The sequence below is a fragment of the Paraburkholderia bannensis genome (genome assembly GCF_014200455.1).
Classification (GTDB): domain Bacteria; phylum Pseudomonadota; class Gammaproteobacteria; order Burkholderiales; family Burkholderiaceae; genus Paraburkholderia; species Paraburkholderia bannensis_A.
The window spans coordinates 1-325,795 of sequence record NZ_JACHBW010000009.1 but is presented as its reverse complement, the minus strand read 5'-3'; the positions used below and the strand labels follow the sequence as shown (position 1 = coordinate 325,795).

General features: G+C 62.8%; 282 protein-coding genes, 2 pseudogenes and 1 riboswitch. Of the genes and pseudogenes, 122 read left to right on the top strand and 162 right to left on the bottom strand.

What is annotated here, in order from left to right; genetic code table 11:
- Positions 1-149 precede the first annotated feature (149 nt).
- From F4827_RS17375 to F4827_RS17335, 9 genes are all read right to left on the bottom strand, one after another.
- Complete coding sequence (locus F4827_RS17375) at positions 150-1,154, bottom strand: LysR family transcriptional regulator (protein WP_183725290.1); 1,005 nt, start codon at positions 1,152-1,154, stop codon at positions 150-152.
- Between the two features lie 18 nt (positions 1,155-1,172).
- On the bottom strand, positions 1,173-1,880 hold the full coding sequence (locus F4827_RS17370) for a TetR/AcrR family transcriptional regulator (RefSeq protein ID WP_183725288.1): 708 nt from the start codon (positions 1,878-1,880) through the stop codon (positions 1,173-1,175).
- Positions 1,881-2,110: 230 nt separating this feature from the next.
- Positions 2,111-2,974, bottom strand: a complete 864-nt coding sequence (locus F4827_RS17365) for a 4Fe-4S dicluster domain-containing protein (protein ID WP_183725286.1) — start codon at positions 2,972-2,974, stop codon at positions 2,111-2,113.
- 10 nt (positions 2,975-2,984) lie between these two features.
- Positions 2,985-5,963 (bottom strand): molybdopterin-dependent oxidoreductase, encoded by a 2,979-nt coding sequence (locus tag F4827_RS17360; protein ID WP_183725284.1) that lies wholly within the window; start codon positions 5,961-5,963, stop codon positions 2,985-2,987.
- Between the two features lie 108 nt (positions 5,964-6,071).
- Positions 6,072-6,266 (bottom strand): hypothetical protein, encoded by a 195-nt coding sequence (locus tag F4827_RS17355; protein WP_183725282.1) that lies wholly within the window; start codon positions 6,264-6,266, stop codon positions 6,072-6,074.
- Between the two features lie 30 nt (positions 6,267-6,296).
- Positions 6,297-7,001: an OmpW family protein gene (locus F4827_RS17350; RefSeq protein ID WP_183725326.1), complete on the bottom strand. Its 705-nt coding sequence runs from the start codon at positions 6,999-7,001 to the stop codon at positions 6,297-6,299.
- Between the two features lie 458 nt (positions 7,002-7,459).
- Entirely contained in the window at positions 7,460-9,469 is a 2,010-nt protein-coding gene (locus tag F4827_RS17345) for an acyl-CoA synthetase (RefSeq protein ID WP_183725280.1), read from the bottom strand.
- Positions 9,466-10,422: a fumarylacetoacetate hydrolase family protein gene (locus F4827_RS17340; protein WP_183725278.1), complete on the bottom strand. Its 957-nt coding sequence runs from the start codon at positions 10,420-10,422 to the stop codon at positions 9,466-9,468. Before F4827_RS17340 ends, F4827_RS17345 begins: the two co-directional genes overlap by 4 nt.
- A 36-nt stretch (positions 10,423-10,458) precedes the next feature.
- Positions 10,459-11,529, bottom strand: a complete 1,071-nt coding sequence (locus F4827_RS17335) for a VOC family protein (RefSeq protein WP_183725276.1) — start codon at positions 11,527-11,529, stop codon at positions 10,459-10,461.
- A gap of 313 nt (positions 11,530-11,842) precedes the next feature.
- Between F4827_RS17335 and F4827_RS17330 the strand changes: the two genes are divergently transcribed.
- On the top strand, positions 11,843-12,598 hold the full coding sequence (locus tag F4827_RS17330) for a TetR/AcrR family transcriptional regulator (RefSeq protein WP_260175254.1): 756 nt from the start codon (positions 11,843-11,845) through the stop codon (positions 12,596-12,598).
- Between the two features lie 69 nt (positions 12,599-12,667).
- Here the strand turns inward: F4827_RS17330 and F4827_RS17325 are convergent, their stop codons facing one another.
- From F4827_RS17325 to F4827_RS17300, 6 genes are all read right to left on the bottom strand, one after another.
- Positions 12,668-13,408: a membrane integrity-associated transporter subunit PqiC gene (locus F4827_RS17325; RefSeq protein WP_183725274.1), complete on the bottom strand. Its 741-nt coding sequence runs from the start codon at positions 13,406-13,408 to the stop codon at positions 12,668-12,670.
- A complete protein-coding gene (locus tag F4827_RS17320; protein ID WP_183725272.1) occupies positions 13,405-15,000 on the bottom strand; it encodes an intermembrane transport protein PqiB in 1,596 nt (531 codons plus the stop codon). The genes F4827_RS17325 and F4827_RS17320 overlap by 4 nt, the downstream gene beginning before the upstream one ends.
- Positions 15,001-15,008: 8 nt before the next feature.
- The gene (locus F4827_RS17315) at positions 15,009-16,400 is read right to left on the bottom strand and encodes a paraquat-inducible protein A (RefSeq protein WP_183725270.1); all 1,392 of its coding nucleotides are present in this window, start codon (positions 16,398-16,400) and stop codon (positions 15,009-15,011) included.
- 163 nt (positions 16,401-16,563) lie between these two features.
- Positions 16,564-18,045: an efflux transporter outer membrane subunit gene (locus F4827_RS17310; RefSeq protein WP_183725269.1), complete on the bottom strand. Its 1,482-nt coding sequence runs from the start codon at positions 18,043-18,045 to the stop codon at positions 16,564-16,566.
- Between the two features lie 2 nt (positions 18,046-18,047).
- Positions 18,048-21,224 carry an efflux RND transporter permease subunit gene (locus tag F4827_RS17305; protein ID WP_183725267.1) on the bottom strand — a complete coding sequence of 1,059 codons (3,177 nt, stop codon included), beginning with the start codon at positions 21,222-21,224 and terminating at the stop codon, positions 18,048-18,050.
- Positions 21,221-22,345, bottom strand: a complete 1,125-nt coding sequence (locus F4827_RS17300) for an efflux RND transporter periplasmic adaptor subunit (protein ID WP_260175253.1) — start codon at positions 22,343-22,345, stop codon at positions 21,221-21,223. Before F4827_RS17300 ends, F4827_RS17305 begins: the two co-directional genes overlap by 4 nt.
- Positions 22,346-22,736: 391 nt before the next feature.
- Between F4827_RS17300 and F4827_RS17295 the strand changes: the two genes are divergently transcribed.
- Positions 22,737-23,504 carry a TetR/AcrR family transcriptional regulator gene (locus F4827_RS17295; RefSeq protein ID WP_183725265.1) on the top strand — a complete coding sequence of 256 codons (768 nt, stop codon included), beginning with the start codon at positions 22,737-22,739 and terminating at the stop codon, positions 23,502-23,504.
- Positions 23,505-23,656: 152 nt separating this feature from the next.
- Here F4827_RS17295 and F4827_RS17290 read toward each other — a convergent pair whose 3' ends face one another.
- Complete coding sequence (locus F4827_RS17290) at positions 23,657-23,839, bottom strand: hypothetical protein (RefSeq protein WP_183725264.1); 183 nt, start codon at positions 23,837-23,839, stop codon at positions 23,657-23,659.
- 1,215 nt (positions 23,840-25,054) lie between these two features.
- On the opposite strand from F4827_RS17290, the gene F4827_RS17285 reads away from it, so the two are divergent.
- From F4827_RS17285 to F4827_RS17265, 5 genes are all read left to right on the top strand, one after another.
- Positions 25,055-27,604 (top strand): DUF3772 domain-containing protein, encoded by a 2,550-nt coding sequence (locus F4827_RS17285; RefSeq protein ID WP_183725263.1) that lies wholly within the window; start codon positions 25,055-25,057, stop codon positions 27,602-27,604.
- Between the two features lie 129 nt (positions 27,605-27,733).
- Positions 27,734-28,048, top strand: coding sequence for a hypothetical protein (locus F4827_RS17280; RefSeq protein ID WP_183725262.1), 315 nt, complete (start codon positions 27,734-27,736; stop codon positions 28,046-28,048).
- Between the two features lie 980 nt (positions 28,049-29,028).
- A complete protein-coding gene (locus F4827_RS17275; protein WP_183725261.1) occupies positions 29,029-29,844 on the top strand; it encodes a nickel/cobalt efflux protein RcnA in 816 nt (271 codons plus the stop codon).
- A 132-nt stretch (positions 29,845-29,976) separates the two neighbouring features.
- Positions 29,977-30,252: a metal/formaldehyde-sensitive transcriptional repressor gene (locus F4827_RS17270; RefSeq protein ID WP_183725260.1), complete on the top strand. Its 276-nt coding sequence runs from the start codon at positions 29,977-29,979 to the stop codon at positions 30,250-30,252.
- A gap of 4 nt (positions 30,253-30,256) precedes the next feature.
- Positions 30,257-30,457, top strand: coding sequence for a DUF1289 domain-containing protein (locus F4827_RS17265; protein WP_183725259.1), 201 nt, complete (start codon positions 30,257-30,259; stop codon positions 30,455-30,457).
- Between the two features lie 476 nt (positions 30,458-30,933).
- Here F4827_RS17265 and F4827_RS17260 read toward each other — a convergent pair whose 3' ends face one another.
- Positions 30,934-31,830 (bottom strand): LysR family transcriptional regulator, encoded by an 897-nt coding sequence (locus F4827_RS17260; RefSeq protein ID WP_183725257.1) that lies wholly within the window; start codon positions 31,828-31,830, stop codon positions 30,934-30,936.
- Between the two features lie 127 nt (positions 31,831-31,957).
- On the opposite strand from F4827_RS17260, the gene F4827_RS17255 reads away from it, so the two are divergent.
- The 3 genes from F4827_RS17255 to F4827_RS17245 all read left to right on the top strand — a co-directional run bounded on the left by F4827_RS17255 (position 31,958) and on the right by F4827_RS17245 (position 35,126).
- Positions 31,958-32,800: an oxidoreductase gene (locus F4827_RS17255; RefSeq protein ID WP_183725255.1), complete on the top strand. Its 843-nt coding sequence runs from the start codon at positions 31,958-31,960 to the stop codon at positions 32,798-32,800.
- A 140-nt stretch (positions 32,801-32,940) separates the two neighbouring features.
- Positions 32,941-33,660, top strand: a complete 720-nt coding sequence (locus F4827_RS17250; RefSeq protein WP_183725253.1) for an SDR family NAD(P)-dependent oxidoreductase — start codon at positions 32,941-32,943, stop codon at positions 33,658-33,660.
- Positions 33,661-34,205: 545 nt separating this feature from the next.
- Complete coding sequence (locus tag F4827_RS17245; RefSeq protein WP_183725251.1) at positions 34,206-35,126, top strand: proline dehydrogenase family protein; 921 nt, start codon at positions 34,206-34,208, stop codon at positions 35,124-35,126.
- A 263-nt stretch (positions 35,127-35,389) separates the two neighbouring features.
- On the opposite strand, the gene F4827_RS17240 is transcribed toward F4827_RS17245, so the two are convergent.
- The gene (locus F4827_RS17240) at positions 35,390-36,724 is read right to left on the bottom strand and encodes a PLP-dependent aminotransferase family protein (RefSeq protein WP_183725249.1); all 1,335 of its coding nucleotides are present in this window, start codon (positions 36,722-36,724) and stop codon (positions 35,390-35,392) included.
- 90 nt (positions 36,725-36,814) lie between these two features.
- Between F4827_RS17240 and F4827_RS17235 the strand changes: the two genes are divergently transcribed.
- The 3 genes from F4827_RS17235 to F4827_RS17225 all read left to right on the top strand — a co-directional run bounded on the left by F4827_RS17235 (position 36,815) and on the right by F4827_RS17225 (position 40,104).
- Positions 36,815-37,411 (top strand): DJ-1/PfpI family protein, encoded by a 597-nt coding sequence (locus tag F4827_RS17235; protein ID WP_183725247.1) that lies wholly within the window; start codon positions 36,815-36,817, stop codon positions 37,409-37,411.
- Positions 37,412-37,692: 281 nt separating this feature from the next.
- Entirely contained in the window at positions 37,693-39,018 is a 1,326-nt protein-coding gene (locus F4827_RS17230) for an epoxide hydrolase family protein (RefSeq protein WP_183725244.1), read from the top strand.
- Positions 39,019-39,192: 174 nt separating this feature from the next.
- On the top strand, positions 39,193-40,104 hold the full coding sequence (locus F4827_RS17225) for a LysR family transcriptional regulator (RefSeq protein ID WP_183725242.1): 912 nt from the start codon (positions 39,193-39,195) through the stop codon (positions 40,102-40,104).
- A gap of 169 nt (positions 40,105-40,273) precedes the next feature.
- Here the strand turns inward: F4827_RS17225 and F4827_RS17220 are convergent, their stop codons facing one another.
- The 3 genes from F4827_RS17220 to F4827_RS17210 all read right to left on the bottom strand — a co-directional run bounded on the left by F4827_RS17220 (position 40,274) and on the right by F4827_RS17210 (position 43,589).
- The gene (locus F4827_RS17220; protein ID WP_183725240.1) at positions 40,274-41,086 is read right to left on the bottom strand and encodes a hypothetical protein; all 813 of its coding nucleotides are present in this window, start codon (positions 41,084-41,086) and stop codon (positions 40,274-40,276) included.
- Positions 41,087-41,544: 458 nt separating this feature from the next.
- Complete coding sequence (locus F4827_RS17215; protein WP_183725238.1) at positions 41,545-42,579, bottom strand: methionine synthase; 1,035 nt, start codon at positions 42,577-42,579, stop codon at positions 41,545-41,547.
- A gap of 26 nt (positions 42,580-42,605) precedes the next feature.
- Positions 42,606-43,589 (bottom strand): DUF1852 domain-containing protein, encoded by a 984-nt coding sequence (locus F4827_RS17210; protein ID WP_183725236.1) that lies wholly within the window; start codon positions 43,587-43,589, stop codon positions 42,606-42,608.
- Between the two features lie 302 nt (positions 43,590-43,891).
- On the opposite strand from F4827_RS17210, the gene F4827_RS17205 reads away from it, so the two are divergent.
- Positions 43,892-44,800: a LysR family transcriptional regulator gene (locus F4827_RS17205; protein ID WP_183725233.1), complete on the top strand. Its 909-nt coding sequence runs from the start codon at positions 43,892-43,894 to the stop codon at positions 44,798-44,800.
- 56 nt (positions 44,801-44,856) lie between these two features.
- Here F4827_RS17205 and F4827_RS17200 read toward each other — a convergent pair whose 3' ends face one another.
- Entirely contained in the window at positions 44,857-45,237 is a 381-nt protein-coding gene (locus F4827_RS17200; protein WP_184123822.1) for a hypothetical protein, read from the bottom strand.
- Between F4827_RS17200 and F4827_RS17195 the strand changes: the two genes are divergently transcribed.
- Positions 45,220-45,444 carry a hypothetical protein gene (locus F4827_RS17195; RefSeq protein WP_184123820.1) on the top strand — a complete coding sequence of 75 codons (225 nt, stop codon included), beginning with the start codon at positions 45,220-45,222 and terminating at the stop codon, positions 45,442-45,444. The genes F4827_RS17200 and F4827_RS17195 overlap by 18 nt on opposite strands.
- Here the strand turns inward: F4827_RS17195 and F4827_RS17190 are convergent.
- The 9 genes from F4827_RS17190 to F4827_RS17150 all read right to left on the bottom strand — a co-directional run bounded on the left by F4827_RS17190 (position 45,441) and on the right by F4827_RS17150 (position 61,101).
- Positions 45,441-45,710, bottom strand: a complete 270-nt coding sequence (locus tag F4827_RS17190; protein ID WP_183725229.1) for a hypothetical protein — start codon at positions 45,708-45,710, stop codon at positions 45,441-45,443. The two genes, F4827_RS17195 and F4827_RS17190, sit on opposite strands and share 4 nt — an antisense overlap.
- Positions 45,711-45,736: 26 nt before the next feature.
- Positions 45,737-46,480 (bottom strand): outer membrane lipoprotein-sorting protein, encoded by a 744-nt coding sequence (locus tag F4827_RS17185; RefSeq protein ID WP_183725227.1) that lies wholly within the window; start codon positions 46,478-46,480, stop codon positions 45,737-45,739.
- 41 nt (positions 46,481-46,521) lie between these two features.
- A complete protein-coding gene (locus F4827_RS17180) occupies positions 46,522-47,772 on the bottom strand; it encodes an ABC transporter permease (protein WP_183725225.1) in 1,251 nt (416 codons plus the stop codon).
- Positions 47,772-48,557: an ABC transporter ATP-binding protein gene (locus F4827_RS17175; RefSeq protein WP_260175252.1), complete on the bottom strand. Its 786-nt coding sequence runs from the start codon at positions 48,555-48,557 to the stop codon at positions 47,772-47,774. Before F4827_RS17175 ends, F4827_RS17180 begins: the two co-directional genes overlap by 1 nt.
- Positions 48,558-48,592: 35 nt before the next feature.
- Entirely contained in the window at positions 48,593-50,407 is a 1,815-nt protein-coding gene (locus F4827_RS17170) for a polyketide synthase dehydratase domain-containing protein (RefSeq protein WP_183725223.1), read from the bottom strand.
- Complete coding sequence (locus tag F4827_RS17165) at positions 50,407-51,636, bottom strand: 3-oxoacyl-[acyl-carrier-protein] synthase III C-terminal domain-containing protein (RefSeq protein WP_183725222.1); 1,230 nt, start codon at positions 51,634-51,636, stop codon at positions 50,407-50,409. Before F4827_RS17165 ends, F4827_RS17170 begins: the two co-directional genes overlap by 1 nt.
- Positions 51,633-59,372: a type I polyketide synthase gene (locus F4827_RS17160; protein ID WP_183725220.1), complete on the bottom strand. Its 7,740-nt coding sequence runs from the start codon at positions 59,370-59,372 to the stop codon at positions 51,633-51,635. The genes F4827_RS17165 and F4827_RS17160 overlap by 4 nt, the downstream gene beginning before the upstream one ends.
- 9 nt (positions 59,373-59,381) lie before the next feature.
- Positions 59,382-60,335: an AMP-binding protein gene (locus F4827_RS17155; protein ID WP_183725218.1), complete on the bottom strand. Its 954-nt coding sequence runs from the start codon at positions 60,333-60,335 to the stop codon at positions 59,382-59,384.
- 67 nt (positions 60,336-60,402) lie between these two features.
- The gene (locus F4827_RS17150; RefSeq protein ID WP_183725215.1) at positions 60,403-61,101 is read right to left on the bottom strand and encodes a hypothetical protein; all 699 of its coding nucleotides are present in this window, start codon (positions 61,099-61,101) and stop codon (positions 60,403-60,405) included.
- A gap of 422 nt (positions 61,102-61,523) precedes the next feature.
- Here F4827_RS17150 and F4827_RS17145 point away from each other — a divergent pair, with 422 nt between their 5' ends.
- From F4827_RS17145 to F4827_RS17130, 4 genes are all read left to right on the top strand, one after another.
- The gene (locus F4827_RS17145; protein WP_183725213.1) at positions 61,524-62,513 is read left to right on the top strand and encodes a helix-turn-helix domain-containing protein; all 990 of its coding nucleotides are present in this window, start codon (positions 61,524-61,526) and stop codon (positions 62,511-62,513) included.
- Positions 62,514-62,576: 63 nt separating this feature from the next.
- Positions 62,577-63,887 carry an autotransporter strand-loop-strand O-heptosyltransferase gene (locus F4827_RS17140; RefSeq protein ID WP_183725211.1) on the top strand — a complete coding sequence of 437 codons (1,311 nt, stop codon included), beginning with the start codon at positions 62,577-62,579 and terminating at the stop codon, positions 63,885-63,887.
- A gap of 206 nt (positions 63,888-64,093) precedes the next feature.
- Positions 64,094-68,398 carry an autotransporter domain-containing protein gene (locus tag F4827_RS17135; protein WP_183725209.1) on the top strand — a complete coding sequence of 1,435 codons (4,305 nt, stop codon included), beginning with the start codon at positions 64,094-64,096 and terminating at the stop codon, positions 68,396-68,398.
- Positions 68,399-68,451: 53 nt separating this feature from the next.
- Positions 68,452-69,984 (top strand): hypothetical protein, encoded by a 1,533-nt coding sequence (locus F4827_RS17130; protein WP_183725208.1) that lies wholly within the window; start codon positions 68,452-68,454, stop codon positions 69,982-69,984.
- 49 nt (positions 69,985-70,033) lie between these two features.
- On the opposite strand, the gene F4827_RS17125 is transcribed toward F4827_RS17130, so the two are convergent.
- The 6 genes from F4827_RS17125 to F4827_RS17100 form a co-directional block, all read right to left on the bottom strand.
- Positions 70,034-71,167 (bottom strand): helix-turn-helix domain-containing protein, encoded by a 1,134-nt coding sequence (locus F4827_RS17125; protein WP_183725206.1) that lies wholly within the window; start codon positions 71,165-71,167, stop codon positions 70,034-70,036.
- A 114-nt stretch (positions 71,168-71,281) separates the two neighbouring features.
- Complete coding sequence (locus F4827_RS17120; protein WP_183725204.1) at positions 71,282-71,557, bottom strand: hypothetical protein; 276 nt, start codon at positions 71,555-71,557, stop codon at positions 71,282-71,284.
- Between the two features lie 715 nt (positions 71,558-72,272).
- The gene (locus F4827_RS17115) at positions 72,273-73,112 is read right to left on the bottom strand and encodes an ABC transporter permease (protein WP_183725202.1); all 840 of its coding nucleotides are present in this window, start codon (positions 73,110-73,112) and stop codon (positions 72,273-72,275) included.
- A gap of 13 nt (positions 73,113-73,125) precedes the next feature.
- On the bottom strand, positions 73,126-74,403 hold the full coding sequence (locus F4827_RS17110) for an ABC transporter permease (RefSeq protein WP_183725200.1): 1,278 nt from the start codon (positions 74,401-74,403) through the stop codon (positions 73,126-73,128).
- 103 nt (positions 74,404-74,506) lie between these two features.
- Positions 74,507-75,532: an ABC transporter substrate-binding protein gene (locus tag F4827_RS17105; protein ID WP_260175265.1), complete on the bottom strand. Its 1,026-nt coding sequence runs from the start codon at positions 75,530-75,532 to the stop codon at positions 74,507-74,509.
- A gap of 87 nt (positions 75,533-75,619) precedes the next feature.
- The gene (locus tag F4827_RS17100; RefSeq protein WP_183725196.1) at positions 75,620-76,723 is read right to left on the bottom strand and encodes an ABC transporter ATP-binding protein; all 1,104 of its coding nucleotides are present in this window, start codon (positions 76,721-76,723) and stop codon (positions 75,620-75,622) included.
- Between the two features lie 178 nt (positions 76,724-76,901).
- Here F4827_RS17100 and F4827_RS17095 point away from each other — a divergent pair, with 178 nt between their 5' ends.
- The gene (locus F4827_RS17095; protein ID WP_183725194.1) at positions 76,902-78,431 is read left to right on the top strand and encodes a PLP-dependent aminotransferase family protein; all 1,530 of its coding nucleotides are present in this window, start codon (positions 76,902-76,904) and stop codon (positions 78,429-78,431) included.
- A 130-nt stretch (positions 78,432-78,561) separates the two neighbouring features.
- On the top strand, positions 78,562-78,828 hold the full coding sequence (locus F4827_RS17090) for a DUF4148 domain-containing protein (RefSeq protein WP_183725191.1): 267 nt from the start codon (positions 78,562-78,564) through the stop codon (positions 78,826-78,828).
- 58 nt (positions 78,829-78,886) lie between these two features.
- Here F4827_RS17090 and F4827_RS17085 read toward each other — a convergent pair whose 3' ends face one another.
- On the bottom strand, positions 78,887-79,156 hold the full coding sequence (locus F4827_RS17085) for a hypothetical protein (RefSeq protein WP_183725189.1): 270 nt from the start codon (positions 79,154-79,156) through the stop codon (positions 78,887-78,889).
- Positions 79,157-79,376: 220 nt separating this feature from the next.
- Between F4827_RS17085 and F4827_RS17080 the strand changes: the two genes are divergently transcribed.
- From F4827_RS17080 to F4827_RS17065, 4 genes are read left to right on the top strand one after another with little or no spacing between them, the layout of a single operon-like run.
- On the top strand, positions 79,377-80,552 hold the full coding sequence (locus F4827_RS17080; protein WP_183725187.1) for an MFS transporter: 1,176 nt from the start codon (positions 79,377-79,379) through the stop codon (positions 80,550-80,552).
- A 52-nt stretch (positions 80,553-80,604) separates the two neighbouring features.
- The gene (locus F4827_RS17075) at positions 80,605-81,861 is read left to right on the top strand and encodes an amidohydrolase family protein (protein WP_183725185.1); all 1,257 of its coding nucleotides are present in this window, start codon (positions 80,605-80,607) and stop codon (positions 81,859-81,861) included.
- 33 nt (positions 81,862-81,894) lie between these two features.
- Positions 81,895-82,809, top strand: a complete 915-nt coding sequence (locus F4827_RS17070) for an alpha/beta hydrolase (RefSeq protein WP_183725183.1) — start codon at positions 81,895-81,897, stop codon at positions 82,807-82,809.
- A gap of 40 nt (positions 82,810-82,849) precedes the next feature.
- Entirely contained in the window at positions 82,850-83,761 is a 912-nt protein-coding gene (locus F4827_RS17065; protein WP_183725180.1) for a transporter, read from the top strand.
- Here F4827_RS17065 and F4827_RS17060 read toward each other — a convergent pair.
- From F4827_RS17060 to F4827_RS17030, 7 genes are all read right to left on the bottom strand, one after another.
- A complete protein-coding gene (locus tag F4827_RS17060) occupies positions 83,758-84,684 on the bottom strand; it encodes a LysR family transcriptional regulator (protein ID WP_183725178.1) in 927 nt (308 codons plus the stop codon). The genes F4827_RS17065 and F4827_RS17060 overlap by 4 nt on opposite strands.
- 101 nt (positions 84,685-84,785) lie before the next feature.
- Positions 84,786-86,210, bottom strand: a complete 1,425-nt coding sequence (locus F4827_RS17055; protein ID WP_183725176.1) for an MFS transporter — start codon at positions 86,208-86,210, stop codon at positions 84,786-84,788.
- A gap of 112 nt (positions 86,211-86,322) precedes the next feature.
- Entirely contained in the window at positions 86,323-87,930 is a 1,608-nt protein-coding gene (locus F4827_RS17050) for a bifunctional 3-(3-hydroxy-phenyl)propionate/3-hydroxycinnamic acid hydroxylase (RefSeq protein WP_183725174.1), read from the bottom strand.
- Positions 87,927-88,802, bottom strand: a complete 876-nt coding sequence (locus F4827_RS17045; protein WP_183725172.1) for a fumarylacetoacetate hydrolase family protein — start codon at positions 88,800-88,802, stop codon at positions 87,927-87,929. The genes F4827_RS17050 and F4827_RS17045 overlap by 4 nt, the downstream gene beginning before the upstream one ends.
- A gap of 47 nt (positions 88,803-88,849) precedes the next feature.
- Entirely contained in the window at positions 88,850-89,755 is a 906-nt protein-coding gene (locus tag F4827_RS17040; RefSeq protein WP_183725170.1) for a VOC family protein, read from the bottom strand.
- A 1-nt stretch (position 89,756) separates the two neighbouring features.
- On the bottom strand, positions 89,757-90,785 hold the full coding sequence (locus F4827_RS17035) for an amidohydrolase family protein (RefSeq protein WP_183725168.1): 1,029 nt from the start codon (positions 90,783-90,785) through the stop codon (positions 89,757-89,759).
- 11 nt (positions 90,786-90,796) lie between these two features.
- Positions 90,797-91,222 (bottom strand): heme-binding protein, encoded by a 426-nt coding sequence (locus F4827_RS17030; RefSeq protein WP_183725166.1) that lies wholly within the window; start codon positions 91,220-91,222, stop codon positions 90,797-90,799.
- Between the two features lie 177 nt (positions 91,223-91,399).
- On the opposite strand from F4827_RS17030, the gene F4827_RS17025 reads away from it, so the two are divergent.
- From F4827_RS17025 to F4827_RS17015, 3 genes are all read left to right on the top strand, one after another.
- Positions 91,400-92,128 (top strand): GntR family transcriptional regulator, encoded by a 729-nt coding sequence (locus tag F4827_RS17025; protein ID WP_199124193.1) that lies wholly within the window; start codon positions 91,400-91,402, stop codon positions 92,126-92,128.
- A gap of 233 nt (positions 92,129-92,361) precedes the next feature.
- The gene (locus F4827_RS17020; protein WP_183725161.1) at positions 92,362-93,462 is read left to right on the top strand and encodes a porin; all 1,101 of its coding nucleotides are present in this window, start codon (positions 92,362-92,364) and stop codon (positions 93,460-93,462) included.
- A 158-nt stretch (positions 93,463-93,620) separates the two neighbouring features.
- Positions 93,621-93,711: riboswitch (glycine riboswitch) on the top strand.
- 177 nt (positions 93,712-93,888) lie between these two features.
- Complete coding sequence (locus tag F4827_RS17015; RefSeq protein WP_183725159.1) at positions 93,889-95,166, top strand: D-amino acid dehydrogenase; 1,278 nt, start codon at positions 93,889-93,891, stop codon at positions 95,164-95,166.
- Here the strand turns inward: F4827_RS17015 and F4827_RS17010 are convergent.
- Positions 95,159-96,034, bottom strand: a complete 876-nt coding sequence (locus tag F4827_RS17010) for a dihydrodipicolinate synthase family protein (protein WP_183725157.1) — start codon at positions 96,032-96,034, stop codon at positions 95,159-95,161. The two genes, F4827_RS17015 and F4827_RS17010, sit on opposite strands and share 8 nt — an antisense overlap.
- A gap of 1 nt (position 96,035) precedes the next feature.
- Complete coding sequence (locus tag F4827_RS17005; RefSeq protein ID WP_183725155.1) at positions 96,036-96,395, bottom strand: hypothetical protein; 360 nt, start codon at positions 96,393-96,395, stop codon at positions 96,036-96,038.
- A 205-nt stretch (positions 96,396-96,600) separates the two neighbouring features.
- On the opposite strand from F4827_RS17005, the gene F4827_RS17000 reads away from it, so the two are divergent.
- The 3 genes from F4827_RS17000 (at position 96,601) to F4827_RS16990 (ending at position 98,652) form a co-directional block, all read left to right on the top strand.
- A complete protein-coding gene (locus F4827_RS17000) occupies positions 96,601-96,813 on the top strand; it encodes a hypothetical protein (protein ID WP_183725154.1) in 213 nt (70 codons plus the stop codon).
- Between the two features lie 66 nt (positions 96,814-96,879).
- The gene (locus tag F4827_RS16995) at positions 96,880-97,266 is read left to right on the top strand and encodes a MarR family winged helix-turn-helix transcriptional regulator (RefSeq protein WP_183725152.1); all 387 of its coding nucleotides are present in this window, start codon (positions 96,880-96,882) and stop codon (positions 97,264-97,266) included.
- Between the two features lie 78 nt (positions 97,267-97,344).
- Positions 97,345-98,652, top strand: coding sequence for a chloride channel protein (locus F4827_RS16990; protein ID WP_183725150.1), 1,308 nt, complete (start codon positions 97,345-97,347; stop codon positions 98,650-98,652).
- Positions 98,653-98,695: 43 nt separating this feature from the next.
- Here F4827_RS16990 and F4827_RS16985 read toward each other — a convergent pair whose 3' ends face one another.
- From F4827_RS16985 to F4827_RS16975, 3 genes are read right to left on the bottom strand one after another with little or no spacing between them, the layout of a single operon-like run.
- A complete protein-coding gene (locus F4827_RS16985; RefSeq protein ID WP_183725148.1) occupies positions 98,696-99,949 on the bottom strand; it encodes a cytochrome c in 1,254 nt (417 codons plus the stop codon).
- Entirely contained in the window at positions 99,946-100,632 is a 687-nt protein-coding gene (locus tag F4827_RS16980) for a (2Fe-2S)-binding protein (protein ID WP_183725146.1), read from the bottom strand. Before F4827_RS16980 ends, F4827_RS16985 begins: the two co-directional genes overlap by 4 nt.
- Positions 100,629-103,496, bottom strand: a complete 2,868-nt coding sequence (locus F4827_RS16975) for a xanthine dehydrogenase family protein molybdopterin-binding subunit (RefSeq protein ID WP_183725145.1) — start codon at positions 103,494-103,496, stop codon at positions 100,629-100,631. Before F4827_RS16975 ends, F4827_RS16980 begins: the two co-directional genes overlap by 4 nt.
- A gap of 445 nt (positions 103,497-103,941) precedes the next feature.
- Here F4827_RS16975 and F4827_RS16970 point away from each other — a divergent pair, with 445 nt between their 5' ends.
- Positions 103,942-105,384, top strand: coding sequence for an MFS transporter (locus tag F4827_RS16970; protein ID WP_183725143.1), 1,443 nt, complete (start codon positions 103,942-103,944; stop codon positions 105,382-105,384).
- A 54-nt stretch (positions 105,385-105,438) separates the two neighbouring features.
- Here F4827_RS16970 and F4827_RS16965 read toward each other — a convergent pair whose 3' ends face one another.
- The 4 genes from F4827_RS16965 to F4827_RS16950 form a co-directional block, all read right to left on the bottom strand.
- A complete protein-coding gene (locus tag F4827_RS16965; protein ID WP_183725141.1) occupies positions 105,439-106,344 on the bottom strand; it encodes a LysR family transcriptional regulator in 906 nt (301 codons plus the stop codon).
- Positions 106,345-106,652: 308 nt separating this feature from the next.
- Positions 106,653-107,036, bottom strand: coding sequence for a VOC family protein (locus tag F4827_RS16960; protein ID WP_183725139.1), 384 nt, complete (start codon positions 107,034-107,036; stop codon positions 106,653-106,655).
- A gap of 13 nt (positions 107,037-107,049) precedes the next feature.
- On the bottom strand, positions 107,050-108,009 hold the full coding sequence (locus F4827_RS16955; protein WP_409258803.1) for a hydroxymethylglutaryl-CoA lyase: 960 nt from the start codon (positions 108,007-108,009) through the stop codon (positions 107,050-107,052).
- 14 nt (positions 108,010-108,023) lie between these two features.
- Positions 108,024-109,214, bottom strand: coding sequence for a CaiB/BaiF CoA-transferase family protein (locus tag F4827_RS16950; RefSeq protein WP_183725137.1), 1,191 nt, complete (start codon positions 109,212-109,214; stop codon positions 108,024-108,026).
- Between the two features lie 243 nt (positions 109,215-109,457).
- On the opposite strand from F4827_RS16950, the gene F4827_RS16945 reads away from it, so the two are divergent.
- A complete protein-coding gene (locus F4827_RS16945; protein WP_183725135.1) occupies positions 109,458-110,438 on the top strand; it encodes a D-2-hydroxyacid dehydrogenase in 981 nt (326 codons plus the stop codon).
- A 60-nt stretch (positions 110,439-110,498) separates the two neighbouring features.
- Here the strand turns inward: F4827_RS16945 and F4827_RS16940 are convergent, their stop codons facing one another.
- Positions 110,499-110,744 (bottom strand): hypothetical protein, encoded by a 246-nt coding sequence (locus tag F4827_RS16940; RefSeq protein ID WP_183725133.1) that lies wholly within the window; start codon positions 110,742-110,744, stop codon positions 110,499-110,501.
- Positions 110,745-110,877: 133 nt separating this feature from the next.
- Positions 110,878-112,515, bottom strand: coding sequence for a gamma-glutamyltransferase family protein (locus tag F4827_RS16935; RefSeq protein ID WP_183725131.1), 1,638 nt, complete (start codon positions 112,513-112,515; stop codon positions 110,878-110,880).
- Positions 112,516-112,668: 153 nt separating this feature from the next.
- Between F4827_RS16935 and F4827_RS16930 the strand changes: the two genes are divergently transcribed.
- The 3 genes from F4827_RS16930 to F4827_RS16920 all read left to right on the top strand — a co-directional run bounded on the left by F4827_RS16930 (position 112,669) and on the right by F4827_RS16920 (position 117,036).
- Positions 112,669-114,258, top strand: coding sequence for a phospholipase D family protein (locus F4827_RS16930; RefSeq protein ID WP_183725129.1), 1,590 nt, complete (start codon positions 112,669-112,671; stop codon positions 114,256-114,258).
- A gap of 235 nt (positions 114,259-114,493) precedes the next feature.
- Entirely contained in the window at positions 114,494-115,879 is a 1,386-nt protein-coding gene (locus F4827_RS16925; RefSeq protein ID WP_183725317.1) for a cytosine permease, read from the top strand.
- A gap of 137 nt (positions 115,880-116,016) precedes the next feature.
- On the top strand, positions 116,017-117,036 hold the full coding sequence (locus tag F4827_RS16920; RefSeq protein WP_183725127.1) for a porin: 1,020 nt from the start codon (positions 116,017-116,019) through the stop codon (positions 117,034-117,036).
- A 64-nt stretch (positions 117,037-117,100) separates the two neighbouring features.
- On the opposite strand, the gene hutG is transcribed toward F4827_RS16920, so the two are convergent.
- From hutG to hutC, 6 genes are all read right to left on the bottom strand, one after another.
- Entirely contained in the window at positions 117,101-117,907 is an 807-nt protein-coding gene (hutG, locus tag F4827_RS16915) for an N-formylglutamate deformylase (protein WP_183725125.1), read from the bottom strand.
- Between the two features lie 27 nt (positions 117,908-117,934).
- The gene (locus F4827_RS16910) at positions 117,935-119,335 is read right to left on the bottom strand and encodes a formimidoylglutamate deiminase (protein WP_183725123.1); all 1,401 of its coding nucleotides are present in this window, start codon (positions 119,333-119,335) and stop codon (positions 117,935-117,937) included.
- Between the two features lie 14 nt (positions 119,336-119,349).
- A complete protein-coding gene (hutI, locus tag F4827_RS16905; protein ID WP_183725121.1) occupies positions 119,350-120,573 on the bottom strand; it encodes an imidazolonepropionase in 1,224 nt (407 codons plus the stop codon).
- Positions 120,570-121,232 (bottom strand): HutD family protein, encoded by a 663-nt coding sequence (locus F4827_RS16900; protein ID WP_183725119.1) that lies wholly within the window; start codon positions 121,230-121,232, stop codon positions 120,570-120,572. The genes hutI and F4827_RS16900 overlap by 4 nt, the downstream gene beginning before the upstream one ends.
- A complete protein-coding gene (hutU, locus tag F4827_RS16895; protein ID WP_183725117.1) occupies positions 121,229-122,917 on the bottom strand; it encodes a urocanate hydratase in 1,689 nt (562 codons plus the stop codon). Before hutU ends, F4827_RS16900 begins: the two co-directional genes overlap by 4 nt.
- Positions 122,918-123,161: 244 nt before the next feature.
- Complete coding sequence (gene hutC, locus F4827_RS16890; protein ID WP_183725115.1) at positions 123,162-123,911, bottom strand: histidine utilization repressor; 750 nt, start codon at positions 123,909-123,911, stop codon at positions 123,162-123,164.
- 270 nt (positions 123,912-124,181) lie between these two features.
- Here hutC and F4827_RS16885 point away from each other — a divergent pair, with 270 nt between their 5' ends.
- The 5 genes from F4827_RS16885 to F4827_RS16865 all read left to right on the top strand — a co-directional run bounded on the left by F4827_RS16885 (position 124,182) and on the right by F4827_RS16865 (position 128,554).
- Positions 124,182-124,883: an alpha/beta fold hydrolase gene (locus tag F4827_RS16885; protein ID WP_183725113.1), complete on the top strand. Its 702-nt coding sequence runs from the start codon at positions 124,182-124,184 to the stop codon at positions 124,881-124,883.
- 600 nt (positions 124,884-125,483) lie between these two features.
- Positions 125,484-126,875 carry a short-chain fatty acid transporter gene (locus F4827_RS16880; protein ID WP_183725111.1) on the top strand — a complete coding sequence of 464 codons (1,392 nt, stop codon included), beginning with the start codon at positions 125,484-125,486 and terminating at the stop codon, positions 126,873-126,875.
- A 177-nt stretch (positions 126,876-127,052) separates the two neighbouring features.
- The gene (locus F4827_RS16875) at positions 127,053-127,586 is read left to right on the top strand and encodes an ankyrin repeat domain-containing protein (RefSeq protein WP_183725109.1); all 534 of its coding nucleotides are present in this window, start codon (positions 127,053-127,055) and stop codon (positions 127,584-127,586) included.
- A 198-nt stretch (positions 127,587-127,784) separates the two neighbouring features.
- Positions 127,785-128,150 (top strand): hypothetical protein, encoded by a 366-nt coding sequence (locus F4827_RS16870; RefSeq protein ID WP_167058474.1) that lies wholly within the window; start codon positions 127,785-127,787, stop codon positions 128,148-128,150.
- Positions 128,151-128,317: 167 nt separating this feature from the next.
- On the top strand, positions 128,318-128,554 hold the full coding sequence (locus F4827_RS16865; RefSeq protein WP_183725107.1) for a hypothetical protein: 237 nt from the start codon (positions 128,318-128,320) through the stop codon (positions 128,552-128,554).
- A gap of 78 nt (positions 128,555-128,632) precedes the next feature.
- On the opposite strand, the gene F4827_RS16860 is transcribed toward F4827_RS16865, so the two are convergent.
- Genes F4827_RS16860 through F4827_RS16850 form a run of 3 tightly spaced genes read right to left on the bottom strand, consistent with a single transcriptional unit; the run spans position 128,633 to position 134,840 of the window.
- Positions 128,633-130,096 carry an efflux transporter outer membrane subunit gene (locus F4827_RS16860; RefSeq protein WP_183725104.1) on the bottom strand — a complete coding sequence of 488 codons (1,464 nt, stop codon included), beginning with the start codon at positions 130,094-130,096 and terminating at the stop codon, positions 128,633-128,635.
- 4 nt (positions 130,097-130,100) lie between these two features.
- On the bottom strand, positions 130,101-133,274 hold the full coding sequence (locus tag F4827_RS16855; RefSeq protein ID WP_183725102.1) for an efflux RND transporter permease subunit: 3,174 nt from the start codon (positions 133,272-133,274) through the stop codon (positions 130,101-130,103).
- A gap of 3 nt (positions 133,275-133,277) precedes the next feature.
- Complete coding sequence (locus F4827_RS16850; protein WP_311673688.1) at positions 133,278-134,840, bottom strand: efflux RND transporter periplasmic adaptor subunit; 1,563 nt, start codon at positions 134,838-134,840, stop codon at positions 133,278-133,280.
- Between F4827_RS16850 and F4827_RS35345 the strand changes: the two genes are divergently transcribed.
- On the top strand, positions 134,767-134,934 hold the full coding sequence (locus F4827_RS35345) for a hypothetical protein (protein WP_260175270.1): 168 nt from the start codon (positions 134,767-134,769) through the stop codon (positions 134,932-134,934). The genes F4827_RS16850 and F4827_RS35345 overlap by 74 nt on opposite strands.
- Positions 134,935-135,168: 234 nt before the next feature.
- On the opposite strand, the gene F4827_RS16845 is transcribed toward F4827_RS35345, so the two are convergent.
- The 3 genes from F4827_RS16845 to F4827_RS16835 all read right to left on the bottom strand — a co-directional run bounded on the left by F4827_RS16845 (position 135,169) and on the right by F4827_RS16835 (position 138,296).
- Complete coding sequence (locus tag F4827_RS16845; RefSeq protein WP_183725097.1) at positions 135,169-135,516, bottom strand: hypothetical protein; 348 nt, start codon at positions 135,514-135,516, stop codon at positions 135,169-135,171.
- Positions 135,517-135,696: 180 nt separating this feature from the next.
- Positions 135,697-137,034 (bottom strand): MFS transporter, encoded by a 1,338-nt coding sequence (locus tag F4827_RS16840; protein WP_183725096.1) that lies wholly within the window; start codon positions 137,032-137,034, stop codon positions 135,697-135,699.
- 86 nt (positions 137,035-137,120) lie between these two features.
- On the bottom strand, positions 137,121-138,296 hold the full coding sequence (locus tag F4827_RS16835; protein WP_183725095.1) for a M20 aminoacylase family protein: 1,176 nt from the start codon (positions 138,294-138,296) through the stop codon (positions 137,121-137,123).
- 119 nt (positions 138,297-138,415) lie between these two features.
- Here F4827_RS16835 and F4827_RS16830 point away from each other — a divergent pair, with 119 nt between their 5' ends.
- Together F4827_RS16830 and F4827_RS16825 are read left to right on the top strand one after the other, a co-directional pair.
- Positions 138,416-139,366: a LysR substrate-binding domain-containing protein gene (locus F4827_RS16830; RefSeq protein ID WP_183725094.1), complete on the top strand. Its 951-nt coding sequence runs from the start codon at positions 138,416-138,418 to the stop codon at positions 139,364-139,366.
- A 198-nt stretch (positions 139,367-139,564) separates the two neighbouring features.
- A complete protein-coding gene (locus tag F4827_RS16825; RefSeq protein WP_183725093.1) occupies positions 139,565-141,799 on the top strand; it encodes a TonB-dependent siderophore receptor in 2,235 nt (744 codons plus the stop codon).
- Positions 141,800-141,803: 4 nt separating this feature from the next.
- On the opposite strand, the gene bamA is transcribed toward F4827_RS16825, so the two are convergent.
- Complete coding sequence (bamA, locus tag F4827_RS16820; RefSeq protein WP_183725315.1) at positions 141,804-144,116, bottom strand: outer membrane protein assembly factor BamA; 2,313 nt, start codon at positions 144,114-144,116, stop codon at positions 141,804-141,806.
- A gap of 150 nt (positions 144,117-144,266) precedes the next feature.
- Positions 144,267-144,665 (bottom strand): hypothetical protein, encoded by a 399-nt coding sequence (locus F4827_RS16815; protein WP_183725092.1) that lies wholly within the window; start codon positions 144,663-144,665, stop codon positions 144,267-144,269.
- Between the two features lie 374 nt (positions 144,666-145,039).
- Between F4827_RS16815 and F4827_RS16810 the strand changes: the two genes are divergently transcribed.
- Positions 145,040-146,122, top strand: coding sequence for a phytoene/squalene synthase family protein (locus F4827_RS16810; RefSeq protein WP_260175251.1), 1,083 nt, complete (start codon positions 145,040-145,042; stop codon positions 146,120-146,122).
- A gap of 57 nt (positions 146,123-146,179) precedes the next feature.
- On the opposite strand, the gene mmsB is transcribed toward F4827_RS16810, so the two are convergent.
- The 3 genes from mmsB to F4827_RS16795 all read right to left on the bottom strand — a co-directional run bounded on the left by mmsB (position 146,180) and on the right by F4827_RS16795 (position 150,017).
- Positions 146,180-147,064, bottom strand: a complete 885-nt coding sequence (mmsB, locus tag F4827_RS16805) for a 3-hydroxyisobutyrate dehydrogenase (RefSeq protein ID WP_183725090.1) — start codon at positions 147,062-147,064, stop codon at positions 146,180-146,182.
- A 14-nt stretch (positions 147,065-147,078) separates the two neighbouring features.
- Positions 147,079-148,605, bottom strand: coding sequence for a CoA-acylating methylmalonate-semialdehyde dehydrogenase (locus F4827_RS16800; protein ID WP_183725089.1), 1,527 nt, complete (start codon positions 148,603-148,605; stop codon positions 147,079-147,081).
- Positions 148,606-148,694: 89 nt separating this feature from the next.
- On the bottom strand, positions 148,695-150,017 hold the full coding sequence (locus tag F4827_RS16795) for an MFS transporter (protein WP_183725088.1): 1,323 nt from the start codon (positions 150,015-150,017) through the stop codon (positions 148,695-148,697).
- Between the two features lie 126 nt (positions 150,018-150,143).
- On the opposite strand from F4827_RS16795, the gene F4827_RS16790 reads away from it, so the two are divergent.
- On the top strand, positions 150,144-151,097 hold the full coding sequence (locus F4827_RS16790) for a LysR family transcriptional regulator (protein ID WP_183725087.1): 954 nt from the start codon (positions 150,144-150,146) through the stop codon (positions 151,095-151,097).
- 88 nt (positions 151,098-151,185) lie between these two features.
- Here F4827_RS16790 and F4827_RS16785 read toward each other — a convergent pair whose 3' ends face one another.
- Positions 151,186-151,563: a BON domain-containing protein gene (locus F4827_RS16785; RefSeq protein WP_183725086.1), complete on the bottom strand. Its 378-nt coding sequence runs from the start codon at positions 151,561-151,563 to the stop codon at positions 151,186-151,188.
- Positions 151,564-152,086: 523 nt separating this feature from the next.
- Complete coding sequence (locus F4827_RS16780) at positions 152,087-152,968, bottom strand: LysR substrate-binding domain-containing protein (RefSeq protein WP_183725085.1); 882 nt, start codon at positions 152,966-152,968, stop codon at positions 152,087-152,089.
- Between the two features lie 166 nt (positions 152,969-153,134).
- On the opposite strand from F4827_RS16780, the gene F4827_RS16775 reads away from it, so the two are divergent.
- On the top strand, positions 153,135-154,379 hold the full coding sequence (locus F4827_RS16775) for a nitrate/nitrite transporter (protein WP_183725084.1): 1,245 nt from the start codon (positions 153,135-153,137) through the stop codon (positions 154,377-154,379).
- Positions 154,380-154,746: 367 nt separating this feature from the next.
- On the opposite strand, the gene F4827_RS34940 is transcribed toward F4827_RS16775, so the two are convergent.
- Positions 154,747-154,971: a hypothetical protein gene (locus tag F4827_RS34940; RefSeq protein WP_183725328.1), complete on the bottom strand. Its 225-nt coding sequence runs from the start codon at positions 154,969-154,971 to the stop codon at positions 154,747-154,749.
- Here F4827_RS34940 and F4827_RS16770 point away from each other — a divergent pair.
- The gene (locus F4827_RS16770) at positions 154,879-155,580 is read left to right on the top strand and encodes a carbonic anhydrase (protein ID WP_183725083.1); all 702 of its coding nucleotides are present in this window, start codon (positions 154,879-154,881) and stop codon (positions 155,578-155,580) included. The two genes, F4827_RS34940 and F4827_RS16770, sit on opposite strands and share 93 nt — an antisense overlap.
- A 579-nt stretch (positions 155,581-156,159) precedes the next feature.
- Positions 156,160-156,336, top strand: coding sequence for a hypothetical protein (locus F4827_RS16765; RefSeq protein WP_183725082.1), 177 nt, complete (start codon positions 156,160-156,162; stop codon positions 156,334-156,336).
- Between the two features lie 33 nt (positions 156,337-156,369).
- Here the strand turns inward: F4827_RS16765 and F4827_RS16760 are convergent, their stop codons facing one another.
- Together F4827_RS16760 and F4827_RS16755 are read right to left on the bottom strand one after the other, a co-directional pair.
- Positions 156,370-157,398 (bottom strand): aldo/keto reductase, encoded by a 1,029-nt coding sequence (locus F4827_RS16760; protein ID WP_183725081.1) that lies wholly within the window; start codon positions 157,396-157,398, stop codon positions 156,370-156,372.
- Between the two features lie 346 nt (positions 157,399-157,744).
- Positions 157,745-158,782 carry a VTT domain-containing protein gene (locus F4827_RS16755; protein ID WP_183725080.1) on the bottom strand — a complete coding sequence of 346 codons (1,038 nt, stop codon included), beginning with the start codon at positions 158,780-158,782 and terminating at the stop codon, positions 157,745-157,747.
- A 261-nt stretch (positions 158,783-159,043) separates the two neighbouring features.
- Here F4827_RS16755 and F4827_RS16750 point away from each other — a divergent pair, with 261 nt between their 5' ends.
- From F4827_RS16750 to F4827_RS16740, 3 genes are all read left to right on the top strand, one after another.
- Entirely contained in the window at positions 159,044-159,895 is an 852-nt protein-coding gene (locus tag F4827_RS16750; protein WP_183725079.1) for a helix-turn-helix transcriptional regulator, read from the top strand.
- Positions 159,896-160,050: 155 nt separating this feature from the next.
- A complete protein-coding gene (locus tag F4827_RS16745) occupies positions 160,051-161,790 on the top strand; it encodes an FAD-dependent oxidoreductase (protein ID WP_183725078.1) in 1,740 nt (579 codons plus the stop codon).
- A 31-nt stretch (positions 161,791-161,821) separates the two neighbouring features.
- Positions 161,822-162,007, top strand: coding sequence for a hypothetical protein (locus tag F4827_RS16740; protein ID WP_183725077.1), 186 nt, complete (start codon positions 161,822-161,824; stop codon positions 162,005-162,007).
- Positions 162,008-162,264: 257 nt separating this feature from the next.
- Here the strand turns inward: F4827_RS16740 and ggt are convergent, their stop codons facing one another.
- The 7 genes from ggt to F4827_RS16705 all read right to left on the bottom strand — a co-directional run bounded on the left by ggt (position 162,265) and on the right by F4827_RS16705 (position 169,426).
- Positions 162,265-163,995, bottom strand: coding sequence for a gamma-glutamyltransferase (gene ggt, locus F4827_RS16735; protein WP_183725076.1), 1,731 nt, complete (start codon positions 163,993-163,995; stop codon positions 162,265-162,267).
- A gap of 152 nt (positions 163,996-164,147) precedes the next feature.
- Entirely contained in the window at positions 164,148-165,551 is a 1,404-nt protein-coding gene (locus F4827_RS16730; RefSeq protein ID WP_183725075.1) for an MFS transporter, read from the bottom strand.
- Between the two features lie 154 nt (positions 165,552-165,705).
- The gene (locus F4827_RS16725) at positions 165,706-166,485 is read right to left on the bottom strand and encodes an NTP transferase domain-containing protein (RefSeq protein ID WP_183725074.1); all 780 of its coding nucleotides are present in this window, start codon (positions 166,483-166,485) and stop codon (positions 165,706-165,708) included.
- Positions 166,486-166,511: 26 nt separating this feature from the next.
- A complete protein-coding gene (locus F4827_RS16720; RefSeq protein WP_183725073.1) occupies positions 166,512-167,522 on the bottom strand; it encodes a flippase-like domain-containing protein in 1,011 nt (336 codons plus the stop codon).
- Positions 167,519-168,358 (bottom strand): 2OG-Fe(II) oxygenase, encoded by an 840-nt coding sequence (locus F4827_RS16715; protein WP_183725072.1) that lies wholly within the window; start codon positions 168,356-168,358, stop codon positions 167,519-167,521. The genes F4827_RS16720 and F4827_RS16715 overlap by 4 nt, the downstream gene beginning before the upstream one ends.
- Positions 168,355-169,059, bottom strand: coding sequence for a CDP-alcohol phosphatidyltransferase family protein (locus tag F4827_RS16710; protein WP_183725071.1), 705 nt, complete (start codon positions 169,057-169,059; stop codon positions 168,355-168,357). The genes F4827_RS16715 and F4827_RS16710 overlap by 4 nt, the downstream gene beginning before the upstream one ends.
- Before the next feature lie 136 nt (positions 169,060-169,195).
- Positions 169,196-169,426 carry a hypothetical protein gene (locus F4827_RS16705; RefSeq protein ID WP_183725070.1) on the bottom strand — a complete coding sequence of 77 codons (231 nt, stop codon included), beginning with the start codon at positions 169,424-169,426 and terminating at the stop codon, positions 169,196-169,198.
- Positions 169,427-169,812: 386 nt separating this feature from the next.
- On the opposite strand from F4827_RS16705, the gene F4827_RS16700 reads away from it, so the two are divergent.
- Positions 169,813-170,247, top strand: coding sequence for a hypothetical protein (locus F4827_RS16700; RefSeq protein WP_183725069.1), 435 nt, complete (start codon positions 169,813-169,815; stop codon positions 170,245-170,247).
- A gap of 21 nt (positions 170,248-170,268) precedes the next feature.
- Here F4827_RS16700 and F4827_RS16695 read toward each other — a convergent pair whose 3' ends face one another.
- Positions 170,269-170,787 carry a hypothetical protein gene (locus F4827_RS16695; protein ID WP_183725068.1) on the bottom strand — a complete coding sequence of 173 codons (519 nt, stop codon included), beginning with the start codon at positions 170,785-170,787 and terminating at the stop codon, positions 170,269-170,271.
- A 771-nt stretch (positions 170,788-171,558) separates the two neighbouring features.
- Here F4827_RS16695 and F4827_RS16690 point away from each other — a divergent pair.
- The 3 genes from F4827_RS16690 (at position 171,559) to F4827_RS16680 (ending at position 174,041) form a co-directional block, all read left to right on the top strand.
- Positions 171,559-172,725, top strand: a complete 1,167-nt coding sequence (locus tag F4827_RS16690) for a porin (protein ID WP_183725067.1) — start codon at positions 171,559-171,561, stop codon at positions 172,723-172,725.
- 323 nt (positions 172,726-173,048) lie between these two features.
- Entirely contained in the window at positions 173,049-173,402 is a 354-nt protein-coding gene (locus F4827_RS16685) for a sugar ABC transporter ATPase (RefSeq protein WP_183725066.1), read from the top strand.
- 129 nt (positions 173,403-173,531) lie between these two features.
- The gene (locus F4827_RS16680) at positions 173,532-174,041 is read left to right on the top strand and encodes a metal-dependent hydrolase (RefSeq protein ID WP_260175250.1); all 510 of its coding nucleotides are present in this window, start codon (positions 173,532-173,534) and stop codon (positions 174,039-174,041) included.
- A gap of 81 nt (positions 174,042-174,122) precedes the next feature.
- Here the strand turns inward: F4827_RS16680 and F4827_RS16675 are convergent, their stop codons facing one another.
- Entirely contained in the window at positions 174,123-175,622 is a 1,500-nt protein-coding gene (locus F4827_RS16675) for an aldehyde dehydrogenase family protein (protein WP_183725065.1), read from the bottom strand.
- A gap of 369 nt (positions 175,623-175,991) precedes the next feature.
- Complete coding sequence (locus tag F4827_RS16670) at positions 175,992-176,195, bottom strand: DUF6900 domain-containing protein (RefSeq protein WP_183725064.1); 204 nt, start codon at positions 176,193-176,195, stop codon at positions 175,992-175,994.
- A 345-nt stretch (positions 176,196-176,540) separates the two neighbouring features.
- Here F4827_RS16670 and F4827_RS16665 point away from each other — a divergent pair, with 345 nt between their 5' ends.
- Complete coding sequence (locus F4827_RS16665) at positions 176,541-177,245, top strand: helix-turn-helix domain-containing protein (RefSeq protein WP_183725063.1); 705 nt, start codon at positions 176,541-176,543, stop codon at positions 177,243-177,245.
- Between the two features lie 15 nt (positions 177,246-177,260).
- Here F4827_RS16665 and pcaQ read toward each other — a convergent pair whose 3' ends face one another.
- Entirely contained in the window at positions 177,261-178,256 is a 996-nt protein-coding gene (pcaQ, locus tag F4827_RS16660) for a pca operon transcription factor PcaQ (protein ID WP_183725062.1), read from the bottom strand.
- Positions 178,257-178,400: 144 nt separating this feature from the next.
- Between pcaQ and pcaH the strand changes: the two genes are divergently transcribed.
- Together pcaH and pcaG are read left to right on the top strand one after the other, a co-directional pair.
- The gene (gene pcaH / locus F4827_RS16655) at positions 178,401-179,105 is read left to right on the top strand and encodes a protocatechuate 3,4-dioxygenase subunit beta (RefSeq protein ID WP_183725061.1); all 705 of its coding nucleotides are present in this window, start codon (positions 178,401-178,403) and stop codon (positions 179,103-179,105) included.
- Positions 179,105-179,695 (top strand): protocatechuate 3,4-dioxygenase subunit alpha, encoded by a 591-nt coding sequence (pcaG, locus tag F4827_RS16650; RefSeq protein WP_183725313.1) that lies wholly within the window; start codon positions 179,105-179,107, stop codon positions 179,693-179,695. The genes pcaH and pcaG overlap by 1 nt, the downstream gene beginning before the upstream one ends.
- Before the next feature lie 185 nt (positions 179,696-179,880).
- On the opposite strand, the gene F4827_RS16645 is transcribed toward pcaG, so the two are convergent.
- The 4 genes from F4827_RS16645 to F4827_RS16630 form a co-directional block, all read right to left on the bottom strand.
- Positions 179,881-180,459, bottom strand: a complete 579-nt coding sequence (locus tag F4827_RS16645) for an NnrU family protein (RefSeq protein ID WP_183725060.1) — start codon at positions 180,457-180,459, stop codon at positions 179,881-179,883.
- A gap of 296 nt (positions 180,460-180,755) precedes the next feature.
- On the bottom strand, positions 180,756-180,986 hold the full coding sequence (locus F4827_RS16640; RefSeq protein ID WP_027815455.1) for an H-NS family nucleoid-associated regulatory protein: 231 nt from the start codon (positions 180,984-180,986) through the stop codon (positions 180,756-180,758).
- Positions 180,987-181,305: 319 nt separating this feature from the next.
- Complete coding sequence (gene uvrA / locus F4827_RS16635; protein WP_183725059.1) at positions 181,306-187,245, bottom strand: excinuclease ABC subunit UvrA; 5,940 nt, start codon at positions 187,243-187,245, stop codon at positions 181,306-181,308.
- Positions 187,246-187,445: 200 nt separating this feature from the next.
- Positions 187,446-189,830, bottom strand: coding sequence for a tetratricopeptide repeat protein (locus tag F4827_RS16630; protein WP_183725058.1), 2,385 nt, complete (start codon positions 189,828-189,830; stop codon positions 187,446-187,448).
- Between the two features lie 289 nt (positions 189,831-190,119).
- On the opposite strand from F4827_RS16630, the gene adhP reads away from it, so the two are divergent.
- Complete coding sequence (adhP, locus tag F4827_RS16625; RefSeq protein WP_183725057.1) at positions 190,120-191,148, top strand: alcohol dehydrogenase AdhP; 1,029 nt, start codon at positions 190,120-190,122, stop codon at positions 191,146-191,148.
- 79 nt (positions 191,149-191,227) lie between these two features.
- On the opposite strand, the gene F4827_RS16620 is transcribed toward adhP, so the two are convergent.
- The 4 genes from F4827_RS16620 to F4827_RS16605 form a co-directional block, all read right to left on the bottom strand.
- Positions 191,228-191,527: a putative quinol monooxygenase gene (locus F4827_RS16620; RefSeq protein WP_183725056.1), complete on the bottom strand. Its 300-nt coding sequence runs from the start codon at positions 191,525-191,527 to the stop codon at positions 191,228-191,230.
- A gap of 57 nt (positions 191,528-191,584) precedes the next feature.
- Positions 191,585-192,679, bottom strand: coding sequence for an NADH:flavin oxidoreductase/NADH oxidase (locus F4827_RS16615; RefSeq protein WP_183725055.1), 1,095 nt, complete (start codon positions 192,677-192,679; stop codon positions 191,585-191,587).
- A gap of 186 nt (positions 192,680-192,865) precedes the next feature.
- The gene (locus tag F4827_RS16610; protein WP_183725054.1) at positions 192,866-193,549 is read right to left on the bottom strand and encodes a type 1 glutamine amidotransferase domain-containing protein; all 684 of its coding nucleotides are present in this window, start codon (positions 193,547-193,549) and stop codon (positions 192,866-192,868) included.
- 224 nt (positions 193,550-193,773) lie between these two features.
- Entirely contained in the window at positions 193,774-194,376 is a 603-nt protein-coding gene (locus tag F4827_RS16605) for a TetR/AcrR family transcriptional regulator (RefSeq protein WP_183725053.1), read from the bottom strand.
- Between the two features lie 159 nt (positions 194,377-194,535).
- Here F4827_RS16605 and F4827_RS16600 point away from each other — a divergent pair, with 159 nt between their 5' ends.
- A complete protein-coding gene (locus tag F4827_RS16600; RefSeq protein ID WP_183725052.1) occupies positions 194,536-195,186 on the top strand; it encodes an SGNH/GDSL hydrolase family protein in 651 nt (216 codons plus the stop codon).
- 98 nt (positions 195,187-195,284) lie between these two features.
- Here F4827_RS16600 and cyoD read toward each other — a convergent pair whose 3' ends face one another.
- The 5 genes from cyoD to F4827_RS16575 all read right to left on the bottom strand — a co-directional run bounded on the left by cyoD (position 195,285) and on the right by F4827_RS16575 (position 201,079).
- Entirely contained in the window at positions 195,285-195,614 is a 330-nt protein-coding gene (gene cyoD, locus F4827_RS16595; protein WP_167058318.1) for a cytochrome o ubiquinol oxidase subunit IV, read from the bottom strand.
- Positions 195,615-196,226, bottom strand: a complete 612-nt coding sequence (gene cyoC / locus F4827_RS16590; protein ID WP_183725051.1) for a cytochrome o ubiquinol oxidase subunit III — start codon at positions 196,224-196,226, stop codon at positions 195,615-195,617.
- Positions 196,226-198,259, bottom strand: coding sequence for a cytochrome o ubiquinol oxidase subunit I (gene cyoB / locus F4827_RS16585; RefSeq protein WP_183725050.1), 2,034 nt, complete (start codon positions 198,257-198,259; stop codon positions 196,226-196,228). The genes cyoC and cyoB overlap by 1 nt, the downstream gene beginning before the upstream one ends.
- Before the next feature lie 6 nt (positions 198,260-198,265).
- Positions 198,266-199,153 carry a ubiquinol oxidase subunit II gene (cyoA, locus tag F4827_RS16580; protein ID WP_183725049.1) on the bottom strand — a complete coding sequence of 296 codons (888 nt, stop codon included), beginning with the start codon at positions 199,151-199,153 and terminating at the stop codon, positions 198,266-198,268.
- A 366-nt stretch (positions 199,154-199,519) separates the two neighbouring features.
- Positions 199,520-201,079, bottom strand: a complete 1,560-nt coding sequence (locus tag F4827_RS16575; RefSeq protein WP_183725048.1) for an NADH-quinone oxidoreductase subunit M — start codon at positions 201,077-201,079, stop codon at positions 199,520-199,522.
- A gap of 808 nt (positions 201,080-201,887) precedes the next feature.
- Here F4827_RS16575 and F4827_RS16570 point away from each other — a divergent pair.
- Together F4827_RS16570 and F4827_RS16565 are read left to right on the top strand one after the other, a co-directional pair.
- Positions 201,888-202,367, top strand: coding sequence for a hypothetical protein (locus tag F4827_RS16570; protein WP_183725047.1), 480 nt, complete (start codon positions 201,888-201,890; stop codon positions 202,365-202,367).
- Between the two features lie 128 nt (positions 202,368-202,495).
- The gene (locus tag F4827_RS16565) at positions 202,496-204,004 is read left to right on the top strand and encodes an MFS transporter (protein ID WP_183725046.1); all 1,509 of its coding nucleotides are present in this window, start codon (positions 202,496-202,498) and stop codon (positions 204,002-204,004) included.
- Positions 204,005-204,113: 109 nt separating this feature from the next.
- Here F4827_RS16565 and F4827_RS16560 read toward each other — a convergent pair whose 3' ends face one another.
- The 8 genes from F4827_RS16560 to F4827_RS16525 form a co-directional block, all read right to left on the bottom strand.
- On the bottom strand, positions 204,114-205,475 hold the full coding sequence (locus tag F4827_RS16560) for a sugar efflux transporter (protein WP_183725311.1): 1,362 nt from the start codon (positions 205,473-205,475) through the stop codon (positions 204,114-204,116).
- A 668-nt stretch (positions 205,476-206,143) separates the two neighbouring features.
- Positions 206,144-207,859, bottom strand: a complete 1,716-nt coding sequence (locus tag F4827_RS16555; protein WP_409258806.1) for an acid phosphatase — start codon at positions 207,857-207,859, stop codon at positions 206,144-206,146.
- A gap of 178 nt (positions 207,860-208,037) precedes the next feature.
- Positions 208,038-208,913 carry a proteasome-type protease gene (locus tag F4827_RS16550; protein WP_183725044.1) on the bottom strand — a complete coding sequence of 292 codons (876 nt, stop codon included), beginning with the start codon at positions 208,911-208,913 and terminating at the stop codon, positions 208,038-208,040.
- A 127-nt stretch (positions 208,914-209,040) separates the two neighbouring features.
- Entirely contained in the window at positions 209,041-209,850 is an 810-nt protein-coding gene (locus tag F4827_RS16545) for a transglutaminase family protein (RefSeq protein WP_183725043.1), read from the bottom strand.
- A 52-nt stretch (positions 209,851-209,902) separates the two neighbouring features.
- Positions 209,903-210,856, bottom strand: a complete 954-nt coding sequence (locus F4827_RS16540) for an alpha-E domain-containing protein (protein WP_183725042.1) — start codon at positions 210,854-210,856, stop codon at positions 209,903-209,905.
- Positions 210,857-210,926: 70 nt separating this feature from the next.
- Complete coding sequence (locus tag F4827_RS16535; protein ID WP_183725041.1) at positions 210,927-212,333, bottom strand: circularly permuted type 2 ATP-grasp protein; 1,407 nt, start codon at positions 212,331-212,333, stop codon at positions 210,927-210,929.
- Between the two features lie 232 nt (positions 212,334-212,565).
- Entirely contained in the window at positions 212,566-214,068 is a 1,503-nt protein-coding gene (locus F4827_RS16530; RefSeq protein WP_183725040.1) for a glycosyltransferase, read from the bottom strand.
- 51 nt (positions 214,069-214,119) lie between these two features.
- Complete coding sequence (locus F4827_RS16525) at positions 214,120-214,734, bottom strand: cytochrome b (RefSeq protein WP_311673622.1); 615 nt, start codon at positions 214,732-214,734, stop codon at positions 214,120-214,122.
- 82 nt (positions 214,735-214,816) lie between these two features.
- Here F4827_RS16525 and F4827_RS35340 point away from each other — a divergent pair, with 82 nt between their 5' ends.
- Entirely contained in the window at positions 214,817-214,945 is a 129-nt protein-coding gene (locus F4827_RS35340; RefSeq protein WP_260175249.1) for a hypothetical protein, read from the top strand.
- Between the two features lie 394 nt (positions 214,946-215,339).
- Positions 215,340-215,900, top strand: coding sequence for a TIGR01841 family phasin (gene phaP, locus F4827_RS16520; protein WP_183725038.1), 561 nt, complete (start codon positions 215,340-215,342; stop codon positions 215,898-215,900).
- 169 nt (positions 215,901-216,069) lie between these two features.
- On the opposite strand, the gene F4827_RS16515 is transcribed toward phaP, so the two are convergent.
- From F4827_RS16515 to F4827_RS16500, 4 genes are all read right to left on the bottom strand, one after another.
- The gene (locus F4827_RS16515; protein WP_260175248.1) at positions 216,070-217,122 is read right to left on the bottom strand and encodes an alpha/beta hydrolase; all 1,053 of its coding nucleotides are present in this window, start codon (positions 217,120-217,122) and stop codon (positions 216,070-216,072) included.
- Between the two features lie 170 nt (positions 217,123-217,292).
- Positions 217,293-217,982, bottom strand: a complete 690-nt coding sequence (locus tag F4827_RS16510; protein ID WP_183725037.1) for a FadR/GntR family transcriptional regulator — start codon at positions 217,980-217,982, stop codon at positions 217,293-217,295.
- Between the two features lie 122 nt (positions 217,983-218,104).
- The gene (locus tag F4827_RS16505) at positions 218,105-219,025 is read right to left on the bottom strand and encodes an aldose epimerase (RefSeq protein WP_183725036.1); all 921 of its coding nucleotides are present in this window, start codon (positions 219,023-219,025) and stop codon (positions 218,105-218,107) included.
- 65 nt (positions 219,026-219,090) lie between these two features.
- Positions 219,091-219,825: a ribonuclease activity regulator RraA gene (locus tag F4827_RS16500; protein WP_183725035.1), complete on the bottom strand. Its 735-nt coding sequence runs from the start codon at positions 219,823-219,825 to the stop codon at positions 219,091-219,093.
- A gap of 556 nt (positions 219,826-220,381) precedes the next feature.
- On the opposite strand from F4827_RS16500, the gene F4827_RS16495 reads away from it, so the two are divergent.
- Both F4827_RS16495 and F4827_RS16490 read left to right on the top strand, forming a co-directional pair.
- Positions 220,382-221,689: an MFS transporter gene (locus F4827_RS16495; protein ID WP_409258802.1), complete on the top strand. Its 1,308-nt coding sequence runs from the start codon at positions 220,382-220,384 to the stop codon at positions 221,687-221,689.
- Positions 221,690-221,758: 69 nt separating this feature from the next.
- A complete protein-coding gene (locus F4827_RS16490; protein WP_183725034.1) occupies positions 221,759-222,577 on the top strand; it encodes an NAD(P)-dependent oxidoreductase in 819 nt (272 codons plus the stop codon).
- A gap of 65 nt (positions 222,578-222,642) precedes the next feature.
- On the opposite strand, the gene F4827_RS16485 is transcribed toward F4827_RS16490, so the two are convergent.
- Complete coding sequence (locus F4827_RS16485; protein ID WP_183725033.1) at positions 222,643-223,446, bottom strand: sulfite exporter TauE/SafE family protein; 804 nt, start codon at positions 223,444-223,446, stop codon at positions 222,643-222,645.
- 211 nt (positions 223,447-223,657) lie between these two features.
- Between F4827_RS16485 and F4827_RS35335 the strand changes: the two genes are divergently transcribed.
- The 8 genes from F4827_RS35335 (at position 223,658) to F4827_RS16450 (ending at position 232,423) form a co-directional block, all read left to right on the top strand.
- The gene (locus tag F4827_RS35335; protein ID WP_260175247.1) at positions 223,658-223,786 is read left to right on the top strand and encodes a hypothetical protein; all 129 of its coding nucleotides are present in this window, start codon (positions 223,658-223,660) and stop codon (positions 223,784-223,786) included.
- Positions 223,787-224,155: 369 nt separating this feature from the next.
- Positions 224,156-225,643 carry a HAMP domain-containing sensor histidine kinase gene (locus F4827_RS16480; protein WP_183725032.1) on the top strand — a complete coding sequence of 496 codons (1,488 nt, stop codon included), beginning with the start codon at positions 224,156-224,158 and terminating at the stop codon, positions 225,641-225,643.
- Positions 225,628-226,998, top strand: coding sequence for a sigma-54 dependent transcriptional regulator (locus F4827_RS16475; protein ID WP_183725031.1), 1,371 nt, complete (start codon positions 225,628-225,630; stop codon positions 226,996-226,998). Before F4827_RS16480 ends, F4827_RS16475 begins: the two co-directional genes overlap by 16 nt.
- 147 nt (positions 226,999-227,145) lie before the next feature.
- Positions 227,146-227,952, top strand: a complete 807-nt coding sequence (locus tag F4827_RS16470; RefSeq protein ID WP_183725030.1) for a hypothetical protein — start codon at positions 227,146-227,148, stop codon at positions 227,950-227,952.
- A gap of 60 nt (positions 227,953-228,012) precedes the next feature.
- A complete protein-coding gene (locus F4827_RS16465) occupies positions 228,013-228,564 on the top strand; it encodes a hypothetical protein (protein ID WP_183725029.1) in 552 nt (183 codons plus the stop codon).
- Between the two features lie 15 nt (positions 228,565-228,579).
- Complete coding sequence (locus F4827_RS16460) at positions 228,580-229,818, top strand: MFS transporter (protein ID WP_183725028.1); 1,239 nt, start codon at positions 228,580-228,582, stop codon at positions 229,816-229,818.
- Positions 229,815-231,068: an arsenic transporter gene (locus F4827_RS16455; protein WP_183725027.1), complete on the top strand. Its 1,254-nt coding sequence runs from the start codon at positions 229,815-229,817 to the stop codon at positions 231,066-231,068. The genes F4827_RS16460 and F4827_RS16455 overlap by 4 nt, the downstream gene beginning before the upstream one ends.
- A 188-nt stretch (positions 231,069-231,256) precedes the next feature.
- The gene (locus F4827_RS16450; protein WP_183725026.1) at positions 231,257-232,423 is read left to right on the top strand and encodes a diguanylate cyclase; all 1,167 of its coding nucleotides are present in this window, start codon (positions 231,257-231,259) and stop codon (positions 232,421-232,423) included.
- A gap of 162 nt (positions 232,424-232,585) precedes the next feature.
- Here the strand turns inward: F4827_RS16450 and F4827_RS16445 are convergent, their stop codons facing one another.
- Both F4827_RS16445 and F4827_RS16440 read right to left on the bottom strand, forming a co-directional pair.
- Positions 232,586-232,969, bottom strand: coding sequence for a response regulator (locus F4827_RS16445; RefSeq protein ID WP_183725025.1), 384 nt, complete (start codon positions 232,967-232,969; stop codon positions 232,586-232,588).
- A 63-nt stretch (positions 232,970-233,032) separates the two neighbouring features.
- Positions 233,033-234,562, bottom strand: coding sequence for an ATPase domain-containing protein (locus F4827_RS16440; protein WP_260175246.1), 1,530 nt, complete (start codon positions 234,560-234,562; stop codon positions 233,033-233,035).
- A 375-nt stretch (positions 234,563-234,937) separates the two neighbouring features.
- Between F4827_RS16440 and F4827_RS16435 the strand changes: the two genes are divergently transcribed.
- On the top strand, positions 234,938-236,152 hold the full coding sequence (locus tag F4827_RS16435) for a mechanosensitive ion channel family protein (RefSeq protein ID WP_183725024.1): 1,215 nt from the start codon (positions 234,938-234,940) through the stop codon (positions 236,150-236,152).
- Positions 236,153-236,647: 495 nt separating this feature from the next.
- Here F4827_RS16435 and F4827_RS16430 read toward each other — a convergent pair whose 3' ends face one another.
- The 3 genes from F4827_RS16430 to F4827_RS16420 form a co-directional block, all read right to left on the bottom strand.
- Complete coding sequence (locus F4827_RS16430) at positions 236,648-236,863, bottom strand: hypothetical protein (protein WP_183725023.1); 216 nt, start codon at positions 236,861-236,863, stop codon at positions 236,648-236,650.
- A 61-nt stretch (positions 236,864-236,924) separates the two neighbouring features.
- Positions 236,925-237,173, bottom strand: a complete 249-nt coding sequence (locus F4827_RS16425) for a hypothetical protein (protein ID WP_183725022.1) — start codon at positions 237,171-237,173, stop codon at positions 236,925-236,927.
- A 26-nt stretch (positions 237,174-237,199) separates the two neighbouring features.
- The gene (locus F4827_RS16420; RefSeq protein ID WP_183725021.1) at positions 237,200-237,532 is read right to left on the bottom strand and encodes a hypothetical protein; all 333 of its coding nucleotides are present in this window, start codon (positions 237,530-237,532) and stop codon (positions 237,200-237,202) included.
- A 775-nt stretch (positions 237,533-238,307) separates the two neighbouring features.
- On the opposite strand from F4827_RS16420, the gene rpsU reads away from it, so the two are divergent.
- The 3 genes from rpsU (at position 238,308) to F4827_RS16405 (ending at position 239,530) form a co-directional block, all read left to right on the top strand.
- Entirely contained in the window at positions 238,308-238,520 is a 213-nt protein-coding gene (gene rpsU / locus F4827_RS16415) for a 30S ribosomal protein S21 (protein WP_183725020.1), read from the top strand.
- Positions 238,521-238,829: 309 nt separating this feature from the next.
- The gene (locus tag F4827_RS16410; protein WP_183725019.1) at positions 238,830-239,033 is read left to right on the top strand and encodes a cold-shock protein; all 204 of its coding nucleotides are present in this window, start codon (positions 238,830-238,832) and stop codon (positions 239,031-239,033) included.
- Between the two features lie 272 nt (positions 239,034-239,305).
- The gene (locus tag F4827_RS16405; protein WP_183725303.1) at positions 239,306-239,530 is read left to right on the top strand and encodes a hypothetical protein; all 225 of its coding nucleotides are present in this window, start codon (positions 239,306-239,308) and stop codon (positions 239,528-239,530) included.
- Between the two features lie 199 nt (positions 239,531-239,729).
- Here F4827_RS16405 and F4827_RS16400 read toward each other — a convergent pair whose 3' ends face one another.
- From F4827_RS16400 to F4827_RS16365, 8 genes are all read right to left on the bottom strand, one after another.
- Positions 239,730-240,929, bottom strand: a complete 1,200-nt coding sequence (locus tag F4827_RS16400) for a porin (RefSeq protein WP_183725018.1) — start codon at positions 240,927-240,929, stop codon at positions 239,730-239,732.
- 138 nt (positions 240,930-241,067) lie between these two features.
- Positions 241,068-242,825, bottom strand: coding sequence for an L-arabinonate dehydratase (gene araD, locus F4827_RS16395; RefSeq protein WP_183725017.1), 1,758 nt, complete (start codon positions 242,823-242,825; stop codon positions 241,068-241,070).
- 55 nt (positions 242,826-242,880) lie between these two features.
- Positions 242,881-243,798 carry an ABC transporter permease gene (locus F4827_RS16390; RefSeq protein ID WP_183725016.1) on the bottom strand — a complete coding sequence of 306 codons (918 nt, stop codon included), beginning with the start codon at positions 243,796-243,798 and terminating at the stop codon, positions 242,881-242,883.
- Entirely contained in the window at positions 243,798-244,679 is an 882-nt protein-coding gene (locus tag F4827_RS16385) for an ABC transporter permease (protein WP_183725015.1), read from the bottom strand. Before F4827_RS16385 ends, F4827_RS16390 begins: the two co-directional genes overlap by 1 nt.
- Entirely contained in the window at positions 244,676-245,764 is a 1,089-nt protein-coding gene (locus F4827_RS16380) for an ABC transporter ATP-binding protein (protein WP_183725014.1), read from the bottom strand. The genes F4827_RS16385 and F4827_RS16380 overlap by 4 nt, the downstream gene beginning before the upstream one ends.
- Before the next feature lie 94 nt (positions 245,765-245,858).
- Complete coding sequence (locus F4827_RS16375; RefSeq protein WP_260175262.1) at positions 245,859-246,959, bottom strand: extracellular solute-binding protein; 1,101 nt, start codon at positions 246,957-246,959, stop codon at positions 245,859-245,861.
- A gap of 292 nt (positions 246,960-247,251) precedes the next feature.
- Positions 247,252-248,835, bottom strand: a complete 1,584-nt coding sequence (locus tag F4827_RS16370) for an aldehyde dehydrogenase (NADP(+)) (RefSeq protein WP_183725012.1) — start codon at positions 248,833-248,835, stop codon at positions 247,252-247,254.
- Between the two features lie 35 nt (positions 248,836-248,870).
- Complete coding sequence (locus tag F4827_RS16365; protein ID WP_183725011.1) at positions 248,871-249,806, bottom strand: dihydrodipicolinate synthase family protein; 936 nt, start codon at positions 249,804-249,806, stop codon at positions 248,871-248,873.
- Positions 249,807-250,051: 245 nt separating this feature from the next.
- Between F4827_RS16365 and F4827_RS16360 the strand changes: the two genes are divergently transcribed.
- From F4827_RS16360 to F4827_RS16335, 6 genes are all read left to right on the top strand, one after another.
- Complete coding sequence (locus tag F4827_RS16360; RefSeq protein WP_183725010.1) at positions 250,052-250,279, top strand: PAAR domain-containing protein; 228 nt, start codon at positions 250,052-250,054, stop codon at positions 250,277-250,279.
- 336 nt (positions 250,280-250,615) lie between these two features.
- Positions 250,616-250,807: a hypothetical protein gene (locus F4827_RS16355; RefSeq protein WP_409258801.1), complete on the top strand. Its 192-nt coding sequence runs from the start codon at positions 250,616-250,618 to the stop codon at positions 250,805-250,807.
- A 648-nt stretch (positions 250,808-251,455) separates the two neighbouring features.
- Complete coding sequence (locus F4827_RS16350) at positions 251,456-252,199, top strand: gluconate 2-dehydrogenase subunit 3 family protein (protein ID WP_183725009.1); 744 nt, start codon at positions 251,456-251,458, stop codon at positions 252,197-252,199.
- Positions 252,199-253,974: a GMC family oxidoreductase gene (locus F4827_RS16345; protein ID WP_183725008.1), complete on the top strand. Its 1,776-nt coding sequence runs from the start codon at positions 252,199-252,201 to the stop codon at positions 253,972-253,974. The genes F4827_RS16350 and F4827_RS16345 overlap by 1 nt, the downstream gene beginning before the upstream one ends.
- Positions 253,975-254,030: 56 nt before the next feature.
- Positions 254,031-255,377, top strand: a complete 1,347-nt coding sequence (locus F4827_RS16340; RefSeq protein WP_260175261.1) for a cytochrome c — start codon at positions 254,031-254,033, stop codon at positions 255,375-255,377.
- A gap of 204 nt (positions 255,378-255,581) precedes the next feature.
- Entirely contained in the window at positions 255,582-256,775 is a 1,194-nt protein-coding gene (locus F4827_RS16335; RefSeq protein WP_183725299.1) for a porin, read from the top strand.
- Positions 256,776-256,890: 115 nt separating this feature from the next.
- On the opposite strand, the gene F4827_RS16330 is transcribed toward F4827_RS16335, so the two are convergent.
- Positions 256,891-257,109: a hypothetical protein gene (locus tag F4827_RS16330; protein WP_167058221.1), complete on the bottom strand. Its 219-nt coding sequence runs from the start codon at positions 257,107-257,109 to the stop codon at positions 256,891-256,893.
- Between the two features lie 87 nt (positions 257,110-257,196).
- The gene (locus tag F4827_RS16325) at positions 257,197-258,270 is read right to left on the bottom strand and encodes a TraB/GumN family protein (protein WP_183725006.1); all 1,074 of its coding nucleotides are present in this window, start codon (positions 258,268-258,270) and stop codon (positions 257,197-257,199) included.
- Positions 258,271-258,383: 113 nt separating this feature from the next.
- Here F4827_RS16325 and F4827_RS16320 point away from each other — a divergent pair.
- Positions 258,384-258,482: pseudogene (locus F4827_RS16320) on the top strand (LysR family transcriptional regulator); the annotation flags it as partial.
- A gap of 147 nt (positions 258,483-258,629) precedes the next feature.
- On the top strand, positions 258,630-259,619 hold the full coding sequence (locus F4827_RS16315; RefSeq protein ID WP_183725005.1) for a zinc-dependent alcohol dehydrogenase family protein: 990 nt from the start codon (positions 258,630-258,632) through the stop codon (positions 259,617-259,619).
- A gap of 46 nt (positions 259,620-259,665) precedes the next feature.
- On the opposite strand, the gene F4827_RS16310 is transcribed toward F4827_RS16315, so the two are convergent.
- Positions 259,666-260,781, bottom strand: coding sequence for a 4-hydroxyphenylpyruvate dioxygenase family protein (locus F4827_RS16310; RefSeq protein WP_183725004.1), 1,116 nt, complete (start codon positions 260,779-260,781; stop codon positions 259,666-259,668).
- Between the two features lie 416 nt (positions 260,782-261,197).
- Here F4827_RS16310 and shiA point away from each other — a divergent pair, with 416 nt between their 5' ends.
- Positions 261,198-262,517 carry a shikimate transporter gene (gene shiA / locus F4827_RS16305; protein WP_183725003.1) on the top strand — a complete coding sequence of 440 codons (1,320 nt, stop codon included), beginning with the start codon at positions 261,198-261,200 and terminating at the stop codon, positions 262,515-262,517.
- Positions 262,518-262,533: 16 nt separating this feature from the next.
- A complete protein-coding gene (locus F4827_RS16300; protein WP_183725002.1) occupies positions 262,534-263,310 on the top strand; it encodes an IclR family transcriptional regulator C-terminal domain-containing protein in 777 nt (258 codons plus the stop codon).
- Between the two features lie 12 nt (positions 263,311-263,322).
- Here the strand turns inward: F4827_RS16300 and F4827_RS16295 are convergent, their stop codons facing one another.
- Positions 263,323-264,189 carry a LysR family transcriptional regulator gene (locus tag F4827_RS16295; RefSeq protein ID WP_183725001.1) on the bottom strand — a complete coding sequence of 289 codons (867 nt, stop codon included), beginning with the start codon at positions 264,187-264,189 and terminating at the stop codon, positions 263,323-263,325.
- Between the two features lie 127 nt (positions 264,190-264,316).
- Between F4827_RS16295 and ampC the strand changes: the two genes are divergently transcribed.
- The 4 genes from ampC to F4827_RS16275 all read left to right on the top strand — a co-directional run bounded on the left by ampC (position 264,317) and on the right by F4827_RS16275 (position 267,938).
- Positions 264,317-265,483 (top strand): class C beta-lactamase, encoded by a 1,167-nt coding sequence (gene ampC / locus F4827_RS16290; protein WP_183725000.1) that lies wholly within the window; start codon positions 264,317-264,319, stop codon positions 265,481-265,483.
- An 85-nt stretch (positions 265,484-265,568) separates the two neighbouring features.
- The gene (locus tag F4827_RS16285) at positions 265,569-266,612 is read left to right on the top strand and encodes a LacI family DNA-binding transcriptional regulator (RefSeq protein WP_183724999.1); all 1,044 of its coding nucleotides are present in this window, start codon (positions 265,569-265,571) and stop codon (positions 266,610-266,612) included.
- A 53-nt stretch (positions 266,613-266,665) separates the two neighbouring features.
- Positions 266,666-267,022 carry a DUF2322 family protein gene (locus F4827_RS16280; RefSeq protein ID WP_183724998.1) on the top strand — a complete coding sequence of 119 codons (357 nt, stop codon included), beginning with the start codon at positions 266,666-266,668 and terminating at the stop codon, positions 267,020-267,022.
- 70 nt (positions 267,023-267,092) lie between these two features.
- On the top strand, positions 267,093-267,938 hold the full coding sequence (locus F4827_RS16275) for an AraC family transcriptional regulator (RefSeq protein ID WP_183724997.1): 846 nt from the start codon (positions 267,093-267,095) through the stop codon (positions 267,936-267,938).
- Here the strand turns inward: F4827_RS16275 and F4827_RS16270 are convergent.
- From F4827_RS16270 to F4827_RS16260, 4 genes are all read right to left on the bottom strand, one after another.
- Complete coding sequence (locus F4827_RS16270; protein ID WP_183724996.1) at positions 267,916-268,566, bottom strand: LysE family translocator; 651 nt, start codon at positions 268,564-268,566, stop codon at positions 267,916-267,918. The two genes, F4827_RS16275 and F4827_RS16270, sit on opposite strands and share 23 nt — an antisense overlap.
- 98 nt (positions 268,567-268,664) lie before the next feature.
- Positions 268,665-268,742 (bottom strand): hypothetical protein, encoded by a 78-nt coding sequence (locus tag F4827_RS35325; protein WP_260175259.1) that lies wholly within the window; start codon positions 268,740-268,742, stop codon positions 268,665-268,667.
- Entirely contained in the window at positions 268,709-269,146 is a 438-nt protein-coding gene (locus F4827_RS16265; protein ID WP_260175269.1) for a hypothetical protein, read from the bottom strand. Before F4827_RS16265 ends, F4827_RS35325 begins: the two co-directional genes overlap by 34 nt.
- A 79-nt stretch (positions 269,147-269,225) precedes the next feature.
- Entirely contained in the window at positions 269,226-269,669 is a 444-nt protein-coding gene (locus F4827_RS16260; protein ID WP_183724995.1) for a TonB-dependent receptor domain-containing protein, read from the bottom strand.
- A gap of 180 nt (positions 269,670-269,849) precedes the next feature.
- Between F4827_RS16260 and F4827_RS16255 the strand changes: the two genes are divergently transcribed.
- From F4827_RS16255 to F4827_RS16245, 3 genes are all read left to right on the top strand, one after another.
- Positions 269,850-270,404: a TonB-dependent receptor domain-containing protein gene (locus F4827_RS16255; RefSeq protein ID WP_183724994.1), complete on the top strand. Its 555-nt coding sequence runs from the start codon at positions 269,850-269,852 to the stop codon at positions 270,402-270,404.
- Positions 270,405-270,581: 177 nt separating this feature from the next.
- On the top strand, positions 270,582-271,154 hold the full coding sequence (locus tag F4827_RS16250) for a helix-turn-helix domain-containing protein (protein ID WP_183724993.1): 573 nt from the start codon (positions 270,582-270,584) through the stop codon (positions 271,152-271,154).
- Positions 271,155-271,181: 27 nt separating this feature from the next.
- The gene (locus tag F4827_RS16245) at positions 271,182-271,730 is read left to right on the top strand and encodes a GNAT family N-acetyltransferase (RefSeq protein WP_183724992.1); all 549 of its coding nucleotides are present in this window, start codon (positions 271,182-271,184) and stop codon (positions 271,728-271,730) included.
- A 57-nt stretch (positions 271,731-271,787) separates the two neighbouring features.
- On the opposite strand, the gene F4827_RS16240 is transcribed toward F4827_RS16245, so the two are convergent.
- On the bottom strand, positions 271,788-272,057 hold the full coding sequence (locus tag F4827_RS16240) for a hypothetical protein (RefSeq protein ID WP_260175245.1): 270 nt from the start codon (positions 272,055-272,057) through the stop codon (positions 271,788-271,790).
- 232 nt (positions 272,058-272,289) lie between these two features.
- On the opposite strand from F4827_RS16240, the gene alr reads away from it, so the two are divergent.
- Complete coding sequence (gene alr / locus F4827_RS16235) at positions 272,290-273,402, top strand: alanine racemase (protein ID WP_183724991.1); 1,113 nt, start codon at positions 272,290-272,292, stop codon at positions 273,400-273,402.
- 58 nt (positions 273,403-273,460) lie between these two features.
- Here the strand turns inward: alr and F4827_RS16230 are convergent, their stop codons facing one another.
- The gene (locus F4827_RS16230; protein WP_260175256.1) at positions 273,461-273,802 is read right to left on the bottom strand and encodes a carboxymuconolactone decarboxylase family protein; all 342 of its coding nucleotides are present in this window, start codon (positions 273,800-273,802) and stop codon (positions 273,461-273,463) included.
- Between the two features lie 167 nt (positions 273,803-273,969).
- On the bottom strand, positions 273,970-275,445 hold the full coding sequence (locus F4827_RS16225) for a PLP-dependent aminotransferase family protein (RefSeq protein ID WP_183724989.1): 1,476 nt from the start codon (positions 275,443-275,445) through the stop codon (positions 273,970-273,972).
- A 225-nt stretch (positions 275,446-275,670) separates the two neighbouring features.
- Between F4827_RS16225 and F4827_RS16220 the strand changes: the two genes are divergently transcribed.
- From F4827_RS16220 to F4827_RS16205, 4 genes are all read left to right on the top strand, one after another.
- Positions 275,671-276,801: a mandelate racemase/muconate lactonizing enzyme family protein gene (locus tag F4827_RS16220; RefSeq protein ID WP_183724988.1), complete on the top strand. Its 1,131-nt coding sequence runs from the start codon at positions 275,671-275,673 to the stop codon at positions 276,799-276,801.
- Positions 276,802-276,939: 138 nt separating this feature from the next.
- Positions 276,940-277,992, top strand: a complete 1,053-nt coding sequence (locus F4827_RS16215) for an ABC transporter substrate-binding protein (RefSeq protein WP_183724987.1) — start codon at positions 276,940-276,942, stop codon at positions 277,990-277,992.
- A gap of 83 nt (positions 277,993-278,075) precedes the next feature.
- Positions 278,076-279,212 carry a porin gene (locus F4827_RS16210; RefSeq protein ID WP_183724986.1) on the top strand — a complete coding sequence of 379 codons (1,137 nt, stop codon included), beginning with the start codon at positions 278,076-278,078 and terminating at the stop codon, positions 279,210-279,212.
- Between the two features lie 83 nt (positions 279,213-279,295).
- Positions 279,296-280,204, top strand: coding sequence for a LysR substrate-binding domain-containing protein (locus tag F4827_RS16205; protein ID WP_183724985.1), 909 nt, complete (start codon positions 279,296-279,298; stop codon positions 280,202-280,204).
- A gap of 98 nt (positions 280,205-280,302) precedes the next feature.
- Here the strand turns inward: F4827_RS16205 and F4827_RS16200 are convergent, their stop codons facing one another.
- From F4827_RS16200 to fae, 3 genes are read right to left on the bottom strand one after another with little or no spacing between them, the layout of a single operon-like run.
- Complete coding sequence (locus F4827_RS16200) at positions 280,303-281,757, bottom strand: NAD-dependent succinate-semialdehyde dehydrogenase (RefSeq protein WP_183724984.1); 1,455 nt, start codon at positions 281,755-281,757, stop codon at positions 280,303-280,305.
- The gene (locus F4827_RS16195) at positions 281,754-282,773 is read right to left on the bottom strand and encodes an aldo/keto reductase (RefSeq protein WP_183724983.1); all 1,020 of its coding nucleotides are present in this window, start codon (positions 282,771-282,773) and stop codon (positions 281,754-281,756) included. Before F4827_RS16195 ends, F4827_RS16200 begins: the two co-directional genes overlap by 4 nt.
- Before the next feature lie 28 nt (positions 282,774-282,801).
- Positions 282,802-283,323, bottom strand: coding sequence for a formaldehyde-activating enzyme (gene fae / locus F4827_RS16190; protein ID WP_183724982.1), 522 nt, complete (start codon positions 283,321-283,323; stop codon positions 282,802-282,804).
- Positions 283,324-283,626: 303 nt separating this feature from the next.
- On the opposite strand from fae, the gene F4827_RS16185 reads away from it, so the two are divergent.
- The 5 genes from F4827_RS16185 to F4827_RS16165 all read left to right on the top strand — a co-directional run bounded on the left by F4827_RS16185 (position 283,627) and on the right by F4827_RS16165 (position 288,827).
- Complete coding sequence (locus tag F4827_RS16185; protein WP_183724981.1) at positions 283,627-284,673, top strand: ABC transporter substrate-binding protein; 1,047 nt, start codon at positions 283,627-283,629, stop codon at positions 284,671-284,673.
- Between the two features lie 75 nt (positions 284,674-284,748).
- Complete coding sequence (locus tag F4827_RS16180; RefSeq protein ID WP_183724980.1) at positions 284,749-285,714, top strand: proline/glycine betaine ABC transporter permease; 966 nt, start codon at positions 284,749-284,751, stop codon at positions 285,712-285,714.
- A gap of 67 nt (positions 285,715-285,781) precedes the next feature.
- On the top strand, positions 285,782-286,606 hold the full coding sequence (locus F4827_RS16175; RefSeq protein ID WP_183724978.1) for a glycine betaine/L-proline ABC transporter ATP-binding protein: 825 nt from the start codon (positions 285,782-285,784) through the stop codon (positions 286,604-286,606).
- A gap of 7 nt (positions 286,607-286,613) precedes the next feature.
- Positions 286,614-287,780, top strand: a complete 1,167-nt coding sequence (locus F4827_RS16170) for an MFS transporter (protein ID WP_183724977.1) — start codon at positions 286,614-286,616, stop codon at positions 287,778-287,780.
- A gap of 168 nt (positions 287,781-287,948) precedes the next feature.
- Complete coding sequence (locus F4827_RS16165) at positions 287,949-288,827, top strand: LysR substrate-binding domain-containing protein (RefSeq protein WP_221303718.1); 879 nt, start codon at positions 287,949-287,951, stop codon at positions 288,825-288,827.
- On the opposite strand, the gene F4827_RS16160 is transcribed toward F4827_RS16165, so the two are convergent.
- The 4 genes from F4827_RS16160 to aldA form a co-directional block, all read right to left on the bottom strand.
- Positions 288,800-290,494 carry a GMC family oxidoreductase gene (locus F4827_RS16160; protein ID WP_183724973.1) on the bottom strand — a complete coding sequence of 565 codons (1,695 nt, stop codon included), beginning with the start codon at positions 290,492-290,494 and terminating at the stop codon, positions 288,800-288,802. The two genes, F4827_RS16165 and F4827_RS16160, sit on opposite strands and share 28 nt — an antisense overlap.
- Before the next feature lie 40 nt (positions 290,495-290,534).
- Entirely contained in the window at positions 290,535-291,752 is a 1,218-nt protein-coding gene (locus F4827_RS16155) for a mandelate racemase/muconate lactonizing enzyme family protein (RefSeq protein WP_183724972.1), read from the bottom strand.
- A gap of 13 nt (positions 291,753-291,765) precedes the next feature.
- Complete coding sequence (locus F4827_RS16150) at positions 291,766-293,019, bottom strand: nitrate/nitrite transporter (RefSeq protein ID WP_260175255.1); 1,254 nt, start codon at positions 293,017-293,019, stop codon at positions 291,766-291,768.
- Between the two features lie 223 nt (positions 293,020-293,242).
- Positions 293,243-294,664: an aldehyde dehydrogenase gene (gene aldA / locus F4827_RS16145; protein WP_183724970.1), complete on the bottom strand. Its 1,422-nt coding sequence runs from the start codon at positions 294,662-294,664 to the stop codon at positions 293,243-293,245.
- Positions 294,665-295,054: 390 nt separating this feature from the next.
- Between aldA and F4827_RS16140 the strand changes: the two genes are divergently transcribed.
- The 4 genes from F4827_RS16140 (at position 295,055) to F4827_RS16125 (ending at position 297,130) form a co-directional block, all read left to right on the top strand.
- The gene (locus F4827_RS16140; RefSeq protein ID WP_183724969.1) at positions 295,055-295,237 is read left to right on the top strand and encodes a hypothetical protein; all 183 of its coding nucleotides are present in this window, start codon (positions 295,055-295,057) and stop codon (positions 295,235-295,237) included.
- The gene (locus F4827_RS16135; protein ID WP_409258800.1) at positions 295,234-295,479 is read left to right on the top strand and encodes a DUF6726 family protein; all 246 of its coding nucleotides are present in this window, start codon (positions 295,234-295,236) and stop codon (positions 295,477-295,479) included. Before F4827_RS16140 ends, F4827_RS16135 begins: the two co-directional genes overlap by 4 nt.
- 13 nt (positions 295,480-295,492) lie before the next feature.
- Entirely contained in the window at positions 295,493-296,305 is an 813-nt protein-coding gene (locus F4827_RS16130) for a hypothetical protein (protein WP_183724968.1), read from the top strand.
- A 174-nt stretch (positions 296,306-296,479) separates the two neighbouring features.
- Entirely contained in the window at positions 296,480-297,130 is a 651-nt protein-coding gene (locus F4827_RS16125) for a flagellar basal body L-ring protein FlgH (RefSeq protein ID WP_233177849.1), read from the top strand.
- 88 nt (positions 297,131-297,218) lie between these two features.
- Here the strand turns inward: F4827_RS16125 and F4827_RS16120 are convergent, their stop codons facing one another.
- Together F4827_RS16120 and F4827_RS16115 are read right to left on the bottom strand one after the other, a co-directional pair.
- The gene (locus F4827_RS16120; RefSeq protein WP_183724965.1) at positions 297,219-297,995 is read right to left on the bottom strand and encodes a response regulator; all 777 of its coding nucleotides are present in this window, start codon (positions 297,993-297,995) and stop codon (positions 297,219-297,221) included.
- A gap of 83 nt (positions 297,996-298,078) precedes the next feature.
- Positions 298,079-298,651: a hypothetical protein gene (locus F4827_RS16115; RefSeq protein ID WP_183724964.1), complete on the bottom strand. Its 573-nt coding sequence runs from the start codon at positions 298,649-298,651 to the stop codon at positions 298,079-298,081.
- Between the two features lie 385 nt (positions 298,652-299,036).
- Between F4827_RS16115 and F4827_RS16110 the strand changes: the two genes are divergently transcribed.
- The 3 genes from F4827_RS16110 to F4827_RS16100 all read left to right on the top strand — a co-directional run bounded on the left by F4827_RS16110 (position 299,037) and on the right by F4827_RS16100 (position 302,006).
- Positions 299,037-299,873: a hypothetical protein gene (locus tag F4827_RS16110; protein ID WP_183724963.1), complete on the top strand. Its 837-nt coding sequence runs from the start codon at positions 299,037-299,039 to the stop codon at positions 299,871-299,873.
- A 118-nt stretch (positions 299,874-299,991) separates the two neighbouring features.
- Positions 299,992-300,744, top strand: coding sequence for a response regulator (locus tag F4827_RS16105; RefSeq protein WP_183724961.1), 753 nt, complete (start codon positions 299,992-299,994; stop codon positions 300,742-300,744).
- Positions 300,741-302,006 carry an ATP-binding protein gene (locus F4827_RS16100; protein ID WP_183724960.1) on the top strand — a complete coding sequence of 422 codons (1,266 nt, stop codon included), beginning with the start codon at positions 300,741-300,743 and terminating at the stop codon, positions 302,004-302,006. The genes F4827_RS16105 and F4827_RS16100 overlap by 4 nt, the downstream gene beginning before the upstream one ends.
- Before the next feature lie 22 nt (positions 302,007-302,028).
- Here the strand turns inward: F4827_RS16100 and F4827_RS16095 are convergent, their stop codons facing one another.
- Complete coding sequence (locus tag F4827_RS16095) at positions 302,029-302,940, bottom strand: tyrosine-protein phosphatase (RefSeq protein WP_183724958.1); 912 nt, start codon at positions 302,938-302,940, stop codon at positions 302,029-302,031.
- A 521-nt stretch (positions 302,941-303,461) separates the two neighbouring features.
- Here F4827_RS16095 and flhC point away from each other — a divergent pair.
- On the top strand, positions 303,462-304,043 hold the full coding sequence (gene flhC / locus F4827_RS16090) for a flagellar transcriptional regulator FlhC (protein ID WP_183724957.1): 582 nt from the start codon (positions 303,462-303,464) through the stop codon (positions 304,041-304,043).
- Between the two features lie 181 nt (positions 304,044-304,224).
- Entirely contained in the window at positions 304,225-304,665 is a 441-nt protein-coding gene (locus tag F4827_RS16085) for a hypothetical protein (protein ID WP_183724955.1), read from the top strand.
- Positions 304,666-304,820: 155 nt separating this feature from the next.
- On the opposite strand, the gene aroQ is transcribed toward F4827_RS16085, so the two are convergent.
- The 6 genes from aroQ to F4827_RS16055 are packed head-to-tail and all read right to left on the bottom strand — an operon-like array spanning position 304,821 to position 309,150.
- A complete protein-coding gene (gene aroQ, locus F4827_RS16080; protein WP_183724954.1) occupies positions 304,821-305,258 on the bottom strand; it encodes a type II 3-dehydroquinate dehydratase in 438 nt (145 codons plus the stop codon).
- Positions 305,259-305,270: 12 nt separating this feature from the next.
- Complete coding sequence (gene aroE / locus F4827_RS16075) at positions 305,271-306,110, bottom strand: shikimate dehydrogenase (protein WP_183724953.1); 840 nt, start codon at positions 306,108-306,110, stop codon at positions 305,271-305,273.
- A gap of 17 nt (positions 306,111-306,127) precedes the next feature.
- A complete protein-coding gene (locus F4827_RS16070) occupies positions 306,128-307,342 on the bottom strand; it encodes a CaiB/BaiF CoA-transferase family protein (RefSeq protein ID WP_183724951.1) in 1,215 nt (404 codons plus the stop codon).
- Positions 307,339-307,800, bottom strand: a complete 462-nt coding sequence (locus F4827_RS16065; protein ID WP_183724950.1) for a MaoC family dehydratase — start codon at positions 307,798-307,800, stop codon at positions 307,339-307,341. Before F4827_RS16065 ends, F4827_RS16070 begins: the two co-directional genes overlap by 4 nt.
- Positions 307,801-307,810: 10 nt before the next feature.
- Positions 307,811-308,203: a VOC family protein gene (locus F4827_RS16060; protein WP_183724949.1), complete on the bottom strand. Its 393-nt coding sequence runs from the start codon at positions 308,201-308,203 to the stop codon at positions 307,811-307,813.
- Complete coding sequence (locus F4827_RS16055) at positions 308,200-309,150, bottom strand: ketopantoate reductase family protein (RefSeq protein ID WP_183724947.1); 951 nt, start codon at positions 309,148-309,150, stop codon at positions 308,200-308,202. The genes F4827_RS16060 and F4827_RS16055 overlap by 4 nt, the downstream gene beginning before the upstream one ends.
- 112 nt (positions 309,151-309,262) lie before the next feature.
- On the opposite strand from F4827_RS16055, the gene F4827_RS16050 reads away from it, so the two are divergent.
- Entirely contained in the window at positions 309,263-310,207 is a 945-nt protein-coding gene (locus F4827_RS16050) for a LysR family transcriptional regulator (RefSeq protein ID WP_183724946.1), read from the top strand.
- Here F4827_RS16050 and F4827_RS16045 read toward each other — a convergent pair.
- Complete coding sequence (locus tag F4827_RS16045) at positions 310,204-311,745, bottom strand: methyl-accepting chemotaxis protein (RefSeq protein WP_183724945.1); 1,542 nt, start codon at positions 311,743-311,745, stop codon at positions 310,204-310,206. The genes F4827_RS16050 and F4827_RS16045 overlap by 4 nt on opposite strands.
- Before the next feature lie 278 nt (positions 311,746-312,023).
- Here F4827_RS16045 and F4827_RS16040 point away from each other — a divergent pair, with 278 nt between their 5' ends.
- Positions 312,024-312,365: an H-NS family nucleoid-associated regulatory protein gene (locus F4827_RS16040; RefSeq protein WP_183724944.1), complete on the top strand. Its 342-nt coding sequence runs from the start codon at positions 312,024-312,026 to the stop codon at positions 312,363-312,365.
- Between the two features lie 61 nt (positions 312,366-312,426).
- On the opposite strand, the gene F4827_RS16035 is transcribed toward F4827_RS16040, so the two are convergent.
- The 3 genes from F4827_RS16035 to F4827_RS16025 all read right to left on the bottom strand — a co-directional run bounded on the left by F4827_RS16035 (position 312,427) and on the right by F4827_RS16025 (position 315,824).
- Positions 312,427-312,774 carry a response regulator transcription factor gene (locus F4827_RS16035; RefSeq protein ID WP_260175244.1) on the bottom strand — a complete coding sequence of 116 codons (348 nt, stop codon included), beginning with the start codon at positions 312,772-312,774 and terminating at the stop codon, positions 312,427-312,429.
- A 124-nt stretch (positions 312,775-312,898) separates the two neighbouring features.
- Positions 312,899-315,196: a PAS domain-containing protein gene (locus F4827_RS16030; protein WP_260184573.1), complete on the bottom strand. Its 2,298-nt coding sequence runs from the start codon at positions 315,194-315,196 to the stop codon at positions 312,899-312,901.
- Between the two features lie 322 nt (positions 315,197-315,518).
- A complete protein-coding gene (locus F4827_RS16025) occupies positions 315,519-315,824 on the bottom strand; it encodes a hypothetical protein (protein WP_183724941.1) in 306 nt (101 codons plus the stop codon).
- A gap of 1,157 nt (positions 315,825-316,981) precedes the next feature.
- On the opposite strand from F4827_RS16025, the gene F4827_RS16020 reads away from it, so the two are divergent.
- The 3 genes from F4827_RS16020 to F4827_RS16010 all read left to right on the top strand — a co-directional run bounded on the left by F4827_RS16020 (position 316,982) and on the right by F4827_RS16010 (position 320,544).
- Positions 316,982-317,449 (top strand): hypothetical protein, encoded by a 468-nt coding sequence (locus tag F4827_RS16020; protein ID WP_183724940.1) that lies wholly within the window; start codon positions 316,982-316,984, stop codon positions 317,447-317,449.
- Between the two features lie 383 nt (positions 317,450-317,832).
- Positions 317,833-319,446, top strand: a complete 1,614-nt coding sequence (locus F4827_RS16015; RefSeq protein WP_260175242.1) for a P-loop ATPase, Sll1717 family — start codon at positions 317,833-317,835, stop codon at positions 319,444-319,446.
- Positions 319,447-319,680: 234 nt separating this feature from the next.
- The gene (locus tag F4827_RS16010) at positions 319,681-320,544 is read left to right on the top strand and encodes a class I SAM-dependent methyltransferase (protein ID WP_311673586.1); all 864 of its coding nucleotides are present in this window, start codon (positions 319,681-319,683) and stop codon (positions 320,542-320,544) included.
- A gap of 142 nt (positions 320,545-320,686) precedes the next feature.
- Here F4827_RS16010 and F4827_RS16005 read toward each other — a convergent pair whose 3' ends face one another.
- The 3 genes from F4827_RS16005 to F4827_RS15995 form a co-directional block, all read right to left on the bottom strand.
- Entirely contained in the window at positions 320,687-321,310 is a 624-nt protein-coding gene (locus F4827_RS16005) for a LysE family translocator (RefSeq protein WP_183724937.1), read from the bottom strand.
- Positions 321,311-321,499: 189 nt separating this feature from the next.
- Positions 321,500-322,951 (bottom strand): IS1182 family transposase, encoded by a 1,452-nt coding sequence (locus F4827_RS16000; protein ID WP_183724936.1) that lies wholly within the window; start codon positions 322,949-322,951, stop codon positions 321,500-321,502.
- A gap of 257 nt (positions 322,952-323,208) precedes the next feature.
- Positions 323,209-323,784 (bottom strand): NMCC_0638 family (lipo)protein, encoded by a 576-nt coding sequence (locus F4827_RS15995; protein WP_183724935.1) that lies wholly within the window; start codon positions 323,782-323,784, stop codon positions 323,209-323,211.
- A gap of 1,109 nt (positions 323,785-324,893) precedes the next feature.
- Here F4827_RS15995 and F4827_RS15990 point away from each other — a divergent pair.
- Entirely contained in the window at positions 324,894-325,568 is a 675-nt protein-coding gene (locus tag F4827_RS15990; protein ID WP_183724934.1) for a hypothetical protein, read from the top strand.
- Between the two features lie 126 nt (positions 325,569-325,694).
- A pseudogene (locus F4827_RS35320) lies at positions 325,695-325,795 on the top strand (integrase); the annotation flags it as partial.

The following is a 325,795-nucleotide window of genomic DNA, read 5'->3' as shown; positions in this document are numbered from 1 at the left end:
GCGCTCTCGGACTTCCGGGGAAAACTTGGTTACCTTCTTGTTCATGGCTCCATTCTCTCAAGAGTTGGAGCCTCCACAAAACCCGGGGCGGTTCATCCAGCAAAGCCCTCAAACATCAGGGCCAGCCGCCGAAGACCATCACGCTGGAGTCATAAACCAGACCAGCCCCCTTCCTCGCAGCTGGCCCCGGCATCTTCCATCCCCGCCGATTCTGCAGCCGACGCGGCATGAATCGGCGTCGGGCGCGGGGCATCTCCCATGACCAGCTCGAAAAACTCAGCGGTATGGTCGATGAATGCCCTGACCTTTGCGGGCAACAGCGTGCGCCCGATATAGGCCAGTCGGACTTCCGCCGCCGTGTCGACGATCTCGAAGTTTTCCAGCAGACGCACCAGCCGGCCAGCCTTGATGTCCTGTTCCACGAGCGCGAAAGGAAGCAAGCCCACGCCGAATCCCTCGAGGATGATGTCCCGGTTGAATAGCGGGTTATTCGAGGCGATTTCGTATTTGATTGGCACTGCAACGTTTTCCCGCTCGATCCGGAAAGTAAGCGTCGGCTTGTGCATCGAGGGCGGCACCGTGACAAACACATGATCGGCCAGGTCGGCGGGATGCCGCGGCGGCGGGCGCCTCGCCAGGTATGCCTGCGTTGTGACGACGACCAGCGGCAACCGCTGAAGAAGTCGCGTCACAGCCAGATCCGTCGCCAGCATGTACGGCAGCACGATGCCCAGGTCGTATCCGTCGGCCGTCAGGTCGACAGAACGCTCGGTCAGAGTGATATCCAGAGTGATATTCGGATGTTTTCGCTTGAACGAGGCCATCAACGGTGCAAGCCATGTCAACGCAGTTGTAGTGTGCGCGACCACGCGCAATACACCCGCCGGTATTCGCCCTCGACCTGCGGCGCTCGCTTCGAGGCAGTCCAGATCGTCGAGAACGCGACAACATCCCTCGTAAAAATGCTCCGCGGCTTCGGTGAGCGAGAACTGGCGTGTCGAGCGGTGAAACAGGCGTGTTCCAAGGCGCTCTTCCAGCGAGGCTATCGAGCGGGAAACAACTGATGGTGACAGGTCCAGCATTTCGCCCGCGCGCCGGAAGTTTCTCACTTCGACGATCGTGCGGAAGAGACGCAAGCTTTCTATATAGTCCATGGTCTACGTGTTCGAGTGTCAGGACATATTGCTATCGCAATACGTTGCGGTCTCGCTTGGCGACTCAGCGCCAGGCGGCACTCGTCCGACATGCATCGGCGGTGTTTTTTCGATTGGCTGCTGACACAGTACAGACGAGGCAAATTCCGCTAGCACGGTTTGATTCGTCTGGTCGCTGGCGCTCTGCGAATTGCATAGACCAAGGAGCTGCATGCCTTCGCAAAGGCTCACGAAGCCGAGCGCGAGCGCCTCCGCCCGCAGCGGCAATGCGTTGTCGTTTTGGGTGAAGAGCGTTTGAATATGGGCGCCGACATGCGAGAGATTCTCGCGTCGCAACGCATGAATCCGCTCCTGAAACGCGGTGTCGTGGCGTGCGAGCAGGTAGGCCTCGACCCAGAGCGCAAAGCATTCGCGCTCTGGCCAGGAACGGACGACATTGGCAATCACGCGCGCCGTCGCTTGCCCGGGCGTGCCGGCCTCTTCAAAGATCGCCCGCAGATCCGCTTGCGCCGCTTCGGCGTCGCGCCGCAACAGTTCGGTCAGCAGCTCCTGTTTACTCCGGAAATTGGAGTAGAAGGCGCCTCTCGTGTATCCCGCGGCCTCAACGATGTCCTCGACGCTCGTAGCCGCGAAACCCTTCCCGAGGAACATGGTCCTTGCGGCGCCGTACAGGCGCTCCCGGGTCTGCTCTTTTCGGCGCGCGTGGCTCAGGCGTTCGGGCTTCATGGCGTAGCTAAAGGCGATCTCACCGCACGTGGTCGTCTGCGCAAAGAAACGAACCGGTGAAATCGCCGTTTCTCGATCACTCCGCCGAAACCGGCTCAGGCCGCCCGGCGAATAATCAATATTAGAATCATAACTGATTATTTAGTCAATATCAAAATTGAGGGCGCGAGCGAGCCCAAAAGGCGGTTGAACCACGCCGCCAGCTCAAATACTGCCGTGAGGCAGGCGCATCAGTGGGTCTCAACCTCGCTGGTCGTCAGCGCGACGCCGATTTCGCCCAGGTACACACTTTCGCCGACCACGCACTCGCGCGATGCGTTGCCTAGTGCGTGACGAATATCGACCCGGTAAATGCCGCTATTTTTCTCGAGACCGTCGAAGCGGAAATCACCGAACGCGTCGGAGACGGTCTCAGCGACGCGTTGATCGCCGGCGTACAGAACAATCGCGGCCCCAGCGACGCATTCCAGGACGCCCTCCACCCTCGCTGTGACGCTTCCGCCTATGAAGCAGGTTTGCCAGCGTTTCAAGCCGCTATACCACACGCGAGGCCTCGTCTCGAGATTCGGCCGCAATACCTCAAGCCCTTCGCGTCGGGCTTTTTCCGCCATGGCGGCGTCGTCGAGCTTGACGGTCTCGAAGACGCCTGTGGGGCATGCCTGCTCGCAACGCGGATGCTGCCAGCCCTGGTCCAGCAGATGGGCGTCGAAGATCCACGTCTGCGGCAGTTGCAGTTCCTCGTTCCAGACAATTGCTTTGTACGGGCAGGACTTGACGATGTCCTTGCGCCCTCGCGCCTTCTCGGGATCGATAATGACGATGCCGTCGGAACGCTTGCGAATCGCATCGCCGGCGACGCGCATGCAAGGTGCGTCGTCGCAGTGATTACACATCACCGGCAAGTACGTCGTTTCGACCATGTGCGAGTCGCCCTGCACGCGGCGAAGGATGCGAATAGGGCTTTCTGCGCTGGCCGCGGCAGGCGCGGCGTAGCCAGGAAAGTCATTGCCGACGTGCTCATCGCGCGCAGCGATGACGCAGTTCTGGCAGTTCTCGCACTGCCCGACCTTGATAATCAGATTCCATTTGCTCATCGTCTGCTCCTCACGCCGCGCGACGGAGCATGAAAGCCTCCGCGCCTCTCCACTTTTCCACCTGCACGAGGCAGGAATTCGGACTCATGCTGCTCGTACCGGTTGTCTGGGGACGATCCGGGGTCAGCAGGTTCATGCAGCCGCCGATTTCGACTTGTTCGCCGTCGATTTCGATCAACTGGAATTCGGCGCTCGCTTCGTAAGACTTGACCACTCCGCCCGCGACCAGCGGCGATACGTCGGCCGCGCAGATCACCGCGCCCCGGTCGTTGTAGACCTTGACGAGATCGCGATGTGCGATGCCGCGGGCCGCTGCGTCGGCGGCGCCGAGTCGCAGCAACCAGAAGCGATGCCCGCCGACCAACGCGCGATGATCTTCGATGCTGTTGACTGACGAGTTCTTGCCATCGCAATGGGTGTGGAAACTGTATCGGCTATGGGTGGCGATCAGTTGCAGCGGATAACGCTGGGCCAGTGTGGAACGCAGGCCCTCCCACGACGGGATATATCGGTTCACGGCCGGTCGCTCGGGGTTGTCCGCTGTATGGCGTTTCAGCAACTCGGGCACAAACTCCAGCTTGCCGCTAGGCGTCTGCAGGCCCATGCCAAATTTTTCGGCGTACTGCGACGGCATCGGATGCGGTTCCGGCAAATCCTTGCGCCGGCCTTCCGCGAACCAGCGCATATCCACCGGGGAGCGCAATTCCGGTTTTTCGGTCGGAACGACGAAATAGCCTTTGCGGCAGAACTCGCGCCACGAAATCTGATCCCGCAGATCCGACGACTCGAAGACCCGCTTGACCCAATCCAGCTCGCCGCAGCCCTCGGTGAACACGCTGCCGAGTCCCAGCCGGCTCAGAATCGCGGTGAAAATGTCATAGTCGGAGCGGGACTCGCCCAACGGTTCGATACATTTATGCTGCAGCGTGATCATGCGGTGATTGACCGTGTTGAAGCCGTGATGCGCGTAGCCGCCGGAATTCGACCATTCGCCGATGTCCCACCGCTCCAGCGATGTGCATGCCGGCAGAATGATGTCGGCGAACTGCGCCTCGCCTTCCATCCAGATCGACTGATTGACCACGAACTCGATGCTCTCGTGACGGTACGCGTCGGCCCAGCGTCCCGATTTCGTGACCGTGCTGAAGGAGGAGCCGCCATAGCGATAGATCATGTGAATCGGCGAATAGCCCGGCATCGGGTAAGTGAAAGGCGCGAACTGCGCTTCCTGGGACATGCCGTCCCAGAGATAGCCTGTGGCATGGCCGTCGATGATCGCATCGGGCAGTTGCTGCCGCGGTACCATCTGCTTGACCGGATTCATGGTCAGGATGTGCGGCATGCGTTGATAGTTGTTCACGGCGTTCGCGGTCCACGCGAGGTCGCCCGACATCCCACCGTCCGCGTAGCCGGGGAAGTAGAAGTTGAGATCATGCGGAACGCCGATTTCGAGGCAACCGAAATTCACGCCGGGCTTGCCCCATCCCTGCATCGCCATCATCATGATCATGCAACGCGCCCACTGGGCCCCCGTCGCACCGCGTCCGGCACCGCCGAATCCCGCCCCCGTCATTCCGACGGCGAGATAGACCTTCCTCGTCCCCCACCGCCGAGCGAGGGCGCGAACGTCTTTGGCGGGTACGCCGGTTTCCCGTTCCTGCCATTCGGGCGTCTTGGGCACGCCATCCGTCTCGCCCATGAGGTAGGCCCGCCATTCGTCGAACCCGGTGGTCCGGTCGGCAACATAATCCTTGTCGTACAGCCCTTCCTTGAGCCACACATACATAATGGCGGTGGCGAGGGCCGCGTCCGTTTGCGGTCGGACCGGAATCCATCGGCCGCCCAGCAGTTGGGCCGTCGGATTGCAGTGCGGGTCGATATGGACAAACTCGATGCCCAGTTCCTTGGCCCACAAACGCCGAGGCGTACCTTCGAATCCGGCATAGGCTCCATTCGTGCTTTCCGGGTCGCTGGACCAGAAGACGATCATTTCGGCTTCCTTAAGACAATCCTCGATTCCGCCATAACCGGAGGGCACGCCAACGCGCATCGAGTTGCCGAAGTGGTGCATGGCGCCCCAGTACCAACCCTCCCAACTATCCGGATTCGCGGCCACCCGTGTGAAGCCGATCAGGTTGGCAAAACGCGTGAGCGCACTGAGGTAATAGCCGATATTTCCCCACTGGTGATGCGACGACATGGGGAACGTGATGGAGCCCGGACCGTGAACACGCTTTTGCCGGTTGATCTCCTTCGAGACGATATCCAGCGCCTCGTCCCAGCTGATCGGTACGTAGCCGGATTTGCCACGGTTTTGCGGATTGCGTTCGCCATCAGGGTCGAAATCGACGCGCTTCATCGGGTGAAGAATGCGCTTTTCGGAATAGACGAGCGACTTGATCGACAAGGCGTGCGGCGCGACGAGGCCGCGCCGCGGCGGGCTGAAACGGCGCCCGCGCGCCTCGATTTCCCAGCTCGGTGCGTCCTTGCTGTCGAGATCGACCGGCGTAACACGGATGATGCGTCCATCCTTGACGTACACGAACAGAGGGCCGCCATTGGTGCAGGTGGTGTAGCGCTGCGTGCCGTCGCGCATGGGCGTACCCATCGGCAGGCCGATGGTTTGCATCATGCTCAGCGTTTGCATGAACCACACCAACAGTTCATCTTCGCCTTCGGTCACAACCTTGAAATTTTTCGCCGCGTGGATGATCTCCAGGTAGTCCGGACTGGGGGAGAGAAATTTCAGGGCGGTGGCCTCGTCCTTGAACATCATGCGGACGTCGGGTTGCGGATGCGTGCCGGCACACGACCGGATGCGGCCGTTCTTGAGCGTGATGACGCGGCCGACGCTTTGATCCATGAGCCCGATCCACGCGACGAGATCGCGCTCCTTCAGCCGATCGCGATAGGCAGGAAAGCGGCGTGCCGTGAGGTCGAGGACCTTGGGCAGGGCAAAGAGAATGGTTTTGAGGATCTGTCGTTTCACTTTTTGATCCAATGACAAGGCTGCGCAAGCGCAATCATCAGGGAATGACGGACCGGCTCCGCCGAACGGGCAAGCCACTCAGGCGGTCCGGCCGTGTTTCGTGGTTGTTCAAAGAACCGGGAAAGCCATGACAATCGCCAACGTATCGAGCGCACCGCCACCCTGCTGCAGATCCAGCAAACCGTGATCGGCCATGAAATCGCGCACGGCAGCGAGGTTCGGATGGCGGAAAATGACGTATTCGATCGCTTCGATGAGCATGGTAAATCTCGCGATTAAAGCGTTAGCGGCACGAGCCGCCATGATTGATTCAAGGAGCCGCTGGACGTCCCGCTAGAACGTGTAGGCGACGTTCACAAAAACGTTAATGGGTTCGATTCGGAGCGTCGACTTCGAAACGATCTGTGTTCCGTTTGCCGTCTGTCCGTAAATGGTCATGTGCGTCTGAAGCGGCATGTAGCCCACCGAGGCTCCGACCGACCAGTGTTTGGCGAACGTGTAATTTGCCCCGACCTCGAACACGGGATTCCACGAAGCACTGAGGGTCGCGCGTATCGACCCGCCCGGACCGACGCTATCCGTAATGAACTGGCGGCTGGTTGCGCGAACCTGCGTGAACCACGTGTAATTCACACCCAAACCGACGTAAGGACGAAATTTCTCCTGAGCGCCAAACAGGTGATATCGAAGCTCGACGGCGGGCGGCATCGGCCGCGTCGTGCCCAGCGTGCCGTACTTCCCGAGCGTCCCTTCGCCATCCAGATTGACTGTCAGTGGCAGGCCAAAGAGCGTGGCGATGCCGATGTGGTCGGTCACGTAGTACTCGGTCGTGATGCCGAGCGTATTCGTTGAAGACGCGTGCGCACCCGTCCCTGTCAATTGATGATTGACCGGCATACCGCCCACGCTTTCCACGGTAAGCGGCGTGGCATGACCCTGTGGCGTTATGTAAAGCCATCCTGTCGCCAGCGTAAAGCTCCCGGCAGATTGCGCGTTCGCGTTCCCGGCAAGCGCCGCCGAACAGATGAAACCCGCCATTCGGCACGGCCGAATATTTTTCCTGAAATTCCTCACGCGTCTTCTCCTGCCTCGTCGGCTAAATATTTTTTTGTCGTACACGCGGATTCAACGATCCGCCAATGGGTTCGTAGCGTTTGGATCGGCCCTCGTACGTTCAGCCCGGATCCACGAAACCATTTCTCTATTAGGTAGGCATACTAAATACATTGAAATGATCGATCCCGATCTGCGTGTCGCTCCCCCCCTTTCGCCGCATCGAATCCCGGACTGCGAACGTCTGTTACTTCTGTTTGCTCACCAGCGGCCCGGCATGTCAGTGTGGACACCGTTCCCCTGCGCGTGCGGACGGCATGTTCGGGATTTCCGATGCCATACCCGTCTTCTTCCCGAAGCTAAACCCCGTGGCATTCGCAATTCCGCCAAGCCATCACCGCCCGTGCGAGTGACCGGACATCCGCGTCGTTGCGAGAAACGTGTCACTTCGAAACGCGGAGTGTCTCTGACGCTCCATCGCCGTCACCGCTGCTCCTCGAACCCTGCGCGGACGCAATCGAAAACGCGAAGGGAAAGCGCCCGAGCGCGCAAGCCGCCAACGATTCAAGTTCCGTGTCGGGAAGTTCGACGTGAACGGAAATTCCACGCAAGGCATCCTCGGCAATGCTGACGGTTGCACGCTCGACGCCGGCCTCCACGAGCGCCGAACGCAGGGCGTCCACCGTTTCCAGCCGCTTCAGCGCGGGCTTGAATATCTTGCCTACGCCGGTGAGGGGCATGGCTTCGACGATGCGGATGCCCTTGGGGAACGCCGCGCGCTCGCTGATCTCGTCGCGCAGGAACGCCGCCATTTCGGCTTCATTCGCCGATGTGCCCGGCTTGAGCTGGACGTACGCGACCGGCAGTTCGCCTGCGTGCACGTCGGGGCGCCCCACCGCCGCGGCGATCTGGACTGCCGGATGACGATGCAGTGCTTCTTCGATCGCTGCGGGGTCGATGTTGTGTCCTCCGCGAATGATCAGTTCCTTCTTTCGGCCCGTGAGCCAGAAGTAACCGTCTGCGTCGCGGCGACCGAGATCGCCCGTATTGAGCCATCTGCCGCCATCGGCCAGGTCCAGCCAGATGCCGTTGTTCTGTTCCGGCCGCATATAGCCGATGAAAACATTCGGCCCCGAGATCACCAGTTGACCGACCTCGTCAGCCACGCAATCCCGCACATAACGGCCCGCTTCATCGACCATCACGGCTTTCATGCCCTGGCCCGGAACACGAAGGCCGATCGAGCCGGCCCGCCGGTCGCCGAGCGGCGGATTAACGCTGCTGATGCAGGTACCTTCCGTGAGGCCATAGCCTTCGAGGATCCGGATGCCGGTGCGCGCCTGGAACGCACGCAGCAACTCCACGGGCATGGGCGCCGCGCCGCACAACCCGTATTCGAGCGAACTGATATCGCGCTCGCCAACGGGTATGTCAAGCAGCGATCCATAGAGCGTCGGCACGCCGCTGAAGAAATTGATGCGGTAATGCGCGACGATATCCCAGAAGCGCTGGACGACGCCTTCTCCGCGATAGCCTTGCGGGGTGCCCATCACGACATGCGCGCCGCGCGAGAACGGCAGCAGCCCCGTCACCATGACGGCGTTGACGTGGAACAGCGGCAATCCGCAGAAGATCGTCTTGCCCGGACCCACGCTCTCACCGAGGACTTGACCGGCGCTCCATGCATTGGCCACCTCGTTGCCGTGCTGGCGCATCGCGATCTTCGGCAGGCCCGTGGTGCCGCCCGTGCAGAACCAGGACGACATGTCGTCGCGGTTCACCGGGTCCGCAGCGGTGAGCGCGACGCCCGGCTCGCGCGCAATGGCTTCTGCGAAATCGTGGACGTTGATCTGCGCAGGAACCGCGCCTCGCACACCTTCCTCGCCATGCAACCTCGAACATTCGCCGCGCTGAAGCATGCGCGCCGCAAATCGCTGTTCGCCCGGAGCATGGTCGGCCAGATTGATGAGCACGAGGTGCTTGAGCGACGCAACCTTGTGCAAGACCGCCTGCACTTTCGGCCACAGGTCGGTGCCCGGATACGGCGCCAGGGTGACCAGCACACTGGCGCCGGAGGCATTGAGTAACTCGCCTATTGCGTCGCCTTCGAGCAGTGGATTGATCGCGCAGACAATGCCGACAGCCTCGCCGCCCCAGACCACGAGGTGCGTTTCAGGCAGATTCGGCAACACATAGGCGACGACCGTGTCGCGCTGCACGCCCAGCCGCGACAACATGTTCGCCGTGCGCGTGATGTCGCGCACAAGTTCGCCGTAAGTCCAGCGCTCCGGGTTCGCGTAGTCGTGCGCGGTGGCGAAGAACGAGAGCGCGGGTGCCGATGGATCGATCGCGGCGCCCCGGCAGATCATTTCGTAGGTGCTCGACGGCAGATCCGCCGGTTGCCCCTGCGATTCGATGGCGAGGACATCCTGCTCGTTGGCGACGGCTTTCATGCGGCCTCTGCGACGACGACGTTGCGCTGGGTGCCGAGATCGATCGAGCCATCCTGGCTAACGATACGGGCTTCGACCACATCCCCGTCCTGAAGGTACTGCGGTCGCTCGGCTTGCAGCGCGAAGAAAAGACGCCATTTCTCGGCTTCGGGCAGTTGTGCCGCGGCGCGTTGCTTTTCCGGCGACGGAATGGTCAGCGCGCAACCGGACGGCGTACCCGTCGCAAGCAGGTCGCCGACGTGCAGGTCCTGAACGCCGGACAGTTCGGTCAAGGTCTCCGCCGGACCATATACAAGACCCGAAGTCGAATCATTCTGCCGTACCGTTCCGTTGACGGACAGCGTCAGCACGAGCTCCTTGAGCTTCGGCATGTCCTGCTTTTCGAGCAGGCAAAGATACGGGCCGACCGGGCCGAACGTACGAAAGCTCTTGCCCTTGTAGAACTGCATCTGCGGAATCTGCACATCGCGCGCGGAATAGTCGTTCACGATCACGGCGCCGGCAACGTAGTCGTGCAGGTTCTCGTCGGTGATCGTCGCGCGGGACGTGACGTCGCGCTTGAGAACGAGACCGAGTTCGATCTCGTAGTCGAGGAAGCGCACCGAGTTGGGCTTCACGAGTTTCGAGTCCGCAGGAACGATGCAGCTCGTGGCCTTCGTGAAGATCATGTTGAACTTCTTCGCATCCGGGTCCATGCCGGATTCGATCATGTGCTGGCGATAATTCGCGCCCTGGCAGATGAACTGCTGATTGGCAGTCACGGGCGAGAGCCATTGCACGTCCGCTTCGGGAATCGTGGGGCCGTCCAGCATCAATAACTGTCCGACCGGATTGGCACGGATAAACTCCGCGGTCGTCTTGAACTCACCGGGAATCGGCGTGATGGCGTTGTTAGCCACCACGCCCCACTGGGCGCGACCATCATGCAGATAATGCAGAACGTGAATTGCCATTTTGGCTGTCTCCGAAATCGGTAAAGGGGTGTTGCGTCAGGCAAAAATCTTCAGCAATGCCCGTAGCCGCGAAAGCGTCACGTCGGGGCTACGGCGCAGGTTTGCGATGAGCGCCGCGATGCTCGCGAGCGTCAATTTGGGCTTGGTGAAGCTGCCCGGCATCGTCGGCCCCCACTGGGCCATCGCCTCGCGGCTCACGGCATGGATTCCCGTGGGCGCTTCGCTGGTGAACAGGTCACCGTCGCAGTAGTGCTCGTGCTTGTCACCCCACGGGTCTTGCCAGTAGTCGAAAATCTGGCTCCCGAGGATATGTCGGCCGATGCCCCACGCATGCTTCCACCCGTTCTCGCGCAGAACGCGCTGGCCCATGCCGACCGCGTCCGCATCGACGAGCTCGTAAGCGCTATGGCTGTACTTCGGCGCAAACGTCTGCGCCAGCGCGAGCGTGTGATGATCGGCGGGCTTGTCGCCGAGATCGAGGCGCATGAACGCGACAGCCGGCGACCCATCGGGCAGCACCTGCACGTCGCTGGGAATGAACCCAAAATGGCGCGTGTACCATGCACAGGTGTCCTGATAATCGGCGAGTTCCAGCACCACGTGCCCGAGCCTGATGATTTCAGGGGCGCTCCCGGGGGGACGCTGCGTGCCGTTGATGCGAACCGGGGCATCGACGGAATTGAACGCCAATGGCAGCCGGTGCGGCAACGCAGCGGCGGGCGCCTGGCCCCAGATCGCATCGACACGAAACCCCGACGGATCCTCCAGCTGCACCACATAGCCGCCGCCCGGCAGCGCGGACGGTTTCGCCTCCGATGCGCCCGGCAGCCGAACCAGCGCGTTCAGTTCGGCTTCGCTGCCCACCTCCAGGCCGAAGCCGACAAATTGCGCTTTGGGCGCCTTCCGTACGACGTAACAGAAGTGCGATGCGCCTGTGCCGCGCAGAAGCAGCAACTCTTCGCCACGCGTGACCGTTTGAAGCCCGAAGTCGTTGAGAAACCGTTCGGCCTGCCCGAGATCCGGCCGATCGAACATGAGGTAGGCCAATGCGGTCGCTTTTGCCGTGGGATTCGGGTGACGAGCCGGCTGTGCAGTAGTCAGTTTCATGGTGGACGGTAATCAGGCAGTCAGGAATGGCGATGCGGCGCGGCGCGGCTCGCGAGCGCATGCAGCCTCGGCGGACCGCCAATTTGCCGGCGCGAGATCGCTGGCGGGCCGTAACGCCCGGATGGTCGGATAGGTAGGGTGATGCCGGCCGCTGGGCGCGATGCCGGTTGCGATTGCTGTCTCCACAGTCACTCCGTCTGTTCTAGTTAGACCGGTTTTTGATGCCGTTTGTGACATTAAACTCATCACTGATCGTTTTGTCAATAAAGACATTCGAATCTATACTGCGGCTATGACCAGAACTGGATCCACCATGACAACCACAGCAAAGCGCGCCCCCGCCAGGCGCTCCCCGCCTGCGTCGGCCGCCTCCCCGGCTCCCGTCATCGAGGAAAAAGAGCCTCGCGGTGCGCGCCGCAAGCGCGAGACGCGCGCCCGTCTGCTAGACGCCGCCCTCAGGCTGATGGCCGAAAGAGGCATGGAGGGCGTGGCGATCAATGAAATCACGGAGGCCGCCGATGTCGGCTTTGGCTCCTTCTACAACCACTTCGAGTCGAAGGAAGCGATCTACGCCACGCTCGTCGATAACGTTTTCGAGGAATTTGCGAAAGTGCTGGATCGCCTCGCGGTGGGCATTGCCGACCCCGCCGAAGTGGTGGCCGTCTCGGTGCGCCACACTGTCCTGCGCGCCCGGCAGGACCCCGTGTGGGGACGCTTTTTGATCCGCGAAGGGTTTTCGGCGCCTGCGCTGAACCGCGGGCTGGCCCAACGGCTCCTGCGCGACATTCGAAACGGCATGGCGGCAAAGCGATTTGTCGTTGCCGACCCGTTTGTCGGCTATCTTGCGGTCGGTGGCACCGTTCTCTCTGCCATCGCGGCCGAACTGAACTATGTCGCGCCGGGCGCAAGTGCCGCGGGCATGCTCAAGGAGCTGGGTTTCAGCGGCGAGCACTTCCCGGAGCGCACTGCAGCCATGCTGCTGCAAATACTCGGCCTCAAGCGCGCGGAAGCGGAGAAGATTGCCGCGCGCCCACTGCCCATCGTCGAGGCAGCTGACGAAGCAGCTTGAGGCCGGCCAGTCGTGAAGGGACCGCATCTGGCGATCGGTCCCTGCCCCGACTAGAAACAGGCGGCAGATTTATGCGCCGGATCGCGGCGCCGCCGCCCTTTCAACCTCGGTTTGCACACCGCCCGAAATTGGCGGGCAGGACAGCGTTTTGACTCCCCCTGCGCTAGACGCACCTGCAGGGCCAGACGTCCGCTGGACAGCGGCCGCCGCGAAGGCGCGCACGACCTCGGCTATCTGGGCAGCAATCGCGTTGATCGCACCACGATGCCCATCGACGATCGCCTGATAGCCGCCAGACACGGGCTCGCTCACAGCGCTGCGGCAGGTCAGGGTCTGCTCCCCGGCAGACCCGCTTACACTCCAGACGGCGTCAATCAGCACGTGAGAACCGGGCCACGATTCAAAGCGCTGGACATCGACGCGCACCTGATAGACGGGAACCGCCTCACCCCGGCCAGCCGCGCTGGCAGCGAATGCGCCGGCCTGCTGGCTCACGCGAGCCGCGAGTGCGTAACGAATCTCGTCCGGAAGCGCCGACGACCAGCGGTCGTCTTCCAGCACCTTCACCTGGGCCGCGTTGACCTGCACCACGAGCTGGCTTCTGGCGACGGCCGCCGGCACCTGCACCGGGCGTACATCGATGCGCAAAGCGGGGCTTGTCGTAGTCTTCGCGACGGCCGGCTGTGCGTCGGTTCCCAGCGTATAGAAACGCGTCTGCGGGGTTGCGCAGGCCGTCAGAAGCGACAGCCCCACGACGGTCGCTAGCGTGCGCAGCACGGCGCGCGACGAGCGCAATGGCATTGCGATCATGGCTGGTCTCCCTTCTTGCCAAACAGCAGCGCCTGCGGATGGCGCTCCAGGTACTCGGATAGCGCATTGAGCGACTGCAGCGTACGCGTGAGCTGCTGCATGGCGTCCTGAACGTCCGATTGCATCGGTGCGGTCTGCCGCAGTGTCGATTCCGCGGTCGCGAATGTCTTCTGCGCGGCAACGAGCGTGTCGCGTGCCTGCGGCACGACCTCGGTGTCCATATGTGCGAACAGCTTGCTGGCGTTCCCCAGTGCGCCGTCGAGATTGGCGCCGATCCGGTCGAACGGCACCTGGTTCAGCTTCCTTGCAATATCCGCGATCTGCACCTGGAGCTCGTCGAGGGTATTCGGCACGGTCGGAAGCTCCAGCGGGTTGCGATTCACGTCGACGGTCGCGCGAGGCGCTTTCGGGAACATGTCCAGCGCAACATACAACTGCCCCGTCAGCAGATTGCCGGTCCGCAGTTGTCCGCGCAGCCCTTCGGTCACCAGGTGCTGCAGCATGTCGTGCCCGCCTGGCGTGTCCGGCGCCGGCAGCGCCTCGCTGGAGCGCCGGCTGAGCCGGTCAGGGTAAAGCGCCATCGACACCTTCATGCTGAAGCTCTTCTGCTTCTCGTCGTACTCGATGCCGATCTCGGTCACCTGCCCCAGCGCGATCCCGCGAAGGTCGACGGGTGCGCCAACGGACAGTCCGCGCAAAGACTGATTGAATCGCATGACCACATTGAGCGGCTGGCCGTCGGGCTCGCGCATGGCGTCCGATTCGTCTGCGGCGAGCCGGAATTGCGCCTTGTCCGCTGCCGGTCGTCCAGCATCCTGCCCGGCCGGAGACTGGAATGCCAGCCCTCCGACGACGACCGTCGCGAGCGATTGTGTATTGAGCTTCAGCCCGCTGGAATCGAGACGCAGATCGACGCCGCTTGCATGCCACCACCGCGTATTGGTGCCGACGTACTGGTCGTACGGTGCATTCACGAAAACATTGACGATGACGCCCGCGCCGTGAGGATCGAGCGAATAGCCGATGACCTGCCCCGCCTGGATACGGTGATAGAAGATGGGGGCGCCGATATCGATCGAGCCTAGCGAGTCGCCTCGCAACGTGTACTGATGCCCCGGTTGTCCGGTGGTGACGATGGGCGGACTTTCAAGACCGGGGAAGGCGGTTTGCCTTTCGGTAGAGCGCCCGATGTCCACGCCGATATAGGCGCCGGAGAGCAGCGTGCTGAGGCCGGAGATGCCATTGGCGCCGACGCGCGGGCGTACCACCCAGAACCGCGTGCCTTGCGTGGCGAATTTTCCGGCGTCCTTGCTCAACTGGATACTCGCGATGACGTGCCGTAAATCCGCGGACAAGGCAACGGCTTGCACGACACCGATTTCAACATCCTTGTACTTCACCTTCGTCTTGCCCGCCTCGATGCCCTCGGCGTTATTGAAAGTGACCGTCACGACGGGCCCTTTATCCGTCACGGATTTGACCACCAGAGCAACACCGATCAATGCCGAGAGCAGGGGTACTAACCAGATGAGGGATGGAAGCCAACGCTTGCGCGGCTTGATGTCAGGTCTGGGTAGATTGGAAAGATGCATCGTCTTCTTCAGGAAATGCGGTTGGTGGAGAGAGGATCAGCCAGGGCTTCATCGGTCGCAGCTGGCGCGCTGCCCATCAAGCGCCTCGCATCCACGTTGTCCCAGATGAGCCTCGGATCGAACTGATGCGATGCGAGCATGGTCAGGATCACCACCGCTCCGAATGCGAGAGCGGCCGGTCCCGCCGTGATGACGGCAAGCGAGCCGAAATGCACCAGCGTGACCGTCAGTGCGACGACGAAAACGTCGAGCATCGACCAGCGGCCAATGCGCTCGACGATCCGGTACAGGGTTGCTCGCTCACGGGCGCGCCAGCCCGAACCGCGACGGGCGGCTAGCGTGAGAAGCGTGAGAACGATGAGCTTGAGAACCGGCACCAGAACGCTGGCGACGAAAACCACGACAGCAAGGGGCCAGTCGCCCGAGGTCCAGAAATACGCGACGCCGCCCAGAATCGTGTCGTCTTCCGAACCGCCTACCGATGAGGCGTGCATGATCGGCAGCAGATTCGCCGGAATATAGGCAATCGCGGCGGCAAGCAGCAGACTGGCCGTTCGCGTGAGGCTGTCGGGCCTGCGTTCGTGCAGCGCATGCTGGCATCGGGAGCAGCGCTGGTGGGCTTCCCGCTCGATACGCGTCTGAACGAGTCCGCATGCGTGACAGCCGACCAGTCCGGCGCGCCGCGCCGTGATGGCGGGCGACGGCCCCGCTTTGCGTCCCCCCGAGGGCCGCATGAACCGCCCTCGCCCCGTGCTCACTCTCGACCAGCGAACGTCCGCCATTCGTGAGTGCCTGATTTCGTCGCTGATCGGCCAAAGCCGGCTCGGGTCGAATGAAGCGACCACGCCCAGCAAGACGGTCAGCGTGCCCAGTGCGAACAATCCCGGTCCCGGAATCACTTGCGCGATGCTGACCATTTTCACGATCGTCACCAGCACGCCGAGCATGAACACCTCGACCATGCCCCATGGCCGAACGATCTGCACGAGACGTACCATCGCATTGAATCGGGGTGGCACTTTGCCTAAGCGCAGCGGCACCAGCACATAGAGCAATGCGAGCATTTCGATCAACGGAAAGAGTACCGCCGAACAAAACACCATCACCGCGACGACACGCATGTCGCCAGACCAGAGCGAGTGCACGGCGCCCAACAGCGTCGCCTCGGATGTCATGCCGTTCGCGCGCATCTCGATCACCGGGAAGCTCTGCGCGATGCAAAAGACGATCAACGCGGCGAGCGTCACAGCGCAGATCCAGTCGAGCGACGATGCGCACCCCGGTAGCGCCGTGAGGCCCGCACCGCATCGCGAGCAGGCTGCACGGCGCCCTTTCACGGCCGCAGGCTTGCGAAACAGCAGATCGCATTCGTGACAGACAATCAGTCTTTGGTAGTCCATACAGATGTGAAGCGGAAATCCGGGGGCATTCACACGCGCAGCCGGCCCGGATCCGCGTACGAACGCGGAGCGGACCGGCAATCGATGTGTGTCCAACGGCTATCGACGTGGCTCGAACCCATGCTGAACGTCGAGGGCGGTCCTGCCGGATCGCCCTCGCGTTTTACGAGCGCCCGGTTTTTGCCGTCGATGCGCTCGCTTGCTGAGCCTCGGGCAGTTCTCCCATCGCCTGGAAGAGCGCCGCCGTATCGCCCATGCGCTGCCCAGCGGCGCGCGCCGCAGTGATCAGCGCGTTCAGATAACGCGTCTCGCTGGCGTGCGTCGCCGCCGACGGCAGCGAGCCCAGGCGGTGGCGCGACGCGGTGTCGTGGAAAGCCGAGCGCGCGGCTTCGGCGGCGTCTTCGGTCGACGCGAGAGTCTGTGCGTCGTTATCCAGCGCGGCGAGCGAATTCGCCACGTCCTCGAACGCGGACAGCACGGTCGCCTTGTAGTGCAGCACGGCGGCGTCGTATGCGTCGATCGACGCGCGGCGCTGCGCGAACAGCGCGCCGCCATGGAAGATCGGCTGCGAGAGGCTTGCGCCGATGGCCCAAAGGCCGCCCGCCCCCGAAACCACTGCTGGCCAGCTGAAGCCGCCGCGCCCCATCGCGCCCGTCAACGACAGGCTCGGGAAGAGCTGCGCCGTTGCCTCGCCCACGTCGGCGGCTGCGGCCTTGACGGCCGCGTCGGCTGCCTGGATGTCGGGGCGTGAGCGCAACAGGTCCGAAGGCACGGTCACGGGCACGTGCTCGGGCAGCGACAGGCTGTCCAGATCCGGCACGCTCGGGGCGTTGTCCGGCGTCCGGCCGATCAGCACCGCGAGTGCATGAACCGCAGTCGCGCGTTGCTGACGTAGCGCGGGCAAGGTCGCTGCGATGGAGGCCGCGTCCTGTTTCGACCCGAACGCCTGGGCTCGCGAAACCGCGCCGAGCGCGTAGCGCTGCGCGTCTTCGTTCGCCGCATCGTTCGACACGGCGACGAGCCGCTCGGTGAGCGCGATCTCCCGGTCGAGCGCCGCCACATTGATCGTGGCCGCCACGATGTTCGCCGCGAGCGCACGGCGCGACGCTTCCAGCTCGAAGGCCTGCACGTTCACACGGGCCGCGCTCGCGGAGTTCGCATAGCGCGTCTGACCGAACAGGTCGAACGTGTAATGCGCCTGCAGCTGCCCGGCAAAGAAGTTGTATTGCACCTGCTCAGGCAGGCCAAGCTGGGGCGCGACCGGCGAACGGGCGCGCTGGACCTGCGCGGCGCCGTCGATCGATGGCAGCGTCGACGAGCCGATCTGCGCGCGCAACTGCTCCTGCGCGGAGGCGAGCGTTTTCTGCGTTGCTGCGAGCGTCGGGCTGTTGCGCAGCCCTTCGTCGACGAGTGCGTCCAGCGCGGCGCAGTGGTAGAGCCGCCACCATTGCGGCCCCGTGGTCGCGCCGACATCGAAGGTTTGGGCCACGCCACCTGCTGCCACCGTCTTCGCAGGCTGCGCCTGCGCACCGTAATGCTCGGGAGATGGCATCGCCGGCGGCTCACCGCTGGGCCCGAACGAGCATGCCGAGATGGCGAGCGCCGCGGCCACCGCCAGCACGGATGTTTTGTAAGGAAAACTCATGATCAACCCTCCGTATGCTCGACGATGACCGGTTGCTCGCCGCGCTCGTCACTACGCACCCTGAAGCAGGTCGCATAGAGCGCGGGCAGGAAGAACACCGTCAACAAGGTGGCGACGGTGATGCCGCCCATCAGCGCGGTCGCCATCGGCCCGAAGAAGCCCGAACGCAGCAGCGGAATCAGCGCGAGCACGGCGGCGGCGGCCGTCAGCATGATTGGCCTGAAGCGCCGCACCGTGGCGCCGATGATGGCGTCGAAGCGCGCGTGCCCCGCCGCGATGTCCTGGTCGATCTGGTCCACCAGAATCACGGAATTGCGCATGATGATGCCGAACATCGCGATCACGCCAAGCAACGCGACGAAGCCAAACGGCTTGCCGAACAGCAGGAGCGCCGTCACCACGCCGATCAGTCCCAGCGGTGCGGTGAGCACCACGATGAAGGTGCGCGCGAAGTTCTTCAGCTGGATCATCAGCAGCGTCAGCACCGCGATGATCATCAGCGGCATTTCCGCGTTGATCGACGTCTGGCCCTTCACGCTCTCCTCGACCGCCCCGCCCACCTCGATCCGGTAGCCCACAGGCAGCTTCGCGCGCACCGCCGTGAGTGCGTTCTCGATGTCGTGCGTCACGTCGATGCCCTGCGCGTCGCCGCGCACGTCGGCCTGCACGGTGATGGTCGGCTGGCGGTCGCGCTCCCAGATCACGCCGTACTCGAGCGTGTCGCGCACATGTCCGAGCGAGCCAAGCGGAACCGGGCCGTTCGGAGTCGGTATCGCAAGGCTCGTGAGCTTTGCGGGATCGACGCGCTCGTTCTTCGGCGCACGCAGATCGACATTGATCAGCTTGTCGCGCTCGCGGTACTGCGTGACGGTGTAGCCGGACAGCGTCATGGCGAGGAAGCTCGACACGTCCGCTGACGTAACGCCAAGCTGGCGCGCGCGGTTCTGGTCGATCTCAAACGAGATCGAGCGTTCGGCCGGCTCGTCCCAGTCGAACTGGACGTTGCGCGTGCGCGAGTCGGCACGGACTTTCTCGGCGACCGTATCCGCGATCGATCGCACCGTCGCGATATCGTCGCCGCTCACGCGGAATTTGATCGGAAAGCCCACGGGCGGACCGTTTTCGAGTCGCGCCACACGGGTGCGAGCACCGGAAAAGTCCTTCTCCAGTTTCGCGTCGAGCCAGTGCATCAGTTCCTCGCGTGTTTCGACGTCCTTCGCCGTGATCACGAACTGCGCGAAATTGGGCTGCTGGAGCTGCTGGTCGAGCGGGAGATAAAAACGCGGCGCGCCCGTGCCGACGAAGTCGACATAGTGGTCGATGCCGGCCTTGCCATCGAGGACCTTCTCCAGGCGCTTCGATTCACGCAGCGTAGCCTCGAACGAAGCGCCTTCCGGCAGCCTGATGTCGACCAGCAGTTCGGGACGCTCGGAGTTCGGGAAGAACTGCTGCGGCACGCGCGTGAACGCAACCATGGCGAGCGCGAACAGGCCGCAAGTGATGCCGAGCACGACCCAGCGCCGCTCGATGCACCACGTGATCCAGCCCGACAGGCGGCGGTAGAAGCCGGTGTTGTAGACGGCGTGCTCATGGTCGTGTCCCGCGCCTGCGTGAACCTTGCGCTCGGGCAGCATATGAAAGCCGAGTAGCGGCACCAGCACGACCGCCGCGAACCAGGAGACGATCAGCGCGATGGCCGACACCTCGAAGATCGAACGCGTGTACTCACCCGTGCTCGATTTCGCCAGCGCGATGGGCAGGAAGCCCGAGACCGTCACGAGGGTGCCGGTCAGCATCGGAAATGCCGTGCTCGAATACGCAAACGCCGCCGCGCGCAGGCGGCTCCAGCCCTGCTCCAGCTTCACCGCCATCATCTCGACGGCAATGATCGCGTCGTCGACGAGCAGGCCCAGCGCCAGCACGAGCGTACCGAGGGAGACCTTGTCCAGCCCGATACCGAAGACATGCATGCACAACGCAGTCACGGCAAGCACGATCGGGATCGTGATCACAACCACCATGCCCGTACGCAGACCGAGCGAAACGAGGCTCACGACCAGCACGATCGCCACCGCCTCGCCAACCGCCTCGACGAAATCGTCCACCGAGTGCTTGACCGCGTGCGGCATGCTCGAAACCGGCACGAGCTTCAGACCCGCGGGCAGCATCGCCTGCAGTTCGGCAGTCTTCGCGTCGAGCGCCTTGCCGAGGTCGATGACGTCGCCGCCTTTTTGCATCGTCACACCGATGCCGAGCACCGCCTGGCCGCCCACGCGCATCTGCGTCACGGGCGGATCGTCATAGCCGCGCTTGATGGTTGCAATGTCGCCAAGACGGAACGAGCGCTTGTTGATGGTGATCAGCGTGTCCGCAAGCGCGCGTTCGTCCTGGAATGCGCCGCTCGGACGCACGAATACCCGGTCGTCCGCCGTCGTGATGGTGCCGACGGGCGCGACGGCGTTCTGCGCGTCGATTGCCTGGGCAAGCTGCTGAGGCGTGATGGACAGACGCGTGAGCTGCGCGTTCGAAATCTCGACGAAAATATGCTGATCGGGGTCGCCGAAGTAATCGACCTTGGCCACGCCCGGCACGCGCAGCAGAACCGTACGCAGCTGGTCCGCGTAGTCGTGTAGCTGCGCGGGCGTGAAGCCGTCGCCTTCGAGCGCGTAGATGTTCGTGTAGACGTCACCGAACTCATCGTTGAAGAACGGCCCCGCCGTGCCCGCTGGAAGCGTCGCGCGGATATCGCCCACTTTCTTGCGAACCTGGTACCAGGTCTCGGGCACCTCCTTGACGGGCGCCGAGTCCTTCATCGCGAAGAAGATCATCGACTCGCCGGGACGCGAATAGCTCTTGATGTTGTCGACATACGGCGCGGCCTGCAACTGGCGGGCGATCCGGTCCGTGATCTGTTCCTGCACTTCGCGCGCGGTCGCGCCCGGCCAGTATGTCTTGATGACCATCGTGCGGAACGTGAACGGCGGGTCTTCCGACTGCGCAAGTTTCGTATAGCCAATGACGCCGAAAAGCGTGGCGAGCCCGATCAGAAAAATCACGAGCTGCTGGTGCGCCAGCGCCCATGCGGAGAGGTTGAAGCCCGTACCGCTCGCCTCGCGTGCCTCGCCAGACGCGTTCGCCGGCGCGCGTTCGAGTGCGTTTTCTTCGTCGCGCGAGTTCATACCGAGCCCTCCGGATGCAGCGGAGGCACCACTTGCACTTGCTGCCCGGAACTCACGGCATGCACGCCTTGCAGGATCACACGGTCGCCATCGTGCAGCCCCGAACTGAGCGAGACCGTGCGCTCGTCGTATCGCGCGATCGTGACGGGGCGCAACTCAAGCGTGTCGCTGCCCTTACGCACGACCCAAACAGCTGGATTCTCACCCTTGTGAAACAGCGCCGTTACCGGCAGCGTAAAGACCTGGCCGCTGGCAGCAAGACCGTCGGCTGCGCTGAATGCGACATTCGCGGTCATGCCAAGACGCACGTCGGAGTCTGGCGAAGCGAGCGTGAGCTTCACACGCCACGTGCGGCTTTCCGGATCGGCCGCCGCCGACACCTCGCGCACCTGCGCTTCAAACGTCTTGCCGGGCAGCGCGGGCAAGGTGACGCGCGCCTTGCTGCCGACGGCCAGCGAGCCCACGATCCGCTCGGGCGCATCGCTAACGATATCCACGTCGCCGGTCCAGTCGAGGTGATACACCGCCTGGGTTGCCTGAACGTTCTGCCCGGTATCCGCGTCCTCCGAAGTGATGACGCCATCGTGGTCCGCGGTGAGCGTCGCGTAGTGCAGGTGATCCGTCGCGAGCGCCATCTGGGCGAGCGCGGAAGTGCGCTGCGCGAGTGCGGAAGCGTAGGCGTCCTGAGTTTTCTCCAGCTGCGCAGGCGCAATCAGATTTGCGCGCGCCTGCGCCTCATCGCGGTCGAGCTGCTGCCGGGCGAAGACGAGGCGATGCTCGGCGGCGTCCAGTTGCGCGCGCGCACTGACGAGATTGTTCTGCAGATCCGTCGGGTCGAGCAACGCAACCGTCTGTCCCGCCTTGACCGTATCGCCGATATGCACACGCCGCTCGATGACCTTGCCCCCCACCCGGAAAGACAGCGTCGTGGAATAACGCGCCTGCACCTGTGCGGGCAGCGAGGTGCTGTCGACGCGCCCATCCGGATGAACCGCGAGCGCGACGACGGGCTTGACCTCGGCGACCGCCGCGTCGCGCTGGTGGCAGGCACTAAGGACGATGGCGCTGCACGCGGCAACGACGACGGTCGCCTTGCGTGTGGAAGGAAAGAAGTAGGGCAACAGGGAGCGCACTCGTTTCAGCGCGACAAGACCGGAATGTTTCACGATGTTCACACAAGGCAGGTGATGAATTCGGGTGGAAAAGGATGACCCGATGGAGCGGCGGCGCGTGCTTCCTTGAAAGGCCATCGCATCGGGTAAGCAACACGTGCCTCGGAGCGGATCCGCGCCATTTGACAGGCGCATTCGCTGATGCACGCGCGCACATCTGCACGACGTTTGCGGACTTGGGCGCCAGGCAGCTACAACGTCCCGGAGACGCGTTCTCTGCCCCTCGGTCTCGCCCGTTTCCGCTTCCATCGCCGCGCGGGTGACATTAAACCCATTTCTGATTTTATTGTCAACTATGAGATTAGCATCTATAATCTGAGGATACATAGAAGGAGCTAACATGCCCAACGTCCCGAGTTCGCGCACGAGTCGTCGGCAGCCGTTGAAGGCCAGTCCATCCAGTCCGGACCGCGAACCCATCGCAACGCGATCGCCACGCGTGGCTCGACGCAAGCTCGAAACGCGGCTTAGGCTGCTCGATGCCGCGTTCGAACTGGTGGCCCAGAAGGGAATGGACGGCGTCACGATCACCGAGATCACGAACGCCGCCGACGTGGGATTCGGGTCCTTCTACAACTACTTCGACTCGAAGGAAGGGATCTTCACCGCGCTTGTCGAATGGCTGTTCGAGGAATTCGCGAGCACGCTCGATCGCCTCGCCGCGGGGTTGCCGGACCCGGCCGAAGCGGTTGCGGTGTCGGTGCGTCATACGCTTTTGCGCGCCTATCGGGAGCCCGTTTGGGGGCAACTCCTGATACGCGAAGGGCTGTCCTCGCGCGCACTGAGCGGGGGGCTGGGTCAGCGGCTGCTGCGGGACACAAGAAGAGGCATTTCGGAACGACGCTTCATCGTCGCGGACGAACTGATGTGTGTGTTTTCCGTGATCGGCACTGTCGCCGCAGGAGTAGCAGCCGAGCTTCACCTCTCCGGATCTTCAAAGCGCGCGGTTCGCGCACGAAAGGCCCTTCGATCCCGGCACGAAAAGTTTGCCGAGAGCACGGCGGCCATCGTGTTGCAGGCGTTCGGCATCAAGCGCGCCGAAGCTGAAAAGATTGCTCGCCGTCCGCTCCCTGCCCACCCTCACGCGGCACTGCCTCATCCGCGCTGATCTAAAAACGATCCGTCCTGGTAAAGCTCACTCGCCAGATAGTTCCGGCGTAGTTCCCGCAACGCTGCAATGATTGGCGATGGTAGACAGCCATCGGTATGACCTTTTGGCGTTTAAAGATCTATTCCCGGTGGCTCGCCAGCCGATGAGGTTCAGTGCATCTGCTCGCTATTCAGTGCAAGCAGGCGCTCCAGTTCCAGCAGGGCCTCGCCAAGCAGGTCGATGGCACCATTGGGCGTGGATGCGGTAGCAGCACTGCGAAGCGCGGCCTGTACGATCTGGTGAGCGCTTTCTGGTCTTGCGTTACCGATCCTCGCGATGAATTGCTTTTCCATAAGTACTCCTGCTCTGAACAATAAGAATCCGGCACCTGATGGAGGAGGTGAAGGCGGAAAGTATATGCGCCGCAGACCTTGAATAGCCGCTCGCAATTGTTTGTTTCCATCTTGCCAACGAACGCGACAATGGGCGTCCGTGCGAGTTCGCAACGTTGCGCCCGGCGGAATTGTTCGTTGCCGTCCAGTTGCTTGTAACTGGTTAGTAACTCGATAGACTCTCGCTCAACGAACTGGCAGCGAACCACGGTGCTGCGCCAGCACGTTATTTCGGAAATCCGCGTCCTTTTTTATCCGACGCGCAAGTGGAGAGAACATCATGGCAAAGGCAAGAAAGTTCATCCCAGGTACCCTTCTCGCGTCTGTGCTATCCGTACCGGCTGCCTCATTCGCACACGACGCGGGCTCACCCGTGAGCGAACAAGTCCGCGTTCCGGTTCGGCAGCAGAATGCGAGCTACCTGGACAGAGCAACCGCCGCCGCAGGGTATCCAATGGACTTCGCATGCGCCAAGGCGCGCATGCAGGCCCAACAACAAGCGTTTGAACAATATGGTGGGATGAGAAGTTCGTCCGAAAAGCGTTCGTCAGTTCCGCCCGCTTCCGGCGGCGGCGCGATATCGGATATTTGAAGTTAGCGGCGCGACCGTTCAGATAGCCGGTTTCTCAGGCCGGCAACGTTCACCTGATTCACCTGTAGACAAAAGACAATCATGAAGCAATTTTATTTAGCAGCGTTCGTTGTCCTTAGCAGCTCGCCAGTATTCGCTCAAAGCGTAACGTGGCAGCAGCTCGCTTCGCAGCAACTCTCGTCGCAGCAGCCTTCGTCACAGATTTCGTCACAGCAGCCTTCGTCGCAGCAAGTGGCGCAGGTAACGTCTCAAGCCCAGAGCCAGCTTCCATCACAATTGTCGACACAGCTCCCTAAACTGCCGACGCCTCCCTCATCACCGCTTCCGCAAATTCCCCAATAAAAACTGATCAAAGCTGCTTGCGTCAATCCACCCACGAGCCGTTCCTGCGCCCGGCGGCGACAGATACCTGTGGCGCGCCCGCCACTTTTTGGTTTAAATATCAATTATGATATAGTCGTCACTTTAATAGACCGGACAGCGAACGTCTCTTCCGCTACACGCATAGGCACATCGGTGGATGGCGCCGGCTGCGCCATGAGGAATGGCGATGACGTTTTGCGCGTCTCATCCCTGCCCGAGCCATGCGACAAGTCCTTCTGGTCACTTTCCGTCTCATCGTCCTTGCGTTGTGGGGCCTCGTTCCGGCCCTTGCATTCTCCGCGGGCAATCCGCCTGGCGGGGCGGACGGCGGCTACGCCTCGCCCATCGCTGGCGTCGGTTCCGACGCGGGAGAAGCGCTCAATGCGCTTCAGGCCAAAGAAGACGCGATCAGGCAGCGGGCGTCAACGGTAACCGGTGATGCCGAACTGATCGAGCTGGATTCGCTGAGCCGGCGCATAGTCGCCGACGTCGACAGACTGGTCGCAAGCTCGCTGCAGCCCGAGCTCGAACGCACACGCGCGCAGCTCGATGTGCTTGGCGCGGCGCCCGTCGCCGGCGCAAGGCCGGAAACACCCGCCGTCGCCCAGCAACGCGACGTCCTGACCGCGCAGCAAACGCGGCTTGATGCACAAGTCAGGCAGGCGCAGGGCATTAGAGGCGATCTGGCCAACGTCGACGCACAGATCGCGCGCCTGCTCCGCGAACATCTGAAAGACCAACTGGCGCTTCGCACCGATAGCATTCTGAGCGCTGCGTTCTGGGCGCCCATGGTTCACCCGGAAGCGGCTGACTATCAGAGCCTGCGAGCGTTTGGGATGCAGATCGAGAAGCAGACGCAATCGATGTGGCGACCGGGACGCATCCTCGCCACGACGGTCCTTCTGCTGGCCGCGCTGGCCTGCGCAACGGTTGGTGCCAGCCTTCTCGAACGAACAACAGGCTGGATTTGCTTTCGACGTCTGCCGGAAGGACGGCTGCGGCGCAGTGCCTTCGCAATATCGACGGTGTTCGCGACGCTTGCGACCACGATGGTTGCGATACATCTCGTCAGCGTGGCCATTGGCAGTCAACGCAGCTTGTCGCCCGCGCTTCAGACCTTCACTGACGAGCTTGTCAAGCACATCGTCAATTGCGCGTTGGTCCTCGCGCTTGGCAGGGCGTTCCTGTGTACAGCGCATCCTAGCTGGCGCCTGCCTGCCATCGCCGATCCGGTTGCGCAGGCGCTCAAGTCCTTTCCACGGACGTTGGCTGCACTCCTGCTGTTTTCAGGGGCGATAGAGCAAATCAACCGAGCCGTCGACACCAGCCTTCAACTCACGATTTTCACTCGCGGTCTCGTCGCGCTGATCGTCGCGCTGACCATCGGCGCTTCGTTGCTTCATGCCAACCGCGTACGTACCGTAATAGCCGCCGCCGGAAATTCGCCTGAAGGTCGGTCGGCACTTGCGGGCCTGATTCATGCCGCTGTCTGCGTGGTCGTAGTGGGCGCCCTGGCGGCATTGGTCTTCGGGTACATTTCCGTTGCGCGTTTCCTGACCTACGAACTCGTGTGGTTCGACATCGTCCTGTGCAGCCTCTATTTTCTCGTGATGCTTACGCGCGATGTGTGCGAAAGCCTCTTTTCTCCGGCGCATGCAAGCGGCAATACGATCAAGCATCTGTTTGGTCTCAAGAATGCGCATCTTGCACAGATTTCGACGATGCTTACCGGGATATTCCGAAGCGCACTCATCGTCGCCGCGGTCATTGCGCTGCTAACGGGCGGTCTCGGAACCACGCCCGCGGACCTCATAGACAGCATTCTGGAGGTGCTGGGCGGCGACCGGCTGCGTGCGCTCAACATCGTCCCCGCTCACATCTTCAGCGCGCTGCTCACAGCCGGCGTCGGCGTCTATCTGGTGCGGTCCGTTCGCAGATGGTTCGACAGGGAGTTGCTGCCCAAGACGGAAATGAGTCCCGGCATGCGCGCGTCGTTGCTCACGCTGTTTGCCAACATCGGTTACGTGCTCGTCGTGCTGCAGTCCTTGTCCGTGCTAGGCGTCAGATGGCACAACCTCGCATGGATAGTCAGTGCATTGTCGGTGGGAATCGGCTTCGGTCTGCAGGAGATCGTGAAGAACTTCATCTCCGGAATCATCCTGCTCGCGGAGCGGCCGGTGAAGGTGGGCGACATGATCAGTATCGCCGGCATCGAGGGGGACATCCGGCGCATTAGTGTTCGTGCCACCCAGATCCAGTTGGCAGACAAGTCGACCGTGATCGTGCCGAACTCACAACTCATTTCGCAGAACGTGCGCAACGTCACGATGGGAAATACCACGCAGGGTATCGCCTCGCTTGCGCTCACGTTCGCTCTCGATGTCGACCCGGAGCAGGTCCGCGACATTCTTCTCGATGCGTACGGGGATCACCCTTCGGTTCTCGCGCATCCGGCGCCAACCGTCATGTTCACTCAGTTGACGCCCGAAGGCATCACGCTCACGGTCACGGGACACGTAAGGAGTCCCAGGATCGCCGCCGACACCAAAAGCGAACTTCTGTTCGCCATCCTGAAGCGGCTACGTGCCGCGGACATCCCTTTGTCGACCCCACGAACGGTTTTGGTCCATGCACCGCAAGGTGGCCTCCCCGATGGACTCGGGGCGGCGTCGAGGCCTGGCGCAGGCCGTTCCCGCCAGGGCACAGCGACGTCGGCTCCTGCACTTTCCAGGGACCGACGTTGCGTATCCGGAAACAATGAATTCATGTAAGCGGTTTGAAATAGACGGATAGGAAGATTACGATCCTCAAGACCATAGGCAGAGAGATTCACAGTTTCTCCAGGTCGTTTTCAGATAATCCGCGTCATTGTTTCCGACGCCAAAAATTGGAAGTTCATCATGGCGAACGCGTTCATGCCCGTTTTCACGGTCGTGTCAGTCCTCCCTCTTTCCACTGTCAAATTCGCAGAGGACAACGATCCTTTGGTGCATGAACTGGCGCGCAAAGCCATCGTTAAACTGCATCAGGCGGACGACGAACACATCGATGGCGAATCGCCCAGTCCTGCGGACATCCACGTGACTTTGGCGAGCCTGGCGGCTCGACAGCAGGCGTTCAGCAGCGCGCGCGCGGTGAAATACGATTCATCGGTTTGCAGCGCAACGACCGCCTCATGCCTGGCCTCGTATCGTTCGATTTATCAGGAAAGTTGATTGGACGTCGAAGCGCGCGCCAGGCAAACCTTTCCAGTCCTGTCATGCCTGGCGGAACGCGACACCGTTGCAGGATGCTGAACAGAACAGTGTTTCCTTCAGCTGCATCGGTACTCCTGGAAGTTAGTGATCCTTCGAATTTCAGTCTGGAATCGCCGGCCTTCGTGCTCTGGATCGCGAATATACCTGCTACATCGAATAGGGAAACTGCTGTGCGATTGAGGATAGTGATACATTTTTTGGCAACTTTAGCCGCATGCTTGTCTGGCAGTGCGCAATCGCATACGAGCGTCGTAGTAGGGGTAGGAATACCGCCCCCCGTCATGATGGCGCCCGTGCCAATGTTCTACGCGGCCCCATCGCCCGTCGTCGCCCAATCGATCCAGTCGCCGCCGACGACCGCGTATGTTGAAAAGGCACAGGAAAGTCCGGCGGTGGCCTCGTGGTGGTATTGCCCAGCGACGAAGCAATATTACCCGTACGTCAAGGGATGTTCGAGCGATTGGGTCGAGGTGCCCGCGAAACCGGCCGGAACGAAATAACAAGACCAGGAACAATTTGATTATCCTGATTCCGGGCGCGAAACGGGGCTTAAGCCCCCTGGCACGCCGATCTGGCTCTCGACGCACACCTTGTCCGAACGCACTGCGGCAACTCGTCAGCGCACCCGTGCATTCGCGATAATCAAAATATCCGGCCGATTAGTTGTCGTCGCAGTTGCCCGGGCGATCTGCTTTATCGACCGTCATCCCGCCTTTGCGGCCTCTCCCTCCTGAGCCACCTGCACTGCCCCCACGCATCGCTCAAAAACGTCCCTCGTCCGCTTCCGCTCAAGCACCAATAGGTATACCCCATTACCCTATCTGATGTAATATACCCCTCTACGGTATATAACGGCCTGATGCAACCGCATCGAGGCGTAAGGTCAAGGCATGACCCCGGGGGACAGTCCCCACGGAATTCAGGCAAGGAATAAACGAATGACGGACTTTTCCACCCTTCTCTCGCAGAGCGCGTCCAGTGCGTGGCTGTTCATCCCCAGCGCGATCCTGCTGGGCGCGTTGCATGGCCTGGAACCGGGACATTCAAAGACTATGATGGCAGCGTTCATCGTTGCGATCCGCGGCACGGTCGGGCAAGCCGTCCTGCTCGGACTGTCCGCGACGCTGTCGCATACGGCGGTGGTCTGGGCGATCGCTTTGGCCGGCATGTATTTCGGAAGGAACTGGGACGCAGCGACCAGCGAACCTTACTTTCAGCTCGCCTCAGCCGTGCTGATCGTCGGCGTCGCGGCGTGGATGATCTGGCGCACCTGGCGCGAGCAGCATCACGCACACGCGCATCACCACCATGACAATGATCACGATCATCAGCACGACCATGATTGCGGAGGTCTGGACATTGCTTCGGGCGAGTATCAGGACGCACACGAGCGCGCTCACGCAAACGACATTCGCCGCCGCTTCGCCAACCGCGAGGTGAGCACCGGCCAGATCGTCATGTTCGGCCTCACCGGGGGACTGGTTCCGTGCCCGGCCTCGATCACGGTGCTGTTGCTGTGCCTGCAGCTCAAGCGCATCGCGCTGGGTGCGTCGCTCGTGCTGTGCTTCAGCGTTGGCCTCGCACTCACGATGGTGGCTTCCGGCGCGCTCGCCGCGCTAAGCGTCAAACATGTCTCGAAGAAGTGGAGCGGCTTTGGCGATTTCGCCCGCAAGGCACCGTATTTTTCGGGCGCGCTAATCATGCTGGTGGGGGTTTTCGTCGGCTATCAGGGTATTGCCGCGCTAGGAGCGTAGTGCGCCCGGTGAAGCAAGCGCGTCACCGCATCGTTCGCAAGCGATGCGGTGACTCACACTGAAAACGGTTACCATCCTCCCCTTTGCCCTGCCGGCGTCAGCATCCGGCTATTCATTCCGTCGAGGTCAGGCATGAGCCATACGATTCGCGAAAAACAGAAACTGCTCAACCGCGTGCGTCGCATCAAGGGGCAGGTTGAAGCCATCGAGCGCGCGCTTGAGGACGAGCGCGGCTGCATGGACGTGCTCCAGCTCATCACGAGCAGCCGTGGTGCGATGAACGGCCTGCTGGCGGTCGTGCTGGAGGACCATATCCGCACCCACCTGGTTGACGCCGAGCCGCACGATGGCGAACACGGTAGCGGCACCGAGCAGCTCATCGAAGTCGTTCACAGCTATTTCAAGTAAGACCATGGCAGTCAAATCTCCCTGCATTGATCTCTGCGCATTCGACGGCAAGACCGGCTTTTGCACCGGCTGCCTGCGCACACGTGAAGAAGCGCGTGGCTGGAGAAAAATGACCGATCACCGTCGTCACCAGATCCTCAACGAGAAATCGCGGCGACAGGCGAAGCTCGATCGCGACGCAGCGCGGCCAACGCGCGAAGACTGAGGCAGACCGCCTCAGCGCCTGGCTTCAAAAGAGCAAACGGGGCCGCCTGAACAGGCGTACCGTCACGAACCCGCTCGCCAAATACATCGTCACGACGAAACAGCAACGAAGACCGGAGATGCTTGAGCTAATCCAACGACTGCGGGACAGCCTTGGTCAAGGCATCCGGCAATCGCGGCGCGTGCGCACCTGGTGACAGGATTGAATCGCTGTCGGCCGCTCTCCCCTGACTTTCGTCCGCGCCCATTTGCGCAGCGACATCCACATCGCGGCTGCATTGAGTCAGATGGGTTTCGTCTCTGGATGACGCAAATGCATAAGGCATGGGTCGGTAACCGGGCATGAGGGGTCACCCGGTCGTCTGACTTGATCGCCAGATAGCGGACCGATGAGCTCACAATCCGAAACACTAAGTCCTGATCCGCCAGACCTCGGGAAACGCCGCAAAACTCGTCCTTTACGCGACGGACAACCCGCTATTCCCGAAGAAGAGATCGCGCCACATCGATAAAGGCACGTAACTTTGGCGCAAGGGCCGCTCGGCGGGGGAAATACAGGAAGAGCCCCTGCTCCTCGATGGAGGCTTCTGGAAGAATCCACCGTAAGCGTTCGTCTCGTAGGTCTGCGCGTACCAAGGGCTCGAAGATATAACCGATGCCAACACCTGCGAGCGCAAGGTCGCGAGCAAAGCTGGCGTCCGTGATGACCGATGTTCCTCCAACCCGAGCCGAGATTTTGCGCTCGCCGTCGCGTAAATCCCATTCGTAAAGCGCACCCGACCCGAGTAAGCGAAACCCCACGCAATTATGGTTGGCAAGCTCGTCAACGCTCTGCGGCGTGCCACGAGATGCCAGGTAGTCGGGCGTCGCGACCATGATTGCCTTGAAAGGCGGGGTAAGACGACTGCTCACCATGTCCTGCTGAATCGAATCGCCGAGGCGGATGCCCGCGTCAAAACCCTGCTCAATGATGTCGACGAATGCGTCGTTGGTGTGCACCTCTACCGTCAGGCGAGGATGAATCCACGCCAATTTTGCCAGGATCGGTGCGAGCACCAACAGGACTGCGACGCGCGGCGCGTTGATACGCAACAGACCCGTGACCTCACCGCGTTGAGCGGTAAGGCTCTCAACGGCCTTGTCGATGTCGTCCAGTGCGGGGCCAATGCTGGCGAGAAACCGCGCGCCCGCTTCGGTCAGCGCGACGCTCCTGGTGGTCCGGGCGAAAAGTGGCTCGCCGAGTCGGTCCTCCACAACACGCACGGCATGACTGACTGCGGACGGGCTCATGTTCAATGCAGCAGCGGCAGCCGCAAAGCCGCCGCACTTGTCGACGCAGACGACGATTGGAAGGTGGGCTAAGAGATCTCTCATTCATGCACCATTTCGCATAATTTATGCGAAAGACACGGGATTATCAATCTCGGCAGGTGGATGCAAGATGCTCTCACGGCGGCGATGCCTCCGCTTCCCGGAAATCCTCAACTTCAGGAGCACTGCAATGACAACCCCCACCTGGTTCATCACTGGCGCGTCTTCCGGCTTCGGCATGGCCTTTGCCCGATACGCCCTTTCGCGCGGCTACAACGTGGTCGCAACCGCCCGTACTCCGGCCAAGCTGGAACAGATCCGACAAATTGCCCCGGATCGCGTGCTCATTGAAAAGCTGGACGTGACGGTATCAGGTGATGCCGACAAGGCGGCTGCCGCCGCCATCTCACGCTTTGGCGCGATCGACGTCCTCTTCAACAACGCCGGCTACGGGATTGTTGGGGCGCTGGAGGAAACCCCGGAAGGTGAATTGCGGAGCCAGATGGAGACCAATTTCTTTGGCGCCGTTGCCGTCACCAAAGCGGTGCTCCCGGAAATGCGCAAGCAGCGCTCCGGGGCAATCGTCAACATTTCGAGCCTTGGCGGCCAGCTTTCATTTGGCGGCTTCAGCGCGTACTCGGCCTCGAAGTTTGCGCTCGAAGGGATGTCGGAAGCGCTCGCCCAGGAGGTCGCGCCGTTCGGTATCAAGGTGCTCATCGTCGAACCCGGCGCCTTCCGCACCGGATTCGCGGCCGATGCCCTCAAACACATGCCCGTCATGGATGCCTATCGGGACATCGTGGGAGGCACTCGCGCCTTCGCTCAAGGCATGCACGGAACCCAGCAGGGTGACCCGGCCAAGGCTGCCGAAGCAATCGAAAGCGCGCTAAACGCAGAGACGACCCCGCTGCGACTACCACTTGGTGCTGATTCCGTTGAGGCCGTTCGGGCACACGCAGAACAGCTCCTCAAGGACCTCAAGACCTGGGAGCGTGTAGCGCTGGATACACGCATCTATCCGGAGGTGGCGTAAACGAATGACTGAGAGTTGAACCTGACGAGGTCACCTATGAATCGCGGTTTACCAGACGAATGCGCATTGGTGGCCACGTCGATTAACCAGGAGGGGTTTAAGGCCATGCACGAAGTGCTGTTCAAGACCTGGGGGAAGACGTGAAAAGCGCAGTCACGGAAACAAACCGCATCGCCCTGGTGACCGGGGCGAGCCGCGGCTTGGGGCTGGAAACCGCCCGACAACTACTTGCCCAGGGCGACACCGTCTACATCGGGGTGCGCACCGTTTCGCAAGAATTGACCAAACTGGTCAAACTGCATGGCGCCCGCGCCAGATGCCGAATAATCGATGTCACGAAATCCGCCGACGTCGAGCGCGCTCTTGATGAGATTAGCCGAGAGCACGGCAAACTGGATGTTCTCGTCAACAACGCCGCAATCCACTATGACACCTGGCAAACGGCGTCCCGTTCTGACATGAACGCCGTCGAGGAGGCCTTTGCGACGAACCTTCTCGGTGCGTGGCGTACGAGCTTAGCCTTTGCCCCGTTGCTTGAGCAGGCGCGCCCTGGGGTCATCGTGAACGTTTCGAGCCGCGCCGGCGCACTCAACCGTATTGACGCGAGCGCCCCTGCGTACGGCGTGACCAAAGCGGCATTAAACGCGCTCACCATTTCGCTGGCCAAAGACTTCGCCGACCGCCATGTTCTAGTGAACGCAGTGTGTCCAGGGTGGGTTGCAACGGACATGGGTGGCCATGGCGGTCGTCCTGTCAGTAAAGGCGCGGCCGGGATCGTGTGGGCGGCGAATCTCGCTGCAGATGGCCCAAGTGGCGGGTTCTTCAGAGACGGGGAGCCCATCTCCTGGCTGGACGGTTGAAATGCTTTTTCTCGCATCAGGATCTTTGGAGAACGTAACCGTTGTGTGACGGTGACCCAAGCCATGCGCCCGCGGGCCTTTGCATTCCCCCAAAGGTGTCAGTCATGACAGGCTGCAACGGGTCGCTCTCAGCCGGTCGCTCTACTTCGACGCTGCCTCATCTCATGTGAAACGCATGAGACAGCACTCGGCCAATATGAGACATCCGGCGGGAGCGCGTGAATTGGTTGACAACCGCAACCTCGACGCATCACGCATCGGTCCATGACCGCCTTTCGTTCGCTCGTGCTACGATTCGCGATGCCTGTCTGACAAACGAAAACGGGCATTGACCAACCTGTAGCGAACTGCAACAGAGCCCACTCGAACAATGTACGCAGCTGCCTGGCCTCCCTCGAAAACGCACTGAAAGCCTGTGCCGATGCCGTGATTGCATCCGCCTTGGCCTTCGTCCCGGACCTGTTGTCAATAACAGTCCGGGGATGTTGCTCGAATCGACTTATCGCGTCCAGATTCGTGCAATTGCATTTTCATGAGACCACAACATGCGTATTTTCAATACGATGGCGGCTCACGCCATCCCGCTCGTTCCCCGTTCGCTGATCCGGAAGATTTCGCGGCGCTATATCGCTGGCGAAACGCTTTCCCATGCCCGCGCGCGCATCCACGCGCTCCATGCAGCAGGCTTCCGAACGACCGTCGATGTGTTGGGCGAGACAGCGTCGACGTCAGCTCAGGCAGAGTCGATGACTCGCGATTATCTCGATCTCGTTCAAGCGCTTGGCGTGCAAAACGAGGCCGCCGAGCTGTCGATCAAACTGACCGCGCTGGGGTTGCATCTCGACGAAGACGCATGTATGGCGCGCGTCACGTTGATTCTACAAGCGGCGGCAACGCACGGAATCAGCGCGTGCATCGACATGGAGGACATCAGTTGCACCCAGAAAACGCTCGACGCGTTCTTGAAGCTCGAAGCCGACGCATATCCAATCGGAATCGCACTGCAAGCGTATTTGACGCGTACAAACGATGACATCGTTCCGCTAACGGCTCGCAAGAGCCGCATACGCATTTGCAAGGGAATTTATGCCGAGGCAAATGAACATCTCGTCGCCGGTGCATCGATGGATCGGACAGCGATCAACGCGCACTTTTTTCGGCACGTTACGAGCGCGATTCAGGCGGGATCATTCGTGGGCATTGCAACCCACGATAAACAATTGATCGATTCGCTAACCAACTGGCTGCAACGCGAGCAGGTCGATAGCTCGCGATTTGAGTTCCAGATGTTGCTGGGGGTGTGCGAACCGCTGCGTGACGCTTTGCTTGCGCAAGGATTTCACGTGCGCGTCTATGTGCCATATGGTCATGACTGGTATGGCTACAGCACCCGGCGAATCAAGGAGAACCCACGAGTTGCCGGATATATCCTGTCGGCGATGATACGTCGCGATCGGACTTGCTAGCCGTTACAGCACGCACTGTGGATCGGGACCGACCAGATGGGTGGTCCCGGTTCGAACGGCAGCTTCCAAGAGGGCCGACTGACCGCTCCGGCTCGGTTATGGCGGTCGCATGTCATGCGGAACGGAGGCGAGCAGACGTGCTTGGTCGTATAACGCAGTGCAGCCAAAATGCCCCACTCCCGTAGTCGTCAAACCAGCCATTCCAGTGACCGGTTCCCCTCGGAACTCCGCCGGTCGTCATTCCAGGTGAAGCGTGGCCTCCTTCAGTAGGTGTGTTCCGCAATCACGCTGGCCACCGTCTCCAAAGAGCGCTTGAGTGTGACGAGATCGACCGAGCCGATTGCCAGGCGAATGGCATGAGGCACGTTTGACGATGTCGAAAACGGCTGCGCGGTCGTCACGGAAATCCGCTCGCGCATCAGCGCCATCGCAATCGCATCGGCGCGAACCTCCTGCTCGAATGGAATCCAGATGAAGTACGAAGCCGGATGCGCGACTCGCTTCACCGAGCCCAAAACATCTCCGGCAAGGCGCTGACGGTTTTTGGCGTCGTGCCGCTTCTCTTTTTCGAGCCGGTTTGCGGTGCCGTCCTCCATCCAGGCGCAGGCGATCGCGGTCATCGTCGCCGGTGTGTTCCAGGTCGTCGCCCGGATCACCCGTTCAAGCTCCGGAATCCATTCGGCTGGCGCGTGAAGAAAGCCGATGCGCAATCCCGTCGCAACGCTCTTGGACAAACTCGACACATAGACCGTCAATTCGGGCGCGAGCGCGGACAATGGCTGCGGCGCGTCATCCGCGAGGAACGCGTAAGCAGCATCCTCGATCAAGATCAGCCCATGCCGTCGCGCGATGGCGACAAGCTCACGGCGCCGCGTCGCGCTCATCACCCAGCCGAGCGGATTGTGCAAAGTCGGCATCGTGTAGACGGCGCGCACCTTCCTTCGCTTGCACAAGGCCGCCAGCGCATCCAGATCGGGGCCGCTGCCCGCGGCCGGAATCGGCACGAGTTCCAGCCGGCCGACCTCGGCGGCCAGCTTGAATCCCGGGTATGTCAACGCGTCGACGGCTACCACGTCGCCGGGTTCGAACAGGGCGAGCGCGGTCGTCGTCAGTCCATGCTGTGCGCCGCTGACGAACAGCGTATTTTCGGCGCACGCCTCGCGCAGCCCCCGATGCGCGAGTTGCCGCGCCGCCGTCGCCCGCTCGTGTTCCCGGCCGCCATGGGGCTGGTAGCGCAGCAACGACTCCAGATCGCCACCTGCCGCAAGCTGACGTAGCGCCGTCCTCAGCAACTCGCTCTGATCAGGCGAAGACGGATAGTTGAAACTCAGGTCCACTGTATCCGCGCTCCACGCATGGAGATCGACGCCCTGGCCCCGTGGCAGCGCCTCCTTGACGAACGTGCCACGACCGGCTTCGCCGCTGACCAGCCCCATCGCCTGCAACTCCGCATAGACGCGCGTTGCCGTGACCAGCGCCAGCCCTTCCCGCGCAGCCAGATCGCGATGGGTCGGCAAACGCATGCCGGGACGCAGGCGGCCTGCGCGGATATCGGCGGCGAGGCGATCGACCAGTTGCTTGTAGCGCGCTTCGGGCATCGTTCAATGTATCCATGACAATAATTTGATTGTATTGCTTCTCGTCCCTACCATGGCTCGACACGTCATCCTCAACCGTACGAGCGCGCCATGCACATCGCCATCCTGACCTTCGACGGCTTCAACGAACTCGATTCGCTGATTGCGTTCAATTTACTCAACCGCGTTCGCCAGCCCGGCTGGCGCGTTTCAATTGCGAGTCCGCAGCAAAGCGTGCGTTCGATGAATGGCGTGCTGCTGGAAGCGCAAGCATCGCTAATGGAGGCTTGCGAAGCCGATGCCGTGCTGGTCGGCAGCGGAATACGGACGCGCGACGTGGTTGCCGATCCCGCATTGATGTCGCAATTAAGGCTCGATCCGTCGCGCCAATTATTAGGTGCGCAATGCTCCGGCGCGTTGATACTCGCGAAGCTGGGCTTGCTGCACGGCGTTCCGGCCTGCACGGACGCGATCACAAGACCATGGGTCGAAGAAGCAGGCGTTGCCGTTGTCAATCAGCCGTTCGTAGCCACTGGAAACGTCGCGACGGCGGGAGGATGCCTGGCCTCGCATTATCTCGCCGCCTGGATGATCGCGCGCCTGGCAGGCGTTGAGGTCGCGCGCGGTGTGATTCAACACATCGCGCCCGTTGGTGAGAAAGAAGTTTACGTGGCGCGTGCGATCGAGAATATTTCGCTGTACCTCTGAGCAACAACTACCGCGCTTTGAAATGCACTGTCAACAGCGCATTGTTCATTCACAGTTTACGCCCCGTCAATTATCACTGGGATTGTCAATTGGGCTGGTATTAACAACAATTGGATCCTGCTGGACGTGTATCGCTACTCGTGCCATACACGCCCTACCGCTGTAATCAGTTGCAATCAGCAAGGTTTCGCGCCGTATCGGTTCTTCCTGGTTGGTTGATAAACGAGCATTGCCATCCTGATTTATTCAGGAACCCTATTTACACACCTGGAAGGAATATTATGGCCGATCTACCCCGCCCTCTCCTCACATCACGCCGCCGCTTTGTCGGCGTAACGGCCGCGACAATCGCTGCGACCTCGCTGAGCAAGCTCGCTTTTGCGCAATCAACACAGCCACCCTCGGATATCACCAGTAGCAGCGGCGGAAATAGCGACGCACTTCGAAAACTGCACGTACACGCGTCCGATTCGCAACTTGCCGATCTGCGTCGGCGCATCGACGCGACACGTTGGCCGGAGCGGGAAACGGTCACGGACGCGTCGCAGGGCGTGCAGCTCGCGACGATGCAAAGGCTCGCGCGCTATTGGGCGACGCACTACGACTGGCGCAAGGTAGAGGCCCGGCTGAACGCGTTGCCGCAATTCGTAACCGAAATCGACGGCCTCGACATTCACTTCATCCACGTTCGCTCGAAGCATGCGAATGCCCTGCCGGCCATCGTCACGCATGGCTGGCCCGGCTCGATCATCGAGCAACTGAAGATCATCGCTCCGCTCACCAATCCCACCGCATACGGCGGCGCAGCCTCCGAGGCGTTCGATGTCGTGATTCCCTCACTGCCCGGTTACGGCTTTTCAGGCAAGCCGACGACGACCGGCTGGGATCCGCAGCGCATCGCGCGCGCATGGGTCGTGCTGATGGAACGGCTCGGCTATACGCGCTACGTTGCGCAGGGCGGCGACTGGGGTAATGCCGTCACCGAACAGATGGCGTTACTCAAGCCGCCAGGCTTGCTCGGGATTCACACCAATATGCCCGCGACCGTGCCCGAGGCCATTGCCCAGGCGCTCAAGTACGGCCAGCCCGCGCCTGGCGGCCTTTCCGAAGACGAGCGGCACGCGTTCGAGCAACTGGATTTTTTCTATAAGCATGGCCTGGGCTACGCACAGGAAATGGCGGGCAGGCCGCAAACGCTGTATGGCATCGAGGATTCGCCAATCGGCCTTGCCGCGTGGATGCTCGATCACGATGCGGCCAGCCAGGCGCTGATCGCGCGCGTATTCGCAGGGCAACCGGAAGGCCTGTCGCGCGATGACGTGCTCGACAACGTGACGCTTTATTGGCTGACCAGAACGGGCATTTCGTCGGCGCGCCTGTACTGGGAAAACAAGCTGAACTTCTTCGAGCCCAAACATGTGACGCTTCCTGTTGCAGTCAGCGTCTTTCCGGACGAGTTGTATGCGGCGCCTGAATCCTGGGCCCAGCAGGCGTATCCGGATCTGATTCATTACAACCGTCTGCCGAAGGGTGGACACTTCGCGGCCTGGGAGCAGCCGCAAGCGTTCACGAACGAGCTTCGTGCGAGTTTCGCGTCGCTACGCTAATGCTCACGCTGCCGCCGCCTGCCGGGAGACACGACGGCAGCATGTCCGTGAAATGCTTCGATACATGCTATTTGTCCGAGCAATGCGCATCCGCTTTCACGCCGATATCGGCACGGTGTGAATTCCATTACATTCTGTATGGATGGCCCCAATCAGAAAAGACTTCGCGCGATCATGGACCTGAACCTTATCGGCATTTTCGTCGAGATTGTCGAATCGCAGAGCCTCAGCGCCGCGGCGCGCAAGCTGGGCATGACGCGCGCCAATATCAGCCAGCGGCTAAAACAGCTTGAACGCGAGACGGGCGCCCAATTGCTGCGCCGTTCGACGCGCAGCCTGGAACTCACCCAGGCAGGCCACACGTTATACGATTGCGGCCAGCGCATGCTGGACGATCTCAGCACTGCGCGCGCGTCCATCGAAAGTCTCGGGCTGACGCTAACAGGCCGTATTCGCATCAGCGTGCCGACTGGCTGCGGAAGAATGTTTATCGGCCGGATCCTGATTGGATTCGCGCGGGCGCATCCGGGCATTACGCTCCACGTCACGTTCAAGAACCGCATCGACGATCTGATCGCGGAGGAAGTCGACGTTGCGCTAAGCGTTCCGCACTCGCCGCCGCTGGACTGCGTCGCGCGCAACATCTGCACGATCAACTGGCATCTGTACGCGTCGAGCGCCTATGTCGAAACACACGGGCCGATCAATATCCCCGCCGATCTCAATGGGCACGCTCTGCTCGCCGCGCCGCATCCGGAGCGCCGGGTCACGATGACGCTCGTCCATCTGCAAAACGAGGACGAAGCGCATCCCATTACCTTGCGCCCAGCGCTGCAGTCGACGGACTATCCATTTCTTGCGGAAGCGGCGTGCGACGGACTGGGTATAGGGCTGTTGCCCGCGTACATCTCGCAGGCCCCCGCGAACCGCACGCTGCTGCGTATCCTGCCGCAATACCGCGTAACGGGCCAGCAAGACGTGCTGTATATCGTCACGCTACCCAATCGCTATCCATCGCCCGCCACCCAGGCACTCATCGACTATTTGCGCGCCCAGATCGTCTCACTCTCACAAACGTGGACTTGATCGGGTACGCGAGGTCAAATGAATGTGGCCACCAGTTGAAGTATCGGAACATATTCCTTATGCGAGTCTTGACATTGAAGATGGTCAATCCATCCTCGCGCCGGGTCGGCAACTGGATTGACCCTCGCTTCTCTCTCAAGCTGACCGAACCGCTTCCACGGCGGTGACGCTATTGTCCGGAAGCCGCCACGGGTGCCTGCGCGACGTCAGACGCACCTGTGGCGACAGACGCGGAAGGGGCTGGAGCCGGGGCAACAATGGCCTGGGCCGTCAGATTCTGGATCTCCCGAGAGCAGTCATCCGACGGCACGACATGTGCTCGCGTCAATAGCGTTTGAAGTCCGTTGATCTTGCGCTGATCTTCAAGCAACACGGATTGGCATTGAGCCTGCACCTGCTCCAACCCCTGGCGATCCAGAATCGATTGGAGGTGCTGGGCCATCTGCCCGCGGTCTTCCACTTTAGGCACCTGGAGACCGAGAACGCGTAAGCTCTCCAGAACCGCCGGTTGACAAGCGCCCGTGTAGTTCAACACCTGATCGCAGACTTGCGGCAGGACCCACGTGGGAGCGACCTGGGTCTGTGTGGACCACGGTTCTTGCACGGTCTGCGCCCGTTGAACATGCTCGACCTCGCCGTGGTGCACCGCGTGTTTGCGAAGCCGCACTCGATGAAAATATCTGTGCCCTCGCTGGTGGGCCATCGTCACTCGCGTGTGTTTCGCGTGTTCCTCATGCTCAGTGCGCTCCTCGTGCTTCGCGTGCTCGAAGTGCCGTGAGTGCTCGGGCTTTCGATGTTCGTACGACCGCGCCATGACCATCGGATGACGGGGCTGCTGGACGTGGTGCGCCACAACGTTATGGGCTCCAGCGCCGGAATTGACCTTGGTCTGCGTGATCGCATAGGCGACCTGAGCCACCAACGAGCACCCCATGACCACCACTGCCGCGCTAATTCCCGTTCTTTTCCTGCCGTAGTCCACTCCCCATCCTCTCATTCCTTGGGCACAGCTATGTGTTAACGGCACCATAGGGGCAGCCTTTAATCGCTTGCCCCGTTGAATACCTCGAAGCTGGCATGACCAGGCAACCCTCTCTCTGCATAATCAAGCGAGGCAAGAACGCGCTAAAGCGCCCGAGCTTCTCGTTTCAACGGAAAAAAGAGAAAGGAGCTTGCGCAATGCAACGCTCCTGGCATGGGTGGCAATCTGATTGAGTCGTGGAGAAGCCGTAGCCGGCTAACAAGGCACCGTTGTGCTTCATCCATTTTGCGCGTGCCCGGCTTGAAGAATCAGCCTGCTGCCTTTACCTGAAAGCCAAAAATTGCAATACGGTTTGCAATTCGCGAGGCATCCAGCAGGAACTACGTGCCAATTTTTTCGAAGAAACCCCAAAAAACTACACCGTCTTCAATTCCCTGCCGCCACGCGCCGACTTCCGTTCAGAGCGAGTTCGAGAGTTCGTTTCGAACGATTTCCGCGCCTGCACTCAAGGCTTCCAGCTTACCTTTCGCGATTGCACGAGACAGCGGAGCCATGCCGCAGTTGGTGCACGGATAGAGCTTGTCGGCATCGACAAACTGAAGTGCTTTTCGCAGGGTATTGGCGACTTCCTCGGGCGTTTCAATGGTATTGCTGGCCACGTCAATGGCCCCCACCATCACCTTCTTGCCGCGAATGAGCTCGATGAGTTCCATCGGCACGTGAGAGTTGTGGCATTCCAGCGAGACCATGCCGATGCTGGACTTTTGCAGCTTCGGGAACGCCTCCTCATACTGCCGCCACTCCGACCCCAGCGTCTTCTTCCAGTCCGTATTGGCCTGGATGCCGTAGCCATAGCAAATATGGACAGCCGTTTCGCACTTAAGCCCTTCGATGGCTCTTTCCAGCGTGGCAACGCCCCACTCGTTCACCTCATCGAAGAACACATTGAATGCGGGTTCATCGAACTGGATGATATCGACCCCGGCGGCTTCCAGCTCCCTCGCCTCCTGATTCAGAATCCCGGCGAATTCCCACGCCAGCTTTTCACGACTCTTGTAGTGATCGTCATAGAGCGTATCGATCATCGTCATCGGGCCGGGCAGCGCCCATTTAATGGGCTGCCTGGTTTGCTGACGCAGGAACTTCGCATCTTCGACAAAGACCGGTTTCTGGCGAGCAACAGCACCCACCACCGTCGGTACGCTTGCATCGTAGCGATCGCGAATCCTGACGGTCTTGCGGTTCTCGAAATCGACGCCGTCCAGGTGCTCGATAAACGTGGTCACAAAATGCTGACGCGTCTGTTCGCCATCGCTGACAATATCAATGCCTGCGTGTTGTTGTTCTTGCAGCGACAAACGCAAAGCGTCTTGTTTGCCTTCGGCCAGGCCCTCATCCTGCAATTTCCACGGCGACCAGAGTTTCTCGGGTTCCGCGAGCCAGGAGGGTTTGGGCAAGCTGCCGGCAGTCGAGGTGGGAAGCAATTTTTTCACAATAGATGACCTTGCGTTTTGTGTAGTTAGAGAGCACAGTCAGCGGACCACTGCTCAAGAACGGCCTGGTATGGTTTGATAAATTTCTCCTCGGCAAACCTTCCCTGCTCGATAGCCAGCCGGCTACGCTCTTCGCGATCGTAAACAATGCGGGTTAGCGAAAAATCCTGGTTCTTCAGGCTAGGCCGATAGGATTTTCCTGCTGCCGAATTCGCGTTGTAGATCTCAGGCCGGTAAATCTTCTGGAAGGTATCCATCGTGCTGATGGTGCTGATCAGTTCAAGATTGGTGTAATCGCCGAGTAAATCGCCGACAAAATAAAAAGCCAAAGGCGCCACGCTATTCGGCGGCATGAAATAGCGAACCTTCAAGCCCATCTTCCGGAAATATTCATCGGTCAGAGAATACTCGTCCTGCAGATATTCGCCACCCAGTACTGGATGCTGATTCTCAGTCCGATGATAGGTCTTGCTGCTCGATACGCTCAGGCATATTACGGGCGGTTTGGCAAAGTGTTCTTTGTAAGCGCTTGAATTCACGAAGCTCTTGAACAGCTTTCCATGCAGATCCCCAAAATTATCGGGAGTGCTGAAGCCCGGCTGATCCTTATTGTGCTCCAGCAATACCACGCTAAAATCATAATCCCGCACGTATGAGGAGAAATTATTCCCCGCAATGCCTTCAATGCGCTCATTGCTTTTCCGATCGACAATATTTGTTTTCAATATCTCGATCAAAGGGAGAGCATTATCACTATTTTCGCCATCAATATGCATCTCGACGGAAATTATTTCAAGATTGACGGCATAGCGATCACCTGCTGGATTATCCCAATGCGCAAGCGCATTGAAACGATTATTTATCATCCTGAAGGTATTGCGCAGATTTTCCTGGCGACTCGCGCCTCTAGCCAGATTCGCGAAATTGGTGGTAATACGCGTATTATCCGCCGGATGATAATCTTCATCGAAGCGGATGCTTTTGATAGCGAATGTGAAATCTTTACTCATGGGGATCTGGCAACCTGATCTCTGAATTGAAGCTTGAGGTTATTTCTTAAGTTTCCAGAAGTTTAGGGCACGCCGATCATGAATAAAAATGAATTGATTTCATGCAACCATTAGCCGTGTTCATGGCGCGCTGCTCTCGTTGATCTGCCACATGGCCTTCCAGCGAGGGAGACCCGGCGAACGGGTCATGACCGCAAAACCAGCCGGAGAAGCGATCTCAGGGCTTATCTTCGATGAAGAAAACTGGCATTATTTCATCCGTCCATTAGTTTTCTTCATTCTTCCCCGGTTTATCCATTTTCATGCTCGAACGCGTTCATCTCGTCATCGTTCGCGAAGTGGCCCGCCAGGGCTCACTCACCGCTGCAGCGGAGTCGCTTTTCCTCACGCAATCGGCGTTGAGCCATACGGTCAAGAAGATCGAGCAGCAGCTTGGCACCGCGATCTGGCACCGCGAGGGGCGCAGCCTGCGCCCGACGCAGGCCGGCCAGTACTTGCTGTCACTCGCCGAGCGGCTTCTGCCCCAGTTCGAACTCGCCGAGGAGCGCATGAAACAGTACGCGGCAGGCGAGCGCGGCACGCTGCGCATCGGCATGGAATGCGCGCCGTGCTATCAGTGGCTGCTCAAGGTTGTTTCGCCGTATCTGACGCGATTTCCCGACGTGGACGTCGACGTAAAGCAGCGCTTCCAGTTTGGCGGGATCGGCGCGCTGATCGGTTACGACATCGACGTGCTGGTGACACCCGATCCCCTCAACCGCCCCGGGCTGCGTTTCGAGCCGGTGTTCGACTATGAGCAGGTGCTGGTGGTCGCGGAAAATCATCGGCTGGCAGGCGAGCGCTATGTGAAACCCGAACAGCTGATCGACGAAACGCTCATTACCTATCCCGTGGAAACCGACCGGCTCGACATCTACAACCAGTTTCTGCGCCCCGCCGGCATCATTCCGCGGCGGCACAAAACGATCGAGACGACGGACATCATGCTGCAGATGGTCGCGAGCCTCCGTGGCGTGGCGGCGCTGCCCAAATGGCTCGCGGAGGAATACGCGGACCGCATGCCGCTCGCCATCGTCAAGCTCGGCAAGCAGGGGATCGCCAAGCAGATTTTCCTCGGCACGCGCGAGGATGATGCCGTGGTGGATTATCTGAATTCATTCGTCGAGTTCGCGCGTGAACCGAACTGGCAAGTGCCGCGCGTGAAAGGCTGATCGCCGCGCTGCAACTCAATCGACAGCCGCAGGGATTGGGCCCACCGCTTTCAGGATCACGTCTCCTGGCCATGCTGTGCGGCGTACGCGCCATTCAGATATCCCTCAGCGCAACGATCAAGCTCGCCGCGTATGACCTGCATCGCGCCGGCCTGGACTCCGCCCAGCATGTCAGCGCAGTCCAGCAACAAGCGCCGCATGTCCGCGTCGAAAGCACCGCCTAGCGCCATCTCACGCAAATGACGCGCGTCTGTGCCGCGCCCGGCGACAGCGCTGGCGTCGGGCAGGATCAAATCCGCCGCGGCGACCAGACGAATGTCCTCGTATAGCTTGCGCGACGACCCCGCGTAAATCACGCGGTTGCCATAGCGCTGCGCGAACCTCGCGAACGCGGCGCTTCGCAGCGCCCAGGCACTGCCATGCAGGACGAAACACAACGACGAAATCAGCCCAAGCCGCTCCAGATCGGCGAGTCGGGAAGGATCGTCTTCGTCCTTGAGGCTTTCCAGCGCCGAGGTGACCAGTACGGCATGGCGCCCAAGGCCCAGCGCTTCGCGTACCCGCGTGCGCTGCGCGCGCGTGAAGTGTCCACGCCACGACCCGAGCGGCGCTATCGTGGCGCAATCCCCGGCCTTTCCGCCTAAATGATATGATTCGCAATCCATACTATTTTAAGGATCATTTTCAGGTCATCGATATCGAGGGCGTCGTCCTCGCAATTCGCCAGTTCCGCCAGCGACAGGGACAGACTGTGAAAATGTGGCGTTGAGGGCGAAACGATCGGCCAGTTGCGCATCAGGAACGTGAGCGGAATCACGCTGCGCCGCTCGCACCACCGCTCGAACAGCGCGCCGCACAACTGCTCGACCTCTGCCGCCATGCGCATGTGCCGCCTCATGTACGCATCCATGAACGGCTCCCTCCCGCAGCGGTCGATCAGCGCATGAACAGGTTCAGGTCGAACACGTAGTCCGGCAACGCTGAAACCTGCGGATTGCTCAGATTCAGCCGGGTGATGTCGCCGTTCATGAGCGTGCTATGGAACGTAATCCGCGAAATGAACGGACGAACCTGACCATCGACCCGCACCTGGTTCTCGTAGTCCATGGTCGAGGACTTGAACTTCTTGCCCGACACCGTGTAGTACTCCGCCATGACGCCCAGCAAGCGCTTTTTCGACACCCAGTATTTGATGCGGTCATAGGTAGTCTTGTCGCTTTTCGCCTTGAGGTCGAACACGTAGCAGTCTTCGCCGTCAATGGTTTCGTCGGCCAGTTGCGTGGCCTCGTAATCTTCCGCGTAGTTGGTCGAAGCGATATCGCCGTATGCCGCATCGCCCAGCAGTTTCTGCCGCTGCGAAATCGGCACGGGCTTCGACAGACCGGGCTTGTAGAACCACATGCTCGAACTCAGCATCAACAGTTTCTGGCCGCGATACTTTGGCGGCGCGAGCGACAATCCCGATACATCGAAGCCGCGCGCCTTGATTTCGTACGACATGTTGTCGAGCACTTCATTGTTTTCCATCGACTGAACGCTTACCTGCCAGGACACGCCCGCTACATTGCCGCGCGCCTCGTCGGCGGCCTTGAGGATTTCGTGCGGCGTAAGCGACGCGTGCGCGGCAGCGGCCACCGCGAGACCGGCCAATAGCCCGGCGACACCGAACATGCGCTTCATGGTCCTTCTCCTCGTTAAAGGGTTTCGGCGCGGCATCTGATTCACGCATAACCAAGCGCGCTCACGATCACCATGCGCGCGGCCTTGCGCGCAGGCATCAGCGACGCGACCAGCGACAGCGCCAGCAGCGCCAGCACGCTGTAAATCCAGTAGTGCGGCACGAAATAGATCTGCAGCGGCACTTCGCGGCTGATCTGCGGAGGCACCCAGGTGGGCTGCAGACCAGCGACTGCCCACAGCACGCCGACGTTCAGCAAGGCCCCGAGCAGCGCGCCAAAAATGCCCAGCATCAAACTCTCCAGCGCAAACAGCCCGACGATGCCGCGCCGGCGCACGCCCAACGCGCGCAGCGTGCCAATCTCCCGGGTGCGCTCCATGATCGCCATCGTCACGGTGTTGACGATACTCATCACGACGATCGTGAAGACGATCAGGAAGGTAATGAGAAAGATCACGTCAAACATCTTCTTGACCTTTGTGTAGAACGGCGAAAGCTCGCTCCACGTCTTGACGTCGACCGCAAGGCCGGCTGCTTCGAACTCGCGGGTGAGTTCCGATTGCATGAAGACGGTCTGGGCGTCGTTGCGCAAAAGAATGGTGAGACGATCGACATCGGTGGTGTCGTAGAGGCTTTGCGCAAACTTGAGCGGCACCGCGGCAAACGAGTTCTCAAGCGCCTCGTCGGGCGCATCGATCAACTGCACGATCTGTGCATCGAGCGCGTTGATCTGCCCCGAGACGGTCGGCGACATTGCCACCGCCCCCGACCCCAGATTCAGGTTCAATTGCTGCGCGAGACCATGCGTAATGCCGATGCCGTAATCCAGTTGATCGGACAAAGGCTTGCCATCGTAGAGTTTCGCGCGCCCCATGATTCCCACCGCGTGGCTCGCGATGGCCTGAATATCGCCGGGTACGCGCCCTGGCGCGAAGAATATCGTCGACACTTTGCCATTACTCAGTAGTCCGGATATCTGAAGCTGGGGCGTCACCACCAGCACTTCCGGATGACGGGCGAGAATCTCGCGCATCTTCTTCACATCGGCTTGCGAAAGCAGATAACGGGTCGGCTCCAGCTTGCCGTGCAACAGAAACCCTTGCTTGAATACCGTGAGATGGCCATTCGCCTCGGCGTAGATATAGCTGTCCTTGAGGCTCTGGAAGATATATTGCGTGAAACCGCCGAGTGTATTGACAGCGAGAAAACCCATGCCAATCGCGAGTATCGTGAAGAACGACCGGCGGCCGTTACGCCATAGATTGCGCAGCGCGAGCTTGAGCCAGGTTGTCATCACACTCTCCCCGTCATCGAATAGTTGACCGTTCCGTAGTTGCGGCTTTCGACGCGCGGCGCCTCGCTGCAGTCGTGGCTGCAGTCCTCGATCAGCGCCCCATCACGCATCATGATGCGGCGATCGACTCGCCCGAGAAGGCGTTCGTCGTGGGTGGAAAATACGAAAGTCGTGCCTTCGCGCTCGCCGATGCTGCGCATCAGATCAATGATGCGATGCGCGTTGTGCGAGTCGAGGTTGGCGGTCGGTTCATCGGCCACCACGAGTCGCGGGTTGGCGATCAGCGCCCGCGCGATCGCCACGCGCTGCTGCTGGCCGCCCGACAACTTCGACGGGCGATGCGAGGCGAACTCGGCCAGCCCCACATCGGCGAGCCGTCGTTCTGCCGCCTCCACGCATGCGCGCGACGCGCGGCGGCCAACCTGAAGCGGCAACATCACGTTCTCCAGCGCCGAAAGCACCGGCAACAGATTGAAGCCCTGAAATACGAAGCCGATCTTGCGGTTGCGTGCCTGACTGCGCGCGTCGTCGCTGAGCGTGGCGGCGTCCTGGCCTTCAAACAGCACCGTCCCTGCGCTAGGCGTGTCGAGCAGACCAATCAAGTTGCACAGCGTGGACTTTCCCGAGCCGGACGGCCCCCACGCAGCGACGAATTCGCCAGCCTGGATCGTGACATCGACGCCCTTGAGCGCGGTGATCTGCGACTCGCCAAGCTGATAGCGCTTGACGACCTGGCGCAACTCCACAAGCGGTTCGCTGGCCTGAGTCATGGCGAGTACGGTCATTGTGAGGCTCCTTGTTCAATACGCTCTGGCAGGGGTTATGCGTCAGCGTTCTGTCTGCAGACGGCAACGATCATTGCGTTGACGGGCCACGTAGTGACCCGCGCCTCTCGCCCGCTGTCACGATCGCTCATCCGCAATGCGCCAGCGGCATCGAGCGCCACGGCCTCGAAGCGATGCGGCCCGGATGCCGCGCCAGTACCGAGGCACTTGCCGAACGCTTCCTTGGCGCACCAGAGCCGCGTGATACAGACGTCACGCTGCGCCACGCCGTCCAGCAAGGCAAGCTCGAACGCGGTGGCCATCGCGCGCACGAAGCCGTCGTCGCGGCTCGCGACCGGTTCGATATCGACCCCAACGGGGCGGCTCTGCACGACCGCCACGGCCTCGGCGCAACTGTGCGCGATGGAAAGTGAAGGCGCGACAGGGTCGGGCCAGTGCGTCACGAAAGGTTTGCCATGCGCATCGTTGCCAATGCCAAACGCCGCCGGATGCAATGCGCGATTGCTGCATGCAGTGCCCGCGCTGGTTGCGCTGCCCGCACTGGCGGCGCCTTGCGTGCGCCAGGCGCGCAGCGCGTCCTTCGCCGCGATGCGCCCGAGCAGCCATGACTTCTGCCGTCCCGGTTCCCCATGCTTGCCCCCGTGGTGCGGCAATCGCCCGAACACCGCCATTTCATCCGATGTCAGGTAATGCCGCGCGAGCAGTTCCAGATCGAATCCCGTGAGGCACGCTTTCGTCACGCGTCGTGCGACGGCGTCCGCATCCGCGGCCCCTGGCGGCAATTCGAGGTCGTCGCTGAGCAGATAACGCGCCGGTTCGCGGCGAAACTCCACCAGCTTGCGATCCCATTGAAAACGCCACGATCGCCATTCCTTCACGCGCAGCCAGACGCCGCCTTGTCCGTCCTCGATCTCCACGTCGGCGGCCAGCATCTTGCCTGTGCCGCTCGTCACCTTGACGCGCATCGGCACACGCGTACCCGGCGCGGGCGTTGGGCGATAGAACTCCATCTTGCCCAGCCCGATTGGAAACACCACCCCGCCTTGCTGCGAAGTCCAGACGGCCATCGCCTGCCCCACCGCGTCGAGCAGCGCGGGATCGGTCAGCAGTTGCGGCTGCGAAGTCGAGCGCAGCAGTTTCGCCGGGGAATTCACCAGCAGATCGGCATGCACGCCATGTTCTCCCACGCTGATTTCGCCGGTCAGCCGCTGGAATAGCGGGCCGTGAAATAGCGCGCGCTCTTCATAAATGCGCCCCGCTGAAATCCTGGTTTTGGCGCGAGGCATGTCGAACTGCATGCCAAGGTCCTTCTGATAGCGCGAACTGAACAGCACCGTCGCGCTGATCGACGGTTTCGTTTCGCCGCTCGCATAGACTTCCACATCGATGCGGCAGATCGCGCGCGCGGGATCGACGCCGCGAATGCGTCCTTCGACCCGCAGCGCGAGTGCGTCGGTATCGGCCAGCGCGATCCAGCGCGCCGCGGATACCTGCTCGAATCCAATCAGGCCATAGCCTGGAGCCAGGCAGGCGGCGGCCTCGGCCATGATTTCCAGGCTCACTGTCATCGGCACCACGGGAAAGCAGGCCGAAAGCGGCTTGACGTCATTCGCGTGCACGAAATGATGGTCGGCGAGATACAGGTCCTCGTCGAGCGAAAGCCGATGCTCGACCGTCACGGCGACGCCCGGCTCATAGTGCGCCACCTCGCCGACAAACGGCAGGACGCGCGCGGGCTTCGCCGGCGCCTGCACACTCGCGATGGCTTCATCGCCGGTGAGTTCCGCTGCCGCGCGCACCTCGTGCAGGCGCGCGATGATGGGCATGCCGTCGTCGTGGTGGTTGAGCATCAGACTTTCTCCATCACTAGGCCGGTCACGGTCATGCCGGGACCGAAGCCCAGCGACACGACGCGCGTGCCCGGCGCAATCGCCTTCTCTTCGACAATGCGTTTGAGGATGTAGGGAATCGTCGCCGAGGTCATGTTGCCGTTATCGCGGAACACTTCCTTGCTGATGCCGACGTAATCGTCGCGCAGCCCCAGCTCGTCCTGCACGTGCTCGACGATGCGCGGCCCGCCTGGATGAATCGCAAACACGATGCTGTGCTTTTCGCGCTCGAAATCGATGCCGGCGCTTTGCAGCAACGAAATCACGAAACGCCGCACATGCTGCTTGATCACGATGGGCACGCGGATCGTGAGCGTCATCTGGAACTGATGCGGAGCCGGCACCTCGGTCATTTCGTCGGCCGAATCGGGCAGCAGATGTTCGTCGAATGCAAGCACGCGCAAGCCGCGCAAACCGTGCGAGCGCACGTATTCGTCCGAGCAGACCGAGTATTTGATGAAGCCGTCGCCGAACAAGGTCATGGCCACGATGTTCTGCGCGCTGCCGTCTTCGAGGTTGTGATGCGCCGAGAGCAATTCCGTATGCACGACATCGACGCGCTGCTTGGGCGGCGTGACGCCGAAATGCGACGACGAAAGAAAGCCATGCGCCATGCGGATCGCCGGAAACGCGCCGTAGCAACCCATGTGATAGCTGTGCGTGACGGTGGTGTCGAACCATTCCTTGTGCGCCACCATGCGCTCAACCGGGCTCGGCGAAAGATAGCCGGTGCTGGTCACGTGAATCATGTCGTCCGGGGCCTCGGCAATGCCGTCATACATTTCGGCGAGACAGTCGCCCACGACTTTCGCGTAACTTTCGTGACGTTCGCGAATATTCGCGCCCTTCGGGTCTTTCAGATCGGGCGAATGCAGGCGCAGATGGCGATGCTCGGGTGCCGGGTCCGCCAGCACGAGTTCGCCATCGACAAAACGGATGTCGCGCAGACGCGGAAAGAACACCAGTTGCCGGCGGCGGATCTGGTCGGGCGTCACGGCGTAGCGCGAAAACTTCTCCCTGAAATCGCGCACGGTCTGCCGGATATGGTCGCGGGCCTGGATATCGTGGGTACGGCAAAATCCCATGGCGAGCGCATATGAACTCACTTCCAGCGTAATGCGCTGGGCGACGGGCTTGGCGACCTGGGCGGGCCAGAAGTTCGCGAGGACGGGCTTGGCGAAAGTATTCATTTGAGCGTGCTCCCCTGAAGAGTCTGACGATGGTCGGGACGCGCCTGGCCAAGCCGCAGCGAGGCGATCTGCTGGATACTCGAAGCAATGACGAGTTCGGGTGTGCCACTCGCGCCGCGCTCCAGTTCCGTCATGAAGTGCCGGCGTCCCAGTTCGACAGGAATGGGACGAATCGAGCGCGACGCATAAAGACGGCGCAATTCGTCGCTCACCATGCCCGCGTCCCACGGCCCCCAGTTGATCGAAAGCGCATGCACGTGCGGCCAGATGTGGCACATCCGGTCGGCAAGCTTGTTGAGCACCTCGTTGGCCGCGCTATAGTCGGACTGGCCCACATTGCCGAAGCGCCCCGTCACGGACGAGAAGAACACGATGAACTTCAGCTGCTCCGGGCGCAGCCGGCGTTCGAGCACGAGCGCCGGCGTCACCTTGGTATCGAACACGGTGTCGAAGGCTTCGAGCGGCTTGTCCGCGATCAGCTTGTCGCTGATCACCCCGGCGCCATGCAGGACGCCATCGATACGCCCGTATCGCGCGTAAATATCATCGATTAGCTGTTCGAACGACTGCTCGTCGCGTACGTCCAGACTGCGATATTCGAGCGTTGCTCCCGCTGCGCGCATTGCGGCGAGATTCGCGCGAATCTCGCGATTGCGCAGGATACGCGTGTAGATGCGGTCGATTTCCGCGGGCGTGACCTTGTCCTCACGCGCACGCCGCTCGCGGATCAGTGCCTGCTTGAGCGCGATGGGGTTGTCGATCTGCGCAGTCGCCGGATCTTCGTCGCCCGGCAACGGACTGCGTCCCACGAGTATCAGTCTGGGACGGTAACGCTCGGCCAGCGCGCGGGTCACGTCTGCCGTGATACCGCACGCGCCGCCCGTGACGAGCACGACCGCGTCCGCTTCCAGTGTGAGTCGCGAGAGATCCTGACGCGCGACGCCGTTACGCCGCAAATCGAGCAGCCAGCGCCCTTGCGCCGTATACCCCACTTCCACGCCGGGGCGGCCGCTGCGAATCTCGTCGATCACCTGCGACGCCTGAAGCGCATGGTCGAGTGCGGGATCGACGTCCACGCACTTGACCTTCACGCCCGACCATTCGCGCGCCGCCGACTTCGCCACGCCCAGCACGCCCGCGCGGCCCGCTTCGAAGGCGCGCGAACGGCTCAGGCCGAATTGCCCGTCGAATGCCGTCACGTTGACGATCCATGCGCCGCCGTGCACCCGCGCCTTCAGATCGCCTTCGAAGGCCTTGAGCAGCAGAAACAGCGCTCGCGCATCGTGGCGATCCGCACAGGCGGGATCGGCGGCCGCGCCCATCAGGTTGATGAGCGCGACGGGCGGCGCCGTGCATGCTGCGGTCACCAGCTCACGCAGTTTTCGCACGCTCTCCAGCGACGAGAAATCTACTTCGTAATGCTGATTATCCAGGACGCGCGTATGCTGGCCAGGCGCGAGACGTTGCACGCGCGCAGCGTGCCCGCAAAGCTGCCCGGCGAAGGCGTCGGCCAGCTGCCCGACGCCCACGATCAGCACATCGGCCTGCGCAAACGGATTCCCGGACTCGCCCTCCCCTTCGAGTCCGGCAGCGACGGCCTGCACGGCATAACATTGCACCGGGTCGCTGTGCGCGAGTTCGCCATCGGACTCCACCGCTTCATTGAACGAAGTCGGTGGAGCCAAGGCTTTTTTTGACGCATGCCCTCCCGCGACCGCGCTCCCTTCGACCGCAACCACGCCCGCGCCCGGCCCCCCCGCCATGCTCGCGTACCACGCGACGATCTCATTGAGCGATTTCAGACCGGAAAGCGCCTCGATCACGGCCTCCTCGTCGCGATCGCCAAGCAGGTTGAATTTCGTCGTCAGGTTGCTGAAGATCTCCACCCGTTTGATCGAGTCGATGCCGAGGTCGGCTTCCATGTGTGCGTCGGGGTCGAGCATATCGAGGGGATATCCCGTGCGCTCCGAAACGGCTTGCAGCAGGTGCGCCCGGAACGCTTCGGTCGACGCGGGGTTCGCCGCCCCCGGGAGCCCGGGGACGACGGCGATCACATCGGGGGCTTCGATCGGGGCGCCCGAAGCGACGGAAGCGACGGAAGCGACGGAAGCAACCGAAGCGACGCGCTGCGACACAACCGCAGGCGCCGATGACGCAGCAGCCATCACCACGTCCGTGATCTGCTGCGGCAGGACCGGTGTGGGCGGTGCGGCATCCAGCGTCGTCGGCAATGCCGCCGGTTGCGGCGCCAGCGCAGCCGGCTGGGGCGTCGTGACAGCAACGGCCACGGACGCCGCCAGCGGCGCGGCGGTGGCCAGCGCAGGCACGGCGTGGGCCGCCACGAGCGGCGCGGCGGCATAGGGCGACTCCGCTGCAAGCGGATCGGCGAGCGCCTGGGGTTGGCGCGGCGTCGCCACGAGTTGCGCCTGAAAGTCGAGGAAGTGCCGCAGACTGCGTTGCTGCTCGAATTGCAGTTCGAGCAGCCGGCTCACGCCGAACTGGATCTGCGCGAACTCCGTCTCCGAACAGCGCCCGGCCGACGGCGGCGCGGCGCGTCCCATGCCGGCAGCCCCTTCGCCGGGTAAGTTCTCCATTTTCATCGTAGTTCTCCTGTCGCTGAGGTTGGAGGTCGAAAGAGGCAGCGCGGGAGCCGCGACTGGTACTGAAGAGACGATGGCCGGCGCCGGATCGGCAGCGGCAGGTTTCGTAAGCGGCGCAGGCGCGGGCGGCGCGGCGGCAGCCGCTGTGCGCGCCTCGGGCGGCGACGCGAGCGCACTGACGTCGATCGCAACCGGCTGGCGACGGCTCGCGGCGCGCGGCTGCGGCGCATGCCACGGCTGCGCGCGCGCCGCATTCACGCGCCAGATGAGTGGCCCGGGTGCGTCGCGCGCTACGGCATCGGCGAAGACTTCATCGACACTCAAGTCTTTCAGGCCGCGATGCGCAAACCAGGCGTCGAGGCGCACCAGCAAGCCGAGCACCTGCGCCTGCGCGAGCAACTGCGCGAGTTGCAGACCACCGGGACGGCCGGGCGCGTCGAGGCCAAGCGTGGCGTGTCTGCGCTCGCCCAGAATCCGATCGACCAGCCCGCCCAGCACGAGACCGGGCCCGCACTCGATAAATACGCGCGCGCCCGCGCGGTAAAGCGCCTCGATCTGCTCGGTGAAGCGCACCGGTTCCGCAATATGCCGCGCGAGCAGCGCACGCACCGCCTCGCCCGATTGCGCATAGGCCTCGCCCGTCGTGTTGCTGTACACCGCCATGCGCGGCGCGCTGAATTCCACGCCCGCCAGTTCTGCCGCGAGTGCGTCACGCGGTCCAGCCATCAGAGCGCAGTGAAACGCCGCGCTCACCGGCAGCTTCTTCACGCGCAGGCCGGCATCCGCGAAGACCGTCATGGCCGCGTCGATGGCCTCGACGGTGCCGGAAACAATCGTCTGATCCGGCGCGTTGAAGTTCGCCACGCCCACATCGAGCCCGTGCTGGCCAATCATTTCGGCGACCCGCGCGCCGTCGGCTTCGAGCGCGGCCATCGCCCCCGCGGGCGCATTCGCCGAGAGCGCGCCGCGCAGCTTGGAGAGCTGGATGAGCGATTCGAACGACAGCGCGCCGGCCGCGCAAAGCGCGACGTACTCACCGTAGCTGTGTCCCGCGAGGTAATCGGGCTGCAAACCAAAGCGCGTCAGCACCGCGAAGGCCGCCATGCCCGTCATGCCCAGCGCCGGCTGCGCGATTGTCGTGTCGTTGAGCGCCTCCTGCTGCGCGTCGCGCTCGGCGTCGCTGAACGCGGGCACGGGAAAGATGTGCGCAGCGATGGGCCGCGTGGGCGCCCCGTTTAGATCCGCCGGTCCCTCGTCGAACCAGCGCTGCAGCTCCGGCATGGCAGTCACGAGGTCGCGCAGCATATTCACACGCTGCGAACCCTGCCCCGGAAACAGGAAGCACACGCCGCCCGGCGCTTCCTTGCGTTCACTGTAGAAAAGCGACGGCGGCGCGTTGATATCGGCGTGATCGGGCAACAGTTCGAGCGCGCGCCGCAGCTTCTGCCGCAGTTCCGCCACCGACGCGGCCAGCACCACCAGCCGGCAGGCGTGGGAGCCGTTCACACGCTTGACCGCCGCTTGCTCGCGGTAGAGCGACCACGCCAATTGCGCGAGGTCGATCGACTGGCTGCGCTCCAGCGCGAGCACCATCTGGCTTGCCGCCTTCTCGATCGCGGCACGCGTCGGCCCGGCAAAGGCGAAGATTTCCACATCGCGCGGATTGAGGTCCAGCGCATCCGATGCGCGGAAGCTGCCCGTGTACTCGGCCAGCACGGTATGAAAGTTCGTCCCGCCAAAGCCGAACGCACTTACGCCGCAATAACGCGTCTGCGCCTGTCTCGCGCGCAGCCACGGCCGGGTCTGGGTATTCACATAAAACGGCGAAGTGGCGAAGTCGATCCCGCTCGCCGGTTTGTCGACGCCGATCGTCGGCGGCAGCACGCGATGGCGCAGCGCAAGCGCGGCCTTGATGAGGCCGGCCATGCCCGCCGCCACTTTCGTATGGCCGATCATCGACTTGACCGAGCCGACCGCGCATGCCTGCGTGCCCATCGACGCCCCGCCGAAAGCGAGGTTTAGCGCGGCGATCTCCGACTTGTCGCCCAGCGCGGTGCCGGTGCCATGCGCCTCGATCAGGGTCACCGCGCCAGGATCGACGCCCGCTTCCGCATAGGCCCGCTTGAGCGCCTGCACCTGGGCGGGCGGATGCGGGGCGGTAAGACTGCGATTGCGCCCGTCGCTGGAACTGCCGATGCCTTTGATCACCGCATAGATGCGGTCACCGTCGCGCTCGGCGTCGGCGACACGCTTGAGCACCACGGCGCCGACGCCTTCGCTGATGGCGATGCCGTCCGCGCCATCGTCGAACGGACGCGAGCGTCCGCGCGGCGAGAGTGCATAGGTCTGCGCGAAACACATGAAACCCAACGGGCCGTTGGTGCCGTCTACGCCGCCCACCAGCGCGACGTCGGCGTCATGGCTGCGCAACTGCCGGATACCGGCATCGAGCGCGGCGAGCGAAGACGCGCAGGCCGCATCGACGGTGAAATTCGCGCCGCCCAGATCGAACCGGTTTGCCACGCGCCCCGCAATCACATTCCCGAGAATGCCGGGGAACGTGTCCTCGGTCCACCTGGGCAGCACGTCGTCGTAGATCTGCGCGAGAAGCTGCTCGCGCGCCGCATCGGACAGGCCCGGCACCTTGTGCAGATAATGCGGCAGCAGCGCGCGGAAGTTGAAGATCGTGCCGAGATCGTTCATGCCGCCCACGGCGAAGATCGTCGCGGTGCGCTCGCGCGGGAAGCCGCGCCGGTCGAACCCCGCGTCTTCGAGCGCCAGGCGCGAGACTTCGAGCGCGAGCAACTGCACCGGCTCGATCGACGCGACACTCGCGGGCGCGATGCCGTAGCGCTGCGGATCGAAGGCGATATCGTCGAGAAAGCCGCCCCATCGGGAGTAGATCTTGTCGGGCGTGCCGCGCTTCGGGTCGAACAGATCGGCCACGCGCCAGCGGTCGTCAGTCACTTCGCGAATCGCATCGACGCCGCGCAGAATGTTCTGCCAGTATTCGCGCATATTTTGCGCGCCGGGAAACAGGCACGCCATGCCAACGATCGCGATGTCCTCGCGCCGCGTGCGCCCCGGTAGCGACAGCGGCCGCGCGCGGCGGCGCAACAGCGCTTCGCTGCCCGCCGATACGTTTTCGTGCAGCTCGGCCACGCTGCATGTGCTGCTGCGCAGACGCGCAACTTCGCCGAGCATGTAGATGCCCTCGTTGCGCTGCGTCGCTTCGTCGACTTCCACATAGCCATCCTCGCCTTGCGCGAGTTCCGCATCGCTACGATGCGCGATGCCTTTGGCCGCGATGCGCAGGCGCCCGATATTCATCATTTCGAGCTTCATCAGCGTGTCTTCGTCGGAGCTTGCGGCAAGGATAAGATCGCGGCGGACCTTGTCGAATTCATCGCAGAACGGTGTCTGCGCGCAACGCGTATAGACACCGACGCCGGACTGCAGCAGCGCGGTCTTTTCGCACGCCACGGCCTGACGCTGAAACTCCTCGACGATGGCGCCCTGTGAGACGATTTCATGCGTGAACAGATAGGCAGTGCCCATTAGCACGCCGACCTTCATGCCGCGCGCCACCAGCGGCGCGGCCACCGCGCTGACCATCGCCGCCGAGAGCGCGTCGTGCACGCCGCCTGCGAACAACACCTGGATGGCTTCGCAATCCTTAATATCAGCGCTCAGCAGTATGTCGGTTGCCGATTCCCACAGGATGAAGCTGGTTCGTGGGCCCGTATGACCGCCGCACTCACTGCCTTCAAACACAAAACGCCGCGCGCCATCGGCGAGAAAACCGCGCAACAGACCGGGCGACGGCACATGCAGATAGGTCACCGTGCCCGCTTCGTCCAGTTCGCGCGCCTGGCTGGGCCGACCGCCCGCGATGATCGCGAACGGCGGCTTGAATTCGCGGACCACTTCCATTTGAGCCTGGCGCATCTCCAGCGGTAAAAAACCGAGAATGCCGACGCCCCACGGCCGCGCGCCAATCTGCTCGACGGTGCGCTCCAGCACTGCACGCACCTGCTTGCCGCGCAGCACCGCGAGCGCGAGAAACGGCAACGCACCGCCCTCGGCCACCGCCGCCGCGAATGCGCCGACGTCGCTCACACGAGTCATCGGCCCCTGCGCGATCGGATAACGCGTGCCGTGCCGTTGCGCCAGCGCCGCGTCTGGCGCGAGCGGCAGCTGCGCGGCAGCCTGTTCGATCGACAGCGCCGCCTGCTCGCGCAGCGCGGTGATCATGCGCCCCACGGTGCCGAAACGTTCGGCAAAACCCGCCGCGAACGCGATGTCCTGGCCGAGCGCAATCAGTCCATCGTCGCCGTGCATGCGCGAGGCGAGCGACGCCTGCCAGCTTTCACCCTTGGCGACGGCCACTTCGAGTTCGCGCAACTGGGCGCGCCCCGAGCGGGCGAAGAAACGATAGAGCGTGTCGCCACTGCCGATCACGGTCGTCTCGCTGCCGTCCAGCTTCGACCACTGCAAGCGCTGTGAGGGCGTGTGAAACGGCCCTTCCTCGGCGAGCCAGAGCGGCTCGCCCACCACCACGCCAGCCGCCCCGGCGAGCGCCGCAGCCGCAACCGTATGCAGGCCGATGCCGCCCTGAATCCACCACGGTATGTCGAGTTGCCCGCTGAATTCCTGCAGCAGAATAAACGACGCATGCGCGCTCACGCGGCCGCCAGCCTCGTGGCCCTTGACGATCACGCCGTCGAAACCCGCCTCTTGCGCCACTTTCGCGCCGCGCAGATCCTGCACTTCCAGCATCACTGTGGCGGCCAGTTCGCGCGCCGCATGGGCAACGCGCGCCGCGTCGTCCGCAGCGAGGCCCGCGAGCACGAGCAGCGGCACGGGCAATGCGTCGCCAAGCAACGCTGACAATTGCGCGAAACCGCCGGATGCGTCCATGCAGGCATCCCAGCGCACGCCCCACGACGCAGACGGCGCGATTCCGTTCCTGAGGCGATCGAGCGCCGCAGCGATCTCGGCGCGCGCGCCGCCGATACCCACATCGAGCACCCCGGTCGCGCCAGCGCGGCAGGCCGCTATGGCGATTTCCGGTGTGAGCCAGCAGGACGGCGTGAGCGCCATCACTTCGATCGATTTTTGTCGGGCCGTTCTCATCGAAGCCACCTATCCACGAAAGTTGACGTGCATCACCGTGATGTGCTCGCGCTCGATGAGCTGGCGCATGCGTTCGAGATCCATCCGTTCGCGTGGCGGCACGATGACGAGCCGCGCGCCTTGCGTAAGCGGCCATAACGATTGCCAGAACGCTTCGTCGGGGGCATGTTCCGCGCCTTGCAGCAGCGAGTCGCCCTGGCCGATCGGCGCCCTCGCCTGCATCGATTCCAGGCGGTCCAGCACGTCGATATGCTGCTGGAACACGATGGTTGGCGCATCGCCGTCGCCGCCACGGCAGACCGCGCAAACGGGCGAGACCGGCGAAACGCCATCGGTCACGCAATCGTTCGGCCAATACGCGTGACAGCCACCGGCATCGTCGTCGCAGCACACGACTTTGGCGTCCGTTTCCGTCAGACATGCCAGATACGCGCGTTGGGCGATCACCGTGCGGGCGCCGGCGGCGCGCAGCGTCGCGGCCAGTTGCGCGCAGTCCTCGCCGGGATCGAGCATCAAGCACACACCGCCCGCCTTGAGCACCGCCAGAATCGCCCGCACCATCGCGAGCGATTCGGGCATGAGCACCGCGCAGACTTCGAGCGGCGCCAGCCCCTGCTCCTGGAGGATCACGGCGAGGCTGTCGGCCTGACTGTCGAGTTCGCCGTAAGTCAATTCGTCGTCGCCGAATTTCACGGCGCGCGCACCCGGATTGAGTTGCGCGCGAACTTCAAAGCGCCGATGGATGGGTTCGGGAGCCGCTTGCGCAAGCGTCATGGCATGTCGCGCGGCAGGCTCGCAGCACGCATCATGCTGTTTCGCGTCGCTCTCATGAGGATGCCGAATGATTTCCTCGAACATCGTCCAGTCGAGCGCCGTGTGCGGCGCGCGGCACACCAGCGCATCCCCTTCCATCACAACGTGATGCTCCGTGAGCCACCGGCCCACGTCTGGTCTCTCGTTCATGGTCGTTCCCCTTACGTGTGACGATCCAGCCCCGCGCCTCTTATCCGTCCCCACTGGCGGCGCTTCGTCAAATCGCGTCGATCTGCCCCAACGGAGCGACGCTCCCCTCCAGTTCGGGTGCACTCATCTTGCCGACGCGACGCCGGTATGCACTCTTGTGCTTGCGCATGTTGTCGGTCAACTCCGAGATGACCTCGGTAGCAGCAAACACGATCTGGTTGAAATTGAAACCCGCGCTGATCATTTCGCGGTAAAACGATTTAGCGAGAATGCGCGCCATCTGGTTAGGCGATTGCGCCGACTCCGCGACGATTTCGCCGATGGTCTTCTGGGTGCTGCGCGTCAGCGCCAATTGAGCGAAGCGCGACTTGAGGATGTGCTGCATCTGGATAACCTGGATCGATCGGGCGATCACGAGCGACAGCAGCCCGAACAGTTGCAGATCGTCGGCGCCAAAACAGCGCGCTGGCTGCCGCTGACGCGCGCGGATCACACCGATCACCTTGCCTTGCATCTCGATCGCGGAAAACATGCGCGGATGCTCGCCATCGACACTCGCTTCCAGCACATCGCCGAAGCCCGTACCGGGCCTCAGCCCCATCTCGTGCACCTGATCTTCGCTCAACATGACGATCGCACAGGCGGCGTCGAGCACTTCACCGGCCTTGATCGCCAGTTCGTTGAGGCAGTCGTCGATACTGCCAGCGGACTCGATCTGGTTGAAGGTATCGCGCATTCTCGTGATGACAATCTGGCTCTCGTTCATCGCTCAGTCATCCTTATTAATTGATGGTCATCCTCGACTACGTTTGCCACCGTGTATTACCCGTTGTCCGATTCGATGCGTGTTTGTTTCGAACCGGTTTAATTGATGTTATTGGATAAATTCCGTTGCATCCGCCATATTCCCTAAAGTTTCAGACACGATTTCCGCGTTGCACAGCCAGCACTGCGAACATGCCCGTGCCGGGGGCGTTTCGCCATTTTGTTTCATCAATGAAGCATTTTTAGCGGGAATGCTTCATAGGCTGCCAAAAGCGTGAAAACGGCGGCAGACGCCGGAAGCCACGATGCCAAAATCCGCCAAAAAAACCTCCCTTTCCGACGAAATGCAACCTGTCAAAAACGTGACAAGTATGATGCAACGCAGCGGATAACTAGATTCGCAAGCCTGAACGGGAGACCGCGATGAGCCTGAGAGACTGCGCCAAAACGGGGAACCACGCACTGACGGATGCGAACATCGTGTCCGGCGTCTGCACAAGGAATCGCATCGCGATTCTCATTCTGGAGGCGTGCCCGCTGAGCGAAGCGGCTTCGGTTGCGGAAACCTGGCAACTGGTCAATGACGCGCTCTCGTGGTCGGACAAGGCCGCGCACCGCTACGACGTACACGTGCTTTCGACCGAAAAGGACAACGTTGCCTGTGCGTCGTCGATCCGGCTTCTCGCCGAGAACATTGGCGAACACGATCCGCGTATGTTTAAAGCCATTTTCGTGGGCGGCGGCAACACGACGTATGAACCCGAAGTCGTCGACTGGCTGCTTCACGCCGGGCCCGAAGTCGAACTCATCGCCATTTCTAGCGAGATCGATGCGCTGCTGGCCCAGGTGCGACCCGGCGCCGAGCCGCCGGCAAGCCGCGCCGGCGCACGAAACACGCGCGTGACATCGGCAATTGAACGCGTGCTGGCGATGGCCGAACGCGACTTCGGCACACTGGTGCGGATCCGCAGCGAGATGCTGCGTGCAAAGCTGCCATCGACACGCAGCGGCGGCAGGGTGCCGAACCTGCGTGGCGCGCTCGCACTGAGCGAGCGCATCGAGGCCTCGCTGCTGTGGATCAAGAGCAATCACGCCGGCTCGGTGTCGATTTCCGAACTGGCCCGGCGCGCATCCATGAGCGAACGTAATTTTCTGCGGCGCTTCAAGGCCGAGGTCGGCCAGACACCGCGCGAATATCTCGCACGGGTGCGGCTGGAAAACGCGCAACTGCTGCTGGTCCAGACCGATCTGCCGGTCGACAAGATCGCGCGGCGCTGCGGCCTCTTCAACGGCGATCACCTGCGCCGCTACTTTCTGAAATACCTCTCTGTTTCGCCGCTGGAATATCGCTCGCTGGCGCGCGAACGGCCCATCGTCAGCACCTCGACCGAAGCGCTCAATAGCGGCGTTTGACATCCAGCTTGGCAACCCGGCGAAGAACACGCTGGAAAAATCTCAGTCAGAACAGGAAAAATAATGAAGACTCCTGATCAAATTGAAACGCTTGAGCAGAATGCTTTGTCAAGCCACGAAGCGCCAAAGCCCGGGCTGCCCGTCAAGGCCCCAATGCCTTTGGCCAAGGCGCCCTTTGCGCCGCCTGCCGCGCATTCTACGCAGCGAACCGCAAGCGGCATCTGCTTCGATTTCAACCTGGGTTGCCGGATCACGTTGCCCGCCGGGGACTGGCACGTGAAGCTGACGGATCTCGATACCGGCAACGTGCTCTATGAAACCCACATCGGCGCTGGCGCGGTCACGAGCGCAAAGAAGTACTACGTACGCTTTGGCATCGAGATCCACGATCGCGCGCATGCGGGCATGCGCCCGGTTGTGAGCCACCGCTACGACGCTGCGGGTCAGCCCGTGCTGATCCAGTTCCCGGTGGGCACGCTCGGCGATATCGTCGGCTGGTTTCCGTATGCGGTGAAGTTTCAACGGCAGCACCATTGCCGTCTGACTTGCGCGATGTCGGCGAAATTGATTCCGCTCTTCGAGAACGCCTATCCCGAGATCGAATTCATCGAACCGGATGCAGTACGGCCCGGGCGCTATTACGCAACCTACAATATCGGCCTGTTTTTCGACGATCCAGCCGGCGACTGGCAGCCCTGCGACTTCCGCCACACCGGCCTGCACCGCACGGCCGCGTTCATTCTGGGCGTCGATCCCGCGGAAACGCCTCCGCTGTTGGCGCTCGACGATGAACGACGTCCTGTTGACGAGCGCTATGTCTGCATCGCGACGCAAAGCACGACGCAGTGCAAGTACTGGAACAATCCGGAAGGCTGGCGCGAGATCATCGCATTCCTGAAGGCGCACGGCTATCGCGTGGTCTGCATCGACCAGAAAGCGGTCCACGGGCACGGCATCGTGTGGAATCACATCCCGCATGGGGCCGAGGACGAAACCGGCGAACAGCCGCTGACGGAACGCGCGCGCTGGCTGCGGCATGCGGACTTCTTCGTGGGTCTGTCGAGCGGATTGTCATGGCTCGCCTGGGCGGCGGGTACGCCGGTCGTGCTCATCAGCGGTTTTTCCAGCGCCAGCAACGAGTTCTCGACGCCCGCGCGCGTGATCAATTACCACGCGTGCAACAGTTGCTGGAATGACCCGCGCGTGCGCTTCGACCACACCGATTTCCTCTGGTGTCCACGGCACGCCGGCACGCCGCGCCAATTCGAATGCACCCGGCTCATCACCGCCGCGCAAGTAAAACAGGCGATCCAGCGTCTGCCGGTCTTCACGGCGCTACTTCAAACCTCGCCGGCTGCCGACGAGAAAGATTAGACGTCCATCCCGAACGCCTTCGCTGTACTTCGTTCTATCACAACTACTATCGATCAATTATTTCGTTATGCAAATCAATAAGAAAAAACAATTTTGGAAAGTGTTTCAAAAAGCGCCGCTGGGCCGCGGCAGAAGGCGAATTAAAGACCCGGCGACATCACTCTGTTTTAAAACCCGTCCGTGCGGGATCACGCAGGGAGACCATCATGAAATCGATTACTTATCGCCGTAGATTCTGCGTACACATGTTCGGGCGGCGCACGCAGCGCATGTCCCGATTGACAGCACTGCTGCTTTCGAGCGTCATGGCAAGCGGCTGGTCGCCGGGCGTCAGCGCGCAGTATGTCGTCAGCGCCGGGCAAACCACATCAGGCGTGGTGGTTCCAACGAGCGCCGATCAGACCCAGTGGGTATACAGCGGCGGAACGGCCATCGCCACCGTAGTCAACAGCGCGGGCACACAGCAGGTCGCGGGCGGAACGGCGATCGGCACGTTCGTCAACGACGGCGGTACGCAGGCCGTCGTCGACAGCGGCACCGCCAGCAGCGCGACGGTGCTCACGGGCCTTCAGTACATCGCCGATGGCGGCAGCGCCACCGATACGCTTGTCAATGGCCTGGGCGCCGTACCGGTGGCGGCGCAGATCGCCGGGTATGCACTCGCGGCCATTGCGGGGAATGGACCGTTCAGCATCTCGGCGATCCCGTCCGCGCCCGATGGCGTGACCATCGTGGTGAGTTCCGGCGGCTCGGTGCAGAGCGCGACGCTCGACGCCGCCCTGCAGTTCGTCGATAGCGGCGGCACGGCGAGCAGCAACACCATCATCGCGGGCGTGCAACTCGTCAATAACGGCGGTACGACGCTCGATAACGCAGTGCTCGGCGGCATACAGATCGTCAACGGCCCCGGCAGCACCGCCAGCAGCAATTCGCTTGCAGGCAGCGTGCAGGTGGTGGGCAATGGCGGATCCACGACTGACAATGTTCTCGTGGGCAGCGTGCAGGCGCTCGAACTGGGCGGCTCCGCCACCAGCAATTCGCTCACGGGAAGCTATCAATTCATTGGCTACGACAGCACCGCCACCAGCAACACGCTCAAACTCAGCGCGCAGGATATCGGCTACGGCGGCAACGCGGTCGACACCACGCTCGATCGCAGCGTCCAGACCGTCGGCTCGGGCGGCACCGCGACCAGTACGGTAGTCGATTACGCCGGCACCCAGCATGTATTTGGCGGCAACGCGATCAACACCGAGGTCAACAGCAGCGGCACGCAGATCATCGCGAGCGGCGGCGTGGCCACCAGCAATAGCATCAACGACGGCGGCGCGCAGTATGTAGCCGACGCGGGCAGCGCGGTGGCGACGGTGGTGTCCAGCGGTGGCAATCAGTATGTTGCCGGTGGCGCCGCGCTCGGCAATCTCATCGATGGGGGCACGCAAACCATTGCCAGCGGTGGCATCGCCACGGCCAACAGCATCGCCAGCGGCGGCGTGCAATACGTCGCGAATGCGGGCAGCGCGTTCAACACCGTGGTGTCGAGCGGCGGCAATCAGTATGTGGTCGGTGGATCGGCAACCAGCAATAGCATCGAAGGCGGTGGCACGCAAACCATCGCCAGCGGCGGCGTCGCCACCAGCAATAGCGTGCTCGCGCAAGGTGCGCAGTACGTGGCGGCCTCGGGCAGCGCCGTGCTGACGTGGGTTGGCGACGGCGGCGAACAATACGTCGTCGGGGGCGTCGCGAGCAGCAATACGATCGACACCGGCGGGACGCAGACGGTGACCGGCGGCGGCATCGCCACGGCCAACAACATCGCCAGCGGCGGCGTGCAATATGTCGCGAACGCGGGCAGCGCGTTCGACACCGTGGTGTCGAGCGGCGGCAATCAGTTTGTGGTCGGTGGATCGGCAACCAGCAATAGCATCGAAGGCGGTGGCACGCAAACCATCGCCAGCGGCGGCGTCGCCACCAGCAATAGCGTGCTCGCGCAAGGTGCGCAGTACGTGGCGGCCTCGGGCAGCGCCGTGCTGACGTGGGTTGGCGACGGCGGCGAACAATACGTCGTCGGGGGCGTCGCGAGCAGCAATACGATCGACACCGGCGGGACGCAGACGGTGACCAGCGGCGGCATCGCCACGGCCAACAACATCGCCAGCGGCGGCGTGCAATATGTCGCGAATGCGGGCAGCGCGTTCGACACCGTGGTGTCGAGCGGCGGCAATCAGTATGTGGTCGGTGGAGCGGCAACCAGCAATAGCATCGAAGGCGGCGGCATGCAAACCATCGCCAGCGGTGGCGTCGCCACCAGCACCAGCGTGCTCGCGCAAGGGGTGCAATACGTCGCAAGCGCCGGGACCGCGCTCTTTACGACGGTCAATAGCGGCGGCAGCGAATACGTGGCCGGTGGTCTCGCATCCAGCACGCTACTATCGGGCGGCACGCAGTATGTGGCGAGTGGCGGCGTGGCGACCAGCACGAGCGTCGACAGCGGCGGCCTGCAATACGTCGCGTCGGCAGGAAGCGCCAGCGCCGCGGCGATCAATCGGGGCGGTGCGCAGAACGTCGCCAGCGGCGGCACGGCCATCGGCACCACGGTCAATTCTGGCGGCGTCCAGTATCTGACCAACGGCTCGGTGGTCACCGACACGACGCTCAATGGCGGCACGCAAAGCGTCAACGCCGGTGCTCTCGCAAACGTTACGACCGTCAATACCGGTGGCGTCCAGGCCGTCAACAGCGGCGCGCTCACGAACGGTACGGTCATCAACGACGGCGGCTCGCAGATCGTGATGGGCGGCGGGGTCACCAGCAGCTCGGTGGTGAATGGCGGCGGCACGCAGAACATCTTGGGAACCGTTGTGAGCGCAACGGTCAACAGCGGCGGCACCCTCATGATCGGCCAGGGCGGCACAGCGGGCACGCTGGCCGGCGACACGCATAACAACGGGACGCTGGTGTTCAATCTCGCAGGCGCCTACACCTACGACGGCGCATTCACGGGCAGCGGCACGCTCGTGGACGCCCACAGCGGCACCGTGGTCCTGAACGGCGCGAGTTCGGCCTATAGCGGCACGACGCAGGTGCTCGCGGGCACGCTCGAAGTGGGCGACAGCGCTCATGGTTCGGCGACGCTGGGCGGCAATGTCGTGGTAGGCGCAGCAGGCACATTGCGCGGGCACGGCACGATCGGCGGCAACGTGCTCAACGACGGGGTCGTCAGCCCCGGCGGTTCGATCGGCACAACGACTATCGCCGGCAACTATCAACAGTCTTCCAGCGCCGCCTTGCAAGTGGAGATCAGTCCGACCTCGGCGTCACAGCTCGACGTGATGGGCAACGCCACCCTCGCAGGCACGCTCGCGATCGTCTATGACGCGGGCAGCAGCGCCGCGTCGAGCGCCTATGGACCCGGCACCGTGACGCTGGTTAAGGCGGCGTCGATCACGGGGGTCTTTGCGGGCGAGCCGGCCGCCATTGTCGAGAGCGGCGCCAATCTGGCCTATGTGGTGCCCAGCGTCGCCTATAAGGCCAACGAGGTCGATCTCATCCTCACACCGATCGACACGAGCATCTATACCGCGATGGGCTCGGCGATCTCGCAGGTCGCGCAGGAGACCAACGCCGCGATACTCGATCGTGTCAGCCGGCTGTGTCGCACCAGCAACGCAAGCGACTGCATCGCCGGCGACGATCACGTGTGGATCAAGGCCATCGGCGATTACGCGCGCACCGACAACAACGGCGGCATTTCCGGTTATTCCGCGCGCCAGTATGGTTTCATCGCTGGCTACGATCATCGTATCGGGCGCTACGACGTGGGCGGCACGCTGGCTTACAGCCATGTCGACGTGAGCGAAGCGCAGACCCCCGACACCGGCACGGCTGACAGCCTGCGCTGGTCGGCTTACGGCGGCATGTGGACCGGCCCTGTCAATCTGGCCGCGACAGTAGGCCTGGGCTACGACTTCATCGACCAGAAGCGGCCATTCGATACCGCAACGGGCACGGCAACCGGCAGCCATAACGGCCTTGAAGTTACCGCCGCCGGGCAGGCGAGCATGCCGCTGCCCTCGCTCGGCGGCTTCGTGCTGATTCCGCGCGCCGGATTGCGATTCGCCTATTTCCACGGCGATGCGTTCAGCGAATCGGGAGCCGGCGCACAGAACCTCATTGTCGGCACCGACAACATCCAGAGCGTTCAACCCTACGCGCAACTGGCGCTGCGCTACGCATTCGGCAGCGAGTCGATGCCCTCGCATCTGGAAGCGTATGTGGGCTACGCGCGCGAAGTGGGCACGACCAATCGCGCCGTATCGGTCAGCGCGCAGGACGGCACGTTGTTTACGGCAAGCGGCGTGCCGCTGCCGCGCAACCTCGTCACCGCCGGCGTCTCGCTGAATATGCGGGTGACCCGCTCGTGGTGGGTTTCTGCCGCTTTCGACACCCTGCTCCACACCTCGAACGCGTCGATCAAGGCCGGCAGCATCAAGGTGGACTACCGGTTCTGAAGCGCAGTTCGATCGGGTTCTGACGATCGCTTGAAGATGCCTGGGAGACCGTAATGAATGTACCGTTCTTTTTTGCTTCGGGACTCGCGCTTGGCGTGAGTCTCGCTGCGCCCGGCGTGGCGCAGGCAGATGCCGTCGAGCCGCAAGCCCCCTCGGCCGCCACCGCGCTGCCGCGAACCTCGACACCGCCTGCACCGATGCGCGAGTCCCGCTACGACAGCGACAACCCCGACGACGACAGCGCCGCGCACGCATCGGCGCAGCCACCGGAACCCGCCGATGCGCACAGCGAGGCGCCGCCGATCGACGGCGAGCCGATTGCGCTCACCGTTTCTGCGCTGCCCGATTCCGTGGCCGCCGCCGACGCGGCCAGCACCGGCGAGGGCGCCGCGCCAGCTTCCCCAGTATCGGCAGGCGCCGCCAACCCGCCAGGCGCCTCGCCAAACGCGCTCGACGAGCCGGCGCTCAGCTCGCCACTCGCCCAGGAGCTGATCTCGGGCTTCTATTCCCGCATCAACGTGCTGGGCTACGGCATTCTGCAGGACCCGGTGAATTCGACGCTGAACCCCAACAACGCGCTCGCGCTACATCGCTACGAAACGCAATTGACCTTACGCCCGGACTTCAATCTGAACTTTCGCCAGCTTGAACTCGGCATCAAGCCGCGCTTCGAAGCGGACTGGAGCCGTGTGCAGAATGGCGTCCAGGGCGGAACGGACCTCACGACCGCCACCGCCTATATCAACGAATGGATTGCGCGTTATCGCGTGACTGATCAGTTGCTGGTGAGCTACGGCCGGGAAAATCTGCAATGGGGCCCCTCGCAACTGCTCTCACCATCGAATCCGTTCAATCAGAATAACGGCAAGAACAATCCGGCGATCGAGCAGCCCGGGTTGGACTACGGGCGCGTCGTAGTCATTCCGAACGCCTCGTTCACCGGCTCGTTCATCGCGAACACCGGCGCAGGCCGCCTCAACGATAGCGGCGATGCAAGCGGTCCATTCCACAAAGCCTACGCGGGCAAGTTCGACTACACGGGCGAGAAAGCCTACGCCTCGCTGATCGTCTCCAAACGCGATACGACGCCCTGGCGTATCGGGTATTTCGGCGGCTGGAATCTCTCCGACGCGCTGCTGCTCTACAGCGAAGGCAGCGCCGCGCTCTCCACCAATCCGGCGCTCCCGCATCCCGACTTCGATCTGCTGGCTGGCGCGACTTACACCCTCCTCAACGGCGCCATGATCACGGGCGAATATTTCCACCACAATGCGGGCTGCACGCAAAGCGACATCGCACAGTGCGTTTCGCCGCTTGTACTCGATCCGACCAATCCGTATCCGCGCCGCGACTATCTGCTGCTTCAGTACGTCGATACCAAACTCGTGCGCAACGTCAGCCTCACCGTGCGCCTGATTCAGGATCTCAACGATCATTCGACGCAATTGCTTTCCGACCTCGAGTACGAAGTGGGACAAAACTGGCTGATCTATTTCGTGCCATCGGTGACATTCGGCCCGAGCCGCAGCGAATTCGGCAGTCTGGTGCGCTATTCCCTCTTCGGGGGGGTGTCGTTCACGTTCTAGGGTTCGCGCACGGGTTTGCGGCACCCGTTCGCGAATCCATGCTTGCCCCTCAGACCTGCGGTTCGAGTCCCGAAGACGCCACCGTCTCGGGCGCGCATGGCGCAGTCTGGTCCGATTTCACGGCGTTCGCCGCGTTCACCCATTGCGCAGATTGCGCCGCCTGCGCGACGGGCAACGCAAACGGTGCGCCCGCCATGCGCCGTGCGTCGGCGCGATACGCGGTTGCCGTGGTGGAGAGATGTTTGCGCAACAGCTTTGACAAGCGCCCGCCACACCCAATCCCACAGCGCTCCGCGATCTTGTCCACCGGGAAGTTCGTTTCGACCAGCAGACGGCAACACATGTCGAGCCGCGCGTACATCAGGTATTCGGAAGGCGTCACGCCAATCTCGATCTTGAAGCGCCTGAGGAAATTACGCTCGCTCATGGCCGCCACGCGCGCCGCCTCGCGCATGACGACCTGCGTACTCGCGTTAGCCAGCAGCCAGCGCGCGGAAGCCTGAATACGCTCGCTCACGAAATGCTCGGCGTTTTTTCGCACGATGGCCGTGAATTGCGTTTCGGCGGGCGGCGCAACCGCGACGGCGATCTGGTTGACGATCTCCGCGCCAAGATCCGCCTGGATGACGTCGAGCGCCATGCGCAGCGGCCCGACGAAGTTGGCGTATGCGCCGGCCTCGGCTGACCGCTGCGCGCCGTGGCGCGGCCCATCGCACGGCCCGCGCGCATGAAGCGCGGAGGTGCCGTTGGATGCGTCGAGCAAGAGGCGTCCCTCGGCGATCGGCAACGTCATCCGGCAACGCGGCACCGCCTGGCGCAACCAGCCGACGAGACGCGCATCGCACAGCGCGTGCTGTGCGCCCGCGCCGCCCATGATGAAGAGCGCATCGAAGCCTTCGCCGTGGTGACAGGCGTCGATGCTCTCGGTCCAGACCAGCATGGTGGACGAACTCGCAATCATCCCGCCCGCCGCCGAAAGCAGCCTCAGGTGATAGATCGCGCTGTCGCTGCGCAACGAGCGCGACAGCGCATTGGCCAACTCGAAAGCGCGCGCCACGGTGATGGCATCCTGTGGCGCAAAACCGTTGAACAATAAGATGCCGATCTGCCTGACCGTGCGGGCATGCCGCGGCGCGCTGGTCCGGTTGGACACCACGCCAGATACATTGGAAAGGCGCTCCATGTGTTTTCCCCTGTTGTGCCGGCAACTGGCGTGCAATGCGCAGCCAGTCCGAAGTGCAACTCGCATTTTTCTGACGCTGACCTGAGCCGGCAGGCATAGCCTGCGTGGCAATGCTCAGTCCCGCTGCGGGCGCTCGGCGTGCGCAATGGCGTCTTCAATCAGACGGCAATCGTCATCGCCCAGCATTTCGCCGTGCGCGCGAACCAGATCGTCGAGCGAGCGCGAAAGCCGTCTCATATAAACCGGTGACGGCGTGGCGAGCGGCCAGACCGACATCAGGTACGCGAGCGGTATCACGAGTCTGCCCTCGCACCAACGCTCGAACAGGGTTACGCAGCATGCCTCGATTCTTGCCGCGGGGTCGGGCTGCGCCTTTCGTTGTCTGATCATGACAGGTCCCCTCCTACCTCACACTTCGCATCAAGGAGTGGCGAGCGACCTCATGCACCTGCGCATCGACGGGAAGCGCAAGCGGCGTGATACGAAGGCACTCACCGAACACTTCACGAGGAACTTGAAAAAACTGCTTTCGATTCCCCCCGCCTCCCTTTAGGCGAAAGCTTTTTTGACCAGTCTTTTTGTCTGATGTTTGTGATATTGTTAAGCTGTACGAATGTTTCTTTTTATTTGTGCGTTAGCCGCTATTACGCTCTGGTTTTATTCGTTTTGCATATGCAACAAACTGGATGTTGAATTCGTAAAGCGGCACGGCAAATCTGCTCGATGCATCGAATCCGGCGTTTCTGCGAACGCCCTGTCAGCGCTGGCGGACGTCGCGACGCGCACCAGAAAATCTCCATGGCACTTCGCAACCATCATCCCATTTTATGCACTGCTGCGCCGCAGCATAGTGAAAAATAACACTTCCGGTGTGAGTATTGTCGGAAAAATATGTATTGTTGGCGGAAGGAAACCAGGCCAAGGTTACCGGCTCGGTTCATGCCATTTTGTGGGGCATTACGGTGCACTAGTAACGAACGTTTTTACCCGTTCGACGTTGCGTCGAAGGCAGTGGTCACGGCAAGGTGCTATTAGCCGCTCAACACGGGCAAATGCAATCGGTCGCGCACGGCTTCGTGCGCGACCTTATCAGCGATGCCCGGCTTCAAGCCTTGACGGCACGGGCCGCACTTCTGCCGCGTAGCCATTCGAGCGCAAGCAGCAGACAGGTCGAGAAGACGATCAGGATCGTCGCCAGCGCGGCAATCGTCGGGCTGATGTTCTCGCGGATGCCGGTGAACATCTGACGCGGCAAGGTGGTTTGATCGGCGCCCGCAAGGAACAGCGTCACGACCACTTCGTCGAACGACGTCGCGAACGCAAACAACGCCCCCGAAATCACGCCCGGCGCAATCACGGGCAAGGTGATGCGAAAGAACGTCGTGACCGGATTCGCTCCCAGCGACAGGCTCGCGCGCACGAGATTGTGATTGAAGCCCGCAAGCGTGGCCGACACCGTCGTCACCACGAACGGCACGCCCAGCGACGCATGCGCGAGAATCAGCCCAATATACGTATTGGCAAGACCAAGCGGCGCGAAGAACAGATACATGCCCACGCCCACCACCACCACGGGCACGATCATCGGCGAAATGAGAATCGCCATCAGCAGCGACTTGCCGCGAAAATCGGCCTTGTTCAGACCGATGGCGGCGAGCGTGCCCAGCACGGTGGCCACCAGGGTCGCGAGCGGCCCGACGATAAAACTGTTCTTCGCGGCCATGCGCCACTCGTCGGACATCACGAGGTTTTCATACCAGCGCAGCGACCAACCCGGAATCGGATAAACGAGGAACGTGCTCGACGAAAACGAGAGCGGCACGATCGCCAGCACCGGCAGGATCAGATACAGCAGCGTGAGCACGGCAACGCCGCGCAGCGTGAAATACCAGACGCGTTCGATGCCCGACGTATGCGGGGCAAACAGCGGTTTTGCGAATTTCATGTCGTGGCCTCCGTTAGCCGAGGCTCAGGTTGGTACGCGTGAAGCGCACGTAGACGAAGTACAGCACCGTGGTGGCCGCCAGCAACAGCGCGCCGAGCGAGCACGCCATGCCCCAGTTGATCGATACGTTGGTGAAATACGCCACGTAGTAGCTCACCATCTGGTCGGCGGGACCGCCGAGCAGCGCGGGCGTGATGTAGTAGCCAATCGAGAGGATGAACACCAGCAGCACACCCGCACCGATGCCGGGATAGGTCTGCGGCACGTACACGCGCCAGAAGGCCGCGAACGGATGGCTGCCCAGCGAGACGGCCGCGCGCTGATAGGTGGGCGGGATCGACTTCATCACGCTATAGAGCGGCAGCACCATGAAGGGCAGCAGAATGTGCGTCATCGAGATATACACGCCCACGCGGTTGAACAGCAGCGCGAGCGGCGACGAAATGATGCCGGTCCCGATCAAGGCCTTGTTCACCAGGCCCTCGCTTTGCAGGATCACGATCCACGCGGCCACGCGCACGAGAATCGATGTCCAGAACGGAATCAGCACGAGGATCATCACGAGATTGGCGCGGCGCTCCGGCAGCGTCGAGATCCAGTACGCGAGCGGATAGCCCAGTGCGAGTGCGAACAAGGTGACGAACACGCTGATCACGAACGTGCGGCCGAATACGGCAAGGTAGATCTGCTGTTCGGGGTCGGCGGCCACGATGCCGCCAAACGCGTCCTGCCGGTGGTCGAGCGAGGCGAGCAGATAGAACGGCGAATAGCGGCCACTGTTCTTCGCAATGGCCTGCCAGTACGCGACATCGTTCCAGCGATCGTCGAGCTCGACGAGCCTCGCATGCGTTTGCGCGGGCGTGAGCTTGAGCGGCTTGCCGTCGTCGTCGGCAAGCGGCATGGCGCGCGCGGTCTTCGCCACCAGCGAGCGGTAACCGGCGATTTCCACGTTCAGCCGGCGCGCGAGCGCGCCCATGGCATCGCCGTCCTGCACCGCCGTCAGGTCCTGCGCGAGCGCGGCATAGGCTGCATCGGGCGGCGCATGCTTGCGGTCCCAGTCATGCAGCGCGGCGACCGTATGCGGCAGCGCGGTGGCCACTTCGGGATTCTGCACGGCGCGCGTGAGCAGCGCCGCAATCGGCACGACGAAAATCAGCAACAGAAAGATCGCCAGCGGTGCGATCAGCATCAGCGCCATCGTGCGCTTCTTCGCCTGCGCGACGCGCAGTTCGCGCTTCAATCGCGCGCTCGATTCGCCTGCATTGTCGGCTACGTTTGTTGCGGTCGTCATCGTTGTCACTTCAGGTCTCCTGCACTGCCTCCGTTGCTGCGCGGCGCGTCTTGCGTCCTGCAAGCGAGGCGCCGCGCAACGGATACTTCAACGCTTCACGCGCTTACTTCGCTGCCCACGAGGCGAAGCGCTGCTCCAGTTCGTCGCCGTGATCGGTCCAGAACGTGAGGTTCTGCTGAACCGCGTTCTTGCCGTTGGCCGGCGAGTTCGGCAGGTTGTCCAGCGTCTTCGCATCGAGTGCCTTGATGGCAATCTCGTTCACCGGGCCATAAGCGATGTGCTTCGCGTACTCCTGCTGCGGCTTCGGCGACAGCGTGTAAGCGATGTATTTGAGCGCCGCATCCTTGTTCGGCGTGCCCTTCGGAATCGCCCAGTAATCCAGATCGTAGATGCTGCCGTTCCACACCACCTTGAGGTTCTTGCCCTCGCGCTGCGCGGCGTCGATACGACCGTTGAAGGCCGTGGACATCACCACGTCGCCGGCCACCAGGAACTGGGGCGGCTGCGCGCCGGCTTCCCACCACTGGATATTCGGCTTCAGTTCGTCGAGCTTCTTGAAGGCGCGGTCTTGACCTGCCTTCGTCGAGAGCACCTTGTAGACGTCCTGCGGGGCCACGCCGTCGGCCATCAGTGCGAATTCGAGGTTGTACTGCGCGCCCTTGCGCATGCCGCGCTTGCCCGGGAATTTCTTCGTGTCCCAGAAGTCGGCCCAGCTTGCGGGCGCGGTCTTGAGCTTGTCGGCGTTATAGGCGAGCGCCGTGGACCACACGAAAAATCCCGCGCCGCACGGCTGCTGCGCGGCCTTCATGAAGTCGCTCTTGTTGCCGAGCTTTGACCAGTCGAGCTTCTCGTAGAGGCCTTCGTCGCAACCGCGTGCGATGTCGCCGGTTTCCACTTCCACCACGTCCCAGTTGACGTGCTTCGCTTCGACCATCGCCTTGACCTTGGCCTGCTCGCCGTTGTATTCGACGGTCGTGATCTTCGTACCCGACTGCGCCTGGTACGGCTCGTTGAACGCCGCCTTCTGCGCATTGCCATTCGCGCCGCCGAAATTCACGACCGTGAGTTCCGCAGCGTGTGCCGCGCCAAACGAGAATGCGAGCGTGGCCGCGACCGCCGCAACGTGCATGTTGCCGATCTTCTTCATGGTGAAATTCCTTCTCCTTGGTGGTTGTCTTGCCGGGCCTTCAGCACGCGAGGCGTGGCCCGGTCGTCTTCACGCGAACACGCGCAGATGTTCGGGCGCAAACTCCAGCGCAACCGGCTGCCCGGGCGCGAAACCGGCGAGCGCCGCGGTGCCGAGCGGCACCTTGACGAAGCACTCGTCCTGTTGTGGCAAACCGCAGCGCATACGCACGTGGTCGCCGTAATAGATGAGACTGCGCGCTTCGCCCGCGATGGCGTTGGCCGCGCCGCTGCCCGCGCCATTCACACCGGGCGCGGCCAGCTTCATGCGCTCGGGGCGGATGCAGGCGATGGCGTCGGCACCGGCTTGCGCGCCGGCGACATTGCGTCCCGTGAGGCGCGTGCCGTCGGCCAGATGGATTTCGCAGAACTCGCCTTCGACCGAGGCGATCTTGCCGCGCAGGCGATTGCTATCGCCGATGAAGTTCGCCACGAACTCGTTGCACGGCGATTCGTACAGGCGGTCCACGCTGTCGAGCTGCTGCACGATGCCCTTGTCGAACACCGCCACGCGGTCCGACATGGTAAGCGCCTCGCCCTGATCGTGCGTGACGTAGACGAACGTGACGCCGAGCTTTTCGTGCAGCGATTTCAGTTCGTACTGCATATGTTCGCGCAGCTGTTTGTCGAGCGCGCCCAGCGGTTCGTCCATGAGCACGAGCTTGGGCTGGAACACCAGCGCGCGCGCCAGCGCGATCCGTTGCTGCTGGCCGCCGGAGAGCTGCGCCGGATAACGCTTGGCGAAACTCTCCATGCGCACCATCTTGAGCGCATCGTTCACGCGCGCGGCGCGTTCGCCGGCGGGCACCTTGCGCACGCCCAGCGGATACGCCACGTTCTGCTCGACCGTCATGTGCGGGAACAGCGCGTAGTTCTGGAACACCATGCCGATATCGCGCTTGTGCGGCGGCACGTTGTTGAGCAGCTTGCCTTCCAGGCGGATCTCGCCGCCGGTCGGAAATTCAAAACCCGCGAGCATCATCAGACACGTGGTCTTGCCCGAGCCGGACGGCCCCAGCAGCGTCAGGAACTCGCCCTGATAGATGTCCAGATCAAGCTGCTTCACCACGAGGGTTTCGCCATCGTAGGTCTTGCGTACGCCGCGAAAGCTGACGATCACGTCCGACTGCTTCATCGCCTGGTCTCCTGTCTTTATTCCCGTATTGCCGTGAACCGTCGATCCGGCGCGATTAAAAAAATGCTGTCTCCGGCATTAACCGGACCTGACGTGCGGATTACTATAGTCGCTTCCGGTTCCATGCAATGGAGCCATTTCATTATTCTGAATAGAGCCACTTTGTCACGGTGATCCGATGGTAATTTTGTCTGACTGGCTCGCCGCGCAAATCGATAAGACCGATGCCGAGCCGGTTTATCGGCAACTGCTCAGCCTGATGCAGCAGGCCATCCTGAGCGGCCGGCTCGCGCCCGGCGCCAAGCTGCCCAGTTCGCGCACGCTTGCGGGCGACCTTGGCATCGCGCGCAATACCGTGCTGCACGTGTACGACCAGCTGAGCGCCGAAGGCTATGTGCTCTCGACGACCGGTAGCGGCACCTATGTGGCCGATACACGCCCCGACACCGCGGCGGTCGGGCCACGCGCGCCCCGTGCGACCGAAGACGCCGATGCGCCCGCTGCGCCCGCTGCGCCCGCTGCGCCCTCATCCTGCCCGCGCGGCGACATGTCCGTGCGCGGCCAGCGCCTGATCGACGAAGCGGGTGTCTCGGCCAGGCAATGGGGCGCGTTCATGCCCGGCGTGCCCGACGTCGCCGAGTTTCCCGCGCGCACCTGGAGCCGCCTGCAATCGCGTCTGTGGAAATCGGCGAGCCACGACCTGCTCACCTATGCGCCGGGCGGAGGCTATCGTCCGTTGCGGCGCGCCTTGTCGGACTATCTGCGCGTCGCGCGCTCGGTGCGCTGCTCGCCCGACCAGATCATCATCACCACCGGCATCCATCAGTCGATCGACCTTACCGTGCGCCTGCTCGCCGACCACGGCGACCGCGCCTGGGTCGAGGAGCCGTGCTACTGGGGCGCGCGCAGCGTCCTGCAGGCGTCAGGCATCAAGCTCGCGCCCATCCCGGTGGATGCCGAAGGCCTGAATCCGCGCGACCCGGATTTGCGTCACCCGCCGCGTATGGCGCTTGTCACGCCCTCGCATCAATACCCCCTGGGCATGGTCATGAGCCTCGCGAGGCGTCGCACCTTGCTCGAATACGCGCGCCAGCACAAGGTCTGGATCATCGAGGACGATTACGACAGCGAGTTCCGCTACGGCAGCCGACCGCTCGCGTCCCTGCAAGGGCTCGACGAATCGGATCGGGTGATCTATGTGGGCAGTCTTGGCAAGCTGCTGTTCCCGGGCCTGCGCATCGGCTATATGGTGGTGCCCGAGCGGCTCGCCGCCACCTTCCGCACCGCCGTGGCGGAGCTTTATCGCGAAGGCCAGTTGATGCAGCAGGCCGTGCTGGCCGAGTTCATCATGGACGGCTATCTCACCTCGCACGTGCGGCGCATGCGTACGCTTTATGGCGAGCGTCGCCAATTGCTGATCGACGCAGTCACACGGCATTTCGGCGATGCCCTGCCGGTGATGGGCGACGAAGCGGGCCTGCATTTCGTACTCGGCTTGCCCGAGTCCAGCGACGACCGCGAGATCGCGGCCGCAGCCTACGATGCCGGCGTCATTGTCCGGCCGCTCGCCTCGTACTACCTCGGCAAGCAGCAACGCAAAGGATTACTGACAGGTTATGCCTGCGTCCCGCACGAAAACATCGATCCGGCGTTCGCCACGCTCGCGCGCGTGATCGAAAGGCATGCATTCGGCAAGCGCGCGGCGTAGACGGCGTCACGGGCGCGGGCAAAATGAATTTCTCTTCATCTTGATGCTGGGGTTGTGTTCGCAAGGCTCCGCTATCGTGCGTTCCGTGGGCGCTGTGCCCTCCTCTGAATTTTTATCAAGGAACGCCACCATGAAGATCGCTATTCAAGCTGCTATCGCCGCCACCCTGCTCGTTTCGGCTCTCGCACACGCTCAATCGGCGCCGCAAGCGGCCAATCAGGCTGGCGTGGCGGCGCAAACCGCCAACCAGGTCAAGACTGCCGGCGGCGCGTGGGTGCCGCCGTATGGCCAACCCGTTGCACAGAAGACGCGTGCCCAGGTCTATCAGGAACTGATCCAGGCGGAAAACGACGGCCAACTGGCGTATCTGGATTCGGTTGTGTACGCGCATTCGTGATTGCCGCGCGACGGCGTTGCAGCACAGGCCAGTGACGCCTGAGCGTCACGGCCGCGCATCACCGCCCCAACGACAATCGAATAACCCCCCGGTCCGATTGCGTTGAGATATTGATAAGCAGTCCCATCCGGTGCCACGACGGCAGGATCGAGATCCGGCTTGACGATGCAGCGCCAGGCGCGCCGTTCACGTTGAGCGTGCCGTGGCGAGCGGCGAGCGCCAGGGCAACGCCAAACGCCACGCCATGGTTCAAGCGATCGATCGCGCGAATGCGCACCCAGGCCGCGATTGCCACGATCGCGCGCCTGCCTCCAGCATGCCTGGGCATGTCTGTCTCCATTGTTTCGTGTTCGATTTTTATCTTCGATCGAAGGCCCCGTGTCTCGCGGCGCGAATCGCGATAGGGAGCTTGCCCGCCCCCCGGCCAGCCATCCCTTGCAAATCGCGATATGTGGCATCGCGAAACGCGCGGGCTGGTGCGGCGTTGTCTCTCTACACTTTCGCAACGCGCCCCACTTTGCGCGAATTCAAAACGAATGGAGACAGACATGCCCCCACGCCAAGGATCGAATGGCGCACTGGTGCTCGCCCACGTCGCGGGAATGATCGATCTGGTGGCGCTGCCCGTCTGGGTCAACACGCTGATCGACGGCTTCCATTTCGACGCCCAGCGCGCGGGCGCGCTCGCCACCACTTATCTCGCGTTCGCCGTGCTGTGCTCCGTGTGCGTCGCGCCGCTGTTCGCGCGCCTGCCGGGGCGGCTGGCTGCGGCGCTCGGCTTCCTGGTCGCCGCATGCGGCTTCGGCCTTGCCACGCAAGTCACGACGTTCGGCGCGATGTTCGCCGCGCATGCGGTGGCGGGCGCGGGCATCGGCTGCGGCCTGTCCGTCGTGCATGGCGCGATTGGCAAGACCGCGAATCCGCATCGCCTCTTCGCGATGGGCCATCTGGCGCTGGCCGTCTTCGGCGTCGCTTACTTCGCCGCTGTGCCGCCGCTCGTGAGCACGCATGGCGGCGCGCTGCTGTTCGTGGTGTTCGTTGGCCTGTCGCTGGTCGCGAGCCTGGCGCTTGCCGCGGCATGGCCCGCCGGGCTACAGGGCATCGATGCAAAAGACGCGGCCCGGCGCTTCACTAAAGCGCGCGGCGCACGGCTCGAACGCGGCTGCTGGAGCGCAATCGCCGGCATCGTCTTCATGGCGATCAACCAGGCGATGGTGTTCAGCTTCGCGCAGCGCATCGGCCTGGCGCGAGGTTTCGGCGCGGCACAGGTGAACGCCGTGCTGATCGCAGTCGGCCTCGTCAATCTGCTGCCGCCGGTGCTCGCCGCGCTGCTCCAGCGCCGCTTCGACGCGCGCAACGTGGCGCTGGCCGGCCCGCTCGCGCAGGCCGCGCTCGCGCTCGTGATCGGCAACAGCACGAGCTTCGCGCCCTACGCGCTCGCCGCCAGCCTGTGGGTCTTCGCGATGATTTTCACGCACACCTTCCTGTTCGGCCTGCTCGCGAAGCTGGACGCCACCGGCCGCGCGGTCGCCTATACCCCGGCGATGCTGATGGCAGGCTCGGCGATGGGACCGCTGCTTGGCGGCATGCTGATCGTGCGCTTCGGCTTTGGCGCGCTCGGCATCGCGTCTGTGTGCATCGCACTCGTCAGTTTCCTGTGTTTTGGCCGTCTGCGTGCGCTCGCCCTCGTGCAGCCGCAACTCGATCTTCCTTCGGCACATTGATTGTTCCGCTCGCGTAAGCAAGCAATTTCGCACCTATTTTTAAGGCTCCAACATGGCAGGCATCGTATTCAACAACGTTCGCGTATTCGACGGCAGCGGATCCGCGCCCTTCCCCTCGCAGGTGCGCATCGAAGGCAACCGCATCGACGCCCTCGCGGCGCCCGGCGCGCCCTCGCTCGCCCAGCCCGACGATGACATCTTCGAGGGCCGTGGCGCGACGCTGATGCCCGGCCTCGTGGAGGCGCACGCGCATCTGTCCTGGCCCAGTTCGGTCGAGAAGTTCGTGCCCGGCATGGCGCTGCCGCCCGAGGAACTCGTGCTCACGACCGCGCGCAACGCGCGCATCCTGCTCGATCACGGTTTCACCAGCGCCTATTCGGCGGGCTCGCTGAGCAAGCGCGTCGAAGTCGCGCTGCGCGAGCAGATCGAAACCGGCGGCATGCCGGGCCCGCGCCTCGTGGCGTCGTCCATCGAGCGCACGCCACCCGTCGCCGCCGACGAGCAGGCGCTCAACCCCGGCGAAGTGGACCCGCACGGCGTCGGCCCCGATGCCATCCGCGCCTTCGTGCGTTCGTGCGCGGACATGGGCGCGCGCTCGGTCAAGTTCCTGCTTTCCGGCGAAGACGCGCTGCAACCCGGCGCTTCACACCAGTTGCTCTACTCCGAGGAAGAAGCGCGCGCGGCAGGCGAACAGGCGGTCGAATCCAACGTCTGGCTCGCCGCTCACGCGCAGGCGGGCGAGGCCGTAAAAATAGCGCTGCGCAACGGCTTTCGCGTGCTCTATCACTGCACCTATGCCGACGAAGAAGCGCTCGACATGCTGGAAGCCGCACGTGAGCGCATCTTCGTCGCGCCCGCCATCGGCATCATCCAGGCGACGCTAGATGCGAACCCGCCGCCGCATTTCGACATGACGCATATGAAGCAGAGCGCCGCCGAAGTGCGCGAACTTCAGCAGCGTCTCGTGCCCGAACTGCGCCGCCGCGGCGTGCGCGTGCTGCCGGGCGGCGACTACGGTTTTCCGTTCAATCCCAACGGGCGCAACGCGCGCGACCTGCAACTGTTCGTCGAGCTGTTCGGCTATACGCCCGCACAGGCACTCCACGCGGCGACGGCGCTCGGCGGCGAACTGATGGGCCTCGCCGGCGAACTCGGCCGCATCGCACCGGGCTATCTCGCCGATCTGCTGCTGGTCGATGGCGATCCCACCGTCGATGTGGCGATCCTCCAGGACAAGCAGCGCCTCACCGCCATCATGAAGGACGGCCGTTTCCACAAGACGCCGCACGCGCTGCGCGTCACGCGTTGAAGCACGTTCAAACAAGTTGAACAGAGACCGACGATGAGCCATCACGAACTGCCCAGCGCCCAGCAACTCGCCGATCTGATCCGCTCGACCGGCGCGGTGATCAACCCGCCGCTGGTGAAAGGCTGGTACGCGCCCTTTCGCGACGCGCAATCGCGCGAGGGCGCTCAGGTCCGCGCCGATATCGCCTATGGCGACGACGAACGGCAAAAGCTCGACGTCTACCTGCCGACCGCGCAAGCCGATTCCGCGCAGACGAACGGCCGACCATTGCTGCTGTTCGTGCACGGCGGCGGCTTCGTGCGCGGCGACCGGCGCGAGCGCGCCAACGTAGGCTGGCGTTTCGCGCGCGCAGGCTTCGTGACCGTGCTGCCCAGCTACCGGCTGGGGCCGCAAAACCACTGGCCTTCGGGCGCGCAGGACGCGGCGGCCGCCTGGGCCTGGGCTCACGCAAACGCCGAAGCGCTGGGCGCCGACCCGCAGCGCATCTACCTGGCCGGCGAATCGGCGGGCGCGGCCCACGTGGCCGCGGCTACGCTGATCCAGCGTCTGCGTCCCGCCAGCGTACCCGGACCGCGCGCCGCGCTGCTGGTTTCCGGCGTCTATAACGTGCATCTGGAAAAGCTCGCACGACGCCAGTTCGGCGTGCCCAGCCCCGACCCGCGAAACGAAGCGTATTTCGGCAGCGATTTTGCGAGCTACCCGGCCATGTCCACGGTGGAACTGATCGACAGCACGCCGTTTCCGCTGCTCGTCACCTGGGCCGAACTCGATCCGCCGCAAATGCAGATCCAGGCGGGCGAACTGTTCGCGCGTCTCGTCACCCAGCACGGCTTCGATCCCGACGTGGCCGTGATACCCGGACACAACCATCTTTCCCAGCTCGAAGCGATCAACACCGTCGACGACATACTTGCGCTGACGCTGCTGGATTTCATGCGGCGCCACTGACGTACCCACCGACACCACACGCAAAACAAAAAAACACGACATGGAGACACAGACCTTGAAGGCCGTCGCTTCTTTCGCAATCCGAATCATTACGTTATCGGCAGCGCTTGCAGGTGTGGCGGATGCCACCGAAGGCGGGGGCACCGTCGTGCCGATCGGCGTGCAGACCATTGCCTCCGGCGTGCTTCAAGACCCGGGCGACTATCTGCTCAACTACAACACCTGGATCTACGCCAGCAGCTTCCCCAACAACGACGGCAAGAACTCGCTGCCCGACGGCAATCTGCGCGTGCAGGCACATTCGCTGCGTTATCTGCACGTATTCGAAAACTTCAAGATCGCGGGCGGCGACACGGCGTTCGAAATCGCCTCCGCCTATGTCGATTCGAACCTTGGCTCGCTTTATGCGAACGGTCATAACAGCGGCATCGGCGATACCTCGCTTGGGCCGTCGATCGGCTGGCATAGCGCGACGTTCCACCAGATGGTCTCGCTGCTCGCCGTGCTGCCCACCGGTTCGTATGAAGCCACGCGCGCGGTCAACGTCGGCCGCAATTACTACGCGCTGCAGGCCGACTACGCGGCAAGCTGGTTCTTCGCGCGCGGTTGGGAATTGAGCGGCATGTTCAAGATGATCTTCAACGCGAAGAATCACTCGGACGGCTATAAATCAGGCATCGAAACCGATCTCGACTACGCGCTCAACTATCACATGCCCTACGGCTTCTTTGCGGGCGCGGGCGGCTACTGGCACAACCAGCTGACCAACGATACGCTCAACGGCAACTTGGTCGATAGCAACGGCTACCGCGTTCGCGACATCGCAGTCGGCCCGCAGATCGGCTGGGGCACGCAGAAATACGGCGGCTATCTCGCGTGGCAGCATCAGGTCTATGCGCGCAACACTTCCAAGGGCGACCTGCTCTGGCTCAACGCCTTCGTGAAGTTCTAATCGCCTTCATCGACCGCTTCGAGCGCCGTCGCCGCTTCAACCAGGCGCTCGCGCAACCAGCGATGGCACGGGTCTTTCTCGCGATACTCGTGCCATTGCAGAAATTCGCGCACGGTGGGAATCGCAATCGGCGGTTCGACCAGGCGCAGCGGCAACCTCTTTGCCAGTTCGCTCGCGAAACGCCGGTGCATCGTCGCCACCATCTGGCTGCCGATCAGCGCGGGCGCGATGGAACTGAAATCCGATGTGGTCACGCGTACGCGCCGCTGGATGCCCTGCTCCTGCATGAAGCGGCTGTCGTAAGTCGGAGCGCGCGGCCAGCCCAACAGCGCTTCCACATGATCGAGACGCTCGAATTCCGCCACGCTCAGGCTCTCGCCCACCCGCTCGTTGCCGCTCCACACCACGCAGGTATAGCTGTCGTCGAAGAGCGGCAGGTTCGGATGATCGGGCGCGATGAACGGCTCCGGAATGATCAGCAGATCGTATTCGCCGCGTCGAAGCTTTTCGGCCGAGTCCTCCACTTGCGGCATGAATTCCAGCGTGATGTTGGGCGCGCTCTGTTCGATCTCGGGCAGCACGCGGCGCATCAGCACGTTGATGACGTAATCCGAGGTGGCGATCTTGAAGTGACGGCGCGCGTGCGCGGGGTCGAAGGCCGGATCGATGGCGACGATGGTCTGCACCTGCAGCAGCAGGTCGCGCACCGGCTGCACCAGTTCCCGCGCGAGCGGCGTGAGTTCGAGATTGCGCCCCACAGGCACGAGCAGTTCGTCGTCGAAGTATTCGCGCAGCTTCGCAAGCATGCCGCTGATCGCCGACTGACTCAGGTTCAAACGCTCCGCCGCTCGCGTGATACGGCGCTCGTCGAGCAAGGCGTCGAGCGTGACGAGCAGATTCAGGTCCAGTCTGTTGAAGCGCATCGCGTGCGTCTCCATGCAAAAGGCCGCCTCGTCGGGCGGCCTGTCGTTGTTCAAAGGCTCATGCGCGCCAGCTATCGTAGCCGGCTAACGCATCGCGACGCTCATCCGGCAACGCCTGGGTCGTGGCTCGCCGCGCACACCGCGGTTGCTTCGGCGTTGTCCGTGTTGTCCGTGTTGTCCGTGTTGTCCGTGTTGTCCGCGCCAGCGGGCAGCGCGGCGATCTCGGTACGGCCCAGCGCGATTACGCCCGCAGCCAGCACCAAGGCCAGCGTGAACAGCGCAAACGTCCACATCGGGTCCGGATTGATCGATGCGACGACGCCCACGATAACAGGCCCGAGTATCCCGCCTATCCGGTTCAACCCCACCGCCACGCCCATGCCCGTGCCGCGCAACTCGGTGCGATAGCACATCGCCTGGTAATTATTCATCACCGCCTGCGCGCCGAACACAAAAAAACCCGCGCCCGCCACCAGCACCATCGCGAACGGCTTGCCCAGCGCCACGGACAACGCCGCCATGAACAGGCCCGCGCCCAGATAGCCCACCACCATCGCGCGGATGCGGCTGTGCAGGCGATCGGCGAGCCAGCCCATCGAAATGCCGCCGAACACCGAGGCGATCATCACCAGCGTGCCATACCCGAACGCCGACGATACCGCCCCGCCGCCCGCCACCACCAGCGCCGGCAGCCAGCCCGTCAGACCGTGGATGCAGAACAGGCTCAGCGCGCCCGCGATCCAGTGTACGAGCGTGTTGTGACGATAGTCGCGCGAGAGCAGATCGGCGATCGAACCGGTGCGCGAAGCAGGCCGCATCGATTCGATCGCGGCGTGGCGATACACCTTGGCACGTTCCGGGCGCGCCTTGGTTAGCAACTCGCGCACCTCGGCCATGCGGCCGTGCAGTGCGAGGAATTGCGCCGATTCGGGCAACCACCGCCACGCCGCTAGCGCGACCAACGCCGAGAGCACACCCACGAAGTAGAGCGATTGCCAGCCCAGATGCGGCGTGAGCGTCAGTCCGGCGATGCCCGCAAAAATGCCGCCCGCCGAGAAACCGAACTGGAACACCCACGTCGCGAAGGTGTTGGCGTTGCGCCGGGGCGCCCATTCGTTGATGCAGGTAAGCGCGAGCGGCGTGACCATGCCCAGCGCCGTGCCCAGCACGAGCCGCGCAAGCGCGAAGGCAAGCGCGGAATGCACCACGGTCGCAAGCAGGCCACTCGCGACGGTGAGCGTCCAGAGCGCACCGAGCATGACCTTGCGCCGGCCGATGCGGTCCGCCATCAAGCCCTGCAACACCGACCCGATCGACAAACCCACGATACCGCTCGACAACATCATGCCGATCATCGCAGGCGATGGTTGCCACGCATGACGTACAAGTGGAATCACATAGGCGGCGTTGAAGAGATCGTAGCCGTCGAAGAACATGATGAACGCGACGAGTACGGCGAAGCGCAGATGGAAGCCGCCGATGCGCGCTCGCGCCAGCTCCTCCCTGACATTGATCGATGTTGCCAAGCTTGTCTCCGTGTTGTGTAGTATCCGGCACCGCCTCTTTTGGGCGGTTGACCGGGTGGGCACGCGAAGCGCTTGTTACAGCGGCTCCGCGATGCAGGTGCTTGCAACCGCTTTAGCCGTGCAGCGCCGCGTCCAGTTGCAAGAGCGAAGCGGCAAGCGTCGCCGCATCGGTTGCCACGCCATAGACATAGTGGTCGGGACGCACGATCGCCGCGCGGCATTCGTTGCGCTGGAACCAGCCCGCCAGCACACCGTCGATTTCGACGATGCGATGCGTCTGCGGCAAGACCGCCGCGTGTTGCAGGTCGCCATCGGGCGCAAGCTCGATGAATTGCACGCCGATGCGTTGCGCGGCTGCCTGCACCGCGTCCGTGACAACGTCGCCGCCCAACGTCACGATGCGCCAGCGGCCCGGAACAGCGCCGCCCGCGACGATATCGAGCAGCATGCCTTCATCCGCCTCATCGCCATGGAGCACGCGCGGCTGCGGAAACAGCGTGCCGTTGGCCGCATGCGCCGCATTCGCGAGCAGTCCCGCTTCGAGCTTCGGCACGATGTCCTGGCGCGCAATCGTCTTGATCTGGCCGCCCGCCTCGCGCAGCAAACGCGCATCGCGCTCGCGCGCCGCCACCACGTCGCGCTCGCAGATCAGCTTGCCGATCTCCTTGATGCGCGTCGTCAGCCGCCGCACGTGCAGGCCGCGTTCGGCTGCGTAGCTGTCGAGCAGCGCGCTCTGCGCTTCGCCCTGCATCACCGCGTCGAGCTTCCAGACCAGATTGACGACGTCGCGAATGCCCTGGCACATGCCCTGACCAATAAACGGCGGCTGCTGATGCGCGGCATCGCCCGCGATGAACACGCGCCCGCGCCGCCACTCCTGCGCCACCAGCGCATGAAAGCGATAGCTCGCGGCGCGCCACAGCTCGCCGTCCTCGCGCGTGAGCCAGCGCGACAGCAGCTTCCAGACTTGCGCCTCGGTCTGCATTTCGCGCGGGTCTTCGCCCGGCATCAGCATGATTTCCCAGCGCCGATGCCCGCCCGGCCCGACGATGTACGTGCACGGACGCGACGGCTCGCAGTACTGCACCGCCACCTTCGGCAGCTTCGCGATGCCGCTTTCATTCACGCGCACGTCCACCACCAGCCACGGCTCGTCGAACACCAGGTCTTCGTAGGCGATGCCGAGTTGAGTGCGCACGGTGCTCGACGCGCCGTCGCAACCGATCAGGTAATCGCAGGTGACGGTGCGCGTGTTGCCCGCATCGTCCTTGAGATTCACCGTCACGCCTTGCGCGGTTTCCTCGAAGCCGACCAGTTCCGTGCCCAGCGCTACTTCGACCGATTCAAGGGCGCTCGCATGCTCGCGCAGCGCCGCCTCCACGGGCGGTTGCGTGAACACCATGGTCGGCATATAGCCTAGCGGCCAGGGCTTGGGCACCGTGTCGATGCGCTTGATCAACTGGCCGTCCACGCCGTAATACTCCGAGGGCGGAAACACCGCCACGTGTTCGGCGATGCGCTCGACCACGCCCAGCCCCTGAAACACCCGCATGATTTCGTGATCGACGGCGATGGCGCGCGGCTTGTCGTACACCTCGCGTGAGCGGTCGACGCACAGCACCTTGCGCCCGCGCTGACCGAGCAGTCCCGCGGCCACCGCGCCGGATGGGCCGAAGCCCACCACCACCACTTCGTAATGGTTGTTCGCCGCCATCGTCATGCGCCCGGTGCGTTCTGCTCGTCCTGCACGGTGTTTTGCAGGCGGCCTACGCGTTCGATATCCACTTCGACGCGGTCGCCATGCTTGAGCCACACCGAAGGTTCGCGCGCCCAGCCCACGCCGGCGGGCGTGCCCATCGCCACCACATCGCCCGGTTCGAGCGTGAGGCATTCGCTGAGTAGCTCGATGGTTTCGGCCACGCCCCAGATCATGTCGCTGGTGCTGGCCTGCTGCATCACCTGGCCGTTGAGGATGAGGCGCAGCGTGAGTCCTTCTGCGCCCGGCGGCAGATCGTCGGCGGTCACGAGCCAAGGGCCGAACGAACCGGTGCCATCGAAATTCTTGCCGATGGTCCATTGCGACGTGCGCTTCTGATAGTCGCGCACGGAGACATCGTTGAAGCACGCGTAACCGAACACATAATCGAGCGCATTTTCGCGCTTGACGTGGCGCGCACGCTTGCCGATCACGATCATGAGTTCGGCTTCGTAGTCGAGCTTTTCCGAGACGCGCGGACGGATCACCGGATCCTCGTGCCCGATCAGCGACGAGGCGCCACGGAAGAAAATCAGCGGATAGACCGGCTTGAGATTGCCGCCCTCTTTCGCGTGGTCGAAGAAGTTATGACCGAGACAGACGATCTTGCCCGGCTCCGGCACCACGGGCGCGAGATCGAGCGAGGCATACGGCGCGCGATGCTCGCCGCTGGCGATGGCGCGTTGCGCGGCGGCGTTCAGATCGATACCGGCCTTGAGGGCCGCACGCAGATCGCTGGGCACGGAAGCATCGGCCTTGTTGAGGTCGACAACTTCATCGCCGTCGATAACGCCAAGGCGCGTGGTGTCGCCCGATCGGAAAGTAACGAGTTTCATGGTCTTTTAGATGATTCGAAGGGATTTATCTGGTATGCGAACTAATCTTAACCGGCGTGCGGCGGACGGAAGAAAATCCTCTTCTGCGCAGTCTTGAGCCTGTCCGATGGATTGCGCCCCACGCCCCATTGGTCGATACGCCCCGGTGGCCACTTCCAGTCGTCCGGGCCGCCGGTGCGATAGGAGTCGTCCACCTGCTGCACTTCGGCCGTATATTCGATAACGAAATCGAACGGCCCAAGAAAATAGGCGAAGACGTTATTGCCGGGACCATGACGGCCCACGCCCCACTCGATCGGATAACCCGCGTCGTTCATGCGGCCGCCGCCGCGCATCACCGAATCCAGATCGGGCATCACGAAGGCGATGTGATTGAGGCTGTTTTCCTGCGCGTCCGCCAGCGCGATACTGTGGTGGTCGCTCGAACAACGCATGAAGGCCATGATGCGCGTGCGGTCCGAGAGCCTGAAACCCAGCGCGTTTTCGAAGAAGGCCTGCGCCACGGCCACGTTCTCGCTATTGAGGACGACGTGCGTGATCTTGATCGGACGGTCTTTCACGCTGTCCGTATTCGCGTGGCTGCGATCGCCCGCAATAAAACGCAGCACGCGCCCCTGCGGGTCCAGCGCTTCGAGCAGCGCGCCGCCGCCGGGCATGGTCGTCGGCGCGGGACCGGACACCAGCTTGCCGCCATGTTCGACGATGGCCTGCGCAAGCGTGTCGAGATGCGCGGCTTCGGCCACGCTGAATTCGATCGCACGCACATCGGCGCGCTCGCTTTGCGTCAGCGTGAGAATGTGATGCGCCGCGCCGGTACCGCGAAAAAAGACTTTTTCCGGGCGGCGCGTGAGTTCGGTGAGATGCCAGGTGTCCGCGTAAAAGCGCGCGGCCAATTCCAGATCGGGTACGCCGATCTCGATGCCTCTGAGGCCCGTAACGAGGCACTGCGTCATGTCATGCTCCATTCCTGATGCCCAGGAATTCCCGGGCGTTGCGATAGATGAGCCGTTGCGCGGCGGCCGCGTCGAGGCCAAGCGCCTGCACGCCGCCCACGGGGTCGCGCTCGCGAAACGCAAACGGATAATCGGTGCCCAGCATCACGCGCGTATCGCCGAACGTCTCGACGAGATGGCGCAGCGTGGGCGCATCGAAGACGAGCGAGTCGTACCAGAGACGGCGCGCCTGCTCGCGCGGGGAAAGCGCGAGCGTTTCGCGCAGCGGCGCGAACACCTGGCTGGCCTGCTCCAGACGCGGCAGCAGCGAAGCCAGCGTGCCGCCGCCGTGGCTAAACGCAATCCGAAGCTTTGGACGCCTGACGATCAGATTCGAAGTAATAGCCGACGCCGCCGCCAGCCCCACATCGGTAGGAAACGCGAGCGCCTGCACCAGTTGCGCCGGCCCCACCAGGCGCTCCTTGCCCGTGGGCCGCAGCGCGTGGACGAACACCGCCGCGCCCAGCGCCTCGCAGGCCTCGAAAAAGGCATCGAACTGCGCCGCGCCAATGGGCGCGCCATTGATATTGCTGCCAATCTCCACGCCTGCGAAACCCGGCGTGCGCATCAGCCGTTCGAGTTCGCCTATCGCCATCTCGACGTCCTGCAACGGCACCGCGCCCAGCCCCACCATGCGGCCCGCGCTCGCTTCGCACATTTGCGCGATGGTGTCGTTGAGGTATTGCAAGAGCGGCAGCGCGTCGGCGGCTTCCATCCAGTAGGAGAGCAGTTCGGGCATCGGCGAGATCGCCTGGATCGCCACGTTCTGCGCGTCCATATCGGCAATGCGCTTATCCGTGTCCCAGCACAGATCGGACACCGTGCGATAGATCTTCTCGTCGATCACCACATGGCGATGGCAGGCGTGCGCGGGCTGCATCGACGGCCAGTCGCGTGGCGCACGCGCGCCCAGGTAGGACGGAAATCCGGCGGGCACGATATGCGCGTGAACGTCGATGCCGTGACAGGCGCAGCGGTAAGCGGCTTGCATCGCGTCTTGCCTCAACGGTGCGCGAGGCCGGCTGCGCGCAGGCCCTCGATGCAGATGGCCTCGTCTTCATCGCCAGTGCCGCCGCTCGCGCCAATCGCGCCCAGCACCTGGCCATCTGCCGAGACGATCACGACCGCCCCGGTCTGCGCAATGAACTTGCCGCCGTGCGCGGGCGCGATGGCGTTGAAGAACACCGGGTTGGCGCTGGCGCGCTCATGCAGCGTGCGCGTGTTGACGCCCATGCCGAATGCCGCAGCGGCCTTGCCATGTGCAATGTCCACACGCAACGGCGTGGCGCCGTCTTCGCGCGTCGCCAACTTCAACTGGCCCGCTGCGTCGAGTACCACCAGCGCCATCGCACGAAAGCCGTCGCGCCGGGCGGCGCCCAGCGCAGCGGCCGCGATGCGGTTGGCCTGATCCAGTGTCAAAGTCTGCATCTTGTCGTTCTCCTGCCTCGGTCCTGCGTTTCGATCTGTCGACGATCATAATATATACAAAACTGCGATGTCGATGATTTTGTGTATTTACATGGGGAAAACCCCATGGTTGTCGCCGACGGCGGGAATGAAAGACAGATCGGATATACTTTCACGCAAACGAAACAATGCAGAGGTGTGAACTTGTCCCGCACAGTGACTTTTCCCGCGCCACCCGCGGGCGCGGGCGGCGCAAGCGCCGCCACGCTGGCCACGAACCTGTATGACCGCATCCGCGCCGACCTGCTGGACGGCAAGCTCGAACCGGGCCGCAAACTCCAGATCGAGTTTCTGTGCGACCAGTACCAGGCCGGCCAGACGCCGGTGCGCGAGGCGCTCAACCGCCTCACCTCGGACGGGTTGGTCGAGCGGCGCGACCAGCGCGGTTTCGCGGTGGCCGGCATCAGCGCGAGCGACCTGCAGGAGATCACCAAAACGCGCTGCTGGCTGGAGGAAGTCGCCCTGCGCGAGGCCTTTGCAAGCCGCTCGGTCGAATGGGAAGAAGAGGTCGTGCTGGCCTACCACCGGCTCTCCAAGGTGCCGCGCTCGCTCAGCGAAAGCGAATACAAGGAGAACCCCGAGTGGGAACGCCGCCACCGCGAGTTCCATCGCGCGCTGATCGGCGGGTGCCAGTCGCGCTGGCTCATCAACTTCTGCGAACAACTGGCCGACCAGCTTTACCGCTACCGCCAACTCTCGGTGCGGCGCGTGTTCCCCAAGCGCCATGAGGGCGCGGAGCACAAGTCGATGCTCGATGCCGTGGTGGCTGGCGACGCCGCGCTCGCCATCCAGCTCCTCACCACGCACTACCGTCAGACCGCCGACATCATCCTCGCGGACGCCGATCTGTTTCCGCCTTCGCGCTGAGCTTCGCGCCCAGCCGCATCGCCGCCGTTTTTCCCGCTCGCTGGCAACGCCCGCGCCCCGTCTGGGGAGCGAGGGCGGGCGTTTGCGCAGGATTCTTCAAATTCCGCTCGTCGAATACACAACCTGGTGTTTTCGATAGTTTTGTATATTTTTTATTGACCGACGCTCTCCCGTACACAAAACTCCTGCTTTCAGAGAGTGCCGCATATCGACGGCACCGTTCAGGAGACGAGATGAAATTTGCACCGTTCGCCACCACGGCCCTGGTCACGGCCGCCGCCACGCTGGGCGCATCCGGCGTCCACGCCCAGTCGTCGGTCACGCTCTACGGCATCATCGATACGGCGATCCAGGTCGCCAATACGGGCGGCCGGACCGTCGTGCGCGAGGCGTCGAGTTCCGTCGCGCCCTCGCGCTGGGGCTTCTTCGGCAAGGAGGATCTGGGTGCGGGCTATACCGTGGTCTTCAAACTGGAAAATGGCTTCAACGCGAACTCAGGCGCGATGGCCAGCAGCACGGCGCTCTTCAATCGCGAGGCGTGGATCGGCGTGCGCGGACCGTTCGGCCAGATTCAGGCGGGCAACAACTACACGCCGCTGTTCCTGAGCTACGTGACCTATTCGATCGGCGAACTCAACGCGCTGGCGTGGGGCAATGCCACCAACAACTATGTGTTCGTGCCGGTCGCGCGCACCGCGAATTCGCTGCGCTACGCCTCGCCGGAAATCGCGGGCTTCACGCTGCGCGCGCTGTATGCACGCGGCGCGAACGGGTCGAGCGGCGTGCCGGCATCGCTGGGAGACACGCTGTCTGCGGGGCTGAACTTCAAGGCGGGGGCGTTTTCCGCCGATGTCGACTATCTGCAGCAGCGTTTCGCACCCACCGCCACGCTCACCACGACCACGCCGGTCGCCACGGGCCGCTACTACCTGATCGGTGCGTCGTACGATTTCGGCGGGCTGAAAACCGCCGCGCTTTACCAGATGCATCGCAACGCCACCGGCGTGAACAACTCGATTTCCAGCGCCTACGCCACACCCAATCACGACTTCTACGAAGTGAACGCACTGATCCGTCACGTTGCGGGCGGCTCCTTGCTCGCAAGCTTCGGCCAGTACTGGCTGCGATCGGGCGGCGACGGCCACGCGCTCTCGTGGGCCGTACGCTACGACTATCTGCTGTCCAAGCGCACGGGCTTCTACGCGGGCGTGGCGGGCGTGCGCAATCACGGATCGACGGCTTTCACGGTCACGGATGCAGCAGGCCCCGGCATCGCCGTGGGGGCGGGCAAGAACATCACGACGGAAATCATCGGCCTCGTGCACAACTTCTGATGGGCGGCGCGCGGGCCTCGCTCAGAAGCAACGGCGTATGCCCGCCGTCACGAGCGTGCGTCTGATTCCGGTTAAACCCATATGCGAAACATCGCAGACCGAATTTTGAAAAAGCGGTTGCCGTGGGCGCGGCGCACGGCTAATCTTGTGGCGTTCTCACACGCTGCATGGAAGAGATCGTTCTACCGGAACGACGCCGACGGAGCAACCGCCCCGGAAACTCTCAGGCAAAAGGACCACGCAGCCGGAACATCTGGAGAGCGGCGCACCGTCCTGGTGGCGCCCACCGAAGGGGAGCCATGCGCGTCGTAAGCGCGCGGGCGAAACTCTCAGGTACATGGACAGATGGGGCATCGGCGCCGGTTGTAATCGGCCGGCGATGCCCACTGCGCTCAAGCGCGCAGTCACTGCACTCTGGACCATGTCATGTCACGAATCGCCGTTATCGGCGCCGGCATTACCGGCGTCACTACCGCCTATGCACTCGCACGGCGCGGCCATAGCGTCACCGTCATCGATCGCCACCGTTACGCTGCGATGGAAACATCGTTCGCAAACGGCGGCCAGCTTTCCGCGAGCAATGCGGAAGTCTGGAACAGCCGCGCAACCGTGTTCAAGGGCCTGCGCTGGATGATGAGGCGCGACGCCCCGCTGCTGATGAATCCTCGCCCCAACTGGCACAAGTACAGCTGGATCGGCGAATTTCTGCGGCAGATTCCGAATTACCGCAGCAATACGATCGAAACCGTGCGTCTGGCGATTGCCGCGCGCGAACATTTATTTTCGATTGCCCAACGCGAATCGATCGATTTCAATCACGAACAGCGTGGTATTTTGCACTTCTATGCAACCCGCAAGGAATTCGACGCTGCGACGAAAGTCAATGCGCTGCTGCGCGAAGGCGGCCTGGATCGGCGCGCCGTCACGCCCGACGAGATCCGCGCAATCGAGCCAACGTTGCAAGGCGACTTCTACGGCGGCTTCTTTACCGAATCCGATTCCACCGGCGACATTCACAAGTTCACGCGTGGCCTTGCGCTGGCCTGCGAGCGACTGGGCGTCGCGTTTCAATACGACACCACGGTGCAATCGATCAGCGAGGCACAACACGGCACGGTTTCGATCGCCACGTCACGCGACGCGCTGCCTTCGGTTTCCACCTTCGATCGCGTGGTGATCTGCGCGGGCGTGGGCAGCCGCGCCCTGGCTGCGCAAGTGGGCGATCACGTCAATGTGTATCCGGTGAAGGGCTATTCGATTACCGTCTGTCTCGACGATGCGCGTAGCCAGGAGTGCGCGCCGTGGGTGAGTCTGCTGGACGACGCCGCGAAAATCGTCACGAGCCGCCTGGGTGCGGATCGCTTTCGCATTGCGGGCACAGCGGAAATCAACGGCGCAAATCGCGACATCCGTTCAGACCGGATCGAGCCGCTGGTGCGCTGGGCGCGCACGCACTTCCCGTCGATCTCGACTGCGCGCGTGATTCCGTGGGCGGGACTGCGCCCGATGCTGCCCAGCATGTTGCCCAGGGTCGGGCGCGGCAGGCAGCGCAACGTGTTCTACAACACGGGGCACGGGCACCTCGGCTGGACGCTGTCGGCGGCCACGGCAGAATCCGTCGCCTTGCTGATCAGCGACGATATCGCCGATGCTCGCTCACCTGTCGTTGCGCCTGCAACCACCGTGACCGCGCGCACTAGCTGATCGAAACGGCGCGCAGTTCGTCCAGTTCCCTGCGCGCCGCCTCCAGGCGGTGCACCAGCGCCGCGTTGGCGGGCGTGATCGGCATGCGAGTCTGCGCCGACACGCCGCCGCCCAGCGACAGCATCGCCTTGATCGCGCTGGGATTGGGCGCGGCGAATAGCAGCTTGAGGACCGGTTCGAGCCGTACGAACAGTTGGCTCGCGGCCTCTTCTTTTCCGCTGATGAAAAGACGCTGCACTTCGTCCAGCAGATCGGCGCTCACATGGGCGCTCGCCAGAATGCCGCCGGTCGCGCCCGCACGCAGGCATTCGAGAAACGCATCGTCGGAGCCGCACAGCAACGCAATCGGCAACTTGCCGAACGCGGCGAACCGCTCGCGTGCGCAGGCCTTGATCGCGCGGACATTGGGCAAGCCCGCCAACCCGGCGACCGTTGTTTCCGCGAGCCCGACTCCGGTGCGATGCGGCACGTCGTAGAGCACGATATCGCGTTCGGTCGCCTGGGCAACCTGCCGGAAATGCCAGAGCAAGCCCTCCTGATCCGGGCATAGATACGCTGGCGCGGAAACCAGATACCCGGCCGGCTCCCAGACCTCCAGACGATGGACTTCGTCAACGAAGGCCGCGGTGTCGAGGCCGCCCACACCTGCCACGACCGGCACACGCCCCGCGACCGTTTCCGTGATCGCCTGCATGACTACACTGCGTTCGCGGTGGTCGAGCAACGCGGCCTCACCCGTCGTCCCCAAGGCAACGATTCCTGCGATGCCGCTTTCCACGTAGCGCTGCGTCAGCGCTTCGAGCGCGGATACATCGACCTCGCCGTCGCGAAACGGCGTCACAAGCGGCAGCCAGATTCCCGCGTACATATCAGCGCGCCTCCCCGTCGGCACGCGCGCGCAGCGCGCTGATCGTCGCTTCCGGCACCGCGCCCAGCAGCGTGTGCAAGGTGAAACCAAAATCCTCCGGCGCGATGTCGAGGCGAACCACGATCGAATCGCCGCGCTCGGCCGTGCGCGTCACGTAGACGCCGAGCGCCGAGTGCAACAGCCCCGCCAGATGCGTGCGCGATTGCGCCAGCGTTTTGCCGTTGAGCGCGATATCGAGCCAGGCGCGCGGGGCGCGAAACGGCAGGATCGTCGCGGATGGGCGACGTGCGACGGAGGCAGAGGCGGAAGCGGAAGCGGCGGAACGCGAGTCGGGGACCGCGAAGGATGGAGCGAGTTGCATCTGATCGGGCACGGGATACGTGCGTTGTGGCGATGAAACCAGCGTATCGGGCTTTGCGTAAACCAGGCGTAAAAATTGCGAGCGTTATTGCAAAGACCTCGCGTTATACGGCGCGTTTACCGTGAGGCCCGCCAATCCTTGCGCGCCGTTTATTCGCGATTTAATAGCATCGCTATTTCCATATCACCACTCTTTCGGGGGATTGATGGCCATCACCATTCCGAGGCATACGCACCGTTCAGGTGAAAACGCGCTGCAGCGCGGGTCGATCGAAAGCCGGCAGCTCGCGCGCCGACGTCTGGGAGCGCTTGCCGTGCTGGGCGCGATTGTGGCGCCTGGCTTGATCGCGCTGGGCGCGCCCGTGATCGGACTGGGCGTATGCATCGCCACGCTGGTGCCGTTGATCGTCAGCGTTTGATGTGCGTGGTAACCTCCTGGCGGCCGGCCATTGCCATTGCGACCGGCAAAGCATTCAGGAGCGCACATGAACAAGCACGATCTCGAAGCCATGTCGGCCTTCCGCTACGACCTGCGCAAATTCCTGCGCGCCTCGGAAGAGATCGCCAACGCCGCCGGCATCACGACGCTGCAATATCAACTTCTGCTGCACGTCTGCGGCTTTCCTGACCGTAAGTGGGCGACGGTGGGCGAACTCGCCGAGCGCCTGCAAGCCGCTCCCAACGGCACGGCGGCGCTGGTTTCGCGCTGCGAGGCAGCCGGGCTGGTGCTGCGCAAACCCGACCCCGCCGACCGCCGCCAGGTGCAGGTGCATCTGACGCCCAAGGGCGAGTCCTTTCTGCTCGAACTCGCGGCCCAGCACAAGGCGCTCTACGGCGCATTCCACTGGGTCTTTGGCGAGCAAGCCGGGTAAGCACCGCGCGGGAATTCCAGCGCCGCCGTCGCGGTTTATGTCACAATATGCCATAAACCGCATTTTCCCAGCGCGCTCATGCGAATTCTGACCCTCATCGACCGCCGGTCGATCCAGCGCAGCCAGCGCCGCTGGATGTATCTCGGCATCTTCTGGCTCGGCGCGGTCGTCACCGGCCTCGTGGCCGTGCTTTACGCACGCCTCATCGATTACGGCTACGACCTGTTCCTGCGCAGGACCGCGCATGCGGCGTGGCTGCCGCTCATCGTCACGCCGGCGGTTGCGGCGCTGGGCGTCTGGCTCACGCGCCGATGGTTTCCGGGTTCGGAAGGCAGCGGCATTCCGCAGGTCATCGCGACACTGCACGATGTGCGCACGCTGGGTCCGCGTCTGCTCACGCTGCGCATCCTCATCGGCAAGATTGCCCTGTCGTTTCTGGCGATTCTCGGCGGCTTCACCATCGGTCGCGAAGGTCCGACGATTCACGTGGGCGCGGCGCTGATGTTCAGTCTGCGGCGCTTCTATCCGGCACGCCTGCGCAGCATCTACGGCGTCGGCCTCGAACACAAGCTCGCTCTCGCGGGCGCGGCAGCGGGCCTTTCGGCGGCGTTCAACGCGCCGCTTGCGGGCGTCGTATTCGCCATCGAGGAACTGACGCGCAGCTTCGAGCAACGCACCAGCGGCGTGCTGATCACGGCCATCATCTTCGCGGGCGTCGTGTCGCTCGCCCTGCAAGGCAATTACGTTTATTTCGGCACCATCGCCATCGACGGGCACTTCCCCAACCTGCTCGCGGCGGCGGTCGTGCTGGTGGGCGTGTTGACGGGGATCGCGGGCGGGGTGTTCTGCTGGCTGCTGCTCAACACGCCGCGCTGGATGCCCGCGCGGCTGATTTCGTTGCGCGCGCAACGTCCTGTTGCGTTTGGCGCGGTGTGCGGATTTTTTATCGCCGTGATCGGCGTGGCGAGCGGCGGTCATTTGTTCGGCAGCGGCTATGCGGAAGCGCGCAACATGCTCGAAGGGCATTCGCAGCTCAGCGCGGCGTATCCGCTCGCCAAGATGGCGTCGATGGTGGGATCGTATCTGCCGGGCACGCCGGGCGGTCTGTTCGCGCCGTCACTGGCGATTGGCGCGGGGATGGGCAATGCCCTGCATATGGTGTTCGGGCAGATGCAGTTGCCGATGCTGATTGCGCTCGGCATGGTGGGCTATCTCGCCGCCGTCACGCAAAGTCCGATTACGGCCTTCGTCATCGTGATCGAGATGATCAACGGGCACGCGCTGGTGCTGTCGTTGATGGCGACGGCGCTGATCGCCAGCCAGGTGTCCAAACTGTTTGCGCCGCCGCTCTATGAAGCGCTGGCGCAGCGGTATCTGCGGCATTGAACGTGGTGGCAGGAAAGCGGCTCGCGCTTCTGCCACCGTTGTTTCAACGCAGTGCTTTTACGTCGCTTGCGGTGACGTTCGCCGCCTGGCCGCCCCACGTCGCACGCAGATAATTCGCCAGTTGCGCGAGTTCATCGTCGCTCAGGGTGGAGGAAAACGCCGGCATCGCCTGCATGTTTTCGACACCCGCAAACTTCTGCGTATCGATGCCGTCCAGCATCGCGACCAGCAGGTTGTGGGCATCGGCCTGACGTAGGGTCGAGTTGCCGTTCATCGGCACCGCAACGTGCGGCTTACCCTCGCCTGCCAGCCCATGACAGCCCGCACACACCGCCAGATAGACCGAACGCCCTGCCGCGAGCGCCGCACCATCGGCGGACACAGCCGCGAGCGGCTGCGGCGCAGGCGGCGTATCGCCCAGCAGATAGACCGATAGCGCGCGCACATCGTCCTGCGTGAGGTACTGCGTGCTCAGGTGCACGACCGGATACATCTCGCCGAACGCGGAACCTTGCGGCGCGATACCGACGCTAAAGAAGGTCTGCAGATCGGCAGCGGTCCAGCCACGCCCCGCGAGTCCCGCCGGGGTGATATCCGGCGCGACGACGCGGCCGAGCGCCGCGCCCGAAAGCGGCTTCGCATCGACCAGTTGGCCCGCGAAATTGCGCGGCGTATGGCATTCGGCGCAATGGCCGAGTGCGTTCGCCAGATAGCGTCCGCGCTGCCAGTGCGCCGATTGCCCGGCCGATGCATCGGGCAAGGCGTCCTTGAGGAACACCATGTCCCACAACGTCATGCCGAAGCGCAGGCTGTACGGGAACCTGAGGTCGTGCGCGCGGTTGGCCACCGGCGCGGGTTTCACCGACATCAGATAGGCGTAGATCGCGTCAGAATCCGCGCGCGTGAGTTGACGATACGACGTGTAGGGCATCGACGGATACAGGCGCTTGCCGCGCGCATTGCCGTCGTGCAGCGCGCGATAGAAGTCGTCCGCGCTCCAGTCGCCGATGCCGTGCTCTTTGTCGGGCGTGATATTCGAGCCGTAGAACGCGCCATAAGGCGAGGCGATTTTCACGCCGCCCGCAAACGGCGCGCCGTCCTGCGAGGTATGGCAGGCGGCGCAGTCGGCGGCCTTGACGAGATAACGGCCGTGCGCGATCTGTTCGGGCGTGGGCGTGAAGGCCGCATGCGCGGCATTCGATTGCGGCGATTCCTGCTGACCGCAAGCCGTGAGCGTCAGCGCGCAGGCGGCGAACAACACGCCATGCGCAAGGCGATGGATGAGCGCGCGCTTCATGCCGCGTCCTTCACGAGGCCGGGCGTGGTCATCACCACGTCCTTGACCGCCTCGTAGTAGCGCACGTAGCCCGTGCAGCGGCACAGATGGCCGTCGAGCGCGGTCATGATGGTGCTTTCTACGTCGGCCTTCGCAACCGGCTCGCGTTTGAGGCGCTCGATCAGCACCGTTGCGGCGTTGACGAAGCCCGGCGTGCAGTAGCCGCACTGGAAGCTGAAGTGTTCGAGGAACTTCTGCTGGATCGGCGAGAGTTCGACCACTTCGCCCGCTTCATTGCGCTTTGCATGGCCTTCGACGGTGCGGATCGTGCTGCCGTTGAAGAAGTGCGCGCCGGTGATGCAGGTGCGCATTTCCTCGCTGGTGCCATCGGCTTTGTCGAGGATCACCACGCAGGCATGGCACACGCCCTGCCCGCAACCCAGGCGCGAACCGGTCAGGCCCGCGTACTCGTGCAGGAACTCGATCATCATGAGGCCTTCGGGCACCTGCATCGGGCCGACTGACTTGCCGTTGATCGTGAGCGAAAGCGCCTTGGGCTTGTATTGGACGAGCGGATGCTCGACGGGTGCGGGCGATTGCGCTTTTGACTGCGATGCCTGCGGGGCTTGAGGCGCTGAAGCGGCGGAAGCAGTGGCGGCGGCGCTGGCGCTCACCGCGGAAGCAGCGGATGGGGGCAGCGTCATGCGAGCACCTCCTGAATTTTTTGCGGGGTCACCGGCAGATCGGTGAAGCGATGGCCGATGGCATGCGCGATGCCGTTCACGACCGCGCCTACCACGGGAATCATCACCACTTCGGCAATGCCTTTGGGCGGATCGGTTTCGGACAGCGGCGGCAGCACTTCGCCGCTCTGCGTCCACACGGCCACGTCCGAAGCGCGCGGCAACTGGTAACGGTTGAAGTTCCAGGTGCCGTTGCCGGGGCCGTCTTCGTAGAGCGGCAGATATTCGTGCAGCGCGTGGCCGATCCCCATCGCCAGACCGCCCTGCAACTGGCCCGAGACCAGTTGCGGCGAGATCTGGTTGCCGCACTCCATGATCGAGTGATGCGTGAGCAGTTCGACCTTGCCGGTCGCTTCGTGCACAGCCAGTTCGACCAGCGTGCCCACCGCGCTGTAATAGGTCACCGCCGCGTTATTGCGGCTCATCGGCGGGATGAACACGCGCTTGCGGTCCAGCACGCGATAGCCGTTGGCGGTGACCGGCAAGGTTGTGGGCGCAACGGTTACGGTGGTTGTTGTCGCTGCCGTCGTTGCCGTATTGGCGTCGCCCTTTCCATAGCGCAGCGAAAGCGCGTCGATCGGCATGCGCTCAATCGTTCCGCCGATAACGAACTCGGCTTCCGCCCATTGCCAGCGGTTGAACACATGCACGGCCGCGCCGGTAGCCAGGCCCATCGCATGCGCCTGCTTCGCGATCTGTTCGAGCGGCAACGGTTCGAGCCCGGCGGCGGTGAGCTTGCCGTCCACCCAGCGCGCGTCCTCGATGCGCACCACCAGCGGCGCAGCCTGGCCGCCGCCGATGCCCTGTCCCCAGATCGCCATCGCGGCCGGCCACAGGCCCAAGCGGAACACGGCGCGCGCCGCTTCGCGCGTGCTATGCGTGAAGTAATACGCTGAGTTCGTTGCGCTCGACGGCGAGGCGATATTGGGCGTCCAGCGCGGATTCACGCTGGCCTTGTCCTGATCGGCCTGGCTCATCATGTAGGGATCGCCGCTTGTCACCACCGGCAGATCGGGCCAGTCCGTCACGGCCACGCGAATATCCGCCGCGGGCTTGCCGAGCCACTTCGCCACGGCCACGGCCTGCGATGTCGACATGCCCGTGCCGATCTCCGCGCCCGTGTGCTGCAGCGAGATCTTGCCGTTTTCGTCGATTTCGACCTTTGCGATCGATGCTTCGGATCCCGTACCAAAATCTTTTTGCACGCAGGCAAAGCCCACGCCGTAACGCTTGCCTGGATTGGCCGCTTCGTATTCGGTCTTGCGCTTCGCGCGCTGCGTCCACAACGGATGCGCTTTCGCGCGTTCGAGCACCTCGTCCACGCGGATCGCGCCGGCGGGAATCGCGCCCTGGGTGTTCTTCATGCCCGAGCGCAGCGCGTTCCTGATACGGAAGTCGATCGGGTCAAGGCCCAGTTGCGCGGCGATTTCGTCGACGGCCATTTCGGTCGCTGCCATGCTTTGCAGCGTGCCGTAGCCGCGCGCGGACCCCGCGTCGATCGCACGCGAGGCAATCGCCACTGCTGCGAAGTCGTTCTTCGGGAAGTAGTAGATCGATTGCGCCGCGGTCGCGCCCACCATAGCCACCGAAGGCGAGAAGTTGCAGCGGCCGCCGCCGTTGGCCTCGAAATCGCCCTTGAACGATTGCAGCAAACCGGTCTTGCGATCCACGGCAATGCGGTAATGCATCTTGAACGCGTGGCGCTTGAGCGCGGTCTGGAACTGCTCGTAGCGGTCGTTGGCGAAGCGCACCGGGCGGCCGTCGCCATACAGCGCCGCCACCAGCCCGTAATAAGGCACGTTGAAGTGATCCTTGGAGCCGTAACCCACCGTGTAGCACGGATGCAGGAACAACTGCTTCACCGGAAAGCCGCACTTCGCGACCATGCCCGCAGCGGCATCCGCCACTTCCAGCGGCGACTGCGTGGGCACCACCATATGCAGCGATTGCGCGGCGGCGTCGTACCAGACGTTGGCGTTATCGGGTTCGAGCGCGGCGGTATCGACGGATTGCGTGTTGTACTCGCGCTCGAACACCAGCCAGTCCGGCGACGGATGATCGAGTTCGTCGGCGATACGCCCGGCGTGGAACATGCCCTGCTCGTCGAGCTTGCCGTGCTCCTTGCCGTCCGGCCAGACCGGCGCGTGCTTGCGCATCATGCTCGGGAAGATGGGCGCGTCCTTGAGGCTCGAATAGACGTCGTCGTCATACGCCGTCTTGCCGCCCACGCGCACGAAGCGGAAGGTGCCCCAGGGATCGCGATCGAGCGCGCCGGTCTGCGCGCCATAGCGGATCACGTCGTCGCGGAACTTGAGCGCATTCTTCGCAAAGCGAAAGCGCGCGAAATCGTGATAGATCAGGATCGCGACTGCCTGGCCCAGATAGGCGGGCGTCTTGCCCGCGGGCAGCAGCATGTCGTCGCCATAGAAGGCCGGAAACGCCAGGCCGTCGCGCGCCAGGTCGTCGGCGGTGACGACGCGCTCAGGCTTGAGATCGTCGCCCAGCAGGCTCAGGTCGAAGCCTTCGTAGAGGCAGTCGGCCCGGGTGGTGCGCAGGATCAGCGCATGGGCCTGCTGCTGCGGCCAGTGAGGCATGTCGGCGGCGCGAATGTCGCGCGCGAAGATCTTCGAGCCCGTGACTTTGGCGATACCGTCGATACGGAAGCTGGGCGCGCCGGTGGCGCTATCCCATTTGACCGGTGTGAGGAGTTTTTCTTCGAACAGGGCAGCGAATGCGCGGCTGCCAAACGGCGCCACATATACCGCCACGCCCGCCAGCATGCTGGCTTTGAGAAAACCCCGCCGTGACAGGCCGTGGTTTTTCATGAGGGGATCTCCAGGTGCGTGCGCGACTCGCAAAGGCGACAAAGCGTCGCGGCTTGCGGAGCGGCCCGCATTCTGGCATCGAGATGCATACGATTCCATAGCAGTCTTCACATAGACAACTTATTGGGGCCGTTATAAGCCCGAGCCGACGGGCGTACAACGCCAAACCGCTGGAGAGGCGGCTCGACGAAACACTGATGCGCATCAATCTTTTGCGCCGATTCCGGTTTGGCGCATATTTTTCGGGATATGGCCGCTGCCTTTCTTGGCGGGAAAGGAGGCTTGATTCATCTGCAATTTTCGCGCGGGCGAAAATCGCCGACACTGATATCAGGCGACAGTGCGGCACGAGCGGAGACGCATCGGCACCTGATCGGTCCCGATATGCACACGCGCCTGACCGTCGGCCCTGACGCGCCGCGGCATACCTATACCAGGAGACACGATGAACAGCCAACCTCTGGATCTGGGCGGCCACGCAGGCCCAGGCGACCCCTCGGCGGCAAGCAGCGCCTCGCCAAACCGCGCGCCGCGCGCCACTACGCTGGGCGCCTTCATGGACGAGATGCCGGTGGGCGCGCTGCACCGCTTCGTGGTGTTGGTGGTCGGCATCGGCCTGTTCTTCGACATGTACGAGATCTTTCTCGTCAGCTCGATCGGCTCGGCGCTGCAGAACGAATACGGTCTCGACAGTCACAGCACCGATTTCAAGCTGCTGCTGGCTTCCGCCTTTATCGGCATGTTCTTCGGCGCGCTGTGCCTGGGCAGTCTCGCCGACCGCATCGGCCGACGCCGCGCCTTTCTGCTCACGCTGGTCTGGTACAGCGCGTTCTCGCTGCTGGGTGCGTTCTCCATCGACGCGACCATGCTCGTGATCTGCCGCTTTCTCACCGGCATTGGCGTGGGCGCGATCTACCCCGTGGCGGACAGCTACCTTTCCGAAATCCTGCCGAAAGAAAAACGCGGGCGGCTTGCGGCATGGGCCTATACCACTTCCTATGTTGCGGTGCCGCTGGTGGGCTTTCTGGCGGTGTGGCTCAATCCGCTGCATTACGACGGCATCGCGGGCTGGCGCGTGATTCTGGCGATCGGCGGGCTGGGCGCGGTGTTCGTGCTGGCCGTCAAGCATCGGCTGCCCGAAAGCCCGCGCTGGCTGCTTGCGCAAGGGCGCACCCAGGATGCGCACGCCACGCTGCGCCGTTTCGCCGATGGCGCGGGCGTCGCCATGCCTGCTTCGTTCGAGGAAGCGGGTGAGCGCAAGCATCCCTTGAGCCTGCGCGAGCGCATCGCCGTGCTCGGCAAGGCGCCCTATGACAAGCGCTACGTGATGCTGGTGATCTTCCACCTGTTCCAGGGCTTCGGCTATTACGGCTTCGGCTCGCTCGCCGGCGTGGTGGTGAAAAGCCGCGGTTTCGACGTAACGGGCAGCACGCTGTTCGTGGCGCTGTCCTTCCTCGGCTACCCGATTGGCTCGCTGCTGTCCGTGCCGCTGCTCAACTGGATCGAGCGGCGCACGCTGGTGATCGGCTCGCTCGTGACGATTGCGCTATTCGGCCTGGGTTTCGCTTATTCGAACCATGCGGCCGTGATTATCTGTTTCGGGGTGCTGACGACCTGCGCGTCCAACGTCTTCAGCAATGCGTATCACGTCTACCAGGCCGAAATCTTTCCCGCGAGCGTACGTTCGACCGCAATCGGCAGCACGTATTCGCTCTCGCGTATCGTCAGCAGCGCCCTGCCCTTCATTTTGCTGCCGGTGCTGACCCAGCATGGCCCGCTGGCCATGTTTGGCGTGATTTCAGCGGCGCTTGCCATCGTCGCGGTCACCTTGCGCGCACTCGGGCCACTCACGACCCGTCGCAGTCAGGACGAGATCAATCCCGTCTGAAACAAGCGCGACGCGTAGCGCAAAAGGCCGGGGGCAGTTCACCCCCGGCCTTTTTCATTCCTGGCTGCGCGCCGACATATAGTCGAACAGACTCGCGACATCCGATTTCGGCGCGCCGCCCGCCTTGATGCCCACCCATAGCGTGCGCGTGGACCATGCATCCGAAAGTTTCACTTTGGAAACGCCGATCTTGCCGCGCTCGTCGCTGACCGAATCGCGCGGCAAAATGCCGATACCCAGACCCGCTTCGATCATGCGGCACACCCCGTCGAAGTTCGACGCCTGAATGCGCAGTTTGAGCGAGCGCTCGGCGGCAAACGCCGCATCGGTCATGCGCGCGAGCAGCGAACTGCCGTCGCTCAGGCCCACGTAGTCTTCGTCGAGCGTATCGGCAAAGCGCATGACTTTCTGCCGCGCAAAGCGATGTCCCTGCGGCACCAGCAGCACAAGTTCATCGCGCCGATAGAGACGCCGCTCGATGCCCGGCGCGGGCACGTTGTCCGCGAACACGCCGATGTCGGCTTTGCCCGCGCCAAGCGCTTCGACGATCTCATGGCTGAGCCGCTCCTCCAGACTCACCTTGATACCGGGATGGCCGTTCAGAAAGCCCGCGAGGTCGACCGGCAGAAACTGCACGATCGCCGAGGTGTTGGCCCACATTCTCACGTGCCCGCGCACACCCGCTGCGTAGTCGCCCATCTCGCTCGCCATGCGGTTGACCTGATCGACGACGCGGCTCGCATGATCGAGCAGCGCAATGCCGGCCGGCGTGAGTTCGACGCCGCGCGCACGGCGGATAAACAGCGCACAGTCGGTCACGCTTTCCAGTTCCGCGATCCGTTTGCTCACGGCGGACAAGGTGAGCTGACCATGCTCGGCGGCTTTGGTGAGGCTGCCGTGTTCCGCGACGAGCAGAAACACGCGCAGCGATTGCAGATCGAAATGAAGCGGATTGACCATGATGCAGGGGAAAGGGGTTGCCGACGAAGCCGATGCAAACGGATCAAGAAGCCCAGGCGAGCGACCATTGTGCGGCATCCGGCGCGCGCATGAAAGTAGCGGCGCGATACGGGTTTCCATCAGGAAACTCTGCGGGATGGGTGGCGGAGGGACGGGAGGCGGACGCGCACACGGCGCGTCCGTGCATGGACAGTCAGGCCCATGCCTTCGGCGGCTTGCCAGCGTCCCCTGGCAAGCCGCGAAAGATCGCGGCAGAAATCAGGAAAACTATTTCTCCGATCGGAAACACCATTGCCGAGCGGCGACGTTCAGATCAGTTCGGAAATCTCGATCAGGTTCAGATCGGGATCGCGCACATAGACCGAGCGGATCTTCTGGGTCGCACCCGTGCGCTCGACTGGCCCTTCGACGATGGGCCATGCGAGCTTGTTGAGATGCGCAATCACCGCATCGAGCGGCACCGCGGCGATAAAGCAGAGATCGAGCGCGCCGGGCACGGGCACATGCGCCTTTGGCTCGAATTCAGCACCGCGTACATGCAGGTTGATCTTCTGGTTGCCGAAGCGAAACGCCAGCCGCCCCGCGCCGAACGTCTCCAGTTGCATCTGCAGCACCTCGGTATAGAAATGCTTCGTGGCTTCGGGGTCCACGCAGGTCAGCACCAGATGGTCGAGATGGTCGATCAATGCCATGAGTCTTGACTCCTTATGAGAATGCGCGCTGCGAGGGCATGCCCCGCACGCTCTGCGGCAACGGATGAAGGTCGGTGCGGCGACCGGCCTTGAGGATCTGGCTCGGCACGTCATGGCCGATCAAGGCGGGCAGACGCGCGGCGGCATCCAGCACAGCGGCCAGATTCACGCCGGTATCGTAGCCGTCCAGTTCGAGCATGTGAACCAGCTCTTCGGTGCAGACGTTGCCGGTTGCGCCCGGCGCGTACGGGCAGCCGCCCAGCCCGCCCAGCGAAGCATCGAAGCGCACGATGCCGGCATCCAGCGCGGCAAGCGTATTGGCGAGCGCCATGCCGCGCGTATTGTGAAAATGCAGCGTCAGGTCCAGCGCGTCGAATTGCTCACGCGCACGCTCGCATAACTCGCGCACCTGGTTGGGATACGCCATGCCGGTGGTATCGCATAGCGTCACGCCCTGCACGCCGCGCTGCGCGAAACGCGCCATCCAGTCGAGCACGGTCGGTATCGGCACGTCGCCTTCCATCGGGCAACCCATCGCCGTGGAAAGCGAGACGTTGATCGCCACGCCCGTTCCACGCACGGCGTCGATCACATCGGCCAGTTGTGCGAACGATTGCTCGCGCGTCATGCGCAGATTGGCGCGATTGTGGCTTTCGCTCACCGACATCACGAGATTCACTTCATCCACCCTGCACGACAGCGCGCGTTCCGCACCGCGCACATTCGGCACCAGCACGGTATAAACCACGCCAGGCGAACGTTTGATGCCGTGCATCACGGCTTCGGCGTCGCGTAGCGCGGGAATCGCTTTCGGCGAAGTGAAGGAAGTCACCTCGATCTTTGCGTAGCCGCATGCGCTTAGCGCATCGATCAACGCGATCTTGTCGTCGGTGTCGATGAAGGCGGCTTCGTTCTGGAAGCCATCGCGCGTGGCGACTTCGTTCAGGTACAAGCGCTTAATCTGATTCATCATCAAAATCCCTTTGTTCAGATCACGCCGCGCGCGCGCCAGTCGTCGCGCGTCGTTGCGTCGACGCCGATCGCTGCCAGCAGCGTATCCGTATGTTCGCCGAGCGTCGGCGCGCTGTGCTCGATGGCGCCGGGCGTCGCGCTGAGTTTCGGCACGATGCCGGGCGCCTGCACAGGCGTGCCGTCGGGCAAGCGATCTTCGACGATCATTTCGCGCGCGTGGTAGTGCGGATCGGCCGCGATATCCGCCACGTCGTAGATGCGGCCCGCCGGAATGCGCGCTTCGCTGAGCGCGGCGAGCACGTCGTCGAGCGTGCGTTGCGCACACCATGCGCCAATCGCCTCGTCGATACGGGCAACCTGGGCGACGCGGCCATCATTGGCGGCCAGGGTGGGATCGGCGCCCAGCTCGGGGCGTGCGATCAACTCCATCAGGCGGCGAAAGATGCTGTCGCCATTGCCTGCAATCAGCGCGTATTTGCCGTCGTTGCACCGGTACGCATTGCTAGGCGCGATGCCGGGCAGGCTGCTGCCAGCAGGCTGCCGCACCGCACCGAACACCGAATATTCGGGCAGCAAGCTCTCCATCATATTGAACACGGACTCATAGAGCGCGACATCGACCACCTGCCCCTTGCCGCCCTGCTGCTCGCGATGGCGCAGCGCCAGCAGAATGCCGATCACGCCATGCAGCGCCGATAGAGAATCGCCAATCGAAATCCCCACCCGAACCGGCGTGCGATCCGGTTCGCCGCTCAGGTGGCGCAGGCCGCCCATCGCTTCCGCCACCACGCCAAAGCCGGGCCGGTCGCGATACGGGCCGGTCTGCCCGTAGCCGGAAACGCGCAGCATGATGAGTCCAGGGTTGATCCCGCTGAGCACATCCCAGCCCAGCCCCCAGCCTTCGAGCGTGCCGGGACGAAAATTCTCGATCAGCACGTCTGTTTCCGATACGAGACGACGGATCACTTCCTGCCCTTCGGGCGAGCGCAGATCGAGCGTGAGCGACTGCTTGTTGCGCGATTGCGCCGCCCACCACACGGATGTGCCGTCGTGCAGCAGACGCCATTTTCGCAGCGGATCGCCGCTGCCCGGCGGCTCGACCTTGATGACGCTCGCGCCGAATTCGGCGAGCATTTTCCCGGCGAACGGGCCCGCGATCAGCTGCCCAAGTTCCAGAACGCGAATTCCCGAAAGGGGTCGTGACATGATTGTCTCCAGGCTGTTTTCGACTCTGGACGCCATCATGGGCGCGAACGGCGGCTTTGATAATCGATCGTTGCTCAATCGGGGTTGAGCAAATGGAAAGGCTCAGCGCGATTTTCCTTATCGGAAACTTTTGTCGCGCATTGAGCAAACCACGCATACGGCACGCGCAGCACAATGCGGCGTCATACATCCACGTTCCATCCACGTTCCATTCACTTTCCATTCACCTTCGATTCCGTGCCCATGACTGACCAGGCCGCGCCACTTCGTGTTGTATTCCTCGACCGCGCCACGCTTTCGCCGCAAACCCGCTTACGCCCCCTGCCGTTCGACCATCATCTGGAAACGTTCGAACGCACCTTGCCTGGCGAGGTCGCGCAGCGTATTCGCCACGCCGGCATCGTCATCACCAACAAGGCGCCCATCACGGCCGATGCGCTCGCACAAGCGCCGGACCTGCGCATGATCGCAGTAGCCGCCACCGGCACCGACAACATCGATCTGCACGCCTGCGCGGCGCGCGGCATCGTAGTGAGCAATATCCAGGGCTATGCGCTGAACACGGTGCCGGAACATACGTTTGCGCTGATCTTCGCGCTGCGCCGCAGCCTGGTGGCCTATCGCGAAGCGGTCCGTGCGGGGCGCTGGCTCGAATCGGGGCAGTTCTGTTTCTTCGATTTTCCGATCAGAAACCTCGCGGGTTCGACGCTCGGCATCGTCGGCGCGGGCGCGCTTGGGCAGGCGACGGCGGCCATCGGGCGCGCGCTGGGTCTGCGCGTGCTGTTCGCCGCGCATGGGAACCGCGCAGGCTTGAACGATGATTACGTACCGTTCGACACGCTGCTGGCGCAAAGCGACATTATTTCGTTGCACTGTCCGCTTACGCCGGCCACGCGTCATCTGATCGATGCGGCAGCGTTCGCGCGGATGACGCGTCGACCGCTCGTCATCAACACCGCGCGCGGCGGCCTTGTCGATGAAGCCGCGCTGGCCGATGCTCTGCAGTCGGGGCAGATTTCCGGCGCGGGTTTCGACGTCGTCTCGCAGGAACCGTTGCCCGCGGCGCATCCGTTCCAGGCGATTCTCGGACACCCTGGCTTCATCCTCACGCCTCATGTGGCGTGGGCCAGCGACGAAGCCATGCAAACGCTCGCTGACCAACTGATCGACAACATCGTGGCCTTCCATAGAGGGGAACCGCGCAATATCGTGGGACGAGATTGATTGCGAGCGCAACAAAAAAGGCCCGACTGGGCCTCTGGGTGCTTACCTGATTCGACGCGCTCAGGCGGTCGCGGGATGCGCGGTGTGCCAATCGTCGATCGACTGACGCGCCTTGTGCTCCACCATGCTCACCACCATCAGCACGTCGATCTTGAGCTTGGGAAATTCAAGCTCGACAACCGGCAGCGCCACGTCGCGCAGCTGGCTTTCAACGCCTTTGATATCCGCGCGGCACAGCCATTGCGTGTCCGTCGCGTCCGCTTTCGTATCGACATTGATCTGAAAGCCACGATATTCGATTGCCATTTAACTCTCCGCCACCTGACAAAACGTAAGCATTATTCGCTGCTGCATCGCAACGACCTCGGCAAATATAGCACTGCTCTACAATACGTTCAGTGTATAGGTGCAGGAAAAATCACATGCTGAAGCTTGCCCGTCAGAACCCCGCAGCCAGGCCGTCGCGTCGCGTATCGCTGGCCGCAACGTATCCGCGTTCGGGATCGTCGCGATCGAGTTTCCAGATAAACTGGCCGGAGCCGAAGTCCATGTACGGATCGTCGATACCCTTGATTTCATGGCCTCGCGCTTCAAGCGCCTGTGCCGTGTCCGGATCGAAAGTCGATTCGATATCGAGCGTGAAATCGCGGTTCACCTTCCAGCGCGGCGCATCGCAGGCAGCCTGTGGCTGCTGGCCGTAATCGAGCATGCGCACCACCGTTTGCACATGCCCTTGCGGCTGCATATCGCCTCCCATCACGCCAAAGCTCATTACCGCTTCGTCGCGGCCATTCACCTGCTGCGTGAGGAATGCGGGAATGATCGTATGGAACGGGCGCTTGCCGCCTTCGACCACATTCGGCGATCCAGGGTCCATCGAAAAACCGCAGCCACGGTTCTGCATGGCGATGCCCGTGCCCGGCACCACCACGCCCGAGCCGAAGCCCATATAGTTCGACTGGATGAAGCTCACCATCATGCCGCGCTCGTCGGCGGCCGAGAGGTAAATCGTGCCGCCGGCGTGCGGCATGCCGAAGTCGAATTGCGTGGCGCGCTTCGGGTCGATCAGCCTGGCGCGCGACTTCAGATAGGCGTCGTCGAGCATCTGCGCGGGCGTCACTTCCATCGATTTCGGATCGGAAACATAACGATAGACATCGGCAAAGGCGAGCTTCATTGCCTCGATCTGCAGATGCTGCGATTCGATGCCATCGCACGGCAGCGACGCCATGTCGAATTGTTCCAGAATGCCAAGCGCGATGAGCGCGGCGATGCCCTGACCGTTGGGCGGAATCTCGTGCACCCGGTAGCCGCGATACTCCTTTGAAATCGGCTCGACCCATTGCGCGCGATAGTTGCGCAGATCGTCGAGCGTGAGCGCCGCGCCGCCCTCGCGCGCGAACGCTGCGATGCGCTCCGCGATTTCGCCTTCGTAAAAGGCACGCGGGCCGAGTTCGGCGAGCCGCTGCAGGGTGGCGGCATGACCCGGCAGGCGCACGTGCTCGCTCACCTCGGGCGCGCGGCCATGCGGCATGAAGGTTTGCGCAAAGCCGGGCTGATTGTGCAGATCGGGCACCGCAGCCTGCCATTTACGCGCGACGATGCTGGCCACCGCATAACCGCGCGCGGCGATGTCGATCGCGGGCGCCATCAGATCCGCGAACGGCAACGAGCCGAACTTCGCATGCAGCGCTTCCCAACCGGCGATCACGCCCGGCACCGTCACCGTGTCCCAGCCGCGTTTGGGCTGTCTGGCCAGACCGTGTTCCTCGCCGTGGCGACGACGGAAATAGTCGGGATTCCAGGCCGCCGGCGCGGTGCCCGATGCGTTCAGGCCGTGCAAACGCGCGCCATCCCAAACCAGCGCGAAGGCGTCGCCGCCCAGCCCGCACGAAACCGGCTCCACCACAGTGATGGCCGCTGCCGCCGCGATGGCGGCATCGACGGCATTGCCGCCTTGCCAGAGCATGCGCAAGCCCGCCTGGGCCGCGAGCGGATGGGAGGTCGAGACGACGTTACGGGCAAACACCGGCAAACGCGGTGTGGGATAGGGGTTGTTCCAGTTGAATCGTGTCATGACGGTATCTGTTGGAATAGTCGGTGCACGGCGCGGTGAACGGCCCACGCAAAAGAGCTAGTGTATTTCATCGGGGGCGAACGACGCGCGCACGCTCGCGCAATCGCCAGGGGCATTCGCGTAAGCTAACGCCAACCTTCGCGCGGACGCTCCATGCAAAGATCGCCCTTTTCTCCGGTTGCCAGGCGCACCTCAACGCGAGATCTGCTTTGCGCGCTGACGCTAACGCTCACGTTCACGCTCACGGCCTGCCAGCTCCCTGCTCCGGGCGTTCGCACGACGTCCACCGCCCTCAGCGCCTCCGAGGCGCAAACCACGCCGCTAGCCCGTGCCATCGAAGGCAAGCTCGCGGCGCATCCCGGCCTGAGCGGCATCGATCCCCTCGCCAAACCGCTGGAAGCCTTCGCGGCGCGCGTCGATCTCGTCCGCACGGCGCAGCGCACGCTCGATGTGCAGTACTACATCTGGCGCAACGACCTCACCGGCACGCTGCTGCTCGAAGCACTGCGCGAAGCCGCTGACCGCGGCGTACGCGTGCGGCTCCTGCTCGACGACAACGGCATTCCCTCGTCGCTCGACGCCACGCTCGCGGCACTCGATGCGCATCCGAATATCCAGGTGCGGCTGTTCAATCCATTTGCCGTGCGTCGCGCTAAATTTATCGGATTCCTTACTGATTTTTCGCGCCTTAACCGGCGCATGCACAACAAGTCGCTGACCGCCGACGGCATCGCGACGATTCTGGGCGGCCGCAATATCGGCGACGAGTATTTTGGCGCCACGGACGGTGTCGTGTTCGCCGATCTCGATGTGCTCGCCATCGGCCCCGCGGCGAGCGACGTGGCGCACGATTTCGACCGCTACTGGTCGAGTGCTTCGGCATGGCCGGCGCATGAAATCCTGCCGGCGCCCCAACCTTCGGAACTCGAAGCGCTCGATCGCGCTGCGCAGGCGGTACAGACCAACCCCGCCGGGGCGGCATTCATTGCGGCACTGCAAGAAAAGACCGATGTGCGCCGCCTGCTCGACGGCACACTGACGCTCGAATGGGCCTCGACGCGCCTCGTAAGCGACGACCCCGCGAAGGCGAAAGGCAAAGCCGCGCCGGAATCGTTGGTGCTCAACCAGCTGCGCGACATCCTCGGCGAACCGAAGCGCGAACTCGATCTGGTTTCGCCTTATTTCGTGCCTTGCGAAGTCGGCACGCAGTACTTCACGCAACTGGCCGCGAATAGCGTCACGGTGCGCGTGTTGACGAACTCGCTCGAAGCGACCGATGTACTGCCCGTGCATTCGGGCTACGCGCGCAGGCGCAAAGCGCTGCTCAAAGGCGGCGTGGAACTGTTCGAACTACGTCGCGCAGCGGGCGCAAGCGCGAGCAAGGAACAGGCGCCGGGCGTGTTCGGCAGTTCCGGATCGAGTCTGCACGCAAAAACTTTCGCCGTGGACGGACAGCGCGTATTCGTCGGCTCCCTCAATTTCGATCCGCGCTCGGTCAACCTGAATACGGAACTGGGTCTCGTGATCGAAAGCCCGGTGCTGGCTGGCCGCATCGAAGCGGCATTCTGGACCCAGGTTCCGCAACTCGCCTATCAGGCGAAGCTCGATTCGAACGGCTCGCTCTACTGGGTCCGACAAACCGCCGACGGCACAACGCGCTACGACACCGAACCGAACTCGCGCTGGAGCACACGCCTGGCGGTCTGGTTCTTTTCGATTCTGCCTATCGAGTGGCTGCTGTAGCGGCTCCTTCCGGGATCGCCCACATTCAATTTTTTCCGATGCGAAACCCGGCGCACAATGCGACTGCACATGGTCGTGCGCACGGGTAATCCCCTATTTCGCATAAGTTGTCTATACAACATGATCCAAGGATCTCAGCGCTCGTCTGCATGGGCGCCATGTCAATTCCTACCTCCCGGAGCCGCACGTGGCCATTCCCGAATCCCTCGTCAAGCTTGAGCCGGAAGGCCGCAAGCTGCTGGAATCCCGCTCGATCGACTATATCCCCGATGCGGAACGCCACGGCAGCCTCTTTAGCCAGTTCACGCTCTGGCTCTCCGCCAATCTTCAGGTCACCGCGATCATCACGGGCGCGCTCGCTGTCGTGCTGGGCGGCGACGTGTTCTGGTCGCTCGTCGCCTTGTTGATTGGACAACTTATTGGCGGCGCTGTCATGGCGCTGCACGGCGCGCAAGGCCCACAACTGGGCCTGCCGCAGATGATCTCCAGCCGGGTGCAATTTGGCGTCTATGGCGCGGCCATTCCCATCGCGCTGGTCTGCCTCATGTATGTGGGCTTTTCGGCGAGCGGCACCGTGCTCGCGGGCCAGGCTACCGCGCAGTTGCTGTCGGTTTCCGATACGACCGGCATCTGCCTGTTCGCCGCGCTGATCGTCGTGTTGACGATACTCGGCTATCGCTCGATCCACTTCGTGGGCCGCATCGCCAGCGTGATCGGTGTGCTGGCGTTCTGCTATATGTTTGCGCAGCTGTTCGCGCATCACGACATCGGCGCGCTACTCGCCAACCGCCATTTCACGATCGCGAGTTTCCTGCTTTCCATGTCGCTCTCGGCCTCATGGCAAATTGCATTTGGCCCTTATGTAGCGGATTATTCGCGCTATCTGCCGCGCTCGACCTCGCCCGCGAAAACCTTTCTCGCGGTGGGTCTGGGTTCGGTACTGGGCGCACAGGCGTCGATGGTGTTCGGCGTATTCGCCGCCGCGCTCGCCGGTCACGAATTCGCCCATCACGAAGTGGCGTATATCGTCGGTCTTGGGGCGAGCGGCGCGGTCGCGGCCATGCTCTATTTCAGCATCGCATTCGGCAAACTGACTGTCACCACGCTCAACGCCTACGGCAGTTTCATGTCGATGGCCACGGTCGTAAGCGCGTTTCGCGCCAGGCGTGCGATCTCCACGCGCCACCGTTTCATCTACATCATCGGCATGGTGGGATTGTCGACGCTCGTGGCGCTGGCTGGCCGTCATTCCTTCCTCAAGGAATTCACCGCTTTCATCCTGTTCCTGCTGGCGTTTTTCACGCCGTGGAGTGCGATCAATCTGGTCGATTACTACTGCTTTACGCAATCGCGCTATGACGTGCCCGCGCTTTCCGATCCTGATGGCCGTTATGGCCGCTGGAATGCAAAGGCCATCGGGATCTACGTGCTTGGCGTGCTCGTGCAGATGCCCTTTATTTCCACGAGCTTTTATACGGGTCCGTTCGTGGATGCGCTGGGCGGCACCGATATCTCCTGGATTCTCGGCCTCATCGTCCCCGGCGTGATCTACTACGTCACCATGCGGCGCGCCCCGCAGACCATGCCGGATCGCCTGATCCTGCCCGTCGAGCGCGATTGACGTCTGGATTGAAGTCTGGGTTGACGCCTGGGCGCTTCTGAAAGCGCCGCCTTCCGTTCCCTCTTTGCTGGCCACCCGCGCGAGTCTGACGACTCGCGCGCTTATCCTTTTCTTTCCAATAAATAGTTGTACTGATAATGAAAAAGACCGTATCCCTCAGTGCCACCGCTCTCGCGCTGCTCACCCAGGGCGCCCAAGCCCAGGACGGCGTGACGTTCTATGGCCTGATCGACGAATTCGCACAATACGTCAACACCGGTAACGGATACACCGCTGCGCTGGGTTCCAGCGGCCAATGGGGCAGCCGCTTCGGCCTGAAGGGCAAGGAAGATCTGGGCGGCGGCCAGACGCTCTCCTTTGTCCTTGAGAATGGATTCAACCCGACCGACGGCACGCTCGCCACTAGCGGCTCCCTGTTCGACCGTCAGGCGTGGGTCGGCCTTGCGGGCCATTGGGGCGAAGTGCGCGTGGGCAGGCAGAATTCACCGCTGTTCAACGACCAGGGCGGCCAGGATGCATTCGGCGGCGTCACCCAGGCTTCGGGCATGGACAACCTCACGGTGTTCTCCATTCGCACCAGCAACACCGTGTCTTACGTGACACCCGAATTCGCAGGCTTGCAGGCCGGTGTGTATCTGGGCTTCGGCAATGCGGGCGGATTGCGCGCGGCAGGCTCCAGCCAGCAATTCGACCTGACCTATGAACACGGCCCTATCAACGCATTCGTGGCCGGACAGTGGCTCAAGGACAGCGCCGGCAGCGCGACCAATCGCACGCTCATGGCCGGCGTTTCGTACGCAATCGGCCAGGCCACGCTATTCGGCGGCTACTCTGACATGAAGTGGCCCGATCTAGCGCTCAACGCCTATACGTCGGGGCTTTCGGTCAAATATCAGTTCAACGCAACCAACACGCTCGCATTCGGCTACGCGATGCTGCGCGACCGGACTTCGCAAGGCAATAACGCAGACCAGTTGGGCCTGATGTACGAATACGATCTGTCCAAAACCACGAATCTCTACGGCGCGTTGTCCTTCCTGCGCAACCGCAACGAAGCGGCCTATACACTCGCGGGCGCAGCTAACGCTGGCTTGCCGCTTGCTTGTGCTGGCGCCAATGCGCGCGGCGTGCAGCTTGGCATCGTTCACCGCTTCTAAAAGAAAAGGGCTCTGGATCATTTATCCAGAGCCCTTTCATTCGGATTAACTTAACGATGGAAGATCAGGCCGATGCATTGAGCGCCTGAATGGCTTCCAGCGCGCCGCCCACCATCTTGCGCAATACCGGCTCGACGCGCTCCGCCAGCGCCGGTGCGTAGTCGAACGGCGCGTGCTCGTTCATATAGGTCGACTGGCACATTTCAAGCTGAATGGCATGCACGCCGTCTTGCGGCGCGCCGAAGTGGCGCGTGATATAGCCGCCCTTGAAACGCCCGTTCGCGACCCACGTATAGCCGCTATCGGCGGCGGCCTGTTCGGCGCGTGCCTGCACCGTTGCGTGCGTCGTGCGGCCCTCCTGGGTGCCGATATTCAGATCCGGCAGCTTGTCGTCGAAGAGCCGCGGCAGCACGCTTGCGATGGAATGCGCTTCCCATAGCAGCACATTCGCATGGCGGCTGCGCAGACGCTGCAATTCGGCGCGCAGCGTCTGGTGATACGGTTGCCAGTACGCTTCGACGCGGGCCTGACGCTGCGCCGCATCGGGCTCACAGCCTTGCCGATAAATCGGCTCGCCGCGAAACGTTTCCGTTGGGCACAACGACGTCGTGGTCTGGCCCGGATAGAGGCTCTCGTCGTTGGGTGGCCGGTTCAGGTCGATCACATAGCGCGAAACGCGCGCGCCCAGCATGGTCGCGCCCAGCGACTTCGCAAAGGCGTAGAGGCGATCGAGATGCCAGTCGGTATCGGCGAGCGTCAGCGCGAGGTCGGTGTACTGGCTGCGCAGCGCTTCGGGGATCGCCGTGCCCAGATGCGGGATCGAAATAACTAGCGGTGCATCGCCGCGATCGAGGGTGTAGAGATCGGTCATGAGTCGGTCCGTTGGTCCGTTCGTTATTCAGGCATCGGCCAGCAGGCGCGCGAGCGCCGCGCGATAGTCCGCGTACAGACGCGCTTCGTCGCGATGGCGGCGCCCTTCCACGACTTTCTCGCCGCCCGTGTAGACGTCGAGCACCGGCGTTTCGCCATGTTCGCAGAACACGACCGACGAGAGCCAGCTTTGCGGCGTCTTTTCCGCCAGATCGGGATGCTGCGGATCGAGCACGATCCAGTCCGCGCGAGCGCCCGCTTCCAGTGCGCCCACCTGCCTGCCTGTCGCGCGCGCACCGCCCGCCAGCGCCGCGCCAAACAGGCGGTCCGCGACATTGGGCTGCTCAGGCGCGGCCAGCACGTTGCGCTCGCGGCGCAGCAGACGCTGGCCGTATTCGAGCAGACGCAACTCCGCGCGCCAATCCACGCCGATATGGCTGTCCGAGCCCACGCCAAATACGCCATTGGCCGCGAGATAGTCGTGCGCCGGGAAGATGCCGTCGCCCAGATTGGCTTCGGTGGTCAGACACAAGCCCGCCACCGCGCCACTGCGCGCCAATGCCTGGGTTTCCTTATCATCGACATGCGTGGCGTGAACCAGGCACCAGCGCGAATCGACGTCGAAACGGTCGAGCAGCCATTGCACCGGCCGCGCGCCTTCTGTCTCCATGCAGGCATCGACTTCGGCGGTTTGTTCGGCGATATGGATATGCACGGGCGCGCCCGGCGACATCGCATCGAGCCCGCCCACCAGTTCGCGCAAGGACGCCTGCGACACCGCCCGCAACGAATGCGGCGCGACGCCGTAACGCAATGCGCCATGCTCGGGCCGCGCGCCGCGCAAACCTTCCACGATGCCCAGCAACTGCCCCGGTGTATTGATGAATCGGCGCTGGTCGTCGCGCGGGGCGCGCGCGCCGAAACCGCTGTACTGATAGAGCACCGGCAGCATCGTCATGCCGACACCCGTCTCGCTCGCGGCATCGACAACGCGTTGCGCAAGTTCCGCCGGATCGGCGTAGCGCTGCCCATCTTGCGCGTGATGCACGTAATGGAATTCGCAAACCGACGTGTAGCCCGCCTTGAGCATTTCCACGTAGAGCCAGCGCGCGACCGCCCCCAGATCGTCGGGCGTGATGCGCGCGGCGAAACGGTACATCAGGTCGCGCCAGCTCCAGAAACTGTCGGTGGGGTTAGCACGGTATTCGGTCAGCCCCGCCATCGCACGTTGGAAGGCGTGCGAGTGAAGATTAGGCATCCCTGGCATGACTGGACCCGCTGCTTTTGCAACGCCTGCCGGTGCGGCTTCGAGATCGGCCTGCACACGCAGCAGCGTGCCCGCGCTGTCCCATTCGAGCAGCACGTTGCGCCGCCAGCCTTGCGGCAACCAGGCTTGCGCGGCGAACAACGCGCGGGAAGTGGCATTCATGTTCGTGACGTGATTCATGCGGTCAAGGGACGATCGAAGACGGTCTTGCCGCCGCGCACGACGCGCGTGCAAAGCGGGCGGCCAATCCAGTAAGCGAGTTCGGCGAGCGACTGCACCTGCCACACCGCGAAATCGGCGGGACGGCCCACGGCCAGCGTACCGTGATTCTGCGCGTCGCCGAAAGCGCGCGCCGCGTGCTGCGTGACGCCTTGCAGCACTTCGGGCACCGTCATGCGGAACAGCGTGGTCGCCATGTTCATCATGAGCAGCAGCGAGGTGGCGGGCGAAGTGCCCGGATTGCTGTCGGTCGAGATCGCAATCGGCACTTCGTAGCGGCGCAGCAGATCGAGCGGCGGCAGCTGCGTTTCGCGGATGAAGTAGTACGCGCCCGGTAGCAGCACGGCGACGCTGCCCGCTTCCTTCATCGCGGCCACGCCGGCTTCATCGAGAAATTCGAGGTGATCGGACGACAGCGCGTTGTATCGCGCTGCGAGCGCCGCGCCGCCGCTATTCGACAGTTGCTCGGCGTGCATCTTGACCGGCAGATTACGGCGCGCTGCGGCTTCGAATACGCGCTCGCTCTGCGCAATCGAGAAGCCGATGCGCTCGCAGAATACGTCGACCGCATCCACGAGGCCTTCATCGGCCAGCGCGGGCAGCATGCGTTCGCAGACTTCGTCGATATAGGCGTCGGCGCGGCCCGCGTATTCGGGCGGCAAGGCGTGCGCGCCAAGGAAGGTCGTGCGCACCGTGACCGCGTAACGCTCGCCCAACTGGCGCGCGACGCGCAGCATCTTGCGCTCCGCGTCGAGTTCGAGGCCGTAGCCCGACTTGATTTCGACCGCTGTCACGCCTTCGGCGAGTAGCGGTTCGAGACGCGCCGCCGATTGCGCGAACAGCGACGCCTCGCTCGCGGCGCGCGTGGCGCGTACCGTCGAGACGATGCCGCCGCCATTGCGCGCGATCTCTTCATAGCTCACGCCGGCCAGGCGCTGCGCGAACTCATCTGCACGCTGACCACCGTAGACGAGGTGCGTATGGCAGTCGACGAGGCCAGGCGTCACCCACGCGCCCTGAAGGTCTTCGCGTGGCCATTGCGCGAATTGGGGCGGCAGCGCCGAAGCCGCGCCCATCCAGGCAATCGTGCCGTCTTGCACGGCAATCGCTGCGTTTTCGAGGGTGTCGCGCGGGTCGCCCTGCGCGCACAGATTCAGGTGATGCCAGACGGTCTGGTTCATGGCTTGATGGACTCCAAAGCGATGGCGAGCAATGCGCCCTCGCCTTCTGTCTCGATGCGCACGCTGCGTGCAGTGTCCTTCGTGTCGATGCGCAAGGTGTCGCCAACCGCCAGCGTAACGTGTTCGCCGCCATTCACGCTCACATTCACGTTCAAGTTCACACTCGCATTCGCAGCGCCAGCCGCGCAGTACAGCAGCACGGTTTCGGCTTCCACGTCGCGCCGCGCGCCTTCACGCCAGATCTCGAACGTTGCGCGCGCAACATCACGACGCACCATCAGATTAAAGTCGCGCGTAGGACCGTCGATCAGCCGCGCGGAAATCGGCGCTTCGCCATCGAAACGCGCGACGTCCAGCACCTTTGCCAGCGTGTGCGTACGTGCGTGTGCGCAAGCTTCATCGAGCACCATGCCCGCCCCTTCGAGCAGCACGAGGGTGCGCGCCACGCCTTCGAAACGCGAAAACGGCCCGGGCTGGGCGACATCGGCGACGCTCACGCGCCACGCGAATGCCTCAGGCGAGCCGTCAGCGCCAGGCCCAAGCGCGATCTCGCGCGTGACGCCGCCGCCGTTCTTCCACGGCGACGCCACCAGGTCAGCGCCACGCAGCAGCGTGAGCTGCGCGGTGTCTTGCGCTTGCTGTGCGAGCGTGCGGCTCATCGGCCCAGCATCGGCAGATTGAGGCCCGCTTCACGCGCGGTCTGCTGCGCGAGTTCATAGCCGGCGTCGGCGTGGCGCATGACGCCCGTGGCCGGGTCGTTGTGCAGTACGCGACCCAGGCGCTCATGCGCGGCCTGCGTGCCATCGGCGACGATCACCACACCCGAGTGCTGCGAGAAGCCCATGCCCACGCCGCCGCCATGATGCAGCGAGACCCACGATGCACCGCCCGCCGTGTTGAGCAGCGCGTTGAGCAGCGGCCAGTCGCTCACGGCGTCCGAACCGTCCTTCATCGATTCGGTTTCGCGGTTGGGGCTGGCGACCGACCCCGTGTCCAGGTGATCGCGGCCAATCACGATCGGCGCCTTCAGCTCGCCGTTCTTGACCATTTCGTTGAACGCCTGGCCCAGACGATAGCGATCCTTCACGCCCACCCAGCAGATACGCGCCGGCAGACCCTGGAACGCAATGCGCTCACGCGCCATGTCGAGCCAGTTGTGCAGATGCGGATCGTCCGGAATCAGTTCCTTGACCTTAGCATCGGTCTTGTAGATGTCTTCAGGATCGCCCGAAAGCGCCACCCAGCGGAACGGCCCCTTGCCTTCGCAGAACAGCGGGCGAATATAGGCCGGCACGAAACCCGGGAAATCGAAGGCGTTTTCCACCCCCATTTCCAGCGCCATCTGGCGGATGTTGTTGCCGTAGTCGAGCGTGGCCGCGCCGCGCTCCTGCAGCGTGAGCATCGCCTTCACCTGGTTCGCCATCGACTGCTTCGCGGCCTTGACGATGGTTTCGGGCGCAACCTTTTGCGCCTCGCGCCATTGTTCGACGCTCCAGCCTTGCGGCAGGTAGCCATTGATCGGATCGTGCGCGCTGGTCTGGTCGGTCACGCAATCCGGCGTGATTCCACGCGCGACGAATTCCGCGAACACGTCCGCTGCATTGCCGAGCAGCCCCACCGAGACCGGCTTGCCCGTTTGCTTCGCTTCTTCGACGATGGCCAGCGCCTCGTCGATGGTCTTCGCCTTACGGTCGACGTAGCGCGTCTTCAGACGGAAGTCGATGCGCGACTCGTCGCACTCGACCGCGATCATCGAGAAGCCCGCCATGGTCGCGGCCAGCGGCTGCGCGCCGCCCATGCCGCCCAGGCCGCCCGTGAGAATCCAGCGGCCCTTGGGGTCGCCGTTGAAATGCTGGTTGGCCACCGAGAAGAAGGTTTCGTAGGTGCCCTGAACAATGCCCTGCGAGCCGATATAGATCCAGCTGCCCGCCGTCATCTGGCCGTACATCATGAGGCCCTTGCGGTCGAGTTCGTGGAAGTGTTCCCACGTGGCCCAGTGAGGCACGAGATTCGAATTCGCCAGCAGCACGCGCGGCGCATCCGCATGCGTGCGGAACACGCCCACCGGCTTGCCCGACTGGATCAGCAGCGTCTCATCCTCGTTCAGCTCCTTGAGCGAGGCGAGGATCTGGTCGAAACATTCCCAGTTGCGCGCGGCGCGGCCGATGCCGCCATAAACCACCAGTGCGTGCGGATGCTCGGCCACTTCCGGGTCCAGATTGTTCTGGATCATGCGGTAGGCGGCTTCAGCCAGCCAGGTCTTGCAGACCTTCTCGCTGCCGCGCGGCGCGCGGATCGTGCGGGACGGGTCGAGGCGGGGATCGGTGAAGTTGGGATGGTTCATGGCGTTCGTTCGTCTCGGGATGGAAGTTCGGGCGCGACCGGGCTGCTAGGGATCGCGGCAACGTGAGAGCTAGTCTATCGCCGTTAAGTTGTATATACAACTCGTTTCAATAAAACGAACGTAGGTAGTTACCCTGGCGTTTTGCGGGGTAATTTCGAAAAAATAAGGGAATCGAGCGCCAGAGGCGGCGCTCATTGACTAGACAAGCGGCAACAGAAGCAGAAGGAAATGCAGAGGCGGGAGATCAGACCGTGCCGGCCAGATGGAAGCGCGAAGCCGGATGCCAAAGGCGCACGGAAGTCGCCACGTGCCGCCCGACCCAGGTGCGCCGCAACAGCAGCAGGCACGGCTCGCCGATTTCCATTTCCAGATATTGGCGCACGCGCGCATCCGGTTTCTGCGCGTAGATGCGGAACTCCGCGCGCTGGATCGGCGCGAGACGCACCATGTAGTGATTGGGCGTTTCGAGCGTGAAATCCTGTTCCAGATAATCGGGAAACACTTCGGGGTTCACGTAGCGATCCTCGTACTGGATCGGCTCGCCCTCCTCGCTATGCACGATGCGCGAATGGAACACGGGACCGGCATCGAGTTCGAGCGCGGCGATGGCGCTTGCATCGTCGCTGGCTTCGAGCGCCAGCACGCGAGCCGCGTGGCGGTGGCCGCGCGCGGCGATCTCATCGGCGATATTGCGGATCTGCAGGACGGTCGATTCGTACTGGCGCGGCGCGACGTAAGTGCCCGAACCGCGCACGCGGTTGAGCACGCCCTCGGCCATCAGTTCGCGCAGCGCGCGCGATACGGTCATGCGCGCCACGCCGAATTCCTTGACCAGCTCTGTTTCGGAGGGCACGACGTCGCCGGCCTTGAGCGCGCCGCTCTCGATTTGCGCAAGGACGTGGCGCTTGATCTGTTCGTAGGCAGGTAACGACGCGGTGGACGCGGTGGATGCGGTGGACGTGCCTGTCGTACCTTTGGCCGGCTTCTTTTGCATGGTCTTCGATCGGGAAATAAGCGGCGTCGCATCGAGGCTGCGACGAAGCGGCCTGCTGGCCGCGGCACATTGTACCGTCCCCCACGCGGCGCCCCGCGCGCCAAGGCCGCGGAGATAGCGCGCAGGCAGCATGCTAAGATCGAACGCTACGCTTTTCGCGACCCGTATCACCAGCCGTTCTACAGTCCGTCCCACAACCCCGCGCAGGTCCCGCGCAGCGGCCGATACCGCGCTGCGCCCCGCGAATCTGCGCGCTCCTGGCGAACCATCTTGCACGCACCCACCCAACTCCTCTTCCTGCCCGGCGCTTCGGGCGACCCGGCGTTCTGGCAACCGCTCGCGGACCAGCTCACGCATCCGGCCACCCGACGCTTCGCGGCGTATCCCGGCTTCGGCGGCGTGCCCGCCGACCCGGAGGTCGAGCATTTCGAAGACCTCGTGCGCAAGATCGTGCAGCAGATCGACCAGCCGACCGCGCTGATCGCCCAGTCGATGGGCGGCGTGATCGCGCTGCGCGCGGCGCTCGCCAAGACGGCGCTGGTCACGCACATCGTGCTGGCCGTGACCTCGGGCGGTCTCGATACCGAGGCGCTGGGCGCGCAGGACTGGCGCGCCGATTTCGCCGCGAAGAACCCGCAATTGCCGGACTGGTTCCTCACGCTGCGCGAAGACCTCACGGGCGAACTCGCCTATATCCAGCAGCCGGTCATGCTGCTGTGGGGCGACGAAGATCCGTTCAGCCCGCTTGCCGTGGGCGAGCGACTGCTCGAATTGCTGCCGAATTCGGAGCTCGACGTGGTCAATGGCGGCGGCCACGACCTCGCGAATGTGCATGCGCGCGTGCTCGCGCCTCTGGTCGACGAATTCCTGCTGGGCAGCAACGCCTATGAGGATGAAGACGACTACGACGATGAGGACGAGGCCGAGGAAGACGAAGAAGACGACGGCAAGGACGAAAACCGCCGCGCCTGAGCACACCGCAGTGCGCATCTGATCACGCGCCTCTCTCCGCCTTTCACGGTCCCGCGCGTCATGCCGCGGGACCGCTGCCTCACTTTCCGATCGGAAACGCGTCGCCACTGACGCCCCCCCCGGCGCCTTGCCAGCGCTCTCATTTCTTTCAATCAGCATTCAATTCACCCCGAATTCACGGCGATCTGACGTGAATTCGCTGCATGCGCCGCGCGTGCCGCTCGCCCGGCTTGACATTCGCATCGCATAAAGCGACTATTGGCCGGTTCGATAATCGAAACCATGTTCATATATCGAACATAGACCAATGAGAACGGGCCTGGCCGTTTCGCGCATTGTTTTCAGCTTGCCGCGCGAGGCGCATACAAACCCGCTGCGCCGGGGCATACCGCCTCGTGCAATGGAGGAGCGCCGCACGGCATCCCGACCACCACGCGCGAAGACCGACTGCCAGTGCGCTCAACCCGCCATCTGCCAGTTCGGCTGCATGGCCGCATGGGGACGGGCCCACCCGCACACGCACGCCGATCCTGACCGCACCGGCCAGCAAGCAGTTGCAGACGGCAGCAAGCCGCCACACGCTGCGTAAGCAAAAACAGCATGAAAAGAGACAACACTCCCCGCGCGCAAGCGCAATCCGCCAAGGGACGCGGCGTGGTCGCCGCCCTCGTCTACGTATTCGAACGGGTCATGCCCGATCCCTTCGTCCTGTCTATCTGCCTGACCGCTTTCGTCGCCGTGCTTGCGCTCGTCATTGCGCCGCACGGGAATGTGCCGACACTGCTGGACGCCTGGTACACCGGCACCTTCGGCATCCTCGGCTTTGCTTTGCAGATGATCCTGATTCTCGCCACCGGCTACGCCATCGCCGAAGCGCCTATCGTGCAACGCGGCCTGCGCGCACTGGCCGCCCATGCCCAGACGCCGGCGCGCGCCGCGCTGCTGGTGTTTCCGGTCGTCGCGATTGCGGCGTGGCTCAACTGGGGGCTCGGCCTGATCGTCGGCGCACTGCTCTCGCGTGAAATCGCAAAGCGTGTGAGGGTGGATTTCGCGTGGCTGGTCGCGGGCAGCTATTCGGCGTGGTCGATCTGCAATAGCGGGCTTTCCAGTTCGATCGCGCTGTCGCAGGCTTCGCACGGCAATGCGTTGAATCTGGTCGAAAAGGCCACCGGCCAGGTCGTGCCGCTCGCGCAGACGGTGTTCGCGCCGTTCGTGTTCGTACCGACGGTGCTGGTGGTGGTCGTGATGACCTTCATCTTCATCCGCATGCATCCGAAGGCCGAAGACGTCGTGGCCTTCAACCAGAGCGCAGAAAGCGCAGACAACGCGCCCAGCGACGATCCGCATGCGCGCGTGAGCGACACGCCTTCGTTCGCCACGCGGCTCGAACAGTCGATGCTCGGCACGCTGCTGCTGATCGTGCTGGGCGCAGGCTATCTGGCAATGGAATGGCGCGAAAAAGGCTTTGATCTCGACATCAACACCACGATCCTGATCTTCCTGCTGATCGGTCTCGCGCTGCAGCGCACGCCAATCGCCTATGCCAATGCGATCCGCCGTGCCGCGCGCCAGACCGGCTCGATGCTGCTCCAGTACCCTGTCTACGGCGGCATCATGGGCATCATGAAGGGCACAAGTCTCGCTTCGATGATCGCCAAGGCCTTCGTAACGATCGCTACGCCCGTCACGCTGCCGATCTGGAGCTATCTAAGCTCGCTGATCATCACGCTGCTGGTGCCGAGCGCCGGCGGCCACTGGGCCGTGCAAGGGCCGTTCGTGCTGCCCGCCGCGCTGAGCCTGCACGCTTCCGTGCCGCGCACCGCCATGGGCGTGGCGATGGCCGAGAACGTCTCGAACATGCTGCAGCCGTTCTGGGCCGTGCCGATCGTCGCCATCGCGGGGATCCGCATCCAGCGCGTGATGGGCTATACCGCCGTGACCTTTGCGGTATCGCTGGTGATTTATGCGGTGGCGCTCTGGCTCGTGCCTTGAGCGCGATCTGATCGGCGGGATGGACTGCCCGTCCGGTTGATCGAAGCGGCGCTGCGTGCCTTGCCACGCAGCGCCGCTTTTTCATCGCGCCCGCGCCAGCGCGCAGCCGCCGCGCAATTGCGCCACAATGGGTGCACGCCACAACGCGCGCCACGCCGCCAAGCAAAGGAGCCTGCCGTGACTGCACACCTGCCGCCCAGCGACGATCTCGACCCGCGCCTCATCGATTTCGCGCGCGAAGTGTTCGATACCGCACGTCGCGGCGAAGCGGCCACGCTGGCCTCGTTGATCGACCAGGGCCTGCCGCCCAATCTGCGTAATGAAAAAGGCGATAGCCTTGTGATGCTGGCGAGCTATCACGGTCACGCCAATGCGGTTCGCGCGCTGATCCAGCACGGCGCGGACCCCGATTTGCGCAACGACGACGGCCAGACGCCGCTCGCGGGCGCGGCCTTCAAGGGTTATGCGGAAGTGATCAGCGCGCTGCTCGACAATGGCGCCGATGTCGAAGGCGCCTCGCCCGACGGCCGCACCGCATTGATGATCGCGGCCATGTTCAATCGCGTCGATATCGTCGATCAACTGCTTTCGCGCGGCGCGAACCCCCGCGCGCAGGACGGTGCGGGCAACACGGCGTTCGACGTCGCCAACGGCATGGGCGCCACCGACGCCGCCGCGCGGCTCGCGCATGTGAGCGGCCGCACGCTTTGAATCCCGCGCGCGCCCTCCTCCCTGGTGTCTGTCCTGGTTTGCATACCAGCCGAAGCCAGGCGACGCTATCCCTGTAGCCCGCGATGCGGCACATGACTTGCTCTGACAGCTTGTGTAACCCGTGATATTGTTGGGTTACCGGAGTCGTAGCGCACCCGTGCCCGTCAATCGAACTCTGTCACCTTCGCGAGCGTCGCCATGAGTGATGTACGCCACCACCTGAGTCCACGCGACCGCGTGGAATTGCTCTGCTGGCTCACCTGCGGGAGCCTCGGAGCGTACTATCTCAACGAATCCTGGCCCAATGCGGCCTTCCACGTGCAGGCGGCGCACAAGTGGCTCGACCGCCATGCACGGGAAGCTGACTGGCTCGCCATCGCGCGGCTCACCGCCGTCGCCCAGGAAATCGCCAAGCAGCACGCCTGGTTTGTCGACGCCACATGGGCGCGCGACGCCGTCGAGGAAATCCTCGACACGGACGATCTCAACTATCAGGCCAAGCTGGTTCTGCAGGTGCTCAAGGATTGCGAACTGGCGCTCGCCGATCGGCGCGCCGCCGATTGACACCACCGCGTGAACTGGCGCCGGGTTTGCCCACCGGTTTGCCACTTGGACCTGCCTGAAGCCGCCGCGCGTTTCTCCATCAGACGATGGAGGCGGCAGCGCTATCGTCGGACCATACTCGGGAACGCAGCGCCGGCCCCCGCCAGCGCACCGGCAGGAGCGTTTCCATGGCCTCGAAGATTCCTTCCCAGTTCGTTTCCACGCTCGCCTCGGTCGCGCTCTGTGCGTGCGCGACGTCGATCAGCAACGCCGCGTGGGCGCAAGGCCACACCGTCGCGAACGGCATGAGCGCCAGCAAGCCGATGCCAAAAATCTCGCGCAACGATCACAAGCCGCAGCAGATCGCCAAGGTCGCGCGGCCCGCGCCGCAATCGCTGCGATATCTGGTGTCCGAAGCGCCTTGATCGCGCAGCGTTTTGAAATGTGAAAACGCTTCGCGCCGTGGTGTGCGACGGCGCGAAGCGTTCGTGGAGGATTTACTGCTATGACTGCGGCGCGGCCTTGGTATCGGCGCTCGTGGCCCTCCCTGGCGTCCATCCATAGCCCAGCGCCTTGTAGAGATTGACGATCTGCGCAAGCTGCTGATCCTGCAATTGCGACTGCTGGATCTGCGCGGCGAACAGACTGCGCTCGGCATCCAGTACTTCCAGATAGCTCGTGTAGCCGCCCTCGTAGAGATCGCGCGAAAGCGACGAATACTGCGTGAGCGCCGCCACCTGACGAGTGGTGGCATCGAGTTGATCGCGCGTGCGCGCAACGCCGACGAGCGCGTTCTCGACATCGGCGAAGGCTTGCTGGATCGTCTGCTGGTAGCTCAGCAGCGCTTCCTGATGCTGTGCCTCGGCCTCGTGCACGGAACCCGCGATCGCACCGCCCTCGAAAATCGGCTGCGTGATCGATCCGGCGAACGACCAGACGCGTGCGGGGCCGGTCCAGAGGCCCGAAAGCGCCGTACTGGCCGCCCCGAATAGCCCCGTGATCGAGATATTCGGGAAATACTGCGCACGCGCAGCGCCAATCGATGCGTTTGCCGCCACCAGCGTCTGTTCCGCCTCAAGAATATCGGGGCGGCGTTCCAGCAGCGTGGACGGCAACCCTGCGGGAATAGCAGGCGCGGTGAGTGCCGTGATCGGTTTGCCGCGCGCAATCGGCCCCGGATTCTGGCCGAGCAGCAGCGAAATCGCGTCTTCCTGCTGGGCGATCTGTTGCTGGATTGAAAACACCGACGCCTGCGCCGATTCGTACTCCGATTTCGCCTGGCTCAATTGCAGTTGCGACACCACACCGCCCGCAAAGCGCTCCTCGAACAGATTCACCGAGTCTGCGCGGCTCTTGAGCGTCTCGCCCGCAATCGTCAGTTGATTGTCGAGATCGCGCAGTTGCAGATAACTGGTCGCCACATTGGCGATGATCGCGATGCGGGTAGCCTGTTGCGCCGACTGCGTGCCGAGATAGTTCGCGCGCGCGGCCTCGGTCAAACGGCGCAGCCGCCCGAACAGATCGAGTTCCCACGACGCCACGCCCTGAAGCTGGACCTGGTTGCCCACCAGCGGTGGATAGCCTGGCGCGGGCACGCCGCGGCTGCGCGAGCCGCCGAAGTTCGCGCTCACCTGCGGGAACAGGCCCGCACGCGTGACGACATACTTGCCGTAATACTCTTCGACGCGCGCCGCCGCGATGCCCAGATCCTTGTTCTGGGCGAGCGCCTTCTCGATCAGGTCGTTCAGTACGGGATCGTTGAACTGCTTCCACCAGTCGATGGACGGATCGACCACCTCGCCGCTTGCCGAGGCAAAGCGATAGGTCGAAGGCGTCTCCACCGTGGGCCGGTGATAGTCCGGCCCGACCGCGCAAGCCGCAAGACACAGCACGCTCGCAGCGATGGCGGTGGGACGCCATGTATGACGCCACCAATGACGCGAAACACGCTTGAATGTCGGGTTCATATCCTCAACCCTCCTGCGCCGGCGGCACTGAAGGGGGAACCGCGGGCGGCTTCAGAGGCGTTTCGGCCTTCGGCTTCTTGCGGGACGACAAGGTTTCAAGACCCCAGAAGAACATCGGAATAAAGAACAGTGCGATCAGCGTGGCGCCCAGCATGCCGAAGATCACGCCCGTACCCAGCGAGCGACGGCTTGCCGCCGACGCTCCACTGGCAATCGCGAGCGGCACGCAGCCCAGGATAAACGCCAGCGAGGTCATGATGATCGGCCGCAAACGCAGCTTGGCCGCAGCAATGGCCGCGTCGTACGGCGACATGTTTTCCTTCTCGCGCATTTCCACCGCGAATTCGAAGATCAGAATGGCGTTCTTTGCCGCGAGCGCGATCAGCACCGTCAAGCCGATCTGGAAGTACACGTCGTCTTCCATCCCGCGTATCAGAATACCGATCAGCGCGCCGAAGATGGCGAACGGCACCGCCAGCAGCACACCGATAGGCAGCGACCACTTCTCGTACTGCGCCGCGAGAATCAGGAACACCATCAGCAGCGCGAACGCGAACACCAGCGCGGCCGTGGAACCCGCCTTCTTCTCTTCGTAGGCCTGACCGCTCCACTCATAGCTATAGCCGTCGCCAAGCGTCTCCTTCGCGATCTCCTCCATCGCCGCGATCGCTTCGCCCGAGCTATGGCCCGGCGCGGCGTCGCCCGTGATCTTGGCCGACGGGAAGTTATTGAAACGGTTGACGATGTCCGGGCCCGGCACGAAACGCACCGTCGCCACGGCCTTGATCGGCACCATGTCGCCGGTGCGGTTGCGCACGTAGAGCTGCTGGATGTCGTCGGGACGCGTGCGGTACTGCGGCTCCGCCTGCACGATCACCTGAAACAGCCGGCTGCCCTTCGGAAACTGGCTGACATAGGACGAGCCGAACATGGTCTGCAGTGCAGAATAGACATCCTGAACCGGCACGCCCATGGTTTCCGCACGCTCGCGGTCCACTTCCACCAGCAACTGACGCGAACTGGTATTGATCGTTGAATTCACGCTGCGCAGCGCCGGGTTCTGACGCGCCTTCGCAATCATCGCGCGAACCTTCTGCTCCAGTTGCTGATAGTTGCCCTCGCCCGTGCTCTGCAGCCAGAACTCGAAGCCGCCTGTCGTGCCCAGACCCGGAATCGACGGCGGGTTGAGCGCCACGACTGCCCCATCCTTGAAGGTCGAGAAATACTTCTGCGATTCGCGGATCAGATCCTGCGCCGAGCCATTCTTGCCACGCTCGCCAAAACCCTTGAGCGTGATGAAGAGCGTGCCCGCGTTCGACTTGTACTGCGAGTCAATCAGGCTATAGCCGATAGGCGCCGCCACCGAACTCACGGCGGGCTGCTTCGCGAACCAGTCTTCGGCTTTTTTCGAGAGGTCGCCGGTACGGTCGAGGCTGGCCGCGTCGGGCATCACGACCGCGCCCAGCAGATAGCCCTGATCCTCCACCGGCAGGAACGACGAAGGAATCGATTTGAACAGGCCGCCCGTCGCCACGATCATCACGACGATCAGGCCGATCGACAGCGCCACACGGCGGATCGCGGTCTGCACCCAGCTTGCGTAGCCGCTGGTGAGATTCTCGAACTTCTCGTTGAACCAGCGGAAAAAGCGGTTCTTCTTCTGCTCGCCCGGTTTCAGCAGGATGGCGGCAAGCGCGGGCGAGAGGGTCAGCGCGCACAGACCCGAGAGCACCACCGACACCGCAATCGTCACGGCGAACTGCTTGTAGAGCTGCCCCGTGATGCCCGAAAGAAACGCCACCGGAATAAACACCGCAAGCAGCACGAGCACGATCGCGACCACCGGCCCGCTCACTTCGTCCATCGCGCGCTTGGCGGCCTCGCGCGGCGGCAGCTTGAACTCGGTCATGTTCCGTTCGACGTTTTCGATCACGACGATCGCATCGTCGACCACGATGCCAATCGCCAGCACCATGCCAAACAGCGTCAGCATGTTGATCGAGAAGCCGAACGCTTCCATGCCGATGAACGCGCCGATGATCGACACCGGCACCGCGAGAATCGGCACCAGCGTCGCCCGGAAGCTCTGCAGGAAGATGTACACCACGATAATCACGAGGATGATCGCGTCACGCAGCGTATGAACCACTTCGCCGATGGACTCGCGCACGAACTCAGTGGTATCGAGCGCAACCTCGTACTTGAGCCCCGGCGGGAAGTTCTTCGACAGTTGCTCAAGAGTCTGGTGAACCTGTTTGGCCACCTGCAGCGCGTTCGCGCCCGGCTGCTGATAGACCGCGATCAGCGTGGCCGTCTTGCCGTTATAGCGGCCGCGCAGCGAATAATCCTTCGCGCCCAGTTCCGTATGGCCGATATCCTTGATGCGCACGATGGCGGCGTCGCCCGACGCCGCACGCAGGATGATGTCGTCGAATTGCGACGGCTCCGTTAGCCGCCCTTTGGTGGCCACCGGGAAAGTCTGCTGCACAGGCGTATCGGTTGGCGACTGCCCTAATCGCCCGGCCGAGAACTGCTGGTTCTGCGCACTGATGGCGTTCTGCACGTCTGCGACCGTGATGCCGAGTTTCGCCATGCGATCGGGCTTGAGCCAGACACGCATCGCGTAATCGGCGGAACCGAAGATCGTCGCCTGGTTGGCGCCCGGAATGCGCTTGAGCGCGTCGAGCACATAGACGTTTGCGTAATTCGCCACGTACGACTGGTCGTAGGCGTTATCGGGCGAATAGATCGCGATCACCATCATGAACGCCGACGAGCGCTTTTGCACCGATACGCCCTGCGCCGTGACGGCGTCGGGCAGCGTGGGCAGCGCCAGGTTCACGCGATTCTGCACGTCCACCTGTGCCAGCGCCGGGTCCGTGCCGATGTTGAAATACACGGTCAAAGTCATGTTGCCCGTCGAGGAACTCGACGAACTCATGTACATCATGTTGTCCGCGCCGTTGACCTGTTGCTCGATGGGCGCGGCCACGTTCTGCGCGACGATATCCGCGCTCGCGCCCGGGTAGGTTGCGCTCACCGTGATCTGCGGCGGCGAGATGTCGGGAAACTGCGCGATCGGCAGGTTGAGCAGGGACACGAAGCCCGCGACTACCAGGATGATCGACAGCACCGACGCGAAGATCGGCCGGTCGATAAAGAAGTGGGAGAACTTCATCGCTTAGCCTCCCGCTGCGGGCGAGAGGGTCACGTCCACGCGTCGGGACTTGTCGGCGGGATCGGTTGCCACTACGCGTGCGGGCTTGCGCATGTCGATGCGCGCGTCCTGCACGCCCGCGACAATGAGCGCCGAGCGCACGGTGTCGGCGCGTGCATGAGCGAGCCGGTCGTTCTGCGCGGCGGAGCCGGTCGAATCGGTATAGCCCGACACCACCACCCGCGCATCAGGCGACGCTGCCAGACGTTGCGCAACCGCCGCGAGCGCCGACGCCGACTGCACGTCGAGGCTCGCGCTGCCGCTCCTGAAGTAAAGCTGTGTGGAACCTGAAGCACTACTTGCCATCTTGCCGCCAGACACGGCGCCGTTTGACCCGCCGTTCGACGCCGTGGCATTGCCACCATTAGCGCCGTTGTCGCCGTTAGCCGCAGCGCCACTCGCAGCGCCACTCGCAGCCCCCCCCGCATCGGCCGCCTTCGCCGGCGCCTGCACGACATGCGGATTGACCGGGGCGCCCGGCATCAGCCGCAGCGTGTTGTCGACCACCACGCGATCGCCCGCATGCAGACCCGAGCTGACCACCCAGTCGTTGCCGTTCCACTCGCCGGTTTCGATCGAGCGCTGCTGTGCCTTGTTGTCCTTGTCCACGGTCCAGACGAACGCGCCGCGCGGCCCCTGGATCACCGCGTTTTGCGGCACGGCGATGGCGTTGCTGCGATCGGCCCCGCGCAGCTTGATTCGCACGAACTGGCCAGGCCGCAGCGAGCCCTTCGGGTTGGGGACTTCGGCGCGAATCAGATAGGTGCCGGTTTTATCGCTCAGCGATGCATCGGCAAAGGCGATACGGCCGGTGTACGGATACGTACTGCCGTCGGCCAGCACGATATCCGCTTCCAGCTTGCCCACCTGTGGCAGCTTGAGCGTGCCATTCGCCGTCTGCGAGCGCAGATTGAGCATCTCGTTTTCCGAGAGCGAGAAGTTGATCCACATGGGATCGAGTTTCGCGACGTATGTCAGCAGACTATTGCTCGCGTCGATATAGGAACCGTCCTGCTTCTTCGCGAAACTGGACAGCCCCGTAACCGGCGCAGTGATGGTCGTATAGCCGAGGTTGAGCTGTGCGCTCGTGACGTTGGCACGCGCCTGCTCGAGCGCCGCCGCCGCCGCCTGTTGCTGGCCGACGGAATCGTCGAGATCTTTCTGGCTCAACGCGTTTTTTGCCACGAGCGGCCTGACGCGATTGAGATTGGCCTGCGCGGTATCGAGCCGCGCCTTCTGCTGCGCAAATTCGGCGCGCGCGGCGTCAAGCGAGGCCTGGAACGGTTTGCGATCCATCTGGAACATGACGTCCCCTTGATGGACCATCGAGCCTTCTTCATAGACGCGCTTTTCGAGAAATCCGCTTACGCGCGCGCGTATTTCGACCTGCTGAGAACTTTCTGTTTGACCGACATAATCAAAAACAACAGGCACATCCCGAAGCGCGACGTCCATGACATCCACATTCGCGGGCGGTGGCGCCGATGCAACCGGCGTTTTGTCGTGGCACGCAGCAGCGCCAATCACCAAACCCATGGACAAGCACACACGTGCTACCCGATATCCGCATGCCATGCTGTTCTCCGTTGTCGACGATCTACGCTGGACCGACGAACCTTAGGCGTTTTCCCTATAGGGGAGCTGCTGCGCCGCCTCAAGTTCGGAGCAAATCTTACTGCGTTTTTTCAAGGTGCACGATCAGATTGCTCATGCAGACACATCGGTCTTTACGGGCAATCAATATTCAATTCGGACACGGAAACAATCGCATCGTGTGTTGCATGAAAAGGAATAAATTCCAATCTATCGATTGCAAACATGGGAGCTGAACACTCGACAATCGAATATCGATGCTTTACCTTTGTCGACTGCGATCGAGGCGACGGATTGTGCCAAACTCCGCGCCTGGCAAGGTGCGAATCAGCAACGCCATCGCATCGGGCACGCGGGCGCGCTCCAGTTCGACATGGAGGCAGGCCAGGTCGCGGCTGCGATCAAAATCTATCGTATGGACACCCAGCGCTCGACCCAGCAGTCCGTGCAACAGGCAGCGCGCCAGTTGCGCATCGCGGGTGGCGACGCGCACCGCCATCTGCACCGTGACGTGACGAACCGGTTTCGACTGTTGCGCGCGCGCCATGCGAGTCGCGCGCGGCGCAATCCTGAGGGTGGAGGCGAGGTGATGCGGCAGGAGCGATGCCATATGAGCGAGGCGCTTGCCGGTAGAACCGGGGCGCCATGTGGTTGAACATGGCTCGATTCTAGAAATTGGCGTGCAAACGCCGCGTAAAGAAACCGATGGCGCGCGCCAAAAATGTATAGCACGCGCCACAACAATTAACGATATCGGATCTATCCGGCATGCCGGATCGAAATGCCTTCTTCAGTCGAGCGGGCGTCCAGCCGGTTCGCGGATCAATGGCAAAGCGATCAGCGAAACTGCGCCACAGCCAATCAGATACCACGCTGGCGCGAGCGGATTGCCGAACAGCTGGATCAGCCATGTCGCAAAGAATTGCGCGAAGCCGCCGAAGATCGACACCCCCACGCAATAGACGATCGACATGCCGGTGACCCGCATCGACTGCGGGAAAAGTTCCGGGAGCATTACGATATTCGGCACTGCTGTGAAAGCGACAATCGCGCCGAGTACCGCGACCACGCCCAGCACAGCCGGCACGGTCGGCATCGAATGAATCAGCATGAAGGCGGGATAGATCACGGCAATCAACAACACGCGCGAGTAGCCCAGCACGCGCTTGCGTCCATACCGGTCGGACAGCATGCCTGCGAACGGCGAGCAAAACGCCGTCACTAGCGCCGCCACCAGCGCCGCGCCCATGCCCACCGACATCGGCAGGCCAAGGATCTTGATCGCGTAGGTGGACATGTAGAACAGCACGATGTAATTCGCCGCCGTGCCGCCGATGGTGGTCAGCACGCCCGCAACGAGCGCGGTGCGATGGTGCGAAAAAATCTCCCGCACCGGGCGCGCCGCCACGGCGACCGTGGTATCCGTATCGACCGGTTCGACGTGCTCCAGCGTTTCGTCGAGATGGCGGCGGATATACACGCCCACCGGCACCACCAGCATGCCGATCACGAAGGGCACGCGCCAGCCCCAGCTTTGCAGCGCCGCGGGCGACAGCGCAGTCGAAAGCGCCATGCCCAGCAGCGCGCCGCACACCGTATTGAGGCCCTGGCTCACGAACTGCCAGCTGCCATAGAAACCGCGCGAACGGTCGTCGGCATATTCGAGCAGCATCGCGGTCGAGGCCCCGACTTCGCCACCCACCGCGAAGCCCTGCACCAGCCGCGCGAACACGATCAGCGCGGGCGCGGCCAGGCCGATCTGCGCATAAGTGGGCGCGAAGGCGATCAAGGCGGAACCCAGCGCCATGAGCCACAGCGTCAAGGTCATGGCGGCCTTGCGGCCCACGCGGTCGGCGAATGCGCCGATCATCACGCCGCCGATCGGCCGCACGATGAAGCCCACGCCGAAGCTGCCCACCGCGAGCAACAACTGATTCAGCGCGCCATGAACGGGAAAAAACAGCGTGCCGATGGTCGTCGCGAAAAAGCTATAAACCGTGAAGTCAAAAAACTCCAGGCCATTGCCAAGCGTGATGGCGGCGATGGCCTTGGCGCGCGATACGCGGGAAGCGGATGACGAAGCGGGCGCGGTGGCGTCCGGGTCGGTGTGCAAGGTGCTGGCGTTCATCGTATGTCTCCTCGTGGGCAGTGTCGGCCTTCATGCGCCGGTTCCCGCCGCCCTGATGCCTCGTGCAGTCACTGGCTCGCTGCGCGTCAGGCGCGCAGGAAACGCTCGGCGAGTTGCACCCAGTACGCCGCGCCGGTCGCGAGGCAGTCGTCGTTGAAATCGTAGCCGGGGTTGTGAACCATGCAGCCGCCCTCGCCGTCGCCATTGCCGATGATCAGATAACTGCCCGCGCACTTTTCGAGCAGGAAGGAAAAGTCTTCGCTGCCCGTTAGCGGATCGAGGTTGTCGATCAGCCCGGCCTCGCCAAGCCAGTCGCGCGCGACGTCCTGCGCGAAGGCCGTCATGGCCGCGTCGTTCACCAGCACCGGATAGCGGCGCTGATAATCGATGCGCGCCGTCGCGCCGTAGGCGCTCGCCTGCGCGTGCACCAGCGCCGTGATGCGTGCTTCGAGCAGATCACGCACTTCGGGGCGCAGAGCGCGCACCGAGAGCTTCATCTGCGCGGTCTGCGGAATCACATTGGGCGCTTCGCCCGCGTGGATCGCGCCCACCGTGACGATGGCCATGTCAAGCGGCGAGATGTTGCGCGACACGATGGTCTGCAGCGCAAGCACGATGTTGGCCGCCACCACCACGGGATCGATCGCCTTGTGCGGCACCGCGCCGTGACCGCCGCGTCCGTCGATATCGATGATGACGGTATCCGACGACGCCATGAACGGCCCCGAACGGAAGCCGAGCTTGCCGGTCGGGAAACCCGGCATGTTGTGCATCGCGAAGACGGCGTCGCAGGGGAACTGCTCGAACAGGCCTTCGTCGAGCATACGCTTCGCGCCGCCCAGGCCTTCTTCGGCTGGCTGGAAAATCAGATGCAGCGTGCCGTCGAATAGGCGCGACTGCGCGAGGTGTTTCGCCGCGGCGAGCAGCATCGCCGTATGGCCGTCGTGGCCGCAGGCGTGCATCTTGCCGGGGATGCGGCTCGCGTAGTCGAGGCCGGTGGCTTCGTGAATCGGCAAGGCGTCCATGTCGGCGCGCAGACCCAGGCGGCGCACGCCGCTGCCCAGCTTGAGCGTGCCGACCACGCCCGTGCCGCCCAACCCGCGATGCACTTCGTAGCCCCACTCCGCGAGTTTCCGGGCAACGAGATCGCTGGTTACGAACTCTTCAAAGCCGAGTTCCGGGTGGGCGTGGATTGCGTGGCGCAGCGCGATCATTTCTTCTTCGATCGCCGCGATTGCGGGCGGAATCGCCATCGTGTTCATCCGTCGTCTCCTGGAGCGCAGTCATTACTGGATGCCACAGGATAATGACGCCGATTTTTCGCCGACAGCCCTAAAATGGTTAGCCCGCCAACCGCAGGTTTTCACCCGGGTTTTCCCTCATGAAGTTCCATCAGTTCCGGGCGCTCGTCGCCATGGCCGATACCGGCAGCATCCGCGCGGCGGCGCGCGCGCTCGGCATCTCACCGGCGGCCGCGACCAAGGCCGTGCGCGAGCTGGAGGCCGAACAGCAAATCGCGCTGGTGACGCGCAATGCGAACGGCATCGCCTTCACCGAAGCCGGCCAGGCATTGCTTGTGCATGCGCGCGCGATCGTGCACCAGCTCTCGCGCGCTCAGGATGAACTGGATGCGCGGCGCGGCAGTGGCGGCGGCAAGCTCTCGATCGGCGTGACGCCGTGGCTCGCACTCTCGTTCCTGCCCGATGCGGTCACGCGTTTTCGTGAACGCATGCCCGGCATGCAGCTTGAATTCTACGAGGGACTCCTGAATATCGTCATGCCGCGCCTGCGCGACGGCACGCTCGACTTCTCGCTCGGCAAACCCGGACCGGCTTCCCTGCACACCGAGTTTTCGCAGACGCCGATCTTCGCGACCGAATCCGCCGTGGTCGTGCGCAAAGGCCATCCGCTCGAACACGCGCATTCGCTCGCCGATCTGCAGGAATGCGAATGGCTGCTCAACTGGGACCCGGCCAGCAAGGAGATGGTCACCGACGACGTATTCCGCCGCCACGGCCTGCCGCTGCCCCGCAACGTGCATCTGGCGCATTCGTTCATCGTGGCGATGGGGCTGATCATGAACACCAATATGGTCAGCATCTTTCCCTGGCCGCTGGTCGAGACGCGCTTCGCGCGCGAGAACCTTCAGGCGCTCGCGCTTCAGGAGGAAGTCGACCGTACCGTGGTGAGCGTGGTCGCACGGCGCGGCGTGCCGCTCTCCGCTGCCGCCGAATGCTTTCTCGACTGCCTCAAGGAGGCGATCCGAGCGGGTGAAGCATCACAAGACCCCGAGCGGCGACGGCTCTATCATTCGCTTGAACTGCTCATCTGACGCCATTTATTCCTTTGTTGTCAGCAGCCCACATCCGACCCCTGCATAGAAATTACATTCGCAATTACGAATCATTCGCATTATGATTTCGAACTTTCAAACAGCTTGACCCGCGAGGCATAAACCTCGGCGCTTTGCCGATTTTCCGGCGAAGGCCGGCCCGCGCGCGTCCGCAAGAAAAAACAGGGGTTGGGTTCGATGTCGTATGCCGTACAGGGCCTTCATGGCCGCCGTCACCGATTGATCAATGCATTGCTGGCCGCCGGTGTGATCGGCGCGATTGGCGGCCTGGGGCCGACCACCCAGCCCGCGCTGGCCGCCGACGCTCCGGCGGGCAGCGTCACCAGCGCCGACTCGGACGTGAACGCGAAATCAGATAACGCCAGACCGGGCGAAAAATCTGCCGCAGACCCAGGCCAGCCAGGTCAACAACTCGCCCCGATCAAGATCACCAGCGGCAAGACCCAGGGCTTTGCGCCGAAGAGCGTCGAAACCGGCCAGTATCGCGGCCAGGATGCACTCGACGTGGCCGCGACCGTGAACGTCGTCACGCGCGACCTGCTGGACGCTCAGGGCGCGACCGGCCTGTTCGACGCCGTGCGCAACGTCGCCGGCGTCTCGCGCCAGCAGCTCAACGGTCTCGCCTACGACAACCTCTCGGTACGCGGCATCGCGCTGGACAACCGTTCGAGCTTCTATATCGACGGCCTGCTGCCCATCGACAACAACATCTGGATGCCGATGGAAGACAAGGAGCGCGTCGAAGTGCTCAAGGGCGCCTCGGCGCTCTACTATGGCTTCACGGTGCCGGCGGGCATCGTCAACATGGTGATGAAACGCGCCGGCAGCGATCCGGTGACGAGCCTGAGCGTGCTGGGCGATTCGAACGGCTCGATTGGCGCGGCCGTGGATATCGCGCGTCGCTTCGGCCCTGACGATCGATTCGGACTCCGTGTGAATGCGATGGACGAGCACGTCGAGACACCCATCGAAGGCGATCGCGGCTACCGCAAGTTCGTCAGCGCCGCGTTCGACTGGCGCGTAAGCAGCCGGCTCAAGCTGCAATACGACCTCGAACACATCGAAACGAAGATCGTCGAACAGGCCGGCATCGCGCCGCTCACCGCCGTCAACGGCGTCATCACGCTGCCCGCAATGCCCGACCCCAGCCGTCTGCTGGTGCCCAACAATCGCCCGACCTACGCGAGCGCCACCTCGCAACTCGTGCGCGCCGATTACACCTTCAACGACCATTGGAGCGCGAACTTCTCGATCGGCCAGTCGATCACGCGACGCGACCGCTGGGCGTGGGTGTTCCAGAAGTACAACGTGGCGACCGGCACGGGCACGGTGCAGGGCAGCCAGCAAAACGGTCAGATGTACGAGAACAAGAACGTGCGCGCCGAAGTGAACGGCGACTTCAAGACCGGCCCGTTCACGCATACGGTCACGGTGGGCGGCACGCAGAACTGGCTGTTCCAGCCGGATTTCACGACCTACACGTATACGGCGACGCAGAATCTCTATGATCCGATCGATATCGCGAAGCTCACGCGCAGCGCCACCAGCAAGGCGTTTTACGCCCAGCATGTGCGCAATAGCGGCCTGTACCTGTTCGACCAGATCGATCTGACTTCCCGTCTCCAGGTGATGGGTGCGGTGCGTTACTCGCAGTACACAAGCTCCCAGGCCGGCACGCCGGGCCAGAACATCAACCGCACCTCGCCTTCGGGCAGCATCACGTACCGCCTGACGCCCAACACCAGCGTCTACGCGAGCTATGTGGAAGCGCTCGAATCGCCGGGCAGCGCACCCGCGACCGCCGCGAACGCCTACCAGATCCTGCCTGCCGCCGTGAGCCGTCAGGAGGAAGTGGGCGTGCGCACGCGCCTGCCGGGCAACACGCTGGTTTCGGTTGCGCTCTTCAACCTGCGCCAGCCTTCGGCGGAAACCAACACCAGCAACGTCTATACGCTCGACGGCATGGCGCGTTATCGCGGGCTGGAGTTCTCCGTGCAGGGCGAGCCGGTGCGCAATGTTTCGGTATCGGCGTCCGCGATGTATCTCGATGCGAAGACCACCGAATCGAGCGATCCCACGCTGCTCGGCAAGGTGCCCGAGAACACGCCGCATGTGACGGCCAGCCTGTTCGCCGAATACCGCGTGCCCGCGCTCACCGGGCTGGCCGTCAACGGCGGCCTCTACTACACCGGCCCGCGCGCGGTGAACGGCGCGAACCAGGCGTGGATCGGCGGCTATACGCTCTTCACGGCGGGCCTGCGCTATGAAACGCGCGTGCATGGCAAGCGCGTTTCCGTGCAGGCCAATCTGGAGAACGCCACCAACAAGCGCTACTGGAGCGCGGCGGGCTCGAACCAGATCGCCGTGGGCCTGGGCCGCACGGTCGAGCTGTCGTCGACGATCGACTTCTAGGCCGTTAGAACGACGTGCCGATCTGGAACTGGAACTTCTGGTACTGGTCGCCCGCGTGCTTGACGATCGGGAAACCGAGGTCGAGCTTGAGCGGGCCGATCGGCGAAATCCATTCGAGACCGGCGCCGTAGCTGTAGCGCAGGCCGTTCGCGCCAGTGCTGCTGCCTTCGGTACCCCAGACATTGCCGCCGTCCACGAAGGTGAACACGCGCAACGTGCGGTCGTAGCCGGTGCCGGGCAGCGGGAAAGTCAGCTCGATATTGCCGACCACCATCTTCGAACCGCCGATCGGGTCGTTGGTGGTCGTATCGCGCGGCCCAAGCGAGCCCGACTCATAACCGCGCACCGAACCAATACCGCCCGCGTAGTAGTTCTTGAAGATCGGATACGGCTTGCCGCCCAGGCCATTACCGTAGCCGCCCTGGAAGTTCATGCCCAGCACGAAGCCGCGCGCGAATGAGTAGTAGTACTGCATTTGCGCATCCGCCTTGTAGTACTGCGTCCCGGCCGGCGTGCCCACTTCGGCGTTGGCCTGGGCGAAGTAACCGCGGCTTGGCACCAGCGCGCTATCACGGTTATCGCGCGACCAGCCCACCGTGAACGGCACGGTGTTCGAGACGCGGCCGAAATCGGCCACGTAGTCCTTGTACGTCTGAGGCGTTTCCGAGTCGATGTCGAGGCGGTCCTGCTCGATGCCCAGACCGAAATACACCATGTCGGTTTCGGAGAACGGGATGCCGAACTTCATGTCCGCGCCATACGACACGATGCGAAAACTCGTGTCGTTGGTGCTCGAATAGTAGAGCGGCTCGGTGGTGCGGTAATAGACATCGGTGATGCGCTTGATGCCGTCCACCGTGAAATACGGATCGACCTGCGTGACCGACAGCGTGCGATACGTGGAAGCGGTATTGACGTTCAGCGACAGGCTCTTGCCCGTGCCGAACACGTTGTCCTGCGAAATCCCCGCCGAAATGATCGGCCCTTCGCCCGAACCGTAACCCAGGCCCAGCGACAGCGTGCCGGTGGGCTTCTCGGTCACCTTCACATCCACGTCCACTTCGTCCTGGGTGCCTTCCACGGGCACGGTGCTGACATCGACATCGGTGAAATAGCCAAGACGGTTGATACGATCCTTCGACAGCGCAAGGCGATTCGAATCGAACCACGAGCTTTCGAGCTGGCGCATCTCGCGGCGCACCACTTCGTCGCGCGTGCGGGTATTGCCGACCACATTCACGCGGCGCACATAAACACGGCGGCTCGGATCGACCTGCAGTGTGAGCGCGACGGTGTGATGCACCTGGTCGATCTGCGGCTCGGCGTTGACGGTCGCGAACGCGTAGCCGTATTCGCCCAGCTTGTCGACCAGCGCCTTGGTGGTGTCCTTGAGCTTCGAGGCCGAAAAGCGCTGCCCCGGCTTCACGCCGACCAGCTTCTTCAATTCCGCCTCGCGATCGAGCAGATTGCCCGCGAGATTGACACTGGAAATCGTATAGGGCTCGCCCTCATGCAGCGAAATCGTCAGGTACATGTCCTTCTTGTCGGGCGACAGCGACACTTGGGTCGAATCGATGTTGAACTCCAGGTAGCCGCGGTCCAGATAGTACGAGCGCACGTTTTCCAGGTCGCCGGTCAGCTTGTCTTTGGAATACAGATCGTTCTTCGTGTACCACGAGAACCAGTTCGGCGTGGAGAGCTGCATTTCGTCGCGCAGCGTGCTCTCGCTAAATACCTTAGTGCCGATGAAATTGACCTGGCGGATTTTCGCGCTCGGCCCTTCCACCACGGAGAACAGCAGGCCCACGCGGTTGCGGTCGATCGGCGTGACGGTGGTGGTGACTTCGGCGGCGTAATAGCCGCGCGTCAGGTACTGGCGCTTGAGTTCCTGTTCGGAGCGGTCGACCAGCGCCTTGTCGAAGCTGCGTCCCGGCGACAGGCCCACGGCGCCCAGCGCCTTGGTGAGATTGTCCTTGTCGAATTCGTGGATGCCCGCGAAATCGATCGTACCGATGGCCGGGCGTTCCTGCACCTGCACCACCACCGTGCGGCCTTCGGTGGAGACGCGCACGTCGCTGAAGAAGCCGGTGGCATAGAGCGCGCGGATGGCGTCGGAGGCTTTGTCGTCGGAGAAGGTGTCGCCCTGCTTGATCGGCAGATAGGCGAACACGGTGCCCGGTTCGATGCGCGCCAGTCCGTCGATGCGGATGTCCTGGACCACGAAGGGTTCGGTGGCTTGCGCGGTGGCGGCGATGCCGAATCCGAAGCCGGCGAAGGTCAGCGCGCGCGCGTAGCGCGAAGAAGATGAAACCGTCATGCGGGAAGTCGAGAAGTAGGCCAGCGAAGACAAACGAATACGCCGCGCAAACCGGCGCGACGCGAGGGACGCGGCGCGGCGGACCGCGCCAGCGCGTGACGAATTGGGCGCACGCAAGCCGGTTGCGTGCAGCGCCTAAAAGTGCGGGAGCTATTGCATGCGCATCCCGCTGGGCCGCAGCGGCCTGGCAAGACCGGTTGCGAGCGAGAGCACTTCGGTCATGTGCGCGGCTTGCGCCGGATGCAGCCTGAACGAGAGCTCCGCGCCGCCCGGCAGCCTGAAGCTCACCACGAGATGCTGCACAGCGCCGTTCTCGCGGCCCACTTCCCACCCTTCGCAAGGCATCGCGAACTTCACGCTCGCGGTCTTGTGGCGAATGCGTTCCGAGCGGCCAATGGCATTGGACAAGGCGGCCAGCATCTCGTGCAGGACCGAGCAATGCAGCGCGACGCTGTCCGGCTGATTGCCGTTGACCATCAGATACTGGCCGTCCGCGGTCAGCTCGAAACCCCGCAACGAATCGATGGCTAGTGACGTGGACGTGGACATGAACGGCACTCCGTGACAAAAGCATCGGCGCAGTCTAGTGCGCGCGGCGCAGCGGGGAATTACCCACGCGTTACCTGGATTACTTTCATCAATATTGCGTGGAGGGCAGGCGCAGAGGGCTCAAAGACGCTGAAGCGCCGAAGCCAGCGGGGCTGCGCCGCTTTTCATTTCCCCGTTGTGGGCGCAATCAGTGAACGGGATTCGAAATTCGCAGTAATCGGATGGATTACCAACGCTGACAGAGCGCAAACAGCCGCATGACTGCGCGCCCAAGGGGACGTATCGGTCCGAAAGCGGGATGTCGATCGCCTGCATGCAAGGGACCTACCGTCGTCCACGCTACAATGCCGCTGCCGCTCCACTGTCCAGTCAACATGCAGAATTCCAATCGGGCCTTCCTGCTCGGCCCCTTGCTCAAAGGCGTTTCCCGCTCGTTCTATCTCACCATGCGTGTGCTGCCCGCCGGCATGCGCGACCCCGTGGGCGAGGCGTATCTGCTCGCACGCGCCGCCGACACCATCGCCGATACCTCGCTGATCCCGCCGGCCCAGCGCCTCGCGCTGCTGCTCGCGTTGCGCGAACGCGTCAACGGCACCCACGCGCGTACGGGGACCGCGAACGACGACGCCCTCGCCCGCATCGCCAGCGAAGTGGCGGGTCAGCAGATGCAGTCGGACGAAAAGCTGCTGCTCGAATCGCTTGGCGGAGCACTCGACGTGCTAGCGCAACTCGACGAGGACGACCGCGTGGCCGTGCGCGAGATCGTCACGACGCTCACCGAAGGCATGGAATTCGACCTGAACACCTTCCCGGATGAACGCTCGGGCCAACTGGCCGCGCTTGGCAGCTGGGACGCGCTCGACCGCTATACGTATCTGGTGGCGGGCTGCGTGGGCGAGTTCTGGACGAAGATGACCTATATGCACCTGCCGGGCACGCTCGCGCCGGAGCTGCGCGAGACCATGTATCAGCGCGGCGTGCGCTTCGGCAAAGCGCTGCAATTGGTAAACGTGCTGCGTGACTGCGGCAAGGATCTGCGCATCGGCCGCTGCTATCTGCCCACGACGATGCTCGCGCAGGCCGCGCTCAAACCCGAGGATCTGCTGCAGCCGGGCACTTCCCCGCGCGCCCGCCCGCTCATGTTCGGTCTCGTGCGCATCGCGCTCGATCACTTCCGCGCGGCTATCGACTATACGTTCGCGCTGCCGCGTCTTTCGGTGCGCCTGCGTCTCGCATGCCTGTGGCCGATCCTGATCGGCCTCGAAACGCTGGAACTGCTGGTCGCCAACGAGGACTGGCTCGATCCCGCGCGGCCCTCCAAGGTCACGCGCAACGACGTCTATCGCATCCTCGCGTGCTCGACGCTCGCGGCGGCGTCCAATACGCTGCTCAACGCGTGGTTCAAGCGCCTGCTCGCACGTATCGAGGCACGCATGGCGGCCATCGAGAAAGCCTGAAAAAAGCGGCGCGAGCGTGTTACGCCCGCGCCGCTTGAAGGGTTTGCGCGCTTACCGCTACGCTTTGCGATACAGCTTGATGACGGCCGAAAAGTCGAGCTTGCCGTCGCCCTGGCTGCTCATCGCCTGATAAAGCTGCTGCGCGATCGCCCCCATGAATGCAGGCTGATGCGCGCTTTTCGCGGCGTCGGTGGCGAGACCCAGATCCTTGAGCATCAGATCGGTGCCGAAGCCGCCCGTATAACCGCGCGTCGAGGGCGCCGTTTCGATCACGCCCGGGAACGGGTTATAGGTGTCCGAACTCCAGCAGCGGCCGGTTGACGTATTCATGATGCCGCCCAGCACCTTCGCGTCGATGCCGAGCGCCTCGCCCAGCGCCATCGCCTCCGCCACGCCCGCCATCGTCACGCCGAGCACGAGGTTGTTGCAGATCTTCGCGACCTGCCCCGTGCCCGTGTCGCCGCAATGGACAATGTTCTTGCCCATGCCCGACAGCACCGGCTTCACGCTCTCGTAGAGCGCCGCGCTGCCGCCCACCATGAACGTGAGCGTACCGGCCGCCGCGCCGCCCGTGCCGCCCGAGACCGGCGCATCCACGAAGCTGTTGCCGTTCGCCGCGGCGAGCTTGCCGAACTCGCGTGCGCTGGCCGGATCGATGGTGCTCGAATCGATGATCGTCACGCCTTTGGCGATCCCCGCCAGCACGCCGTCTTCCGAGGTCAAAACGCTGCGCACGTGCGCGGCGGCGGGCAGCATGGTGACGACCCATTGCGCACCGCTGGCCGCATCTTTGGGCGACGCGGCTCTGGTCGCACCCGCATCGGCCAGCGTCTGCATCGCTTCGGCGCTCAGGTCGAACACGCTGAGCGTGTGCCCGGCCTTGAGCAGATTGAGCGCCATCGGCGCACCCATATGGCCCAGCCCGACGAAACCTATTTTCATGAGCGAGACTCCTTTTAGCGCAGGCTGATTGTGGTGTTCACGCCGTCGTTGACGGTCGCATCGTCGAACCAGCGCGCCGTCACGGTCTTGGTCTGCGTATAGAACTGCACGACCTGCTTGCCGTAAGGGCCGAGGTCGCCAAGCTTGGAGCCGCGCGAACCCGTGAAGCTGAAATACGGCACCGGCACCGGAATCGGAATATTGATGCCCACCTGGCCGATGTCGATTTCGCTCTGGAATTTGCGGGCCGCCGCGCCGCTTTGCGTGAACAGTCCCACGCCGTTGCCGAACGGATTCGCGTTGACGATGGCAATCGCTTCATCGAGCGTATTGGCAGTCAGCACCACCAGCACCGGCCCGAAGATTTCGTTCGTATAGATATCCATGTCCGTCTTCACATCGGTGAAGACCGTCGGGCCGACGAAGTTGCCGTTCTCGTAGCCCGGCACCTTGACGTCGCGGCCATCGAGCGCGAGCGTGGCGCCCTGCTTCACGCCCGATTCGATCAGACCCAGAATGCGCTGCTTGGCCGCGCGCGACACCACCGGGCCGACATCGGTCTTCGGCTCGTGGCCCGCGTTGACCTTGAGCGTCTTCGCTTTTTCAACCAGTTCGGGCACCCATTGCTGCGCCGCGCCCACCAGCACGACCACCGAGGTCGCCATGCAGCGTTGCCCCGCCGCCCCGAACGCCGCGCCAACCAGCGCGTTGATCGCCTGTTCGCGATTCGCATCGGGCAGCACCACGGCGTGATTCTTTGCGCCCATCATCGACTGCACACGCTTGCCGTGCTCGCTGCCGAGGCGATACACATGCGTGCCCACCGCCGTCGAACCGACGAACGAAATCGCCTTGATAAGCGGATGCGAGCAGATCGCGTCGACCACCTCCTTGCCGCCGTGCACGACGTTGAGCACGCCTTTCGGCACCCCGGCTTCAAGCGCGAGTTCGACCAGTTGCATGGTGGAGAGCGGATCCTGCTCCGAGGGCTTGAGCACGAAGGTATTGCCGCAGACGATTGCCATCGGGAACATCCACAGCGGAATCATCGCGGGAAAATTGAACGGCGTGATACCGGCGCACACGCCAATCGGCTGCTGCAGCGTGTAGGTATCCACGCCGCCCGCGACGTTTTCCGCGAAGCCGCCTTGCTGGAGCGTGCCGATCGAACACGCATGCTCCACCACTTCCAGGCCGCGGAAGATATCGCCTTCGGCGTCCGGCAACGTCTTGCCCTGTTCGGCCGTGAGCGTCTGGGCGATGCGCGACATGTTCTCGCGAATCAGCGCCTGCAGTTTGAGCATGATGCGCAAACGCGTACCGATCGGCGTGTTCTTCCACGTGGCGAACGCGGCGTGCGCGCTCTGCACGGCCTGATCGACTTCCGCGACCGTGGCGAACGGCACGCGCGCCAGCACTTCCTGAGTGGCGGGATTGACGATGTCGCGCCATTCCGTTGTCTTCGATTCGACGAATTCGCCGTCGATCAGCAGCTTGACGGTCGAAACGTGCGCATTGGATGCCTGGGTGACTGCGTTCATCTTGAACTCTCTCTCAAAGGTTCGAACAGACTGGAACGATGCTGCCTTGGCCGTGCCTCGTCCAATTACATAGGATGACTACCTGTTATTCAGTCGTGGTGTGAGCGCATCAGCAGCGTGCACACGAAGGCGATCACCGCCAGCACGACCATATAGGCCACCACGTAATGCGGCTTGCCGCCGCCATAAGCGAGCAGCGCGGTCGCGATCATCGGCGCGACGCCGCCGCCCAGCACACCGGCCACCTGCACGGACACCGAGATGCCCGAATAACGGATTTCAGCTGGAAACTGCGCGGCAAACAATTGCGATTCGGGTGCATAGAGAATCGGGAACACCACACCCACGCCCAGCACCATCGCCCACCAGACCGTCGTCGCATGCAGGGTTTCGAGCATCGAGAAAAACGGCGCGGCGAACAGCGCCATGATCACGAGACCCGCCAGGAACAGGCGCTTCTGGCCAATGCGATCGCTCAGCCAGCCCGAGAACGGCATGGTCACGAGCGAGAGCACGGCACCCGCGGTGATCGCATGCAGGATTTGGACTTTCGGAATCTTGAGTTGATTCGCGGCATAGGCGAGCGCGAACGCCACTACCAGGTAAAACCAGGTATTTTCAGCGGTGCGCGCACCGATGATGGTCAGCAGTTCGCGCGGCTGGCGACGCAATACTTCAAGCACCGGCGCTTTCACCGGCTCGCCCTGTCTTTTCACGCGTTCGAAATCGGGCGACTCGGGCACGCGCACGCGGATCACCCAGCCGACCAGCACCAGCAGGATGCTCGCGAGGAACGGCACGCGCCAGCCCCATGACAGCAGATCCGCTTCCGGCAGCGCGGTGACCGCCGCCATTGCAATCGACGAAAGAATCAACCCGAAGCCCACGCCCGTCTGCGGCAGCGATCCGAAGAAGCCCTTACGGCCCGGCGGCGCGTGTTCCACCGCCATCAGCACCGCGCCGCCCCACTCGCCACCCACGGCCATGCCTTGCAGAAAGCGCATCGCCACCAGCAGCACGGCGGCCCAGTAGCCGATGCTCGCATACGAGGGAATCAGGCCGATCACCATGCTGGGAATGCCCATGAGCAGGAGCGTGGCCAGCAGCATCGATTTACGGCCGATGCGGTCACCGAAGTGACCGAACACGATGCCTCCCATCGGACGGCCCACGAAGCCCACGCCGTAGGTCGCGAACGCGGCGAGCGTGCCGAGGATCGGATCGAGCGTGGGAAAGAAAACCTTGTTGAACACGAGTGCGGCCGCGGTGCCGTACAGGAAGAAGTCGTACCACTCGATCGTCGTGCCGGCCATGCTGGCCCAGCCGGCGATCAGATAATCGCGCGCGCGGCGTTTTTGTCCAGAAACGGGAACGGCCACTGCCGCCCCGTCGGGGGTCGACTGCATGTGCATCGTTTGTCTCCATCTTTATAGTAGGCGACCGTCTGCCGTATCGGCTGCAAGCTTTTATGAAGCGGTCTGCTAACGAGTATAGTTATTCGAATATGCTCGGCATATAGACGAAAAAGCCCATCCGATATGCAAAAAAACACAACGGGACAGGTGGAGACATTGAACTGGGACGATTTGCGCTACTTCCTCGAAGTGGCGCGCACACAGCGCGCGAGCGCCGCCGCAAAGCGGCTGGGCGTGGATCACACCACCGTCGCGCGGCGCGTGCGCGAACTGGAAACGGCATTGGGCACCGTGCTATTCGACAAGTCGCGCGCAGGCGGCTTCGTGCTCACGGCGGAAGGCCAGCGTCTGCTGGCTTATGCCGATGCGGTGGAAACCACGGTGCAATCGGCCAGCGAGCAATTCGCGCTGGGCGCGCAGTCGCTTTCGGGCCATGTGCGGGTGGGATCGACTGAAGGCTTCGGCTGCTTTTTTCTTGCGCCGCAACTCGCACGCTTCACGGGCAAGCATCCGGACATGTCGATCGATCTGCTGCCAGTGCCGCATTTCGTGAGTCTGTCCAAACGCGAAGCCGATCTGGCGGTCATGCTCGAACGGCCCGAACGCGGCCAGTATGTCTATACGAAGTTATGCGACTACCGCCTCAGACTCTATGGCACACCTGAATATCTGCAACAGCATGCGCCGATACGCTGCGCCGCGGATCTGCGCCAGCATGCCTTCATCAACTATGTCGCCGATCTGGCCTTCAGCCACGAACTGCTTTATCTGGAGCGCACCGCGCCCAACGTAACCGCGAGTCTGTGCAGCACCAGTGTGATCGCGCAATATCACGCGGCGCTGCAAGGCAGCGCGCTCGCGATCCTGCCGTGCTTTATGGCCGAACCCGATCCGCGACTGGTGAGCATCCTGCCCGACGAAGTGATGGTGACGCGACGCTTCTGGCTCTGCAGCCGCGAGGAATTGCGCAAGCTGCGGCGCATTACCTCGCTATGGGATTATCTGCGCGCCGCCGCCGACGCGAATCAGGCGCTACTACTCGGTGAATCGCCATCGATGCAATATGTCGAGCCCTGAAAGCAAAAAAGCCGTACGGACAACCCGCTACGCGGATTGCCGGTACGGCTTTGATATTGCGTGATACGGCTACGCAATACGACTGCGATCAGGTCCCAACCGGACGGATCGTCAGTGCATTCTTCACCGACGTCACGCCAGGCACGCCCTTCGCCACGTCCGTGGCGTGGTCGACCTGACTTTGCTCCGGCACGGTGCCTTCGAGGATCACAGCGCCGTCCTTGGCACGCACGGTGATGTTGGCCACGCTGATGTCCTTGTCCTTCGCGAGTGCAGCGCGGACCTTGCGCGAGAGCGCACGGTTGGCGGCCTTGGCCGACTTGTATTGCTGTTTCGACTGCTGGACCTGGGCCTTGGCGCTGTCGGTCGGCGCGGCTGCGCTGGCGGCGTCCTGCGCATAGACGTGAAGCGAAGCAGCGACCAGCATCGTGCCGGCTGCCAGTTTGAACGCCTGAATAGCCTTCATGCAGTTTCTCCTGTTGTCACAGTTTTTTGATGGCCCACCTGAATAATGGACCCGTGCACTACACACCCTTCACTACCGAAAACCGCGCTGCCGGCATGGCGGCCATTACTATCCATTCGCCCTGCCCGGCACTTTGGGGACTAACGATACTCCATTTAGTTCGAGCCTGATGTGAAAGCTGCCGCTATAACTATTCGAGTGTGGGTGAAATGCTTCGATTCCACCGAGGAATCGCTGCAGCCGGCAAGTCCGCGTCCACACGCCGTCCCGCATGCCAGGATAAAACACGCCATTCAAAATGCTATTGAATAGCATTTAAGGACGCGCCAATCCGGTGCATGCAGCGCGAATAGCCCGGCATAGCATAATTGATTGACGCACAATTGAACGTCCTTATCGACCAGCAACGCGCGGCATTCACTCAGCGTTGACAAACGCCAACACAGGTTTTACCCGCATTTACTCACGAAAGAAAAAAACGCGCGCTGAAGGCTGATGTTGAATGTTGCCTTCGCGTGACGCGTCACATGGCGAGTTGCGCCTTCACCCAGCGATAGAACTGCTGGATCGCGGCTTCACGCGGGTGCCCTTCGCGCCAGGTGAAGTAGTAATCGAGCGCAGCGGGTATGCGCGCCTGGCCGAGTTGCACCAGTTCGCCACGCTCGATAAAACCGCGCGCAAGCTGCAAACGTGCCGTTGCCGCGCCCTGACCCGCAACGGTGGCCTGCAACAGCAATCCTGCGTCGTCGAAAACCGGGCCGCGTTCGGGCTCGTCGCCGGCTACGCCTGCCGCCTCGAAGAAGTCGCGCCACGAGCGGCGCGAGAAACGCAGCAAGGGCATGGCGGCCAGATCTTCGATGCGAAAGCCGGGATAACGCGCCAGCAGCGTGGGGCTGCATACGGCCACCACCTGGTCGTCGAGCAGTTTGCGGATCTGGAAACCGGGCTCGTCCACGCGACGATGCCAGATGCCGATATCGAAGGGATAGGGATCGGGCGGCGTGACGTCGGCGTGCATGCGCACGGAGAGATCGACATCCGGATGGCGATCGTAGAAGTCGCCCAGACGCGGAATCAGCCAGACCGACGCGAAATCGGACATCACGCTCAGTTCCAGCCGCGTCACGCCGCTCACGCCAGGACGCGTGGCGTCCAGCGCCTCGCGCAGGTCTTCGAGGCTGCGCCGCACCCGCTCGGCGAGTTGCGCACCCGCCGCGGTGGGAATCATGCGGCTGCCCGCACGCCGGAACAGCTCGACGCCGAGTTCCGCTTCGAGCGCGCGCAAATGGTGACTCACGGCGCTGTGCGTCAAATGCAATTCTTCTGCCGCACGGCTGAAACTGCGCCGCCGCGCCGCCGCTTCTAGCGCGCGCAGGGCCTGCAAGGGAGGGAGCGATCGGGACATGACGTCAAATTCTACTCACAATCGCGGCTGAAATCTCTCGCTGGCCTCGTGCCTGGCTTTCGCCAATAATCGTGTCCCAGCCATTCAAAACGCTTTCGAGGCGCGCGGCACTGCCTGTTTTTAGCTTTCTGCACGGCACCGCGCGCCCCTGTCGACCGTCCGCATCATGACCGCACTCAGATTGCGCGTATTCGCCGTGTTCGCGCTCGGCTATTTCGTCTCGTATCTGTTCCGGGGCGTCAACCTCGGCTTCGCGCCGTTTCTGACGCACGAAATGGGCTTCACCGCCACCGATCTCGGCACCTTGACGAGCCTGTACTTCCTGGGCTTCGCGGGCGCGCAGATTCCGGGCGGCGTGCTGCTCGACCACTTCGGCCCGCGCCGCGTGACCGCCTGCGTGATGCTGGTGGCCGCCGCCGGCGCGCTCGTATTCGGGCTCTCGCACAGCATGGGCGTGATGATGTTCGGCCGTCTGCTGGTGGGCGTGGGCGTGTCCGTGTGCCTGGGCGGCGCGTTCAAGGCCACGGCCCAGCACTTCCCCGTCGCCCAGCTCACGCTCGTCAACGGTCTGGTGATGGCCGTGGGCGGCCTTGGCGGCGTAGCGGTGGGCGCACCGCTCTCCTGGCTGCTGACGATCGCGCCGTGGCGATCGGTGAGCCTGGGTCTGGCCGTGCTCACGGCGGCCGTCGCGGCGATCATCTGGATCGGCGGCCCGCGCACGCGCGACACCCACCATCAGGCGAGCGTGCTCGAACAGTTCAAGGGCACCGCGCATATCCTGCGCAGCCACGCGTTCTGGAAGACGGCGACGTTTTCGGCGCTGACACAGACGGTGTTCTACGCGATGCAGTCGCTCTGGGTGGGCGCGTTCCTGCGTGACGTGACGCCCGCGGGCACGGTGGACGCGGCTTCGCGCGCGGCCTCGCTGGTTTCCGTGCTGGGCGGTGCGTTCATTGGCGGCAATATCGGCTTCGGGGCGCTCGCGCGCGCCTTCGAGCGACGCGGCGTGAGCGTGGCGCGCTTTTCCGGCGTGACGATGGCGCTGTTCGTGGTGGTCCAGGCGCTGCTGGCCGCACGCGTGCCGCTGCCCGCACCGCTGCTGTGGGCCGCTTACGGTGCGCTGGGAGGCACCGGCATCCTCACCTATGCGGTGCTGGCTGAGTACTTCCCCGCGCGCATGATCGGCCGCGTCAACACCACTTTCACGCTGGTGATCTTCGTCGGCATCTTCGTCACGCAGATCGCCATCGGCGCGGCGCTCGGCCACTGGAGCGCCGTCGATGGGCACTATCCGGTGGCCGCGCATCAGACCGTCTGGACTGCGCTGATCGTGCTGCAAACGGTCGCGGGCCTGTGGTACTTCATGCCGGGCCGACGCGCCGGCGCGACGCAGCCTGCGATGGAATCCTGATCCGCCGCGCCGTCTGAATGACGCCTGCCGCGCAGCATCACGGCGGGCGTTTTTCTTGCGATCACCATTTCGCTATCCATACCGATAAGATCGGGCGGCTGAAATATATGCCGCACCGCCGGTCCATGCGGCCAGGTTTCCTTCTGGAAACGCCCGCTCACATAAATCGCCGCGTCGCGTACAATGCTGCCCCGCCGGCCTCGGAGCCATGCGCACAGGCGCTGAAGACCGACTGGCCGGTCGTATGACAAAAGCCCTCGCACCACGCCGCGCCGATGCGGAACATAGCTTTTGATGTGCTGCAGCGAATGCACGGTGCGTGAGAAAATACGCTTTCAAATGCTCAGGTAGCGCCCGGTTCATCCGCTCAGGCGATGATCGGAAACGGGAAAAACGCACGCCCGTCCGCTTGTTTCCAACCTGAAACGCGGCGGCCCGGCGTAAACTCCCGCTGTGCCATTCGATTGTGTCGATTGATGATAAAGAGAGAGAAACTTCCATGCCAGAACATAACCACTCGCACGACGAACACTCCGAATCGTGCGGCTGCGATCTGCTGCACCTCCTCGACGGCGTGGACGAGTTCACTCATCAGGTGTTCCCGGGCAACCAGGACCTGTTCCGCAGCCTCGCCCATAGTCAGGCCCCGCATACGCTGTTCATTACCTGCGCCGACTCGCGCGTGTCGCCGGAAATGATCACCCAGGCGCGTCCCGGCGAGCTGTTCGTGTGCCGCAACATCGGCAATATCGTGCCGGCTTACGGCGAGATGCTCGGCGGCGTGTCGGCCGTGGTCGAATTCGCCGTGATGGCGCTGAACGTCAAGCAGATCGTGCTGTGCGGCCATACCGACTGCGGCGCGATGAAGGGCCTGGCCTCGGGTGGTGCGGCGACCGCCGGCATGCCCACGGTCACCGCCTGGCTGCGCAATGCCGAAGCGGCGCGCAGCGTGGTGCAGACGCGCGGCCTGGACGAAAACCAGATCGTGCAGGCGCTGGTGGAAGAAAACGTCCGCCTCCAGCTTACGCACCTGCGCACTCACCCGGCCGTCGCGGCCCGCACGGCGCAGAACCAGCTGCAGTTGCAGGGCTGGGTGTACGACATCGGCCAGGGCACGGTTTCGATCTTCGACGACACACACGGCCGCTTCGAATCGCTCGGCGAGGCGCGCGCGCGCCTGCGCAAGGACACCACGGGCTAAAACGCCTACGCAATCAAGCCCATCCGGGCGGCGTCGCCGCCCGTCCCCTGCCGTTCCTCTGTCGTTCCCCCGCTATTACCCCGTACCGGACCGCGCCACGCTGGCGCCGTCCGGTATTGACGCTCGATCTTCTCATCTGCTGCAACAATGATTTGACGATCAGGTAACGATCTAAGTGTTTACCCTAGTCCCGGATCTGGCTATACTCTGGTCCGTACCATATGCGGTGCCCGACCGCAGCAGAAAAATAATTCTGGAGGTTGGTTACCCATGCAGTGTGCTTGCCTGCCGTATCCGCCGTACAAGACACCGAATACCCGCTTCACCCGCAGTCCTTTTGCTTCTTTTGCAGTCGCAGGACGAGCGCCCGCGCCGCGCTAACGCCGGCACGCGCATCGCGCCGTCGCGCCCTTTATGGCGCGACGGCCAGAATCTCAGGCCCACTCCACGTCAATTGCCGTTCTCAGCGCCACAGCGTCAGCCGCGGCGAACGGCTCGCGCTTGCGCGAACACTGGCGGCCGGTAATGGGCTTCGCACCCGACACGGGCTATGCGCCCGATTACCGATGGAGATGTGCCATGGAGTTCACCCTCAAGCCGCCCGCCAAGATCGAAGTCAAACTGCTGCTGCATCCGCACGACCACGACCGCGCCATGGCGATCGCCAAGGCCGCCAATCTCGCCGAGCGCGACTTCTACGCGCTGGCGATCCACCTCGGCGCAGCGCAAATCCTGCGTTCCGCCGAGTCCGAGTGAATCGCTACCGCATAGCGTGCGGCGCGGGCAGCGTCAGACCGGCGAGGGATTGCGCTCGCTAAACCCTTCCTGATGCCAGTACGGATACACGGGCCGCACCGCGCTCGCGGCGTCGAGCTTCGCGACCTGCTCGGCCGTGAGATTCCAGCCCACCGCGCCCAGGTTCTGGCGTAACTGCGCTTCGTCGCGCGCGCCGATCAGCACGGTCGATACCGTTGGCCGTTGCAGCAGCCAGTTCAGCGCGATCTGCGGCACAGTCTTGCCGGTTTCCTGCGCCACTTCGTCGATGGCATCGAGCACGCGAAACAGATATTCATCGGGAACCGGCGGCCCCTGCTCGGCCGTCTTGTGCAGGCGGCTCGTCTGCGGCAGCGGCTGGCCGCGGCGAATCTTGCCGGTCAGACGCCCCCAGCCGAGCGGGCTCCACACCACCGCGCCCACGCCCTGATCGATGCCAAGCGGCATCAACTCCCATTCGTAGTCGCGCCCGATCAGCGAGTAATAGGTCTGATTGGCGACATAGCGCGGATAGCCGTAGCGGTCCGCCACGCCCAGCGACTTCATCAGGTGCCAGCCCGAAAAGTTCGACACGCCGGTATAGAGAATCTTGCCCGCGCGCACCAGTTCGTCGAGCGTCGACAGCACTTCCTCTGCGGGTGTCCTCGCGTCGAAGCCGTGCAGCTGAAACAGGTCGATGTAGTCGGTTTGCAGACGCTTGAGCGCAGCGTCGACGGCGCGCTTCAGATGAAAGCGCGACGAGCCGACGTTGTTGGCGTCGTCATCGTCGAAGCGAAACGTCGCCTTGGTCGAGATGATCGCCTTGTCGCGACGACCCTTGAGCGCCTCGCCGAGCACCGACTCCGAGATGCCGCGCGAGTATATATCCGCGGTATCGAACATCGTCACGCCCGCATCGAGGCAGATGTCGATCAGGCGGCTCGCCTCGGCCACATCGGTCGCGCCCCACGCCTCGAAGAACTCGCCCTTGCCGCCGAAGGTGCCGGTGCCGAAGCTCAGCACCGGCACCTTGAAGCCCGACGCGCCCAGAAAACGGTATTCCATTTCCTATCCTCCACAAATCGTGCGTTGAAGAAGCGCCGATGAGTGTACGCGCCTCTCCGTGGCGCTGCCCCGTGCCCGTCGCGATCTTCCAGCCGCCTGGACACCCGCTGGAGGCTGTGCATAAAGCGCGTTCGTATTTTCACGCGCATCGGCATTGGCGCAGCGCCGTATCTGATGCCGCTGCTGTTCCAGATATGCACAGATGGCGCACGATGCAGGCCGCAATGTCGGCGGCGGTTCGCGCCGCCAGCGCGCATGAGATGTGTGCGACGCGAGAATCGCGCTCGATTGACGCGTCCAGGTCAATGTCGCGCGAAGCCTTGGCATCGCGCGACATCAAGCGGTCTTACTTGGAAAGGCTCGCGCGCACCGTGAATTCCTGCCCGGCGTCTGTTTCGAACCCGCCTTCGAATTCCTCGTCGGTCAGCCCGTGCGCGCGATGGAATTCCGACGACAGCGGCTCGACCGGATAACCGCGCCGCTCCCACGCATCGAGCCCGCCGCGCAACGCATGCGCGTGATAGATGTGCTTGTCGCGCAGACGGTTGACGATGCGCTTGGCCGTCACCTCGTTCGGGCAGACGCAATACACCACGATGGGACGCGCGATCAGTTCGGCGGGCAGCGCCTCGCTCGAATCGAGATTGAGCGGCTGCGCGCCCGGAATGCGATACGCCTCTTTCTCGCGCACGGCCTGCGGACGCGCATCGAAAACGATCGGCGGCGCGGCGGATTTCATCATCTCGTCGAGCTGATCGGGCGAAATGCGGTGCGTGGCGAGCCAGTGGCGCAACTGCAGGCGGCGCACCCAGCGATAAGCGAGAAACAGCACGCCCGCGGCCGCGAGCACGTCGAAAATGGTCCAGCCGTTGGCGCGCACGAACATCGCGAAGCGCGCGATTTCCGTATGCAGCGCGGCCCCGCCGATCAGCCAGGTGCCGGCCCAAAGCGTCGCGCCAATGGCGTCCCAGAGCAGAAAAATCCGCACGTCCATCGACGTGGTGCCGAGCAGCGGCGCGGACATCAGACCGAGTCCCGGCACGAACTTCGCCACCGCGAGAATCGGCGCGCCGTGGCGTTCGAACACGTTGCGCGCAACGCGAATCGTCGTATCGAGCGAGAGCGAGAAACGCACGAGGCCGTTGAGCAGGCGGCGACCACGCAGGCGCCCCGCAGAGAACCAGAGCGAATCGGCGAACAGCGTGGCCACCACCGCCGCCAGCAGCAGATTCCCATACGAAGCTTCCCCGCCGGCCGCCATCGTGCCCGCCAGGATCAGCACCGGCGCGGCAGGAACCGGCACGCCGAGTTGCGTCACGAGCACGCTGAGAAATACCGCCCCGGTGCCAAAATCGGGCGGGATGGCGCTGGGGAGAGTCCACATGGCGGGGTTTCCGGCTTGAAGCAATCTGAGAAGAAAGGAAACATTTGCGCCTTTTTGGCGCAAATACGGAGAGTACCGCAAGTGGGCGAATTCTTGCTTGCAGCGCAGCCGTTGCCCGTGCCGTCGAAACGGGTATCGATCACGCCAAATGGTGCTTTCCCTGCGTGAATCGGCTCACGCAGCGCGCCCGTTCAGTGCTACGCTCGAACGCTGCGCTCTGTTGTTTTTCTGCCTCGCTCCGACCGTTTTCCGATACGAAAAATGCGTTACTGGCGTCTCGACCGGCCTCGACAGGCAGGTTTATCCAGCTCATTCGACCTCGCCCGCGTCACCGGCCTGGTTGCCGCAATCGGCGGCGATAACGCCAATGCGCTCGCCGCCGAAGTGCTGAATCTGCTCGGCCCAGCGACGTCGGTATCGCAATGCACGGTCTTCGCATACGAGTTCGGCAACCGGCCACGCACGGTTTCGGTGGCCGACCATCGCGGCGGGCGCTTTCTACGTGACGTCGCCGACACCTACGCGCGCCTTTTCTACGCACTCGACGGCAATCAGCGCATCGTCACCGGCGACGACGGGCACGTCGGCCACTTCGGCAGCGGCGCGGACCAGTCTTCGTCAATGGTGCTGCACTGGCAATCGAGCGACGACATCGCACACGACGGCTATCGCCAGACCTGCTACAGCACGCCGAATGTTTCCGATCGGCTCTCCCTGCTCATGCAGCCCGCCGCCGATATCTGGCTCTCGGTCAATCTCTATCGCGAGCGGGACGCCGGAAATTTTCAGCCCGGCGAAGTGGAACTGGTCGAATCGCTCGCGCCCCTCATCGGCGAGGCCACCAAGCATCATTACGCGCTGCGCGGCCAGAGCCAACTGGGTATTCCGCAACTGATGCTGGCGCGGCTACGCAGTTTGTGTCCCGCGCTCTCGAAGCGGGAACTCGATGCGCTGCGCGGCGTGCTCGAAGGCCAAAGCGCGGCCGAAATCGCCGATAGCATGGGCGTGAAGCCCAGCAGCGTCGTCACCTATCAGAAGCGCGCGTATCTGCGCCTGGGGATTTCGAGCCAGCGCCAGCTATTCGCGCTGTGCCTCGCCAACGACGTACGCTGAGCGCCATCCGGCGCGCTGTACCCAAAATGAGGACAGCGCCGCCTCCCTTGCCCGCCATACTCGCTCCATCGCCGTGAGCTATTGAAGCCTGCGGCGCCGCGCGGTGCGCCTTGCGCCGCGCGCGAACAAAAATTTCCAGTCGGAGACACCGTGCGATGAGCGACCCCACGAGCGCGCAATTCAAACCCTATCCCTTCGAGGCGAAGCAGTACGACGCCCGCCTGCCCGAACTCGTCGATGACCGCAAAGATGACCGCGTAGCCCGCCGTGAAGCGCAACGTCACGCGGTGACGATCGTCGGCGGCGGCCCGGTTGGACTCGCCATCGCGCTGGGCCTCGCGAAACATGGCGTGCGCTCGGTGCTGATCGAAGCCGATGCATCGGTATGCGAAGGCAGCCGGGCCATCTGCATTTCGCGCCGCAGCCTGGAGATCATCGAGCGTCTTGGCGCGCTGGACGGCTTTCTCGCCAAAGGTTTGCCGTGGACCGGCGGGCGCAGCTTTTATCGCGAACACGAAGTCCTGCACTTCACCATGCCTCAGGACGAGAACCAGAAGCTGCCGCCGATGGTCAATCTCGCGCAGTATCACATCGAGCAATTCCTGCTCGATGCCGCCGAGCGCCACGCGGATCTGATCGAGATTCGCTGGCGCACGAAAGTGACCTCGGTGCAGCACGATGCGCATGGCGCGACGCTAGCGCTCTCGACACCCTTGGGCGACTACGAAACGCAGACCGACTGGCTGGTCGCGGCAGACGGCGGACGCAGCGCCGTGCGCGAGGCGCTGGGCCTCAACCTCGCGGGCACGAGCTACGAAGGCCGCTATGTGATCGTCGATATCCTGCTCGACAGCGCGCGCCCCACGGAACGCCTCGCCTGGTTCGATCCGGCATCGAATCCCGGCTCGACCGTGCTTGTGCACAAGCAGCCCGACAACGTCTGGCGCATCGACTATCAGTTGCGCGACGGCGAGGACGCCGAAGCCGCCGTCAAGCCCGAAAACGTGCTGCCGCGCGTGCAGGGCCTGCTCGACATGATGGGCGAAACCGCGGCCTGGTCCCCCATCTGGATCACGATCTACAAGGCCAACGCCCTCACGCTCGAACGCTATCGTCACGCTCGCGTGCTGTTCGCAGGCGACGCCGCGCATCTCGTGCCGATCTTCGGCGTGCGCGGCGCAAACTCCGGCATCGACGATGCGGACAATCTCGCGTGGAAGCTCGCCTGGGTCGTCAACGGTCGCGCCGACGCGCGCCTGCTCGACAGCTATTCCGACGAGCGCGTTTTCGCCGCGCACGAGAACCTCAGCTACGGCACGAAGAGCACGGAATTCATGGCGCCGCCCTCGTTCGCATTCGAACTGATGCGCACGGCGGTATTGAGCCTCGCCGCGCGACATCCGGGCGTGCGTTCGCTGATCAATCCGCGCCAGACATCGGCGATCGCGTACACAGATTCGCCGCTCAACGCAGTTTCGGATCCGCTCGTCAGCGGTCCAGCGCCGGGCGCGGTGCTGTCCGAGTGTCCTGTCACGATTGTCGATGGTGTCGTTGGCAATCGCGGGCGCGCTGGCCACATGACCGATCTGGTCGGCCCGCATTTCACAGCGTTGTATTTCAGCGATGAAGGTGGCGTGCCCCCGGAGTTGGTCGCGCTCGAAACGTCATGCACGGTGCCGCTCACGCTCATCCCGCTCGCACGACGCGCACCCGCCGATGTCGCGCGTCGCTGCGGCTGGGATCACACGGGCCGCCTTTTTCCGATGTACGGCGCGCATGCCAATACGCTCTATCTGGTGCGGCCCGACGGTCACGTGCTGGGCCGTTGGCAAGGCTGCGGCGCGACGCTCGCGCAGCGTGCAAACGCCGCGCTCCAACATGCGCTGCACGCCTGAGCAAATCGACCAAACGAAACCGGAGAACACCATGACCGACAGCGAACTCGACGCGGTCTATACGCGGCTGTGCAAGACCATGACCGAACTGGGCGAAGCCAACGCGCCGCTTTTTCTCGCGCGCTTCGCGCTGCTCGCCGTGGAGCGTATCGGCAACGCACCGACCGCATTGGCCTTGATCGAAGCAGCACGCGAGGATATGGACGCGGCCCGATGACCCGCGCGCAAGCCGCGATCGATTGCTGACGCCTGGTTTCTGAAACGAGCGATCGAGATGCATACGCACGGTCGTATAGGCAAAAAGGGCAGCCGAAGCTGCCCAGTCAAAACACCCTATGCGATGCCCTTCGCAATGAATTCCTCATTGAAGGGGATATACAACGAACGAACGCGCATCGCGTTCGAGCTTTTCGTAGCGGAAGGTTTCAGACCCCGCGCGCAACCGGTAGCCCTGACCGGCAAGATCCACGCGCGTTACTGGACGATGCGCGTCACACCGCGTCCACGCGGATCGGCAACGGCTTCAGGCGTATCGCCATCGATACGGATCGCCTGGATATCGCCGTTGAAGTCCTGCCCCTTCAGCACGTAACCCTTCGCTTCGACCTGCTTCGCCAGATCGCCGTTGATCGGCTCGTACGGCTCCCAGAAGATCGTGTTGGGCGGCAGCAGTTGATGGTGGAAACGCATCGCGCCCACGGCGTCCTTCAACGGCATCTTGAAGTCGTAGATGTTGTTGATGACCTGGAAGATCGACGTGAAAATGCGCGAGCCGCCCGGCGTGCCGATCACCAGCGACACCTTGCCGTCCTTCGTGAGGATCGTCGGCGACATCGAGGATAGGGGGCGCTTCTTCGGCGCAATCGCGTTCGCGTCGCTGCCAACCACGCCGAACATGTTCGGCACGCCCGGCTTGGCGGAGAAGTCGTCCATTTCGTCGTTGAGCACGATGCCCGCGCCCGGCACCACCACGCCCGATCCGAAGTAGCCGTTGATCGTGTAGGTGTTCGACACAGCGTTACCCCATTTGTCGACAACCGAGAAGTGCGTGGTCTCGGCCTTTTCCGGCATCGAGGTGCCGAGCCCCGCCTGCACGCTCTTGGTGTCCGAAGGCTTGTCGGGATCGACTTCGGCGGCGCGTTTGGCGATATAGGCGTCGTCGGTCAGTTGCGCGACCGGCACCTTGTAGAAGTCAGGATCGCCGAGATATTGCGCACGATCCGCAAACACGCGCTTTTCGATTTCCGCGATCAGATGGATGTATTGCGGCGAGTTGAGCGGCACATCCTTGAACTGCGGCGCAAGATCGGCCTTCATCTTGAGCAGTTGCACGAGACCCACGCCACCCGAACTCGGAGGCGGCGCGGTGATCACTTCGTAGCCGTTCCAGTTGGCCTCCACCGGCTGACGCCAGACGGCCTTGTACTCCTGCAGATCGCGCTTCGTGATCAGGCCGTGGCCCTTCATCGACGCGGCGATCAGATCGGCGGTCTTGCCGTCGTAGAAGTCCTTTGCGCCTTGATTGGCGATGCGCGTAAGCACATTGGCGAGATCGGGCTGCTTGAAGGTCTCGCCCATCTTCATGTTGCCGAAGTACTGGTCGAAGTTGGTCTTGCCGTCGAACTCTTTGGACGCTTCCTCGCGGCGCTTCGCCAGCAGTTCGCCGACGACGAAGCCATCGCGCGCGTACTCGATCGCCGGTTGCAGCACCTGCTTCCACGACAGCTTGCCGAAGCGCTTCTGTGCTTCCCACATGCCCTCGACGGTGCCCGGCACGCCCACGGCGTCATAACCATACAGGCTCTTGCCCGGGATCACGTTGCCCTGCTCGTCCTGATACATCGTGCGCGTGGCGGCCAGCGGCGCGCGCTCGCGATAGTCGAGGAAATACGGCTTGCCGTTCACATAGAGCGTCATGAAACCGCCGCCGCCGATATTGCCGGCTTCGGGATACGTCACGGCGAGCGAGAAGGCGATGGCGACCGCCGCATCGACGGCATTGCCGCCTTCCTTGAAGATCTGTTCGGCGGCATCGGCGGCGTATTTGTCCGCCACGGCAACGGCCGAGGCGTTCAGTACGGCGGGATGTTGTTGCGTGTCCTTGGCGAAGGCCGGCGTGGCTTCGAGAAAGCCTGCGGATAAGGCGGAAAGTGAAACGAGTGCGAGAGCGGCAGCGGAAATTTTCGTTCTATCGACCAGCTTCATTGAGTGACCTCCATGATTCGGTTCATCGTATAGCGCTTTTTTGCCCAGCTAACACCTGGCTTGTGACCCGGTCCCAACGCTTATAGCACGCACAGAAAACGATTGCGATCCGGCCATCCGCCGATAGCAGCATGGCGATCACATGGCTCCGTTCAGGCCTGCCCGCGCCGCCCGCGCGCGATCTCGTCGCCCGCCGTGGCAGGCAGGCGCAAGGTGACGGGAATCGACGCAACGGAGAACAGGCCGACCACGAGGAACGCCGGCCAGAAATCCGACCACACGATGGTCGAATGCCCTTGTAGCCGATGCGAAACCTGCAGCACGATGCCCGCGATCGTCACGCCCAGGCCCAGCGAAACCTGCTGGATCACGCTCGCAACACTGGTGGCGCGGCCAATGTCCTTGCCGGGGATATCCGCGTAGGCCAGTGAATTCAGGCCCGAAAACTGCAGCGAGGGAAAAATGCCGCCCACCAGTACGACGAACCAGATGAGCCACACCGGCGTGCCCGGCGAGAACGCGCCGTAGATCGCGATGGCCACGCCCGCAATCGCGGCGTTCACGATCAGGGTGCGCCGAAAGCCGAAGCGCCCCAGCACACCCGAGACGATCGTCTTCATGAAGATCGATCCGAACGCCGATGCGCAGGTGATCGCGCCCGAGGCGAAGGCTGTCATGCCGAGCCCCTCCTGCAGCGCGAGCGGCAACAGGAACGGCACCGCACCCAGTCCGATACGAAACAGCGAGCCGCCCGCCACGCTCGCGTGGAAACTGGGGATGCGCAGAAATTTCAGATCGAGAACGGGGCGATCGGCGCGCTGCGCGTAGAACCAGTAGGCCGCCAGCAAGAGCGCGCCGACCACGCACATCGTCACGGCTTTCCGATTGGAAACCAGTTCGCCGCCCACCAGTGAAAGTCCCAGCATGAAGAGCGAAGCGCCGCCCGCCGAAAGGAAGAAACCCACCCAGTCGAGCGGCCCAGGATGCTCTTCATGCATGTTGGCGATATGCCGGTTCGCGAGCCAGATACCCAGCACGCCAATCGGAATATTGACGAAGAAAATCAGCCGCCAGTGCAGATAGGTGGTGATGAAGCCGCCAAGCGGCGGCCCCACCACGGGACCGAGCAGCGCAGGCACAGTCAGATAGTTGACCGCGCGAATGAAGTCCGATTTCGGCAGCGAACGGAAAATGATGATGCGCCCAACCGGCACCATCATCGCCCCGCCGATGCCTTGCACGAAACGCGCGGCCACGAACATTTCGAGCGAGCGCGAAGCCGCGCACAACAGCGAGCCCGTCATGAAAATGCCGATGGCCGTGCGAAACACATTGCGCGAACCGAAGCGGTCGGCCACCCAGCCGCAGATCGGAATGAACACGCCCAGGCCAATCACATAACTCGTGACGGCAAGCTTGAGGGTGATGGGGTCGTGGCCAAGATCGCGGGCCAGCGCAGGCAGCGAGGTGACGATGACGGTCGCGTCCACGTTCTCCATGAACATCGAGCACGCAACGATAAGCGGAACGATGAAAGCGCCGAGGGCTAGTGGCATGGGCAGGAACGACAATCAGCGCGGCTGAAGGCGTAAAGCCGCCATTATGGCACCGTGTTGCGAAACGCGCGCGTTCAACAACAGATGAAGCGGCAGCCCAAACAGAAAGGCCACCTGCGTGCAGGTGGCCTTTTTACTCATCGCTAGCGCAAGATCACTCGGCGACTTGCTTCACGCGGCTCGCCACCGGCGTGAGTTGCGGCAGCACCTGTTCGGCGGCGCGCGTCACATCGTTCGGGAAGTCGATTTCGATCCACGGCGCGCCGGTGACGTCGGCCGTTTCGAATTCCGCGCCGCGTTCGAGCAGCAGATCGCGCAGCGCTTCTTCGTGCGGCAGATTCGCCCGGCCCGTATCGACATAGCCTTCGACGATCTGCGCAAAGCGCCTGGCCGTCGCTTCGTTCAGGCGGAAGAAGCCAACCGATTCGCCGATGGTGTCGTACTGCAGGCCCACCGCCAGTTGCTTGCGCAGTTCGACCGGCACGCCGTCGCGCAGGCACAGCTTGACCGGCTCGTCGCCTGCTTCGAAGTCACGGTCGATCAACAGACGGTTGGCCGGCGCCTCGCCCGCCACCAGCGGCGCGAACACGCGCTCGTCGTAGAGCACGTCCGCGTCCATCAGCAGCACGTCGCCACCGCGCGTCATGGCTTCGGCGGTGCGGTGCACGGTCAGCACGCTGCCCAGATCGAAGCGCGGGTTGAGCACGACCTCGACCTTGTGCGGCCAGCCGATGCGCTTGAGTTCGGCTTCGACCAGTTCAGGCTGAAAGCCGAGCGCGAGCACGACTTCGGTGACGCCCGCCGATTCGAGCATCTGCAGATGGCGTTCGAGCAGCGACACGCCCTCGAATTGCAGCAGACATTTCGGAAACTGTTCTCCAGCGCGTTGCTGAAGGCGCAGGCCGAGGCCTGCCGCGAGAATGATGGCGCGCATGCGCAACGTTCCTTGGGAGAAAAAGGTCAATCGGCGATTTCGACAGCGGGCACGCGCGGGGCGCGCCGGCGTTGCCAGCTACGTTCGCTCAGATGCAGATACAGCAGGCCCGGCAGACCGAGCACGATTTCGCGCGCGCGCTTGGTGAGCGAGAGCGCGAGCGCCGCCTCGGGCGGCAAGCCGACGAGCGGCGCGAGCAGCAGATAACCGCCCTCCTGCACGCCGAGCGAGCCGGGAATGGCAAAGGCCGCGCCGCGGATCGCCTGGCCGATGCTTTCCAGCAGCAGCGCGTCGATCCAGCCAACCGGATGGCCGAGGAAATGCAGCGCGAGCCACACTTCCGCCGTGCCCACGAGCCAGCCCGCGAGACTCAGCGCGAAGCTGGCAGCCGCGCGGCCGCGTTCGGCGTAGAGATCCTTGACGGCGGCGTCGATGGCGTCGGCGCGCGTGGCAAGCGACGACCAGTCGCGCTTGCCGAACACCTTCGCCGCGAGACGCAGCAAACGGCCAAACATGCCGCGGCGCTGCGCCACGTAAAACAGCGCGATCATGCCGCCGAGCACAACCGTGGCGATCATGGCGGCCACGCCGAGATCGCGCGGCGCGCCGTTGGCGGCATAGGCGGAAAAGAGCGCAATGCCGAACACCGCGAAAATGATCTGCGCGACCGCCTGCAGCGTCGTGCTCACCGTGATGGCCGCCGCCGCGTCGCGCATGGCCATGCCGCGTTGCGCAAGCTGACGCACCATCGCCACCGGACCGCCGATCTGACCGGCCGGCAGCAGGCTGTTCACGGATTCACCGGTCCAGCGCGCGAGCAAGGCGTCGCGTTGATCGACGCGCTCGCCCTTCCTGAACATCACCGCGATCGCCCCCGCGTCTAGCGCCAGCGGCACGACGTGGAACGCCGCGACCAGCGCGAGTCCCCAGCCGGCAGCGGCCAGCGTGCTCGTGATCGAGCCCAGGCCCTGCCAGGCCAGCAGCGCGATAAAGAGTGCCGTGCCGATCGACAGCAGCAGGATGGCAACCCGGCTCACACCCGCTCTCCGATCTTGCGAGCGCCGCCGGTAGCGGATTGCAGCGCCTTGCGGAACACCTGGCGGAAGCCGAAGTACGCAATCGCGTCTTTCATGTTCGAGATGAAACGCCGCCACGGACGCATATTCGGATTGGTCACGTATTCGAACGTCAGCGAAACGCGCACCTCTCCTTCGCGGCTGGCGGTGACGCGGTGACGCAGTTTGTCGCCGTCGAACAGCACGAGCGCGCCCGGCGGGTATTGCACCGCGCCGGCTTCATCGGCCTTGTTCGGGTCGCGGGTGTGCAGTTCGTAATCGAGAATGCACGACGAGTCGTCGATCACGCCCAGCAGCACCGTATAGCGGCGGCCGTCGTAATAAGAGGTGTCGTAGTGCCAGCCGATGTGATCGCCCGCGCGCGTGTAGTAATAGAGCGCATAGGCGTGCGGGTCGTCTTCAGGCGAAAGCTGGAGCTTGTCGCCGGTAATCTTTTCGAGCCAGGCGATCAGCTTGGGCGAGCGGTACAACTCGGCGATGTATGGCTGCAGGCGGTCGATCGTATGACGGCTGACGCTGCCGCCCGCCTTATGGCCGGGAATGAAATTGCGATTGACTTCGGGCATCAACGCGTTGGCGGCGTCGATGAGTTTCTGCGTCGCTTCCGCGGGCAGAAATTCGGCGAGGTACAGGAACGAACCCTGATTCACGTATTCGTCGCGCAGACGCGCCGAATCCAGACCGCCCAGGGCGCGGCCAATCGAGGCATCGGGTGCGCCGGCCGCCGCTGCGGCTTCGCCGCCGACGCTACGCCCGCGGCTCATCAATGCCTGTTCTTCTTCTGCTTGCACACTCATCTGCTGATCCAAACCTGACTGGTTTCCTTGCCGACCGCGCGGCGCGTCACGCGCCAGTAGTCGAACACCACGTAAGCCGCGAACAGCGGCGCGCCAATCGACGCGGCCACGACGAACGGCGATGCGATACCGGTGAGGGTGACGAGCGGCAGCAGATACAGCACGTCTTCCGTCTCGAAGCCGCCGACAAAAGCCTGCTGCGTGCCGGCTTTGCCCGCCATTTCTTCGATACGCATGCGCAGGAAGAAGATTACCGCGACGGCCACCCCGGCGATACCGCCCAGTACGGCTGGCGACACGCGCCATTCGGCCGCACTCGCGCCGGAGCCGGCTGCGACACCAAGGCCGTAGCCCATGCCAAGGAACAGCAGGATCGTCGTGGCAGCATCTGCCGCGAGATCGTAGAAATGCCCGATGCGGCTGGTTTTTCCGCTGATTCGCGCGAGTTCACCGTCGGTGTGATCAACGAAATTCGACAAGACGATCAAAAATGCGCCAATATTGACGTGCAGGAAGTCGCCGCGCGCCAGATAGAAGGCGCCAGCGAGCCCGATCAGCAGGCGCAGGGTCGTCAGGTGATTCGGAGTAACGCGGGTCGGCACGAGCGGCGTGACGAGCCAGCGCGCCGCGCGCGCATCCCACGTGCGCGGAAGCGGTACCGATCGCGGTAGCGTTTTCGCAGGTTGGTCTTTTCCAGTCATAACCGGGAAGTATAGTGTAAGCCGCCTCGATACGCTCTCGGGCATAGCACACTCACGTGTAACTTACCGATGTGCAAGTGTGTCGTTTTCTTGATCCGTAAAATGCGTTTCGCCAGCGCACACGGCGGCAAGCCCTCTAGCCGTGCAAAAGCCTGCCCGATGCCTGCGTCAGCCAGCTCACGGGATCGGTTTGCTGCTGGCAAACGGTCTTGAGCCCGGCAAGCTCCGGGATGGCTCCGGAGTCGGCCTGAAGCGCCTTGCACGCTCCCGAGGCGATGCTGAAGCCGTAGGCGAGCATGGCGATGTAGACGACGAGGAAGACGTCGACCGCCAGGAAGGCCGACGCAGCGAGCGCGGTGTTTTTCATATTGCACGTTCTGGCTTTATTCGGACTTCAGCGCCTTCGATGGGCGCGTCCGGGCGATTTTCTTGAGCGTCTGAGCGCCGGGCATGGATTTCCCCGCCACACCGGCACTTATTACCGCATCAAGACGGTTTTTCATTCAGAATGCATCAATTTTACCGCTACCCTACAGCGCGAGCATCGTTTCTGAGTACCAGGGCGCAAGAATGTCCGTCCTCAAGTGGGCGAACGTTTGCCTCGCGCGAATCGGACAGGATGTGGACAAGCCCGTTGCGGCCCCGCGAGCACGCTCGTGCAAACCCGCGTACAGTGCATCCCTTCGCATCGGCCCGGCATCGCGCACTGTTTGAAGCGTGCGGCGCCGACGCCACCAGATCACCCGAATTTCGATGAAACGTCATTCCCTCGCTGCCCTGCTTCTCGCGGCGCTCTCTTTCGCACCGCTCGCGAGCCACGCCGCCGCCCTCGACGACGCCCTCACCTGCAAGGAGTCGGCGCACGACTTCGTGTCCGGCTTGATCGACCAGAAGCTGATCGACGACAAGCCCATGCGCGTGGAGAAAAACTCGATCAATGCCTTCTGGCCCGCGCACGGCCAGCACCTGAGCGCCTACGGCTTCAGCGTGTTTGCGATCGTGGGTTTCCAGCAGGACGACCCGCTGTTCAAGACCGGCGACGGCAAGCCGATCGCCCGTTCGGCCTATGGCGCGGTGGTGGTGGGCACGCAGGGCAAGGTTCAGGCCGCCCTCGATGCGGTCGGCAATACGGCTATCGTTCATCACGCCGGACCGCTGCTAACCGCTATTTTCTGCCAGCAGGATTGAACCGCCCGGCGCCCGGGCGCCTTACTCGATACGCCCGAATCCGCCCTCGGCCCACGATTCGGCACGCGCCTTGGTCAGCTTGAAACTGGGCGCCACGCGCACCTGCGCGATCTGTTCGCCAAAGGTGTCCAGCGCCGTGAGTACGGCATAGGGCTCGTACTCGTCGGGCACGATGTCGAGCGTGACATCGATATCGCCGTCACCGGTTTGCAGGCCGACGCGCTTGTGCAGCAGCGCATGCAACTGCTGTTCGTGCCGGCGCAGCACTTCCGACGCCGTCTTCACCAGCGTATTGAACGCCGAGGTATCGAGCGGCTTCGGATTCTTCTTGTCGCGGCCCATCGTCCACGGGCCGACCAGCGCGGGCTCCGGCTCGCCGTCCTTGATCATCGCGACGGCCCAGCCATCGTCATCCTCGTTCTTCATCACGCGCGCCGTCCAACCGTCCTTGCGCCACAGGCGCGGATCCTGGATCACATCGTCGTCGGCGGTCGGTTCGAGGGAGTCGTCGGGGAAAGCGGCGGGCGAAGCATCGGTCATGGCGGGTTCCATCGGGTTCTGCGGGTCTGCCCGATTTCAACGGGCAGGCGTTGGATTTTACCCGCAAGCGCCAGGATGGCGGTCATCGCGCCACCCGACTCGCGCGACGCGCCACGCTGAAGGAATCCGCGCAATCGGCAAACTCACATCCGGATAATGGCCCGCATTCAAATGCCATTGCCATGCCAATCAATCGCGGCCGCTCTATATATTGATATAGAGCGGCAATTCTATTGACGTCTCAATTCAATTTATTTCGCTTTTCGCAATACGCTCTTTCGCGCCTCGATTGAACTATTAATGTTCGATATCGAAGCGCAAAAAAAACGCGGCCCGAGAGCCGCGTAAAACAGATGAAAAAAGACCACCCTTGGTCGAGGGGCAAATGAATTGTACCGCCGCGAGCCATGCCGATAGAGCGCATAATCTGGAACAGTACCTTTCAGAAAACAGCGGAAATATCGCGTAAAAATCCCTCGATCCCGCCAATTGGCTGCTACACAGACACAACAAAGCCGTGGCAGCGACGCAACAAAATCAGACTTGTCACATTTTGTCGCATCTCTCACCATCAAGAAAAATACCTTTATACGCAATTACTTACACGCACTAATACGGCTATTACAATTTTCAGAAATTATTGTTGCGCCCAATAAAACCAATCGGCGAAATCACCGGAATACACTTGGCCTCGAATCGTCAGACCACGGATCGCGTTGCCAGGCAATCGCATGCCGTGAGATTCCCAAGTACTGTCCGGAGTTAAAAAGCATGAAAAAAACCCTTATCCTCGCTGGCGTTCTCGGTGCATTTGCAATGAGCGCACACGCGCAAAGCAGCGTGACCCTGTATGGCTCGCTCGACGCAGGCCTCGTGTATGCCAACAATGCCGGCGGCCACAGCATGTGGGCGCAAGGCAGCGGCGCAATGTCGAACAACTACTTCGGCCTGAAAGGCGCTGAAGACCTGGGCGGCGGCCTGAAGGCGATCTTCACGTTGGAAAGCGGCTTCAACCTCAATAACGGCGGCTACAAGAACGGCGACTCGGGCTTCAACCGCCAGGCGTTTGTCGGCCTGCAAAGCGACCAGTACGGCGCCATCACGCTCGGCCGCCAGTACGACTCGATGAACCAGTACCTCGCACCGCTCTCGGAAGCCGGCGCGGGCTTCGGCAACAATCTCGCGGGCCACCCGTTCGACAACGACAACTTCGCCCAGTCGTTCTCGATCAAGAACGCGGTCAAGTACTCAAGCGCGAACTACTCGGGTCTGCAGTTCGGCGGCCTGTACGGCTTCTCGAACCAGGCTGACGGCTTCGCCAACAGCCGCGCATGGAGCGCGGGCGCATCGTACAGCAACGGTCCGCTCAATGTCGCGGCCGGCTATCTGCAGTTGAACAACTCGGGCACCGTGGGCGGCAACACCAGCGGCGCGGCTTCGGCTGACCAGAACATTTCGGCACGCCAGCAACGCACCTTCGGCGCCGGCGCGAACTACACCTACGGCCCGGCGCAAGTCGGCTTCGTGTGGTCGCATTCGCAGATCGACGGTCTGCAGAGCCTGTCGAGCGGCGGCGCGACGCTGGCCGGCGTGAGCGGCCTGAACCTGCACATGGACAACTTCGAACTCAACGGTGCGTACCACCTGACGCCGGCGCTCGCGCTCGTGGGTTCGTACACGTTCACCGACGGCACCGTGACCGGCACGGGCAACGGCGACCAGAGCCCGAAATGGCATACGGTCATGATCGGCAGCGACTACTCGCTGAGCAAGCGCACCGACGTCTACGTCGCCGGTGTGTACCAGCATGCTTCGGGTTCGATGGGTGTGAACGCCTCGGGTCAGGCTGTGGCGAACGTCGCGGCAATCAACACGCTGTCGCCCTCGTCGACCAACAACCAGATCGCTGCAACCATCGGTCTGCGCCACCGCTTCTAAAGCACTCTGGAATCATCGGGCAAGCGGCGCAACCCGCTGCCTTGCCTGGCTCCAGCAAAACGCACATGCGGCACGAGCGCATGTGCGTTTTTTCATTCGATGATTTCGATTGAGCGTCGCGTATGTTTCCAGCGCATTCTTTCAGTTTCGTATCGGCAATTTTTGTTGCGCAGGCTTCGCGAAGCAATGCGCGCTAGCGCTCGCGCAGTTGCATCTTTTTACTTCTCGACCTATCTGCGTCGGCGAGCGCGTGCGTATACTCTTAAGCACGTACTCGCAGCGCATCTCGCGTTGCGTCCTGCTCCGCATGGGTCCCACCGCTTATGAACACCCTCACGCAACGCCTCATCGCCGCCCTTCCACTCGCATTCGTCGCCGCCTGCGGATCGTCGCCATCCAGCACCGCATCGAACGGCGAAACGATGATCTATGTTTCATCGGCGCGTTCGCCTTCGTCGATCGCGAGCTGTCTCGAAGACCGCTTGTCGAGCGTGCACGAAGCGCGCAACGGCGAAGCAATGGAACTCTCCATTGGCTCCCGTTCGGATGCGTCTTACTTCGTCACGCTCACACCGAATGGTTATGGCTCGGTGATCCGCGTGACGCACGGCGCGGCGAGTTCGGATGACCCGCCTGAAGCCGAAATGCGCTTCGATGTGGCGCGTTGCACGACCTGATTTCAACTTATTTTCTTGCGTTGCAACTAACGACGCCGTGCGAGCGAAAAACTCGCATGAAGCCTCTGTCATGATGTCGTCACATCTGCGAAGATTGCGCCCTCTTAAGATTTTGCACGACATCGCTTCATGGCTTCTGGGTCCGCACATCATGCCACCGGCTGGGCCGCCGGCGTCATCGCCGCAGCTATCGTCACGCACGCGGGAGCGGACACCCCCTGGCATCTCGCCGCTGCTTTGGCCTTCGTTGCAGGCGTTTTCGGCGGCACGGCGCCCGACTGGCTGGAAGTCGCGTGGTGGCGCAAGAAGCGCAAGCTGTGGATCACGCATCGCACGCTCACGCATTGGGGCATTGGCTGGATAGCATTGCTGCTGGGCTCGTATCGCGAACTGGGACATTGGCTGATTGCGGCGCCCGCATTTGGCTTCGCGTGCGGCGGCGTGATTCATCTGTTCGCAGACTGGCCCAACCCGCTCGGCGTGCCGTGGATCGCACGGCGGCATTCATTGAATCTCTGGCGCAGCGGCCGGTGCGATCTGATCGTGATCGCGGCATCATGGGTGGCAGCCTGGTTCTTCGCCGTGCATGGCGTGCCGCATAGCTGGTCGTTCGAGCCGCTGCGGCGCCTGACCTCTTGATCGGCAATCCGAAATAAACCGGCCATAACGAAGGCGGGGCGATCCCTTGCTGCGTCGCCCCGCCTTTTGTCTTTCTAACGATCAATCGAGCGTGAAGTCGATGCCCTGCGCCAGCGGCAGCGCCGCCGAATAATTGACCGTGTTGGTCGCGCGCCGCATATAGCCTTTCCACGCATCGGAACCGGATTCACGGCCGCCGCCGGTTTCCTTTTCACCGCCGAACGCGCCGCCGATTTCAGCGCCGCTCGGCCCGATGTTCACGTTCGCGATGCCGCAATCACTGCCCGATGCCGAAAGGAAACGCTCCGCTTCGCGCAGGTCATTCGTGAACACGCACGACGACAGACCATGCGCGGCAGCATTGTTAGCGGCGACGGCAGCGTCGAAGTCGCGATACTTCATGACGTAGAGAATCGGCGCGAACGTTTCCTTCAGGACAATCGCGCTTTGTGCCGGCATTTCCACCAGTGCGGGACGCACGTAATAGCCATTCGCCAGACCCGCGACCTGAACCCGCTCGCCGCCCGTCACAGTGCCCCCCTCCTCACGCGCCTGGTGCAGCGCCGATTGCATGCGTTCGAACGCATGCGAATCGATCAGCGGCCCCATCAGCGTGCCGGCCTGCAACGGGTTTCCGATCGGCACTTTGGCGTAAAGCTGCTTCAGGCGCTCAACGGTCGCTTCGTACACGCTCTCATGCACGAACAGACGGCGCAGCGATGTGCAGCGCTGTCCCGCCGTGCCGACCGCCGAAAAGAGAATCCCCCGCAACGCCAGTTCGCGATCCGCGCTGGGCGTCACGATGCCCGCGTTATTGCCGCCGAGTTCGAGGATGGAGCGGCCAAAGCGCTGCGCGACCGCGACGCCGACCGCGCGGCCCATTTCCGTGCTGCCGGTTGCGCTCACGATCGCCGCGCGCGGATCGGCCACGAGCTTCGCGCCGACATCGCGTCCGCCGATGACCAGTGATGCGAGGCCCTCGGGCGCATCGCCAAAGGCACGCAGCGCGTCGTCCATGATCTTCTGGACGGCCAGCGCGGTAAGCGGCGTCTTTTCCGAGGGTTTCCAGATCACCGGATTGCCGCAGACGAGAGCGAGCGCTGCGTTCCAGGACCACACCGCAACCGGGAAATTGAATGCCGAAATCACCGCGCACACGCCCATCGGATGCCAGCTTTCAGCCATGCGATGGCCCGGACGTTCGGATGCAATCGTCAGGCCATAGAGTTGCCGCGAGAGCCCCACCGCGAAATCGCAGATGTCGATCATCTCCTGCACTTCGCCCAGCCCTTCCTGAAGGATCTTGCCCGCCTCCAGCGATACCAGACTGCCCAGCGCCTCCTTACGGGCGCGCAGGCGCTCGCCCAGCAGCCGCACGAGTTCGCCGCGCCGCGGGGCGGGTACGTTACGCCACTGGAGAAAGGCTTGATGCGCGCGCGTGAGCGCCGCGTCGACATCCGCCGTCGACTGGCTGGCCACCCGCCCGATCACTTCGCCGGATATCGGCGATTTCACTTCGATGTCACCCGACCTGGCCTCTTCTGAAATGCCGAGGCCGGCAAGAATGCTTGTTGCGTCCATGACCGATCCTTTATTTCCGATAAGAAACAAAACTCTGGTGAACCGACTATACACGGGCGCCGGAAGTGCAGCAAGAAGGGATGGAGCGCCTCCCGCAGGCTCGATATTCGACTAACTCGTCGCTATCAAACTGCGTACTTCAGTCATTTTGTTTCGAAAACCGGCTTGCGCACTGAAGTTTCCTTTAGGAAACATACCTGCCGAAATACGGGTTTCCGATAGGAAATAAAGTAGGTCACAAGCCGCGCGGCGATTCCCGATGACACAAGGCCGCCCAACGCCACGGGCGGCCTTCACGGGTTGAAAGGGAATCTCTCGGGAGCGAAGCCGAAACATCAAGCTCCGGCATCGAAGGGCAGCAGGTTTCGATTAAGACTCTTCCACGCATTCGGTGCGGCCGATGCGATGTCCGACAACCAAACCTGCGTCATAAGCGGATTCGAGCGCGCGGCCAACGTCGTCCGAGCTAACCAGATGGTAGTCGGCGGTTTGCTTGCCGGTCAGTTCGAAGCGCTCGACACCAAGCGTTTCTCGTGAGATGGCCAACAGTAATTCGAGACGTTCGTCGCGCATTTCCTTCTCCTTGCTTGATCTTCAACATTCAAATCACGAGTAAGGATCACCACAGTTCAACACGTGACGCCTCGACGCACATCGAAGCCCTACTCACATCCTTACTATATTGAAAGACAGTCCTGACAGAGATAAAGATCCGCGAAGATCTTTAAACATTGTCAATTCAAGCCGCTCAACACCCTAAGTGCGACAAAAAGTGCCAACAGAGCGGGCGAAAGCATCGCATCGATTGCAAACGTTGGCCATTCGGCCGATGTTTCCTAAAGGCGACGCTTTGCTATGATCGGAAACGTGCCAGAACATCCCCACAGGCACTGATCGTTCCTTTAACGCTTCCCGCTCATGGACACCACGCACACGCAATCGTCAGCCTCATCGACAGCAGATCTGGGACGCCGCGTTCGCGCCGCGCGCGTCGCCCAGGATCTGACGATCGAGCACGCCAGCCGCGTGTGCGGCGTATCGCGCTCTACGCTATCGAAGATCGAAAACGGGCTGATGTCGCCCACGTTCGACGTGCTGCAAAAAATCGTCGCGGGTTTGAAGATCGATCTGGGCGAACTGTTTGGCTCGACGCCGAAGCTCGATTCCGGCGGCCGTCGCGCGCTGACTCGGCGCGGTGCAGGCAAACCGCACGCGTATCGCGGCTACTCGATGGAACTGCTTGCCACGGAACTTGCGCACAAGGCCATGCTGCCGTTTCTGGTGCGCATCACCGCGCATTCAATCGACGCATTCGACGACTGGGGACGCCACGAAGGCGAGGAGTTCATCTACGTGATCAGCGGCAGCGTGTGCCTGCATACGGAACTCTATACCCCCACGCATCTGGAAGCGGGCGACAGCCTGTACTTCGACAGCCGCACCGGCCACTACGCCGTGTCCACGAGCAAGGAGGACGCCGTGGTCCTCTGGATGTCCACCGGCGAGACGGTGCCGGGCGCGCTTGAGGCGGCCGAGGCCGCCGAAGCTGCCAAAGCCATCGCCACCGCGCCCGCTACGAGCGCCAGACCGGCGCGTTCCAGAAGGAAACTTCCGCCAGGCTGAGGCCAGGCGAGCCCATCACGCCTTGCTCTTGCCGCGAGAGCGCCCCTTCCTCGTCACAACGACAGCCTGCGCTGCGGCCCGTTCGCGCGCCGATTGCCTTACCGCATCCATCAAGCCGCGCCCCGCCGCCGTCGGCTGCGTATCGGTGCGCTGAATCAGGCCCACGGGCTCTACGCCGCCGGCGCTCGGCAGCGGCAAGCGCACCAGCGTGCCCTCGCGCAGATCGTATTCGACCGCGCCGAAAGGCACGAACCAGACCGCGTCGTTCTCAAGCGCCAGCGCACGCCCGACCGAAACGGATAACAGCTCGACGAACGAGGTGAGCGGCGGCGCGCCCCACGCCGCCAGCAGACTGTCCGCCGCCTGGCGGATCAAGGTCCCGAAGGGCGGCAGCACCAGCTGGAATGTCGTCGGGAACGGCGCAAGCGGCTGCGCCTCGCCAGTTTCAGCGACGAGGGGATGGCCGCGGCGCACCACCACCGCAAGCGGCTCGTTATAGAGCTGCTCGAAACTCAGGCCCACCATGCGCTCCGGATCCGCGAGCCGCCCCACCGCGAAGCTGATCGCGCCCGCCTTCAAGAGTTCGAGCAATTCGGCATTGGCCCCCGTCACCAGGCGCACGCTCACGCGCGGCCAGTCGCCAGTGAAGCCGCGCAAGGCCGCGGGCAGCAGCGCGGTTGCCACTGTCGGCAGCACGCCGATATCGAGCGTCGCCGCCACCGCGCCTTCCTCGCGCGCGAGCAGCGCCACGCCCTGACGCAGCGCGCTCACGCAGGCGCTCGCGTGCGGCATGAAAAGCTGCCCCTCGCGAGTGGGTACCGCGCCATGGCGGCCGCGCTCGAAAAGCTTCACGCCCAGCGCCGCTTCAAGCTCGGCGATCGTTTTGGACACGGCGGGCTGGGTGATCGACAGGCTCTCGGCCGCCTGCTGCACGCTGCCGAACTGCGCAACCGCAAGAAAGCACTGGAGATGGCGGAATTTGACGCGCGAATCTGCAAGCCGGTTTTGCATAACGATTGGTTATACGAGACGCGATAAAACGTCATTTTGCATAACTTTTCGCGTTGGATAAAGTGGCTGCATGCGCGTGATGCGACCGTGCGCCACGCCGCAATAAATTTCATCCCACAAATCCTGCCAGGAGACACCCCCACCATGGACGAGTCCATCCTGTCGCCGCGCGACTTCGATTCGCATCCGGCGTTTGTCTATCCCCCGTATCGCTCCTCCGTCAAACGCGGCCCCACGCTGCCGATGATTCCGCTGAAGGAAAAGCTGCGCAATCTGCACGCTCCTGTTTATGGTGCGGAAGATCTCGGCGCGCTCGATCACGACCTCACGCGCAATGCCGTGCGCAATGGCGAGCCGCTGGGCGAGCGCATCATCGTGACGGGCCGCGTACTCGACGACGGCGGCAAGCCGGTGCGCAACACGCTGGTGGAAATCTGGCAGGCCAACGCGGCAGGTCGCTACGTTCACAAGCAGGATCAGCATGACGCGCCGCTCGATCCGAACTTCCTCGGCGCAGGCCGCTGCATGACGGATAGCGAAGGCCGTTATCGCTTCCTGACGATCAAGCCGGGTGCCTACCCCTGGGGCAATCATCCCAACGCATGGCGTCCGCAGCATATTCACTTCTCGCTGTTCGGCGATTACTTCGGCTCGCGCCTTGTGACGCAGATGTATTTCCCAGGCGACCCGTTGCTCGCGTTCGACCCGATCTATCAGGGCACGCCCGAACAGGCGCGCGAGCGCATGATTTCGCGCTTCTCGCTCGACACCACCGAAGAGAGCTACGCACTCGGCTACGAATTCGACATCGTGCTGCGCGGCCCGAACCAGACCCCCACGGAGCGTTGATCATGGCACTCAAGGAAACGCCCTCGCAGACCGTCGGCCCGTACTTCGCTTACGGCCTCTGCCCACAGCAATACGACTTCGACTACAAGAGCTTGTTTACGCAGGAGATCGCCGGTTCGCACACGCCCGGCGAGCACATCACGCTGATGGGCCAGGTAATCGACGGCGACGGCAAGCCCGTGTTCGACGCGATGCTGGAGTTCTCGCAGGTCGACTCGCAAGGCCAGTACCCCGAATCGCGCGCGCAAGTGGCGCAAACCGGCTTTCGCGGCTTCGCCCGCGTGGGCACCGGCACGGACCCGGAGCAGCGCTACATTGTCCGTACCGTGAAGCCGGCCAGCGAAAACGCTGGCGAAGCGCCGCATATCAATGTGATCGTAATGATGCGCGGCATGCTCACGCACACGTTTACGCGCATCTATTTCGATGACGAAGCCGCCGCGAATGCTGCCGATCCGGTGCTCGCCTCGGTGCCCGAAGCGCGCCGCAATACGCTGATCGCACGTCGCAGCGAGCAGGCCGGCAATATCGTTTATCACTTCGATATCCGCATGCAGGGCGAAGGCGAAACGGTGTTCTTCGATCTGTGAAGCGAGCCTTCGCGTGCAGCGATTACATGAGTTTCGCGTGGACTTTCACGCGGCTTTCATGAACCGGCCCTAAGATCGTCGTCACTGCGATCTGATCGCGGAACTCCGAGCTGTACCTTTGATGAGGCCTGCCATCGAGCAGGCTTCTTTTTTTGCGGCGCCGCTTTTGTTTGGCATTGCCAGAATCAGCCGAATGGCCGCACGCCGATCACGAGGGCGTGCAGCCAGAACGCGAAGATGCCCCACGCCACCAGGCCGATGACCACCACCACGGCGTCGAGTGCGACGGAACCCGGCGCGTAGACGACGCCGCCTTCGCGGTCGCGCCTGCGTCCCGCCCGCACTTCAATCAGCGACCAGACAAGAAACACGAAGAAAAGCAGCATCGCGTGCAGCGTGCCGTTGGCGAGCAGATGCGCGAACGCCCACAGCGCCACACCGCTGACGAAAGGCTGGCCCAGTGCGCGTTTGATGTGATTGCCTGGCACGTAGGCCGCCGTCATCATCACGAAGGCGATGGCGGTCAGCAGCCCGGTGACGTGCGCCATGCCGAACGGCGGCAACCAGATGGGCACGGGATAGCGGCGCGCGAGCCCATAGCCCGCGACGGTAAGCACGATGCCGAGTATCGACACCAGCGCGAAAATCCCGCGCCATGCACGTATGCCCAGGCGTTCGATCTGCGCGGCGCGCCATGGCGCTGCCACGATGCGAATCGAATGCACGCCGATAAACAGCACAAGCCCCGCGACCAGTAACGCCATATCCGTCTCCTTGCAGCCGCCCGGCCGCAGCGAGCACGATTATGGCGCTTATCGCGCCAGACAGGCTTGAGCCCGGTGCGTGAACCGCTTATTGCGCTTCAGGACCAATCAGAACGCGACTATGCGAAGCGCCATCGATTAAATGGGCTATATCGCTCAATGCATGAAAGGTATTTTAAAGCGTCACTGAAAAATATCGGATACGTCAAAATCAGCCGAACGACTGTTCGGTCATCGGTCCACTTAAGTTTGATTGAGCCGCCGTGCGCCACGCCGGGCCACGCGGGGCCATGGCGCTAGCAACGGAAATGCTCGATATCCTGACCCGCATGCTTATAACGCAACAGCCAGCTCGGCATATCGCCTTCTCCATTCCAGGAGTTGCCATATGCGTCACGGTACTTCGGGAGCCGTTCGCTTTCTGCAATGGATGATTCAAGAACTTCGAGCGTAATGCCGTACTCGTCCATGCGGCGTTTAATCCACACGATGAGCCGTTCGCGCGCCTCACTGTCGAGGTCGAACATCGGTTAATTCCTCTCGCATCGCCAAGGGTCGTGCGCCGATCGATATCGAATCGTCTGCCCTGAAAAGACAAAGGCTTCGCCAGTTTGCGCGAAGCTTTTTTGCACTGATGAGGTGACCAGGAGGTGAAATCCGTGGCCGGTTCGGAGGGGATCTGAGGTCCGCTGCTCCGCTCGCCAGAATGTGCCGCAAAGGTGCGCGGCTGTTTGCTGCAAGCGGAGCCCATGATACCTTGCCGCCGCTGCCCAGATCAAGCGATTTGACGCCTGCGCGGGCCATTAAAAGCCGTTGCAGGCGTCTTCCGGAAGCATCCGGACGGGGTCACCCCTGGGACGCTGCCGCGCGCCGCCTGGCGCCCTCTGGCTTGTGCGCAACCTCGGCCACGGGTGCATCGATTTGCGGCGCGTCGGACGGCGTGCGCGCGAGCACCGGTTTGAGCGCCGCGCCCGTGTGGCTCGCGGCGATCTTGACGAGTCCTTCGGGGTCCGCCGCGCCGACGATCGTGCCGCCGCCCACGCCGCCCTCGGGACCGAGATCGATGATCCAGTCGGCTTCGGCGATCACGTCGAGATCGTGCTCGATCACCACCACGCTATGTCCGCCATCGGCAAGACGGTGCAGCACGCGTATCAGGCGCGCGACGTCGGCCATGTGCAGGCCCACGGTCGGTTCGTCGAGCACGTAGAGCGTGTGCGGCGCTTTCTGCCCGCGTCGCGTGATGTCGTCGCGCACCTTGGAAAGCTCCGTCACGAGCTTGATGCGCTGCGCCTCGCCGCCCGAAAGCGTCGGCGACGGCTGGCCGAGCGTGAGATAGCCAAGCCCCACGTCCTTCATCAATTGCAGCGGATGCGAAATGCTCGTGATCGACGCGAAGAACTCCACGGCCTCGTCGATTTCCATCGTCAGGACTTCACCGATATTGCGGCCGCGCCAGGATACCGCCAGCGTTTCGGGATTGAAGCGCTGACCATGACAGACATCGCAGGGCACCTTCACATCGGGCAGGAAGCTCATGCCGATCGTTCGGACTCCCTGGCCTTCGCAGGCCGGGCAGCGGCCGTCGCCCGTATTGAACGAGAAGCGCGACGCGCTATAGCCGCGCGCGCGCGCCTCCAGCGTATCGGCAAACAGACGGCGAATCGCATCCCACACGCCGATATAGGTGGCCGGACACGAACGCGGCGTCTTGCCGATCGGCGTCTGATCGACTTCGAGCACCCGGTCGATGCTTTCCCAACCGCTGATCGAATCGCAGCCCTGCCACACATGCGAAACCTCCAGCTTCGGCTTCGCGCTGGTGCGCGCGAGCACGCTCGAACGACGTTCGGCGGCGCTCGGCGCGGTCTCCTTCGCGTTCTTGCGCGCGCGGCGCACCGCCGGCGACGACAGCACCGAACGGCCCACCGCATCGAGCAGATTCGAGAGCAGCACATCGCGCGCGAGCGTCGATTTTCCGGAGCCGCTCACGCCGGTAATCGCCACCAGACGACCGAGAGGAATCTGCGCGGTCACATCACGCAGGTTGTGCAGCTTGCCGCCATGCACCGTGAGCCACTGCCCGGGCACCGCTTCGCGGCCCGCGCGCGCCGGCTTCACTTCGCGACGCGGTTGCAGCGGATGCACGATCGGATGCGCAAGATAACGGCCCGTGAGCGAATCGGGCTGCGCGGCGAGATCGGCGACCTTGCCTTGCGCGACCACGCGACCGCCTCGTTTGCCTGCGCTCGGCCCGATATCGATGATGTGATCGGCGCGGCGGATCGTGTCTTCGTCATGCTCGACAACGACCAGCGTGTTGCCCTTGTCGCCGAGATTGCGCAGCGCGTTGAGCAGGATCTGGTTGTCGCGCGGATGCAGGCCGATAGTCGGCTCGTCGAGCACATAGCACACGCCCTGCAGATTGCTGCCGAGCTGCGCGGCCAGACGGATACGCTGGGCCTCGCCGCCCGAAAGACTGGGCGCAGCGCGATCGAGGCTCAGATAACCCAGGCCGACTTCCTCCAGGAATTGCAGTCGGCTGCGGATTTCGCTGATGACGTCGCGCGCGATCTGCGCATCGCGGCCATTGAGTTCGAGCGATTCGATCCAGCCACGTGTTTGCGCCACGGTCCATTGCGCGACTTCAACGATCGCATGCTCGTCGAACGTGACCGCGCGCGCCTCGGGATTCAGGCGCGTGCCGTGGCAATCCGGACACGGCTCGTCGGCCATTCCTTCGGGCTCCTGCTCTTCCGAAGGCAGTGTCTGCTCGCGGCCGCGATCGTCGGCGGACATCACCGTATCGTCATACACGGCGCGTTGTTCACGCGTGAGCGCGAGACCCGTGCCCACGCAGGTCGTACACCAGCCATGCTTGCTGTTGTACGAGAACATGCGCGGATCGAGTTCGGGATAGCTCGTGCCGCAAACCGGGCAGGCACGCCGCGTGGAAAGCACCTTCACCGTGCCGATATGTGTCGTCGATGTGCCGTTGCCGAGCGCGTCGTTCAGACCGTCGAGCGGCGCGAGCAGATGCACCACGCCCTTGCCGGCTTCGAGCGTGGTTTCGAGCATCCGACGCAAGTGGGCCTCGTTTTCAGGCTCGATCACCAGATCGCCAACCGGCAGTTCGATGGTGTGCTCGCGGAAGCGGTCGAGCTTCGGCCATGGCGCGACCGGCACGAATTCGCCGTCGACGCGCAGATGCGTATTGCCGCGCGCCTTGGCCCATTTCGCGAGATCGGTATAGACGCCCTTGCGGTTCACCACGAGCGGCGCGAGCAGCCCCACATGCTGACCTCGATGCTCGCGCAACAATTGCGCGACGATTGCATCGGCGCTTTGCGAGGTGACAGGCGTGCCGTCGTGCACGCAATGCTGCATGCCTAGCTTCACGTACAGCAGACGCAGGAAGTGCCAGACCTCGGACGTGGTAGCCACGGTGCTCTTGCGGCCGCCGCGCGAAAGACGCTGCTCGATGGCGACGGTCGGCGGAATGCCGTACACGGCATCGACTTCAGGGCGGCCCGCAGGTTGCACGATCGAACGCGCGTAAGCGTTCAGCGATTCCAGATACCGGCGCTGCCCTTCATGGAACAGGATGTCGAAAGCAAGCGTGGATTTGCCCGATCCCGACACGCCCGTAATGACGTTGAAACGGCCATGCGGAATATCGACGTCGAGCCCCTTGAGGTTGTGCTCGCGCGCATTCACGATGCGCACGACGTCCTCGCCCTGGATTTCGCGGCGCGCCTGGGCGGCGCGCATCGCGGTCTGCAGCGCGACGCCCTCCTCTTCCGCCAGCACGGGTTCGACGCCTTGACCGAGCGCGGCTTCGTAGCGTTCCAGCGCCGCGCCCGTATGCGAGCGCGGGCAGGCGATCGCATCGTCGGGCGTGCCCACGCACACCACTTCGCCTCCGGCGTCGCCGCCTTCGGGTCCGAGATCGATCAGCCAGTCCGCCGCGCGGATCACATCGAGATTGTGTTCGATGACGAGCAGCGAATGACCGCCCGCCAGCAGCTTGCCGAACGCGCGCATCAGCTTGGCGATATCGTCGAAATGCAGGCCCGTGGTAGGTTCGTCGAACATGAAAAGACGCCCGCCTGCCGCCTTGTCCTTGCCACGCGCCTGCGCCGTTTCCGCCAGATAACCCGCGAGTTTCAGGCGCTGCGCCTCGCCGCCCGAAAGCGTCGGCACCGGTTGGCCGAGCTTCACGTATTCCAGCCCCACATCGACGATCGGCTGGATCACGCGCAATACTTCGGCATCCTCAGCGAAGCATTGCGCCGCTTCGCTCACCGTCAGATCCAGCACGTCCGCCACCGACAACAAACGGCCGCCGCGCTCGATCTTGACTTCGAGCACTTCCGGACGATAGCGGCTGCCGTCGCAATCCGGGCAACGCAGATAGACGTCGCTCAGGAACTGCATTTCGATATGCTCGAAACCCGAACCGCCGCAGGTTGGGCAGCGACCTTCGCCCGAATTGAAACTGAACATGCCCGCCGTGTAGCCGCGTTGCTTCGCGAGCGTGGCCTTGGCGAACAGCTTGCGGATCTCATCGAACGCGCCCACGTAGCTGGCCGGGTTCGAACGCGCGGTCTTGCCGATGGGCGATTGATCGACGAACACGGCGTCCGTGATCTGCTCCGCGCCGCTCAACGCACGATAGACGCCCGGCGATTCCGTGGCCTTGCCGAGATGGCGCGCCAGCGCCGGATAGAGCACGTCCTGCACGAGCGTCGATTTGCCCGAACCCGATACGCCCGTCACGCACACTAGACGCTGCAGCGGAAACTGCACGGTCACATCGCGCAGATTGTGTTCGCTTGCGCCTTCCAGCAGCAAACTGGGGGTATTCGCATCGACAGGGCGACGCTCCCAGTGCGAGGCATCGGCCACCGCACGATGACCACCCAGATACTCGCCGGTGAGGGTGCCGGACGAGCGGATCTCCTTGGGCGTGCCGTCATAGACGATCGTGCCGCCGCGCTCGCCAGGCCCCGGGCCCATGTCGATCAGGCGGTCGGCTGCCAGCATCACCGATGGATCGTGCTCGACCACCACCAGCGTATTGCCGGCGTCGCGCAGGCGCTGCATGGCTTCGACAATGCGGTTCAGGTCGCGCGGATGCAGGCCGATACTGGGCTCGTCGAGCACGAACAGCGTCTTGGTGAGCGAAGTTCCCAGCGCCGTGGTCAGGTTGATCCGCTGCACTTCGCCGCCCGACAGCGTGCGGCTCTGGCGATCGAGCGTGAGATAACCCAAGCCCACATCGCACAGATACTTGAGGCGCGTGCGAACTTCCGCGAGCAGCAGTTTGAGCGCATCGTCAAGCAGTGCGGACGATAGCGAAAGATTGTCGAAGAAGCGGCGAATGCGCTCGATCGGCAGCAACATCACGTCGTGCAACGTCAGGCCGGGCAGCGCTTCGAGCTGCGCGCGCGACCAGTCGACGCCGTGCGGCAGGAAACGCGCGGCGGGCGCGAGCACTTCGTCGGCGTTCTCCTTTGTACCCAGACGCCACTGCAAGGCTTCCGTTTTCAGGCGCGCACCGCCACAGGTTTCGCATGGCGTATAGCTGCGGTATTTGGAGAGCAGCACGCGAATATGCATCTTGTACGCTTTCGATTCCAGGTACTGGAAAAAGCGCTTCACGCCGTACCACTGCGATTGCCAGTTGCCCTTCCAGTCCGCCGCGCCGTTGATGACCCAGTCGCGTTGTTCATCGGTCAGTTCAGACCACGCGGTATCGCGCGGAACGCCCGCCTTGGCGGCGTAGCGCATCAGGTCGTCCTGACACTCCTTCCACGCGGGCGTCTGCAGCGGTTTGATCGCACCGCCGCGCAGGGACTTGCGCGCATCCGGAATCACCAGCCCCCAATCCACGCCGATCACGCGGCCAAACCCGCGGCACACTTCGCAGGCGCCATAGGCCGAATTGAACGAGAACAGCGCGGGTTGCGGGTCCGCGTAGCGAAGATCGCTGTCCGGGCAATGCAGGCCGGTGGAAAAACGCCAGATCTGCGGCTCGGGTTTCGTATCGGAAACATCGCTCGAAGCGTCGGATTCCGATACGACATAAATGTTGACGCGCCCTGCGCCGCGCTTGAGCGAGGCCTCGATCGCCTCGACCACGCGGCTTTTCTCGGCGTTCTGCAAACGGAAGCGGTCGGCAACCACGTCGAGCACCTTGCGCGTGCCCTCAGCAGTTTTGACCTCGCGCTGCGCCTGCACGCGCGTATAGCCGCTCGCGGACAGCCATTGCTGCACTTCCTCTTCGGTCGTCGTATCGGGCAGTTCGACCGGGAACGTCACCACCAGACGCGGATCGCCCGCCGCGGTGCGCGCAAGCAGTTCCGCGTAGATCGTTTCCGGCGTGTCGTGCCGCACCGGCTGCGCCGTGACGCGATCGAACAGATTCGCGGCGCGCGCATAGAGCAGCTTCAGGTGGTCGTTCAGTTCCGTCATCGTGCCGACCGTCGAGCGCGAACTGCGCACCGGGTTGGTCTGGTCGATGGCGATGGCGGGCGGCACGCCATCGACGCGATCGACCTGCGGACGGTCCATGCGGTCGAGAAACTGGCGTGCATACGCACTGAAGGTTTCGACGTAACGACGCTGCCCTTCCGCGTAAAGGGTGTCGAACACGAGACTGGACTTGCCCGAGCCTGAAGGCCCGGTCACCACCGTCATTTCGCCGGTGTGCAGGTCGAGATCGAGGTTCTTGAGGTTGTGCTGACGGGCACCGCGGATTCTGATGGATCGGTTATCGCTCACTTGCGCTGGCATTCCGGATGGATCACAGGCGTAGGAACCGGGCGCCGGGCCCGGCCGCTTTCGGCCCGATCGGGCGGGCAGAGTATTGGAGATTTTACTGTATATTTATACAGCATGCAGGGCGCGTGCTGAGTCGCTCCCAGAGCGGCTTTCCGGCTCGTCAATCTGGCCAGACGGCCTATGCCATCCGGCCAGTTGGCTCAGTCCGCGATGCGCGGTTTCTCTTCACCCGCCCCGCTCCACTCTCGCCACATGGCCGCGTACGCAGTTTCCATACCACGCGCGAACCGCGCGCCGTCCATCAGCGGCGAGGCTTCCATTCGCGCGCGCAAGGTCGCGCGCAGATAGGCCAGACGCGGCAGATAGGCAGCGAGCGAAACCACCGTCTGCACGAAATCTTCATCGGAAAATGCGGCAAGCGCATCCAGCCCCAGATTCGCCAGTTGGGACAATCCGGCCCGGCCCGCGCAGGTCGCCCCCACCCGCGTTACCACTGGCACGCCCATCCACAGCGCGTCGAGCGTCGTGGTGTGGCCGTTGTACGGCAGCGTGTCGATGGCGATGTCGATCTCGTGGTAAGTACGCAGATAGGCGTCGCGCGGCTGAAATGGCACGAAACGCACCCGCGCCGGATCGATACCGTGGTGCGCGAGGCGCGCGGCCAGACGCGCCTGCGCATCGCCCTGCGCAGCCATCAGCATGAGGCGGGCATCCGGCAAGGCGGCGAACACGCGCGACCACAATGCGAGCGTCGAGTCCGTCAATTTGCAGGGGTTATTCAAACTGCCTAGCGTGACGTGCCCCGCCTGCTTCGCGGGCAGCGCGTTGACCGCCGGTTCTCGCGCAAGCGGGTCGTAGCACCAGAACGTGTCCGGCAAACGCACGGTGCGTTCCGTGTAATGCGCCTCGAACGTCGGTGGATCGAGATGCGGGTCGGTAAAGCGGTAGCCGATGGCGTCGACTCCCGTCGTACCGGGATAAGCCAGCCAGGCAACCTGGACCGGCGCTGGTTGTTGCGCAAACAGCAATGGCCGGCCATCGGCCATATGCATGGTGAGATCGACGAGGATGTCGATACCGTCCGCGTGGATCAACTGCGCGAGCGCCGCGTCGCCGAGCTGACGCACGTCGTGCCACACGTCGACATGGGTCGCAAGACGTGACGTGACTTCATCAGGACGCACAACGCTCGAATACGCATGGATCTCGAAACGGCTTCTATCGTGATTCGCAAGCAGCGGCGTCATGAACAATGCCTGGCAATGCTCACGAAAATCCGCTGATACATAGCCGATCTTCAAGCGGCGCCCCTGCCGCTCTTGCGGTTCGTGAGAATAACGTTGCGCACGCAACGGCGCTTCATGTTGCGCGGACCAGCGCCGCGCCTCTTCAAGAATCGCTTCCGGCCCGGCTGACTGGAACGAGAGCGCGTAGAGCAGATTGCTGTGCGCGGTGAGGTTATCCGGATCGCTTTTCACGGCGCGCGCGAAGCAAGCAATGCCTTCGTCGAGTTCGCCGCGGTCCTTCAAGACATTGCCAAGGTTATTGAGCGTGGGCGAATGTTCCGGCGCGAGTTCAAGCGCCTTGCGCAGCAGCGCGCAGGCTTTGTCCTGCTGACCCAGCGTGCGCTGCAGATTCGCCGCATTGTTCCAGGCATCGACGAAATCGGGCCGCACGCGAATGGCGGTTTCGAATGCGTCCATCGCCGCCTTGTGCTCGCCCAGTTCGCGGCATACATTGCCGAGGTTGTTGGCGGCTTCGGCATGGGCGGGATCGACCGACAAAGCATGGCGATACTGCGCCTGAGCCTCGCTGCGCCGACCCAGCGCGTGCAGCGCGTTACCGTAGTTGTAGGCCGCATGTGCGAAGTCCGGCGCAATCTCCAGCGCGCGTTCAAGCACAGCCGCAGCCTCTTGCGGATTGCCCTCGTCGAGCAGCAAAACGCCGAGGTTCACCAGCGCTGCGGTGGAATTGGGCGCAGCCGCAACCGCTTCACGCAGCAATGCCAGCGCGTGCGCATGCTGGCCTTGCGCGCGCAGCAGCGTGCCCAGATTGACGAGCGCATCGGCATTGCCAGGCTGCGCCGCAATCGCGCGCTCGTATGCTGACTGGGCGAGCGCCGCTTCGCCGAGCAATTGACGGCAATTGCCGAGATTGTTGAATGCGTCGGCGCGCTGCGGATCGCGCTGCGCGAGCACTTCCCACGCCTGCGCCGCGTCGTGATAGAGACCCTGCGCTTGCAATGCGCTTGCGAGGCCGAACCAGTGATCGGGGTCGCTGGCGTCTTCCTCCAGCAGCGTGCGATAAACCGCCGCCGCATCGGCATGGCGCTGCGAAAACGCATACGCCTGCCCGATTGCTTCGCGATAGCGCCGATTCGCCGGTTCGATTTCAAGCGCTCGCGTCAGCCCGACGATCGCTTCCTGAAAGCGGCCTTGCTGGATTGCGATCACCGCAAGCCGGAAATGCGCTGGGCCGTGCAAAGGGTCAAGTTCGACGATACGGCAATATGCGTCGTGGGCGGCGACGAAGTCGCCGGCGATATGCCGTTCATGTGCCTGCTGGAAAAGTTCTTCGATTTGCATCCGGACGCACGGGTCGATGGGCGAAACGCCCATTGTAATCGGCCAATGCGTCCGGCATCGGATGTCCGGCAATCCTCGCCCGGAAAGCCAACATTTTATTCGGAGTGCAATGTAATTGCGCGTTAAAAAATGCCTTCTTAAAGTAACTTCCATGCCCACTGCAAGGAAAATTGCGTCGATATGACACGCACAACTTCAACCCCTTACTTCACACAATTTGGCAAACTCAAAGAGTCACGAAAGCATGATTGCGCAGGTGTAACGCTCTTTCCCCAAACAGGAGCCGATGATGAGCAAGACAATGCAGGCAGCCGTGGTCCGCGAATTTGGCAAGCCACTGGTTATCGAAGAAGTGGCGATCCCCGAGCCGGGTCCCGGCGAACTCCTCGTGAAAATTGAAGCCTGCGGCGTGTGCCATACCGACCTGCACGCCGCGCACGGCGACTGGCCTGTCAAGCCGCAACCGCCCTTCATTCCGGGCCATGAAGGCGTCGGTTACGTGGTGGGCGTGGGCAGCGGCGTCAAACACGTCAGGGAAGGCGACCGCGTGGGCATTCCGTGGCTCTATTCCGCATGCGGTCATTGCGAGCACTGTCTGGGCGGATGGGAAACCTTGTGCGAGCAGCAGAAAAATACCGGCTATTCGGTCAACGGCGGTTTCGCGCAATACGCAAAAGCCGATGCGAATTACGTCGGCCTGCTGCCCAAGGGCGTGAATTTCATCGACATCGCGCCGGTACTTTGCGCGGGCGTGACGGTTTATAAAGGCCTGAAAGTGACCGATACGCGTCCGGGAAATTGGGTCGTGATTTCCGGCGTAGGCGGGCTCGGCCATATGGCGGTGCAATATGCCCGCGCGATGGGCCTGAACGTCGCCGCCGTCGATGTTGACGATACGAAACTCGCCCTGGCAAAGCGGCTGGGCGCGACCGTAACCGTCAATGCGAAAAACACTGATCCGGCCGCTTATCTGAAGAAGGAAATCGGCGGGGCGCACGGCGTGCTCGTCACCGCCGTATCGCCAATAGCGTTTTCGCAGGCGCTGGGCATGGTACGGCGCGGCGGCACCGTTTCGCTAAACGGCCTGCCGCCCGGCGATTTCCCCCTGCCGATTTTCGACATGGTGCTGAGCGGCGTGACGGTGCGCGGCTCGATCGTCGGCACACGGCTCGATCTTGAAGAGTCGCTGATGTTCGCGCAGGAAGGCAAGGTCAAGGCGACCGTCAGCACCGACCGGCTCGAAAACATCAACGACGTTTTCGCGCGCATGGAGCGCGGCGCAATCGAGGGCCGCGTGGTACTGGATTTCGCGCCCTGAACAGCGCAAACGAAAAAGCGCCGGGGCATCGCATCGCCCCGGCGCTTTCTCTCATGCGAACGCGGTTAGCGCTTCAAACTCAAGCGGCGATATCCACGCCCACCAGTGCCTTCACGTCGACCGGCTCGGCCAGCCAGTCGCCGATCTTGCCGCGAAACGCCACGTAGTGCGCGCTTTCGCGATGTGCCTGAACGGCGGCCTCATCCACATAGGTCTCGTAGAGGTGAAAGCCCGGCGTGCCGTCGGCGCGACGCAGCAGGTCGTAGCGGCGATTGCCCGCTTCCTTGCGCGTTTCGGCCACCATGTGACGCAGCTCTGCTTCGAGGTCGGCAACGTGTTCGGCCTTCGGCGTGAGGCTCGCGAAAAGATAGATGCTCATTGGAATGTCCTTATCGTCAATGAAATTTCCGATCGGCAATTTCTTCAGTCAGGGCGCTCAGGCCTTGTAGCGTTCGAGCCAGTGCGCGTACGGCGCGGGCAGCACCCATGCCGCGCGATCGACCTTCAGTTCCTGCGCTGCAAAGTACGGCCAGTGCGGGTTGGCCAGATGCGCACGGCCCACCATCACCAGATCGAGCTGCTCCGAAGCGACCGAACGCTCGGCCAGTTCCGGCGTACCGATACCCCATGCCGACGACACCGGCAGGCCCGCCGCGCGACGCACCTTCTGCGCGATCGGCGCGAGGAAAGCCGGCGCCCACGGAATCTGCGCGGTCGGCGTGGAGAAACCCACGCTCACGCTCAGCATGTCCAGGCCTTCGCGCTTGAAGTTCTTCGCGAGTTCGATCGATTCGGCCAGGGTCTGCTCATCTCGGCCATCGTATTCGATCACGCCAAAACGCGCCGTCAGCGGCAGATGTTCCGGCCAGACCTTGCGCACGGCAGCGAGCGTTTCCAGCAGGAAACGGCTGCGGTTTTCGAGGCTGCCGCCATAAGCGTCGGTGCGCTGGTTCGAGTGTTCCGAGAAGAAGCTTTGACCCAGGTAGCCGTGCGCGAAGTGCAGTTCGAGCCATTCGAAGCCCGCGTCCAGCGCGCGCTTTGCTGCTGCGACGAAGTCCTCGCGCACGCGCGCGATATCGTCGAGCGTCATCTCCTGCGGCACCTTCGGCAGATGCGCGCCAAACGGGATCGCGGACGGCGCGATGGTCTGCCAGCCGCGTGCGTCGCCTTCGGCGATATGGTCGTCGCCTTCCCACGGACGGTTCGCGCTCGCCTTGCGGCCCGCGTGGGCGATCTGGATGCCGGGCACCGACCCTGCGGCCTTGATGGCGGCGACGGTCGGCGCGAAAGCCTTGGCCTGCTCATCATTCCAGATACCCGCGCAGCCCGGCGTGATGCGCCCTTCCGGCGACACCGCCGTCGCCTCGACGATCACGAGGCCAGCGCCGCCGCGCGCGATCTGCGCGTAGTGAACGTGGTGCCAGTCGTTGATCATGCCGTCGACGGCCATGTACTGGCACATCGGCGGAACCGCGATGCGGTTGCGCAAGGACACGTCTTTGAGCTTGAACGGTTCGAACAATGCGGACATCTACTGCACTCCTTGAGCGGCGCGCACCGGTATTCCGGCAGACTTTCGCGCCATTGAAAAAACGTTGAATAAAGAATTCGGGATTTCCTTTGAGCACGCGCTATCGCGGCGAGCGACAAAAACTCCCCACGCGCCGCAACTTTCGCGGCGCGCAGCGTTGCTTAAAGGAAATGGGGATAAACCGGCTTACTTCTTGTCCAGCAGTTCGAGCAGCGCTTCGGCGACCGGCTCCGACGATGCGGGGTTCTGCCCGGTGATCAGCAGGCCATCGACTGCCACGTGGGGGGCCCAATCGTCGGCCTTCGAGTAGTGGCCGCCGTTCGCCTTGAGCATGTCCTCGACGAGGAACGGCACCACATCGGTCAGCTCGACGGCGGCTTCTTCGCTGTTCGCGAAACCGGTCACCTTCTTGCCCGCCACGATCGAACGGCCATCGGCGCCCTTGACGTGACGCAGCACGCCCGGTGCGTGGCACACGGCTGCGACCGGCTTGCCTGCCGCGAACATCTTCTCGATCAGCGCGATCGACTGCGGGTCTTCGGCGAGGTCCCACAGCGGGCCGTGGCCGCCGGGATAGAACACAGCATCGAAGTCGTTTGCATCGACATCGGCGAGACGTTTCGTATGGGCAAGTTCGGCCTGTGCCGCGGAGTCAGCGTCGAAGCGCCGCGTGGCATCGGTCTGTGCCGAGGGATCGCTGCTCTTGGGATCGAGCGGCGGCTGGCCGCCCTTGGGCGACGCCAACGTCAGCTTTGCGCCTGCATCGCGCAGCGCGAAGTAAGGAGCGGCAAACTCTTCGAGCCAGAAACCCGTCTTCTTGCCCGTGTTGCCGAGTTCGTCGTGGGAAGTCAAAACGATCAGTACGTTCATCGAGTTTTCCTCGTGTCGGTGATGCCGGGCGCTCGCACGCCCATTGAAACCGGTTTTGCACGCCGCGCCGATTCGTTCGGCGCCCGCAAAATTAGACCGGTCGTCTAGTCACTTGCCGCATGATACGACTTTTCAAGAAGACGCCTGCTCAACGGCGTCCAATCGATGATGTCATGCCGATGTGGCGGGTTGGTTACGTTTGCGCTTAAGCCTGGAACTGGCCTTCAGACAGCGCGCGGCAGATTCAGAAGTTGCCGCGTCGTGGCCATTGCGGCATCGAGCGGGCGGCGGTCGCGGCGGATTTTCTCCATCAGCGTCGCCCCCAGCCACAGCTCGTAAAGCGTCGCAGCGGTACAGCTCGCATCGCTGATGCCGGTGAGCGAACCATCGGCGCGCCCTTCGTCGATACAGACCGCGATGCGCCGGATGATCTCTTCCGTGCCACGGCGCAACACTGCGCGCATCGCTTCGGAAAGGTCGCTCACTTCGGCGCCGAGCTTCACCGCGAGGCATTTGCCGTCGGGACCATCGGCGCACTGCATGACGCGCCATTCCTCGAAATAGCCCATCAGGCGCTCGACCGGCGAACCGGCCCGCTGAACGAGCTGCTCTTCGAGGCGCGCTTCATACTCGGTGAAATAGCACGTCAGCAAAGCTTCGCCGAACGCCTCTTTCGAGCCGAAATAGTGATAGAACGACCCTTTGGGGACGCCCGCGGTCGCGAGAATCTCGTTGAGACCGACGGCCGAAAAACCCTTGCCCAGAATAATGGGCATGGCGGTATCGAGGATGTGTTGTCGAACTTCGACGGCTGGCGCTGCGTTCATGGGTTGCCATCTTACAGGCGGATTAGACCAGTCGTCTAGTAATCTCCCGACTCACGAAGTGGCTTTTATCGCTCCGGCCAGGCGCACGCGTTCGTGCACCATAAAGCGCACGACAGCCGGAAATTTCGCATCGGAAACTCACCATCAGGAGAGCCATCCATGTCGTTACGCACCCTGCTTTGTTATGGCGATTCGAATACCCACGGCACCAAACCGCTGAATCTGCCCGGCGAGCTTGCGCGCTTTGGCCCGGCCGACCGCTGGCCGGGCGTGCTGGCCAGCGCATTGAGCAGCGGCTGGCAGGTCGTGGAAGAAGGACTGCCCGCGCGCACCACCGTGCACGACGATCCGATCGAGGGCCGCCACAAGAACGGCCTCGCGTATCTGCGGCCTTGCCTGGAGAGCCAGTTGCCGGTGGATGTCGTCGTGCTCATGCTCGGCACCAATGATCTCAAGACGCGCTTTTCCGTCACTCCGGCCGATATCGCCCATTCGGTCGACGTGCTGCTCGAAACGCTGCTTGCCTGCCGCGCGGGCCCTGGCGGCTCGACCCCTCATGTGCTGCTGATGTCGCCCGTGCCCATCGAGGAGATCGGCTTTCTCGGCGAAATTTTCGCGGGCGGCGCGGCGAAGTCGCGCCTGCTCGCGCCGCTCTATGAGCGCGTGGCGGTGAAATACGGTTCGGCGTTTCTCGACGCCGGCGAATTCGTCAAAGTCAGTTCGACCGACGGCATTCACTACGAAGCGGATCAACATCACAAGCTCGGCCACGCCGTGGCGCAAACCGTACGGCAGCGCTTCGGCATTTGAGACCGGAAGCGCCCCAGCCACAAAAAGAAAAACGCCGCCGGGCGCGAACCCAAGCGGCGTTTTTTTGCTTTTCAGCGAGACGTGCGTTGAATCGAGGATTAACGCGACATCATGTTCATGCTGACGTTGTGCATGACCCACAGCGTACCGATCACGACGATCAGTACCGTCATGGCCGTGAAGCCAAATGCGGTCACGTTCCAGCGTTGGCCCGACGACGTGTTCATATGCAGGAAGAACACGAGGTGAACCACGATCTGCACCACTGCCAGAGCAGCCAGGCCGAGCAGCGCGGTTTCACGCGGGAAGCCGCCATGCAGAACCAGCCAGAACGATGCTGCCGTGAGCACCACCGCCAGGACGAAACCCGCCACATAGCCGCCGAAGCTGCCGTGGCTTTCTTCTTCGTGGATAGGATGAGCACTCATTTAGATCACGCTCGCAAGGTAAACAAAGGAGAACACGCAGATCCAGACGATGTCCAGAAAGTGCCAGAAAAGGCTGAGGCACGACAGGCGGCGCACTTCGCGATCGCCCAGTTCCGGCGCCTTCAGGGTCTGCACCATGAGGACGACCATCCAGATCATGCCGAACGTCACGTGGATACCGTGGGTAGCCACCAGCGTGAAGAACGACGAGAGGAACGCGCTGCGTTGCGGACCGTTGCCTTCGGCGATCATGTTCGCGAACTCATGGAGTTCGAAATACAGGAACGTTGCGCCGAGCAGGAACGTGATCGCCAGCCAGAACAGCACTTGCCCCTTGCGCTGCTTGTGCGCGCCGATCATCGCGAAGCCGTAGGTGATGGACGACAGCAGCAGCACTGCCGTTTCCATCGCCACGCCGTTGATGTCGAACAGGTCCTTGCCGGTCGGGCCGCCTGCGAACTGGTTCTGCATCACGGCGAACACTGCGAACAGCGTGCCGAACAGAATACAGTCCGTCATCAGGTACAGCCAGAAGCCGAACACCGAGTGTGACGGCGGGTGATCGTGGTGATCGTGCTCCGCGAGTGCGGCCGCACCAGTTTTCGTCAACATCAGTTGGCCTCCAGTGCTTCTTCAACCTTGCCACCGCGTTGCTTGACAGCAAACGCCTTGGCCAGTGCGCGACTACGCGCTTCTTCGTCCGCCCGAACCTTGGCGGCCGGGATGTAATAGCCTTCGTTCTTCTGGAAGCTGTAAGCGATTGCCGTACCGACGATGCCGATAAAGCCAACGATCATGAGCCACCAGATGTGCCAGATGCCAGCAAAGCCGAGCACCAGGCTGAAGAAACCGATGAACAGACCTGCGCTCGTGTTCGAGGGCATGTGGATGTCGGTGTAGTGCGTGTTCGCGACATCGACGGTTGCGCGGCCGGTTTCCTTCAGGTGATGGAACTCATCGAGTTCCGACACGTTCGGGATGATCGCGAAGTTGTACGACGGCGGCGGCGACGACATCGACCATTCCAGCGTACGGCCACCCCACGGATCGCCCGTCACATCGCGGTTTTCCGGCAGGTTGCGGTCGCGGATCGACACATACAGCTGCATCAGCTGGTGAGCGATACCGATTGCCACGAGCACGGCGCCAACCCACGCGATGATCATCCACGGATGCCATGCCGGATTGTCGTAGTGGTTCAGACGACGCGTTGCGCCCATGAAGCCCAGCACGTACAGCGGCGTGAAGGCGACGTAGAAGCCCACGAGCCAGAACCAGAATGCACGCTTGCCCAGCTTTTCGTTGAGCTTGAAGCCAAACGCCTTCGGGAACCAGTAGTTGAAGCCAGCCAGGTAGCCGAACAGCACGCCGCCGATGATCACGTTGTGGAAGTGAGCAATCAGGAACAGCGAGTTGTGCAGCACGAAGTCCGCGCCCGGGATCGCCATCATCACGCCGGTCATGCCGCCGATGGTGAAGGTGACCATGAAGCCGAGCGTCCACAGCACCGACGAGTTGAACTCGAGGCGACCGCGGTAGATCGTGAACAGCCAGTTGAAGATCTTCACGCCAGTCGGGATCGAAATGATCATCGTGGCGATACCGAAGAACGCGTTGACGTCAGCGCCCGAACCCATCGTGAAGAAGTGGTGCAGCCAGACGACGAATGCCAGCACCATGATCGCGCAGGTCGCGTAGACCATTGCCTTGTAGCCGAACAGCGGCTTCTTGGCGTAGGTAGCCACGACTTCCGAGAAGATACCGAACGCCGGCAGGATCAGGATGTACACCTCGGGGTGACCCCAGGCCCAGATCAGGTTCAGGTACAGCATGGCGTTGCCGCCGCCGTCATTCGTGAAGAAGTGCGTACCGATGTAGCGGTCCAGACCCAGCAGCGCCAGCGTGACGGTCAGGATCGGGAACGCAGCCATGATCAGCACGTTCGTGCACAGCGCCGTCCACGTGAACACCGGCAGCTTCATCATCGTCATGCCGGGAGCGCGCATCTTGATGATGGTGACGAAGAAGTTCACGCCGGTCAGCAGCGTACCGACACCCGAAATCTGCAGCGCCCACAGGTAGTAATCCACCCCTACCCCAGGACTGTATGCCAGTTCGGAGAGCGGCGGGTAGGCAAGCCAGCCCGTCATGGCGAATTCACCGACGACCAGCGAGATCATCAGCAGGATTGCGCCAACAGCGGTCATCCAGAACGACAGCGAGTTCAGGAACGGGAACGCGACGTCGCGTGCGCCGATCTGCAGCGGCACCACGATGTTCATCAGGCCAACCATGAAAGCCATGGCCATGAAGAAAATCATGATCACGCCGTGAGCCGTGAAGATCTGGTCGTAATGGTGCGGCGGCAGATAGCCCGGCGCGTTGTACGCGAGAGCCAGCTGGGTACGCATCATGATGGCGTCGGCGAAGCCGCGCAGCAGCATGATGAGGGCGAGCACGATGTACATCACGCCCAGACGCTTGTGGTCGACGCTCGTCAGCCACTCCGTCCACAGATATTTCCACTTACCGAGGTAAGTGATCCCACCGAGCACGAATGCGCCGATGATAGCCATACCGATCATCGTGCCGAGAATAATCGGCTCGTGAAACGGAATGTCGGCTAGTGTAAGTTTTCCGAACATGCCTGGTTACCCCTTGGTCACGCACGACGGGTCACTGAAATTCGTGACGTGGCCGTTGTTGTACTTCGCGATGATGTTGTTGAAGAGCTTCGGATCCACCGTCGAGAAGTATTCAACCGGTGCCTTCTCGCTCGGCTGCGCAACCGTCGCGTATTGATCCATCGAAAGCTGCGTCTGCGACGCCTTGACCTTCTGGACCCATGCGTCGAAGTCTTGCTGGCTCGTGGCGAGGGTACGGAACTTCATGTCCGAGAAGCCCTTGCCGCTGAAGTTCGCCGACAGGCCGGCGTAGTCGCCAGCGTGATCGGCGATCAGGTGCAGACGGGTCTGCATGCCTGCCATCGCGTACACCTGGGTGCCAAGCTGCGGGATGAAGAACGAGTTCATCACCGAGTCCGACGTAATGCTGAAGTTTACCGGCGTGCCCACAGGAACGGCCAGCTGGTTCACCGTGGCGATGCCCAGATCCGGGTAGATGAACAGCCACTTCCAGTCGAGTGCGACCACTTCGACGTTGATCGGCTTGACGTTCGATTCAAGCGGCTTGTACGGATCGAGTTCGTGCGTGGTTTTCCACGTGAGTACCGCGAGGAACAGGATGATCAGCGTCGGGACGGTCCAGACGACGACTTCGATAGCCGTCGAGTGCGACCATTTCGGCGCGTAGGTGGCGCTGCGGTTCGATTCGCGATAGCGGTACGCGAACCACAGCGTCAGGATGATCACGGGGATCACCACGATCAGCATGGCCCAGGTGGAGGTCGCGATCAGCGACTTTTCCGCCACGCCCACGCTACCTTTGGGGTCGAGGACTTCCAAGTTGCAACCGGAAAGACACATGGCCAATCCGGCGCTGACGGGAAGCAATAACCTTTGCAAGGTTGTTCTTTTCATCACGTTTGCCTGAATTTCATTCATTGAATAGTTCCGGGCACATCCCCTGACATCCGGCAAAGGAAGCGCGCCCGAATCATACAGCCGCTTTGATCCAAGACAATCAATGAATGCTGAAAATGATCTTTGTCAAAACAAAAGTGAGACACTATGTCGCATGCGTTCGCGAGGTCTGTCGCGCCTCATCAACACACGCACGTCATGCCCCACTTAAGCCTGGACGCCAATCCGCCGCGGCTTTTCTTCCGAATCTCAAAATTCGAAAACTGTTTAACGCGCTGCGCGCCGTACCGCCTCTGTGGGCGGGACAGCGCGCAGCGCGTCGTCATTCTCTGCAGAGTTTTCTGCGGTACTAACCTGCCCTGCTTACGTCGGCGAGTGCGGCGCGCGGGTCTCCGTGGCGGAGCGTGCGGCGTCGGTACGCACTGCATCGGCGTTGGCCGTATCCTCGGCGGGCTGCTTGCTGCGGCCTGCCTGGGTCACGAGGTTGGCGGCCGACAGCTCGATGGCGTCGGTCATGGGCTTCGGATAGATGCCCACTGCCAGAACCAGCGCGGCGAGCGAGCCCAGAATCAGCGTTTCACGGCGGCCGATGTCGGCCAGCTTGGCGACGCTCTTGTTCGCCACCGCGCCAAAAATCACGCGCTTGTACATCCACAGTGTGTACGCAGCGCTCAGGACGACGGTCGTGGTCGCAATCGCGCCGACCCAGAAGTTCACGCGGATCGCGCCCATGATGACCATGAACTCACCCACGAAGCCCGAGGTGCCCGGCAGACCGACGTTGGCCATGCAGAACAGCATCATGAAAACGGCGTAGCGCGGCATCACGTTGACAACGCCGCCATAAGCCGAGATCGTGCGCGTTTTGGTGCGGTCGAACAGCATGCCGATCGAGAGCAGCATCGCGCCCGAGACGAAGCCGTACGAGATCATCTGGACGATCGCGCCTTCGGTTCCAATCTGGTTGAAGAGGAACAGGCCGAGCGTGACGAGACCCATGTGGGCGATCGTCGAGTACGCGAGCAGCTTGGTCATGTCGGTCTGCGCGAGCGCGAGCAGGCTCGAATACACCACGGCGACCAGCGACAGCGTGATGATGGCCGGTGCGAAAAAGTGCGCGGCGTCCGGCGTGATCGGCAGCGTGAAGCGCAGGAAGCCGTAACCACCCAGCTTGAGCATCGCCAGGATCACGGTCGCACCGGTGGGCGCTTCGAGGTGGACGTCGGGCAGCCAGGTGTGGAACGGCCACATCGGCACCTTGACCGCGAAGGCCGCGAAGAAGCCGATGAAGACCAGCAGCTGCGGCACGAGGCCGATTGCCTGGTTATGCCATGCGGCCATGTCGAAGGTATGCGACTGGCTGTAGAGGTACAGCATCGACACCAGCATCAGCAGCGAGCCGGCGAGCGAGAAGAAGAAGAACTTGACCGCGGCGTAGCTGCGACGGGCATGGCCCCACGTGCCGATCAGCAGGTACAGCGGAATCAGGGTCGCTTCGAAGAACACGAAGAACAGCATGCCGTCGGTCGCGGCGAAGGTGCCGACCATCAGGCCCGAGAGGATCAGGAACGCGCCGTGGTACTGGGCCACGCGCACGGTGATCGACTCCCACGAGGCAATCACGATCACCAGCGTCGTGAATGCGGTCAGCACGACCAGCCACAGCGAAATGCCATCAATCCCGAGTCGCCACGCCACGCCGAAGTCGGGCAGCCAGTTACGGAATTCGACGAACTGCATGGCGGCAACATGGTTGTCGAAACCGGTAATGAGCGGAATGGTCACCAGCAGACCGACGATGGAGCCGATCAGCGACAACCAGCGCGTGCGCTGCGGATGGCGATCCGACCCGAGGCGCAGCACAGCCACGCCGAACAGGATGGGAATCCAGATCGCCAGACTCAGGAATGGAACGGATTGCATTTCAACAGGACCTTAAAAATGCGGGGCACATAATTCGTCTGCGCACGGGCTGGCGCGCAAGCAAAATGAAAGGTAACGCGGGGTGAAAATCGGACCAGGCTGGCTGCAATGGTTCCGTCAGCTGAGAGGCGAAATGCAACACACGTTCAAGGGTTAACGAGGGTAAACGGAATACTGAACTTTTGCAGCGCAACAACACAACCCAAATCAGGCACTGATACAAGTCATTGTTTTTGTGCAACTTTATGCTAGTACAAAAAACGGGAAACACCGCCTAAGCGCGTTCCTCCGCTCTCAAAAGAGCCCCCGACGACCTCTTGAACGCCTGTGCTTGCGACACGCCGTCACACCGCGCGGCCCGAATAATACCTTACTTGTTCTTTTGCCCTCAATGACTTATGCATAGGGGCGCAATCGCGCAGACCGCGCCAGGCTTGCGGGGCACGGCTTTGCGCGGTGCAAAAAAAAAGCCCCGGCCGTCTTCGGGCCGGGGCCAACTCTCACGATGCGCCAGCGACGCTGGAACACGCATGGGCGGCACTGTAGCGGCTGGTGGCCCGCCAATTAAGCGGCCTGCCTGGAAGAGTCCTTTCTCACGTCAAGGTGATTGATTCCGATCCTTAACGCAGCGCTGTTGCGGCGCCGCATGCGCGTTTCTAGTCAGCGGGCATCGCCTTTATACAAATGAGAATCATTTGCATTTGAGCTTGTTTTGGGGCATCATGTTTCCCATGCCGGCGAGGCCGGTCTAATTGATCTACTGATCCGCGCACCCCGCTGCGCGTTTGCCCAATTCGCCGGAGGCCCCATGAACTACACCGCCCCTTTCGCGAGAAACGACACGCTGATCGATGACACCTTCGTCCAGCATCCCGATAGCGCCGAACAAACCGTGCTGCGCGCCGTGCGCACCTGGCTGCGCCCGCATTGCGACGCCTATGGCAAGGCCGAGAGCTGGCGCGGCGTGCTGGCCGACGCTGGGCTTGGCGCCGAAGGCATCGCCCACTTCGACCTGCTGATGGGCACGCTATGCCGCGCCTCATGCCGACCGCTCGACACGCGCTGCCGCTGCGCCTCGGAGCTGGCGAAGGACGAAGGCTCGCTGCTGCAGGTGATCGCGCTGCTGCAATCGACCCGCAGCGAAGCCGCCGTGCGCCTGCTCAACGACTGGCTGCCGATGCAGAGCGTGAGCGGCATGCTCAAAACGTCACGCTGGTTCGCCATCTGCCTGCTCGACGCCGGCGTGCAACTGAGCGACCGCACGCGCCGCGTGACCTACATGCACTGAATGCACTACAAATGGGCAGGCATGCGCACCGCATACGCAGCGCATAAGCTCATTACGAAAGACGATTTGGGCGTCCAGCGGGCCGCCGGTAGCATTCGAGGCTTTCCAGCCGCCGCCCGCCTGCCCGCATGTCCTCCGCTTCCTCCGCCTCCTCCCCCGGTTCTGCCTTGGCTTGCCCTTCTTCCAACGGCCGCGCACTGATCCGCAGCGCCGCCGATGTCTCTCGGCTCGTCAATGCGGGCGGCGCGCCCGGCAGCAACGCGCGCATCGTCGTCGCGATCGCGCTGGGCGGCGTATTTCTCGATGCCTACGATCTGGGCGCGCTGGCCTTCGGCCTCAAGGACGTGGCGCGCGAATTTTCGCTGTCGCCAGCGGGGACCGGCTTCGTGGCCTCGGCGATCACCTTCGGCGCGATTGTCGGCGCGTTTCTGGGCGGCTTCCTGACCGACCGCATCGGCCGCTACCGCGTCTTCATGGCGGATATGTTCTTCTTCGTGGTCGCCGCGCTGGCCTGCGCGCTCGCACCCAACGCCTGGGTGCTGGGCGGCGCGCGCTTCGTGATGGGGTTGGGCGTGGGCATCGACCTGCCCGTCGCGATGGCCTTTCTCGCCGAGTTCTCGCGCCTCTCGGGCCGCGGCAACAAGGCCGCGCGCGTGGCGATGTGGTGCCCCGTCTGGTACGCGGCCATCAGTGTCTCGTATCTGCTGGTGCTGGCGTTCTATGCCACGCTGCCGGCCTCGCATTCGCATCTGCTCTGGCGCCTGACGCTCGGCTTCGGCGCGGTGCCCGCGCTCGTCATCATCGCGATCCGCAGCCGCTACATCAGCGAGTCGCCGGTCTGGGCGGCCAATCAAGGCGATCTCGCGGGCGCTGCGCGCATCCTGCAACGCTCCTATGGCATCGACGCCGAGGTCGCGCCCGAAGCAATCCAGGCAGCTGCCAAACCCGCGCGCGTGGCTTCGTGGAAGAACTATGGCGCGCTGCTGCGCGGCGTCTATGCGCGGCGCACGGTGCTCGCGACGGTGATCGGCGTGGCTTCGTCGTTCGCCTATAACGCCGTGGCGTTCGGCTTGCCGGTGATCATTTCGAGCTTCCTCGCGCAGTCGATGCTGACCACCATCCTCGCCTCGCTCGCGCTGAACCTGGGCTTCGCGTTCGTGGGCGGACTGATCGCCGTGCGCACGGTGCCGCGCTTCGGCGCGTGGAATATGACGGTGTGCGGCTATGTGATCCAGTTCGGCGCGCTCGTCGGCCTCGCCATCGTCGGCAAACCGGCGACGACGCCCGAAGTCGTCAGCGCGATCGCGCTGCTCGCGGCTTTCCTGTTCGGTCAGGGGATCGGGCCGGGTTCGCACAGCATGACGTTCGCCTCGCTGGGCTACCCCACTTCGCTGCGCGGCGTGGGGGTGGGCCTGAACCAGACGCTGATGCGCGCAAGCTCGACGGTGTCGCTGTTCCTTTTCCCCGTGCTGGCCGCCGCGCTCAACACGCGCGTGTTCTGGATCATCGCCATTGCGCCGCTCGCGGGGCTGGTGGCGCTGCTATCGGTGCGCTGGGAACCGTCGGGCTACGATGTGGACGCCGAAGATTTCGCCGATACGCAAAACGCAGACGTTCGCGTAACCGAAGCGGTCTGATCGGAAATTCCGATTCCTGAAGGAAACGTGAGGCGGAGCGTATTTCGCACCGCCTTTCTTCTACCTCGATTGATTCGAATTCCTTATTGAATCGCCAGGCTTCGCGTCGCTATCGGGAGCGCGACGCAAAACGCTCACGCACGAATTCGCGCGCCGCGCGCGCCATCTTCGGATACTGCTCGCCAGGCACGGCGAACAAGACGAGCGCGCACAAGGCGAGCACGCCGCAAAACAGAAACGTGCCGCGATAACCGAACGCTTGCACCAGCATCCCCGACAGCACGCCGGACAGAATCGAGCCCAGTCGCGAGGCATTGAAGAACAGCGCCGTCGCCCGTCCCGGCGAATCGGGCATCAGATCCTGCACGAAGGTCATGCCAAGGCAGGACGTCACCGCCACCACGAAGGCGTTGAGAATCTGCATCGGGATCAGTGAATGGACGCCGGGCGCCGCCGCCATCGACGCAAAATAGACCGCATGCACCACCGCGCAAGCCGCAAGCCAATGCGGCTTGTTCAGGCGCGAGGCCTTTGCGCCCAGCGCGAGCATCATCGGAATCTCCATGAGCGCACCCAGCCCCAGCATGATCGACACATCGAGCCGCGAGCCCTGCAACCCGTGGACGATGTAGAGCGGCAGCACGATCATGGTCGCGTTGGCGGCAAGACCGATCAGTGTGAGCGCAACGATCGCGCGCATGATGTCCTTCTGCGAGACATCGGGCGCGGCGGCGCGGATACGCTGCTTCACGGCGGGCTGCACCTCGGCCTGCGTGAGCGGCTGGCCCTCGTAGGGCGCGATCGCATCTTCCGCGCGCTCCTGCGCCACCTCCTGGGCCGTGGGCCGCGCCATAAGATGCTGCGTGGCGTGCTCGTCCTGGCGCGGTTCGCGCATGCGCCACACGATCGTGCCGCACGCCGCGAAGCTGGCCGCGGCAAACAGGAACAGCCCGTAAAAGCCGGTGGCCGCGAGCACCAGCGCGCCCACCGCAGGACCGAAGACCCAGGCGGCGGAAAGAATCGTGCGCAATGTCGCGCTGGCGAAGGTACGCTCGGCATCGTCGGCGGCCGGCAAGGCTGCGCGGCTGAACGAGAACACCAGCGACAGCGCGCAGCCGCCCGCGCCGATAAACGCGATGCCCACTGCCAGCAACAGACGGTAGTCGCGCACCACGCACAGGCACAGATAACCCAGCGTCGCCGCGCAGAGCGAGACCAGCAACAGCAGCCGGTGCTTGCCCGTGCGGTCGCTCCAGCGCCCCGCCGCCGTACTGGCGATCACACCGCTCGCGGCGATGGCGGTCATGAACACGCCCAGTTTGAATGGCGTCATGCCCGCGCGCTCGACGCCGAACAGCGAGAGATAGGGTGCGGTGAAGGACATCGCCACGCCCAGCATCAAGGTGGCGCCGGCTAGCGGCAGAAAACCGGGAATATGCAGGAGACCGACAAAGCGCGAGTTCTTGAGCACGGCGCGATGGAGAGTGGCGGGGAGAATGAGACGCGACGCGCGGAGCGAAGCGTACGCGATGCGTGCTGCGAACTGTTCAGACTGCCAGGATACGCCTGTGATGCCATCCATCACGCCCACCGGGCAGCCCGCTGCGAACCCGATTATCGGACTGAAACTGCGCAAGGCGCAAGACGGGTGTTATCGATATCAGCATCTGGGTCTGGCGCCCCGCGACTATCCACAGATTTTGTTAGCAGGCCTGTGCGTAACCCTGGGATGAGTGTTCCAAGTGCCTGATGCATATCGGATTGTCTGCCGCGTTGCCGATTGCAGCAGTTCTGACCCGGATCCGTGCAATGGTGCTGTGATTGTCCACAGTTTTTGTTCACAGCCTTGGGGACAAGTGCTGGACATCGCAAGCAAGCCCATGATTCATAAAGACAAACTCTCACGCACCAGCAAAAATGCACAAACAGCGCGCAGAAAAGTTGTCCACAGCTTCTTGGGATAAACCTGTTGATAACCTCCTGAAGAGCGCGCCAACTCATTGATCGGACGGACAGTTAGTCGATTTAGTCACGGATTCAGCAGATGGTTTCCGATGGGCAACTTTTGCTCGCCATCTGCTCCGGTCGCCCACCTCGGCTCCTGTCGTCCTTTTCTGCCGTCCTCTTCTGCCGCCTTCTTCACGCCAGATCGAGCGCCGCCGTGAGGTCGCCCGGCGGCGTCTGCCCGCGCGCCGCAAAAGCCTTGTCGCGCGACGCTACGCCGTCGAGCGGCGCGAGTCCGTGGACCCGGCTGATGAAGCGCAGGATCGAGTTGGTGTCGTAGAAGGTGTGGTCCACATACCCCTTCTTTGCGAACGGCGCGATCACCAGCGCCGGAACGCGCGAGCCCGGCCCCCAGCGGTCGCCCGTGGGCGGCGCGACCGGGTCCCACCAGCCGCCATTCTCGTCGTGCGTCATCACGACCACGGTGTTGGCCCAGTGCGGGCTGCGCTGCAGATGCTCGATCACAGCGGCAACATGGCGGTCGCCGGACTCCACATCGGCATAGCCCGCATGCATGTTCAGGTTGCCTTGTGGCTTGTAGAAGGTGACGGCCGGCAGGCGTCCCGCATCGATATCGGCGAGCAGGCGGTTGGTGGCCGGATCGTCGCCCACGCCTGCGTCGCGCAGATGCCGCGCGCGCTCCGTGGTTCCCGGCGCGAAGTTGGCGAAGTAGTTGAAGGGCTGATGGTGGTACTGGAAATCGGGCACCGAGCCCGTGTCGCGGTGGTCGAGCGCGAACTGCCACGCGCCGCTATACCAGGCCCATTCCACGCCCCTGGCCGAGAGCCGGTCGCCGATGGTGGCAAAAGTTTGCGGCGGCATCACGCGCGGATCGGAAGGATCGGCCCAGGCCGGATTGCCATCCTCGGCGGGCCGCACGCTGCTGGGCTGGTACGGCGGGGCCATCGTGTTGACCGCGTAGCCGTCGGGTGTGAAGGCGCCGTCGTTGACGAATTTCGGCGGGCCGCCCAGCGCCGATGCCGGGTTGCTGGCCGCAAGCTTGAGCCGCGTGCCGAGCGGATCGTCGCCGTCGAGCACGGAGACCAGATGCTTCGCGGGACTCGACTGGACGTTGGGGTAATACGGCGGCTGCCCGGCAATCAGATAGATATGGTTGAGCCATGAGCCGCCGAAGGCCGCCATGAAGAAATTGTCGCAAAGCGTGTACTGCTGGGCGAGTTGCCAGAGCCTCAAGCTCTCGGCGGAGTTCTCGTAATAGCCCATCACGAGGGCGCCCGAATCGCCCCACGCAGCGAACTGGTCGTTGCGCCCGCCGTTGATCTGCATCTGGTTCTGATAGAACCGGTGCACCAGATCGCGCGTAATGATTCCGTTCGGCAACGGTTGGCCTTGCGCGTCGACGATGCGAAACGGCTGATTCGCCAGCCCCGCGATCGCCTGCTCGCCGATCATGTAGCGCTTGCCGTCCAGTTCCTGCGCCTGCGGAACCAGGCCGCCCCAGATCTTTGGCAACTGCGTGAGCGGCGTCTTGCCGTCGCGGTCGAGTTGCGCGTAGCGCGACGCGCTCACGCCAGCAAGCGGCGTCTGCACGCCGGGAAAATTGCCATAGAGATTGTTGAAGCTGCGATTCTCGGCGTAGATCACCACGATGTGGCGCACCTGGTCGCGCAGCGCGGCATCGACGCGCGCATCGCCGGCGCTGCGCGGACCGAGACCCGCATTCGTCTCCGGGGACTGGCAACCGCTCAGCGCGAGGCCCACGCCCACCGCGGCGAGGCCGCCCAGCACGCGCCGGCGCGCGGGATCGTGGGGGGCGCCGCTTGCATCGCCTGGATCGCTTTTCTGATGCTCGTTCTGATCCGCAGCCTTGGGGTCATCATGCTTCATCAGCCTGCCTCCTCGTTCCGGTCAAAGGGCGCGCTGCGCACGCCGACATGATTACATCCTGGAGGAGGATACCGCGCGAAGCAGCCCGCGCGCAGGCCCGGCGCATGACAGATCCGTGACACGTGCGAGCGAAACCGCACGGCACACTGCCGCGCGGTTCAGGCAGGTCGAAAGAGAAAAATCAGCTGTTGCGCGGCGGCATCGCCGGCTGAGGCCCTTGCGCGAGCGTCTGTGCGGGGCGCGCGGCGACGCTGTCCGCCCGCTGCCCTTCGAGAGGCGGCCGCAGCACGGCCGGCAACTCCACGCGCTCGTGGCGCGGCACGTCACCTTCGTCGGTCCAGAGCGGATCGGGAATCTCGCCAAACACCTGACGCAGGCGTTCGCCCCAGGTCGAATGCAGCATCTGGAAATAGGCGTTCGAATGATCGAGCGACGCATAGCGCGTCACCCGCAGCGAATCGCGTTCGTAGACCAGCAAATCGAGCGGCAGCCCCACGGAAAGGTTCGAACGCAGCGTGGAATCCATCGAGATCAGTGCGCATTTGGCGGCCTCGCCAAGCGGCGTGCGCGGCGTGAGCACGCGGTCGATGATCGGCTTGCCGTACTTCGATTCGCCGATCTGGAAGTACGGATTGACGCTCGATGTTTCGATGAAATTGCCCGCGGCGTAGATCTGGAACACGCGCATGGCCTGGTCCCGAATCTGGCCGCCAAGAATAAAGCTGCAATTGAAATCGATGTTGAACTCCTTGAGCGCTTGCGCATCGCGCCGATGCACTTCGCGCACGGCCTCGCCCACAATGCGCGCGGCTTCCACCATGCCCGGCGCACTCCACAGCGAGGGTTGCGCGCTGTCGCGCTGCTCGGTCAGCACTTGCAGCGTCGCCTGTGTGATCGCCAGATTGCCAGCCACCAGCAGCACCAGCACGCGCTCGCCGGGCTCTTCGAACACCGCCATCTTGCGCGACGTGCTGATGTGATCGACCCCAGCATTGGTACGCGTATCCGACAGGAAAACCAGCCCCTCTTCCACCGCTAACGCTACACAGTACGTCATAGTTGTCCTTCGAATCGGCTCGTGCGTGACTTGCACGTAGCCGCGATTTTCGCATGCTCGCCGGTGCGGTGTTGCTGATTGGAAACCCGCGCCGTTCGGCGGAGTTTCCTTTCGTATAAAGAGAAAACTATTGCTGCTGTTGCTGCGTGTCGCTCGCGCTAACCCGCACGCTGACGTCGAGCGTTTCTCCAAGGCCGCCGATACGTCGCCCGCGCACCGGCGCAGCCGCTTCATAGTCGCGCCCTACTGCGATCCGGCAGTACTTTTCGCTTGCGAAACACGCGTGCGTGACGTCCAACGTCACCCACCCGTTGTCGAGCCAGACATCCACCCAGGCGTGGCTCGCCATTTCAGGCACATCGCCGGGCGCGAAATAGCCGCTCACGTAACGCGCGGGTACGCCGCGCGCACGACATACCGCCAGCATCACATGCGCGTGATCCTGACACACGCCACGGCCGAGCGAAAACGCATCGGCTGCAGTATGGGTGACATCGGTCACGCCGGATTCATAGCGCACCTGCTCCGTGATGCGCGATGCCGCCTCCAGAAGCGAAGCCGCGTCGTCCAACGGCCCGAGGCTTTGCGCAAATTCGGTGAGTGCCGCATCGGCCTCCGTGAGTCGCGTGGGCGAGGTGAAGTGCCAGGTGGGAATCGGCCCCTCGCCTTCGGTCAAACGGCCCTGCGCGAGCGGCACGGTTTCCACTTCGCCGCGCACGCGCAGCCGTATTTCACGGTGCGGACGCGAAAGCACCAGCGTCATGAGCGTGTTGCCATAGGCATCGCGACTCGCGTCGAGTTTTCCCGGCGCATCCACATGCCATTGCGTGACGATCTGCGAAGACGTGGTGAGCGGCGCGAGCCGCAATTGCTGGATCGAATAGTGCACCGGCGCGTCGTAGCGATAAACGGTGTCGTGACGAATCGCGAGCTGCATGGCGAATATCCTTCAACGAATCGATCTGGAATGCGAACGACCAGGCATCGTACTAGCCCACCGGCAGCATCAGATACGTGCGCGCCACCTGGTTGCCCAGTTCATAGACGCGCGCGAGAAACTGGGTGAGGAACGTATGCACGCCCACGGAGAAAATCTGCCGCAAATCCGCGTACAGGAGTTCTGCGCGCAGCTTGCCCGCAGTGCGCTCGACTTCGCGTGACGCATCGGTGCGCAGCATCGCCAGATTCACGCACACCCCTTCCATCGAAGCGAGCAGCGAACGCGGCATCTGCTGGTTCAGAATCAGCAACTCCACCACACGCGCAGGTGTCACCACATCGCGATACACCTTGCGATAAATCTCCAGCGCAGACACTGAACTCAGAATCGAGGTCCAGTAATAAAAGTCTTCCAGCTGGCGCGCTGCTGAGCGCGAATCGGCCTGATCCACCTCGACGAAACGCACGTCCAGAATGCGCGCGGTATTGTCGGCGCGCTCAAGGAAGGTCCCGAGTTGCGTGAAGAACAGCGCATCGTCCTGCAACGCCGTGCCCACCCGCACGCCGCGCGACAGATGCGAACGGAACTTCACCCACTCGAACAGCGACTCAGGATGCGTGGCCAGGGTGTCGCCGCGCAGCAGTTCGGAGAATTGCAGCCAGGTGTCGTTGACAGTCTCCCACCACTCGGTAGTGAGCGTGCCGCGCACCGCGCGCGCGTTTTCACGCGCCGCCTGCAAACACGAGTAGATGCTCGATGGATTCGTTGGGTCTGCAACGAGAAACTGCAGCACGTTATTGCGCGTCGTCTTTTCGTGGCGCTCGTCGAAAGCCGTATCCAGCTCGGAAATACGCAGCACCGCTCGATGGGTGCGCGCTTCGTCATCGGCGTTGCCGGGCAAGAGCAGCGCCGTCAGGTTGATGTCGAGCATGCGCGCGGTGTTCTCCGCACGCTCCATATAACGGGCCATCCAGAACAGGTGATCGGCGGTACGGCTCAGCATGCTCGCTCCTCTTTCAATACGCGTTGTGCAGTGTTTTTCGTCGGATCTTTTGCATAATCCATGGGCGCGCTCATTCGAGCACCCAGGTGTCTTTGGTGCCACCGCCCTGCGACGAATTCACGACCAGCGAGCCCTCCTTGAGCGCTACGCGCGTGAGGCCGCCCGCTACCATCTGCACCGTCTTGCCCGACAGCACGAATGGACGCAAATCAATGTGGCGTGGCGCGATGCCCGCCTCGACAAAGGTCGGGCATGCGGAAAGCGATAGCGTAGGCTGCGCGATATAGTTGCCGGGCCGCGCGATCAGCCGGGCGCGAAACGCCTCGATTTCCTCGTGCGTCGAAGCCGGGCCAACCAGCATGCCGTAGCCGCCCGCGCCATGCACTTCCTTCACGACGAGTTCGGGCAGATGGTCGAGCGCATAGGCCAGATCGTCGGGGCGGCGGCACTGCCAGGTGGGTACGTTGTTGAGTATCGGCTTCTCGCCCAGATAGAACTCGATCATGTCCGGCACGTAGGGATAGATCGATTTATCGTCGGCCACGCCGGTGCCCATTGCGTTCGCGAGCACCACGCGCCCCGCGCGATAGGCGGTGAGCAGACCCGGCACGCCAAGCGCGGAATCGGCCCGGAACGCCAGCGGATCGAGAAAGTCGTCATCGACGCGGCGATAGATCACGTCCACGCGGCGCGGCCCTTTGGTCGTGCGCATGAATACGTAGTTGTCCTCCACGAACAGGTCGCTGCCTTCAACCAGTTCCACACCCATCTGCTGCGCAAGAAAGGTGTGCTCGAAATACGCGGAGTTGTACATGCCAGGCGTGAGCAGCACGACAACCGGATCGTCGACGCCATCGGGCGCGCACGAGCGCAACGTTTCGAGCAGCAGATCGGGATAGTGCGCGACCGGCGCGACCTTGTGCTGAACGAACAGGTCGGGAAAGAGCCGCATCATCATCTTGCGGTTTTCGAGCATGTACGAAACGCCCGAGGGCACGCGCAGATTGTCTTCCAGCACGTAGAAGCCGCCATCGCGGCCGTCACGCACGATGTCGATGCCGGCGATATGCGCGTAGATGCCCAACGGCAGATCGATCCCTTGCATCTCGGGCCGATACTGCGCATTGGTATAGACCTGCTCGGCGGGAATCACGCCGGCACGTACGATATTGCGTTCGTGATAAACGTCGTGCAGAAACAGATTGAGCGCCTGCACGCGCTGACGCAGTCCGCGTTCGAGCGCGGCCCATTCGTCAGAGGGAATAATGCGGGGAATGAGATCGAACGGAATCAGCCGTTCGGTGCCCGAGAGATCGCCGTTGACCGCGAACGTGATGCCGACGCGGCGGAACAGCAGATCCGCCTCCGCGCGTTTGCGCGCCATCGTCTCGCTGGTCTGCCGCTCCAGCCAGTGCTGAAAGCGTTCATAATGCGGGCGCACCGCGCCCTCGTCGCGCATTTCGTCATGGACTTGCATCGCTCGTTCTCGCGCGTGGATGCAGCGGCACGACCTGAACCATGACATCGCGTCATGAGCCGCGCACTGCGATACGCTACAAAAAGCAAGGCGTATGCCATCACCGGAATGCGATTGCCCATGCCTGTTTCAAGCGCTTGTCATAACATTCACGCGCCCGAATGGTGCATGTTTTCGGGCGCATTCGCGCGGCCGGACGGCATTACGATTCGACGCCTCATCATGGTGCAGTCTAGCCGCAAGTGCCGCGCTTGCCCAGTCCGCGAGATTGCGCCGCCGTTTCGCGCCGTTGTTGCACGCCCAGTCCGGTGCGCTGCTGAACGCCCCATTTGCGCCGCCCGAGCAGAAAATGCAGCCAGCCCATTGCCGCGCCGGTATGGCGCATCAACTGGAACGAGAAGGGTTCGAAGATCGCCGCCAGCAGCGCCATGCCGAAGCTCGAACTCTTGCGGTCGCCACTCCAGCGTCGATACAGATGCACGGAAAACAGATGGAACGCGAGATCGATAACGATCTTGCCGACGATCACCGCCAGCACCGGTAAGACAATCGTAAAGCGCCCGTCGAACAGGAAACCCAGCAGCAGCACGAACGCCGTGAGACCGTAGATCGGCTGCACGGTATCGAAGGCCTTCACCGGCAGCATCATGAGCCCGAGTTTGCCGTAGCGGCGATTGCCGGTCATGTCGCGATACCAGTACTGCGTTTGCAAGAAGCCCGCGAACCAGCGGCGGCGCTGACGCAGAAAACTCGCGAGCGTGCCGGGCGCGTCCGTTGTGGCCCGTGCCGAACCAATCACGCGCACGTCCCAAGCCAGCCCTTCACGCGCCGAATAACGGCGCAACCGGTGAATCAGTTCGTAATCCTCTACAAGGCAATGAGGATCGAAGCCGCCCACCGTCACCACGGCCTCGCGACGGAACGCGGCGAATGCGCCCGAAACGAGCAGCAGGCTATCCGCGCGCATCCACGCGAAGCGCGAGATGAAATTGCGGATGTATTCGTAGGTCTGGAACCACTGGAAAAAGCGCCCGCTCGGCGAGGTGCCGCAAACCGGCGTCAGGAGCCCCGCCGCCGCCACAAGCGTAGGCTGACGCGCGAAGGCATCGGCCATGGCGGCGCAGGCGTCGGGTTCGAGCAGCGTGTCGGCATCGACGGTCATGACTGCGTCGGTGTCCATTGCGCAGAGCGCTGCGTTCAGGGCGCGCGCCTTGCCGCCGTGCGCGAGCTTCAACCAGCGCAGATTCGGATATTGCGCCGATGGCTCGCTCATGCGGCCTTCGCCCGGATCGCTCAGGCCGTAGTGCTTCACTAACAAAGCGGCGGTGCTATCGGTCGAGCCATCGTCGGCGATGACGATCTGGCGCGGCGCACGCGTTTGCGCGAACAAGGCGTCGAGCGTGATCGGCAGAACGCCCGCTTCGTTGTGGGCCGCGACGATCACGCCGAGCGTTGGCAACGCGGACGATGCAGGCGCGGCCAGGTACGCGCTTTCGTACGGCTGCAACAGCACGCGCGCCTGCCATGCCACGAAGATCAGCAGCACGGTGTCGTAAATCACGTAGGCGATGCCGGTCGACCACGCGACCACCCCTTGCAGGAAGAACGCGCGTGCGAACAGCACGCACCAGAGCAGCATCACGCCCAGATGAATCACGATGCTGATGAGCGGCGTGGGCGGCGGCGCGATGCGCGGCGAGGTGCGCGCAAGCGCCTGGTCGAGCGAGTCGTTCAAGACAATCCCTTTTACTGACTATTAGTCACTTTTGGCTTCACACTGGGTCGTTCAGGGCATCATCCGGCGCAGCACCGAATGACGGTCGATCCACTGATGCTTGAGCGCGCCCGCGACATGCAGCGCGAGCACGCCATAGAGCGCATAGCTGCACGCCGTGTGCAGCGCGCCGAACTGCTCGTGAAGCTGGTCCTTGGTGGCCGCATCGAGATTCATGATGAAGCCGATGCGCGGCCACTGGAACAGTCCGAACAGATACATGGGATGCGAGGCCGCGGCCACCCAGGCTGAATCGTGCAGCCAGCCCGTGAGCGGCATCGCGAAGATCAGCACATAGAGCGCGATATGGGCCGCGTGTGCAGCGGCGCGCTCCCACATGGGGAACTCGGCCGGCAGCGGCGGCGGACGGTGCGTCAGACGCCACAGCACACGCAGGATCGCCAGCCCGAGCACGGTGATGCCGATGGACTTGTGGGTGTCGATCACGAAGCGGATGTTTTCGTCGGAGAGCGTACCGTCGGGCAGCAGCGCAGCCGTCAGGCCGAGCGCGACATTGCCCAGCATCAGCAAGGCAATCGACCAGTGCAGCAGCACGGCCACGCGCGTGTATTTCTGCGCGGGCGCGGCGGCGGAAAAGCTCGATTCGGCGGAAAAAGAAGTTTTCACGAGGGCGGGCCGTAACGTTTCAGTAGGAGATAACGCGCGGCGCGGGGCGTTTATTCCCGCACGCGCAAAACAAGGATCGTGCATGGCCGAAGCGTCGCACCCATTTTGGCGCACGGCGCATTATGCGCCCTCGCACCTGACACTGCAGAAGCTGCAAAATGGCGGGATTGTCAGCCTGGATGCGCATGAATCCGCAGGAATGCGCATGTAAAAAGGCCGGAACGGCGCTAGCGCACCGCCCCAGCCTGCGAATCACTTCGGATCGGTCGGCGAGATGGCGGAAAGGAGCGCCACGCCAGTAACGTTTCCGTTCGGAATATCCACTGGAGAACGGAAATTTCATGCGTTTCAAATCGGAAATTTTCGCGCTGACCCGTCGCTGACCGATCGCCGATCGATGGTTGCCGATGTCAGCAAATTTTTAATTCGAATCAAGCATTTACTGAAATGCTGCGATGCACAACATAACGCTTGACACGCGTTACTTTTGAGATATTATGGAGCTAGATTGCTGCATCGCACCAATACGCGAACCGGTGATCGATAGAACGCTTTCTTCTTTTCACGGAACCGACGCGTAGCGGTCCACCATCAGGAACGACGACATGACTCTGCCTACTCCCGAACAATTCGCCGCCACCCAGAAAGCTGGCCTCGAAACCCTCTTCGGCTTGACGACGAAGGCATTCGAGAGCGCAGTCAAGCTCGCCGAACTGAACATCGAAACGGCCCGCGCCGCGATCGCTGAAGGCCAGGAACACGCCCAGCGCACGCTGTCGGTGAAGGACCCGCAAGGCTTCTTCGCCCTGCAAGCCGGCTTCGCACAGCCCGCCGCCGAAAAGGCGCTGGCCTACGGCCGCAACGTCTATGCAATCGTCTCGGCTACGCACTCGGAACTCAGCGAAGCCGCCCAGAGCCAGTTCGAACAACAGCAACGCGCCGTTCAGTCGTTCGTCGACAGCGCCGCCAAGAACGCACCGGCCGGTTCGGAAAGCGCGATCGCCGCGTTCAAGTCGGCCATCACGGCAGCGCAAGGCGCGTTTGACTCGGTGAACAAGGCTGCGCGCCAAGCCACCGAAATCGCCGAAAGCAACATCGACGCCGTCACCAAGGCCGCATCGAAGGCGGCTGCTCAAGCCACGCGCGCTGCAAAGCAAACGGCCTGAGCCAGACGCAAGGTTTCCGGCTGGACGCCCACGCGGCGTCGCAGCCGTGTAAAAAGCGGGTTTCGTGTAAACGAAGCCCGCTTTTTCTTTTCAGTGCAAATATTGCCGATCGACGTCGTTAAGACCTGAACGTTTCCTTTCGGCCACGCGGCGCATGTCGGCCAGCCCATCAGTCGTCGCAACTTCCCACGTCGAACATCATATTGAGTGCGCAGTGCGAGGTAAGCATGCGCGCCTCGTTGTGTCCGACGCCCGGCACGACATGAAACCTCTGATTCAGAGCCCCCGGATTGCGGCGCTGGAGGTAGTCGAAGAAGCTTTCGGCGCGCGCGAGGCGTTGCGGTCCTTGCGCCATGGCGGCGCAGCTTTTGTCGAGCGAGGCCGAGTTGGGATCGTGGTCTTCGCCGCCCACCAGATAGAGGATATGGCGCTGCGCGTAGCGTGCTTCCAGTTGCTCGGGCGAACGTTCGCGCAGAAACGCAGGGCGCGCCTGCAGGCCGTATTTCCAGTTATCGAAACCGGGACAACTCGCAGCGTCGAAGGCGACCGGACGCTGCGCATCAAAGTACGCATACGACGAGGGGCTGGCTACCACGAACCGCACGTCGATACCTGCCCGCGCCAGTTCATCCGGCGCATCCGAGGCAAGCGCATAGCGCTGCAACACCTGCGCTCCCCCCGAATGTCCCGCGAACACAATCGTCTTCAGATTGGGGAAGCGCTGTTTGTCGGCGAGACGGTGCGCGATCACGTCGAGTACGGCATAAGCGCCGATGGGCGCGCCGGTCTTTGCTTGCGCGCCGCCCATCCATGCGTTCGCATGCCAGCTCAGGAGATCCGGCGGCGAGTGAAAGACGCGCGCATCGTCAGTCGAAAGGAACTGCGGCGCAATCAGCAGCGTGCTGGCAGGATCGCCGCCCGCCGCCTCGCGCGCGCGCTGCGCCGTGCGGAAGTAATCGTCGGCGTTGCGCAGGCGGCCATGCAGCACGATCACGGCGCGCACGATCTGGGGCTGCGGCGTATTCCAGTCGGCGCTCAGGTCGAGCGCAAAGTCGGCGTGACCTTGCGGCGTATCGACCGGCATGCGCGCGCTGGCGATCGCGTCCACGGGACGCCCGTTAGAAGCATGCGCACGGCTCGCTTGAGCGCTATCAACGAATAAGGCGTAGAGCGCACTGGCCAGCAGCGCCGCGGCAGTGGCGCGAAAGACGGTCGATCGCATCGTGTTTCCCATTGGAAAGACACCGGATAAAGCCACAGGATAAAGCGTTCGGAAACGAAACCCGCTGACCGCAAAACGCGAAATGAAGCAAGAACGAACGCAAAAAAGGCGGCATCGCGCCGCCTTTCAATCGACAATCAAGTGCCGATTAAGCGCCAATCAAGCGCAGATCAAGAGCCAAACATCCGGTTGACCGCATGTTCGAGGTGCTCGCGCATGGCTTCCGAGGCTCGCACGGCGTCGCGTGCCTGGATCGCTTCGAGCACTTCCAGATGCTCCTGCTGCACGATGCGCTGACGCTCGATCGACTTGACGAGGGAGAGGTTGCGCGACAGATTCATGCTGAACACCATCTGCTCCTGGATGCCCGAGAGCGCGGTGATGAAGAACGAATTCTTCGAGGCGCGCGCCACGGCCATATGGAACGCAAAATCGTCCTTCGCGCCAATGCCCGAGGTTTCGATGATGGTCTGCAGATTGTCCCATTCGCGACGGATGGCCGTAATGTCGGCATCGTCGGCTTTTTGCGCAGCGAGCGCCGCCGCGCCCGCCTCCACCACCACGCGATATTCGTAGCAACGACGGATGTCCGACAACGATTCGAGCGGCGCGAAGCGGCGCACGTCCGGATCGGGACGGCGCATGACCGTGGTGCCCGAACCGTGCCGCGTGGCGATGATGCCGTCGGCGCGCAGTTGCGCGAGCGCTTCGCGCACGGTGGGCCGGGAGGTGGCGAAGCGCTCGGCGAGCATGTGCTCGGTCGGCAGGCGTTCGCCTTCCTTGTATTCGCCTTCGATGATGCGGTTCAGGATGTCGCTGTAAATCCGCGCCGGCATATTGGGCGCTTTCTGCTCAGCCATGGTCTGGTACTACGCGGTGAGTTGTCAGGTGTGTCGGGGATTGTAAGTCATATGAGACGCCCACAGAACGAATCTCCCCTTCCGGCAAGGCTTCTGCGCGTCACAACGTTGTTTTCCACCCATCAGGATCGCAGCGCGCTCACGGCGATACGCAGCGTCGCGGTTTCGCTCTGACCCGGCGCGAGCCAGCGCAGCCCCAGACCGTGGTGGATCGCATCGGGCAACCCGAGCCACGGTTCGACGCAATAAAAGTCCGATTCCGGCGCAAGCGTCCACGTGGTGACGGCATACCACGGCAGCGAACCAGGGCGCTTCAAGTCGATTTCGATGGCTCGGTTGAGCGTCGGCATTTCGATGCGCACGGGCGAGGCAGGTTCGCCGTCGAGGCAATGGAAGCGATCGACGATCCGAGGATCGTCGAATCGGTAACGCGTCGCGCCCGGCTGCGGCTCGGTCGTCGCGCCATCAGCCAGTTGATGCCGATACACCGTGCGCGGCAGTGCGAGCGTCGCCTCGCCGCGCTGCGTGTGCGGCAGCGCGAAATAGAAGTGATGGCCCGCGTAGTACGGCATGCTGCCCGCGTCCGCGTTGGCCGCGTTCGTCGTGGTGAGCGTGACTTCGAGCGTCGCCTCGCCCACCAGCCGATACTGCGCCTCGAAGCGGAAACGAAACGGATACCTCGCATGCGTCGCGTCACTGTCGGTGAGCGTCATCTGCACGCCTGCGCCTTGTGCATCGACGCACGCATCGAACGGCAGATCGCGCGCGAAGCCATGCAGCGGCATCTCGCGCACGACGCCCTGAGCATCGCGCCAGAAGCCAACGCGCCCCTCCACGCGATGCCGCGCGATAAAAGGAAACAGCAGCGGATTGCCGCCACGCACCAGCGCCGGCTCGCTCCAGTCAGCGGTATCGGGCCAGTGGATGATGGGCGCGCCGTGCAGATGCCACGACAGCAGCCGCCCGCCCGCTTGCGGCGCGAGCAGCAGACGCGAGCCGCCGCGCACGATTTCGATGACGTCCTGGTCCTGAAACTTCGGCATGTCGTATCGGAAATTGAGAAAACTTTTGCTGTTTTTTTGCTGTTGCCGCTGCGTTTCGCCGTGATTCAGCCGCGCGCCTTCTTCCACTCGGCGTAGGCCGCGAGCGTCGCCTCGTTCGGCGGATAAGTGCCGGGCAGCGCCGCGCCCGCTTCAATGCGCCCGGTGATAAAGCATTCGAGCGTTTCCTGTTCCGTGGCTGCCTGCGCGACTTCCTCCGCGAGATGGCGCGGAATCACGACCACGCCATCGGCGTCGCCCACGAGGATGTCGCCGGGAAACACCGCCACGCCGCCGCAGCCGATCGGCACGTTCAGATCGACGGTGTGGTGCCGGCAAAGATTGAGCGGCGCGGACGCGCCCGCGCAATAAACCGGCATGCCGAGCACGGCGATGGTCGCGCTATCGCGCACCGCGCCGTCCGAGACCATGCCCGCCACGCCGCGCATCTTCAGCCGCGTGGCGAGGATCGATCCCATCGAAGCCGCGTCGGTCACGCCACGGCAGTCCTGCACGAGCACCGCGCCGGCAGGCACGCTCTCGACACCCTTGCGCTGCGGATGCTCGGGATTCTGGAACGCGCTGAGTTGGTCGAGATCCTCGCGCGCCGGGATGTTGCGCATCGTGAAGGCCGGCCCGACGAGATTGGGCGTGCCCACCGCCGGCGACGCCAGCGGCTTCACGCCCTGAATGAAGACGTTGCGCAGACCGTGCTTGAACAGCTGTGTAGTGAGCGTCGCGGTGGAGACGTGTCGCAGTTGTTCGAGCGCTTGTTCGCTCACGTGGATGGCGGGTGAATTCATCGTGTCTCGTCCGTTTCCGGTGTTATGGCCATTCGCGCGTGGGTCGCGCAGGCGGGTTGCCCGACCGCTCCTAGGGGCGTGGCCGAGCACAACGACAGCATTGTTGTAATACAACATGAAAATTGTCAACCAGCCCGATGTGACTCGTTTTGCGAGCGGTTATCGGACAACCGGCGCAAGTCGCGATGGATTGGCTCGGGAGCGCAGCTCCGGCGCCTGTCCAGCTGAACCAGCCACGATCCGCGCCTTTCCTGACAACCCACAAGCGCGACTCAAGCGCCAGGGAAGTCCCAGGGAAATCCCCATCCAAACAATATTTGCTTTACAACTTTGCCACAAATAGAATGATGTCTTACATGACGGGCCTTATCCGGGCCGGTCACAGTCAGGTCGAAGGAACCGGAAACGGTTGGACAACGGCAGCGGGACCGCAGGGTTGCATGACAAGCGCCGCGGCTACGCTCCCAGCAAAGCGCACGCATACAACATCCATCAGGACGTACCGGCGGGCCACGCGCCTCACGGAACCGACGTCCGCCAAAGCAGGAGACGAGCAGTGCAACGCAAGACTATCAAAGGGGTTCGGTGGTGGATCATCGGTCTCATCATGATCGGCACGATCTTCAACTATCTCGCGCGCAGTTCGCTTTCCGTGGCGGCGCCCACGCTCACGCAGACGATGCACATGACCACGCAGCAGTACTCGTACGTGGTCACCGCCTTCCAGGCCTGTTACGCGCTTGCGCAGCCCATCGCCGGCTTCGTGCTGGATTCGGTGGGCGTCAAGATCGGCTTCGCGATCTTCGCGTTCGGCTGGGCCATCGCCAATATGCTGCACGGCCTGGCGGGCAGTTGGGGCGCGCTGGCGTTCTTCCGCGGCCTGCTGGGCATGAGCGAAGCGGCGATTTTCCCGGCCGGCATGAAGTCCATCAGCATGTGGTTCCCGGCGAAAGAACGCTCGGTCGCCACCGGCTGGCTCAACACCGGCACGTCGATTGGCGCGATGATCGCTCCGCCGCTGGTGGTCTGGTGCATTCTCAAATACAACTGGCAATTCGCCTTCGTGCTTACGGGCGGCGTGGCGCTGATCTGGGTTGCACTGTGGCTGGTGTTCTTCAAGACGCCCGCCGAGCACCCGAAGCTCTCGCAGGAAGAAGCCGATTACATCAGCGCCGGGCAGACCGCAGCGCAGAAGGCGAGCGCCGGCAAGCGCGCCTCGTTCAAGGAAGTGCTCAAGACGCGGCGCTTCTGGGGCATCGGCATTCCGCGCATGCTCGCGGAACCGGCATGGCAGACCTTTGGCGCATGGATTCCGCTCTATATGGTGACCGTGCGGCACATGAACCTGAAGGAAATCGCCATGTTCGCGTGGCTGCCCTTCCTCGCCGCCGACCTCGGCTGCCTGATCGGCGGCTACCTCGCACCGCTCTTTATCCGCTGGTTCGGCTGCTCGCTGATCACCTCGCGCAAGCTCGTCATTACGACCGGCGCGGTGCTGATGATCGGACCGGCCTGTGTGGGTCTCGTCGCCAGCCCTTACGCCGCTATTGCCCTCTTCTGCGTCGGCACCTTCGCACACCAGACGATCTCGGGCGCCCTGTTCACGCTCTCGTCGGACGTGTTCGGCCAACATGAAGTCGCCACGGCCACGGGTCTGTCGGGCATGTTCGGCTACCTCGGCGCGACGGTGTTTTCGCTCATCGTCGGCGCATTGGCCAGCACGATCGGCTATAACCCTCTGTTCGTGTGCCTGATGCTGTTCGACCTGATCGGCGCCTGCGTCGCCTGGCGTCTGATCTCGAACCAGCAACGCGACAACGTCGCCAGCGCCTCGTTGCAGGGCGCGCAGAACGTGAAAGCCTGATCGGCCCATCATCGGCCGGTGCCCGGGAGGGCGCCGGCTTTTGGCGTTTTCAAGAGAGGTAACACCACTGTGAAGAAAGTTGCATTGTCCGGCGCAGCCGGCCAGCTCGGCACCGTCCTGCGCAAGGGTCTGCACGAGCGCGGCGTGAACCTGCGCTCCGCGGCCGGCACCAGTCCGCTCGAACCGCTATTCGACGGCGAAGACGTCATGCACGGCGACCTGCGCGAGCCCGCCGTGGTCGACCGCCTGCTCGACGGCGTGGACGTGCTGATCCACATGGCGGGCACCAGTGTCGAGCGTCCCCTGCCCGAGATCATCGAGAACAATCTGCGCGGTCTCGTCGAAGTCTATGAAGGCGCGCGCCGTCACGGCACGCAGCGCATCCTGTTCGCCAGCTCCAATCACGCGATCGGCATGTATCCGGTCGAAGACAAGCTCGATCTCGACTGCGCGTTCCGGCCGGACGGTTTTTACGGGCTCTCGAAAGCGTGGGGCGAATCGCTCGCGCGCCTCTACTGGGACAAGCACGGCATCGAAACCGTGAATGTGCGCATCGGCAGCTGCTTGCCCAAGCCCACGGAATTGCGCCATCTGAGCACATGGTTCGGCCACGAAGACCTGTTCCACATGATCGATCGCGTGATCAACGTCGAATCGATTGGCTTCGCCGTTGTGTGGGGCGTGTCGAACAACACGCGCAGCTACTGGCTGCAGGAAGGATCGAACGACGACGCGAAGCGCCTGGGCTATAAGCCCAGGCAGAACGCGGAAGACTGGGCGCAAGAGATTCTGGCGAAGCAGAATCCGCTGGATGCCACGGCGCAGCGTTATCAGGGCGGCAGCTTTGCGAGCTTTGATTTCACGCCGGTGGACCAGCGTGGGCGTTAAACGCGCTTTGGCCTGAAACGCAAAAGCGCCCATCGGGGCGCTTTTGCATGGTGCGGAGCATGCCGTCACATCGCCAACAACACGCCTGACTTCAAGATCATCTGCACCGCTGCCGCCAGCACGCATACCAGCACCACGACGCGAAACGCCAGCGGATGCAATTTATCGCGCAAAGGGCGAATCAAGAACATGCCGATGATCGCAGGCACACTCGCCAGCGCCGAGATACCCAGATCCGCGCCATTCGCATGCGCGCCGCTGCCGAAGGTGGTGATGAGCGTGAGCACCGACACCACGAGGATGATGGCGATCTGCCTGGTGAACACGCGCCCCGTTGCACCCGAGGCAATCAGATACATCGCCAGCAACGGCCCCGGCACCGAGGCGATGCTCTCCATCAACGCCGCGCCAAAACCCAGCACGAATCCCACCGGCTTCACCAGCGCGGGCGAGAGCGTGAGCTTCGGCGACGCGAGCAGCAACGCAGCCGCGACGATCAGCGCAAGCCCCGAGGCCGCCTGCGCGCGATGCGGCTCCAGCCGGATCAACAAGGACACGCCCACCACATTGCCAAGCACCGTGCCGATCAAGGGCGCGGCGACCTGCTTGACCGTCTTCCAGAACTCGCCGCCTTCGAGCGCCTGCGGAATATTGCCGAGGATGATGGGCATCGATAGCAGCAGCACGGCCTGCTTGACGGGCAGGAAGTGCGTGAGGATCGGCATGGCGACGAGCGGCACGCCGATGCCGGTCACCCCCTTCACCATGCCGCCGAGCACCAGCGCGATGGCGATGCCGCCGAGCCGGAGCGCGTCGAGCGACTGCATGTGCGGAAGCAGGACGCCCCCGGAAAGCTGAAAATCGAACATCGTTGGCGACAGGTGCTTGAGCGGGCGGAAGACACGTAACAGGCGCGCCAATGGGCGCGGCGCTTTTTTGCGATACCGGGAAGCGATGATAGCGCACGACAAAGTTCGTGTAAGACACCAACCCGCCAGGTGCTGATAGACTTTCGCCCACGCTGGCTCAGAGAACGCGGCAAAGCGCACAGCCGGCTGTCGATAACAACGCGGGGTTGATATGTCTATTCGCACACTGGCGGCTCTTCTGGCCGCCGCTACTACGCTCGGCCTGACGGGCTGCAACACGATTGCCGGTTTCGGTCAGGACATCACGGATTCGGCCCGCACGGTGCAGCACGCGCTTTAAAGCGCGCCGTGATTCACAAGTCGAAGCCCATTTGCGCGCGGCCTGACGCCGTCGGGCGTTGAATTCCCGCCCCTCGCAGAGTCGGGCGGCGTCAGGCGGCGTCGCCTCGCCGCTCAAACCGTTACCACGATCTTCCCAAACTTCCCGGTCGTTGCCAGGTAGCGGTGCACCTGAGCCATTTCGTCGGATACACACGTCCGGATTACGATCGCCCTCCTTTCGCCAGACCCATTTTCGCTGAGGATGCCAGGCCACTGCGCCCCGGATTCCGGCGCGGTGTCCGGAAGCGGTTCTCGCAGATTTCGTCATCCGGTTGCCGTGGCGAGAAATTTGCTTCATGTCGGATCCCAATACGGATAATGGATCGTCATGCCCAGACCTTCGTTCTCCACGCAGCTTTTCGCGCTGTGGATCCTGGTTGCCGTGCTATGCGGCCTGCTGGCTGCATCAGTCTGGCTGGTTTTGTCATCGGCGCTTGGCGAGCGCGTCGAGGCTGCCAGGCAGCAGGCCGCAGCGGCGTGCGCAGCGGTTGCGGCGCGCTATGACGCATCGATGCAGCGGCCCGGTGAAGCCAACGTCGATCTCATGCATGCCGTCCTCGATCTCGTGCTGATCCGGACCGAGGGCATCGAAGGCGGCTTCTGGACCAGTGAGCCGGCATCGAACATCCCGAATGGCTTTCTTGCCTACGCGTTTCCAACCTACGAGGGTAGCGGCGTCAAGCGCGACATCCCCGAAGCCGAAACGCCACTGATTCTGCGCACGCTGAATATCGCGGCGAAGGCCAGTCAAACCAGGACCGGCGAGGTTGCAAGCGGCGCCGACGCCGTGGTGGCGGTCGCCTGCCCCGTGCCGCACCATGCGGGCCTGCTCGCGTGGACGCTGACGCGCGCGCGGCCGCCGCTTGGTCCGTATGGCGAGCGGGCCGCGACAATTCTGTCGGGTGTCCTCGTCTTCATCGTTGTGCTGGCGGTGGTGCTCGCGATCGCCCTCAGGCGCTGGAAACGAAATCTGACGCGCCTCGAACGTGCGCTCGCGGAAGATGGCGAGTTCGAGCAGGGCAAACGACTCGACCGGCTCGGCGAACGCGATCTGGACCAGATCGTCGAGGCGCTCAACCGCTACGTCGAGCGCGCCGAACGACTAAAACGCGAGACACGCGAGATGGGACTCCAGCTCGCACGCGCCGAGCGCTTCAGCGCCCTGGGGAAAATGGCCGCGCAGATTGCCCATGAGATCCGCAATCCCGCTGGCGCCATGCGCCTGAAAGCCGAGAATGCGCTTGCGGGTGACGAGGCGCGCCGCGAGGCTGCATTGAAGACCATCATCGAGCAGGTGGGACGTATCGAAACCCAGGTGACGAGTCTGCTCGCCCTGACGCAGCCGGTTATGCTTGCGCCTCGCGAAGTCGATTTGAACGACTGGCTGGGCAAATTAACCGTCGCCCACGAGCCCCATGCGCAAAGCCGGCAGATCGATCTGTGCGTCGAGGTCGATGCCTCTGGACTGGAGCAGCCAGTCTTCGACCCGACCCAGATGGCGCGCGCGCTCGACAATCTCATCGTGAATGCGCTGCGGCACGCGCCCGCGGGCGGCAACGTCAAGGTCGCCGGACGGCACACGAAAACGGACGGTGGCGAGCGTCTGCGCTTCGAGGTCAGGGACAACGGCCCGGGCGTGAAGGCGAGTGAAAGAAAGCGTATCTTCGAGCCGTTTATCACGGGCCGCCCGAATGGCTCGGGGCTTGGCCTTGCGGTTGTGCGCGAGATTGCCGAGGCGCACGGCGGCCGGGCGTTCCTTGCCGATGATCCGGAACCAACCTGCTTTGTCATTGACCTGCCATGGCGACCATACTGATCATCGACGACGACGACGGCTTTCGGGAAGGCCTCGCGGAAACCGTGCAGGATCTTGGCCATGACGCGCTGGAGGCGCGTTCCGGCGAGGAGGCGTTTGCCTTGCTGGGCGAGCGCGCCACGCCGGATTGCATTTTTCTCGACTTCCGCTTGCCAGGCGCGGACGGTCTTGCCGTGCTGCAGACGCTGCGCGAAACCGCGCCGTTGCGCACCGTGCCAGTCGTGATGCTGACCGCGCATGCGACGAGCGACAACACCATCGGCGCCATGCGTCTGGGCGCTTACGAACATCTGACTAAACCGGTCGGACGCGAACAGATCATCGCCCTGCTTGCCCGTATCCTGACGGCGCAGACCAGACCAGCCGCCACCAGTAGGTTCAGCGACGAAGTGAAGCCGCGCGAGCCGCGGCTGCTTGGCGTGAGCGAAGCCATGCGTGACGTGCAAAAACGGCTGGACCGTGCGGCGGGAACCAACGCCACCGTGCTCATCACGGGTGAAACGGGAACCGGCAAGGAAGTCGCGGCGCGGGTACTGCATCGCGCTTCGGCTCGCGCGAGCGGCCCGTTTGTCGCGGTGAACTGCGCGGCGGTACCTGCGGATCTGCTCGAAAGCGAACTATTCGGCCATGCCAGGGGCGCGTTTACGGGCGCCCAGGGCGAACGGCGCGGACGTATCGAAGAAGCGCACGGCGGCACCCTCTTTCTCGACGAGATCGGCGATATGCCGCTCGCCATGCAGGCGAAGCTTCTGCGCGTGCTGCAGGAGCGCCAGATTATGCCGCTAGGCACCAACCGGGTAGTCGACGTGGACGTGCGCTTCGTCGCCGCGACCCATCGTGATCTCGCATCGATGGTGAATGCGGGCAGCTTCCGTCAGGATCTGCTGTTTCGCCTGAACGTGATTCCGCTGCACTTGCCGCCCTTGCGCGAACGTGTAGCGGATATCCTCCCGCTCGCTGAACACTTCCTCGCGACGTTATCCGCCGATGCCGCTCGCAAGCACCTCGCGGCCGACGCGCAACGGCTGCTCGCCACGTTCAGCTGGCCGGGCAACGTCCGCGAGCTTGCCAACGCGATCGAACGAGCAGGCGCGCTTGCTCCGGGGCCGGTGCTCACGCGAGAAGATTTTGACTTCCTCGCGCCGACAACGAACCGCGAGGAGGAAACGATACCGGCCAGCCTGCTTGAGCTTCCACTCGCGCAGGCCGTGGCCCGGCTGGAACGCGCGCTGATCAGCCACGCGCTTGCCGCGGCGGGAGACAATCGCGCCGAAGCGGCGCGCAGGCTCGGGATCAGTCGCCAGACGCTCTACTCGCGGATGGCGGCGCTTGGCATGGGCGACGCGTCTGCCTGAGCGCATCGCTGTCACGAAACTGGACACGTCCTGTCCGGTTTGTGGACAGGACGCAGCCCTTCCAAAGCCGTCAACGCCCGCAATACCGACCTCGGGGCTATGGCATGGCCTTTGCAGAACACTCCGCGTCATGCAAAGGAGTGAATCATGCAATCGACCCTCAACCCGGCGCACGCAGTCGTGCTGCGCCTGACAGGCGCAACGTGTCTCGCGAGCCTGCTCCTCGCGAGCGCGGGATGCGCGGCACAGCCTCAACCTGAAGCAGCACCGGTTCCACCGCCACCGCCCAGCGCAGAAATTGCGCGTCCGCCGGGCGCAGCGCCGCTAGCGCCACCTGCGCCACCGCCCGGCACCGATCCCGGTCGGATGGCAAGCGCAGGCGTTGCCACCAGCAGCACCGCACAGGTTACTGTCGCGCGCTTTCTGATCAACCCGGACGGCGACATCGACGGCTTCCTGACCCGCGAGGGCCTGCTGATCCGCTTTCCACCGCACATGGGCGCCCAGCTTGCCGCCACGGTTCGCAAGGGCGACGCGGTACAGGTAAGCGGCTGGCGAAACGCAGGGGAGAGCCTCGACGCCCAGCGCATCACCGACACGAGAAGCGGCGCGCAACTGGTCGATCAACCGCCTGCACCCGATGCGACTGTGCGCCCGCTGCCGCGCGAACTGCGTGGCGCGGGCCTCTCGCCGATGAACGCACAGGGGCAGGTTGCGTACGTAACAACGGCTCCGCGCGGCGAGCCCGACGGCGTCATCCTCTCCGACGGCACCGTGATCAAGCTCACGCCGCCCGTCGCCCAGCAGTTCCCCGCACTGGTCCGAACCGGCGCGGAAGTCTCGGCCAAGGGCTATGGCACCCGTAACCAGTACGGCGCAGCGTTGCAGGCGACAGCATTCGGCTCGCCCGGCAACCTCTCCGCCCTCTACGACCGTCTTCCACCCACACCCTGACGACGCGCCCTGACGACGCGCCATCCGGCGAATCGCAACTGTTCACCAAGGAGAAACACGATGCATTGGATCGACCCCGACAGCCTTCCTGAAATCCGTGGGAAAGTCATCCGCTTTCTGTTGAACCCGCACGGCGAAATCGACGGGATTGTGCTCGATTCGCAGCAGGTTCACTTTCCTCCCCATCTCGCGAACAAGCTGGCCCGGCATGTGGCAACGGGCGAGGTCGCGCGGGTGCGCGGCGTAAAACCTCGCGGCGCAAACATGCTTGCCGCCGTGTCGCTCACGACCCGGAGCGGCGTGCAGATTCTCGACGAAGGCCCGCACCATGACGGCGAGAAGCCTGCGAAGCCGCATATTGAACGCAAACCCATGGAGGCATCCGGCGAGGTTGTGCTTTCCCTGTTCGGCCCGAAAGGCGAACTGCGCGGCGCCTTGCTCGACGACGGCACCTCGTTGCGCATGCCGCCCCACGCGGCGGCTGAGCTGGCCAGCTATCTCGCGCCCGGCGCGCATGTCCAGGCCTGGGGCAAGGGCGTGAGAAACAGACATGGGCGAACCATCGAGGTCGACGAGATAGCTGAACTCGTCGACGCGCCGTCGCCTGCCTGACGTCGTGAGCGCTCCATGAACCCCCAATACGCGCTGGAAGCGCTGAACTTCTTCATGGCCGATGTGCAGGCGGGCATCGGCCCGTTTCTCGGCGTGTTCTTGCAGGCGCAGGGCTGGCATCCGCAGGCGATCGGCACGGTCATGACGGTGGGCGGCATTGCCGGCATGCTCGCGACATCGCCCGCTGGCGCGCTGATCGACGCGACGCATCACAAGCGCGGCGTCATCGTCGTCGCCGGGGCGATGACGACGCTTGCAGCGCTCGCGCTCTGGATATCGCACAGCTACTGGATGGTGGCCGCCTCGCAGATCTTTACCGCCGTGACGGGAGCGGCGCTGGGGCCGGCGGTCGCGGGCATGACGCTGGGCATCGTCCGTGAAGCGGGCTTCGACCGGCAGTTCGGCCGCAACCAGGTGGCCAACCATGCGGGCAACGTCGTAGGGGCGGCGCTCTCAGGCTGGCTTGGCTGGAAGTACGGATTCGGTGCGGTCTTCGTGCTTACCGGCGTATTTGGCGTGATGACCATCATCTCGACGCTGCTCATCCGGCGCGATGCGATCGATCATGACAGCGCGCGCGGATCAGGGCCGTCGCCGTCGTCGCCGACGGCGCATGAACCTGCAAGCGGGTTCCGCGTGCTGCTGACCTGCCGCCCTTTGCTCCTGCTCGCCTTGTCGCTGGCAATGTTCCATCTGGGCAATGCAGCAATGCTTCCGCTCTATGGGCTCGCCGTCGTTTCCGCCCATCAGGGAGACCCCAATGCCTTCACCGCCGCGACGATCGTCATCGCGCAACTCGTCATGCTGCTTGCCGCATGCTTCGCGAACCGCCTCATCCAGCGCATAGGCTACTGGCGCGTCATCCTGATTACCTTTCTCGCGCTGCCCGTGCGCGGAGTCGTTGCGGCGCTGTTTATCGCCGCCTGGGGCGTGTGGCCGGTTCAGGCGCTCGACGGAATTGGCGCTGGCCTGCAAAGCGTCGCAGTACCGGCGCTAGTCGTGCGACTGCTGCAGGGCACCGGGCGCGTCAATGTCGGCCAGGGTGTCGTCATGACCCTGCAAGGCATGGGTGCGGCCCTGAGCCCCGCACTCGGCGGCATGCTGGCCCAGCATTTTGGCTATGCAACCGCCTTTCTTGCCTTGGGCGCCGTATCGACCGGTTCGCTCGCGCTCTGGCTGCTCTGTGGTTCAACGCTGAAAAAAGCCTGCGGCCGTCACGGTGACAACACCAACAATACGCCTCTGACAACATGAATCCTGTTCTGCTCTCCTGGAGCATTGCCTTCGCCGCGACTGCCGGCGTCATCCTGCGTCCATTCCGCTGGCCTGAAGCGATCTGGGCGGTCGCCGGCGCGCTGGCACTCGTGACGCTCGGACTGCTTCCTGCGAGCCTCGCGTGGCAAGCTGTCAACAAGGGCAGCGACGTCTACCTGTTCCTCATCGGCATGATGCTGCTCTCGGAACTCGGGCGCCGCGAAGGACTGTTTGACTGGATCGCGGTGCTCGCTGTCAACCATGCGAACGGTTCGCCGCGGCGGCTCATTTTGCTCGTGTACCTGGTGGGCGTCGTGGTGACGACCTTTCTGTCGAACGATGCGGCGGCCGTCGTCCTCACTCCGGCGGTGTTCGCCGCCGCGAAAAAAGCCCAGACAAAACCATTACCGCTGCTGTACGTGTGCGCATTCATCGCCAACGCGGCGAGTTTTGTGCTGCCGATCTCCAATCCCGCCAATCTGGTGCTCTATGCGAACCACACGCCGGCACTGGGCTTGTGGATCAGCCGGTTCGCGCTGCCTTCCGTGCTGTCGGTCGCCGCCACCTTCGTCGCGTTGCGCTGGACGCAGCGCAACGACCTCAAGGGGAGGTGCGCGCACGATCTGCCCATCGAGAAACTCAGCACGAATGGCAAGGTGACGCTGGCCGGCATCGGTGTGACGGCAGTTACCCTGCTCGTCGTGTCGGCACTCGACCTGCAACTGGGTTTGCCCACGGCGATTCTTGGCATAGCCACCGCCGCCGTTATCCTGATCCGGGAACGTCAATCTCCGGCCGGGCTTATCGGCGAAATCTCCTGGAGCGTGCTCCCGCTTGTCGCAGGCCTGTTCGTGATGGTCGAGATGCTCGATCACACAGGCGTCATTGGCAGGCTCTCGCATCTGCTCGCGCTGGCAACACGGCAAAACGAGCCGATAACTGCGGCCGTCGCAGGCGTGTCCGTCGCTTTAGGGAGCAACGCGATCAACAACCTGCCGGCCGGGCTCATCGCGAGCGCGAGCGCCATTCAGGCGCACAGTCCGGAGCGTGTGATCGACGCCCTGCTGATTGGCGTCGATCTCGGGCCCAATCTCTCCATCACGGGCTCGCTCGCGACCATCCTCTGGCTCGCCGCGATTCGCCGCGAAGGCGAGGAAGTCAACTTCATGCAGTTCCTGAGGATCGGCCTCATGGTCATGCTGCCCGCGCTGGTGCTGGCGCTCGGCGCGCGGCTCATCGGCGGTGCATGATGGGCGGCGTGCTCCCTGCCTCGACAGGGTGGTCGCCAGCGCGGGCTGAATGCGCTCTCGACGATGCCTGAGCGCACATAACCGTCCCAATGGCGCTGGAAAGCGATACCGGTCAGCGCTCGCTCCCCTGTAGTGGCTGTAAGCGAAAAGTGCTATACAGATGAGCTCTTTCCAGCCGGGGCTGCTGCATGCCACTCTTTGACCTGCGCACGGTCGTTCTCATGTCGTCGGTCATGCCCGGCCTGATGGCCATCGCCCTCTTTTCGCTTGCGCGGAGCTTTCCAGTCAATATCCGCGGCATCCGGCAATGGGCGTCCGGTTCCCTGATCGTGAGCGCGTCAGCCGTACTCCTGGCATTGCGCGGCGAGGTCCCGGACTGGCTTTCCATCCTCGTCGCCAACGCCGGCATCATGTCCGGCACCAGCCTCGGATTGATCGGCTCACAACTTTTCTTTGGCCGCCCGGTGACGTGGCGTTCTGTTGCCATCGTCCTGTTCATTGGCACGGCAGGTACCGCATGGTACTGGCTCATGGAGGACTCCGTAGCGGCGCGCGCCGCCTGCGTGACAGGCGTGCTGGCCCTTCTCTATGGAGCCCACGGCCGGGTGATGCTTCGCTACGGTCGGCCCGGTCATTCGGCGATGGCGCTTGGCGCCATGCTGTTGGCGGAGTGCGCCGTTGCGCTGATGCGCTTTGCGACGGTTGTCGCTGTTCCTGGCAGACTCTCCGGATTCTTCCAGGCTGGACCGCTCCATACGTTCTATCTGATGGCGGGCGCCTTCTTTTCGCTCGTCATCACGGTCGGATTTCTGCTCGTCGCAATGGACCGGCTGCGTACGCAGCTTGAGCAACATTCCTATCGTGATCCCCTGACCGGGCTGCAGAATCGAAGGGCCTTCGCTGCTGCATTCGAAAAAGAGCGGGAACAGACAAGCCGCACGGGCGGCGTGCTCTCGATGCTGCTCCTCGATCTCGATCACTTCAAGCATGTGAACGACCAGCACGGCCATGATGCCGGCGACAGGGTCCTGGTCGATTTCGCGCAGCGGACCGCGAGCGTTCTCTCGACGCGAGGTCACCTGTGTCGTTGGGGCGGAGAGGAGTTTGCCGTTCTGCTGCCCGACATGTTCGCCGACGATGCCTACCTTCTCGCCGAACGGATCCGGATGCGGATAGCGGATCAAGGTCCGGGCGCATCGGCCATCCACTACACCTGCAGCGCAGGTGTTGCCTGCATGGCCGCTGCACATGCGACGCTTGAAGAACTCGCGCGTGACGCGGACGCCGCACTCTATCGCGCCAAAGATGCGGGGCGTAATCGCGTGGAAATAAGCGACCAGGCGTATGTTGCCTGACAGCCAACTTTCGGGATCGCCAAACAAGGACCAAACAACGCACGTTGCGAAAAGATTGCCAAACAGAATTGCAGGGATGGCCATTCGCGCAACGACGCACAACCGGAAAGTACCCCGGTCATCCAGCGCAGAACGGTTGGCCGATTCGGGCTCCGATTCGGGCTAGATGCAATCCACGGTACCGCTGTTCTCGCCAAAAAGCCCTGCGATGACCTGCAGTAACCTGGGCGGAGAATAAGGCTTATCGAGGATTTCGAAGAACAGGTCCGCGTGTTCCCTCGCCGACGCCCCCTGTGCGGCACTTGCCAGGATGATTGGAATGCACGCCGTCACTGGATTGGCCTTGACTGCCTGAGCCAGCTCGAATCCCGACATGACAGGCATCATGTAGTCGGTAATGATGAGATCCGGCACGAGACGGTGGATCAGTTCGAATGCCTCTGCGCCGTTTCTCGCGACATGAACGATATGTCCTGCTTCGCCAAGCAGGAATGCGAGGACGTCTGTTATCAGGCTCTCGTCATCGACTACAACTATGGTGGCCATCTCTGCTTCCCCCGGTCCCTGCCGTCAGCACTTCTTGCACACCCAGGCGTGCGGCAACTGCTTTCAGGAAGTGGGTTTACCGGTGGCCACCGGGCCCGGATCGCCAATATGCGATCCGTGAATGGTGTCCGGCATGATGAGTTTTGTAATCGCCGGAGCAAACGCACTATCCCGTATCTTGACGACCTTCATGCCCTGATACAGTGCGTCTTCGGCTTCTTCGAGTTGCATGCCAATCACATTATCGAACAGGCTCAGCGCGGCTGGCGTCGCTGCATTCAATGAACTTGCGCTCAACTCCTTCATTTCCCATGTGCAGACAATCGTCACGTCCATTACCCGAAGCTGGTTGGTGAGCGCCGCCAGAAATTCTGTGATCCGAAAAGCATCGGCGCTCGCCCGCTCGAAGCCTGCCAGTCCGTCGATGACCAGACGTCGCACGCCGCGTGCCTGCACGGCGTCCAGCAACTGGTAGGCAAGACTATCGATCACGTTTTCGGTTAGCGGATTCCATAACACGGTTACCGCGCCCGATGCGACCAGTGCATCCAGGTTTATTCCGAGCGCGCGAGCCTTGCTTGCCAGCCGCGCCGGCGTTTCGTAGAACCCGAAATGGAGTCCCGGGGCTTCAGGTGTCGCCAACCGCAGAAAATTCAGCCCGAAGCTCGTTTTTCCGCTGCCACCGGGTCCCACGACAGCCGTCGCTGAATTGACTGGCAGGCCGCCCTTGATGCGCAGGTCAAGCTCTTCCAATCCACTCGAAATGCGGTTCTGGGGCGCATGATCCTCACCCACCGGCCGTCCATAAAAGGACTCTAGCCGCGGAAAAACCGTGATACCTGAATCATGGATCTGGTAGTAGTGCAGCCCCCCCAGTGATGCGCTTCCCCGCGACTTGCTGACCCGCAGACGGCGCACCGTTCGTGAACCAGAGAGTTCTTCTTCGAGTTGCAATACCCCGTCGACCATCGTGTGCTCGGGGCTGGACTCGTCGATGCGCCCACTTGTGAGAAATAACACGGTGCAAGCGCTGAACGACGCGTGCCCCTGCAGCTCCGCAACAAACGCTTTTACGTCGAGCGAACTATACGCACTCTCCTGCGCGATCAGCAGCCCGTCGAGGACCAGCATGGTCGTACCCCGGCGTGCAATCTCCCTTCTCAGAAGCTCGACCAGCGCACCCAGTCCATCGGTACGCAAGGTACGCAGGAGACTCAGGTAGGTCATCTCTCTGCCGACCATTTCCGCGTCGTAAAAAGTCAGCATGGAGAGCGACTGGAAGAGCCGGTCGTGTGATTCGGCAAGAAGAGTGACGTACAGCACCCTGCCGCCTTGCCTCGCCTGAGCGAAGGCAATCTGGTTGGCAAGGATCGTCTTGCCTGCGCCGGGTCTGCCCTGAACGATATACGCGGCACCTTCGATCAGGCCGCCGCCCAGCACTGGATCGAGACCCGGCACATCGCTTTTCAGGCGTTTCTGCTTGTGTCGCATCGATAGCGTTTCCAGCAAAGATTGCCGGAAGTCCCGGCGGGATCTGGCGCAATCGATGCGCACAATCAGTGAATCAGAAAAACTTGCCGCCATCCAATCCATGCACAAGTACGACTGGATGATTATGCGTTAAAGCGCAGCTTCACGCGCGCGAAGACCGACAATCCTGGCCAGCTCGACTCAATTTGTGTCGAAGTCTGTTGAACGCCAACTTCGGCTGTTCGTTGAGCGTTTATTTAGCAGGCGTTTCTGTTCGAGCCGCTGCCCGATCAAACTACCGATGTATGATGGGCTCACTGCAACGATGCTTCGCACACCGGTCTATCTTTCGTACTGCTTACGCAAAATGACGGTCTGGCTTGTGCGCAACGGACAATCCCCTGCGCAAGGCCATGCATTCCGGCCACGGCATCCGCCCCCGGACTTCAGTCAGAGCGACAGGCCCGGCGAACCGTTTTGCGGGCACTGGAGGGATCCATGTTCGACAAGGCACTTCGTATCGAGGGCGGGCCGGACTGGCATCACCTGAACGTCTATACCGATAGCCCGCTCGTCGCTTTCCTGCTGGTTGCCGCCCTGTTGCTCGCGATCCTGCTGGCGAGCGCGATCTGTTTCTACGTGACACGCTTGATCATACTGGCGGTCGTCGGCCATCTGGCTCGCCAGCCGCAGCGCAAGTGGCTACGTGCCGCCAGGTCCCACAAGGTGTTCGACCGGCTGGCGCCGCTGGTGCCAGCCTTGATTTTATATGCTTCTGCACCGCTGCTTTCCGGGCTTACGTTTGCGTCGGTTGCGGCGCTCGGCCATCCACTGGCGATCCTCGCGGCGTGCTACATGGTGTACACGTTACTGCGTGCGGCGCTCGCTCTGCTTGACAGTGTAGGCGAGCGCTACAGCCACTTCCCCTCTGCGAGCGAGCGGCCAATCAAAAGTTTCTTGCAGACAGCCACTATCGCGCTCTACGTCATCGCCCTGATAGCGGGGATCTCTGTTCTGCTGGAGCGCTCCCCCGCCTATTTTCTCACCGGCCTGAGTGCGATGACTGCGCTGCTGATCATCATTTTCCGGGACTCGCTGCTTGGCTTTGTCGCCAGCATCCAGCTCACCGTCTACGACATGGTCAGGGTCGGCGACTGGATCGAGGTGCCGGGCTTCGTAGCCGATGGCACGGTCATCGACATCGCCCTGAACACGATCAAGGTGCAGAACTTTGACAACTCGATCGTCATGCTTCCCAGCTACGTTTTGCTCACCAATAGCGTGAAGAACTGGCGCGGAATGATCGAATCGGGCGGACGGCGAGTCAGGCACGCGATACATTTCGATGCCGAAACGGTGCGCATTTCCGACGACGCGCTACTGGTCCAGCTACGCAACCAGTTTGGTCGCTTGCCAATCGAAGTGATGCCTGATGACATCCAGCATCGCACCAATCTTGGCCTGTACCGCCTTTATCTGGAGGCATATTTTCGCGCTCATCAAGCAGTCCGTCACGACATGCCCATCGTCATCCGCCACGTGCAGTCGACCCAACCTGTCATTGCGCTCGAAATATTTCTCTACATCAACGAAACGCGCTGGGAGCTCTACGAAAGCCTGCAGTCGGACATGCTCGATCACGCGTACGGACTAGTAGCGCTTTTCGGACTGCGCTGCTGGCAGGAACGACGGCCTTCGTCGCAGCCTCAATAACCCGCTCGCCCGGGACCCAAAATGAAAAAGCAAAAAGACTCCAGAGGCTGTCAAAGAGACTGGCGCGGCATCATCCACCGGGAGACCGGAGAACCGATTCAGGCATGGCGCTACAGGCTGTCGCGCAGTCAATCGATGATCAAGTGGTCGCAAGCCGGTCCGAAGACTACCTCGCGCCCGACGCCACTGCCCAATCCCCAGTCAACACGGGCAAGTCCGATCAGATCGTTGTTACCGTCAAGAGCATGTTCCGGCTAGCCAGGTAATCAACATCCCAAGCGAAACGACAAACGTAACCATGCCGAGGGTTAGCCACTGGTTCGGTGATGGTCGATATCTGAACTTCATGAATACTTTTCTTCCGCGGCCAACGCACGCGGCAAGAACGCCTGAGACGCAGTGGCCCACGAGAAATGCCAGAGCACCCAGCCGGTCAGGAATCTGGCTGTATTGCTTCACTGTGCGCCTGCCGTTAGCGGCAGAACACAGGGCGTCCTAGCCGAAGCGTGCATCGAGCCACTGCTTTGCCCAATTCTCGGCGTAGACGATTGCATCTTCGCGAAGCTCGAACGCCGCAAGATCACCACTCGAATAAATGTCATATTGGCTGCCGTCGGGACGGTTAGTGCTGATACGCGCGTGCGCCATAAACTCACCATCCGCTCGGCGCGGCGTGGGATCAATGCGGAACCGGGTCGAATCTGAACGCATGTTTCCCCCTGCTTTAAAGTGCCCGCAGCCCGCCTTTGGGGACTTCCGGCGACAACATCTTTCAAACGGAACAACTGTTAAGGAGTGCCATTATCTGGCCCGCCTCTGTAGCAGTTTCGCAATCAGGCATGCCTTCTTCGCGAAGGATGGCACGAACAGAGACGAACAGCCGGTATGCGTCGGCGTCGACTTCCTGTCTGCGCTCTCCGATGATGGCCTCCAGGTCGAGATTTGCACTCGATGGGAGGAATTCCTCAACCAGTTCTCGTGCGCGTATCCGAATCTGCTCAAGCAAATGGATCCTGTCCATCCGATCCTCCGCCAGTGGTTCACCAATCACCAGGCAAACTGTTTCCCTGCATCGGATTCCCGGCTATTTGATTCCTTCAGATCGAGCACGGTCTCGTCAGCCGGACAGGTGTCGATGAGATGCTCCGCGTAGGCGATGGAAGCGCGCCGCGCATCGCCCGCATTCAGGAACGGCCTCTTGACCAACAGACCGAAAACCCGGGTTCGAGGGATCAGTGCCAGTCCCTCTGGTTCCCTGATCCGGACCGCGGCATCGAAACCCTCTTCATAATTGCGCCCCAGACCCGGTAACGTTGGCTGATGGGGAAAAACCAGTGGGTGTATTTCAAGTCCACGGTAAAAGCGGATAGTGGCTGACATGGAGATGGCTCCGTGGTTCTGCACGAAGTGCAGAGGTCGTGAATATGGCGCAGCCGCACCACGGCTGATGCCGTTGAGCGCTAGCGTAAGTGGTCTGCGAGGGAGAGGAGCAGCTCGGTGCCTGAACAAGCTGCAGAAAGATGCGCTGGAATCGGTCGCAGGTCGACTGATCAAACCATCCTACACTGATCCCGGATTTTGTATACCCATCCATCGGCATTTCTTTTTCGGCTGTATGTGTGCCATCGCATCAGATGGACTCGTGAGATCAAAGCAGCACGCTGCATCGGGACCGCCTGATGGATTGAAAATGAACCGAAGCGACGAATGCGAGCCTGGGATAACGAAACTCAGCGAAACCCAGCGAAACTCAGAAAATCGCTGGATATCGTCGCCTGTCTCTTTGCTTCACGGCACGAGACTGCCACCGCGATCCTCATCGGCATAGGCCGAGAGCCGGGTTTGACGAGTAATGCGGCGACGTGACGGGCGCGGCGAAAGATCAGACGCCCACGGCCACCACCAGCGCGCGCACGGAGGATTTGAAACCACATGCCTCCCGGGCCCGAGGCCGGCTTGTCATGCGTTTTCCGATTAAGCCGCGCGAAAAGGGACGGCAGTTGCTACACTTGCGCCCCTGCGAGGTGTAAAAAGATGCGCCTTTGACACTATCCACGGCCCGCTCGACAGCAGCCGTGTCAATAGCAGTGGCAACCGCAGCAGCGGCAACCGCGTCAACCATCTCCCTACTCCCGGACCCCAACCAAGGAACGACTTGACTACTGTAATTCTGAAACCTGACGAACCCGTGGACGTTGCATTGCGCCGCTTCCGTCGCGCGATTGAGCGCACTGGCCTGATTCCGGAACTTCGTGCCCGAACCGCCTATGAAAAGCCGACTACGGAGCGAAAACGCAAGAAGGCCGCTGCGGTGGCCCGCGTACGCAAGCAGGCCAAACGGTCGTTGCCGCCGAAAAAGCGCTACTGAGCAGAGGCAACGGTGGGCAGCCAACATAGAGAGCTTGTCCACCGCACAATCCTCACCGTTCAGGCAGCGCGTGCAGCTCTCAGGGCCGCATCGCTTACCCGCCTGAGCGGCGCCCGGCGCAACGGTTACAAGATAAACCTTGACGCTGACGCCTGCGCGGGGTTAGTGTGTCGTCCGAAGGTCAGGAAGTTCGATTGCTGTTCATCAATTGCTCGCTTATCAGCGGTATTCGTGGTCACCTCACTCCTTGTCGCTTCACATGCTCTCTCTCAATGAGCAAGTCTTCATTTTTTTCGTCAAGGATTATTCATGGAAACCGGTACCGTTAAGTGGTTCAACGACAGCAAGGGCTTTGGCTTCATTACTCCGGATAAGGGCGGCGACGACCTCTTCGCGCATTTCTCCGAAGTCAAAACCGACGGCTTCAAGACGCTTGCTGAAAACCAGAAAGTGAGCTTCGAAACCAAGCAAGGTCCGAAGGGCCTGCAAGCGGCTAACATCAAGCCGATCTAAAGTTTGAAAAACCCGGCTTCCGACGACGGACGCCGGGTTGCAGCGACACCCTCGCGGAGCGTTGTCTCCCAAAGTTGGCGCGATTGCTCCTGTCTGCCCTGTTTCGGGCAGTATGACTACCGCCATACGCCTCGTTGCACCTCATTCTCTCCTTCGGGCTCCCACGCCTTTTGGCTTTACGGCCACTCCAGATTCGGCTCGCAAAAGCCTTGAATCGACGCGGCGTTGCACGTTTTCACGGCACACGCGCATTCGGATATAAAAAAATTAAAATGCAAAATACCGCAATTCATCAATACAACGGCTATGCCGTTCAACCGTCCGCGCATCGATTGCCCGACGGTAGTTTTTCCTCCAATCTTCTGCTTGAACGCACCGATCGTGGGCATACCGGCGGCTGCTACCACTTCTATTCGCTCGACTACTTTGCGAGTGAGGAACAGGCGCTGCAACACTCGACAAGTTGGGCACGCAACTGGGTCGATACCCGCGGATAGCAGCAAGGCTGCTTGAATAGCGTGTTCGGCTCGCAAACACCCGTCAAGATCACGAATCAATCTTACCCAGACGCTCCGGGCGCACCGCACGCACCTGGCACTGCGCTTCGCGACCGCCAATAAAAAACGGCAGCACCGTGCTGGCGCTGCCGTCAAACCTGCCTCGGAGCGTGACAATCCCGCGTGACACGCGTGACAATCAGAAGCGGTGCACGATGCCCACAGCGCCCGCAAACTGGCTGCGCGACGACGACGGCGCGCTGTTCTGACCGTCGCCAATGTCAGCGGTCGCGTTGATGATGTTGCCCGCGCCGTTCGTGCCCAGCGTCTGACCGCCCGCGCGCTGGTACGCCTCGACAAAGTACAGGCCGGTGCGCTTGGACAGGCTGTAGTACTGCGAGAGGTTGAACTGCTGGTACGAGGCCGCGCTCTGGATGCCGTTGGCCTTGGTCGCACGCGTGTAGCTGTAGCCGGCCGCGAGATCGAGCGCGACAAGCGGCTTGTAGTGCAGCACCACGCCGCCGGTGTTCCAGATCTGCGTGTCGAAGAACTTCGAACCCGAGCCCGCGATGTACTGCACATTCGAATACGATGCCGAAATATCCCACTGTGAATTGAACGAGTAGCCACCCGTCACGGCCAGGCGCTGCTGCGTCTGCGCCGTCTGGAAGCCGTTGGTCACGCCCGACACGCCCGGTTCGCCGTTGCTGTACGCCGTCGAGTTCGAGCCCCACGCACCGCCGCCGCTCGTCGAGTTGCACAGACGCTCGAAACCCACCGCAAGACCCACGGGACCGTGGATATAGTTGGCCGCCACGCTCCAGGTCTGGCCCGCGCCGACGCTGCCCGGCACGCCGCCGAATGCGTACATGCCGCTGAACGTGAAGCCGGCGAAATTCGGCGAGGTATAGACCAGCGAGTTGTTGATGCGGTAGATCGTGTCCATCGAGTCCAGATCGCCCGGGTGCGCACCGTACGCGCCCGTGAGCCACGTGGTCGGGCTATAGGGCGAGAGCAGCGTGTAGTAAGGCGCGTACTGGCGGCCCGCCGTGAGCGTGCCGTAGTCCTTGTTGGCGACGCCGACAAGCGCGGCGCGGCTGAACATCAGGTTCGAGGTGGATTGCGCGCCGTTGGCCGAGTTGTAGCCTTCTTCGAGCTGGAAGATCGCGCGCGTGCCGCCGCCGAGGTCTTCGCTGCCCTTCAGGCCGAAGCGCGAACCGGCCCACACGCCCTGCACCATCTTGACAGCCGAGTGGCCGCCCGAGTTGCTGCCAAGCGCCGCCGAGCTGCTTTGATAACCAATGCCGGTATCGACGATACCGTACAGCGTGACGCTGCTCTGGGCGTGCGCGCCCAATGCGGCGCATCCAAGCGCCGAAGCGATAAGGGTCTTCTTCATCTGCACTCCTGATTTAATGGTTGTGATGGTTTGTTTTTTTGACTACTCGTGAATCTCTTTGCGAGAGTGCTCCTGCGCTCCAGCATGGGACGCCGCTTTGCGCGACGCCCGTGCCTTCACTTGCGAACCGCCGTGTCCTTAGTGGATCTCGGGTTCGCCGCCAGCTGCGCTGCCGCCACCGCAACCGCCCGCGCCTTCACGCTGCATGAAATCGAATTCGCAGCCATTGTTGGCCTGCATCACGTGCATCTGGTACATCGCGCCATAGCCGCGCTTGAAGCGCGGCTCCGGCGCCACCCACGCGGCCTTGCGGCGCGCCATTTCCTCGTCGGAGATCAGCACGTTCAGGCGGCGTTCCGGTACGTTCAGTTCGATCAGGTCGCCGTCCTGCACCAGCGCAAGCGGGCCGCCGATGAACGATTCGGGCGCAACGTGCAGCACGCACGCGCCGTAGCTCGTGCCGCTCATGCGCGCATCGGAAATGCGCAGCATGTCGCGCACGCCCTTCTGCAGGATCTTTTGCGGAATCGGCAACTGGCCCCACTCGGGCATGCCCGGCGCGCCCACCGGACCGGCGTGCTGGAGCACGATCACGCTGTTTTCGTCGCATTCCAGTTCTTCGCTGTCGATGCGCGCGGCCATGTCGTTGTAGTCCTTGAACACCACCGCCTTGCCCGTATGAATGTGCAGGCGCTTTTCCGCCGCGCCCGGCTTGATCACCGCGCCGTCCGGCGCGAGGTTGCCGCGCAGCACGGCGAGGCCGGTATCCGGCATCAGCGGCTTCGCACGGCGATAGATCACCTCTTCGTTATAGATCTCGGCGTCGGCGATGTTTTCGCCGAGCGTCTTGCCGTTCACCGTCATCTGCGCGCCGTCGATCAGATCGCCGAGTTCCTTGAGCATCGCGCGCAGGCCGCCCGAATAATAGAAGTCCTCCATGAGGTACTTGCCGGTCGGGCGGATGTTCGCGAGCACCGGCGTGCGGCGCGCGACATCGTCGTAGTGCGAGAGCGTCAGATCGACACCGGCGCGGCGTGCAACGGCGATCATGTGCACGATGGCGTTGGTCGAACCGGACAGCGCCAGACAGGTCGTGACCGCGTTATCGACGGCTTTGCGCGTGATGATGTCCGAAGGCTTGAGGTCTTCCCACACCATTTCGACGATACGCATGCCGGTTTTCGCCGACATCTGCGCATGGCGCGAATCCGGCGCGGGAATCGAGGCAAAGCCCGGCAGCGTGAAGCCGAGCGCTTCCGCCGCGCTCGTCATCGTCGACGCCGTGCCCATCGTCATGCAGTGCCCGGGCGAGCGAGCGATGCCGCCTTCCACGCCCTTCCAGTCCTCTTCGGTGATCTTGCCCGCGCGCAGATCGGCCCAGTACTTCCAGGTGTCCGAACCGGAGCCGAGCGTCACGCCGTTCCAGTTGCCATTGAGCATCGGGCCGGCCGGCAGGAAGATGGTGGGCAGATCCATCGAGATCGCGCCCATCAGCAGCGCGGGCGTGGTCTTGTCGCAGCCGCCCATCAGTACGACGCCGTCGGCCGGGTACGAGCGCAGCGTCTCTTCCGCTTCCATCGCGAGGAAGTTGCGATAGAGCATCGTGGTGGGCTTCTGGAACGGCTCAGAGAGCGTTTGCACCGGCAGTTCGATCGGGAAGCCACCAGCCTGCCAGATGCCGCGCTTGACCTCTTCCACGCGCTGCTTGAAGTGCGTATGGCAAGGGTTGATCTCGCTCCACGTATTGAGGATCGCGATGACCGGCTTGCCCGCGTACTCTTCGCGGCTATAGCCCATCTGCGCCGTGCGCGAACGATGGCCGAACGATCGCAGGTCGTTCACGCCATACCAACGGTGGCTGCGCAGTTCTTCGGGGGTCTTTCGCTTGTTGCTCATCTTGCGTTGCTCCAGGTGTTTCCGCGGATGTGTTTCAGTGAGGCCGCCAGCCGCTCTAACGCGATTCCTTCACGCGCGACACGAGTTGCGTAGGGCTGACGAACTGCAGCGCGACCAGCACCCACGCGAGCGTGATCGCCATATAGATCATCGCCATGGCGTCGATGGACTGCGGCGCGCGCACGCCCGTCGAGAACACTGCGTAATACAGCGCCACGACGAGGGTTTGCGTGTCGGGTCCGGCGGTAAAAAAAGTGAGTTCGAACATGCCGATCGTGCGCACCAGCACGAGCAGCCCGGCCGCCAGCATCCCCGGCGCGAGGAGCGGCAGCAGTACGTAACGAAAATAGCGCAGCGTGTTAGCGCCAAAGATGCGCGCCGCCGATTCCAGATTCGGATCGATCTGCTCGATGAACGGCGTCATCACCAGAATCACAAAAGGCAGCGCGGGCACCAGATTGGCCAGAATCACGCCGGGCAAGGTGCCCGCGAGGCCAATCTGGTACATCGCCGTGGCCATCGGAATCCCGTAGGTCACGGGCGGCACCATCAGCGGCAGCAGAAACACGAGCATGCAGATGCGCTTGCCCGGAAACTGCGCACGCGCCAGCGCGTAAGCAGCAGGCACGCCCAGCGCGATGGACAGCAGCACGACCGCTCCCACCACTTCGAAGGTCACCCACAGCACGCTGCCCAACTGGAAATCGCGCCACGCCTGCGCGTACCAGTGCAGCGTGAAGCCCTGCGGCAGCGGGGTGCCGAACCAGCGTGTGGCGGTGGAGTTCACGCCAACCGTGGCGATCAGCAGCACGACGTTGAGCAGGAAGAACGCCACGCCGCCCCAGACGATCACTTTCCAGAGCATGTCGGGCACGCTCGCGCGGGGCTTCGCGCGCGGCGTAACCGCTGCGCTATCGCTATTGATCGGTGTGTTCGCGTGCAGGCCCGCGGCATTGCGTTGAGGTGCGCTCATCAGCCTTTCCCTCCGCTCACCGGGCCCGAGTAGAAGTAGCGTTTTGCACCGAGCATCGCGGCCACTACAACAAGCTGCACGAAGCCCATTGCAATCGCGATGGTCGACGCGAGCGAATAGTCGTAGCTCTCGAACGCCGCCTCCGAAGCCGCAATCGAAATCACACGCGTGGGACCCGCCGGCGCGCCAAGCAGCACCGCCGAAGGAAACACCGAGTACGCCTGCACAAACGACAGACACGCGGCCATCGTCAGACCCGGCGCGAGCAGCGGCAGATAGATCAGGCGAAACTGCTGCCACGGTCCAGCGCCAAGCGTGGCGGCCGCGCGCGCGAGCGTCGGATCGATGCCCGTCACGTATGAAAGCGTCAGCAGAAACGCAAACGGAAAACCCGACACGATCAGCGAGATCAGCACGCCCCAATAGTTGTGCGTGAGGCGAATCTCTTCGCTCGTGTACAGATGCAGCGCGTGCAGCGCCTGCGGAAACCAGCCGTTCGGGCCGAAGTAGCTGAGCATGCCGTCGGCGATCAGCACGGTGCCCAGCGTGACGGGAATCACCAGCAGCGTCGTCACCAGCTTCTGATACGGCGACTTGCGGCGCAGCGCGAACGCCACCGGCAGCGACAGCCCCACGTTGATGATCGTTGCGGGCACAGCCAGTTTCAGCGTGACGAATACGGTCGGCCACAACGCGAGATCGTGGAAGAACTGCAGGTAGTTCGCGAGCATGCCGCCGCCGTTCATTGGCTTGAACGAGAGCACGAGGCCGTAAGCGAACGGATACAGAAACAGCGCGACAATAAAGCCCAGCGCGGGCGCGACCAGCCAGCCGCGCGCGTCACGCGGCGCCTTGGTGAGCGACGTGACGAGCGTGCTCATGCGGCACGCTCCGCAGCGTCGGCATAGGCCAGCACGCGCGAGGGCGCGACGCGCAAGGTGGCGCGCTCGCCCGCTTCGAATTCGCCTTCCACGCGCGCCCACAGCTTGCCGAACGGCGCATGCGCGAGCAGCAACGAATCGCGGCCGCCGTATTCCACCATTTCGACTTCGACGTCGAAGGCGTTGGCATCGCCCGCATTGGCGCGCTCGAAATCTTCGGGACGCATCGCCACGGCAATCTCGCTGCCCTTGATATCGCCCATCGGCACGCCCGTGAGCGTGATGCCCGACGCCGACATCGCGATATGTTCGCCGCGCTCGCCACTCACCGCGAACGGCAGCACATTGCGATAGCCCATGAAACGCGCGACATGCAGATTCGAGGGGCGGCTATACACTTCCCTGGGCGTGGCCACTTGCTGCACGACGCCCTCTTTCATCACGACAATGCGGTCGGCCATCGACAGCGCTTCGTCCTGATCGTGCGTCACGTAGATGGTCGCGCGTTCGAGCTGGCCGTGAATGCGGCGGATTTCCGCGCGCATTTCGATACGCAGTTTGGTGTCGAGATTCGAAAGCGGTTCGTCCATCAGCACCAGCGGCGGCTCGATCACGATCGCACGCGCAATCGCCACACGCTGCTGCTGGCCGCCCGAGAGTTGTCCCGGCAGCTTGCCCTCATGGCCGACGAGCTGCACAAGCTGGAGTGCCTCGCGCGCGCGGCGTTTGACTTCATCGCGCGAAACGCCCTGCATTTTCAGGCCGAATCCCACATTCTCCAGCACCGTCATGTGCGGGAACAGCGCGTAATTCTGGAACACCATGCCGAAGCCACGCTTTTCCGGCGGCAGCACGTCGATGCGTTGTTCATCAAGCCAGATGCTGCCGCTCGTGAGCGGTTGCAGGCCCGCGATGCAGTTGAGCGCCGTCGATTTCCCGCAGCCCGAAGGCCCGAGCAGCGCAATGAATTCGCCGCGGCGAATGTCGAGATCGAGACCGCGCAGCGCCGCGAGCTGCGTGCCCTGGGCGCTGGTGAAACTCCGACACACCGCGTCCAGACGCAGACGATCGAAAGAATGCTTCATGTCCCCTTCCTGACCCCGTGATCCACTCATCCGAGACCAGGCTTCAAACATCGCTCGAAGCCCGGCGTCGCGCCCTTTGATGTGACTGCCGCGCTTACTGCGACTTCTGCGAGCCGATTTCGCGGTCCCATTTCTGGAACGCCGCCACCATCGCCTGCGCCGAAAGCGGCTGGACGTGCGGATACTGCGTGAGCCACTTCGCATACTCGGGACGACCGAATTTGGCGATCACTTCCTGGCTTGGCTTCGGCGCCATCGCAAGCGTCACGCCGTTCACGGCCGGGCCCGGATAGAAGTACCCGTCGTCGTAAGTCATGGCCTGCTGCTGGGGCTCCAGCATGAAATTCATCAGCTTGAGCAGCACCGCGAGCTTTTCCTTCGACACGCCCTTGGGCACCACCATGAAATGCGCGTCGTTCACCCACGTCATGCTGTCGAAAGCCTGCACCCTGAATTCGGCGGGCACGATGCCGAGCGCGCGCGGGTTGATGTCCCAGCCCGTCACGCTAACGGTCATGTCGCGTGAGCCCTCGCCCAATTCCTTCATCACCGCCGAGGTGCCGCCAGGGTAGTACGGCACGCACGAATTCAGCGCCTTGAGAAACGCCCAGGTCTTGTCCCAGCCGTTGATCGGGTCCTGCGGGTTTTTATCGCCGAGCAGATACGGCAGGCCCATCAGGAAGGTGCGTCCCGGGCCCGAATTGGCCGGGCGCGCATAGATCAGCTTGCCAGGATTGGCCTTGCAATAGGCCAGCAGTTCAGCGGGCGTGTGCGGCGGTTTGGCAACCTTGGCCGGGTTGTATTCGACCAGCGGACCGGCCGGCATGTAGGAGACTTCGAGGCCGTAGCCCTGCGCGAGGTCCTGCATCTTGCGCGGACCCGGCGCGTATTTGTCGAGCACGCCTGGCAGCGCCGCCGCTTGATCCGGCAGCAGTTTCGTCGAGAGGTTTTGCTCGATGCCTGCGGCGAGCGCGTCGGTGCCGGTGAGCACGAGATCGATATCGGCGCGGCCTGCGGCCTGCATCGCCTTGATCTTGCCCGGCAGTTGTGGCGCGGGCGCGTTGGTGTACGTGATATTGGAGACGAGATTCGGATACTTCGCCTTGAACGCCTCGAAGGCCTTCTGCGTGAGTTGCAGATTGCCGGCCACGTCGACAATGTTCAGGGAAACGGGATCAGCCTTTGCCGCGCTCATGCCGAACACGGCCACGGCCGCGACAGCCGTTACACAAGCGGCCAGCACCCTGACCTTCAAGCGTCCATCGAACATCGCATCTCCTCACTCTGTTTATGGAATTTTTCTACGCGGCTACGGTGATTTCTCGATTCTTGTTTTTGCGCCGCGGTCAAAGGATGCCGAACCACACATCAAGTTGTCAAGCAACGTGTAGGGATTTGCGAGGCAATTCTGAAAGCCTCTCCGGCAGCCCTACGACGAAGGCGCTTGCAGCGGTTCTGCAAGCGCCTTCGAGCCGGTCTTTTAACGCCTATTTGCGCACCAGCTCGCCGTCGCGCAGACGCCACAGCGCGAGCGGGTTGTCGTCCTGCAGCGCGACGGGCAGCAGTTCGGCCGGCAGATCCTGATAGCAGACCGGGCGCAGGAAGCGCTCGATCGCCATCGCGCCCACCGACGTCGTGCGCGCATCCGAGGTGGCCGGGAACGGGCCGCCGTGAACCATCGCGTACGACACCTCGACGCCGGTCGGGAAACCGTTCGCCAGAATGCGGCCCGCCTTGCGCTCCAACACAGGCAGCAGACGCGCGGCCATCGCATAGTCTTCGCGATCGATGTGCAGCGTGGCCGTCAATTGGCCTTCCAGATGCTCGGCCACGCGCACGAGTTCCGCTTCGTCGCGGCAAGCCACGACGATCGAGGTCGGCCCGAAAATCTCGTCCGACAACGCGTGCTGCGCAAGGAACTGTTCAGCGTTGGTCTTGAACAGCAGCGGCAGCGCGGCGCAATGCGCGTCCGTCTGCGTGCCTTCGGCCAGTTGCTCGACGCCCGGTGCGGTCTTGCGCGCCGCCACCGCTTCGCCGTAAGCCGAGGCGATGCCCGCCGTCAGCATGCTCTGCGACGGCTTGCCCGCGAGCGCGGCGCTTGCGCTCAGCACGAAGCGGTCGAGTTCCGGCGAATCGATCGCCAGCACTAGGCCCGGATTGGTGCAGAACTGGCCGACGCCCAGCGTGAGCGAATCGACGAAAGCCGTTGCGAGTGCTTCACCGCGTGCGGCCAATGCGGCGGGCAGCACGAACATCGGGTTGATGCTGCTCATTTCGGCGTAGACGGGGATGGGCTCGGCGCGCTGTGCGGCGACGTGCGCAAGCGCGAGCCCACCGCGTCGCGAACCCGTGAAGCCCACCGCCTTGATGGCCGGATGCGCAACCAGCGCTTCGCCGGTTTCGTTGCCTGCGCCGAAGATCAGCGAGAACACGCCTTCGGGCAGACCGACATCGGCAACGGCTTGCTGGATCGCGCGGCCGACGAGTTCCGAGGTGCCCGGATGCGCGAGGTGCGCCTTGACGACCACTGGACAACCGGCAGCCAGCGCCGACGCCGTATCGCCGCCCGCCACCGAGAACGCCAGCGGGAAGTTGCTCGCGCCGAACACGGCCACGGGGCCGAGGCCGATGCGCTGCGCGCGCAGATCCGAACGCGGCAGCGGCTTGCGATCCGGCAGCGCCGAATCGAGCACCGCGCCGCACCAGCGGCCGTCGCGCACCAGCGACGCAAACAGGCGCAACTGGCCGACCGTGCGGCCGCGCTCGCCTTCCAGACGCGCCTTGGGCAGCGCCGATTCAAGCTGCGCACGCTCGATCAGTTCATCGCCGATGCCGAGAATGCGTTCGGCGATCGCTTCGAGCAGCTTCGCGCGGGTTTCGTGCGGCGCGGCGCGGAAGGCGTCGAACGCCTGCGCCGCGAGATCGCAGGCGCGCGCGACTTCGGCCTTGCCGCCCAGCCCAAACGACGGCTCGATGTCCTTGCCGAGCGCCGGCGCGAAGGCGCGCATCTCTCCAGCCTGGCCGCGCACGGCCTGCGCGCCCAGCAGCATGTTCCCAGTGATAGACGACATGGTCGCTCCGTTCAGATCAATCGGTTGCGCGAGGCTCAAGCGTGCGCCGCCGCCAGCGACTGCTCGAACGCCAGTAGTTCCTTCGCGGCCGCGCCAATCGCGGGCAACGCTTCAGCCGGCGACTGCGAGAGCAGCGGCAGGATCGGGCCCATATCGGCGATCCCGGACAGCGTCACGGCATCGTGCAGCACGCGGATCAGCGAGATGTCGTCGCGCAGCGTTTCGAGCGGCATGAACGCGTCGTAGAGGCGCTGGGCGTCGTCGGCGCGGCCTTCCTTGGCGGCCTTCAGCAGCGCCATGACGGCGTGCGAGGCGATGCAGCCCGAACCCGTGGTCCATGCGGCCAGACCGAAATCGCGCACATGCACTAGCGCCGGGCGCTCGCCCATGCCCGAGACCACCTTCGAAGCCGGCACGCTTTGCAGCAGACGGCGCAGGTACGGATCATTGGCCGGATCGGCGCGCACGATGGCGTACTTCACGGCGATCAGCGTGCCACGGTCGATCAGGCGCACCAGCGTGTCGACATCGACATAATCCTCGCTCTTGACATAGAGCGTGAGCGGAATGCCGGCGGCGTCGGCGATGCGCGTGAGGCCCGCTTCCACGCCTGCGGGCGTGGTGAAGCCTGCGAGCGGCAGCACCATGGCGGTCTGATACTTCGTCTGTGCAAGGATATGCGCCTGATCGAGCATCTTGCCGTAGTCCGGGCCGATGGCCGGGATCACGCGCGTTTGCGGCGCGGTTTGCTCCGCCAGCATGTCCAGCAGCTCGCGGAATTCGCTGACCGCGACGTGATAGAGGTTGGCGTTGCCACCGTAGAGCAGCGTGCGGATGCCGCCCCCTTCCATGTGGCGGATGAGCTTGCCGTTGGCTTCAACGTCGAGCGAGAAATCGGGGCGGCGTGCCAGAGGCGGCACCGCCATCACGGTCGAAGCGAATTCGCTCTCGACGATCGGGGACACGTTCATGAGGCCTCGTGCTGGGTGGGAGGGTTGTCGATAGCCTGAACAGTAGCACCGGGGCCGCTTAGTTGTCAAACAACTTGCGGATTTGTTGGGGTTTGTTTGGAGGGGGCCTGCCGACGCGCGCTTTGCTGCCGCCCTGCGTCAGCCACGTCGAATTCAGAATCTTCTCGTTGTCTCGATCAGGATAATTCGCGACCATCGGACCTTCCGGCAAGGTTTGAAACATATCAAGATTGGAGTCATTGCACATGCTGCGACTGATTTTATGCGCCGAGGACAAACCAGAAACCGGCAGCTATATCGATAAAAAGGTGTTACCGGGATCCCCAACCATTAACGGATTCCATCAAGCATTTATTGGCAGCAAATCATTCTGCGCTGCTTGCAAGAGTTTTGGATTGATTGAAAAATCTGGCGGCCCTTCCCGTCGAACTCATGGCGGGCTGGAGATTGCGCTGGACGGCGATATCTTGTGATGCCAATGTAGTAAGCCGCCAAAAATGAAAGCGACGACACAATCCATATCGCGTCACGACGACGGCATCGAGCACTTCGAGGCGTGCGATCCGCAAAAAAGCCGCGAGTGCAGCGGATTTACATGGCGCGAATTCTGAATTCGATGAACAGGTTCGGATTGTTAACGCCACTGAACGCGATGAATACCCTTATCGGATTCAATCACCTGATACCCAACACGTTAGCGGTCGCCTGAGTGCTACAGGATTGCTGCCACGCGTGAGCAGCGAATTTAAGCCGAAGACATCACTGGAGAGAATTGGGTATCCAGAATCAAGGGCAGAACTGGCATTGTTATGTTTGACGGTTATTGGTCTCGAGAGGGTGAAACCGCCGCCAACCCAAGTGGAGGACACATTGATCTTTGGAATGGAAGCAAGCTCACAGGAATCGGGACAGGATTTCGCGTGAACTGGAATATCGTCATTCCCGGCGTATGGGAAGATTTTCGGAAGTCACGCACAATCCAGTTCTTCCCTCTTAAATGAGATTCACGAGATTTGTCCTTGGCGCATTGTTCGGTGCAATCTTCGCCACTGCAGTCTCGTGGGGAGGGCTGTACCTCTATGGCCAATTTCGCCCGGCAGGTAGTCTGTTCGACGCAGATCCGCAGTCAGCGGATCTTTTTTTCGCGATTTGGCTAGCGCTGGCTGGGGTCCTTGCGGTGATCGTCGGTTACTTCACGTCGCGCCGTTGAAGAGAATTTCATCAGCGATTTTCATCAGACAAATTGCGCCCTCCGCCAGCGGACCTACCAAACCCTCTAGTCTCCTGACAACCCGCCGCGCTTATTCTTCCCCAAAAAGCAACAAAAGCGACGCCGTGTCTCTTGTCAGAGAGACCTACATGCGCATCGCAATCGCGGCAAACCGGCCGCCCGAAAAAGCCAGTAACTCGCTGATTCACATAGAATTCCCGACTCATCTCGCCACGCTGAGCTTGCCACCAACCCAAGCCACAGCCCCTCGCGCAGCAGCACCCCACCGCCCGTCCGAAATTGATTATTGTAAAATTCCCCGATAATCATGGAACCGGTTCCAATTACCATAGCCGCACAAAGCGGCCCAGGCTAAAAGCCGGTCCCCGCCAACGGCACGGCCGGATCAGGCCATGCCGAATTGATACAGAATCCAATCATGTCCGAATCTCCTCTCACGTCACGCCGGGGCTTCCTGCGCACGGCGGTGGTGCTCGTTCCCGCAAGCGGCGCCCTCGCGGCCTGCGAGGGCGGCTCGCAGTCGTCTTCCGGTTCGGCGCAGCAAGGCGGCCAACCCGCAAGCGCAAGCAGCCAGTCCGCGCAGGCCGAATACAAACCCCGCTTCTTCGATGCCCGCGAATGGACCTTCCTGCGCGCGGCCGTCGACCGTCTGATTCCCGCCGATGCCGAAGGCCCCGGCGCGCTCGACGCGGGCGTGCCTGAGTTCATCGATCGTCAGATGGATACGCCCTACGCGCACGGCGCGCTCTGGTACATGCAAGGGCCTTTCCAGCAAGGTGCGCCGGAACTCGGTTATCAGTTGAAGCTGGTGCCGCGCGATCTCTATCGCCTCGGCATCGCGGCGGTCAATGCGTATTGCTCGAAGGCGTACGGCAAGGAATTCGACGCGCTCGACGCCAGCACGCGCGACGCGGTGCTGGGCGCGCTCGAAGCGGGCAAGGTCGAACTCGACGGCGTGCCGGCCAAGGTGTTCTTCGGTCAGTTGCTGCAGAACACCCGCGAGGGCTATTTCTGCGATCCGATCCACGGCGGCAACAAGGATATGGCCGCGTGGAAGATGATCGGTTTTCCCGGCGCGCGCGCCGATTTCATGGATTTCGTGAACCAGAACGGTAAGGCTTACCCGTACGGTCCGGTGTCGATCAACGGAGAGCGCACGTAATGGCGATCAAGAAACCTCATGTGGACGCGGTGGTGGTTGGCTTCGGCTGGACCGGCGCGATTCTTTCGAAGGAACTCACGGAGGCGGGTCTGTCCGTGGTCGCGCTCGAACGCGGCGAGTATCGCGACACCTATCCCGATGGCGCGTACCCCAACACCATCGACGAGCTCACGTACAACATCCGCAAGAAGCTCTTCCTCGATCTGTCGAAGACCACCGTTTCGATCCGCCACAATGCGGCCGAAACAGCGCTGCCCTATCGTCAGCTTGCGGCCTTCCTGCCCGGTGAAGGGGTAGGAGGCGCGGGCCTGCACTGGTCGGGCGTGCACTTTCGCATCACGCCGGAAGAGCTGCGCCTGAAGAGCCATTACGAGGAGCGCTACGGCAAGAAGTTCATCCCCGAAGGCATGACGATCCAGGATTACGGCGTCAGCTACGATGAACTGGAGCCGCATTTCGACTTCGCGGAGAAAGTCTTCGGCACTTCGGGCCAGGCGTACAAGGTGGGCGACAAGGTCGTGGGCGACGGCAATGTGTTCGAAGCACGCCGAAGCGACAATTTTCCGTTGCCCGCGCAACTGAATACGTATTCCGCGCAACGCTTCTCCGATGCCGCGAAGTCGCTCGGCCTGCATCCGTATCGTCTGCCGTCGGCGAATACGTCGGGTCCGTACACGAACCCGTATGGTGTGCAGATGGGCCCGTGCAACTTCTGCGGCTATTGCAGCGGCTACGCGTGCTACATGTATTCGAAGGCCTCGCCGAATCTGAACATTCTGCCCGCGCTCAAGCAGGAAAAGCACTTTGAATTGCGGGCGAAATGCCATGTGCTGCGCGTCGAACTCGACGCTTCGAAGAAGCGCGCCACCGGCGTCACCTATGTCGATCCATCGGGCCAGGAAGTGTTCCAGCCGGCCGATCTGGTGATCGTTTCCGCGTTCCAGTATCACAATGTGCACCTGCTGCTGCTCTCGGGCATCGGCAAGCCGTATGACCCGGTCTCGGGCGAAGGCGTGGTGGGCCGCAATTTTGCGTATCAGAACCTCTCGACCATCACCGCATTCTTCGACAAGGACACCTACACGAATCCGTTCATCGGCGCAGGCGGCAACGGCGTGGCGGTGGACGACTTCAACGCCGACAACTTCGATCACGGTCCGCTCGGTTTCGTCGGCGGCTCGCCGCTGTGGGTGAACCAGGCGGGCGTCAAGCCGATCAGCGGCATCGCCACGCCGTCGGGCACGCCCAACTGGGGCTCGCAGTGGAAGAAAGCCGTGAAGGATCACTATGCGCACACCGTCTCGATGGATGCGCACGGCTCGAACATGTCGTATCGCGATGTGTTCCTCGACCTCGATCCGACCTATCGCGATTCGTACGGTCAGCCGCTGTTGCGCATGACGTTCGACTGGAAGGACAACGACATCAAGATGGCGCAGTACGTGACGGGCCAGATGAAGAAGATCGCCGAAGCAATGGGTCCGCAGGCCATCAACGTCTATACGCGCGAATTCGGCGCGCACTTCGACTCGCGCCGCTATCAGACCACTCACCTCGTGGGCGGCGCAGTGATGGGCGAGAACCCGAAGACGAGCGTGATCAATCGCTATCTGCAGAGCTGGGACGTGCACAACGTGTTCGTGATGGGCGCGTCCGCGTTCCCGCAGGGCATCGGCTACAACCCGACGGGTCTGGTCGCCGCGCTCGCCTACTGGTCGGCGAAGGCCATCCGCAACCAGTATCTGAAGAACCCTGGCCCTCTGGTGAGCGTGTGACGAGCCGCATGAAGACGATCTTTTCCCCTACGCGCTTTGCGCACACAGTTTTGCGCATGACGGTTGTGGCCGCAACGTTGTCGGCTTTCGCACTGACTGCCCCCGTTGCCGCCAGCGCCGCCGATGCACCCGCCGCCAGCAAGGCCCAGGCTCAGGCCCAGACCGGCACCGCACTGCTCGCGCGCGGCGAATATCTCGCGCGCGCCGGCGACTGTATCGCCTGCCACACCACCCCAGGCGGCAAGCCCTTCGCGGGCGGCCTGAAATTCGACACGCCCATCGGCGCGATCTATTCGACCAACATCACTCCGGACGCCGATACCGGCATCGGCAAGTGGAGTTACGCGGATTTCGCCAAGGCGGTGCGCGAAGGCGTGCGTCCGAACGGCGAGACGCTCTATCCGGCGATGCCCTATCCGTCCTACGCGCGTCTGTCCGATGACGATATGAAGGCGCTCTACGCGTACTTCTCGAAGGGCGTCGCGCCCGTGGCGGCGAGCAATCGCGCCGTGGATATCCCCTGGCCGCTGTCGATGCGCTGGCCGCTCGGCATCTGGCGCACGATGTTCGCGCCGAAGGTGCAGGCGTTCGACGGCGCGCATTACAACGACGCGATCGTCTCGCGCGGCGCGTATCTGGTGCAGGGTCTGGGCCACTGCGGCGCGTGTCACACGCCGCGCGCGCGCACGATGCAGGAACTCGCGCTTACCGACCTCGAAGGCGACGATTTCCTCGCGGGCGGCGCGCCCATCGACGGCTGGGTGCCCGCGAGCCTGCGTGGCAATCCGCGCACCGGCATCGGCACATGGAGCGAGGACGATATCGTCCAGTTCCTCAAGTCCGGCCGCAATCTGCACACGGCGGCGTTCGGCGGCATGACCGATGTGGTCCAGCACAGCATGCAGTACATGACCGATGCGGATCTGCTGGCCATGGCCCGCTATCTCAAGACACTGCCGTCGAGCGACGCGAAGGAAACGCCCTACGCCTACGATGCCGCCGCCGGTCACGCGCTGCAAAGCGGCGATGCCAGCGCACGCGGCGCGGCCGTCTATCGCGACAACTGCATGGCCTGCCACCGCAGCGACGGCCACGGCTACACGCGTGTGTTCCCCGCGCTCGGCGGCAATCCCGTCGTGCAGGGCACGGACGCCACGTCGCTGATCCACGTGCTGCTCACGGGTGCGGCGCTCGAAGGCACGAAGGCCGCGCCGTCGACTTTCACCATGCCGCCGTTCGGCTGGCGCCTTTCGGATCAGGAAGTCGCCGATGTCGCCACTTTCGTACGCACGAATTGGGGCAACACCGGCGCGCCGGTGAGCGCCGGCGACGTAGCCAAGGTGCGCAAAACGGTCAGCATCACCGCGCCCGAGATGCCGCCGGGCGCCTCACTCAAGCGTTAAGACCTGAAACGCGGGGTTTTCGTGCGCCGCGTCACGCCGCGCGCGAAAAAGGCACTGGCGCTTTCGCCGCGACTCCGTAAAATCCACGCCTCTTTTCCGCACGCAGGCACAGGCTGCCACGCATTTTCACGCGAGGCAGCCTGTGCCTGCGGCATAACAAGAGACCGCTGCATGGCGGTCCACCACTCATCGAGACAACACATGATAAAAAAACACCTGATCGCTGCACCGATTCTGATGTCGCTCGCGGGCGTCGCGGCGGCGCAGGGCTCCGTCACGCTTTACGGGATTGTCGATGCGGGCATCAGCTATCGCAGCAACGAACGCACGGGCAGCGCCGGCGCGTATCAAGGTCATTCGAATGTGGGCGTGACGAGCGGCAACCTCTCGGGTAGCCGCTGGGGCCTCAAGGGCAAGGAAGACCTCGGCAATGGCCTCGCCGCGATCTTCCTGCTCGAAGGCGGCTTCGACATCACCAACGGCACCTCGGGTCAAGGCGGCCGCCTGTTCGGCCGTCAGGCCTTCATGGGCCTCGCCGACAAGCAATACGGCTCGCTCACGATGGGCCGCCAGTACACCTCGCTCAACGACTTCGTCGCGCCGGTTGCGCCGGTCAGCGTGGTGGGCGGCTTCGGCGCGCATCCGGGCGATATCGACGATCTCGACCAGACCACGCGCGTCGACAACTCGATCAAGTACACCAGCGCGAATTACTCGGGTTTCTCGTTCGGCGCGTTGTACGGTTTCGGCGGCCAGGCAGGCACGCTCAAGCGCAAGAACACCTGGAGCGTGGGTGCGGGCTACGCGAACGGCCCGCTGCACGTGGGCGTGGGCTACGAGCGCTCGGACAACAGCAAGACCGGCCTGACCGATAGCACTTACGGCAAGTGGCAAGGCACCTTCGACGGTACCTTCAATTCGTCGATCAACGAAGGCTACGCGAGCGCGCAATCGCAGCAGGTGGTGGCGACGGGCGCCACGTGGGACTTCGGCACCGTGCTGGTGGGCGTGAACTACAGCAACGTCCAGTACAAGGCGGGCGCGAACTCGCTCTACTCCGGCACGGCGGCCTTCAATATCGCAGGCGCATTCGGCATGTGGAACGTGCAGCCGCGCACGCACCTGATCGCGGGCTACAGCTACACGCGCGGCAACCACGTCGACGGTCTCGACGATGAAGCGCAGTACCACAATGTGTCGCTCGGCGCACTTTACGATCTGTCGAATCGCTCGACGGTGTACCTGCTCGCGGGCTACCAGCACGCTTCGGGCATGACGCTCAATGCGCTCGGCGAGCCGGTGGCGGCGACGGCATCGGTATCGGACAAGGGCAACAGCCACTCGTCGGCTGCGCAATCGCAGGCCATCGTGAGCATTGGCTTGCGCCATAAGTTCTAAGCGTCACAATGCAACAGGGCACGCGGCGCGGTTGCGCGGCGTGCCCTGCGTGCGGTTCGCCATGGTGGCGAACCCTTGCCTTATTCAATCAGGAATCCGGATCAATCCGGGAGCGTCAGTGCAGAACCTCGGGACGGGCGAGCAGGCCGATAAATTCCTCGATCGACAGCGCCGGGGCGAGTTCGGAGAGCGTCGAGTAGATCACGGTGTCGTAAATCGCGGAACCTGCTGCCGATTCCAGCTCGACACCCGCGACGGCGGCCCGATACTCGGCGCGCTCGTGGGCGATCGAGAGAATCAGTTGCGCTTCGGATTTGGAAAATGGCGTCTTCATATCCCGGCTAACGGCGTTGCCGGGGGAACCTTTAGGGTAAGGCGCGGTAATGCGCAAACGTTTTAGAGCGAAAGCAAAACGCAAGCTTCAACGTGCCGCGACCTCATGGGGCGCCATCAACTGCGGCGGCGCGGGCGGCGTCACGGCAGCGGGCGGCGTCACCGTATAGCCCGCGTCGCGCAGATGTTGAAGCAGCGATCGATCGCCGAAGAAGTGACCCGCACCCACCGCCACGAGGATCGGGCCCTTGCCGTAGAAATAGCCGTCGCGCTCCAGCGTGGCCGCAAAAATATCCGTGCCGCGCGCGAAGAGATATTGGCTGAAGTCATAGTGCGCGTCACTCTCACCCGCATAGCGTGCGTTCGCCAGATGCTCCAGCGCCGCGGCGTCGCCCTTCGCCCACGCGGCCTGAAACGATTCGTATGACACTTCGCCTGGCGTTTTCGCGCCGCGCAGTCCTTCGCACGCGCTTTGTAAAAACGCTTCCTGATCGGCGGCGGGCATGTGGTCGAACAACTGCATGCCCTGTTCCATCGTTTCCAGATAGATCAGAGGAATCTGCCGCCGATGCGCCAGCGCTTCCAGCCGCTCGTCGATGCCGGGGAATACCAGTGGTGAAGCGGTCCTCACGAAATGCACGTTTTTCGATCCGTCGCTCGCCCAGCGCCATTGATGCAGCCGCACTGCCTGCACCGCGAAGCCCGCCAGCCAAGGTTTGGTCTGGAAGAACGCGTGGATGTCGGCGCCGCTGTCGCGCGCGCAACGGGCCAGCGATTCCGCCGTCATCGAACTGACGTGATTGGTGAGATTGTCGCTCGCCGGATAGAAGCCGATGCGCCGCACCGTCTGCGTATCCTCGGGCGTGGGCTTCGTGTGAGTCTCCAGCACGATCGCCTGCACGCCGTCCGCGATCGAGGCGAGCGCCGCGTTCACGCGCGGATCGTCGCTTGCCAAAGCATGAATGGTCGGCAACAGGATCAGGGTGGGATGGCCGGGCGAGCGCGCGATCCACACGGGCGGATGATCTTCGGCGGACAACTTTGGCGCGGGAACCTGCGCGTGTGCGTGCGTCGCATGCGCGGCCGCAAACAGCAAAAACGCGAGCGAGACCGCGCACAGCGTCGCGCCCCATGTCCCGGAGATCTGCCTGGTGCCTGACATTGCTCGACCGATTGCTCGACCCATTTTTCGACCCCGCCAGAGGGGAAGGCCCGCTTACAGCTTACGTCACGCGGTGGCCTGCATCCGTGCGCCAAGCCACACGTCGCGCCGCGCCCGTGCCCAAGCCGGTGTCGGTCGTGTATCCGCACCGCGATCATCTGCCGGGCAAGGTGCGCGTATTCATCGACTGGATTTCGGAACTCGCGGCGCGCAGGCTGCCGGGGTAACACTTCGGCTGCAACAAAGGCACGCCGATTGTTATCGATCGAATCACAATGAGTGATCACGCCGCGCGTTGATCCGTGCGGCGCCGCGGCCTACGATGTCCCTTCGAATCCGTTCGATCGAAGGAGCCTGATATGTCACGCGTCGTCCGTTTCAACCGCACCGGCGGTCCCGAGGTCCTGCAAATCGAAGAAGTCGATGTGGCCCCGCCCAAGGCCGGCGAAGTGCAGATCCGCATCAAGGCCATCGGCCTCAACCGCGCGGAAGTGATGTACCGCAACGGACAATACACGCACGCGCCGCGGTTTCCCGCGCAACTGGGCTATGAGGGCTCGGGCGTGATCGAAGCCGTGGGCGAAGGCGTGACGGATTTCGCCGTCGGCGACGCGGTGAGCGTGGTGCCCGCGTTTTCGTTTCTCGATTACGGCATGTACGGCGAGCGCGTGAACGCGCCGGTGCACGCGGTCGTGAAGAACCCACCTGGGCTCTCGTTCGAGGAAGCCGCCGCAACGTGGATGATGTACACCACGGCGTGGGGCGCATTGATCGAACTCGGCGGCCTCAAGCAGGGCGAAGCGGTATTGGTGGGCGCCGCGTCGAGCAGCGTGGGCCTCGCCGCGATCCAGATCGCCAACCGGGTCGGCGCGACACCGATCGCGCTTACGCGCAGCGACAAGAAGCGCGATGCGCTGCTCAAAGCCGGCGCGAAGCATGTGATCGCCGGCGGCGGCGCGGCGCTCACGCAACAGGTGCTCGACATCACGGATGGGCGCGGCGCGCAGATCGCTTTCGATCCGGTGGGCGGCCCCGAAGCCGCCCATCAACTGCGTGCGCTCGCGCGTGACGGCACGTTCTTCCAGTACGGCGCGCTCGACGTACGCGATCTGGGCGTGCCGGTGATGGACCTGCTGGGCCGCCATTTGACCGTGCGCGGCTACGAGCTGTTCGAAATCACGACGAACGCCGCGCGTCTCGAACGCGCCAAACGTTTCATCACCGAAGGCCTCACGACCGGCACGCTCAAGCCCGCGATCGACCGCACCTTCGCCTTCGAGCAGATCGCCGACGCGCATCGCTACATGGAAGCGGGCGAGCAGGTCGGGAAGATCGTCGTGACGGTCTAAGCAGCTTTAAGCAGGTTCAAGCAGGCTCAAGCAGACTCAAGCCGCCTTAAGCGCCGCCCTGCGCGGCGCGCGCCTTCGCCAGCACATCCAGATTGCCCTCACCGAAGCCCTGGTGACCGCTGCGCTGCACCACCTCGAAGAAGATTTCGCCCGCGCGGCGCTTCACAAAAGTCTGGAAAAACAGGCGCGGCACGCCGTCTTCGCCAATCTCCCCGTCGATCAGGATATGGCGCTGGCGCAGCGCCTGCAGATCGACGCCATGACCCGGCAGGCGCGCATCGACGGAATCGTAATAAGCGGCGGGCGGCTCGACGAACTCGACGCCGTTCGCCATCAGCGCATCGATGCAGGGCACGATATCGTCGGTGGCGAGCGCAATATGCTGCACGCCCTCGCCCGGATGATCGGGCAGATATTCGTGCATGAGCTCGGTGCGGCGCGTGCCTTCCTCATAGACCGGAATGCGGATATCGCCGTCCGGCGACACCATCACGCGCGACTCCTGCGCGACGTGCCAGTTCGCGTTGATCTCGTGAATCTCGCGGAAATGCAGCAGGTCGCGATAAAAATCCAGCCATTCGCCGATACGCCCCGCCCCCACTGTCTGCGTGAGGTGATCGACGCGCTGCAGGCCGGTGCCGCTGTGTTCCAGATCGGCCTGAGCCGTGGCCACGTCGATCGGACGAAAGTCGATATCGAAGATCGAAATATCGCCCACGCCGCCACGTTGGCCGCCCCGGCCGCGCCAGCGGTCGACGAAATAAATATGCGAGTCGCCAATGCCCTGAATGGCCGGAATGCGCAACTCGCCCGCGCCGATGCGCTCGCCCTCGTAAGCCCAGGCGCCCAGCCGCAGCGCATGCTCGAACGCGCGCCGCGCGCTGTCCACGCGCACGCCGATCGCGCAAACACCCATGCCGTACTCCTCGGCATAGCGGGCGGCGAACGAATCGGGCTCGGCGTTGACGAGGAAATTCATCTGGCCCTGACGCCACAACGTGACGTCCTTGCTGATGTGACGCGCGATGGCCTTGAACCCCAGCTGCGCGAGCTGCGCCGCCAGCGCGGCGGGCTCGGGCGCCGCGAATTCGACGAACTCGAGCCCGGCCATGCCGAGCGGATTGGCCTGCTCCGCTGCAGCGGAAATAGGGGTGGACGACATGCGGGAAGCTCCTGATACCAGACGATGAAGCGTCGAAACGAAAAAGCGGCAATGAAACCAGGCGGCGCATACAGCCAGAGAGTGCGTGCAGAATGCGCGCGGCGCAAGCCCCGGTGCGACGCCGAATGAGAGCTTGCAACACGCATCGCGGCACCGGGCCGCCGCGCGGCAATTTTAACCAATTCGTACATTGCGCCAAAGACGGCCGCCTTTCTGCTGGCGTGCGATCCTCCGTGCTAACCCTCAAAGCGTTCGATAATCGCACACTTATGGGCGATAATCGCGCGTTTCGCGCGTTGTATGCATTGAAACGGGGCGCACGCGGCTCTATGCTCCGTTTCACCTCTGCGAGGCAACGCGCCCGCAGGCATCACATCAGGGCAGACCAAAGCGCTGCCGGGACTGGAGACACCCTCATGACCCCCACCCTCGAATCCACGGGCGCGGCCGAGCCGTCCAACGCCAGCCAGGCGCGCAGCCAGGCGCAGAAAGCGGCGCTTGGCAGCTTCGTCGGCGCCGTCGTCGACTGGTACGACTTCCTGCTGTATGGCATCGTCGCCGCGCTGGTCTTCAACGCCGAATTCTTCCCTGCCATCGGTAAGAACATGGGCACGCTGGCGGCCTTTGCCACCTTCGGCGTGGGCTTCCTGTTCCGCCCGCTGGGCGGCGTGGTGTTCGGCCACTATGGCGACCGCCTCGGGCGCAAGCGCATGCTCGTGCTCACCGTGATGCTGATGGGCCTGTCCACGGTCGCCATCGGCCTGTTGCCCACGTTCGCCTCGATCGGCTGGTGGGCGCCCGTGCTGCTCGTGCTGATGCGCGCGATCCAGGGCTTCGCCGTGGGCGGCGAATGGGGCGGCGCGGCGCTCATGGCCGTGGAGAGCGCGCCCAAGGGCAAGAAGGCGTTCTACAGCAGCGGCGTGCAGGTCGGCTACGGCGTCGGCCTCGTGCTCGCCACCGGCATCGTGGCGCTGCTGAGCCATCTGCTCGGCGATACGGCGTTCCGTGCGTGGGGCTGGCGTCTGCCCTTCCTGTTCAGCGTGGTGCTGGTGCTGATCGGCCTGTGGGTGCGTTCGAGCATGGACGAGTCGAAGGAATTCGTCGAGAAAGTCGAACACGGCCATCGCAAGCTCAAGATGCCGGTGCTCGAAGCGCTCACGCGTCATCCCAAGGCGTTTCTGTACATCATCGCGCTGCGTCTGGCCGAGCTTTTCACGATGTATATCGTGACCGCTTTCGCGCTGAGCTATTCGACGGCGAATCTGGGCCTGTCGCGCGATCTGTTCCTGGGCATCGGCCTCTTTGTGGGCGCGCTGTCGTGCGTGACGATTCCCTGTTTCGCCTGGCTCGCCGACCGTCTGGGCATGCGCCGCATTTATCTGATCGGCGCGGTGATTGGCCTTGCCAGCGCGGTGCCGTTCTTCCTCGCGCTCGAAGCCCGTTCGACGCTGTGGATCGTGATCTTCTCGGTGGCGCTAGCCAACCTCGCGCACGATATGGTGGTGAGCGTGCAGCAACCGCTCTTCACCGAACTGTTCGGGGCCGAATACCGCTACAGCGGCGCGGGCGTGGGCTACCAGTTCGCCAGCGTGGTGGGCGGCGGCTTCACGCCGTTCATCGCCGTGGCGCTGGTGGGCGTGGGCGGCGGCACCTGGCATCTGGTGGCCGCGTATCTGGCGGTGGGCTGCCTGATCTCGCTGATCGTGGCCGCGCGCATGAAGCCCGCGAAGGCCTGATTTACGCGCACCCATCTTGCCGGCAAAAAAATCTACCCTCGACAAACGCGACTGGATCGCAGGCCTGGAAAAAGGCCTCGCGATCCTCGAAGCGTTCGACAGCCAGCACGCGCGCATGACCGCGACGCAAGCCGCCGAGCGCACGGGCCTGTCGCGCACGGCCGCGCGGCGCTATCTCCTCACGCTCGAATCGCTGGGCTATGTCTATACCGACGGGCGCCTGTTCGGCCTCACGCCGCGCGTGCTGCGCGTGGGCTGGTCGTACTTCGATTCGGCGCGCCTGCCGCGCACCGTGCAGCCCTATCTCCAGCAACTGAGTGCGACGCTCAACGAATCGGCCTATGTGAGCGTGCTCGACGGCTGGGATCTGGTCGTGATCGCGCGCAACGGCGTGTCGCGCGTCATGACGACGGGCTTCGTGCTGGGCGCACGCGTGCCCGCGCCGCTGATCTCGCCGGGCGTGGTGCTGCTCGCGTACAAGGATGACCAGCAGGCGGTGTCCATGTGGCTCGACGGCGTGGAGCTTGCGCCCTTCACGCCGCACACGCTCACCAGCGCCTCGCGGCTGCGCGAAAAGATCGTGCGCGCGCGCGCCGATGGCTACGCGCTCATCGAACAGCAATTGCAGTTAGGCGTGCGCGGCGTGGCCGTGCCGCTGCGCAACCGGGCCGGCGAGGTAATCGCGGCCTTGAGCACGAATATGTCGATCGGCAGCGAAAGCACGGAAGCCGCCCTGCAGCGCGTGCTGCCGCATCTGCAGGAAACCGCGCTGGCGATGCTCAACGTGCTTTGACGCAGCTTTTTTTCAGCCCGCAGCTTCGGCGACGATCCAGCTTTCGAACAGACGCATCGCCGGCGTCATCGCCCGCGACGCCAGGCTCGTGAGCCAGTAACTGCCCGTCGGCACCTCGATATCGAAAGGCCGCGCCAGCATGCCGGCCTGCAACTCGCGCGTGAACATGCGCGCGGGCGCAAGCGCCACGCCCGCGCCCTGCATCGCCGCTTCGGCCATCAGCCGCGACGAATCGAAGATCGGCCCGCTGACCGTCCACGCCTCGATCCCGGCCGCCTCGAACCAGCGCAGCCATTCGTCGGTGCGATAGGAGCGCAGCAGCGTCTCGCGCGCGAGATCCTCGGGGCGGCGCAAACGCTGGGCGATTTCAGGCGCGCACAGCACCGCCAGCGGCGCGTCGAGCAGCCGCGTGTTCTGCGTGGCGGGCCATTTGCCGTCGCCAAAACGAATCGCGAAATCCAGCCCCTCGCCCGCCAGATCGACGAGATTGTTATTCGTCAGCAGCCGCAGTTCGACAAACGGATGCGCCTCGCGAAACGACTTGAGGCGCGGCATCAGCCAGCCGATCGCAAACGTCCCCACCACGCCCACCGTCAGCACTTCATGCAGGCGGCCGCCCTCGAACTGCTTGAGCACGTTTTCGATACGGCCGAACGCGTCGCTGAGCACCGGCAGCAGCGCGCGCGCCTCGTCCGTCATGCCCAGGCCGCGCGGCAGACGCCGGAACAAGGGCACGCCAAGCCAGTCTTCGAGCATGCGCACCTGTTGACTGACGGCAGCCTGGGTGACCTTCAGTTCGAGACCGGCGCGCGTGAAACTCAGATGGCGCGCCGACGCCTCGAAAGCGCGCAACGCATGCAGGGGCACATTGGGACGCATGGACGATCCATAATTTTTTCTTTTGGGTGAGGCAAATTATCATCGCTTGTCGGCGAGGTGGCAACGCCAGAGAATGCACGTCGCGCAATGCATGCGACGCTTCATTCAACTAATCATGACCTGAACGATGAATATCAAGACAAAAGCGGTACTGATGGCTTCGACCCTGGCGCTGAGCTACGCGGCGGTGAGCGCGCATGCGGCGCAACCCGCCATGAAAGCGGCGGTCGATGCCGCGATCGGGCCCGTGCAGGCGCAGTACGGCATCCCGGGCGTGGCGGTGGGTATCAGCGTGGATGGCAAACATGCGTTCTACAACTACGGCGTGGCGTCGAAGGCAACCGGTGCGCGGGTCGATGGCGACACGCTGTTCGAAGTCGGGTCGGTGACCAAGACGGTCACGGCAACGCTCGCGTGCTATGCGCAGACGCAAGGCAAGCTTTCGTTTGCCGCGCCCGTGACTCACTACGTCAGCGCGCTGCGCGGCAGCGTGTTCGACCATGTGAGCGTGCTCAACCTCGGCACGCATACGTCGGGCCTGCCGCTTTTCGTGCCCGACGCCGTGACCAACGACGCGCAGCTGACCGCCTGGCTGCGCAACTGGCAACCCGCGAGCGCGCCGGGCACTCAGCGCGTGTATTCGAATATGGGCATCGGCCTGCTGGGGCGCGCCGCGGCGCAGAGCCTGGGAAAGCCCGAGCGCGAAGCCGTCGAGCAGGACATGCTGCCTGCCTTCGGCATGGCGCATACATGGCTGCGCGTGCCGCCCGCGAGCGAGGCGCATTACGCCCAGGGCTACGACAAGACCAATACGCCCAAACGCATGAATCCGGGCGTATTCGACGACGAAGCCTATGGCGTGCGCACCACCAGCGCCGACCTCGTGCGCTATATCGACGCCAATATGGGCATCGTGCCGCTCGACGCCGCCTGGCAGCGCGCGATCGATTGCACGCATACCGGCTATTACACGGCGGGGCCGTTCACGCAGGATGTCGTGTGGGAACAATATCCGTGGCCGGTTGCGCTCGACACGCTCGAACGCGGCAACGGCCCCGACGCGATCCTCAAGCCGACGCCCGCGCGCGCGCTCACGCCGCCGCTCGCCCCGCAGGCGGATGCGCTCATCAACAAGACGGGTTCGACCAACGGCTTCTCGGCCTATATCGCCTATGTGCCCGCGCGGCGCATCGGCGTGGTGATACTCGCGAACAAGGCGTATCCGAACGAGGCGCGCGTGCGTGCGGCGTACGCGATCCTGGAAGCCCTCGATAAGGCGAACGCGCGGCGCTGAGCGCCTCGCGGTCGTTGAGGAGATATGACGTCCCGGCCCGGGCTATCATATTTCCCTCAACAATCCATCAAAACGGGGACCTGCAGTGGCGCACCGCTTTCTTCTCAAGGAGATCGCCATGCAGGCGGGAGTAGGCGTTGCGACCGTCGACCGCGTCATTAACGAGCGCGGCAGCGTCCGCGTGCAAACGCGCATGCGCGTTGCGCAAGCCATCAAGGAACTCGAAGAGCAGGAGCGCTTTTCGGGCACGAAAGGCCGCAAGCTCATCGTCGACGTGATCGTGGAAGCGCCGCGCCGTTTCGCCGATGAAATCCGCGATGCGCTCGAAGCCGAACTCCCCGCGCTCCAGCCCGCCCTGCTCCGCCCGCGCCTGAACCTGCAGGAAACCATGACGACGCAGGAAGTCGTCGCGGCGCTGCGTGCAATCGCACAGCGCGGCAGCCACGGCGTGCTGCTGAAGGCGCGCGACGTCCCCGACATTGCCGATGCCATCGGCGAACTCAAGCGCGGCGGCATACCGGTCGTGACGGTTTTCACCGACCTGCCGCTTTCGGGAAGAATCGCCTACGCGGGACTCGATAACCGCGTGGCAGGCGCAACCGCAGCGTACCTGCTCGGGCGCTGGCTAGGCGCTCAATCCGGCAAAGTGCTGATCACCATGAGCGACGAGCGCTTTCGCGGCGAAGAAGAACGCGAAATCAGCTTTCGCCGAGCGTTGAGAAGCGGCTATCCGCAGTTGGAGCTGATCGACGCGAGCGGCGGACATGGACTCGACGCCCCCACCGAAAAACTCGTGAGCCATGCACTCGACTCACATGAGAGCATCCTCGCGGTCTATTCGATGGGCGGCGGCAATCGCGCCATCCTGCGCGCGCTCGAAGCACAGGGAACAACACCCGCGTGCTATATCGGACACGATCTGGACCGCGACAACTTTGAATTGCTGCGCGAGGGCAGGATTCACGCGCTCCTCTATCACGATCTGCGGCAAGACATGCGCGCGGCCTGCCAGCACATTATGTGCTTTCACAAGATGTTGCCCGAGTCCGCGCTCACGCCATCGTCGTCGGTTGTCGTGGTGACGCCTGAAAATATCCCGGAGCATGTGGTGGCGCGATTCCGGCGCTAGCCGGGCGTTCCTGGCCAGTTTCCGCGCGCTATACTGGGCACTTTGCGCACGAAATGTCCTCTACTTCCTCCACGCAGCCGATCCAGCCGGGCAACGTCTTCAAGGACAACCTCGCACAACTGCCCGCCATTGACGGCATCGAGCGCATCGACCTGGTCGACGGCCAGGGCGCGCTGATCTCGACGATCGAAAACAAGCCGGGCAAGCAAGGCTCGCTGGCTGTCTACCACTACCTGAAGCTGGCATTCGGCACGCTCGACGCACAGGCTGCAGAGCACGGTCTCGCCGTGTTCGCCGAGCACACCGCCGACGCGCGCAACCGTCCCGGTGCGCATCCGAATGTCGACCGTCTGCTGGAAGTGGCGGCCGGCGGCCAGGCGCTGCGTATCGACGTGATCGCTGCCGCCTGAGGTTTATCGCGCAAAAGCAGTGGCCCAATGCCATTGCGCCACTGCTTTTTGCCGCCCTCGCAGGCTTCACATGCTGAAGACGACGGAGTTCTACCGCAGCGGCGCGCTGGAAGTCGCGCGCATCCGGGCCACGGGCACGGCTGAATTCGCGCGCCACACGCACGCCGAATACGTGATCAGCGCGACGCTGTCCGGCAGCGAAGATGTCTGGCTCGACGGCAAGACCTTCAGTTCGCCCGCCGGCACGGCAACCGTCTACAACCCTTACGCGATTCAGGCTTCGGCCTTCCATCCCTCGGCAGGCGACACCGAATTCATTTCGTTGTACCTGGAACCGCAATTGCTCGCGGATATCGCCAGCGCGAATGGCTGGACGTCGCGCGCCAGCGCACAGGAAGTGAACCAGGGCGTATTCGCCGATGCATCGCTGCAACAGCGCATTGTCGATGTTTATCTCGCGGCGCGTGCAATCAGCGCGGATCGACACGGGCTGACCGACACACTCGAATACGACACGGCGCTGACCGAACTGGCCGCCGCACTACTCGCGAACGGACACTCGCATGGGTCGCAAGCCCGCATCGAACGCCTCAGCGCACATCGCCTCGACGGCGTGCGGACCTATATGCGCGAACAACTGGACACGCCGGTCAAACTCGATGATCTCGCAACCATCGCCGACATCAGCAAGTTCCATCTGATCCGCGCGTTCAAGGACGCGTTTGGCATGTCGCCGGGTAAATACCACATGCAACTGCGCCTGATTGAAGCGCGCCGTCTGCTGCGCGCGGGCGCGACCATCGCGGATGTTGCGTTCACGCTGGGCTTTTACGATCAGAGCCACTTCATCAACGCGTTCCGCAAGGCGCTGGGCGTGAGTCCGCTGCGCTTTGCTACGCCACGCCGCCCAGAATGAGCGTGCGATAGCCCGACGTCACCACCTGAAACGCAAAGAACGCGAATAGCGCCGCCGAGGCGAAATAGCAGAACGACAAACCACGCGCGCCGAAGCGCTTGCCGCCCTGGCGCGCGACAAAACACACCGCCACGGTCCAAGCCACGCCCGCCGCGAAGAATCCAGCGAGAAAGCTGCCCGTGGCCTGCCAACCGCTCACGGCCGATTGCGCGATAAGCGAGCCGCCCACCGCCGCGAACCACACGATCGCGGAAGGCGACGACAACGCGAGCAGCGCCCCCTTCACGACTTGCTGCAAAGGCGAACCTTTATCTGCGCGCGATTCGTCAACCGGGCCCGCGCGCGCCGACGCAACAGCCGACTTGATCATCTTCACGGCCAGCACCGCCAGCACGACGGAACCGCCGAGCCACATGCACCAGCGCACGACCGAAAATTGCAGTAAGGCCGTCATGCCCGCGAGTGCGAGCACCGCGTAGAACAGATCGCCAAAGCACGATCCGAGGCCCAGCCAGAAGCCGTTCCAGTAGCCGCGCTGCATGGCGAGGTTCATCATGGCGATATTGGCGATGCCGATATCGAGGCAAAGCGAAAGAGACAGCAAAAAGCCGTTGGTTGCGGGATGCATGGCGTGGGGTGGCGTAAGGCATGAGCAAAGCAGCGATCATGCGACACGCCAGGCACGAAGTCTTGGAAGAAATTGCTGTGGCGGCCCCGGGCGCCCGCTCAAAGCTCCGACGACAGCCGCAACTGGTTGTGATAACTGCTCGTCAAGGCGAGCACCGCGGGATGGGTATCGGGCAACAGTGTTCGGATCTCCCGCACGCTGCTCGTGCGATTTGACGATCGACTGCGTCCAGAAAAATGCCGCCCAGCGCGTCCCGCGTGTCACCGGGCACGCTATGAATCGCGCCATCGACATGAGGCCCGTAGTGCATACCGAAGTCGTAGCGATTGAACATCGGCGATCGTACCCGCAACGGAATCGTCAGCGAATTGAACAGGCTATTGCGGCCCAGCGCCCGAAGCACCCGTTCGCCCATCTCGCGGAAAGGCTCAGAGCCCATTTCGATCTGGAGATTGTCCTTGACATCGCGCGCCTGCTCCCCGGCGCGCGCCTTGCCGTCCCCCCATTCGGACGCGCCCAGCACATCCCGGCAATATCGGACTTCTTCCGGGCTCAGCACGTTCGGGATTTTTACGATCATAGGTTTTCCGCGACGCGGCGCGGCCATTTCGGACCGCGCCCGCATCGCAATGCTTTGAGTTACATGGAAAGCTTGACGCTCAGGATGACGGCGCGCTCCGCCGATGGCGTCGCGCGTGCGGTATTGTCATTTTTCCATGCAGCAGCCGCGCGAAGTCATAAGTTATCCATAGCGTAGACGAATTCGTCGGCACACCCTGCACCGGATTGCCGATATTCGTTCTGGTGGCGGCGTCGGTGATTTCGCTGAGCAGATACATGTAGCCGAGACAGGCAGTCCAGTCCGGTGTGATCTGCCCGGTCAAGCCCGGTTCTGCGCCATAGTAACGTTCCTTGTTGCCGGTCGCGGAAACGTTCCCGCTGCCGTCGTCATGATAAGTATTGTTCTTTTCCGTGCGAAACAGCGCGCCCGTGAGTCCCAGACGCTCGCCGAGCAGATTGGTCTTGCCGCCCAGTTCGAGCGTTTTGGTCTTTTCGGGGTCGAGATTGCGCAGTGCGTTGCTGGCTGACGTCGTGCTGTTCACACCCAGCGGATTCGCATCTGCCGAAATCGAACCGGCTCACGGCGTCGCCGATGCCAAACCATAGGACAGATAGTAGGTCTGCTGTTCGGTCGGCTCCCAGATCAGGCTGAATTGGAGGCTAAAAAAACTCGACGTAGTGCTCACCTCCGCGGACGTCACAAGCGCAGCAAGCAGTACGAAGTGGACGTCAAGACCGATCACGAGCGCTGGGCGGCAATGTCGCGCTGTTCCGCATCGATCGCGGCTACGACTACACCAACCGCGAACATGTTCGTGCAGGACGGCACCGAGCGTTACATGGGCGTCGATTCGAGCGCCTGGTTCTCGCCGGTGCGCGATGTGCGCGTGATGGCGGGCGTGCTGGCGCTCAACGCCAAGGGCGTGGGTATCGACGACCCGAGCGTCAACGGCAAGCGCATCTTCGGCACGCCGCGCTTCCAGGCGACGGCGCGCGTCGAATACTCGCCGCCGGTCGTGCATGGCCTGACGCTCGATGCAGGCGTCAAGTACACCGGAAATATGGCGCTGGACGCCGCGAACCAGTTCATCGTGCCGTCCTATACGACGGTCGATATCGGCGCGAAGTACGAAACGGCCATCGCCGGCAAGGACGTGACCTTCCGCGCAGGCATCAACAATCTGTTCGACAAGCGCTACTCGACCACCGGTTGCGGTTACTACGCACTGCCTGGCGCCGTGCGCACGTTCATCGCCAACGCGACTGTCGAGTTCTGATTGCGTTGAGTCGATGCATTCGTTGTACCCGCAGGCCTCCACGACGGTGAGCAGATTTTTCGCGAATCTGTGAACCGGGTGGAGGTCTTTTTATTGCATCGATTTTTTTGTCGACATTGACAATCGAAAACCGCTCATCTAGTTTACTGGATAAGATCATCCACTAAACTGGACGCGATGGATATCCACTCCGCACTGGCACAGCGCCTGCGCGAACTGCGCGACGCGCGCGGCTGGTCGCTCGAAGCGCTCGCGGAGCGCAGCGCCGTCAGCCGCTCCACCATCTCGCTGATCGAGCGCGGCGAAAGCAGCCCAACCGCCGTCGTGCTCGACAAGCTCGCGACCGCGCTGGGCGTCTCGCTCGCTTCACTGTTCGAACCGCCCGGCTCGAAGGCGGCCGCCGAACCTTCGCCCTATAGCGCCGCGCACTCACAACCTGTCTGGACTGATCCGGCCTCCGGCTACGTGCGCCGCAATCTCTCGCCCGAACTCCCGTCGCCCATCCAGCTTGTCGAGGTGCAATTCCCCGCCGGCAAGCGCGTGGCCTACGACACCAGTCTGCGCGATGCGGAAATCCATCAACAGGTCTGGATCCTCGAAGGCACGATGGAAATCACCGTCGGCGAACAGCGCTGGCGTCTGGAAACGGGCGACTGTCTCGCCATGAAGCTCGATTGCCCGATCGTCTGGCGCAATCCCACGCGCCAGAGCGCGCGCTATCTCGTGGCGTTGAGCCGCATCGCTGCGTAACGTCCGTAACTTTTCGGGGATCACACCATGAACAGCGATATCGAAGTGCGCCGGCTTGGCGCAAACGAAGCCGCCGCAAGCATCGACGCGCTCGCGGATGTATTGATCGATTGCGTGGAAGGCGGCGCTTCGGTGAGCTTCATGGCGCCACTCGCGCGCGAAACCGCGCTCGCGTTCTGGAAGCGCGCCGCCGAGGGCGTAGCCGCCGACGAGCGCATCCTGCTGATCGCCGAAGACGCACACGGCCGCATCGTCGGCACGGTGCAGATCGTCACGGCTCAGGCGGAGAATCAACCCCATCGCGCCGATGTCGCGAAGATGCTGGTGTCGCGCGCAGCGCGCAGGCAAGGCATCGGCGCGCGACTGATGCAGGCCGTGGAAACCCACGCGCTGCAGGCAGGCAAGACCGTGCTGGTGCTCGACACCGTCACCGGCGGGGAAGCCGAGCGCCTTTACCAACGCGCCGGATGGCAGCGTGCGGGCACGGTGCCGGACTACGCACTCATGCCCGACGGCGGCTTCTGCGCGACTACCTTCTACTACCGGCAACTCGATCCCGCGCGCCGCCAGCCTTAATGGAAGTTGCGGATTTGCACCTGCACCTTGCCATCGCGGATCGGCATGACATCGGGACTATCGCCGCATTGAACATGCCGTGCGCGGCCGGCCCGGCTCGTCATGAGCCTGATGGCACGACGCAGCCAGCGGCACGCTATCCCACTTCTGCTGATAGAGCGCATCTTCGGGCGGATGCGCATGGCCGAGCATCGGCTTGATCGCGTCCTGCAGGTTCGATCCGACCGCATCGGTATTCACGAACATCACGTCATGCGGATTCACGAGATTGACCGCGAGAAACCACGGTTTGCCTTCTTTCGCGAGACGCGGCGCGTGATTGCGCATCCAGTTTTGCTCGCCGATTCGGTGGTGATGCCGTCGTAGTTATAGCCGCCGCGCACGGTGCTGGAAGCACTGCGCCACGCGGCGGGCGAACAGCGGGCAGCGGTCTGAACCACCGAATCCAGTCGATAAAACCAAATTCCAGGAAAAATACGTTAAAAATAACTGGGCGAAAATCAATACGATTGCACAAATCACTGGACTCACCCACTAACATTCGCCCGCAGGATTGCCTATGCCGCGCCCCATTTCCGTCCGCATCCATCCCGAAGCCGTTCGCCATAACCTTCGGCTCGCCGCGCGCAGCGCCGCGGGCGCGCGCGTCTGGGCGGTCGTGAAGGCCAATGCTTACGGCCATGGCATCGAGCGCATTTACTCAGCGCTCGCGGACGCGGACGGCATTGCCCTGCTCGACCTCGACGAAGCCGTGCGCGTGCGCGAACTCGGCTGGACCAGGCCGATCCTGCTGCTCGAAGGCGTTTTCGATGCCGCCGACGTCGCCACTGCCGTCGCGCATCGCTTGACCGTCGCCGTGCATTGCGACGAGCAACTGGCCCTGCTGGCCGCGGCGCAAACCACGCAGCCCATCGACATCCAGCTGAAGATGAACTCGGGCATGAACCGCCTCGGCTACAAGCCCGACGCCTATCGCGCCGCCTGGGAACGCGCCCGCGCGATTCCCACCATCGGCGCGATCAGCCTCATGACCCACTTCGCCAACGCCGACGACGGCGCCATCGACTGGCAGCTCGACCGCTTTGACGCCGCCACTGCCGGCATTCCGGGCGAGCGCTCGCTGTCGAACTCGGCGGCGGTGCTCTGGCATCCGCGCGCGCACCGCGACTGGGTGCGGCCCGGCACGATTCTCTACGGCGCATCGCCCACCGGCGCGGCGCGCCATATCGAAGGCCTTGGCCTGCGCGCGGCGATGACGCTGTCGAGCCGCATCATCGGGGTGCAGACGCTCGCGCCACAGGACACCATCGGCTATGGCCGCACCTACGCGGTCGAGCAGCCGATGCGCATCGGCGTGGTGGCCTGCGGCTACGCGGACGGCTATCCGCGTCACGCGCCGACCGGCACGCCGATCGCCGTCGACGGCGTGCGCACGCGCGTGGTGGGCCGCGTATCGATGGACATGCTCACGGTCGATCTCACGCCCTGCCCGAATGCAGGCATCGGCTCCCATGTGGAGCTGTGGGGCGAAAACGTGAAGGTGGATGACGTGGCCGAGCCGTCGGGCACGATCGGCTACGAATTGATGTGCGCCGTGGCGCGCCGCGTGCCCGTGACGGTCGACGATATGGCTGCCGTGCGGCGTGACGCTGAGGAAGGCGTCGCAGCGTAAGCCCGAAGCGGTTGGACGCGTGCGCCGCCGTTTGTTCAGCGCGCACGCGGTCTGCGCGTTACTCGGGCATCTCCACGCCCAGCTCCGCGAGCACTTCCTTCGCAGCACGAAACGCCTCGCTGGCAGCGGGCGCGCCCGCATAGATCGCGCTATGCAGCAGCACCTCGCGAATCTCGATCACGCTCGCGCCGTTATTGATCGCGCCGCGCACGTGGCCTTTGAGTTCGGTACTGCGCCCGAGCGCCGCCAGCATCGAGCAGGTGCACAGGCTGCGCGTCTTCAGATCGAGCCCGTCGCGCAGCCAGGTGCTGCCCCATGCATGTTCGTTGAGCCATTCCTGAAGCGGGCGCGTAAAGCCGTCCATCGAGCCCATCGCGCGCTCGACGAAGGCCTCGCCCATCACTTCGGTGCGACGGGCCTTGCCCGCTTCGGCGCCGGTGCTCGCCTTTGCTGTCTTTGCCTTGCCGGGTTTCTTTTTCGACTCCTTCGCATTGCTCATGGGTTTCTTCGCTCCCGAGTTTTGATGGTGACCTTTGCAGCCCATGCTAGCGCACCAGAATGACAGGACTACGCCGAATAAAGCCCTTCCGGACCATTGCGCAGCGTGCGCGCCAGCAGTTCCAATGCCTCGCGCAGCGCTTCGCACGAACGCGCGCCGCCCAGGCTCAAACGCACGGCATGCGGCGCAGATCCACGCCCGATCACGAAACTGTCCGCCGTCTTCGCCAGCACGCCTGCCTGACGCAAGGCCGCTGCGAATTCGGCGGCGCGCCAGGGTTCGGCGAGCGGCAGCCACAGATGCGGACTCGCCGGATCGGTGCGATAGCTCCAGCCCGACAGCACCTCGGCGGCAATCGCCTGACGCACATCCACGCAGGCGCGCTGCTGCGCGACCAGCCGGTCGATTTCGCCGTTGACGATCCAGCGTGCCGCAATCTCGGCACTCAGTGGCGAAGTCATCCAGCAATCGCTGCGGATCACGGCGAGAATCTTGCCCACCCAGTCCTGCGGCGCCTGCACGTAGCCCACGCGCAAGCCGGGCGCGACGGCCTTTGAAAGACTGCTGATGGCGATGCCGTGCTCGGGCAAACGCGCCGCCAGCGGCGTGGGCGGAGCATCGAGCAGCGCGGCGGGCACGAGATCCTCGATCACTACGAGGTTGTGGCGCACGGCGATCTCGGCGATGGCGGCGCGGCGCGCTTCGGAAAGCGTCGCGGTGGTGGGATTGTGCAGCGTCGGCACGCAGAACAGCGCACGCGGCGCGAGCAGCCCGCAGGCGCGTTCGAGCGCGGCGGGCACGATGCCCTCTTCGTCGATTTCGATGCCCACGAGATTCAGGCGCAGTTGCCGCGCGAGCGCCACGATGCCGGGATAGCTCAGCGCCTCCGCGAAGATCGTATCGCCGGGGCGCAGCACCGCGCGCAACACGCATGCGAGTCCATGCTGCGCGCCCTGCGTCACCAGCACGCGTTCGGCGGGCACCGTGCAGCCCATGCGCGCGAGCCAGCGCGCCCCGGCTTCGCGATGCGAGCGGCGGCCCCCTTCGGGCTGATAGAGCAGTAGTTCGCCGGCGAGGCGTTCGTCTGCGGCCAGCTCGCGCAGCGTCTGGGTGAGCAGCAGCGCTTCGTCGGTGGGCATCGGCACGTTCTGGCCGAGATCGACGGGCCGGCCCGGCGCGAGCGGCGCGGGGCTACTGGCCGTCGCAGCAAGGACGCCGGCGCTGGTGAAGTTGCTGCCCTCGCCCGCTTCGGGCGTCTGACGCGTGCGCGCAGGCAGACGCGCGCCGTCCGCATCGGGCTCGGCGACATACGTGCCGTCGCCCACGCGCGCGACCACCATCCCGCAGCGCTCCAGTTCCGTATATGCGCGGCTCACCGTGCCGGTGGTCACGCCGAGCTTCTTCGCCAGCAACCGGTGCGCGGGCAGTTTCTCGCCGGGCAACATCTGCCCCCCGTCGATAGCCTGCGCGTAGGCGTACGCAATCGCACGGTATTTGGGTTCGCCGCGAGGCAGCGCGGGAAGCGTGGGCATCCAGCCGTTCATGGGTGTTTTCCCGAGGGGTCGAAGCGCGCCACGCCTGCGCGCGACCGCTGCGTCATTATCGCGCCCAATCCGGGGAATTGAAGGCTGTCATTTACTTGAATTGACTTCATTGAGTGCCACCAATTGACCCTCTAGGATGCCGTAACGATAACGCCAGCACAGGCCAAGGAGACAATCGCCACCCGGCGCCGCTTTCAGCGCGCAAGGAGCGACGCCACACGCGCCATGACAAATCGCATCGCCCGCATCACGGTCAGCCAGCATCGCCTGCCGCTCGACCCGCCGTTTCCCGCCTCGTGGGACAGCCGTGCGCGCCGCGCCTTCCCGGCGACCATCGTGCGTGTGGAGGACACCGAAGGACGCGTGGGTATCGGTTCGGGCGACGCCATGTATGGCTTCGACGACTATCGCGATCTCTTTGTCGGCGCGGATCCGCTCGACCTCGCGCGCCATTCGGCCGTGCTCGACAACCTCAGTTTCCACGCGGGCCGCCTCTGGCCGCTCGACGTCGCGCTCTGGGATCTGGCAGGCAAGATACTCGGCCAGCCGTGCTGGCAGATGGCCGGCGGCCGTGCGCGGCGGGTGCGTGCGTACGCTTCGTCGGGCGTGCATCGCTCTCTGACCGGTATGGCGCAGTGGGCCGAGCACGCCGTCGCGCGCGGCTTTCCGGCGCTCAAGGTGCGTTTCGGCCGCGCCAGTCTCGCCGACGATATCGCCGCGCTTGCCGCCGTGCGCGAAGCCGCGGGCGACGCCATCGACATCATGGTGGACTGCAATCAAGGCTGGCGCATGCCTTGGGACATCCAGGCGCCGTGGCGCATGGAAGACGCGCTCGCCGTGATCCGCCAGATCGAACGCTATCGCCCTTACTGGGTGGAGGAGCCGCTGCATCGCGGCGATTACGCCGGTCACGCGCAGTTGCGCCGTTCGACCGGGGTGCGCATTGCAGGCGGCGAGATGACGCGAGAAGCGCACGAATTCGCGGCGCTGCTCGCGCACGACTGCCTCGATGTCTATCAGCCCGATGTGGTCTGCTCGCTCGGCATGGAAGGCGCACGACGCCTCGCCGCGCAGATCGAAGCCAACGGCAAGGTGTTCACGCCGCACACCTGGGGCAACGGCATCGGCCTTGCCGCCAATCTGCATGTGACGGCGGGCGCGGCCAACGCGCCCTTCATCGAATTCCCGTACGACCCGCCCGAATGGACGCCCGCGCGACGCGATTTTCCGCTTGCGCGCGCCATCGAAACGGACGCGCAAGGCTGGATCGATCTGGGCGACGCGCCGGGCCTCGGCATCGAACTGGATGAAGCCGTGCTGGCCGCCACCCGCGCGAACGACAGCCGCTACGACTAGAACCAGGCACTCGAACAAACACATCCGAATCAAGCGGGTCGACACAGGAGCGCCCCGCTGCGGCAACGCCAGGATTTTGCGAACGACCGGACAAAACCCGAAGCATTCCGAAACAATTCCAATAGAAGGAGACATCTCATGAAAAAGCTCACCCGACCGATTCTGGCCGCTATCCGCGCAACGCTGCTGGCCGCGCCGATCGCCGTCGCCACCGTTCCCGCGCACGCCGCGGGCAACTGGTGCAGCCAGGGCAAACCGGTCCATTTCGCCGGCGTGACCTGGGAAAGCGGCAACTTTACGGGCGAAGTGCTGCGCTACATCGTCAAGAACGGTTACGGATGCCAGACCGATACCGTGCCGGGCAGCACCGCCGCCACCGAAACCGCGCTCTCGCGCAATGATCTCCAGGTGTGGTCGGAACAATGGACGGGCCGTTCGGAAATCATCGCGGGCGCCGTAAAAGCAGGCTCCGTGAAACTGGTTGGCGACACGCTGCCGGGCGGCACCAGGGAAGGCTGGTACGTGCCCGACTACGTGATCCACGGCGACCCGAAACGCGGCATCAAGGCGAGCGCGCCCGACCTGCAATCCGTGAGCGATCTGCCGAAATACAAAACCCTCTTCACCGACGACGAGGAGCCGGATCGCGGCCGCTTCCTGAACTGCCCGTCGGGCTGGGACTGCGAGCGCGTCAACACGCGCCTGCTGAAGCTGCTCAAGCTCGACGACAGCTATACAAACTTCCGCCCCGGCACGGGTGCGGCGCTCGACGCAGCCATTTCTTCGGCCTATGCGCGCGGCAAGCCGATTCTCACCTACTACTGGGAGCCGGCCGCGCTGATGGCGAAGTACAAGTTCGTGCAACTGAAGATGCTGCCGTTCAACGAAGCCTGCTGGAAGACCCTGCGCGACGCCGGCAGCACGCAGCCCTGCGCGTCGTCGTATCTGGTCTCGCAACTGAAGATCGGCGTTTCCACGCCTTTTTATCAGGCCGAACCGGACGTGATGACCTTCTTCTCCAAGGTCAACTTCCCGATCGACTTCCTGAACACGACGATTCTCGACATGACCGAGCATAAGGTCGACGCTCAGGACGAAGCGATCAAGTTCCTCAAGACCCATCCGGAAATGTGGAAGACGTGGGTGCCCGCCGATATCGCGACGAAGGTGCAGAAGTCGCTGGGCGCGTAAATGTTCAGTTCGTACAACCAGGTAATCAGAAGCTAACCATAAATGGACGCCGAAGAAGCGGCGTCCAGACAAGGAGACTCGCAGTGAAGAAGAAACTTCTCGCGGCGCTGCCGCTCGCGCTGGCTGCGGCAGGCGCACATGCGCAAAGTAGCGTCACGCTGTACGGCATCATCGATCTGGGCGTGGACTACGCCAACAACGTCGTCAACGGCGCGAACGGCAACCTCGTGCCGGGCAGCGGCGGCCGTCTGGTGCAGATGCAAAGCGGCGTGCCGGCAGGCAGCCGCTGGGGCCTGCGCGGCTCGGAAGACCTGGGCGGCGGTTATTCGGCGATCTTCCGGCTGGAAAGCGGCTTTAACGCGGCCACCGGCGCGGCGGGCGGCGGCCTGATGTTCTCGCGTAACGCTTATGTCGGCGTGAAATCGGAACAGTACGGCCAGATCACCTTGGGCAAGCAGTGGGACGCCACGGTTGACCTGATCGAACCATACTCGCTGAACGGCAACTACGGCGGCTGGTACTTCGCACACCCGAACGACATGGACAACCTGGACAACGGGTTCCCCGTCAACAACGCCGTCAAGTACGTCAGCCCGGTCATCGCAGGCTTGCAGTTCGAAGGCCACTATTCGTTCGGCGGCCAGGCGGGCCAGTTCTCGAACAACGCCTCGTATAGCGCGGCAGCGGCTTATACGCTGGGTTCGTTCAGCGCGGGCGTGGGTTACCTGCGCATCAACGATCCGATTTCGGCGGTGGCCGGCTACGGCAGCGGCGGCGGCTTCGTGAACACCATTTACGGCGACGCGCTGGCGAATGCGCGTTACCAGGGCATTCTTTCGGCAGGCGCTTCGTATGTGCTGGGCGGCCTGAAGATGATGGCCAACTACTCGAACGTGGACTTCTCCTCGGGTAATGGCAGCCACGATCTGCACTTCCAGAACTATGAACTGTCGGGTACGTACGCGATCACGCCGGCCTTCACCGTGGGCGCGGGCTACACCTTCACGATGGGCCAGGATCACGCCACCGACGCTTCGCCCAAGTACCATCAGGTCAACCTGATCGCGCAATACTCGATCTCGAAGCGCACCTCGGTCTACGCGATGGGCTCGTACCAGCACGCGGCGGGCGGCGCGGAAAACGCGCAGATCACGGGCTTCAACCCGTCCAGCACGCAGAACCAGGTGGTCAGCCGCGTGGGCGTCACCCACACCTTCTGACGTTTCTGGCAGGTCAGGCGCCGGCGCAATGCCGGCGTTTTCCATTTAGCGATCCGTATCATCGAGATTCAAGAGGTTGCAGCATGCGCCGCCTTCCTTCCCTTTCGGCCCTGCGTTCGTTCGAAGAGGCCAGCCGGACTCTCAGCTTCACCAAGGCGGCGCAGAATCTGCACGTCACACAAGGCGCGATCAGCCGCCAGATCCGTCTGCTCGAAGATTACCTGGGCACGCCGCTGTTCATGCGGCATCACCATCGGCTCGAAATCACGGCCGCTGGCAAGCGCCTCCTGCCTACGCTACAGGCCGCGTTCGACAGCATCGCCCATACGCTCGATACGATTCGCGCCGATCCTTCTAACAGTCTGCTCAGTCTGAACGCCGCGCCCACGCTTGCAACGCGCTGGCTCACCCCGCGCCTGCGCGATTTTCAGATGCAGCATCCCGATCTGCGCATTTCCATCACGAACGAATATGGGCCTTTGCATGGCAGCGAACGCAATGAGGATTGCCAGATCCGCTTCGGCATGGAGTCGTTGCCGGGCGGACAAAGCACCTTGCTGATGCGCGAGCGGCATGTGCTGGTGGGATCGGCGCGCGAGTTCCCTCATGTGCCTGAAAGCGCCGATGCATTGCGTGAGATTCTCGCGCAGCATCCGTGGCTTTATATCCTCGATATCGATCGCCGCTTGATGGTGTGGGAAGCGTGGCTCGAAGCGGCCGCGCTGGACGTGGAAATGGCGCCGCGCGGCGAGCTGGAGTTCAGCACGCTCGATCAGGTGATTCATGCGGCGGTGGCGGGCCTGGGCATTGCCGTGGCGGACCGGCACATGATCGAGCAGGAACTGGCGAACGGCACGCTCGTGCAGTTGAGCGAGATCGAGGTAGACGGTCCTTCGGGGTATTGGCTCGATGTGCGGCCAGAGGTGCAGGAAACCGTGCGGGTGAGAAATTTCAGTCAGTGGCTGGTGGGGCGGCATGCGGTTAAGCCCTGAATTCGAGGCATAAAAAAGCCGCTACATTTTCAGGTAGCGGCTTTCGCCCCGAAACTCAAAAGGGCAATGCGTGCAGAACGCTCAACAGCGGGGGAAGTTCACCCCAACCCACCCATCATCATGTACTTCGTCTCAAGGTACTCATCGAGACCGTACTTCGACCCTTCACGCCCGAGGCCCGATTCCTTCACGCCGCCAAACGGCGCGACTTCGGTCGAGATGATCCCCTCGTTGATGCCGACCATGCCGCTTTCCAGCGCGCCAGCCACCCGCCACACGCGGCCGATATCGCGCGCATAGAAGTACGCCGACAAACCGAACTCAGTATCGTTCGCCGCCTGGATCGCTTCTTCCTCGGTCTCGAAACGGAACACCGCCGCCACCGGTCCAAAGGTTTCTTCGTGCGCGAGCATCATGCCGCCATGCGCGCCGGTGATGATGGTCGGCTCATAGAAGGTGCCGCCCAGCGCGTGCGGCTTGCCGCCGCACACGATCTCGCCGCCCTTCTCGCGCGCATCGCTCACATGCGCTTCCACCTTGCGCAGCGCCGCCGCATTGATGAGCGGCCCCTGCGTCGCGCCCGCTTCCATGCCGCCGGACACGCGCAGTGCACGCACTGCGGCCGCCAGCTTCCCGACGAACGCATCGTGCACGCCTGCCTGCACGTAGAAGCGATTCACGCACACGCAGGTCTGCCCCGTGTTGCGGAACTTCGATGCCATCGCGCCTTCCACGGCGGCGTCCAGATCGGCGTCGTCGAACACGATGAACGGCGCGTTGCCGCCCAGTTCGAGCGAGATTTTCTTGACGCTGTCCGCCGCGGCGCGCATGAGCAGCTTGCCCACGCGCGTCGATCCCGTGAACGAGATCTTGCGCACGGCCTTCGCGGCCATCAGCGTGTCGCCGATCGCCGGTGCGTCGCCCGTTACGACGTTGAACACGCCACACGGAATGCCCGCTTCTTCCGCCAGCACGGCCAGCGCGAACGCGCTCAACGGCGTTTCCTCGGACGGCTTGAGCACCATCGTGCAGCCCGCCGCCAGCGCGGGACCGGCCTTGCGCGTGACCATTGCGAGCGGGAAATTCCACGGCGTAATCGCGCCGACCACGCCCACGGCTTCCTTCGTCACCACGATGCGTGCGCCCTTCTTCGGCGCGGGAATCACATCGCCATAGGCACGGCGCGCTTCTTCCGCGAACCACGTGAGAAAGCTCGCCGCGTAGCCGACTTCACCGAGCGCTTCCGCATACGGCTTGCCCTGCTCCGCCACCATGATGCGCGCGAGGTCTTCGCGATGCGCGAGCATCAGCTCGCCCCAGCGGCGCACCTTCGCGCCGCGCTCAGCCGCCGTGGCATCGCGCCATGCGGGGAATGCATGCGAAGCAGCCGCCACGGCTTGCAGCGTTTCGCGCGCCCCTGCACGCGCGACTTCTGCCAGCGGCCTGGCGGTGGCCGGATCGATCACCGTGAAGGTGCTGTCGCCCGCCACCCATTCGCCGTCGATAAAGCTCGATGTACGCAGCAAACGCGTTTCCTTGAGACCGTCGATCATGCTGCGATCTCCAGGCGGCGCGTTGCGCGCGGCACACGCGGAATGCGCGAGGTGACGTAATCGTTGATCACATCGCACGGCGTGTAGTTGCGGTCGAGCTCATAGAGTTCGTCGGCGTCGAGTTTCGTGTCGAGTGCGGCGAGCGCGCTGTCGAATTGCGCGACCGTATCCGCGCCCACCAGCATCGACGCAATGCCCGGACGATTGAGCACCCACGCCTGAGCGATCTGCGCGCACGACACGCCGCGCGCTTCGGCCACTTCGGCCACCGAAATCGCCACATCGCGCGAAACCTGATCGTCGTACATCTGCGCGGTGAAGAAGTCGGTCTGGTTGCGCACCGACTTCGCGTCGCCCGACAACAGGCCGCGTGCGAGCGGGCTGAACACCGATACGCCCACGCCCTGGTCCTGGCAGAACGGCACCATTTCGCGCTCTTCCTCGCGATACGCACAGTTCAGTTGCAGCTGCATATTGATGGGTCGTGCGAAGTTATAGCGCTCGCAGGCCTGCAGGATCTTCGCGAACTGCCAGGTGAACATGGTCGATACGCCGATATAGCGCGCCTTGCCCGAGCGCACGATATCGTTGAGCGCATCCATGGTTTCCTCGACGGGCGTATTCACGTCGAAGTAATGCAGCATGTAGACGTCGACGTAATCGGTCTGCAAACGGCGCAGCGAACCGTCGATGCCGTCCATGATGTGCTTGCGCGAATGGCCCTGATTGTTCACACCGCCGCCAATCGGATAGCCCACCTTGGTGGTCAGCACCAGTTCGTCGCGCTTCGCGATGCGCTTGACGATGCGGCCCACCACTTCCTCGCCCACGCCCGTAGAGTAAAAATCCGCGAGGTCGATGAAGTTCACGCCCGCTTCGAGCGCGTGGCGCACGATCGGCTCGCTTTGCTCTTCGTTGTAAATCCACGGCTTCCAGTCGGGCGTGCCCATGTTCATCGTGCCAAGGCACAGGCGCGACACCTTCAGGCCCGAACGGCCGAGTTGCACGTATTGCATCGTAGTCACCTGATAGAGGAGTCGCGGCTCAGGCCGCTTTGGCCTTGGGCGTATAGAACGGGTTGCTGATCTGATCCTTGATCTTCGCGATGTCGTCGAGCTTGGGCAGCCCATTCATCGCAGCATGGATCGCGGTCTTGCAGGCTGCATAGTTGTTCTCGTACACAGCGTCCAGATCGTCGCACGACCAGTTCACCCAGTTCGCCGTGACGACGCACCATTCGTTTTCCGCTTCGGGCGGCAGCGTGCCGTCGAGCATCGCTTCCGTCACGGCCTTGGCAATGGCCGCCTGCGAGGCGCCCCACGTGGCATTGCCGTGCAGATCGCCGCGAATATCGGCCTTGTTCACGTAGAGCGTGGCGGGCTTGACCGGCACATTGGGCTGCGCCACCACCATGAAAGGCACGTGGCCTTGCGACGGCGAAGACAGGCTGTTCGTGAACGCCTGGCCGACCGGGCCATTGCGCGGGCCAATCATGATGTTGATATGGGCAGCGTTTACGCCTGGTCCTGCAAAACCCTCGCCGATATAGACTTCCAAGGCTTTCATATTGACTCCGTCTCCTGGTGTTCCGGTGTTTGATTGGTGCGCTGCAGCGTGCTGTTTTTGTCGATGCAGGCTGCGCGTCGGAACGAATTCCAGCACACGCCACGCAGCGCTGAAAGCTATGAAATCTCATGGGGGCATGACGCCGGATCATCGGCATGAGATCAGGTAATGCTTCGATGACTTTTCGTGGCTTTCGCAACCCAAAATGCTGCCGTTAGACTCTGTTCGCGCCGAAGCGAAAATCCGTAAAAAGCCGCTCATGCAGCGGCACGCACGGCGACCCCGAAAACGAACGGAGGAGACATGCAAGCAATCAAGCAGGCAGGCGTGCGTCTTGCCGCAGCACTGGCGCTCACCTGCGCCGCCACCAGCGGCTTTGCAGCGGGTAACGCAAGCAACTGGTGCCAGTCCGGCAAGACCGTCAAGCTCGCCCAGATCACCTGGGAAAGCGGCGCACTGATGACCGAAATGGTCCGCACGGTGCTTGAAAAAGGCTACGGCTGCAAAACCGAAGTCGTGCCGGGCGCCACCGCCGCCACCGAAACCGCGCTCACCAATAACGACCTGCAGATCTGGGCCGAACACTGGACCGGCCGCAGCCCGATCATTGCGCGCGGCCTGAAAGACGGCAACGTGAAACTGGTGGGCGAACTGATCCCCGGCGGCGACAAGGAAGGCTGGTACGTGCCCGACTACGTCATCAATGGAGACGCCAAACGCGGCATCAAACCGCTCGCACCGCAGCTGCGCTCGATCGCGCAACTGCCGCAATACAAGGATCTCTTCAGCGACGACGAAGAACCCGGCAAGGGCCGCTTCTACAACTGCCCGGCCGGCTGGGACTGCGAGCGCTTCAACAATCGCCTGATGTCCGCCTACAAGCTTGGCGACGCTTACACCAACTTCCGCCCCGGCACCGGCGGCGCGCTCGACGCGGCAATTGCCTCGGCGTATGAGCGCGGCAAGCCCATCCTTTTTTACTACTGGCAGCCGGCCGGGCTGATGGCGAAATACCGCTTCGTGCAGCTTGCGGGCGCACCGTACTCGGACGCCTGCTGGAACACCATCGCGGACCCCAAGGGCACCCCCTGCGCCTCGGCGTTCAAGGTTTCGCATCTGAAGGTCGCGGTCTCAACGCCGTTCTTCGACGCCCAGCCCGACGCCGTTTCCTTCTTCGAAAAAGTGAGCCTGCCGCTCACGCTCGACGAACAACTGGTCCAGCAGATGCACGACAAGAAGCTCGACGCCTCCACGGTCGCGCGCAGCTTCTTCGAGCAGCATCCGGAAATCTGGAAGCAATGGGTCACGCCGGATGTCGCGGCGCGTGTGCAGGCGGGTCTGAAGACCTGATCCGCACTGAGCGCACCACATCGCACCACATCGCATCACCTGTCACACGCTGAAACACGCTGAATGAGGCTCACCATGGGATCTCCCTTTCTCCACCTGTCGATCGCCGATTGGGTCAACGATCAGGTCACCGCGTTCGTGCAGCAATACGGCGACGCGTTCCACAACTTCAGCGTGCTGATGCTGCGCGATGTGCTCGTGCCGCTCGAAGGCCTGCTGCGCGCCATGCCGCCCCTGCTCGTGCTTGCCCTCGTGGGCCTGCTGAGCTGGCATGCGTCGCGCCGCGTGGGCGTGGCGCTGCTGTTTGTCGCCCTGCTCTGGCTGATCGGCTGCTTCGGGCTGTGGGACAAGCTCATGCAAACCTTCGCGCTGATGGTGGTGGCCACCGTCATTTCCGTAGCGCTCGGCGTGCCGCTCGGCATTCTGGCGGCGGGCAGCGCCACGCTGCGCCGCATCCTGCTGCCCGTGCTCGACGTGATGCAGACGCTGCCCAGCTTCGTCTACCTGATCCCCGTGCTGATGCTGTTCGGCCTCGGCAAGGTGCCGGCGATTCTCGCCACTGTGGTGTACGCGCTGCCGCCGCTGATTCGTCTGACCGATCTGGGCATCCGTCATGTCGATGGCGAGATCGTCGAAGCCGCGCGCGCCTTCGGCACCACGCGCTTGCAGTTGCTGTTCGGCGTGCAACTGCCGCTGGCGCGCCCGAGCATCATGGCCGGTATCAACCAGACCACCATGATGGCGCTGTCGATGGTGGTGATCGCATCGATGATCGGCTCGCGCGGCCTCGGTGAAGACGTGCTTGCGGGCATTCAGACGCTCGATGTGGGCAAGGGCACGCAGGCCGGCATCGCCATCGTGATTCTCGCGATCGTGATCGACCGCATCAGCCAGGGCTACGGTCAGGGACGCCGCACGCGCGGTCTCGCGCGCCAGGGCAAGCAGCCGTCGCGCATTCCGTTCCGCCGCGCACGCAATCAGGCCGACGCGAACGCCGATGCGTCTCAAACCCGCGACCTGAGCGGCCAGCCCGCCAAGTAAAGCGCACTCGCGCATGACACACGAATACGACACGAATACGACACGAACACGTCAAGAGGTAACCAACATGAGCGGCATCGAAGTCAAACACGTGTACAAGATCTTTGGTTCGCGCGACGCGAGCGAGCGCGCGCTGCAACTGCTGCGCGGCGGCGCGGGCAAAGCGGAAGTGCTGGAAAAGACCCGCTGCAACGTGGGCCTGAACGACGTGAGCCTGTCGATCGGCTCGGGGCAGATTTTCGTCATCATGGGGCTGTCAGGCTCGGGCAAATCCACGCTCGTGCGCCACTTCAACCGCCTGATCGAGCCGACCGTCGGCGAGATCCTGATCGACGGCAAGGACGTGCTCAAGCTCAACGACCACGGTCTGCGCGAGCTGCGCCGCTATGGCGTGAGCATGGTGTTCCAGAGCTTCGGCCTGCTGCCGCATCAGACGGTGCTCAACAACGCGGCCTATGCGCTCGTCACGCGCGGCGAGAAAAAAACCGCGGCACTGGCGAGCGCGCGCGAATGGCTCGGCAAGGTGGGACTCGGCAATTACGGCGATCACTACCCGGATGAACTTTCGGGCGGTATGCGCCAGCGCGTGGGCCTGGCGCGCGCACTCGCCGCCAATACCGATGTGCTGTTGATGGACGAAGCGTTCTCCGCACTCGATCCGCTGATCCGCACGGAAATGCAGGACCAGTTGCTCGAACTGCAAAAGACGCTGCAAAAGACCATTGTCTTCATCACCCACGATCTGGACGAAGCGCTGCGCATCGGCAACCAGATTGCGATCCTGCGCGATGGTCGCCTGATCCAGTGCGGCACGCCCGAAGACATCCTGGAACGCCCCGCCGACGACTACGTGCGGCGCTTCGTCGAGCGCCGCAGCGCCGTGACCCATTAAGCGCCCAATGCGGGCGCTCTACGGCCTGCTGGGCGGCTACACGGTTCTCGTCTGCGGCAACAGCCTGCTCACCACGCTGATCTCGCTGCGCATGCTTGAGGCCGCGCATGGCGCGCTCGGCGTGGGTCTGGTGCAGTCGTGCTACTACCTCGGCTTTATTGCGGGCGCGCTTGGCCTGGGTCCGCTGGTTGGGCGGATCGGGCCGCAGCGCGCCTTCATTGGTTTCGGTGCGCTCACGGCGCTGGCCGCGCTCGGCTATCTATCCTTCGATTCACCCGACGCCTGGGCCGTGCTGAGATTCGTGACGGGCTTCAGCATGGTCGGCATATTCACGTCGATCGAAAGCGGCGTGAACGGCGCGGTGCCCAACGAACGGCGCGGCCGTGCCTTCGCGCTCTATCTGGTGCTCACCTATCTGGGCGTGAGCGCCGGGCAATTCCTGCTGGGCGTCGCCGCGCCCGGCAGCCGTGTCGAACACACGCTCGTCAACGCCCTCTACGTGATTTCGCTGATTCCCGTCGCGCTGATCGGGGACTGGCAGCAAAGCGTATCGCCGCCCGTGACCGAAGCCGCCGCACGCGCCTCGCCGCTCGCCACGCCCAAGCGCCCCACGCTGCTGCTCGACGGCCTGCGCGAACTCGCGCGCGTCGCGCCGCGCAGCGTGCCCGCATGTATTGGCGCGGGACTGCTTTCCAGCGCCTTCTATGCGCTCACGCCGGTCTATCTCGCGCGCATCGGCTTTCCAGCGGGCGATATTTCGCATGCGATGGGGATCGTGCTGATCGGCGCGCTGCTGTCGCAATGGCCGGTGGGGCGCCTATCCGATCTGCTGGGCCGGCGCGCGACGCTTGGCGTGATTTCGCTGGGCTCCGCCGTCGCGGCCGCTGCGCTGATCGTCGTGCGTGGGCCGGTTCTCGTCGATACGCTGCTGTTTATCTACGTCGCGCTCACCTTCACGCTATACGGCGTGATCGTCTCGGACGTCAACGATCACGTCGACCAGAGCCGCCGCGTGCAGACCAGCGCCACGCTGCTGCTGGTGTTCTCGCTGGGCGGCGCGGCCGGGCCGACGCTCGCTTCCGTCTTCATGCGGCTGCTCGGTCCCGGCGGTCTCTATATTTTCGCGCTGTCCGTCACGCTGGGCCTCGCGGCGCTCTCGCGGGCGCGGCGCTGAATGGCGGGCCGCCGCAAGCCGGCATCCGGCGCTTCAGCCACACACGCCGGTGCGGCAACCCCGGCCACCCAGGCCACCCAGGCCGCGCGGCCCGGTATACTCCGTCGTTTTGGCGCCGCGCCTTTTCGCGATGGCGCCGACCGCGAGGAGACGACCTTGAAGCGAAAGATGCCGGCGCTGAACGCCCTGAAAGCGTTCGAGGCGGCAGGCACGAGCGGCAGCTTCACCCGCGCCGCCGAACAGCTGAACGTGACGCAGAGCGCCGTGAGCCGCCAGGTGCGCCAGCTCGAAGAACAACTCGGCGAAACGCTGCTGGAGCGCCACCATCACCGGCTCGAACTGACCGAGGCCGGGCGCGCGCTATTGCGCACGCTCCAGCAATCGTTCGACCGCATCGAACTGACGGTGCGCACGATCCAGCAGAAGAGCGACCTGAACCGCCTGCGCGTGAACGCGCCGCCCACCTTCGCGAGCCGCTGGCTGGTGCCGCGCCTCACGCGCCTGCACGCGCGTCATCCCTCGCTCGAATTGAGCCTCACGACGCAGCTCCAGGACACGCTCGCCGATTCGACCGCGCTGGACTGCGCGATCCGTTTCGGCGATGGCGAATGGGATGGGCTGGAAAGCTCGCTGCTGATGCACGAGTCCCATATCGCCGTGTGCGCGCCCGCGCTGCTGGCGAACGGTCCCGTCGATCTCACGCAGCAAACGCTGCTGCATGTGCTGGCTGCGGAAAACCAGCGCTATATGACGTGGCGGCACTGGCTGGACGCCGCACGCATCGAGGATGTGGACACCTCGGGCGGCTATGAATTCGATCTGCTCGACCACGCGATCCGCGCCGCCATCGAGGGGCTGGGCGTGACCATGGCCGATCGCAACATGATCGGGCGCGAACTGGCCGAAGGCCTGCTCGCGCCGGTGCGCGACATCCATGTGGATGGTCGGCAATCCTACTGGTTCGTGGTGCGGCCCGAACAGAAAATGTCCAGGCCGCTCCAGCTTTTCAGGCAGTGGCTTCAGGAAGAGATCGCCGCGGCCCGCTGAACGTTCTGCGCGAGGCTGTGCGCCGCGATCGTGCGATCCGCATCTTCGAGAATCAGGTCCGCGCCCTTTTCGGCCACCATCATGGTCGCCGCATTGGTGTTGCCGGAGGTGATGTTCGGGAAGATCGACGCATCGACCACACGCAAGCCGTCGATGCCATGCACGCGCAGGCGCGCATCCACCACCGAGGTGCGCGGGTCCGGACCCATCGCGCAACTGCCGCACAAGTGATAGATCGAGCCGCTTTGCTCGCGGAAGAATTTGAGCATGCTGGCGTCGTCGGTGACTTCGCCGGCGGGTGTAACTTCTTCCACCGTGATGTCCTTGAGCGCCTTCGCCTGCATCAACTTGCGCACCAGACGGCTGCCTTCGATCGCTTCGTCGCGGTCTTTTTGCGTCGACAGATAGTTGCCGCGAATCTTCGGCGCGTCCGCAACGCTGTTCGACGCGATTTCGACCGAACCGCGGCTGGTCGGCCGGCACGGATTGAAGCAGACGAGAAAACCTGAATACGGCTCCGGCGTCAGCTGCGCGCGATTGGATTTAGGAATCCGATACGACAGCGGATTGAAATAAATCTGCATGTTCGGATGCGCTTCCTCAGCCGACGTGCGGAAGAAACCGCCCGACTGGTTCACGCTCATCGAGAACGGTCCCTTGCGCTGGAACACATACTGCATGCCGAACCTGATCTTGCTGACCCAGCTGCTGAACGCATCGTTGAGCGTCTTCACGCGCGAACGATAATAGAAGCTAACGCACAAATGGTCCTGCAGATTCTGGCCCACAGCAGGCAGCTCATGCACCAGACCAATACCGTGCTGCTTAAGCAGCGCAGCGGGGCCCACGCCCGAGAGTTGCAGCAGCTTGGGCGAATCGACCGCACCCGCCGCCACGATCACTTCGCGATTCGCGTGAAACGTGCGCTTGACGCCTTGCTGTTCGATCTCCACGCCAATCGCGCGCGGCGCTTTTGAGTTAGCTTCCGGATTCGAATCGAACAGCACGCGCGTTGCCTGCGCATGCAGCTCGATCTTGAGGTTCGGGCGTTCAGCGGCGCGATGCAGATAGGCAAAGCTGCTGGAGGCGCGCTGGCCATTGCGCGTATTCACATCGTAAATACCCACGCCTTCGAGCTTCGCGCCGTTGAAATCGTCGTTGCGCACGTAGCCCAGTTGTTCGCAGCCTTCCAGGAAGGTCTGGCAGATCGGATGCGCGCCGTCCTTCATGGGGGAGATGCGCACCGGGCCGTTCGCGCCGTGCCATGGCGTGTCGCCCAGCGGGTGCGATTCGAGCTTGCGAAAATACGGCAACACGTCCTGATACGACCAGCCCGGATTGCCGGCTGCCGCCCAATCGTCGAAATCGCGCGGTGCGCCGCGCACGTAGATCATCGCGTTGATCGAGCCCGAGCCGCCCTGCACCTTGCCGCGCGGCGCGTAGATCTGGCGACCCGCGAGTTCCGGCTCCGGCTCGCTGTAGTACATCCAGTTGTGCACCTTGTCATAGTAGAGCTTGGCAAAGCCGATGGGGATCTTGAACCAGAATGAGTTGTCCGATCCGCCCGCTTCGAGCAGCAGCACCGAATGGCGTCCCGAGGCCGAGAGCCGTTCGGCGAGAATGCAGCCCGCCGAACCTGCGCCGACAATGATGTAGTCGTAATTCATCGCTATGTTCCCGCGTATTTTCCGCGTAGTAATGCAGCGCTCAGCCGCGCGCAGGCGAGGTATCGCGCACGTCGGCGGGCTGGTCCGCCATCTGCAGATGCAGACGCTTGCCGGTGTACGGCGAATGCGCGCGCACCACGTCCATGTTCAGCTCGACGCCCAGACCCGGCGCCTTCGAAGGAATGATGTAGCCGTCTTCCCACTGGATCGGCTGCTTGAGCACTTGCGCATGGAAGCCGCCCCAGGTGCCGATGCTTTCCTGAATCAGGAAGTTCGGCGTGCAGGCCGCCAACTGGATGCTCGCTGCCGCGCCAATCGGGCCGTTGTAGAGATGCGGCGCGATCTGCGCGTAATAGACCTCGGCCAGCGTGGCCACTTTCTTCGCTTCGAGCAGACCGCCCACGCGCGCCACGTTCAACTGGATGATCGAGGCCGCGCCCGCTTCCAGCAGCTTGTGGAACTCGTATTTCGTGGTCAGGCGCTCGCCCGCCGAAATGGGAATGCTGGTGTGCTTCGCGACTTCGGCCATCGCATCGGGCTGGCCCGGCGGCACCGGCTCTTCGAACCATAGCGGGTCGTATTTTTCGAGGCGCTTTGCCAGACGGATCGCCGAGGACGGCACCATCTGCCCGTGCGTGCCAAACAGAATATCGGCCTTGTTGCCCACGGCTTCGCGCACCTTGCGGCAGAACGTTTCGCAACGGTCGAGCACTTCCAGCGAAAGCTGATGGCCCGAGTACGCCGTATAAGGACCGGCCGGATCGAACTTCACGGCGCTAAAGCCCATCTTCACCATCTGCGCAGCGCATTCGGCGGCCAGATCGGGATCGTCGTAGTCGTACTCGCCCTTGGCGTTCTTCGGATAAAGATAGGTGTACGAACGTAGACGCTCGTTCACCATACCGCCCAGCAGCTCGTACACCGGCTTGTTCGCCGCCTTGCCGATGATGTCCCAGCAGGCCATTTCCAGGCCGCTGACGATGCCCATCATCGTGAGATCCGGGCGCTGCGTGAAGCCGCTCGAATAGGCTACGCGGAACAGACGCTCGACATGATGCGGATCGTGGTCGAGCAGATAGCGCGAAAACGCATCTTCGATCGCCGGCACCATCACATCGGGATGGAAGGTGGCCGCGTAGATTTCACCCACGCCCTGGATGCCGCAATCGGTTTCCAGCGTGACGAAGATCCAGTACATGCCGCCGAGGTGCGGAGGAGGCACCGCGACGACGTGCGTTTGCATTGCAACGACTTTCATGGTTCGAGCGTATTCAGGCAGGTTGTGAATGGGACATGCGCTTGAGCGCGAGCGCGGCGATGCCGCCGAGCGTGCCGATAGCGGCCACGTAGGCGAAATAGAACTGATAGCCCGTCATGCCCGCGTAGTGCTCCGTGATGTAACCGTTCAGGAGCGGCAGGAAAATATCCGACGAGTAACCAATCAGCGAAACAAGGCCAATTGCGAGACCGGTAATGCGCATGGGAATCGCGCAGTAATCGAGCAGCGTCCAGTAGAGGCCGCGAATCGCGTAAGTCATCAGGCCGATAAACAGCACGACCGCGCCGAGCAGCGCCATATTGCGCAGCGAAGGCAGCACGATCAGGCCGATCAGCCCCGCTACCGCGAGGAACATCGCCCAGATCAGCACACGCAGATTCGAAAGACGGTCGCCCAGATAGCCGCCGCCGATGCCGCCGAGCGGGCGCATCCACAGCTTGAGCGTGGTGACCATGCCGGCCGCCACGACCGTCATATGCATCTCGCCTTGTTGCAGATAGGCGGAGAAGCTGTAAGTCGCCCAGAAGATCTGATAGCCGCAGAACACCACCGCCGCCACGAGCCACAGCTGCGGAATCTTCGCGAGCGTGGAGAGATCGCGCCAGAGCGCACCGCGCGCGTTCGATTGCTCGACATCGGCGGCGCCTTGCGCATCGTCCTGTGCGGGCGCGGCGTCCTTGAAGAAGCTCATCAGCGCGCCAATGCCGATACACGTGAACGAATACAGAAAGATCACATGACGCAGACCCGCCGCTTCGCCGCGGCCCGAGCCGGTGGCCGCCGCGAACAGCGCGAGCGCGACGGTCGCCAGCAAGGCTTCGACCAGACCGCGTCCGCCATCGAGCAAACCAAAGAAGCGGCCCTGTTCGTTCGCGCCCGCAATCATGCGCACGCGCTTGAGCACCGATGCCCAGAACGTCAGCCCCGTCGTCAGGCCCCAGCAGCAGAAGATCACCATCAGCATGGGGAAGGCGGGAGCGGTCGCATACCAGAGCCCCAGCGCGCCCGTGCCGATCAGCGAGAAGCAGATCAACAGACGCGGCGCGACGCGGTCGGCGAGCCAGCCGCTCGGCAAGTAGGACAGAAAGAAAATGATGCCGAGCACCGAATAGAGGTAGCCCAGTTGCGCATTGTCGATATGGAACACATCGAGCATCGTGGTCTGATAGACCTGGCGCAGATAAAGAATCGGATAAATGGCGCCCGCGGCCAGCACCAGCAGCATGAGCTGGCCATAGCGCTGCATATTGCCGGACGTGGTGGGAATGGACGAGGCGGTCGGCGACGCAGGCGCGCCGGGTTTCGCGATGGACTTCTGCAAGATTGTCTCCATACCGCAGACTCGCTTGCAGGCTCGCTCAAGGGCGGCCATGCAGCGGTCGGCGTTTGTTCAAGCGGGCATCCGTTGCAGCCGACGCCCCTTACCCATTCGTTCAGCGATCCGAACGAATCAATTTTCTACAACATCTTTAGAACGGCATGACCACGAGACGCGTCTGCGTGAATTCGAGCATGCCGTGCTTGCCGTCGTCGCCGCCCAGGCCCGAACGCTTCCAGCCGGCGTGATAGCCCTGGTACGGGTCCGCAGGCGTGCGGTTGACGTACAGCTCGCCCGCCTCGATCTCGTTGGCGACGCGCATGGTCGAGCGATAGCGCTCCGTGTACAGCACCGACGACAAGCCGAACTGATGATCGTTGGCCATACGCAGCGCGTCGTCGAGCGTCTCGTAAGACAGCACCGGCAGCACCGGCCCGAAGATCTCTTCCTGCACGATCTCCATGTCCTGGCGGCAGCCGCTCAGGAGCGTGGGCGGATAGAAGTGGCCCGGGCCTTCCGGCAGATAGCCGCCGGTCTCGATCTTTGCGCCATCGGCCACGGCGCGTTCGACCATGGCGTGAATCGATGCACGCGCCTGCTCGCTGATGAGCGGGCCCATATGCGAAGCATCCACCGCGCGGTCGCCGAACGTGACGGCCTTCATCTTTTCGCGCAGCAGCTCGACAAAGCGCGCATGCACCGACGCCTGCACATACACGCGCTCGATCGCCGTGCACAACTGGCCGCAATGCGTGGTCTTGGAGCGCACGATGGCGGCGGCAGCGGCTTCGAGATCGGCATCGGCTTCGATGATGGCCGGCGTCTTGCCGCCCAGTTCGAGCGACGGCCTGGCGATGTTTTCCTTGCAGTAATCGAGCACCTTGCGGCCCGCCGTCACGCTGCCCGTGAGCGTGATCATGCCGACGTCGCGCTGCGTGCACAGCACGGCGGCCGTGTCGTGATCCATCGCCAGCACGTTGATGAGCCCAGCCGGCACTTGCGCGTCCTGTGCGGCGCGCGCCACTTCGAAGGCGGAGCAAGGCGTGTTGTTGCTCGGGCGCACCACCACCGCGTTGCCCGTGATGAGCGCGGGCGCGATCTTGCGCAGCAAGGTGTAGATCGGGAAGTTGAACGGAATCAGGCAGGCCGCCACGCCGATAGGCTCGCGCATCAACACGAGATTTTCGTTGGCGCTGTCACTGGGGATCACCTCGCCTTCGATGCGGCGCGCCCACTGCGCGTGGTAGCGCAGGACTTCGGCGGCGTAATGCGCTTCGGCGGTGGCGTCGGCCACGCTCTTGCCGGATTCGGCAGCCAGCACGGCGCCGATCACGGAAGAGCGGGCGTCGATGGCGTCGGCGAATCGTGTGAGGATTGCGCCACGTTCGGCAGCCGGGAGACGGCGCCAACCGCGCTGCGCCGCGGCCGCGGCCTCGACCGCGCGGACCGCGTCGGCGGCGCTTGCGGCGCTCACATGACCAATCAGGCCGCCCGTGGCCGGGTTATAGACGGCGATGCGCTGCGCGTCCGTTTCGAGGAATGTCCCGTTAATGAAGTTGTAATCTGCTCGCATGATGTGATGCCTGATCGTCGCCATCTGAGGTGGGCGCAGTATCCCGCTGCGACGGAATGGCTCACAAACGATTAATTGTCGAGGGAAGCATGCGGAAAACGCATGCTTCCCTCAGGCCCGCCCGGTAAGGGTTTCAGCCCTTACCGACGGCAAGGTTGCGCAACATTTTTCTCAGCCGCAGCGCGCTTGCGCGGCGGCATTTGTATACCCGAGAAAGGACTCGTAAGGCTTCCGGTAAAGCGCCCCTTTGATTGTTGCTTCACGGCGCGCCGCTTGACGCGAAGATTCACTCGCCGCCTCGAAACCCGGTTTCGGGCGGTGCACCACGGGGGCGGCCGCCGCGGCGGCGCGCGCCCTCCTCTTCGTTTCAATGTGCCAAGGAGGCCCCACATGACCAGTTCCATCGGTTCCAGCAACCTTACCCGCCCCGCGTCGCTTGAACCGCTCGCAAACAATCGCAGCGGCAAGCCCAGCGGCCTGCAGCAACCAGGCGGCGAATCGTCGGCCAGGCCGGAAACCGTGCAACCGACCCCGGTCGGTCCGCTCGGCCACACCATCAACACCACCGCATGACCGCTGAGTCGATTGTCGTGTCGTACTCCCAGGTAATGTCCAGGCTGACCGCCATGCAACTTTCCAATGGTTTCACGCGTACCGCGTCGGCCCTTTTACTCGCCGGCCTTGCGCTGCCGCTTGACGGCTGCGCGGTCGTGGCTTTCCCCTGCCGTGTCGCTTCGGCGACGCTGAAGATCGTGCCCCTCGTCGGTCATCCGGCGGCGATCCCGTTCGACGCCTGCGCGGCGGCAGTCGACTAAGCGGAGCTGCATCATGAAACGGGCGTCGTGGATTGTCTGCACGGTGAGCGCTATCGGTGCACTCTGCACCGGCGTGGCCGCCATGCCGGCGCGTGCCGAGGCAGTGGGCACCGCTGCGTCCGTTACTGCCCCGGCAACGACGCAAAACGTGCATAAGGCCGAGCTTGAGCAAGCCCAGCAAAAGTCGCCGAATCCGCCGTCATCGCATGCGGCATCACCTGCGCCGGCGCAACGCCATGCGACGCCTGCGCGCGGTCATGCCGCCGTGCAGGACGACGCGCCGTTCTCGTTTCGCGGCATCGCGCTAGGCATCACGCTGAGCGCACTGCGCGAGGCCAACATGATCCGCGCGACGCCACACGAAAGCACCCTGCTGTGCGAAACCGACGTGGCCGGCGGCGACATCGGCATGATGCTCAAGAGCTACGCCAGTCCCACCATCGCCTGCCGCTGGGCGCATCGCACCTCGAACGGCTGGACGCCGTCGCTTGCGGTCGTAGCCGGCGCGCCCGCCGTGGATCATGTGCTGCGTTTCGCACACGAGGCGCCCGGCGAGCCGTTGCGGCTCTATGAAATGTCTTTCGTGGTGGACAGCGTGACCGCGTTCGATCTGCGCGATCTGCTCGCGTCGCGCTATGGCAAGCCGCGCATGCGCGGCAACGCCGACGTGCCGCTGCTGGTATGGGACAACGCCGCCAGCACGATCACGATCTGCATGCTGCCCGATGGCGGCCGCGCCACGCTCACCTACCAGCTGAAAACACCCAGCCCGCGCCCCAAGGGCTTCGAGCGCGCGTTGAAGGTCAGCCAGTTCGACGAAGGCTGACCGGACCCGCAGCCTGCGGGCTGCACAGGCCGACAAACCGAGCCCGCCCTCACGCGTATCCCGACGAAAATGATGAAATCTTCTCGCGCTCAACACCTTCCTGTTAAATCGGATTCCTTATCTTCCGTTACCATTCGCAAGGCGCGGATATATTCGCCGGACTTCTCGCTCTGCCTGCTTGCAGGCGCAACGTTTGCATTCTCGCTCGCGGGCTGCGTCACTCAGGATTCGATTGTCGAAACGCCGATGACGCCGCCGCTTGCGGAAGCACCGCTCAACGTCAACACGAGCGGTTCGATTTATCAGGCCGGCACCTCGGTCGCGCTCTACGAAACGCCGCGCGCCCAGCATATCGGCGAAGTGCTGACGATCCGTTTGTCCGAATCCTATACCGGCAACGACAACGCCACCGCCGCCGCCAAGCGTTCGAGCGACATCACCGCCACCGCCGCCGATCAATCGACCGGTACGGCCGCGCGTCTCGCGCGTCTGTTCAATATCGGCTCGGCCTCGACGACGTTCAACGGCAGCGGCAGCCACACGCTGTCGAGCGGCATGAACGGCACGCTCGCCGTGACCATCATCAGCAAGACGCCGACGGGCAATCTCGTGGTATCCGGCGAGAAAATCATTGCCATGAGCGGAGAACATCAGCGCCTGCGCCTGTCGGGCATCGTCAATCCCAACGATGTCGAAGCTGATAATTTCGTGGATTCCGGCAAGATCGCCAATGCGCGCATCGAGGAAGTCGGCCACGGCATGCTCAACGACGCCACCACTGTGGGCTGGCTGCAACGCATGTTCCTGAGCGTGCTGACGTTCTGAGCTTGATTCCCGACGGGTCGAGAAATACAGAAAGGGCGGATCGCTTTCAATAGCGATCCGCCCTTTATTACTGAATTGTTATTGTTTCTTAATCGTCTTCTATTTTCACGTCGTTCTTGTATTCGCCCTTATATTCGCTGTAGCGTTCCGCCACGCCCACTTCGCCATCCGGCACGAACACATAGCCGTGCCCCCAGACGGTTTGCAGATAACGCGGCTCGGACGGATCGGTTTCGATCAGACGGCGCAGACGCCAGATCGCCACATCGAGGCTGCGGTTGCGATAACGCCCCGCTTCGCCGTAGACGATTTCGATAATCTGTTCGCGCGAAAGAATTGTCATCGCGTGATTGACGAACAGCTTCAGGAACGCGAATTCGCTCGACCGCAGCGCAATACGCTCTTCGTCGCGATAGAGTTCGCGCGAGCGGAAATCCAGTTCGAACGGCCCGAAGCTGAACGAGGCGCGGCTTTCGGGCGCGCCCGTCGCGCTCGCCACGCTGCGGCGGCGCATGACCGTGCGGATACGCGCGGCCAGTTCGCCCGGATCGAAGGGCTTGCCCACGTAATCGTCCGCGCCGAATTCCAGACCCAGTACGCGATCGATCACCTCGTTACGCGCGGTCAGCATGATCACGGGCAGGTCGTCACCACTCGCGCGCAATTCGCGCAAAGCGCTGATGCCATCCACTTCCGGCATCATGATGTCGAGCACAACCACCTGCGGCCGCTCGGACCGCAGCTTGTTTTGCAGGGCGCGCGCCGACGGCAGCGCAGTGACGGTGAAGCCGCGCATCTGGAGATACTCGGCAGTGACGTCGCGCACGACGGGATCGTCGTCGACGAGGAATACGTTATTGGTCATGCGCAGATCGTAAGGGACTTCGCCGCTCGCGGCATAGACCCCTTACCTTCCCATTCCTTTCCCGAAATACGCGGCGAGAAAGATTACTGGCCGCTCGAAGCCGACTCGAAGGTATTCGCGAGGCGCGTCTGATCCACCACCATGCTGTCGATCAGGCCCTGAAGCTTCACGGTCGCGCTGGAATAGCGGTCGGTGCTCAGTCCGTGCACTTCGTAGCGCGCCGAAACAGCGATACGGTTGTGCAGAAAGATCGTCATATTGATGGTCGACAGATAGGCCTTGCTATCGTCGCTGAAGGTCGGATGGCCAAATTCGATCGAGGCGTTATAAACAAGCCTGCCTTCGCAATTGGCGGGCTCCGTGCCGGGGCTATAGAGGTCCGAGCGCACGCCGCGCTGCGCGAGCGCGTATTGCAGCGAGGGCACGAAATCGGCCGCCGTCACCATCGGATTGATTTCGATGCAGACGTTGGTGAGATTCACGGGCCGTCCCGTCACGAATTTCGGCGACGAGTAATTCGATGCGACCGCATAACCGGCCTGGATCACCGAACCGGTGGCGTCGGCGGCCGTGATCAGCGTCCACGCGCAGCCGTTGAGAGCGAGCGGCGCGGCAAGCGCCGCTGCGCAAAGTGAGGTGCGGATAACGTTGTGCATGGCGGCGGAGGCTGAACACGTCGATGGGCTGCGCGGCGGGCGGCAGGGCTCGACATGCATCATCGCGGCAGAGTGCGCCGGGCGAAGGCGCAGACATCGGCCAATGTTGAACGTGGCTTTCCAGTTCTTCGCAAATCTCCCGGCGGGTAAGCGTATTTCCGTGGCACGCCCGCTGAAGCGGCTGCCCGGTGTCAGTTGCGCCCGCAATGACTTACCGCTCACACCCCATTTGAAATGATTCGTAAGCGATTCAGCAATCGCCCCGTTGAGCGAGGTTTTGTGTCGAGGTCGCTGCGTCTATCGTTTCCGTGCGGCGCAGTGCGCCGTGGCGACGCCGGACGAGCCGCCAGTCGTCCCCTGCCATTTCAACATCATCGTGTCCGCCATGAACCGAGAACAGACCAACCGCCGCGCCAAATCTTTCCTGCATCGCGGTCTGAGCACCGCCGCGCTCGCGCTCTTCGCCACGCTTGCTGCAACGACGGCAGCGCAGGCGGCGAGCTTCCATTGCCCGCACAACGCTTCGGCGTCGGAGCGTATCGTCTGCACCGATCCGACGCTTTCGGCGCTCGACGACAAGCTCGCCGCGCTCTATAAAACAGCCGTCGACGCAACGCCCGACTCCACCGCGCTCGAAGCCGATCGCGTGAGCCAGTGGCAATGGCGCCAGCACAACTGCAAGGACAAGGCTTGCGTGACGGACTGGTACAACCGCCGTATCGCCGAACTCGAAGGCGATTTCCGGCACGGCCAGCAAGCCGCCGTGCAACGCGTGAAGGACGGCGTCGCCGATCAACACCTTGCGCCGACCGCGCGTGACGCCGTGCTGGAAATGAAGGGCATCGAGCCTGCAGTCAAGCACACCGACGCTCAACACGACGATGCGCAGGCCAGCGCCGAAGCCTTGCGCCTGCGCAAGATGCCGAGCGGCGTGGCCGCCGACGCACGCCAGAAGCGTATCGCCGACGCACTCGCCAAACATATTCCGGCCGCCGTGCCCGCGCCGTCGGCATCGAACGCGCAGGCAAATGCAGCTTCGAGCAAGGCCATTGCACACGCAACCAGCGTGGCGTCGATCGACGAAGTGATCGCACAATCGAAGGACAAGGCCGTCAAGGCGGCAGCGGGTTCGACCCCGGAAGCCAAAACCGCGGCGCAGACGACACCAGCCACACCAGCGGCACAAGCGCCCGTTCAGGAAGCGGCGGTCGCCGTCAAGTAAGCGCTGGCAGGCCGTGGGACCTTGGATAAGGCCCGTTTCGGGACTCTCGTAAGCGAAGGTAAGAATTGGTCACATCGACAGTATTCATCGAAACGTCGACAACAATTAAAATTTCACGATGAGTCCACACGTTCTCATCGTCGACGACGATCCGGTCGTGCGCGATCTTCTTTCCCGCTTCCTGCGAACCCACGGCTTCCAGACCTCCGTGCTGCACGAGGGTACCCACCTCGCGCGGCGGCTCGAACTCGAACGGCCTTCGGTCATCGTGCTCGACGTCATGATGCCTGGCACCGACGGGCTGCGCACGCTCGCCGCGTTGCGCTCGCAGGGCGATGACATTCCGGTGATCTTCGCCTCCGCGCGCGGCGCGGTGACCGATCGCATCGCCGGGCTCACGCTCGGGGCAGACGATTATGTCGCCAAGCCCTTCGATCCGCAGGAACTGCTACTGCGCATCCAGACTGTGCTGCGCCGTCACGGCGCCGTGCCGCCCAGCGCTCCCGAAGCGCGCGAGCGTTGCCAGTTCGGGCCGTTCGAGCTCGATTTCGCCACGCGCTCGCTGCTGCGCGACGGAGAACGCGTGCCGCTGCGCGACAGTATATTCGCTCTCCTGAAGATCTTCGCCCGCAATCCCTACCGCGTGCTTTCGCGCGTGCTGGTTCACGATCTGCTGCGCGAAGACGGCGTGCCGTTCAATGACCGCAGCCTCGACGTGCCGATCTGGCGTCTGCGCCGCGTGATCGAGGACGATCCCGCCCAACCGCGTTATGTGCAGACCGTGCGCGGCAAAGGCTATGTCTTCGTGCCGCTGCGCGAAGATGGAATCGATGGCAACGGCGTGGCCAATGCTGCTAACGCCGGTTCATGAACAATCCGCTGAATACGCTGTTTGGCCGTATGGCCTTGATGTCGGCGCTCGTGCTTTTTATCGTGCAGGCCTGCTGGTTCGTCGTGTTCGCTCCGCAGCCGCGCCGTCATGAGGTAGAAGGCTTCGAGCGCGGCTTGCTGCTCATGCTGCACGCGGCCAACGGCGCGGCGCCCAATGAAGTCGAGCTGGCTCCCGCACTGCGTGTGCATCTGGTGCCCACCTGGAACATGCCCGCCGACGTGGATCTCAAAGTGCCCAAACGCGAGCCGCTCGCCGATCTGCGCAAGCAGTTGCTGCGCGATCTGCCGCCGGGCACCGAAATTCTCGCCGATCTGCAGCACCGCCGCGCAGCGCTCTGGGTGCGCTTTCCGGGCCATCCCACGTGGATCGTCGCGCCCGTCGATCTGCCTCCGCCGCCCAATCTCCTGCCGCAGGCCATTGGCCTGCTCGCCATGTCGCTGCTGGTTGCGCTGCTCGCCATGTGGCAGATGCAGCGTCCGCTTTCGCTCGTCGCCAACGCGGCGCGTGCGTTTGGCAGCGGCCATCGGCCCGAGCCCGTCAACGAACAAGGGCCGCGCGAACTGCGCGATCTGATCGGTTCGTTCAACCGCATGATGAAACAGCTCAACGAGGCCGACGATGACCAGGCCGTGATGCTGGCCGGCGTGGCGCACGACCTCAAATCGCCGCTCACGCGCATCAAGCTGCGCGCCTCCATGCTGGGTTCCGATCTCGAACGTCAGCAGCTCTATCGCGAAGTCGATTCGCTCAACGATATTGTCCAGCAGTTCCTGGAATTCGCGCGCCAGCGCCCCGAATCCGGGCCTGAAGTGGAAGTGGATGCGTTGCTGCGCGAGCAATACTATTCGGATACCGGCAGCGACGAAGACGTGCTTTTCAGGCTCGATTTGCGCGCGGGCCCGGCATTTCGCATGCCGCGCACCTTGCTGGACCGGCTCATTTCGAATCTCGTCGACAACGCGCTCGAACACGGCGTGCCGCCCGTCGAAATTTCCACGCGCCGCGAAGGCACGCAATGGCTTATCGAAGTGCGCGACCACGGCCCCGGCATTCCCGCCGACCGCGTGGCGGCCGCGATCAAGCCGTTCGTGCGTCTGGACGAAGCACGTGGCGGCGAAGGCCATTGCGGCCTCGGCCTCGCGATCATCACGCGCCTCGTGCGCAATCAGGGCGGTCAGTGCGACCTCTCCAATCACCCCGAAGGAGGGCTGCGCGTACGTATCTCGCTGCCTGTGCTGTAACGCTCAGGCCTCCTTTACATCCTCAAACCGCAAGACGCGCACGCAGACGGCCGACCGTCACCGAATCAAGACCCAGGCCGCTCTGCAGATAGCGATTGATATCGCCGTAGCCGGACTGCAGCGCGTCGCACGCGGCCTGCAGATAGCTTGCCCGCACGGGCGGCGTGAGATTCAGCGAATCCGGCGTGGTCGAGCGCCACGCATTCGTCAGAAGAAAATCCTGCACGACGATTTCAAGCGGCACGTTGGCGATCAGCAACAACAGCGCCGATGCCCAGCCCGCCGCATCCACGCCATTGCCGCCAACGATCAATTGCGGCCCCGGCGCTTCGGCAATATGTTCAAGCAACGCACCATACGCGATGCATTGCTCGCGTCCCATCACCAGTTGACGCCATTGCGCCTGCATGGCTGCATCCAGTTCGCTCGCCGAATAGCCGGCGAATGAGCGCGGTGCGGGCGTAGCGAGCACGTTGAGCGCGACGCGATTCGCGCTGGTCAGTACGATATCGGGCGTGGCGTCGTTCTCGGCGGGCGTGCGCAGATCGTAGACGCAGGCGAAGGCCATGCGTTCGAGCGTTACCGCGTCCGCTGTGTTGGGCGTGAGCGCATCGGAGCGATACAACAGTGCGCGGCGCACGTGCGCGCCATCGCTGGTCGAATATCCGGGTGCCGCGCCGCCGACATCACGGAAATTCGCCACGGAATTCACGACCGGCGTGGGCGCGAACTGTGGCCCCGTGCCATCCGAATAGTCACCGCCGCATGCGCTCAGGAGCGTGCTTGCGCAACCACCCAGCGCCAGAACGCTCATGGTGCCCTTGAGCAGCCTGCGCCGCGGCGGACTGGCCAGCGTGCCAGCCGCGCCGCGCGCGGCCGCTGTGAGGCCCACGGTGACGCCGCCGGGCATCGCGCCCGGCAAACCTTTGCGCAAGTGTCTGGACGAAGAAGAACTGGCGGAAAAAGGAAGCATCATCGATAGAAAGCGAGTAAGGAGTGCTCGCGTTCCGGCGAGCACGCGGACGGCGAGATATGCCGCGCGCGTAAAAATTGGAAAGTCGAAGTTTACCGGCAGACGGAACGAAAAAGGTTACGTTGCAAGAGTCCGTAATAATCCGTATTACCTTGCATTGCACCGCGAAGGCGCTGCGGCAACATCATGCCGCGCCATAAAGGCCGCGTCACGGTGCTTTCCAGCCACCAATCTTTCCACTTCTTTCCAATTCGACAGAGCCGGAAAGTTTGCATGAAACACCTTGTTTGCTCTCGCCTTAGTGGACATGGGCCGAGGCGAAAACCCCCTGATTTCATTAACGAAACTTCCAATTACTTTCAAAATATTATTCTTGACGCTCGATTTGCCGCTTCTATAATCGCCCGTGAAATTCAGGCATGGACGCCACGCCGCGAAGTTTGCGCACTGGCAGCCACTATTGCCCATGGGAGTGCAACGTCATGTACAAAGGCAGTGTCACCGAAGAGGCGCGCGAGGTCATGCGCGCAATCGAACTGATCCAGCTTGGCGCACGCATGCCGGTGCTGGAAAAAGAGCTCAGTCTCTCGCGCAATCGTTTGATCCGGCTCTATCGCGAACTCAAGGATGCGTCGCCGCCCAAGGGCATGCTGCCGTTTTCGGCAGACTGGTATTTCACGTGGCTGCCGAATATTCACGCCTCGCTGTTCTACAACATTTACCTGTATCTCAGGGATGAGGCGAAATGCAGCCGGCTCGACGCGCTCACGCGCGCGTACCGCCTCTATCTCGAACATTGCGATTGTGCCGAAATCGAACGGGTGCTGAGTTTCACGCGCGCATGGACGCTGCTGCGCTTTTTCGAAGGCGGCCTGCTCACGCTCACGCGCTGCAGCACCTGCACGGGCCGCTTCGTGCGGCCGGTGCGCGAAATCCATAAGCCCTATACGTGCTGCGTATGCGCCCCGCCCTCGCGCGCCGGCGTCACGCGCGCCGTGCTGGAAAGCCGCCAGCAGGAAAACGCTGCGAGCATGGCGCTCCTTGCTACGCCGCACGCGGCATAAACCGCGCGGCATACATGTTGGGTTCGATCTGCGGATCGAATCGGGCGCCGCTGCTTTGCACCCTCTCCAGCGCGACGCGAATATCGCGCATTTCTAAGCGTTATTCGTCAGGCAACGGGACACCGCGACATGGGAATATCGGGGCGTCGCGATAAAGCGATGGAATTAAAAGAGGTGAACAATGCAAATCGGCAGTTTGGCGACGCCCGCGGGCGACGGCGCCGCGTACACCCGCAGCAGTAATCCGGATGTCACGAACACCACCACGCAAAACGGGGCAGTAAAAACAGACACGAGCAATAGCGCCACGCCCGTGTCGCAGGACGACGCTGTAGAGATTTCGCCGCAGGGCTATGCCGCTGCATCGAACGATGCGTCGCCAGATGATGCAACGGACGATGCCGCCACTGCGTCGAGCGATGCATCGACGCACGCGGCCACGGGCACATCGTCGGGAGAAAGCTCGGACCCCGCGAACGCGCAGCCGGTTCGCTCGCTGGTCTATGGCGCGCTGGGCCTCGCACGGCCCGACCAGCCGCCCGATCCTAACCACGCCTATTCGTTTGGCCGATGGTTGGCTGCCGGCATCACCGTCGGCGGCCTGATTTCTCTGTTGATCTGAGCACTGAGCTACACGCTGCGCTGAACACCGCGTTCCAGAAGCGCTGATTCAAAGCAAGCGCGTGAAGGGGCTGGTGGCCGAATTGACCACGCGTTTCCCCGTCTATAGCTGGGCTTTTAAAAGTGAAGGCGCGGTCCCGAAATACCGCGCCGTGCTTATTCCAGCGCCGCCACCGCTGCCCGCAGTGCAAGCAGATAGCTCTGCGCACCGAATCCGCAGATCTGCCCCGTCACGATTTCGGCCAATACCGAGTGATGCCTGAACGGCTCGCGTGCGTGAATATTCGACATATGCAGCTCGACCACCGGACAGGTCAGAATCGCGAGCGCATCGCGAATGCCATAGCTGTAGTGCGTCCACGCGCCCGCGTTGATCAGTACGGCATCCGTGCCCTCTTCAAACGCGCGATGGATGCGTTCACACATCGTCGCTTCGCTATTGGTCTGGAATGATTCCACTCGCACGTCCAGTTCCGCTGCGAGCGTCTGCATTCGCGCATCGATCTGCTCCAGCGTGATGGTCCCGTACTGCACGGGATCGCGCTTGCCGAACATATTGTGATTAATGCCGTGCAACATCAGGATGTTCTTCATACCTTCTCCGGATTACGCCTGGTCGAGCGGGACCGTCAGCCGGCCGATCACCGCTTGCGTCTCGGGTCGCACGCCGCGCCACCATGCAAAAGCTTCGGCGGCCTGTTCCACCAGCATGCCGACGCCATCGACAATACCCGCCACGCCAGCATTGCGCGCGAGCCGCAAAAACGGCGTCAGGCGCTTGCCATAGGCCAGTTCATACGCGGTGCCATGCGCACTGAAGACACCGGGCGGCACCGGCGGCAGATCGCCGGTCAGACTCGCGGAAGTGGCGTTGATCACCAGATCGAAGCGCCCCATCCGCTCAAGTTCGCCATAAGTGCACGCCGCTATCGCACCGTGCGATGACAGTTGCGAAGTCAGCGCTCGTGCTTTGTCGACACGACGATTCGCGATCACCAGTTCGGCTGGATGTGCACCCAGAAACGGCAGCAATGCGCCGCGCGCTGCGCCGCCTGCGCCGAGCAGCAGCACGCGTTTGCCTGCCAGCGGCGCGTGCAGGTTGACCTCGATATCGCGCAGCAGACCAATACCGTCGAAGTTCTCGGCGAACATCCGCCCGCCTTCGAACTTGAACGCGTTCGCCGCGCCCGCGAGCGTTGCGCGCTCGCTGCGCTCATCGGCCATATCGAATGCCGCCAGCTTGAACGGCGCGGTAATGTTCATGCCCTTGCCGCCCGCCGCCATGAATTCGCGCACCGTGGCCGCGAACGCACCATCGGGCTCACGTGGTCCTTCGATCGCCGTATAGTGCATCGTCTGCTGCGTCGCCTCGGCGAAAAGACCATGAATCAACGGGGATTGGGTATGTCCGATAGGATTGCCAATCACTGCATAGGTATCGATCATCGTCGGCTCATTTGTCTTTACTGGTCGAACAGCACGCCATCGGTTTGCATCGCCTCGATCTCGGCGGCGCTGAAGCCGAGCGATTGCGCCACTTCGGCGTTATGCTGGCCAAGGTCGGGCGCGACCTCGCGTATCGTGGTGTCGCATGCGGAAAAGCGGAACGGCAGATTGGGCAGGCGCAGCGTGCCATAACGCGGATGCTCCTGTTCGACAATCATGCCGCGCGCCTGAATCTGCGGATCGGCGATCACTTCATCGATGCGCTGCACCTTGGCGCAAGGCACATCGATGCCATCGAGCAGTTCGAGAATCTGCGCCACCGTGCGCGCCGCCACCCACGGTTCGACCACGGCAAGAATCTCCAGCCGGTTCGCATTGCGTCCCACGCTGTTATGAAAACGCGCGTCGGCGCCAAAACCATGCGGGCCGCCGTTCGCTTCGATCAGCGCGGCGAAGCGCTTCCACGCATCGTCCACCTGCGCCGCGATCACCAGATCGCCGTCCGTCGCGCGGAATACGCCGTACAAGGTGGAGCCCGGCATATCGTGGCCGGTCTGTTCGGGAAGCACCTCGGCAAGTGTGTAGCATTGCACCGCGTATTCATGCATCGAAACCAGCGTGTCGTAGAGCGCCATATCGATATGCTGCCCGCGCCCGTTTTTGACGCGGCCCAGCAGCGCCGCATTGATGGCCGCCACCGCATGAATGCCCGTGTACATATCGCCAAGCGAAACGCGCAGCAACGGCGGGCGCTCGCCCGGCGTGCCGACCATCTGCATGATGCCGCTTTTCGCCTCGGCAATCAGGCCGAAACCGGCGCGATGCGCGTCCGGCCCGGTGTGCCCATACGCAGAAATCGAGCAGTAAACCAGCCCTGGATTGCGCGCGGCGAGCGTTTCATAGCCCAGACCGAGTTTGTCGAGCGCGCCGGGACGATAGTTCTCCACGAACACATCCGCGCAATCGCAGAGTCGCTCCATAAAGGCCTTGCCGCGCGGGTCTTTCATATTGACGCTGACGCCGCGCTTGCCCATATTGAGCTGCAGAAAATAGCCGCTGGTGCGTTCGTCGAGCACGGTGGCGTGCTGTCGTCCCGCGTCGCCGCTGCCTGGCCGCTCGACCTTGATTACTTCCGCGCCCAGCGCAGCGAGGCAACGCCCCACATAGGGTCCCGCGAGAAAATGGCTGTAATCGACGACGCGAATCCCTTCGAGTGGACGTGCCTGCTTCATTGCATGGCTCCCGGGCGGCGCGGCACCATCAAACGATGCTCGCCGCGCTGCACCACTTCGCCCTGCTGGTTGATGAGTTCCGAAGGCAGAATCACGATGCCCCAGTCGGGACGGCTCTTGCTCGGCCGCATCGAGCCGACGCGAAACTTCACATGCAGCACGTCGTTGACCTTGATTGGCAGAACGAAGTCCCAGCTCCAGCCCAGTGACATGCCCGGCAGAAAGCGATAATCGCTCTGTGTTTTAAGGCCATCCGCGATCGACAGACCGAACAAACCATGCGCGACGAGGCAGCCAAAGTGGCTCGCGTTCGCGTACTCTTCGTCCACATGAACCGGCGTGTGATCGCCGGTCAGGTCCGCATAGGCAAGAATGCGTTCCTTGGTCACGGTGTAATGCGGGCTCACGCATTCGTCGCCTTCGCGCGCATCGTCCCAGTATTTTTCAGCGATAGTCATGGTGTTCACCTCATACCTGCGCGCGCGGATCGATGGCGAGCGCCTGCGCAACGCAACGCGCCGGTTGCGCCTGAATGAATTCGATGGCGAGGCCATCGGGCAAACGCAGCCAGTTCGCGCCCTGCGACATCGGCCGCACGTCATGGCGACGTGCAGCAGCGAGCGCCGCTTCGACGTCCTCACACATGATGCCGAGATGTCCAAGCCGTCCTTCCGGTCCCTCGAAATCGGGCATATGAATGAACTGCATGCCGCCTAGCGTCCAGTACTGGCGCGGCGCTTCGCGCGCACCGTCCACCTCGCGCATCGTCATGCCGAACACGTCTTCGAAAAAGCGAATATGCCAATGAATGTCGCGCACGAAGATGGCGACGTGTTCCAGGTAGGCTTTCGGCGCGCTCATGCTCCGGCCTCTGCTTTTTGACGATCGGCCATCGCCCGTTCGAGGCCCTTGATACAGGCGACGAGCGTCGCGTTCACGGGCGTGGGCACACCATGGCGCGCGCCCCAACGCACAACCGAGCCGTTGATGAAGTCGATTTCGGTCACCGAGCCTCTTTCCAGGCTTTGCAACATCGACGTCTTGAACGCGGCGGGCAGACCTTCGGCGGCCAGCCTCCACGCCTGCTCCGGTTCGCTCATGGAAAGCGTCACGCCTGCTGCCTGCGCGGCTGCAATTGCTTCGGAAACGGCCGCGAGAGAAGCCGCCTTGAGCAACGGCTCGTCATAGAGCTGGCCATAGGTCAGCGACGTGATGCCGGTCAGCGCGCCCGTCGCAACGTTGACGAGCAGCTTGTCCCACATGGTGCCGACGATGTTGTCGCTCACCTGCGTTTCCAGACCCGCACTGCTGAATGCGTTAGCGATGTGTTGAACACGCTGGGTTGCACGCCCGTCCAGTTCGCCAATGATGGTGTGCTTGCCGGCCACCCCCGATTCGATATGCCCCGCGCCGCGCAGCACGCCGCCCACATAGGTCTTGCCCGCCAGCACGCGCTCGCGGCCCACGACGTCGGCCAGAATATCCTCGTGACCCAGGCCGTTTTGCAGCGACAGCACGACGGTCTGCGGCCCGACGAGTGAGAGCGCACCGCGAATCGCCGCATCGGTATGAAACGATTTGACCAGCACGATGACGACCTCCGCTTCGCCCACTTCGGCGGGCGCGGTCGTTGCGCTGACTCGCACATGGCGCGTGCCGCGCGCGTCGTCGACGCGCAATCCGCGCGTTCGCATGGCGTCGACATGCGCGGGCGAGCGGTCGATCAGCCAGGTGTCGTGGCCGCCTTCGGTGAGCGTCGCGCCAATCGCGCAACCCAGCGCGCCGGCACCCAGAATGGCAATTTTCAAGTGCGTCTCCTTGACTTCTTTAACGTTGACACCACGATAAGAGTCGCCGCCCGATGTCGCAATGCAATGGCTACAATGGTGTTATTGCCTCACGCAATAATGGTGAAATGCCGTGACTCCCGCCGATCTGCCGGACCTCAAACTGCTGCATCTATTCGACCTGCTCTACGACACGCGCAGCGTCACGCGCGCAGCCGAACAACTCGGTCAAAGCCAGCCAACCATCAGCATCTGGCTAGCGCGGCTGCGCGAGCATCTGCACGATCCACTCTTCATTCGTACGCCAGGCGGTATGGCGCCCACGCCGCAAGCGGATGCGCTGATCGGTCCATGCCGGGAAATTCTAGAATCGTTACGGCGCTTTGCAGCGTGGGAAATCGCCTTCGATCCGGCCACGGCGCAGCGGCGCTTTCGCATCTGCATGACCGATGCGAGCCACGTGACGCTGCTGCCTCGCCTGCTCGCGCATGTGCGTGCGCAGGCGCCCGGCGTACGACTGGAAGCCGCACGCATCGACGGCAATACGGAGCGCGCGCTCGAATCGGGCGAAGCGGATCTGGCGATTGGATACGTGCCCGGGCTCAGCGGCGGCATGTATCAGCAGCAGCTTTACGAGCAGGATTGGGTGTGTCTGGCGAATCGCCATCATCCGCGCATTCGCATGCGGCTCAGCGTCAAGGCGTACCGTAGCGAGGCTCACGTGGCGATTACGGCGGGAACCGGCACGGCGCTGCTCGAACAGGCACTGGCTCGAGAGCGTATCGAGCGGCAGATCGCGCTCGAATTGCCCGGTTTTCTGGGGCTGGGCGCGATCGTGCAGACCACGGATCTGATTACGACGCTGCCGCGCCATATCGGCGAGATGCTGGCGCAGGCCAGCGATCTCGCGGTCCATCGCTGCCCGATTCCCGTCGAAGGTTTCGCCGTGCGGCAGCACTGGCACGCGCGCTACCATCAGGAAGCCGGCAACCGTTGGCTGCGGGCCGTGGTTGTGGGTCTGTTCGGCGCGGCAGCGCCCGGCGTGGCGACGCCCGGCGCTCCGGCCTCCGCCGCTTAAGCCGCGATACGGAAAACCGCCACGGTCGAACGCAATCTCACCGCCTGTTCGTCGAGCGCCGCCGCGGCGGCCGCGGCCTGCTCCACCAGCGCCGCGTTTTGCTGCGTGACGGTGTCCATCTGCGAGACCGCGAGATTGACCTGCTCGATGCCGGTGCTCTGCTCCACCGACGCCGCCTCGATTTCGCCCATGATGTCGCTCACCCGCGTGATCGACTGCACGATTTCGCGCATGCGCTCGCCGGCCACCGCAACCTGGCCCGAGCCCGCATCGACGCGCGCCACCGACGAACCGATCAACCCCTTGATATCCTTCGCCGCCGCCGCGCTGCGCTGTGCGAGCGCCCGCACCTCGCCAGCCACGACCGCAAAGCCGCGACCTTCCCCACCCGCGCGCGCCGCCTCCACCGCCGCGTTCAAGGCCAGAATATTGGTCTGGAACGCGATGCCCTCGATCGTGCCGATGATGTCGCCGATACGGCGCGACTCGTCGGCAATGCCCTGCATCGTCTCGATCACCTCGTTGACGGCGCTGCCGCCGCGCCCCGTGGCCTCGGAAGCGAGCACCGCAAGCTGACGCGCCTGGCGCGCGTTTTCGGCGTTCTGCTTGACCGTGGCCGTGAGCTGCTCCATGCTCGCCGCCGTCTCTTCGAGCGACGCCGCCTGCTCTTCGGTGCGCTGCGAAAGATCCGCATTGCCCTGTGCGATCTCCGACGACCCCGTGGCGATCGAATCGCTCGAATGCTGGATGCCCTGCACCAGCTCGCGAAGTTTGCCGCGCATTTCGTGCAGCGCGTGCATCAGGCTGGAGCGGTCGTCGCTGGCCAGCGCGATAGGCGCGCTGAGATTGCCGGCAGCGATCTGCGCGGCCAGCCCCGCGGCATCGGCGGGTTCGCCGCCCAGCGCGCGGCGGATGCTGCGCGTCATCAGCCATGCCATGGTGCCAACCACCGCGAAAATCAGCACGGCGATCGCGATCATGGCGCGCGCAACACGCCAGAAAGCGGCGTCGATATCGTCATAGAAGAAGCCGGTGCCGATCCACCACTGCCAGGCCGGCACAGCCACGACGCCCTGTAACTTGGGTTCGAGCGGGCTATTTGCAGAACGATGAATCAAGACGTCCACAAGTGCGATATGCTCTTGGTTGAGTCCTCGCGCATAAGCCTGCGTATCCGTGAGATCGCCAATCGTCGTACGATTGCCGCCCGTTTTCGTGCCAATCAGACTGGCATTCGGATGCACCAGGTTGATGCTGTCCGTCGTGGTGATCCAGTAATAGCTCTTGCTATCGGCATTTAACTCGCTGATGGCCGCTTTTGCGGCATTTTGCGCATCGGTGCGTGAGAGTTTCCCCTGCGCTTCCTGACCTTGGTAATACAGCGCCAGATGTTCGGCTTTAAGCAACAGATTACGGATTTCCTGCTGCCGGCCCTCGACCAGCGACTGCTTCAGCTGCGAAAGCGTCATCGCGGCAATGCAAACGACACCGACCAGCGCGGTGCCGACGAGAAGGATCAGCTTGGTTGAGACTTTCATTTCGGCTCAAGAAGGGCAGGGAAAAAACGTCGGAGGACGTCGCTCAAGGAAGCAAAATTAACCATTTGGTTAACGCCGCATGAATGCATATCGGCACGCCGCCGGGCATTCTTGAGTCGGATAATGACCTGGACCACGGCATGAGTCGTTACGTTGCCTTTCCCACAATAGCGAATGGATGCGCCCGGCATATTGGGCATTGTCCGTTGTGTTATCCTGGTAAGGTATGATTTACCCCGGCCTGCACGACGAATACGTGGCAGGCGGAGACAAACAGAATGGATGAAAGAAAGCGCGACAGCATCGTGGCTTACCTGCAGCGCAGGATGGCCGAATTCAATATCACACCCGAGGCACTCGCCGCATCGATCGCGGAAGATCAACGCCGCCAGCTCGCGGTAAAGTATCGCGACGCGTTTGGCAATGGCTGGGATGGCGAAGGCGCGGCCCCCCAATGGGTGGTCCAGGCGACCAGCGCAGGGCAATCCCTTGAGCATTTTTCGGTTCGCAAGGCCCAGGAAAAGCCCTCGAACAAGGCCGCCGGCGTGGACTGGCGCGACGACCCGTTTGCCGGCACCCGCCTCGCTACCGTTAAAGCCGAACCGCTTCAAGCCTCCTGAGCCAGCCCCTCTTTAAACGTCCTTTATCTTTAAGTCCGCAAGCGGGAAAGCGAAAGCGCTTTCAGTCCTCGCCCAGCGCATTCTTGAGTGCCGCCAGCAGCGCCGTATCGCTGAAAGGCTTATAGAGGCAATCGATCGCACCCTGCCTGAGCAGGCGCTCGCGCAGCGCGTCGTCCTGATGGGCGGTGATGAAGACCACCGGCAATTTCCGCTTATTATGTTTTAACTCGCGCAAGAGTCCCAAGCCGCCCATGCCCGGCATATTGAGGTCGAGAATCAGGCAATCGGTTTGATCGACGATTGCGGACGCGAGAAATGCCTCCGCAGAAGAGAACACGCTAACGGCATAGCCGAACACACTCACCAGATCGGGAAGCGATTCCCGCAGTGCCTCGTCGTCATCGACCAACGTTACCCGCATCTTTGCCCCGCGCAATCGCCCTCGTTCGCCACTGAATCAAACGTCTTACGATGCCCGATTCGCAGACGCGCGTCCACCATACGGAAGTATGTGTATGGCTTGCCCGTGAGCGTTACGGCACCCGCGAGGTCGAGTGGACGGGAATGGAGAAGGCGAAGATGGCGCCGGGCGCATTGGCGGGTAACTCCGCCCACAGGCGCCCGCCCTGGCTTTCGATAATCGAACGGCTGATCGCAAGCCCCACGCCCATACCGTCGTCCTTGGTGGTGTAGAACGCGTCGAAAAACCGTTCCGCGTTCTCGGGATCGAAACCAGTGCCGCAATCGCGCACCGACAAGCGCACCATGCCGTGCGGCTCGGCTTCGGTTTTGACCCACATGAGTCTGGGACGGTCGTTCACGTTGCTCATCGCGTCCGCCGCATTGCGCAGCAGATTCATGATCACCTGCTGGACCTGAACGCGATCGCAGCCGGCGAGCGGCACATCGTCGGCGAATTCCGTGCGCAGGGTCACGCGTGCGCGGTCGAGATCGCTCTGCATCAGCGCGATCACCTCGCGCGCCGTATGGCCCAGATCGACCGCCTCGATGGCGGCGCCACGCTTGCTGAACAGCGCGCGTAGACGCGCAATGACATCGGCGGCGCGGTGCCCGTCACGGATCGTGCGGCGCGCCGTTTCCTGCGCAGCCTCGATGTTGGGAGGCTCCGCCGCCAGCAGGCGCAGACAGGTGCTCGCATTGGTGACGATGCCCGCCAGCGGCTGATTGACTTCGTGCGCGATCGACGCCGTCAACGCGCCCAGGCTCATCACCCGCGAAACGTGCAAAAGCTCCGAGCGCGCCTTGTCGAGCGCTTCTTCCGACGACCGGCGCTGACTGATATCGAGCATCGTACCAATATATTCGTAACGTCCCGGCCTATCATTGGCGCGATGCGCGATCAGATGCAGGTGTTTGATGGATTGATCCGGCATCACGAGCCGGTGCTGGCATTCAATATCGGAGTCGCCGCGCTGCCCCTGTTCGAAGAATTGCGTAATAAGGCATAAATCCTCAGGATGGCAGTGAGCGATGATCCGCTCCAATGTCATCGTCGTGCCAGGCTCGATGCCGAAGATGTGATAAAGCTGCTCCGACCAGGCGATCTCGTTCGTATCGACGTGCCATGAAAAGTTGCCCATTCTGGCCAGCGCCTGACCTTCGGCGAGAAACGCTTCGCTACGCCGCAACTCTTCTTCCGCGCGCTTGCGATCGTCGATATCGACATTGACGCCATACCATTTAACGACGTTGCCGTGCTGGTCCCGCAAAGGACTCGTGCGGAACAGAAACCATCGATACTGGCCGTCGTAACGCTGCATGCGCGCTTCGGCAGCGCCTGGCATGCGGCTGGCCATGATGTCCGTCCACGCGGCGATAAGACCCGGAAGATCGTCCGGATGCACAGTGCTGGTCCATGCGAAATCGCGCACCTGCTCAAGCGTGCGGCCGACGTAATCCAGATAATAGCGATTGAAAAACTCGCCAGTCCCGTCCGGGCGCGCCGTCCAGATCAATGCGGGAAGCGTGCTTATGGTCTCGTTGAGATGGCGCTCGCTTTCCGCCAGTGTGATTTCCGCGCGCTTCCTGTCTTCAATGTCGATTGAAAGAAGAATCCAGCGCAGGATCTCGCCATCGCGGTCGCGCAGCGGAAACCCGCGCACATTGGTCCAGCGATAAATCCCGTCGGCACGCCGGTGACGGCTTTCCACGTTATAGGTGGCGCCGTTTGCGAGCGACGCTTCCAGACCGGTGACGGCGGCTTCGAGATCTTCCGGATGAACGACTTCGTTGCCCCGCCAGGCCTTGAGTTCCTCGAACGATTTGCCGAAGTAATCCAGAGTGAGCTGATTAAGACTTTCGACCTCGCCGGTTGGCGACGTGACGGTCACGGGTACGGGAATGCTTTCGACGATCAATTGCAGATCGAGTTCGCGGCGCTTGAGCGCGTCCTGCGCTCGCCTCAGATCGTGGATATCGATGCACAGTACGCACCAGCGGACGATTTCACCATTGGCATCGCGCATTGGGCTCAATTGCAGCGTGTGCCAACGATATTGACCATCATGTCGACGCAGACGCGCCGATATTTCATCCGCCTGGCCTGAAACCAGGATGGACGCGAACTGTTCCAGCGCTTCAGGCAGATCGTCACGGCTTATCGCGTTCCGCCATTGCGTGCCGGATGACGCCGTGATGTCCAGTCCCGTATATTCGGACCACTTGCGGTTCACAAAATCGACACGACCATCGGCAAGCGCTGTCCAGGCAATGGCCGATAGCCCATTCAGCATGACGCCGAGATCAATCGCCAATCCCATCATTTGTTTGGATAATTTCAGGCAGGCGGCGGCTATTCGAACATCAGCCAAAACCCGCATCGGGGTGAATGAAGCGATTCAAGCAGCAAGCAGGCAATTATCCCATGCTGATATAGTCGTCGCAATCATGGTGGGAATCACCCTGCAACTCCCCCCTTAAGCGGCTGAAGACTCGATACGAGGCAGCACCCCATTTGCTCGTGCATAGCGAAGTCACTCACACCCCGAGCTGGGTGAGATTCTTGCGTGTTCGCGCAACGCCGCTGTTTCCCTTTTTGCGGGGCAGATTCCGCTGAAATCAGAATGACGGTTGACGTCCCGTACGGCGAACGGCTGGCGAATCGATAGCCGACGCGCCGGCCTTCATGAAGACTCAGGACGCGTCCGCCGCCTTACGCGTCATTTTCCATTGCTTGCTCGACGCTCCGTCGACAGACGAATCGAAGCCGGTATCGAGCACCCACTCCCAGTCCGGCACAGGCATTTTGCCCGCGGCTACGCTCGCCACCTGAGACTCCACCTGCTCGCGGTTCGCGAGGAACTTCAACGTCCCGCAGACTACGTTGAACAACGGTAGCTGGGAATCGACCATGAACACGTGGGCGACGAGACCATCGGCGCACGTGATGCGGGTTGACGCGCCGATAGACCGGGGAAAGGATACTGCGGATGTAACCATGAACTCCTCTTTCATCAGGTAACAGGACCGTCCCGGCCGCGTTGGCCATGCCATGGCAAGCCGCCGTGCGCGCACGAACGAACGATCCTGGCTGGCGCGGCAAGAAAGCGTCCGCTAAACAAAGCGTCACGATGACACGTGCGAGTTAACGGCAGCCAATCGAGCAACTTTATCGCGAGCGCCTGACCCAAAGATCATCCGCCCCTTCATGGAGCTTTGCTGGAGTCCGCCCTGGTGGCGCAAAAGATACAGGCTTCTGAAAGCTTCAGAATTGCCGACGGAGTGCTGGGATTTTTTGAATCTTCAAATGCCTCGCTCGCGAGGTGGTTTCAAAGACTCTGAAGAACAATATTGTAGAGGAACTCGATTGGCTTCCGAAAATTCAACCAAATAACTTCCGGATCTGATCCATCCGGCAGACTGGAACCGGTTCAACTCGGGGTTCGATCAACCATATAACTTCCAAGATTCGAGACTTTAAACCATTTGCCTTCCGCCGTGCGGGCCTTGCGAGCGGGTGTTGAACTGGTGCACCATCTCGCGCTATCACCACACCGAGGCGCTGTGCCGAGCAAACGTTGAGCAGTAACACTCAAGCCCGGCCAAATCAACATTGTCAATATCAGCAAGTACTTTGCCGACTGCGCGCACCCTCGTTCTCTTGCGATCTGCTAGCTGGCGACAGCGGTAGCTCAAGTCTTGCATAACTGACCATGATAACGCCCCTTATCACGGGAGGACGGCCTGACTTCGCCTGACGGAGCCGCTGCACTGGCGTGCCCCTCCCCTTCACGATGCTGTCTATTCAGTCAGCGCTGTCGTGCGCCCGTCCGGCACTACCGCTACATCGCGCTGGCTACGTCCGTGATCGGCCACAACCAGTCACACGCCCTTCCTAACGTTCAGACATTCCAAAGTCCGTTTTTGCACCGGAAGCTGTCATTGCGGCGCGCGGAGTCAGAACGGCCACTCAGGCGGTGGAAGCGTCTCTATGCATACTATTCACGCAAAACGCATAATGTACGCCGTCGGCAATGAAGGAGCACGCGACGTGACTCGGTGATTAGCCGATAATCAACGCTGCCGATAGGCTGCCGCATACGTCTCACCCGCTTTCGACCTAATTGTTGCAGCAGTTGGCTCTTCGGGGATTCGCGATGGAACATCAGGACAGGTTCATAACGTTTTGGCGCGCGGTTGCCGCCTACCCGGTCGCAATGACTGCCGGCGCCATGTCGTTTTTTCCTTTTCTTGCAGTCTCTACTCGACAGTGGCCAACCTTCTTGCTGGATCACGGGCTTGCGGGAGACGTTTTTCGTTTGGCTAAGGCAGGAACCGGTGTTGCCGTGATAAGCCTCGTTTTCCTGACCCCGCTGGTCCTACCTTTCTACGCTTTCGGCATGCTGATTGCCCATAAGCGCCGTACGCGGCATTGGCTTTATTTCTTGTGTTTAGGTGCTGTGCTCTCAACTGGGGGCTGGATGGCGATCAGTTTGTTTCAACCTCACGGCAGCGCACACCTCTACTCACCATTTCCCGCATTGATTCGGCTCATGATGCCAGTCGGAATAGTGAGCGGTTTTGCTTGCTGGGCTTTTCTCCACCTGACACGCACTTCTAGGTAATCGCTAGTTCGGCTCTCGATTTACGAAAGCGAGCGGCCGTTGGACTTTGTAGGCGGTCATTAGGTCGGCCGTAAGTCGAAAGGCAGCAACGGGTCGCGTTATGCCTCTCGAATCAAACGCCGCCCCCGAGACGATCGCCGCTCTCGGGCGTGGGGCGGTGGTCGGCCAGTTAGAGCCATTCGACACGATCGCCCAGTTGGTCGACGATCAACACGCGTAGACACAAACCAAGTAACGCCATATTCAGCCAGCCGCCACACCGGTATTCGCATGCCTATCCGGCAAAACGCGCTTTACCTTAGAATTGGTGTCAAAGACCACTACAAGAACCGGGAAGGGCCGCTATGCGTTACGTATTTCGCAGGAATAGCTCAGTAGGCGCGATGGACGCCGAGTCCGACGAAAGATTTTTACGCGATTGTTTTTTCGACACTGGCGATCTCGGGGCATTGTTGGATTGTGATGATCCGAAGAGAATCGTTGTCGGTCGCGTCGGCGCAGGCAAAAGTGCCCTACTTGGTCGGCTTCTCGCGAGCCAATCGAATGCAATCGAGATTCGCGCAGAGGCGTTGTCGCTAAGTTACGTCGCAAACTCCGATATCATTCAATTTTTCGAATCCGCTGGCGTCAAGCTGGATTTATTCTATCAGCTCCTTTGGCGACATGTATTTGTGGTCGAATTGTTGTGCAAACGATATCGTATATCGCGAGATGACCCGTGGAGTTTTCTTGAACAGTTCAGAGATCTATTCTCCCGAGATCCTGCAAAGAAGCGAGCTGTCGAATATTTGAGGCAGTGGAATGATCAATTTTGGCAAGATACCGAGACGCGTGTTAAAGAGTTTACATCAAAGCTCGAGAGAAAGCTTTCTGCTGCGATAGATGTGAAGGCCCATGGCGTGACATTAAATGCTTCGGGTGGACGCAGCCTCACTGATGAAGTAAAAGCTGAGGTGATGCACAAAGCGCAATCGGTAGTCAATGAAAATCAGGTTCGGGAACTGGGTGAAATAATAACACTTCTAGCCGATGAGATTTTTACTGACCCAAAAAATCGGTTCTATCTGGTTATTGATCGCCTCGACGAGTCGTGGGTTGACGACCGTATTCGTTATAAGCTTATCCGCGCTTTGATTGAGACGGTGCGGGCATTCCAGCGGATTCGCGCCGTTAAGACAGTGATCGCGATTAGAGAGGATCTGCTTCAATCGGTGTTTGAGGAAACACGCGATGCCGGTTTTCAAGAAGAAAAATTCTCTGGATTAATATTACGGTTGCGATGGAGTAAGGCGCAACTGAAGCAATTAATCGATTTGAGGGTCGATAAATTAATCCGTGAACAGTACACGCAAAAGAAAGTGACGTTTGATGACGTTTTTCGTGGCGACGTGCGCGGAGAATCTGCACTCGAATATCTATTAACACGAACGCTGCTTAGGCCACGCGACGTGATTGCATTTGTTAACGAGTGCATTGAATTGTGCGAGGGAAAAGAGTACGTACCACCATCGACCGTGCAAGACGCTGAACGAAAATATTCAACTGGAAGATTGCGCTCGCTTCGGGATGAGTGGAGTAGTCACTACGCGTCGCTCGCGGCTTGCACCGAGTTGCTTAGAGGGCGGCAATCGCACTTCAGGTACTCGGAGATCACTGAAGAGCAGCTTCAGGAATGCATCCAAGAGCACTGGTCAGAGATCCCAGAAACTGATCCAGTGGGAAGAATTGCAAGAGAATATTTGAACAATGAAAAAACCGCAAACGCATGCGTTATCCAAGTCTTGAAGGTGCTTTATACAGTATCAATTATAGGAATAAAGCCCGAAGCAACCGCGAGCGTTAGCTGGTCGCATCTCGATGATCGAGGCATTTCAGAAGGACACTATAAAAAAAGTTCGTCCATTAATGTTCATCCGATGTTGTGGAGGGCACTTGACATAGTGCCTCCGGCTCGTCTCGATAAACGCAAAAGGTCAGGAACAAGCAAAAGGAACTGACTCGGATTCGGTTCTTTATGGGGCGAACGAAGAACGAATGTGGAGATGTCCGATGACTGCTATGGGGAGAACTGACTGGCTCTTCAGGGTCGGGTGCTGCCGACCGTCGCCGTCTGCGCGCGACCCACGGGATATGCAATTTGCATCGGACAGAACCCGGCCAATTGGGGACGTTCGACATCGTGGTCTAGTTCGTCGACAATCCCCGTGGGTTTTATGACTCTAGAGTCAAGAGTGCTCTCCAATAACGAAAAATCGCATGGCGCAAGAATGACCTCGCAAACAGAAATCTATTTGAAAGATTTTCACCGCCGTCGGGCAGGAGCAACACGTCGAGCCTATGGCAATCTGCCCGCACGATCCGCGCAGGCAGAATACCCCTCCTCCTACCACGCACTGGCGAATCGTGTGCCGAATGAAGCGATTTCGCGGACTGTGCTGGACCTAGCATGTGGTGATGGACCACTGCTGAAAATTCTGAACGACAGGGGCCATGCGGCAACGAGGCTGATCGGCATAGACATGAGTGATGGCGAGTTAAGCGCGGCTCGGAGAATATTGCCACGCGAAATACGATTGCTCAATGAGCGTGCACAAGAACTGTCGTTCGAAAGCGGCTCGGTAGACTACGTGCTGTCGCACATGGCTCTCATGCTGATGGATGATATTGAGCAAGTTGTTCGAGAGATTCGCCGGGTCTTGCGTGAGGGCGGCAGCTTTGCCGCTATCGTCGGGCGGACGTTTTTAACTGGAAAGGTCGGCGAAGTCTTTTTGGATATATTCAAGCCGATTGCGAAGACACAGCTCGAACAGTTACGACTCGGTGACACGCGCACACGCAGTGAAGTTGGTTGGCAAGAGTTACTAAAGCCTGATTTTGTTGATGTCGCTTTTGAAGACATCGAAATCAACTGGACGCCTACACCCGAGCAGCTCTGGTTGGACATGTTGGACACCTACGATGCCGACCGGCTGTCGGAAACGGCGCGCGCACAGTTCAAGAGCGAACTGTTGGCGGCGTTTGCGCCCATGCAAGGCGAAGACGGCAAGTTGCAGACAGGATGGGGCCTGCGTCTTGTTCAGGCCACTGCTGCTTAGCTGCAAGATTGAAGGACGACTTCAAGCTCACATTGAACGAGTCAGTTGCTGCACTCTCTCCTGCGCGACGCATGAGTCAGTAGCCGGCCAGTTTGAGTCATTCGGCATGGTTTGCCAGATCGTCAACAATCGGCAAGCATCATCAAATTTTCTCGGTTGCCAACTTCAGACCTAGCCCGACGAACAACGCGCCCATTGTCTTAGTCAACCATGAAGAAATAGCTTGATTACGACGAAATACTCTTGTCATTCTCGCTGCAAGGAAAACGTAGGTGATGCTCATGGATATTCCAACCATATTGCCAGTCACGCCCAACGCAATGAGATGTTTTACAGGACTCGGGTCGTGTGCGTTCATGAACTGGGGAAGCAATGCGATGTAGAACAGAGCGACTTTCGGATTCAAGACATCACTGAGAAAGCCTTGCCAGAAGATGAGACGGAGAGCTTTCTTCTTGGTATCGCCGACAGGGAGGGCGACGCCCTTGGAGCGCAATGCTCCCCAGCCAAGGTAGATGAGGTACGCCGCGCCCACCCACTTTACAGCAGTGAACGCCGTCGCTGATGCCAATACAAGCGCCGAGAGACCAGTTATCGCCGCGAATAGATGCACGTAGGAGCCGAGATTAATTCCGAACGCAGCACATAACCCTGCTGCACGTCCCTGAGCAATCGTCCTCCCAAGCAGGAACAACATATCGGGTCCGGGGACGAGAGACAAAACAAGACTCGCGCCAACAAAGAGCATGTATGTATGCAGACTCATGGTTTCTCTTGTTCCATGTCAGATGGAAATTGACGACGAGTATATCCGTCCCGGTGCGGCCGAGGCCGTGTAAAAACTCGCAGCAAGGCCAGCCGGCGACGCCCAATTGGGCGAGCAGTTGCTTTCGGCCGAAGCGCAGGCAGATGAAGCGATCGTTTTTTTCGGGCAAACAGCATCAGCGCGCTGAGCTTACGCGCCTGCCAGCTTCATCGCTCGCATCGTCTTTGCGAATCCGAGAATCCTGATGACTCGCTTGAGGTTGTATGCCAGCACATGCAAACTCATTTCGGCCGCAACATGGCCCAAACCGCGAGTCTGGAAGTGGGTCGAGCCCATCCAGTGTTTGAGTGTGCCGAACACGTGTTCGACCGTCCGGCGTCGTATCGTCATGGCGTCAAGCTGGCGATCCAGTCTTGACTGCATCGCCTCAAGCACCGCCTCGTGCTCCCATCGTCGGATGCGTCTGTAGTCTGCTGGCGTGCACTGGCTTTTCATCGGGCACTTCGGGCAAGCGCTACTCCAGTAGGTATGCAAGGTCATTGGATTTTCGCGCTCAACCGAACTGAACCGGTAAATCGCCCGTTGGCCTGCTGGACACAGGTACTGATCGTCCCTGGCGATATAGATGAAGTCGGCTCGGTCGAACCGCCCGTCAGCCCTTGCGCTCGATGTTTGTGTTTTCGGCACCAGCGCCGCAATTCCCGCGTCGTCGCAAGCCTTGATTTCCGTTGCATTGAAGTATCCGCGATCGGCCAGTGCCTTGAGCTTCTTCTTGCCCATCGCTTCGCGCGCGGCTTTGGCCATTGGGCTTAGCTGAGCGCGGTCACTACCGACGTTCGTCACTTCGTGTGTCACGATGAGGTGGTGCTTCGTATCAACAGCCACCTGGACGTTGTAGCCCACCACGCCTGTGCCCTTGGCCTGTGACATCATCGAACGTGAGTCGGGATCAGTCAGCGACACCTGTTTTCCCGGTAAATCATTCAACAGTTCTGCGGCACGATCGAGATCGCGCATCTGCTCGCGCAGCGTCTCGATTTTGTCCCGTAGCCGTTCGGTTTTGGCTTCTACCTCGACTGGTTGCGTGCGATCAGCCGTTTCCAGAGCATCCAGATAACGCTGAATGCTTTGCTCGATCTGTTCCTGACGCTTCGCAATCTTGTTGGGCGTGAAGTTGTTATCGCGGCTGTTGACGGCCTTGAACTTGCTGCCGTCGATGGCGACCGCAGCTTGTGTGAAGAGCTTCAGGTCGCGGCATATCACCACGAAGCGCCGGCATACATTGCGAATGCCAGCGCTGTTGTTGCGTCTGAATTCGGCGATCGTCTTGAAGTCCGGCGCGAGCCGTCCGGTCAACCACATCAGTTCGACATTACGCTGGCACTCGCGCTCCAGACGTCGGCTCGACTGCACGCGGTTGAGATAGCCGTAGATGTAGAGTTTGAGCAGAACGGCCGGATGGTAAGACGGGCGGCCCGTATTCGCGGGTGTGGTGCCCTCGAATCCCATTGAAGCCAGATTGAGCTCGTCGACAAATGCATCGACTATCCGGACGGGATTGTCTTCGGCGATAAAGTCTTCGAGACGTTCCGGCAACAACGTCGCCTGATTGCGGTTCGCACCTTCGACAAATCGCCCCATCTCCGCCTCGCGCGCTAACAGGTTGATTCAGTCTAGGTGATCGCGCGGGTTTTGACACACCCTCGGCCAACAAGAGACGCTCGACGACGGTGTCCAGATTGGCGACGATTCGGCGTCAGCGTCTCCACTAGCTTGGCGACCTAGATTTTCTGTGAGTTAGGTTGATTTTGGCGAACCGAGCACAATCCGCGGGAAAGCAAGTCGCCACGGAAAGATCGAAATCATTTGGATGACGAAGGGTTCACTCAAAAGGAGGATCAGTTTTGTACCGGCGTTGAAATCTTCGCTCGCTCTATCCTCAATCGCACCTGGACTTCCGCCGCATTTGAGGATGTAGCACCGATGCTCGCGAACGTTCCAACATCTTGGCCGACCTTCGACAGGACGTAAGCTAGATAATGGTACGTTCCACCCTGACCTTCAATGTCCCGATCCGAAACAACTCGCAGTTGAAGACCGGGGCGTTGCGCGCCAGTCACTATGCGTTTGAAATGCTGGATTGAGGTGGCAGCGTCGCCTCTCCTTGCCCAAACGGAGCAAGAATTGTCGGCTTGCCAGATGACGATGAAATTGCCTAAATGGCTCGGCGCTGACCATACCTTGCCGGCCTTTCCTCTCAGCACTTTTTCAGAGAACGATGGGTCAACGTCACGCAAGTCATACTTGGCAGCCAGCGCATTCAACGCTTCGCGATTGCCAACTGATGGGATGCACAGATCCATGAACAGTTGCGTTGCCACATTCGACTGAGCGACTGCGGGGGATGAGGGGGCCTCCTGCGCAACAACATACGCCGAGAAAATCAGAGTTGTCGCAAAGATAAATGGTTTCATAGTGCAGCTCGGCTTTTGACTAAAATGTTCAGTCATTGACTTCCCTTTTTTTTTCTAATTCCAAGTCTGTCGCCAGATTTTGTCCTCAACTGGACCAGAATCCAACACCTTTCCAGGGGGCTGCTCTGGGTCGGGTTAAGCCTTTTGCATAAGACTTGCGGTCGAGGTGATCGCCGCGCTCGGTCGTCGGACGCATTGCGGCCAGGAGCGGCCAGTCGGCAACGACGCCCAAATTGCCGACAATCGCGGCCGTGGGGCATCACTTTGGCGACGAGGCAAATTGTGCCTGGCTACGAAGCGGCACGAGCCGTGCATGATATCCCTAAGGACTCAGGGAGCTACTCCGCGCGTCCGCGAATTGCATTTACAGTTCGCCAAACTAAAGGCAGCCACGTTATGGCGAGGCATACAGCGCCAATTGGACATAGAAGCCACGCATACCATAGCCATCGGTAATCGTTTTGCCCACTTTTGAAGGAAAGAGGCGGGTCTGCTACTAGTGTGACTCTCTCGCCAACTAACGAGGGCCCAACATCCGCAATTTCGAAAGAGATTTTGTTTCGTCCACGAGCGACCGTGAGTCTCGCAGATTGTGGCGAAGGCCATTGCCATTCCCCGAATGCTACCGAGTGATTTGGCGTCAGCGTCCGTGCAATTTCGGTCTCGCTCCACGCGCCGGCTGGCATTGCTTCGAGCCTCAGTGGTGGGCCACCATTCACTGAGATGTTGATCTTTAAAGCTTCGCCCGGGTTGGGGAATATTCGCTTTCCAGGCGTGCCGTTGAGCCAACGATAGCGGCCAAGCTCCGCTTCCCGATTTTCCGTTGGTTCGTGGTGGAACCGTACCTCGAACCCAACCGCGTGCCCCAAAATGCTTGTGACTTCGAGCTGTGCAATTGCGCCTGGTCGTAGGACGACCGCGGCTTTCGGCGCCTCGGTCGCGATTGCCCAAAGTGCGTAGTAACCCAGAACTAAAGCAGCGACGACGCCCCAGACTACCCATGCTCGTGCTAGCGGTCCAATTGTTTGCATAACAGGCGCGCGCTCCCTTCTTGACGTCAACGTCCGCTCGGAAGACCCTCTTCAGAAATCTCCAGCCTGACGAGTAAAGTGACGCAGTTCGGTGTTCCACCGAACGGAACGAGAGATTGGACAGCGCAGGGGTGCGGCAATTCAATAGCCTGCTCTCAGACCGATCCGCCATTCGCTTCGACTGAGGGAAAGACGGAGAAGGGTTTTGGTGGCGGCGTCAGCGGCTTCATGATCGAATCGGTCGTTGCTACGATCGAGGTTAAGTCCCTGCTTGATCAAGCCGCAATTGATCAATCCGTTCGAGCAGCGAGCAACGCTAAGGCACTTACGCCAAACGTCACGAAGTCGTTTTCGTCAGGATGGGTTCCGCCAAAAATATTGAACTTTGTCGTTGCCTACGACGGGCCAGCTCAGATGAGTACGGCGCACGGATGGATTTTAAATTCACATACGTCTCTAGGCATCCCACTTCCTACATGGACTCAGCAAACAAAAATCAACACTCCAGGAACTGCGCTCGACGGCGTCTTCCTTCTTCAAAAAGGTTTTATCAAGCTCGATAACTCACCACTGTCGTTGAACTCGGGTGTCAATCCGTTCCCAGGCATCCATGTGGTATGTGATTCCCCTACGGGCAATCTTCTGATGCTGTTCCTAAACCTACAGGAGGCCTGCAACAATATCGAAGGAGCTTGGCTCAATCCCGTTCCATACGTCCAAACAGTTCGCTATCCGCAGGTGCGGGTTATTTGAATTGAGCTCAGTAGGAGGCCTCTACGGACCTACATCGCGAAGCTGTCAGATGCAGTCAAGGGATGCCTTCTTCGGAGCTGGCCAGTCGGCCGTTATCGAGAAGTCCGACTATCCGTAACGGGTCGGGCCCGGAACCTGAAGCACCAGACCGCGTTGTCGGTCGCGTACGGCGCGGGGCTGCGCGCCAGTGAAGTGGTCGCGCTGAAGGTCGCCGACGTCGACAGCGA

Coding starts and splice junctions, on each gene's coding strand:
- F4827_RS16405 (WP_183725303.1), top strand. CDS start 239,306: ATGCAAAATACCGCAATTCATCAATACAACGGCTATGCCGTTCAACCG.
- araD (WP_183725017.1), bottom strand. CDS start 242,825: ATGAGCAACAAGCGAAAGACCCCCGAAGAACTGCGCAGCCACCGTTGG.
- F4827_RS16245 (WP_183724992.1), top strand. CDS start 271,182: ATGAACAGCGATATCGAAGTGCGCCGGCTTGGCGCAAACGAAGCCGCC.
- F4827_RS17010 (WP_183725157.1), bottom strand. CDS start 96,034: ATGTACGCGGGAATCTGGCTGCCGCTTGTGACGCCGTTTCGCGACGGC.
- F4827_RS16670 (WP_183725064.1), bottom strand. CDS start 176,195: ATGCGCGACGAACGTCTCGAATTACTGTTGGCCATCTCACGAGAAACG.
- F4827_RS17155 (WP_183725218.1), bottom strand. CDS start 60,335: ATGAACGAGAGACCAGACGTGGGCCGGTGGCTCACGGAGCATCACGTT.
- F4827_RS16795 (WP_183725088.1), bottom strand. CDS start 150,017: ATGCACATGCAGTCGACCCCCGACGGGGCGGCAGTGGCCGTTCCCGTT.
- F4827_RS16475 (WP_183725031.1), top strand. CDS start 225,628: ATGGCGACCATACTGATCATCGACGACGACGACGGCTTTCGGGAAGGC.
- F4827_RS16620 (WP_183725056.1), bottom strand. CDS start 191,527: ATGAGCATCTATCTTTTCGCGAGCCTCACGCCGAAGGCCGAACACGTT.
- F4827_RS16900 (WP_183725119.1), bottom strand. CDS start 121,232: ATGAGCCGCACGCTCGCACAGCAAGCGCAAGACACCGCGCAGCTCACG.
- F4827_RS16825 (WP_183725093.1), top strand. CDS start 139,565: ATGTCGTATGCCGTACAGGGCCTTCATGGCCGCCGTCACCGATTGATC.
- F4827_RS16140 (WP_183724969.1), top strand. CDS start 295,055: ATGACCAGTTCCATCGGTTCCAGCAACCTTACCCGCCCCGCGTCGCTT.
- F4827_RS16025 (WP_183724941.1), bottom strand. CDS start 315,824: ATGGTTACATCCGCAGTATCCTTTCCCCGGTCTATCGGCGCGTCAACC.
- F4827_RS16430 (WP_183725023.1), bottom strand. CDS start 236,863: ATGCGTTCAGATTCGACCCGGTTCCGCATTGATCCCACGCCGCGCCGA.
- F4827_RS16970 (WP_183725143.1), top strand. CDS start 103,942: ATGAACAGCCAACCTCTGGATCTGGGCGGCCACGCAGGCCCAGGCGAC.
- F4827_RS16385 (WP_183725015.1), bottom strand. CDS start 244,679: ATGAGCACGCTCGTCACGTCGCTCACCAAGGCGCCGCGTGACGCGCGC.
- F4827_RS16785 (WP_183725086.1), bottom strand. CDS start 151,563: ATGAAGGCTATTCAGGCGTTCAAACTGGCAGCCGGCACGATGCTGGTC.
- F4827_RS16400 (WP_183725018.1), bottom strand. CDS start 240,929: ATGAAGAAGACCCTTATCGCTTCGGCGCTTGGATGCGCCGCATTGGGC.
- F4827_RS16060 (WP_183724949.1), bottom strand. CDS start 308,203: ATGAGCGCGCCGAAAGCCTACCTGGAACACGTCGCCATCTTCGTGCGC.
- F4827_RS16105 (WP_183724961.1), top strand. CDS start 299,992: ATGAGTCCACACGTTCTCATCGTCGACGACGATCCGGTCGTGCGCGAT.
- F4827_RS17105 (WP_260175265.1), bottom strand. CDS start 75,532: ATGCACGTTGCGGCGGTCGCGGCCACGCTCGCATTCTCGTTTGGCGCG.
- F4827_RS16425 (WP_183725022.1), bottom strand. CDS start 237,173: ATGGACAGGATCCATTTGCTTGAGCAGATTCGGATACGCGCACGAGAA.
- F4827_RS17020 (WP_183725161.1), top strand. CDS start 92,362: ATGAAATTTGCACCGTTCGCCACCACGGCCCTGGTCACGGCCGCCGCC.
- F4827_RS16160 (WP_183724973.1), bottom strand. CDS start 290,494: ATGAATTACGACTACATCATTGTCGGCGCAGGTTCGGCGGGCTGCATT.
- F4827_RS17185 (WP_183725227.1), bottom strand. CDS start 46,480: ATGAAGCGCATGTTCGGTGTCGCCGGGCTATTGGCCGGTCTCGCGGTG.
- F4827_RS16630 (WP_183725058.1), bottom strand. CDS start 189,830: ATGCAAATCGAAGAACTTTTCCAGCAGGCACATGAACGGCATATCGCC.
- F4827_RS16615 (WP_183725055.1), bottom strand. CDS start 192,679: ATGTCCGCATTGTTCGAACCGTTCAAGCTCAAAGACGTGTCCTTGCGC.
- F4827_RS17370 (WP_183725288.1), bottom strand. CDS start 1,880: ATGAAGCCCGAACGCCTGAGCCACGCGCGCCGAAAAGAGCAGACCCGG.
- F4827_RS16780 (WP_183725085.1), bottom strand. CDS start 152,968: ATGTCCCGATCGCTCCCTCCCTTGCAGGCCCTGCGCGCGCTAGAAGCG.
- F4827_RS17115 (WP_183725202.1), bottom strand. CDS start 73,112: ATGAAATTCGCAAAACCGCTGTTTGCCCCGCATACGTCGGGCATCGAA.
- F4827_RS16770 (WP_183725083.1), top strand. CDS start 154,879: ATGCCAGAACATAACCACTCGCACGACGAACACTCCGAATCGTGCGGC.
- F4827_RS16505 (WP_183725036.1), bottom strand. CDS start 219,025: ATGCCGAAGTTTCAGGACCAGGACGTCATCGAAATCGTGCGCGGCGGC.
- F4827_RS16280 (WP_183724998.1), top strand. CDS start 266,666: ATGTCCTCTACTTCCTCCACGCAGCCGATCCAGCCGGGCAACGTCTTC.
- ggt (WP_183725076.1), bottom strand. CDS start 163,995: ATGAAGCTGGTCGATAGAACGAAAATTTCCGCTGCCGCTCTCGCACTC.
- F4827_RS16270 (WP_183724996.1), bottom strand. CDS start 268,566: ATGCATCCCGCAACCAACGGCTTTTTGCTGTCTCTTTCGCTTTGCCTC.
- F4827_RS17110 (WP_183725200.1), bottom strand. CDS start 74,403: ATGACGACCGCAACAAACGTAGCCGACAATGCAGGCGAATCGAGCGCG.
- F4827_RS17325 (WP_183725274.1), bottom strand. CDS start 13,408: ATGATCGCAATGCCATTGCGCTCGTCGCGCGCCGTGCTGCGCACGCTA.
- aroE (WP_183724953.1), bottom strand. CDS start 306,110: ATGATCGATACCTATGCAGTGATTGGCAATCCTATCGGACATACCCAA.
- F4827_RS16115 (WP_183724964.1), bottom strand. CDS start 298,651: ATGCACAACGTTATCCGCACCTCACTTTGCGCAGCGGCGCTTGCCGCG.
- F4827_RS16640 (WP_027815455.1), bottom strand. CDS start 180,986: ATGTTCGACCTCGACAGTGAGGCGCGCGAACGGCTCATCGTGTGGATT.
- F4827_RS16700 (WP_183725069.1), top strand. CDS start 169,813: ATGAAACGTCATTCCCTCGCTGCCCTGCTTCTCGCGGCGCTCTCTTTC.
- F4827_RS16775 (WP_183725084.1), top strand. CDS start 153,135: ATGACCGCACTCAGATTGCGCGTATTCGCCGTGTTCGCGCTCGGCTAT.
- F4827_RS17280 (WP_183725262.1), top strand. CDS start 27,734: ATGGCGAACGCGTTCATGCCCGTTTTCACGGTCGTGTCAGTCCTCCCT.
- F4827_RS16455 (WP_183725027.1), top strand. CDS start 229,815: ATGAATCCTGTTCTGCTCTCCTGGAGCATTGCCTTCGCCGCGACTGCC.
- F4827_RS17050 (WP_183725174.1), bottom strand. CDS start 87,930: ATGACGATGGCGGCGAACAACCATTACGAAGTGGTGGTGGTGGGCTTC.
- F4827_RS17245 (WP_183725251.1), top strand. CDS start 34,206: ATGCGTATTTTCAATACGATGGCGGCTCACGCCATCCCGCTCGTTCCC.
- F4827_RS16760 (WP_183725081.1), bottom strand. CDS start 157,398: ATGGAATACCGTTTTCTGGGCGCGTCGGGCTTCAAGGTGCCGGTGCTG.
- hutC (WP_183725115.1), bottom strand. CDS start 123,911: ATGCAAAAGAAGCCGGCCAAAGGTACGACAGGCACGTCCACCGCATCC.
- pcaH (WP_183725061.1), top strand. CDS start 178,401: ATGGACGAGTCCATCCTGTCGCCGCGCGACTTCGATTCGCATCCGGCG.
- F4827_RS16995 (WP_183725152.1), top strand. CDS start 96,880: ATGAACAAGCACGATCTCGAAGCCATGTCGGCCTTCCGCTACGACCTG.
- F4827_RS16215 (WP_183724987.1), top strand. CDS start 276,940: ATGAAAAAGCTCACCCGACCGATTCTGGCCGCTATCCGCGCAACGCTG.
- F4827_RS17235 (WP_183725247.1), top strand. CDS start 36,815: ATGCACATCGCCATCCTGACCTTCGACGGCTTCAACGAACTCGATTCG.
- F4827_RS16645 (WP_183725060.1), bottom strand. CDS start 180,459: ATGGCGTTACTGGTCGCGGGGCTTGTGCTGTTTATCGGCGTGCATTCG.
- F4827_RS16990 (WP_183725150.1), top strand. CDS start 97,345: ATGCGAATTCTGACCCTCATCGACCGCCGGTCGATCCAGCGCAGCCAG.
- F4827_RS17285 (WP_183725263.1), top strand. CDS start 25,055: ATGCGACAAGTCCTTCTGGTCACTTTCCGTCTCATCGTCCTTGCGTTG.
- F4827_RS16330 (WP_167058221.1), bottom strand. CDS start 257,109: ATGAAGACGCCATTTTCCAAATCCGAAGCGCAACTGATTCTCTCGATC.
- F4827_RS17305 (WP_183725267.1), bottom strand. CDS start 21,224: ATGAACTCGCGCGACGAAGAAAACGCACTCGAACGCGCGCCGGCGAAC.
- F4827_RS17240 (WP_183725249.1), bottom strand. CDS start 36,724: ATGCCCGAAGCGCGCTACAAGCAACTGGTCGATCGCCTCGCCGCCGAT.
- F4827_RS16845 (WP_183725097.1), bottom strand. CDS start 135,516: ATGGCATCGCTCCTGCCGCATCACCTCGCCTCCACCCTCAGGATTGCG.
- F4827_RS16410 (WP_183725019.1), top strand. CDS start 238,830: ATGGAAACCGGTACCGTTAAGTGGTTCAACGACAGCAAGGGCTTTGGC.
- cyoD (WP_167058318.1), bottom strand. CDS start 195,614: ATGAGTGCTCATCCTATCCACGAAGAAGAAAGCCACGGCAGCTTCGGC.
- F4827_RS16295 (WP_183725001.1), bottom strand. CDS start 264,189: ATGCGTCCCAATGTGCCCCTGCATGCGTTGCGCGCTTTCGAGGCGTCG.
- F4827_RS16100 (WP_183724960.1), top strand. CDS start 300,741: ATGAACAATCCGCTGAATACGCTGTTTGGCCGTATGGCCTTGATGTCG.
- F4827_RS16880 (WP_183725111.1), top strand. CDS start 125,484: ATGAAAAGAGACAACACTCCCCGCGCGCAAGCGCAATCCGCCAAGGGA.
- F4827_RS16450 (WP_183725026.1), top strand. CDS start 231,257: ATGCCACTCTTTGACCTGCGCACGGTCGTTCTCATGTCGTCGGTCATG.
- F4827_RS16725 (WP_183725074.1), bottom strand. CDS start 166,485: ATGCGCGCCATCATTCTCGCGGCAGGCCTCGGCCTGCGCCTTCAGCAA.
- F4827_RS35340 (WP_260175249.1), top strand. CDS start 214,817: ATGGCCGAAGCGTCGCACCCATTTTGGCGCACGGCGCATTATGCGCCC.
- F4827_RS16985 (WP_183725148.1), bottom strand. CDS start 99,949: ATGAAGCGCGCGCTCATCCATCGCCTTGCGCATGGCGTGTTGTTCGCC.
- F4827_RS16810 (WP_260175251.1), top strand. CDS start 145,040: ATGCAGAATTCCAATCGGGCCTTCCTGCTCGGCCCCTTGCTCAAAGGC.
- F4827_RS16240 (WP_260175245.1), bottom strand. CDS start 272,057: ATGCGCAATCACGCGCCGCGTCTCGCGAAAGAAGGCAAACCGTGGTTT.
- F4827_RS17120 (WP_183725204.1), bottom strand. CDS start 71,557: ATGATCAGACAACGAAAGGCGCAGCCCGACCCCGCGGCAAGAATCGAG.
- F4827_RS34940 (WP_183725328.1), bottom strand. CDS start 154,971: ATGAGTGAACTCGTCCACGCCGTCGAGGAGGTGCAGCAGATCGCAGCC.
- F4827_RS16730 (WP_183725075.1), bottom strand. CDS start 165,551: ATGCCACTAGCCCTCGGCGCTTTCATCGTTCCGCTTATCGTTGCGTGC.
- alr (WP_183724991.1), top strand. CDS start 272,290: ATGCCGCGCCCCATTTCCGTCCGCATCCATCCCGAAGCCGTTCGCCAT.
- F4827_RS17275 (WP_183725261.1), top strand. CDS start 29,029: ATGACGGACTTTTCCACCCTTCTCTCGCAGAGCGCGTCCAGTGCGTGG.
- F4827_RS16465 (WP_183725029.1), top strand. CDS start 228,013: ATGCATTGGATCGACCCCGACAGCCTTCCTGAAATCCGTGGGAAAGTC.
- F4827_RS17125 (WP_183725206.1), bottom strand. CDS start 71,167: ATGGAGCGCCTTTCCAATGTATCTGGCGTGGTGTCCAACCGGACCAGC.
- F4827_RS17335 (WP_183725276.1), bottom strand. CDS start 11,529: ATGAAACTGACTACTGCACAGCCGGCTCGTCACCCGAATCCCACGGCA.
- adhP (WP_183725057.1), top strand. CDS start 190,120: ATGAGCAAGACAATGCAGGCAGCCGTGGTCCGCGAATTTGGCAAGCCA.
- F4827_RS16165 (WP_221303718.1), top strand. CDS start 287,949: ATGCCGGCGCTGAACGCCCTGAAAGCGTTCGAGGCGGCAGGCACGAGC.
- F4827_RS16420 (WP_183725021.1), bottom strand. CDS start 237,532: ATGTCAGCCACTATCCGCTTTTACCGTGGACTTGAAATACACCCACTG.
- F4827_RS16460 (WP_183725028.1), top strand. CDS start 228,580: ATGAACCCCCAATACGCGCTGGAAGCGCTGAACTTCTTCATGGCCGAT.
- F4827_RS17340 (WP_183725278.1), bottom strand. CDS start 10,422: ATGGCAATTCACGTTCTGCATTATCTGCATGATGGTCGCGCCCAGTGG.
- F4827_RS16975 (WP_183725145.1), bottom strand. CDS start 103,496: ATGAAAAACCACGGCCTGTCACGGCGGGGTTTTCTCAAAGCCAGCATG.
- F4827_RS17030 (WP_183725166.1), bottom strand. CDS start 91,222: ATGCAGACTTTGACACTGGATCAGGCCAACCGCATCGCGGCCGCTGCG.
- F4827_RS17065 (WP_183725180.1), top strand. CDS start 82,850: ATGGAGACACAGACCTTGAAGGCCGTCGCTTCTTTCGCAATCCGAATC.
- F4827_RS16200 (WP_183724984.1), bottom strand. CDS start 281,757: ATGATCGACGGTCTCAAGGAAACGCGTTTGCTGCGTACATCGAGCTTT.
- F4827_RS17045 (WP_183725172.1), bottom strand. CDS start 88,802: ATGAAACTCGTTACTTTCCGATCGGGCGACACCACGCGCCTTGGCGTT.
- F4827_RS16920 (WP_183725127.1), top strand. CDS start 116,017: ATGAAAAAGACCGTATCCCTCAGTGCCACCGCTCTCGCGCTGCTCACC.
- F4827_RS17040 (WP_183725170.1), bottom strand. CDS start 89,755: ATGACGCAGTGCCTCGTTACGGGCCTCAGAGGCATCGAGATCGGCGTA.
- F4827_RS16765 (WP_183725082.1), top strand. CDS start 156,160: ATGGAGTTCACCCTCAAGCCGCCCGCCAAGATCGAAGTCAAACTGCTG.
- F4827_RS35335 (WP_260175247.1), top strand. CDS start 223,658: ATGTCTATTCGCACACTGGCGGCTCTTCTGGCCGCCGCTACTACGCTC.
- F4827_RS16690 (WP_183725067.1), top strand. CDS start 171,559: ATGAAAAAAACCCTTATCCTCGCTGGCGTTCTCGGTGCATTTGCAATG.
- F4827_RS16535 (WP_183725041.1), bottom strand. CDS start 212,333: ATGCAAGTCCATGACGAAATGCGCGACGAGGGCGCGGTGCGCCCGCAT.
- F4827_RS16015 (WP_260175242.1), top strand. CDS start 317,833: ATGGACGCCGAGTCCGACGAAAGATTTTTACGCGATTGTTTTTTCGAC.
- F4827_RS16360 (WP_183725010.1), top strand. CDS start 250,052: ATGCTGCGACTGATTTTATGCGCCGAGGACAAACCAGAAACCGGCAGC.
- pcaQ (WP_183725062.1), bottom strand. CDS start 178,256: ATGCAAAACCGGCTTGCAGATTCGCGCGTCAAATTCCGCCATCTCCAG.
- F4827_RS17225 (WP_183725242.1), top strand. CDS start 39,193: ATGGACCTGAACCTTATCGGCATTTTCGTCGAGATTGTCGAATCGCAG.
- F4827_RS16865 (WP_183725107.1), top strand. CDS start 128,318: ATGGCCTCGAAGATTCCTTCCCAGTTCGTTTCCACGCTCGCCTCGGTC.
- F4827_RS16340 (WP_260175261.1), top strand. CDS start 254,031: ATGACGGTTGTGGCCGCAACGTTGTCGGCTTTCGCACTGACTGCCCCC.
- F4827_RS17365 (WP_183725286.1), bottom strand. CDS start 2,974: ATGAGCAAATGGAATCTGATTATCAAGGTCGGGCAGTGCGAGAACTGC.
- F4827_RS16930 (WP_183725129.1), top strand. CDS start 112,669: ATGCAAAGATCGCCCTTTTCTCCGGTTGCCAGGCGCACCTCAACGCGA.
- F4827_RS16965 (WP_183725141.1), bottom strand. CDS start 106,344: ATGGTCAATCCGCTTCATTTCGATCTGCAATCGCTGCGCGTGTTTCTG.
- F4827_RS16675 (WP_183725065.1), bottom strand. CDS start 175,622: ATGGACGCAACAAGCATTCTTGCCGGCCTCGGCATTTCAGAAGAGGCC.
- F4827_RS16860 (WP_183725104.1), bottom strand. CDS start 130,096: ATGAACCCGACATTCAAGCGTGTTTCGCGTCATTGGTGGCGTCATACA.
- F4827_RS17315 (WP_183725270.1), bottom strand. CDS start 16,400: ATGGACTACCAAAGACTGATTGTCTGTCACGAATGCGATCTGCTGTTT.
- F4827_RS16195 (WP_183724983.1), bottom strand. CDS start 282,773: ATGCAATACGTGCAACTCGGCCGTTCGGGCCTGAAGGTGTCGCGCCTG.
- F4827_RS16325 (WP_183725006.1), bottom strand. CDS start 258,270: ATGTCAGGCACCAGGCAGATCTCCGGGACATGGGGCGCGACGCTGTGC.
- F4827_RS17080 (WP_183725187.1), top strand. CDS start 79,377: ATGCCCCCACGCCAAGGATCGAATGGCGCACTGGTGCTCGCCCACGTC.
- F4827_RS16545 (WP_183725043.1), bottom strand. CDS start 209,850: ATGCAGCTCGCGATTCGTCACGACACCGTTTATCGCTACGACGCGCCG.
- F4827_RS16365 (WP_183725011.1), bottom strand. CDS start 249,806: ATGAACGTGTCCCCGATCGTCGAGAGCGAATTCGCTTCGACCGTGATG.
- F4827_RS17060 (WP_183725178.1), bottom strand. CDS start 84,684: ATGCGCTTCAACAGACTGGACCTGAATCTGCTCGTCACGCTCGACGCC.
- F4827_RS16575 (WP_183725048.1), bottom strand. CDS start 201,079: ATGCAATCCGTTCCATTCCTGAGTCTGGCGATCTGGATTCCCATCCTG.
- F4827_RS17015 (WP_183725159.1), top strand. CDS start 93,889: ATGTCACGAATCGCCGTTATCGGCGCCGGCATTACCGGCGTCACTACC.
- cyoA (WP_183725049.1), bottom strand. CDS start 199,153: ATGAAAAGAACAACCTTGCAAAGGTTATTGCTTCCCGTCAGCGCCGGA.
- hutI (WP_183725121.1), bottom strand. CDS start 120,573: ATGAACCAGACCGTCTGGCATCACCTGAATCTGTGCGCGCAGGGCGAC.
- F4827_RS16790 (WP_183725087.1), top strand. CDS start 150,144: ATGCAAAAAAACACAACGGGACAGGTGGAGACATTGAACTGGGACGAT.
- F4827_RS17165 (WP_183725222.1), bottom strand. CDS start 51,636: ATGAATACTTTCGCCAAGCCCGTCCTCGCGAACTTCTGGCCCGCCCAG.
- F4827_RS16605 (WP_183725053.1), bottom strand. CDS start 194,376: ATGAACGCAGCGCCAGCCGTCGAAGTTCGACAACACATCCTCGATACC.
- F4827_RS16250 (WP_183724993.1), top strand. CDS start 270,582: ATGGATATCCACTCCGCACTGGCACAGCGCCTGCGCGAACTGCGCGAC.
- F4827_RS15995 (WP_183724935.1), bottom strand. CDS start 323,784: ATGAAACCATTTATCTTTGCGACAACTCTGATTTTCTCGGCGTATGTT.
- F4827_RS16480 (WP_183725032.1), top strand. CDS start 224,156: ATGCCCAGACCTTCGTTCTCCACGCAGCTTTTCGCGCTGTGGATCCTG.
- F4827_RS16150 (WP_260175255.1), bottom strand. CDS start 293,019: ATGCAGCGCTATGGCCAGCTCATGCTGCTGGTGCTGGCCGCGGGCGCC.
- F4827_RS17290 (WP_183725264.1), bottom strand. CDS start 23,839: ATGGAAAAGCAATTCATCGCGAGGATCGGTAACGCAAGACCAGAAAGC.
- F4827_RS16540 (WP_183725042.1), bottom strand. CDS start 210,856: ATGCTGAGCCGTACCGCCGATCACCTGTTCTGGATGGCCCGTTATATG.
- F4827_RS17175 (WP_260175252.1), bottom strand. CDS start 48,557: ATGACCGTACTCGCCATGACTCAGGCCAGCGAACCGCTTGTGGAGTTG.
- F4827_RS16065 (WP_183724950.1), bottom strand. CDS start 307,800: ATGACTATCGCTGAAAAATACTGGGACGATGCGCGCGAAGGCGACGAA.
- F4827_RS17270 (WP_183725260.1), top strand. CDS start 29,977: ATGAGCCATACGATTCGCGAAAAACAGAAACTGCTCAACCGCGTGCGT.
- F4827_RS17005 (WP_183725155.1), bottom strand. CDS start 96,395: ATGCAACTCGCTCCATCCTTCGCGGTCCCCGACTCGCGTTCCGCCGCT.
- F4827_RS16960 (WP_183725139.1), bottom strand. CDS start 107,036: ATGGCATTGATCGACCATCTCGACCATCTGGTGCTGACCTGCGTGGAC.
- F4827_RS17350 (WP_183725326.1), bottom strand. CDS start 7,001: ATGGCGGGTTTCATCTGTTCGGCGGCGCTTGCCGGGAACGCGAACGCG.
- F4827_RS16310 (WP_183725004.1), bottom strand. CDS start 260,781: ATGTCGTCCACCCCTATTTCCGCTGCAGCGGAGCAGGCCAATCCGCTC.
- phaP (WP_183725038.1), top strand. CDS start 215,340: ATGACTCTGCCTACTCCCGAACAATTCGCCGCCACCCAGAAAGCTGGC.
- F4827_RS16040 (WP_183724944.1), top strand. CDS start 312,024: ATGGATGAAAGAAAGCGCGACAGCATCGTGGCTTACCTGCAGCGCAGG.
- F4827_RS16345 (WP_183725008.1), top strand. CDS start 252,199: ATGGCGATCAAGAAACCTCATGTGGACGCGGTGGTGGTTGGCTTCGGC.
- F4827_RS16440 (WP_260175246.1), bottom strand. CDS start 234,562: ATGGATTGGATGGCGGCAAGTTTTTCTGATTCACTGATTGTGCGCATC.
- F4827_RS16800 (WP_183725089.1), bottom strand. CDS start 148,605: ATGAACGCAGTCACCCAGGCATCCAATGCGCACGTTTCGACCGTCAAG.
- F4827_RS16135 (WP_409258800.1), top strand. CDS start 295,234: ATGACCGCTGAGTCGATTGTCGTGTCGTACTCCCAGGTAATGTCCAGG.
- flhC (WP_183724957.1), top strand. CDS start 303,462: ATGTACAAAGGCAGTGTCACCGAAGAGGCGCGCGAGGTCATGCGCGCA.
- F4827_RS16375 (WP_260175262.1), bottom strand. CDS start 246,959: ATGAGCGCGGCAAAGGCTGATCCCGTTTCCCTGAACATTGTCGACGTG.
- F4827_RS16955 (WP_409258803.1), bottom strand. CDS start 108,009: ATGATGAATCAGATTAAGCGCTTGTACCTGAACGAAGTCGCCACGCGC.
- F4827_RS16110 (WP_183724963.1), top strand. CDS start 299,037: ATGAACCGAGAACAGACCAACCGCCGCGCCAAATCTTTCCTGCATCGC.
- F4827_RS16835 (WP_183725095.1), bottom strand. CDS start 138,296: ATGAACACGATGGCGATTCCGCCCGCAATCGCGGCGATCGAAGAAGAA.
- F4827_RS16830 (WP_183725094.1), top strand. CDS start 138,416: ATGAAGTTCCATCAGTTCCGGGCGCTCGTCGCCATGGCCGATACCGGC.
- F4827_RS16355 (WP_409258801.1), top strand. CDS start 250,616: ATGTTTGACGGTTATTGGTCTCGAGAGGGTGAAACCGCCGCCAACCCA.
- F4827_RS17295 (WP_183725265.1), top strand. CDS start 22,737: ATGCCCAACGTCCCGAGTTCGCGCACGAGTCGTCGGCAGCCGTTGAAG.
- F4827_RS17135 (WP_183725209.1), top strand. CDS start 64,094: ATGAAATCGATTACTTATCGCCGTAGATTCTGCGTACACATGTTCGGG.
- F4827_RS16550 (WP_183725044.1), bottom strand. CDS start 208,913: ATGACGTACTGTGTAGCGTTAGCGGTGGAAGAGGGGCTGGTTTTCCTG.
- F4827_RS17145 (WP_183725213.1), top strand. CDS start 61,524: ATGAGCCTGAGAGACTGCGCCAAAACGGGGAACCACGCACTGACGGAT.
- ampC (WP_183725000.1), top strand. CDS start 264,317: ATGAATATCAAGACAAAAGCGGTACTGATGGCTTCGACCCTGGCGCTG.
- F4827_RS16980 (WP_183725146.1), bottom strand. CDS start 100,632: ATGACGCTGCCCCCATCCGCTGCTTCCGCGGTGAGCGCCAGCGCCGCC.
- F4827_RS16265 (WP_260175269.1), bottom strand. CDS start 269,146: ATGATCGTAAAAATCCCGAACGTGCTGAGCCCGGAAGAAGTCCGATAT.
- aroQ (WP_183724954.1), bottom strand. CDS start 305,258: ATGAAGAACATCCTGATGTTGCACGGCATTAATCACAATATGTTCGGC.
- F4827_RS17170 (WP_183725223.1), bottom strand. CDS start 50,407: ATGCTCAACCACCACGACGACGGCATGCCCATCATCGCGCGCCTGCAC.
- F4827_RS17140 (WP_183725211.1), top strand. CDS start 62,577: ATGAAGACTCCTGATCAAATTGAAACGCTTGAGCAGAATGCTTTGTCA.
- hutU (WP_183725117.1), bottom strand. CDS start 122,917: ATGAACCATCCCAACTTCACCGATCCCCGCCTCGACCCGTCCCGCACG.
- F4827_RS16840 (WP_183725096.1), bottom strand. CDS start 137,034: ATGAACGCCAGCACCTTGCACACCGACCCGGACGCCACCGCGCCCGCT.
- F4827_RS17100 (WP_183725196.1), bottom strand. CDS start 76,723: ATGAAGCAGTCGGACGTGATCGTCAGCTTTCGCGGCGTACGCAAGACC.
- F4827_RS16750 (WP_183725079.1), top strand. CDS start 159,044: ATGCGTTACTGGCGTCTCGACCGGCCTCGACAGGCAGGTTTATCCAGC.
- F4827_RS16170 (WP_183724977.1), top strand. CDS start 286,614: ATGCGGGCGCTCTACGGCCTGCTGGGCGGCTACACGGTTCTCGTCTGC.
- F4827_RS16175 (WP_183724978.1), top strand. CDS start 285,782: ATGAGCGGCATCGAAGTCAAACACGTGTACAAGATCTTTGGTTCGCGC.
- F4827_RS17180 (WP_183725225.1), bottom strand. CDS start 47,772: ATGACAACCTGGCTCAAGCTCGCGCTGCGCAATCTATGGCGTAACGGC.
- F4827_RS17255 (WP_183725255.1), top strand. CDS start 31,958: ATGACAACCCCCACCTGGTTCATCACTGGCGCGTCTTCCGGCTTCGGC.
- F4827_RS16685 (WP_183725066.1), top strand. CDS start 173,049: ATGAACACCCTCACGCAACGCCTCATCGCCGCCCTTCCACTCGCATTC.
- F4827_RS16755 (WP_183725080.1), bottom strand. CDS start 158,782: ATGTGGACTCTCCCCAGCGCCATCCCGCCCGATTTTGGCACCGGGGCG.
- F4827_RS16695 (WP_183725068.1), bottom strand. CDS start 170,787: ATGACCGATGCTTCGCCCGCCGCTTTCCCCGACGACTCCCTCGAACCG.
- F4827_RS16130 (WP_183724968.1), top strand. CDS start 295,493: ATGAAACGGGCGTCGTGGATTGTCTGCACGGTGAGCGCTATCGGTGCA.
- F4827_RS16565 (WP_183725046.1), top strand. CDS start 202,496: ATGTCCTCCGCTTCCTCCGCCTCCTCCCCCGGTTCTGCCTTGGCTTGC.
- F4827_RS16185 (WP_183724981.1), top strand. CDS start 283,627: ATGCAAGCAATCAAGCAGGCAGGCGTGCGTCTTGCCGCAGCACTGGCG.
- F4827_RS17265 (WP_183725259.1), top strand. CDS start 30,257: ATGGCAGTCAAATCTCCCTGCATTGATCTCTGCGCATTCGACGGCAAG.
- F4827_RS17190 (WP_183725229.1), bottom strand. CDS start 45,710: ATGGATGCGTACATGAGGCGGCACATGCGCATGGCGGCAGAGGTCGAG.
- cyoB (WP_183725050.1), bottom strand. CDS start 198,259: ATGTTCGGAAAACTTACACTAGCCGACATTCCGTTTCACGAGCCGATT.
- F4827_RS16045 (WP_183724945.1), bottom strand. CDS start 311,745: ATGAAAGTCTCAACCAAGCTGATCCTTCTCGTCGGCACCGCGCTGGTC.
- F4827_RS16390 (WP_183725016.1), bottom strand. CDS start 243,798: ATGAGCGCACCTCAACGCAATGCCGCGGGCCTGCACGCGAACACACCG.
- F4827_RS16740 (WP_183725077.1), top strand. CDS start 161,822: ATGACCGACAGCGAACTCGACGCGGTCTATACGCGGCTGTGCAAGACC.
- hutG (WP_183725125.1), bottom strand. CDS start 117,907: ATGACCGATCTCTACACCCTCGATCGCGGCGATGCACCGCTAGTTATT.
- F4827_RS17195 (WP_184123820.1), top strand. CDS start 45,220: ATGCAGGACGAAACACAACGACGAAATCAGCCCAAGCCGCTCCAGATC.
- F4827_RS16715 (WP_183725072.1), bottom strand. CDS start 168,358: ATGAGTGTGCAAGCAGAAGAAGAACAGGCATTGATGAGCCGCGGGCGT.
- cyoC (WP_183725051.1), bottom strand. CDS start 196,226: ATGTTGACGAAAACTGGTGCGGCCGCACTCGCGGAGCACGATCACCAC.
- F4827_RS16445 (WP_183725025.1), bottom strand. CDS start 232,969: ATGGCCACCATAGTTGTAGTCGATGACGAGAGCCTGATAACAGACGTC.
- F4827_RS16855 (WP_183725102.1), bottom strand. CDS start 133,274: ATGAAGTTCTCCCACTTCTTTATCGACCGGCCGATCTTCGCGTCGGTG.
- F4827_RS17000 (WP_183725154.1), top strand. CDS start 96,601: ATGGCCATCACCATTCCGAGGCATACGCACCGTTCAGGTGAAAACGCG.
- F4827_RS16155 (WP_183724972.1), bottom strand. CDS start 291,752: ATGAAAGTCGTTGCAATGCAAACGCACGTCGTCGCGGTGCCTCCTCCG.
- F4827_RS16350 (WP_183725009.1), top strand. CDS start 251,456: ATGTCCGAATCTCCTCTCACGTCACGCCGGGGCTTCCTGCGCACGGCG.
- F4827_RS16745 (WP_183725078.1), top strand. CDS start 160,051: ATGAGCGACCCCACGAGCGCGCAATTCAAACCCTATCCCTTCGAGGCG.
- F4827_RS16485 (WP_183725033.1), bottom strand. CDS start 223,446: ATGTTCGATTTTCAGCTTTCCGGGGGCGTCCTGCTTCCGCACATGCAG.
- F4827_RS16180 (WP_183724980.1), top strand. CDS start 284,749: ATGGGATCTCCCTTTCTCCACCTGTCGATCGCCGATTGGGTCAACGAT.
- F4827_RS16315 (WP_183725005.1), top strand. CDS start 258,630: ATGTCACGCGTCGTCCGTTTCAACCGCACCGGCGGTCCCGAGGTCCTG.
- F4827_RS17150 (WP_183725215.1), bottom strand. CDS start 61,101: ATGAACGAGAGCCAGATTGTCATCACGAGAATGCGCGATACCTTCAAC.
- F4827_RS17310 (WP_183725269.1), bottom strand. CDS start 18,045: ATGAGTTTTCCTTACAAAACATCCGTGCTGGCGGTGGCCGCGGCGCTC.
- F4827_RS16275 (WP_183724997.1), top strand. CDS start 267,093: ATGCTGAAGACGACGGAGTTCTACCGCAGCGGCGCGCTGGAAGTCGCG.
- F4827_RS17375 (WP_183725290.1), bottom strand. CDS start 1,154: ATGGACTATATAGAAAGCTTGCGTCTCTTCCGCACGATCGTCGAAGTG.
- F4827_RS16710 (WP_183725071.1), bottom strand. CDS start 169,059: ATGACTGGAAAAGACCAACCTGCGAAAACGCTACCGCGATCGGTACCG.
- F4827_RS16220 (WP_183724988.1), top strand. CDS start 275,671: ATGACAAATCGCATCGCCCGCATCACGGTCAGCCAGCATCGCCTGCCG.
- F4827_RS17205 (WP_183725233.1), top strand. CDS start 43,892: ATGCTCGAACGCGTTCATCTCGTCATCGTTCGCGAAGTGGCCCGCCAG.
- F4827_RS17130 (WP_183725208.1), top strand. CDS start 68,452: ATGAATGTACCGTTCTTTTTTGCTTCGGGACTCGCGCTTGGCGTGAGT.
- F4827_RS16435 (WP_183725024.1), top strand. CDS start 234,938: ATGTTCGACAAGGCACTTCGTATCGAGGGCGGGCCGGACTGGCATCAC.
- F4827_RS17085 (WP_183725189.1), bottom strand. CDS start 79,156: ATGCCCAGGCATGCTGGAGGCAGGCGCGCGATCGTGGCAATCGCGGCC.
- F4827_RS16510 (WP_183725037.1), bottom strand. CDS start 217,982: ATGGCTGAGCAGAAAGCGCCCAATATGCCGGCGCGGATTTACAGCGAC.
- F4827_RS16600 (WP_183725052.1), top strand. CDS start 194,536: ATGTCGTTACGCACCCTGCTTTGTTATGGCGATTCGAATACCCACGGC.
- F4827_RS16205 (WP_183724985.1), top strand. CDS start 279,296: ATGCGCCGCCTTCCTTCCCTTTCGGCCCTGCGTTCGTTCGAAGAGGCC.
- F4827_RS17260 (WP_183725257.1), bottom strand. CDS start 31,830: ATGAGAGATCTCTTAGCCCACCTTCCAATCGTCGTCTGCGTCGACAAG.
- F4827_RS16570 (WP_183725047.1), top strand. CDS start 201,888: ATGAACTACACCGCCCCTTTCGCGAGAAACGACACGCTGATCGATGAC.
- mmsB (WP_183725090.1), bottom strand. CDS start 147,064: ATGAAAATAGGTTTCGTCGGGCTGGGCCATATGGGTGCGCCGATGGCG.
- F4827_RS16815 (WP_183725092.1), bottom strand. CDS start 144,665: ATGTCCACGTCCACGTCACTAGCCATCGATTCGTTGCGGGGTTTCGAG.
- F4827_RS16085 (WP_183724955.1), top strand. CDS start 304,225: ATGCAAATCGGCAGTTTGGCGACGCCCGCGGGCGACGGCGCCGCGTAC.
- F4827_RS16020 (WP_183724940.1), top strand. CDS start 316,982: ATGGAACATCAGGACAGGTTCATAACGTTTTGGCGCGCGGTTGCCGCC.
- F4827_RS16935 (WP_183725131.1), bottom strand. CDS start 112,515: ATGACACGATTCAACTGGAACAACCCCTATCCCACACCGCGTTTGCCG.
- F4827_RS16705 (WP_183725070.1), bottom strand. CDS start 169,426: ATGAAAAACACCGCGCTCGCTGCGTCGGCCTTCCTGGCGGTCGACGTC.
- F4827_RS17075 (WP_183725185.1), top strand. CDS start 80,605: ATGGCAGGCATCGTATTCAACAACGTTCGCGTATTCGACGGCAGCGGA.
- F4827_RS16870 (WP_167058474.1), top strand. CDS start 127,785: ATGAGTGATGTACGCCACCACCTGAGTCCACGCGACCGCGTGGAATTG.
- F4827_RS16500 (WP_183725035.1), bottom strand. CDS start 219,825: ATGAATTCACCCGCCATCCACGTGAGCGAACAAGCGCTCGAACAACTG.
- F4827_RS16945 (WP_183725135.1), top strand. CDS start 109,458: ATGACTGACCAGGCCGCGCCACTTCGTGTTGTATTCCTCGACCGCGCC.
- aldA (WP_183724970.1), bottom strand. CDS start 294,664: ATGCGAGCAGATTACAACTTCATTAACGGGACATTCCTCGAAACGGAC.
- F4827_RS35345 (WP_260175270.1), top strand. CDS start 134,767: ATGACATCCACATTCGCGGGCGGTGGCGCCGATGCAACCGGCGTTTTG.
- F4827_RS16950 (WP_183725137.1), bottom strand. CDS start 109,214: ATGTCACGACCCCTTTCGGGAATTCGCGTTCTGGAACTTGGGCAGCTG.
- F4827_RS17095 (WP_183725194.1), top strand. CDS start 76,902: ATGGTAATTTTGTCTGACTGGCTCGCCGCGCAAATCGATAAGACCGAT.
- F4827_RS17320 (WP_183725272.1), bottom strand. CDS start 15,000: ATGCATCTTTCCAATCTACCCAGACCTGACATCAAGCCGCGCAAGCGT.
- F4827_RS17210 (WP_183725236.1), bottom strand. CDS start 43,589: ATGAGTAAAGATTTCACATTCGCTATCAAAAGCATCCGCTTCGATGAA.
- F4827_RS17230 (WP_183725244.1), top strand. CDS start 37,693: ATGGCCGATCTACCCCGCCCTCTCCTCACATCACGCCGCCGCTTTGTC.
- F4827_RS16910 (WP_183725123.1), bottom strand. CDS start 119,335: ATGAATGCCACTTCCCGCGCGTTGTTCGCCGCGCAAGCCTGGTTGCCG.
- F4827_RS17035 (WP_183725168.1), bottom strand. CDS start 90,785: ATGCAAGCCGCTTACCGCTGCGCCTGTCACGGCATCGACGTTCACGCG.
- F4827_RS16230 (WP_260175256.1), bottom strand. CDS start 273,802: ATGGGCGAGGCCTTCGTCGAGCGCGCGATGGGCTCGATGGACGGCTTT.
- F4827_RS16515 (WP_260175248.1), bottom strand. CDS start 217,122: ATGCGATCGACCGTCTTTCGCGCCACTGCCGCGGCGCTGCTGGCCAGT.
- F4827_RS16005 (WP_183724937.1), bottom strand. CDS start 321,310: ATGAGTCTGCATACATACATGCTCTTTGTTGGCGCGAGTCTTGTTTTG.
- F4827_RS16070 (WP_183724951.1), bottom strand. CDS start 307,342: ATGAAGCAGGCACGTCCACTCGAAGGGATTCGCGTCGTCGATTACAGC.
- F4827_RS16610 (WP_183725054.1), bottom strand. CDS start 193,549: ATGAACGTACTGATCGTTTTGACTTCCCACGACGAACTCGGCAACACG.
- F4827_RS17070 (WP_183725183.1), top strand. CDS start 81,895: ATGAGCCATCACGAACTGCCCAGCGCCCAGCAACTCGCCGATCTGATC.
- F4827_RS17160 (WP_183725220.1), bottom strand. CDS start 59,372: ATGAGAACGGCCCGACAAAAATCGATCGAAGTGATGGCGCTCACGCCG.
- F4827_RS16120 (WP_183724965.1), bottom strand. CDS start 297,995: ATGACCAATAACGTATTCCTCGTCGACGACGATCCCGTCGTGCGCGAC.
- F4827_RS17345 (WP_183725280.1), bottom strand. CDS start 9,469: ATGAAAGCCGTCGCCAACGAGCAGGATGTCCTCGCCATCGAATCGCAG.
- F4827_RS17090 (WP_183725191.1), top strand. CDS start 78,562: ATGAAGATCGCTATTCAAGCTGCTATCGCCGCCACCCTGCTCGTTTCG.
- F4827_RS16665 (WP_183725063.1), top strand. CDS start 176,541: ATGGACACCACGCACACGCAATCGTCAGCCTCATCGACAGCAGATCTG.
- F4827_RS16000 (WP_183724936.1), bottom strand. CDS start 322,951: ATGGGGCGATTTGTCGAAGGTGCGAACCGCAATCAGGCGACGTTGTTG.
- shiA (WP_183725003.1), top strand. CDS start 261,198: ATGACCCCCACCCTCGAATCCACGGGCGCGGCCGAGCCGTCCAACGCC.
- bamA (WP_183725315.1), bottom strand. CDS start 144,116: ATGACGGTTTCATCTTCTTCGCGCTACGCGCGCGCGCTGACCTTCGCC.
- F4827_RS16380 (WP_183725014.1), bottom strand. CDS start 245,764: ATGAAGCATTCTTTCGATCGTCTGCGTCTGGACGCGGTGTGTCGGAGT.
- F4827_RS17355 (WP_183725282.1), bottom strand. CDS start 6,266: ATGGCGGCTCGTGCCGCTAACGCTTTAATCGCGAGATTTACCATGCTC.
- F4827_RS16370 (WP_183725012.1), bottom strand. CDS start 248,835: ATGTCGTCTATCACTGGGAACATGCTGCTGGGCGCGCAGGCCGTGCGC.
- F4827_RS17330 (WP_260175254.1), top strand. CDS start 11,843: ATGACAACCACAGCAAAGCGCGCCCCCGCCAGGCGCTCCCCGCCTGCG.
- F4827_RS16470 (WP_183725030.1), top strand. CDS start 227,146: ATGCAATCGACCCTCAACCCGGCGCACGCAGTCGTGCTGCGCCTGACA.
- F4827_RS16680 (WP_260175250.1), top strand. CDS start 173,532: ATGGCTTCTGGGTCCGCACATCATGCCACCGGCTGGGCCGCCGGCGTC.
- F4827_RS16940 (WP_183725133.1), bottom strand. CDS start 110,744: ATGGCAATCGAATATCGTGGCTTTCAGATCAATGTCGATACGAAAGCG.
- F4827_RS16225 (WP_183724989.1), bottom strand. CDS start 275,445: ATGAACGGCTGGATGCCCACGCTTCCCGCGCTGCCTCGCGGCGAACCC.
- fae (WP_183724982.1), bottom strand. CDS start 283,323: ATGAAAGCCTTGGAAGTCTATATCGGCGAGGGTTTTGCAGGACCAGGC.